Consider the following 426,539-nt stretch of genomic DNA (forward strand, 5'->3'; position numbering starts at 1 on the left):
GTTTCCGCCTCGGGGTGAGCCCCGGCATGGTCAAACACGAAGGCACCCAGGACCTGATGTGGGCCGTCAAGATGCTCGACCAGGGCCACAACCCTGCCCGCCACATCAAGGGCACCGACGCCGCGGCAGACGGAGAGTAGGACACCCGGATGGGGAAGATCGGCGACAGCCTGGAGAGGGCCGAGGCGGCCTCGTTCACCCGTCCGCTCCCGAAGACCGCTCCGGCACAGATGCGCTTCCTGGTCAAGAGTGAGAGAGGTTCGACCCGGGCGGCAGCCGACCGCCTGGGAGTCTCCCAGCGCACGGTCGAGCGGTATCTGACGGGGCAGTTCAAGCACCCGCGCAGAGACCTCGCCGCCCGGCTCGCCGCCGAAGTCCGCCGGGCCTGGCAGCCCCGTGTGCGCGAACGGGCCCAGAAGCAGGCGGCCGCCACGGGCGGCATCGTCGTCGAGACCCGCGCCCGGTTCGGCTTCACTGCTGCCCCGGGCAGCACGGACGACGGCCGTATCCGCCGGATCACCCAGCATCTCCCGGCTGCGTATGCGGCACGGCTGTTCGACGCCCGGCAGACCGGCGCGTCCGAACAGCAGCTGCGCACCATCGTTGCCGAAGGTCTCCAGGAGATCTACTTCAAGGACGGGGGACGCCGGGCCGACGACCTACTGGTGGAGTTCACCGACATCGACTACGTCGAGCTCGAGTACTGACGCCGCGCTGTATCCCTCATCATCCTCAGGGCCTGTGACTTACCACTTCATCTGCCGAGTGAGCAGTTGACCTGGCGGGGCCGAGCGCTCTGGTCGGTGAGCTGAGGAATGCGGCCGGTGAGCGAGTCGATCTCTGTTGGGCGACGGTACCTGCGGATGTCGTTGCAAAGTGCATAGGATCACCGGCATGGCACTGCGACCTGTTCAGGTGAACATAAAGGCCCTTGATGACTCGGCGGTCGGCCGGTTCTGGGCGGAGGCGCTCGGCTGGGGTGTTTCCAGCGAGGGTCCCGGCGTGACCAACGTTGAACCCGGCGGCGGCTTCGTCTGGCCGGACCCGGTCGCCGTCTGCGTCGACGTGGTTACCGTCCCGGAACCCAAGACCCCAACAAAGAACCGTGTGCACCTCGATCTTGCGACCACCTCTGTGGCCGATCAGGCGGAGTTGGTCGCGCGCCTCCAGGCTCTCGGTGCGACGCCCGCCCACGTGGGCCAGGGCGACGTGCCGTGGACGGTCCTCGCCGACCCGGAGGGCAACGAGTTCTGCGTGCTGGAGCCTTGGGAGATCTACCGGGACACGGGGCCGATTGCCGCGGTGGTGGTCGACTGTGCGGATCCGCGGGCCATGGCCCGGTTCTGGGGCGAGGCGATGGACTGGACCCTGCACGAGGTGACTGACGATCATGCGGTCCTACCTTGTTGGTGGGTTGGAAGGGCCGTCGTAAGGTCCGGAGACCCAGAGACTCCGGGTATGGCTTTCATGCGGTTGCCCTCGATGGTTCGAGACACCTGGCCGCCCGGAGTCTCACGGCGACTCGGCCACTGATTAGGAGCTGCGAGCACCTGCGGGTGCGTCGCTGAGTAGGACCACGTCGGCGAGGTCGTCCGGGAGCACAGAACATCGAACGACCGGAGGAACTGGTGGCCCAGATATGGGCGGGTACGGACATCGGCAAGACTCACCACCACTGTGTGGTCCTGGGGGCCGGGGGCGAGCGGCTGTTGTCGCGGCGGGTACTGAACGACGAACCGGAACTGCTGGCCCTGCTGGCTGACGTGCTGGCCATCGACGAGGACGTGGTCTGGGCGGTCGACGTCTCCGACGGCATGGCCGCCCTGTGGATCAACCTGCTGCTCAACCACGGTCAGCACCTCGTTTACATACCGGGCCTGGCGGTCAACCGGGCCTCCGCCGGCTACCGCGGCATGGGCAAGACCGACGCCAAGGACGCCACCGTCATCGCGGACCAGGCCAGGATGCGCCGGGACCTCACAGTGCTGCGGCCGGACAGTGAGCATGCCGTCGAGCTGCAGGTCCTCACCGGCCGCCGGGCCGACCTGAACGCCGACCGGACCCGCCGGATCAATCGCCTGCGCGGTCAACTCACAGGCATTTTCCCCGCGTTGGAGCGTGGGCTGGATCTGGGCAACACCGGCCCGCTGGTGCTGCTGACCGGCTACCAGACCCCAGCCGCCCTGCGCCGCACCGGTGTCAAGCGGCTGGAAACCTGGCTGCGCAACCGCAAGGTCCGCGGCGCCGGGGACCTGGCCGCCGCCGCTCTGGAAGCCGCCGAGCGTCAGCACACCGCTGTCACCGGGGAGAAGGTCATCGCGCAAGTGATCCACACCCTGGCCAAGGAGGTGATGAGCCTCAACGAGCAGATCGCGGAGACCGATAAACTCATTGCGGCCCGGTTTCGCGAGCACGACCTCGCCGAAGTGATCTCCAGCATGCCCGGCATCGGCCCGCTGCTGGGTGCCGAATTCCTCGCCGCCACGGCCGGCGACATGAGCCGCTTCGGTACGGCCGACCGCCTGGCCAGCCTCGCCGGCGTCGCTCCGGTCCCCCGGGACTCTGGCAACATGAGCGGCAATCTGCACCGCCCCCGGCGCTACCACCGCGGCCTGCAACGCGTCTTCTATACCTCCGCACTCATCAGCATCCGCAACTGCGACCAATCGCGGCGCTTCTACGAACGCAAGCGAGCCGAGGGCAAGCGGCACACCCAGGCCGTGCTCGCGCTGGCCCGGCGCCGGGTGAACGTTCTGTGGGCACTCATTCGTGACGGAAGGTGCTTCCAAAGTGAACTCCCCGTCACGATCGCGGCTTGACAAAGTCATTAGGAGGTGTTGCGCTCTGCCAAGGGTGTCGGCCCGTATCTCGAGTTCCTTCGCACGCCCGGCGGGAAGGCCGTGCCGGACCGCGTTCATATTGACCTGCTGCCGTACCCCGGTGACGATCTAGAGGCGGAGGTGGCCCGGCTGCGGGACCTCGGCGCCACTGACCTCGACCTCGGCCAGGGTGACGTCCCGTGGAGATGCCTGGCCGACCCGGAGGGCCACGAGTTCTGCGTCCTCGCCCCGTCGTCCTGACGCGGAGCCTTGACGACACCCCGACACGTGAGCTCTGTGTGCTCATGCGCCCTGACCCCGGGCGGGCTGGGCTGCGGTGTCTGGGTCGGTTCGGGCGCCCCTCGGCCACACGATCCGTGACGAGGGACCGCTCGTCGTACCCGTGCACCGTGGGAACCAGTACCGCGAGCCACCGAAGCCCGGCCGCCTCCGCGCGCACCGCCGACGGGTCGTGGGCTGCCTTCACCATCACGATGCGGCCGTCGTCGAGGGTGACCGCACGAGGTGCAAGGACAGGCGGCGCTCAGCGTGACCCGGCGGGTTAAGCGGGTCCCGGCGGCTGCGAAGCGGGACATGACGCTCAGAGTGAGGCGGCCGACCGACCGTTGACGTCGCGCGTCGCACCCTGATCTGCTGGCTTGATCAACGTAGAGATCAACGCAGCGAACACAGATGCCGAGCAGGGGAGTTGAGGCGATGACGACCTCGCACGCACCGGGCCCGCCGACCGCCGTGGTCGTACAGAACACCAGGAGCGGCGGTCCCGGCCGGGTCGGGGCCTGGCTGCGCGAGGCGGGAATCGGCCTCGAAGTGCTGCGTCCCTACGAGGGTGAGGCCCTGCCCCAAGCGCTCGACGGCAGACCGCTCCTCGTGCTCGGCGGCGGCTTCCTGCCGGACGACGACGAGCGCGCGCCCTGGCTCCCGGCCACCCGCCGCCTCGTCGCGCAGGCGCTGGACGATGGCACGCCCGTCCTCGGCATCTGCCTCGGTGGCCAGTTGCTCGCACAGGTCGCGGGCGGCAGCGTACGTGCGCGTCACGGGCAGCCCGAGTTCGGCAGCACACAGATCCGGCTGCGCCCCGAAGCCGCCGACGATCCGCTGCTGTACGGGCTCGGCGCGACGGTTCCCGCGATTGAGCGGCATGTCGACGCGATCACCGAACTCCCGCCGGGTGCCTCCTGGTTGGCATCCAGCGTGGCCTGCCCCCACCAGGCGTTCCGGGTCGGGGCGCGGGCCTGGGGCGTGCAGTTTCACCCGGAGGCGGAGGCCGACCGGATCGCCGGTTGGGACCGGGAGCGGCTGGCCGGGCAGGGCTTCGACAGGGACCGGCTGCACACCGAGGCCTTGGCCGACGAGGGCGCGGCGGTCTCGGCGTGGTCGGTGTTCACACGGAGGTTCGCTCAGGTATGCGCGAGGCTGCCGTGACCGGCCGCGGGGCGGGCGCGGATGCGGCGGCTCTGCGCCGCCGTCCCACCGACGCGATGACGCTGGTGAGCACGCCTGCGTGCAGCCCCCAGAACGCGGACCCGATGCCGAGCAGCGTCATACCGGAGGCCGTGGCGAGGAAGGTGACGACGGCCGCCTCCCTTGACGAGGGGTCCGACAGGGCACTGGCCAGGGACGCCTCGATCGTGGCGAGCAGGCCGACCCCGGCGACGGCCAGGACGAGTGCGTGAGGCATCGCGCGCGCGTCCTCGAGGAGGCGAGGGGGGCCTGGTGAACGACTTCGGACGGTCGGGATGGGCAGGATCGTGATCGAGACGGCGGTGTCGTAGACCCCCGGTCATTCGGAGGAGCGAGGGGCGGGCGCCGACGTGGCCGACGGCCCGCCCCCGGGGCCCGTCAGGGTCGGTCCACGCGGAAGTGGTAGCAGCCGTATTCGACGGCTCGCACGTGGACCTGGGCGGTATCCGGGTCCGCGAAGGCTTCGGTGAAGGCGCGGTCGAAGGATGCGTCGGCATCCTCCGGCAGCTCCACCATGCGGCCGCCAATGATGCGCCCTCGGTTGTCGTAGCGGCGGAACGCACGGAGGGCGCCGGGTCGGGCCCAGGGGTAGCCGGTGCTGTCCGGGGCCGGTCCGCCGCAGTCCTGGGCGTGTATGAATACCGGCCCCTGCTCGTCATACGCTCCGGGCTCGGCACTCGTCCGGGCCGCCCAGCGACGCAGCGGGGCGTACGAGACGAGGGCGATCCGGTCATCCAGGACGCTGAGCCGCAGGCAGCACCGGAGCGGGGCGCCGCCTTCCTCGTCCATGTACGGGTGCATCGGACGCCCGGCGTCGTCGCGGACGCGGAGCTCCTTCAGGGCGGTGGGGGTGATGGGCCGGGGTTGATAGGTGCTGGTCATGCCATTCATCGTGGCGCGGTCGGGCATGAGGTGCTGGCGGAAATCCGACGGAGGGTTCTGGGCCGTCTGTCGTGCTCGGACTGGCCAACTGAGGCGCTCAGTCGGAATTGTGTGGCTCGTCGCCGCAACCGCCTGAGCATCGCGTGCGGCCGACGCCTACGGCGAGGAGCCCGACACACGGGGGAGCCGATCGGCACATGCCCTGGTGCAGGCCAGGGGAACTGCTTCGAGTTCGCTTGGATTCGGCCTGACGCAGGCCCGATGCCATGGGGGACACGGGTGACGGCGGGCCTGATCAGTGGCCTGGCGCCATCCGGGCCTCGGAAGCCCGCTTGAGGGTATCCAGGGGGAACCGGCGTTCAGTTGCGCGTGTGGTGATGCAGCCGGGCGGCTTTCGCGGTCAGGTAGCGCTGTTCAGGAATGCTGGTGGTGCGGGCCGCCGCGGCACGGTAGTGGACGAGTGCGGACGGGATGTCGCCGGCCATTTCGAGCACGTGTGCCCGCACAGCGTGCACACGGTGGTGGCCATGGAGCGGTCCGTTCTCGGTGTCGAGTTTGTCGAGAAGCGCGAGTGCGGCACCCGGGCCGTCGACCATCGCAACCGCGACTGCCCTGTTGAGGGTGACCACCGGGCTCCCTGCCACGTGTTCGAGCAGTCCGTACAGGCCGAGGATCTGTGGCCAGTCGGTGTCCTTGGCGTGTGCCGCGTCGTCGTGGACGGCTGCGATGGCGGCCTGCAGCCGGTATTCGCCAGGCGGTCCGCCGCCGATCGTAGTGGCGAGCAGCGCGGCGCCTTCGCCGATGAGGCGGCGGTCCCAGCGAGTGCGGTCCTGCTCGGTCAGAGAGACCAGGTCGCCGTCCGTGCTGGTGCGGGCGGGGCGGCGGGCCTCGGTCAGCAACATGAGGGCCAGCAGCCCGGTTGCTTCGGCCTCGCCAGGAAGGATCCGGTGTACCTGTCTGGCCAACCTGATGGCCTCGCCGGACAGGTCGGCCCGGTGCAGTGCGGGGCCACATGTGGTGGCGTAGCCCTCGTTGAACATCAGGTACAGCACATGCAGGACGGAACGGAGCCGCGCTGCCCAGCCCTTCGCCCCGGGCTCGGGCACCTCGAACCCGGGGCCCGATGCCTTGACGCGCTGCTTGGCCCGGCTGATGCGCTGCGCCATGGTTGCCTCCGGCACCAGGTAGGCGCCCGCGATCTCGGAGGTGGCCAGGCCACCGACCGCCCGCAGCGTCAGTGCGATCGCCGAGGCGGGCGTGAGCGCGGGATGGCAGCACATGAACAGAAGCATGAGCGTGTCATCGTCGGCGGGGACGTCGCCTGCAGCGGGCTCCTGGGCCATGCGCTCCTCGCGCCGTTGCCGCGCCTGCTCGCTGCGAACCTGATCGACGTATCGCCGCGTCGCGGTCTGCAGCAGCCAGCCGCGCGGATTGCCGGGTACGCCGTCTTCGGGCCAGTGCCGGGCGGCGGCGATGAGGGCTTCCTGCACGGCGTCCTCGCATGCGTCGAAGTCCCCCATCCGCCGCACGAGCACACCGAGGACCTGCGGCGCGAGCGAGCGCAACAGGTCCTCGACGGAGTGGGGACCGCTCACAGGTCGCCCTGGCTGTCGCTCATCACCTGTCGCACCTCGACCGGCTGTTGTGTCGGCACGCCGCCCGGGCCGGGCACGGCGGAGATTCGCGCGGCGATCTCAAGGGCGCGGGCCTCGGACTCGACGTCGAAGACGTTGAACCCGGCCAGTACTTCCTTCGACTCCGGGAACGGCCCGTCGGTCACCAGCGGCGCCGCACTGCCGTCCGACCGCACGATCTTGGTCAGCCGGGGGTCGGCGAGCGCCATGAACTGGACCATTTCCCCACTCTCGGTCAGCTCCTTGGTCAGCACCTCGTAGTAGTTGAAGTGCGCTGCGATGTCGCCGGGCTCCCATTGGTCCATGGGCTCCTCGAAGACGCCGCCGTCGTGGTTGACCATGAGCAAGAACTTCGGCATGTCGACTCCCTGGTTTGCTGCGCCCAGTGTGGCGCACTCACCCCATGGACGGAGCGGCAAAGTAGATCTCTACATCTACGGCGGAAGATTTTTTTCGGGAGGGGTGTGGCTCTTCCAGGTGTGGCGTGCCGATCAGGCGCTGCGGCGTATCCGTCCTGGTGGGGGGCTTGGTGCCTCCCGTGTGCGCGGGCGGGTCACTGCCGGACAGCGGTCGAACCGCCGTCACTGTGCTGGAGCCCTGAGAGTTGAGGGGAGCCCTGTCATCTCGGCCGGTCCGGGGGAATGTCGAGACGGTGACCGCGGTTGCCCGTCGACGCTCGGTAGATTGCTCGTGTGGCGGAGAACTGGAGCTCGACAGACAGCGGGATCATTCGGTTTCCCTCTGGCGCGCTGGTGCGCGGCCGGGGCCTACGTCATCCACTGCCGCCGGGACCGACTCCGTCCTTTGCGGTGTATCTGCTCGGCAAGCAGCCACCAGCCACCGCCTGGGATGCTCGGTGGTTGCGCTGGCCCGACTTTTGGCTACCGGACCGTCAGGAGGCGCGGAGCCTCGTCGAAGAGGCTCTGACGCGCGCGGCGAACGAACGCGTCGAGATTGCGTGTGGCGGTGGATACGGGCGGACGGGGACAGCCCTGGCATGCATGGCTGTCCTCGACGGAGTCCCGGCCGGCCAAGCGGTGGCGTTCGTCCGCCGGCACTACCACCGCCGCGCGGTGGAAACTCCCTGGCAACGACGATTCGTACTGCGCTTCCAGGACGTATAGGAGATGCAGTGGCGCGGATGCGGACTGCCGCCCACGGCGGGGCTGTTGTGGTCGCTGATTCCCTGCCGTTGCCTGGGTTCGGTGCAGTTGCGTCGGCGGTGATGAGAGCCACCGCCGTTGCGGTGAATGAGTGGCATGTCAGTGAGGGGACGGGATCATGGCCGCGGAAGTGGTCAGGCAAGTTGGGTGGTGCCCGTGTGCCGATGGTTCTGTGCCTGGGGCTGTGCTGTGAGGAGTGATCAGCCCGGGATCTCTGTGCGTTCCCACCACTCGTAGACAGGCAGCTCGCCCTCGGTGGTTTCCTGCTGGCGCGCTGTGGCCTTGAAGTGTTCGTATCCGCCACGGAACGGAATCTTGAGGTCGGTGCCGGGTGTGGTGAGGGAGACGATCCGTTCGGGGAGATCGTCGGGTCCGCCCTCGAGGACTGCCTTTGCTGCGTTGGTCATGACGAGAGTTTCCCCGGAGAGGCGGCTCGGCTTCTTCATGACGCGCCGAGGACGCTCGCTGAGGGAGTCTCTCGCACAGCCGTTTGCCGCCGGGTCATGCTGTAGCGGCCGCTGATGGTGTGTCGGCCGCATGTCCGGTGAGCCCGGTTGGGCTTGGCTACGTCAGAGCCGTGGGCCGGCAGAAAGCGTCCGGGCACCGCACCGTACCGGGCCTGTCGTGCGGGCGGGAGCATGTCTCTTCGATGGGCAGCGTCGGAGCGCCTGACTTGATAGGCAATCTGCCACTTGCCTATGGCTCGCCCTGCGCTTCTATGCGAACGTGTTGGGCTTCGTGAAGAAGGCCGAGGTCCCACTGGGCAAGGACCGGTGGCTGACCGTGGTCTCACCGGATGACCTCGACGGGACCGAACCGCTGCTCGAGCCCGACGGCCATTCCGCGGTGAAGCCGTACAAGGCGGCGCTGGTCAAGGACGGCATCCCGGCCACATCCTTCGCCGTGCACGACGTACATGCGGAGTTCAACCGGCTGCGCGAGCTCGGGGTGCACCTCACCCAGGAGCCGCGGGAGATGGGCCCGGTCACCACTGCAGTTTTGGGCGATACCTGCGGCAACCTGATCCAGATCGTGCACAGCGAGCAGGGCTCCAGCCGCGAGTCTGCGCCGCCCGCCAGTGGTTCGGCCGCGGTCTCGGCGCCGCCGAGGTCGACTCGGCGATCGAAGAGGGTGCGCCGCGGACGACCGAGCGCGCGCGCCTCCTTCGACGTCAGAGAGCAGTGCTGGTCGCCTGCCCCGCGGACTGCACCGCAGGCCCAGTGCTCGGCAGCGGCCGACCCTGTCCGGCGTGCGGACCTCGGTGCCGGAGGAGCAGGACCACGGCACTGACCAGAGTGATCAGCTGCGTAACCACCAGGAGGGACAGGCCTGCGGTGAAGCCGTGTCCGCTGTCCATGGCGATTGCCGTTCCCATGAGCGTCGGCATGAATGCCGACACCAGGTTGCCGACCCCGTTGACCACCCCGTAGGCACTGCCCACGCTGCCCGCGGGGGCGTGGCGCTGCACGAGTGTCGGGATGGCGGGCCCCTGCAGCCCCCAGAATCCTCCGGCGAGGATCAATGCCGTCGCCGAAACGGTGTTCGAGGTTGCGGACACGGCGAGCGTTGCGCACGCACCCGCCCCGACGCTCCCGACCACCAGCACCAGCGGGAGGTGCCGCTGCGGGACCCGGTCGATGAACAGGCCACCGAGCAGCCCCGAGCCGAGGCTGACCGTGAACGGCAATGCAGCGAGCCACCCGGTCTGCGCTGCGGAGAAATGGCGTGCCTGCAGCAGATACGAGGGGAGCCAGGAAGCGGTGCCCCACAGGAAGGCCAGGGTGGCGATCTCGATCAGCAGGATCCACCCGAGGCGCGGCGTTCGCAAGGCCCGGATCAGGGTGGACAGCAGGATGCCGAAACCGCGCGGGTGGCGATCGGAGGGAATCGGTCCGTCTTCCGGCTTCCGGTCCGCGTCCCGGTCCTGTGCATGGTCGCGGTCTGATCCGCGATTGCCTGCGCTCAGGGGGCGGATGAACAGCAGCACCAGGGGGATGCCGAGAAGCGCGTTGAGCGCACCGAGGGCATGGAAAGACGTGGCCCAGTCGGAGTGCACGATCAACAGGGTGATCAGCGGCATCCCCACGGCGGTGCCGAGGGAGACGCCCATTGAGCTGACCGCGTTCGGGCGGCCCAATTCGGCGTCAGCGAACCGGTCCTTGACGTACATCGTCTTGAGAGAGAACAGCGGACCTTCCGCGGCCCCGAGCAGGCACCGCACAGCCAGCAGCAGAAACAGGCTGCCGATCCATGGCGAGACGAACGTGAGCACCGCCCAGGTGGCCACACTCACCAGGAGCCCCCGCCGCGCCCCGAGCAGCGTCTCGTACACCGGCGTGAGCACGAAGGCGGCGAGACCGTATCCGAGCAGGAAGATCGTCATCAGAGCCCCCTGCGCCACCCGGTCGCCGGCCAGCCCGAACCTGTCCAGGAAGGCGTTGTCGGTGATGAGCACCGAGATGTTGACCCGGTCGACATAGGAGATGGCCACGACGATGGTGAAGGTGAGGACCCCGTACCAGCGCCCCGCCTTGGATCTGAGGTCCGTAGGCCCTTCGTCGAGACGTCCGAGCCGTCCGAAAGCCGTGGGCCGCATCGGCACCGTCCCTTCATCGTGGCGTGCGTGACGCCCGCTCATTTACCTTAGGGCTTAAATAAATATGTCGCGGCTTTTTTAGCAGTGCGAGCTGGGTGTGGCAAGCGTCGGCCGATGGCCTGCGGCGTCGGCCGAGTCGCCTCGTTACGGACTGCAAATCGTGATGATTCGTCAACAATCCCTGTAGACAACGGAGTTGGGCGTGTCCGAAGGTGCTCGTCAGCTGCGCTCAGGGCGGGTGAAATGCGGGATCGCGCGTTGGGCGATGGCCGGTGCGGCCGACATCGCTCTTCGGCCCAACCAGTGCGTCGGCCTGCGTAGCCCTGTCGGCGCCACCGGCGCGCTCCGCGGTGCCCCGGCGCTGCCGCTGCGCTTCGGTGGGTACACCGGACGGGGTCGGCGGGCCGGCGTCGCCGTCGGAGCAGGTGCCGGACGCGCCCTGTACCGGCTCGGCCGACGGGGTGACGGCAAAGGAAGTGCGGGCTCGGTGGCCGGGCAGACAGGCGGCCGCGGCTCGAAGGATATGGGCGAGCAGGTGCGCGCGCCCGGCGACGACGGGGCCGAGGACGGCGAGGACGAGGACGTAGCCGGCGATGAACGGCGCGAGGCGGCCGTCGAGGCCGGCGCTGGTGGCCATGGCGGCCAGGATCAGCGCGAACTCGCCGCGTGCCAGGAGGGTGGTGGCGATACGCGCGGCGGGCTGCGGGCCGTACTGGTAGAGGCGGGCGACGAGCAGTCCCGCGGCCACGTTGATGACGATGGTCAGGGCTGCGGCTGCGGCGACCGGCGTGGCGACGGAAGCGATGTCTCCTGGGTCGATGGCCAGTCCGAAGGCGAAGAAGAAGATGGCTGCGAAGGCGTCGCGCAGCGGGTGCACCAGTGCGCGGATCCGCGGTCCGGAGGGGGTTCCCGCGAGGATCAGACCGACCATGAAGGCGCCGATGGCGTCGGCGACCCCGAGGACCTCGGAGACCCCGGCGATGAGGACTGCGGCTCCGAGGAAGCTGATGACCAGCAGTTCGTTGTCGCGGACTGTGTGGCCCGCTGCCGCCCGGGGAGTGGGGATCGTGCGCCACCAGCGCGGTGTCGGCCCGCGGGCTCAGACGAGGGCGGCGACCAGCAGGGTGAAGGCGGCGATGATGACGGCGACGCGGACGTAGTGGAAGCGGTCCCAGCGGTTCTGCTGCTCCTTCCAGTCCTCGGGCCGGTTCTCGGGGGTCCATGTCTTGCCCCGGTTGTTGATCGGGACGAGCAGCAGAAGCGACATGATCACGCTGAGGATCAGCAGCGCGCCGGCGATCACGACGAGGCCGGCGCCGTGGTGGTGCCATCCGGCGATGGCCCAGAGGGCGGTGAGGACGAGCGAGGTGATGTACCAGACCGGCATCAGGGCGCCGAGCATCCGGCCCCCGTGGGCGCGGCCGAGCACGCCGCTGTCCTCGGGGAGTCCGTTGAGGATCGGGTTGATGACGAAAGCGACGGAGAACTCCACCCCCACCATCAGGCCGACGACCACGGTGGTGAACACCTCGAGTGCGTTGAGCATGATGACCCCTCCAGGAATCTAGCGCTGCTAGCTGATGAGGCAACGCTAGTACTGCTGCCGCTCGATTGTCTAGCAGTGCTAGGATTGAAATCATGTCGGTACAGGAACGCAAGGAGCGCGAACGGGCGGGCCGCGAGCGCCTCATCGTGGCTACGGCCCGAGAACTCGCCGAGCAGCAGGGCTGGGACGCGGTCACCACCCGCCGGCTCGCCGAGCGCATCGAATACAGCCAGCCCGTCCTCTACAGCCATTTCCGCGGCAAGCGCGAGATCATCGGCGCCGTCGCCCTCGAGGGTGCCGCCGAGATGGCCGCGGCGCTGCGGGCCGCGACCTCCGCCGCAGACGGCCCCCGCACCCGGGTCACCGCCCTGGCCCGCGCCTACCTCGACTTCGCCGAACGCAACCCGGCGGTCTACGACGCCATGTTCCAGCTCGACGGCGGCCTGGCGTTCGCACACGAGGACACCCCCGAGGCGCTGAAGGACGCCTTCGCCGCCCTGCTGGAGAACCTCGGCGAGGTCGCCGGGGACGGCGTCCACCCGGCACTGTTCACCGAGACGTTCTGGGCGGCCCTGCACGGACTGACCACCCTGACCCGGGCGCGACGGCTCCCGCCGGAGGACACCGACCGCAGGGTGGAGCTGCTGGTGGACCGGCTCGCCATGGTCTGACACACCGCCCCAGCAGGCACGCAGCCGGAGTCCCCGTACCCCGCTGCCTGCCTCCGTCATTGCTTCCGGTCACTCGCGCCCACACGGCACGGCCGCTGACCGCCGGGCCCGTACCCCCGACGGGGCACCCGCCCCGGAAGCTGGGGTGCTCATTGATCACGACCCGATACGCGCCCTAGTCGGGCGACAAGGTCCGCATGGCCAAGAAGATGGCGCCCACTCGCCCGCACCCTTCCGCCCCGGACACCCGGTCCGGCAACAAGCTGCTCGGCCCCGGCACCGGTCTGGTCGACCGGGCCCGGGATTTGCTGACCGGACGCGGCAAGAGCGAATGAGCATGCTCACGACTGTCACGGCACAGCACTCCCCGCGCGTGGCGCGTCCCTCGCGACGTTCCCGGTGACGGCCTTCCGCGCGTTCCCGTGGAGGACCGTCGGTGACTGACCGTACCCGTGCAGGGCTCCGAGTTGTGAAAGTCTGTTCATACATGAGCGGGTTTCCCACCCGCGACTTGCGCGTGCGACGTACCGCCGAGTAACAACATGTTCCATGAACCTTTTCAGCCGCGGCACCACGATCCGACGCCCGGCGGCGCCTGCCGCTCCAACTGCCCCCGCTGTTGCCGTGATGCCGGATCCCGCCCTGGCGGCTCTCAGCGGAGAGTGGATGATCGACCCCGCCCACAGCAGGATCGGTTTCTCCGTGCGACACGCCATGGTGACGACGGTGCGCGGATCCTTCGGTTCGTACGAGAGTCGCCTCTACTTCGACGGCCGGAACCCGGTACGCTCCCGCGCGGACATCGTGCTGCACACCGCGAGCGTCGACACCGGGGTGGAGCAGCGTGACGCCCACCTGATCGGGCGTGACTTCCTGGACGCCGCGACGTATCCGCAGATGAGGTTCACGAGTACCGCCGTTCAGCTGGTGGGCAAGGACGTCTACCGAATGGCCGGCGACCTCACCATCAGAGGTACTACCAACCCCGTGGAGCTGGACATCACCTACATCGGCCATGTCACCGACCCGTTCGGCTACGAACGGGTCGGCTTCGACGGCACCACCACCATCAACCGCTCGGACTGGGGCCTGACCTACAACGCCCGGCTGGCGGAGGGCGGGGCGATGGTCAGCGAGCGGCTCCGCCTCCAGTTCGACATCGCCGCGATCCGTTCCACCTCGGAGCGCTGACCCCGCCTGAACGGGAGGTGTCTCCGGCACATCGGCCACCACTGGATCGGCATGGCCACCCTGTCCCCCGTCGAGGGTCACAGCCGCAAGTGCCCGGTTTCCCCACCAGTTCACCCACACAGCAAGCAACAACTCGGAGGCCGGGCAGGCGTCCGACCTGGCGGTGACTCCCATCAGGTGGCCGACGCCGTCCGTCGATCGCCACCCGCGCGAGCGCCAGCGGACCCGGTACCAGGGACGCCAGGGGCAGCAGCATTCACGTGCACAGGAAGCAGGTCGTCGCCGCCAGCAGCACCAGGCCGGTGCCCGGCAGGTCGCGGGCGGCGTCGTGGGCCGCAGCGCGTATGGCGGTGCGCCAGTCGGTCGTCGACTCCGGGCGGCCGCAGGCGCGCAGGCCCACCGTCAGCGCGGCCGCCGCGACCGGGGCGGCAGCACCCGCGAACACCGGGGCCCCGGGGAGGCCCGCGCCTGCCAGCACAATGTCGGCGGCCATCAGGGCGAGGGCAACAGGGCGTGCAGGGGTTCGCCGGGCCGGGGCGGAGGGACGCGGTCGGCAGCCGCTCCAGTCGGGGCGAGCGGCTGGGCGTCGATGACGGTCTTTCAGGGGATGAGACGTGCGTTTTCGCCCTGCAGGGATCCGACGACACGCTGTCGACAGGGTGAGTGGGCGGCATGTGTCGCCCGGAAAGCCTAACGATGCACTAGAGACACCCGCTATTACATTTTTTGATGCCATGTCAGATACAGGATCCATGTCCGATGAGTGCTACGTGTACACCCGGTCGGCCCTCTGGTGTCACACGTTAGGTATGCCCGATATGACAGTTATAGGAGCTGTCAGTACGTTCGTCGCAGGTCGGCTGTCCGGCCGGCATCTCTGAGACAGGGAGAAGTGACATGAGCACGCGTACCGTCGCAGTGACCGCCGCCGCAGTGGGCGTCGCGGTCCTTGCCATCACCGGCATCACCTACGCCTCGAACGACGAATCCACCCCGTCCGCCTCGTCCCAGCAGGCCCGTCCGCCCGTCCAGAAGGCCGCCCCACCCGCGCAGAAGGCTGCGCCCCCCGTCCGACAGGCGCCCCCGGCCGCGGCTCCCCTGGGTGAAGACGCCAGCAAGAGCAACGGCGGCGAGGGTCGTGGTGGTGACGGCGGTGGCGATGACGGCGGGTATGGCGGTGGTGACGACGGTGGTGGTGACGGCGGGTATGGCGGTGGTGACGACGGAGGTTACGGCGGTGGTGGTGACGGCGGTTACGGCGGTGGTGGCGACCGTGGATACGGCGGTGGTGGTGGGGGCGGTTACGGGGGCGGCTACGGCGGCAAGGACGAGGGATGGATCCAATTCAACGACCGGACGTACTCCGCAGCCGCGGACGGGTGCATCACCGCGGCCAGCGGACTGGGCTCCTCGAGCTTCAGCATCAGCAATGACAGCCGGAAGGTTGTCGAGGTCTATCGTGGGGCCACCTGCGACAACGGCTCTCCTGTCGCCACTGTCGGTCCCTACGGCAGCACCCATGGCGTCGTGACGCCCACCGTCCAAGGGGGCCTGTTCCTCAATGACGGCGTCGTGGGCAGCTTCCGGGTGATCGGCGACCACGGCGGGTGGTAGTCGCGCCACTCCATCACATGGAAACCCCGGCCCGTCGGAATCGGGCCGGGGTTTCTGGCGTGGGAATGCCCTCCGGTGCATGTCCGCCTGGAATCCTGCGTCAACGCCGAAGGGCTCAACGGTCGCCGGCCGGACATCGTCCGCTTCGGCGAAACCGAGGTCCAATGGCAGAGCTACCCGCCGTCGAGACAGGAGATCGGCCAGTCGGTGAAGCCCGCGAGTACCTTGCCGTCGCACGTCAGTTGATGGCCCTGAAGTGCAAAGGGGTGCTTCACCGCGGTCCGAACCCGCCACATGCCTACCGTGTCCGTACGCCGCGGAGGTAAATGTCCCGTCTCGCTCAATCGAGTTGCATTCTCGCTGGGGGTCCGGCCCGTCTGCTCGCTGTTTTCCTGCCCGCCGGCATGGTGCAGGGTGGATGTCATGTTTGCCGATCATCAGGAGTACGACGTAGTTGTCACGGCCGTGGCTCCGGTGGGGGCCGCCGTCCACGTGGACGGGCACGATGGCTTCATCGACCGGACCAAACACCCCTCATGGTGGTCGGACACGCCCCACGCCGCGGTCGGCGACCGGATGCGCGCGGTGGTACTGGACGCCTCCAGGACCCCGTCACGGTTCAGCGCCCTGCCGAGCGATATGCAGACCGCTCGGAGTCTGCGTCATACCGAACCGCTGGTGCGCCTCTGTCCGCCGACTGACGGCGGCCGAACCGTGAAGTGGTCCGCTGTGGAGGAGGCGTTGGGCGTCGCCTTGCCGGCTGACTACAAGCGGCTCGTTCAAATGTACGGTGGAGGGCTCTTCGCGGGGGTGCTCTGGCTGCTGGAACCGGGCTGCCCGGATGAGATGTACGACCTGGTCGCCCAGGCCGCGGAACGCGAGGAGATCCTCGCCGAACTCTGGGAAGCAGGGGAGGGCAAGCCGTCGGAACTCCATGAGAGCAACGCGAGGCTGGTGCCCTGGGGGTACGCGGAAGGTGCCGGACACTTCCTCTACTGGCTGGTCCGGCCAGGTGTCGAGCCGGAGGAATGGACCGTCATCCTCAATGAGGGACGCGGCCCTCTCTGGGAGGCCTATCCGGTGTCGTGCAGTCAGTTCCTCCTCGATGTGGTGGCCGGCACGACGACGTCGTTCTACTTCACCGACCTCGACGACGTCGTTGACCCGGAGGACGGGACTCGTTTCGCACCCAACTCGCAGATCCTCAGCCAGTAAGAGCAGATGGTGAGGCCAGGACCGACCATTCGGGCTTGCTGTTCCGCGGCGACTGCGTTCCTCGGTTCGAGTTCTGGCATCTCAGAAAATAGTAGCCATGGACATGGTAGCCATGTACTCTATCTGGCATGAGCAAGGGTTCACCGGGCCCCACGCCCGGCTTCCTGGTATGGCGGCTCGCCAACAAGTGGCGCGTCGCGGTCGATCGAGCGGTGGCTCCGCTGGGCCTCACCCACGCGCAGTACTCACTGGTCGCGTCGCTGTACGGCATGCAGCGCGCCGGCGAGCGGCCCAGTCAGCGTCGGCTCGCCGACCACACCGGCCTGGAGGCGCTGTACGTGTCGAAGCTGGCGCGCGCCCTGGAGTCGGCCGACCTGATCGAGCGCACCCGCGATCCCCGCGACCCGCGCGCCGTACAGCTTGCCCTCACCGAGCAGGGCCAGGTCGTCACCCGGCAGGCCATCGCGGTGGTCCAGGAACTGCTTCAGCAGTTGCTGGAGCCACTCGGCGGCCTCGACGCCCCGCGGGCGCGCGCGTTCACCGACGAGCTGACGACCCTGCTCGACGCACCTCTCGCTCCATCCGTACCGAACGACGAGAGCACTCAGGGGACAACACCATGACCACCAGCGTATCCACCACCACCGCACCCGTTGCCGACGCCCGCGCCCTGGGCCTGGCCCACTACGCCGCCCGCGGCGTCCTGGAGCACGTCCTGGCCGGGCACGACACCACGTTTCAGCAGCAGGTCGCCCTGCGCGCCGCCGTCACCGCCGACGCTCCGCAGACGCCGGACGATCTCGTCACCCAGGTGCGGGGCTCCCTCAAGGCCGATCCGGCCGACATCCGTGCCACTCTCGACGAGCTGCTGGCCAAGCAGATGCTCGTCGCGGACGGCGCGCACCTTCGCCCCACGGATGCAGGGCGCGAACTGATCGCCGCCGTCGGCGCGGAGACCGCCCCCATCAGTGCCCGCATCTGGGGCGGGATACCCGCCGAGGACCTGGCCGCCGCCGGCCGTGTCCTCTCCCTGGTCACCGAGCGCGCCAACGCGGAGCTTGCTGCGCTGACCGCCTGACCGAGCGTCGGTCGCGGTTTACGGCGCCGAAGGAGGTCACCGGTGATACGACCTGCAGCGCCCCCAGCAACGCCTACTACACGCACGGGACACCGGCGGAGCGCTGGAAGCGGGCGCAGCTGTTCTTCGACGCCAGGGACTACGCGCCGCGGGCACGAGCGCTCGGCGGGCTGGTCAGGAGGTACCCGAGCAGACGGGGCCGCAGCTGCTGCCGGCGCGCCTACTGCTACTCGGACCAACTGCTCTGCGCGGAGGCCGAGTTACGGATCATCGTGGAGCGCGACCCGGTCGAGCAATACGCCCGGCTGATGCTGGGCCGCACCCAAGAGCGCCAGGGGGCGCACCGAGGAGGCCCAGTCCCATATGCACTACGGCAAATGGTGGCCGTGCCGGGAAGGATCTGACACCCGCGTCTCGGATGTGGCGGCCCGCCCGGTCGACGTGCGAAGGGCTCCCGGACGGGCTCCACCTCCACGCTGCCCTGGCTGCCCGCGCCAGAGCCGCTGACAGGGCCGGTACTTGAGCTGAACGGGTAAGCCGCGGCCAGCTGCTGGGCGCACGTCCCTGCGAGTCATGGTCCGTGGCCAGTGACCGCAGGCGCTCATGGGGATCGGCCACCGGATGAACAATCAGGCCTCGTCGCAGACGGCGTGCAACTCCCACCCGCTCCATGGTGGGAACCACGCCGGGACGAACGTGTTGAGGAACGAAACCAGTCACCCGTTGCCCCGTCGGTCCGCTCCCGAAGGAAGTCGGCGTGGCCGTTGCGGTGGGCGTACTCCTGGATCAGCATCACGCAGACCCAGCGCAAGGTGAGGGGAAGGCTACGAGGGGACATGAACGTCTCCTGGAGGTCGCGCCCGGCCGCCGCTGCGTCGCAGGCTTTGGCCTCAGCCTGAACAATCCGAAGTCCCTCTCGGTATCGATCACGGACGTCCCCACCTTGCTCTGAACGCCCGAGCCGTCGATACAGCCCGGTGTGCTTGCTCCCGGCAAGAGGCTTGATCGCGGACCACGACTACGCAAACGCCACCGAAGGTCGGGCAGTGTTCAAGCCCACCCGTGCTGTGTGTACCCCTCCCGCAGCGGCCCGCCGAGCAGGTTGAGCACCTGCTCGGCAGCAACCGTCAACGGCGCTGGGTTGCTGTGTTCGGCCACGGTCCGATGGCCATCCAGCAGGGCCTTGCCCAGTGCCGGATCTGCGCTGAGCAGTCTGCGGGGCAGCCACTTGCCAATGCCGGTCCAGGCCTGGTGGTACGCGGTGAGGAGGTGCGCCGCCTCACGGAGAGTGAAATCGGCAAGAGAGAGCTGCTCGTACCGGTCGGCCGGCCGGATGTCGATCAGATCGTCCATGAAGCAGGTGAGGAGATAGCGGCCTCGCTCCCACTCGGTGGGGGTGAGGGCCGGAGGGCCGGCCGCGAGTACCGCTCGGGCCTGTGCCTGGGTACGGGACACGTGGTCGTGCGGGTCCATCAGGGACACGCCCTGGTCATAGATGAAGAGGACTGTGCCTCGGCGGCGGGCCCTGTCCCGCTCGAAGGCCGTCGGGACGTCCGCAAGGGTGTGCAGGAACAGCTCGGCCAAGCGGCCGTCTTGGCGTATCACCTCGCGGCGGCTGGTATCCGAGTCCGGAAGGAGGACAGCCACATCCAGATCGCTGTTCGGAGTTGCGCGGCCTTGGGCGGCTGAGCCTCCGAGGATGGCCCCCAGGGCGTGCGGGTAGCGGTTCGTGATCAGGCGGAGAGCTTGGGCTACCGGGGCGGTTTGATCATTCATGAGTCGTCATCGTGCCAGCGAAGGGGACTCTTCCACCACAGCCGACGCACTCTCAGGTTCACCGTCTCAGTAGCACCCCAGCAGCAAGTCGACGGGGAGCACCTCCGGTTCGGCTCAACGTGGCGCCCCGACCTGTCCCGTTCTATGGTCGAAGCTGACGGCTGGAGCGGGGCGTGAGCAGCTACTGTGACGGTAGTTGCGATCGGCGCCGCTCCAGGTACGAGAAGGCCTTCAACGCCGAGCTGCTGGAGTTCCTCAAGAGCTGACCGCCACCCACCCCAGGCCTGGCGACGCATTCGTGCTTCATGGACGACTGTCCGCCACCGGCCGGAACGACATACCAGGGGAGTCTTGGCATGAACGATCCCGGCTACACCAGCGAGAGCACCGCACTGCTTGTGGTTGACCCGTACAACGACTTCTTGTCCGAGGGCGGGAAGCTGTGGCCGCGAACAAAGGCGGTTGCCGAGCATGTCGGTCTCCTCGACCACATGCGCCAAGTCTTGGCAGCCGCCCGTGCCTCCCGACTGCGCATCATGTTCGTGCCGCACCGACGGACTTCTCCGGGCGACTACGACACGTGGGCGTACCTGTCCCCCTCGCAGGAGGCAACGCGTAAGGGGCAGGTCTTCGCCGCGGGTACATGGGGCGGGGAGTTCCACCCGGACTTCCAGCCGCGCGAGGGAGAACTTCGCGTGCACGAACACTGGTCCGCCAGCGGCTTCGCCAACACTGACCTGGATTTTCTGCTGAAACAGCATCATGTCTCAAGGATCGTGCTGATCGGCATGCGGGCGAACACCTGCATCGAAACCACCGCGCGTTTCGCCCAGGAGCTCGGCTATCACGTCACGCTGATCAAGGACGCCAGCGCCGCTTTCCGCCCTGAGGAGATGCAAGCAACGTTCGAACTCAACGCTCCCACCTATGCCCACGCCATCCTCACCGCGGAGGAATTCATTTCAGGGCTGTCTCATGCTGCAACCAGTCTCTGAGAGCACGACCGGGACTTTCGTCACCATGGATACCTGGCTGCTCTCATGTCTGGACTTGTCGAGCGCGGACCAATGTGGGATTAACTCAGTGCACGGCATTGAGGTCTTCTCGGCAACCTGACGGTTGCAGTGCGTGACGACCCGCTGGACGGCGGCATGGTGACCCGGCGTCAGGCATGGAGGCTTCACGCGTTGACCTGTGTCACCTACACCGCGGTGCTCAATGTCCGTCGGGAGACCGCCGAGAACGTCGCGAGTAGGGACGCCTGGCCCGCAACCCCGCCGGGGAGCTCGTCGGCCCGAGCGTCCCGGGCCGCCACTACGGAGACTGGTGAGCTCGCATGTTCATCCCGACCTGGGAAACTCGCGACAGTTGTATACACGAAACGCAGCAGCATCAACCCCCAGCCCCCACTTATACTCCCTCGATGAACGACATGCGGTGCACTCAATGCGGTCAGGTCGGGCTTGAGCAGGGCTTTGTTAGTGACAGTGGCCAGGGCTCCCGCGGGTACGCGCGATGGTTCGGAAGCCTCCTAGAGCGGGGCATAATGGGCATAGCTAAGACGCGAGGCCTGCCGCAATGGCAGATCGATGCCTTCCGCTGCCCGAACTGCGCGCACCTGGAACTTTTCGCCGTCCAGCGATTGGACCTTCGTGGGTAACGTCTCGCGACGGTTCGTGATCTTCGTTCAGGTGGTGCGGCCGTGCTCCATCTGGAGCAGGGCGAGGGCGGCTCGGGCGATTCGGGTGATGCTGCCGGGGTCGAGGCTGACTCTGCGCAGGGCCTTGAAGGTCACCTTGAACAGGGCATTGGCGCGTTCGGCGACGCCGTGGATGCCGCGGATCACCTTGTTGAACGTCTTCTGCTTGAGGTCGAGTTCGCGTCCCTGAGGCTTCTTGGCGGGGTGACGGAAGCCAGGGTCAGCGTTCTCGTAGCCGAGGTCGGTCAGGGTCGGGATGCCCAAGGTGGCGGCGAGGCGGTTCAGCGCGTCGACGAGGCCGTGGGTGCGGGCGCAGGTGGTGTCGTGTTCGCGGCCGGGGCGGACCGGGGAGACCCAGATCGGCCAGCCGTCCGGGGCGGAGATGACCTGGACGTTGCCACCGTGGTGCCGGTGTTTTCCCGACCACCAGAGGTCTGCTTTGTTGGGGCCGGGGGTGGCGACGCGGTCGGTACGGATGACGGTGCCGTCCAGGTTGAGGTGGGTGTATCCGGCGGCCGTCGCGCGCTCCAGGGCGGTGGACAGGTCCGGGGCGTGGTCGGCAAGCACGGTCAGGCCCTCGTGCAGGTAGCGGTAGGCGGTCGGTGTCGAGATGCCGTTGTCCCGGGCCAGTTGGACGAGCCGGGCCCCGTCGATGGACCACCGCAGCACGAGGACTGCCTGCTTGAAGGCGCCCAGCGCGCGGGTGCCTCTGCGAGTCCCGAGCCGTTCCCGGTGCTCGTGTAGCGGTTTCGCAACGTGCTCGGCGGTCTCCCGACGAACATTGAGCACCGCGGTGTAGGTGACACAGGTCAACGCGTGAAGCCTCTGGTGCTGGGGAACGTGATATTTGCAGACCTGTTCCTACCAGGGGCTTCACTCATGCCTGACGCCGGGTCACCATGCCACCGTCCAGCGGGTCGTCACGCACTGCAACCGTCAGGTTGCCGAGAAGACCTCATTGAGTCTCGTGTCCTGCCTCACCATCGAAAGTCGCCGTATTAGCGTGGCATCGGTGGGGGCGGTCCGCTCAACCAGGGAGATGCACCGATGGCCACGCTCGTCGCGGTGAATGTCGGGATGCCCCGGGATGTTCCCTGGAAGGGCCGAGTGACGCATACGGGTGTGTGGAAGCAGCCGGTCACGGGCCCGCGGATGGTCAGGAAACTGAACATCGACGGAGACGGCCAGGGCGACCTTGCCGGTCACGGCGGGCCGTACCGGGCAGTGCTGGTGTACCAGGTGGACTCCTATCGGCACTGGCAGAAGTACCTGCACCGCAACGATTTCACTCATGGCCAGTTCGGTGAGAACTTCACCGTGGACGGCCTGCCCGACGACGAAGTGTGCATCGGCGACCAGTACCGCATCGGCGATGCGCTGTTCGAAGTAACGCAGCCCCGGGTGACTTGCTACCGCGTAGGCCTTCGCATGGACGAACCACAGATGCCCGCCCTGCTGGTCGCCCATGGACGCCCCGGCTTCTACTTCAAGGTGCTGGCCGAGGGTTCCGTCCAGGCCGGAGACGAGATCGTCAAAGTCTCCACGGGGCCGGAAGCCATGACCGTCGCGGAGATCGACGCGGTCCTCTACAAACCCGGGCGCGCGCGTTCCCAGGTGGAGCGGGCGCTCCGCATTCCCGGGCTCAGCCCCGGCTGGAAGTCATCCATGCAGTCGCTCCTGGACGACTATGATTCGAAGGGCTGGTCAACAGGCAGTACGGGAGGCAATACGGGCCTGACGTCCGCCGCGACCAGCCCGCCGCCGGCCTGGCCGGGCTTCCGTCCCCTCGTGATCACGCGCATCGCCCCGGAGAGCAGGAGCATCTTCTCCCTCTCCCTCGCTGCCACCGATGGCAGTCCACTTCCCGCAGCGCTGCCCGGCCAGTTCGTCACAGTCCGGATGCGCCCCGATCCACAGGGCGCGCCGGTTATTCGCAGCTATTCCCTGTCCGGTCGCCCCGGAGACGCGCAATACCGGATCAGCGTCAAACAGGAACCCCATGGTGTGGGCAGCAGTTACTTGCATCAACACGTCGCGGTCGACGACGTCCTGGATGTGGCTGCCCCGCGAGGCACATTCACCCTTGCCAGAGACGAGGCAGCCATCGTGCTGGTCTCCGCCGGCGTCGGGGCCACTCCGGTGCTCGCGATGCTCCATGCGCTGGCCGACAACCTTGATGCCCGCCCGGTGTGGTGGGTCCACGGAGCTCGGGACGGCGCGGAGCATCCTTTCGCCCACGAAGCACGCACCCTGCTGTCCCGCCTCCCGTCCGGCCGACGGCATGTCTCCTACAGCCGCCCGCGCGACGACGACCGTCTCGGCGACGACTACACCTCCACCGGCCGGCTCACCGCTCAGTTGCTCGAGGGCCTTGAATTCCCGCCGGATGCAAACTCCTACATCTGCGGTCCGGTGGGGTTCATGGACGACATGACAAAAGCACTCGTGGACTGCGGCCTGGACCCTGCACGGATCCACACAGAGACCTTCGGATCCGTTACCGCGATTACGCCCGGAGTGGTCCCGACCGATGCGCCGGCCCCCCATCCGCCCGCTCATCCACCCGGAGCGGGCACCGGCCCCTCCGTCTCTTTCGCCCGCAGCGGTCTGACCGTTCCCTGGGACCCCGGCTACGGCACACTCCTGGAACTCGCCGAGGCATGCGACGTTCCAGTGCAGTGGTCGTGCCGCACCGGTGTCTGTCACACCTGCGAGACCGCGGTGGTGTCCGGACGTGTCGACTACTCTCCCGACCCCATCGACCTACCGGCCGAGGGCAACGCGCTCATCTGCTGCTCACAGCCACCCACGGATCTCATCCTCGATCTGTGACTCTCTCTGCTGCCGCCGGGCTTGCGTCAAATGCAGGGCATCCAGAACGCGTCCCGGATGCCCTGAGACACCGTGGCCCCTGGGCGATCGACTCCGCGCCTCGGGCCGTGGTCAGCCGTCAGGGGAGCCGGCGTCGCAGTCGTCGGCCGAGGAGGATGGCACCTGTGCCGACGACCAGGGACGCCCCGGCGATGCCGGCCTCGGCGCGGGCGTCATGCGCGGACCCGGTGGTCGCCAGGGACGATCGGGCGGGGGAGGAAGCCGCGGCTGCCTGCAGGATCAGGTCCGCGACCGCCTCGGGGTGGGCGATCAAGGACACATGGGAGGAGTTGATCTCCACCGTGTGCGCGTCGGCGCGCTTCGCCTGGAAGCGTTCCTGATCCGGGTTGATGGTCTTGTCCTGCCGGCCGACGAGTGCCCAGGACGGGATGTGTTTCCAGGCCGCGACCTTGGCCTTCTCGGAGAACGCGGTCGTAGCGACGGGCCGCTGGGTGACCCCCAGCAGATTGGCCTCGCTCTCCGGCAGGTCGGCGGCGAAGACCTGGTGGACCTTGTCGCGCTTGAGGTACAGGTCGGTCCCGCTGCGGCCGCTTTCCCGATACGGGACAGACCTGGTGGCGGTGCTCAGCTCGCTGGGGAACCGTGCGGCCAGGGACATGCCGCTCTCGCCCACGTCGGGCATCAGAGCCGACACGTACACCAGCGACTTCACCCGGGGGTTGTCGGCCGCGGCCGAGCTGATCACAGCGCCGCCGTAGGAGTGGCCCACCAGTACGACCGGGCCCTTGATGCTGTCCAGTACGGACGCGATGTAGGTGGAGTCGTTGTACAGGCCGCGCAGCGGGTTGGCGGGCGCGATGACGGTGTATCCGCTGCGCTCGAGCCGTGAGATGACCCCGTCCCAGCTGGATCCATCCGCGAACGCCCCGTGCACCAGGACCACGGTGGGTTTCGCACCGGAAGTGGCGCCGTCCGCGGTGGTTGGGGCTGCTGCGTACACGCACAGGGCCAGGGCACATCCAGCCACGGTGACGTGTGCACGCAGTATTCGATGCCGTCCGCCGGAGATCGCCGATGCGGTCATGCCGTTCTCGCTTCCCTTGAGGCCTGGACCACCTCAGCGTTCACGCATTGGCGCTGTTGAGCCCGGCCGCGCCGTCCAGCCGGGTGAAAATGGCGGGGCAGCAGAGTGGAGTGGGTGGGTCGGAGCCGGCTCCCGTGACCGCACATGGCTGTGGGAGCCGGCCAGGCCCAGGCGCAAGCCCCGGGCTGCGGAGAGCCCGGGAGTGAGCAGCGGCAAGGGGCGGGTGCTGCGGAAGGTGAGGTGCGGGGCAAGCGCTCAGCTCGGGATGAGTGCGTCCCACTGATCTCGGGTCGGTCCGTCGTGCTTTGGCGAGAAGTCTGGGTGGGCAGCCAGCCAGGCGGTGACGTGTCGGTCCACTTCGTCGGTGCCGTAGGCGTCGTCGGCTGGTCGCAGGAGATGGCGTACCTGGGCTCGGGCTCTCATGACGACGGGATCGTCAAAGGCGCAAGCGGTCAGGGCGGCAGCCCGCCGATCTGCGGGTGGTGAGCCCTCGGCGAGGCGTTGCTCGTCGGCGCGGTCGGCCGTCACCTGCGCGTCGAACCAGGGGCGGAGGGCCTTTGCTGTCCAGGTGTGGTAGCCGATGGGGTCCGCGGCGATCTGGTCGACATGAGTGGCGAGGTGCTGGGCGGTACGCAGGCCGAGGGCCGCGCCATGACCAAAGGTGGGATTGGTGTGGATGAGGCTGTCCCCGGCGTTGACCAGGCCGGTGACGACAGGTCCGTCATCGTCGGCGAGGGCGGTCCAGCAGTTGTCCAGGCCAGCCATTGCCAGGACGGCTGACTGCGGTTCGGGGGCCAGGTCGAGCCAGGCGGCGGTTGCGGGGAAGCGGCGAGCGACGGCCTCGAACACGGCAGGGTCGGTGAGCGCGCCGCGGGTCGGATCACCCGTGGAGAGCACCAGGCTCACCGCGAAGGTGTCGTTGTCGGAAGGGAAGACGCCGGCGAGCGCGAACGGTGCGGCCGAGCCGGTCTTCACTCGCCCGGGGGCACGCGGGCCGTCGGCACGCAGGCGGTACCAGCGGCACAGATAAGCGATCCCGGTGCGGTGGCTGTCGACCACGGGCGGGCGGCAGCCGGCCGCGATCAGCCAGGCTGGAACCGGCGAGCGGCGACCGGACGCATCGACGACGAGGTCCGCCTGGTGTATCTCCGCGCCCACCTGCACGCCGGTGACCCGGGCAGGACGGCCCTCCCCGATGGTGAGGGCGCGCACCCGGCAGCCTCGCCGCACCTCAACGGAGTGTTCCCCCGGACCGCCACCCCGCAAGGCCCGGGCGCCACGAAGGACACGGCCAGCTCCCGCACACCACCCACCACATCACCCCCTCAAGGCCGTACACCTGCCACCCAGCCCAACGAGCCACCACCACCAAGGTCACCCATTCGGCCCCAGAACCCCCGTTCCACCACACACAAACCCACCCACAGGACTCACTCCCGCTCACCATCACTCACTTCAACGCAGTAAACCGACAGCAGCTCGAACCCCCTCATGCGCCATGGATCTGTCGGGCGCTCATCGGAGGCCGGCCGGGGCTGCACCGCCGGGCCGGGTTGGTGAGTGCCTCGTCGTCAGGGTGGGCCGAGGTGGTGCCGACGGCTCCGTCTTGGTGTGCGAGGAGAGTGCGATCGGGCCGCTGCGGCGGCCGGCGCGGCGGGGGGTGAGCGTCGGTGACGCTCGTTCAGGGACATGAGGCACGGCTTTGGGCGCTGGGATCCGGCGGCATGCTGCCGAGAGGGTGAGCGGGTGCCACGAAGTCACCCAGAAGGCCTAGCCGGATGTCATATAGGCCTACTTATAAGTCTTTTGACGGTGTGTCAGATCTATCCAATACGCCCGATCGGCCCCCTGGGGTCACGCTTTACGTATATCCGACATGACAGGTAAAGGTCCCATAAGTACGTTCATTTCAGGCCGGTTGCCCGGCCGACCCTCAGAGACAAGGGAGAATGACATGACGACGCGTACCGTCGCCGTGACCGCCGCCGCAGTGGGCGCCGCGGTCCTCGCCACTACCGGTATCACCTATGCCTCGGCCGCTGGTTCCCCGCAGGCCGCTCCGTCCGTCCAGCAGGCCGCGCCGGCCGTCCAGCAGGGTGCCCCTGCGGCGGCTCCGCTCGGTGGCGAAGGCGGGAACGAAGGCGGGAACGGGGGTGGGAAGGGCAATGAAGGAGGCGGCTACGGGGGTGGCGGTGGCTACGGTGGTGGCCACGGCTACAAGTACGAAGGCCGGATCTTCATCAACGAGCGGTCGTACTCCGCCCGGTCGGAGGAGGGCTGCATCACTGTGGTCAGTGGGCTGGGCTCGCGGAGCTTCAACGTCCGCAACGACAGCCACAGGAGTGTAGAGCTCTTCCGCGGGGCGACCTGCGACAACGGTTCTCCGGTCGCCACTGTAGGCCCCTGGAGCACCAGCAACGGCGTCTTCACCCGCAAGGTCCGCGGTGGCGTCAAGGTTCGCAATGGTGTCGTGGGCAGCTTCCGCGTGGTCAGGGACCACTACTACGGCAACAAGTGGTAACAGCTCCATCCGCATCACATGGAAACCCCGGCCCGTCGGAATCGGGCCGGGGTTTCCGGCGCGGGATGTACCCCTCACCGGATGTACGGATGCACAGATGCACAGATGCCAGGCGGTCGCACGCGTGTCCGGCCTGCGCCCGGTGACCCCATACACCCTCTACGCGATAATAAGCGTTCACCGGCTTCCCCGCGTGTCGCGGCAGCCGGCCCCGGTCGGCTGCCGCCCTGCGAACCCCATTCCTGGGGCCTGTGCCCGTGGGGTGCTCAACTGTCGGCACCGCTCATTCGGACGCGGTGTTCGAGCTGGCCGGCTGCGGCGGGCACTGGTCGGGGTGCCACTTCGGAGTCGTAGAGTTTGCGTCTCATGGCCGCAGGAGCGGGAAGTCGGCTTGGTGCCACAGCTCGCGGATTGCAGCGGCCTGCGGCTGGGAGGGGCTGTCTGACATGCCCCAGGTCCGGACGCTGCTGGTGGAGTCGTTGATCGGCTGCCAGCCGGGGTCACCAGTAGTAGCGAAGCCGACCCATGCGTTCAGCATGCGCCGGGACAGCTGGTGGTCTTCAGCTCTTGGCGGACCGCTGATGAGGAATTCGACGCTCTTGGCAGTGAGGTTGCCGAAGGCGAAGGGGATGTCCGCGCAGTGCCAGGCGTACACCGCTCCTTCTGGACCGTTGCGCTGACGGGCGAAGCGGGACATGAAGGTTCGGCCGCCGGATTGGGCGTGCCGCTCAGCGAGCCGAGCGCTGTACTCGCTGAACTGCATGTCACCAAAGATCGCGAGATAGATGTCGAGGGTGGGGGCGAGGGGCATCAGCGCGCGGTAGCCCGGCACCAGGGTGTCGGGGAGGTGGAAGTCCTTCGCGAAAAGCGCGAGTTGGTCGTCGGTGGTGACCTTCGCGCTGCTGCCGACGGCATCGAGCAGCCAGTACTCCTGCGTCGTGTGGCAGACCAGCAGGTCCACCGCGCCGGCGGATCCGGCGGCTGTCGCGGACAGCGGATCGTTGGGCAGGATGCCGTCTCCGGCGACAGGACCGTATATCACGGGGTCGTAGTGGCGGTGCCCGGACAAAGAGTCCTGCCGGTATTCATCGACGACCCGATCGGAGGCGGCGACCAGCGTGTGCGGAGCGGCGGACACCAAGGCATCGGCCGTGAAGGGAATGCCGGCGGCCTCAACAACCTTCCGGGTGGTCTCAGCAGCGAGTTCGATCGAATAGCAAGGGCCGGCAACGCTATGGGCTATGACGCGCCGGAACAGACCGCGGGCCTGGTCCATCACCATCAGACAGGCGGCTGAGGCGGCCCCGGAAGACTGCCCGGCAAGCGTGACGTTTGCCGGATCGCCGCCGAAAGCGGTGATGTTGTCACGCACCCACCGCAGCGCGGCGATCTGGTCGAGCAGGCCCCGATTTTCCGGGTAAGGCGGCTCGGTGCCGGGCGGAAGGTAACCGAAGCCTTCAAAACCGAGTCGGTAGTTGAAGGTCACCACGATCACACCGGCACGGGCCAGTGCGGTGCCGTCGAAATCAGGCTGCGCGGAGGACCCGAAGGTGTACGCACCGCCGTGGATCCATACCAGGACTGGCAAGGAACCACCGTCGGATGACGGAGCCCAGATGTTGAGCGTGAGGATGTCCTCGTCGCCGGGCGACCAGACAGGTGACGCGGGCAGTCTTGCCGACTGCGGGGCAATGGGGCCGAAATCCTTGCATTCGCGGACTCCCTCCCATGCGTGTCGGCGACGGGTGAATCGTGACCCTCTGACGGCGGATCAAAACTGACCCATCTCGTGGTCTTCCGACCAACCTGATCTTGATCGAAGGTCAGGAGAAGAGGGTGATTTCCGTGGAGGACTGGGCAGAGATCCGCAGGCTGCACCGGGCCGAGCAGATGCCGATCAGGGCGATCGCCCGGCATCTGGGTATCTCGAAGAACACTGTGAAGCGGGCGCTGGCCACCGACCGGCCGCCGGTGTACTCGCGGCCGGTCAGGGGCTCAGCGGTCGACGCGGTCGAGCCGCAGATCCGGGAATTGCTGAAGCAGACTCCGACCATGCCCACGACCGTGATCGCCGAGCGGATCGGCTGGGAGAAGGGCATGACGGTTCTCAAGGATCGGGTCCGCGAGTTGCGTCCGGCCTATCTGCCCGTCGATCCGGTCTCCCGCACGACGTATCAGCCCGGCGAGCTGGCCCAGTGTGATCTGTGGTTCCCGCCGGTCGACATCCCGCTGGGCTATGGGCAGAGCGGACGCCCGCCGGTCCTCGTGATGGTCTCGGGCTACTCGCGGATCATTGCAGCACGGATGCTGCCCACCCGAACCACCGGCGACCTGATCGACGGACACTGGAAACTGCTGACCTGCTGGAACGCGGTCCCACGGATGCTGGTCTGGGACAACGAGGCCGGCATCGGCCGCGGCAAGGTGACCACCGACTTCGCCGCGTTCGCGGGCCTGATCGCCACCAGAATCTATCTCTGCCGGCCTCGTGATCCAGAGGCGAAAGGGCTGGTGGAGAGGGCCAACGGCTACCTGGAAACGTCATTCCTGCCCGGCCGGACCTTCACCGGACCGGACGACTTCAACACCCAGCTGACCGCCTGGCTGAACATCGCCAACCGGCGTCAGCACCGCACCCTGGGCGCCCGCCCGATCGACCGGTGGGAGGCCGACCGGGCCCAGATGCTCGCCCTGCCGCCCGTCGATCCGCCTCGCTGGTGGCGCTTCGCCACCCGCATCAGCCGCGACCACTACATCCGCGTCGACACCTGCGACTACTCCGTGCACCCCCTGGCCATCGGTAAGAAAGTCCAGGTCTGCACGGACACCGACGAGGTCATCGTCACCCTCACCCCCGGCGGAGCGGAAGTCGCCCGCCACCCGCGCTGCTGGGCCAAACAGCAGACGATCACCGACCCCGTCCATGCCCGCGCTGCGGCCCTCCTGCGCGGCGACTACCGCCATCACCAAGCCTCCCGAGCCCTGGCCGCCCGACAGACAGGCGCCGCCACCGCCGCTGACCTCGTCGAGGTCGAACAACGTCAACTCGACTCCTATGACCGCATGTTCACTCTCATCGAGGGCGGCGGCGGACACGACGAGCCGGAGGTCTCCTGATGTCACCCACCACCACCAAGGCCAGCCCCGGCAAACCCCAAACCGGCCGTCAGACCGCCGCCGACCTGTCCTTCCTGACCCGGGCGATGAAGGCCCCGGCGCTACTGGACGCCGCCGAGCGACTGGCCGAGCGCGCCTTGAAGGAGACCTGGACGCATACCGAGTTTCTGGTCGCCTGCCTTCAGCGAGAGGTTTCCGCACGCGAGTCCCACGGCGGCGAGGCCCGCATCCGGGCCGCCCGCTTTCCCGCGATGAAAACGATCGAGGAACTCGACGTCACCCATCTGCGCGGCATAACTCGCCAACAGCTCGCGCATCTGGGCACGTTGGACTTCATCGCCGCGAAGGAGAACACCGTTTTCCTCGGACCGCCGGGAACCGGGAAGACACACGTGGCGATTGGGCTGGCGGTCCGTGCCTGCCAGGCCGGCCACCGCGTCGCGTTCGCCACCGCCGCCGAATGGGTCGACCGCCTGGCCGCCGCCCATCACGCCGGACACCTCCAGGCCGAGCTCACCAAGCTCAGCCGCTATCCGCTGATCGTGATCGACGAGGTCGGCTACATCCCCTTCGAAGCCGAGGCTGCGAACCTGTTCTTCCAGTTGATATCGAACAGATACGAGCGAGCGAGCGTGATCGTCACGAGCAACAAACCCTTCGGACGCTGGGGAGAGGTCTTCGGTGACGAAACCGTGGCCGCAGCCATGATCGACCGCCTCGTCCACCACGCCGAGGTCCACTCCCTCAAAGGCGATTCCTATCGCATGCGCGGCCGCCAGCTCGGACGCGTCCCCACCGCCACACACGACACTGACTGAACACCAGAAACCAGACCCGGTGGGTCACGATTCGACCGCCCAAACTGGGTCAGGATTCAGCCGCCGCCGACAATGCGTGGACCGGACGCGGTTCCCTGAACCGGTTGTCCCCGAACGGCGCAGCAGCGTAAGGAATACCGAGAAAGGCGACGACATCCGGAACTGGCCGATGGCCTTGTACCGAACCGTCTTTTGTCTTGCGCCTATCCACAGGGCTCCTTCACGCAGCATGGTGCCGACCGATCCAGCGACGGCCGCTCGGGTGGGAGATCGGCCACTGCCCTCAGCTTGTCAGCGGGGCCGGCCTCGGCACCAACACCAGGATCGGTTCGATTGACGCACTTGCGATGTCAATCACCTTGTTCGGTAGCCTCTGCGGCTGACCATCTGCTGCGTCCGGCTCGCCCGACATCCCGCCGTGTCACAGCATCAGCGACCGGTCCTGTTCAAGGAACTCCTTCCCGCCTGACGGTGAGTCCGGCCGAGGTTCGGCATCGGACCGCGACCGATCAGATCCACGGACTCGACGGCAGGTACGCATGCGGTCCGTGCTCCTGGCGTTCGGCTGAGGGCGGTCTGCCCTGCCGGACCCACCGGGCGCCCTGTCGGCCGCACCGCCACGGACTGAGCGGAAACTGTAGGGAGCCGCAAGTGGTACGTAGCGATGCCCCCACCCGCTGGTCCGCTCGACATGTGCGTGTCGCGCCTCTGCCACACGCTGTAAACATGACCAACGATGCTGAAGAGGCGTTCCACCCCACCCCCGTCGTCGTCCTCGGCGTCGTGCCGGACGACCCGCCGTACCGCATGGTGGAGATCAACGGGGAAATGGCCGGGGCTGCCTACGACATGCTGGATGTGATCAGGCTGGCGCACCGGGCAGGGGTGACCGATGTCGACCTCGATGATCCCGCGGTGGTGAGATGGGTCGGCGGAGCCAAGTACAAGTGGGTCCCCTGAAGGGGGCGGGTTCCTGACGTATCCGGCACACCGCTCTTCGCCCCTGGCGTCAGCACCTGGTCCAGGGTGTGCAGCCGAGCTCGTGCAAGGCGACGATGGAAGAGGGCCGGCCCGGGATGAACTGTGATGCGCTCTTTGGTTGGCCGTAGCGATGGTGAGGGCTCCACGGCCCCCAACGGCGCGCCGCCTGATGCGGGCGCGCCCGGCCGAACCTAGACTGACGAGCGCCCGAAAAGTCCTGAATCTGGAAGGTGTGGACCATGGCCAAGCGAGGGAACAAGCGACGCGCCCGCAAGAAGAAGAAGGCCAATCACGGCAAGCGTCCCAACGCCTGAGCCCGCCCAACAATAGGCTTGTGAACCGCCTTCAGGACCCTTTGGAAGCTCTCGGCGCCGGGGCGGTCGCGTAGTCAGGCGGCGAAGGGCTCCGGCGTGCGGTCTGGCAGGACGTCAACTTCCTGGCCGGCTTCGAATCCGACGAAGAGGTATCTGTACGTGCGGCCCCTGCGGGAGGCGAACTCGTCGACGCCGAGCACCCGCGGGGCCCGCGCCTGCGTCGGCGGTGACCTCACCGGTCCAGCAGTCGTCTGCGGCCTGCCATGAGGGGGATCTCCGGGCACAGCCGTTCACGCCGGGACGGCCGCCGAGCCCCATCGCGACTGTGTGGAGCCACCTCCTCAAACCGAGGCTCGAGCGTCCCCTGGTCGATCTGGACCCTGCCGACAGGCTCTGACCTCTACAGCGGCGGGGTTTCGGCTGGTTCGCCAACGTACTTGCCGCCACGGCGGCAACGTCCCCTGCCGCAGTCGGGCCGGCCCCGACGGGAGGCGCAGGGCTGCGTGGCCGGTTCGAAACGATCTACGCCGCTTCCGCAGTGAAGTCCGCGGACATGACCTGATCCGCATGCCTTCGCGCGATGGCAAGCCCACCGAGCTGCTGGTCATGAGGAGATCACTCCCGTGATCGGTCGACCTCAGTCGGTCACGTCGACCGGACCACCCCGTGGACGGCCGATCACTTCTCAAAGGGCCCGGCCGAGGAACACCGGCGTCTCAAGGTCTGGCTGAGCGCCTGGTCCTGGGGGAGGTGTCTGTCTGCGCGCCGTCGCGTGTCCAGCCGGATTCAAGGCGGTCGAGCAGGGTGTGGAAGGCAGCCGCCGCCCGGTCCCAGTCGCCGTCGGCGAGCGACCCGTAGAGCAGTCCGAGGATGGCGTCGACCACCAGGGTGGCCTCGTTCCGGGCGCGTTCGTCGGACATGTCGATGCGGACGAAAAGGGGGGTGAACAGATCCGTCCACTCGGTGATCAGGTCGCGCATGAGGGGCCCGTACCGGTCGGGGTGGAGCACACTGGCCGTCATCAATTCGAACTGGAGTGGCATAACGGCCCGGCGGTCCGGACTGTGGAACCCCTCCCACAGCTCTTCCAGGAGGCGCCGTAGGCCCGCCGCGTCCTCGGGGGCGTCGGCGGAGTTGCGTACATCGCGAAAGCGCAGGAGTGGGCGTCGGTCATCCAGGGACAGCGCCTCCGCGACCATGCGTTCCTTGGTGCCGAAGTAATAGAGGAGCATGCGGTCGCTGGTGCCCAGCTCCCGGGCCAGCGGGCGCAGGGACAGGCTCGCCAGTCCGTTGCGGAGCACGTACGAGCGGACGCGGCGCAGCAGGTCCGCTCGTTTGGCTGGGTCGGCCGGCCGCGGCATGAAGCCTCCTCGCCCCTGTCCGATTCATCCCGAGCTTTACCGTAACACCCGCTACGTGTATATTTAAATGTAACGATCGCTACGCAAACCGCCGGGCTTGCAGGGAAGGGACTGATCAGCATGGCTGCCCAGGACGCCGCTCTCGGTAAGGCGGGTGTCTCCGAGGGCGCCCCGCCTTCGTGGTTCGCCCGCCAGCTGGCCCTGTGGTCGCATATCACGGAGCCCCTGCGGCCCCTGGGCGCTCCCCGCGCCCGGGCCACTGCCCGGGACGCGTCCTGGCCTCTGGCGCCGGAGCTGATCTCCGTCAGCCGCGCCCGCCGACTGGTGGTCGCACAAGTCGGCGAGTGGGGACTGAACGAGCTGGCCGACACTGTTGAGCTGCTGGTCAGCGAATTGGTCACCAACGCCCTGTGTCACGCACGCGGCCCCGTGCGGCTCAATCTCCAGGTCCGCGGCTCGCATCTGCGGTGCGAGGTCGAGGACACCAACTCCGACGGGCCGGTACGCCGCACCGTCTGCGCCGACGCGGAGGGCGGGCGCGGCATGGAACTCCTCGACCTGCTCGCCGAATCCTGGGGCAGTTCCAGTACCGCCACCGGCAAGACCTTGTGGTTCGAACTGCCGCTTTCCGTACCCGCGCAGACCTGCCGGCCCGGCGGCCTCTGAGGCCCCGGAGGCGTCCTTGAGGGCTGGCCAGGAGGACGGCGATGGCGACCAGCATGCCAGCAAGGGCACGCGGCTTGCCGACCGGGCGAGGCGCTCTGCCGGGAGCAGCCCCTGAAGGAGGGTGCGCCATTCGCCCTGGAGGAGACGGTCCCGCTGGAGGGCGTGGTGCCCGAGCAGGGGCGGGCGGCGGTGGTAGTCAGAGGGCGCGGTCCAGGAGCGCCAACAGTGCGGTCCAGTGGCGCTTGTCCGCAGTGCTGTCGTAGGCGGCGGTGTCGGCCTGGGTGAAGCCGTGGTGCGCCCCCGGATAGATCTCGCTGTGGTGGCGTACGCCGGCTGCGGTGAGGGCCTCGTCGAGGCGGTTGACCTGCTCGGGAGGCAGCGAGGGGTCCTGATCGGCGTGGCCGAAGTACACCTCTGCGGTGATCCGGTCGGCGAGCAGGTGCGGGCTCTCGGGTGAGTCGGTGGCCAGACGGCCGCCGTGGAAGCAGGCCATGGCGGCGACCCGCTCCGGGTAGGTGCCGGCGGTGCGCAGGGCCAGGCGGGCGCCCATGCAGTAGCCCGTGATGCCGACCGGCCCGTCGGTGGTCAGGGGGCAGGCGGTCAGCCAGCGCAGATAGGCGTCTGCGTCGCGCATCGCCAGATCAGGTGTCAGTGAGTTCATGATCGGGCCGAGGCGCTCGAAGATCTCCGGGCGGCGGACCGGGTCGATGACGTCGGGCAGTTCGACCACCGGGGCCCGCCCATGGCGGTAGAAGACGTTGGGGGCCAGGACGGTGTAGCCGGCCCGGGCGAGACGGTCGGCCATTTTCTTCAGGTGAGGGCGGAGTCCGAAGGCGTCCATGTAGAGCAGGACCGCGGGGTGGGGACTGCTGTCGTCGGGGTGGGTCAGGTAGGCATCGGCGACGCCGTCCTGGGTGGGGATGTTCACCGATGTTCCGCGCACGGCAGTCATGGGCGGTCTCCTCTCTCTTGCTGTTTCCCTCCGCGCTCGGGACAACGAGGGGGGTTTCGCGTGGCGGGCCAGTGGGGCGGGTGTCACCAGTGGGGCGGGTGTCAGGATGAAGGGGTATCGGCGATGCGTCGGAAGGGTGCGGGCGAGCTCTGTTGTCGACGGACCGACCCCGTTCGTCAACCGACCCCTTGGCCGGACAGATCCCTCGGATGTACTCGGGCGCTCAGTGCTTCTCGCCGGTTGAGCTATTAGCCCTGCTCTGCACGGTCCGCTCGACGTCCTTGCGGCCCAGGCACTCGTCCCTCCCGTATGGCGTGATCGCATCCTGAATATCGCGTGCGAGATCGCGCCACGCGCACCAAGCCGTCTTCCGTGGTGTGTGCCACGACAACAAATGCTAGGTCGCCGTGGCAGGCCGTTCAGGTGTGCCTTCCCACGGATGACGCGAATGCTGCGGTGCGTGTACGCCAGTAGAGCTCCTGGTCTCCATGTCCCCCTGGCGCGACACGGTGCCGCTGAAGGCGGTGTCCTCGGAGGGACGTACAACCCAGCAGGCCGGCATCTGCGATCACCCTCGACGTGATCGCACCGACCAGGCCCACCCGCACTCCGGACACACGGGCAGTGGCGGTGCAAGGGGAGACCCACTCCGAGCGATGCACCCTTACGCCCGTGGCCGGCGCGGGCGTAAGGGCATTTACCGCACCGGGATGGGGGAACTCCGGTCGAGGGACCGATCCGGTGGGTCGCAGGTAGCCGGGCCAGCGCTGTAGCGGCATCGTCCAGCAGTTGGAGGTGGCTTCCTTGCCCGAGAGGCGGTCGGTCAGCCAGGACACCGCGTCGCCCTGGTCGGTGATGAGAGGCACGAGATGGTTGGTGAGGAGCTTGTCGCCGAGGTTGGGCGGCCTCGTAGGTGATGTTGCCGCCCTTGCGGCACCGGTCCACGGCCAGTTGGCGGGCCTGCTTGTGGGGAACGATGTCGTCCTGAATGCCGATTGCCAGGCGTACCGGGCCGGCGGGTTTGAGTGTGCCGATGCGCTGCTTGTCGAGAGCGGCCTGCGCCCGGGAGTCGGCTGCGATGATGTCGCCGATGGACTTGCCGCTGGTGGTCCATTTGGTGCTCTTGGTGAATCCGTAGCCGAAGATTGCATCGCCGACACACATGGTCGATGCGTCCTTCAGCGCGGCCCTGCCAGTGGTGTTGATGTTGGCCTCGACGATGTTCCGCAGGTCAGGGTCGGCCTGGGCGAAGCCGTTGATCGACCAGGCCAGCGCGCCGGCCAGGGCGCTGCCGTCGATGCCCTTCATGGCCGAGGTCAGGTCGGCGGGTGGCGCGTCGGCGTAGGTACCGGCCAGTTTGACCTCAGGCGCGTACGAGGGCTGCAGCTCGGCGGCCGCGGTGCTGGCCCCTCCGCCCTGGCTGTAGCCGTACAGGCCGACGCGTGAATCGGGGGTGATCGACGCTCCTGGCACGGCGCGCGCAGCGCGCGCTGCGTCCAGCAGGGCCTGCCCCTGGTCGAGGCGGTTGACGTAGGTATGGAGCCGGTCGGTGACGCCGAGGCCGACGTAGTCGGTGACGACTACCGCGGCACCGGTGGAGAGGAGGCGGTAGATCGCCAAGTCCTCGTAGCCGACCGACACCGTCTCGCCGCTCAGGGTGAGCGGGTACTGCAGCGCCAGCGAGGGTGCGCACTGGTCGCCCTGGCCCATGGTGCCCGAGGCCACCACCACCAGCGGCCTGGGCCGGTAAGTTAGGCTACGGTAACTATTGCTTCAGGCAACCACGTCCGCCTGTGCGCCTTGCGCCGACGCGGCCCTGGCCGGTGTCGTGGAGGCCGCGCACCTTCCGCCCGTGCCGACCGGTGCGGACCGCGCCTGGTACCTCCGCGCGATCGCGGCCGTGGACCCGCGCATCGTCGAGGACGAGGACAAGGCGATCGATGCCGGCCGAAATCAGTGCTCGGCGCTTTCAGCCGGGGGCGCCAAGATGGATTGGTCAGCCGCGCAGCGATTCGGGAACGACGCGAGGCCGCTCACGAACGCGCGGGGCAAGCAGTTGAACGCCGCTCTGCGAGGCTCGCTCTGCCCGGAGTGACGTTGTCCGCCGCTACCGAACTGCGATCTTGCCGAAGCGGTCCCGGCGTGCCCGAAAGCGGCCGTCACGAACGCCTCGTCACCCACCCACTGGATGGCGGGGCGTTTCTGATCCCCGGACACCGGCCACGGCGCTGGGGCGGCCTGCGGTGAGTGGGCGGTGCGGTGCTGCTGACGCGGCCCACTCGGTCGACCGCTGCAGGACGGGTGCAGGCAACAAGGGTGGCGTTGGCGCCGACCTGACCTGCAGCGATGATTTCCTGAACGGCACAGGGCGATCCGGGACGAACACCGGCCTCACTGCACAGTGCCTAATGTGCTCGGTGCGACACGCTTGCTTCTCGGCTGTGCAACGCGAAGTCCGCGCGGACGACCGCACCGGATTGCAACAGCTTCTGATGGACCAGCGGGTTCCGGCCGACGGACGAGACCACAATGCGGAGGTACCCCTCAGGGAGTCCGGTCGCGGCGTACGCCCCGTGTTCGTTGGTCGTGGTACGCACCAGTTGCCGCCCCTTGGTATCCATGACGGTCACCGCGGCGCCGCGGACGGGCTGCTGCTCGGAGTCGTGGACGGTGCCGACCAACGTCGGTATCGGCTCGCCGAAGTGGTGACGGTGGACGGGGAGCGCGGTGGGTGTCGGCATCTCCAACGCCGGGTCCTCCACCGGGAGTTCCTCGATCTCCTCCTCGCCTTCGGTGTACCGTCCCGCGGCCCTGCGGTGCCGCAGCCAGGCGTCGAGGCCCAGCAGGGCGACGCCCGCGGTGATCCACGCGCACAGAACCAGGACGGGCTTGAGCACCCCCGGCCCCGTCGAAGTACAGGACTCCACGCAGGGCATCGACCGCGTTGGCCATGCACGTGCTGGAAGAACGTCGGCAGCATCGAAGCGGGCGCCACGCCGCCGCTGGTGGGGATGCTCAGCACGATGAACAGGCCCATACCCACCGCGGGGAAGAACCGCCTGGCGAAGGGGGCCAGGCCTGAGGAGGAGACGGCCACGGCCATGGTGAGAAGGAAGGAGATCGCCATGGCGGAGGGGGCAGCGGGTATGTAGCCCAGCCCCGCACCGATCAGGTTGCCGACGACGCTGAACAGGGCGGCGGCACCTGCGATCGTCAGCAGTTTCCTGCGTCGGCTGAAGGTCACCGCACGCAGCAGCGTCGTCGCGAGAATGTAGCCGGGGACGCTCCAGGCAATCCCGAAATAGACCAGGGTCGAGCCCAGCAGGTCCTTGTTCGCGGTGGGTGCCACGTCATCGACCTTGAGCCGCTGGTGGCTCCGGACGGCGACTTCGGTGAACACATTGCGCAGCACCAGCTCGAGCGACATCCCGTTGGCCTTGGCCACGTACAGCACCGGATGCGGGCTGTCGGCGGCGAAGCCCGCCGCCGCATCCCGGTCCAGCACCGCCTGCCGGCCCGCCCGGCTGTCGGTCACCGCCGTTACGTCGAAACCGCCGGGGTACTGCCGCTGCAGCCGGCTGTCGATCCTCCGCTCGATGGTTGGATCCGCGACCACCACCTTCACGTGGTGCCGCGGCGCTTCGGCATCGGTGACCACCTCGATGACCTGTCCGGCATCCCGGCGACGCGTAGGGCTCCGACTGATCTCCCACGAGATCGCTGACCGTGACCCGGGCCTGCTCCAGGGCATCGGCCCGCCGCAGCCGTCGAAGCGGAGCGACACCCGGGGGAGTGGGGGTGGAACTGTGCGGAGCCCCGCGCCGGTGCCGCCGACATGGTCAGCACGTGAATTCGGGGCGCAGCCGTCAGGGGAGCTGGTCGAGCAGTTCCTGACGGTGTGCGGTGGCCCACGAGGCGAGATGGATGGGTTCGCGGCCGAGCAGGTCCTGGACCGTGCTGGTGGTGACCGCGGAGTAGTCCATGCGGCCCTCGTAGGTCTGTCGCGCCCAGATCAGTGTGCTGGCCGCGTAGGCGGCGTCCATGTTGGCCGGCGCGGTGTCCAGCCCGGCCTCGATCATGCGCATCAGATCGTCCGGGGTCATGACCAGCGCGGGGATCTCCTGCCCGAGGGCGGCGGAGAGGACCTCGGCCACCTCGGCGCCGTTGAGGAGATCGGCGGACAGGTAGTAATCCTTGCCCGCATGCGTGTCGGGGCCTTCGGCCAGGACCTTGGCCACGACCGCGGCGATGTCGTCGTTGGCGACCCAGCCGACCTGCTTGTCGCCCATCGGCCACACCATCTGGCCGTCGCGCAGCCGGTTGATGCCCAGGAGGTTCTCCATGAACACGTGCGGATGCACATTCGCCCAGGCCAGGTTGGAGCCGGCGATGTAACGCTCCACCAGCTCGTGCCACGCGAAGTGCGGGTCCGTGGAGCGCTTGTCGCTGAACACGCCCAGGTGCACCACGAAGCTGACGCCGGCGTTCTCGGCGGCGTCCACCAGAGTCTTGGTTTGGTGGTTCATCGCCGAGGTGTAGCCGGCCATCAGGAATACCCGGTCGATGGCCTCCAGCGCGCCGGGGAAGGTGTCGGGGTCATCGAGATCGATGCGGACCGCTTCCTTCCCTTCCTTGATCCACTGCTCGACGGTCGCCTCGCTGCGTGAAGCGCGCACCGGGACCGCCTGGCCGGGTGTCGCCTCCAGCGTCTTCACGACCGCCGCTCCGGTGCGGCCGGTGGCCCCGAGGATCAGTACCCGCGGGGTGTCTGTGTTCCCCATCCGTATCTCCCTAGCTTCATACGAAAGCAATCACTTTCGTATGACGCGATAGTGGTCGCTGTCGTATGCTCTGTCAAGTTGGTGAGAGACCGGAGGAGAAACGTGCGTACCTGGGCCGAGAACGACCCCAAAGCGCGCCTGATGGCGCGCAAGCGCGAGGCGATCATCAACGCTGCCCTCGCGGCCTTCCTCGAAGAGGGGTACGGCGGAAGCTCGGTCAACCGCATCGCCGCGAGCGCAGGTGTGTCCATCACCACCCTGTACCGGCACTTCGACAGCAAGGACGACCTCTTCGTCGCCGTCATCCAGGAGGCCTGCGACACCTCCGCGCAGACCTCGGACCCGCAATGGCTGAACCTGCCGCCCCTGGAAGGCCTGGCGGAAGCGGGCTGCGAGCTTCTACAACACATCATGTCCGAACAACAGTTGGCGCTGTTCAGAGTGGTGACCCGGGACGCGCAGCGCTTCCCCGAACTCGGCCGCCGCTACCAACAGGAGATTCTCGGCGACCGCATTACCCTGTTCACGCGACACCTGTCCCACTGGCCGGCGGAACTCCGCTCCAAGGTCAGCGACCCCGCGCGGGCCGCGCACGTCTTCTCCGCCCTGCTGCAGGCGGAGATCATGGACACGGCTCTGCTCGGGGGACCGGTCCCCGACACCGCCGCCATCCGCATCCGCTCCCAAGAGGCTGCGAACGACCTGCTGATCCTCGTCGAGGCCGGACGGCTGTGAGCCGACGAGGGGCTCGGCCTTGGTGACTTAGCGTTACCTGGGGCGGTGGTCGACGTTCGGGACGGGCGCGGAAGCGGCCTCGGCATGCGGGAGAGCGAAGCCGACCGGGGCCGCGTTCCTGCGGGAGGCAGCCTGTCCTCCCCGGGATTCCTTCCTTCGTCCAGGACGTGCGTACTCACTGGACGGTGATCTCCAAGGCGTGCCCCTGCCGACTCGGCGAGGAATGCACCCTGTGTCCGTCTGCTCGGCGAGGGCGGCCTGTAGCCGAATCGCTCGGACCGGTGCATGGCCCGCCCGGTAGGCCCTGCTATTCGGTTGTTGATTGCTGCTGGCCCCGGCACGATGGCCGATCATGCGCCGAGAGGAATATGCGGGACCGGTGGCGTTGCGCGCCATGCAGAGCCTGGCCAGCCGTGTCTTCCCACAGGCCGGCTGGCGGCACTCAGGCGACCTGGCGTGGGCGGCTGCAAGCGCCGTGTCTGCTGCTGATGCCACCCCCACCGCCGTCTGGTCGACCGGCGATACGACTGTGGCCTGGGGGTGGCTGGAGTCACCGGAGGAGTTGACCATCCAGGTCGACCCCGCCTATTCGGACTTGGCCGGCGAGGTGCTGGCCTGGGCGCAACGCGCCACTGATGCCGCCCGGCTGAGCGTGACGATCGGTGCACACGAGACGCACCTGACCTCCGCGCTCGTTATCTCGGGTGCCAGCGAGGCAGTAGGCATGTAGGGCAAGTGGCCGTTTTCGTACATGCCTTACGGGTATCCGAGGGATCGTCAGGCACGTACGGCATGTGCGTAAGCGTTGTGGGTGCGCCGCCCTGCGCCGGATCAACGAATTCCTGAGCGATCCCCCCTGCCGAGTGATTGTCGGCGGAGGGTGCCCCTCCCGGCCCGTCGTGCTCACCGTGCCTGGGTCCAGTCGCCCACCTCCGTGCCCCGGATTCTCCGGTTCAGTCGCGGCACCGGACCGGGTGCGGTCTCGGTGGGGCGCACGAACGTCCAGGCGACCGCCCCGGCCCATGGTCGGGGCGGTCGCGCGTCCCCGCCATGCTAAATATGGCGAACTGTCATAATGTGTCCCATTCTGTCAGCTCGGTCGGGAGGATTGCTGTGACTATCTGTCAAACCGTGAGGGGCGTGGGCGCGCAGGAGGCCCTCCCGTCGTCGGCGCCGCCTGGTCTTCGAGTGCGTCGCTCGTGGTGGGGTGGGTTGCTGCGGGCGCTGGTGGCAGGTCTCGTGCTAGTGGCCGGCCTGGCCCTGCCCATGGTGGCCCCGCAGCCCGCCCAGGCCGTGCCGCCCGGCACCTACGCCTACGTCGCCAACTTCCTCGATGGCACGGTGTCGGTGATCAACACAGCGACGAACACGGTGGTGGTCACGGTTCCCGTCGGCGATGCGCCGTGGGGAGTGGCGGTGTCGCCGGACGGCACCCGTGCCTACGTCACTAACCGCGCCGATGGCACGGTGTCCGTGATCAACACCGCGACCGACACGGTCGTCGCCACCGTCCCCGTCGGCCTTGAGCCCCTGGGGGTGGCGGTGTCGCCGGACGGCACCCGCGCCTACGTCACCAACTTCAGCGCCAACACGGTGTCCGTGATCAAGACGAACACCAACACGGTCGTCGCCACCGTCCCCGTCGGCGATGCTCCCATCGGGGTGGCGGTGTCGCCGAACGGCACCCGCGCCTACGTCACCAATTCCGACGACGACACGGTGTCCGTGATCAAGACGAACACGAACACGGTCGTCGCCACTATCCCCGTCGGCGACTTCCCGTTCGGGGTGGCGGTGTCGCGGGACGGCACCCGCGCCTACGTCACCAATTCCGACGACGACACGGTGTCCGTGATCAAGACGAACACGAACACGGTCGTCGCCACCGTCCCCGTCGGCGATGTGCCCCAGGGGGTGGCGGTGTCGCGGGACGGCACCCGCGCCTACGTCATCAACGCCGACGACGACACGGTGTCCGTGATCAAGACGAACACGAACACGGTCGTCGCCACCATCCCCGTCGGCGATGCGCCTCGAGAGGTGGCGGTGTCGCCGGACGGCACCCGTGCCTACGTCACCAACGCCAACGACGACACGGTGTCCGTGATCAAAACCGCCACCAACACCGTCGTGGCCACCGTCCCCGTCGACGACCTCCCGTTCGGGGTGGCGATCGGGGTCGTGCCCTGCCCAGGCCACGGCAAGCCGGGTCACGGAAAGCCAGGCCACGACCGGCCAACCACGGCCACCGCCCCGGCCCCCGGTAACCGCACACCGGCATGACGAACGCCCCGGCGCCGGCCGCCCACCCTCGGACCATCGACGCCGGGGCATCCCGTGACCACGCAACCCCACACCACGGCCCGCCGCCCAAAGCCTCCGCCGACCCTTCGCACCCGACCGGACCACCGATCAGACCGCGCTACGTGACTCACTTGCCTGAACGGCCGAACTTGCGCTGACCTGCACGTTCTCTTGACAACCCCAGATAACGATCGCAGCCCACGGCTTCGTGCAGGGCAATGGCAAACCGTTTTTCGCCTGCTTGAGCCGTCCGCTGACCGATCTGCCGCCGCTGTACACCCTGCCCGAGGGCTACCGGATCCGACCGCAACGCGACGCGGCCGACGTCATCGAACGCGGGGCCGTGCACCGAGCGGTCTGGAATTCGCTGCACATCACCGCGGAGCGGCACGCGGCCATGCGCGAGGTGTGGCCTTACCGGTCCGAATTCGACCTGGTCGCATTCTCGCCCGAGGGGAAAGCTGTCGCCTACTGTCAGGGCTGGTATGACGAGGTCAGTGGGGTCGGCCTGCTTGAGCCCGTCGGTACTGCTGCCGAGCACCGCCGGCGTGGCCTGTCGCGTGCCGTGGGCGCAGCAGTACTGCACGCTTTCGCAGCCGCCGGTGGCGGGCTGGCCACGGTCTCTCCGCGCGGCGACGCTGGATACCCGATCCCTGAGCTCGTCTACGAATCACTCGGCTTCCAGGTATTGAGTCGAACGCGCACATACACAAAGGCGTTCCGTCATTCTGGCACTCCAGCCGGAACTGATCATCTGAAGCAGCCTCAGATGCCTGAGCCCAGGAACTGTCCGGGGGCGGGCACGAAGTCGCGCTCGACAGGCCGTGCAGCTGGAGCAGTGCCGGTACCTCGCTGATTTTCCCGGACTCACGGCACCAGGGCGGCGGGATCGCCGAGGAGAACCGCCTGCGTTCATTGCCGGGAGGGAGATGTTGGCGAGGCGGCGGGGCGGTGGAGCAGTCCAGTGACCAGTAGGTCGAGGTGTCGGCCGAGCATGGTGGCGAAGTCGATGCGGGATCCGGCCAGGCGCGGGTCCTCGATCGCCGCCAGGACAGTGGGGGAGGGGTTGGCGAAGGGCCATAGGCCCGCGACAGCGACGGTGCACAAGGCCGCCAGTTCCCGGGCGGCGTCTTCTCCCAGCTCGGGAATCCGGTCACTGACCAGGCCGGCGAAGCGTACCTGCGCTTCCAGATTGGACAGCTTGAAGGCACGGACGGATTCGAGGGAGACGTTGCGTTCCAGGACCGTGGCCAGTGCGCTCCACAGCTCGCACAGCAGCGGCCGCTGCGCCAGGGAAGCTGCGAGCGCGCTGCAGACGACACGATGCGGCGCCGACTGGGCCGGCGGCAGGTCGCGCTCGACGGTGTCCAGCCATTCCTGCTGGGAGCGGCGCAGGAGTTCGAGGAAGACCGCCTCGCGGGTCTCGAAGTAGCGCACGACGTTCGTCTTCGACAGCCCGACCCGGCGACTGAGTTCGCGCAGGCTGATCTCCGCGATCGGCATCTCACCAAGCAGGGCCTCGGCCGCGTCGAGAATCGTCTGCTTGCGGATCTCGATCTGCTCCGGTCGCCGGGCCCGCTGGAATGCGGCGCTCTCGGTCTGGCTCACGGCCTTCCTCCTCGGTATGGCTCGCGTTCAAAGTAGCAGACCCATTGGCCTCTTGTTAAAGGTCCAGTGGGTTGTTATCTTGAATGACGTAGAGGGCCATTGGTCTCTTATCCGGTGGCCCTGCCGTCTCACGAAAGCGACACACCCCCCATGACCTCTTACGACAAGCTCTTCATCGGCGGACGCTGGACCGCACCCGCGGGCTCCGAGACGATCGAGGTGCGCTCCCCGCACGATCAGTCGCTGGTGGGCCGGGTCCCAGACGCATCCGAGGCGGACGTCGACCGGGCGGTCGAGGCCGCGCGGCAGGCCTTCGACCACGGGCCCTGGCCGCGGACGACGCCGAGCGAGCGGCGCGCTGTCCTCGCTCGGTTCAACGAGCTGCACACGGCCCGCGGGCAGGAACTCGCGGCCCTGGTCACCTCCGAGAACGGCACCCCGCTGTGGTTCACCGGATTGCTGCACAACGGTGGGATCGCCGAGCAGACCGCCTCCTACCTGCGGGCCTCGGAATCCTTCGGCTGGGAGGAGCGCCTGGAATCCGGCACGACGATCCGCCGTGAGCCGGTCGGGGTGATCGCCGCGGTCATCCCATGGAATGCACCCCATCAGTCGGCTCTGGCGAAGATCGTCCCCGCCCTCCTCGCGGGCTGCACCGTCATCCTCAAGGCCGCGCCGGAGACCGCGCTCGATGCCCTGGTGCTCGGCGACATCTTTGCCGAGGCCGGTCTGCCGGAGGGCGTCCTCAGCATCCTGCCCGCCGGCCGGGAGGTCAGCGAGTACCTGGTCTCGCACCCGAGCGTGGACAAGATCGCCTTCACCGGTTCAACGACGGCAGGCCGCCGTATCGCTGCGATAGCGGGCGAGCAGCTCAAGCGGGTGAGCTTGGAGCTGGGCGGCAAGTCCGCCGCGATCATCCTCGAGGACGCCGACCTCGCTGCCGTGACCGAGGGGCTGAAGACGGCGTCTCTGGCGAACAACGGCGAGAGCTGCGTCGCCCACACCCGCATCCTCGCGCCCCGCAGCCGCTACGAGGAGATCGTTGCTGCGCTGGCAACGATGATCGAGGGCCTCACGGTGGGGGACCCCTCCGACCCCGCCACTTTCATCGGTCCCATGGTCCGCGCCGACCAGCAGCAGCGAGTGCGGAACTACATCGACCTCGGGATCAAGGAGGGTGCGCGTCTCGTCGTAGGCGGATCCGACGTGCCCCAGGGGCTGGAGGGCGGCTTCTACGTGCGCCCCACGCTGTTCGCCGATGCCGACAACAGCATGCGCATCGCCCAGGAGGAGATCTTCGGCCCCGTTCTCGTCGTCATCCCGTTCGAGGACGAGGAGGACGCCGTGCGGATCGCCAACGACTCCCCGTACGGCCTTGGCGGCGGCGTGTGGAGCGCCGACACCGAGAACGGAATGGAGATCGCCCGCCGTATCCGCACCGGAACGTTCTCCGTCAACGGCGCCCACGCCGCGTTCGACGGGCCGTTCGGCGGCTACAAGGCCAGCGGCATCGGCCGTGAATTCGGGCTCGTCGGACTGGGCCAGTACGTCGAGTTCAAGACGATCAGCAGCTGACACGGCCGAGCGGAACAGCCGGGCAACGGGCCGGATGCGACCCGCATGTGCCGAAGAGGAACCGGCCCTGGCCACTTCGTCGCACGGGCCGGCCCCGAACCACCTCGTTTCGGGTCCACCGGCTCCACCTGTGAACAACATCGCTTGCGAGGCGCCGTCCCTCTGTGCGGCGCCACGCGAATCGGAAAGAAGAGAGCGAACCAAGATGATCGTGTACGACAAGCTCTACATCGGCGGCGCCTGGACCGCCCCCAGCTCCCCTGACCTGCTGGAGATCCGTTCTCCGCACGACCAGTCCGTTCTGGGTCGTGTCGCACAGGCCGCTCCGCAGGACATCGACCGGGCCGTGGCCGCCGCCCGTGCGGCGTTCGACAACGGACCGTGGCCGCGGACGGATCCCAAGGAGCGGCAGGAGATCATCCGTCGTCTCAACGCGCTGCGTGAGGCGCGAGCTGACGAGATCGCCGCGATGATCTCCGCGGAGAACGGCTCGGCCGGCTGGTTCACCAAGATGGGCCAGCCGTTCCTGACCCGGCAGATCAACTCTTATCTCAAGGCCGCCGAGGAGTTCGGCTGGGAGGAGATCGTTGATCCTTCCGACCCCGCGGCTCCCTACGACACCATCGTGCGCCGCGAGGCGATCGGCGTGGTCGCCGCGGTCATCCCGTGGAACTCGCCCTTCTCGGCGGCGATGGCGAAACTGCCCCCGGCGCTGCTGGCCGGCAACACCGTCGTACTGAAGACCTCGCCGGAGAACTCGCTGAGCATGATGATGCTTGCCGAGCTGTTTGCCGAGGCCGGCCTTCCCGAAGGCGTGCTCAGCATCCTGCCCGCCGACCGCGAGACCAGTGAGTACCTGGTGTCGCACCGTGATGTGGACAAGATCGCGTTCACCGGTTCCACCCGGGCCGGCCGCCGGATCGCCTCGATCGCCGGCGAGCAGCTGAAGCGGGTCAGTCTCGAACTCGGCGGCAAGTCCGCCGCGATCATCCTGGAGGACGCCGACCTCGGCAAGGTCGTCCAGGGGCTGAAGTTCGGCTCGCTGGCCAACAACGGCGAGGCGTGCATCCTCCAGACGCGCATCCTCGCGCCGCGCAGCCGCTACGAGGAGGTCGTCGCCGCGCTCAAGGAACTGGTGGAGTCGCTGAAGGTCGGCGACCCGGCCGACCCCGACACCTTCGTCGGCCCCATGATCCGCCCGGATCAGCAGGAGCGGGTGATCTCCTACATCCAGGTGGGCATCGAGGAGGGCGCCCGACTGGTCACCGGCGGCACGCAGATCCCCGCAGGGCTTGAAAGCGGCAACTACGTCACCCCGACCCTGTTCGCCGACGTCGACAACAGGATGCGCATAGCCCAGGAGGAGATCTTCGGCCCGGTGCTCGCCGTCATCGCCTACGACGACGAGGACGACGCGGTCCGGATCGCCAACGACTCCGAGTACGGCCTGTCCGGCGGCGTGTGGTCCGCCGACCCCGACCGAGCGCTGGAGATCGCTCGGCGAGTGCGTACCGGCACCCTCACCATCAACGGTTCCCCGATGAGCTTCGACGGACCGTTCGGCGGCTACAAGGCCAGCGGCATCGGCCGCGAGTACGGCAAGGTCGGCCTGACCGGATATGTCGAGCACAAGACCATCACCCGCGTCCGCTGAGGACGCGGAGGCGCTGAGCCGGGCAAAGAGCCGGTCCGTTCCGACCTTCCCCGGCTCGGCGTTCGCGCCCCGCACGAAACAGGGCCTCCATGGTCTCCGCGCTCGCTCGTCCGATCTTCGCCGTGGTCGCGGTCGCTGCAGGCGTGTCCGCCCGGCAGCCCTCTGGAGCGTCGGCTGTCCGATAGCCGGCCGGGCATGGCCGATCAGCTGACCAGGGGCCGAGGCCACTCGGTGTGACAAGCGCCGATACGTCCACTCGGCACCGCAACCGCCCCGTGCCTCATCCGGTGTCGATCGTGATCGAAGAGACCGCCCCTAGCGGGCCTGGCCTGCCGGTACCGTCTGCTTGACGCCGGCAGCATCCAGCAACGCCGCTGCCGTGATCACGCCGATGCCGGCGAGCGCCTGGGACTGTACGACCACCCGGGCGCTCGCGCCGTCGAAGACGATCGTCAACTGCATGGCCAGGCTCTCCGGATCCTCAGCCTCGGCGGCGACGAGCTCGGCCCGGAAGAAGTCGGTCAGGTGCTGCTTGAAATGGCGCGCGACCACACTGCCCGGATGCCCGGGGTCCTTCAGCTCCACCGCTGCACTCACGAACGGGCAGCCAAGGAAGTTGCCTTCGGCAGTCATCTGGTCCTGCCGTTCGAACACGGTCAGAATGCGCTCGCGCGGCGGCCGCCCGTCGTCCGGGCCCGGGAGCAGGGCGGCCTCGTACGTCGGGCCGCGGCTGGCGAGGCTTTCCGCGATCACCTCGTCCTTGGACCGGAACAACTGGTACATCGACTTCTTCGAGACGCCGGCGGCCTTGCACAGCGCATCCACGCCGATGCTCATGCCGTCGCGGTAGAAGAGTTCGCCCGCCGCTTCGAGCAGTCGCTCGCGGGGTGTCGCCGAGGTCGTCATGTCATTGAGGGTACCGGCTGGGCTTGCAGTCGGAAACAGATCGGTTTACCTTAGTGGAAACAGATCGGTTTCTATCTTTGTCTGGAGTCAAAGTGACCACTCTCGAAGGCGCCGTCGTACTCGTCACCGGCGGCAACCGCGGTATCGGCAAGGCGATCGTGGACGAGCTGCTTGCCCGCGGTGCGAAGAAGGTCTACGCCACCGCGCGGAACCCGCAGCCGAGCACCGACACCCGCGTCGTTCCGCTGGCTCTGGAGGTCACAGACCCGGCCTCGATCGAGGCGCTGGTGGCGGCCGCGCCCGATGTCACCGTGCTGATCAACAACGCCGGTGGCAGCTCACCGGACACCTACCTGGACGCACCGATCGAGGACATCAGGAACGTCTTCGAGACCAACTTCTTCGGCCCGCTGAATGTGACCCGTGCCTTCGTCCCGGTGATCGAGCGCAACGGCGGCGGCCACATCCTGAACGCGCACTCGGCACTCTCCTGGGTCGCTTTGCATGGCGCGTACTCCGCCACCAAGGCCGCGTTCTGGCTGCAGACCAACGCCATCCGGCTTGAACTGCTGGACCGCGGCATCGGCGTGACGGGCCTGCACATGGGATACGTCGACACCGACATGACCGCGGCGGTGACCCAGCCCAAGTCGAAGCCGGCGGACATCGCCAAGGAGGCGCTGGACGGGATCGAGAAGGGCGCGTTCGAGGTGCTCGCCGACGAGACCTCCCGCCAGGCCAAGGCCGCCCTGTCCGGCGACATCACCGACCTCTACCCGCAACTCAAGGCCTGACCGGCGGCCGTCCAGCGCGCCGTCGCAGCACGTAGGAGCCGGCGAGCAGGCCATGGCCACGCTGAAGGGCTGGTGGCTCCTGCGGAAGCTCCGCCGTAGCAGTTGCATCACCGCATTCGTCAGTCGTCAGTTCCACCTCGATCCGTGGAACTGACGACTGACGGTTCAGTTACGTGCGAAGTCGAGCAGGTCGCTGTTGACTGTTCGGCGAATACGGGGACCATCGCGAGGCCCGTGAGGGGCGCCGGGGCAGCCGTACGTCCGGGGCCAACGTGCAGCGCCCGCCGATCGGAGGGGCCCGTCAGCCCGAGGACGTCGTGTGGCGCGGCGGCTGTGGGCCGCCGCGCCACAGGTGCGGTGTCCTCGGATGTTTGTGGGTCAGCTTGCGGCGCAGGTGACTGTTGGCCAGGTCCAGGTGCCGTTGGTCTGGATCGTCGCACCCCAGTTGTTGCCGCTGCCGTTGGGCTTGGCGACGAGTGTTTGGCTGTCGGGGTAGTTGGCGCTGATGTTCCAGGTCGAGAGGACCTTCTCCGGGGAGGGGACCTTCATGGTCACGGTCCAGTTGCTGGAACCGGAGACCGCCACGTTCAGGTTGTAGCGGTCGTCGTACTTGTCGCCTGCGGAGAGCGTCGCGGTGCAGCCCCCGCCGGACCCGCCGCCGGATCCACCTCCGGAGGAACCACCGTCACCCACCGTGATGTTGGAGTTGCCGCTGCTCTGGTAGCCCTCGGTGGCCAGGATCATGTAGTTGAAACTGCCCAGGCTCATGCCCTTGCCGGCCCACGCGTCGAAGTGATTGCCGGTGGTGATGGTTCCACCGGTCTTCTTCGACTGCCGGACACTCCAGTACTGCTTGAATGTTTTGGTGCCCTCGATCGAGGGGGCGTTGGTGCGCGTCGTCTCGTAGATGTCGTACGTGCCGCCGTCGCTGGTGACGGTTCCCTTGTACGTGCCCTCGGGTCTGTAGGTGCCCCAGTTGTCGACGACGTAGTACTCCACGAGCGGGTTCGTCGTCCACCCGTAGAGTGCCAAGTAGGCGTTGCCGGACGGGTTGAAGCTGCCCGAGTAGTTCACTGCCCTGCGTCCGCCGGTGCTCCAGCCCTTGCCGGCGACGAAGTTCCCGCTGTTGCTCCACGAGGTGCTGTAGTTGCCGCCGGAACCCAGGTTCATGTTGACCGACCCGCCGCCGTCGGTCCAGAACGAGTAGTAGTACCCGTTGTTGGTGCCGGTCTCGTTCGAGGAGATGGCGCTGGCGGTGCTGGGCATGGCCAGCGCAGCCACGAACAGCAGGAAGGTGCTGAGGCCGCCGACGAGCAGCCTGATGCGGCCGCGCGTGCGGCTCTTCGGATGGGCGGGAGCGTTCATGGCCGTGATTCCTCCTGGTGAGGGTGGGCGGGAACGCCGGGCAGCGTGATGCGACCCGGTGCGGTGAAGGTGGCTGCCGTGAGCCAGCCACAGTGGGGGAGCCGACGTGATAGCGGCCGCATGTTCGTCGTCGTGCCACGCGGCAGTGGATGGGTCGGTGACCCGGACCGGAGCTGCTTCAGACCTGTCGATGCGACAGCACGCCGGCCACGCCGACGCCGAGGGAGGTGCGGATGTGCGCGGTTTTCACCATCACTGCAACCTCTGCTTTCCGGTCCTCGGGCATGCCCGGCGGGACCGTAAGGACGTTGTCTGCGTTACGGGAAAGTTTCCGATCGCTGGAGAGTATGGGCGGGTGTCGGTGGACAGTCAATGACTCTTGTTTCCGAAAGTTCACCGAAACATACGAACCATGAACTGGACTGTATAGCGAAACGTTTCGAATCTTGCCTATGGAGTGCCCAATGGCGGCTCCCTGAGTCCGGAGAGGCGCCTAGAAGTGGCCGGTGCAGCCCTACGGTTTCGTAAGATCGCTCGGACGATTGTCGAAACTTTCGGAACATGGTCCGCGGTCAGTGGCAGGGGGCAGCCCGCGCAGCTCCGGCCTCCACTGGTGCAAGCCAGGATGGTCATGCGGAATGTGTACTCGAGGTCGAGACTGCCGGTTCAGCCTGCTTGGTCGGGCGAGAGGATGAGCCCGTCGCGGCTCGGCGGACTGGGGCCTGACCGTCTGTCGCAGGCCTCAAATCGCCTTTCGCGTGGGGCCGCCGGGGGCTAGTGTTCAGGCGCCGAGTGACCCCCACGAGGAGCCGAGACATGCCCGGTCGTCCGAGCGCGCGTTGACGTCGTAGGCCGTGATCGGCCAGTCATCGCGTGCTGCCCTTGATACGCGGCACGGCGAGCCTCCCCCGCCTGAACAGTCGGTGCACCTGTCGTGCGCCGGGTGGCGGGGTCCCGTCTTCGGCAACCCAAGGGGTCTCTGTGCCGTCCGCTTCCTCCGCTGTATCCGATTTCGGTCGTACCGATTTGCCAAGCCTGTGGCGGGACGGTGACTTCCGCAGGCTCTGGGTGGGCCAGACGGCCTCCCAACTGGGCGAGCACGGGAGCCTGGTGGTCCTGCCGCTGATCGCCGTGCTGACGCTCGACGCCGACGCCGACCAACTGGGCTTCCTCCGCGCGGCGGGGCAGGCGCCGATTCTGTTGCTCTCGCTCTTCGTCGGCGCGTGGGTGGACAGGTGGCAGACCCGCACGGTCATGGTGCTGGCGGACCTCGGCCGGGCCCTGGCGCTGGGCGGAGCTGTTGTGGCCGGCCTCCTCGGTAGGCTCGGCCTGCCGGCACTGCTTCTGGCGGCCTTCGCCGTCGGGTCCCTGTCCGTCTTCTTCGATGTGGCCTACCAGGCGTCTCTCGTACGGCTGGTGAGACGCGATCAGCTGGTGCAGGGCAACAGCGCGCTCGAAGGCAGTCGGTCAGCGGCCCAGATCGGCGGCCCCGCCATCGGCGGCGCGTTGGTGTCCCTGCTGTCGGGGCCGATCGCCGCCGCCTCCAGCGCGCTGTTCTTCGCGCTGTCGTTCCTGTCGATCCGGCGGATCCGTCGCCGCGAATCGATCCCGGAGCGCTCGAAACGTCCCCTTCGGGTCTGGCGACGGATCCATGAGGGCCTCCGTTTTGTCGTCGGCCACACCTTGCTGCGGACCGTGGGCCTCGCCTCGGCCGCCTTCCAGTTCTCCTTCGCTGCCATGATGACCGTCTATCTGCTTTTTCTGCCGCGGGAACTGCACCTGACGGGCACCGCTGTCGGGTTGGCGCTCGCGGCGACGGGGCCGGGCGCACTCCTGGGCTCGCTGCTCGCTGCCCGTCTCCCCAGCCGGTTCGGTTACGGCGTGGTGCTCGTGTCCGCGGCGGCACTCGGCGACGGCGTGCTGCTCTGCGTACCCGCGCTTCACGGCCCTTCTGCGGTGATGATCCCCGCGCTCGTGGCGGTCAACTTCGTGTTCGGGACCTTCGGTCAGTTGGTGAACGTCACGGTCATGGCCGTCCGGCAGGCTGTCACCCCGGACCGGATGCAAGGCCGCGTGGCCGCGACGATCACGTTTGTCGGCATGGGCCTGACCCCGCTCGGCTCGCTGCTCGGAGGCTTTCTCGCGGGGGAGTGGGGGTTGCGTACCAGCCTCCTGGTGACGGCCGGCGGCATGATGCTGTCCCCCGTGCTGATGGCTTTGTCCCCGCTCGCACGCCTGGGGCGGACGCTTCCGGATATCGGCCAGGCGCGGTCTGCTGGTCTCAACTGCCCTTTCAGCGAAGGCTAAGCACTTTTCAGAGGTCCAGCGCCGCCGCCAGCCGTCGCCACTCCTCCCGGGGCATACCGGCCCGGTCCTCACCCGTGGCCAGCAGTTGTACGGCGACGTGGTCGGCGCCTGCGTCGAGGAAGGCGTCGATCCGCTCGCGCACCCGTTGTTCGTCGCCCCAGCCGAACAGCGCGTCGACCAGTCGGTCGCTGCCACCGTCGGCCAGGTCGTCCTCGGCGAAGCCGAGCCGGAGCCAGCTGTTGGTGTAGTTGGGTAGCTCCAGGTAGAAGGCCAGCAACTCACGGGCGGCAGCCCGCGCGCGGTCCGGGTCGGCTTCCAGGATCACGGTGAACTCGGGGGCCAGCAAGGGCCCCTCACCGAGCGTCTCTCGGGCCTGCGCCGTGTGCTCGGGGGTGACCAGGTACGGGTGGGCGCCCGCGGCGCGATCGCGGGAGAGCTCCAGCATTCTCGGGCCCAGCGCGGCGAGCACCCGGCGGTCGGCCGGGACCCCGGCGGCGTCCAGTGCGTCGAGGTAGCCGGTCATAGCCGCGTACGGGCGCTTGTACTGTTCGGCCAGCTTTGCGTGGCTGACGCCCAGCCCCAGCAGGAAGCGGCCTGGGTGGGCGTCCTCGAGGGCGGCCCATCGTTCGGCGGTGTCCTGCGGTTCGTGCTGCCAGATGCTGAGGATGCCGGTTGCAACGGTGATCGACCGGGTGGCTGCGATCAGCGGGGCCGCGTGCTCCACACCGCTGCTTCCGCCGAGCCAGAGGGCGCCGTAGCCGAGCTCCTCCAATTCCGCCGCAGTTTCGGCGCGTTCGGCCGCGCCGGAGGGATCAGGGTCGCGCAACCCGGTGTTCCACAGGCCGTACCGGCCGATTGCCTGCGCCTGCGTGCTGTTGCCGCTGAACCCCATGGGCCCATCTCCCGCCATAAGGCCGACTGAAGCGTGACGCCCGTCGACTGAACTTAAGTTTGATGTCCGTCGTACCAAACCACGCGAAGTGATCTCCGTATTCCGCCGGGCGGCGGCGTGTCCCGCCCATGGGGATATGGATCCGGCCATGTGAGTACCGTCGCATGCGCGTCGGCTGGGAAGCGGCCTGTCGGAGTCCCGAAAGCTGCTGTGATGTCGCCGCCGACGATGCACTGATTCCTTTTCATCCTCAGCGCGAGGTTCTGGAGGGAGGACGGCTATGACCAGGGCGCTGACGAGGGTCGTGCTGACTCCGGGATCATCTAGGAACAGAACTGTCCTAGTTGATCCCTAGTGTCGTCACGTCACGAAGAACCACAGGAGGGGACGACACCGATGAGTCAGACTGCACCCGAGGGCTACACCAGCGTTGCACCGTGGGTGGTCACGGACGACACCGGCGCACTGCTCGACTTCATCACTGTCGCGTTCGACGGCGAAGAGATTGCGCGGGTGCCGGTCGAGGATGGCACCATCGGCCATGGCGAGATCCGAGTCGGCAACACGGTCGTGCTGGCGTTCGACCGACGGCCCGACTGGCCGGTGATGCCCTCGCTGTTGCGGGTCTATGTCCCGGACGCGGACGCCGCCATGGCTGCTGCTGTTGCGCACGGGGCTCAGGTGATCACCGAGGCTGCCGACAGTGCGTGGGGGGATCGCGGCGGCAGAGTGCGGGACCGGTTCGGCAACATTTGGTGGGTGATGAGCCGGGTCGAGCACATCGCACCGGACCTTGCCTGGCAGCGAATGTCCGAGCCGAAGTACGCCGAGGCGATGCGTACGGCCCAGGAGACCCTGGACACCGCGCTCAGCGGCCGGCAGGCAGGGGTGGCCAGCACCCCGCAGCGCCCAACCCACTGAGATCAAACTCCGACCTGACTGAAGACGACGGGAGTTGAGGGCCGACAGCAGCGCATAGACGCAACGAAGCTCCTGGTAGACGGTATCTCGACCAAGATCACCCGTGCCGTCAGGAGCTTCGCGTGCTTGCCTACCCATCATCAATAGATCTGTCCACTCGCACCCTGAGGTACCTGACTGGTCAACTCATCGACCGGCGGCTGGAGATCGGCACAGGCTGGCGGCGCCTGACCGCCGGCGGCCAGGCGCTCCTTGCGCTGGCTCACCTGCGGTGCGGCGACCCCTATGCCCAGCTCGCCGCTGGATTCGGCATCGGGATCGCATCCGTCTACCGATACGTCCGCGAGGCCGTCGACGTGCTGGCCGCCCTCGCGCCGACCTTGGCCGAGGCGATGAAGACGGCCTCGACGAAGGCGTTCGTGATCCTGGACGGCACCCTGCTGCCGATCGACCGGATCGCCGCCGACACCCCGTACTACTCCGGGAAACACAAGCGGTACGGCATGAACGTGCAGGTTCTCGCCGATCCCTTCGGACGTCTGATCTGGGCGTCTGCGGCGCTGCCCGGTTCGACCCACGATCTGACCGCCGCCCACAACCACGGGATCATCGAGGCACGTGCCGCCGCAGGACTGAAAAGCTGGGTGGACAAGGCGTACCAGGGCGCCGACAGGCCCGTCCGAGTCCCGTGCCGGGGCCGCCGCCTCAAACCATGGAAGCTGCGCCACAACACCACCCACGCCAAGATCCGCTGCCTCGGCGAGCGCGTCATGGCCACTCTCAAGAGCTGGCGCCTGCTGCGGAAGATCCGCTGTAGCACCAACCTGATCACCAACATCGTGAAGGCTGTCCTTGTCCTCCACCACACCTCAACATGATGTTGGAAAAGGGTCACTCTCGGATCTCCAAACACCGGTGCTCAACCGCAGCGGTGAGCGGTGACGTGTCTCTCCGGCCCGGACCGCGAAGGAAATCGGCCGCGGGCTGTGGGTGGTAGGCGCTGGCACTGCAGAGTCGGAACCGCCTTGGCGTAGGGCGGAGCCTTCGCCATCTTCGAACGTGCTGGTCGGAGGGGCTGGTGTGACGCTCCATGGGCGTGCTCGTGCAGGTTGCTGGCGGGAGTCTGCGGTCTTGATCGTCTGACTGGGCGGGCCGGGGCGGTTTTGCCGGTTCCTCCGTGGCGATGGCCCGTTGCCGCCTACGATCCGGTCCCATGGTGGAGTCCGGGATCGCAGAACGGATCGCGGTGCGACGCGCGGAACTGGACGAGCTGGAAGACCAGTTGGTCGGGCAGCTGGAGGAGGTGCGGGCCGAGCGCGACGAACTCACCGTCGCCGAACGGGCCTGGCACCGGATGGCCGAACAACTCGCCACGGAGATGGCAGTTGTGCCGCCGACGACGCAGGTGGCGGGTCGTGCGGTGCTGCTGGTCCCGCACAGTGGGGCCGGCGTGGACCAGGACGCGCTGACGGTTCGCCAGGCCTTGCAGCATCAGCCGTACCACCTCCACCTTCCGTGGCGGCAACTGGTTCCCGGTCCCGCCGCGCCGTTCGCCCCGCGCGGACCGTGCACACCGCTCGACGATCTCCCGCGCCCGTGCCGCTGCGTACGGCCTCGGAAGGCTCGACCACGGCTCGGCCGCGTTGGAGCGCCAGCTGCGGTGTCGACTCGTCATCGCCCAAGTACCGGCGTACCTCCCGTCACCGAGGTCGGGGCTCGCCGGCTCCAACTCCGCGGCAGCGGCGACGTACGCGTACCGTGCGTAGCATCATCTGCCGCACCTGGAGTACTCAGCGCTGAGGCAACCGCTCAAGCCGACGCCGGGCTCGCACCCGCCCCGGCACCGTCCGGCGGTCCCTACCGCGACCCGATCCGAGATGGCGGGGGGGCGGGCCGCGGTGGGGGAGTGCCCGTCAGGTGGGCCGCAACTCGAACCAGTCGAAGGCCGCACTGCCGTGTGTGGCGTACATGCCGATGACGCGGCCGGTGAAGCCCCCGGCGACCTCGGTGGTGAGGTAGCGGCCGTCGAGTTCGGCGAGGATCTCGAAGTCGCCGCCGGCCGTCTCGTACCCCAGACGGAGAGTATCGGGGCCGCCGACGCGGAGGCCTGGTGGGACGGCGGCCTCCGGTCCCGTGCCGCGGAACATGACGGTGGGTGGCAGCACATCCGTCGTGGTGACGTCGATCCGCAGGGTCAAGGGGCCGGACGGCAAGGTCTGTTCGGCGATGGTGTGGCGCAGCGGGCCGATTCTGGCGACCGCGCGGACCGTGCCGTTGCCCGTCTCCACCTGGTAGTGGTGTGCCTCGTCCAGCCGTACCGCGAGCCCACCCCGGCCGCCTTCGCCAACTTCGACCACCGTGCGCGCGCTGCAGTCGGGGTCGCGCTGGCGCCGCCCCACGAACAGCGCGCCGGGCTTGTCGAGGCTGTCCGCGCGGGCGTGCAGCACCAGGTGGCCCGGCCGCTCGTCGAGGCGGACGGCGGTCGGTTCGTGCCGTCTGAGTGACACCCAGCAGGGTGCGAGCGTAGTGGAGTCGAAGTCGTCCCGGTGAGGTTCCTGCGGCCAGGGGTGCGGCGGCAGCGCCGGAGCCGGCGCGCGCAGCTCCAGCGGTCCGGGCAGCGGCCATTCGTCCTCCCACCGCACCGGTACCAGGAACGTCTCCCTGCCCAGACCGTGGTACATCGGTGTGTCACCGCGGGGCCTGGTGCCCAGCAGCACCATCCACCATGTGCCGTCGTGTGCCTGCACCAGATCGCCGTGGCCGGTGTTCTGCACCGGGTGGTTGGTACTGCGGTGGGACAGCACGGGATTGGCCGGGTGCGGTTCGAACGGCCCCGGCAGTGTGCGGGCCCGGGCCACCGACAGGGCGTGCCCGCGTTCCGTGCCGCCTTCCGACAGCAGCAGGTACCACCAGTCGCCGACGCGGTACAGGTGTGGGCCCTCGGGATACTGCAGCCCGCTTCCCGACCACATCGCCACTGGCTCGCCCAGCAGTTCGCCCGTCTTCGGCTCGATGCGCACCCCGCGGATGCCGTCCGACGAGAACACGCACCAGCAGTTTCCCTCGTCGTCCCAGGCGAGGTCGGGGTCGATGCCCGGTACGTCGACCGGCACCGGATCCGTCCACGGCCCAGTGGGGTCTTCCGCGGTCACCAGGACGTTGCCTGCCCCGGCGACCACGGTCGTGATCAGCCAGAACCGGCCGTCGTGGTGCCGCAGCGTGGGCGCGTACACCCCGGTCGAGGACGGGGCCGTGTCGGGCAGCTCCAGCTGCGAGGGCCGGTCCAGCGCGTGCCCGATCAGCCGCCAGTGCACCAGGTCACGGCTGTGCCACAGCGGTACCCCGGGTACGTACTCGAAGCTGGACGTTGCCACGTAGTAGTCATCACCGGCCCGGCACACGCTCGGGTCCGGACTGAAGCCGGGTATCACGGGATTGTCGAAGAACGCCATGTCCGTCCTGAGGTGTGTGGTCGGGCCGCGGGGAACTTCCCGCGCGGGGTTCTGCAGTGCGGCGGACGGCCGTCAGGCCGTGAAGCTGAAGGCGGCGAGTCGGAGTTCGCCGGTGAGCACCAGGTGCAGCTGGTGGACGCCAGGCGGGTGGGTCGCCAGGTCGGCAGGCGCCGAGGCGGAACTCACAGCGGGAAACCCCCTAGGCGTGCGGCGGTCGGCGACGGCTGGTGGCGACCAGGCGTGGCAGAGCCGAAGTGAGCCGCACGACCAGGATCGTTGAAGCGCTTCGAAATTGACATATGGGCCAGCGGGATGTCAACAGCCCATCAGAGTCGCATGAATTAGACCTACTTAGGAGCCGTAATTTATCTACTGCCGGATTCGAGGCAACGTCGCTGTTTTATGTGGTAGTTGGGTTGTTGTGACGATTCCGGGTGAAGTTCTGGCGGGGCTGGATATGAAGTTCGCGGTGATTCTGCCGCATCTGGATGAGCGTCAGCGTCGTCTGTACCTGGCCTCCGAGGCCGAGGCGTTGGGGCATGGCGGGATCGCGGCTGTGGCCAGGATCGCGGAGGTCTCCGAGTCGACGGTCGCAAGGGGGCGTGAGGAACTTGCCGCAGGGGCAGCACCGTTGGGGCGGGTGCGCAGGACTGGCGGCGGACGCAAGTCAGCTGCTGAACGTGACCCCTGCCTGGTGGCGGCTCTCGAGTCGCTGATCGAGCCGCGTGAGCTGGGAGACCCGGTCTCCCCGCTGCGCTGGACCACTGCCTCGCTGCGGGACTTGTCCCGGGAGCTGGCCGAAGCCGGTCATCCGGCCAGTGCCCCGGTTGTCGGCGGTCTGCTGCGTGCGATGGGCTTCAGTCTGCAGGGGATGGCCAAGACCCGGTCCGGAAGCCAGGTTCCCGACCGTGATGCCCAGTTCCGGCACATCAACTCCGCTGCCGAACGCTTTCTGGCGGGGGGCCTGCCGGTGGTGAGTGTGGATACGAAGCAGAAGGAGCCGATCGGCGAGTTGGCCCGCCCCGGCCGCACCTACCGTCCCAAAGGCCGGCCCATCACTGCCCCGGACCACGACTTCATCGGCCCCGACACCCCGGTCGCCATTCCGTATGGCATCTATGACCTGGGACGTGACAGCGGCTGGGTGAATGTGGGCACCGACCGCAACACCGCCGCGTTCGCGGTGGAGTCTCTGCGCCGCTGGTGGAAGCTCCAAGGGCACCTCGACTACCCCGGAGTGGACCGCTTGCTGGTCACCGCCGACGCAGGAGGGGCAAACTCGGCCGACTCCCGCCTGTTCAAGATGGGCCTGGCCGGCTTTGCCGACGAGTGCGGGCTGAGCATCACCGTCGCCCACTTCCCTCCCGGTACTTCAAAATGGAACAAAGTGGAACACCGGCTGTTCTCCCGGATCACCCACAGTCTGCGCGGACAGCCGCTGACCAGCTACGAAGTTCTGCTGCAGACCATCTCGGCCACCCGCACCAGCACCGGACTGACGGTCCAGGCCATGCTCGACGAGAATGCGTATCCCACCGGCCGCGTGCTCACCCGGGCCGAACGCAAGGGCGTCGATCGGCGGGTCGAGCGCGATGCATTCCACGGCGAATGGAACTACACCATCGCGCCGCAGAACCCCGACCAGCAGCTTCCGGAAGATCCACACGACGAGCCAGGGCCGCCGGTCCCGCCCGAGGCCACCTTCCTCCTCACCCACCCCGCACTCACCGGCATGACCCGAGAACAGTTCGAGCAGCTCGTGCTCCAGCTCGAACCGTGCCGACAAGTCCTGGCCGAAGCCGAACGACAGAGTGAGGGCAGGGACCACCGCGGTCGCAACCCCGGCTTCGGCATCCTCGATCACCGCCACCGTGTCCTGGCCGCCGTGCTCCGCAGCCGCAACACCGTCACCTTGACCCTCGCGGCCGAGCTCATGGGCCGCACACGCAACGTGCTGAGCTACCACGCCGGGAGGGCCAAGCCTCTCCTGGCCTTCGCCGGGCCTGAGCTCGCGAGAATCCTCGTCTTCCACAGGACACACCCGCCCCGCACACTCGAAGCTTTGAACCGCGTGACCGAGCAGTACGACAAAGAGATCAAGTCCGGCAGTAGATAATTTACGGCTCCTTAAGATCTGGATTCTTCGCCCGATCCCTTGTCAATGCGGTAGCCCGTCGCTAGCCTCGCACGGCACCATCGAAGCGCTTCGATGAGGAGCTCGTCCACCGTGACCAGGTAGCTGAAAGCTTCGTGATCTTTGAGGCGTTCGCACTTCATCCGACCGATGAGTGGGCGGGATGAAGGTGAGGAGCTCGGATCGGCGTTGGCTGTCGTACCCGCCCTGCACGTGTTCCGTGATCCGGTCTCGGCGCAGGCGCCGCAGCAGTTCGAGACCGATGTGCTGGCCGGGTTCGTCCTCGCGCGGGCCTCTGCGGGTCTGGCGGACGGCGCAATCCGAAGGGGCGGTGGCCATCTTGATCGGTCAGGTGGGGGCCTGATTCGGTCGACCACTCTGGGACGTGGAGCCGGCCGACGCCGACGCCTACTTCGGGGAGCTGCGCCGAGGCTCGCCGCGCGGCATCCGGTCGACCCGCGCGCAGGCGCTGCCCGGATCGACCTCGACCCTGCCCCCGGCCATGGGAAACGAGGGAACTGCCGTTGGCGGTAAAGGATTGGCCTGGACAGCGGTGGACCCCGGCAGAGGTGCCGGGGTTGCGAGCTGCTGTCGGTTTACTGCATTGAAGTGAGTGATGGTGAGCGGGAGTGAGTCCTGCGGGTCGGTTGGTTGGGGTGGGAACGGGGGTTCTAGGGCCGAATGGGTGACCTTGGTGGCTGTTGCTCGTTGGGCTGGGTGGCAGGGGTGCGGCCTTGAGGGGGTGATGTGGTGGGTGGTGTGCGGGAGCTGGCGGCCTCGTTCGTGGTGCCTGGGCCGTGCGGGGTGGCAATCCGGAACCGCTTCAAGCACCTGACCGCCCAGGACGAGAGGGTGTTGCGTGCGGTCGGTGCGCATCAGGGTGCGCTGGCGTCCGGTGATCTCAAGGCCCGCTGTGCGGATGGTCTCGAGCACGGTGCGGACACCTGGGCGGCGCGTAAGCGGGAGCTGACGGCGCTGTCGTCGTCGCGGATCGCGGGTGCGATCACGAAGGCCACCCATGATCAGTGGGCGCTGGCGCGACGTTGCCAGGCGGCGTATATCCGGAACCTGGATGCCGGGATCAGGACGTTGCGGCACCGGCTGTCCCTCCCGATCGGGGAGAAGGGCACCAGGCGTACGGCGGGTGGTTACCGGTCGAAGAGCGAGTGGTTTCGCAAGTCCCGGCGTCTCGCAACACTTACGGCGCGGCACACGGCGGCCGTCGCCGACTGGCAGGCCGGACGGGTCCGGGTGGTACGAGGCGGCAAGCGTCTCCTCAACACCCGCCACCGCCTCGCCCAGGCCGAGCTCACCGAGGCCCAGTGGCGGGAACGGTGGGAGGCGTCATATCCCGACCGGGAAACTCAAGGCCCGGCTGGTCTCGATGGCCGCCGAACAGGGTCTTGCGATTGTCGCGGTCGACCCGGCCTATACCAGCGTGTGGGGTGCCCAGCACTGGCAGAAACCGCTGGCCACCCCACACCGCATCATGTCCCGTCACGATGCCGCGGGCATCGCGATCGGGAGACGCGCCCTCGGGCACCCGGTCCGGCGTCGGACGGCACCGCCCCCACACGACCGGAGTGATCGTGCGGGGCATCGGACCGCCCAGGCCGGACCAGGTGACCGGGGACGTGAGGGAACCCGCCCACACACAACGGACCGGCCCTCCAGAGGGCCGTCGCCGAGCGGGAAGCGAAAGCGGGAACCCAGTGCATCCAAAACCGTTCGGGATGCGCCCAGCACGCAGCAGTGGGTCCAGGACTCACTTATGTGCACTGGCTAGGAACGGTGCGTCGTCCCTGACCTCCCCTATGCGGAGGTCCCGAGAATCTCTCGGATGACGTGCCGGGCGTTGGCTGAAATGATCGGATTGGTCGCCCGGTAGTACGGGAGTTGGATGACCGCCATGGACAGCGCCCAGCCCCGGCTGCGGGCCCAGGTCGCGTCGTCCACATCCACCGCCTCGCGGTACACCCGTCGCGCCGAGGCAGGCAGCAGGTTCCAGGCCGGGATGAGGTCGGTGGCAGGTTCACCCATTCCCACGGTGCCGAAGTCGATGATCGCCGAGACGTGGTCGCCGGCAAACAGCAGATTGCTCGGCATGAGGTCGGAGTGCGTCCAGCAGGCAGAGCCCGTCCACAGCGGTGCCGCGAGCGCCTCCTCCCAGGCCGCGGTGATCTCTTCGGCGTCGAAGGGCTCGTCGGTGCGGCGCAGCGCCTCGATCGCCGCCCGCATCGCCTGATCTTCGGCGATCAGCGGCTCGCCCCGGTGCGCGGCCGGACCGCCGGGGAGATCGATCTTGCGGATGGCGACCGCGAACTCCGCTAGGTCACGGGCCGCGCGCTCGGGCTCTGCGAGTTCCCCCTCGACCGGGTTGCGGCCTTCGATCCACCGGTGCACCGCCCAGACCAGGGGGTACCCCTCACCCGGGGCACCGGTCGCCACCACGTCCGGGATCGGCAGCGGCAGCAGCGGCGCCAGCCGGGGGAGGAGCCGTGCCTCCATCGCGATGGCCTCGGCGCCGCCGGGGCGCAGTGGCAGCCGGACTGTCAGGTCCTCGCCGAGCCGGTAGATCGCGTTGACCGTGCCTCCGGAGGCGAGCCGGGTGATCGGCAGGTCCGCCCACTGGGGGAACTGAGCGCGCAGCAGCCGCCGGACCAGGTCGGCGTCGGTGTCCGCTTCGTCCACGTGCATCTTGCCCATGTACCCCCCAGATCTCTCGGTTCCTGCCGTGATCGTCGCATAGTCGGACCGTGCCCCAGAGTCCATATCCGGGGCCCGCGTTGCCGGAGCAGTGCCAGTGGTGGAAGCCGGTCCACGTCGTCGAGGGAGAAGAACCGCTCCAGCTCTTGGACTTGGGCAGCACCCATGCCCCTCGTCGTGCAGAGCGCAACCATGGTTCTGAAGCAAGCACCCAGGCGCTCTTGCAACCCATCGACATCACTCTCCTGTGGAAGAGGGCGTTCTCGGCGCTGAGCAACAGGCGCTCTCGTTACTCACAAACAAAGCCACCGGTAGACGGGTTCCGGATAGAGCGACACCCTCGGGCCCGTCGTGCATGGTCGGTGTGAGGACGCGTTCGGCTGCAGTGCAGCGATCCGGGCAGCACGGCTCGCCCCTGGCCTTCCGCCTGTGGTCACGTCCATGAGAACGGGCTCCGGCTCAACTTCTGTGGTCGGTCACCGATTGTCACGCGACGCACCGTCGGAGCGGCGATCTCCCCCAGCCCGTCCGGAACGATCCAGCCCCACCCGACGCTCCCCATGCACTTCTCAATGACCAACCACCATGCGGGACACGGTCCTACTGTTCGGTCTGGTAGCGCCGCTCGAGTTCGGTGTGCTCGCCAAGACCGATCAGCGCGGTGAACTCCTCGAACTGGATCAGATTCCCGAGTGCGCCCCGCGTGTCGCCTGCCGTCGCGAGCACCTCGAGGTAGTCCCGCATTCCCTTGGCAGCCGCGAATGCCGTCCCCACTGGGAAAATCGCGAGGGCGTATCCCATGTCCTGGAGGACGCCGACACCGGGAGTCGGCGTCCGGCCGCCTTCGACCTGGTTGCTGAGAAGGGGGACGGTGCCGCGGAACGCCTCGCAGATCCGCCGCATCTCCTCCTCGCTCTCGGGGGATTCGATGAACAGCATGTCGGCGCCGGCCTCGTGGTAGGCGGCGCCCCGGTCGATCGCCTCGTCGAGCCCGTGTGCCGTCCGCGCGTCGGTGCGGGCAATGATGACGAAGTCGGGGTCCTGCCGCGCGTCGACCGCTGCCTTGATCTTCTGAACCATCTCGTGGACGGGGACGACCTCGCGACCCAACATGTGCCCGCACCGCTTCGGGAAGGTCTGGTCCTCGATGTGCATCGCCGCGGCGCCGGCCCGTTCGTAGGCGATGACCGCGCGGCGGACGTTGAGCGGGTTACCGAAGCCGGTGTCGGCGTCGGCGATCAGCGGCAGGTCGACCACATCGGCCATGGCCGTGACTCGTTCCACCATCTGTGTGTGCGACAGATATCCCACGTCGGGCTGCCCCAGGATGCTGGCAGCCGTCTCGAATCCGCTGAGGTAGAACGCCTGGAAGCCGAGCCGCTCCACCAGCCGGGCCCCGGTTCCGTCATAGGCTCCCGGAGCCACCAGGATTCTCCGGTCGTTGAGCAGTTGCCGCAGGCGCGTCGTGTGTCTGGGCATGGCCGTCCTCCTGCGCTGAAGGGGGGTGCCGACCGCGGTCGCCGCGGCCTCGGCACGGTCTGCGCCCGTATGCCGCTCGTGCCCCTCGGCGCGACCACGGACGTCCGGCTGTCGGCGGACGGTATCCGTTGGTGCTCCGGACTCTGGGATCCGCCACCACCGACCTTACCCGGATGATAGGGCACGAATATGGCCAAAGTGCCCCAGCGGATGCGCCGAGGCATCCGCCGGTCCGGCGCACTCACCCCTTACTCAAGGCCTGGACCACCCGGCCGCGCACGAGTGAGCGGTCACGCCCAGGATCCGGATCCGGCGGTTGGCATGCGAGGGCGTGTTTTGAAAGTCGTTGGTGTGCTGGGTGGGATGGCGGAGTGTCATAGCTGGCCCGTAGGCGCACAGAGCTCTGGCATCGTCCGGTGTCAGTGGCCCCACGTACGGTCTGCCCATCGATGATCAGCAGTCGTCTACTGAGGTTTTTTTCAGGGTGGGTTCGGTTGGGTGAGGGGCAGGCTGGTGGCGGTGAGGCATCCGTTAGTCCTTCCAGGAGAAGCTCTTGCGTGCACCCTTCAGCAGCAGGTGATCGTGGGGCAGATAGATCAGCCGGCTTGCCTCGCCGGGTTTGTAACAGCACAGGGCTGCCACCGAAGTTCGTCGGCGGGATCTGCCGCGGACCCGGATGACGGGGGTGTGTCCGCGCCGGCCCCAGGTGTGGGCGCGGGGCGGCGTCATGGAGAATCCGGCCTCGTCCTCGAAGACGATCCAGCCCCCCCGTTACCGTTTTTGTGGCTCCGCAATGGGGCCTCCGGCCTTCGGGTCCGGCATGACTTCCCCCCATTACCGTTTTGGTGGCCCCGCAATGGGGCGCCCGGCCTCCGGAGTTGGCATGACTTTCTCCCCCTGTCGATCGCATGTCTTGGGGGGTGGTGTCACCGGCTCCGGAGGCATCGACAGACCGCTGATTAGGGGCATGACCACTGGCCTTTTCGCAGGTCGGGAGGCTCTTCGTAATGTGGATGTGGCGATCGGTGCCGTGGGACGGCCGGGTGAGGACGACCGGAGGAAGCGCGTGATCGACGTCAGCGACATCGGTGCCTTCCTCGGTCTGGACGTGGGCAAAGGCGAACACCACGCCACCGCCGTCACGCCGGCCGGGAAGAAAGCCTTCGACAAGCGGCTGCCCAACAGCGAGCCGAAGCTCCGCGAGGTGTTCGGCAAGCTGAAGGCCAAGCACGGGACCGTGCTGGTAGTGGTCGATCAGCCGGCCTCGATCGGTGCTTTGCCGCTGGCGGTGGCCCGAGACATGGACTGCCCGGTCGCCTATCTGCCTGGCCTGACGATGCGGCGGATCGCGGACCTCTATCCGGGCGAGGCAAAGACCGACGCCCGCGACGCGTTCGTCATCGCGGACGCGGCCCGCGTCATGCCTCACACACTTCGCTCGGTCGATCTCGAGGACGAGACCATCGCCGAGCTGGAGATGGTCGTGGGGTTCGACGACGACCTGGCCGGCGAGGCGACGAGAGTCTCCAATCGTCTGCGGGGGCTGATGACGCAGATCCACCCGCATCTGGAGCGGGTTCTCGGTCCGCGGATCCAGCACCCGGCCGTCCTGATGCTGCTGGAACGGTTCGGATCCCCGGCCCAGATCCGCAAGGCCGGCAGACGACGGCTCGTGACCTTGATACGTCCGAAGGCCCCGAGAATGGCCGAGCGACTGGTCGAGGAGATCTTCGCCGCCCTGGACGAGCAGTCCGTCGTCGTCCCGGGCACGGACGCGGCCACGTTGATTGTCCCGAGCCTCGCCGGCTCGCTGACCGCAGTGCTTGACCAGCGAAAGCTCCTGGCCGCCCGGATCGAGGAACTGCTGGAGTCCCACCCTCTTTCCAAGGTCCTGACGTCCATGCCCGGGATCGGCGTCAGGACCGGAGCCAGGATCCTCATCGACGTCGGCGACGGCAGTTCGTTCCCGTCCGCCGCCCACCTCGCCGCTTACGCCGGCCTCGCCCCGACGACCCGTAGTTCGGGGTCGTCGATCCGCGGCGAACAACCTTCCCGAAGAGGAAACAAGCAGCTCAAACGAGCCTTCTTCCTCTCCGCGTTCGCCGCCCTCGCCGACCCACGATCGAGGGCCTACTACGACAAGAAGATCAGCCAGGGCAAGCACCACACCCAAGCACTCCTCTGCCTCGCCCGCCGACGAGCAGACGTCCTCTTCGCGATGCTCCGCGACGGCACCTTCTACGAACCCCAACCCGCCCCATCACCTTGACCAAACCCATAGGGGCACCCCCCCTTGTTGCGGTTGATGATCCGGGGGGTGGTGTCACCGGGCCCGGAGGCATCGACGGACCGCTGATGAGGGGCTTGAGCACCGGCTCCACCCGAGCCGGAAGAGCTCTCCGTAACGTGGGTGTGGCAGCTCGGTGCCGAGGCAAGGTCGGACGAAAGCGTGAGCGGAGGGGCTCGCACGTGATCGACACGAGTGACATCGACGTCTTCCTCGGCCTGGACGTGGGCAAGGGCGAACACCACGCCACCGCCGTCACCCCGGCCGGGAAGAAGGCCTTCGACAAGCGACTGCCCAATACCGAGCCCAAGCTCCGCGAGCTCTTCGCGAAACTCCAGGCCAAGCACGGAACGGTGCTGGTCGTGGTCGACCAGCCGGCCTCGATCGGTGCCCTCCCGCTGGCGGTTGCGAGGGACATGGGCTGCCCCGTGGCCTACCTTCCGGGGCTGACGATGCGGCGGATCGCCGACCTCTACCCGGGCGAGGCCAAGACGGATGCGAAGGACGCGTTCATCATCGCGGACGCCTCCCGCGCGATGCCTCACACGCTGCGGGCGATCGACGGCGAGGACGAGACGATCGCCGAGCTGGAGATGATCGTCGGGTTCGACGACGACCTGGCCGGCGAGGCCACCAGGGTCGCGAACCGGCTGCACGGCCTGCTTACCCAGATCCATCCCTCGCTGGAGCGAGTACTGGGGCCGCGATTGCAACACCCGGCTGTCCTGGCCCTGCTGGAGCGGTTCGGTTCACCAGCCCAGATCCGCAAGGCCGGCCGACGCCGCCTTGTCACGCTCTTACGCCCGAAGGCACCGCGGATGGCCGAGCGGCTGGTCGAGGAGATCTTCGCCGCCCTGGACGAGCAGACCGTCACCGTTCCGGGCACCGAGGCGGCCGCGCTGATCGTCCCGAGCCTGGCCGGATCCCTGACCGCCGTGCTTGACCAGCGGAAACTGCTGGCCGGGCGGATCGAGGAACTCCTGGAGGCTCACCCTCTTTCGAAGGTCCTGACGTCCATGCCGGGAATCGGCGTCAGGACCGGAGCCCGCATCCTGATCGAGGTCGGTGACGGCAGCACGTTCCCGACCGCGGGCCACCTCGCCGCCTACGCCGGTCTCGCTCCGGCAACCCGCAGTTCCGGGTCTTCAATCCGCGGCGAACAGCCCTCCAGGAGAGGAAACAAGCAGCTCAAGAGGGCCTTCTTCCTCTCCGCGTTCGCAGCCCTGGGCGACCCCGCATCGCGGGCCTACTACGACAAGAAGATCGCCCAGGGCAAGCACCACACCCAGGCCCTGCTCTGCCTCGCCAGACGACGGGCAGACGTCCTCTTCGCGATGCTCCGCGACGGAACCTTCTACGAACCTCAACCCGCCAAGTCAGGCTGAATCGCCGAGAGCCCGCCGTGCTTCAGCCCACAGCCGCTCGAACTCCTCTGCGGAGATCTCGGCCGCCTGCGGCTGGTCCTGCCAGCCGTCCATGGGACCTTCGGCGAGAACGCCGTACTGCCGTTCATAGCGGAACATCGCCGCGAGATCGGCATGATCACGCAAGTGCAGCACCTCTTCCAACGAGGCCGCCGTCACCGGACGCGAGTCCTGCCCCCGGACCTCAACCTGCCGCGCGGCCCAGCCCTCGTCATCGGCCTCGAAATACAGCCACAGATCTTCGTCCTCGTAGTAGGTGCGGAACCAGGTCGTCATGCCGCAATCCTGACCCACGACCTTGACCAAAGAGATAGGGGCACCCCCCCACGCCGCCGCGATCCTTTTACCCGCGGCCACACCTCCTTCTTCCACAGCTCGATGGCGTGATCGTCGCGCTCGAGTGCTCTGCGGGCGGGTGCCTGCCAGGACCAGCCGTGCCGTTTCAGCAGCCGCCATACCGTCGCCACCGACAGACTCAGCCGGAGCTGGCGGCGGATCACCGTCTGGACCCTGGCCAGGGTCCACCGCTCGTCCCCGAAGCCGTGCGGGGCCGGACCCTTGCCCAATTCCTCTTCCAGCACGGCGAACTGGGCATCGGTGACAGCCGGGGAGTTCGCCGGTCGGGCCGAGCGCAGGGCCTCCATCCCGACCTCGCGCCAGGCGCGGCGCCAGCGTTCCACCGACCGCACACTCACCCGCAGATCCTTCGCGATCACCGCGGTCTTCTCACCCGCCGCGAACCGCCGACCGGCCTGGACCCGGATCCCCTCACGAAACGCCCGACGCTTCCGGCGAGGCGGAGGTCGACGGCGTGCCGCTGGAGCGCGGATCGATGTTCTACCTCGGCTGCGGCCGCACCGAACTCCCCCTGCGCGCCGCTTTCGACGCCGGGTTGATGCTCCTGGGCGGCGAGCCGTTCGAGGAGGAGATCGTCATGTGGTTGAACTTCATTGGGCGTTCCCATGAGGAAATCGAAGAGGCCCGGAGGAGCTGGATCGAAGGGTCCCGCTTCGGTGAGGTGAAGGGCTACGACGGCGGCCGGCTGGCCGCCCCCGACCTTCCGCCGGTGGCGCTGAAACCGCGAGGGCGGGTGCGCTGAGCCGTGGCGATTCGACTGGGCCCACTCCTCCACCGGATGTGGTGGCCCGGTCCTGTGCTCGCGAGGGGCGGCCTTCTGCGACGAGCAGGCCGATGCTGTGGTGCCGCGACCCTTGCTGACGGCGGCGCCTGACGCGTGCGGTTGTGCGGCGGCTCGGCCCGGCACCTGACAACGGGACCTGCGGGGCCGCTCGCTCCGCTCCGGTTCGCGCCGCCGCCCGCGACAGGCGGAACCGCTGGGGAGCGCGGCGCAGCGCGCGCCGCCGGAAGCAACCGGCACAAGGGTCCCGCCCGGCCCATGGGGAAGACCGGGCAGGGCCCCGTACCATCAGCCCGCGGGCGTCAGCCGCACGGTGAGGATCTGGAACGGCCGTAGTGTCACGGCCACCTCCCCCTCACCGGCCGCTGATACCTCTGCCGGCTGCCCCGCGAGCCGGCGCTCCAGCAGGTCCGTGACCTGCACTTTGCCCAGCGGGAAGCCCGGGCGCAGAACCGCTTGCGCCCGGCCGCCCAGCGACTCGTAGAGCCGCACCACCACATCGCCCGATCCGTCGTCGGCCAGCTTGACCGCCTCGACGGTGACGGCCGGGTTGTCGCTGGTGACCACCGGGGTGGCCGAGGCCGCGGCGCCGACCCGCAGCGGCAGGTTCAGTGCGTACCCCTCGGCGACGGCGTCCTCGACCGTCGCGCCCGGCAACAGCGCGTAGGTGAAGCGGTGCTTGCCCTGGTCCGCCCCCGGGTCCGGGACGCGCGGGGCTCGCACCAGGCTGAGACGGACCGTCGTCGTCGTACCGCCGTCCGTCTCCCGCGTGGTGCGGGAGACATCGTGTCCGTACGTCGAGTCGTTGATGACCGCGACGCCGTACCCCGGCTCCCCGATGTGCACCCAACGGTGGCCGTAGACCTCGAACCGGGCGGCCTCCCAGCTGGTGTTGGTGTGCGTGGGGCGCTGCACATGGCCGAACTGGATCTCGGCGCGGGAGTGGTCGGCCCGGACGTCGACCGGGAAGGCGGCCTTGAGCATCTTCTCCGCCTCGTGCCAGTCGATCTCCGTCTCGATATCGATCCGGCGGCTGCCCGCACGTACCACGATCCTCTGGATGATCCGTGAGCCCTTGCCGAAGGAGCGCTCCACCCGCAGCGCGCCGAGCAGCGGACCCTCCTCCGACACAGTGACCGACTCGGCCTCGGTGAGGTCCGTGTAGCGGTTCCGGTAGTGCTTGTCGATGTCCCAGGCGTCCCAGTAGTTGGGCAGGTCGCTGTGCAGGCGCAGCAGATTGCCGGCAGCGTCCGGCGCCAGCACCTCACGGCCGGCCACCAGGTCGCGGACGGAGGCGATGGTGCCGTTCGCGGCGACTTCCACCCGCACCAGGCCGTTGTCCAGCACCCGGCCGTCGACGGTCACCGGCTGCGGGGCGGCCCCCGACGCGCCGAGCGGTGCGATGCCGCTCGCCGGGACCTCGGTGTACACGGCCACCGAGCCGTCGGCCAGCTGCTGGCCGTCGGCCGCTGTGCCCGCAGGCACCGTGACGACCTCGGCGCGGTCGCGCGGAGCAGTGTTGAACACCGAAAGGCCTTCACCACCGGAAAGCGCCGCCAGTGCCTCGGTCGTCAGCTCCTGCACCTCGGCCGCGACCCGCGCGTACTCCGCCTCCGCCTCGCGATGGACCCAGGCGATCGAGGAGCCCGGCAGAATGTCGTGGAACTGGTGCAGCAGCACCGTCTTCCACAGCCGGTCCAGCTTCTCGTGCGGATAGCGGTAGTCCGGCGCGTGCAGCGCGGCCGTCGTCGCCCACAGCTCCGCCTCGCGCATCAGGTGCTCGCTGCGCCGGTTGCCCTGCTTGGTGCGCGCCTGCGAGGTGTACGTGGCGCGGTGCAGCTCCAGATACAGCTCACCGGACCACACCTGGTCCTTGGGAACCTCCTTCGCCGCCTCCGCGAAGAAGGTGTCCGGGTGCTCGACCGTCACCTTCGCCGAGCCCTCGAGGTCGGCGAGCCGGCGGGCGCGCTCCAGCATCTCCCGGGTGGGGCCGCCACCGCCGTCACCGTGCCCGAACGGGGCCAGCGAGCGGGTGCCGACGCCCTTGTCCTGGTAGTTGCGCACCGCGTGCGCCATCTCCTTGCCGGAGAACTCGGCGTTGTAGGTGTCCACCGGCGGGAAGTGGGTGAAGATCCGGGTGCCGTCCACGCCCTCCCACCAGAACGAGTGGTGGGGCAGCTTGTTGGTCTGGTTCCACGACAGCTTCTGGGTGAGGAACCACTCGTTGCCGGCGAGCTTTGCCAGCTGCGGGTAGGCGGCGTTGTAGCCGAAGGAGTCCGGCAGCCACACGCCCTTGGTCTCGATGCCGAAGTGCTCGATGAAGAACCGCTTGCCGTGGATCAGCTGGCGGGCGATGGCCTCACCGCCCGGCAGGTTGCCGTCCGACTCCACCCACATGCCGCCGACCGGCGCCCACTGCCCGTTCTTCACGGCCTGCTGGATACGGGCCCACACGTGCGGGTAGTTGTCGCGCACCCACTCGTACTGCTGGGCCTGCGAGCAGGCGAAGACGAACTCGTCGTACTCCTCGGCCAGCGCCGTGACGTTGGAGAAGGTGCGGGAGGTCTTGCGCTTGGTCTCACGGATCGGCCACAGCCACGCCGAGTCGATGTGCGCATGCCCGACGGCCGACATCCGGTGCGCACTGGCGTGTGCGGGCTTGGCCAGGGCCTCCTTCAGCACGGCGCGGGCGTCGGCCGCGGTGCCGGAGATGTCGTCCAGGTCCAGCGCGTCCAGGGCGCGGTCCAGACACGTCATGATCTCGTGCCGGCGCGGGTCGTGCGCCTCGAGCTCCAGCATCAGCTCGCGCAGCACCTGCAGGTCCAGTGACAGATGCCAGACGCCCTCGTCCAGTACGGCGAGATCGGCGCGCTTGAAGGTGTACAGCGGCTTGTCACCGGCGGTGAGCCGGTCGCCCAGCGGAGTGGGGCCGATGAAGTCGTTGGCGAGGATGTCCGGGTTGGAGGCGGCCTCCACCAGGTAGTCGATCTCCTCGCCGCCGACGGCGGGGTTGGCGATCGGCACGTACTGGTTCTGCGGGTTGACGGCCTTCAGCGGGCGGCCGTCCGGCACGTGCACCAGCGCCTCGGCCTGGTTGCCCGGCCAGTCGCCGACGAAGCCCAGGTCCATCACCGTCTCGACACGCTTGCCGGCCCACTCGGCCGGCACCCGGCCGCGCATCCGGAACCAGGTGGTGCCCCACGGCGGGCCCCACGGCGTGCCCATCGCGAAGGGTTCGTACGCGGCATCCGCGGCCTCGGCGAAGGGCACCGGCTCGCCGGGCGCCTGCCAGGCCTCGACCGTGAGCGGGACGGAGGCGGAGTAGACGGCCGGCTTGATGCGCTGGTCGAGGATGCGTTCGACGCGCTCCTCGATCCGGCGGCGTTCGTCGTGCATGGGATCTCTTTTCAGAAGTTCTTGGGCAGCTCTCAGGGAGCTTTGCGGCAATGGAGAGGCGCGGCGCTACGTCAGGTACGCGAGGCCCGGATGCACCTCGCGGTACTCGTCGACCAGCCGCCGCGCCACCTCCACGGAGTCGATGAGCGGGTGCAGCGCGAAGGCCTTGATGGCGGCGGGCCGGGAGCCGGAGGCGGCCGCGGCCAGCACCTCGCGCTCCACGGCCTTGATCGCGCAGACCAGCCCGGCGGCATGACCCGGCAGCGGGGAGACGGTCACCGGGTGGGCGCCGTTGCCGTCGACCAGGCAGGGGACCTCGATGACGGCGTCCTCGTCGAGGATGGGGAGGGCCGTCCGGTTGCGCACGTTGAGGATCAAAGTGGCACGCTCGTCGCGGGCGATGGCCCGCATCAGGGCGAGGGCGACCTTCTCGTAGCCGCCGGACTCACTGAGCGACGCCTCGTCCCGCTCGCCGGCGCCGGCCGCCTCGCGGTTCTCCGACATATAGGTCGCCTCGCGCTCGGCCCGGGTGTCGTCCCAGGTACGCAGCGCGGGCGCGGCCGGGTCACGCATGCAGTCGTAGAAGCGGGCCTGCTGGTCGCGCAGGAAGGCGCCGCGGGTCTGCTGCGCCTCCCGGTACGCCTTCACCGCTTCCCGGTTGAAGTAGTAGTAGTGCAGATACTCGTTCGGTACGGCGCCCAGCGACTGGATCCACTCCGGGCCGAAGAGCTTGCCCTCCTCGAAGCTGCCCAACAGCTCCCGGTCCGCGAGCAGCCGCGGCAACTGGTCGCGGCCGTCGATGTGCAGGCCGCGCAGCCAGCCCAGATGGTTCAGCCCGACGTAGTCGATCCAGGCGTCCTGCGGGCGTGTGGCGCCCAGCGCGCGGGCCACCCGGCGGCCCAGGCCCACCGGGGAGTCGCAGATGCCGATCACCCGGTCGCCCAGATGCCGGGACATGGCCTCGGTGACCAGGCCCGCCGGGTTGGTGAAGTTGATGAACCAGGCGTCCGGGGCCAGCGCAGCCACCCGCCGGGCGATGTGGTCCACGACCGGCAGCGTGCGCAGCCCGTACGCGATGCCGCCGGCGCCGACCGTCTCCTGGCCGAGCACGCCCTTGGCGAGCGCCACCTGCTCGTCCGCCGCCCGGCCCTCCAGACCGCCGACGCGGATCGCGGAGAAGACGAAGTCGGCGCCCCTCAGCGCCTCGTCCAGATCCGTGGTGACGGTCACCGCCGGGGCGTCCGGGTGACCGGCGGCCTGCTCGGCCAGCACCCGGGCGATCGCGGAGAGCCGGCCGGCGTCGAGGTCGTAGAGGGTCACGCCGGTGACCCGGCCCTCCGCGCGGTCGCCGAGCAGCGCACCGTACACGAGCGGCACCCGGAATCCCCCGCCGCCCAGAATGGTCAGTTTCATACTTTGATCACCTCTACGCCGGCCTCCGCGAGCGCGGCGAGGGTCGCCGGGTCCGCGGACGCGTTGGTCACTACTACGTCGAGGTCCGCCGGACCGCACACCTTGGCCATCCCCTGGCCGGGGAACTTCCCGGCGTCGGCGAGCAGCACCACCTTCTCGGCGGCGGCCATCATGGCCCGCTTCACCGGCACCTCGACCACGGTGGTGTCCATGACCTGTCCGCCGGGTCGGACGCCGCTCGTTCCCAGGAACAGCCAGTCGGCGTGCAGTTGGCGCAGGCTGTCCTCGGTGAGGAAGCCCACCAGCGAGCGGTACTCGCGGCGGACCACACCGCCGGGGAGCACCAGCTCGATGCCGGTGTCCTCGGCCAGCTCCTCGTACACCACCAGATTGCTTGTGATCACGGTGAGTCGGCGGCCGTGCAGCTGCCGGGCCAGGCGGTAGGCGGTGGTGCCGATGTCCAGCAGCACCGTCTGGCCGTCCTTGATCATTGCCGCGGCGCGCTCCGCCAGGACGTCCTTGTCGGAGACCCGGACCTCGGCGACCTCCGCGAAGGGCTGATCACCCTCCTCCACCACCGCGCCCCCGTGGACGCGGGTGAGAAGGCCGTCCTCCTCCAGCCTGATCAGGTCGCGGCGGACCGTGGCGGCGCTCACGTCCAGCTCGGAGGAGAGATCGGCCACAGAGGCGGGCCCCCCGGAGCGCAGTGCCCGCAGGATGAGTTGATGTCGTCGCTCTGCCAGCATGCAGTGCACACTACCCTTCAATTTCATTCAATTCCATGCTTGATATTGAAGAAGTCTTGAAAAGTTTGCGCACTTGTCCCACGATCGGCTGGTCGAACTTGCACACTCTTGACGAGAGGACGCGCTCGTGAGCGAGCCGCTCCCAGCCTCCGACGTGACACCGGGCGATGAAGCGCCCGACCTCCTGCTCACCGGTCTGCTCTTCTACGACCTGGTCTTCACCGGCCTCGGACAGCCACCCGTGCCGGGCGAGGAGATCTGGACCCGGGGGATGGGCAGCGGTCCCGGCGGCATTGCGAACCTCGCGGTCGCCGCCGCCCGCTTCGGCCTGCGCACCTCGCTGGCCACCGTGTTCGGTGACGACTTCTACGGCCGCTACTGCCGCGAGGTGCTTGCCGGGCAGGAGGGTATCGACCTCTCCCTGTCCCGTACGGCCCCGGCCGGCTGGCACACGCCCGTCACCGTCTCCCTCGCGTTGGGGGATGACCGGGCGCTGGTCACCAACGGCCACGAGCCGCCGTACAGCCAGGACGAGCTCATCCGTGACCCACCGGCCGCCCGCTCCGCGCTGGTGCACATCGGCGCCGAGCCGCAGCAGTGGCTCGCCAAGGCCGCCGCTTCGGGCACCAAGATCTTCGCCGACGTCGGCTGGGACCCCTCCCAGCAGTGGTCGTCCGACGTGCTCGACCGGCTCTCCCTGTGCCACGCGTTCCTGCCCAACGAGGGCGAGGCCATGGCGTACACCCGCACCGACACCCCGACGGCGGCGCTGCACGCGCTGTCCGACCTGGTGCCGGTCGCGGTGGTCACCCGGGGGCGGGACGGCGCGATCGCCGTCGACCAGAGCACGGGTGAGTTCGCCGAGGCCGGCGCGCTTGACGTTGATGTCCTGGATGCGACCGGCGCCGGGGATGTCTTCGGGGCGAGCTTTGTCGCCGCCTCCCTGGCCGGCTGGCCGCTCGCTGAACGGCTGCGTTTCGCGGCGCTCGCGGCGGGGCTGTCCGTACGCCTGCACGGCGGGGCGCTGGCGGCGCCCGGCTGGGGCGGCGTCGCCGAGTGGTGGCGCGGTGTCGCAGCCGATCCCGGCGCCGAGGCGCTGCGCCGCGAATTCGGCTTCCTCACCGACCGGATCCCCACCGACCCCGGTCCGCCCCCACCAAGGGCACCGGTCACTCCCCTGTAGGACCTTCCTCCGTAAGACCCCTCCGTAACACCTCCTGAACCCTCAACGACGAGAAACCGAAAGGCGGTGGGAGCAGTGCATCTCTCGCGCAGAGGACTGCTTCGCGCGGGCCTGGCAACCACCTCGGCCGCCCTGTTGGGCGGCACGGTCGCCGGCTGCTCGGTCCCGGCCGGATCCACCGGGAGCGACATGACGCTCTGGTACTGGGGCGGTGGACTGAGCGACAAGCTGGTGGAGGACGCCGTCAAGCGCTTCACCCAGGTCGACCTCAAGGCCACTCAGATCGGCGGCTACTTCCGCTCGAAGCTGCTGACGACCCTCACCGCCCGCGCTCATGCGCCCGACATCACCGGACTGAAGGGCGAGGACATAGCCTCCCTGCTGCCCAACGCCGACCAGTTCATCGACCTCAATACCCTCGGCGCGGACAAGCTGAAGAGCCAGTACCTGGACTGGAAGTGGAGCCAGGGCACCGCCGACGACGGCCGCCAGATCGGTTTCCCGATCGACACCGGCCCCTGCGTCCACTACTACCGCCCCGACATCTTCGAGAAGGCGGGCCTGCCCACCGAGCCCGAGGACGTGGCCGCGCAGATGGGCACCTGGGACGACTACTTCGCCGCCGGTGAACAGCTGGTGAAGAAGGCCAAGGGCTCCTACATGGTGAGCGACCCGCTGGCGATCTTCGGCATGGCCGTGGGTCAGTCGACGAAACGCTATGTCGACAAGGACCGGCACTTCATCGGTGACCAGGAACACATCACCCGCGCCTGGGACCTCGCGCTGGAATGCCTGGACCGGGGCATCGACTCCCCCTTCAAGTCCGGCACCGTGGACATCAACCCGGCGCTGGAGGACGGCAAACTGCCGAGCCAGATCGGCGCCTCCTGGGTGGCCGGCGACTTCAAGTCGCAGCTGACGAAGTCCAAGGGGAAGTGGCGGGTCGCCGCGATGCCGGAGCGCCCGGCCAACGACGGCGGCTCCTTCCTCGGCATCACCAGGTACTGCCGTGATCCCGAGCTCGCCTTCCAGATCATTACTTGGCTGCTCGGCCCCGAGAACCAGTCCCGCGGCTTCCTCGAAGCCTCCCTCTTCCCCTCCACCCCGGCCTCCTTCGAGTCGCCGGACCTGCGCACGCCGGACGAGTTCTTCGGCGGCCAGATCACCATGGACGTCTTCGGTCCGGCCGCCCAGCGGGTCCCGGTCTCCTACAACAGCCCGTACGACGTAGCCCTCAGCCAGCCCATCAGGGACGAGCTGACCTCCGTCTACATCTCCGGCAAGAACCGCAAGAAGGCCTGGCGGGACGCCATGGCCCAGTGCCGACGTATCGCAGACCACCTGGGGGTGAGCTGAGTCATGGCCGATCTGAAGACCGCACCGGCCGCAGCGGCCATGGACGCGCCCCCACCGGCCGTCGCTGTCAAGGCCCGTCCGGAGGGTGGCATCCGTCGCCACTGGCGGCTGTACGCCGCGATCTCGCCGTTCTATCTCCTCTTTCTCTGCTTCGGCCTGATCCCGGCCGGCTTCTCGCTCTTCCTCGCCTTCCAACGCTGGGACGGCCTGGGCAACATGGAGTACGCGGGGCTGTCGCAGTTCCGCTATCTGCTCACCGACACCCAGTTCTGGGACGCGCTGGGCAACACACTCGTGATCTGGGCCATGGGCACCTTCCCGATGCTCGTCATCGCCCTGATCAGTGCCGTGATGCTGAACTCCGCGGTGCGGCTGAAGCGCGTCTACCGGTTCGCCTACTTCGTGCCGTCGGTCACCTCGGTGGTCGCCGTCGCGATCATCTTCGGCTCCATCTTCTCCACCAGCTTCGGCATGGTGAACGCCGTGCTCAAGGCCATCGGGGTCAGCGAGGTCGCCTGGCTGAACGAGCCGTGGGGCATCAAGGTCGCCGTCGCCGCGCTGATGACCTGGCAGTGGACCGGCTACAACGCGATCATCTATCTCGCCGGTCTGCAGACCATCCCCAGCGAGCTGTACGAGGCCGCGAAGGTCGACGGAGCCGGTCCGGTCAAGACCTTCTTCAAGATCACCGTGCCGATGATGCGCCCGGTCATCCTGTTCACCGTGGTGGTGTCCACGATCACCGGTCTGCAGTCCTTCTCCGAGTCGCAGGTGCTGCTCGGCGCCAACAACGGCGGCTCGACGTTCTCCGGCGGCCCCGAGCACGCCGGCCAGACGGTGGTCCTCTACTTCTTCCAACAGACCTTCGACAACAACGACTTCGGCTACGGGGCGGCCATCGCCTGGGCGATCTTCCTGATCGTGGTCGTCTTCTCCATCATCAACTGGCGGCTGGTCCAGCGCCGGGAAAGGGACTAGGAGGCCGCCATGACCAAGACCTTCACACCGAGGATCAAGGGTGCCCTGGCCCGCGGTGTCTCCTTGCACACCGCGCTCATCGCGGGCGTACTGCTGTCGGTCTTCCCGTTCTATCTGGCCGTCGTCATGGCCACCCGGACGACCAGCGAGATCTTCTCGTACCCGCCGAAGCTGCTGCCCGGCTCGCACTTCGGCGAGAACGTCAAGAACCTCTTCGACAACGTCGACTTCTTCGGGTCGATGCTGAACTCGTTGATCGTCGCGGTCAGCGTCACGGTGCTGGTGTTGTTCTTCGACTCGCTCGCGGCGTTCGTCTTCGCCAAGTTCGAGTTCCCGGGGCGCAAGCTGCTGTTCGGGCTGATGATGGCCATCTTCATGCTGCCCGCCCAGCTGGCCGCCATCCCGCAGTTCGTGATCATGGCGAAGCTGGGCTGGATCGGCTCGCTCACCGCGCTGATCGTCCCTGCGGCGGCCAACGCGTTCGGCATCTTCTGGATGCGCCAGTACATGACGGGCGCCATCCACGACGAGCTGATGGACGCCTCCCGCCTCGACGGCTGCAGCTTCCTCCGCCAGTACTGGCATGTGGCGCTGCCCGTGGTCCGCCCTGGCCTGGCGTTCCTCGGCATCTTCACCTTCATGAGCCAGTGGAACGACTACGCCTGGCCCCTGATCGCCCTCACCAACCCGGACAACGTCACTCTCCAGGTCGCGCTGTCCCAGCTCAACGGCGTGCACAGCATGACGGACTACGGCATGGTCATGGCCGGCGCCCTGCTGGCCCTGATCCCGCTGCTCATCGTGTTCGCCTTCGCGGCCCGCCACTTCATCGCCGACCTGGCCAAGGGAGCCATCCGCTGATGACCCGCCCGTCCCTGCCCACCCGCCCCTGGGAGAGCCCGGAGCTCACCTCCTGGCAGCGGCTGCCGATGCACGCCGTACGCCGGGAGGGGGACCGGATCGAGCTCGACGGCAGCTGGCGCTTCCAGCTGCTGCCCGCGCCCGATGTCCCGCTCGCGGATTTCTGGACCGAGCTGGAGGTGCCCGGCCTCTGGACCATGCAGGAGTTCGACGATCTGCACGGGGTGACGGACCTGCCGCACTACACCAACGTCCAGATGCCGTTCCCGCACTTCCCGCCGCAGGTGCCCGCCGCGAACCCGACCGGTGTGCACGAGCGGGAGGTCGACATCCCGGCGGAGTGGGCGGGGCGGCGGATCGTGCTGCACGTGGGGGCGGCGGAGAGCGTGCTGGTCGCCGCGGTCGACGGGCGACCGGTGGGGATGGGCAAGGACTCTCATCTGGCGGGCGAGTTCGACATCACCGACGCCGTACGGCCCGGCGAGCGCGCCACCGTACGGCTGACCGTGGTCAAGTGGTCCGACGCCACGCACATCGAGGACCAGGACCAGTGGTGGCACGGCGGTATCACCCGCTCCGTGTACGTCTATGCCACCGATCCGCTGTATCTCGCCGATGTGAAGATCACCGCCCCGGCGGACGGCGGTCTTCTGGCCGAGGTGCAGGTCCGCTCGGCGGCGAGGGCGCTGCCCGCCGGCTGGTATGTCAGCGGCGAGCTGGAGGGTGCCGGGGAGCTGGCGCAGGACGCGGAGTTCGACGCGTACTGCAAGGAGGAGTGGCGGGTCTCCGACTTCCTCGGCGAGGCGCGGCTCAAGGCCGTCGTGCCGGACGTGCGGCCGTGGACCGCGGAGACCCCCGAGCTGTACGGACTCACGGTGCGGCTGCACCGGGCGGACGGCAGCGTGGCGGACACCTCGCGGCACCGGGTGGGCTTCCGCACCGTGCAGATCCAGGGCCGGGACCTGCTGGTCAACGGCGAGCGGATCTTCCTGCGGGGTGTCAACCGGCACGACTTCCACCCGCTCACCGGGCGGGTCGTGTCGCAGGCGGACATGCGCGCCGACCTCGTCCTGCTCAAGCGCTTCGGCTTCAACGCGGTGCGCACCTCGCACTACCCCAACGACCCCGCCTTCTACGATCTGGCCGACGAACTCGGCGTCTATCTGGTCGACGAGGCGGACATCGAGTCGCACGACCACGCCCATGAGATAGCCGACGACCCGCGCTATCTGGCGGCGTTCACCGACCGGGTGTCGCGGATGGCGCTGCGCGACAAGAACCACCCCAGCGTGCTGATCTGGTCGCTCGGCAACGAGTCCGACTACGGCGCCAACCACGACGCCGCCGCGGGCTGGCTGCGCCGCTACGACCCGACCCGGCCGCTGCAGTACGAGGGCGCCGCGAAGATCGACTGGGCCGACACCTCGCTGGCCTCCGACATCGCCTGCCCGATGTACGCCAACCTCCCCGAGGTCGTCGAGCACGCCCTGTCCGGGCGCCAGACCAAACCGCTGATCTGGTGCGAGTTCTCGCACGCCATGGGCAACAGCAACGGCACCCTCGCGGACCACTGGGCGGCCATCGAAAGCACGCCGGGCCTCCAGGGCGGGTTCATCTGGGAGTTCCGCGACCACGGCATCCTGCAGCGTGTGGACGACAAGCGACCGGCCGGCACCGCGGGCGCCGGCGCCTTCGCCGACGGTGTCGCCGGTCCGGGCCTGCGCTGGGCCTACGGCGGCGACTTCGGTGACACCCCGCACGACGGGGCGTTCGTCACCGACGGCATGGTCTTCCCCGACCGCACCCCCAAGCCGGCGATGTACGAGCACCGCGAACTGGCGGCGCCGGTCCGGCTGACCGCGTCGGTCGACGGGTCGGTGACGGTGCGCAACCACCAGCACTTCCGCGATCTGTCCTGGCTGGCGGGCGAGTGGGTGCTGGCGGCGGAGCGCACCGGCACGCACACCGTCCCGGCGGTCCTGCCCGACCTGGGTCCGGGGGAGTCGGCGACCGTCGCCGTACCCGCGGAGCTGCTGGCGCAGGCGGACGGGGACGGCGGCGAGGCGTGGCTGACGCTGCGCGCCACCACGGCCGGCGCGGAGAGCTGGGCGCCGGCGGGGCTGGAGGTGTGCACGCCGCAGGTACGGCTGCGCGGCGCCGCCCCGGCGGCCGCCGACACCGCGCAGGGCGAGGTCACCCTCGACGAGGACGGCCTGCTCGTGCACCCGCTGCTGGCCGCGCCGCCCACGCTGAGCCTGTGGCGCGCGCCCACCGACAACGACGAGCTCGGCGGGATCGCGGAGCGTTGGCGCAAGTGGGGCCTTCAGGCTCCGACCCGCACCCTGCTGGACGTGTCCGTACGCGACGGGCGCACCGTCGTACGGGCGGAGTACGCCACCGGCGAGGGCGCCGTACGCCATGAGCAGACCTTCACCCCGATCGCCGGCGGAGTCCTCGTCGAGGAGACGGCCGAGCTCCCCGAGGGCCTGACGGACGTCGCCCGGGTGGGCACCGTCTTCGAGACGGCCGCCGGCTACGAGGAGCTGGACTGGTTCGGCCAGGGGCCGTGGGAGTCCTACCCCGACCGCTGCGCCGGCCCGCCCGTCGGCCACCACCGGGTCGCCGTGGACGACCTGTTCACCCCCTATCTGCGCCCGCAGGAGAGCGGCGGCCGGCACGGCGTACGCAGCCTCGCCCTGCACTCTGCCGCGGGGGAGCGGCTCGCGGTGCGCTTGGACGAGCCGCGCCAGGTGTCGGTCACCCGGCACCGCGCCGCCGATCTGACGGCCGCCACGCACCACGACGAGCTCACACCGCAAGAGCGCTGCGTGGTCCATCTGGACGCCGAGCACCGCGGTGTCGGTACGGCGTCCTGCGGGCCCGACACGCTGCCGCAGTACCTCGTGGGCCCGGGCGTCCACCGCTGGTCCTGGAGGCTGACCGCCGAGTAGGCGGCCCCCGGGGCACCGTCCACCACCAGCCAGCCAAGTCCGCATCCACCGGGCCGACAAGCCCACCGCGCTCCGTCCCCCAGCCGGAGCGCGGTCCGGGCTGCCCGAAACCTCTCCTGGAGACGATGTGTGCACCTCGCACGGCACCGACCGGCGCACCTTCCTCAGCCGCGCCGGGCTGATCACCGCAGGCACCGCGCTCGCCACGGCCACCGCCGCCACGCAGGCCGCAGCGCAGGCGGACGAGCCCGCCGACTGGCGGCCGGACCCGGACAGCAACCGGTTCACGCTGGTCGTGATGCCCGACACCCAGTACCTCTTCGACGGTCCGAGCATCCAGCGCGCACCCGTCGAGGCCTCCCTGCGCTACGTCCTGGACCACGGCCGCGACGACAACATCGTCTTCCTGGCCCATCTGGGCGACCTCACCGAGCACGGCACGGACACCGAGTTCGCCGCCGTGGGCGAGGCGTTCGAACTGCTGGACCGCAACGGCGTCGGCTACAGCGTGCTCACCGGCAACCACGACATCCCCTCGCGCACCGACGACCAGCGCGGCGCCACCCCGTATCTGCGCACCTTCGGCCCGGACCGGATGGCCGATCTGCCCACCTTCGGCGGGGCCACGCCGGACGGCTACAACACGTACCACCTGATCCCCGCCGCCGGCCGCGAGTGGCTGGTCCTGGCGCTGGACTGGCGGATGTCCGAGGCGGGCTTCGCCTGGGCCCGCCAGGTCATCGCCGACCACCCGGAGTCCCCCGTCATCCTCACCACGCACGACCTCGTGGGCGTCGACGAGGACAAGGGCGGGGCGGTCCTGTCCGACTACGGGCAGCGCCTGTGGTCCGAGCTGATCCACGACCACGACCAGATCTTCCTCACCCTGAACGGCCACTTCTGGCCCGCGGCCCGCACCGTCCGCGAGAACGCCGCCGGCAACGACGTGCACCTGCACCTCACCAACTACCAGAACCGCTACTACGGCGGCGCCGCCATGATCCGCCTCTACCACTTCGACCTGGACCGCGACACCATCGACGTCGAGACCGTCTCGCCGTGGATCCTGGGCCGGGCCGCCGACGGCCTGAACGAGCTGGAGCGCGGGGAGATCGAACTGACCGGCCCCGAGGACCGGTTCTCCGTCGCGGTGGACTTCGCCGAGCGTTTCGCGGGCTTCGCCCCCGTGGCCGCGCGCGGGCCCCGGCCCGCGGCGCAGCTGCTGGTCCCCGGCACCGTGGCGTACTGGCGTTTCGACGAGCGCGAGGACGGCGCCAGGGCCGAGGGACCGATCCGCGACCTGACCGGCCGAGGCAACGACCTCACCGTCGCCGCCGTCCCCGGCTCCTCCTCCCGCAGCCTCACCTTCTCCGCCGCCCACCACCCCGACCAGCCCGGTCACGGCAGCCTGCGCTTCACCGGCGGCAAGCCGCCGCTGCAGGGCGCATATCTGCGTACGGTCCAGGGCGCACCGCTGAACGCCGCGACCTTCCCCGACGGTTACACCATCGAGGCCTTCTACCAGCCCGCCGAGGACTGGGACTCCGCCCGCAACGCCTGGGGCGGACTCGTCGGCCGCACCGGCACCGGCGGCGCCGCGGGCAAGACGCAGGACGACCCGGACGAGCCGCTGGCCACCCTGTCGTTGTCCGACGGCCCCGGCCCGCAGTGGGCCGTCCGGCCGCTCAACCAGGAGGGCATCGCCACCAACTGGGGCGACGAGACCGCGCCCGGCCGCTGGTGGCACGTCGCCGTCGTCAACGACGGCAGCCACACCACGATGCACGTCCAGGGCTGCCCGGTCGCCCGCAACCCGCACGCGGCAGCCGTCGGCCTCACCTCGGTCGGGCTGCCGTGGCTGCTGGGGGGTTACGAGTACGGCGGCAGGATCGACCAGATCCTCAACGGCCGCCTCGGCGACGTCCGCATCTGCGACCGGGCGCTGGCCGTCGGCGACTTCATGCTCAGCTGACGGACTTCATCCGGGCCGACCGGTCCCGCCCGAGGGCTCGCCCCCTCTCGCCTCCGGGGGCGAGCCCTCCATCCCGCCGATTCCCGCCATCCACCGCAAGGGAGTAGCACCCGCATGCCGTCCTCCAAGCTGCCGATCTGGGCCGACCCCGACGTGCCCGCCGCCGCGCTCAGCGCCCAGGCCCTGTCCCGCCGCGGCCTGCTGCGCCGCGCCGGCCTGTTCGGCGCCGCCTTCGCCGCCGGATCCCTGCTCAGCCCGTCCACCGCTTCCGCCGCGTCCGCGCCCCAGCTCGGCGGCACGGACCCGGAGTTGGCGTACCTGGTCGGCGACCACCACATCCACAGCGTCTACAGCCACGACGCCAAGTACACGTTCAGCCAGCTGTCCGACGCGGGTGCCCGCTACGGCCTGGACTGGATGGTCTTCAACGAGCACTCCAACTTCGGCCACGCGAGCTATGGCGCCCGGCTGGAGCACGAGGAGATCCTCAAGGCCCGCGCCGCCCACCCCCGGCAGCTGATCTTCCAGGGCCTGGAGTGGTACATCCCCGCCGCCGAGCACTGCACGGTCTTCGCCGCCCCGGGACCGCACGAGGTCGACCTGCTCACGCGGTTCGAGCTCGCCTACGACGGCAAGCTCCTGGGCTACACCGCCGGCGGCCCCGACCACCCCGACACCCCGCGCAACGAGGCGCACGCCGTGGCCGCCATCCGCTGGCTCGCCGAACAGCGCCGCACCGGCTACATCGACGACGTCCTGGTCATCGCCAACCACCCGATGCGCCTGGGCATCGACTCCCCGCACGAGATGCGCAACTGGCGCGACGCCGCACCCGACATCATGATCGGCATGGAGGGCGCCCCCGGCGCCCAGGGCGGCGGCATCCCCGGCTGGCGCGGTCCCGACTCGCAGCGCGGCGAGTACGAGAACGCCCCCTCGGCCAACTCCTGGCCCGGCTATCCCACCGACGCCTACGTCACGTACGGCGGCTTCGACTGGGTGACCGCCACCGTCGGCGGCCTGTGGGACGCGATGCTCTCCGAGGGCAGGCTGTTCACCATCACCACCAACTCCGACGTGCACCGGGTGGTCTTCGACACCTGGAAGAACGGCGACTGGCCGCCGGGGCAGAACTTCGACAACACCGGTCGGCTGCCCGACCCGGTGAACACCACCGAGCCGCAGCCCGGCGGCGACTTCTGGCCCGGCCAGTTCAGCCGGACCCATGTGGGCGTCACCAAGTACGGCTACCGGCCGGTCATGGCGGGTCTGCGGGCCGGCAGGGTCTGGCTCGACCACGGCCAGCTCCTGGACGGGCTCGACGTGCGCCTCAGACGCGCCCACGACACCGGCCGCGGAGTCACCCTCGGCGGCCGGCTGCGGGTACGCCCCGGCGACCGGCTCACCCTGTCCGTCACCGTCACCACGGCCTCCCGGCCCAACGCGCACGACATCCTGCCGGAGCTCGCCCACGTCGATGTGATCCGCGGTGCGGTGCGCGGCCCGGCCGCGGACCGCGACTCGTGGCGGGCGCCCGACACCCGGGTCGTGCACACGACGGACGTCACCGGCCGCACCGGGACCTATACCCTGCACATCCCGCTGACGGCCGGCGACGAGCCCTTCTACGTCCGGCTGCGCGGCAGCGACGGCAACCGCAACGGCACCGGCTACCTCGGCGCGTCGATCGACCCGCACGGGCCGATCGCACACGAGCCGGGCGACGGCGACCCGTGGCTCGACACGTGGTTCTACACCAACCCGGTGTTCGTCGATGTCGCGGGGAGCTGACGTGACGGCTCAGCTCCCGGCCTCGGTGCTGCGGATGCTGGCCGAGGAGCCGCCGGCCGGCGGGCTGGAAGACGTCCGGCACGTGGTGGTCCTCATGCAGGAGAACCGGTCCTTCGACCACTACTTCGGCATGCTCCCCGGCGTCCGCGGCTTCGGCGACCGCAACGCGATCCGCCTCCCCGGCGGCGCCCTGGTCTTCGACCAACCCGACGGGGAGCGGACCGTCCGCCCCTTCGCCGCCCGCGCCGCGGCCGGTACGCCGCAGCTGGCGACCTTCCACGACCTCGACCACGGCTGGGAGACCGCCCAGCAGGCCTGGCACGGCGGCTGGATGGACGGCTGGGTCCCGGCGAAGACCCCGGCCACCATGGCCTACCTGGACCGGGACGACATCCCGCTGCACTACGCACTGGCCGACGCCTTCACGATCTGCGACGCCTACCACGCGTCCATCCACTCCTCGACCAGCCCCAACCGCAACTACCTGTGGTCCAGCCTGTCCGGCCATGAGCCGGACGGCCGCCGCGCCGTCGACAACGACGCCAACGACGAGGACGTCCACCCCGGCTACGACTGGCCGACGTACGCCGAGCTGCTGGAGCGGGCGGGCCGCAGCTGGCAGACGTACAGCGAGTGGGAGAACTACACCGACAACCAGCCGGAGTTCTTCGCCACCTTCAAGGCCGTCGCCCACAAGGCGCTGCGCAAGACCGACGGCCACACCTACCTGGAGTCCTTCTACGAGACCGTCCGCGAGGCAGCCGACTACGCCGAACGGGACCGGCTGCTGGGCCTGCTGGAGGAGGGCGTCGACGCCCTCGCCCCGGCGGAGCGCAGCCTGTTCGAGCGGGCCCTGCGCCGGGTGCCCACCGGCACCCTCACCGACGCCTTCGCCCGCGATGTGGCGGCGGGCCGGCTGGCGGAGGTCTCCTACGTCGTCGCCCCGGCGGTGTCGTCGGAGCACCCCAACGTCTCCTCCCCGCAGGCCGGAGCGGAGGTGATCCACGGGCTGCTGGACGCGCTGGCCTCGCACCCCGAGGTGTGGCGGCACACGGTCCTCCTCCTGACCTACGACGAGAACGACGGCTTCTTCGACCACGTCCCGCCGCCGGTGCCGGGCCCGGACGACCCGGACGAGTGGTGGGAGGGACACCCCACGGGCCTGGGGATCCGGGTGCCGATGCTGGTCATCTCACCCTGGTCGACGGGCGGTCACGTCTGCTCGGAGCTCTTCGACCACACCTCCGTGAACCGGTTCCTCGAGCGGTGGACGGGGGTCGAGGACCCGAACGTCTCGCCGTGGCGCCGGACGGTGACGGGCGATCTGACGGCGGCGTTCGCGTTCGACCCGGAGCCCGCTCCGGGTCCCGTGCCGCCGGGAACGCGTCCCGCCCGCGCGCTGCCGTACCAGCCGGACGCGCACGCCGTCGTGCGCGGCGAGCAGGTCGCGGTGACGCTGGTCAACACCGGCGCGTCCAGCGCGCACTTCGCGCTCTACCCCTACGCGGGTGAGTTCGCCGCGCCCCAGCACCGGGATGTAAGGGGCGAGGCGCAGTGGACGGTGCCCCTTACCGCCGACCACTACCGCTTCACGGTCACCGGCCCGAACGGCTTCCGCCGCGAGTTCACGGGCACGCCGTCCGACGGCGTGGAGGTCGCCTCGGCGGTCGAAGCCCCGGCCCGTGAGCTGCGGCTGACGCTCACCAACACCTCGGCGCGGCCTCAGACGGCAACGGTCCGCCCGCAGGCCCGTGAACGGGATCCGCACCCGGCCTGCCTGCGGTTGGCACCCGGCGAGACCCGCACCCTCACCCACCCCACCAGCGCTGCACACGGCTGGTACGACCTGGTGGTCACCGTGGCGGGCGACCCGGCCTTCTCCCGGCGGCTGGCGGGACACATCGAGGACGGGAGGCCGAGCGTCACGGGGTGACCGGTCCGCCAGCCGCGACAGCCCGGAGCGGTCAGGCCGAGCCGGGTTCGTTCCACCGACAGTCCGACCCGCCTGCCAACGCGCGCTCCCACACCGTGCCCGAGGACGCACTCACACGCTCCTGCACACACAGCGAGTAGCAGCTCTCAACCGTTCCTAAACAGTGTCCAGGAGTGAGCCTTGTGCCCACGTCCCAGTACTGCGCGCATCCCGAACGGTTTTGGATGCGCTGATCCCCCGCGTTCTCGTTGTCCCTGTCCGGCGACGCGCATCGTGTGCACGCTCCGCGACGGGGCGGCGGGTTTCCTCACGCCCTCGGTCACCAGGATCGGCCTGGAGGGTCCGATGCCCAGCATCATCTCTCTGGTGATGCTGGGGCGGTGCCGTCCGTCGCCGGATCGGGTGCCCGAGGGCGCGCCTGCCAATGGCCACCGAGGCGGCGTCATGGCGAGTCATGCTGCGAGTCTTGCTGATCAGGGGCTTGCGCCAGTGCTGGTCGCCCCACATCGAGGTGTATGCCGGGTCGACGGCGACGATGGCGATGCCGTGTTCGGCGGCCATGGAGACGATGCGGGCCTTGAGCTTGCCGGTGGGCATACCGGAGATGAGTTGCCGGAACCGCTTGTTGCGGCCGTGCTTCTCGCGCGTCTTCTCGGCGGCGAAGTCCAGGTTTTCGATGCCGATCGCTTGCGCGCCGGTCTGCTTGGTCCAGTGCAGGAGGCGAGTGAGGGCGTGCCGGATCTGGGCGTCGCGGTGGTCGGCGGTGCCGGACAGGTCGTAGGGGAAGCGGCGCGGGTCGCCGACCGGGTTGCCGTGCCGGTCGAGCCGGTATGCGGCGAAGTGGTCGGCATTCGTGTCGACGCCGACCATGCCCCGGGCCCGGGCGGTCTCCAACGGGATGGTCTGCACGGCGGGCCTGGTCCACGAAGCGGTGAGGTACCAGCGGCCCCGCTCCACGTCGAGGTGGATGCGGTAGGCGACGGCACGGTTGGCCTCGGTGCGGTCGTGCCACTCGTCCCCACGGTGCGCGAACGCGACCTTGGAGGTAAGGACGTACCGGCCATGCTTACTGCTGGCCAGGTGGGCGAGCGGGGCGGGCAGCTTGATCGACACTTCGCCGTCAGGGGTGACGCGGATCGTCTCGTTCCCGAAGCGTTTTCCGGACTCGCCATCTGCGGCGAGGAACCAGCGCTCAGCCTCCCAACGCTGACGCCACTCGCGCTCGGTGAGCTGCGCGGCATGAAGGTTGTGCCGGTTCTTGAGCAGCCGCCGGCCGCCGCGAACGACACGGACATGTCCGGTCGTCAAGTCGTCGCGGGCCACGTCGAGGCGGTGTTCCAGGGTGGCCAGGCGGCGGGACTTGTGGAACCACTCGCCCGTGGACCGGTACCCGCCCGGCACCCGCTTGTTGCCCTTCTCCCCGATGGGGAGGGACAGTCGGTGTCGCAGCGTGCGGATACCGGCCTCAAGGTTCTGGACATGGGCGAGCAGGCAGCGTCGGGCCAGGCCGTACTGGTCGTGCGTGGCCTTCGTGATCGCACCCGCGATACGCGACGACGACTGCTCGGTCAGGTCACGCTTCCGCGATGCCCACGCGTCGTTGTCGTGCTTGTGCCCGGCTTCGCAACGGGCCTTGAGGTCGCCAGAGGCCAGGCGGCCCTGGTGCTCGCCGACCAGACGCAGCACCTTCTCGTCTTTTGGTGTGAGGTGCTTGAGGCGGTCGCGTAACGCCACACCGGACGGGCCGACAGCGCCAAACGGCGGGTCGATGGTGCGGAGCTGCTTCTTCTTGTCAGCCATCGGCAGCCGCCGCTTCCAGTGCCTTCTCGGCACGGTTCTTCGCACTGCGGCGACCGTACAGGCGGGCACAGAACGAGGTCAGAACCTCCACCGTGTCGCGCACCAGGTCGTCTTCGACCTCGCCCTCATCCAGCACAACGAGTCGACGACCGGTTGCAGCCAGAGCGGCCTCAACGAGTTCGACGTTCATGCGGCCCAACCGGTCTTTGTGCTCCACCACTACGGTGGTCACCGCCGGGTCGGCCAGCAGGCGACGGGCCTTGGCGCGGGCGCCGTTCATGCCCGAAGCGATCTCGGATTCGACGCGCACGACCTTGTGCCCGGCCTTCGCGGCCCATGCCGACAAGCGTGCGGTCTGCCGCTCCAGGTCGGCCTTCTGGTCGTGGGAGGAGACGCGCGCGTACAGTCCCACGCCACTGGTCACGGACGGTGAGGTGTTCGCGTCGATGTTCACCAGGATCGTGCGCGGCCCCACTCGCTCCGCAGGGACCGGCAGCGTGCCCTCACGGAACCAGCGGTACGCAGTACGCGGGGCGACCCCCTGTGCGCGTGCCCATTCCGTCAGGTTCATACACTAGATCATACGACACTCGTGACATCTAAAGGACACTTATGGACACTTAGTTGAGAACAGTTCCTGACCCCCGGATGCGGCGACGGCTAGGGCCGCGCCGCCTCGCGGATCGTACGCGGCGCCGCTCCCAGTTCGCGGCGGCAGGTCTTGTTGAAGGCCTGGAGGTCCGGGATGCCGACCGCCGCCGCCACCGCCGGGATCGGCATCGTCGAGGCCTGGAGCAGATGCCGGGCGCGCTCCATACGGCGGCGGCGGATGTAGGACACCACCGTGTCGCCCGTGCCCGTGCGGAACAGGCGGGTGAGGTGGTTGTGCGAGACCCCCGCCGCCCGGGCGATCCCCGGCACCGGCAGCGGTCCCGCCAGCCCCTGTTCGATGTACGCGAACGCCGCCGCCAGCGCCGGATGCGGCTGCCCCGCCGCCTCCTGGCCGCCGCCGAGCTGCGCCGTGTGCCACAGCACCGTCCACACCTCCGCAGCCGCCCGCGCCGGCGACACCGGCATCGCGGCCACCGCGTGCCGCAGCAGAGCGGTGAGCACCGGGGCCTCCGCGCCCGCGTCCTGCATCACCGGCACGGTCCGCCGCTCACCGCGGCCGGGCAGCGCGAAGTGCGCGTACAGATGCTCGTTCCGGCGCGACTCGTAGTGGAAGTGCACCTCTACATCCGGCGGCACCAGGCTCACGTGCCCGGGCCGGATGGGATACCGGCCGCCGCCGAAGGCCAGCTCGCCGGAGTAGGTGTACAGGTGCAGCTGCCACAGGCCGGGAAGCCGGAAGACGTCGTGCGAGCCGAGGGTGCCGTGCATGCCGACGCCCGCGTTCACCGCCTGCGGCGGTTCGTCCAGCGGCAGTACCACATGACCGGTCATGGGTGAGAAATTACCAGTAGTCGATGAATAGAGCCCACGACAGGGGAGCAGGCCCTTTCTAGGCTTGCCGTATGTCAACCAGCAAGCAGCTACTGAACTCGGCCCAGGTGGCGAGCTTCGTCGCGCACGGCTCGCTCCGCCTGGACGCCGTCGTACCGCCGGAGATGAACGAGCAGGCCATCGGCGTCTTCGACGCCGGGATCCCCGAGGTGCCGTTCGGCACCCCCGTGGACAAGGCCTTCCCCGAGGGGTCCTTCGCCCGCCGGCTGATCGAGCTCCCGGCCGTCGCCGGCGCCCTGGAGAGCCTCGTCGGCCCGGGCCCCACCGTCGACCACCACTTCGTCCACGTCCGCGAACCGCACGGCGGCGAGGCCCAGCCCCTGCACGCCGACGCCGTCATCGACATCCGGCCCGACGCGTTCGACGTCCAGCTCATGTACTACCCGCAGGACGTCACTACCGAGATGGGCGGCACCCTCAGCGTCCCCGGCAGCCATCTGCGCCGCACCAACGAGTCCGACACCGGCCGCTACCAGAACCTCCGCGGCCAGACCCGCCTCACCTGCCCGGCCGGCACGGTCGTCCTGCTGCACCATGGCATCTGGCACGGCGGCCGGCGCAACGACAGCGACATCCTGCGCTACATGTTCAAGATCCGCTTCAACCCGACCGTCCCCCAGGTCCGCCTCTGGGACACCTCCGACCTGGACGACCCCGCCGTCGCCAGGGAACTCAGCCGCACCTTCCCCTGGTACGAGCCCGCCACCGGCCGCCTGGAGGTCTACAACCGGGTGAAACTCTGGCGCGCCCTGACCGGCGACGACACCTTCGACATCGACTACTGGGCGACCCGCGTCGCCAACCGCCCCACCCTCCGGAGCCACGCATGAAGCAGCAGGTCCTGGTCCTCTATCTGGCCAACTCGGCGCTCGACTCCGAGGTGGTGGGCTGGTCGCAGTACGACGGCACGGGCCGCACCAGCCCGACCACCGGCGACAGCGACGAACCGCCGTACGAGACGGGCGTCGCGGCGCTCCAGGACGGCTGGCGGCTGTTCCAGGCCGCGCAGCTGATCCCGCCGTACCCGGGCGCGGAGTACGACACGTCGTTCCTGAAGCACGAGTTCTTCTTCGAGAAGCTCCAGGGCTGAACGCGTAAGGGGCGCCGTCCGCGGAGGGCGCCCCTTACGCACGCCGACGTCAGGCGTAGAACGCCGGCTTGTCCACCATCTCCACCTGCTCCACCCCGCCGGAGCGCTGCGCCCGCACCGCCGCCACCGACACCGCCGTGGCGGCGTAGCCGTCCCACGCCGACGGCCCCGTGGCGCGGCCCGCCGCGGCCGAGTCCACCCACGCCTGCAGTTCCGCGTCGAAGGCCGCCGAGAAGCGGTCGTCCCACTCCTGGTCGATCGCGGTGCCGATCCGCGCCGCCGCCCGCAGCTGCGCCCGGGCCGGGTCGGGCAGCCGGATCAGGCCCTCCTCGCCGATCGCCTCGCACTGGATGTCGTAGCCGTACTGGCAGTTGACGAAGACCTCCAGATCGATCCGCACCCCGTCGGCGGTCTCGAAGAGGATGAACTGCGGGTCCGCCAGGTGCTCGAAGCGCTGGCTGGTCGACCGCGGCACGATCACCTGCACCGAGACGATCTCGTCGTCCAGCAGCCAGCGCGCCGCGTCGATCTCGTGCACGCCGGAGTCCTGCACCGCCATGTCGGTGGTGTACGCGTCCGGCACGGCCCGGTTGCGGTGCGCGCAGTGCATCATCAGCGCCCGGCCGATGCCGCCGCCGGAGATGATCCGCTTCAGCTCGCGGTAGCCCGTGTCGTACCGGCGCATGAAGCCGACCTGCACCAGCCGCCGCCCGTAGGCCTCTTCGGCCGCCATCACGGCCAGGCAGTCCTCGGCGGTCGTGGCCAGCGGCTTCTCGCAGAGCACCGGCTTGCCCGCCGCGACGGCGCCGAGCACGTGCTCGGCGTGGGTCGGGCCCCAGGACGTGACCAGCACCGCGTCCACGTCCGCGGAGGCGATGAGTTCGGCGCCGTCGGCGCACACCCGGGCGCCGCCCGCCTCGCTCGCAGCCTTCTCGGCCAGGGCCCGGTCGATGTCGGTGACGGCGGAGATGACGGCGCCGCTGGTACGGCGGGTGACGCGTTCGATGTGCTCGCGCCCGATCGAGCCGGTGCCGATCACTCCGATACGTATGGTCATGCTGGTCGTTCTCCTTGCGGGTCGGGCGGGACAGGGGCGGGCTTGCGGGCTAGCGGTTGGGGCGCCGGGTCCCCGACAGCCCGGCGCCGTTCAGATACTCGCGGGTGCGCACCGCGATCGGCAGCGGCACCTCCGGGGCGCAGGGGTACAGGTCCTGCTCGACGATGACGAACAGCTCCGCGTCGAGCTCCGACAGCGCGGCGACGATGTCCGCCGGGTTCGGCACCCCGGCCGGCGGCTCCACGCACACGCCGCGCCTGACGGCCTCGCTGAAGGACAGGTCCTCCGCCTCGACCTGGGCGAGGATCTCCGCGTCCATCTGCTTGATGTGGACGTAGCCGATGCGCTCGGCATACCGGCGGATCAGATCGAGGTTGTCGCCGCGGCCGTAGGCGACGTGCCCGGTGTCCAGGCAGAGGTTGGCGTAGCGGGAGTCGGAGGCGTTCAGGAAGCGCTCGATCTCCGGCTGGGTCTGGATGTGGCTGTCGGCGTGCGGGTGGACGACGAGGCGTACGTCGAATTCCTCCAGCAGGATCTTCCCCAGCCGGTCCGCCGCGCCGCCGACCAGGTCCCACTGTGCGGCGGTCAGCTCGGGGGACTCGGTGAAGGAGCCGGTCTTCTCGTCCCGGTACAGCGGCGGGATGAACACCAGGTGGTGCGCGCCCGCGGCGGCGGTCAGCTCGGCCACCCGGCGGGCGCCCGCCAGCATCTCGTCCCACTGCTCGGGCCGGTGCAGCGCGCCGAAGACGGTGCCGCCGGAGACCTGCAGTCCGCGGGCGGTCAGCTCGTCGGCCAGGCGCCGCGGGTCGACGGGGAGGTAGCCGTACGGGCCGAGCTCCAGCCAGCGATAGCCGGCCTGGACGAGTTCGTCGAGGAAGCGGGTGTAGGGGACCTGGTGCTCGTCCTCGGCGAACCACACGCCCCAGGAGTCGGGCGCGGAGCCGAGGCAGAGGTTGCCCGCGGTGGCGCGGGGGGTCGATGCGGTGCTCACGGTATGGCCTTTCAGGGGTCTGGGAGATACGGGCGGGTTCAGCGGTCGCAGCCGTCTCGGCGGTCTCAGGTGGACGTCGGGAACGCGAAGGTGGCGCGCGGGCCGCCCCCGTCCGGCCAGCGGGTGGTGACGACCTTCGGCCGGGTGTAGAAGCGCACGCCCTCCGGGCCGTGGATCGGGCTGTCGCCGATGAGGGAGTCCTTGCAGCCGCCGAAGGAGTAGCCGGCCATCGGCACCGGCACCGGCACATTGACGCCGATCATCCCGACCTGCACCCCGCGCTGGAACCGCCGCGCCGCGCCGTCGTCGCCGGTGAACAGGGCGGTGCCGTTGCCGTACGGGTTGGCGTTGACCAGCTCGATGGCGGCGTCGACGGTGGCGACGCGTACGACGGCGAGGACGGGGCCGAAGATCTCCTCGCGGTAGGCGTCCATGCCGGGCGTGACACGGTCGAGCAGCGACGGGCCGGTGAAGAACCCGTCCTCGTGCCCCCCGGCACCGTCAGCCCCCGCCCGTCCACCACGACGACCGCGCCCTGCCGCGCCGCCGAGGCGACGGCGCCCTCCACCCGCTCCCGTGCGGCCTGGCTGACCAGCGGCCCCGCACGCGAACTCCACGACCTCCCGCCCGCGCACCACCTTGCCGCGCGCGTCGTCCAGCACCTTGCCGTGCTCGGCGGAGATGATCCGGGCCAGCTCGTCCTCATGCCGTACGAGCAGCTCACGGAAGCGAACATGACCCGCATCCGGGTGCTGAGGGAGCTCTCGCTCCAGCTGTCGAAGGCCTTGGACGCGGCGGTGACCGCCGCGTCCACGTCGGCCGGCTCCGCCAGCAGCACGCTCGCCCGCTGCCGTCCGGTCGCCGGGTCGAAGACGGGGGCGGTGCGGCTGCCGCAGCCTGCGGCGGGGGAGCCGGCTATCCAGCGCTCGATGGTGTGCAAGGGGTTCTCGTTTCGCTGTTCAGTCGGTACGGATCACAGATACGGCCGCTGCGCCCGCTTGGCGGTCTCGTACGAGGCGTGTGCCTGCCGGGTGGAGTCCAGCTCCGCGACCTCCGCCACCGGCACGTCCCACCAGGCGGAGCTCGGCGGACCGGGGCTGAGATGGTCCGTGGTGACATGCACGACCGTCGTGCGGTCGTCGGCCCTGGCCTCCAACAGCGCCGCACGGAACTCGGGAACGCTGCCCGCGCTCAGCACCCGCGCGCCCAGGCTCGCCGCGTTCGCCGCCAGATCCACCGGCAGCACGCCGCCGTCCAGCCGCCCGGTCTTCTCGTCGCGGAAGCGGTAGCGGGTGCCGAAGCGCTGCGAGCCGAGGGACTCCGACAGCGCGCCGATCGAGGCGAAACCGCCGTTGTCGACCAGCACCACCGTCAGCTTCAGCCCCTCCGAGACGGCGGTGACCAGCTCCTGGCACATCATCAGATACGAGCCGTCGCCGACCAGCACCACCACCTCGCGGTCGGGGGCGGCCAGCTTGGCGCCGACCCCGGCGGCGATCTCGTAACCCATGCAGGAGTACGCGTACTCCACGTGGTACGCCTTCGGATCGCGCGCCCGCCACAGCGCCTGCAGATCGCCCGGCATCGAGCCGGCCGCGTTGATCACCACGTCCCGGTCGTCGAGGAGTTCGTTCAGCGCGCCCAGGATCTCGGTCTGCGCGGGCAGCGGGCCGTGGCCCAGGTGGTAGGCGTGGTCGGTGGCCCGCCGCCAGTCGGCGGCCAGCTCCCGCACGCGGGCCCGGTACGCCTCGTCCGTGCGCCAGTCCGCCAGCTTGCGGGTCAGCGCCTCCAGGCCCGCCCGGGCGTCGGCCACCAGGGGTTCGGCGGCGTGCTTGACGGCGTCGAGCCGGGCCACGTTGAGGTTGACGAACCGCACCTGCGGGTAGGCGAAGACCGTCCGGCTGGCGGTGGTGAAGTCGCTGTAGCGGGTGCCGATGCCGAGGACCACGTCCGCCTCGGCGGCCAGCGCGTTGGCGGCGCTGGTGCCGGTCGAGCCGAGGCCGCCCACCGCGCACGGGTGGTCCCACGGGATCGCGCCCTTGCCGGCGTGCGTGTCCGCCACCGGGATGCCCGTCGCCTCGGCGAACTCCCGCAACTGCGGCCACGCCTGCGCGTACACCACACCGCCGCCCGCGACGATCAGCGGCCGCTCGGCCTGCCGGAGCAGCGCCACCGCGCGCGTCAGCGCGTCGGGTTCGGGCTGCGGCCGGCCCACGTGCCAGACCCGGCGGCGGAAGAAGTCCTCCGGCCAGTCGAAGGCCTCCGTCTGCACGTCCTGCGGCAGGCACAGCGTAACCGCGCCGGTCTCCACCGGGTCGGTGAGCACCCGCATCGCGGCCAGGGCGGCCGGGATCAGCTGCTCGGGGCGCTCGATCCGGTCGAAGTACTTCGACACCGGCCGCAGCGCGTCGTTCACCGAGACATCGCCCTGGCGCGGATCCTCCAGCTGCTGCAGCACGGGGTCGGCGACGCGGGTGGCGAAGGTGTCGCCGGGCAGCAGCAACACCGGCAGCCGGTTGACGGTGGCCAGCGCGGCGCCGGTGACCATGTTGGTGGCGCCGGGACCGATGGAGGAGGTGCAGGCGTAGGTCGCCAGCCGGTCGTTCATCTTGGCGTAGGCGGCGGCGGTGTGCACCATCGCCTGCTCGTTGCGGGCGAGGAAGTACGGCAGCTCGTCGGGGTACTGCAGCAGCGCCTGCCCGATCCCCGCCACGTTGCCGTGGCCGAAGATCCCCCACACGCCGTCGATCAGCCGCCGCTCACGACCGTCGCGCTCGCTGAACTGGTTCGCCAGGAAGCGCACCAGTGCCTGGCCGGTGGTCAGTCTCATCTCGTCGTCCCTCCGAACGGCAGCCGCGGATCGGTGGGCTGGTCCTCCCAGGTGGTACGGATCCAGCCGTGCGCCGGGTCGTCGCAGATCAGCCAGGCGCGTTCGGGGCCGGGCCCCGCCATCACGTTGAGGTAGAACAGGTCGTAGCCGGGCACAGCCATGGACGGCCCGTGCCAGCCGTGCGGAATCAGCACCGTGTCGCCGCTGCGCACCTCCTGGAGCACGTCGACGGGCCGCTCGGGGGAGCCGTACACCCGCTGATAGGCCAGGCCCCCGTCCGCCACCTCGAAGTAGTAGATCTCCTCGAGCTCGCTCTCCTCGCCCGGCCGCGCCTCGTCGTGCTTGTGCGGCGGGTACGACGACCAGTTGCCGCCCGGCGTCAGCACCTCGCACACCAGCAGCCGGTCGGCGTCGAAGGTCTGCGGCAGGCAGTAGTTGTGGACCTGCCTGCTGCAGCTGCCGGCCCCGCGCAGTTCCACGGGCACCTCCTCCGCCGGGCCGTAACGCACCGGGAGGCGCCGCTCGCAGCGGGCGGAGGGTAGCGCGAAGCGGCCGCCGTTGCGGCTGGTCACGCGGGCCTCGCCGTCCCGGGGCAGGTATAGGAAGTCGGTGGGAGCGCCGAACACGCCGTCGCGCCCCTTCAGTTCGTACGACGCGCCGTCGACGGTCACCGTGCAGCCGCCGGACAGGGGCAGCACCAGATGCTCCGCGTCACCGGTGCCGAAGACGTGCTCCTGGCCCGGCGCCAGTTGAAGGATCCGCAGGCCCGAGTAGCCCCACCCCGCCGACTTCGGCGTGATCACCGTCCGGTACGGCCCGGAGGCCGCGGTATCCGCTTGCAGATATTTCGTGCTCACAGCAGCCCCACCGCCCTGTCCACCGCTCCCGCCACATCGCCGTCCGCCGGATAGAGCAGCGAACGGCCCACCACCAACCCCTGCACCCCGGGCAGCCGCAGCGCCCGCCACCACTTGGCGCGCGCCACCCGCTCCCCATCTGCGTCGCCCGGATCGCCGCCGAGCAGCAGCACCGGCAGGGTGGTCGCAGCCAGTACCCGCTCCATGTCGTCGACCACCGGCAGCTTCAGCCATGTGTAGGCGCTGCGCCGGCCGAGACCGGAAGCAATGGCCACCGAGCGGACGACCGCGTCGGGCGACAGGTCGTTGCGCACCCGGCCGTCCTCCCAGTGGGACAGGAACGGCTCCACCATGGCCAGCAGCCGCCGCTCGGCCAGCTCGTCGACTGCCCGGGCCGAGTTCTGCAGCACGCCGGCGGTGGCCGGATCGTCGAGGGCGACGCGAGTGAGCATCTTGCCGCCGTCGAAGCGGAGTTCGGCGATGGTGTGCGCGTCGTAGCCGGTGAACCGGTCGTCGATCTCGAAGACCGAGCCGGCCAGTCCGCCCCGGTTCATCGACCCGAACACGCACTTGTCGTCCAGTACCCCGAGCAGCAGCAGGTCCTCCAGGATGTCGGCGGTGCCCAGCACCCCCGTCACCCCGGGCCGCTCCAGTGCGACGCACAGCCGCCGCAGCAGCTCGGCACGGTCCGCCATGGCCAGCGCGTCGCCGCCCACCGCCGTCGCCCCGCGGGCCGGATGGTCGGCGGCGATGACCATTGCCCGCCCGGTGTCTCCCAGCGGGGACTTGGCCCGCCTCCGGGCCGCGGCCGCCGTGGCCACCGCCTCCGGATCCCGCACCCGCAGCGAGGTCAGCTCCCGGATCCGCCCCCTCACCATGTGCCGGCCGCCTTCAGCCGCTCCGCGACCTCGGTCTCGGTGGGCATGGCGTCCGAGCAGGCGAGCTGTCCGGCCACATGGGCGCCGGCCGCGTTGGCGAACGCGATGATGTGGTCCAGTTCCCAGCCGGCCAGTAGGCCGTGCACCAGCGCACCGCCGAACGCGTCGCCGGCACCGAGGCCGTTGACCACATCCACCGGCACCGGCGGCTGCTCCACCGCGGTGCCGTCCCGATGCACGGCCAGCACACCGCGCGGTCCCTGCTTGACGACGGCCAGCTCCACGCCCGTGGCCAGCAGCGCTCGGGCCGCGGCATACGGGTCCCGCTCGCCGGTGGCGACCTCGCACTCGTCGATGTTGCCGACGGCGACGGTCGCGTGCGCCAGGGCCTCCTCGTACCAGGCCCGGGGCGGGGTGGTCCAGAACATCGGGCGCCAGTCCAGGTCGAAGACCGTGTGCGCCCTCCGCCCGCGCGCCCGCAGTGCGGCCAGAGTGGCGGCTCGGCTCGGCTCCTCGCACAGCCCGGTGCCGGTCATCCAGAACACCCTTGCCGAGCGGATCGCGTCCAGGTCCAGCTCCTCGGGCGTGATGTCCAGATCCGGAGCCTTGGGGAAGCGGTAGAAGTACAGCGGGAAGTGGTCCGGAGGGAAGATCTCGCAGAACGTCACCGGCGTCGGCAGCCCCGGGGAGACGCCCACATGGGCGGTGTCCACGCCGTAGCCCGTGAGGGCCGCGCGGACGAACTCGCCGAAGGGGTCCGCCCCCGTCTTCGTGACGACGGCGGCGGCGCGCCCGTAGCGGGCCGCCGCCACGGCGACGTTCGTCGGGCTGCCGCCGAGGTAGTTGGCGAACGAGGTGACCTCCGCCAGGCCGACGCCGCTCTGCAGCGGGTAGATGTCCACGCCGCCCCGCCCCATCGTCAGCACATCCAGTGCCATGAAACCCTCCTGTCGCGCTCTACTAGAGCGCGCTAGATGCGAGTACCATGATCCCGTAGCGCCGGGATGTCAAGAGTGCGGGCGGCGGCCGGACGAGGAAGTGCGTTCCCGCGCGGGAGCAGACGCGAAGGACCGCACCGTCAGGACGACGGCCAGAGCGCGACAGGACAGGAGCGAAGCGTTGGCAGGAACCGACCAGAAGCGCCCCACCATGGTGGATGTGGCCGCCCGGGCGGGTGTCTCGCGCGCCCTGGTCTCCCTGGTCTTCCGCAACCGGCCGGGCGCCAGCGAGCAGACCCGGCAGCGCGTCCTGCGGGCAGCCGACGAGCTGGGCTACCAGCCGGACAGCGCCGCCCGGCTGCTGGCCCGCGGCCGCAGCCGCACCATCGGCGTGCTGCTGACCCTGCACCATCCCTTCCATGCCGACCTGGTCGAGGCGATCTACCCGGAGGCGGAGCGCCTGGAGTACGACGTGCTGCTGTCGGCCCGCGCCCCGGGGCGCGACGAGCGCACGGCCGCCGAGGCGCTGCTCAGCCACCGCTGCGAGGCGTTGATCCTGCTCGGTCCCGAATCGGACGCCGCCTTCCTCGGCGAACTGGCGCGGCGCAGCTCCGCCCTGGTCGTGGTGGGCGCGGACGTGCCGGGCAGCGGCGCGGACAGCGTCCGTACGGCGGAGGGCAAGGGCGTACGCCAGGTCATCGACCACTTCGTCACCCTCGGCCACCGCCGTATCGCCCATATCGACGGCGGCCGGGGCGCCGGCTCCGCGGAGCGCCGCCGCGCCTATCGTGCCGCGATGCGTCGTCACGGCCTGGCCGACGAGATCCGGGTCATTCCCGGCGGACATACCGAGGAGGCGGGCATCGCCGCCGGGCGACTGCTGGCCATGGAGGACGCCCGACCCACCGCGGTTCTCGCGGCCAACGACCGCTGCGCCGTCGGCCTGCTGCACAGCCTCGCAGGCGCGGGGCTGGAGGTGCCGGGGGACATCTCGGTCGCGGGTTTCGACGACAGCTACCTCTCCCATCTGTCGCACATCGACCTGACCACGGTCCGCCAGGACGCCGCGGCTCAGGCCGCGCAGGCGGTCAGCTTCGCGGTGGAGCGGCTGGAGGACGCGGCGTCGGAGCCGCCGCGCGAACTGGTGCTGGAACCGCGGCTGATGGTGCGCGGGACGACGGGGCCGCCGCCGGGGGCGTGAGGAATGGTCTCCCGTCGCACAGCCACACCCCGCCGGCGTGCGGAGACGCGGCAGGCGGTGGCGTGGGGGGTGGACGGCACTAGCTAGACGGGCTGGGCGCCGCCGACCCGAGGTTCGCAAGCTTCTCAGGATGGTGGAGAGCTCCAGGGTATCGAAGTCGTCGCCGGTGAGGTCGTCCTCGATCGCATCGGCGGAGGGGCTATGTCGGCAGGGGCGTGCGCAGGGCGAGGATGGCCATGTCGTCGTGGCCGTCGCTGGGGTGGTGGTCGACAAGGGCCTGGCAGAGGTCGTTGTGGGACAGGCCGCCGTGGGTGGCCGCGGCTCGGGCGAGGGCGTCGAGGCCGGCGTCGATGGGGCGCTGGGGGTGCTCGACCAGTCCGTCGGTGAAGAAGACCACGGTGGAGCCGGCGGAGAGTGGGTGGGTGTGGTCAGAGCGGGGTTGGTCGGCGTCCACTCCGAGAGGGAGCCCGGGATCGACATGCAAGTATTTCGGCCGCTGACCGGGGGTGATGAGCAGGGGCGGGAGATGGCCTGCGCTGCTCCAGCGCAGGGTCCAGGCGGAGCCTTCGGGTTCGATGCGGGCCAGGCAGGCGGTGGTGAGGGGGTTGTTGGTGATGGCGTGCAGAGTGCGGTCAAGCTGCGTGAGGACTGCGCTGGGCGGGGTGCGGCGGTCGTAGACAAGGGCGCGCAGCATGTTCCGGGTCTGGGCCATGGCTGCCGCAGCATTCAGGTCATGGCCGCAGACATCGCCGATGACGGCTGCGCATGCCCGGTCCGGGAGCAGAAAGGCGTCGTACCAGTCACCGCCGACCCGTGCCGGGGTGGTCGCCGGCCGATAGACGGCGGCGCCCTCATACGGTCGCAGGTCGGGCAGCGTCGGCAGCAGCAGACGCTGGAACAGCTCACTGCCTGCTCGGGCATGCTCGAACAGGCGCGCGTTTTCGATGGCCACTCCGGCGGCCCCGGCAAGTGCAACGACGATGTCCTCGTCGTACGCATCGAAGGGCTCCCCGTCACGCCGGTCGGCCAAGTAAAGGTCCCCGTAGACCTCGCCCCGGACGCTGATCGCTACCCCGAGGAAGCTGCACATCGGCGGGTGACCGGGCGGGAACCCCGCGGAATGCGGATGGGAGGAAATCTCCTGGACCCGGAGCGGTTCGGGACGGCGGATCAGGGTCCCGAGCAGACCTCGCCCGCGCGGAAAATCGATACCGCCGAGGGCAGCCCGTTCCTGCTCGCTCAGCCCCACGGGGATGAAGTGCGCCAGGCCCGTGCCCTGCTCATCGAGGACGCCCAGCGCACCATAGCGGGCCTGGACCAGGTCCATGGCAGCCGTGACGATCCGCTCCAGCACCACTGGCAGCTCCAACTCCCGACTGACTGCCATGACCGCGTCCAGCAGCGCCTGCAACCGGTCCTTGGTCCGGGCCAGCCCCTGGAGCTGCGCTGAGATCTGGTCGAGCTGGTGGTCCAGGAAGTCATGTAGGCCAGCGATGTTCGAAGGTTGCGGTTGGTTACGTTCCATGGGTTCTCCCGATGCCGCCGCACAAGCCGTCCTACCTGGCGGGCGTGCATAACTCACCCTCACTCACCGGTATGGGGGTCCCACACAGGTCACACCGCTCGGGCTGAGCCTGTCCCGGGCCGCCAATAGTCGGCTCGCTGTCGGTCGTCCCTCCTGTCTATCGCCCCGAGTCGGCCACCGCCCCCCGACGCTCCGGGTTCAGAAAGAGCTTCTGACGGAGGAGCCCGCAGTGTCCGTGTACCCGCCTGCCGAGCCGAAGCAGCCCCACGAGGCGCCGGGAGATGTCGGTGAGAACCGAGAGCATCGTGTCGGCGTGTTGGTGATCAGCGGCATAGTGCGAGCCGTGGGTCTGAGAGTGGAGTTGGTGCTGTGACGGAAGTGGCGAAGGATCTGCAGGATGTCGGGTCGGAGACCGATGGTCCGAGCCTGTGGCGGCAGCGGGATTTCATGCTGCTGTGGAGCGGTCAGACGGTAAGCGAGATGGGCTCGGCGGTCACCCAGATCGCACTGCCGCTCGTTGCGGTCGTCGCGCTCAAGGCGAGCACGTTTGAGGTAGGGCTGCTGACCGCCGCCACCACAGCGGCGTTCGCGGTGATCGCGCTGCCCGCAGGCGCGCTCGTGGACCGGGGCTCCAAACGCTCCATCATGATCATCTGCAACATTCTCCGGCTGCTGATCATCGGCTCGGTCCCGGTGGTGGCTGCCCTCGGCAACCTGACGATGACGCAGCTCTACACCGTCGCCGTGACAGCCGGCGTGTGCACGGTGTTCTTCGACGTCTCGTACCAGAGTTATGTGCCGTCGCTGGTCCCCGCCGATCTCCGGATGGACGCCAACGGCAAGCTGGGGACCACCCAGGCGTTCGCGCAACTCGGGGGACCCAGCCTGGGTGGGGGACTGGTCGCGACGTTCGGCGCCGCGGGGGCGATGACGGCCGACGCGATCTCCTACGCGATCTCGGTCTTCTCGATATCCGGAATCAGGACGCGCGAGGAGCCGCCGCCCGCGCGGCGCGAGGGCGAGACGTTGCGGAGCCGGATCGCCGAGGGATTGAGATTCGTCGTCGGGCACAAGATATTGCGGAGGGTCGTGGCGTGCACGGGCACCGCGAACCTGTTCAGCGGCATGAGTTCGGCGCTGGCGATGATTTTCCTCGTCCGGGTACTGCATGTGCGTCCCGGGCTGATCGGGTTGGTAGTGGCGGGCTCGGCTGTCGGCGGGATCGCCGGGGGACTGTTCGCAGGCCGGCTCGCCAAGAGGATCGGCTCGGCGCGGATCATCTGGGTGTCGATGCTGGTGTTCAGCGCGCCGCAGGTCATTGCGGCGGCCGCCTGGCGAGGCTGGGGGGTGCTGCTGTTCCCGCTGGGCTGGGGCATCGCGTACTTCTCCGGGATGGTGTACAACGTCGCGCAGCTCAGCTATCGGCAGTCGGTGACACCACCGGAGCTGATGGGCCGGATGAACGCGGCCGTGCGCTGGGTCGTGTGGGGCACACTGCCGCTCGGCGGCATCCTTGGCGGGGCACTCGGCACACTGATCGGGGTGCGGCCCACACTCTGGCTGGCGTTCATCGGTTCCTGGGCGGCCGGCTGGTTCGTGTTCTTCTCCCCGCTCCGCCACATGCGCGATGTTCCTGGACCCGCGCCTGCCCCCGGTGTTAAGCGTTGATGGTGAGCGCAGGGTCGTCGCTGAGGCCTACGCATACGGCATGGGCGAGGAGAGCCGGCCGGACGATCCCGGCGAGCTGCGCAAGTCGAATCCAGCCGCGTCGCGCTGGGCGCCGGCTCTTGCGGGGATCCGGCCGAGCAGACTGCAGGGGCTTTGGTACCCGTCTCAGCGGCTGCGGTCGCCGGGCGCGAGCAAGCTGGTCACCTCGGCGAGCCTGTGGCGCGCGGTCGCTCGCCCCGCGGTGCGGGCACCGGAGACTTCGCCCAGGCGTAGCCGCTCGTGCCGGCTCTGGTCTCGTATGGCTACGGCCAGGTGGCGTATTGCGCGCTGCAACTGCTCCCGTCGTCGTTTCCACCCCCGGGGCATCTCGTTGAGCTGCAGGAAGGTTCTTACGATCAAGGAGATCAGCAAGTGCGAGGAAGTCTTGTTGCCGCCGGCGTCGTGGCAATCGGCGGCGCTCTTCTGACAGCAGCCGCGGGTCCGGTCGGTGCCGCTGATGTTCAAGCAGTGTCCGCCGCCGCGACCGGGACGGTTTCCACGGACGGAACTGTCACCCTCTCTGGCACCTATCGCTGTTCGCCGTTGTCGGGTCCCGGGCCGGTCTTCGTGTCTTCCACGGTGCGGGCCGGCGAAGTGCGGCACGGCATCGGCGGTACGGCAGCAACGTGCGACGGCGTCGAACACACGTGGGTGAACCAGGACAAGCCCGTGCACGGAGCCCCAGTGGCACCGGGGCCGGCCGAGGTAGAAGCGACCCTCGTGCACCTGGACACGAGAAGTGGCCTGCCCATGCCACGCATCATCGTGACCGACCGACACGAGATCGAGCTGCGTCCCGCGAAGGGCTGACGGGCCCGGCCGATCGTGCGCTACCGGAAGCGGGCCGCGGGGGACGCACAGATCGCAGCCGGCGCAGAGGCCGAGGCGCCACCCGCACTCAGCCATCGCGTGACCCGGGGCGGCGCGGCCGGAACCTTGGGGGCAGGGGCGGTCGGAGCCTTGGGGCGGGTTGCTTCACGCTGGGAGCCTTCGCCGCGAAAATCGCTGTCCGGCTGTCGGAGCACGGTGATAGACAGTCAGCGTGGCAAGGACTCTGGAGTTCCCCGTTCTGCTGCGGCTGATCGACGAACGGTCGGTCGCGTTCCGGGCCGCGGTCGCCTCCGCGCCCAGCCTCGAGGTGCAGGTGTCGACCTGCCCCGAGTGGACGCTGCTGGATCTGGTGCAGCACCTGGGCAAGGGGCACCGCCGCTGGGCCGCCACCGTCGCCGCAGGGCCTGCCGAGGCTCGCCCTGCCGAGACCGCTTCGGAGGGTGCTCCGGCTGCGCCCCGGGAGCGCGAGGCCCTTCTTGCCTGGTCGGCCGAGTCCACGGAGCAGCTGCTGAGCGCATTGCGGGAGTCCGGCCCGGATCGCGGCTGCTGGACGTGGTGGGGTGGGTCGCAGTCGCCGCAGACCTGCGGTGCCGTCGCCCGGCACCAGCTCCAGGAGGTCGCGGTGCACACCTACGACGCCCAGATCACCCTGGGCGCCCCACAGCCGCTGCCGGACGAGGCGGCACTCGACGGTGTCGACGAGTTCCTGTCCACCTGCTGCGCAACGACGGACGCCTGGCCGCATGAGCCCGCTGTCGTCGACTACCACGCCACCGAGGGCGGTTCCTGGCGCCTCTCGCTCTCCGCCGACGGTGCATGGACCACTCGTCTCCCCACGCCCGACACGATGCCCGCCACAACTGCCGACGAGGACCCGGACACGGCCGACGCCTCCCTCCGGGGCACGGCCAGTGAGCTGGTCCTGGCCCTGTACGGCCGTATTCCGGTGGACTCCCTGAAGCTCGACGGCGACCGACGTCTCTTCGACCTGCTCCTGGCCTGGGACCCGGATGAGTAGGACGTGACGATGCGCCACATCGTGCGCCCCGAGGGCATGCCTCCCACCAACGACTACACCCACGCCGTCGTCGCGTCCGGGCCCCTGATCGCGATCTCCGGCCAGGTTCCCTTCGATGCCTCGGGCCAGGACGGCTCGCTGAGCCAGGTCAGCGTGCTGGTGCACCCGGGTTCCGTGCGGGGGCCAGGTGGCACAACCGGTCAGTTGTCCAGGCGCCGCTTGCCGAGCTGGCCGGCAACGGCGGGGTCGCGGTGGTCGAAGAACAGCGAGCCGCCGGTCTCCAAGGTGGCGATGGACGCCATCTGGTCGTCGGTGAGTGCGAAGTCGAAGACGTCGATGTTCTCCGCCATGCGCTCAGTGCGCGCCGACTTGGGGATCGCGACGACGCCGCGCTGGACCAGCCAGCGCAGCGCGACCTGAGCCACGGACTTTCCGTGCTTCTCGGCGATCCCGCTCAGGACCGGGTGAGTGAACAGATTGTTGCGGCCTTCGGCGAACCCGCCCCACGACTGGATCTGGACCCCGTGCTCGCCCATGAGCTCCTGGTCGGCCGTGCGCTGGAAAAAGGGGTGGGTCTCGATCTGGTTGATCGCGGGCGTGACGTCGTTGTTGACGATGAGGTCGACGAGCCGGTCGGGGTAGAAGTTGGCGACGCCGATCGCCTTGATACGGCCCTCGCGGTAGAGGTCCTGCATGGCGCGCCACTGGCCGTACACGTCGCCGTACGGCTGGTGCATCAGGTACAGGTCGAGGTAATCGAGGCCGAGCTTGTTCAGCGATGTCTCGAAGGCGCGCTTGGTGTTCCCCTGCGCCGGCGCGTCCTGGATCCACAACTTGGTGGTGACGAACAGCTCTTCGCGCGGGACGCCGCTGTTCTTGATCGCGCGGCCGACGGCCTCTTCGTTCTGGTACGCGGCGGCGGTGTCGAGCAGCCGGTAGCCGGCCGCGAGGGCGTCGGTGACGGCCTGCTCGGTCTCCTCCGGCGGGATCTGGAACACGCCGAAGCCGAGGATCGGCATTTCGACGCCGTTGTTCAAGGTGACGGTCTGCATCGGTTTTCCTTTTCGAATGAGGTGCGGGCGGGGCCGGCCGGTCAGTGGTCGCCCAGGGACCGGCACCACGCGGGTGGCAGTACTGGTCAGAGGGTGATGAGGGCCTTGAGGACGCGGCGGTCGGCCATGGACTGGTAGGCGACAGGAACCTGGTCGAGGGAGAAGTTCCTGTCGAAGACGCGGCCGGGGTCGATGCTGCCGTCCAGGACGTCCGGCAGCAGCTCGTCGATGTAGGCGCGGGCCGGGCTGGCACCGCCTGTGAGGGTGATGTTCCGCATGATCATGGAGGGGCCGACGGGCCCTTCTTCGTACTGCGGGACGCCCAGTCGGCTGATGGTGCCGCCGTCGATGACCGCGCCGAGAGCGGTCTCCAGCGTCTGGCGGGTGCCGACGGCCTCGATCACCTTCTCGACGCCGTCGCTGCCGGTCAGGTCCCGTACACGGGCGACGCCTTCTTCGCCGCGCTCGGCAACGACGTCAGAAGCGCCGAACTCGCGGCCCAGGTCGGTGCGGTCGGTGTGCCGTCCCATGAGGATGATCTGCTCGGCGCCGAGCCGCCTGGCGGCGATGACCGCGCAGAGGCCGACCGCGCCGTCTCCGATGACCAGCACGGAGTCGCCGTGGCTGACGCCGGCCGTGACGGCGCCGTGGTGACCGGTGCCCATCACGTCCGACAGGGTCAGCAGCGAGGGCAGCATTGCAGAGTCGGTGCCGACGGGCAGTTTGACCAGGGTGCCGTCGGCCTGCGGGACGCGCACCGCCTCGCCCTGGCCGCCGTCCACGTCGGCAAAGCCGTACCGGCCTCCCTGACGGCACGAGGTGTGCAGGCCCCTGGCACAGAAGCCGCAGGTGTTGTCGCAGTACTTGAACGGGGTGACGACCAGGTCTCCCGGCTTGACGGAGGTGACCTGTGCACCGGTCTCCTCCACCACGCCGAGGAACTCGTGTCCCATGGGGCGGCCGGTGTCGGCGGCGGGCATCGACTTGTAGGGCCACAGATCGCTGCCGCACACGCACGACAGGACGGTGCGCACGATGGCGTCGGTGGGCTGCTGGATCTTCGGGTCGGGACGGTCCTCGATCCGGACGTCTCCGGCTCCGTACATCACTGCTGCGCGCATGGAAGGTGCTCCTGCTCTGGAGGATTCCGCCGTTCGCGGCGGAGAGGGGGTTTCTGGGAGTTCGGCCTGGTACTGCACGATCGGGGCACGTCCTGGCATCGGGCCGGTGCCATCAGGTCGAAGGACGAAGGCGTGCGGGGTGGGGGCCGGGTCAGCGTTCGAGCAACTGCCGCCCGGCTTGCGTGTGGGTCGCGCCGACAACCGGGGGCAGGCTGCCGAGCTTGCCGATCTGCCCGGTGGCCGGCTCGATGCCGCCGGCGGCGTGGCCTGTTGGTTCACGAGCGGGTGGTGGGCCGAGCAGAAAGCTCGCCGCGGTGGTGAGCAGGAGTGCTGCGGCGGCGATGAGCAGGCTGGTTTCAAGCCCCGTTGCGAGGTGGTCATGGTCGGCGATAAGCGCGCCGAAGACCGCAACAGCGAGCGCTCCGCCGATCTGGCGGGAGGTGTTCAACACGCCGCTGGCCGTGCCGGCCCGCCCGGCTGCCACCTGGTCGAGCAGCAGGGAAGTCAAGGCGGGGACAGCCAGCGAACCACCTGCACCGACCGGGACCATCGCGGCGATGAGCAGCCACGTCGGCGCGGAGGCGGGCACGAGCGCCAACAGGATCAGGCCGGCCATCATGGCCACCTGCCCGGTGATCACCGGCATGCGGGGGCTGAACCGTGCGGCGAACCAGGCCGCGGTGGGGCTGATGAACGCGGTCAGCAGGGTCATGGGTACGAACGCCAGCCCGGTGGCCGGCGCGGACATTCCCTTGGCCTGCTGCAGATAAAGACTGAGCAGGAAGATCATGCCGTAGAAGCCGACATTGAGCGCAAAGCCGATGGCGGCCGAGACCACCATGGTGCGCTCGCGCAGAAGCGTCAATCCGATCATGGAATGCGGGCCGCGGGCCTGCGCCACAACGAACACCACGGCCGCGACCACGGCCAGTGCGAACGAGACGATCGCCTGCACCGCGGTGAAGCCGTCGGCACCGGCCTTGATTGCCCCGAACGTCAACGCGCCCATCGCTACGATCGCCGAGAGCTGTCCCGTCCAGTCGAACGGCGCCTGCTCCGAGCGCGGCGAGCGGTGGGTGCGTGCCAGGAGGAACAGTGCGATCAAGCCGACGGGCAGGTTGACGAAGAAGATCAGCCGCCAATCGACCTGACTGAGGAAACCACCCGCGACCGGACCCGCCGCCGAGCCGACGGAGCCACCCAGCGCCCACACGGAGATCGCCTTCGCCCGCTTGCCCCCGTCCGGGAACGCCTCCCGAATCAGCGCCAGAGAGGACGGCACGATCACCGCGGCGCCGGCGCCCTGCACCAGCCGCGCGGCGACAAGCACCCCCAGATTCGGCGCCAGTCCGCAGACGGCGGAGGCAGCCACGAACACGGCCAGGCCGACAGCGAAGGTGCGGCGGGCCCCGAGCCGGTCGGTCAGCGAGCCTGCCGACAGCAGCAGAGCGGCGAACATCAGCGTGTAGCCATCGATCACCCACTGCAGCCCTGTGATGCCGCCGCCCAGACTGTTCCGGATCGACGGCAGTGCCACGTTGACGACCAAGGCGTCCAGCGTGATGACAAAGAACCCCAGCAGCGCGGCCCCCAGTGCCACGGCAGAGCCTGGACGACGCGTCGCTGTGGCCTGTTCCGCCCCTGGGAGGGGCGTTGGGCAGGTGGTGTACACGAGGGGGGCGCTCCAACTAGAGAGGGGTGAAGTGGCGACGTCATCCACCGTGCCGCCCCGCGCGCCGGACAGGCAGGCCGGGTTATGCAGGGGAATGGCGTTCAGGGGTAATGACAGGGCCCCCCAGCACGCCTGCCATACAGGTCAGAGGGTGTGAGACTGAAGTACATGGCATCCCTGGACATCAGCAGCGACGGCGGCTCCGAGCTGGGCCGGTTTCTGCGTGCCCGCCGCACCCAGACCACGCCCGACCAGGTCGGCCTCACCGTCGGCGCGGGCCTGCGCCGCACCCCGGGTCTGCGCCGCGAGGAGCTGGCCACGCTGGCCGGCATCAGCATCGACTACTACGTCCGCCTCGAGCGTGGCAAGGAGACCCGCCCCAGCCCCTCCGTGCTCGACGCCCTCGCCCGCGCCCTGCAGCTGGACGACCAGCAGCACCACCATCTGCGGGAGCTGGCCGCCCGCGCCGCCCGCTACGCGCCCGAGCCGCCGCCCGCACCGAGCCGCACCGTGCGCCCTTACCTGAAGCTGCTGCTGGAGACGCTGCGCCCGAGTCCGGCGTACGTCATCAGCCGCAGCATGGACCTGCTCGCCTGGAACCCCGGAGGGCTGGCCCTGTATGCGGGGCTGGACGACTGGCCCGCCAAGCAGCGGAACCTCGCCCGCTACTTCTTCCTGCACCCCACGGCCCGCAGCCTGTTCCCCGACTGGGACAAGCAGGTCCGCGCCTGCGTCGCCCGCCTGCGCGCCCTGGCCGGAACCGCGCCCGACGCCCCCGACCTGACCGCCCTCGTCGGCGAACTGCTGCTCAAGAGCCCTGACTTCGCCAAGCTGTGGGAGCGATACGACGTCACCGGCCGCAAGTCGGCACACAAGACGTTCCACCACCCGCACGTCGGCACGATCACGCTCGCCGCCCAGTCCATGCAGCTGGAGGGCACCCCGGGCCAGCGCCTCGGTGTCTACCTCGCCGAACCCGGCACTCCCGACCACGACGCCATGCTGCTGCTGGACATGACCGCGCCCCAACCCGCGGCGCGCCCGGCCGCGAACGACGAGGCGAACCCGCACACACCGTCCTGACACCGCGCGCCGAAGCACGGTGGGCCTTCTGCGGCCGCGACCGCTGCGGCCACTGTCAGATTCGGCTTGCTCCGACCGTCCCGCACGAAGTGAGCAGTCGCCTGCCGTTTCCGCGGCTCTGCCGCCAGGTACTTTTTTCTGCCAAGCAGTCGTCGCATTCGGTCGGTGCCGTCCTGGTCCAGAAGCCTCGCCCGGCCGCTCAAGCTCGGCACACCGGGTTGGATCCTGCCGCAGTGGCTGGACGCTGTGACGACGCCCCGTGCGTCATAGCGGGTCCGTCCGACCTTCCAGGCGGGATCCGTCCAGATGGGCGGCTTGCCATACCGGGGTCAGGGCCGGGATGCCGTCCCTGCGATAGGTCGTCAGGCTGACCGTACGGGTTCGGCTCCGCCGGTCGAGCACGTTCTCTTCCAGCGTGCCGCTTGGGCCCCGTGACACGGGAGGCCGCCTTCTTCATGTCGGTCACGACTGGAGGCTGTCGTTCTCGGGCAGGGTCAGCCCCAGCCGGATCTGGCCGTCGGCGGTCGCCACGATCGTCTCGCTGACATTCCGGAGCTCCCAGCCCAGTATCGAACGGGCTTTCTTATTCCTGATGACGGGGATCCGGCCCTGCAGACCTGCTGCCTCCCGCAGGGCCGGCTCGGTCTTCGCGGCCTCGTGACCCTGCTCGATGGTCAGTTCAGCGGAGGCCAGCAGGTCGCCCGCGGCGGGGAAGTGCTTGCGCAGTATCTGCGCCATGTCGAACAAGCTGATCGACGGCCCACTGACGGCGACGAACCGCTCGCCCGCCGCCTTCGGGCGAAGTTGCGGGCCAGGTTACGGCCCATCACGCCGAGTCCGCTGGAGCCGATGTGTGCGGTTTCCTGCATGGAGGACGGTGGGACGGCGATGGACGAGTGTGCCCGGCAACTGGGCCGCGGCATGCGCAGATTGATCCGAGATGGCGTGTGTACGGCCTGTGCGAGCCGACCGATGGTGGTCCTGGGCTGCGAGGCGGCGAAGCCATGGTCCAGTGAATCAGTTGACGCCGGTAGTCCGTCTCCCGCCGTAGGTCGGGGCGGCGTGGAGACGGACTGTGCGTGGCTGCCGGGGCAGGTGCCGGTCAGCCGAACTGGCCGGGCTGGTAGTCCCCGGCAGGCTGCTGGTTGATGACGTTGATGCGGTTGTAGGCGTTGATGACGGCGATGAGGGAAATCAGGGCGACCAGCTCCTCCTCGTCGAAGTGCTTGGCAGCATTTGCCCAGACCGCATCCGTGACTCCACCGGCTGCGTCGGCGATGCGGGTGCCCTGCTCGGTCAGTTCCAGTGCAGCACGCTCGGCTTCGGTGAAGACCGTGGCCTCACGCCAGGCCGCGACCAGGTTGAGGCGCTGCGGGGTTTCTCCCGCCAGGGCGGCGTCCTTGGTGTGCATGTCGGTGCAGAAGCCGCAGCCGTTGATCTGGCTTGCGCGAATCTTCACCAATTCCTGTATCACGGCCGGAAGCGCTGAGTCCGAAACTGCCTTGCCGGCCGAGTTGATGTGCTTCAGCACCTTCGCGGCGAGGGGGTTGCCGAAGTAGTTGAGACGCGATTCCACGATGATCTCCTAGTGTCCTGCGCCAGAGATCCGTCGGCAGAAGCGGGCGAGGGAGTCGAGGATCTCTTCGGCGGTCTTGGTCCAGATGAACGGCTTGGGGTCTTCGTTCCAGTCCTTGACCCATGCCCGGATATCGGCTTCCAGGGCCTGGATGTTCTTGTGTGCGCCACGACGGATCATCTGGTGGGCCAGGTAGCCGAACCACCGCTCGACCTGGTTGATCCACGAGGAGCCGGTCGGGGTGAAGTGCAGCTCGAACCGCGGGTGTTTGGCCAGCCAGGCTCTGATCGCTGGAGTCTTATGGGTGCCGTAATTGTCCACGATCAGGTGGACCTGCAAGTGAGCGGGCACCTCCTTGTCGATCCGGATCAGGAACTTCTTGAACTCCACGGCCCGGTGCCGGCGGTGCAGGGCAGTGATGACTTCACCCGTGGCGACATCGAACGCGGCAAACAGTGTGGTCAGGCCGTTGCGCACATAGTCGTGGGTACGCCGCTCGGGCATACCCGGCATCATCGGCAGCACCGGCTGAGACCGGTCCAGAGCCTGGATCTGCGACTTCTCGTCCACCGACAGCACCACCGCACCTTCGGGCGGGTTGAAGTACAGGCCCACGACGTCGTAGACCTTCTCCACGAACAACGGGTCCGTCGACAGCTTGAAGGTGTCCGCCAGATGCGGCTTGAGCTGGAACTGCCGCCAGATCCGGCCCACGGTCGACTTCGACAGACCACTGTGCTGAGCCATCGACGTCCGCGACCAGTGGGTGGCGTTCTTCGGCAGCTGTTCCAGCGTGGTGACCACCACCGCCTCCACCTGATCGACGCTGATGGTGGGCGGCCGGCCCGGCCGGGGCTCGTCGACCAGCCCGTCCAGCCGCTCGGCGAGGAAGCGTCGCCGCCACTTGCGGACCGTGTCCGCAGCCACCCGCAGATCCCGGGCGACCGCGATGATCGCCGGCACCTCCGGTCCCGCACACGCCAGCACAATCCGAGCCCGCAAGACCAGCGCCTGGGCCGACGTCGCCCGACGCGTCCACCGCTCCAACACCGCCCGCTCGTCATCAGACAGCAGCAACGGTTGAAGCTTTGGGCCCCGACGAGGAACTGACGCACCAACAGCAGAAGTCACGCAACTACTAACGATCAACTACTGGCGCAGGACACTAGCTGTGTTGCGGTTACACACTAATGACCGGGATGGCCCGGCGAGGTGTGACAGGAAGTCGGGCGTGATGCACGTCCCATCCGTCCTGTCGTCGACGGTTTATTGGAAGGGGGGTCCGGCATGGTCGAGGACAAAGAACCAGGTAGAGGCCTGTTTCCACGTGGTGTTGGCCCGCTGCGGGAGATCGTTGGTACACACATCCCACCGCCGCGGACATCGCCGTTCACCGCGCGTCGGCCGGGCCGCCTCGCCGGACTGAGAAGTGGGGCCCGGTCGATGAGGCGCCGAAACAACCACATTGACGCCTAAAGGGCCCGACGTTCGTAAGGTGAGCAAGCGACAATCTGGCGCCTTGCTTGCCCCCTCGTCAGTACTCTCCCGGAGCGAGATCACCTTGCCACGTCTGCTCGGCGCACTCAGACGCCCGACGCGGATCGGTAGCGTCCGAGTGGTCTCCGGCGGCGCTCAACGCGGGTGGGGATGACTGCGCGCCCCTGTCGCCAAGTCCACCCTGGGCCACCACCTCGAAGTGCTGCGCGAGGCGGGTGTCACGCAGACTCGCCAGGAAGGGCACTCTGCGCCCATCCGGTAGCTCTCGATCTTGGTGAGCTTCACGGCGTCGTTCGCGAATCCGCCGAGCGTCTTGCATCTCCGTATCTCCCTGCTCAACGTGACCACCTTCGTTGCACTCGTTATCGTATTACTCACGACAGTATCATTCAATACCATCTTGTGCTTGACTATCGCCGAGTGCAGAGATGCCGACCAGCTGAGGCGTGATGCCTGGCTGGCAGTGCCATGGATCGGGCGGCCGCCCGGTCTTGCTTGCGAAACCAATCCGATTCGATGCCGTGGTGAGAAAGGTGGATCATGAGGATTACTTGTCGCCGGAGGTCAGCTTCATTGGTGCGCCGTGGCTTCAGCGGGGGCGACTCGGCGAGTGGTCGTGGCCATGAGAGGCGTCGAACCATGAGGGGCGACAAGGGGGCGCGTCCGCTGCTGTCGAGCCACCCGCCCGGGGGCCTGGCGTCAGCGGGCTTGCGCGCCCTTCCCCGTCCCGTGGCCGCGGTGGTGGGCGCCGGTGGCGTGCTCGGAGCGGCGCATGTTGGTGTCGGGTACGCGCTGGAGGAGTGCGGATTCGTCCCGGACCTGATCATCGGAACCTCGGTGGGTGCCCTCACCGGGGCAATCGCGGCCGCCCACCCCGACAGGGCGGCGCCGTGGCTGGACCACGTGTGGACGCAGTTGCGCCGCCGTGAGGTGTATCCGCTCGGCTCCCTGTCCTCACGGGCCAGCGTCTTCACCGATCGCGGTCTGCGTCGATTGATTGCTCGGGCTGGGCTGCCGTCGCGAATCGAGCAGTTGGCGGTCCCGTTCACCGCGGTGGCCATGGACCTGGTCACGGGCGCTCCGGCGCTGCTCGACCACGGAGACCTCGAGTCCGCGCTGTTGGCCAGCACGGCCATTCCCGGAATGCTGCCCCCGGTGGATCGTGAGGGCCGGACGCTCGTCGACGGCGGGGTGATCGCCTATGTGCCGGTACTGGCGGCCCTGCAGGCCGGAGCGGCCAGCGTGGTGGTGCTGTCGACCGGGCCGGAGAGCTCGCCGTTGAGCTCAACCCTCCCGCGCCGACGTGCCAGTGCGATCGCCGCCAGGGCCGGGCTGTTGCTGATGCACCATCAGATCGAGCGTGACCTGCACGAGGTGTCCAAGCACATCCCGACCGTCGTGCTGCCGACCGGCGTCGAGGCCTGGCCCGCCCCGTGGGACTTCGGTCATTCACAGCGGCTGATCAGCACCGCGTGCCTCACGGCGGGGCGCTTTCTCGACGGGTTGCGCATCAGTGGGCCGGGCCTGTATCGGGCCGACGATCCTCTGGCGCCATTGGCCAGTCCGGGCGAGGCATCCATTTCCTCCGTATTGGGGGTCGGCCTGTGAGTACCTTCGCCTTCCTCAACATCCCCATGCACGGGCGCGTCAACCCGACGCTGCCGGTCGTGGCCGAGCTTGTTCGACGCGGCCACTCGGTTACGTACCACACCTCGCCCGCGTTCCGTGAGGAGATCGAGGCCACCGGCGCGACTGTGTGCCTCTACCCCGGGGGCGATCAGCCGCTTCCCGATCCGCCGACGCCCGTCACTTTGATGGAGGGGCTTGCGGGCAGCGCCATCCGCTTGCTGCCCGCCGTGCTCGCCGACCTGCGCCGCGTCCGGCCCGACGTGATCGTCCACGACAACGCCTGTCTGTGGGGCGCAGCCGCCGCCCGCGAACTCGGCGTGCCGGCGGCGTCGTCGTTCACCACGTTTGCGTTCAATCGGCATGTGCCCAGCCCCACCCGCGGCTCGTGGGACCTGCTGGCCGCGGCGACGGCTCGGCCCAGAAACCTCCAGGGCTATCTGCGGTCGCGCTGGGCGCTGCGCCGCCGCTTCGACACACGTGGGTTGCCACTGCTCGACTTGGGGAACATCCGCCAGCCGCTCAATCTGGTCTACACCTCGCGGGCGTTCCAGCCTGCCGTCGAGGGCTTCGACCGGTCCTACCGGTTCGTCGGCCCAAGCATCGGCGCCCGGCCGGTCGACCCGTCGTTCCCGGGCCATCGGCTGAAGGACCCGGTGCTGTATGCCTCGCTGGGCACCGTGTTCAACGCCGATCCACAGCTGCTGCGCAGTTTCGCAACCGCGCTTGCCCCGCTGGGCGGCACCGTGATCGTCTCCACCGGGCAGACCGATCCCGCCGCATTGGGTCCGTTGCCGGCCAACGTGTTCGCCCGCCGCTTCGTGCCGCAACCGGAGGTGCTGGCCCGCGCGGCGCTGTTCGTCACCCATGGCGGGATGAACAGCGTCAACGAGGCCATGTACGCCGGGGTTCCGATGCTGGTGGTCCCGCAGGGCGCTGACCAGCCGATGGTGGCCCGTCGCGTCGTCGAGCTCGGCGCCGGCCTGTCGGTCCGTACCCAGGACGTCGCCGGGGGCTCCGTGCGGGTCCTCGCCCGGCGTCTGCTGGACGACCAAAGGTTCCGGGCGGCCGTGACCACCTTGCAGGTCGCCCAGCACGAGGCGGGTGGATTTCGGCGTGCCGCCGACGAACTCGAGCGGTACCTGCATACGGCCGGCTCGGTCAGTCAGTCGGCTCCGGTCGATCCGTCACAGTGAGGCTGAGTGATGTCACCTGTCGTTGTTGCCCTGCTGTTGTTCGCCGGGCTGTCGGAGGCCGCCGGGCGCATCCTGCCTCTGGTGGCGCGCCGACCCGGCATGTCGCGGACCTTCGTGGCCGGGTTGCTGCTGCCCGGTGGCCTCGTCGAGGGTGCTGTGTTCGCGCTGTGGCCGCTGACCGCGTGGACCCTGGCCGAGCTGTTGCTGTCCTCTCCACCGTCAGACGCGGGCTTGGTGTGGACACCGAGCCTGGTCGCCCCGCTGGTGCTTTCTGCCGTCCTTGCATTTCCCTTGCTCGGGCCGCTGCTCCACCTGCTGCTCTTCGTGGGGGTCGGGGCCGGTCTGGCCGGCCCGCTCGCCACGGCGACCGGGCTGGGCTGGTGGGGCGCCGCCGGTTGCGTGGCCCTCGCCGGGGCCGGGCTTGGCGCCGGCGTAGAGGCGGTGCGGCGTCTGGTCGTGAGGATCAGCGCGACCGGGGCACCGGAGGCGATCGCATGAACGACTTCCTCTGGGTCTGCGCACTTGGGCCCGCTCTGCTCGCCGAAGCTCTGCTGGCCCGCTACGAGGTGCTGGCCTACAGCGCCGGCTGGCGGGCCCCTGCCACCGAGCTCCCGGAGGGCGTGCCCTATGCCCGGGGCGCGGCCCCTGACAGCCCCCCGGATGCCTACCTGGTCTACCTGGACGGGATCGGGAAACGCCGCGTCCGCGACACCAGGGACGGCGGCCAGCTGGTCAAGGCGCTGATCGCCGGAGCGCCGGAGCTGCGGGTGCTGGGTCAGGTGCAGCCCTACTCGCCGCTGGCCGAGCCGCTCGCTGACAGGCCGGTGTGGGCGTGGCTGCGCCGCCGCATCGGGCTGCTGCTGTTCCTGCACAATGTCATGCAGATCTTCGTCGCCGCCGACCACCGGTACCGCCCGCTGTACAACCAAGCCGTCGGCTGCCAGATCGCCACTCAGCTCCGGCTCGCCGGCTACCGGCCGGACAGCGGTATCCCCGTGGTGCTGCTCAGTTACAGCGGTGGCGCCCAGGTCGCCACCGGCGCGGTTGACGAACTGCACACCCAGCTACGCTCCCCGCTCCTGCTGATCACGCTCGGTGGCTTCCACAACGGCGCCAACGACCTCACCCATGCCGAGCACGTGCATCAGCTCACCAGCGCGAGCGACTGGATCGAGCGGGTCGGCACCTGGATCTTCCCTCAGCGTTGGCGGCTGTTCCGCCGCAGCGGATGGAACCGTGCCCGCCGCGCTGGGAAGATCACCGTGCATCGGCTCGACCCGGCCACCCACCTCGGGCCGCGTAGCTACATCAGCCCGCGGGCCCAGCTGCCCGACGGACGCAGCTACCTGGACCGCAGCACCCACACCGTGATCGCGCTCATCCGCGCCGGCCGCAGCGCGACCACGGCGACAGGGGACCCGTTGCCATGAGGGCCTCGACCAGAGCGCGCAGCGCAGGGTCCGGCACGCATGGTGCGAAGTCGACCTCGTCGGGTGCCTCCGCCGGGACCAGTCGGCCGAATTGCTCATGGAGAGGGCAATGAGCAAAGGAGCCGAAAGCCCCGTCCCGAACAACCCCGCCGCCGGCCCCGTTGCCACGGCCCGCGGGAAGCGGCCCTCACGGGGCAGCGGCCGTCGTCCGGGACAGAGCAGCACCAGAATCCAGATCCTCACGGCCGCACTCGAACTCTTCGCCACCAAGGGCTATTCGGGCACCACGATGCGCGGGATTGCCCAGCGGGCGCAAGTGGACCCGGCGCTGATCCACCATTTCTTCAACAACAAGGACGGCCTCTTCCAGGACGCCGTTTCCTCCCGGATCGACATGTCCACCCTCTTCGACTCCCTCATGGACGAGGAGGCGGAAGCCGGGCTGAAGAACCGCGGGGAGCGGATCGCCCGGACGTTCCTCTCCTTCTGGGAGGACGAGTCGACCCGCCCCGCGCTGGTCGCCGTCTACCGAACCAGCCTGTTGGACGAGGCGGCCGCCAAGGCGTTCCACGACCAGATCGAGGCGGCCTTCGTGTCGTGCCTGGGCCGGACCGCCCCTGAGGAGACCGAGCGGACACCGGCGTTCACGTCGCTGGTCGCGCAACTGGCCGGCCTTGTCATGCTGCGTTACGTCCTCGCGGTGGAGCCGATGGCCTCACTCGACTTCGAGGATCTGATGGAGTGGCTCGTCCCCGCCATCGAGGTCCACTTCGACCGGCCGCCCCAGGAGTAGGCGGCCGGGGCGTCCTCGGGAGGGGCCACCGCCGCGGCCCCGGTTCGAGTCCCCGCCTGCGCTGCTCCTCCCGGCGCTTCGTGGGCACGACTTCGGTCCTGGAGGCGGTCGCGCCGATCAGCAAGGTCCTGGCGGCAGCGGCAGCGAGCGTCCCGGAGGTCGCCGCCCTGGCCGCACGATGTCGATCCGGGTCATGTCGTCCAACAAGGTGCGGCGAACGCGTTGGTCGGCAAGCCGGGCGTACGGCCGGAGGTGTCGGTGGAGGAGGCCGCCGACCTGCTGTACGGCCTGCTCAGCCCCGAGTTGTACCTACTGTTCGTGAACGAGCGCGGCCGGCCGGGTGAGCGCTGGGAGCGGCGGCGGATGCGCCCTGGTCGCCCTGAGCGACGTGTCGTGGGATTTACTCGCGTGGAGAACCGAACTGAGTCGTACATCGACGCAGACCAGTTGCGTCCTTGCTTCGGAGCAAAAGATATCTGGCAGGCGGTGGGAAGATCGACTTCTCCCCGTCCTCCGGCGCTGGGCCGTGCGCTGCTCATGTCCCGTCGTGCTGATTCCAGTTGCCCGGTCCGAGCGCCTGTGCGTTGAGCGCGCCGAGCATGCGACGGAGGTGGGTGCGCACCTGTTCCTGCTCCTCGGGCAGGAACGGTTCCAGGGTCTCCTCCTCGCACGGTTCGAGCGCAGTCTCGCCCTGTAGTGCCAGGGCGTTGCCCGCGGCCGTGACGCACATTTCGATGATCTTTCCGTGCGTGGGGTGGGGACGCCGCTCGACCAGTCCACGCTCGACCAGACCCCGCAGCGCTGTGCCCATGGACTGTGCGGTGACGCCGCATCGGCGGGCGAGTTCGGCACTGGACAGAGGCCCGTCCAGGCTCAATCGGACGAGCGTGCTGAATTGCGCCTGGGTCAGTCCGAGGGGGCGCAATGCCCGTTCGAAGCGTTGCGTGTACGCCTGCGAGATCTGCCAAATCAGGTAGCCGATGCGCTCGCTGGGATCCTTCACCGCCACCGATGCCTCTCCATGCGTAAGGTAACTTATATAAGTCACCTTACACGATGAAGGCCGAGGAACCCATGCTCAGCACTGCGTCCACAAGCGAAGGTCCATTCCCTGATATCGACCCGGGGCCGGGGCGACACCGCCACCAGCCAGGTCCGCAGAGTGACGCCCCACCCGAGCGGCCGGGGCTGACCGGTCCACGGGCGGTGCTCAAGCCCGTGATCTCTGTGCTGACCATCGGCCTGGTCTTCGTCAGCGTCTTCCTCGCCGCCTTCCATACGCCCCAGGCGCACCGGCTGCCGGTCGCCGTCGCCGCATCTGACAAGACCGCGGCACATTTCGACGTTCGGCTGCAGCGTGTCTCGCCAGACGGCTTCCAGGTCGACCGGTACCCGGACAATGCCTCGGCCCGTCGGGCGGTTGAGCACCGCCAGGCGTATGCCGCGTTGTTGGCCGACGGCGGCAAGCCCAAGATCGTGTACGCGGGTGCGAACGGTCCTGCGGTGTCCGCGCTGGTGGCGCCGCTCGCCAGTCTGTGCACCCAGGGCTGTCGGCCGGCAGAGGGGAAGTGGCCCGTGATCGACATCCTTCCGCTGTCGAGTGGAGACAGCCGGGGTCTATCGGTCTTCTACGCGTCATTCGGGCTGGTGCTGGCAGGGTTTCTCTTCGGTCAGATGACCTACCAAGTGGCACCGCGCCTCTCTTTCGGGCAGCGCGTGAGCAGTCTGGCGCTGTTCGCGGTCGTTGGCGGGCTGGCGACAGCACTCATTGCGAGTACGGCCTTCGGAGCCATACCTGGTCCCTTTCTGGGCATCGTGGGGCTTGTGGCGCTGATGGCGGGGGCTGTAGCGGCGGCCACCATACTTTTGATCCGGATCTTCGGCCCGATCGGAGTTCTGCTGGCGTCGATCTTCATGATCGTGATGGGTAACGCCAGCAGCGGTGGGGTGCTGCCGCCCGAATTTCTTCCTGGTTGGCTGAAACCACTCGCCTCGGTTATGCCTCCGGGCGTCGGCGTCCGCGCACTGGACGGGATCGCCTACTTCCACCACGACGGGCTGGTCAGCGGTGTTGTGGTTCTTTCGGCCTGGATCGCCCTGTGTATCGCGGCGCTGTTCTTCCTCGACCGGATCGCCGCATCTGCCGCGATCCTGCACGCCGCGAGGCCATGAGGGCGCCGGTGGGTACCGAAGCCGGCCCGGCGCCCCGCAACCCGGCCAGGTGCGGCGCCTGGCGGCCGCCGCTGTCACCTCCTGCGGCCGGTGCGGAAGATGGACGGTTCCGGCAGTGTGCCGCCCTCCGGGCTGTCGGGCGCGACGCGTGCGCGGTGGGCCCGAGGAAGAAGGACGTGTGGCTGACGGCCGTCAACCCGCGCCTCGCGGTCTCGCTCGTCAATCGGTCGACGGATCCACATGCCCGGTGCATTCCGCGCCCGCCGGAGCCGTATGCCGTGTCGTCCTTACTGGATTCGTGGGCACAGGGCTTTTCGGGGGTCTCCCTACTCCGGAATTGGAGGGCGGTCCAGCCTGCGGCGCGCGCTGCGTCGGTGTTGGCCGCGTTGGCATATGACGTCTCCCGCGGTCACCGTGCTCACGCCTCCTGCTTGGCGTCGATCTCGGAGATCAGGGCCTCGATGCGGGTCTTGATCTCGTCGCGGATCGGACGGACGGACTCGACACCCTTGCCCGCCGGGTCCTCCAGCGCCCAGTCGAGATAATTCTTGCCGGGGAAGATCGGGCAGGCGTCGCCGCAGCCCATCGTGATCACGTAGTCCGACGCCTGCACGGCCTCGGTGGTGAGGATCTTCGGCTTCTGGTCGGAGATGTCGATGCCGAGTTCCTTCATCGCCTCGACCGCGGCCGGGTTGACCTGGTCACCCGGGATGGAGCCGGCGGAGCGGACCTCGATCCGGTCGCCGGCGAGATGGTTGAGGAATCCGGCGGCCATCTGCGAGCGACCGGCATTGTGGACGCAGACGAAGAGCACGGAGGCGAGCGGGCTGGAGGACATCGGTTCTTCCTTCAGTGTGTGGATCAGGTGGTTCAACCGGCGGTGCGGGACGGCGGATCAGGTGGTCGAGCAGATCGGTGATGCGGGTGTCGATCTCGTCGCGGATGCGGCGTACGACGGCGATCGGGGCGCCCTCAGGGTCGGCGACGGGCCAGTCGAGGTGGCGACGGCCAGCGGGCCGCTTTGGCCGCGAGACGTTTCGGGTGGAACGGGGGGTTCACAACTGCTGGGCACACAAGCTGCTTTGGCGAACATGGGCACGATTGAGTGAACGGTGCGACGGTCTGTGGGCATGGCTGGCGGGGTGTGCGTAATGTTCTCGGTGCGATCTGGGACGCCGGGTGTGGCGTCAGCGGTCGGGGCCCCCGTGTCACCAGCGAGATGGTTCGGGGCCTCCCCGTCGCCTCTGGCCACACCCATATGGCCAGGTCGTAGGGATGCCGCCCGCCCGGGACGGACCGCATACGGGATATGCGTCGCCGACCGGGATGCGAAAGCGGAGGACCAGCGCGCCCAACACCGTTCGGGGCGCGCCAGTGAGTCAGGACTCACTCCTGCTCACTGCCCAGGAACGGTGAAGCCATGACAATCCCCCTCACTGGGGTGCGGGTCCAAGGGGTCAGACCGGGCTGGTATCAGCTCGGAGTGATGTGAAAGTATCAGCCCATGATGACGTCAGTCGACACTGACCTGATCCGGGTTCTGGCCGACCCGCTCAGGCTCCGGATCGTGACCCTGCTCGCCCGGGAGACGCTCTGCACCACGCACCTGGTCGAGGAGACGGGTGCCAAGCAGACCAATCTCTCCAACCACCTGAAGGTGCTGCGGGAGGCGGGCGTGGTCGAGACGGAGCCGTGTGGCCGGTTCACCTACTACCGGCTCAAGCCTGATGCCATCGCCTCCCTCGCCGGCCAGTTCGCCGACCTCGCGGAAGCCGCGCGCTCCACCGCCGAGGGCAATGTCAAGCGGTCCTGCCCCTGATCCCCGTCGCCCGAGGCGACAGCACCGAGGAGTCTTTGTTGACCGCCACCCACGAGTCCGCCACGGGGTCCCCCATAGCGGCCGAACCGCAGTCGGCGCCGGGCGCCACCCCGCCCCGTACCCCGCTGGTCGCCAAGGCGGCCGCCGAACTGTTCGGTACGGCGGCCTTGGTGGCGGTCGTGGTCGGCTCCGGTATCCAGGCCACTGAGCTGACCCACGATGTCGGCCTCCAACTGCTGGTCAACTCCCTGGCCACCGTCTTCGGGCTCGGCGTCCTGATCACGCTGCTCGGTCCGGTCTCCGGCGCGCACTTCAACCCCGCCGTCACACTGGCCGAGTGGTGGACCGCCCGGCGCGGCGGCGCCGGAGTCACCCTTCGGGAGGCGGCTGTGTACGTCCCCGCGCAGATCGTCGGTGCGATCGCAGGCGCCGTTCTGGCCGATGCGATGTTCGGCGAGCCGCTGGTGAAGTGGTCCACCCACGACCGCTCTGCCGGGCACCTGTTGCTGGGCGAAGTCGTCGCCACCGCCGGACTGATCCTGCTGATCTTCGGCCTGGCCCGGACCGACCGCCTGCGCTTTGCCCCCGTGGCCGTTGCCTCGTACATCGGCGCCGCCTACTGGTTCACGTCCTCGACGTCCTTCGCCAACCCGGCGGTGACGATCGGCCGCGCCTTCACCGACACCTTCGCGGGCATCGCACCGGGCTCTGTCGCGGGCTTCATCGGCGTGCAGCTCGTCGGCGCGGTGGTGGGGCTGGCGCTGGTGGCGCTCATCTTCATGCCGGGTCGGGACGCCGCCGAGCAGCCCGCCGTATGACGCGGGGACCCAGGTCGTAGCGATCGGCGGCGACCAGTCCGGGCTCGCCGTCGGGTACCACGTGCGCCGGCTCGGCCTGGACTTCGTCATCTCGATGCCGGGTTAACGCCGGGCGGTGCCGGGCAGCAGACCTGGGCTCGCTGCACCTGTTCTCCCCGGCCGCGTTCTCCTCGCCGCCGGGATGGCTCATGCCGGCGCAGGCGGGCGAGGAGGATCCGGACACGGCGTACGTGCTGTCGTACCTGCGCGACCACGAGAATCGCTACGATCTGCCCGTCCAGCGGTCGGTGCGTGTCGCGGGCGTACTTCCGGACGGCGAACCTCACCCGTACGGGTGGCGATCGGGGTCCGGCCGCGCATTCGGCATCCGGCTGACCGCCTCGCCCCGTCGCAAGGCCAGCTGGTATTGGCGGCCACTGATCGTTCAGCTCGTCAAAGTTCCCTGGTGGAAGTACATGCGCCAGCCCGCTTCCGTCAGACGCCACACGGAGCTGCGCCATGCTCGTCGCCCACAGTGGTCGGCGAAGTACGTCAGATGAACGATGCCGGGAGCGAGTACGGCCCCCGACATCTCGCTGACCTTGACCGGAGCTTCGGGGACCACCGAACCGTCACTCGTCACCGTGAGAATCGACGTCGCGTCCCAGAGCTGCCCCGACGCTCCGATCTCGAGGAACTCCGGGTCCAGGAGCTCCGAGACCAGGGACCGCGAAGCACGCACGTCAGGGTCGAGAAGCCGCATCTCCGCCTCAACGGCCGCTTGAACGGCACGCTCACTCTCGTCTGCCATGCACGGACCCTACGGACGTTCCTCATCACGTCACAGCGAATTAGGTTCGCCCGAAGGGCGGGGCCGGCAATTCCGCCGGAGCGCTGCGGACAGCGGAGGACGCCGGGGCGCGTCGACCCTTGTGGTGGGTGGACGTGCCCCGGCTCTTCGCAGTCCTGCGGGCGGTGGGGTGTCAGGTGAGGTCGGAGATCCAGGCGTCGATGGTGGTGACGTCGGCCTGGCGGGGAAGACCTTCTCGGTCAGCACCCGGTGGACCTCAGGGTCGGCGTCGCCGCAGCCGTCGGCAGGCCGGTGACGGTAGTCGAGGTCGGCGGCCTGGCGGAGGGTGGACAGGACGACGCCGCAGGTGACGAGGCCGGTCAGGACGAGGGGGTCGATGCCGCCGCCGCGCAGGACGAGGTCGAGGTCGCTGCCGGCGAAGGCGCTGACGCGCTTCTTGGTGACGATGCTCTCGCCCGGTCGGGGCGCGACATCGGGGTGGATGGCGGCTACGGGGTCACCGTCGGTGAAGGTGCCGTCGGGCAGGGTGTTGAAGAAGGGGCTGGACTTGGTCTCGGGGTGGCCGGGGCGGAAGCCGAGGACGACGTACACCACGGGGACGCCCGCGGTCCGTGCGGCGGTGACGGCTCGTGCGACGCGCGGTGTGTAGTCGGGGCCGGGGACGCGCTCGGTGATGGCCTGCTGGACGTCCATCACGAGCAGGGCGGGGTTGGTCACTGGCCTTCGCTCAAGGCGGGGGACGGAGCGCGGCAGCTGGCGCCGTAGCACGAGGATTGTCACACCGAGCCCGCCTGTGCCCTGGCGCCCCCAGTGACTGCGACCGGAAGGCGCCAGGGCGGCCGGGGTGTGTCAGATGCTGAAGACGCGTTCGGCCTGGTCGCGGTGGGTGGTGTGCAGCTCCCAGTAGACGGGGGAGATGGCCTCGGGCGGGGCCACGGGGAGCGCGCTTTCGATGACGGCGGTGCCGATGGATACGTCGATGCCGACGTGTGCGGCCTGGATGCCGGTGCCGGCCAGTTCCTTGTGCAGATTGATCGCCCAGTTGCGCAGCGCTGCCGCGGCGGCGTTCACGTTGCCGACCTCCGGTACGGGGTCGATGGACCCGGCGCCGGTGGTGTAGAGCAGGGTGCCTGCGCTTGTCTCGCGCATGGCGGGCAGCACCGCCTGGGTGGCGGCAATGGCCCCGTAGAGCTGGAACTCCATCTCGTGCTGCACGTGGGACGGGTCCGTCCCGGTGGGGGTCGTCAGGGCGGTGGAGCCGAACGATCCCACCGGGGAGTACTCCAGGACGTCGATGCCGCCGAACCGCGCGGCTGCATCCTTGAGGGCCTGGGTGAGGGCGTCGCGGTCGAGTACGTCCGCGGGAAACGCCGCAGCGGTGATGCCCTCAGCGGTGAGCTGGCTGACGAGTTCGTCGAGCTTGGCGCGATTGCGCGAGATCAGGGCGACGTCGAAGTCGTGGGCGCCGAAGGTGCGGGCGATGGCCAGGCCCAACTGGGGGCCGGCTCCGATGATGGCGATGCTGGTCACGACGATCCTTCCGTAAAGCTTCGTTTGAGGGTGTCGGGCGGCGGCGCCGGACAGCGCCCAACCCGTATCCGGATAAGGCTTTCCGTTTTTGAAACGGATAGCCCTTTCCCTTTCTGCTCCGCCAGCGTAACACTAGAAACGGATAGGGCATTCCGATTGCTAGAGTGGCCGTCATGACCCCTGGCACCCAGCACTCCGATGGCCAGCCCCTGCGCAGCGACGCCGAGCGCAACCGAGGGCGGATCATCGCCGCTGCGCGCACGGTGTTCGGGCGCGATGGTCTGGGCGCCTCGATGGCCTCCGTGGCCCGCGAGGCAGGAGTGGGGATCGCTACGATCTTCCGGCACTTCCGTGGCAAGGAGGAACTGGTCGCCGCTGTCTTCGCCGACCGTATGGACGCCTACGTCACCGCCGTCAACGATGCTCTCGACGTGCCCGACCCCTGGGAGGGATTCACCGGGTTCGTCGAGGCGATCTGCGCCATGCAGGCGGCTGATCGTGGCTTCGCCGACGTGCTGACCATGACGTTTCCTGGGGCCAAAACTCTGGAGGAGCGCCGTGCCGAGAGTTTCAAGGGATTTCTGGCCCTCATCGCCCGCGCCAAGGACAGCGGGCGACTGCGTGAGGATTTCACGAACCAGGACCTTGTCATCGTGCTCATCGCCAACGCGGGCGTCGTCAACTTCGCCGGCGACGCCGCGCCGGATGCCTGGCGCCGTCTCGTTGCGCTGCTGATCCAGTCCTTCCAGGCGCCGGCCCGTGGCCCGCTGCCCGACCCGCCTGAGGATGCCGCCTTGTACGAGGCGATGCTCCGCGCCAGTCCGGCGGGCCTCACTCCGCCGGCCCAGGACACCTGATCCGCAGGTGGCCCGCACCGGAGCAGCGGATCGCCGCGATGTAGTCCGGGCTTCGCCTTAGGCACGGCTTGCGGCTGAACTCGGGTCCGCCGGGGGCACAGCCCGCCGCGGTGGGCGTTGGGCGCGGAACGCCTTCGGCCGCTTGTCCGTGGTGGGGCGAGGGCGCCGTCAGTCGAGCGGGACGCCTGTGTGGTTCTCCAGGGCCCGGACGAGGCGGCTCTGGAATCGTTCGTCTTGAGCCGCTGGGTGCGGTTCCTGTGTCTGGTGGTGGTGCCAGTAGCCGCCGGTGTGCGGGGTCACGTCGTGGTGGGTGGTGAGCCACACCTGTGTCTGATGCCCGGCGGTCAGGTCGTCCGGTGCGCCGGGGCCGCCCATCCGTGTGGGCACCCAGCCGGGGTCGACCGCGTGGCTGGAGGTTCCCTTCCACCGGGACGCGAGTGCGAGCGCGAGGGTAGTGACCCACAGTTTGCTGTCGTCGTAGGAAGCGGTGCCGGCGGCCAGTCGGCTTAGATCGGTGGAGCCGGTTCGGTGCATGGAGGTGCTGAGGTAGATGAGCCTGCCTGGTTTGTCCATCAGGGCTGTCAGTACGTACGGCGCAATAGTGTTGACGGTGACTGCTTCGGGGGAGCGCATGACGCCGGCGTTGTGGATGACAGTGTCGAAGCGGCCGTACGCGGCAGCCTGCCGGGCAACGCCGTGGATCTCGTCGAGGTCGGTGAGGTCCCCCAGGAGGACGCCCTTCCACCGGGCGGCATCACCTGCGTCGGTGAGACGAGCCGGGTTGCGGACATGGACGACCATCTTGTGCCCGTCGTCGGCCAAAGCCTTCGCCGTGTCATGTCCGAGCCCGCTGGATGCCCCAGTCACCAGAATCAGTGCCATGTCCGTCGTCTTTCGTCTGCGGTGTCGGTCGGGTGCCCGCCTTCGCCGAGGGCGGGCGTGAAGGGCCAGTGAGCCAAGCTCCGCCGTCCGACCACCATGCCTATCCTCTACGAGTTCCAACACGCTGCCGGCGGCCCGGCCCGCCCCGCGGCGGCGATGCGGGGCGGGGCTACAGTGTGGGGCGGGTCAGAGGGTGAGGATCACCTTGGTGGCGCGCCGCTCGTCCATCGCCTTGTAGCCTTCCGCGGCCTGGTCGAGGGGCAGGGTGAGATCGAAGACCTTGCCGGGGTCGATCTTGCGGTCCCAGATGAGCTGGATCAGGTCGGGCAGGAACCGGCGGACGGGGGCGGGGCCGCCCTCGACGTGGATGCCGGCGAAGAACAGGTCGATGCCCTGGATCGTGACGTCGTAGTTGACGCCGACGAAGCCCAGGTGCCCGCCCAGGCGGGTGGCGCCGATCGCGTGCATCGTGGACTCCTGGGTCCCGACGGCCTCGACCACCGAGTGCGCCCCCAGGCCGCCCGTGAGTTCCTTGATCTTCGCCACGCCGGCGTCGCCGCGCTCTTCGACGATGTCGGTCGCGCCGTAGAACCGGGCCAGCTCCTGCCGCTCGGGGTGGCGGGACATCGCGATGATCCGTTCTGCGCCCAGCTGCTTGGCAGCGAGGATCGCCATGAGGCCGACCGCGCCGTCGCCGACGACGGCGACCGTCTTGCCGGGGCCAGCTTCGGCTGCGACGGCCCCGTACCAGCCGGTGCCGAGCACGTCGGACGCGGCCAGCAGCGACGGGATCAGCTCAGGGTCCGGCTGCCCGGGCGTGGCCACCAGGGTGCCGTCCGCGCGGGGGATGCGGGCCTTCTCGGCCTGGGTGCCGATCGTTCCTGCCACGAATTCGCGGTGCACGCAGCCGGACTGGTAACCGGAGCGGCAGATCTCGCAGGTGTTGTCGGAGATGACGAACGATCCGACCACGAAGTCGCCGACCTTGATGCTCTGCACCTCGGGGCCAACTTCCTCGACCACGCCCACGTACTCGTGCCCCATCGCCGTGTGATCGGCGGGTTCGATCCCGCGGTAGGGCCACAGGTCGGAGCCGCAGATGCAGGTCGCGGTCAGCCGGACGATCGCGTCGGTGGGTTCGATGATCTTCGGGTTCTCGCGCTCCTCGACCCGGACGTCACCGGCCGTGTACATCACTACTCCACGCATATGTGGGTCTCCTTGTTTCGTGTCTGGGCGCTCTTGGGCGCCGGTATGTGTTCAGGAAGGCACAGCTTCCTCAGGGAAATTGCACAAATGTTCCTGTGTGGTGCTTTTGGTCACACAGGAACCCCAGGCGCCGTTGGGACGGTGCCCTGGACGAGCAAGGGCGCCATGCGGCGGCGCTGGACGAGCGCGATGGTGATCGCGGGGACCAGGGTCAGCGCGGCGACGGCGGTACCGACCGTGGCGGGACCGGCGGCCCCGAAGGTGGAGTCGAGGGCGAGCCCGGCGATCCACGAGCCCGCCGCGGTACCGAGGTTGAACGCCGAGACGGTCAGGGCGGAGCCCAACGTAGGGGCCCGGCCCGCGAAGCGAACGCCCAGGGAAATCAGCACCGGAGTAGCCACGAACCCGAAGAGCCCCAGCAGCGCGACCAGCACAACCGTGGGCGCGGCGAATCCCGACAGCAGGCCGAGCGCCAGCAGGACGACTGTGGTCGACGCCGCAGCCAGGATGGTCGTCGTGTACGGGCGGATGTCTCCCAGACGTCCCCCGGCGAGGAAGCCCACCAGGGCGCCGCCGCCGAACCCGACGAGCACCAGCGGCACGAGGCCGGCAGCGATGCCTGCCTGGTCGGTCAGGAGCGGCGTGATGTAGGTGTACGTCCCCAGCACGCCTGCGTTCAGGGTGACGCAGGCCGTCAGCACCAGCCAGAGCCGGCCGGAGCGCAGCGCGGACAGCTCGGACCGGACCGACACCGCCTCGCGGCCGGGGGACTCGTGTGGGACCCAGCGGGCCATCAGCGCCATGGCGGCCGCTCCAAGGACTGCCAGCACCCAAAGCGGCCCTCGCCAACCCATCAACTGCCCGGCAAAAGCGCCGAGCGGCACACCGACGACGTTGGCAAGCATCGCGCCGGACCCGACCACGCCCACGGCGCGGGAGCTCGCGCCCGGGCCGGCGGCACGTGCGGCCACCACATTGGCCACCGCCCAGAACGCCCCTGTCGCCAACGCGGTGAGGAACCGTGCCGCGAGCAGCAGCCCGAAGCTGGAGCCGAGCGCGGCGACGACGTGCCCAACAGCGAAGATGCCCAGAGCCAGTACCAGCGTCCAGCGAGTGGGCAGCCGCAGAGTCAGCATTGACATCAGCGGCGCGCCGACGATCATCCCGGCCGCGAACACTGTGATCACCAGCCCGGCTCGGGCCACGCTCACCTGCAGGTCACCCGCAATCTGCGGCAGCAGGCCCGCCACCACGAACTCGGTAGTGCCCATCAGGAACGTGCCCAGTGCCAGCACGTAGATGACGAACGGAAGCCTGCGGGAGGAAGAGGGCTGATCTTCGAAGCGCACTTCGCTGGGAGCGTGGAGGACTGCTCCTCGCATGGTGGTGCTCCATCCCTGGAAGTCGTGACTGCTGGTGTGCATCCAAGGCAACCCGACCCCTCGGGGGCGAGGAAGGTCGCGTTTATGGGGGGGTACAAGCTCCACCTCCCTTCCTGGCAGGACGCGCCTACCGTGGAAGGCATGGATCCCAGAGCCGACAACCGCTCCGACATCCGGGACTTCCTCGCAAGCCGGCGAGCCAAGATCACACCGGAGCAGGCCGGGTTGCCCACCAGCGGCCGGCGTCGAGTCCCGGGGCTGCGCCGCGAGGAAGTCGCGGTCCTCGCCGGCGTGAGCACCGAGTGGTACACGCGGCTGGAGAAAGGCCACATCAACGGCGTGTCCGAGGACGTCCTCGACGCGGTCGCCCGCGCGTTGCACCTCGACGACGACGAACGCACCTACCTGTTCGACCTGGCCACAGCCGCGCAGCCTCCCAGCCGCACACCTCGCCGCCGAAAGGCCGTCGATGTCCCGCCCCGCGTCCAGTGGCTGCTCGACTCCATGACGCTGTCCGCTGCCTTCGTCACCAACGGCCGCCTGGACATCGTGGCCACCAATGCACTCGCCCGCGCTCTTTTCGCACCGATGTTCAACAGCGAAACCACGGACGAACGCGGCCGTCCCAACTTCGCCCGGTTCTACTTCCTCGACCGCTGCTCCCACCACTTCGTCACAGACTGGGAAGGCGCCGTCAGCACCACTACCGCCCTGTTGCGCGCCGAAGCCGGGCGCTACCCGAACGACAAGGCACTGCGCGAGCTCATCGGAGAACTTTCCACCGTGAGCACCGAGTTCCGCGCCCGATGGGCCGCCCACAACGTGCGCATCCACAACGCGGAGTCAAAAGCTTCCACCACCCCGACGCCGGGCTCCTGGAGCTCACCTACCAGCCGCTGGACCTGCCCATTTCCACCCGCGAGGCGCACTCCCTGACCATCTACACCGCCAAACCGGGAACCCCCGACGAGGACAGACTCAAACTGCTCGCCAGCTGGGCAGTCACCCCTGCCGAACCTCAGGGCCCATCCGCCGACCAGGCTGCTCGCCCGGACACGAACGCGGACATGCGCGGCCCGTCCCAGTAATACTGGACAAAGTCAGATACGGATCGCCTGGTCAGCGCGCCACAAGCGCTCCGACCTAGCAAAACAGGCTTCTGAGTGATCGTATCCAGCACCGAATCAGTAGCGTCGGAGTTCATCCAGCACATCAGGCGGCCCTACCTTCTTGAGCACGTCCTGATCGCTCGCGACGATGGGGACGTGCGGGTGGGACGGGGATGGTTTTCAGGCTGGCTGCCGTTGATGGCTCGCCTCGCGGTGCCCCCTGTCTCACCGCTTCTTACGGACCGCTGATTAGGCATTGCGAATGATCGCAAGGTAGGGCCAGGACGGGCGGAGGGAGCCGCACGGTGGACGACCGCACAGCGAGAGGGGCGCCATGCCGGTATGGGCAGGACTGGACATCGCGAAGGACTTCCATTGGCTTGCCGTGCTCGATGAGCGCGGCAAACCGTTGCTCAACAGGCGGGTCGACAACGACCCCGAGAGCACCGCGAGCACCGTCGAGGCGCTCGGTGAGGGCGTGGAGGGCTTCGCGGTCGGCGACGCGGTCTTCTGTGTGGTGATGAAGCCGTTCCTGGGCACCGGGTCGCTGGCCGAGTACGTGACCGTGTCCGCCGCCTACGGCGTCGCCCACGTCCCCGCGGGCCTGGACGTGAAGGACGCCGGTGCGCTGGGCCTGGCCGGGACCGCTGCCTACGACAGCCTGACCGCCCTGGACGTGGCCGAGGGCGAGACGGTGATTCGCCGTTCTAGGCTCTGATCGGTGAGAAGGCGAAGAGCGTCAAGGACAGCGTGTTCGGCAAGGCCAAGGGGGCGTTGGGCGGTGGGGAGGACGGGGGAGGCGGAGGTGGCAAGGGCCGTGGGTCCGGCACCAACAAGGTTATGAACATCATCGAAGTACTGGACGTCGGCATCCAGATACGCGACGCCTACGACCACTGGACCCAGTACGAGAGGTTCAGCAGCTTCACCAAGGGCGTCCGCAGCGCCTCCCAGGGCAAGGACGCCGATAGCGACTGGAAGGTCAAGGTCGGGCCTTCCACCCGCGGATGGAACGCCATGGTCCAGGAACAGATCCCGGACGAACGCATTGCGTGGACCTCGGAGGGAGCCAAGGGAACCACGCGCGGCTGCGTCAGCTTTCACGAACTGACCACCACCCTGACGCGCATCGTCCTGGTCGTCGAGCATCTGGCGCGCTCAGGGGCGGCGCCTGCGGCTGGACTTTAAGCACTTCCAGCGCTACGTCACCCTGACCGACGAGGAGCCGGAGGGCTGGCGCGGCGAAATTCGCGACGGTGAAGTGGTCCGCACCCACGAGGAAGCCATCGAGGAAGACGAGCAGTCCGCCGACGAAGAGGAAGACGCCGAGGAGGAGGACACAGAAGACGAATACGCCGAAGACGAGGATGAGGAATACGAGGGAGACGAATATGAAGAGAACAGAGAGGAGGAAGACGAAGAGGCGAGCCGGTGATCGCCGGTCCGTTTCTCCACGGATCGGGCAGCGCGTCGTATAAGTGCCGCGGGACGGCGGGTGCGGGTGGTCAGGGGCGGGGATTGTGCCGGGCGATGCTGGCGTTGAGGGCCGTGGCGAAACAGCACCATGCGGCGTAGGGCAGGAGCGCGGCAGTCGCGTTCCGGTCGATGCGGGACGTGGTGCGCATGAGGTGGAGGGTGCTGGCGTCCAGCAGTAGGGTGCCGGCCAATCCGGCGCGGGGGCTGCGGGCGGCGAAGAAGAGCCAGCTCCAGACCGCGTTCAGCGACAGGTTCACCGTCAGCACGGTCACCAGTTCGGTACGTTCCGGCTCACCGGCCTGATTCCAGGCACGGCCCGCGGACCACGCGATGGTCGCGTACAGGGGTGTCCACACGGCGCCGAACGCCCAGGACGGCGGCTGCCACCGGGGTGTGGCCAGCCCTCGGTACCAGGCGTTGTCCGCGTCGATCGCCGTACCGCCCACTGTGGCAACGGCGGCTACCGCCATCGCGGCACCTGCGTAGGACCGCCACCGCGCGGAACCAGGTTTCCGCCGCGGACGGCCACCGCGACCGTGTCGTTTCACTCGTCGTTGCCCGCCGCGTTCGCTGATCAGCCTCACACCCACCATCCTGACCTGGTCGACCCGTGGCGGCACAGGAAGTGGGCACGTGCCGAGCCGATGTCCCAGGCGCCGCCTGAGGGAACGGTGCCCAGCTGCTTATGACCGTCGTGAAGTCACCCCATCGTTGCAACTGGTCGGCATTTCCGCGCCACTGCGTCGTCTGCTGCGGTGAGTGGCGGCCCCAGGTTGCTGGGGGATAGACAGCCAGGGGCCGCCCCCTTCCGTGCCCGGAAGCAGAGAACGGGCACGCGGAGCAGTCACCGGCATTGGAGGACTCCGCACCCGGGTGCCCCCTGATCAAGCCCAGCGCCTTCGCTCCTGCCTGTGGAACGCTCCCGGAGTAGCCCGTTGGTACCGTACGCACACGCCCCAACACGGGTCCGAGACCGCCGTCGGCCGTCCTGCGTCACCCTCACCCAGGACCTGACGTGTGATCGCCTCCTGGAGGCTGAGCGGCGCCCACGGTGACCAGTCCGCGGGCGCAGAGCTCCTCGACGACGCGCCACAGAAGGTCGCGGTCTTCGAAGGCCAGGTCCCGTGAGGTGTCGGTCGCGGGGGGTCTGGCAGCCGGGCTGGAGGAGCTGCGCGCCCGAGGCAGGCGATGAGTCTTTGGTGCTGGGGGTTGTGGGTGCATCACTGCGATACCGGCGTCGAAGGGCCTGCCCTGAATGCGGCAATCGAGTGGGCTGGAGCGTGACGAGCATTGGTCCGTTCGCACCGACCGAGCGGGCAAGGGGCACCCGGTCGGAGTGATGGTAGAAGGCATCTGCAGGTCTGCCGATGCCCTGCGCCGTCTCTCGAGGAGCTGGCTGATGTCCGAACGCAATACCGTGCTGCGCAGCTTGCACGATGTGGGACTGGCCGCGTGGTTCGGCGGTTCCCTGATGGGGGCGGTCGGGTTGAACGGTGCGGCTTGGGCGGAGGGCGGGACGGAGGAGTCCGCCACCCGGATCGCGGCGTGCGGCTGGTCGAAGTGGGAGCCGGTGAATGCGGCGGCGATCGGCGCTCACTTGGTCGGCAGCAGCGGCTTGCTCGCGGTGAATGCCGCCCGGGTTGTGGCCCAGCAGGGCGTGGCAGCCGCGACGCTGGCCAAGACGGTCCTGACCGGAGCGGCGCTGGCTGCCACGGCCTACAGCCGCGTATTGGGCAAAGGGCTCGAGCTTGCCTCCTCCGACCGTCCCGAAGACGCGGAAAAGGCCGCCGAACACCCCGTCGACACCGACACAGCGCAGCGCCACCTGGCGTTCCTGCAGTGGGCAGTCCCCGCGTTGACCGGCGGCCTGCTGATCCTCAACGCCGTCCACAACGAACAGCAGCGCCCCGCAGAGCAGATCCACGGCATGTGGCAGCGGGCCCGATCACTTGCTCCCCACATGCCCGCGGTCCCGGACTGGCACCTGATGTCGGCGGACACCTGACCGTGCTCAGCCCCGTCTCCTTGATGGGTACCTCATCGCGCCGCAGGTGTGAAACAACTGACGGCCCTCCAGCACCCCTTTTCCCTCGGCATCGGGGTGGGACGGCTTTTTGTGCGGTGTGCGGCGCAGCATTTGCACGCCCCTCCCACGCGACCGTGAGGCAGCCGTCCAGCAGGAAGCTGAGTGAAGGTCTGATGAACTGTCCCGACTGGCGGGAGGGATCGGTACGCGCTTTTCTTGCCGCGCTGGGTCTGGCGTCCGGCGCCACGGTGAGCGAGCGGCAGGCCAAGCTGCTGTACGACGAGGGCCGGCACCCAACGCCGACGCCATCGAGGCGCAGCGCCTGGCGGCGGGGGAGCCCCGGCAGCTGCGCGGCGGGCGACGGTGCTGGGCCGGCCGGTCGGCGATGTCGCCTCGCCGTTACTCGCGCTGGATCTGGTGTTCCGGCCGCCGTCGACGGTCCATGTGCTGTGGGCGCTGGCGGATGAGGGGACCCGGCTACTCATCGAGGACTGTCAGGACAGTGCTCGGGACGGGGCGCTCGGCTGGATGACGGACATCCTCACCGCGGCCTCCAGTGCGCCACACTGGAGGAAGGCGGCCGACGCCGTCGCTCACCTCTCCTTGACCGCCGCCCAGTTGCGGGAGATCACTGGTGCACGCGCTCAGGCCGCGGCCGTTGGATTCGCCGACTCGGCGGCACGGTGGTATTCGGCGTTGATGCGCTGGGCTTCTTCGAGCTGGTCTTCGAGGATGACGATGCGGCAGGCGGCCTCGATGGGGGTGCCCTGGTCGACGAGTTCCCGGGCGCGTGCGGCGATGCGCAGCTGGTAGCGGGAGTAGCGGCGGTGGCCGCCCGCGGATCGGAGCGGGGTGATGAGGCGGGCTTCGCCGATGGCGCGGAGGAAGCTCTGGGGGGTGCCGAGCATTTCGGCGGCCCGGCCCATGGTGTAGGCGGGGTAGTCGTCGTCGTCGAGACGGCCGTACGAGTCGTCTGCTGTCATTGCACCTCTCTATGGAACGTGTGGAGGGGCCCTGGTGCCGTACGGCACCAGGGCCCCGAAGGAACTGCTACACCATCTGCCGGCCCTGGTACTGCGCCGGCCTTCTGTTTCCGCAGACCCGACCGGGACGCTGTCGGGGACGCGGGGATCGCGGTTGCTTGACCGGAGACCACCTCACTATCGATGTCCTGCGGTACCCGGGCTCAGCGATTTTGCCCGGGCGATCCTGATGGCGCGGGGCTCCTCCGTTCTTCCCTCTTGATCAACATTTACCAACGGGGGACTGCGTACTGCTGGTACTGCGGACTGCTTCGTACTGCTGGTGATGCGAACTGCTGGTGACCTGTGTAAGCGTCACTCTTCGGCAGCCAGCCCCGTTGCCCGTCCTGCGCCTGCTCTGGCTTAGAACCCCACTGCCGAATTTCCCGGCACGCGCGCCCGCAGCCGACGCCTTCACCGAGGTACTGCTCACTTCACTGCTGATTCTGCGAACTGCACTTACGGGTACTGCCACGGCGGCCCCTGAATCACTGCGGGCCACCCGGTCCGGTCGTCAGTCCCGTCGCCGTCCTGCAACAACCCTGGCTTCGAAACTCCACCACCGCACCGTCCTACGCACTGCAACTGCGTGTACTGCTGACCGGCAGTTCGTCTCTGTCAGGCCCTGCGATCTCTCTGGGCTACGACAGAAACCATAACCACACCATCTCTCAATGTCTACTCTGGCCGTCATAGATTTCCGTGTGTTCGACGGTGAGGTAATCGACCCCGAACGGCGACGGGGCAGGGAGCGAGGCCGCAGCGAGCAGTGGACACCCGCCACGGCTCGGCGCCGTAGCCGCCGGGGCTCCGCGCGTGATCAGCCGGACAGCCCGGCACCCTTCGCGGCGGATCGCCCCGCCCGGACGATCACGGTGGGGTGGGTTGCAGGGGGATGTCGGCTCTCTCGACTGGTGTGGGGAGCCGGGCTCCTGGTGGCCGGTCGGCATATCGGTGCTCCTGGAGTGCCAGGAGGTGTTCGGCGAGGCCGGCCAGCTCCGCTGCCGCGGTGTAAATCTGGGAGACAAGCGCTGTGACCACCGCCGCTGCCTGGTCGGCGGTGTAGAGACCCGTTCCCGGCCCCGTTCCGTGCTCATTGAGCGGCTCGACAGCGTGGCGTGCGGGCTGGGGGGGAGGGGTCGCCGTTCCACTCGCCGTCTCTTCTCGTGTGCACGGTTTCAGCGTGAGGGTCAACGATCAGGCGGCTAGACTCGGCATCGGCCATCCGGTGTATTTGCGCCCCGTGCGTGGCGGGTTGGCGTGACCGTGCTGCTGTTCTGGGGCGCAGCCGAGGAGGAGGGGGAGGGTCACGAGGTCCGCGAAACGAGTTCCTCGTACTCCAGGTCGGACAGGTCCGTGGCCTGCACGTAGGCCTGGAAACCGTCGAGCAGATTGCGGAGTGTGTTGCGACTGGTCGAGTGCTCGATCCTCTGCTCGATCTCCGTGGCCTCGGGACACCAGGAGATCAGCACGATCTTTTCTTTCCGGGTCCCGTCCGTCGTCGCAAAGACCAGGTCGTAGACGACGAACCGAGTCTCGGCGGCCGGCAGGGCCTGCAGTAGTTCGTCGTGCGTCAGGTTCCCCTTGAAGTCGGGGATGACGGTCTCCAGGTTGTTGCTGAGCCGGTAGATCACTGTGTTGACGTGCCGCTTGCTCTTCAGCTCATGAAATGCCTCGATACAGCTGTCTTCCACTGGTTGCGTGGATCTTGATCGGTCTGCTGGCAGGTGCGATCGCTAAGGCGTTGATGCCGGGTAGGGACCCGGGAGGCTGCCTGATCACGATGCTGATCGGCATCGTCGGCGGTCTTCTCGGCGGCTGGCTGGGAAAGGTCATCTTCGGCGTGCACTCGATCAGGGGCTTCTTCCATCTCTCCACGTGGATCGCCGCCGTCGTCGGATCCGTCATCGTTCTGGCCATCTACCGGCTCATCGCAGGACGGCGCATCCACTGAGGCGCCGGGCCAACGGCGTCGCCGCAGACTCTGAGCCTCTTCCAACCTGAGTGTGGGGAAGAGCGGTTGGCGTGACGCAACGATGAAACTCCTGGTAGATGGGTTGTCGACCAAGATCAACCTTCTCTGCCAGGAGCTTCGCGTGCTTGTCTACCCATCAGGGTTGGATCTGTCCGCTTCCGCATTGCGGTTGCTGCGCCGGGAGTTGGCCGCTCGGCGGCGACGGATCGGGACTCGCTGGCGGCGGCTGACCTGCAGCCGTCAGGCGCTGATGGCTCTGGCCCACCTGCGCTGCGGTCACACGTTCGCCCAGCTCGCGGCCGGGTTCGGCGTCGGCCTGGCCACGGCCCACCGCTACGTCACCGAGGCCGTGGACGTCCTGACCGCTCTCGCGCCCACGCTCCAGCAGGCCATGGCCGTCGCCGCGCGCAAGGCGTTCGTGATCCTTGACGGCACCCTGCTGCCCGTCGACCGCATTGCGGCAGACCGCCCGTTCTACTCGGGCAAGCACAAGAAGCACGGCACGTCCAGGTCCTCACCGACCCGTTCGGCAGGCTCCTGTGGGCCTCGCCAGTACTGCCGGGCGCCGTCCACGACATCAAGGCCGTCCGCACCCACGGCGTCATCGAGGCCCTCGCCGGGGCCGGGGTGCGATGCTGGGCGGACAAGGCATATCAGGGGGCCGGCGGCACGGTCCGCGTCCCCTACCCGCGGCCGCTGGGAGAAGCTCTCCGCAGGCCAGAAAGCCGTCAACCGCGCCCACGCGAAGATCCGCGCTGTCGGTGAGCAAGCCATGGCCACCCTCAAATCCTGGCGACGGCTGCGCAAGCTCCGCTGCAGCACCACCCGCATAACCGACCTGGTTAGGGCCATCCTCGCTCTGCAGGTCAACGCCTCAGAATGAAGAGGCAGCACCCTCCGGGACGGGTAAGCAGGTGTTCGAGAAGCCGGAAATCTGGTGCACTGACGGCATGAAGATCTTGTCCCCCCGTGTCCTGCGAGCCCTTGAACAACTCAATGCCGCCTACCCCTGGGACCACAACGCGCACTACCACCGCTGGATCTTGCGGCAACTGCCCAAACGCTTCGACCGCGCCTTGGACATCGGCTCAGGAACTGGGGATCTCGCAAGGCTTCTGGGCCGCCGTGCCAACAAGGTGCTCGGAGTCGACTCCGATCCAAGAATCGTTGCCCAGGCCCAACACCTGACGTCCCCAGACGCCCCCGTGGCCTTCACCGTCGCCGACGCCATGGCGGACACCCCCTCAGGCCCCTTCGAAGTCATCACCTGCGTGGCGACAATCCACCACCTGCCGTTCGCCCAGGCACTGACCAGCTTCCGAAGCCTCCTGGCCCCCGGAGGAAGCTTGGTAGTTGTGGGACTGTCCCGTGCGGAGACCCGAGTGGACTACCTCCTTGGCCTGACGTCGGTCCCACTCAACCCGGCTATGGGCTGGCTGAAGAACAAGGGCAGGCGCTCTCCACGACCGCTATCGATGACGGCACCGACACGCGCGGCCGACATGACCTTCAAAGATCTTGCCCGTGAAGCCCAGGATCTCCTCCCTGGCGTGCAACTGCGCCGCCGGCTCTTCTGGCGCTACACGCTCGTATGGCACAACCGGTGAAAGCCCGCCGCCAGGACCAGGATCGAACGGCTCTGCGTGTCGCCTCGGCGCCCAACAAAGCTCACCCTGAGCCCTTCAACTCCGGACGGTCACACTTCGCCACCCATGCCCATGACCAGATTGGAAAAGGCTCTCTGGCCCGCAATGCCGGTGAGTTAGCGCGTCGGTGCAGGTCAGGCACTTGATAGTGCGGGGTTTGGTTGGGAATATCCCCTGGTGACGTTGCGTGATCCGTCACTTCTGGTGACGTGTCGGCGGAGGCCGGGACACGGCAACGGAGTTCCCGGTAGGACAGAAGATCGACCAAGATCCGACTGTCCGCGAGGGAACTCCGTTGGGTACTCAGTGTGCCATCGTCCGCATGTCGTCTGCCATCACCGAGGGCAGCCAGGCCCCGTTGAACAGGCTGGTGACCCCCACGGACCGGCGCTTTGGCGAGCACGTCCGTCTCGGCGTGTTGACCGAGGAGATCAGCCCTGAACTGGTTGACGAGGTCGTGGAGTTGACCGGCTGCGGCGAGCGTCGCCGCCGGCTGTTGCCCGCCCGGGCGGTGGTCTACTTCATCCTGGCGTTGTGCCTGTTCAGCAGCTCCGACAGTGCCGGGCCGCCGGGATACCGGTCGGTCCTGCGCACGTTGACGGAGAAGCTGCGGCATCTGCCAGGCCTGTGTGTGCAGCGCTTGCCCACCAGCTCGGCCCTGACACGGGCCCGGCAGCGGCTGGGCGACAAGCCGCTGCAGGCGCTGTTCGAGCGGCGGTGCGGCACGCTGGCCACGACCGTCACTCCGGGCGCGTTCGCCTTCGGGCTGCGGCTGGTCGCCTGGGACGGCACCGCGCTGGATGTCCCCGACACCCCGGCAAACGCTGCTGAGTTCGGTTTCACCGGCAAGGGTGGTGTCAACCAGAGCGGACACCCACAGGTCCGCCTGATGGCCCTGACCGAATGCGGCACCCACGCCCTGGTCGACGCGGCCTCGACGCCGTGGCCAGGTTCAGCGAGCACAAGCTCGCCCGCCGGCTGCTGGCCTCCCTGCGAGGGGACATGCTGCTGCTGGCCGACCGCAACTTCGCCGGATACCAGCTGTGGGGCCTGGCCCGCGCCACCGGCGCCCACCTGGCCTGGCGGATCAAGAAGAACCTGGTCTTCGTGCCGCTGCGGGTGCTGTCCGACGGGTCCTACCTGTCCATCATGCGCACGCCCGCGGAGAACATCCGCCACGGTCAGGCCCGCGCGGCCGGACGCACCCTGACCGAGCCGCCCCGGGGACACCTGGTACGGATCATCGAGTACACCGTGACCATCCACCCACAGGCCGGCCCACCCCGCACCGAGACGTTCCGGCTGGTCACCAGCCTGCTGGACCACCGCCTCGCCCCGGCCCACCAGCTGGCGAGGGCATATCACCAGCGGTGGGAGATCGAAAACGGATTCGCGGAACTCAAGAACCGCCTGCGCGGCGCCGGATTCATCCTGCGCTCCAAGGCGCCCGAGCTGATCTACCAGGAGATCTACGCCCTTCTCACCGTCTACCAGGCACTATGCGCACTGCAGACGCGCGCGGCAGAACACGGCGGGACCGATCCTGACCGGATCTCCTTCACCGTCACGGTGCAGCTCGCCCGGCTGGCCGTCGCCGCCCAGGCCGCAGCCGACGTCACCACACTGGCCGCCGCCCGCCGCGAAGCCACCACAGAGCTCTTGGCCGCCCTCCTGCCGCCCCGGCGCAACCGGCAGTGCCAGCGCATCAAGAAGCCGTCCAAGAACACCTTCGAGGTCAGAAAACGGGACCAGACCCGCACTCCCAGTAACGTCCGCTACACACTCAAAGTCACCAAGCACCCCACCTGACCTGCACCGACGCGCTAACTCACCGGCATTGCTCTGGCCCGGCATCGAGAGCCTCGTGGCGAGCGCACCGGTGGCTGGGCAGTCGCCAGCGTCTGCGGCGCTGTACGTCGTTGTACCTGCGGGGTCGCGCACCGGAAGCGTGATTGAGATTGTCGAAATGGGCTTTGCCGGGTGCTCCGTCCGGGGCACCACGCCCCCATCCTCAATCTAAAGAGTTCTACCCGTCGGCCTGTTGCCTGTTTTGTTCGAGATGCGTGAGGCGCAGGGACGGTACTGCATGCCCACACTGAGGCATAAGAAACACATAAATGTCGGACGCATGACGGCGTGATACAAGGGCACACGCTGCTCTGCAGGTTGATAACTATGGTTCCCCTACTTCTCGTTCTTCTGCTTGCCCTGCTTCTTTTCGGTGCCGGCTTCGCGCTGAAGGCCCTGTGGATCGTCGCCGTTGTTTTGCTGGCTGTCTGGCTGCTCGGATTTGCCATGCGTTCTGTTGGAGCCGGTGGTCGTCGTGGCCGTTGGTACCGCTGGTAGAGATGCAGTCTCAGCCCCGCATTTTTCTGCCTGGAAGGTGCGCTGTGCGCGCAGGGAACCGTGGACCGCCGAACACAGTAGACCTCTCAGGCATTCCGAGATTCGGTTGCGATAGGCCGCGTGGTGGCCCCGCCATCCACCCACGCTTTCGCACCGTGATGGCGGCCGGGCACTGCTTCACGACAAGCAGTTGTGCGGGAGAACCGGCAAGTGGTGGCGTCAGACCCTGCCTGGGTCCATCCGTCTCCCGCCCGACACTTCGTCTCGCCGAATGCAACGGCGGGGAGCAGCCGCGCGTCTGACGGGCGAGTGTCCGGTAGCGACCAATCGTGCCTCTCTCCTGTCCCCCGTGAACAGAACTGCGTACGGAGTGATCGTGATGCTTGCCGCTGCCTGCTCGCCGGTGTTGCGGTGCTGCCCGGACTTCTACGACTGGTATTGGTTCGTACCGCCAGCCCGGCCCCTCGGGCAGCGTCGGGACCGCCTGGGCCAGCGCCACCTTGATCGGGAACTCCACACTGCCGATCCTGCAAGCCCCGCCATTCCACGGCGCGCCGGGCGGTCCGTACGGTCTTATGCGCCTGTCACCCTGCCTCGGATGGCAGCCCTGGCACGCCTCGATGTCCGGCTCGGCCAGCGCGATGAACCGGTTCCGAGGCGCTCCGTATCCCTGTGGAAGTCCGCGGCATACAAACGGGTGATCCCAGGACCGCCGTCGGCCCGGGCGGCGCACAGGGTCTGAAGGGTGTGGGTGGCGCGCCCCCGCCGCCCTGCACCCGGCTCAACGAGCGCCTCTCTGGACGACAGAACGGCGTCGCCGTCTGAACGGGTGGAGATCCAGCGAGCGGCTTGTGGTGGGTGTCCGGCGGCGGGTTGCTGAGGGCGGCGGAAATAATGGTCGGTATGGGGAAAAACTGGGTGTATCAGTTCCGGGGCGGCCCGGAGTGCGAGGTTCTCGAGATCCTGGCTGAACAGGACGGGAGGCCCCGGCAGATCCTGGTAAGGCAGTGTCCCGACGGCGACGGCCTGGTGGACGGATACGTCCTGCAGCACGCCCACGCGCCGACGCGGGCTGCCGTCTACACCTGGGTGCGGCGCGGCAACTCAATCCGGTTTCCGCTTATCTGCTGGAGCTCCTGGCCGAGGTCTGCCCGAAGGAGAGTGCCTGGTAGATCTATGACGAACGGATGGATGGCACCGCTCGGGGACTCGGATGCGGCACGTGAGGAACGTGATCGTGGAGACAGCAGAGCTGAAGAGCAAGATTCACGGCCGGCCCTGGCCGTCCGGGAGGCCAACCGTGCCGGTGCGCAGGCCACAGGCCGTCGTCCACAGCGGCACCGGCACCTGGTCCGTGATGGTCGTCGCACCGCGGCCCTGGTGGTCGGCATCTTCCTGGGCATGCCATCGCCAAGAGATGACCCGGCCCCGCGGCGGGGTTCGCCGACGGCCGCATCCGGCGCCGACGGGCCCCGACGGCCGGAACCGGGACTGCCCCCGTTTGCCTATTTTTATGTCAGTTTTAGGCTAGATGTTGGGTAAACAGCTCTCTTTCGGAGGCCATCATGGCGTCAACCCATCGCGCACCCATCGAGGAGCACCCCGACCTGATGGAACTGCGTGCCCGGCACGAGCGCGCAGCCGCCACCCCACGAGCCCAGATGATCGAGGCCCTGGCTCTCATAACCGGCCTCTACCTTGCGGCATCACCCTGGATAGCCGGCTTCAACGGCTTCACCACCCTTGCCGTCAACAACCTCATCGCGGGCATCGCCTACATGCTGCTCCTCGGCGGCCTGGGCACCTCCTACGAGCGCACCCACTCCATGGCCTGGGCCGCCGCCGTCATCGGCATCTGGACCTGCGTAGCTCCCTGGGTAGTCGCAGGCGACGTCGCCCACACCCGCTCCATCACCAGCAACCTCATCACCGGCGTCATCGCCACCCTCCTCGCCCTCGCCGCCGCCTCCGCGGCCCGCGACCGCACCGACAATCGCGGCACCCGCCCCGGCGCACGAGAGCACCGCACCATGCCCGGCGACCGCTGACACCGCCACCGCCGGCCCCCTCATTCCCGCTTGGCTTTTCCGCCCCCTCCCCGGAAGGGGCGGATTGCCGTCCGTCACGGCCCCGCTGACCGGGCAAGACTGGACGAGCCTCGGACGCCGAAAGCGCCTCCGACTACGGTCGGGGGCTTTGTCGCGCCTCTGCGGTGAGGAGTCGCAGGATAGACGAGGCGCGCGCGCCCGGGTACCGCTGAGCTTGCGCCCCCGCCCTATGGCGGGGGCTTCGCCGCTCCCCCAGATGCGGCGGGTGACCTCCTGCGCGACGGTGAAAAGAGCACTGACCTCACTCCCCTCCAGCCATGATCGTCAAGATGCTGCATGAAAAGGGCCTGAGGTCCGAGCACGCCTACTGCGCCGGCTTCCTCTCGATCGGCTTGTCCGTCGCCTCGTGGTTCGGGTCGATGAAAATCGAGCCCCTTGGGGCGGCTCGTGCGGACCGCTGCGGCATTTTCGTCGGCGAGTGGGCGCCGACGTTCTTCGCTATGGGCCTGGCCCTCGCGAACTACGAGCACAACCACGAGCACCAGACGGAGTCGCCGGACTTTGACTGAATGACGCATGAGGTACCGGCCGGGGTGAAAGGCTATGCGTCACGCCGAGAATCTCCCCGTCTGCAGGCACCCGGCGTCAGATGGGTGGCCAGGCCTTGGACGCATGAAAGCGCGAGCATCACATCCTGGACGCATGAGCGGGTGGGAGATTGGTGCAGCCGCCGAGGTCGAAGGAGCGGTCTGCCGGAGTGGTGTCCAGCCACTCTGCCCGCATGGCGGCGAGCCTCAGAGGGCCGCGGCTGGCCGGGCCGACTCGGTCTTCTACCCCCAGGTGTGAGCCCCGCCGGGGAGCGCTGGAGCACGTGCGTGGGTGCCGCCGTGGGGGGTTCGGAACACACGCACGTGCCGTCGGGCTCAACGCACCCCCTGCCCGCCACGTCACGCCGCCGAACGGTGGATTCGGGCCCCTCTCCGCCTGTGCGTTCTCGCGATGAGGGCGGGTGAACCGGGGTAGCGTCAAGACCAGCTGTCATGGTTCCGAAGTACCCGTCGCCCGTGAGCGCGAGTTCACGGGCGGCCCTGCTGTTCACAGTCTCTGAGGGCCAGGGCGATCACCTCCGGCCCCGCACGGTGCGGGACCGGCTTCGAGTCCCCTTGGAGGACAAAGATGGCCAGCGGAACCGTCAAGTGGTTCAACGCGGAAAAGGGCTTCGGCTTCATCGAGCAGGACGGCGGCGGCCCGGACGTCTTCGCCCACTACTCGAACATCGCCGCCCAGGGTTTCCGTGAGCTCCAGGAAGGCCAAAGGGTGAACTTCGACATCACCCAGGGCCAGAAGGGCCCCCAGGCCGAGAACATCACCCCCGCCTGAGCTGTATCCGTAACGACGCCCGCCCCGCGACAGGCTCGCCGGGGAGGGCGTCGTGCGTCAGGGCTCAGATCTGCTGCCACCCGGTCTGCTCGGGGGGGTGCAAAGTTACGCCGGACGCCCCAGCGTGCCGCGCTGCTGCGCGTGTTGAAGAGCTTCGGGGGTACGCGTGTGGAACGGTGAGCTGGCTTCGGCTCATGCCCTACAAGTGGAAGGATTTTTATGGGACACGGCGGGAATGTGATCGCGGAACTCACCACCGACCACCGTGAGGTCGACGGCCTGTTCGAGAGGATCGAGGCGCAGCCGGTCGGTGACAAGCAGCGCCGGAAGCTGGTCGATGAAGTGACCATGGAGCTGGTGCGCCACTCCGTCGCTGAGGAGATGTACCTGTACCCGGCGGTGCGTGAGCACGTCGAGGGCGGGGACGGGATCGCGGACAAGGAACTCGCCGATCACGCAGCGGTGGAACGGCATCTCAAGGAGCTGGAGGGTCTCGATGCGGATGACCCGCAGTTCGACCACCTGGTGGCGAAGCTGAAGCTCGAGGTGAGCGAGCACGTTCGCGATGAAGAGGAGAGGCTGTTCCCCCTCCTCGCCGCGGCGTGCACGCCCGAAGCGTTGGACGAATTGGGTGACAAGGTCCGCATGGCCAAGAAGATGGCGCCCACGCGCCCGCACCCCTCCGCTCCGGACACCCCGCCCGGCAACAAGCTGCTCGGCCCCGGCGTCGGGCTGGTCGACCGGGCCCGGGATTTGCTGACCGGACGCGGCAAGAGCTGAACACCTCACAGGCCCTACCGCACGGGAAATTATGACCGAGGGCGCGGAATGTATCGGCGCGGAGGAGCAGGTCCTCCTCGCGGCCCGGAAGATACCCGAGATGGGCGTCGGCGCGCTGCCGATCTGCGGCACCGACGACAAGCTCAAGGGCGTCCTCATCGATCGTGACATCGTGATCAAGGTCCTGGGAGCGGGCAAGGATCCCGCGTCGACCAACGCGGGTGAGCTCAGGGTGAAGCCGTAACGATCGGCGCCGACGACGACGCCGCCGAGATCATGTGCACCATGGCCCGGTTTCGACGTTCACCGAAACCAATGTGCGAACTTATGCACGCCTGCCGGACGGCAAGGACGGCTTGTGGTTCCTCCATCGACGTCAGTAATCCGGTCATGCTGGCAGCCCGCGCGATCGGTGGCCCGTACCACGTGGGGAACCTGAGATCAGAACGGACGGCCCCGTCATCCATTAGGCGAACGACGCGGCGGCGGCCCCCGCTACCGGCTCACAGTACGTACCGGTTCTCCGGTCGAGGGGACCGAACTGGACGTCTGGCTGACGTCACGATGGCGGTCCACCATTATCGATCTGCAGGAGAACCTCGCCACGAGCGCGGGCCTTTCCGCTCCTGTCGGGGAACCCATCGTTCATTTCTCATCCGGGGTCGGGCCCGTACGGAGCGGAGCGACCCGGCTGGTAACCCTGGCTTCATTCAGGCCCGAGTCGGCGGCTCGGTCTCGTGCTCGTAGTTCGCGAAGGCCACGCCGGTAGCGAAGAACGTCGACGACCACCCGCCGACGAAAATGCCCGAGCGGTCCGCACGAGCACGAGCCACCCCAAGGGGCTCGACCTTCATCGACCCGAACCCGAACCAAGAGGCGACGCACAAGCCGATCGAGAGAAAGCCGGCGCAGTGGGCGTGCTCGGACTTCAGGCCCCTTTAATGCACCACCTTGACGATCATGGCTGTCCAGGGGGAGGGAGGTCAGCGTCGCGCAGGAGGTCACCCGCCGCATCTGGGGGACACGGCGAAGCCCTCGCCATATGTCTGGGGTGCAAGCTCGCAGTACTCGGCGCGCGCTGCGACAAAGCCCCCGACAGCGGTCGGACGCGCTTCTGTGCTCGTGTGTGGTCCGGCGGCCGGCCCCAGATCCCGGGCTGCGGTCGCAGCGAGACGCGGACCGCATGACGAACACCACGGTCAGGGAGTGCTTTGCGTCATACGATCCCCACCCAGCCGGGCAGTAGCGTGCGCACGCGATCCACGCTCGATCGGAGTCCTCGATGCCCGCAGATCTCTCCCCGCTCATCGCCGCCACTACGCAGTGGCTGACGCGCGCTTTCCCGGCCGCCGACGGCGCGTTCGCGGCTGTTCTGTCCGAGGCACAGGCGCGCCAGGCCGTCACTGTCGCCGCGTGGCTGCGTTACCCGACAGCCATGGACGCAGCCTTGGTGATGATGGCCGGCCCCGGTGGATCCGCACGGCTCGACTGGATTGCCGGAGCGCACGTGCCCGACGAAGCCGACACCGAGGACTGGGCCTGGCGGAGCTGGGTGGATGAGGTCGTCGCCAGCTGGGCAGCCTGCCTGCTCGCTGCCCCCAATGCGGCCAAGGAGGCGGTGGAAGCCGTTGCCCACAGCGAGCACACTGCCGTCGGGCCTGTCGAATTCCGGCGTCTGACGGCGCCGGATGCCCACGATATGTCGGCTGCACCCCTACTGCGCCACCCGGAGCTGCTGCAGCCGATAGCCGCTCTGTATCACGCCGGCCTCATCGACCGGCTCCGCCTCGGCCCAGCCCTGGCCTGCTGAGGACACTGCCGCTCGTCCACGCCCTCGCGGACCACGCCCTTTCCACGGGACAAGGAGCGCGGCGAGACGACCGTGGCGGAGACTCGGCGGCGGGTGCGTCGCCCACCGCGCCCGGAGCAGCGGTCTGCGCCATCGGCTGTCGCGTTGGCCTGCTTGGTTCCCTCCCTTTGAGCGCTGGCCATCTCGTCCCTGTGGGTAGGCGGGCGGCTGGGTTCGGAGACGGGTACTGGCGCCGTCAGTCAGGCGCCGTCGTCGTCAGCGGGCTGTTCGGCCCATGCGGAGGCAATCGTCTCCGGGGCGGTGGAGGGGGGCAGGCCCGCGAGTGCCTGCAGCTGGCTGGGTCGGTAGGGGGTTGGGCCGTACCACTCCACGAGCATCACGGTGGCGTCATCATTGAGGCGGCCGTGGTGGTAATCCAGGTGGTGGCCGATCAGCCGGCGCAGGGTTTCCGGGACGGGGAGGTCGTCGGCGTGGTGACGAATGAGGAAGTCGGTCAGGCCGTTGAGGCCGAATTCCTGACCTTCTCGGTTGCGCGCTTCGGTGATGCCGTCGGTGTAGAGCACCAGGCGGTCCCTGGGTTCCAGCTGGACGCGGCGTAGGGTGCCGGGCCGGTCCAGCCCGGTTCCCATGGGGGGAGCGGGCGGGCAGGACAGGTGCACGAGGGTACGGTTGCCGCGGATGACGACCGGGACGTGGTGGCCGTAGTTCGTCCAGGTCAGTACGCCGGTGGCCAGGTGAAGGTCGGCCAAGATGCCCGTGACGTAACGGCTGCCCGCAAATTGCTCGGTCAGGACCTCACCGACGCCTTCCGCTGTCTGCAGAAGGTCAGAACCCTGGCGGCGGTGATTGCGAGCGACCGCCACCGCGAGGCTCGCGGTCAATCCGGCGGCGGTGTCGTGTCCCATGGCGTCGAAGACAGACAGATGCACGGTCTCCCCGGTCAGGGCGTAGTCGAAAGCATCTCCGCTCACTTGGTAGGCCGGTTCCATAATCGCACTGATCAAGACACGGTCGGTGGCGAAAGTTCGCGGCGGCACCAGCTGCCATTCCATCTCGGCGGCTACTTCCAACCTCCGACGGCGGACCAACCGGGAGTACGAGTCGCTCGTGTCACGCTTGCTCACCAGAAGAAGGGCGACCAATCCGGCGAGCCTGTTCAGATCCTCATCCGCCTCGACCTGTGCGCCCGGCACGCCGACCCGGAGCACCCCCAGACGCTCGGTGCCGTTCAGCAGCGGGACCCACCACTGGCCCTTCGCAGAAGCCGAGGCCGGAAAGGCCTTTCCCAGTTGGAAGGCCCGCCCCGCCACGGTCCCTTCAACGGACAACTCAGCCGGTACGTCGGCGCCACCGGGGCCGAGGTCAACGTTGCCGGCCAGCAGGTACAGCCGATCCTGTTGCAGATCTGCCAGATAGATCAGCACCTGAGGCCAGCCCACCCCGGCAGCGTGCGACGCCACCGTGCCGGGCAGCTGCTCCAAAGTCATCAGATGACTCGCAGCGATCAGCTCTGTCAGCACCCGTGCACGCGCCGCTTCCGCGCTGTTCATCGACGAATACCCTTCTCAACGGCAGAGAGAGCCGCGCTACTGACGGCACCACCAGCTCCTTTCCGGCTCCGGCGCCCTGCTGTTCGACCGCGCAGACTCATCCGAGCCGCATGACTAGCCCACGCCGCGACGGCAACGCGACGCTCGTCAAGGCCCTCGACCATCGTCACCTTCACTGGCTGTACGCACTGGAGCCCCTCTCCGATCGCCGGAGCCCGGCGTTCGCCTCTGTGCTGCGATGGCGCGAGGGCCGCCAGGTCGCGATAAGGGCCGCTGCCAACAGGAGTTCAGCGATATCACCGCCGTAGTACATGATCTCCGCGCCGCCCTGCACCTGGCTGATGGGTGCGTGCACGTCGATGAGGAATCCTCCGTACATGAGCTGGGAGATCGTCGCGTGCGTGGCGATGGCGACCCCGAGGGTCACCAGGCGGGCCGGCACGCTGGGTTGGAAGGGGGCCGGATCGGGGGTGGCGATGACGTAAACGAACAGGCAGCCCGACAGGAGGAAATGGGCGTGCATGAGCCAGTGCAGGCCCGGCCGATCCATCGTTGCGTTGTAGAGCGGCGTGAAATACAGCACCACGAGAGTTCCGGTACTCAGCACCAGCGCGGAGACCGGATGGCCCACTATGTGCACGGGCGGGCTGCGCAGCAGGCCAGACAGATGCCGGGCGTGCGCAGCGGGCAGAGTCCGCAACAACAGGGTCCCCGGCGCGCCGAGAACCAAGCAGAGGGGCGCGTACATGCCGATGAGCAGGTGCTGCGCCATGTGCCCGCGGAAGTCTCCGTGGGCGAACGTGGACATGGGCGGGAGTAGAGCTACGCCGAGCAGGACGCATCCGGTCAGGAAGCTCCCCGCCCGCCACCGCCTCCACCCCTGCGTGGGATTTCGCCCACGCGCCCAGTGGGTGAGGAGGAGGTAGGTGCCAGCGAGCAGAAGCACGGCCGCGAGGGGCAGCAGGACCTCCCACGCCCCGCCACCCCCACCGCGGCCGCCGTGACCATGCACGTGGTGCATGTCACCGCCGCCCATCAGACACGCCGCCCGGCACCCTCAGGGGTGTCGGTGGCGTCGGGGTCGAAGGGCTGACCGCTGCGCTGCAGGAGGTAGCCGCCGACGAGGAGGATGACGCCCAGGAGGAGGAAGCCCATGTCCCACCAGATCTGGTGGGGGCCGCCATGGACGTGGTGGATGCCGAGGATCTGGTGGTCCAGGAGACCCTCGACGATGTTGAACAGCCCCCAGCCCGCGAGGATCCACCCCCACAGCACACGGGAGGCCCACACCCTTCGCCGGCCGCGGGTCACGCGTTTGTACAGGATGGCCAGGCCCAGCAGGACCGCCACCCAGCAGACCGCGTGGAAGATGCCGTCCCATACGGTGTTCATTTCCAGCCCCGACACCGTGTTCGGTGAGTAGTACTTCACCCCGATCCGGTCGTCGTTGGTGCTGGTCAGCATGTGGTGCCACTGAAGAAGCTGGTGCAACAGGATGCCGTCGACGAACCCGCCTAGCCCCATCCCCAGCACAATCCCCGGTAACTGAATGCTCCTGGGCGCGGTGCCCGCCTGCACCTCACGTGTGCTGGTGGCCATCGTCCGTCTCCTCTCCGTGGACGCGCGAAAACTGAGCCGCAATCATCACGTGTTCCCGGCTCCGCGCCACCCATCACGAAATTCATTCCTCGCAGGCCGCCGAACGGCGTTCACCTGCCTTGGCAGTCATCAGGCCCAGTACACCGTGGAAGACTTCCACCGAGGCCAAAGACGACAAGGAAAAGGCGTGTCGCGCCGCTCACGGTCAAGACCGCGGCGGCCATGAGCCCGGCCGATTCGTCGAGAGTGGGAACTCCGGCCAGACCTCTGGGCGTCCAGTGGACGCGGCAGGCCAGTCCCGGAGTGCTGCCAGGTTCGGCAAACGGGTCGAGCCCATCGAGCAGGATGGTCGGAGTCTCCGTGAAACCGCTCCGTGTACTGCCGTGTGATCACGCGGGTAGCGACGGCCGTGCCAGCGATTTCCATCGCGACAGCCGTGAGGAAGGACCCACCTTCCGGCGACGGATGCGCGGTGGGACCGGATGCCGCGGGCAGGAGTGGCAGTCGGACGTGGATCGGCTGAAGCTGGTGAGAGAGCTTTCTGTCGAAGGCGGTGGCACGAGCATGCGAGGCACTTCAGCAGGGAGGACCGCTGAGGTTCAGCCATGGCCCGGCAGAATTCTGTGTTTGCCCGGCGTATACCGCCCGCAGGCCGACAGTTCCTTGCTGGCTGCCGCAATGCAGCGTGAGGGCATCGGGCCGGGCATGGATGTGCTGGACCTCTGCACGGGCAGCGGCGTACTGGCGCTGTCCCTCCCCTCGTAGCGTGAAGACTGTGACTGCTGGGGAAGTTGGGTCATGGCAGAGCAGCGTCGGAAGTTCGAGCCGGAGTTTCGTGAGGGTGCGGTCCGGATCGTGATGGAGACGGGGAAACCGATCGCGCAGGTCGCGAGGGATCTGGGCGTCGGCGAGGGGACTTTGGGGACGTGGGTGAGCAGAGCCAGGAAGGCGTCCGAGAGCGCGAAATCGGGCGGGCTGAGCGAGTCAGAGCGTGAGGAACTGCGGCGTTTGCACAGGCAGGACGCCGAGAAGCTGAAGCGGATCAAGGAGCTTGAGATGGAGCGCGATGTCCTCAAGCGATGCATGGTCCTCTGGGCGAAGTAGCCGAGAAGACGCCGGCCGAGCTGGCCGCGTTCATCGGTGACCAGAGGACCGAGTACGACATCCCACACCGCACCGCCTGCCGGGCCTTGCGGGTCAGTGAGTCGTGGTTCTACAAGTGGCGCGAGAGGCCGCCCACCCGCCGTGAGCTGCGCAGACAACAGCTTGAAGAGGAGGTCAGAAATATCTTCAAGGACTCCGGCGGCACCTACGGATTGCCGAAGATCTTCATCCTGCTGGTTCGCAAGGGCTGGCGGATCTCGGTGAACACCGTCGCGAAGCTGACGGCCGAACTCGGCCTCGTTGCCCGTGTGGTGAAGCGCCGCAAGGGCCTGACCAGGCAGGGCAAGCGGCCGGCCGCCCCGGACTTCGTGCGGCGGGACTTCACGGCCGACGAGCCGGATCTCGTCTGGGCCGGCGACATGACCGAGATCGTCACCGGCGAGGGCAAGCTCTACCTCGCCACCGTCATCGACCTCTTCTCACGCCGCCTGCTTGGCTACGCGATGGCCGCACAGCATGATGCCTGCCTGGTCGTCGCCGCCCTGAACATGGCAGGGGCCACCCGCGGCGGGGACGTACGAGGCGTTCCACACCGACCGCGGCTCGGAAGGCGGATTCAACCGGTCGTCGCAACACCGGTTGAATCCGCCGAATATACGTCTCGGAAGTTCGGCCGGGCCTGTCGCAAGCTGGGCGTTTTCCAGTCCATGGGCAGAGTCGGATCTTGCTTCGACAACGCCGTGAGCGAGGCGTTCAACAGCGTGCTCAAGGTCGAGTACGTCCACTGGCACACCTTCGCGACCCGGGCCGAAGCCCGCATGAAGGTTTCCACCTGGATCGCCGACTTCTACAACACCCGTCGGCTCCACAGCATTTGCGGCTTCAAGAGCCCGATCGACTACGAACGCGAGCACCGGACCGGCCTCACCACGGGGCTGGCCGCATAGAGGAAGTCTCCACACTCGCTGGGGATTGACAAAACTCGGGTCCGGCACAACTTCTGTGGAACCGTCAGGCTGCGTGACCGGCTGCCATGGCGTTGGTGAGCTGGATGACAGGATCGCCGGCCGTCCGGTGTTGGGACTGATCCGTCGGCCAGGTCGAGAACCCGTCATCAGCCCACCGGGGAACCACGTGGAAGTGCAAATGAGGGACCGACTGCTCGGAGCCGGGGCCGCTGGCGCTGAGGATGTTCACGCCTCCAGCCTTCAATGCAGTCCGCATGGCTCCGGAGAGGCGCTGGACCAGCGCCATGGTCTCGGCCAGTACCTCCGGCGGCGTATCGAAGATGTCCACGTAGTGGGATGTCGGAATCACCAGGGCGTGCCCCGGCGCGAGTGGATCAAGTGGAGCGAAGGCAGCTACCGTGGGGCCGCGGAATATCCAACGAGCCGAGTTTTCGCTGATCAAGCAGCAGAACACACAGGTCATACGGCCTGACGTTGCCAGAACCGGGCGGTGCTCACCAGCCAATTCCTTCGCCCGGATGACACAGGACTTCGGAGTGACCGGGCAGTCGCGCAATGCCACAGGCTCAGTGCTTGGAGACGGTGTTGACGTAATGGGTGCCGCTGTCGTAAAGGCCGTTCACAGACTTCTGTACATCCGCCAGGGACTGGGCCTTGTCGGCGTTGTAGTAGAACCAGTTGACCTGCATGTCCCAGGCGCGCGGACCCGTGAAGGGGAGGTCCACGAACCAGGTGTTGAAGTTGATGGACATGTTCTGGCGTGGGAAGTATTTGCCGCCGCTACTGAACAGCTTGTGGCCGTCCACCGAGTAGGTGGCCACGCCGTGCATGGCCGTTATCACCATGGTGTGCCAGCCCTGAAGGCTGGAGACCAGTTTGTGTGTGACCCGGTCCCCGGTGTCGGCGCTGTACCAGCTCGTGGTGTCGAGTTTGGGACCCGGCGCACCCCAGCCCCCGTTCGGCATGTACTCGTTGTCGAGTTCGCTGTAGCGCGAGTTGTTGGGCGAGATCGTGTAGAAGGACTCGTTGACGTGGTCGCCGTTGCGACCACTCGTGGGCTTGTCGTTGAAGTAGATCCGGGCGGCGTAGGTCCCCGTCAGGAAGTCGGTGCCGCTGCTCTGCACCTCAGCCTGCTTGGTGCTCGCCCTTGTCCCGTCGGTGGTGGCCCGCAGTTGCATGACCTGGCCGCCCACAGCGGATTTCTCGGCCGGGAAACTGACGCCGGCGGCCGACCATGTGTCGTGGATCCCCGGACCGCCCGGGCTGGTACGGACCAGCCAGCCGTGGGCGTGGAGTGCGGGATCGTCGGGGCCGCTGTAGTGGAAGTCGTCGAACACGATCCCGCGCGGGTGGGCAGGCCTCGGGCGGGGAACGGACGAGCCCGGTGCGGACGCAGCAGCGTGGCGGGTGGAGCCGGTAGATTCGGATCCGGTAGGGCCGGTGGAGCCGGTACGGCCGGTGGGCTCGTCCCCCCAGACATGCGCACCGCGCAGGTATGCGGTCACCGTCCTCGACGCCTGAAAGGTGGTGTCAGCGGCATTGAATGAACGGTCGTTCAGCTGGTTCAGCTTCCTGCCGTCGGGGCGATACAGCTGCAGTCCGATGGCTCCGCTTTTGGCGCCGGGTGCCAGGCTGCCGGCACCCGTCGTGAAGCTGATCTGGAGGTAGCGGTCGGCGGTGGTGCCGGGATCGGCCGGCGAAGCAGTCTCCCCGGCGATATTCGAGCAGCCGACAGCGGCCTGGACGCAGTTGAACGCGTACGAGGAAGCCCCGTCTCCGGTGAAGTAGTAACGAATCGTCACGTCTGACAGGAACACCCTCTTTTTGGAGGTGTTGACAACTTCCAGCCATGGCTGGGCCACCGCGGCTGTGGCAGGGCTCCCGGCCTTGTACCGGATGGTGAGCTGCGGGGGCGCTTGATGCGCGGCACGCCACTCGGGATAGAGCGCGAGGCCACCGGCGGCAACGGCGATCACCAGGAGCAGCGTCTTGAACACGGTCCACGCACGACGTCGAGGCCTGCGGTCATCAGGACGGACAGGGCGGACGGTAGGGCGGGCAGTGCCCACAAAAGCTCCCAGTGCAGGTGGAGGGACGGTACCGGGACCGGCGCGGGTGACGGTGGCGGAGGCCGACGCCGCCCTTCGTGAGCGCGCCGGACTGAACGCTCAGGAAGGGAAGCGGCGGCACTCTCCGTCGCACCGCTGTGGCGGGTCGCCGGCTGCGCGGGTTCCCGCATGTGCCGGCCTTCGGACGGCCTCGACGCCGAACCGAGCGGTGCCTACTGGACGACCTGCGTCTGGGGGGCGGGAAAATCGAAGGCCGGCCGTGCGACCCCGTCGTCCGGGCCGTAGGCGGGTCCGCTCCGTGAGTTCGCGGTGCCCTCCCAAGCCTGGTGGGGGATTGCGAGGGACGGGACCGGAGCACCGCCGCGGTCCTCGGGAGCTTCGGTGTCCACGCCGACCTCGATCTTGGCGCGGGTGCCCCATTTGGTGTGGCGCAGGGTCGCCAGGGACCACAGGCGCAGCGGCAGCAGCAGCGTGATGTTGAGCAGCGCGTACAGCGGAGCGGCCAGGAACGTCAGCACGCGGTCGACGAGCCCGACCATGGCGGCGCCGCGCAGGTAGTGGATGGAGCGCACCCACGACATGACACACATGTAGCCGATGTAGCTGGCGAGCAGGGCCCAACCGGTCGGGTGCAGCGCGATGGCCACGAGGGCGGTGATCATGGCCGCGGTGAAGGCGACCCAGGTGACGAGCTCGATCAGATTGAGCCACCAGTACATACGGCTCAGCCGGAACTTGGCGAAGAGCAGGAACCCTTCGCGGATGAAGGACTTGCCCCAGCGGATCTGCTGGCGGATGTAGTGCCCGAGTCGTTCGGGGACGTCGGTGTAGCCGACAGCGCACGGCTGGATGAGGGACTTGCCCTCGGTGAGGCAGTAGTACGTGAGGCGCCGGTCGTCACCGAAGGTCGCGGGGCGACCGAGGAACCGCTGGTCGAGGAAGTCGTCGAGATTCTTGCGTATGACCCATCCCCGGTACATCGCGAGGGAGCCACAGGCGCACAGGACGGAACCGAGACGGGAGTAGGCGACCCGTTCGCCGAGGAAGGCGTTGACGTACCGCATGTCGATCAGGCGCGTGAGGAGGTTGGTGTCGCGGTTGTGGGCGAGGACCAACCCGGTGACGCAATGGACGCGGCGCTCCCCGAAGGGTTCGGCGAGTTCGGCGACGGCGTGCTTGTCGAGCACCGTGTCGGAGTCGATGCACAGATACGCGTCGGCGAGCGGGTCCTCACGGAAGCCCGCGGCGAGTCCGTGGCGCTTGCCGCGGTTGTCGGGGAACCGGATGAAGCCGAGACGGATTCCTGCCCGGTCGAACTGTGGGCGCATCTCCCCGATGAGGGCAGCGGCGGACTGGTCGGCGGAGCAGTCGTCGATGACCGTCAAAGACTGAGGCGGCAGTGTCTGCGCGAGGATTGATTCCAGACAGCGCCTCAGCATCGCGGGGGATTCGTTGTACACCGTGACGACCCCGTGAATGTTGAGCCGATGGCTCGTTTTCCTGAATGTGAGCCCGGGGCTGCGGCGTCGGCGGATGGACAGGAGCAACTTGATACCGAGGAGAGAGCCGACGGCCACCCCGTACCAGTGCAATTGGTGCCAGGACGCGTAGATCTGGTCCCAAGCGTGTATGAGGGTCTGCATGACGAGTGAGGACTCCCTGACATCGTCGATTTGCTCGTACCCGGATAAGTATTGAACTCATGTGTCCAAAATGGGGACATTTTGTCTGAGACATGTGACACATGATGCCTCCGCTGTGCCCGCGAGCAGACTTGAGCACGCCGTAGCCCCGGGCACGGGGCGATTATTCGAGCCCCCCTGGGAGCAGGATTTTTTTGTTGTGAATGTATAAGGCTTGTCGCCTTGAGCTCCGCTAGCTTGCGTCCCCGTATCTGAGGGCGAAGTTCCGCGTTCACCGATGTGTGATCGTCTGTTTTGAGCGTCGACATCGATCGCGACAGGCATGGGAAATCGCGTCCACCTGGCCTGCGCCTGGCGAGGCGCAGCGGCGCCGTTGTAGGTGGTGTCCACCTGCAAGGAGACTGGCCGCCCTGGATGGCTGCCGGGGCGCGGGACGGTGCGCTGGTCGCGTCCCAGATGTCGGACAGGGGGAAGCTGGCCAGGCCGCGCGTGTCGTGCTGGGGCAGATCGACGAGGCGGCCGCCGGCCGTGGACCGGGTTTCCCGGGTGTGCAGCAGGGAGTCGTAGACGGTGCAGCCGGTGGTGTAAGCCCGAGGTTGTCGTAGATGGTCCCGGTGATCTTCGTGACGGGGTCGGTGACTTTAATGGCCAATCAGAAGCCCCGGCAGGACGCAACTTGCGGGGCTACATTTTTTTCTGACGCTATCGACACTCCTTATGGGAGATATCCCACGTCAACACTTAATGTGACCTGGCGGTTACTCATGCCGAAGGGAACCCCGGAAGGGTCTACCTGTGGAATGGTGAGTGAACACGTTGGGCTACGAGCTAGCTCCCCACAGTGTCGTCCTTTCCCATGAACAAACATGAGCCGATTCATCGGTAACCGCTGCCCGAACTCAACGACAAACGCTGTCACTGCCCGTGAGTAGGGCCAGGTGGATTCGTTCTTCGCCAGGAACAGCGTTTATCGATGGGGTGCGGAGGCAGTTTGTGGTCAACCGCTCGTGAATGTCGAGGAGACACGGCGGCACGTGTCCGGTCTCAGTGAGGGCTGATCGATGTCATCGAACCTGGTGATCGGTAGGTTGTCCCGCCGAACATTGACTTGCCTGTCCAAAGGGGTGGGGGCCGGGATGGAAGACCTGGACATCGTGATCATTAGCCGCGAGGGCTGCTGATCCGTTCGGGTTGGATCACATAGATCACCCGGACCTGGTCGCGGCCGCCGAACCATGGGTAGGGCCCGCCGAGATACTTCTGCGCGAGCGCCTCGATGTGGTCGACCGCCCCCTCGGTGGTCACACGCACCACACGGCCGCGGATCTGGACGTAGGAGGCCGGTTCCGAGGGGTCGGCGATTGCGACGGCAACCCGCGGGTCGCGCGCGATGTTTCGGGTCTTTTGATGCGACTGAACGCTGTTGATCAGGACGTGATCGCCGTCGGTGTCGACCCATGTCTGGGTGAGCTGGGGCGAGCCGTCGGGCATCGTGGTAGCGATGTAGCAGGTGCTGGGGCGGCGCAGGAGCGCCACCACATCCTCGCCGAGGGGCACGGGCACGGGGGTTCTCCAGGGGTCGGTTCGGTGGGGTGCTGGGGCAACGGTAGCCACGGCAGGGAACCCGGCCCCCGCCCCCTGAACTTTCGGTCACCGGCTGTACGGATCCAGAGCGGTCGCCCGGGCCGGCAGCTGTTTGCGTGTCTTCGACCAGACCGAATCCAATGACTTCCGCACCGTCCGCCACGTGCTTGCGCTCAAGCGCCCGCATCGAATTGCCGCCGCGATGGTCACGCAAGATCGCCGCGTACAGCTCGACCTGTTGCGGACGGACCGTGGATGCGGTGTTCCACTGCACCACCTGCCAGCGCGCCTACCGGTGCGACGGCGACGAAGTGGCCGAGCACGTGCTGCTGGAGCGAGAGGTACACCTGTCAGGTCACTGTTCTGTGCCAAGCGGAGGTTGCTGCACGGCCCCCGTGGGCGGCACCGTTAGCGTCGCACCCCATGAGTCCAACGCACCTTCCTTCTGCCGAGTACTACGCCTCCCTGCCCAAGCACATCGCTGGTGCGGGAGCAGTCATCCACGACGCAGCGGGCCGCATTCTTCTGGTCCAGCCGTCCTACCGCACCGACACATGGGAGATCCCCGGCGGCGGACTGGACACGGGAGAGCACCCGCTGCAAGCGGTCCGGCGCGAGGTCAAGGAAGAGCTCGGCATCGGCCTGACGCCGGGCCGGCTGCTGGCCGTCGACTGGGTGGCGGAACAGGCCGACGGCCGCCCGCCGCTGGTCAACTACCTCTTCGACGGCGGCCTGATCACCCAAGCCGAGGCTCGGACACGAATTCACCTCGACCCCGAAGAACTCACCGCATGGCAGTTGGCCACCCCCGAACAGTGGGACACCCTGCTCGCCCCGCACATGGCCCGCCGTGTGCACGCCTGCTCCCGCGCCATGACCCAGGGCCGCACTGTCTACTTGCAGCACGGATTCGACCTCACCAGCCGCCAGACCTGACGCCCCTGACGGGAGGGAACGAATTGTCGTCCCCGTCCACACCGCGCCCCGCGCCGGAACGGGCGCAGCACCGTCATCTGTATGGCCTCGGCGACGGAGCGGGCGCGGACCAGACTGGCCTCGGCCCGGATCCGCTGTCGGGACAGCGCGACACTGGCGATGCCGATCCACCGGACGTGTGCGCGAGCGGGCTGCGTAGGATCTCCGGATGGCAATCACCAGTCACCTCCTGCAAGGGCCGCGAGTGGTCATACGCCACGTCCGCCGTCAGGACTACGACGAGCTCACAGCGCTGGCCCAGGAGAGCGCCGAGATGCTTCGCCGTTGGCTGGGCGCCCGCCCGAACACGCTGGAAGCGTTCGAGAACTACCTTGAGCGGACCGGGCAGCCCACCCATGAGGGCTTCGTGATTTGTCTGCGCGGCAGCGGCACGATCGTGGGCGGCGTCAACATCAACAATGTGGTCAGGGGCACTCTCCGGAGCGGAACCCTGGGCTATACCTCTTACGCGTCTACGACCGGCCGTGGCTATATGACCGAGGGGCTGAGGCTCGTGATCCAGCACGCCTTCGGCCCCCTGGAACTGCACCGGCTGGAGGCGAACATCCAGCCGGACAATGTCTCCTCGCTGAACCTCGTCAAACGTCTGGGCTTCCGGCGCGAGGGGTACTCGACTGCCTTCCAGTACGTCAATGGCGAATGGATGGACCACGAGCGATGGGCCATCACTGCTGAGATGGCACACGCAGCAGCACAGTTCACGAACTTCCGTTGCAGCCCCGCAGGTGAGAAAGAGGGCAGCCCTCCTGCGGGCCAACTCTGACACTCAGCCCCAGAAGTGAGAGTGAGAAGTCTCGGACAACAGGGCTGAATTCAGGGGCGGTTGTTCCCCCACCTCTGTGGATCGGACTGCCGCCTGGCCACCGTGCTCAGCACGGTACGGCTCAGGCGCAGGGCCCGGATCTGTGGATCCAGGGCCCGCACATGTGCGGCAGCGGCGGCCGCGACGGTCGTTTCCCGCTCCAGAACCCCCCGTACGGCCTCCAGTCCTAACCCCGACTCGCGCAGGGTGCGCACGAGGTGGAGACGGGTGACGCGCTGGGCGTCATGGAGTCGATAGCCGGATTCCGCAGGGTCGCCGTCCGCCTCGACCGTGGGGTCACCCTGCCGGGGATGGTGAGGGGAGAAACGGGGGCAGCGTGGCTGGTGGACCTCAGGCCCCTGCTGTCATCGGTTGCGCGTAGAGAAGTGGAACCGGAAGGTCTTCGATCGAGACGCTGGTCAGGAGGCAGTCGAGCACCCATTTTGGGCCGAGTGGGCGATGAGCGGGACACCTCTGTCCGCTCCAGCCGGCGGTCAGCCGCGGGGTTCTGCCTGGGGCTGGTGGAGGACGGCAGTCAATAGCCCGGGAAAACGGTTGTCGAGGTCTTCGCGGCGCAGGCTGATGAAGCGCTGCCGGCCGCGCGGGATGTTGCGGACGACCCCTGCCTCGCGCAGCGTCTTCAGATGGTGGGACAGGGTGGACTTGGGGATCTCCCCGCCGACGGGCCGGCAGGCCGCGACCTCCAGAGGCCCCTCGGTCAGGCGACGCACTATGTCCAGCCGTGAGGGGTCGCTCAGGGCGAACAGCACATCGGTCAGTACCAGGTCGGCGACGTCGGGGTGTGGCATGTCACGGGAGGTTCCACTCATGGTTCGATAATACTTGAACTATCGACCGAGGTGTGCGTAGGCTCTTACTGTTCGAAATTATTGGAACTATCCGGAGAGTCGACATGCACACTGAGCGTCTGGCGAGGCGAGTACCGCGCCCGGTCGGCTTCTGGCTGCTGGCCGTCACTCTGTTCGCGATCCTGGCCGCGGCCAGCGCGCCTTCCCCGCTCTACGTGGTGTATCAGCATCGCTGGGGCTTCTCGCCGATCGCGCTCACCACGATCTTCGCCGTCTACGCCCTGGCCCTGCTGGTCGCGCTGCTGATCGTCGGAGGACTGTCCGACTACATCGGCAGGCGGCCCGTGCTTGCTGCCGCGCTCATCGTCGAGGCCGCGTCCATGGTGGTGTTCCTCACTGCCGACGGTGTCGGGCCGCTGCTGGTGGCGCGGACCGTGCAGGGGCTGGCGACCGGTGCGGCGGCCGGCGCCATCAGTGCCGGGCTGCTCGATCTCCAGCCGTCACCCACATCGCACCTCGGCCCGCTGCTGAGCAGCGTCGCGCCGGCTGCCGGGCTGGCCGTCGGGGCGCTCGGCGCGGGACTGCTGGTGCAGTACGCCCCTGCCCCCACGATGCTGGTCTTCGTCCTGCTCATCGCCGTATTCCTGTTGCTGGCCGCGGCGGTGTTCTTCCTGCCCGAGCCGGTCACACCCCGGCCGGGTGCCTGGGCCTCGCTGCGGCCGCGGGTGGCCGTGCCGCCCCAGGCCCGCAAGGCCTTCCTGGCGGCCACGCCCTCTCTCGTCGCCACCTGGGCGATGGGCGGGCTCTACCTCGCGTTGGGCCCCTCGGTGGCCGCAGGAGTCCTGCACATAGGTGGCCATCTGGTCGGTGGCCTGGTGGTGACCACTCTCTTCGGCACTGGAGCCGTCGCCTCGCTGCTGGTGGGCGACCTCGCACCGAAGCGGGTGATGGCCGGCGGGTCCGTGGCCCTCGCCGCCGGGACCGGTCTCACACTGCTCGCCCTCGTCGGACCCTCGACGCCGCTGTTCTTCGTCGGCACAGCCCTCGCCGGCGCCGGCTTCGGCAGTTCCTTCCTGGGCACCTTTCGCTCGCTCGCGTCACTGGCCGGCCCTACGGAGCGGGCGGACCTGTTCGCCTCCGTCTACATCGTCAGCTACCTGGCCTTCAGCGTTCCTGCCGTGCTGGCCGGGCTCGCCGTGCCGTCCCTCGGCCTGCGCACCGCGACGATGGTCTACGGCACCGTGGTGATCGTGCTGGCACTGCTGGCCGCCGTCCCCGGAACCGCTGTTCGCCGGCCCACCCCCATACCCCTGGCGGCAGTGGCCTCCTCCGAGGGCCTGGCCGCCGTCGCCCCGTCCCGCCCGATGGCGGCGGATGTCGCGGGGGGACGGGAGCCTTGTCGTCAATGACCCTTCCATCTCTGGAGCGCGGGTCGCACGCTCCGACCTGGTCGGCATGGTGTGGCGCCTGCCGCCCGCATGGAGGCGCCGGCGGCCTGCAAGGTGCGGCGGTAGGCCAGGCGTGAGACGCCCAGTTCGCCGCTCATGTCCTGGCGCAGCGAAGCGGCGGTGGCGAAGCCGATCTCGGCAGTGATCTGGTCCTGCCTGCCGCCGTGTGCCGCCATATAGCCGAGTCATAGTTGGATGGGCAGGTGGCGGGGTCCGCGGAGCATCGCGTTCTGCCGGTAGGGCGGCGGGTCCTGGACCAGGCTTGCCGTGCTCAGGTGGGGGATCAGCGCGCCGAGCGCGGCCTCGGCTTCGAGGCGGGCGAGGGGTGCGCCGTAGCACAGGTGGATGCCGCTGCCGAAGCCGAAGTGCTGGTTGTCCGGCCGGGTGGGATCGAACCGATCGGGCTCGTGGAACCGCCTGGGGTCGCGGTTGCCTGAGGCCAGCGCCAGTACGACGGACGTTCCTTGGGAAATCGTCGTGCCGGCGATGTCGATGTCGGCGTGGGGGATCCTCTCGCGCATGTGGACCGGGGGTTCGTAGCGCAGTAGTTCCTCCACCGCCCGCGGCAGCAGGCCGGGTTCGCGACGAAGGTGGTCCAGTTGCTCGGGTTGGCGCAGCAGCGTGAGGACTCCGTTGGTGATCAGATTGACCGTGGTCTCGTGCCCTGCGATGAACAACAGCACGGTGGTCTCCGCGAGTTCCTCCTGGCTGAGCCGCAGGGCCGGATCCGGCTCGTTGACGAAGGCGGAGAGCATGTCGTCGGTGGGCCGGTCGCGGCGCTGTTCAGCGAGGTTGACCAGGTACAGGCCCATCTCCTGCCGGGCCCGGCGGCCCACCTGGTCCCGTTCCGTGGTGTCTTCCTCGGGCCCGATGTCGGCGGTCGCGACGATGGAGTCGGTCCATGCCTGGAACAGTGACTCGTCCTCGCGCGGGACGCCGAGCAGTCGGCAGATGACTGTGATGGGCAAGGGGTAGGCGAAGTCGTCGACGATGTCGATCTGCTTGCGGTCCCGGAGTTCCTCGATCAGTTCGCCGGTGATGCGGGTGATCTCGCCGCGCATCGCGTCGACCCGGCCAGGGCTGTGCGGCGGGCCGAACGGGCGCATGGCCAGGGTGCGCAGCCTGTGGTGCTCGGGGTCGTCGAGCCGCAGGAACGGCGGCTTCACCGTCTCACCGGACGGGTACGGGGACGGGGCGGTGCGGATGCGCGGATCGGCACTCATCCGAGGGTCGTGAAGCAGAGCGGCGATCTCGTGGTAGGTGCCGATCAGATAGCTGCCGTCTGCCTGTCGCACCACGGGACCGGCCTCGCGGAGTTCCGCGTACAGCGGGTAGGGGTCGGGGCGGTTCTCGTAGTCGGTGATCCGTGCCAGCAAAGTCTCGGAGTCCATGGTGGCTCCTCGTGGTTGGGCGGGACGTGGGTCAGCCGGTGGGCTGTACCACCGTCAGTCGGCGATCGGGCAGGTGACCGGTGAGCGCCACAGTGGGGCCGTGGGACAGCCCGCTCGGGTCCGGCACGTCGGACGGAATCGTGATGTCGGCAGCGATCGCACGGTCCGCCGAGCCCAGCGGGGGCGGGAACGGAGCAGCCGTCTCGATCAGATGCTTGTAGTAGTCGAGCGACTTGGCCATGTCGACGGTGACGGCAGCGGTGACTCGTCCTTGGAAGCCGTAGACCACGGCCAGGCGGCGCGCCTCCAGAGAACCTTGGGCGATGACCACGTGGTCGGAATAGGTGGGCACGCCCACCGACTTGATGTTGAGCCCGAACTGGGTCGACCAGAACGTCGGGACGGCGAGGTGCGGGCGCCGCAGGGGCCCTGGACAGACCATGTTGTGGGCCGCCACCTCGGCCTGAGCGACCGCGTTGCCCCAATGTTCCAGTGAGAGCATCTGGTACCCGAACAGAGGGTGCGGGAACCGGGAGACATCGCCGGCCACGAAGACGTCGTCGGTGACGATCCCGTACATGTTGAAGGCCCGGCACCCGGCGTCGCAGGCGACTCCGCGAGGACCCGCTGCCAGCCCGGACTCCGCCAGCCACTCGACGTTGCGGACCGCCCCCAACGCCACGACGCACACGTCCGCGTCGACACGGCTGCCGTCGGACAGGTCCGCACCGGTGAACCGGCCGTTCCCGTCCCCGCGCAGGGTGGTGACTGTCACCCCGCAGCGCAGGTCCACGCCGTGGTTGCGGTGCATGACGGCCGCAAGTTTCGACAGGGTGCCGCCGAGCGCGCCCACCAGCGGTGCGGGGCCGCGTTCTGCGACCGTGACCTCGATACCCCGCTCCCGGCAGGCCGAGGCGATCTCCGAACCGGTGAAGCCGGCGCCGATCACCAGCACCCGCCTCGGTCCGGCGGCCAGCCGCTCGGCCAGCCCCCCGGCCTCGTCACTGGTGCGCAGGGTGAACACCCCGTCCAGGGAGGCCTCATCCGGATTGGGCCAGGGGCGCGCCCGGGTCCCGGTGGCGATCAGCAGCCGGTCGAACGGCAGCGAATCGCCATCGGCCAGCATCACCCGCTTCTCCAAAGGGTCCAGGCCGGTGGCGGCTACTCCCAGCCGCCAGTCCGCGTCCGTGTCCCGGCGCATCGGCAGCGCCGTGGTGTCCGCCGACGCCTTGCCGAGCAGTACCTGCTTGGAGAGTGGTGGGCGGTCGTAGGGCGGATGGGGTTCATCCCCCACCACGGTGAGTGAGCCGGTGAAGCCCTCCTCGCGCAGCGTCTCCGCGGCCCTCAATCCGGCCAGCGACGCGCCGACGATGACGATGCGGCCGTCCTGCAGATCACCGGGCACCGGCGCTCACCCCTTCGCCGGCGAGGATGGCCTGAACCGGGCACGCCGCCGCAGCCTGGCGCACGCGCTCGACCTGGTCGTCCGGGACGGCTGTGGCGTACAACAACCCCTCTTCACCGTGCAGCTCGAATACGTCCGGCGCGAGGAACACGCACTGCGCGTAGCCCTGGCAGCGCGTGAGGTCCACAACGATCTGCATGGCTGGTCACTCCCTGAGTCGTCCCGGCGTCCCCTTCCCTTTCTACGCCGGTAACGCACCGGGCGCTCTTCACGCCCGTGTCGCACCGGGTGCCCACCTCGCGACTCATGCGCGGTTCCCGCAAGGGGTGGCAGAGGCGGTCCGCAAGGCGTGGGCTCAGCGCCGGCGGAAACCCACCGGCCCTCAGCAGGTCGGGAAAATGCTTGACCCGTTGGACCAGTGGCGTGGGTGCCCCTTGGCGAACGTCTGGGGCACGAAGTTCATGTAACCGCCCCTCTCTGTGTCAAGCGGCGGTGTAGTTGCCCGGTGCCCGCCAGTCAGCCACCGTCCGCATCCGCACGGCGATGGCCCACCCGGGCGGGCTTCGAGGATCTCCCCGCCGCGGGACTGGACCAGGGCGATGCCCTCGACGATGTAGAGGGTCTGGCCCAGGCCGTGGCTGTGCCAGGCGGTCCGGGCGCCGGGCGCGAAGCGCACCGCGTTCGCGCGGGCCCGGGAGGGCCCCTCGCCGCGGTAGATCACATCGGCCCACGCGTCGCCGGTGAACCACTGGGCGGGCAGCTTCATCGTCGGCTGCTTCTTCAACAATTCCATGGTGGGTGGTGCTCCTTGTGGCAGGCCGTGGGTCAGGAAGCGGCCTGCTCGTCGGCGATCTTCTTCAGCTGGTTCATCGCGGTCATGGCGTTGGGCCACCCGGCGTAGAAGGCGAGGTGCGTGATCGCCTCGGAGAGATCCTCGATACTCAGCCCGTTCTCCAGCGCCTTGCCCAGGTGGTAGCCGAGCTGCTCGGTGCGGTACAGCGCCGCCAGCACACTGACCGTGATCAGGCTTCGGTCCCGGGGTGAGAGCTGAGGCCGCTCCCACCCTTCACCGAACAGGACTCTGTCGGTGACCTCCACGAGCTTCGGCGCGATCTCCGCCAGCTCCTTGGGCGCGGACTGCTTCGCCATGGGGCGACTCCTCACTTCGTAAAAGTTTTGGAAGCGGGCATGACGCCTCTGTGGGGGAGAGGCCCGCCCCGGCAGCACGCAGGGCCTGCTTCGGGGCGTCCGCCGGGGGCCGCAACAGCGACACAATCGATGAAACTGCAGGTCACACGTGCGCGGGAGGTACCGCTGTTACAGGTACTGACAGAACCCCCCACCCCCGCGCCTGGCGTCCTAGCCTGGCTGGGTGGACACCAAGAGCGACATCCGTGAATTCCTCGCCTCGCGACGCGCGAAGATCACCCCGAAGCAGGCCGGACTGCCCGCCTACGGCAGCAACCGGCGCGTGCCCGGGCTGCGCCGCGAGGAAGTCGCCCTGCTCGCAGGCGTCAGCATCGACTACTACGCCCGCCTCGAACGCGGCCACCTCGCCGGAGCATCCGACGAAGTACTCGAGGCCCTCGCCGGTGCCCTCCAGCTCGACGAAGCCGAACGCGCCCACCTGCGCGACCTGGCCCGCGCCGCCGGCTCGCGACCCCCTCGGCGGACCAAACGAACCCGCGGCCCCATCCCCGCCAGCGTCCTCCGCGTCCTGGACTCCATGAGCGACAGCCCGGCCTTCATCCGCAACGGCCGCCTCGACATCCTCGCCACCAACCGCCTCGGCCGCGCCCCGTACGCACCCCTGTTCGCGGATGACGTCCCGCGCCCGGTCAACATTGCCCGCTACCAGTTCCTGCACCCCGGCGGCCGCGACTTCTTCCCCGACTGGGACATCTCCCTGAACACCACGGTGTCCCTGCTGCGCACCGAAGCCGGCCGCACACCCCACGACAGTGACCTGACCGGACTCATCGGCGAACTCGTCACCCGCAGCGAGGAGTTCCGTACAGCCTGGGCGAGACACAATGTGCGTCTGCACCACACCGGCCGCAAAGTCTTCCGCCACCCCGAGATCGGTGAGGTCGCCCTCGACTTCGACGCCATGGAACTACCCGCGCAGCCCGGCCTCACCCTGACCGCCTACAGCGCCGAGCCTCACACCCCGGCCCACGATGCGCTCCGGCTGCTGGCCGGGCCGCAACCGAGGACACCCTTACGGCCACCACGACGCGGACCGAAGAACAGCAACTCTGACCGCATCCAGCCAACTGCGAATGGCGGCGGATCAATCCGGCACGGGCTCGGTCGCTACCGGCGAGGCCGAGTGGTGGAGCTGGGATCATGCCCATCGCTCACGACCGGTCGTCCTTTGATACTGCGGAATGGGCCTGATGCGTCAGAGGTGTTCATGCGGCGAGGAGACCGGTGCGGAGCTTGTTCCGTTATGTGTTCCGGGGCGGTCAGATGCAGGGGATTGAGCCCGCTCCGAAAGCAGCCCCATTCTCCCGGCTCAGCGCCTGGTCGGAGACAAATGCAGGGGCTTCCCGCCTCTCACGCCCGCTGTGCGCTCGCCCCCGGAAGGCGAGACGTGCACTCTTACAAAGGGGTCGTGTCCACCTCCAAAGGGGTCGTGTCCACCTCGCAGGGCAATCCATGGTTTCCATGCCCAGCCCGCCGCGGTCGGAAAGCCGCTGGCAGAGGTAACGGGACTGGCTGGCTACGGCGAGGTACTCGAGTGGGCTTGCGCTCGGCCCGGCTGCTGCGAGGTTCGGTACGAGCGCGGAGGCGTGGCGCTCCAGGACGCCGGCAGCGTGGCCGCCCAGATCGTACGGCGTTGAGCGGCGAGCGGACGAGTCCCCGCTGGAACGTCTACTTCCCCGTAACCGAATGCCGGCAGCGGAGGCGGCCCCCCGGTACGGCGGCGGAACCATTGACCGGGCGGCGGAGGGCGATCACCCCGACAGCGCCGCGTGGCTGCGCAGAGCGGGGATCCCTTGGCAGCAGATGGCTCCTGGTGGACCGTCCTAGTCCGAAAGGATCTGGAAATGTCTGACAACGACGTGAGCATCCGGAAGGTGCTGGCGATCGTCACGAACTATGGTGTCGAGCAGGACGAACTCCTGGTGCCTCTCGAACACCTGCGGGGGTGGGGCGCCGATGTGGATGTTGCTGCCGTGTCGGCGGGCGACGTTCAGACGCTCGTCGGCGACAAGGCTCCCGGAGCAACCGTTAGGCCCGAACTCACTCTGAGCGAAGTCGACCCGGCCGATTACGACCTACTGCTCGTGCCGGGTGGCACCTTGAACGCCGATAGGTTGCGTCGGCAGGACTCGGCGATGGAGGTCGTCCGCTCCTTCACCTCGACCGGTCGCCCCGTGGCAGCCATCTGCCACGGTCCCTGGGCCCTGGTCGAAGCGGGTGTGCTCGAAGGCAAAAAACTGACCTCCTACCCGTCACTGAGGACGGACATCCGCAATGCTGGTGGTGAATGGGCCGACGAGCCAGTCATCAAGGATGACTCCCGCGGATGGCCCCTCATCACCTCGCGCAACCCAGGTGATTTGGAGCCGTTCCTCCGCGAGATCGATGCAGCGCTCGCCGTAAACGCTGACTGACCAAATACTGATCGTGCCGCTGCGCGGCTTGCTCTGCTCTCTCGTCCATGCCAGGCAGGTTGTGCCGCCCCTAGCGGGAGTTCGGCGCAGCCGCGGTGAAGTCGGTCTTAAGCAGCTCCGGAACCGGCGCCGCCGAGGGCTCAAGGATCGTGGTGCGGAACTGTTCGGTTTACCAATAGTGCCTTCGACCGGCGACCGCGTGCCCCATCGCTCCAAGGATCCAAAGGACAACCCCGATCACGGCGAGGATGATCCCGATTGTCCACAGGATGGAGATGCCGAACAGGAATCCGATGACAAGCAAGATGACTCCGAGAACAATCACAGCGTGCTCCGATCTCGCATATGTGTTCTGTTCCTACTCTGATCCCCGCAGGCGGCACGGGCAACTGCTCGGGAAAGAGAGCACTGGCCTCACATGACCTGTTGCCCGACGGGGCCCCTCGGAGACGGTCACCCGGGTTCGTCTGCCGCCCCACACCGCCCCCCTTCGTTTACTGCCGGCAGGTACCAGAGTCTCCGGCGGAGACGACGTGACGTGAACCGCGGTGGACGTGGTGCCCATCGCGAGGCTCCGCGCAGGTGACTATGAGGCGCTCCTTGGCACAAGGGAGCCGAGCAGCACGGCTTGTCGACCGACATCGGCCAGACCGAGCAGCAGGAAAACAAGCGTCGCGCGGTGGAAGGCTCTGAAGATGCTGATGCCCACCTCGTGGTGCTGGACCTCACCACTGCGTGCCCGCTGGAGTGGTTACGCACGCAACACTGCACAGCGCGACCGCCAGACGTTGCGCGCAGTGATGGCGGCCCGAGGCGTGCGAGACAGCCCGAGATGCGGTTAGCTGAGGCTGTATATCATGAAATAGCGCCTCGTGAATGTGTGGCGCGGTAGCGAGTCGTCGTCTCCGATTCCGGAGAGGGAACATGGCCGCAGGCGAAGAGGACGAGACAGAGCGCGTCCGGCGCTCGTCCAGCAAGACGCCCGCCAAGAAAAGCGCCCGGAAGACCAGCACCGGACGGGCGAGCAGCCGAACGAGCGAAGAGGAAACCAAGCGCACGGCCCGGCGGCTTTCGGCTCCGCGGGCTATGCGGTACGCGGCTGAGCAGCTCCAGGAGCTTCTGGGCCGAGCACCCGAGTCCGTCTCCGCCTTGAAGCCGACGGAAGAAGGCTGGCAGGCGAACGTGGAAGTCCTGGAGCTGGAACGTGTTCCCGGGACCACCAGCGTGATGGCGAGCTATCGAGTGACGCTGGACAAGGAGGGCGAACTGGTCGCATACGAGCGCACCCGCCGCTACACCCGAGGGCAGATCGACCCACGCGGCTGAGGCCCCGGATGCCACGCAACACCGCACGAACGGAAACGGCCACGCCAGGAGTGAGCCGTGAAAGGAGGCACCATGACTGTGGTGCCGCAAGGTGGAGGAACCATTTCCAGGGGCGGCGGCGGAGGCGGGAACCTCTACGACATCCTCGAATTGATTCTGGACCGCGGACTGGTCATCGACGTCTTCGTGCGTGTGTCGCTGGTGGGCATCGAGATCCTCAAGATCGACGCCCGCATCGTCGTAGCGAGCGTCGACACCTACCTGCGCTTCGCGGAGGCCTGTAACCGCCTCGACCTGGAGTCGGGTCGCAAGGCGCCCGCCCAGCTGACCGACCTGGTAGGTGAAGTGACCGAAGGCGGGGCGCACGGCAAGGCCAAGGGGGCCCTGAGCGGGGCCGCAGAAGCGGTGACCGACGCGCTCAAGGGGGGAGATGACGACGAGGAGTCGGAAGAGAGGCGCAAGGAGCCCCAGGAGAGGCGGGAGCGGCCGAGGCGTCGGCCAGCCGCCCGACGCCGTGAGGAGTGAGTCATGGCCGTATACGTCTACTCCATCGTCGCGGCCACCCATCCGCAGCGCCTGGCCGACCTCGACGGGGTAGGGAATCCACCCACGAGCCTTCGCACCGTGAAGACCGACAAGCTGGCGGCGGTCGTCAGCGACGCCCCCGAGGATCTACGGCCCAAACGCAGGGACCTCGGCGCACATCAGGCCGTGCAGGAGCGACTGATGGCCGACGGCACGGTTCTACCGTTGCAGTTCGGCTTCACCACTCCGGACGACGACGCCGTACGAGCGGTGCTGGAGGAGCGCAAGGACGAGTTCGCCGAGCGGTTGCGGGCGCTGGAGGGCTGCGTGGAATACCACCTGAAGGCTGCCCAGGATGAGGATGCCCTGCTGCGGCAGATCCTTTTGGAGTCCGACGAGGCGCGCGGGCTCAACGAGGAGATCAGAGGCGGCAACAGCAGCCCGGACCTGTCGTTCGCCCTCGGCGAGCTGGTCTCCCGTGAAGTGGAGGAGCGGCAGGACCGGCTCGCTGCTGGAGTCCTCGATGCCCTGCGGGGGTTCGCGCGGGAGGAACGCTCGTCGCAGGCGACGGGGAACGACTTCCTGAACGTGTCCTTTCTGGTGGAGCGGGACAAGGAGCAGAGTTTCCTCGGCGAGGAGCAGGGTCTCGCCAAGGAGCTGGGGGAGGACTTCGACCTCAGGCTCCTCGGCCCGTTGCCCGCATACAGTTTCGTCTAGGGAGTTCTCATGGGGCTGTTCACTCAACTCGCCACCCTCCCACTGGCGCCGGTGCGCGGCGTGGCCTGGGTCATGGAGCGCGTCGTCGAGGCCGCGGAGAACGAGTACTACGACCCAGCCCCCGTCGAGCGGGAACTCGCCGAGCTCGAGCGGGCGTTGCTGGCGGGAGACATCGACGAGGAAACCTTCGACCGGCGCGAGGACGAGCTGCTGGACCGGCTGGACGAGATCAGGGCCCATGTCCAGGGCACCGATACCTGATCGCGGCAGCTGCCGCGGAGCCGGAGCGCTGCTACGCGCTCCCGTCGCAACGCAGGGACACCCGGGATAGAGGTGCAGCGCCGTGAACGAACCCGTTGCCAGGAGGATGGGCGACTTCCCGTCCAGGGCCACCCCCTACGGTCAGGGGTCCTCGGCCAATCTCGCCGACATCCTGGAGCGGGTCCTGGACAAGGGCATCGTCATCGCGGGCGATATCCAGATCAACCTGCTGGATATCGAACTTCTCACCATCAAGCTGCGCCTGCTGATCGCGTCGGTGGACAAGGCGAAGGAGATGGGCATCGACTGGTGGGAGCATGATCCTTCGCTGTCCTCACGCGCCAACGACGGGTACCGCTCGCTCGCCGAGGAGAACAAGAGACTGCGTGCCGAGATTGAGGCGATGCACGAGGGCGGTGAGCTGCCACCGGCCGAGGGAGAGGAGAGTGGCTCTGCAGCTCCGCGCCGCACTTCACGTACCAAACGTGCAGCGCCCAGAGCCCGCAGCGATAGGCGGGACGCGCCATGACCGAATCCATCACCTATGCGTACGCCGTCGCGCGGGATGCTGACGGATCATTGGAGGAGGTTCTGTCGGGGCTTCCCGGGGTGGCGGACGCGCCCGTGCATCTGGTGCGCGTAGAACAAGGTGACGATGTGGTAGTTGCCGTGAGTGCGGTGCCTGAGCAGGACTTCCAGGAGTCCGCGCTGCGCGCGCATCTCGAAGACCTGGACTGGCTGGAGTCCGTCGCCCGCGCCCATAACCGTGTGATTGAGGCATTGGCCGCTCGCACCACCGTCCTGCCACTTCGTCTGGCGACGGTTTACCTCGACGACGAGCGGATGCGACGCATGCTCCAGTCCCGCCGCGAGGCATTTGCCGGCCGACTGACCGCCCTGGCCGCGCAGGTGGAGTGGGGCGTCAAGATCTATGTCGAAGCGCCCGAGGCAGCCGCGAGTCCGGCAGACCCACCCACGGAAGCGGGCCTGAGCCCGGGGCGGGCCTACCTCAGCCACCGCAGAGCACAACGACACGCCCGCGAAGACGTCTATCGCAGCGCCTCACAGGCGGCTGAGCGGATCGAATCCGCAGCCCGTGTCCATGCAGTCGACCGGGTTCAGCATCGGCCGCAGCAAGGCGAACTCGCCCGTGGGCCGGGAGAGAACGTCATCAACGACGCGTACCTCGTACCGCTGCAGCATGCCGAATCCTTCCGCGCCGACGTCCTGCACGCTGCGGAAGGATTTCCAGGTGTGCGCGTCGAAGTCACCGGGCCCTGGGCGCCCTACTCCTTCGCTACGCCGACCGATGTCGAGCCGATGAAGAGGGTCGTCCCGTGAAGGCGCCGGGCAGGCCGCAGGCCATATCGGAGGAACCGCTGGCGGATCGGCAGATCGCGCTGATCGATCTGCTGGACCGACTACTCAGCGGAGGCGTGGTCCTCACTGGTGACATCGTGCTCTCCATCGCCGATATCGACCTCGTACGGATATCGCTGCGCGCGCTGATCGTCTCCATCAGCGAGCAGAATCCATCCCCGTGGCAGGCCATTTCAGCACCCACAGGAGACAACGATGACAGGTGAGGACCACCCGCCCGGCAACCGCTTCGACGAAGTCGCCGACGCCGCCGCCCGCGCCTTCCGCCTGCTGCCCGCGCCGCCGCAGGATGTCATGACCTGTGGTGGCGCAGACCGCAGGCCGGCTCAGCGGATCACCACCGACCCCGACACGGTGGAACGAGATCTGATGAAGCTCGTCCTCACCATCGTCGAGCTGCTGCGACAGCTCATGGAACGCCAGGCCCTGCAGCGGGTGGACGCCGGAGGTCTCACCGAGGTGCAGGAGGAGCGCCTGGGAGAAACGCTGATGATTCTGCACGATCGCATGATTGAGCTCTGCGCTCGATACGACCTTTCCATGCAAGACCTCAATCTGAATCTCGGGCCTCTCGGAACTCTGCTACCACCCACCGAATGACCCTGAAGGAGCACGACATGGATATCGGCAAGAAGACCAGAAACATCGGCAAAATAATCGAGGGCAAGACCAAGGAAGTGGCCGGGAAGGCCATGGGAAACAAGAGTATGGAGAAAAAGGGAAAGGTCGAAAAGATCAAGGGCAAAATGCAGCACGCAGTGGAGAAGGGTAGGGACACCTTCAAGCACTGAAGGAGACCCTCAACCCTGACAGCCGTGGTCCCGCCGCACTCCGAGCAACGGTGGGCCGGTAGGTGACGTCCAGCGCAATCAGATGCTCAGCCGGCCCACTCGGGGAAACGCGTTACCGCGTTTACGGCTCGCCGCCCACGGGCCAGCTGCTCCGAAGAGCGGGAGGTGCGAAGGGCACAGGTTGGCGCTGAGCCAAGGGTGGGCACTGCTGAGGCGGTGGATGACAAGGCGTGTCCACCAGGCGGTCCGATGCTGCGTTGCGCTCCGAGTAGCGCAGCGCATCCATTTGGACCGCAGGGGTATGTGCTGTGCGTGGAAGGACGATCGCACTGCGCCGCAGCCGACCGCCGATCAACACCGTCCGCCCAGGTCAAGGAGGACGTCGTGCCTGCCGGTTCGAGCGAGAAACGTGAGCGCCAGTCGAGCAGGGGCATTGCGTGATTGGGATTGGTCCGGTTCGCCGGTCTCGTGAGTGACGTGGCGTCATGTCCGTTGTGGGGCAAGGGGCCCGGGAGAGCAGAGCAGGCACGGTGCTGGTGATCATGTGGTTGTCGAGACCCATGAGAACCGAGCGAGACCGTGCCTGCCCGAACATCATCGCCCATCCCTTCCGCACTGGAGAAACTGGGTTCCCCGACTGATCCCCTCACCTCAAGCGATGTCGCTGACCTGCGGCGTTTCCTGATCCTGGTCGCCGATCCCCGCGATGCGCGAGGACTGCGGTATCCGGCCCTCGCGTTGCTGTGCGCAGCCGTCTCGGCGGTGCTGACCGGGGCTCGCTCGCTCATCGCGATCAGCGAGTGGATCACGGATGCCCCGCAGCATGTGCTGGGCGTCCTCGGCTTCGCTGCCGATCCACTTACCGGTCTGCGGCCGGTGCCGCACGCCGCAACCGTGCGCCGCCTGCTGCAGCGTGTGGACGGTGACGCGCTGGACGCGGCGATCAGCGCGTATCTGCAGGCCAGAACGCCGCCCCCGGTCGAGCCGGAGGCGGAGAAAGGGCCGGTGCGACGGGTGATCGCGGTCGACGGCAAGGTGGTCCGCGGATCGCGAACCGCAACGGCCGCGGCGATCCAGCTGCTGGCGGCGATGGACCACCACGGCGTGGTCCTGGCCCAGCGGCAGGTCGCTTCCAAGAGCAACGAGATCCCCTCCTTCGCGCCGTTGCTGGACGGTCTCGAGCTGGAGAACACGGTGGTGACCGCCGACGCACTGCACACCCAGCACGACCACGGGGCCTATCTGACCAGTCGCGGCGCGCACTACGTGGCCGTCGTGAAGAAGAACCATCCGGGCCTGTACGCCCAGGTCAGGAAGCTGCCCTGGCGAGACATCCCGCTCGGGCACCGCACTCGCGACCACGCCCACCACCGCGACGAGATCCGCCGGCTCAAGGTCGCCGCGTTCAGCCACCTCGACTACCCCGGCGCCCGCCAGGCGATCCAAGTCGTACGGTGGCGACGCGACTTGAGCACCGGGAAGCTGACCATCGAGCGCGTCTACCTGATCACCAGCCTGAGCGCCTTCGACGCCACCTGCACCGAGCTCGCCACCTGGATCAGAGGCCACTGGGGAATCGAGAACCTCCTGCACCACGTGCGGGACCGCACGTTCCGCGAGGACGACTCCAAGGTCCGCACCGGCACCCTGCCTCGCGCCATGGCCTCCCTGCGCAACCTCGCCATCAGCGTCTTCCGCCAGGACGGCCAGACCAACATCGCCGCCGCCCTCCGCCACACCGGCCGCGACTACCACCGGCCCCTACGAACCCTCGGTCTCACGTGACGAACCCAGACAGATCTCGATCATGCAATGACCCTGGCCAGTCGAGCACATCAAGGAGAGCGCCGAGGCAAGGGGAGAGCCCACGAAGCGTGCGAAGGAAATTGCCGCGCGCACCGTGAACAAGGAGCGGGCGCGCACCGGCGAGTCGAAGACTTCCAGCAAGGTCTCCACTCAAGACAGGAAGTCCGCCTCGCAACGCGGTGGCGAACGGTCCCACAGCGGACCACAGGGGCCGACGAAGGATCAGCTGTACGAGGAGGCGAAGAAGCGGAATATCGACGGCCGTTCCTCGATGAACAAGCAGCAGCTTCGGAACGCTCTGGGCCGTTGATACTCCATTGCCTGTTCAGCCGGCGCCCGGCAGCTGTACGTGGACGGTGCCATCGCCGTCCACGCGCACTTGGAAGGACGGCTGCGGAGCGGTAGCCGGCCCCCTTACGTTCACGCCGTCCGACAGCCGGAAGACACTGCCGTGCCAAGGGCACTCCACACAGCCGTCAGCGACCTCACCGTCCGACAGTGGCCCTGATAGGTGGCTGCACCGCTCGGCGAGGACGTGAATGTGTCCGCCCGGCTGACGGAAGACCAGCAACGGCACCTCGCCCAACACCTGCCGCACGGCCTCACCGACCGGGAAGTCCTCTACTCTGCCTACCGGGTGCCAACCCTCTTCAAGCAGGTGCGGCACCGGCGTCGTCTTGTTGGCTCCTGCGGCCAGACGGTAGGCGAGGTGCCCACCGAGCATCCCGCCAGTGCCTGCCGCACATAGCCCAGCAAAGCCGAGCGCTTTGCCCAGTGTCGTACGACCACGGCCGCGTTGCACCCAGGATCCGGCGTAGAGCCCGAGGGCCGTGGCGATCGACGCTGCGTGTACCAAGCCGGTACGCATCTGGTCCTCATGCTGCTCGGCCCAGTCCACCCAGCCGGCCAACGCGGCCGGCGCGGCCCCAAGGATGCCCATGCCCACCAGGAGGCGGGCACTGCGTTGGGTGCCGGGCATGACGTCCAGCACCGCGGCGGACAACCACGCGCCCATCGGAATCTGCACCAGCGCGGGGTGCAAGGGGTGGCCGATCGGCAGACCGTGCAGGACATCGCGGTAGCGCCCCAGAGGCACGCCGCGCACGATCCGCTGCACGGGGCTGATCACCACATCAAGCCTCTCCAGGTGTCCCAGCGCGTCGAGGGACTTCAGGAAGAGGCGCTCGGTGCGGTCGGCGGCTCCTGTCACCGTGCCGCTGCCCGGAGTGAGAACCGCGAATTTCGTATACGCCGCTGTAAGCCGCATGATGTGCGGTTGCCATGCGCGGCCGATTCTCAAACTGGCGGCGACTCCGCCCCACTCCGGTGGCCGCAAGTCTCGGGCAGGATGTCGCCACGCCTGTGTGGCTTGCCGGGGGCTCACTCCTCCTCCTCTTCGTCGTCCTCCTCTTCGTCGTCCTCCTCTTCGTCGTCCTCTTCCCAGTCCTCCTCTTCGCCCTCGTCCTCCTCCTCGTCCTCCTCCTGCTCCTCGTCTTCGCCCTCGTCCTCCTCCTCGTCCTCCTCCTGCTCTTCGTCTTCGTCTTCGCCCTCGTCCTCTTCCTCGTTCTCCTCCTCGCCCTCGCCCTCGCCCTCGTCCTCTTCGCTGTCGTAGCCCTCGGCTTCTTCGTCCTCAAGAGCGTCTTCGTGAGTCCGTACGACCTCGCCGTCGCGGATTTCGCCGCGCCAGCCCTCTGGCTCTTCGTCGGTGAGGGTGACGTGGCGCTGGAAGTGTTTGAGGTCCAGCCGCAGTCGCCGTCCCTGAGCGCGCCACAGATTTCCGGTCTTTTCGAAGAGCCCGGAGGCGTAGTACTCGACGACCAGAACAATGCGGGTCAGTCCGGGTGCCAGTTCATGGAAACTGACCGCACCACGGGTCGATCCCTTGGCGCCTTCCGAAGTCCAGACGATGCGTTCGTCGGGCAGCTGCTCCTGGACGGTCGCTTTCCAACCCCGAGTCGACGGACCAACTTTGACCTTCCAGTCACTGGTCGTCTCGTCGGTCCGCGAGACATCCCGTACGCCCTTGGTGAAGCTGCTGAACTTCTCGTACTGCGTCCAGTGGTCGTAGGCCGTACGCAATGGCACCCCGACATCGATGACCTCGATGATGTTTGTGACCTTCTTGTCGCCTGATTTGCGTCCGTGCCCGCCGCCGAGAGCTTCCTTGGCCTTCCCCAGGACGCTGTCCTTGACGTGCTTCGCCGTCCCGGAGAGCGCAGCCTTGAGGGGGGAGTCACCTCCTAGGAGGGAGGCTCCGACCTTGGAGAGCGATCCGCCGTTCTCGGCGACGTCGGTGAGTTGGTCCGTCACATCGATCAGCTTGTCGCCGGCCCGTTCGGCCAGATCCCCCACCCACGCCGTCAGATAGTCCGTGAGTTCGTCACGCAGCCGGTCGAGTCCCGAGTCCGCGTTGTCCTGTTCTGTTTTTGCCATGACCGGCTACCTCCGGCGCTCGACGCGCGATGATGTCTTCTTGGCGCTCTTCCTGGCGGTCTTCTTCGCAGCGGGAGCGGCCTTCTTCCGTGCTGCAGTCTTCTTCGCAGGCGCCTTCTTGGCGGCAGTCTTCTTCGCAGGTTTGGCGGCGGTCTTCTTCCCTGGCTTCTTCGCGGCGGCCTTCTTCGCAGGTGCCTTCCTGGCGGAGGTCTTTTTAGCGGGAGTTGACTTCTCCGCGGTGGACTTCTTAGCGGGGGCCGCCTTCTTGGCGGTGGTCTTCTTAGCAGGGGCTGGTTTCTTGGCGGCTGCCTTCTTGGTGGGTGCGGCCTTCTTGGCGGCGGTCTTCTTGGCAGGCGCTGCCTTCTTGGTGGGTGCGGCCTTCTTCGCGGCGGTCTTCTTGGCAGGCACTGCCTTCTTGGTGGGTGCGGCCTTCTTGGCGGCGGTCTTCTTGGCAGGCGCTGCCTTCTTGGTGGGTGCGGCCTTCTTCGCGGTGGCCTTCTTGGCAGGCGCTGCCTTCTTCGCGGTGGCCTTCTTGGCAGGCGGCTTCTCCGCACCCCTCTTCGCGAGGGCCCCCCGCTTTGTCTTGTCACGCCGGCCAGCGGCTGACTTGCTGGGCATACGCGGCTTCGTGGCAGCGCGGGGAGTGCGTCGGCGTGGCCGCTCTTCGGGCTCTTCTTCCGGCTCCTCCTCTTCTTCCTCCTCGGGCTCCTCCCCTTCTTCCTCCTCGGGCTCCTCCTCTTCCTCCGGCTCTTCTTCCTCGCCTTCTTCCTCTTCGGGTTCCTCTTCCTCCTCGTACTCGCCCTCCTCGTATTCCTCTTCGGGCTCTTCCTCCTCGTACTCGCCCTCCTCGTATTCCTCTTCCGGCTCCTCGCCCTCGCCGCGGGCGTACTCTTCCTCTTCTTCTTCCTCCACTTCCGGTTCTTCCCCGCCGCTTTCGAGCTGGAGGGTACGTTCCCGGAGCGAATCGGCGAGCGTCGTCAGCCGACGGTTGGCAGCAGCGGTGACCGCCTCCCGGCCCGCGTTCATGACCTCCCCGCGCAGCTGCTCACCCAGGTCCGCAACCTGCGGGATCTCTCCCAACTTACGGATCCCTTGAACCACGAGCTGTCGCGGTTCAAGACCGAATTGACGCCCGGCAATATAGGACGCCGCCGTAAGAGCGAACCGGCCCTTCTTCGTACGGCCGAGCACATAGCCGCCGGCCAGGGCTGCGGCGAGCAAGATCTTGTTTGCGTCATTCATGGGTGCGTCACCTTTTCATGGGCAGGCAGCCGATCGGCGTCTGCGCAGGGGGCCGCCACTCAGCGGCATTGCTCCGCCATATCCAGAGTTGATGGGTGCCATGGCCCGCGCATCCCGAGCGGGTCATGAGACTCCTTTAGCCCCGCTGCAAAACAGGCTGATCCCGCTGTGCGACGGGACGTCTGGGCGGGCCGCGAGCCGTGCCGTAGCCGTGGGTGGCGCCACGAGGGATTGGTGTCTGTCCGGCCCGCCATATGGGTCACGGCCGCGGAGCCTCTGGCCGCTGAGGCAAGGCGGTGCGTGCTACTGCTGGCGCCTGCCGTGCTGTGCAGCGCTACGCCCCGCCCGGGAACGCCTGAACCCCGGCGTTTCTGCGAGGAGTGAGAAAGAGCTGGTGATCATCCGTGCCGACCGAATCGGTGAACAGACCCGCGCCACGGTGACGAAGGCCGACGCGGTGCCTGTGGAAGGCCCCCATAAAGGCGGTTTTCGATGATGGAATCCCATCCCTGCATCCACTGACCGTCGCCCGTGTGTTCTGAGTGTCGGCGGGTACCCGAATCACATGACAGTTGCAAAGGCAAGTGTCCTCGTTCTGGACTGCGCGGAGCCGGAAGCTCTGGCGGAGTTCTGCGCCTCACTCCTCGATGCGGAAATTCAGGTCGTGAGCGATCCTGATTTTGTGGAACTCGTCGGCCACAACGGCGTACACGTGGCGATCCGTCTGGACGGGGCGGAACGCGAAGCGGTGAGCCTCGGCGTTGTGCCGATAGACACCAAGGACTGCCGTGGGCCATGCGGCGTGCGCTTCCACCCCGACCTCGCCGGGCACTCCTTCTCTTTCGCGGTGTCCCTACGGAACGAACCGCCGGGTCGAGGAAGGGAGCACCATGAAGCTGCCTGAAGCACGAGGTGAGGTGTCTGCCGCCTTGATCGAGGCGCTCGGCGGGGAACCGGGTCGGCACGTGCTGCCGGAGTCGTCCCTGGTGGGGGGCGCCGATCCGTACGGCGACGATCTTCAGCTGGCCCTGTATCTCTGTTACGAGTTGCACTACCGCGGCTTCGACGGGGTGGCCGGCATGTGGGAGTGGAATCCGGACCTGCTCAGGGTGCGTGCCGCGCTGGAGCGGGGCTTTCTGGCGGCTCTGCGCGCTGACGTGCCGGTTGCCGAGGATGTCGGCAGCGCACTGGACGAAGTCCTTCTGGAGCCGGTGGACGCCGAAGGCGTGTCGTACTTCCTGCGGGACGAGGGCGAGCTGTGGCATCTGCGCGAGTATGCCGTCCAACGCTCGCTGTACCACCTGAAGGAGGCTGATCCGCACGTGTGGGTGATTCCGCGCCTGACGGGTCGGGCCAAGGCGGGAATGGTAGGTGTGGAGTACGACGAATTCGGAGCGGGACGGGCGGAACGGATCCACTCGAAGTTGTTCGCCGATCTGATGGCAGACCTCCACCTGGACACCTCGTACGGGCGCTACCTCGACGCCGGATCGCGGCAGATGCTCGCGACCGTCAACCTCATGTCGCTCTTCGGGCTCCACCGCTCACACCGTGGTGCGCTGGTCGGTCACTTCGCCTCAGTGGAGATCACCTCCTCCCCGGGGTCGAAGCGCCTCGCGGAAGCATTGAAGCGAGCCGGCGCCGGGCCTGCGGCGGTCCACTTCTATACGGAGCATGTCGAGGCCGACGCCGTGCACGAGCAACTCGTGCGGCATGAGGTCGTCGCCGGTCTGCTCCAGGTGGAGCCGGATCTGGCACCAGATGTCGCGTTCGGCATCGCGGCCACCGGATGGTTGGAAGACCGGTTCGGAGAGCAGTTGCTCGGCGCCTGGCAGGACGGCGTGTCCTCACTCCGCGTGCCGCTCCTCGACACTGGCGGAGAGTAAACCGTCCGGGATTACGTGTCCCAAAGATCGGGCGGTAGCGGCGAAACGTTCACGACGACCGCCGCTGAGCTTCCCCGCCGGCAACGCGTCGCGCAGCTGGTCTCGACCCCTACTCACTTTGAGGCGACCGCTCTGGCCACGGGGCCGCGCCACGTGCTGCGGGCAAATCCGAGCGCGACCCGTCAGCGACACCCGCGGGCGTTGAGCCGGGCTGCCTGGCGCGTCAGGTGGTCGCGCTCGGCGAGGTTGGGTGCCTTGTGGGCCGCTTCGGCGTACAGCCGTGCCGCCGTCGCCAGGTCGCCGTCGCGCTCGTGGAGGTACGCCGCCACCGCGGCGTGACGGGGCAGTGAGGCGTCCAGCGCCGCGAGCGCCGCCAGGCCGGTGCGCGGTCCGTCGGCTTCCCCGACGGCGACCGCGCGGTTGAGCCGGACGACCGGGCTGTCGGTCAGGCGCGTGAGCTCGTCGTACCACTCGACGATCTGCACCCAGTCGGTCTCCTCGGTGGTGGGCGCGTCGGCGTGGAGTGCCGCGATGGCGGCCTGGGCCTGGAACTCGCCCAGCCGGTCGCGGGCGAGAGCGGCCTGGAGGATCCCGACACCCTCGGCGATCAACGCAGTGTCCCACTGGCCGCGGTCCTGCTCGGCGAGCGGCACCAGGCTGCCGTCGGACGCGGTCCGGGCGGCACGCCGGGCGTGGTGGAGCAGCATGAGGGCGAGCAGCCCCGCCACCTCGGGGTGGTCGATGCGGGCCGCGAGCTGCCGGGTGAGCCGGATGGCCTCGGCGGCGAGGTCGACGTCGCCGGAGTAGCCCTCGTTGAAGACGAGGTAGAGGACGCGCAGCACGGTGGCGACGTCGCCGGGCCGGTCGAACCGCACGCCGGAGACGGTGCGCTTGGCGCGGCTGATGCGCTGCGCCATGGTCGCTTCGGGCACCAGGTAGGCCTCGGCGATCTGGCGGGTGGTCAGACCGCCGACGGCGCGCAGCGTGAGAGCGACCGCCGATGCCGGGGTCAGCGACGGGTGGGCGCACAGGAAGTAGAGCTGGAGCGTGTCGTCCACCGCGGGCGTCGGTCCGGGCGCCGGCTCCTCATCGACGCGGTCCTCACGCCGGCGGCGGGCGGTGTCAGCGCGCGTCGCGTCGAGGAACTTGCGCCAGGCCACGGTGACCAGCCAGCCCTTGGCATCCCGCGGCGGATCGGCCGCCCAGACCCGGAGCGCCTCGACCAGAGCGTCCTGCACGGCGTCCTCGGCCGCCGCGAAGTCGGCTCCGCGGCGGACGAGGACGGTGAGCACGCTCGGTGTGAGGCTCCTGAGCAGGACCTCGTCCATCGGTGATGTCACTCCGTGATGGTGGGCGGCGCGGCCAGGAACGGGCGCACCTCCAGCCACTCGTGGATCGGCTTGCCGCCCGCCCCAGGGGCTGCCGAAAGCTCCCCGGCCAGCTCGACGGCGCGCTCGTAGCTGTCGACGTCGATGACCATCCAGCCGGCGATGAGGTCCTTGGTCTCCGCGAACGGTCCGTCGGTGACCGGCGGGCGCCCCTCACCGTCGTAGCGGACCCAGGCTCCCTCGGGGGCGAGCGCCTGACCGTCGACGAACTCGCCTGTCTTCTCCAGCCGGGCCGCGAAGTCGTTCATGTACTGCATGTGCGCCGAGATCTCCTCCGGCGTCCACTGGTCCATGGGCACGTCGTTGACCGAAGCCGGGGCGCCGCGGTAGTGCTTCAGCAGCAGGTACTTGGCCATCGTGGTTCTCCTCGGTGCTCGTGCGACCCATTGTGGTCGCGTTCACCCCGGGGACGGAGCCGGACGCGGGTTCTCGACATCGCCGTCCGTTTTTTTGGGCTCTCGTGGATGAGCCTGGGTGAGCCGTCTCGCGGTGTCCGGGTCCACGGCGGGCAAGATCCGTTCGAAGACGGACCCTGGTGCTGGCGCCTACTGTCCGGTCCGTGGCTGGAACGGAACTGCAAGGCATGCATGGGGTTCCCCAGGGTGGCTCACCTTGTCTCCCACCCGCAGGCCGGTGACCTGCGGACGAAAGCCGCGAAGAAGTAGTGGTCGCGGCAGGGCGGCTATCCGACGAGTGCCTGGGTGCCGAGGACGGCGAGGAGATCCAGGCGTTCGGCGTCCTCGGTGCCGGGCTCAGCCGTGTAAATCATGATGCGCAGATCGCTGCCCGCCACGCTGAGCACATCGCAGTCCAGCGTCAGGGAGCCCACCTGCGGGTGATCGATGGTCTTTCGCGCAGCCTCGTGCTGACCCACGGCGCCCGCATCCCACAGTCCGGCGAACCGTTCGCTGTTCGTGCGCAACTCTGCTACCAGGCGCCGCAGTTGCTGGTCATCCGGGTACCGTCCGACAGTCGTGCGCAGGTCGGCGACCACGGTGGTCTCCATCGCGCGCCGGGACTGCGCTGTGTAGCGGACGCGATCACCCGACCCGAGGAAGGCGCGCCACACGCCGTTGCGCTCCCGGCCGTGCCGCTCGCCCATCAGCGCCGTGTACAGCGGGTTGGCCAGCAGTTGCGTCCACGCCGCGTCGAAGACCGCGACGGGCGTCCCGGTCAGCCGGTCCAGCATCCGGTGCACGCTCGGTGTGATGTAGGCGGGCACCGCCCCCTGCCCCGGGGGTACGAGCCCGGCGACGTGGAACAGGTGCTCGCGCTCGGCCGTGGAGAGTCGCAGGGCACGCCCCAGGGCCTCGACGACCTGCTCCGAGGGGTTGGTCGCCCGTCCCTGTTCCAGGCGGGTCACGTAGTCGACCGAGATCCCGGCCAGCAGGGCCAGCTCCTCCCGGCGCAGCCCGGCCGCGCGCCGATGGCCGCCCGTGGGCAGCCCGGCTGCCTCCGGGGAGACCCGGTCGCGCCAGCGCCGCACTGTGCGCCCGAAATCCGTGCTCGCCATGTCACCACTGTGCACCGCCACGCGCGGAACTTCCTGGTACTGGCGGTCCCAGGAAGATGGGACTCCTGGCTGCTTCCGACACTCAGCTGCAGCCTGGAGGCATGACAACGACACTGATCACCGGAGCGAACAAGGGTCTCGGCTTCGAGACCGCCCGCCGACTGACTGCCGCGGGCCACACCGTCTACATCGGAAGCCGGGACGCCGAACGCGGGCGCCGGGCCGCCGAGCAACTGGGTGCACGGCTGGTCCAGCTCGATACCACCGACGACGCGTCCGTCGAGGTGGCGGCGAGGACCATCGAGGCCGATGGAGGACTGGACGTACTGATCAACAACGCAGGCATCGAGGAAAGGGGTGCCGGCAACGTTGTGATCGGTGCCGCGGACGTGACCGCCCACATCATGCGGAACACGTTCGAGACGAACGTCTTCGGCACCGTGCGTGTCCTGCACGCCTTCCTGCCGCTGCTCGAGCGTTCCGAGGCCCCGGTCGTGGTCAACGTCAGCAGTGGCTTGGGCTCGCTGACCCGGCTCACCAGTGCGGGTACCCCGTCGTACGCCTACCCGGGCGTTGCCTACCCGGCGTCGAAGACAGCGGTCAACACGATCACCGTGCAGTACGCGAAGGCGTTCCCGAACATGCGCATCAACGCGGTGGAGCCCGGCTTCACCAAGACCGACCTGAACGGGAACACCGGCGTCCAGAGCGTCGAACAGGGCGCCGAGATCATCGTGCGTATGGCGCAGGTGGGCCACGACGGCCCCACAGGAGGCTACTTCGATGCCGAGGGCACCCTTCCCTGGTAAGGCCGCACCAGCCGCCATCACCTCGACGGTGCCGCGCCCACCCCGACGTGCCGGGCGGGGTGGGCGCGGCCTCCTATCAACGGGCGTCCCTTCGCGTGGGTGAACGATGAACAGCGATCTGGACGAGGCGTACGTGACCGGCCACCACCGTGGGCGTGGGCTTCTGCACCACGTCAACCCGCGGATCGGTCTGCGCGAGGACGACTTCCGCACGCTCGCCGACTTCGCCCGGTCTCTGGACACTTCACGAGCCACCGGCTGAGCCCAACGCCAGCTATCAGGCAGCTCTGTGCTCGGTCACGCCATTATTTCGGGACAACCTTTCGCCGGCCCCTTCGGAGCTCACGGACAGCCACACGGACCGACAGCCGCGATGCGGCTGTCGCGCACCCCGGCTGGCAGCCGCTTCTACGCGGCGGGCTCGGCGGTCCAGGCGATGTGCGGGGGCACGACCCGTGCGCATAGGGGACTGCCGCACGCGTCGGTCAGCCCGAGGCGTCCGACCAGCAGGCCGTCGTGTGCGGCGGAGGCGAGTACGTCGGCGGGGACGACGTCGAGCATGAGCTTGGCGCGGCGGAACATCGTGAAGGTTCCCGCCTCGTCGACCGTGCCCCACGACAGGTAGATGAACCGGCGGCCCAGACGGTCCTGCACGTAGGGGCCCTTCACCTCGGTGCCGGTCGGCGAGGCGATCGCGGTGCACTCCAGAGTCCACGTCGCGGACGCGGCGTCGCCGGGCTGCGGGTCGAGGAGTTCAGCCGGACGGTCGCGACGTTGCACGGCGACGTGAATGTTGTCGTACGCGGGGACTTTGGCGTCAGCGGGGGCCGGGCAGGTGAGGCCGGGCAGGTCGACGGCGTCGATGCGGATGTGCATGAAGGCCATCATCCTCCATCGCATGTGCCCGACGCCTTGCGGCTTCCACGGCCAGGCTTCCTGAGGCTCATGCCGGCTGTGCGGGTCGGAGAAGGGCCGCAGCCCCCAACCTCCGCCGCCTGACCGAACTCGGCCTCACCCCCACACCTGGACCCGAGCCACCATCCCCGCACAACCGCGAAGGGGCACCCCCAACCGGGACACCCCTCCACCAACTAGATCTTCAGGAGACTCCTACTAGACGGTGCCGTTCTCCCACCACCAGGCCCTGCCGAGGTCCGCCCGGCTGTCGACGTGCTGGTGGTCCGCGGTGTAGGTCTCCAGACCGGAGAATCCGGAGGTCTCCGCCTTCTGGTAGACGGTCTTGTTGGGCACTCCGGGGACGGCAAGGTCGGCCGCCGTGCCGTACAGGTGCATGCTGTCGCTGGCGCCGCCGACGTCGGCATTGTGTGCAATGCTGCGGAAACCGGAATTGACCGTGATGGGGACGTTGCCGAGCTTCTTGCGCAGCGCCTCAAGCTTGTACATCGCGCGGCGGACATTCTCCTTGACGTCGGTCGCGCTCAGCTTGCCGCCGGAGAAGGTGCCGCTGATCCGGTCGGTGAACTCGCTGAAGTCGAAGTGCACGGTCGAACCGTCCGACTGCTCCAGGGCGTTGAGCTGCGACTGGGTCGCGGGCCCGGCGCTGCCGTCGGCGGTGAGTCCGTAGGCCGCCTGGAACCGGCGGACCGCCGCCGCGGTGCCGGCACCGAAGTTGCCGTCGATGGCCACGCGGGTCTGGCTGGCGCTGTCCGCGGCCCAGCCGGCGACTCTGATCTGCAGTTCGGTCACGTCGGCGCCGGTGGCCCCCTGGTTCAGGGTGCGCGACCAGGAGTACGCCTGCGCGGCCCCCGACAGCAGAACGGGCCCGAGTACGGCACCGATACCGGCGGCCAACGTCCCGCGCAGCGCCGTACGGCGGTCGAACGAGTGCGGAAAGCGGGAAGAGAAGCGGGAAGGAGCCATCTTCGTCCTTTCACGGACCTGTCGCAGTGCAGTGGATGACGCGAACTGGGCCAGTGTCATGGACATGCGAGTGCAGCGGAAGAGCGCCGTTACCGATATCGCGCCTGCCGGCGTCCGGTGGTTCCGGTTCCTCCGGAGCCGGGACGGAAAGCCGTCAGGACAGGTGATCTGCAGGGCGGTATTCCGGATAGGGGACGGGGCTGCGGTGGATTGCGATGATGGCGGCGTCGTCGCCCAGGCGTCCGCCGACGTAGGCGAGGAGGTCGCGTCTCAGGTGGTACAGGAGTGTCTCCGGGGGGCTCTCCGTCCACTGGGCGGCGCGTTCCGCGAGCGGGTAGAAGTCGCCGCCTCGGTCGCGCGCTTCGATGACGCCGTCGGTGAAAAGGAGGAGGGTGTCTCCTGCTTCGAAGGCAAACACGTCGACGGTGTAGGCCGCCGGCCCCATGTCGCCGATCCCCAGCGGGGGCGCTGGGTGCCGACTGGGGACGGTTTCTGCATGTCCTGGGCTGAGCAGCAGGGGCGCAGGGTGGCCGCAGCTGGTCATTCGGCTGATGGGGCCCTCCTCGGGGATCTCCAGCAGGAGCGCTGTGACGAAGCGTTCCCCGGCGTCATCCTCATCCTCCGGTTCGAAGTCGGCGTGGTAGCGGGTGACGCTCTGATCGAGGGCTGCGGCCAGTGCGGGCAGGTCGGTGTGCTGGTGGGCGGCCTCGCGGAAGGCGCCGAGGAGGAGGGCGGCTTCTTCGATGGCGGCCAGGCCCTTGCCTCTCACGTCACCGATCATCATGCGGGTTCTGCCGTCGATACGGGTGGCCGCGTACAGGTCGCCCCCGATCTGAGCTTCGTCCTCGGCGGCCAGGTACAGGGAAGCGATCCGCAGTGGGCCGATCCGGTCCGGGAGCGGCCGCAGCAGTACCCTCTGTGTGGTTTCGGCCACCGAGCGCACCCGGGCGAGCTGTCGACTGTGCCGCTCGCGTATCAGGCAGAAGAACACGGTCAGGACGGAGAGGATCGCGAGGGCGGCGATCTGCACCAATGCGTTCCTGGAGGTCAGTACGCCGGAGTGCAGGGCGATGTATGCCTGGGCTACCAGGGCCAGGAGCCCGATCACTCCGGTCAGTGCAGGGCCCTCGAATGAGGAAGTGATCGCGGGCGCGATGACCAGCAGCGGTCCCAGATAGATGTCTTCCGGCAGCAGGATGTCCACGGTTGCGATCACGACGATGAGCGCGACGGGAATCGCCAGGAGCGCATGGCCCGGCCGCCATGACTCCCGCAGACCCGCGACGCCTTCCCTTATGCCCACGTCTTCCACAGTGCACCGCCCCGGGGCCGCTGACGAGTCGGCGAGAGCAAGCCGCCGCGCAGGTTCAACCACTTCGCGGCCGCGCGATCCGGGCGGGCGACGCGGTTACGGCCGACGTAGACCGGGCATCGTCCTCCGAGCGCCCCGGCACCCGCCCCGGGAAGGGGGGCGCCGGGCGGCTCACCCGGCTCGGCAGACATCTTTCCGGGCGGCGGTGACCAGCAGGTCTTCCTCAACACGTTCAGCATCGGGGTGTGGGACCCTGCACAGCTCCCGGGGGCTGACGACTGCCAAGGTGCGGAGGCCGGAGCTGGAGGTGCTGCGAGGCGCACCGCTCTTCGCTCACAACGGCGCGGTGATCGTTGCCACGTACCGGCGTCCGGTGCTCGACAGGCTTCCCGAAGTGGTCACGCTGTACCGCCCCGCCGACCAGGATCGGTGGCTGCGCTGACATCGGGGATCACACCGGAGCGGCGACGGAGGGCGGCTGCGGCGACAGGCATTCCTGTAGCCGCAGCCACCCCGCGTACCGCATGGATCCATCGCCGCCTGTCAGACCTTGCGCCAGCGGGCATTGGCCCAGGAGAAGACCCCGAACGCCGCGAGGCCGACTGCAATCAGTACCAGCAGCCAGGGCCCTGCAGGGGTCTCGGTGAAGGAGCGCAGGGTGTCGTCCATGCCCTTGGCCTTACCGGGCTTGTGCTGGACGGCCGCCGCTACGGCGAAGACACCCGCGACAGCGAAGACGATGCCCCGGGCGGCGCCGCCGAACATTCCGAGGAAATCGATCGTTTTGCGGATCTTCTCTGACATCTCGAACATTTTCAGGTGCTTATGGAACTTATGCCTGATCGCCCTCACCGCGATCCACACACCGGCTGCGGCCACCGCGATACCGGCGACAGCGACGATCCACTGCCCACCGGGCCAGTCCAGCGCTTTCGCTGTGACGTCCTGGGAGCTCTTGTCGGAGCTGCCGCTGCCGCTGCCCTCGTCTCCGGCAGCGTAGGACAGCACGGAGTAGGAGACGAATCCGTAGAAGACGAAACGGCCGGCGGCCATCGCCCTCTTACTCGCCTTCTTGCCGTCCGGGCCCGCCTGCCCGAAAGCGGCTTCGGACAGCCGCCACAGGGCCATGCCCGCCAGGGCTACGCCGAGCAGCCAGAGCAGAACGGTACCGAAGGGCTTCTCGGCGATCTCGGTGATCGCACCGCCGCGGTCCGCCTGCTTGCCACCGCCGTCGGAGAGCGCGATCCGAAGCGAGATGACGCCTATCAGTACGTAGATGACCCCGCGGGCGACGAAGCCCGCACGGGCTGCGGCCGAGACTGCTGTGCTGTTCGCCGCGCGTTGGGCGTGCACGCGTCCGCGTGCCTTCGCCGATCCAGTTGCCATGCCCACCGTGTGCCCCCGAAGGGGCATGCGATTCCTGGAGCCGGCCCCTGCTTCACTCCCGCTCAGTTCTTAGGAACGGTGGCGAAGTAGTGGCCCTTGTCGAGGTCGTCGATGAGGCCGGACTGCGTCGGATGCCACCCGAGCAGTTCGCGGGTGCGGGCGCTGGAGGCGGTGCTGTCCATGCCGAGGAAGCCGGCCAGCCAGCTGAAGTGCCTGGGCGCGTCGTCCGGGGAGACCGAGGCCACAGGCAGGCCGAGGTGCCGCCCGATCACTTCGGCGACGGTACGGATCGGCACACCCTCGTCCGCGACCGCGTGCAGCGTGGAGCCGGCCGGAGCACTCTCCAGTGCCAGGCGGAAGAGGTGCGCGGCGTCGGACCGGTGCACGGCGGGCCAGCGGTTGGCGCCGTCCCGGATGTAGCCGGAGACGCCCTTCTCGCGGGCGATGGCGACCACGGTGGCGAGGAAACCGTGGTCCCCGTCGCCGTGCACGGTCGGAGGAAGGCGCACGACCGACGAGCGGATGCCGTGGTCCGCGAGGGCGACCGTCATGTGCGCGTTGGCCAGCCGCTTGGCCGGGCCGCCGGCCAGGTGGGCACCGACCGGGCCGGACCCCTGGCCGTCCTGCTCGGTCGCCACCCGCCCCGGCGCCAGCCCGAGCGTGCCGGAGGCGATGAGGAACGGGCGGTCGGAGCCGGCGAGCACCTCGCCGAACGTATCGATGGCACGCCGGTCCGCATCGGCGGCGTCCTCGAAGCCGCCGCTGAACGCGATGTCGTGCTTGAAGGCGAGGTGGATCACGCCGTCGGCGTCGGCAGCCGCGCTGCGCAGGGTGTCGAGATCGTCGAGCGTGCCGCGGCGCACCTCGGCGCCGGCCTCGGCGAGGGTGGCGGCCGAGGCGCCCGAGCGGGCGAGCCCGACGACTTGGTGGCCGGCGCCGATGAGTTCCGGAACAACGGCTGAACCGATCCAGCCGGACGCGCCGGTGACGAACACGCGCATGAGGAGAACCTCCGGGTAGGTCGACCGTCCTCGCCGCGCGGTACCGGGGGTACCGGGACACGGGAAGTGCGGCGAACGAGCCTATGTCAGTGACTGTCATCAAGCGTAGCACCTGATGTCAGTCACTGTCGTCACGTAGGATCGGCGTATGGGTAGATGGGAGCCGAACGCGCGCGGGCGGCTTGAGCAGGCAGCGCTGGACCTCTACAGCGAGCGCGGGTTCGAGCAGACCACCGCCGCGCAGATCGCCAAACGCGCCGGGCTCACCGAGCGGACGTTCTTCCGGCACTACGCCGACAAGCGCGAGGTGCTGTTCGGGGGTTCGCACGCGCTGGAGGAGATCTTCGTGGACACCCTCGCCGGCACTCCGGACTCCGCCACGCCGATCGACGCGATGGCCTCGACGCTGGAGACCGTCGCCGCCTTCTTCCTGGAGCGTCACGAGTTCGCCCGGCAGCGCCAGGCCGTCATCATGGCGAACGCGGAGTTGCATGAGCGCGAGCTGATCAAGCTCGCGTCGCTGTCCGCGGCGCTCGCCGCCACGTTGCGTCGGCGCGGCGTCAAGGACCCGGCCGCGAGCCTTACCGCGGAGGCGGGTATCGCCGTCTTCAAGGTCGGGTTCGAGCGCTGGGTCGGCGACAGCGGGGAACGCACCCTGGCGGACTTCTTTCGGGAATCGCTCGACGAACTCAAAGCGGTGGCCGCGGGCGAGTGACCGCAGGCCCGGTCCGGGCAGCAGGCCACTGCTGGTCCGTCCGCGAGCGGTTGGCCACCGTCCGTCCGCGCAGGCGCCGTTGACTGCGCCCGCCCGCCGCCCGTTCGGTAAGGCGCGCGCCGCGGGCCGGGGCTCACCCGGCCGTGGCGCAGACGTACCGCGCACTGCACGCCGACACGTCGAGCGAGTAGGGCGCCGTCGCCACCGATCAGAGCGCGCCCTGACCGGTCAGCAGGGCCAACGGCAGGACTGAGTGCGTGCGGGCTGGAAGGTCCGGGGTCACGGTGTCCGACGCTGCGTAGAGGAAGTCCAGAAGCTTCGAGTGTGCGTCGCCTTCGGCTCTGCCCGCCTTCTCGGTGTGCTGCGGTGTTTCCGTTCCGTTGTCGATCGCGTGTAGCCAGTCCAGCACTGCGCCGAAGTGGGGGACCGGGGCACCGGACGGCGCCTGCGACGCGTCCTGCATCTGGCTGGGGCCTTCCGCATGGACAACGCTCAATTGCAGTTTGCGGTGGGCTGCGCCGGTGGTGTCAAGCAGGTATCTGCCGGGCTGCCGCTACAGGACGTTCCAGGCGGAGATGACCGGCCGCCCATGCTCGGTGCCCAGGGCGCTGAGCGTGCCCGGACCCGGGTGGCGGAACAGCCGGCCGGCGGACGCGTCGAGGCCGAGCCAGCGCGCGGTGAGTACGCGCTGGAGGTGACCGTGCGCGACAAGGGCGACGTTGCCGCCCTTCAGCAGCGGCTGGATCCGGTCGAGCACCGCGTCCGTGCGCGCAGCCACCTGCTGAAGCTGCTCGCCAGGAGAGCCGGCGTCACCGGGAACAACGCCGTCCCGCCACAACTCCCAGCCCGGCCGCGTCTCCCGGATCTGCGCCGCGGTCATGCCCTCGTAGCCGCCGTAGTCCCACTCCATCAGGTCAGGATCGGGCTTGACGTCGGTCAGGCCCACCAGTTCGGCTGTCTGCATGGCGCGGCTCAGCGGGCTGCTGAACGCAGCGACCAGGTGGCGGCGGGCCAGCACCGGAGTCAGCGCCCTGGCCGCGGCCACACCTGCGTCAGTCAGCGGGATGTCGGTGCGGCCGGCGTGCTGACCCGACCGGCTCCATTCGGTCTCGCCGTGCCTGATCAAAATCAGCTCACCCATAACCCCGCACGCTACCTGATGATCTGACGTGTGATCAGGCTGTCGCGGCTTCCGGACACTCGACCAGGACGCCTCGAAGCGGGCACCGGCCCGCACCGGCGCGACCACGCGCGGCTCATTTTCGGCTCGCCGGCGCTCCTGCGCGGACTCGATGAGCTTTGAAGACCATCGCCAGACCCGCTACGCGCAAGCCGGCCCCCGGGTGGCTTTGGTCTGCACCCTGACTGCCGGGACTGACGGTCGCGCCTGTCTGGCGCAGGGGGCGCGGATGTTGGCTCGATCTCCGAGATCTGTGGCATGACCATGGCTTCGGCGAGGTCTTCGAGGATCTGACGTGGGGAGGCGGGCGCGTGGTGAAGCAGCCAGGGGCGGCGGTTCACTTCGGGTTTCTTTGGCCGACCGGCCCCGTGGAGTACGCCGTGCGTACACCCGGCGTACGGGCGACTTCGGCAGCGTGCGGGCATGAACGGAGAGCGGCTGTCGTCCGTGGACGAGCTCATGGCACTGCTGGTCGACTGCGAGGATGCCTGGGACACCCCGGACCGCTCGGGCGACCCGGTGGCCATCCTCGACCATGGCCTGCAGGTTGCGGTGGTTCTCGCCGAGCGCCACCCCGACGATGAGGAGCTGCAGGTTGCCGGGCTCGTCCACGACATCGGCCACCACCTCCTGCCCGGCGACGAGGCCGGTCACGGGGAGCACGCTGCGGCGGCCGTCGTCGGTCTCCTCGGGGCCCGGGTCGCCCGCCTGGTCGCCCTCCACATCCCGGCCAAGCGCTACTTGGCCGCCACCGACGCGCACCTCGTGCTTTCGCTGGAGAGTGCCCGCACCCTCGGCTGCCAGGGCGGAGTCATGACGTCGGAGGAAGCCGCCGTCTTCGAGGCAGACCCCGACGCCACGGCGGCCATCGCGCTGCGCCGCGCCGACGATGCCGGCAAAGTCGTGGGCCTGCGCGTGCCGGGTCTGGACTGCTGGCGGCCAGTGGTCGAGCGCGTGGCCGCGGCAGCGGCGCGGGACAGGGCCGCGTAGGACTTGTTCCCGAGGTCACTCGCAATCGGCTCCGGCTGTCATTGTCTCTCCTGGCTGACCTGCAAGTATTGATAGAACTTGGCTGGTTCAAATAGGTGACTGGGGAAACGGTGGGAAAACGTAGCTAAGGGTTGTCCCGTAACCACTGGTCACGAGTGAGACGATCTTGGTGTGACCAGGGCGGATGCCGTCCTGATCGTGGACGGAACCCTGGTGCCCACTCCTGACCCCTGGGCAAGTGTCCGGGATCCTGGAAGGAGCACGAGGAATGGGTGTTGACGTAGTGCTGATGCAGGTGACGCATCGGGGGACGAGCCCCAAGAAGCGTCGGCTGACCACGGTGGAATTCGTACAGGACGGGGCGGACCTGTTCTCCGGTCTGTGCGTGAACAGCAGTCTGCCGATGCTCAACCGGGTGGACCCGTATCGCACCCAGATCCTTACGTCGGTGGACATGCCTCAGTTCATCTCCGAGGTCGACGCCACCTGTGATCTGGTGAAGAGGCAGCGGGAGCGGGACATTCTGCAGAAGATCCGCGAGCTTGCAGAGCGTTGCGCGGAGGCCGCGAGCCTGGAACTCCACCTCCAGGGCGACTAAGGTTTGCCCCATAATGATCTTGGAGTCGGGGGAAGCGAGACCGGCTGTTATGTCTCCTATCCGGCGAGGGTGCGGTTGTGCAGGCGGGCGATGCCGAGCATGGCGTGGTGAACCCGGTCGCCTTTCAGTCGGCAGTCACGCAGGATCTTCCAGCCCTTCATGCGGGCGAAGGTGTGCTCGACGCGAGCGCGGACCTGTTTGTCCGACCAGTTGTGGTCTCCCTTCCAGGCCGGGAGTTCTTCGCCCTTGCGGCGGCGGCGCGGGATGACCAGTTCGGTGCCTTGGTAGCCGCCGTCGGCGATGGTCAAGGTGTTGCCGACGGCGGCCTTGGCACCGGACTCTTCTCATCCGCGGGGGTCGTGTCGGTTGCCGGGCAAGGGCCGGCCGACCACGACGACCAGGCGGGTGTCGGCGTCGATGACGACCTGATGGGCCGTGGAATAGCGGTGGTTCTTCGACTGCTCGGCCAACGTGTGATCGTGGGTGGGCACCAGGGTGCCGTCCACGATCAGCACAGTGTCCTTGCGGAACCGCTGGCGCGGTCGCATCGCGAGGAGTGGGCCAAGGTGGCAACGATGCGGTCCGCTGCCGATTTCGAAGGGGGCAAGTTGGCGCAGCGTCAGGTTCGTTCGCCAGTACGCGGTGAGTAGTAGCACCCGGTCGGCCAGGGGAAGGGCCCAGGGCCGGCCCGTGCGGGCATCGTCGACGCCTTCACGCCGGAGCGCGTTCACCAGTCTGCTGAAGGAGCGCGGACTCAGCCCACTGAAGGGGCCCATCCAGGATGGTTCCGCTGCAGTGATCACGTGAGGCACGCGGCGAGGGTCTCACCACGAGCGCCTGATGCATGTCTGTCCGGCGAGTCGCTCTCCACGAGCACGGCCCGCAATCGCCTCACTTCGGCGATCAGGCGGGCTATATCCTGACGTGCCCATGCGATGAAGTCGAGGTCCGCGTCCAGTTGCCGGTCCGGGCTGAGGACTTGCCGAGCGCCGACGATCCGGTGGACGTGGATCTCATCATCTTGCTCGGCATGGCCAGGACCCACCTGGATGAAGCTCTCCCCGCCTGTCGCTCCGCGCGTCTCCAGCCAGGGAACCCAAGGTCCCGGCGATGCGGCCGTAGTCCGCTTGCCCATCGCATCAAGGTCAGCTTCGGAGAGTGGCCCGTCCATGGGCATCTCCAGATCATTCATCCGAGGCAACCTGCAGTCCATAGCCCAGAACTGACACCTCGACAGTCACGCGTGTTACGGGACAGCCCTTAGTCGAGGTGATCGTCGGTCGTGAGGTCAACGCACAACTCGCCTTTCAGCTTCCCGACAGCCTCGTCGAAGAGATGCAGGAGTCCCGCGCCAACGGTGAGCCGTTGACTGCGATGTGAGGCGATCTCGGAGTGGACCTTGCCCCAGACAGCCATCCCACACTGGGCTCATGAGGGCCGCATTTCGCGCAAGCGACGGACCGCGCTTGCTGGACCGCCGGAGGTGAGAGGCGGCTTCTCGTGACCGGTCCGCGCAGGTCGAGTTGCCCCTACGCCCGGCCTTGTACCTCCGGCACCTCCCGAGCGCTTAGAACGCGCAGTGTCGATTCTCCCTTACTAGGCATCTGAGCTGCGTAGTCGTGGCGCATACCGAGTCCTGGTCGAAGAGTCTCGACACGCATTCGACGCGGCGCCCAAACCGTGTCGTTGTCCTGCGGTATCCGAACGACCCTGACCGTCCTGTCAGTGCCGCATGTAATACTGTCTCCCCGTTTCATCACCTACGGCTCCGGCGTTATGGCCGGCGCGGGAAGGTCGAGAACGCGGGCGAGAGCGGCTGTGACGGAAGTGCATTGGCCAGGCAGGTGCCTGGAGGACCAGTCGGTTGCCAACGTGAGGAAGTCGGACAGGTCGCGCTCGGCGCCGGTGAGTAGGTGGCGGAGCTCGGTTACGCACAGCTCGATCACCGGACTGTCGCTCCGCTCGGCGTTGACAGTGAGCCGGACGGTGTCGCCGAAGCGCTCCGCAACCGGTGACACGGGGTCGTGGCCGAATCCGAGCAGGCTGCCGTCGTCGACGAACTGGTGCCAGTCGCGCCAGTCCTCCAGCCCATCGCAGCAACCGGGCAGGAAGGCGACGCCTGTGGACTTGTCGGTGACCCGCAGGCCGCCGGCCGCGAAGAGGTTGTCGAAGGTCAGCAGACCGTGAAGGAACGAGTCAAGTGCGGCGGCCGGCCGAGGTGGACGATCGCCGTCGGGGTCGATGTCATTGCAGCTGGCGATGCGCATCACCGCCGTCCCGACCTCAGCGGGTGAGAGCTGACCGCTGAGAGGCAGGAAGCCGAACGACTTGATCTCGGCGACAGGCCAGAGGTCGAAGCCGTCAGGTGCGTATATCTCCAGGACGGGCTGCATCACGATCACCCGGCGAAGTGTTCCGCATCCCGCGCCCGTATCGCCTCCCGATTACGCCGACCACCTCGTCTCGGCCATGGGAGCTGAGCACCTTCGCTTGTACCCCCCTGCGCAGATGCGGGTCTACGCCGACAGTTGGTAGTCGGCACGGTTGCTGAACTTCTCTGCTGTACTGCTGGCCTTGGGGTGGACCGATACGGGGCGGTGGAACAGTGAGCGTAGGCAGTCGCGGAGTGCTGGCAGTCGTGGGCACGGCAGCTGATGGAATCGAGACGCTGCGCACCGGACTGGTGGAGCCAGCCATCGCCCTCGGCTGGCAGGTAGCCGTGACCCTGACGCCGAATGCCGGCCGATGGCTGAGGGCGAACGGCGATGTAAATCGTTTGGAGACACTGACCGGCCTTCCGGTGCGAGATAAGCCCCGCCTGCCGACTGAGCCTCGCCCGCACCCTGTCGCCGACTGCTACGTCGTCGCCCCAGCAAGTGCGAACTACGTCGCCAAGCTCGCAACGGGCATCGCCGACAACCAAGCCCTGACACAAGTGGGCGAAGCGCTGGGCACTATCGACGTCCCGGTAGTGGTGTTCCCTCGGATCAACGCGGCACATGCGCGGCATCCGGCATGGGATGGACACATCGAAACTCTACGAAAGGCAGGCGTGGAGCTGGTCTACGGGGCTGACGTCTGGCCACTGGACGAACCGCGTCGGGGCCTGGCAGATCGAGAGCTTCCGTGGGCCGAGATCTTGGAGTCTGTACACCGGGTACGAGGGAATTGAGCAGGCCATCATTGGCTGCTGTACACGTTTCGCTCCAGCCAACCGGAGCGACATCTGCCTTGTAAGTTCGATCACGGACCCGATCCCAGCCTGCAAGTGGGCTCCTATCCCGGCCCGGCGGGGACGAGGGGTACCGCTCACGTCCAGCGGCGTCCTCACTTGTTGATGTCAAGCATGGATGTCAGATGCCGCTACCTGGGCTCATCGTGCCGGACTGACCTCCGGCGGCTCCGAAGCATTGTTCGTCCGATGTTGTAGAGAGGCACGAAGGTCAGATGGATCTTCGCGTCTCACGAACGTTCGTTCCCGGACACTCGGGACGGGTGGTGGGGTGACGTCGGGCACCCGGGCGGTGGTGTCGCCGCGCTGGGGGGCGGTGTGGCGTTGATGCTGGCTGTCATCACGCGAAGGAGGCTGTCATCGGCATGGACCCTGGTTTCGATGCGGCGGTGCTGCACGCGCTGTTCACTCAGCCGCCGATCGGCCTGCAGGTTCTGGATCCGGAGCTGCGGATCGTGCGCTTCAACTCTGCCGCCCTCGGCGTCCAGGGCCTCGACATGAGTGACGCGGTCGGCCGGACCTGGCGCGAGCTGGGATTCGCCGCGGACGATGTGGAGAGCATGCTGCGCACGGTGCTGGAGACGGGCGAGGCGGTGACCGATTTCCGGTACCGGGGCCGTCTGGCCGTCCTCGGCGGCGTGGAGAAGGTGCTGTCGATCTCGGCGTTCCGTCTCCAGGACGCCGAAGGCCGCACGCTGGGGGTGGCCGGCACGGTGGTGGACATCACCGAGCGGGATCGCGCCGAGCAGCGCCTGCAGCTGCTGTACCGGGCCGGTGAGCGGATCGGGAGCAGCCTGGATGTGTTCCGCACGGCGCAGGAACTCGCCGACGTCACTGTGGGCGAGCTGGCCGACGCGGTGTCGGTCGATGTTCTCGATTCCGTGCTGCAGGGTGAGGCGCCGCGCCCGGGACCGTTGGTCGACCCGGTCACCGTGCGCCGGGCGGGGTTCCAGGTGGCATACGAATCGGCGGTGCGAAGCGCGTACGAGATCGGGGGTGTGTGGGTGATTGCCCGGGGCACCCCGTACGCGCAGGCCCTGAGCGATCTGAGGCCCCGGCTCGTCCGGCAGCTGAAGGCCGACGACCCGTGGCTGGTCCGACATCCGGAGCTCGCCAAGAAGGTGCGTGAGGCAGGTGTGCACTCGCTGATGGCCGTTCCGATGGCCGCGCGCGGCGTGGTGCTCGGCATGGCGGGCTTCTACCGGGGCCCCGGATCACTGCCCTTCGACGACGCCGACCTCGGCGTCGCCACCGATGTGGTGGCCCGGGCCGCGGTGTGCGTCGACAACGCCCGCCGCTACACCCGTGAGCGCACGATCGCCCGCCTCACCCAGCGGGCCCTGGTGCCCGACCGGCTGCCCTCGCAGACCGCCGCGGAGACCACGTTCACCTTCCTGCCTGTGACCTCCAGCGGCGTTTGGTACGACGTCATCCCACTCTCCGGTGCACGTATCGCGCTCGTCGCGGGCGATGTATCCGGCCACGGCCTGCATACCGTGACCACGATGGGCCGGCTGCGCACGGCAATCAGCGCCCTGGCCGCGATGGACCTGCAGGCCGACGAACTCCTCGAAAACCTCCACGCCCTGACCGAGCAGCTCGCCCGCGAACACCCGCCCGTCGAGAACTCCGACCAGTCGGAGCTGACGGCGACCTGCCTCTTTGTGATCTACGACCCGGTCACCCGCACCTGCACCCTGTCCCGGGCGGGACATCCTGCGCCCGTCCTGGCCCTCCCCGACGGCAGCATCCACGTCATCGACGTCCCGGCGGGGCCGAACCTGGGTCGCGGCGTGGCCTCCTACCGGTCCACCAGCGTGGACCTGCCCGAGGGCAGCATCCTCACTCTCCACAACGCGGAACTCCTGCAGGACACCGATCAGGACCAGCTTCCTGCCTTCCAGAACGCCTTCAGCACACCCACGGGCCTGACCGGCCGCCTGCAGGACATGTGCGACGCGCTGATGAACTCATTGCTCCCCGACAACCCCGCCGACGACGCCCTGCTCCTGCTGGCCCGCACCCGCTCACTCGGCCCAGATCAGGTGGCCTCCTGGACGCTGCCCCACGAACCCGAGAGCGCCGCAGCAGCCCGCCGTCTGGTCGCCGGCCAGCTCATCGACTGGAACCTCGACGACCTCACTTTCAGCACCGAACTGATCGCCAGCGAACTGGTCACCAACGCCGTCCGCTACTCCACGGGGCCGGCAGAGCTCCGGCTGATCAACGACCGCGCGCTGATCTGCGAGGTCTCCGACAACAGCAACACCGCCCCCCAGCTGCGACACGCGGAGGACGACGACGAAGGCGGTCGCGGCCTGTACCTGGTCGCGCAACTGACCCAGCACTGGGGCACCCGCCACACCGGACGCGGCAAGACCATCTGGACCGAGCAGGCGCTTTCTTGACGCTCCATGGCTTCGATCACTTCTTGCGGCAGCGTTTGTTGACGAGTTATGACGTCAGCATCAGGCCCAGGGCTCCCCGGATCGTCACGAGTTTTGAAGGCACCCGCTGATGCAGCCGAGTCACGTCGACGGCTCCGCGACAAAGCTGTCACAGGGTTCCAAGATCGCTTGACCTTGCCCCAGGGGGAACGGCGACAGTGTCTCCATAGATCACATGAGCGGGCGGTGTGCGCTCGCCAGCCAGGATGAAGAGGGGGAGATTGTGTGACCGCGACCTGCGTCATTCTCGATATCGGCGGCGTGTTGGAGATCACGCCGGAAACTGGGTGGGTGCAACGGTGGGAAGAGCGGCTGGAGCTGCCGCCTGGCACTGTGCATGAGCGGATGCACGATGTGTGGCAAGCCGGGAGCGTCGGGAGCATCAGCGAACGAGAGGTTCACAAGCAGGTGGCAGCACGCTTGGGGCTCAACGCACCCCAAGTCGAAGCCTTCATGGCTGATATCTGGACGGAATACCTGGGGACACCGAACGAGGAACTCATCGCTTATGTGCGGGGGCTCCAGGGGAAGTGCAGGCTGGGCATCCTGAGTAACAGCTTCGTCGGTGCCCGGGAGAGAGAGACGGCGCTGTACCACTTCGACGAATTGGTCGAGCAGATCGTCTACTCGCACGAGATCGGCATCGAGAAGCCAGACCCACGTGCCTTCGAGGCCGTATGCGCCAGTCTGGGGGTGCAGCCGGAGAGCTGTCTCTTCATCGACGACTTCGCAGTCAACGTTGAGGCCGCCCAGGCGGCGGGCATGCAGGCGCATCTGTTCGAGGACAATGCCCGCACGATCACGCGCATCGCGGCTCATCTGGACTCGCGTCCCCGGGTTGCAGAGGGTGCCCTGCTCGGATGACCTCGGCTTGGCCGGCCTTCAACAGTTGTCCGCCAGGCGGTAGAGCGGGTTGGTCAGACCGCTTCTGCGCGTTCGGCTCGGGCTCGGGTGCTGGCCAGGCGGTAGGAGTCGGTACCGGTCTCGATGATGGTGCCGTTGAAGGTGAGCCGGTCGACGATGGCCGCGCAGAGACGGGGATCGGTGAAGGTCTTTGTCCATCCGCCGAACGACTCGTTGGAGGCGATGGCGACGCTGTTCTTCTCCTCCCGTTCGGTCAGCACCTGGAAGAGCAGTTCGGCGCCGTGGCGGTCCAGCTCCATGTAGCCGAGCTCATCAATGCAGAGCAGGTCAACGCGACCGTAGCGGGCGATGGTCTTGTTGAGCTGCTTCTCGTCGGCGGCCTCGACAAGCTCGTTCACCAGCTTCGTGGCGAGCGTGTAGCGAACTCGGTAGCCCTTCATCGCCGCCTCGGTGCCCAGGGCGATCAGCATGTGGGACTTGCCGGTGCCGGAGTCGCCGATCAGACAGAGCGGCTGACTCTTCTTGATCTATTCGCAGCTGGCAAGGGTGTGGACGGTGGCGGCGTCGATGTTCGGGTTGGCGTCGAAGTCGAAGGCCCGCAGCGATTTCTCCTGTGGGAAGCCGGCGGCCTTGATCCGCCGTTCCGACCGTCGACGAGCCCGGTCGTCGCACTCGGTCATCAGCAGTTCGGCGAGGAAGCCGCGGTAGGTCATCTGGTCCTTGACCGCCCTGTCGGCGATGTCGGTGAACTCGTTGCGGATCGACGGCAGCCGCAGCAGGCGGCAGGCGGTGTCGATGGCGGCGTCGGCGGCCTGCTCGGTCAAGCCTCGCTGGCGGGGCAGGGTCACTGTGCTTCTCCCTCATGGTGGTCGCTGCCGCTGTTGCGACGGCGTCTGAGCAGTTGGTCATAGGGGGTCACCGACGGCAGTGGTCTGGTGTCCGGCGCGAGGTGCGCGAGGCGCCACTCGTGCAGCGACGTGACCGTCGCTGGCGTCCCGGGAAGCGTCGGGACGGCTGCACCGACGGTTGGCTCGTCCTCCGCCTGGGCGGCTTTGCGGGCCTCCAGCGCAACGGCGTCGGCGGTCAGAGCGCCGGCCCGCAGTGCGGTGGCCAGGCCCGCTACCACGTGCTCGTGGGCGAGGTGCCGGTTCAGCAGCAGGACCTCGATCAGCGCCCGGGTGCCGTCCCGTTCGCCGTGGATCTTGCGGGCCTGAGCCCACCAAGCGTTGTGGACCGGGGTGAACCTGCCCGCTGACCGGGCCTGTTCCAGAGCCGTGGCACCGGGGAAGGCGCCGGGCTTGCGGATGAGGACTTCAAGGTAATGGTCTAGGTCCAGACGGCAGCTGCCCTTCGCGATCAGCCTCTCGTGGCGGGCCACCTCGACGTTCCTGTCATAAACCACCAGGTGAGAGGCGTGCAGGACGACACGCACCCGCTTGCCGATGAGGCGAGTCGGGACCGAGTAGCGGTTGGTCCGGACGGCGATCTGGCTGTAGCGGTCGACGCGCGGCGTGAACAGTCGGCCGGTCTCGAACGGCTCTTCCGGCAGCGGCATCAGCAGCGGCTGTTCGACGGCGAAGTATTCGTCGACGGTCCGCGGCCGTGAACCGATCCTCCGATGCCCGTCGTGCAGATCCCACTGGTCGACCATCTCGTTCAGCTCGGCGAGGGAGTCGACTTCCGGGACCGGCGTGAAGTGGTTGCGGCGGAAGTAGCCGATCATCCCTTCGACGCCGCCCTTTTCGTGGGCTCCTTCGATGCCCGGGCGGCAGTAGAAGCTCTCGATGTTGAAGTGCGAGCGGAAGGCGATCCACCGGTCGGTCTCCACCCGGGCCCGGTTCAACCCCAGCACCTGGGCGACGGCCGACTTCAGGTTGTCGTAGCGGATCTTGCTTCGCGGGACACCACCCAGCGTACGAAGCGCGTGCACGTGCCCTTCGAAGAAGGCTTCCTGGCCGCAGGAGGCGAAGACCCGGTGGACGGCCTTGCCCGAGTAGGACAGGCGGAGCGAGAACAAATAGCAGGTCACCAGCTCGCCGGCCAGGCGCACGGTCACGTCGCCGAAGTCGACCTCCGCCTCGTGGTCCGGAAGGTGGGTCTGCGGCACGAACGCTTCCACCAGGGCTTTGCCCGAGGCCGCGAGGATTTCCGGCTTCCGGTCGGAGACATAGCGCCGGACCATCTGGTAGGACACATCGGCGCCATGCTCCTCGACGAGCCGGTGGAAGATCCGCGTGATCGTATGGTGCTGCTTGCGCGGTGCGTCGAGATCCGTCCGCAGTATGTCGTCGATCACCGGCTTGTACGGATCCAGCGCAGTTGGCCGAGGCGGCAGCTTCTTCCGAGGTTCCGGCCAGACGGAGTCCACAGCCTTCTTGACCGTCCGCCACGACACGTTGTACTTGCGCTCAAGCTCGCGCATCTTCATGCCGGCACGGTGATCACGCCGGATCGCCGCGTACAGCTCGACCTTGGACATCTGCGGCATGACCAGGACCTTTCACCAGAAGCACCCCGATGCTGTCCTGGCAAGTACCCGAGTGCTGTCAAAACTCGTGAACATCACCCGACCGTGGATCTGGGTGCCTCCCAAACCCGTGAACAACTGACGGCACTACTCGTGAATAGAGCCACGCTCCACGACCGTGCTGCTGGGGGGCGATAGCGAGCTGCTGTAACGCTGTGCTCAGAACAGGAAACGGCGGAGCTGTTCCCTGGTCCGGGGCCTTTTGCCTGGTGCCCCCGGCAGGATTCGAACCTGCGACACCCGCTTTAGGAGCGTGGTGGGGCGAGTGGGGGTCTGACCTGTGGGATGCCGACTTCGGCGGTTACTGGCTTCGGCCACCGCCGGCAGCCGCAGTTCCCCGTGAGTCCCCGCCCGATCTGGCGCGGTTGTGGCACGGCCAGATCCGCAGCTCTACGCAGAGTGGTCAGAGACAGCCATACCGGCCCCAGCCTTGCCTCATGACGCCTGGATGAGCAGGCTCCAGCCCATCGCCCGGATCTCGTCGTAGGTTGCAGGCCGAGTGAGCATGTCTGTCGTGAGGAAGTGCAGCTCCTCGTCTGGCTGCCACCGGCCGGTCATGCACTCCTCGCACTCCAGCAGGACACGATCCGCTTCGACGTCGGCACTGAAGACGATCAGGCCATTCGAGCACACCTGGCACTCCAGGCTGCTGATGAGCGATTCAACCACTACGTCCCCTCTGCCTGGCTCCAAGGTCCCCTGCCTAACACCCTAGTTTGGAAGACCTGGGATGCGGACGCTGGCTGACCTGGGACGCGTCTGACGTTGGCCGTAACTGAACTCTGGCCGAGCTTCCCCGTGAGTCCCCGCCGCTTCCCGTTGGACCGGGCATGCAACGGGCACGGCCCGGATCGCTAGGACTGTCCGGCCGATCACGAGGGTTGCGGGGAAGCGCGTGGATGCGCAGCGCGGCGGGTGCCATGATCACGCCGGTGTCCGGCGCGGTTCCGGCGCGCAGGGAGGGACCATGAAGCTCTACGTTGCCATACCTGTTGTTCTGCTGGCGTTGCTCATCGCCGCCTCGGGCTTAGCGGGGATTACGCGTGGCTGGGTGCTCCCCGCGAACCGGCGGACGTTCCACCGCCCTCGCCTCTACGGGTGGGGCCAGTTGGTGGCTGCCTTCGCCCTGGGCTGGCAACAGGTCTGCTTCTGGGTGCTCAGCGACCCTGACACCCGCCAGCGGGGGTCGCTGAGCGGCGGCGTGCTGCTGCTGACCGGCCTCATCGTGATTATGGTGAGCCATCGCACGGGCGGTAATCAGCAGGACAGCGGCACCCCCTGAGCGGGTGTCCCATCAGAGCTTGCCCTGCATCTCCTTCCGAACGGGTGGAGTACCCGGACGGGTGGCCCCCCGGATGCGATCCGAGGGCCACCTGGGTCAACCTGCTGTCCGGCTACTGTCCGGCTCAGCGGCCGGACCGGGGAGGCCGGATCAGATCCAGCCGCACTCGCACGGCACGCCCTCCCATCGGCGCCGAGTACGCGTGTGTGCGCTGATGTTGAACCGGGTTCGTTGGATTTTCACGAGTGAGTGACCTGCGGCGGCGGGGCTGGGCGGGGAAATCCCAAGAAATTGCCCAGAGTTGACGGTGGTACCTTCATGGACATGCCGATGGGATACGTGGCGACGACCGCGCTCTTCGCCTGGTGCACCTTCTTCGCCGTTGTCGCGCCACGCCGGCCCCGGCCACTGGCGACCATGAGCTTCTGGTTCGGCCTGGGCCTCAACGAGGTGCCGTTCGTGGGCATCTATGTCTTGGTGGCCTCCACGGCACTGGCCGCCGCCGAGGGTGATCTGGAGTCACCGGGCGCCAAGGTGACGGCCGCAGTGGCCGCCGTCGTCACCGTCGGCCTTGCTGTCTCCGCCTGGCGGGGCCTGCGCACGGATCGGGTGGTCGGGCGGGCTCTTGAGCAGGGCCTCGGGACCGGCTGGCGGGATCGTGTGCACGTACCGCTGCGCCGCCACCGGCCCTGGGCCCGCATCCTGCTGCTGCCCGGCCTGATGCGGCGGCGTGACGTGCAGCGGATCCCCAACATCAGCTACGGGGACGCCGGCCGCCGGAATCTCCTCGACATCTACCGCCGCCGCGACACACCGCAGAACGCGCCGGTCCTGATCTACTTCCACGGCGGCCACTACACCAGCGGAGCGAAGAACCGCGAGGCACGGCCCCTGCTTTACCGGCTCGCCAGCCAGGGGTGGGTGTGCATCAGCGCCAACTACCGGCTGCGGCCCCAGACCACCTTCCCTGGCCACCAGATCGACGCCAAGAAGGTCATCGCCTGGGTCCGCGAGCACGCCCCCGAGTACGGCGCCGATCCGTCGAGGCTGTTCGTGGCGGGCAGCTCCGCCGGCTCCAACCTGGCGGCCCTGTGCGCGCTCACGCCGAACGACCCGGTGTTCCAGCCCGGATTCGAGTCGGTCGACACCTCGGTCACCGCGGCGATCTGCCTCTACGGCTACTACGGCCACTACTTCGGCGATGCGCCGGACGAGCCGCCGCCCCCGCTCCAGCCACAGGGATACATCCACCCCGGTGCGCCGCCGTTCCTCATCGCCCACGGCACCAAGGACGCGCTGGCGACGATCGAGGGCGCCCGGAACTTCGTCGACCAACTGCGCCGCACCTCGGACAGCACCGTCGTCTACGCCGAACTGCCCAGTGGGCAGCACGCGTTCGACATTTTCCACTCCCCGCGCTTCGAGGCAGTCGTAGACGGAGTCGAAGCCTTTGCCGCCTGGGTCCTGGCCGCCTCGCAGCGCACTCCCGACTCAACCCGCTAGGTCGATGGGGTGAGCGCGGCCTGCGCAGATTCCTCCACCTCAACCCACCCCCGCTTCCATCCCGTCCGCCTTCGGCCCATACACCGTGGAGCGGGCGTGGTTCAGGGCGTCAAGGTGGAGCGCGCCACTGTACGAACGACCTTGACGCCCTGGGCCGCGGCTGCTCGGCTCTGCCTGGGTCGAAGGTGGTCGGGATGGGAGCCCACGACGCTCGCCACGATCCGGCCGGCACTCCAGAGCGACGCTTCCGCGCGAGGTGTTCTTGTAGACCCCCGTGAGCTCGTCGACCTGGGAGCGCCACCGTGTATCCACCGCAGCCACCCGCAGAACGCCGGTGACAGCCGGACAGTGCCGGACCTTCCCCACTGTGACCTGGGGTCGGTCCGGCGCTTATGCGTTCGCAACGCGGCCCTCGCTACGGTGCGGTGACCTGCCGAAAAGGCCCTCCCGAGGGAGGGCCTGGCTTGGTGCGGACTGTGTGCCCCCGGCAGGACTCGAACCTGCGGCCAAGCGCTTAGAAGGCGCCTGGGGTGATCGTCTGCGCATCCCTCCTGACCTGGTGCTCCACGGACGCCGAGCGCGATAGATCGGCGCCTTCGGCACGTATTCGACAGGGGGCGCCAACGTCCACTGGCTACGGCCGCTCCTGCCGGGTGTCTGGCTGAGCATGCTTGCTCTGATCTATACCTCGCACAGCACAGCAACCACGGCGTGGGCCTTCGTGGGAGCCATTCTCATCGTGTTGGCGGTGGGTTGGTACATCCGGATGAATCTCACCTGAGGCGCGATCCAGATTTTTCGGAGTTCGGCGGTCTGGGGATGTCGAGAACGTGCCACCGGCTCCGTCCCAGGGGCATCAGCGGCCACCACCGGCCGCACGAGGAAGAAGGAGAAGCCAGCATGGCGATTCAGCGGATGGACAACGTCGGCATTGTCGTCGAGGACATGGATGCCGCCATCGCGTTCTTCGTGGAACTCGGTATGGAGCTGGAGGGCAGAGGGGAGGTCGAGGGCCTCTTCGCCGACCAGTGCACCGGACTCGACGGCGTCCGCTGTGACATCGCGATGGTCCGGACCATCGCAGCCGGCTCGAGCTGGCGAAGTACCGCAGCCCCGCGGTGATCAGCGCCGGGCCGCGCAACCGGCCGCACAACATTCTGGGCACGCACCGCGTCATGTTCGCCGTCGACGACATCGAGGACACCGTTGCCCGCCTGCGCCCTCACGGCGCCGAACTCGTCGGCGAGATCGCCCGGTTCGAGGACAGCTATCTGCTTTGCTACCTCCGCGGCCCGGAGGGCATCATCGTCGGACTGGCCGAGCAACTGCGCTGAGAAGGAGGAAGCGAACCATGCAGCCGAACGGAAGCCATGAGATGGACCTCGGAGAGAGGTGGCTCGCCACCTCTGAAGTCGTTTCTTAGCGTGGCGGTAACTTCGCAATTCTGGCCATATTGTGGCGTATTGCTCGCGAGAGTATGGGCCCAAAATCGCCATTGTGTGCGTGCGCCTCGTGGTCCTACGGGTGCTAACGGTTCTCCTCTTCTAGGTCGAATCACGGTGGCGGCTCGGCGTGAGGTTGCCCGCGGTGGTGGGCCATGACCCAAGGGGCAGAAGGGCGGCCAGCATCCCGCGGTGATCGGGCAGGCGCGAGCGGAGCGAGCCCTTGAATCCGTAGAGAATATTTCTACTCACGTAGCGCACCGGCTACTGTCTTGTCTCGGTTGATGCTTGACGTTGTGGCTTCACCTGATGCTTGACACCGCTTGCTTCGGCTTGGCTGTGCGCGTCTGACGGACGTGTGCAGGGTGGGCCGGGGCCGTGCTGGTGGAGTTGAGTGTGGTCGAGCAGCGGTATCACGCGGTGATGGAGGTTGCCGCAGGGGTTCCGGTCACTCAAGTCGCGGCCCGGTATGGGGTGTCGAGGCAGTCGGTGCACTCCTGGGTGCGCAAGTACGAGCAGTCGGGTCTGCCGGGATTGGCGGATCGGTCGCACCGGCCGGACTCGTGTCCGCACCGGATCGCCGGGGAGGTGGAGATCACGCACCGCCTCACGAAGCCACAGTCCCCGACCACCACCGGGAAGATCGAACGCTTCCATCAGACCCTGCGGCGCGAACTCCTCGACGACCACGACCCGTTCGCCGACCTGACCACGGCGCAGGCGGCGGTCGATGCCTGGCTGGAGAACTACAACCGGATGCGGCCGCATCAGGCCCTGGACATGGCTGTTCCGGCCAGCCGGTTCGTGCCCAGGCCGCGGTCCGAGCAGGATGCGCTGCCGGTGGTGCTGCCCGCCCGCCTGGACGCGGTCCCGGCTTCGGAAGCCCCAGTGCCTCCGGCCGAGCCGGGGGCCGTGGCTTGGCCGATGGCCGAGGGTGAGGTCGGCGCGATCGAGGTGGAGCGGGTGGTTCCCGCGTCGGGGAACCTGAGCCTGCGCGGGCAGCAGATCTGGTTCGGCCCGGCTCTGGCCGGCACCACGGTGACCTTGCGCGCCCAAGCCGTCGACGAACGCCTGCACGGCGTAGACGATCCCGCATAGCGCCTGGCTGAGGGTGTGCGGCTCGGCGCGTGCATGGCCGAGTCATACCCGGAGATCATGTAGATCCTGCGCCACAGCGAACTCGGTCGGATATGCGCCGGCGACGGACTGGCTCCGCGCGCGAGGCGCGGTGTGGAGCGGGGCGTGGCCGCAGGTCCGAAGGCCGCGTTGATGCGGAAAAGATGGATGAACGCCTGTGGTAGCTGGGCAAGTTGTTCGCCGATGTGTCTGATCTCCTCTGCGCAGAGCCCGAGATGGTCGGGGCGGGTGAGCATCTTCTTGAAGGCCGGGCGGATTTCGTCCAGGCGGCCGACGCGGTCTGGACGAGGACGCCGACGTGTCCATGCCGCTGTCGACAGTTCGGGCCATTTCGCCGCCTCGACAGTTCCATACGTCGTATGGTAAATCTGGAAGGGTGCTTCCGTACGTCGTATGGAAGGGCTGGCTCGCACGAATCGGGAAGGAAAGGTCATGAAGAATCTCACGAGGTGTGTTGCTGCCGTCACCGCTTCCTCTGTGGCGTTCGTGAGTGCCGCTGTTCTTGGCGCCGGGATCACCCCGTCGGCCGAGGCTTCTGCATCCGCGCACGTCCAGCGCCCGACCGTCAGCGCCGGCGACTACCGCCGGGAGCACGGTGTCGGCTACCTGCTCGAGCAGCGCTACTCCCGGGACGAGATCCGTGGCTGGCACCACGACGGCCGGGATGAGATCAGCCGCGCAGCCGAGGTAGAGACACCTTGGAGTGAAGGGCGATGGAGTCTTTGAAGACCGTGATGCAGGGGGTGGCCGTACAGCTTGTCATCTCGTGCACCTACTCGCTGTCCGTGTGCATGAGCCTGCGTTACGAGCCCACCGATCCCTACGTCGTCCGTGCAGCCTTTTTCACCGACACTGAGGAGCCGGCCGAATGGGTCCTGGGGCGTGATCTTCTGGCCGATGGCCTGAGAGGTTCCGCAGGCAGTGGGGACATTCGGATCTGGCCGGCCGTTGGTCGTGGTGACGAAGCGATGTATATCGCCCTGGGGTCTCCCGCGGACGCTGCCTTGCTCGAGGTTCCCGTGCAGGACATCAGGACTTTCCTGGAGCACACGGAGGCGCTGGTGCCACGGGGTGCTGAGTCCGGACACATCGACTGGAACCTCGAACTGGCGAACTTGTTCGCGAAAGGCTGAGAGAAGCCTCCCAACTGGCTTACGGATGAGGGACTTTGTTCCGCGCCGCAGAAGAGAAGGATTGAGTGTTCATGTCCCAGTACCAGCTTCGTGTCTACACACTGCGCAGCCCTGAGGCGCTCGTCGCCTACGAGAACATCTGGGCCGAGCACATTCCCGGTATGGCCAAGCACAAGATCGCCACGCACGGCGTCTGGACGGTGCCCACGGGTCCCGGTAGTGAGACGTTCCAGCTGTACGCCCTTGTTTCCTACCGGGACGCCGACGACGTTCAGGAGCGACTGGGGGCGTACCTGTCCAGCCCCGAATTCCGCGCGGACATGGAGGGCTTCGACATCAGCCTGATCATCGGCGTCGCCGAGTCCGTGCTGACGCCCACCGCCGCCTCACCCTTGCGGTGACGGGTACCGAGCCGCTCGAAGTCTGCGGCGACCGAACGCTGCGCAACTCCGTCAAGGCGCTCGCCGGACGGCAACGGGCATGGACGAGATCGGCGAGGTCGGGGGGACGGCTGCAGTTGCCGAAGACCCGGTTGAGTGCCCGTCATTACGGGCCGCCGACGCCCGGTGACATGGAGGCCCGGCCGACCCGGGGGTGAACACGTACCGGCGGCACCGTGCGCCAGGCCGCTGCCGCGTCTGCTGGTCGGCCCACCGCGTCATGCGCTGGGTCGTCGTCCGCAGTGCGAGCGAGCCGCACGGTAACGTTCAGGCCCTGGCCACCGCCGGACGCTGCGGGTCCTCGGACCGCACGAGACCACGGACCACGCACACCATCCAGGCGCGATCCAGCAGCAAGATTGTGCGCGAGGTGGCGCGGGGCAGGGTGGGCCCGTGGAGCGCCCACGCGGATCCGCCGACGGTGTAGCCATCAGATCGCCGCCCATGGTGCGGTCGCCCGGCCTAGCCGCAGCACACCGCGCATCTGCAGCGGCCGCGTGAAGAAGGCCATCTCGGTATCTGATGGGCGCCTCCTCAGGCGCGGCAGCCTGAGGCGGCCCGACCACGGGCCGGCCCCAGGCTGCAACGCTTCAGGACTGCAAATCAATGACCGGCGCCCTGGCGCCGTCACCAGCGGCAGCGAGTCGGCTCTCCAGACCCGTGATGATCGTGTCCAGCGCCAGGCGGAAGATGCGGTTCTCGTCATGGTCCGGGTGGGTGAGCCCGTCGTCGCCGACAAGGGGGGGTTTGAGGCTCGACCATTGGTGGAGCGCGCCGTTGAGCTCGGCGGTGAGGACACCGGTGATGACGGCGCATACGAGAGCGGCGATCTGCGGGAGCTCGGAGTGCGGCACCCCAGCGGCGTCCAGGATCGCGGCGAGCGAAACCCAGAACGGGTCTTCGGGCTGGATGAAGTCCGCCTGGTGGCTGAACGAGTAGGCCATGAGCTTCGGGTGGCGGTGCGCCAGCGTCCGGAAATCCGTGGCGAGTAGGCGCATGCGCTCCTGCCAGGGAGCGTCCTCCAGTGTCACGGTGCGGAACTGGGTGCCGACCATTCTCGCCACGCCGCGCAGTACGGCGTCCTTGTTGGGCACGTGGTGGTAGAGCGACATCGGGTTCGCATCAAGCACGGTCGCGAGTTTGCGCATGGTGAGCGCATCGACCCCGTCCGCGTCGATGAGCTGCACGGCGGCAGCATAGATCCCGGCCTCGGTCAGAGGCACCTCTCTCTTCCTGGTTCCCCGCGGGGGACGCTTCACCTTTTCCATACGCCCTACGGTATCAGTTTCGTACAGCGTATGGAAGTGACTCGGCCACGTGGTGGCGTGGCGGTCGCCCTCGCAGGGCTGGCTGCAGTCGACTTTCCATACGTCGTATGGTACTACTTTCGTACAACGTATGTTTCGGTGATGCATCGCGGCATCGATTGGCGCCCTTGCCCATCCCCTCCCTGCCCTAAGGAGCAAGCCATGACCACACAGTCCAAGAACGACCTGCGACCCATCCGGTCTCCGCGCAAGGTCCCCTTCCTCGGCCACACGCCGCAGATTCCCAGCACCAACCCGGTGGAGTACTTCGGCGAGCTGTCCAAGCAGTTCCCCGAGGGGCTCTACGGCCTGGAGATCGCCGGCATCGAGCAGGTCTTCGTCTGGGACCCGGACCTGGTGGCCGAGGTCTGCGACGAGACGCGGTTCTTCAAGCAGATCGACAAGACGCCGCTGGCCCATGTCCGGGACTACACGGGAGCCGGTCTGTTCACGGCCCACCAGCACGAGGAGGAATGGGGCATGGCGCACCGAGTCCTCCTCCCGGCCTTCAGCCAGCGGGCCATGAAGGGCTACTACGGGCAGATGCTGGAGATCGCCCAGAACCTGGTGGGCAAGTGGGAGCGTAAGGAGGGCCAGCCGGTCAACATCACCGACGACTACACCCGGCTGACCCTGGACACCATCGCCCTGTCGGGGTTCGGTTACCGGTTCGCCTCCTTCGCCAAGGAGGATCTGCACCCCTTCCTCAAAGCGCTGCTGGAGGCGCTGGTCGAGTCGCTTCGGCGCTCGCAGGAGCTGCCGATGATGACCAAGATGCGCAAGGCCGATGACAAGAAGTACCGCGCGAACATCCAGCTTATGCGGGACCTGGTCGAGAGTGTGATCAAGGAGCGCCGTGAGGGGAAGGGCACCGCTGAGGATGACCTGCTGGGTCTGATGCTGGAGGCCACCGACCCGGAGACCGGCAAGGGGCTGGACGACGACAACGTCCGTGACCAGGTGGTGACGTTCCTGATCGCCGGTCACGAGACCACCAGTGGTCTGCTGTCGTTCGCCACGTACTCGCTGATGCGTAATCCGCAGGTGCTGGCCCAGGCCTACGCCGAGGTGGACCGGCTGCTGCCGGGAGACACAGTCCCGGACTACGACACGATCATGCAGATGGACGTGATCCCGCGCGTCCTGGAGGAGACCCTGCGCCTGTGGGCTCCCATCCCCTTGATCGGCAAGTCGCCGATCGAGGACACCGTCATCGGCGGCTGCTACGAGCTGAAGAAGGGAACGCAGGTCAACCTCCTCGAGGGCCCGCTGCACACCCACCCCAAGGCGTGGGACCGGCCGGAGGAGTTCGACATCGAGCGGTGGCTGCCGGAGAACCGGGTCAACCACCACCCGCACGCCTACAAGCCGTTCGGTAACGGCGTGCGTGCGTGCATCGGCCGGCAGTTCGCGCTCACCGAGGCCCGTCTGGCGCTCGCACTGGTGCTGCAGAAGTTCAAGTTCGCCGACACTGACGACTACAAGATGGACGTCAAGGAGGCGCTGACGCGCAAGCCTGGCGGCTTCGAACTGAAAGTGCGGTCCCGTCGGGAGCACGAACGGACCGTCTTCGGCGCAGTGGACCTGCAGACCGACGACACGCAGGCGCAGGCCGCAGTCAGTGGTGTCGGGGTGAACCTGACCGTCGCCTACGGCTCCAGCCTGGGCTCGTGCGAGGACCTGGCGCGCACCATCGCCGACCGCAGCGAGCGCTCCGGGTTCGGCACCACCTTGGTCGGCCTGGACGAGCTGGGTGACAACCTGCCCACCGAGGGCCTGCTCGTCGTCGTGGCCTCCAGCTACAACGGCAAGGCCCCGGACAACTCGCAGCGTTTCGACGACATGCTCGCCGCCGGACTCCCGGAGGGCTCGCTGTCCAACGTGCAGTTCGCGCTGCTGGGTGCCGGAAACACCCAGTGGGTGGCCACCTACCAGGGCTTCCCCAAGCGGATCGAGGCAGGCCTGCTGGCGGCCGGCGCCACCCCCATCATCGAGCGCGGCATCGCGGATGCCGCCGGTGACTTCGACGGCATGGCCACCCGCTGGATGGACACCCTGTGGACCACCCTGGCCGAGGAGTACGCGGCCGACACCTCCCAGGCCAGCGGCCCGCGCTACCAGGTGCAACTGCTGACCGAGGCCGACGTGCGCCCCGCGATCGTCTCCGAGCAGGCCTACTCGCTGACCGTCGTCGCCAACGAGGAACTCGTCAGCGACGCGACCGGGCTGTGGGACTTCAGCATCGAGCCGCCGCGCCCGGCCGCGAAGTCCATCACCATCGAGCTCCCCGAGGGCGTCACCTACGACACCGGCAACCACCTGGCCGTCTTCGCCAAGAACGAGCCGGCCCTGGTCAACCGCGCCCTCGCCCGCCTCGGCGTCGACCGCGACCAGGTCCTGCGCCTGGAACTGCAGGCCGGCGGCCGCACCCACCTCCCGGTGGGCACCCCCGTGACCGCAGGCCTGCTGCTCACCGAGTTCCTGGAGCTGCAGGACGTGGCCACCCGCTCCCAGGTACAGACGCTGGCCGAGCACACCGAGTGCCCGTGGACCCGGCCGCAGCTGCAGGCCTACACGGCCGACACCACCGAATCCGAGGAGCGCTACCAGACTGAGATCCTGGGCAAGCGGGTCTCCGTGCTGGGCCTGCTGGAGCGCTTCCCGGCGGTCGAGCTGCCGCTGGCAGTCTTCCTGGACATGATGGGCCCGATCCGCCAGCGGTTCTACTCCATCTCCTCCGCCCCGCTGGCCAACCCGCGCCACGTGCGCCTGACCGTCGGACTGCTGGAAGGCCCGGCCCTGTCCGGCGACGGCCAGTACCGCGGCACCTGCTCGTCCTACATCGCAGGCCTCGAGCCCGGAGACGTCTTCTACGGCTACGTGCGCGTGCCCTCCCCGACCTTCGCCCCGCCGGCCGACCCGGCCACGCCGCTGGTCCTCATCGGTCCGGGCACCGGCATCGCGCCGCTGCGCGGATTCCTGGAGGAGCGCGCCTCGCAGCAGGAGAACGGCACCGAGGTGGGCCTGTCCCAGGTCTTCGTCGGCTGCCGCCACCCGGAGCACGACTACTTCTACCGGCAGGAGATGCAGGACTGGGAGCAGGTCGGGATCGCCCAGGTCCACACCGCCTACTCCGCGGTGACCGGCCACCCGGCCCGGTTCGTCCAGAACGCCATCGCCAACGCCGCCGACACCGTGTGGCAGGCCATCCAGGACGGCGCGTACGTCTATGTCTGCGGTGACGGCCGCCGCATGGCTCCCGCCGTGCGCGAGGCCCTCGCGGCGATCTACCGCCAGCGGACCGGCGCCGACGACGAGGCCGCCCAGCAGTGGCTCGCCCAGCTCGAGGCGGACGAGCGCTACCAGCAGGACGTCTTCGCCTGATCCTCCAGACGCCGGGAGAGTGCGGCGGTCTTGACACCCCGCACTCTCCCGGACACCACTCACCCGCGACGGCACCCATCGGCCCGAACCGTTGGGCGCGCCGCTCACAGAAAGCAGAGAACCATGGACACCATGCTCGCAGGACGCTTCCACCTGGACAGCAAGAAGTTCGCCGTGGAGGAGGTTCCCGTCCCCGTGCCCGGCCCGGGCGAGGTCCTCATCGAGGTCAAGGCCGCAGGCGTCTGCCTCTCGGACGTCCACCTCATCGATGGCTCCCTCGTCCCGCTGTTCGCCACCTCCGACACGGTCACCGTCGGCCACGAGGTGTCCGGTGTGATCCACACTCTCGGCCCCGACCTCAAGCGCGGCCTGACCGTCGGCACCCGCGTCACCCTGGAGGCCGGCAAGACCTGCGGCCAGTGCGCCGGCTGCGTGCGCAGCCGCCCCTGTACCCAGATGCGCACCGCCGGGATCGACTACGACGGCGGCTGGGCGCAGTACACCCTCGCCCGCGAGGACACCCTCATCCCCATCCCCGACAACCTCCCCTTCGACCAGGCCGCGATCATCCCCGACGCGGTCTCCACCCCGTACGCTGCCGTCGTCACCACCGCGGGCGTACGCCCCGCGCAGTCCGTCGGCGTCTGGGGCGTGGGCGGAGTCGGCGCGCACAACGTACGCCTCGCCCGCCTGGTCGGCGCCGCGCCGATTATCGCCGTCGACCCGCTGCCCAGCGCCCGCGAACGCGCCCTGGCCTTCGGCGCGGACTTCGCCCTGGACCCGGCCGCCGACGACTTCGCCGACCAGGTCCGCGCGGCCACCGCCGGACGAGGGCTCGACTTCGCCTTCGACTGCGCCGGCGTGCCCGCCGTCCGTGAGCAGGCCGCCGCCGCACTTGGCCTGGGCGGAGTCCTCATCCTGGTCGGCATCAGCCCCAGGCCCCTCACCATCACCGAGGGCCTGACCTTCAACTACCTGGGCAAGCAGGTGCGCGGCCACTACGGCGGCAGCCCCGAGTCCGTTACCGAGCTGGTAAGGCTGGCCGAGGTCGGCCGTCTCGACCTGGCCCCCTCCATCACCGACCACATCCCGCTCGCCGAGGCCGCCGACGCGGTCAACCGGCTGGAGAACAAGATCGGCGACCCGATCCGCCTCATCCTCGTCCCCTGATAACTGAACAGAAAGTTCATCAAGACCGCCTCGGGCAGGGGTGAGTGGGCGCCGGTGCTGAGGGAGCACCGGCGCCCACGGTCTTGTGTGGACGGTCAGTTCAGAAGGGACTTGGTGGGCGCGGAGCCGACAAAGGTGTTGGCCGCGCGGATGAGGGTGCGGCGGGCAGCGTGCCCGAAGCGGTGGGCGGGCATGAAGAAGTGCCGCATGCGCATGGCCTCACTCTGGTGGCGGGTGACGAACGGGCGCAGCCGTTGCTCCCGCTCGCCGAGGGCGGCGGGCAGGTGGTCGTGTTCGGTGAGCAGCCGGGCCAGCAGTTCGACGCCCGCGATGCTCATGCTGGAGCACTGCCCGGAGTGCAGGGTCATGCACCAGGCGAGGTCGCCGTGCAGGACGACCCGTTCGCGACAGCGCTCTCCAAAGCCACCGGCCCACTGGACGACATCGCCGACACACTTCTCGCCCGAGCCCGGTCAACAGGAGAGCGTGCCGACGACACCGCCCTCCTGCTGGTGATGGTCCCTTGAGGCGGGCGCCGACGGCTTCCGCGACGGCTGGACATCACCGGAGCGTGGCAGCCGGGCGCTCGCCGGCGCGGGGGATCAGGCGTGGTTGAGCCCGTACCGGGGGCCGACAACGGCGACTGCCTTCTTGAGTTCCTCGCCGACGTCGTCGAGACGATCCGCTTCCGAGGGGTCGACGGCTGCGCTGATCGCCGCTATAGGACTGCCGTCGGATGCCAGCAGGGGGGTGGCCACGGCAAAGGCGTCCTTGAACGTGACTCCGCGGTTGAAGGCGAGTCGGCGGGAGCGGATCTCGGGGAGCTCGACGAGGAACTGCCGGACCTCTCCTGCCTGTTCCGCACCGGCCAGCTCCAGGAGCCGGTACATCTCCTCGTCGGGGACGCTCGCGAGGAGAGTCTTGCCGGCAGCGGTCGTGAAGAGGGGGCGACGGGCGTGGGTGCGCGCGACGAAAGTCAGGTTGGGTGACTCCTGACCGGCATGGTCGGCGAAGACGAGGGCGTCGCCGACGCGCACCCCGACGAGGACGGTGCAGCGGGCGCGCCGAGCGCGGCGTAGGCGTCCAGCATGAGCCGGCTTCAGCAGGCTTTCGCCACAGCCCCCTTCGTTCCCCCAGTCGCCCCAGTCGCCCCAGTCGACCGGGGCCTGGGCCCCGGGGGCGACCTCGAACCTGTGGTGTAGGCCAGCCAGTTCACCGGGACTGATGCCCAATTCCTCAGCGATGAGGGGCTGGACCTCGTGCGATCAGCGGCGCGACCTCATCCACCATCCGCCGAGGGCCAGGTCCGCGCGCGGCCCCACGGGCGGGGCGACCGGGGCGGACTGCCCACCGATAACCCTCAGCACATCAAGAACGGGGCATGTTCATCCCTACGTGACTGGGCGCGTTCACGTCACGCCGACAGGTGCTGCATCGTCACCCAGTCGAAGCCCCGAGAAGCCTGGCGATCTTCTCGGCGGGCCGGGGGAGATGGTGCTCATACGACGCCCGGAATACCCTCCACGTCCAGTGCTGCCGCGTCCGAGAAGGGTTCCGGCGTGCCCGGGGCGCATTCCGCCCATACCGTCTTGCCACGGCGGGCATGGCGCGTTCCCCAGTGCTCGGCGAGTTGGGCAACGAGGAACAGGCCTCGCCCGCCCTCGTCGAAGACACGGGCCCGGCGCAGGTGCGGAGTCGTGTTGCCGGCATCCGCGACCTCGCACATGAGGGTGCGGTCGTGGATGAGACGCAGCTGGATGGGAGGCCGGCCGTAGCGGATCGCGTTGGTGACCAGCTCGCTGACGACCAGTTCGGTGGTGAAGTCGAGTTCCTCTAGTCCCCAGGTGGTCAGCTGCTCGGCGACGCTCGCTCTGACCCGGGCGACCTCGGCCGGGTCCGCATCCACGTCCCACGTGGCGACCTGACTGTCCCCGAGGGTGTGGGTGCGGGCCAGGAGGAGTGCCACGTCGTCGTGCGGTCGGTCTGCGGGCAGCAGCGCTTTGAGGACGGTGTCGCAGGTCGCTTCCAGGGAGGTGGAGGACTGCGCGAGGGCTTGACGCAGTCGGGTGAGGCCCGCCTCGATGTCGTGGTCGAGGGTCTCGATCAGGCCATCGGTGTAGAGGGCGATGAGGCTGCCCTCGGGCAGGTCGATCTCCGCCGACTCGAATGGAAGGCCGCCCAGGCCGAGTGGCGGGCCGGCGGGCAGCTCGAGGATGTCGGCGGTTCCGTCCCGGGTCATCACGGTGGGCAGCACGTGGCCCGCGCGGGCGAGGGTGCAGCAGCTGGCGACGGGATCGTACACGGCGTACAGGCAGGTGGCCCCGATGTCCCCCGCGGATTCGGTGTCCGTTTGGGCAGAGACTTCGGAAGAGACTTCGGCGGATAGGCGGATGACGACGTCGTCCAGGTGGGTGAGGAGTTCGTCGGGCGGCAGGTCGATGTCGGCGAGGGTGCGCACGGCGGTCCGCAGCCGGCCCATGGTGGCGGCGGCGTGAATGCCGTGGCCGACCACGTCGCCCACCACGAGTGCGACCCGGGCACCGGACAGCTGGATGACGTCGTACCAGTCGCCGCCCACGCCGAGTTCGGCGGCGGCAGGCAGGTAGCGGCAGGCGACCTCCACGGCGGACTGCTCGGGTGTACTGCGCGGGAGCAGACTGCGCTGGAGGGTGAGGGCGGTGGCGCGCGCGTGCGTGTATCGGCGGGCGTTGTCGATGGCCACCGCCGCCCTGGCTGCGATCTCCTGGGCGAGGAGCAGGTCCTCGTCCCCGTACGCGTCCGGCTTGTGGTGACGGAAGAACTGAGCGACACCCAGCGTGGTGCCACGGGCGCACAGCGGTACCAGCAGCATTGATGCGGACGGGCCGAGGTGGTGCCGTGAAGGCTGGCCGGTGACCAGGGCGCGAGCCGATGGGGATCCGTCCGGATACCTGTGGAGCTGCTGCGGCGGAACCGACGATTCCCCGTAGATCGCTTCCAGGTAGGTCGTCTCGGGGAAGCCGTCCATCATCGACCGCTGGACGACCCGGCGGACCACGAGTGTGTCCTTCGCAGGAGGCTCCTCTCCGGAAGACGTGTCGAGGAGGTCGACCGTGACGGCGTCGGCGAGGTGCTCGGTGGCCAGGTCCGCCAACTCCTGGGCGGTGCGGGCGATGTCCAGGGTCGTTCCGACGCGTACGCTCGCTTCGTTCACCACCGACAGCCGCCGCTGCACCTGGCGATCCCGCTCCTCCTGGAAGGCCAGGACGCCCGTCTCCGAGGTGTGGTCCGTGTACTCGGTCGACAGTGCGATCAGCTTGCGTGTCGCCGCGTTGATGGGCTCTGCATCGCTGGTGAGTCGGGGCAGCTCTTCGAGTAGCCGGTCGAGGATATGGCCCTGCGCGAGCCGGAAGGCGCGCAGCATCGCTGTGACCGGCTTCCCGCGCTGAGCCAGCCGACGCGCGCGTTCTGCGTCGGCTGCCGGCGGATTTATGGGCCTTGGATCGATGCCGTGCTCGATGCCGAAAAGCACGGTGATGACGTGCTCAGCGACGTTCTCCCCCGTCATCTGTCCGATGTCCGGTTCGTCCCACAGCTCGGGGACCTCGCGCCGCAGGCATTGTTCTATGTCGTGGATCAGCTCGTCCGCTTGCGGGCTGAGTTCATGCGCGGCACGGGACAGGAGACTGTCCGCGGTGAAATCCACACTGACGACGTTACGCCGTCCTGGTGGACCGCGAAGTCTCAGCCGGCCGCATCTGGCTGCGCGGTGTCCGGGAGGAGCCCGGTCTCACGGGGGCTGGTCGGGGTCGAGGACGACGGCCCGCGCGGCCACCGGCGGACGGGGTGGCGCCCACGGCTTTCCGGTGTCCACGAGGCCCGGCGCAGCCGGTGTTCCGGGTCAACTGAGGTTGGGCAGCGGCCGCCGGGTCACCTGGTGGGCGTCGTCCGGCGGGACGCCGAGCATGCGCAGGACCATCTCGGCCAGGTCCGACGCGGCCTCGTCGCCATCGAGGTCGGGGCGGGCCAGCCGCAGCGCGACGAGGGACAGCAGGGTCCCGCCGAGGGCGGACAGGGCGGTGGTCGGGTTGGTGCAGGTGAAGCGGCCTGAGGCGATGCCGGTCTCCAGGTCGCGCAGGGCTCGAGGGGCGAGGCCCCGGTCGGTGTGGATCTGGGCCAGACCGCGGTCACGCAGGATCCGCATGAGTTCAGGGTGGGAGTCGGCCATCTGGGCGGTGAGCCGGAAGCCCGCCGCGACGAGCTCGGCCGGGTCGTCGATTCCTTGTACGCGCTCGTCGATGACCTGCCCGAACTCGTCCAGGGCGTCTGTCACCGCGGCGTCGAACAGCTCCGTCTTGGACTCGAAGTGGTTGTAGAAGGAGCCGAAACCGACGTCCGCGCGCTCGGCGATGGCCTGGATGCTGGCGCTGGTGTCCCCGGTCTCCGCGAGGATCTTCCGGGCCGCACGGACGAGCGCCTGACGGGTCTCGGCACGGCGCCGCTCGAAGCGGTTCTTGGGCGGGGCTGACGTCGGCATACGGCGATTGTAACAACCGTCGCGATGAGTCTGCCATTAGTGATGAGATCATCAATTATTTGAGTCCACCCTATTGACGACGGGTAACGGCAAAGTTGATGATTTCCTCATTACAGCAGTGTTGCTTGGAGGACACCATGTCCCACACCCCCGTTAACAGGGCCGCTCCCCAGACGCCCCACCAAGACCTCCACAGTGAGCAGGGCGCCTTGCGCGGTGAGCATCCGGGACGGTCCCGGAATCCCGTGATCAAGGTGGCCGACCTGGCCTGGCTGGAGTTCGAGAAGCCCGACCTGGACCAGGCCGAGGTCTTCGCCCGTGACTTCGGCTTCGCGATCGCCGCCCGCACCGAGGGCGAGCTGTGGTTGCGCGGCACCTTCGCGGGCTCGCCGTGCATGGTGATCCGCAAGGGGCGTACGTCCCGCTTCATCGGGCCGACGTTCCGCGTGGCCGAGCGGGCCGACCTGGACCGGCTGGCCCGCGCCACCGGCAGTACCGTCCGGGACATCGGCGTACCGGGCGGTGGGCAGTCGGTCGCCCTGCTCGATCCCTCGGGCCTGCCGGTCCGGGTCGTGTACTGCGCCGAGCAGCTGCCAGCGCTGCCCGAGCAGCAGCCGCTGATCCTCAACTTCGGCGGCGAACCCCGTCGTACGAACGCCACCCAGCGTGCGCCCCGTGAGCCGTCCCGTATCCAGCGGCTGGGCCATGTGGTGCTGGAGACACGGGTGTTCGCCCGCACCCTGGACTGGTACCTGGACACGCTCGGGATGATCGTCAGTGACTTCCTGTTCCTGGACGGGCAGCGCGGGCGCGGGCCGACGATGGCGTTCATCCGGTGCGACCAGGGCGCCCTGGCCGTGGATCACCACACGCTGGCCCTGCACCTGGGGCCCGGCACCGGCTACGTCCACTCCGCCTACCAGGTCACCGACCTTGACGCGATCGGCGCCGGTGGGGAGTACCTGGCCGAGCGCGGCTACAAGCGCAGCTGGGGCATCGGCCGGCACATCCAGGGCAGCCAGCTGTTCGACTACTGGCGCGACCCCGACCACTTCATGCTGGAGCACTTCGCCGATGGCGACCTGTTCTCCTGCGACCTGGAGCCGGGCTGGGCGCCGATGTCGGCGAGTGGCCTGTCCCAGTGGGGCCCGCCGGTCACCCGCGACTTCCTGGGCACCAGCCCGTCCCCCGCCAAGCTGCGCGAGGTCATGACGGCCCTGCGCGGCGACAACGAACTCGACCCCGCACGCCTGCTGGGCCTGATGAAAGCGATGAGCTCATGAGCACCAACGTTCTGCGCACCGCCGACGGCTGGTGGGTCGTCCAAGACGGGCGCGCCGTCCGCATCGAGACCAAGGCGGTCACCACCGCCGAACTGCTCGCCGACCGGGACGCGGTCCGCGAGGCCGCCGCCTCCGTCGAGAGCGGCACACCCGTCGCCGACCTGGTGGCGCTACCTCCGGTCACCACCCCCTGCCGGGTGGTCGCCCAGATGGTCAACTACCGCAGCCACGCGAAGGATTCGGGCTTCACCGGAGACATTCCGGCCACTTTCTTCCGCAAGGCGTCCGGCTCGGTCAGCGGACCGCACGAGACGATCGTCCGCCCCGCGCACGTGAAATTCCTCGACTACGAGGTGGAACTCGGCCTCGTCATGGGCGCGACCCTGCCCGTGGGCACCGTCGTCGAGGAGCAGGACCTGCCGCGCTACGTCGCCGGCCTTGTCCTGACCAACGACGTCAGCGCCCGCGACGTCCAGCTGACCAAGACCCAGTTCTACGAGGCCAAGTCCTATCCGACCTTCACGCCGACGGGGCCGTACCTGGCTCTGCTGGAGCCCGAGGACTTCGCCCATCTGCTGAACCTGCGGCTGCGGCTGTCGGTCAACGGCGTGTCGCGCCAGGACCGCACGCTGGCCGACATGATCGTACGCCCCGCAGAGGCGCTCACCGTGCTCGCCCGCTTCCAGACCCTCGCCCCGGGCGACCTGCTGCTGACCGGCACTCCCGGCGGCACGGCCCTGAAGGCCCCGCCCAAGCTGATCGCGAAGATCAGTGCGTTGCTGTCGCCCGCGGTGAGGTGGAAGGCTTTCTTCAAGGGCCAGGCCAAGAACCCCCTTTACCTGCGCGACGGTGACCTCATCACCGCCACGATCGCCACCCCCGACGGGCAGATCGATCTCGGCGAGCAGCGGACCCCCGTTACGGACGCACCATGAAGGCCGAATCCCGGATACCGGTGGTGATCATCGGTGCCGGACCCGTCGGGGTCACGGCCGCCCTCCTGCTCGCCCGGCACGGAGTGCGCAGCGTCGTCCTGGAACGCCACCGGGACATCTACCCCCAGCCGCGCGCCGTCGTCGTGGACGACGAGATCCGCCGGATCCTGCAGAGCCTCGGTGTCCACGAGGAATTCGCCGCCCTCGCCCGCCCGGCGCCCGGGCTGCGGCTCCTGGACGCCCGTCGCCGCGTGATCACCGAATTCCCGCGGTCCATGGACGGCCTCCACGGCTTCCCGCAGCTGAGCATGTTCAACCAGCCCGAGCTGGAACGCCTGCTGCGTGACGCCTTGGCGCGCCGCCCCGAGTGCGAGCTGTGGGGCGGGATGGAGGTCATGTCCGTCACCCAGGACACCGACGGATCGAACGATCCCACGGGTCCGGTCCGGATCACCTTCCGCCGCGACGGCAGTGACGAGGAGGAGCACCTGTGGGCCGATGCCGTCCTCGGCTGCGACGGTGCGGGCAGTCTCACCCGTGACGCCATCGGCACCGACTGGGAGGACTTGCACTTCGAGGAGACCTGGCGGGTCATCGACGTGCGCACCAGCCTCCCGGTGCGTACCTGGGAAGGTGCCGAGCAGATCTGCTGCCCCACCCGGCCAGCCACCTTCATGCGCATCAGCGAGGACCGCTACCGCTGGGAGTTCCGGCTGGCCGACGACCAGAACCTGGACGGCCCGGACGGATGGGAGCGCCTGCGCGAGCTGGTCGCCCCCTGGGTGGACTTGCCAGCCTCGCAGGGCGACGACTTCGAGGTGATCCGGCAGGCGCAGTACACCTTCCATGCCCGTCTCGCCGACCGGTGGCGCAGGGGGCGTGTCTTCCTGCTGGGCGACGCCGCCCACCTCACCCCGCCCTTCGTCGGGCAGGGCATGTGCTCCGGCTTGCGTGACGCTCACAACCTCACCTGGAAACTCGCCCGCGTCCTCCAACAGGGCACACACGAGGGGCTGCTGGATTCCTACGAGCATGAGCGCAAGCCGCACGCCCGCCATGTGATCCGCGTCGCGGTCGCCGTCGGCTGGGCCATGACCGGCGGACAGGACCGCGGTGCGGCATTGCGCCGAGCCGTCGTGGGCGCGGTCTGTCGCATCCCCGGCGTGACCGCGGCGGTGAGCCGTGACCTCAGCCCCGCCCTGACCGCCGGTCCACTCGTACGGCGCCGCCCCAGGCTGACCGGCCGCGTGCTGGCCGGCACCTTCTGCCCGCAGCCCTGGGTACATCACGACGGCAGGCGAGTGCGCCTCGATGACGTCCTGGGAGACTCCTTCGCTGTCCTGACCGCTGTGCCGCCCACGGCGCAGATGACGGCCGTGGCCACGGCACTGGGCGCACCGACGATCCACGTCGACGACCTGGGCGACGACGGCAACCTGGCCGCCTGGCTGGCACGCGGGCGGTCGGACGCCGTCCTGCTGCGCCCGGACCGCGTCGTGATAGACACCGTCCCCGCCGGCGCCGCCGACTTCACGGACACCGCCGCCTGGGCCCCCCTGCTGCACACGGCCCGCCGGTCCGCCGACGCCCCGCCCGTCCCCTGACGAGGAGCACCACACCATGACGAGCCCGCACCTCGCGCCGCACCCGGAACCCTTCTTCACTCCCGCCCCGCACGTGGCCGCCCGCAGTCGCATTGCGGACTTCGCCGGATGGGCCGCCCGGCACAAGAACGCCGACGGCGTTCCCGACCCCACCGACTACCAGGCCCTGCACCGCTGGTCCGTCACCGACCTGGAGGGGTTCTGGGAGGCGGTGTGGGAATACTTCGACATCGACGCGACGACTCCGTACGAGCGAGTGCTGGACGAGGAGACCATGCCCGGCGCCCGCTGGTTCCCCGGCGCCACCCTCAACTACGCCCACCACGCGCTGCGCAACCTGCAGCCGGACGCTCCCGCCATCACCGCGCTGGACGAGACCGGAGCCGGCTATGAGATCACGGGCCAGGAGCTGCGCGCCCGGGTCGCCTCCTTCGCCGCCACCCTGCGCGACCTGGGCGTCGGACAGGGCGACCGGGTGGTGGGCTATCTGCCCAACACCCCCCACGCCATCATCGCCTTCCTCGCCACCGCCAGCCTGGGCGCAGTCTGGTCGGTGTGCGGCCAGGACTACGCGCCCAAGGCCGCCGCCGACCGCTTTGCCCAGCTCGAACCCACGGTGCTCATCACCGCGGACGGCTACCTGTTCAACGGCACCACACACGACCGCCGGACCGCCTCGCTCGAACTGGTCCGCGCCCTGCCCACGCTGAAGGCCACGGTGCTCGTGGACCATGTGGGCCTTGCCTGGCCCGAGGGCGGGGACGGGGGGCTGACGGTTGCCTGGGAGGACTCGGCCACCCGCGTCGAGTACCTCACCATCGCCCCGGTGTCGTTCGATCACCCTCTGTGGGTCGTCTTCTCATCCGGCACCACCGGCGTGCCCAAGGGCATCGTCCACGGGCACGGCGGGGTTCTGCTCGAACATCTCAAGATGCTCGGCCTGCACTGCGATCTGGGCACCGGGGACCGCCTGCTGTGGTACACCACCACCCACTGGATGATGTGGAACCTGGTCGTCTCCACCTTGCTGACCGGTGCCACCACCTGCACCTACGACGGCAGCCCGGCACCGCAGGCGCGCCCGGACATCCTGTGGGAACTGGCGGCCCGGCACAAGGTCACCCTCTTCGGCGCCAGCCCCCAGTACCTGCTGGCCATGGCCAAGCTGGGCATCGAACCCTCCGCGCACGACCTGTCGGCCATCCGCGTCATCGGCTGCACCGGCTCCGCTCTGCCCGCCTCCGCCTACCCCTGGGTCCGCGACCACGTGGGCGCAGGCGTCCAACTGGCCTCCACCAGCGGCGGCACGGACGTGGTCTCCAGCTTCGCCGGCAGCGCCACCACGACCCCCGTCTGGGCGGGGGAGCTGTCCGCCCCCAGCCTGGGCGTGGCGCTGGCCGCCTACGGCGAGACCGGCACCCCTGTCCTCGATCAGGTCGGCGAACTAGTCGTCACCCGCCCCATGCCGTCCATGCCGCTGTATTTCTGGAATGACCCCGACGGCAGCCGCTACAGCGACGCCTACTTCGGCGCATACCCCGGTGTGTGGCGGCACGGCGACTGGATCACGCTCACCTCGCACGGCTCGGTGATCGTCCACGGTCGCTCCGACGCCACCCTCAACCGCAACGGCGTGCGCCTGGGCAGTGCCGACATCCATGACATCGTCGAACGACTCCCCGAGATCACCGAGGCCCTCGTCATCGGCGCGGAGGAACCCGACGGCGGTTACTGGATGCCGCTCTTCGTCGTCCTCGCCGAGGGGGTCGGCCTGGACGATTCCCTGCGCGAGAAGATCCGCGACGCGATCCGAGCCGGCGCCTCCCCCCGCCACGTCCCCGACGAGATCCTCGCCGTACCGGCGCTCCCGCACACGAAGACCGGCAAGAAGCTCGAGGTTCCCGTCAAGCGCCTGCTCCAGGGCGCCCCCGCCGAGCAGGTCCTGAACCCCGCGGCGGTCGACAACCCCGAACTGATCGCCTACTTCGCCCGTTTGGGCACGGAGCGGAACAAGCGGTCCACACAACACACATGACGTCGGACAGGGGACACAGGCCCATGTGAGGTCCCTGTGCCCTGCCCGGCTCCGCAAACCCCCGTCCCCACGGGGTGGTGCCGGGGCGGTCAACCCGCCCCGGCACCACACACAACCGAAGTAAGAGAGCAATGATGAGCATGACCTACCGCGAACCGCAGGCCCTCGATGTCCTCGACGACGCCGGACGAAAGGTGCTGTTCACCGAGGCCCGCACCGCGAACACCTTCGCCGCAACGGCCGTTGCCGACGACGAGCTCGCCATGATCTGGGAACTCGCCCGCTGGTCGCCGAGCGCCGCCAACGGTCAGCCTCTGCGTGTACTCTTCGTGCGCACCCGCGAGGGCAAGGAGCGACTGGGCCGGCATCTCGACGAGGGCAACAGGGCCAAGACGCTCAGTGCGCCGGCCGTGGCGGTCTTGGCGTACGACGTCGACTTCCACGAGCAGATGCCGACCGTGTTCCCGGCTCGCGGCGAGATGCTGCGAGCGGCGTTCGCCAACCAGACGGAGAAGCGCGAAAGCCTCGCGGCCTACAACTCGGCACTGCAGACCGGGGTCTTCCTGCTCGCGGTGCGCGCGGCGGGGCTGGCGGCCGGTCCCATGGCGGGCTTCGACCGGGCCGGCGTGGACGAGGAGTTCTTCGCCGGTACCAGCTGGCGTTCGCATCTGGTGGTCAACATCGGTCACCCCGGCGCCGACCCGTGGTTCCCGCGGCTGCCCCGCGTGCCTGTCGAGGACGCCGTCGCCTATGTATGACGGCACTGCCGCCGCATGGTCGCGCGGGATCCGAAGTCCGATCACCCGAGAGCGGTCGACGTGTAGGTGAGAGGTGCCATGCCGTGGGCGCCGGTGCTCCTCTGAGTACCGGCGCCCACTTTTTTCACCCCTGCCGAGGTGGCGGAACCGACGAAATGCGGCTCGCGAAGGGATGGAATGCGGGACCGTTGGTACCGATACTGCCACCACTGCCCGGATAGGGTCCCGTCGAGGATCCAGCGCAGTACCAAGACACCTTGCTTGAAGGGGCCGAGAGCACGGGTGGTCTTGCGGGTGTCAAGCCGTTCACGGAGTTCGGCCAGCAGCTTCGCGAGGATCTCGGCGGTGGTCGTGCCGGCATCGAGCCGCGTCGGTATAGGTGATACCGGTCAACGCGTGAAGTAGCTCGATGCCTGGAACGGCATGGGCCAATACTCTGAGTCCCATCCGCACTGTCTTGGAGAGTCATGACAAGTAGGTTCACCGAGTTGGCCGTTGACTGCCAAGATCCTGAGAGACTCGCGGCCTTCTGGTGCGAGGTTCTGGACTTCAAGGTGATCGACCGGAGCGAGGGCAAGGTCGAGATCGGCTCCTGGGTGCCTACCGTTGAGGATGTTCGGGCCCGCCAGATGTCGCCCACCCTGCTGTTCGTCCAGGTGCCCGGGGGTAGGACTATGAAGAACCGGCTTCACCTCGACGTCAGCCCGATCGACGGCAGCACCGAGGACGAGGTGACCAGATTGCTCTGCCTCGGCGCGACCAAGGCGGATGTGGGCCAAGGCTCAGACCGAAACTGGGTGGTCATGGTAGACCTCGAGGGCAATGAGTTCTGCGTCCTACGCACCCTGGCACCGCAGAACTAGGCCGTGAGCGGGTACCCACATCCGGCCACGCACCGCAACCGTCATCCGGAGCCTGTGACGGACTTCTGCGCTCTCCAGCTGAGCTCACGCATCACCCGCTGTCAGTCGGACTGCTGCTTGGCAGGGCGCACCGGCTTCGCCTTCCTGCCCATGATCGTGGCATCCTCGTCCGCGTCCGCCGTGGCCGCCAACGTCCTGGTGCCGCGCATAGGCCCCAAGCCGGTGCTACCGCTGGGCATGGCCATTGCGGCCGCCGGCCTTGCCGAGCGGTGGGACGACGAGCAAGCAGGTGCCGTCCTTGCTGCGGTCGTCCGGCGGCTCACGGGACGACGAAGGTATGCGCCGCCTCCGGGATTCGCTGCTGAACCAGATCGCCGATGCCCTGCGTCCCGCTGTTGCCGCGGCCGTGGAGCGCGGCCAGCTCCGGTCCGACGTCACCCCCGAGACCTATGTCATGGCTACCGCGGGCCCCCTGTTCTTTGAGCGCTTTCTCGCCGGGATCCGCCTGGGGCGTGACACCGTGGACGCCGTCGTCGTGGATGCCGCTATGCGGGGCTGGTCCTAGCGGTCCCCGGCGTGGCTGGATGTCCGCCGTTCGGCCGGGGCTGATCAAGGTGGCAGTCCTTCGCACTCATACAGAGTTGCGAGGGGCCCTGTCACCTGCGGGTTCCCCGACCGCCTCAGCAGTAGTCGGCCGAACCTGTCGGCACGAACCGATCGGCCTGTAGTCCGGTGCGGGTGCCACCGATTCGATCGCTGCACACCTTTGAAAGTAACGGCGTGACGCAGGCCTATCTGAGACAAGTTGCCTCGTAGTCCCGGCATGAATGGATCACGACACGCCACCGTATCCAGCGGTAGTAGCAATCCGACAGGCCTGTCGGCGGCCACGGTGCGCACCCGCGTGACGGTCCCGCTCCACTTCGGCGACGGCTATACGGTGACCGCCGACCTCGCCACCTTCCACCACCTCGCCGACGGGCAGGAACACGTGGGCGCTTTCCTTGGCGCACCCGCCGCAGGCAGGTCCCCGCTGGTGAGCCTGCGCTCCGAGTGCCTGACCGGCGACGTCTTCGGCTCGGCCCGCTGCGACTGCGGCCCCAGCTGCGCGAGGCGGTCGAGCGCATCGCCGGCCGCGGAGGCGTCCTGCTCTACCTCCGCCAGGAGGGACGCGGCATCGGCCTCTACGACAAGCTCGACGCCTACGCCCTCCAGCACCAGGGCCTCGACACTACGAGGCCAATGCGGCCCTCGGCCTCCCCGAGGACGCCCGCGACTACACCGCCGCCGCGCAGCTGCTCGCCGCCCTCGGCATCTTTGAGCTGGACCTGCTGTACAACGACCTGGACAAGGCGGCCCGGCTGCGCACCCTGGGCCTTACGGTGACCCAGCACGTTCCCACAGGCGTCTTCACCACGGCCCACAACGTCCGCTACCTCCGTACCAGCGTGGTCCGCACCCAGCACACGCTGCCGCAGACGGAATGGACGGCGGGCTGACGGCCGATGCCCATCGGGCCATGGCCCAGCCATGTCGTCATCACGATCCGGCGCGTGACCAGGCAGATGGACGGCGTCGCCGAGCAGGAAGACGGGTCCCCGGCGCCAGCGGGTCGATGCGAGCCTCGAAGCTGTACTCGGTAAGTGGTGGGCCGCTGTCTCTCAGTTGGGGCTCCCAGCGGGAGCGAAAGCTTCAGCCGCAGGTCGAGCAGATGGGTGAAGACCGCTCGGGAGCAAATTTCGCAATGGATAAGTTCTCGACCTGCCGTTGACCACGGGGTGGGCCGGGGTGTTTCGTAACGACCGCCCTCGGGCGACGCGCGGATCTCGTTCCGGCGCCCCCCTTCGCCCTGCGGAGTGGCGGCCAGCACGTGGCCGGGTCTCCGGCGCCGCTTCGCCGTCATCACGAGTGACAGGTGAGGCTCTCCCCCTGCTGACAGCACCCTTCGACTTTCCATACGGCGTATGGTATCAATGAAGAGAGGTTCCGTACGAGGTATGGAACCTCGGGGTATCGGCGCAACGGCACCTCTCTCGCGTCCTCCCGGTGGCGCGGTACAGAGCCGACCGACGCGCAGGGAGCAGGGCGGCCCACGCTGCTGCATTCGAATTCCGCCCCGCAAATTGCATCAGTGACCTGTGCGCCTGTTGCACTGACGGAGCGCTCTGAACCGAAGGAAAACCGCCGTCGCCTCCCTGGCGGTAACCGGCGGAGCCGTTCTTGGCGCTGGGAGTACTGCGTCGGCCGCGACGGCGACGCCCGAACATGCCCAGCGCCCGGCCGTCAGCGTCGAGACCGACGACCACCGCTGGGGTGGCGACCGCGACCACGGCTGGTACCGCCTCAACGAGCACCGCTGGGACTACGGCATCAACTACCTGCGGGAGGGGCGCCGGTACAGCGAGGACTGCTGCGGCGCCGGTCGGACGCGAAGGTTGCCTTCGTCCGGCAACTGATGCTGGTGGCATCCCGCACTGGGCGTTGTAGTACCGCTTCTCCGTTCATGCCTCGCTTGTTCCAGCGACGGGACTTCCGATGGCCCTTGCCCCTCCCATATTTCTCGGCACCGCGAGTGAGAGCAATGAAGTCGTTGAAAACCTTGATTCGGGGGCTACCTGTACAGCTCGTCGTCTCACATGAGATGTCCTTGTCCGTGAGTATGAGGCTGCAGTACGAACCCAGCGATCCCCATGTTGTCCGCGCCGCATTCGACGTTGTCGGCAGCGACGAGACGGTGGAATGGGTCATTGGGCGAGATCTTCTGGCCGATGGTCTGGAGGGCCCCGCCGGCGAGGGGGATATACGTGTATGGGCCGTCGAGGAGGAGCATGACGGCAGCGACTTGTACATCCTTCTCAATCCGCCAGATGGCACGGCCTTGCTCAAAGCCCCGCCGCGACAAATCAAGGCGTTCCTGCATGAAACGGAGGCGGTGGTGCCCAGGGGGGCCGAGTCCGGGCACATCATCTTGGACGCTTATCTGGCGCACCTCATAGCCCAAGGATGAAGGAACGCAGCTGCCCCGTACCGAGAGGCTGGTCCGCTCAAGGGCCCCGCGTCACCGAGTTCTGTTAGCGTGCGCACCCTGGGGCTGGCACACTGGAATTGTGCTTTCCCTGATGGCCACTGCAGTTCAGGATGCCTTCCCATCGATTCCTGGTGCTGGCTTTGTGTCGGTTTGCGCGTTGCTCTTTACCGTCGCATCCTTCTGGTGGATCAACGCCAGGCAAGGGCACCTGCAGTCCTGGGAGCCTCATTCCTTTGCCGCGATTGTTCACTGCTCCATGGCTCGCCTGCGGCTTCCGCTCGTCCTTCACAACACCGGTGCCAAGCCGATAGTCGTGCAGGATCTCAGGTTGAGTTTCCCCGATGAGCCCGCCTCCCACCTGCCACTCCTGTGGATGTCTTCACCGTCCCGTCTCCAACCCGGGCCGGAGGACGAGTCGAAGTTGCCAGCCGGATTTGCCGTGGCCGGCAGAGAAGCGCAGCAACTCCTCATCGAGTTCGAGGCACCTTTTTCCGGATTCGTTCCGGAGCCCCGTGATTACAAGGTCCAGCTACAGGCGAGGGTCGGCCACCGCAAGGGGTGGCGCACCCTTCTGACGTTCACCTTGAGGGCCGCCAACATCAGCGATCCCGACAGGTACACCGTCTATAGCAACGCACCTCTTGAACTGACGAAAGAAGACAAGCAGAGGGCAGACGCCGCGCTCCTGGAGCTGCTGGACGAGCAAGAGGACCTCTCCGCTCCGGGCGAGAGGAAGCAACGGGACTCTTCGGATGACGATGGCGGCACCGGCACGAATCTCTAGCCTCGCGCTTTCGCGAGTGTCCGAGGGTTGATCGAACGGGAGGGCGACGACATCGGCCAAGGGCTGCGGCACCTGATGGACACTCTCGCCGCGTCCTGCCTTCCGGAGCTCCTCTGGACGAAACCGGCGCGGCTCTCCTCGCCAACCTGGCTGACCAGGCGCCGCGTGACGACGCGGCCCTGCTGCTGGCCCGCACCCGCGCCGTCCCGACGAAGGACACCGCCCAGTGGCAGATCCCGGCCGATCCGGCCGCCGTCTCCGAGGCTCGAGCATGGACAGCCCGCCAACTCACCAGGTGGGGGCTCGACGGCCTCGTCTTCACCACCGAACTCATCGTCAGCGAACTGGTGACCAATGCCATCCGCTATGGTCGTCCGCCTGCGGAACTGCGTCTGTTTCGCCACGACGTTCTGGTCTGCGAGGTCACCGACTCCAGCCCCACCCAGCCTCGCCTGCGGCGTGCCGCAACCACCGACGAGGGAGGGCGCGGCCTGTTCCTCGTCGCCCAGCTCGCCATGCGCTGGGGCTGCCGCTACAACCTAGGCGGCAAGACGATCTGGGCCGAGCAGCTCATCGAGTATTCACACTGAGAAGCCGTTGTCGTACCGATCATGGAACGTGCAGGTCGAACAAGGTTCCTGGTCGGGTGATCGTGTGGTGGTGCGGGCATGAAGGCGGGGCCTCTTGGTAGCTCGGGGGTGCGAACCTAACCGAGCGGCCCAAGGAGGCCCCGTTGTCACATGTGTACGCGCCTGCGCCCGTGGACTTCAACTCGCCCGGCGTGTCGTGCGATTGCCTCGCGCACGTGTACGGCAATGCGGCCGATCACCCGGACCGGGTGCGCCGGTATCCCTCGGACATGAGCGACGAGGAATGGACGGCGGTACGGCCGTTGTTGCCCACCCCTGCCTGGCTGGAGGGCCGCGGCGGGCAGCCCGAAGGGTACTGCCACCGTCAGATGCTGGATGCGATCCGCTACCTGGTCGCGGGCGGGATCTCCTGGCGGTCGATGCCCGCGGACTTCCCCGACTGGGACCGCGTCTACGCCTTCTTCCGCCGCTGGCGGCAGCCGGACTGATCACCGAGTTCCACGACCGGCTACGCGGGCGGATTCGCGAGCGCGAGGGCCGCGCGGTGGAACCGACGGCCGGGATCATCGACGCGCAGTCGGTGAAGGCCGCCGCGACGGTGCCCGCCGACTCACGCGGCTACGACGGCGGCAAGCAGATCAACGGCCGCAAGCGGCACATCATCACAGACTGCCTCGGCCTGCTCCTGGTCGTCGCGGTCACCGCCGCGAACGTGGGCGACCGCGAAGCGGCCGTGCCCCTGCTGCAGCGGCTACGCCGGCTGCACCGGGACATGTGCCTGGTCTGGGCCGATGGCGGCTACACCGGCGGTCTCGTCGACTGGTGCCGGCAGAAACTCGCCTTCGCCCTTGAAGTCGTCAAGCGCACCGACGACATGGAGGGGTTCGTGGTACTGCCGAGACGGTGGGTGGTGGAGCGCACTCTGAGCTGGCTGATGCAGTCGCGGCGTCTGTGCCGGGACTACGAGACACTGACCGCGACCAGCGAGGCGATGATCCTGTTCTCGATGATCACGCGGATGAGCCGCCGACTGGCCCGGCCACGAGCCGACGGCCGGCACTGAACGCCCCCGACGCCTCCTGGAGCAACCACCCGCGCTCGGCCAGGCGCTTGGCCTTCGACCGCACCCCTTCGACCTTCGCCGCGACCGTGTTGTCGATACCCAGTGCCGCCGCGATGTCCTTGGCCCGCACCGGCTCGTGACCCGGCCGGTCCTGAAGCACGTTCAGGATCCGCTGGTTGTCCAGCGAAAGCACCGACACCGACAACCCCTCCCGCCAGGGCGGCACGACCGCTCTCGGCACTGACGCGGACCCCGGCACAGGAGCGGACACTTCCTCGCCCTCGACCTCCGTCACGACGGTGGTCTCTTCGGCAGATGCGGCCAGAGCGTCGACGAGCTCCTCGCGCGCGATCACCCGCCGGTCCAACTCGATCTCGGCGGCCTCCAGCGCCGCGGCCGCACGGGCCGCCTCCTCCCGCAGGTCCTCCACCCGCTCGCGGGCAGCCGTTTCCCGCGCCTCCAACAACCCCAGCATCGACGCCACCGCGCACCCCTCGACGATCAAGCGGAAACAGAACGTCGAGACCATCCCTCACCCCGACCAAAACCATGCCTGACCAGCAGGAACTCAACGCTCACATCCGGTTCAACAACGGCTTCTGAACCGCGGCCCCCTCGTGTGCTCCAGTCGGCGACGCGCTGAGCGCGGCTCCTGCGCAGTGAGAGTGGCTGCGCGCCCTTTAACGCAGATGGTTTGCACATAGTCACTGGTCCATTGAAGTAATCGAAGACCACGCATGACAGCCGCGCCCACGGCCACGGGCAGCGCCCGTTCTGCCACGGGCCGAGCCTGGCTGAGGTCGTAGGCGGGAGTAATTGTCAAGAGTTGTGGATCGCGTGCGCCTGATCAGGTAGCTGGAGGCGTCAGCCGCGATGCCCCGGTGAAGACGGCCAGGGCTACGGTTGCTCCTGCTGCCGTCGTCAATGCATCCGCTGCGATTCGGTCCCAATGCAGCCGTGCCAGGTCCGTCAGGACGAACACGACGGCCGAGCCCGCGAAGGCTGCCGCAGCGCCCGCGGCCCAGTGCCGGTGCCGGTCCCAGAACCAGCGCGCCAGGAGCATCACGACGGGCGCGGCAACGGGTAGCGTCGGTTGATCGAGGAGGTTGAGAATGGCGTAGGCCACTGCGCAGACCACCCAGCACAGTGCCGTGACCCGTGCTGCTTCACGCCAGGGAACACCTCGCACGTCACCCATCGAGCCTCCTCCGACGTTCTGCGTTCCCAGGTGAGTGGAGCACATGGGGTCGGTTTGTTATCATTTCTGGTTGATCAATCATGCTGCAAGAGTCTCCGGGCGTTCGACGAGGTGGCCGCGTTCGAAGCGGGCTCCGGCGCGGACGAGTGCGACGAGGTGGGGTGCGTTGACTGCTCGCCAGCGGGCCTGGGCGGACTCGACGAGTTTGAAGACCATCGCGAGGGCGGCGGCCGGGCTTCCCGCTCCCTTGGTTACCTTGGTCCGCAGCCGCACGGTCGCGAAGGTCGATTCGATGGGATTCGTCGTGCGCAGATGGATCCAGTGTTCGGCGGGGAAGTCGTAGAACGCCAGCAGCTCGTCGACGTCGTCGGTGATCTTCCGGGTGGCCTTGGGCCACTTCGCGCCGTAGGTCTTCTCGACGCGGCGACGGCCTTCTCGGCGTGCTCGCGGTCTTCGGCGTTGTAGATCTGCTGGAGGGCCTTGCGGGCGCCGGGCTGGGCCGACGTGGGCAGGGCGTTGACGACGTTGGCCGTTTTGTGGACCCAGCACCGCTGATGGCGGGTTTCGGGAAACACCTCCGCCAGGGCCTTCCAGAAGCCGAGCGCGCCGTCGCCGACGGCCAGGGCGGGGGCGCGCATGCCGCGCCGGGCGGCGTCACGCAGCAGGTCGGCCCAGGACTCGGCGGACTCACGGTAGCCGTCGGCCATGGCGATCAGTTCTTTGGTGCCGTCCGCGCGCACGCCCATGACGACCAGGACGCAGGACTTGGCCTGCGACAGGCGGATGCGCAGGTGGATGCCGTCGGCCCAGACGTAGACGTAGTCGGATCCGGTCAGGTCCCGCTCGCCGAAGGCGCTGTGGTCGGCTTGCCACTGCTGGGTGAGCCGCGTGACGGTGGCCGGTGAGAGGCCGGCCGAGCTGCCCAGGAACTGCTCGAGTGCGGGCACGAAGTCCCCGGAGGACAGGCCGTGGAGGTAGAGCAGCGGCAGCACCTCGCTGATCTTGGGGGACTTGCGGCACCAGGGCGGCAGAATCGCCGAGGCAAACCGCTTGCGCTCCCCGGTGGCCTCGTCGACGCGCTTGTCGTTGACCCGCGGGGCCTTCACCTCGACGGCTCCCGCGGCGGTGGTGACCGACCTTGGCTGGTGGTAGCCATTGCGGACGACCAAGCGCCGCCCGCTCTCGTCCCGCTGGTCAGCCAACTCGGCTATGTAGGCGTTGACTTCGGCCTCCAGAGCGGCGGCGAGCATCCGGCGTGCGCCTTCGCGGACGATCTCGTCGATCAGGGAGCCGTTCGGGGTGCTGCCGTCGGCATTGACTACGCTGAGCACGGGCGTGCCTTCCCGACCCGCGCTGCGAACGCGGGCCTACTCGGTGACCTTCAATCGATCACTCGGGAAGGTACGCCCTTCGCGCGATCCCCGAGCCCCGATCCACAGGTCATGAGCATTGCTCCGTAGGGGCGGTCCCGGTCGGCGGGGCGCTCAGAGTCGAGGAGCACGCCGACGAACTGTGGGGCGCACGGGTTCCCCCTGCCTGTGGCGGTCGCCGAGCATGGCGACTCGCAAGTCCCTTCCGGTCAGGTGCGTTCGCGGTCGAATCAGGCCGCCGGACTGGGGCACAAACTCGAATCCAGCGCCACCTCGAGACGAGCGAGTGCTCCCGTGTCGACAGGACTGTCCCTCGGAGCAGGCGGCTGGTGGTCTCGCAAAGCCCCGGCCGGTCCGGCCCAGGAGTACAAGCAGCTCCCCGAGGACGCCCGCGCAGACTCCGCGGCCTTCGCGGAACAGATGGCCGCAGACGGGTTAGCGTTCCTGTACGAGCGGATGCAGGCGGGAACGGTTAGCCGGTACGCACACCGTGCTGCATGACGGTCAAGTAGCCGGCGCCATTGGCCCGATGAAGACCACATGACCGAACCCAGCGGTGCCGCGCGGCTGCTGCCTCATACTTCGGGGTGCTGCCGCGGCATCGAGGGCCGACTATGGTCGGCTGACCGCCCTCGACAGGCGCGCACGGCATGTCGGCGATGCGAACGGCTTGGGCCCGCGGGCACAAGTGGCGTCTGTCTCAGTGGTCGCTGTGGTTGCGGTCGTGGTGGTACCAGTCCCGGCCGTCGTGCTCAAAGCGGTTCCAGTGGTACCGGTACGACCTGTCGAACTTCCAGCCGCACTCAGTGTCATCCCAGCGGTAGGAGTGACCATCGTGGCCGTACCGGGTCGCATCGGTGACGCGGTCGTCCTGGTGCCAGCCGCGGACTCCGTCCCAGCAGTAGCCCTGCTCGATCAGGTAGCTGACACCGTGGTCCCAGCGGTAGTCGGTGGCCTTGACGCTGACGGCCGGACGCTGAACGTGTGCGAAGTCAGGAGTCGCGGCCGAAGCGGTGCCCCCGGCACCGAGAACGGCAACACCCGCGACCACCACGGAGGTAGCAGTGACAGAGATGCGCTTCTTGAGCTTCATGGTCATTCCTTCCGGATTGGTGCGATCTGCATCATCAGTTGCTTGTGCAGGCGATGTGATGCGCCTGGCGTGTCTGAGCAAAGTCTTTCCATACGTCGTATGGAACTGCCTTTCATTAGTACCATACGACGTATGGAAATGTCGAGGGCGCCACACGGGAGAGGGGCTGGGGGCAACGCGCCGACGGCTGCGGTGCCCTCGTGGCGGCCGTCGGTGGTAGGTCGCTCGGCTTCGTCGACCAGAAGGACGTATGAGACGGACACGTAGTCCATAGGCGGACCGGGTGTCCGTCTCATGAGCGAAAACTGTCCTCGGCAACCAGTCACCTGGGCGTCGTGGCAGTTGCATCTGCTCCTCGACCGCGGAGCACGACCGTGGGCAGCCATCCACGCGTATGGTTTTGGCCAGCTTGGCGGCTGGTGCATGCTCACGGAGCCCGAGAATGGATGCCGCAGGTCAGGAGAACCTATTCGCGGTTCCCGTGGTTTTCCCACGGGAAAACGGCGGAGAACTGAAGCGGGCCTGAACGGGTTGATGCGGGCCAAAGCGCTAAGTATTTAGCCTGGTCAGAGGGAAATCGCAGGTCAGCGCGCCGCAAGGGGCCCACTCGCAATCGGCTCCGGCTGTCTTCGTCGGTCCCGGCTCCGACCTGCAAGCACCTTTAGAACTTGGCTGGTCCGCTATACGTCGCCAGCACCCTGGGCTCGGTGAAGACGTGTGGCAGGCGTTCCTCGGCGATGGAGCGCCGGGGAGGCCGCCTTCACGTTCATTGAACCGCGATAACGCTGATCAAGTTCGAAGTACGTTCGTCGCCGGAACTTGACTCGGATTCGCCCGAAACCCAGGCAGGCCGCTACCCAATTATTGTTGCTCCACATGACAGCCACCGAGATGGTCATCACCGAGGACTTGATCCGGGATCTGCTGCGCGAGCAGCACCCCGACCTGGCGGATCGCCCCTTGAAGCTCGGAGCGCGTGGCTGGGACAACCAAGTGTGGCGGCTCGGTGACGACCTCGCCGTCCGGTTGCCGTGGGCGACGCAGTCTGCGGACGCGCTGCTGCGCAAGGAACACGCCTGGCTGCCCATTCTCGCCCCGCAGCTTCCTCTGCAGATCCCCGTCCCGCAGCGCCTTGGTGAGCCCTCGGAACGGTTTCCGCGGCCCTGGCTCGTCACCACCTGGGTGCCGGGCGAGCCTGCCGACCGCGCCCCCGCGACGCGCGCTGCGGAGGCGGCCGTCACCTTGGCTGCCTTCCTGACAGCTCTTCACCGCCCCGCTCCCGACGAGGCGCCCGCAGGCCGAGACCGCGGGGGCCCGTTGGCCGACACCGCCGAAGGCTTCACCCAGGCGCTTGCCTCGGCCGCCGAACTGGGGCTGATTCGCGACCCGGACGCCGTCCGCGCGGTCTGGGAAGACGCCGCCGCCGCGCCCGACTGGGCAGGCCCAAGACTCTGGCTCCATGGCGACCTGCATCCAGCCAACATCCTGACCACGAACGGCACCTTCTGCGGCGTGATCGACTTCGGCGACCTGTTCGCCGGCGACCCCGCCTGCGACCTCGCCGCGGCTTGGATCCTGCTGCCGGACGGCGCCGCCGACCGCTTCCACGACGCTTACCAGCCGAGCCCGGACGCTGCGACCCTACGCCGCGCCCGCGGCTGGGCGGTGCTGCGCGCCCTCAGCGGCATCCACATCGGAGACGCCGGCGTCCACGGCCGCCCCGGAGGCAAGCCCTCCTGGGGCCCACCCGCCCATGCCGCACTGCAACGCCTCACTGCATCGGTCCACCAGTGATCAAGCATCCCGGCGGGAGGTTGCAAAACAAGCTAACCTCGCTGTTTCGGTTGGTGTGTTGAGGCGTCGGTGATCGTGAACTGTCTGCTGGCCGAGGTGTTTTCTTAGTTCGGGCATGGTGAGGTCCCGGCGCGATGGTCGGGTTCTCCGGGTCCTTTGGGTCGTGGGCGGGCAGGGGTTCGCCGGTCAGCTGGCGGGACGGGGCAGTGCGGCAAGGCGGTGGAAGGCCATGACCAGTTCGTGTCTCCAGGGCCAGGTCGCCGAGATCCGCAAGCGCAGGCGTCGGCCGCCGCGGGTGAGGCGGGCTGTGACGTGCAGCAGCCGGTAGCGGAGCTTCTTCGGCTCGGCCGTGGCCAGCTCCCCGTCCAGGAGGAGGACACGGGTCCAGGCGAGCAGGTCGATCGCGGCGAGGCTGAGTTCGAGCCAGACGGCGTTGACGCCGAAGTCGCGGGAGGGGAAGCGGCCGAAGCCGGTGGTCTTGCCGCACCGGATGTGGTCTTCGACGGTGGCATGTCCGCGGTGGCGGGCCTCCAGGAACTGGGCGGAACCGCCACCGGAGTACGGGGTGTCGGTGAGGAACACCTGGTGTCGTAGGCCCTCGTCGTGGTCGAACAGGGACAGCTGGGCTCCGGGGTGCGGCCGCTCTCGGCGCACGATGATGCGGGTGCCGGCCGGGTAGCCGTCCAGATCGACCATGCCTGTCAGTTCGGCGGTCTCGGCGCCGTCACGCAGAGTCCTGTCCTGGTCCAGGGCGGGATGCCAGAGGCGGTCGGGCATGGCGCGGACAGCGCGGCGGACCGGCTCGGTGATGGCGTATCCGACCGAGAAGAAGGTACGGATTCCTCGTTTCCGCACGTCGCGGACGTGGGTGAGGAAGGCTTTCGCGGATCCGGCACTGTCGGTGCGGATGAGGATGTCAGTGCCGTGCAGTTGAGCGTCGGGGATCTGTGCGAGCGCCTGGTCGAGCACCGTGATGTGGTCGCTCGCGGTGTTGGCACCGGCGTTTCCGGGACGCAGTCGGCCTGACAGTGCCTCTCCGGTGTTGGCCAGGAGGCACAGCAGCGGGTGGAAGCCGAAGCCGCCTTTATAGGTGGGTGCGGCCTGCTCCTTCTCGGAGTGGCAGGTGATCAGCGTGGCGTCGAGGTCCAGGACCAGCCCGGGCAGAGCCGCGCGGCCGAAGGGACCTGAGCGCGGTGGAGTACGCGGCAGTCAGTCCGGTGGCGTCAGCAAGATCGGTCAGCAACCGTGCCCCGGCATGACCGACCACCCCCGAACCGTCGGCACTGACATGGACCCTGGGACGCAACCCGATACTCTGCACGTAGAAAGTGCCCTCCGCCTGGACCGACAGAACCCCTCAGCAAGGTTCATCGTTCCAGGTCAGGAAGGCACTTTCGCGTTTTCGCCCCAACAGCCGCCGTACCCAAGGGGAGTGTCATGAATCAGGTGTGTGCTTCCCCGAAGGAGTCACCTGATGAGTACGACGACGGATCACCTGATCGAGGCCGCTGACGGTGTGTCGCTTGCCGTGGCTGGTGAGAGCATCGAGGGTGCCGACGTGAAGTCGATGCCGGTATCCGAGAACGGTCTGTCCAGCGAGCTGCTGGAGGAGCTGGCCGCGCTGGCGGCCGAGAAGGTGCGCCTAGGAGGGCTGCGGTTGATGGGCGAGGGCGGGCTGCTGCCCGAGCTGGCCCAGCATCTGATGCAGGCCGCCCTGGAGGCCGAGATGGATGTGCATCTCGCGGCGGAGGCCGGGCGGGCCGGCGGCCGCGGTTCACGCTCGGGCGGCAACATGCGTAACGGCTACCGGGCCAAGAAAGTCATGACGGAGGTCGGCACGGTGACCGTGCAGGTCCCCCGGGACCGCCTGGGCACCTTCACCCCACGGTTGTTGCCCAAGTACGCCCGCCGGACGGGTGCGCTGGACGAGATGGTCCTGTCGCTGACCGCGAAGGGCCTGACCTCCGGCGAGATCGTCGCCCATCTCTCCGAGGTGTACGGGATGACGACCACAAAAGAGACCGTCTCCACCATCACCGACAAAGCTCTGGAGTCGATGGCGGAATGGCGCACCCGCCCGCTCGACGCGGTCTATCCGGTGGTCTTCATCGACGCGATCCACGTCCGTATCCGCGACGGGCACGTCGCGAACCGACCCGTCTATGTGGCCATCGCGGTCACCGCCGACGGCTACCGGGAGATCCTGGGACTGTGGGCCGGCGACGGCGGCGAGGGCGCCAAGTACTGGCAGACCGTCCTGACCGAGATCAAGAACAGGGGCGTCCGCGATGTGTTGATGCTGGTCTGCGACGGCCTCTCCGCCCTGCCCGACGCGGTGAACACCGTCTGGCCGCAGACCGTGGTGCAAACCTGCATCGTCCACCTCATCCGCGGCAGCCTGCGCTACGCGTCCCGCCGCGACTGGGCCGACGTCGCCCGCGACCTCAAGCCCGTCTACACGGCCGTCAACGAGGAGCAGGCCCGGCAGCGACTGGCCGACTTCGACGGCACATGGGGCAAGAAGTACCCGTCGATCACCGGGATCTGGGAACGGTCCTGGAGCGAATTCGTTCCCTTCCTCGGCCTCCCGGACGCCATCCGCCAGGTCGTCTACACCACCAACGCCATCGAGTCGCTGAACGCCCGATACCGACGCGCGGCCCAAGCTTGCGGACACTTCCCCAACGAGACCGCCGCCCTCAAGCGCCTCTACCTGGCCACCCTCGCCCTCGACCCCACCGGACGCGGCCGCCAGCGCTGGAACAACCGCTGGAAGAGCGCGCTGAACGAGTTCGACCTCCTCTTCGACGGCCGCCTCACCGCCGGACGGGTGTAGACCAATCAGCCCACCGAAGAACCTGTAGGCCAATCAGACGAATCACACCTCATTCCTGATAGACCCTACCCAAGCGAAACGGCGAGGTTAGCCTCAATACCGGGACTCTGTTGGTGATCTTGTGGGGGTCAGGTGACGGCGGTGCAGAGGGCGTGGAAGTGGCTGGGTGCTCGCCGGGGGCGCGTAGGGTCGGCGATCCAGTCGGTGATGCGGGTGACGTTGCAGGCCAGGCCGGTCAGTACGTGCTGGACGTGCGTCTTGGGCAGGCCTCGGTAGCGTGTCCGGCGCAGGCCGCAGGTGCGGACGTTCTGGGAGAGGGTGGCTTCGATGCCGGCGCGGATCGCGTAGCGGCGCTGCCAGTCTTCGGTGCGCTGGTCGAGGCGGTTGCGCTGCTGGATCTCGTGCAGTTCGCGGGTGGGCAGCAGTGCGAGCGAGCGCGGACCACTGACCGCCTTGGTGCACTGGGGTCGGACGGGGCAGGCCAGGCAGGTGGCCTTGTCGAACTTGACCTGGATGTAGTTGTGGCCGCTGATGTGCAGGGGACGCCACTCGCGGCTGACGGTGCCCTGGGGGCAGGTGGCCTGGCAGCGGTCCCAGTCGATGGCGAAGGCGGCCTTGTCGAAGCCGGCCCCGCTTTTGGCCTGGTGGCTGTGGTCGGGCACGACCGGGCCGAGCAGGGTGATGCTGTGTACCCGGTGAGCGCGTTCAATCTGCGCGGGGCTGATGTAGGCGGCGTCGACGGCGTGCTCGGCCGGGATGAGGCCGACCTGGGCCAGATCGTCGTGGATCTGGGCGGTGAGTTCGCCGTCCTGGACCGGGGCGATCGTGGTGGCCACATGCACGACCACCTCCGGCAGGTCTGACGTGCACGTCTCGGTGAAGTGAGTGCGGTAGCCGGACCAGGCGGTGTCACGTTTGACGCAGTAGTGCGCGTCGGTGTCGTACGGGGAGTCGAACCGCAGCGATGCCGGAGGCAGCGCGTGTCCGTCGCGCCAGCGCAGCCGCCCGCGGGTATCCCAGACGTAGTGGTGCACCCAGACCTGGCGCAGGATTTCCACCTGCGCCAACGCCCGGAGCTGGGGAGGGGCGTCGGCCGCCCACGCGGCGGCCAGGACCTTGTGTCCGTCCCGGCCGAAGGTCTCGGCCAGCGCGGTGACCCCGGCCTTCCCGCCGGGCACCTTGCCGATCTCGATCTTGCGCCCGTAGCGCTTGTCCCACTCCGGCTCGACCAGCGGCAGCAGCCAGTCCGGGTCCGCCTGGGCGAGCTGCTCGAGGGCGGCCCGCAGGCTCTCGCCGACCAGCTCCAGCCGGCTGAGCGTGCGCACCGCCGCAAGCACATGGGTCGCATCCGTGCGTTGCCGACCGCCGGATTTAAGCAGCCCGGCCTCGGTCAGCCGATGCAGCATCACTCGCAGCAGCCGGTCGGCCGCGTCGTCCTGGGCCAGCCTGGCCCGGAACTCGCACAGCACCGAGTGGTCGAAGCCGGGATCGTTCAACTCCAGGCCCAGGGCGTACTTCCAGTCGATCCTGGTGCGGACCGCGTTCGCGGCCGCGCGGTCCGAGAGGTTCTCCGCGAACTGCAGCACCGACACCAGCGCCAACTGCCCAGGTGACAGTCCCGGACGACCGTCCTTCGGATACAGGTCAGCGAACTCGCCGTCCTCGAACACCACATCCAGCCGGTCCCGTATCAGCATCGCCGGCGTGCCCTTCGGACACGCCGCCCACGCCGTCACCATTGTCCGCGTCGGTATGCGCTGGAAACTCCTGGCCCGCAAGGACATCTCCGCCCCTCTCCCCGAAACCACCCCGCTCCACTCCAGCGAACCGCCGAACGGACGACCTGTCAGCACCCCACACAAGATCGCCAACAGAGTCCCGGTATTGAGGCTAAGGGCTGTCCCGTAATTGGTCTAAAGGGCGGTTGCGATCAGAGGACGCCCCCCGCACAAGGTGGCCAAGCCCTGATGACAGGATGGCCGCCCCGACGATCCTGAGGGGCCATGGTCCGTGCATACGCCTGCCGACTACCTCGAACTGGCGCGTGTCGAGAAGGACAGCTCCGTCCTGCATCGACTCGCGCGATGTCCGTACTCCTTCGTCTGGCAGGCGCTGGCCGCGAATCCCCATACGGCGCCCCACACCCTGCTGGAACTGAGCGCGGCCCAAGATAGTGTTTGGAACGACAACAGGCTCCTTCGCCTGCTGGCGGAACATCCTCGCGCGGACTGCACAGTGTTGCGAGCCGTCCGTGATGCCGCGGCGGCGAAGCTCGCCGAGGGCGAACGGCCCTATGCCGCGGTGCTCGCGCTGGCAGGAAGAATGGAACTTGCGGCGGAAGAGGTGCGACAACTCGGGGCTCTCCGTGGAGCTTCTGCTCGGCTGCGTAGGCAGCTTGACCGGCGCCTGGAGCTCCGCGCTTGATTCATTGCCCAACTCGGCCGGTTCCGGATGGAACGATCTTGGTGTGACTGGAGTGATCAGGGCGGCGGAGCCGTCCTGTATATAGCCGCTCCCGCCCCTCACCGAGCAGCCCTGACGTTCAGGGCTGGCAACTCCCCTCACTGGGGGAGCGGGGCCAGCCGTGTACGCCCGGGACGGCTCCGAGGTCGTCACGAATCCCAGCGCGGCGGAACTGCGCGGTACGTGGCGGTGGGACTTCGAGGACTCTATGCGCAAGATCCTTCGCACCGGTCGTTGAGCGACGTATTGGCCTGCAGGCGCAGACAGTTGCTCGGGCTTGGGGGAGGGATGAGGACTCCGTCCGCGAGGCGTTCGCTGAGGCTCACGCGGGCGCGCTCCGGATTTGCTCCCTCAACTCCGAGGCCGGGACAGCCCGTGAGTCCCCGCTCCGCCCTGGTCTTGATGTGGCACGCGGGTTGATCGCAAGCGGGCGTCAGACGAAGGGCATTGACTCGACCCATTTGGCGCGCCAGGCGGGCGGAGTGAACGGATCCGCGAAGTACTGGGTCTCGTGGACGACCTTGCCGTCGCGGAATTCCATAATGCTGATGGTGGATGCGGGTTTCCCATCGTAGTCGATCACATATTCGGTGATCCAAAGATCCCCGCTGCCGAGAATTCGACGGATGGTGAAGGTGAGCTTGGCAGGATGGTTTGAGCGCAGCGCCTGGAGATTGCGGCGGCCGTGGATGCGCTCACCCGACTGGGGATAGTCGGTGATGACATCGTCGTGATAGATCTCGTGCTCGACGTCTTGGTCGCCGGCAGCAGATGCTGCCCAATGCCGGTCCAGCGCCGCTCGGGTCTCCTGGTCTCCCATTGCGTTCCCTCCGATCGCAGAGGTATCGGACGAGAATCCATCCGGTCTGCCAGCCTTGGGAATCAGAGTAACCCCGGCAGCGGTGGCCGACACGTGCACTGTTGCGCCGTCTACGGGGTCTATCGAATGCGCGGTCACAGTCAGAGATCTACTTTCGATACACGCCCTACTCGCCCAAGACAACGAAAGGGGCTCCGAATGTCCGAGGCCCTTTTCCTTAGGCCTTGCCTGGCTCGGGCGTTATCCCCGTGACCGAAGGCGTAGCGGATCGATTCACCTGACCTGTGGTCAGACGCGGTCGTGGTCCCCGCGGCTGCCTTGTTCTTGATGTGGGTGCGCTGCCTGGAGCGCGGTGGCGACACCCCTGCCAAGCCGTCCCCCCGACGAGGTCGACGGGGAGGACGGCGAGACCTTCGTCGGGTCCCCCCGGAAATCCCACGAGGACCTGCCTCTGGCGCTACACCACCTCTACCGAGGGGCTGCGGAGTGCTCCGCGTGGCCCTCGCCGAGTACCTCCCCCTCCCCTCCATCAAGGCCGTGAAGGGGGTGCTGGACGGGGCCGGTATGCCCTTCCGCCTCGGGGTGCGAACACCGGCCGGGGAATGGGCCCGGCGCCCACCACCACGAGGAGGGGCCCCAGGGGGAGGGTTGGTGCAGGCCAAAGCCAACGCCAACAACGCCGCCAGGCCCCCGGAGAGGAGTTGAGTGCATACCGCACCGAGTGGACGCGGGAGGGGCTGGAGAGGGGCACCGGATTGTCCCGGACACCGACCGGGGTTAGCTGCCTGGAAGATCGAATTCCGCCGCACCGACTGAACTCGAACAGCACTCTCGGTTTGTGATCCGGTGCGTTCCGTGGCTAATGGAACGGAAGGTCCGTCATGATGGGAAGTGTTCTGGAATGAAGGAGGGAACGATGTACGCCTGCCGGCGCACCCAGTGCCGCACGACCTCGCCGACGGTCGTCACGCGCCACGGCCTCAACGAGGAGTGGACCAAGCGCCGGCGCTTCTTCCACGGCGGCCACGTCGCCGACGGCGAGCAGGTGATGGAGCCGGACAAGTTCAACGTCTTCGACGTCCCCCGGGAGCGGTGGGTCGTCGGCACGCTGATGATCGTCGTCATCCTGACCGGCATCCTGTCCCGCTTGCTCTAGCGGCCCCCGTACGCTCCCCGCCGTAGACTTATGAAGGGAGCTTGAGCCTTGCCAGACGTCCCGTTCAGGCCCCCGCGAGATTGATCCCGCCAGGTGTGGGATTGGAGTTTCCCACGGCTCCGGCCATCGTGGGCTCTCTCTCCAATGAGCGGAAGCCCCTGCCTCGCTTTGTGAGCGGTGGAATCCTCTCAGGAAGGACGTGGGCCAGATGAGCCACCTTGTGAGCCAGGTGCCCATCAGTGACATCACAGTGGCCGCTTCGGCTGTGCGCTGGATTTTCCCCGTCTGCATAGCGGTGGTCGTAGTCGCTGTTCTGCTTGGCCTCGTCTGGTGGGACGCGCGCCGTCGGTCTCAGGCACGACAGCAGGCCGAGCGTTCCTCCGGAAGCCGGCGGTCTTTTCACGGCGAAAACGTGAGGGATGTAGATGATTTCGGAGAAGGTCTCAGCCCATATGAGATCAACCGGCCCTCTTCGACAAGGGACGTACCCAAGGATGACAACGGTGGGGCTTTTGGCAGTGGAGGACCTGGCGGCTGACGGGTCGGCGACATCGGCGGCACTTGCCGAGATCGTCACGCGGTCAAGATCTACTTTCGATACACGCCGTAGGAGGTCACGGCAGCGGCTGTCAGGGAGCTGACGAGCGATGGACCGATGTCTCTGCTCTGCCCGACCTGGTAGTGGGCACGTTCCATGACAGCGAGGTTCCGTGGCAGTGGCCGCAAGACGGGCTGATCGTCTCACCGCCCTGAGGTGCTCGTCAGCTGTTGGTACAGCTCCCAGGTGGCGCGTTCCACCCAGTTGTGCTGCAGCTTGCCGTCCTCGCGCACCGCCCAGACGGCCGTACCACTGAAGGAGATCGGCCGCCCGTCGGGCTCGGTGCCCAGAAGCCCATTGTTCCTCCCGCGCACGATCCACCGTGACGCCACCCGGCTCCCGTCCTCGTTCTGAAAGGACTCGACGACCTCGAGCCTCAGATCGTGGACCTGGTCCAGGAAGGCGGCGACCCACGACTTGAATTTCTCGCGGCCTTCGATGGATCCGCCGGGGTTGGTGATGACGAAGTCCTCGACGACAAAGTCGTCGATCTTGTCGGGGTTGTGGCCGTTCCAAACCTCCTCCCAGAACGCTTCGACGATCTCCACGGAGTTCCTTCGTGCCACGGGGACTCTCCAGACCTCTGAGCATGCGCTACTTCCAAAACACGCCTTGGTCCCAGTCTGGCGCGGGCGGGACAGCCCTGACTCCTTCCGGATGTCGGGACAGCCCTGACTCCTTCCGGATGTACAGGGCCTACGTCACACCGCTTCGTACCGGTGGGCCGGGCCGCCGCGCCATTCGATCCACTGCGGGTCGTCGAGGCAATGCTCGGCGTCGTAGATGCCGGCACGCCGGAGGAGTTCGATCAGGGCGTGGTCGTCGTGGACGAGGCCGGCCATCTCATCGTTGATGGTGACCACCCGGCCACCGGCCGGTGCAGAGCGGTGCACGACTATCGGGGTACTCATCCGTCCAGAGTGCACCAGGCTCCTGATCGCAGCATCCCGAGCTCAGGGCTGCCGTCGCCCGTCTGACTGACGGATATTTTTGTCCCTACTTGCACGGACTGGTTATAGGTACTCCTGCCGCCCGGTCTACGCAAGTCTCAGCGGCTGACCGCGACCGGGCGGCGATCCCGCCCCCTTCGGGGAACGGGGCGGTCTGAACCGCCCCGGTTCGAATAGAGACTCGATTCCATGTAAGGATTGAGTCATGGCACGCCCCTCCTCCTATCCCCTTGAGCTGCGCAAACGAGCGGTCCGCATGGTCGCCGAGGTCCGCGGTGATTACCCGAACGAGTCGGCCGCGCTGAAGACGGTCGCCCAGAAACTCGGCATCGGCTCGGCCGAGACCCTGCGGAACTGGGTCAAGCAGGACGAGATCGACTCCGGTCGGCGGCCCGGCACGACGTCGGAGGAGTCCGCGGCGATGAAGGCCCTGAAGAAGGAGAACGCCGAACTCCGCCGCGCGAACGACATCTTGAAAGCCGCGGCAAGTTTCTTCGCGGCCGAGCTCGACCGGCCACACACACGCTCGTAGCGTTCATCGACGAGCACCGGGCCCGCTTCGGCGGTGTCGAGCCGATCTGCCGCGTGCTCACCGAGCACGATTGCAAGATCGCCCCTTCCACCTACTACGCCCACCACAAGCGGCTGGCCGAGCCGTCCGCGAGGACCGTGCGCGACGCCGGGCTGAAAGAGAAGATCAAGGAGATCTACGCGTCCAACTACCGCGTCTACGGGGCGAGGAAGATCTGGCGCGAGCTGAACCGCCAGGACATCCCGGTGGCCCGCTGCGCGGTCGAGCGGCTGATGCGCGAGCTGAACATCGCCGGCGCGGTGCGCGGCAAGAGGGTCATCACCACGATCCCGGACGAGAAGGCCGAGCGGGCACCGGACCGCGTCGAGCGCGACTTCGTCGCCGAGGCGCCCAACCGCACCTGGGTCGCGGACTTCACCCACGTGGCGACCTGGGCGGGCGTCGTCTACGTCGCCTTCGTCGTGGATACCTTTTCACGTCGCATCGTGGGCTGGTCCGCCTCCACATCGAAGGAGACCCAGCTCGTCCTGGACGCGCTGGAGATGGCACTGTGGCAACGCGACCGCGACCAACACCCGTATACGCACGGCGAGTTGATCCATCACTCCGATGCCGGGTCGCAATACACGAGTTTCCGTCTCGCCGAGCACCTGGATGCCGCCGGTCTCGCGGCGAGCATCGGTTCCGTCGGGGACGCACTGGACAACGCCCTGATGGAATCGACCATCGGTCTCTACAAAACCGAGTTGATCAAGCCGCAACGGCCCTGGAAGACGCTCTCCCAGGTCGAGCTGGCCACCGCCGAATGGGTCGACTGGTACTGCCACCGGCGCCTCCACGGTGAAATAGGCCACGTCCCGCCCGTCGAGTACGAGAACAACTACTACCTCGCGACCACGAAACCCCAGGTCACAACCGCTATCTGAGCTCTCTACCGAACCCGGGGCGGTTCAGTCTGGCCTGTGGGGCGGGCGGGGGTTTCGTCAGGCCGCGTCGACGGACAGCTTGAAGGGGCGCCCCACTCTGCATCTCGCGCACGTCTTCGGCATGGACGAAAAGGCCGCCATCCGTTACGCGGAGTCGGCACGCGTGCTTGTGGCTGAGGCTGCCGAGCAGCGATCGCAGTGAAACTCGCTCGACCGGTTACCTCCTTGAAGAGACCCTGTGGGCATGGAGTTTTTCTGTTACCACCGCGACCGGCCCGGCTCCGTGGAGTTGCGCGACGAGCTGCTGGAAGAGCATTGGTCCTATATGGACCGGTACGCGAAAGAGATGATCGTCCGGGGCCCGACCCTCGCCGGAGACACACCCACCGGCAGCGTGCACATCGTCGATCTGCCCGATCCCGCCGCCGCCCGGGCGTTTGCCTTCGACGAGCCCGGCTACCAGGCCGGCGTGTACCGGGACGTGCTGGTGCGACGGTGGCGCAACGTGCTGGGGCGCACCATGTGGGACTTCCCCGGCGGCCGGACCGGTGGCAACCGGTACCTGGTGCTCGGCCTCGGCACGGGGCCTGCTGCCGACCTCGCGGTGCCGCCCGACCGGGACGAGCTGATCGGCTACGGACCGCTGCTGTCCGATGACGGCGCCACCTGGCTGGGTACTGCGGCGTTGGTCCGGGCGCCGGACCCGGACACTGCGCGCGCCATCCTGACCGCGGACCGGTACGCCGACATCGAGGTGCACAACTGGCAGTTCGGCGGGCGGCCGTCATGACCCGAGGACGTCCAGGCCGATGTCACGCCGAAGCCCTTCGGATCGTTCGGCATCCTCGTGTTTCACCCGAACCCACGGGCACGTCTGCCTGACGCACACCGGTGGGCCGTGGGTTAGTGCTGAAGGACCTTCGGTTTCCCTGAACCCACGGGGATCATGGGCCCGGAGTCCCATCTCAGACACCAGCCGAAAAGTGGCAGTCGGGACTTCGTGACCTCGGTCCGGGCTGCCCCTCCTGTGCCTTCGGCGTACACCACGTTCCTGGTTGGCGCGGCGAGCGCCGGCCAGCCGGAGCGGCCTTGGTGGTGGCCATCCAGTACGTCCAGTACGCCCAGCGGACGTACCGGATGGCATCACAGCCGAGAGTGCACGTCCGGCCATTGGGTCGATGTGGTCTCACCGCGCGCTCCGGGCCTGCACAATTTGGCTTGTGATGGATGACGACCCGTACCTGTGGCTGGAAGACGTTGAGGGTGAGGCCGCGCTCGAGTGGGTGGCCGAGCGGAACGCCGAGACGGAGGCCGCGCTGGCTGTCGGCGCCGGGTTCGCTTCCCTGAAGGAACGCCTGCGGGAGGTGTTGGACGCACCGGAACGTATCCCTTACACCACCCGTCGCGGAGTGTTCCTTTACAACTTCTGGCGGGACGCCGAGCACGTGCGTGGTGTGTGGCGGCGTACGACGCTGGAGCAGTACCGCAAGGATGCTCCGGAGTGGGAGGTCCTTCTCGACGTCGACGCGCTTGCTGCCGCGGAGGGCGAGAAGTGGGTGTGGGCCGGTGCGCGGGTCCGCCATCCCGATTACGACCGGGCACTGGTGTCTCTGTCGCGCGACGGGGGTGATGCCGTTGTGGTCCGCGAGTTCGACCTCGCCACTGGGGCTTTTGTCGAGGGCGGGTTCCAGGTGAGGGAGGCGAAGACGTGGATCGGCTGGATCGACGCCGACACCGTCTTCATCGGCACGGACTTGGGGCCGGGCTCGCTGACCGACGCCGGCTATCCGCGCACGGTTCGCAGGTGGCGACGCGGCACGCCGTTGGAGGAAGCCGCCCTGGTCTTCGAGGCCGAGACGGGAGATGTGTCGACCCGGGGCTGGCGCGACACCACACCGGGTTTCGAGCGGGACTTCGTCGGCCGGTCGCTGGACTTCTTCCGCAGCGAGGTGTACCTCCTGACCCCCGACGCCACGCTCGTCAGGATCGACGTTCCCGACGACGCCACTACCTCTGTCCATCGGCAGCATCTGATCGTCACCTTGAAGTCCGACTGGCTCGGACAGAGGGCGGGCTCTCTGCTGGCGTTCGACTTCGACGCTTTCCTGGCGGGCGACCGCTCCGCGGAGGTGCTGTTCACCCCGGATGAGCGAACGGCTCTGGCCGGGCACTCATGGACCCGCCACCATCTGATCCTGGAGACGATGCGCGACGTCAGCACCCGCATCGAGGTCCTCACCCCCACCCCCGTCGGTGGGTGGGCACGCAAGCCGCTCGCGGACGTCCCGGCGCTGTCCGCCGTCACTGTCGTGGACACGGACCCGGACATCTCCGACGAGTACTTCCTGGACGTGTCAGGGTTCTTGCAGCCCTCCACCCTCTACCACGGGCAGATCGGCGCCGACACGGAGATCCTCAAGCAGGCTCCGGCCCGCTTCGACACGGCCGGTCTGGCGGCGGAGCAGTTCTTCGCGACCTCTCAGGACGGCACGCGGGTGCCGTACTTCGTGATCGGCGCCGACCGTTCCCCCACCGGCCCCGGCCCCGCCCTGCTCTACGGCTACGGCGGCTTCGAGGTCTCCCTCACCCCCTTCTACGACGCGGTGACGGGACGGGCGTGGCTGGAGCGCGGCGGCACCTACGTGATCGCGAACATCCGAGGTGGCGGCGAGTTCGGACCGGACTGGCACCAGGCCGCGCTCGGCGCGGACCGGCCGCGCGCCTTCGAGGACTTTGCGGCCGTCGCCGCAGACCTCGTCGCGCGGGGCATCACCACCCCGGCCATGCTGGGTGCCGCAGGGGGCAGCAACGGCGGCCTGCTCATGGGCGCGATGGTCACCCGCTACCCGCAGCTGTTCGGCGCGATCGTCGCTCAGGTACCGCTGCTGGACATGCTTCGCTTCCATAAGCTCCTCGCCGGCGCGTCCTGGATCGCCGAGTACGGCAACCCGGACAACGAGGCCGATCGCCCCCACCTCCGTACGCTCTCCGCCTACCACCAGCTCAGCGCAGACCAGGCCTACCCGCCGGTGCTTCTGACGACCTCCACCCGTGACGACCGCGTCCACCCCGGCCATGCCCGCAAAGCGGCCGCACGGCTGCGCGAACTCGGCCACCCGGTCCTGCTCCACGAGAACACCGGCGGTGGCCACGCGGGCGCCAGCGACAACGAACAGTCCGCCCACAACAACGCCCTGATGCATACCTTCTTCTGGCGGCACCTCGCACAACCGGTGCCGCCCGCCGTCGGCTGACGGGGCCGGATCACCTGGACGGTGAGGGGCTGCCACTGAGGGGATCGCCGCTGAGCCGGCCGCAAGGACGAGTGCCGGGCTTGGAGTCGGGCCGGTGGCGTCGGGCGGTTGGTCAATCAACTCGGTGGACAAGGAACTCTGGATCACTCCGCGGCCTTGCCCTCGTGTGCGCTCCAACTCGTAGCGTGTTCAGGCATGGAGAACAGAACGCTGGGAGACAGCGAGATCGAGGTCAGTGCGCTGGGATTCGGGTGCTGGGCCATCGGCGGTAAGTGGCAGGACGCCGACGGGAACCCCCTCGGGTGGGGCACCGTCGACGACCAGGAATCCGTCGCGGCGATCCGTCGGGCGATGGAGCTCGGGGTCACCTTCTTCGACACCGCGGACGTGTACGGCACCGGCCGCAGCGAACGGGTACTGGGGCGGGCGCTCGCGGGTCGGCGGGACCAGGTGGTCATCGCCACCAAGTGGGGCAACGTCTTCAACGAGGAGACCCGCACGCTGACCGGTGAGGACACAACTGCCGCGTACGCGCGCCGCGCACTGACCGCGTCGCTGCGGCGGCTGGGCACCGATTGGATCGACGTCTACCAGCTGCATCTGGGCGACGTACCGCTGGACGAGGCAACCGAACTGCGCGAAACTTGCGAGGATTTCGTACGGGAAGGGCTCATCCGCGCTTACGCCTGGAGCACCGACGATCCCGGGCGAGCGGCGCTCTTCGCCCACGGGCAGCACTGCGTGGGCGTCCAGCACGCGTGCAATGTGCTGGTGGACGCGCCTGAAATGCTGGCGTTGTGTGAGCAGCACGGACTCGCGTCCATCGTACGCAGCCCGCTCGCTATGGGCCTGCTCACCGGCAAGCAGGGCCCCTCGGGGCGCGGTGCAGCGGGTGACATCCGTTCGGCGCCGCCGGCGTGGCTGCGCTGGTTCGACGAGGGTGGTGTACCCGCACCGCGATGGAGGGCGCGCATCAACGCCGTTCGGGACGTGCTCACCGCCGACGATCGCACGCTTGCACAGGGCGCCCTCGCGTGGCTGTGGGCGCGCAGCCCGCGGACGGTGCCGATCCCCGGCTTCCGCAGCGTCGCCCAGGCCGAGGAGAACGCCAGGGCCCTCCAGCGCGGCCCCCTGTCCAAGGCCCAGCTCTCCGAGGTCGCTGAGCTGCTGCAGTGAGAGGTCCGGCAAAGCGCCGTTCCGCGCGACGAAACCTCAACTGCTGTCCGAGGGGCCATGCGAAAGCGTAAGAGCGGGAAGTCAAGGGTTCGCTGCCGGCTGGCGAGGCTTCAGCAGAGACCACGGCTGTGATGGACACCTTCACCTTGGACTTGCTTCGGTGCCCACCTCCCGACGTCCCGTGTTGCCAGTGCCGACCTGGCTGGAGGGGTTGGGCGGCGAGGCACATGGCCACTGCGACCGGCAGATGATCGACACGGTCTGCTACGTCGTCGACCACGGCATCAAGTGGCGGTCCATTCCCGCAGACTTCCCGGTTTCCTGTGGGCGATGACTCTGCTCATGGGCCGCCGCCTCGCCTGCCGAACCAGCACCCGCGCCATCCCGGCTGTCCTCTGACATCGCATCTTGACCGATTGCCACTGATTCCTCATGCCGCCTGTCGCTCTCGCGGCTTGACAGACGGCATGAGGGATCAGAGACAGAGGACACAGCCAGCTGCGGCCCTGGGGGCCTGAGTCACGGCGCCAGGTTGCTGAACGCGCCCAGTAGCTGTTGAGCGGCCAACACGCTCCGCCAGGCGTTTCGTCCTGCACCCCCTCGATCTTCGCCGGCACCGACTTAAGACCCAGCGCCCCCGTCAGTTCCCTGGCCCGCGTCCCGCCCCGGCCCGTGCAGTGCGCTACCACCGCGCCCAGGTATGACCTGGCCGTGTCCTGCAACGGGAAGAGCGACGCCCTGCCCAGGTCGCCATCGGACGGAGGCACCTCACGGACACCGGCCCGGCACCGAGGGTCTCTCAGAGTTCAGGCCAGGCCGGTTCCTCATCGTCGATCAACTGGCTCAGCTCACACATGCCCGCATCGTCGCACCCGCACCTTGCGCCCCAACCGGCAGGGCGCTTCGACGAACCGAACGCCTGTCGGGATGACGTCTGAAGCCGTGGAACCGACCGCCCGGCCGCAGAGGGGTGAGCTCCTCGATGCGCGATTCGCTTGTAGGTAGTCGTCATGCGCGCAGGTCGAGCAGCATGACGTCATAGAGGTCCGGGCCCTCCCACGGGCGCGCCTCGCCGATCTTGCGGTAGCCCCACGCCCGGTAGGCGGCCGACGCTGCCTTGCTGTCCGGGTGGACGTTCAGCAGCACCCGCTCGGCCTTGATGCCGTCAAGCAAGGCCTCGTGCAGACGTCGCGCGACACCCTGCCCGCGCCACGGTCCGCGCACGGCAAGTTCCATGAGGCCGAAGGTGCGGTGCCCATCCTCGCGCCGCATGTCGGCGGGCACGGGAGCGGTCAGTTCGTCCCACCACCCTGTGTCAGGCTCGAGTGGATAGCCGTAGGCCATGCCGACTGGCTCGCCGTCCTCGGTATGGGCCAGGGCGGCGCGAAAAGTGCGCTTGCGGGTCTGGAAGCGAAAGTGCCGGAACGTGGCCGCGACATCGTCCGCGGCCTCGTTGTACGGCGGTTCCGCAAAGACGTCGGCATAGACCCGCCTGAACGAGACCTCAGCCTGTGCTGCGGCCGAGCTGTCTATCCGCTCTACCGTGATGGTTCCCTGTGGCGTCATGTGGTGCCCCCTCGGACGTTCTCGCGGATGCACTCACCACGCTCTCGGGCAGTGGCACCCGCACGCCAGTCTCAACCCTACTCAGTACCTCACGGAGCCATGGAACAGCTGTACGGCAGCCCGGTACCGCAACCGCAGCAGCCGGCCCGTCCGCCGCTACTGTGGTCGCCGGAGCTTCGTAGCGACCGGTATGGCCGTCACCAACCGTTCTGGCTGGAGCCTCGGAGTGCGCCGCCGATGGCGCCGGCGATCTGGGCGGGCAGGTAGGCGGCGACCTCGCGGGCAGTTGGCCCGTCGCACGTCAAGCGACCGGTCCGCCATGCGGCGAGCGTGACGACCGGGTTGAAGTGGACGCCGGAGACCGGACTGAGCGGCGCGATGAACACGGCAAGGCCGAACACGGCTGCCGGCGAGTCGGCGAACAGCTGCGCGCCCACGTCGCGGGACAGCTCGGTTGACTGAATGCCAGGGCCCACCACGACCGTCACCAGGACGGCCGCACCGATGAACTCGGCTGCGACACGGCGGCCGAGAGAGGCTATGGAAGTCGTCAGCAGGCCCCGACCTCGGTCGGCTCGGCGGAGGTCTGCAGGAGCGAGGACAGTCGGGCCAGCGCGGCGGGCAGCACCCAGTAGTAGACCCAGGTCCCTCGCCGCTCAGAGCCCACCAGGCCCGCTTCCCGCAGCACCTTCAGAGGATGCGAGATCGTTGGCTGTGACACGTCGAACGGCCCGGTCAGGTCACACACGCAGGCCTCGCCACCCTCGTGGGAGGCGATCAGCGACAGCAGCCTCAGCCGCACCGGGTCCGAGAGCGCCTTGAACATGCGCGCCAGGTCGCCGGCGTCCGCCTCGCCCAGCGGTTCGCGGACCATCGGCGAGCAGCACACCGCCTGTTCGTCCTGCCTGAGAACCCGATGTTGACGCTTATCGATTCTGGTGGCAACCTCGGACTTGTCGAGCTGCATCGATGAATGTCGATACAGAAGCAGATGAGGGAGACCGTCATGTCCCGTGTTCAGCTCGCCCTGCGCGTCGGTCACCCTGGCATCCACAACGGACATCAACGGCGGCCCACAACTGCAGTGTTGGGCGGGATTGAACGGGCTTGGCACCCCGGGTGGGAGCTGCCACAGCGGGTGCCACGCCGAACATCGCACCACGGAGCGCCCTCCCAGAGCCATCACGGACCCGCGGAAGGGCGCTCAACCATGGCCAACGCTGAAAACTGCCGACCAGCTCAGCAGCAGTTCACAGCGTTGATCGATTACGTGACCGCAGGTTGGGAATGCGGCCTGATCGCACCCAGAGGCGGTTGACGCGCCCAATGAGACTCCACCGATCGCGTGGCCATGCAAATACCCAGGGATCCTCAGGATCCCGCTTGGCCCGCCGGGCGGACCTCAGCGGGCGCCATCGCAGTCAGTGCGGCGCGCTCCAACCTGCGAATGAGCTGCAAGACGACGATGATCGATAGCGCAGCGGCACAAATGTCCAGACCATCGCTGAACATGATCTGACGCAGGGCCTGGCGAGCCTGGCTCGTGGTGGCCGCCTTCTTGAGATGCTCGGGGGCATCGCTGTATGCATTCGCGGCGACGAGGACGGACAGCCACCATGCCGTGAGCAGGGGATGTCCGCGACGACGCTGCGGTTCCGGCCGACTGGCAGCCCACAGGTCGTTGATGAACATCTTGGGTATGAAGAGCTGCCCCAGCGGTATCACCCAGCCGAAGACCAGCCACGCCCTGTGCCGACGCTGTCCCTGGCGCCAGATCACATCCGCGAGGTCGCGCATGTTGGCGAGCCAGATGCTGAACTGGAGCAGGGCCAGGAGTAGCAGCCCCGTGCGCCAGCCCATCAGGTTTCTGAAATACGTGTCGACCTCGACCAATGGGTTGTCGACGTACGGCCCTGGTGTCGGCGGTCCCGCCAGCAGTTCGTACTTGTGCCAGGCTGCCAGCCCAGCGGCGACAGTCACCAGCGCGAACGTGGCAAGCGCGCCGCAGGCAAACCGGGCCTGCCCGCGTGGCACCCTGACTGCACCAGCCACTTCACACCCCCTGGAAGCCGCCCGTTCGGACTTCCCGTAGGGCGGCAGCGGATCTTACCTCCCAGGGAAGCTGATGCCACAGCTCCCGCTCGTGAGCCCGGCGGCACTGGGATCCGTAGCACGTCAGGCGGCGGTGAGTGGCCTCCGAAGCCGGCGAGGCGCATCCGGCGCAGGGGAGGTCAGGTCACCCGGGTGAGGGCGGCCTGATCCGCCTCGGCTGCGTGGACGGCACCGAAGACGACTGTCGAACCCCCGGGACGGTTGCACTGCAGAGAGATCTTTTTTGACACCACTTGCTGTAGCAGCTGGGGTTGAGCGGGAAGCAAGCGCAGGAGGCCCGTCCTGTGGCAGGGGCGTCGCTGACCTGATCAGGACAGAGGTACCGATCAACGCGCGCACAGCGAGCTGAGTGCCCAACTGTGCTGCATCGGTCCCCGTATCACGGCGCGCAGCTACGCATGCTCGAGGGCACCGATAGCCTCGGCCGTGTGATCGATGAAGCAACCCAGTGGCGTCGGTTTGCTGCGCTGCTGCCACCCTCTGACGCTGCGAAATTTATGGACTGCTGGGACATCGGGGAGCAGGAAGTCGGACTCGACCAGCTCGTCGCCGGCCTTCTGAGGCATCAGGTGCCGATCAGCGAGACCGTGCGGGCCGAGATCGCCGTAGCGGCTGAGCTATGGGGCATGCGGACAGCACTCGCTCCCGGCCTCGGCCGATGCCTCGACGACCACCAGGAGGCCAGCAGGCTCAGGGTGATCGAGCATGCCGACACCGTCCCGTTGCCCGGATCCTCCGTAGCCACCGATACGGCACTGGCTGGTCTCCTGGTTGTCCCGTGGATTGCCTGTACGCGTTGTGGCCGAGTGCTTGCGCGTGCGCACAACCAGGAGCCGTGGGGTGACCTGTCCTACCTTGCAAGGCACTATGTGTTGTTCGTTCCTGGGCGGAGCACGTTGACGGCGCTGTTCGCTCCCGACTCAGCCTGGGGCGCCTTGAGGGAGTTGCGCATGTCCTGCGTCCGGGGCTAGACACCCGTTTCGGCAGCCATACGGCCATCAGAAACGTCGAGCCCCGCAGGATCATGGCGCGGGCGAGGTCGTTCTTGGTGGTGAAGTCATGCTCGTTGGGGATCCTGGCCGCTCGGCAGCGCTCCCGGTCTTCGGTCCAGGACTTGGGTAGATAGAGCTCGCGGTCGACCAGGGCGTGCCCGCGGGTGGTGGCGTAGGCGGCGAAGACACCGATCTGGCAGTTCTCGGTCCGGCCCGCGGTCCCGGAATATTGCCGTTGCACCCCGGCCGAGGTGGTGCCCTTCTTGACGAAGCCGGTGTCGTCGATGATCAACACACCCTCTGATGTGCTGAGTTGCTCTGCTGCATAGGACTGCAGGTCATCGCGGAGACGGTCGGTGTCCCAGCGGCTGTGGGACGGCAAGTGCTGGAGTCCGTCCGGGGTGGCATGGCCGGCGTACTCAGCAAGCTGCCAGCCGTTCTTGCGGCCTACCGGGCCCAGCAGCCCGCGCACGTAATCCCGCATCCGGCGTCGTGGTTCTATCCGGGCGAAGCAGGCTCCGGCCCGCAGGAATAGATTCTCGAGTTCATGGTCCCAGGCACTCGTGGGCACATCATTGATCACGCCTATGGACTGCTCGGACCGCTGTCACTACATGCGGCGCGGCCACCCGTTCGCGGGACGGTCTGCCAAGACCGCCCCGCAGCCAAACCCACCCCGCTACAATCTCCACACTCAAGCCGTTGACCAGCGGTAATGGAGAAGTTCGGCTGGAGTACTAGGCCGCGCCGGCTCAGGACCTCGACGCGGCCGAGGCGCTTCTAGCCGCGGGTGCGTGGGTCGACGGGGCTGATCGCCAGGGCAACAGCCCAGCTCAACGCCGGTGTCAGACCTTGGATCTGGGGCAGACCCACACCACCCACCAGAGGCAGGCGCCGCCGATACGTGTACCGTCCGTCGTCCCGCATGGGCCGATCGGCCCTTGGCCCGGGCTCCAGCCGTGGAAGACTGGGAGGTAGGCCAGCTCGGCGCGAGTGAGGAGCCCACCGTGACTGAACGCGAGAAGACCTCGGCAGGGGCCGAAGCTCGCCGCGCGGTGCCGGCGAAGGCATGGAGGCCCACCGACGAACCCCTACGGCAGGACATGTTGCTGCGCTACCTCGGCGCGGTGGCCACGGTGTCCGCCAAGCAGGCGGCGGCACGGCGCCCGACCGTTCCCGAGACGGCTCCGGCCGGTCGGGTGAAGAAGTCCACCGAGCCGTCCGGTGCCGAACCCGCGCCTCTGCTGGTGCGTGACGTCATGGACATACCGGCCGCATCGGTGCGCGGCGACATGCCGTTCCTGGACATCGCGCGGAGCTTGACGCGTGAACACCTCGGATCCCTGCCGGTGGTCGATGCCGACGACCGGGTGATGGGTGTGGTGTCGGAGTCCGACCTGCTGGCGAAGGCCGCGGTGGAGGCATCCGGATACGAACCCGGTCCGATCGGCCGGCTGAGGGAACGGCGGCTGCACGACAAGGCCCGTGCCGAGACCGCCGAGACGTTGATGACCACTCCGGCCGTCACTGTGTTCCCAGGTTCGACCGTCGCCGAAGCCACCTGGCTCGTGTCCCTGTCGCGTCTCAAGCGCCTGCCGGTGACGGACCATGAGGGCCGCCTGGTCGGTGTCGTGCACAGGAACGCACTGCTTAACGCGCTGATACGCGATGATGCCGGGATTCGCGAGGAGATCGAGTTGAGAATCCTCGCCGAACACTTTCCGGCTGCACGGAACACCGTCGAGGTCGACGTGCGCAATGGCGTGGTGGACGTCAGGGGCCAGATGGCGGAAGACGAGGTTCCGCGGCTCCTCGCCGAGATCAAGGACATCGACGACGTGACCGAAGTGATCGATCACCTGAAACTTGTCACAGGGTGACGCCGGAGTCCCGACTTGCATCAGCAGGCAATCGGTCCACGCTCTCGCTCGACCGGGTACCCGATCTGGCGCCCAGCGTGATGGTGATCCCGGGAGGGACTTCGATTGTGTTCTGGACGATGCAGTGTGAGATCACCGCCCGGAACGACCCGGCGCGGTACGGATCCATTCCGGGTCGTCCACGGAGATGCTCAGCGAACCGACCCGCGCGCGTCAAGGAGGCCCGGGCCTCGCTTCGGCCGTGGGGCTCGCACGTAGTGTCCAGCACCGCGCGGGCCATCTCGGCGGGCTGTCGGCCGCGGCTGGTTCCGCTCGACGAGAGCCCATAGATTCCGGGCACTGCCCCAAGCGCTGCCCGACTGTACGGCTGAGTCGGTTGGAGTCACCAGGTGCCGCGTGGCGGTCGGTCCTACCGTGGAGGTGTGACCCGCCCGGGATGTGAGGGTCACGATGGAGGCACTGTGGGCGATTACGGAACTGACCGCTGCGGCGAGGCGCGCCGTCGGCTGAGCACGTTGCCGGACGACCTCCACGGGCGTCTCGATGCCGTGACTCGTAGCCCTGCCGGGGCGGCCCTGCTCCTGGACGCCGTGATGTCGGTGGGAAGGGGACTTGATCTGCCCCAGGTGCTGCGCCGGATCGTCGAAGCCGCAGTCGTTGTGGTCGATGCCGAGTACGGAGCCCTGGGAGTGGTCGGCGAGGGAACCCGGCTCACGCAGTTCCTGCCGGTGGGCGTAACGGCGGAGCAGCGAGGAGCCATCGGCCCGCTGCCTGAGGGGCACGGCCTCTTGGGCGAGCTGATCCGTCATCCCGAGCCCCTGCGGCTCGGGGAGCTCGCCGAGCATCCGGCGTCGTACGGGTTCCCGCCGAATCACCCCCCGATGCATTCGTTTCTTGGGGTACCCATCCGGGTTCGCGACGAGGTGTTCGGCAATCTGTATCTCACTGAGAAACGGGGCGGCCGCGCATTCGACGCCGAGGACGAAACCGTGCTGTCGACGCTGGCCGTGGCGGCGGGAGTGGCGATCGAGAACGCTCGCCTGTACGCGGAGACGTGCGATCGCCAACGCTGGCAGGAGGCCAACAGCGAGATCGTCGCGGGTCTGCTGAGCGGGGCGAACGAGGCACACGTCCTGCAGATGATCATCGATCGTGCCTCGCGTATTCTCTCCGCGGATCTTGGCGTCCTGGCGCTCCCTGAAGAGGGCAGGACCCTCCGAGTGGCACTGGCTTCAGGTGTGGACGCCGAGATTCACCATGGTCTGGTCCTGCCACGTGAGGGATCGTTCGTCGGTGCGGCTCTCGACGCGGGCGAGCCGATCACCAGCCTCGATGTCGAACACGATCCGCGGATCACCGAGGGCCCTCCGAGGTGGGAGGGGCTCGGCCCGGCTGTCGCGGTCCCGATGGTGACGGGAGAGCGGACCCGTGGGGTGCTGTTGCTGGCCCGTGTACGGGAGGGTCCCGCCTTCACCACGTCGGAAACCTTGCCCCTGCTGACCTTCGCCGGTCAGGCCGCGCTGGCGATGGAACTCACCGAGCGGCGCAAAGCCGCCGAGCAGATCGCTCTGCTGGAGGACCGGGACCGCATCGCCCGGGACCTGCACGACCTGGCCATTCAGCGGCTGTTCGCCACCGGTATGACGCTGCAGAGCGTGGTCCGGTTCGTTGATCATCCACAGGCGAGCGAACGGTTGCTGCGAGCGGTGGACGATCTGGACGAGACCATCAAGATCATCCGGTCCACGATCTTTGGCCTACGTGCACGCGGACCGGGCCGTGCCGGCCAGGGGCTGCGGGCCCGGACGGCGACCGCGGTGGAAGAGGCCGCACGCACCCTGGGCTTCCAGCCGTCGCTGCGGATGGGAGGGCTCATTGATACAGATGTGCCAGCCGAGATCGCCGAGCAGGTGATCGCGGTCCTCGGCGAGGCGCTGAGCAATGTCGCTCGCCATGCACGGGCCACGTCGGTGGACATCTCGCTCGTCGTGGGTGAGGGGGCGCTGAACCTCATCGTGTCCGACAACGGCGTGGGCATGCCCGAGGATGGTGGTTCCCGAAGCGGGCTCGACAACCTTGCACGGCGCGCCGAGAAACTCGGTGGCGAGATGAGTGTGGGGGCGTCGGGAAAGGGTGGCACTCGGCTGAGCTGGCGGGTGCCACTGCGGCTGTCCTGATATTTCGGGGCCGCACGGTCACGTCTGATGCTGTCCGGCTCCGGGCGGCGGGGAGGGTTCCGTGGCGTGCGCAGCGATCACGGCCGCCTGGATGCGGCGCTCGACACCGAGCTTGGCCAGCAGACGGGAGATATGATTCTTGACGGTTTTCTCCGACAGGTAGAGGCGCTTGCCGATCTGGCTGTTCGTCAGCCCTTCACCGATCAGTACGAGCACGTCGCTCTCCCGCGGGGACAGCCCCGACAGCGCGTCGTCCTCCTCGGGTTCAGCGCAGGCTTCCTCCTCGCGCAGGCTGCTCATCAGCCGTGCCGTGGTCGCCGGGTCGAGGGTCGAACGCCCGGATGCCAGTGTGCGGACGGCGGCGACGAGGTCAGATCCCTTGATTTCCTTGAGTACGTAGCCTGCCGCGCCAGCCATGATCGCGTCGAGCAGCGCTTCGTCGTCGTCGAACGAGGTGAGCATCAGGCAGGCCAGTTCCGGCATCCGCGAGCGCAGTTCACGGCACACGGCGATCCCGTCGCCGTCCGGCAGCCGTACATCGAGAATCGCGACGTCAGGTCGGAGCGCCGGGCCGCGGGCCAGAGCCTGATCGGCTGTGCCGGCGTCGCCGACGACCTTGATGTCGAGTTCCGCGTCAAGCAGATCCTGTACCCCGCGCCTGACCACCTCATGGTCGTCGAGCAGGAACACGCGGATCGGTCTCTGGGCCGAGAACCCCGTCTCGTCGCTCATGGTGTCCTCCTGGCCGTCGAGGGGTTGCGCAGTCCCGCCCCTCCGCCATCGTGCGTCCGCACAGGAGCTACGCACCAGGGCCGAACGGACCACGCTCCGGACCGTTCAGATCTCAGGAACCTCGGTTACGGGACTACGGCTACAGCAGCCGGGTCCGTATTCCGTCCAGCGGCCGTTCGACGCCGTCGAGGACTATTTGCGCCACGTCGACGGCCGGTACCGGAGGGGCGGTACAGCGGCGTCGGATCCCGCCGGCGTTCTCACCCCATCGGCTCTTCACCCGGTCGCGTCACGCATGCGGTATTGCACCACGCGCACTGTCTGGTCCTCCTCATTCCCCACCCTTGATCAGAGGTGCCTTGAGTATCGACGTCATGCTCAGCGGGTGTGGGGCACGATGGCAACCGGGCAGGGGGAATAGTGCAGCACGGCGTGGTTCACCGGGCCGAGGTGGAGTCCGTGCCGTCCGCTGCCGTGCCGTGCGCCGACGACGAGGAGTTCCGCGCCCGTGGCTGCTTCGATCAGTGCCTGGTGAGCCGGTCCCTGGACCACCGATCGGTCGATGACGGCATCGGAATCGGTGCGGTCCAGCACCGCCAGGACGTTTTCGAGGTGTTCCTCAGCCTGTTGACGGTGTGCGGATGCCGGGGAACCCGAGAGGAGCGGATGGTCCATGGCCTCGTGGGCGGGGCAGCGCCAGGCCCGTACGGCGATCAGTTCACCGTGACGGGATGCCGCCTGTTCGAGTGCGAAGTGGGCGGCTGCTGACGGGCCTGCGGCGTCTCCGATCCCGACGACGATGCGGCCGGGCTTCGGCTGCGTGCCGGGTGGGGTCGCCGGGATCACGACGACTGGACAGTGGGACCGGCCGGCAAGGGCGAGGCTGACAGATCCGAGGAGCATCCCGGCGATTCGGCCCCGGCCGCGGGAGCCGAGGACGACAAGGGTTGCCTCGTGGCTCTCCTGGACGAGTGCGGTCACCGGGTCTTCGGGCTGCACGTCGGCGACCACGCTCACCTCCGAATGGAGGCGTTGTGCCCGCTCCTGCGCGGAGGCGACGAGATGCTCGGCGAGGATCTGCTCGGCGGGACGCTCGGTGTCGAATGTGGGGCGCAGCCCTTCGTAGTGTTCCCACAATGACGCGTGGATGACGCGGAGAGGGAGTCGCTGTCGGGCCGCTTCCGTCGCTGCCCAGTCCAGTGCGCGCAGACTGCCCTCTGATCCGTCCACTCCGACGACTACGGGAAGCTGCATCGCTCCCACCGCCTTCCCTGCTCGGATGGCCGCCTGCCTCGGTGGCATACGACCCGGGTTTCTACGGCTCGATGGTCAGTACTTGGTCTACAGGACGTCGCGGTGTGCGTGGCCCGCTCGGCCCGTATCCCAGGCGGATGATCATCTGTGCGTTTCCCGTGCCGAAGACCGGGTCGCGCAGGAGCCATCGCAGGTCCGGCCATTCGAGGGGTTGCGTCGCGAATGAGCTGGACACGTGGTGAAGTGTGGCGGTGAGCAGTACGCGTTCCAGGGCCTGGCCGGCGCGCAGCCAGTCCTCGGGACGGTCGCCCGTGGTGCTCAGAAGGGCCAGCTGCGGCCGGTTCTCGAACAGGACGCGCACTCGGCCTGCGAGGACGGCGGTGCCCGCGAAATCGCGGACGGTCGCCCTTTCGGACGCGTCACGGGGCCCGAACGCGTAATCCGGAATTCCGTCGACTGGGACCTCTGTCTTTGTGTCCCGGGTCCAGCTGCGCTGTTCCGCCTCTCGCGCAACATCCCTGCGATCGTATCCCTCGGCATCCCGGATCAGTTCGAGCACGGTCTCCAGATGCGTCGGAGTCAGGAAGGCGAAGTCCGCGCCCTCGATACGGGCCGCGTCGGCGAAGCGCGTACGAACGTCCTCGGGGATCGCCTGCTCGTCGAACGGATAGCGGCTGGTATGCCGGTCCCGAATCGCGGGGTGGAGAGACGCGAGTGCTTTGTCCGCCGGCTTCCGGGGGGAGTCGGGGTGGATACCCAGGCGTACGACGGCCAGGAGGGGCGGGTCCGACGGTTCGGGCAGCAGCGTGGTGACCGAGTCCAGACCGAGGTGGGCGGCGGATACCCGCAGGTTGAACAGGGCCGCGCCGCAGCCGACATGGAGTCCGCGGGTGGAGGGGTCGGCCTCCGGCATCGCACGGTCGAGGTCCGCCCGGAGCGTGAGAGTGCGGTTGGAGCGTTCGTAGCGGAACTGCCAGGGCTGAGCGTTGTGCATGGAAGGTGCTGTGGTGGCATCGGCGACGAGGTCGGTCAACGTGGTGTCGTCGAGCGTTTTGGTGAGCATCGCGGGTCTCCCGGATAGTCGGGAACGGTCGATGGCCCCTCCAGCATGGAGCGGCCCGCTGTCCCGTACAAATGGGCCGTTCGTCCCTCGACAGGGCCGGATGGACTCCCCGCCGGGGTCAGTCAGTGCTGGATTCACGGGAGGACGTATGAGGATGCGTTGCCGGGCACAAGGCGGAACAGCGACCGTCCAGCCCCTTGTTCGTGCTTGTCGCGGGACGCTGCCTTGCCGGGTCGACGGGAAGGCACCGGGGTCCCTTTGGCCCGGTACCTGCGGGTGCGAGCTGATACCTGGCTCAGGCGGATCCCAGGCCTTCGAGCCGGCAGTCCACGCTGACCACGCCTTCCACGGACTGAGCGAGGCGGGCGGCGGCGGGAATCAGGGTGGTGTCGCGGACGCGACCGTTGAGTGTGGCCACACCCCAGGTGACACTGACCTTCACGTCTTGGTGCGCGACGGGGAACAGCTGGTTGACGACCTCACGACGAATCTCGGCGGCGAGCTCGTCGTCGGAGCGCAGGAAAACCTTCAGGAGATCGGCGCGGCTGACGATGCCCTTGAGGCTGCCACCGGCGTCAACGACCGGTAGGCGCTTGACATGCCGGTCGGCCATGAGCCGGGCGGCCTGCGGGAGGGGCGCGTCGGGCTTGACCGTGACGGCGGGGCTTGTCATCAGATCCTTGGCCCGGACCGAGCCGGCCTTGGCGATGTCGCCCAGGCGGCGCATGTGCTCGATCATGCCGGGCGAGTGGTCGTGGAACTCCTCCTTCGTGAGCAGGTCGGCCTCGGAGACGACGCCGACGACTCGGCCCTCGCCTTCGACGACGGGTAGGGCGGTGACTTTCCACTGCTCCATGGCGGCGGCGATCTCTTTGAATTCCGCGTCGGGGGTGATGGTGACGACGGTCTTCGTCATGACGTCGTTGACGGTGTACCGGCCAGAGGTCATGGCAAATTCCTCGGTGAGTGTGGGCGAGAGGCCGACTGCTGCCGGGGGGCGGGCAGGTGCGAAACTGCGCGGGTGCCGGCCGAGGAGACAGGCGGCCCGCTGGGCTGTGACCGCGGTGATCGGCGACTCGGGAGAATTCCCCGCAGAGGCCCGCTACGGCCGTGGCGTCGAGTCACATCGGATGACATGTCGACGAGCGAACACTCCATAGCCTCCATAGTTCGCCTCCAACCCCTCACTCACAGCCTCGCACTGGGAGCAGCGGAGTGCGGGAGGGTCTCGCGGCGTCAGACTGCGCAAGCCGTTCGGTGCCGGTCAGCGGACCAGGACAGCCTCCCCGGGCTTGGGTACGACCGCTGTCCAGCCCAGCTCATGGTCGATCCGGTCCCGCAGGGCATCGGACGACGACTCCTCGCCGTGGACCAGATAGGTCGTGCGTGGTGCAGGGGAGCCGCGGAGCCAGTCCATGATCTGGTCGGCATCGGCGTGTGCCGAAAAGTGCGGTAGATCGGCCACCTCCGCGCGTACGGGGACGTAATCGCCGAACATCTTGAGTGTGTGGGCACCGTCGACCAGGTCGCGGGCCCTGGTGCCGACGGCTGCGAAACCGACGATGACGACCGCGTTGCGTGGATTGGGCAGGAGCCGGTGGAGGTGGTGCAGGACCCGGCCGCCGGTGGCCATGCCGGCTGAGGAGACAATGACGGCGGGACCGGGCGTGCTGTTGATGTCGATGGACTCCTGGACGGTTCGCGCGGGCAGAAACGGGTCAGGGCTGATCGCTGTCTCGCCGTGGTCGAGGATCTCGAGCCTGATCTCGGCGGAGCGGGCACGCAGTGCTTCGCGGTAGACGTCGAGCGCGGCCAGAGCCATGGGGCTGTCCACATAGACGGGAACGGACCGGGCCAGGATCCCCTCCTGGCGCAGGGCGGCGAGCTCGTGGAGGACAACCTCGGTGCGGTCGATCGCGAAGGCGGGGATGACGACGGTACCGCCGCGCGCAAGGGTACGCGTGAGTACGGCTGCGAATGCGGCGTGGGCTTTTTCGGGTTCGTGGTGACGATCGCCGTACGTCGACTCCATCAGTAGTACGTCGGCGCCGCTGAACGGCTCCGGCGGCAGCAGCAGCGGGTGGCCGGGGCGCCCGAGATCTCCGCTGGTGGCCAGAGTGTGGCCGTCCTCGAGGGTCACGTGGGCCCAGGCCGAGCCGAGGATGTGTCCACCGTGGTGCAGTGTGAGCCGGGTGCCTTCCATGATCTCGATTTCGCTGCCGACCGGGACGGGGTCGAAGAACTTCACGGTGGTGTCGACGTCGGTCTCGTCATAGAGCGGTTTGGCGGGCCGGTGCTTGGACCAGCCGTGTGCGTTGGCGTGCTGGGCCGCCTCCATCTGGAGGTGCGCGCTGTCACGGAGCACGATCTCGGCGAGCCGGGCGGTGTGGGCGGTGGTCAGGATCGGTCCCCGGAATCCGTGCCGGACCAGTCGGGGGAGATAGCCGCAGTGGTCCAGGTGGGCGTGGGTGATCACTACGGCGTGGATGTCGGAGGCGTCGCATGGCAGCTTCGCCCAGTTGCGGCGGCGCAGGTCCGCGAAGCCCTGGAAGAGACCGCATTCGAGGAGGACCCGGGCATGGTCGCTTTCGATGAGGAATTTGCTGCCGGTGACGGTTCGGGCGCCGCCGAGGAAGCGCAGCAGCGCGGGTCTCGACGAGGGTCTGGCCGGGCCCGAGTCTGTGTCGAACATGACCAGCCCCTCCTTCGGTGGGTCGTAGCCGTCTTTACCATCACACTCCCGGCGCCAGGGCGGGATGGGCCCGACAGGTCCGAGGGGGGACCGACCGGCCCATGCGCGACAGGCCTGCGCCGGGTCAACCTGGGGGCGAAGCTCACCGGAGAATGCGCAGGAAGAGGGGCGGCGTCGTGGAGTCACTCGTTCTTCAAGGCCCGGGGCAGACTGCATGGACGCGGCCTATGACGTGTTCGCCGTCGAAGCCGCTGGCGCCGGGGCGGAAGCAGGACATCGCCGACCTGTGGGCCCGCTCGTCGCCCTCGGCCGGGTCCCGGCTTCAAACGCTGAACCGCACTGGTGTGCCCAAGACCTGGCTGCCGGGTCGTGCATTTGTGACCGGAGAATGGTCATGAGTACGACATGGACCTGGGACTTCCACGGCTACGACCCCAAGGAGGAGCGGACAATCGAAGCCCTGTGCACACTCGGTAACGGCAGGTTCGCCACCCGGGGGTCCGTGCCCGAGTCGCCCGCCGGTGCGGTTCACTATCCCGGGACCTACGCAGCCGGGTGCTGCAACTGGCTTTTCTCGAAGGTCGCAGGCCAGCAGGTCGGCAACGAGGACATGGTCAACCTGCCCGACTGGTCACGCCTGCGCTACCGCTGCCTGCCGGACGACGGACCGGTAGGGGAGTGGCTCACACCCGATGACCCGAGCCTGCGGCACTACAAAGTCTCACTCGACCTGCGAGGCGGCGTTCTCACCCGCCGCTTGCTTTTCCACGACGGCCATGGCCGGCGACTCGGCGTCACCCACACCAGATTCGTCCACATGGGCGACCCATACCTCGCCGCCCAGAGAACCACCTTCCGTGGGTACGGCTGGAGCGGTGCGATCGAGGTGGAGTCCGTCATCGACGGAGACGTCACCAATACCGGTGTCGAGCGCTACCGCGGCCTGAGTGGGCGCCATCTCACAGGCCACCGTGCCGGAGTGGAAGCGGACGGCGTCGCCTGGCTGTCCTGCCGGACCAGCTCGTCCCGGATCCGGATCGGAATCGCCGTCAGAACGTCGTCAGGGCCCCTCGTCGCAGTGGGGGCGAGCTGTACGGAGACCAAAACGGTCCAGAGAATGAGGCTGCCGGTCTCCCGCGGATGTTCCGCGGCCGTCGTCAAGTCCGCTGCGTTGTACACATCCCTGGACCGCCCTCTGGGCGACCCCCTCTCACTTGCCGTTGAGCGTGCATCACACGCGGCGGCGTTCGCGGCACTGCTCGCCTCTCATCGTGCTGCCTGGGAACGTCTGTGGAGCCAGGGGGAACTGCAGGTGCCGGGCGAATCGGGCCGCGTCCTTCGGCTCCATCTCTTCCACGTCCTTCAGACGCTTTCCCCGCACACGGCAGAGTTGGACGTCGGAGTGCCCGCCAGGGGCCTGCATGGCGAGGCGTATCGAGGGCATGTGTTCTGGGACGAGTTGTTCGTGCTGCCGTACCTCACTCTGCACTTCCCTGAGGTGGCGCGCGGTCTTCTCATGTACCGGCACCGACGCCTTCCCGCGGCCCGTGCAGCGGCCCAGCGGGCGGGCTACAGCGGGGCGATGTTCCCCTGGCAGAGCGGTAGTTCAGGTGCTGAGGAGACGCAGACACTGCACCTGAATCCCCGATCGGGCCGCTGGCTGTCCGACCACTCGCACTTGCAGCACCACGTCGGATCGGCTATCGCCTGGAACGTCTGGCGGTACGGGCAAAGCACCGGCGACACCGGCTTCATCCAAGGCCCAGGGGCAGAGCTGTTGCTCGGGATCGCCCGCTACTGGGGCTCCGTCGCCACGTACGACGCCGATCGCGACCGCTACCGCATCCGCGGTGTGCTGGGCCCGGACGAGTACCACGACGCCTACCCCGAGGCCGCTGCTCCCGGGATCGATGACAACGCGTACACCAACGTGACCGCCGCCTGGGTGCTCGCACGCGCACTCGAGGTGTTCGATGACCTGCCTGCCGCCCGTCGAAGAGAGCTCGCCGAGCAACTCGGCCTCGACGACGAGACGCTGAATCGCTGGGACGACATCTCCCGCCGGGTGTACGTACCGTTCCATGGCGATGTCATCAGCCAGTTCGAAGGCTATGGCGAGCTGGCCGAGCTGGACTGGGATGCCTACCGCTCCCGCTACTCCGACATCCGCCGCCTCGACCGGATCCTGGAGTCCGAGGGGGATACGGTCAACTGTTACCAAGCGTCCAAGCAGGCCGACACACTTATGCTCGGCTATCTCTTCCGCCCCGCCGAGCTGCAGGAACTTTTCGACCGCCTCGGGTACCGGTTCGACGACGAGGTGTGGCGCACGACCGTCAATTACTATCTGACTCGTACCAGTCACGGATCGACCCTCAGCAGCCTGGTGCATGGCTGGGTCCTCGCCCGCCGGAAAGGTCCGGACGCCTGGCGGTACTGGGAGGAAGCCCTGCTCAGCGACGTGGCAGATATTCAGGGCGGCACCACCGGCGAAGGCATCCACCTGGGTGCCATGGCCGGCACCCTCGATCTCGTCGAACGGGTCGTCGCAGGACTGGAGGCAGGCCCGGACGGACTGCGCATCGCCCCCGTCCCGCTCCGGGAGGTGCCGCGCTGCTCGTTCACGTTCTGTTACCGCGGGCACCGGGATATCCGCGTCCAGTTTCTGCCTGGCCGGTTGGGGATTCGCGTGCCCCACTCGCGACTCAATCCCCCTCTGCGCGTGCGTCTGCCCGGCGAGCGGCTGGTGACCGTGGCTGCGGGGGAACAACGTTGGTTCCGTCTGCCCGCGCGTTCGGTCCGTCGTGACGACGATGGTCGGTACAGCGCGCGCTCGACGGCCGCGAGCCCGAGAATGGAGTAGCTCTCAGCTGGTTCCGGAGGTGCATGGTGTGAATGCCGTACACGGACAGCAGCAGACCTCGATCGTGGACCCTGAACGCTCAGCCAGGCCCGATCGCCTCTTCGACAAGGAAGACGAATGGGCAGCCTTGATGGCCTTCTCGAGCGATCCGCATCCGGGAACGGGCCTCGGCGTCGTCATGGGCCGGCCCCGCCAGGGCAAGACTCTCCTGCTGGAATCGGTGGCACGCGCCACGGGCGGGTTCTATTTCTGTGGACAGGAAGCCACCCAAGCCGAGTCCTTGCGCAGGTTGGGCGAGGAGTACGCGCGATACCGGCAGGTCTCACAGCCCAGCCACTGGCGTGATTGGAAGGAAGGCATCGATGCCTTGCTGGCGCTGGGTGACACCCGGCCGCTGCCCGTCATCATCGACTCGTTCCCCGACCTTGTCGCGGCGAGCCCGGCTTTGCCCTCTGTCATCCACGGAGCCCTCCGGCACCTCGACAGACCGCCACTGGAGAGCCGTGCGCGATTGCTGCTTGGTGGTGAGACCGCACCGGTCATGATCCGGCTGTTCGCGCACTCCTCGCCGCTGCACGCACTCGCCGCTCTGAAGCTCGACATCCAGCCCCTGGACTTCCGCAAGACGGCGCAATTGTGGGGCATCGACGACCCGAGGCTCGCCTTTCTCGTCTACACGGTCGTCGGCGGGACGCCCGCCTATCGGCACGACTACGTCGACGACGATGTTCCTGTCGATCGTAACGACTTCGATGCCTGGGTCTGCCGCACCGTCCTGAATCCGCGCACGCCGCTGTTCCACGAGGCTCGCCATCTCCTCGACGAGGAGACCGGGCCTTGGAGCCACGGGGTTTGTCACTCCGTACTCGCCGCCCTGGCCAGAGGCTGCACGACCCACGGGGAAATCGCCACCTTCCTGGGACAGCAGCTCACAGATGCCTCCCGGACTCTCGCCCTCCTCCGCGACCACGGTCTGCTTCAATCGCAGACGGACGGGCTGCAGCCGGGGGTCAAGCGTCATCGCATCGCGGACCCGCTCCTCGCGTTCGAGCACGCCTTGGCGCGCCCACGCAGGGCCGCTCTTGAGCAAAGCGACGCCGAGACGGTGTGGGCAGGCGCGCGAGCTGATTTCAACTCTCTTGTCGCCGGACCGCAGTTTGCTCAAGTCTGCCGGGAGTGGGCGGTCCGCTTCGCCAACTCGGCTGTCTTCGGTGCCGACCATGTCACGGCGTCGTACGGCTCCCTCAGCGACCCGTCGGCGACGGCCGGGCTGGATGCCGAGGTCGTGGTCCGCCGGCAGGACGGGCCAATGACCGGTTCCCTTCTGTCGGTCGGGCTCGCACGATGGCATACCGGCATGGACATCCACCATCTGCAACGTCTGCGGTGCATCTTGGATGGACTCAATTCCCTTGAGGATGTAAGTCGCGTCCGACTGGCCCTCTACGGTGCTTCGGGGTTCAGCCCCGAGCTCCATGCGGCGCATGCTCGGGGCGAGGTCATGCTCGTCGACCTTGACCGTCTGTACCGGGAGGCGTAGCAGACGCCGTTGTGAGATGTGTGCGCCCTTCGGTGGTCACCGGCTCCGGGCCGCTCTTTCCGATGGGCCGTTCGGTCCCCTCCGTACGGTCCACTCGGCCCCGTGCTTCTGGTCCCCTCGGCACTGCGGCGATGGCGCCTCCGGAGCGATCGTGGAAGTCGAACGCCGTCTCGGGCTCCGCCTCCCGGAGAGGTGACAACGATGCAGCGCACTCGGATGCAGATGCGGCCGAGGCAGCCGCGCAAGCGCCCGCAGCTGGATCTGCGTACCCCCTCCGGTCGGTCGATGCCCTACTGAACCCGCGGCCACCGCACATACGGCGGAGGACATCATGGCAACCGCTCGACGGGTCGTACCGTTCGCAGAGCTCGGTCGGCAGGATGTCGGCTGTGTCGGTGGCAAGAATGCCTCCCTGGGAGAGATGACCGCACATCTGGCATCTGCAGGCGTGCGGGTGCCTCCTGGTTTCGCGACGACGGCGGACGCGTACAGAGATTTGCTCGATGGCCACGGACTGCGTGCGCGGATGGCAGCGCAGATCGGACGTCTGCACGAAGGGGCCGTGCTGGATGAGGTGGGGGTGGCGATCCGGTCGATGATCATGGCTGAGGAGCTACCGACCGGACTGGGGAGCGAGATCGTCACCGCGTACGAGAGGCTCGCGCGCGACCAGGGCCGCGACGATCCCGAGGTCGCCGTGCGCAGTAGTGCTACCGCCGAGGACCTGCCTGAGGCGAGTTTCGCCGGCCAGCAGGAGACTTACCTGAACGTCCGCGGGCCTGCCCAGCTGTTGCAGTCCTGCCACCGCTGCTATGCCTCTCTGTTCACCGACCGCGCGATCGACTACCGGGAGCGGATGGGCTTCGACCACCTTTCGGTCGCTCTCTCCGTCGGCGTTCAGATCATGGTCCGCTCGGACCTCGCGGGCGCCGGAGTGATCTTTACCCTCGACCCCGAAAGCGGCTTCCCCGAGGTCATCGTGGTCAGCGCGGCATGGGGCCTGGGCGAGACCGTCGTCAGTGGCCAGGTCGACCCCGACGAGCACACGGTCTTCAAGCCGAGCCTGAAGGACCCGGCACTGGATGCCGTGATCGACGTACGGGTCGGAGCGAAGCGGAAGAAGGCGGTCTATGGCGAGCACGGCCTGACCCGGACCGTCGACACGACCGGCGAGGAGCGCTCGCGACCTGTCCTGACAGCTGCGGAAGTCCGGCAACTGGCCGAATGGGCGATGACCGTCGAGGAGCACTACGGATGCCCCATGGACCTGGAATGGGCCAAGGACGGCCTGACCGGCGAGCTGGCGATCGTCCAGGCCCGCCCCGAAACCGTACAGTCCCGGCGCCGTACGACGACGCTGCGTCGCTGTCGCCTGACCGTCAGTCCAGGGGAGAGCCTCATCGAGGGCATAGCGGTCGGCGAAGCCATCGGGTCCGGCCCTGTCGTCGTCCTCGACTCGCCTGTGGATCTCGACCGCTTCCCGACCGGCGGGGTGCTCGTCACCGGCATCACCGACCCGGATTGGGAACCGGTCATGAAGCGTGCCTCCGCGATCGTCACCGACCATGGCGGCCGGACCTCGCATGCCGCCATCGTCAGCCGCGAACTCGGTGTCCCAGCCGTCGTCGGCACCGGCCGGGCCACCGAGTTGCTGTGCACAGGCCATGAGGCGACCGTCTCCTGTGCCGAGGGTGCTCGCGGTCAGGTCTACGCGGGGCTATTGGCCTACGAGGAGCGCGAAACCGATCTCGCGGAGCTCCCTGCCACCCGGACCCGCGTGATGCTCAATCTCGCTGATCCGTCCGCCGCCTTCCGCTGGTGGCGCCTGCCCGCCGACGGAGTCGGGCTCGCGCGCCTGGAGTTCATCGTCGCCCACCAGGTCAAGGCCCACCCCATGGCTCTGCTGCACCCCGACCGAGTGGACCAGCATGACCGCTGCGCCATCGAACAGCTCACCGAGGGTTGCCTTGACCGCGGCCAGTACTTCGTCGACCGACTGGCGTACGGTGTGGCCCGCATCGCCGCATCTCGATGGCCCGACCCGGTCGTCGTACGGACCAGCGACTTCAAGACCAACGAGTATGCGCGGCTGCTCGGCGGCCGGGCCTTCGAACCGGTCGAAGCGAATCCGATGATCGGCTGGCGCGGCGCGAGCCGCTACTACAGTGACGGTTATCGCGAAGGATTCGCCCTGGAATGCCGGGCACTGCGACGGGTTCGCGACGACTTCGGCCTGACGAACGTCATCATCATGATTCCCTTCTGCCGCACCCTCGAAGAGGCCGACCGGGTTCTGGCCGTCATGGCGGAGCAGGGGCTGCGCAGGGGCGAGAACAGCCTCAAGGTGTACGTCATGGCGGAGATCCCGTCCAACATCATCCTGGCCGAGGACTTCGCCGAGCGCTTTGACGGCTTCTCCATCGGGAGCAACGACCTGACCCAGCTCACCCTGGGCGTCGACCGCGACTCCGAAGCCCTCGCCCATGTCTTCGACGAGACCAACCCCGCGGTCACGCGCAGCATCCAAACGCTGGTTCCGTGCGCCCAGTCCGTCGGATGCACGGTCGGCCTCTGCGGCCAACGCCCCAGTGACGACCCCGCCTTCACGGAGTTCCTGGTGAAGACCGGCATCGACTCGATCTCAGTGGCACCGGACAGCTTCGCCGCGGTGAAGCAGCACGTGGCTGCTGCCGAACTGAGCTTGCACGGGGAGGACCGAACGGCCCATTCGGGACCCGACCGCCCCAAGCGGGCCTGACGTCTGGCGACTGAAACTGAACCCGACACCGCGGAAAGCGCCGCCAAGGCGCTGGAGACGGAGGACACCATGTCCGGAACCCAGATGGAGCGCAGGCGTCACCTCTTCCCCGACCTCATGGACTGGTTCGGAACCGACTTTCCCCGCATCCCGATGTGGCGGCCGATGTCCGGAGTCCACCTGATCCCGATCGAGGTGACCAGCCAGGAGGGACAGTACGTGCTGCGCGCCGAGCTCCCCGGGATGGACCCCACGAAGGACATCCACATCACGGTCGAGGGCGACACCCTCACCGTCAGCGCCGAACACACTGAGAGCAAGGAGGAGAAGGATCACTCGGAGTTCCGTTACGGCTCCTTCCACCGCACCGTTCGCCTGCCGGCTCAGATTCCGTCCGAGGGGGTCGAGGCAGAGTACGAGGACGGCATCCTCACGGTGCGCGTAGCGATGGAGCCTGACGTACCAGACACGGCACGCAGCATCCCCGTCAAGAGGGCCACAACCAACGGTGACGGCGAGTCGTGACGGATCGGCAGGTGCGGCGGTTGTTCGACTGTCGTGCGAACGAGCTGCGACGCGCTGCTGATCCACCGCACGGCGACTGGCACGTCGGACCCCCGCTGGGCCGACCGGCCGCGGCGGGGGCCGGGAGCGGAAGATGACCGAGGCCGACGCCACCCCACACACCACCGGCCAGGGTCCGCTACTGAGCCCCGACCCACTGGAGCCCCTGCCGTTGTTGCGGCGCGAACTTGGCACAGGGGCGAGCGGCCTTTCCGCACGGGAGGCGGCCCGCCGCCTCGCCGTCTACGGTCCCAACGAGGTCCGCCGCAAGGCGAGGTCATCCTTGGGGCGTGAACTCGTCCGGCAGCTGGTCCACCCGCTCGCCCTGCTGCTCTGGGCGGCCGCGGCGCTGGCGTTCGTCGCCGACATCCCGGTGCTCGGTTGGGCCATTGTCGCCGTCGTCATCGTCAACGCGGGGTTTGCGCTCCTTCAGGAGCGGCAGGCCGAACGGGCGGTGGAGACTCTGGCGAAATACTTGCCCGAGCAGGCCTTGGTGATCCGGGACGGCCGCCCGTCGGCCGTAGCGGCGAGGAACCTGGTGCCGGGCGACCTGGTCGTTCTCGAGGAGGGCGTCAAGGTCCCCGCCGACGCACGTCTGGCCAAGGGTGGGATCGAAGTCGACCTGTCGATGTTGACCGGCGAGTCCGCGCCTGCCGAACGCATCGCCGGTCCCGGACTCGTCGGGGCACCACTGCTGCAGGAGCCCAACCTCGTCTTCAGTGGCACCACGTGCACGGGGGGCCAGGCGCGGGCGATCGTGTTCGCCACCGGCGACCACACGGAGCTCGGACGCATCGCCGCGCTCAGCCAGCGCACCCGTCGTGACGCCAGCCCCCTGGAGAAGCAGGTCAAGAAGGTCGCCTGGCTCATTGCCGCCGTAGCGGTCGCGATGGGCGTCGTGTTCCTGATATCCGGTGTCGCCGTGGGGTTGCCGCTGACCGACTCCCTCATGTTCGCGATCGGCCTGCTCGTCGCCAACGTGCCCGAGGGTCTGCTGCCGACCATCACTCTTGCACTCGCCGTCGGCGTACGCGTACTCGCCCGCCAAGGGGCTGTGATCAAACGCCTGAGCGCCGTGGAGACGCTCGGATCGACAAACGTCATCTGTACCGACAAGACCGGCACCCTCACCCAGAACCGTATGAGGCTCCAAGCAGTGTGGACGCCGGAGCACGGTAGGGACAACGGCCCCTGGGCGGGAGCGCTGGCGCGAACCAGCGCACTGTGTACCACCGTCACCCGCGACGCCGAGGGCGAACTGCACGGAGATCCTACGGAGATCGCTCTGATCGAGGGTGCCGCGGCCCACGGTGCTCCTGTCGACCTCGACCAGCGGGACACCAGGCGTCACGCCCTCTTCCACTTCGACCCACGGCTGCGCCTGATGTCGGTCGTCCAGGGTGACGAGGGGCAGGATCTGCACGTCATTGTCAAGGGCGCACCGGAATCGGTGTCCCGCTTCCTGTCCGACGGTCGCGGTGCGGCGGCGTTGGCTGCAGCGGATGAACTCGCGCACGACGGCATGCGCGTGCTGGCGGTTGCCGGCCGTGAGGTGTTCTCAGGTTCTGAACTGCCGGTTCGGCGCCAGGACGCGGAGACAGACTTGCGGCTCCTGGGCCTTGTCGGCCTGTACGACCCGCCACGGCCCGAAGTCGCGGACGCTGTCCGCCGCTGTCACGAGGCTGGACTCCGCGTTCACATCGTCACCGGCGACAATGGGGCCACCGCCGCAGCAGTAGCCCGAGAAGTGGGCATCGGGGAACCGAGCCTGCACGTGGTGGCGCAGTCCGAGTCGATCGGCGACCACGAACTCGACCAGGTCCTGGCACACGGGAACGCTGAGGTCGTCTTCGCGCGCTCCTCACCGGAGACCAAGCTGAAAGTGGCCGACACCCTGCGCGCCCACGGTCAGATCGTCGCCATGACGGGCGACGGTGTCAACGATGCCCCCGCCCTCCATCGCGCGCACATCGGTGTCGCCATGGGCCGCTCCGGCACTGATGTCGCCCGTGAGGCGGCCACCATGGTGCTGACCGACGACAACTTCGCCACCATCGTCGATGCCATCGAGTCGGGGCGTCGGGTCTACGACAACGTGCGCAAGTTCATCGTCTACATTTTTGCCCACCTCACCCCCGAAGTCGTCCCCTTCCTGGTCTTTGCACTCTCTGCCGGTGCCGTACCACTGCCGCTGACCGTGCTGCAGATCCTGGCCATCGACCTTGGCACCGAGACTCTCCCGGCGCTCGCACTCGGCCGCGAACGAGCCGAGCCGGGTGTCATGAGCCGCCCACCACGTCCGAGTTCGCAGGGAGTGATTTCCCGCGACATGCTTCTCCGCAGCTGGGGCCGACTCGGCGCGGTCTCCGCCGCTCTGATCATGACTGCCTTCTTCTATGTGCTGTGGCGGGCGGGTTGGCACCCCGGCAGTGCGACCGGCCCCGGCACTGCGCTGCATCACGCGTACATCACCGCGACCACCGCCACGTTTGCCGGCATCGTCACCTGCCAGGTCGGCACTGCGATGGCCGCCCGCACCGACCACGCCGCGCTGCGAGACATCGGCCTGTTCACCAACCCTCTGCTCCTGGCCGGTATCGCCTTCGAGTTGGCCTTCACCGCAGTACTCGTCTATGTGCCGCTGTTTCAGGGGATGTTCGGTACGGCCGCCCTGCCCCTCGACGTCGTCGCTCTGATTGCCACCTTCCCCGTCCTTGTCTGGGGCACGGACGAACTGCGGCGCTGGGCCCGACGCGCACACCGAAAAGCACAGTCCTGACGCATCGTCCGGAGCTTCGCGTGCTCGCACGGCGTGTCCGTTGACGCTGCCAAGAACGTGAGGGGCTACTCATGCGGTCATGCGTGCCCGTTTCGCCCGCCGTGCAGCCCACCACAGTTTGCCGAGCTGCGGCGCTCCGGGACCCTACTCGTGAGCGATGACGGCGACGGGTGCGGTGGCGTGATGGAGGATCGCGTGAGTGATCGGTCCGATGTGTGCGCCGATCGAGGAGCGGCGGATGCGACGGCCGACGACTATGAGGCCTGCTTCAGAACCTGTCTCCAAGAGTTGCTCGGAGGCACGTCCGACTGCCACCTGTGCATCGATGTCGACCGTCGGATACTTTTCTCGCCAGGGCTTCAGCATGTCGTCCAGGCCGGTGTTCAGGCTTTGAGTGATCTGCGCATTGACTTCCGGGTTGTACGCGGATCCGGACCCCGCCAGTGGGGGAAGCATCCAGCTGTGCAGAGCACGGAGTGTGCAGGCCCGCCGTGACGCCTCGTCGAATGCGAATGCGAGGAGAGCGTCGCACGGTCGACTGATGTCGATGCCCACGACGATGTCGCGGTCCATGTGCCGCCCATGGATGTGCGGCGTCGCGTCCTCTGCCGCGCGCACCAGGACAATGGGCCGCTCCGTGGCCTGGATGACCGCCATGCCGACGGAACCGAGGACGAATCCCGTGAGGGTGCCCAGTCCTCGGGAGCCGAGGACGACCATGCCCGCGCTCGCTGCCACACCGACCAGCGAGTCAGCCGGCCGACCATCGAACGACTCAGTGATGATGTCCAGTTGGGGGTGTTCCTCTCGAAGCTCGTCATAAGCCTCGCGCAGGAGGGCCTCCGTCCACCGGCGACGCACATCGGAACTGGCGGCCGGGATGGCGGGGGGCGCCGACCATTCTTCGGCATGGACAAGGTGCAGCTGCGCGCCGCGCAGGAGCGCCTCCCGAGCGGCCCAATGGGACGCCGCGACGCTTTCCGTGGTTCCGTCGAGGCCGACGACAATGCGTTGGTTCATGATGGCCTTCCGCGGATAGGGACTGGCTTGCGGTTGCGGGATTCGCCGCCCCCGTACATCTGGATGAGGTGTTCCATTGAGGTGACGACCGCGGTGCTCATGAACTCGGGTACGTGTCGATGTGCCACGGGTCTCCTCCTACCCCTGGGTGTCCGTCCGTGCATCGACCGGTATGTCGTCCCGCTCGTAGTTGAGCCGATTGATCACGTCCACGACTCCGTCGACGCTCCGGCACAGACGCAGGATGACGGGGACGAGGCTTCGCCGTCTCACGGTGCCGCTGAGGGTCACGAGACCGTCGGCGACCTCGACGGTCAGCGACGAGGGGCTGAGCCGGAGTGTGTGCGTCAGGACGTCTTCGAGGATCTCTTCCTGGATTGCGTGATCCCGGCGCAGGAAGAGTTGTAGGAGGTCGCTGCGGCTCAGGACGCCGATCAGTCGGCCTTCGCCGTCGACGACGGGCAGTCTCTTGACCTTGTGCTTCTCCATGACACGGGCCGCGCGGACGACGTTCCACTCGGGCGTCGCAGTGATCGCCGGGCGATTCATGAGATCGACGGCGGTGTTCGCGCCGCCCCTGGAGCTGCGACTGTGGAGCAGGTCGGCTTCGGAGACGACGCCTACGGGACGTTCGTCCTCGTCCACGACAGGCACGGCAGTTATGTCGAACTCGTCGAGGAGCCGGGCGATTTCCTTGAACGTGGTGCCGCGCTGGACGCTTACGACCGTCGGCGTCATCAGGTCGAAGACTCTGCGATGCCTCATCGTCCCTCTCCTTCAGGCGGGGACTTCGACGTCGAGCCGGGCCGTGACGTCCACGACTCCCGGCACCGTGCGCGCGACACGTACCAGCACGTCGTTGAGCAATGGGTCGGGGATGCAGCCGTCCAGGCGGACGGCACCGTCGGACACCTGGACGTGCACGGTCGCCGAGCCGGCCGGGATGAGCTCAGCCATGATCAATTCACGCAGTTCCTCGGCGATGTCCTCGTCCGGGCGGAGGTAGATCTTCAGAAGGTCACCCCGGCTGACCAGGCCGATCAGGCGGCTGTCGTCGTCGACGACGGGCAGCCGCTTGAGGTGGCAGCGGGCCATCAGCCGAGCGGCACCCGCGATGCTTGCATTCCGGGTAACCGTCACGGCGGGTACGGTCATGAGTTGACCGGCGGAGACGGCGCGGGACTCGTCCCCACCTTGTGCTTTGAGCAGAAGGTCTGCTTCGGAGACCACGCCAACGACTTGTCCCTCGTCCGTCAGGACGGGCAGAGCGCTCATCCGCCATTGCCGCATGGTCTTCACGATGTCCTTGAACGGCGCTGTGCGGTTGACCGAGATAACGGCATGCGTCATCACGTCATCGACGGTACGCATTTGTTTCATGATTCCTCCGAGAACGAACGGCCCTGTATGTCCCAGCGTCGGCAGCGTTGTCTGCCGGCGGTAGGACCACCCGGGGTCCACAGGGGACTGTTCGGCCCTGTTGTCCTGACGCAAACGGTGATTTCATGAAATTGACGGAAAGAGTCATTGCGAGGATGCGGAGAAGCGGCTGGCGGCCGTGCACCGCACAATCGGGAACCGCGAGAAGCGGTCGGCTCTTTCCGTCCCATGGTGTGAGTGCTCAGCGGTCGTCTGTGTCACGCGCTGAATCCGGGGGCAGGTCCTCCACGGCGTATTCGAGGTACTGGTCGACGCTGACGACACCATCGACGGAAAGGGACAGGTGTTCAATAATCGGAATGGTTGAGTGTTCCTCGACCCTGCCGCTCAGGGTGACGACCCCTTCCTGCACGGTTACTGTCACGCCCCCTGGCGTCATCCGGAGAGTTCGGCCCAGCACCTCGTCGACGATCTCATCGTGTATGGCGTCGTCGCGGCGGAGCATGGGCCGCAGCAAGTCGGACCGGCTGACGATGCCGATGAGTGTTCCTGTGTCGTCGATCACCGGAAGCCGTTTGACCCCGCGCGCGTTCAGGAAGCGGGCTGTTTCGACGATGCCCCAGTCAGGCCGGGCCGTCAGCACGGGCATGGACATCAGATCGCCGGCTGTGCGGGCGTCCATGATGCGGCGGTCCACAGCGGCCGTCTCGCGCATTTGGTCACGGCCCTCTGTGTCCGGCAGCCCGGCTTGCCTGCGGAGCAGATCGGCTTCGGAGATGATGCCGATGGGGTGATGACGGGTGTCCACGACGGGCAGAGCCGACACATCGTTGTAGTCAAGGCTCCAGGCGACCGACTTGAGTGTCGCCTCGGGGCTGGCCGTGGCCACGTCCCGGGTCATGACTTCGGAGACAGTGCGGTGCAACATGGTCCGATTTCCCTTTCGTTCGGGGCTGTCAGCCGTGGGCTACGACAGCCACGGGGGCTGCGGCATGATGCAGGACGGCATGCGTCACCGGCCCGAGATGCGCACCCAGAGGGGACCGGCGAAGGTGCCGGCCGACGACGACGAGGTCCGCGCCCGCCGATGCCTGGATGAGGTGAGGACCCGCCGGTCCCATGAGCGCGACCTGGTCGACGTTCACCGACGGGAACTTGCGGCGCCAGGGCTCCAGTAGTTCGTCGAGCATCTGCGCGACACTCCGACCTGCTTCCCGTTCGTTGTCGGGGTCGACGTTGGGGAAGGACCTATAGGCGCGAGGAAGCTTCCAGCTGTGAATCGCCCGCAAGGCGCAACTGCGGCGGGCGGCCTCTTCGAAGGCAAAGGCCAGAACTTTGTCGGGTGCTTCGTGGATGTCGACCCCCACGATCATCTCGCCGTACCGGGTCGGCTCGGCGTCCTCCGGTCCGTCCGCCACCCGTACGAGGGTCACCGGCGTTTCGGTGGCTACAAGGGTCGCCGTGCCCACCGTGCCGACGAGGAAGCCCAGCAGGCTGCCCAAGGAGCGAGAGCCAAGGACGAGCAGGTCGGCACCGGCTGCTTCGACGGCCAGGGCGGCGGCCGGCCTGCCGGAGAGGTACCGGGTGGTTATCTCCAGATGCGGGTGCCGACGCCGTACATCCTCCAGAGCCGCGGCGAGCGCCTCGTCGGCCCATCGACCGGCCGTGTCGCAGTCCAACCGCGGAACGGCTGGACTGATGGGCCAGTCGATGACGTGGACGAGCCTCAGCGGGACCTCCCGCAAGGACGCCTCCTGGGCACCCCAAACGGCGGCCGCCCGGCTCTCGGGGGAGCCATCGACGCCGACGGTCACGAGGTGCTTCATGCCGCAAACCTCCCGCTCGCAGCTCTGCTGTCATCCACTCTCAGTGTGGCCCGCGGGCCAGGAGCGGAGGAGGGGCCATGTGGCCCGTTGCGGGGCCGATCAGCCCCTCTGTGTCCTGGGCATGCGTCTCACCGCTCTCCGGTCAGCCCATGCGCGACATACTGTGGGGGAGCGGGTACGGGGTCATCGGCATGTGCAGTCACATTGCCCATGACCGCGACCACCCCGTCGAGTTGTTCGGCAAGGCGTGTCAGGATCGCAATCTGGCTCCGGTTCTCCAACCGGCCTTCCAGAGTGACAACGCCATCTATCACATGGACGGCGACCGCGTCGGTTTCGAGCCCCATCGTGCCCACAACTACGTCCTCGATGATGCGTCGTCGTATCTCCGCGTCGGGTCGCAGAAACAGGCGGAGCAGATCCCGTCTCGTGACGATGCCGACGAGCCGGTCCTCGTCGTCTACGACCGGGAGTCTCTCCACGCCGCGGCGTGCCATCAGCCGGGCGGCGTCCGGAGCGGTCTCCTCCGCGCGGACAGTTACCGCCGGCGTTGACATGACCTCAGCAGCGGTGACTTCTGGGCCCAAGGAAGGGACCGTGGTCCAAGGGGCGGCGTCAGGAGCGCCGCTTCTCATCGGATGTCCCGCCGCCTGCCGGCTCAGCAGGTCGCTCTCGGAGACCACGCCGACAACCCGGTCCTCGTCGTCGAGCACGGGCAGTCCGCTGATGTTGTGCTGTGCAAGCAGCTTCGCGACCTCCTTGAAGGAGGTGACCGAGAGGACCGAGACGACCTCGTCGGTCATCAGGTCGCCCACTTTGATGTGCTTCATGGAGGCACCTCCTGCCGTCTCGCCGACCCGCACGGACGTAATGCCGGAGGTCGTTCAGAGACCACGATCCGCCGAGCCGTACCGAAGTGAGGAGGGCCGAATGGGTCTCAGCCGGGACCGGTCGGACCCGGCTCGGGTGTTCGGGCAGGGCAAGATTCCCTCTACAGGGACCATTGGGCCCCGGGCGGTCCTGAGCGGCCCTCTACATGCGGGGCCCCGCGGTGCCAGCGTGAGAGTTGACCCTTTTTGCTGGCTCTCGGTGAGGAGGAACCATGGAAGGCACCACTGGCAGCCTGGATCTGGGTGCCGTCATCGTCGGCGTCGATGGTTCCAAGCCGGCCCGGCGGGCAGCGTTGTGGGCGGCGGCCGAGGCTGCACGCCGTGACAGTCCGCTGCACATCGTCCACGCGGCCGACACGGACAGCCGGTTTCTCTACCTTTCAGTGGAGAGCATCGAGCGTGTACGCAACGCGGGCCATGAGCTGCTGCAGGACACTGCCGCCGCGATCAGGGACCAGTATCCCGGCGTGCACATCACCACAGAGCTCAGCCGCAGTTCCGCCGCCCCCAGCCTGCACCGAACCGCCGGCCTTCGCGGAACTGTCGTGGTGGGGAACCGGGGTCTCGGCGGGTTCGAATCCCTGATGCTCGGATCCGTCGGTCTGAAGGTTGCTGCAGGTGCCACGACGCCCGTGATCGTGGTCAGAGGTGTTGAGAAGGGGGGCGAGGCCGGGGTAGTGCTCGCCGCGGTCCGTGACGAGCACGACGGCGAATGCGCCCGGTACGCGGCACGCGAAGCCGAGCTCCGCCAGGCATCGCTGCGGCTTTTGCACGTGTGGAACGTACTCGAGTCCGCCGGACTGGCCGTGACCATGCTCGACGACGTCGAAGGAATCGCCGGCGAACAGGTTCACCAACTGACGGCTGTGGCGGACGGGATCCGCGATGAATTCCCGGCCCTGACCGTGCAGGCGGATGCTGAGGGAAGTCTCACCGTGGCCGGAGTTCTGGTCGACGCATCCCATCACGCGGATCTGCTGGTGATGGGCGGGCGGCGGTCGCCCGGTTACATCGGACGCACCCTTGGACGGACGACGCACAGTCTCCTGCACCACGCGCACTGTCCGGTGCAACTCATTCCACGGCACGGTCCCGGTCACGGGAGTGAGTCGTGATGGGCGCAGCTGAACGCCGCGAGCTCGTCGTCGGCATCGATCCGGCCAAGGATTGGCACCTGCCATTGGCCTGGGCGGCGGACGAGGCCCATCGACGCGGGCTGGAGCTTCGGCTCGTAGTGGCCGTACCTCCACAACACGACACGCAGCATTGCGATGACGGCCCGCGCAGAATGTCCATGCTCCAAGCCGGGTCGAACGCTCTCGATGCAGGTGCCGACTGGGCCCGGGCGCGCCATTCGCAACTGCAGCCGGTCACCCATCTGCTCGATGGCTTGCCGGCTTCCGTGATTGCCCGACTGTCCGAGCAGGCCCGGATGATCGTCCTCGGATCCCGACACCTGAACCGTACGGCGGAGTACTTCAGCGCCGGCTCCCTCGTCGTCCCTGTCACCGCCCAGGCACGTTGTCCCGTGGTGGTCGTGGGCGATGCGGAGCACGTCACCCAACAGCCGACTTACCTGGTCGTGGGAATTGACGGCAGCGAGTCCTCGAAGGCGGCGCTGGGGCTGGCGTTCGAGGAGGCCGACTTCCGCGGGGCTGCACTCCGCGCCGTCTCGGTGTGGCAGCCGCCCGTGATCACGCTGCACGACGCGAAGGCCGCCGTGCAGGCTCAGCGACGGATGCTCTCCGAGACCACAGCAGGCTGGTCGCTGAAGCACCCGGACGTGCACCTGGCCCACGAGGTGCCGACCGGACATCCGGTGGAGGAGCTCGCCAGGGCTTCCGAGCACGCCTTGGCTGTCGTCGTGGGCCGCCGCGGCCGGGGCGGCTACACGGGCATGCGGCTCGGCTCAGTTGTCCACGGACTGCTGCACCGCGCGCACTGCCCGGTGATCACAGTTCCCCTCGTGTGAAGCCTCATCGTGACGACCACCACGGACGCGGACGAGTGCCAGTAGAGGAGCCCGGCGGGCTGAGCGGGGCGGAGGCCGAGCGCCGTCTGGCCGAGCACGGCCGCAACGAGGTGGCAGAGGTGCGCAGCGCACCTCTGTACAGCCGAGTCATTGCGCAGCTCGGTGATCCGCTGATCATGGTGTTGCTCGGTGCGGCACTGCTGACGATTGTGATCGGCGACCACGCGGATGCGGTGGTCATCGGTCTGGTGATCGTCTTCAACACGACGGTGGGGGTCGCGCAGGAGATCCGCGCCGACCACGCCGTGGCAGCCCTGTCGGCGATGTCGGCACCGAGCGCTCGTGTTCTGCGGGACGGCTCAGCACGCGAGATTGCCGCAGCGGTTGTGGTGCCCGGCGACGTACTGCTGCTCGGCGAGGGCGACATCGTCGCTGCCGACGCAGAGCTCATCGAGGCATCCGCCCTCCTCATCGACGAATCCATGCTTACCGGGGAGTCCGTCCCTGTCGACAAGGATGCCGGTGCGCCACTGGGTGCCGGGACTGTCGTGGTCCGCGGACGGGGCGTCGCGACGGTCACAGCCATCGGCGCCGGAAGTGCGCTCGGCCGTATCGCCGCACTCCTCGACGGCGCACGCGAGCCGACACCACTACAGCGCCGTCTCGCCTCCCTGGGGCGCATCCTGGCTGCCGTCACGCTGGGACTCTGCCTGGTGGTCTTCGTCCTCGGGCTTGCACGCGGCCTGCCGGCCGGCACCATGGCCGTGACGGCGATCAGCCTGGCCGTCGCGGCGGTCCCCGAGTCCCTGCCGGCCGTCGTGACCCTCGCGCTGGCACTGGGTGCCCGGCGTATGGCGGCCCGGCACGCCGTCGTACGCAGGCTCCCGGCCGTGGAAACGCTCGGCTCCGTGATGGTGCTGGCCACCGACAAGACCGGAACCCTCACCGAAGGCCGCATGGTGGTCCAGCACGTATGGACGCCGCGGCTCGGGGCAGATTTTTTCGGAGTGGGTTACGAACCGTACGGAGACATCCAGGTCGATGGCAGGCAGCCGACGCCTGCTGAACTAGGCCCCGTACGGGACCTGCTGACGGCGGCGTCGTTGTGCAATGACGCCGCCCTGCGGCCACCGCAGGATCACACCGCCCAGGAGGACCGGTGGACTTCGGTCGGTGACCCCATGGAAGCCGCTCTCTTGGCGGCAGCAGCCAAAGCGGGTTGTGCGGATCAGGCGGAAATCAGGCGGCTGTACCCGAGGACGTGGGAAGCGCCGTTCGACAGCCTCCGCAAGCGCATGACCACGGTGCACCGAATGTCTTCAGGTGCTCTGCTGGTGTGCTTGAAAGGCGCGCCGGAAGTGGTCCTCGATGTGTCTGTGCTCGCCGACCGAAAAGACGTATTGATGGGCGCGCGACAACAGGCGTCGATCCTTGCTTCCCGCGGGTTCCGGGTGCTCGCCGTGGCGTCCACCGAGCGGTGGAACGAACCGAGCAGCGCGGCCACAGCTGAGACGGGCCTGCGGCTGCTGGGCCTCGTCGCCATCAGCGATCCCCCGAAACCAGCGGCGGCCGCCACTCTCGCCGCCTGCCGTGCAGCGGGGATTACACCAGTCCTCATTACGGGCGATCACCCCGCCACAGCACGCGCGGTGGCCGCTCGCGTGGGACTCATTGACGGAGACAGCGGTGACGAATCGGTGCTCAGTGGCGCTGATCTGGCATCGGGGCGCGTGGTCGACCTCACCACAGCACGGGTGTTCGCCCGGACGAACCCGCAGCAGAAGCTGGATATCGTCGACGCCTGGCGTACTCGAGGCGCGGTCACGGCCATGACCGGCGACGGCGTCAACGACGGCCCTGCCCTGCGCCGGGCCGACATCGGCGTGGCGATGGGGAAGCGGGGAACGGAGGTCGCACGACAGGCGGCCGACCTCGTCCTCACCGATGATGACCTGTCGACCGTGGTCGCGGCCGTCGAGGAAGGCCGGCGCGTCTACGACAACATCCGGCGCTTCCTCGTCTATGGCCTGGCCGGCGGTGCTGCGGAGATCCTCGTCATGCTGGTCGGTCCCCTTGTCGGACTCCCGCTGCCGCTCCGGGCCGGCCAGATCCTGTGGATCAATCTGCTGACCCATGGTCTGACGGGTGTGGCCATGGGCGCAGAGCCGGCCTCCCCGGACGCCATGCACAGGCCACCGCGGCCACCCGGCCAGCACATCCTCGGCGCCGGAGCTTGGCAGCGCCTCCTCACGCTGGCCACGGTCGTCACCGCGGTCTGTCTGGCGGTAGGCGTTGTCGCACGTGCCTGGGACCTTCCGTGGCAGAGCGTCCTGTTCCTGTCGCTGCTCGGCGCGCAACTCGGCGTCGTCTTGGGCTTGCGGTCGCGTCTGCTGACCCGGCAGAACCTCTTCCTCCCCCTGGCTGTACTCGCGTCCGCCCTGCTGGCGCTGGCGGCCCTGTACGCTCAGCCGCTGCGGTCGGTCCTGGAGACCGAGCCGCTCGGTTGGTCCGGGGTCGCGCTTGCGACGGCCGCCTTCGTGAGTGGCTATCTGGCCGCTCGGATCACACGAAACGCATTCCGGGAGAAGAAGGCCGCGGCGGCGAAGTCAGAGACTGGTGCGAGCCTGTCAAGAACCCGTCCGTCACCGCCATAGAGCGATGTCTGGGTAAAGCGAGGCGTTCCGCGTTCAGGCAGGGCCGACACGGTACGGCCGCATCATCTCGTTGTCCTCGTGTTCCAGCATGTGGCAGTGCCACACATACTGTCCGGCCCGGTCGAAGGTGGCCTTGACCCGGGTGATGGCGTGCGGATAGGCGATCACCGTGTCCTTGAAACCGCTCTCCCCGGGCTCTGGCGGTCTTGCGCTGTGCCCGGTGCTCTGCCGGTCGACGACCTGAAACTGAACCTCGTGGATGTGGATCGGGTGGGCATCGCCGGTGGAGTTATGTATTTCCCAGATCTCAGTCGCCCCGAGTGCCGGGTTCTCCGTGATGGGATCACTCCATCCCATGGGGGTCCGCTTTCCGTGCCGGTCCACGGTGCCGAGCATCACCACGCGGGGACCCACACCCGACAGGACCGCGGAGTTCTGCTCCTGCAACGAGACCTGCCGCGTGTGGCTCGCTGGACCCAGCGGTTCGAACGGCGGGAGGGCGAGGCGGGCGGGGGGTACGGTCCTGTCCGGCGTAGCGAGCGGTCGCGCCACCGTGAATTTCATGACCTGTCCAGTGGTCCCGGGTGCCGCCGGCCGGAAGTCTGTGCCCGCTCGCCCACCCTTGAACGGCTCGTCGGGGCCCTCGTTGATGAGGTACAGATCAGTGCCGACCGGGATCGAGGTGAAGTCGACGATGACGTCGGCGCGTTCGGCCGGGGCGGTGAGCAGTTGGTCGCGCTGCACAGGTGCGGGCAGGAAGCCTCCCTCCGAACCGATCTGCCAGAAGGGGAGCACCGGGGCTGCGGGACGAGCGGCCATCGGGTCGGTGACGATCTTCAAGATCAGGAAGCGTGCGTTGCAGCCGTTGAGAAACCGCAGGCGGTAGCGGCGCGGCTCGACGGAGAGAGCGGGCCAGGTACGGCCGTTGGTCACCATCGTGTTGCCGAAGAACTCCGGGTTCCAGATGGGGGAGATGTCACTGCCGGGGATGTAGGGACCGGTGAAGTGGTCGAAGGATGCGCGACTCGCCGGGTAGAACAGGCTGCCGTCGGTGGAGAACGACCGGTCCTGGATGACGACCGGGATCTCGTAGTAGTGCCTCCCCGGGGGGGCACCGAGCTTTGGTGCCGGCCCCGGAAGCACACCGCTCGGAAGGTCGGCAGGCCCGCCACGCAGGAGGTAGAAGCCCGCCAGCCCCGCGTAGACGTTCAGCCGAGTGACCCCCAGGGCATGGTCATGGAACCAGGAGGTGGCGGCTCGCTCCTGGTTGGCGTACTGGAATACGGCGGTTCCTGGCTCCCAGGCTGCATTGAACTGGTCCTCGAATATCATCTTGAACTGTTCATAGAAGGAGCCCACCCGTGCATATCCGTCGGGGATGTCGGATGCACGGGGTAGATACCACGCCTCGGGGTAGCCGTCGCTCTCCTGCGTGTTGTGCCCCCCGTGCAGGTGGGTCACGATCGGCACGGGCCCGGTATAGGGGCCGGGTGTCGAGGTGAAGGTCGGTCGGGCATCACGCCATGAAATGCCGCCTTCAGGGTTGGCCCAGTGCAGTGTGGGGTCTACCGGCAGCAGGTGCGGCAGATGGTTGCCGTGGCGGTCGAGCAGCTGGTTCACCCACGTGACCTGTATGGCCCGGCCGAAGGTCGCCTCGACGGTGCATGACGGGTAGGCGAAGCTTCCCGGATGCCGGGTCGACCCGTACCCCCACACCGTCGTGGCAGGCATACCGGCCGGCAGAATTTGCTGCCGAAACTGCCGAACACCGATCGTGTAGTGATCGACGTGTCCTGCCTCGTCCCTCTCGGCCCAGGGCATGACTGACGGGACGGCGAGCTCGGTGACGTACTTGTCGATTGTCGTCGGGTCCAGGACGCGACTGGGGAACCCCAGCCAGGCCGGCGTGGAGGCCGGCCCGGCTGGGAGGAAGAGGCAGGTTCCGCCGCCTAGGCCGGCCTTGATGAATTGACGCCTTGTGGCCATCTGAGTCCTCCTGGACACGGCCCCCCATCGGCTGTAGTCCCAGAAACCGTTCCAGTGTTTCGGACACAACGAAGAAGAGCCACTCGGAACGTCGCGGGCCGAGGTCTTCGTGCAAGTGCAGCGTTTCAGGTCGCCCGGATCTCCACTCCGTGGCGTTCACGGCGCATCGCCTACGACTGTGGCGACAGTCGGCTTGATAAAGGAGACTGGTACGGCCCGGCCACGTTTCAGCAGCAGCTCAGTCACGACACCGTCCCCGCAGCGTGGAGGTCGAGTGTGCACTGCGCCGGAGGAACTTCACTCAGTCGATACCCCTGCTGAGTCGCGACCACCCGCACGGCGGAGCCGGACCGGCTGCTGCAGGACGCAGAGCCTGGAGGGAGCTTCAGACAAGCTCCATGCGCACGTCCACGACGCCTTCGACCGCGCGAATGGCCCGAGCGAGAAGCGGCACCAGAGAACGGTTCTGGAGAGGCCCTCGCAGGGTGACGACACCATCCAGCACCGAGAAGTCCAGCTCGACCGGGGGAACGAGCTCCGCGACAACAGCGGAGCGGATCTCCTCGTCGATCTCCTCGTCCGGGCGCAGGAACACCTTCAGTAGGTCGCTGCGGCTCACGACACCCTCCAGCATGCCGAGGCTGTTCACGACGGGCAGACGCTTCACCCGCTTGCGCGCCATGATGCGGGCGGCCTCGGCGAGCGTGGCATCGGGGTGGACGGTGACGGCGGGACTCGACATCAGCTCGTCGGCCAGCACCGCGTCGGCTTTGGATGCCTCCTCGAGCTGGTCGGGCAGCTTCGGCTCATCCTGCCGGAATTCCTCCTTCGGCAGCAGGTCCGCCTCGGAGACAACCCCGACGACACGGCCCTCGCCTTCAAGTACCGGCACTGCGCTGACCTTCCACTGGTGCATCAGCTCGACGATCTCCTTGTACGAGGCCTCGCGGCCGATGGCCACGGCCGTGTGGGTCATGACGTCGCTGACGATGTACCGAGATGCAGTCATGGGGTGCTCCTCGGGCGGGGCTGTTGCGGCGGCGTTCATCACGGACAACTGCTGCTGCCGTGAGGGGCGTAAAGGACAGAGTGAATCCGACAGACCTGCAATCGGTCGGCGAGAGCAATGGCTTGCGCGTGGTGGCGAGATCGAATCAAATGACTTCGCCCGCGTCCCTTATCAGATTCTTCTTGATATATCCGCGGACATGTGCCGCGAGTGAGCTGAGGAGCCCTGAGAGTTCCGCCTTCGGCGCGACGGGCGCCCATATGGTGCGAGCCCCGGGCGGCAGCGCCGCGAGGTCAGCGGCGAACCTTCGCCGGGCTGTGTCCAGCTGTGTGCGTTCCGAAACACGTCGGCCCTCCCGCATGACCGACTCCAGCAGCGGGACGCCGTCCGGAGGCGGCGGTTCGTCGATGAGAGCTATGAGATCCGCGTATCCCGGCCTTCGGAACACCTGCTTGCGCCCTGGCGCCGTCACCTTGGCCGAAGAAAGCTTCATTACCGGCCGACCGTCGTACTCGACCAGCTTGTACGCGGAATCCAGGTAAGGGGCATCCGCGGAGACGCCAATCCGGGTCCCGACGGCGTACGTATCAATCGGCGCTCCGGAGCCGACCAGACTGTCCACGGCGAACTCGTCGAGACCACCGCTCGCCACGATGCGGGTCTCCTGTAGATCGGCGGCATCAAGGATCGTTCGAGCCTGTACGGCCAGGGCTCCGAGGTCACCGCTGTCCAGCCGTATGGCACACCCCGGACCGAGCCCCAGATCGCGCAGCACGCGCGCCGCCGTCGCCACGCCAGTCACGGTGTCGTAGGTGTCCACCAGGAGTGTCACAGGGCCTGGATGGGACCGGGCGAAGGCCCGGAACGCGTCCTCCTCAAGACCGAATGCCTCGATGTACGAGTGGGCCATCGTGCCGACTGCGGACAGGCCCTCGGCGTGAGCCGCCGCCACATTGCTGGTTCCGGCGAAGCCGACCATGGCACCCAGTCGAGCGGCCCGGTGTCCGGCTTCAATGCCATGAGTGCGCCGCAGGGAGAAGTCCACCACCTGGTGTCCGTCGGCGGCCAGGACGCACCGGGCGCATTTGGAGGCGATGGCGGTCTGGTGGTTGAGCTGGTTGAGTACGTAGGTTTCAACCAGTTGGGCCTGCGGAAGTGGGGCAGTGATTTCCAGCAGGGGTTCGCCGGCCAGCACGATGCGCCCTTCGGGCACTGCCCGGACCTCACCACTGAATTCCAGGCCGAGCAGTGGTGCCAGATCCTCGGGCCGTCGTCCCATCACAGAGGCGAAGACGTCCACGTCATGCGCGTCCACACGATAGGCGGAAAGGAAGTCGAGGACTGATTCCAGCCCGGCACAGACAAGAAATCCGCGGTCCGGAGGCAGGTTGCGCACGAACAGACTGAACGTCGCCGCACCGGTCATGCCCTCGCTCAGATACGACTGGGCCATCGTGACCTCGTAGAGGTCGGTGCTCGTGGCATTCGACATCGACGGCACCTTCCCGCCTTGTACGGTTCACGCGCCTGGCTGCCTGCTTCCTCCCCCTCCACTATCGGCCTCCGGCGCCCCGAGGGCCACCCAGGCGCCAGCCGGCGCCCAGCGAGCCGCGTGCCACCGTTGCTGCAGCAGAGGGGCACGTCATGGGTGCGGCCCAGGCGGATCGTGAAGTGGCCTTCTTGACAGCTGTAAAAGTACTCGCCCAGGGCTCGGCTGCCGCGGACCTGATCGTCGTCGGAGCGCCTCGCCGCCGCGGCCACCTCGGTCTCCAGCTCGACAGAGTCGTAGATGCCCTGCTCCACCACCGTCCTGATCGTGTGGGGCGCCTTCCCGCCTCACTTTTTTAGTTCTGAGGCGTGGTCGGGGACGTACGTCTGAAGGTCCCTCGGCGGCCGTTGGTATCCGGTGGCCGGTGGCCGCCGAGGGATTTCGATCACCGGTGGAGCGACTGTTTCGTACGGCACGGATGACAGAAGATGGGCGATCATGTTCAGCCGAGCCCGGCGCTTGTCGTCGCTCTCGACTACGTACCAGGGAGCCTCCGAGATGTCCGTATGGACGAACATCTCGTCCTTTGCACGGGAGTAGGCCTCCCAGCGGGTGATCGATTCCAGGTCCATCTGCGAGAGCTTCCATCGACGGGTGGGATCCTGCAGCCGGCGTCGAAACCGTTCCTCCTGCACGGCGTCACTCACCGAGAACCAGTACTTGCGCAACAGAATGCCGTCCTCCACCAGCATCCGCTCGAAGATCGGGCACTGGCGAAGGAACCGCTGGTGTTCCTCCATGGTGCAGAAACCCATGACGCGCTCGACGCCCGCGCGGTTGTACCAGCTCCGGTCGAGGAGGACCACTTCCCCTGCAGCCGGAAGATGCTCGGTGTACCGCTGGAAGTACCACTGGCTGCGCTCGCGCTCGGTGGGCTGCGGCAGCGCGACGATGCGTGCTACCCGGGGATTGAGGTGTTCAGTGACGCGTTTGATCGTGCTGCCCTTGCCGGCCGCGTCACGTCCCTCGAACACCACGACAAGCCGTGCGCCTTCGGCCCGTACCCACTCCTGGAGCTTCACGAGCTCGGTCTGGAGTCGGTACAGCTCCGGCTCGTACAGCGAGCGCCGCAGCTTTCCCGGCTTCCCTGTGCCTTTCTCGTCTGCCATGGGATGACGTTACGGAGGGGACCACGCTCGAAGTCAAGCGTCAGCGCCGAACGTGCCGGCAGAACCCACGTGCAGCGCGATTTCTTCCGCGATCCATTCGGTGAGCGGCTCCACGATGGCTGCGACGGGTGCTGACAGGCCAGTGCCCAGGCTGCTGTCGGCTCCCTCGATGGCGTAGACGACCAGTTGTCCAGGCAGGCGGTCCAGTTCACGGGCGAGTTCGACGGCGTCGCCGAGCCCGAGCCCGTGGGAACTCGTCGCACTGCCTGTCTGCGACAGCTGCCCATCATCCAGTTTCAGGCGATGTAGCCGACCGGGATGCCCGGGGTGTGCGTGTGCGGCGTCCACCACGATGGCGAGGTCGGCGTCTTCCCACAAGGTGATCAGGCGGGCGGGGTCGCCGTCGCACACCAGAAGGGCGGTCGCACTCGGCAGTGGCCGTTCCGCGGCTCGTTCTGTCAGCCGGGCCACGACGGCCCAGCCCACACCGTCGTCGTGGCGGAACTCGTTCCCGACGCCGATGACGGCGATCCGCGTAGTGAGGTTCACGCGCTTACCCCTTCCCTCCGGACAGGCTCGCCCGTTGTACCGAGTCCGCGCGGGGGGCGTACGGGGTGACGGACACAGCCACCTGGACCACACAGGGGCCAGTCGGCCCATGCCGGGCAGCAGGTCCGTGCGCATACTGGCCGGGAAGGCATCATCGACGGCGTCGGAAGGTTGGCGATGGCGGACGACGGCGGCACGGCCGCGGTGATCGGCAAGGACGGTCTGGACGCGCTGATCACGGTCCTGGCCGGGCGTGGCCGTACGGTCGTGGGACCGACCGTCCGCGACGGGGCGATCGTCCTGTCCGAGATCTCCAGCGGTGCGGAACTCCCCTACGGCTGGGGAGTCGAGTTGGAGGCAGGCGTCTACCGGCTGCGTGCCCGCGAGGACGGCGCCGTGTTCGCGCACAGCGCGGGCCCTCAGTCCTGGAAGACGTTTCTGCACCCGCCGCGGGAGCGGCAGTGGACAGCCGATCGCGGTGCCGACGGTGAGCTGATGGTGACCGAGGAGCGGACATCACCGTCGTCGTACGCGTTCCTCGGCGTGCGCCCCTGCGACCTGCGGGCCATCGCAATTCAGGACCGGGTGCTGACCGGCGGGAAGTACAACGACCCGGCGTATCGTGGGCGTCGTGAGCGGGCCTTCTTGGTGGCGGCGGAGTGTACCGAGCCGGGTGCCACCTGCTTCTGCGTGTCCATGGGGACCGGGCCGGCCGTGGGGCCCGGCTACGACCTGGCGCTGACCGAGGTGCTCGATTCCGACGGCCACCGCTTCTTGGTGCGGATCGGGAGCGAGGAGGGAGAGTCGGTCCTGGCCGAGCTGCCCCACGGTCCCGCCGATGCCGCGACTCGGACCGCGGCGAGCGAGCGTGTCGCCGACGCGGCGGATCGCATGGGCCGCAGCATGCCGTTGGTGGACCTGCAGGTGCTGATGCGCGAGACGCTCACAGCCGAGCGTTGGGACGACGTCGCGGCCCGCTGTCTGACCTGCGGAAACTGCACTATGGTCTGCCCGACCTGCTTCTGCACCACCACCGAGGACGTCACGGACCTCACCGGTGAACACGCCGAGCGGTGGCGGCGCTGGGAGTCCTGCTTCGACTTGGATTTCTCCCACCTGCAGGCGGGTCCGGTCCGCAACTCCTCGCGTAGCCGCTACCGGCAGTGGGTCACCCATAAACTCGGCACATGGTACGACCAGTTCGACAGCTCCGGGTGCGTCGGCTGTGGGCGCTGCATCGTGTGGTGCCCGGTCGGTATCGACATCACGGAGGAGGCCCATGCGCTGAACCTGGAACGGGAGGCCGCCCGGCACGAGCCGGGGGAGGGCCCGCAATGACCGTTGCTCGCCACGGGTTTCTCGGGGCCCTGTCGCCCGGCCACCGCGAGCGGCTGGTCTCGTTCGCCCACGATGTTTCCTTCCCCGGTGGCACCCGCATCTTCGACGAGGGCGGTGTCGCCGACCGGTTCTGGATCATCCGTTCCGGGCTCGTTGCGCTCGACGTTCATGTTCCGGCCCGGCGCGAGGCAGTCGTGGAGACCCTCGGCGAAGGCGATCTGCTGGGCTGGTCCTGGCTGTTCGAGCCGTACCGCTGGCACCTCGGCGCGCAGGCCCGCAGCGCCGTGTCGGCGTCAGAGTTCGACGCGGAGCGGGTCCGAGCCGCGTGCGAGAAGGATCCGTCGTTCGGCCTGGCGTTGACCAACTGCGTTGCGCAGGTGATCGCACGGCGGCTGAAGTCCACCCGAATCCGCCTGCTCGACCTGTACGGGCCCGCCGACGCCGGTGAGTCGTGATGACGGCTTCCGCAACATTGACTGCTCAGCCGGGAACCGTCCCTATTCCGTACCGGGTGGTGGAACGCGAGGCCGAGACGCCCGACACCGCCACGATCTTCCTGGAACCGGTCCGCTCGGCCCTGCAGCCCTTCACTCCTGGGCAGTTCGCGATGGTGTACGCCTTCGGCGTCGGCGACATCCCGCTGTCGGTCTCCGGGATCGACGGGCACCGGTTGACGCACACCGTCCGCACGGTCGGAGCGGTCTCCGGCGCGCTGCACAGGCTGCGGCGTGGTGACACGGTCGGAGTGCGCGGACCGTTCGGCACCGGCTGGGAACTACCCGCCGCAGTTGGGAACGACCTGCTCGTCGTAGCTGGAGGTATCGGTCTGGCGCCGCTGCGCCCACTCGTACGCGATGCGCTCGCCGCCCCCGAGCGTTACGGACGGCTGAACGTTCTCATCGGAGCGCGCACGCCCCACGAGCTGCTCTACGCCGAGGACGTTCGCGGCTGGCAGTCGGCTGCCCGGGTCTTGACCACCGTGGACCGCGCGGACCCGCTGTGGCAGGGCGAGGTCGGCGTCGTCACGACCCTGCTCGACCGGGTCGCCTTCGGTCCCGCAGCGTCGGCGGCGTTCATCTGCGGCCCCGAGCCGATGATTCGCGCCACCGCCGGCGAACTGGTGCACCGCGGCGTCGATCCGGAGGTGATTCGGGTCTCGCTGGAACGTAATGTGCACTGTGCCACTGGCCACTGCGGGCACTGCCAGCTCGGCCCCCTCCTGCTCTGCCGCGACGGCCCCGTCGTCAGCTGGAGCAAGGCCCAGCGCCTCCTCATGGTCAGGGAGTTGTGACATGACCGCGAGCGATCGTCCGAAACTCGCCGTCTGGAAGTTCGCCTCCTGCGACGGATGCCAACTCACTTTGCTGGACTGCGAGGACGAACTCCTCGGCATCGCCGAGAGGGTGGAGATCTCACACTTCCTGGAGGCTTCCAGCGCCGACACGCCGGGCCCGTACGACCTGTCGCTGATCGAGGGATCGGTGACCACCCAGCAGGACGTCGACCGGGCCCAGCACATCCGGGCCGTCTCCAAGCGGTTGGTGACCATCGGGGCGTGCGCGACCGCAGGTGGCGTCCAGGCGCTGCGCAACTACGCGGACGTCGCTGACTTCCAGGCTGCCGTCTATGCCAGACCGGACTACATCGAGACCCTCGCCACCTCCACACCCATCAGCACCCATGTCCCGGTGGACTTCGAACTGCGCGGCTGCCCCATCGACCGAGGCCAACTGGTGGAGGTCATCACCGCCTACCTGGCCGAACGCAAACCCGACGTACCCGCACACAGCGTCTGCTTCGAGTGCAAGCAGCGCGGCACGGTCTGCGTGACGGTGGCCCACGGTACACCCTGCCTGGGTCCGGTCACCCACGCCGGATGCGGTGCGATCTGCCCCGCGTACGGGCGCGGCTGTTACGGCTGCTTCGGCCCGTCCAACTCGACCAACTTCCCCTCGTTCATTCCCCTCCTGCGCCGCGATGGCATGGACACTCTCGACGTGGTGCGGGTGCTGCGAACCTTCAATACCGCCGCTCCTGAGTTCGACACGGCCTCCCGGAAGGAACTGGAAGAGTGACCCACCGCGGCTCAAGGGTGTTGAAAGTCGGATCGCTCGCCCGCGTCGAGGGTGAGGGCGCACTGTATCTGCGCATGGACGGCGGCGAGGTTGCAGAGGCCCGGCTGGCGATCTACGAACCGCCACGCTTCTTCGAGGCGTTCCTGCGCGGACGCTCCTACGCCGAGCCGCCCGACATCACCTCCCGGGTGTGCGGGATCTGCCCGGTCGCGTACCAGATGAGCGCCTGCCGAGCGATCGAGGACGCCTGCGGCGTGGTCGTGGACGGGCAGCTGGCGGCGCTGCGCCGGCTGCTCTACTGCGGTGAATGGATCGAGAGCCAGACGCTGCACATCTACCTTCTCCACGCGCCCGACTTCTTCGGCTGCGACAGCGCCATCGACCTCGCACGCACCCGGCGCGCCGACATTGAACGCGGCCTTCGGCTCAAGCAGGCCGGCAACGCGATCCTCGAACAACTGGGCGGCCGGGCGATCCACCCGGTCAATGTCCGCCTCGGTGGCTTCCACCGCATCCCGACCACGACCGAGCTGCGCCCGCTGGCCGATCAGTTGCGCCGGGCCCGGGACGACGCGGCCCAAACTGTCCGGTGGGTGGCCGGCTTCGAGTTCCCTGACGCCGGTTGTGACAACGACCTGTTCGCTCTGTCCGAGCCCGGCACCTACGCCATCGAGTCCGGCACTCCGACCGTCATGCCCGCGCCGCACTCCGCCTGCCTTCCCCCCGAATCCGACCGCGCGCTGCCCACCCGTACCTTTGGGGTCCACGATTTCGGCGCCCACGTCGCCGAGAGCCAGGTACCGTACTCCACCGCCCTCCACTCCCTGCTGGACAACCGCCGCCATCTCACCGGCTCACTCGCCCGGTACGCCATCAGCGGCCGCTGGCTGTCCCCGATCGCCCTCCAGGCCGCCCACGACGCCGGACTCGGCGACCCCCGGCAGGGCACCGTCTGTCGAAACCCCTTCCGCAGCATCATCGTCCGAGCGGTTGAGGTGCTCTACGCGGTCGACGAGGCACTGCGGATCATCGACGCCTACGCACCCCCGCCGCACCCCTACGTCGACGTGCCCTCACGAGCCGGTACCGGGCATGGGGCGACTGAGGCGCCGCGCGGTCTCTTGTACCACCGCTACACCCTCGACTCCGAAGGGACCGTCACCGACGCCAGCCTTGTCCCGCCGACCGTGCAGAACCTGGGTGCGGTCGAGGAGGACCTCCGCCGAATCGTGCAGGAACGCCTGGGAGACGGCGATCCCACCGACGCGGAGCTGACCGCCCTGTGCGAACGGGCGGTCCGCAATCACGACCCGTGCATCTCATGCTCGGCCCACTTCCTCAACCTCACCGTCGAGCGGACCTGAAAGCCGAACGTAGGGAGGTGCGTGAATCGACGTGCCAGCTTACTTGCCCAGCGTAGGTCGCCGCGTCGACGTAGCTCGTTGGGCCGTACTGCAACAGTCGCCCCTGCAGCTCGATGGAGGTAAGCCGCGCCCGCGAACTGGGCAGACAGCAGGGGAATGCCGCACGGCACGCATCGGGGCCGCGTACAGGCGCATCCCGAGCGCGTCGGACATCGGGCGGAAGCGCCACGGCCGACGCTGTGCAGTGGCGGATCTCTTCTGTCCACCAGTCGGGGCGGCTGCCCTCGACGCCCGTTCAACCGGGCGCGGCAAGGTCACCCGACGCGGAGTCGGTTTTTCCGGCGCGGAGCAGCTGGTTGCCGAGGTCGATCAGGGCCCGGCCGACGGCGAACTCGTCGCCGATCTCGGGAATGGGTGCGTCGTTAGGGTTGCGCTGGGCGGAGGTGCGACTCTGAAGGGTGGTGTCACCGGTGTCGAGGACGGCGTGAACCTTGGTGAGGTCACCTTCCTCGAAGAGGTCCAGGCGCACGCTCCACTGCTTGCTGCGTGGCTTCTCGGTGCTGGTTTGCAGGGTCATGGCCAAGATTTCCTTCCGTTGAATGGTCCAGCCAGCCTGCCGGGGGCGCGGCCGCCGTCGACCGCCGTCGGCACGCGGGGTTCCCACGACGGCGAAGCACGAACGACTCCCGGATTCGGCGCGGCAACGATCCTTCTCGAATTGCTCCGGCCTCCATACTGCGCCGTGTGGGCTGTCCCGGGCTTGGGCCTACTGGCCCACAGGGCGTGCCGGACAGGTCCGTCCGGCACGCCCTGCGGGCCGTCCTGCGAGCACGCGGCTGACTGTCCAGCAACCGGGGACCATCCGGCCCTACACCGGCGGTCAGGTCCGAGGGACCGTGGTAGTGACAGTGATAGAGAACGTGGCAGGACAGCGGGCTCCGCGCCCGCGGCCCCCGGCAACAACCGGGAAGTGAAACGCGATGTTTTGGTACGGCCACGGTGGTGGCTGGGGCTGGTTCGCGATGTCAGTGAGCATGGTCCTGTTCTGGGTGGTGATCGTCGCTATCGGCGTGCTCATCTTCCGGGCCCTGGGCCGCACCCCTGAGCACCCCCACACCCACGTCCAGGCCGGGCCCTCGCCCGAGCAACTGCTCGCCGAGCGGTTCGCCCGCGGCGAGATCGACGAGGAGGAGTACCAGCGGCGCCTGACGACCCTGCGCGCCAATGCCACTTAGTTAGGAAACGGCGAGGATTTTGATGTGGGGTGGGTCGGGGTGGTGGATGATGGTTTCGGTGGGCTGCTTCTTTCTGTAGGCGTGGACGTGGACACGCTTTACGGCTCGTGGGCTGGTGCGGTGTCTCCGACGGGGGTTGGGCCTTTCTATTATTTCCGTGCGGGCGACTTCAAGGGCCTTCGCGAGGCGGTCAGGGGGAAAAACCCGCCTGGCCTGTGATCTGGCGGCGGATGATACGAAGTGACCGCATGAACGATAGGCGGTCCGGGTCGATGTCGGCCTGTTCGGCTGCCTCACACATCAGGTGCCGGACCGCGTAGTGGGTCAGGAGCAGTGCCCAGATCTCCTGCTCGACCATGTCCGGTGTTTTCGAGCGCAATACACCGCCGCGGCCGCGTTGGTGGGTCTTGATCTCGTCAAGGCTGGACTCGAACTCCCACCGTTCGGCATAGGCAGCGGCGAGTTCAGCGGCACCAGCCTCGTCCGGGTCCATAACGGTGGTGATCAGGCAGAAGATCTCTCCTCTACCTTCGCGGTTCGTCACTTCGTATTCGACGACACGGACCGGAATCCCGGACGGCTCCTCTATGTTGTCCGACCCGCGGTGACGCTGGACTGCGCGCCGCCGACGGACCTTCGGGTCAAGCAGGAACGACTCATAGGATCCGTCCTTCAGCGGCCGGACTACCGGCAGATGAGGGCCGTCGGGCATGCGCCACAGCAAATCAGCACCGGTTGCCGCGGCCGCTTCCCACAGACGATATGCGTAAAATCCCCGGTCGGCGGTAACCAGCATGCCTGGTTCGAAATCGGCGACGAGTTCCCCGGCGAGAACGCCTTCGTCCACGCGCCAGGGACCCAGCCGGGCCGCCACCACAGCATGAGTCCCGCATTCACCCAGCCCCACGATCTTCACCTGGGGGAAAGGTGCGGGACTTCGTGTGCCCCCGGACCGGCCGAACTCCCCATCATTTGCTGGGGTGTCAGGAATATCCAGGACGAACCCGTCAATGGCCATCAGACGCCACCGACCCATCCACGCTCCCTGCGTGCCCCGCTGCGCGCAGGGCAATGCCACCCGCTCGAACAGCACCCGCAGCGGCTCCGAACCCAGACGCCGGCGCGCCTGGGAAATCGCACCCGTCGTGGGAATCGTCCAGTCCTTCCGCCATGTCCCCAGAAAACGTAGGCCGTTGACGAGAAGACGCATCACTTCCTCGTACGACTCGCCGAAGAACAGACACAGAGCCATCACGTAATAGACGACGACACGCGCCGGCAGCAAACGTGACCGTTTCTCTGTACGGCCCGTCTCCGCGAGTACCTCATCGACCAGGTCCCGATGAACCAAACGTGTCAGAACCCCGACACCCACCCGGTCGGTCAAGCGCACACCAGAAACCGGCACCACGTTATCCCGCACCCCGCCCATGAGCGAGGAACATAACCGGTTCACCGGCAGGAAGGAAGTGCGGCAACCGGATCAGTTGACCATCCACAAACACCCCGGGCGTGTCCCTGTGCATATGTGGACGACCGATTACCAGACCGCTTATCTAAGTGGCATTGCCCTGCGCGCTTCCCCGCCTTCCACGAAACACGAATGACCCCTGCGGATGCCCTTGCCGACCAATGGCATCTAGGACCGCCGTGACCGCCACAGACGGGGAGGAGCCGCATTCCTGGACTTACTTTTCCGTGACGGTCAGATCTTTACGGTCGTGGAATGCGCGCGGGGCGAGCCGCAGTCCGAGGCCCTCATTGATCGGCAGGACTGATGCGACGGCCCGTGAGGCGCGTGGGCCGGATCGACACCCACATCTCGCGTTCGCCCCCTGCCCAAGGCTTGGAATGGGCGCGAACGGCTAGCCGTCGCACCGCGTCGGGCTCCGTAACAACCCGTGCAGGGCCGACTACGAGAACGCTCCAGCCCTGGCTCATGGCCTCATCCACATGGTCGACCTCGAATGCGACATCCGTTCCCACAGCTGCTGCGGGCACCGAGTCAGGCGCGGTCCGGAAAACGATCGCGTCATCGATGACCTCGTAGTTCACCGGGACGACGGCTGGGCCATCGGGTGTCGACACCGCGACTCGCCCCACGCCATGCGTGGCAAGCCGGGCGCGGCATTCGTCGGGGCCGAGGTCCCGCAGCCGGGGATGCACGAGCGCGCGACCTTGGCCTGGCGGGCGGTCGATACCGCCTCCGCGCAGGACTGCGACGCTGGTGCCCAGCGCGCCGGCCAGTCTGATGAGACTCGCCACACTCGGGTCGGCCGGCCGTTCTTCGAGATACGCCAGGTAGGCCGGCGCCATTCCGGCGAGGCGGGCTGTTTCTGCCCGGGTGAGCCCCTGGCGCTTGCGTTCGAAGGCCATGCGCCGACCGATGTCGCCAGGGTTGGGTGCCCTGCCAAGCGGGGTCCTGGTGGACTCGGCACCCGCCTCATCCATGCCCGGTTGGTAAAGCTCGTGGTCTCTCTCGGGCCCGTGTTCGACGTGATGGACATGCGCGTCGGGCCCGGGGAAAACGAGAGTCACCGCGTCCGTATCCGACCAGCGCACGTCGTAGGGAGGGGTTCCGTCCTCGTGGTGGAGTCCGACAATCTCGCCGTCGCGCCTGGTGGCGCCGGTTGCTGGGCTTTCGACCACAAGTTGATCGCCGAGGTGAGCTCGCATGATCGCCGCCGTTTCCTCACTATGTTGCTGTATCCAACGTGCCACGGACGGCGTGCCGCCGCACGGGGTGAAACCCTGATTTCGCTCGGGCCAACGGGCTGGTCTCGGGCCTCCCGGCCCCCGAACGAACCTGGTCAGCTCACCTGTGGGCGATTGGTTCCCGACACGCTGCACACGTGCGCGTCACCCCCGAAGGGAGAAGCATCATGCACCACCGAACGGTCGCAGAGCTCATGACCCGAGACGTCGTCCGGGCACGGCGTGACATGCCCTTCAAAGAGATCGTCAAGCTGTTGGCGGAGCACGATGTCACCGCCGTACCCGTGGTGGATGAACGGGACCGCCCTATGGGAGTGGTGTCCGAGGCCGACCTCCTGCGCAAGTCCGCGGACCAGGCCGATCCCTCCGGCCGGACCTCGCTCCCACATCTGGAGGCGTGGGAGCGGGCCAAGGCCGAGGGGGCCAGGGCAGAGGAGTTGATGTCGGCTCCCGCGGTGTGCGCGCGTCCGGAGTGGACCGTGGTCGAGGCCGCCCGCCTCATGGCAGTCCAGAACGTCAAGCGGCTGCCCGTCGTTGACGAGACGGACAGGCTCCAGGGCATCGTCAGCCGCAGTGACCTGCTGCGGATCTTCCTGCGCCGTGACGACGCCATTCGCGAGGAGATCAACCGGGATGTGCTGCAGGGGACGTTGGGCCTCGTTCCCTCAGAGGTGACGGTCGAGGTACGCGAGGGGCAGGTCACCCTCAGTGGATCCGTCGAGTTCAAGAGCCTGATCCCCATCATCGAGCGGCTGTGCCGGAGCGTTGACGGCGTGGTCTCGGTCTCTGAACACATCGCGTACGGTACCGACGACGCCCGGAGTTCCCCCACCGGTACGTGAGACATTCAGGACCGGGACCGCCGACGGGACCGCCGGCCCTTCGCGCAAGCGTTAAACGCCGGCCGTGTTGTCTGCACAGACCTTGGCGGCTGGGTTCGCGCCACCTCAGCCGGTGATCTTGATGAGGTGTGGCCTGGCCCCTTTGCGGCTTTCGGGAGGCGCACGCACGGTGAGGACTCCGTCGGCCAGTTCGCGCTGATGTGCTCGGGGACCGGTGACTGCTCGTCAGATTGGCAATGGCGGGTCCCCTGGGCCGCGTTTTTGACGAGCGTTCGGTGGACGGTGTTCCTCCCGAGTCTCCCCGGGACTTGGCGGGGTGCGTAGGGCGAGGATGGCCATGTCGTCGTGGCCGTCGCTGGGGTGGTCGTCGGCCAGTGCTTGCACGAAGTCGTGCAGGGGCATGGCGGCGTGGGCGGCAGCGATGGCTGCGAGGCGTTCCAGCCTCTCTTCAATCGGGTGCTCACGGTGTTCGACGAGCCCATCGGTGAAGAACACCACCACCGCTCCAGGGGGCAGAGGGTAGGTGTGGTCGTGGCGTGGCTGGGCGATGTCGACGCCGAGGGGCAAGTCAGGGTCGGCATGAAGGTAGCGAGCCCGGTGGTCTGGAGTGATCAGCAGTGGTGGGGGGTGGCCTGCGGTGCTCCAGCGCAGTGTCCAACCAACCGGTTGTCTGGGTTCGATTCGTGCAAGGCATGCGGTGGTGACGGGGCTGTCGGTGATGGCTTGGAGGGTGCGGTCGAGTCGGCTGAGGACGGCGCTGGGCGGAGTGTGCCGGTCGTAGAGGAGGGCGCGCAGCATGTTGCGGGTCTGGGCCATGGCGGCGGCGGCCTGGAGATCGTGGCCGACGACGTCGCCGATGACTGCGGCGCAGGCTTGGTCAGGGACCAACAGAGTGTCGTACCAGTCTCCGCCGACTTGGCCGGGGGTGCTGGCAGGAATATAGACAGCGGCAGCCTCGAACGGCTCCAGGTGCTCGGGAAGCCGCGGTAGCAGGAGCCGCTGGAACCGCTCGGCGTCGAGGCTGGCCTGCTCATACAGGCGGGCGTCGTCGATGGCCAAGGCCGCAGCGCCGGCCAGCGCGACGATCAGGACTTCGTCGTGGGCATCAAAGGGCCGGTCGTCGAGCCGCTCGGAGACATACAGATCCCCATAGATCTTCCCGCGGATGCTGATCGGCGCTCCCAACAGGGTGCGCAAGGCCGGATGGCCGGGCGGGAAGCCTGCTGAGTCAGGGTGGCCGGCGATGTCATCGACGCGCAACGATTGAGGGTGGGCGATCAGATGCCCGAGCAGACCGCGTCCGCGGGGAAGCTCCACGCCGACCAGGTCTGCCCTTTCCTGCTCCGACAGACCCACGGGGACGAACAGTTCAAGATTTTCACCTTCCTCATCAAGTACGCCCAGTGCGCCGTAGCGAGCGCCGACCAGCTCCATCGCTGTGGACACGATCAGACCCAGCACGACGGGCAGCTCTACGTCGCGGCTCAGGACGGCTTCGTACAGGTCATGCAACTGGTCCTGGGCCCGGGCCAACGATCTGAGCTGCTCGGCGATCCGCTCCAACTCAGTCCCCAGACGCAGGCGCAGGCCGGGGTCAGGGTGCTGCTGGGGGGCTTCGGCATTCCCTGTCATCACGGCCGCCTGGTGATTCGATTTCGGTTCGGTGGCTCTCAGCCCATCAGGAGTCGGTACCAGTGCGGATCAGACTGCCGTGAAGGTGAGCCGGGAGGGGCTCGCCGCACGAAGCCTCGGGTTGGTCGAAGGTCTCGTATCACCACTCAATGAGGCGTTGACTTCTTGTCCAGGTTCAGGTATCCCAGCTCTGGCGACGCCGGCGTCTGTACCGTTCCGGCACCCCTGGGACAACGCCGGACTGAGACCGTGGGATCCGCGTGGCAGGCACGACGGATCGGCCCATCACCCACTCACGCGAGCGGTGCATCTCGGGCTCCTGACACGACCGTGATCAAACAAGATCACAGCGTGGCACGATCAAATAGCCCAACCCGCTCATTACTCCGAAAGCGGCACGCCACACGTGGCGCAGCCCAGGCAGACCGGGTCGCGGTCGCGGGAACGTCGCTGCGCATTCCGGTTGGTGCCAGATGGCTGGGCAGAGTCTGCAACGGCCGCGGTGAGCCGGCCGACGGCAGGCCTCCGGTCATCGGCCGCAGCAACGCACCGGTCGATGGCACGCCGATCAACCCTGCGCGCAGGGATATCCGCCCTCCGAGCCGGTGCTGACCGGGGGCGCCGCCATCGACGCGCTCCCCATGCCCGCACGCGGGGAGAACGCAACCGCGTCGATCGACAACCGGGCTGGGCGGCCGCAGTACCGCGCTCCGGTGAGCATGTGCTCGTCCGCTGAGCCGCCACGCCTTGGAGCGCATCGACGGCGAGTCCCGGCGCATGACCCGCCTCGTCGACGACCCGCTGCTCCTCGCCCGCCTGGACGCCGGGCGCCCCCTCGAACACAAGCCGGTCGACCTGACCCTGCTGATCTCGAACGCGACGGACGACGCACGCGCCGCAGGCCCCGGCCACCATTGGCTCCTCGACCTCCCCGAAGAACCCGTCACCGTGACCGGCGACGCCCATCGCCTCCAGCAGGCCATCGGCAACCTCCTCGCCAACGCCCGCACCCACACCCCGCCCGGCACCGACGTCACCATCGCCCTCACCATCGAGCCAACCGGCGTCTCCGTGGACGTGATCGACAACGGTCCCGGAATCCCCGAAGAGATCCAGCTCAAGTCTTCGGCCGTTTCGTCCGCGCCGACCACGCCCGCTCCCGAACCACCGGAAGCACGGGTCCGGGCCTCGCCATCGTCCACGCCGTCATCACTGCCCACGGCGGAATGGCCACCGTCACCAGCACCTCTGGACGCACTGCCTTCCGCCTCACACTCCCCAACTGACATCGTCAGGCCCTGCCAGCGCACCGATGGATCAGGCCCGTTCGCTCGCTACGGCGCGCATGACGACGCCGATCTTCGTGGGTTCATGGCTGGTCTCCCTCGATCTGTGGGGACCGGGTCAGCGCAGCCGACGCAGATACGGGTCGTGGGCATGGCGCGGGACGAGCCGGATGCGGGCGTCGAGCGTCGTGATCCCGTGCGGCCCGGCGAGCACTGGGTTGAGGTCGGCGTCGGCCAGCTGGGGCAGATCCGAGGCCATTCGCGACAGCCGATGCAGCAGCTGCTCCAGAGCACCGAGGTCGGCGGCGGGACGGCCGGCGTAGCCGAACAGCAGCGGGGAGCAGCGCGGCGAGGTCAGCAGGTCGTTCACGTCGAGCTCGGTCAGCGGGGCCAGCCGGGCTGCATGGTCGGCAAGCAGTTCGGTCGCCGTACCGCCCAGTCCGAACACCACGAGCGGTCCGAAGACCTCATCCTGGACGACCCCGGCGAACAGTTCGGTGCCGCGTTCGGCGAGAGGCTGGATGAGCACCCCGGTCATCCTGTCACCGAACCGGGTGACCAGATCACGGTGAGCGGCTCTGATCTGGGAGGCGTTGTGCAGGTCCAGGTGGAGGGCGTGCTGCTCGCTCTTGTGTAGCAACCCTGGCCAGTAGGCCTTCATCACGACCCGCCCCTCAGGCCCTGCGAGCGGCTCGGCCGCGGCGACGGCCTCGTCCTCGTCCCGCGCCCACGCCCAGGGGATCTGCGGGATGCCGAAGCAGGAGAGAAGCGCCGCGGTCGCCTGCGGATCCAGCCAGCCACCCTCTGGATTGCCGTCCAGATATGCGGCAACGAGATCTCGCGCGCGACCGGTCTCCACGTTCGGCAAATCCGGTACTGAACTCGGTAGCCGGGAGAGCCAGTCGGCGCGGGCAGCGGTTTGGGCGAGGGCACGGGCGGCGTCCTCAGCGTCCGAGTACGCGGGGACGGTGGTCTCGTCGGCGGCCGGCAGAAGCTCGACACGGGCCGCCTGGGCGGGCAGGACCGCGAGGACCGGACGGGGGAACTGCTCTGGGCCCGATGTCAGGGCGCGCACCAGATCCTCGCCGGTGGCCGTGGCGACAGCAGTAGGGACCAGTGTGACGAGCACGGCGTCCACGGCACCCTGCCGGGCCAGAAAGCCTACGCACGAACGCAGTTGCTCTTCGCCGACCGCCGCAGTGACGTCCACAGGATTGGTGGCGGTGGCACCATCCGGCAGCAGGCCAAGAAGCTCGTCCACAAGGTCGGTGCCGAGCGCCGGGACGACGAGTCCGGCATCCGTGCACGCGTCCGCGGCCAGGACTCCCGCCCCGCCCGCGTTGCTCACGACAACGACCTTGGTACCTGCGGGCAGGGGCTGTGCATGCAGCAGGGCAGCGGTGTCCAGGAGTTCGCCGATGGTGCGGGTGGCAGTGATACCGGCCTGAGTGAACAGGGCCTGCCGTGTCATGGTCGGGGTGGCCGCCGCCGCGGTATGGGAGGCCGCGGCGCGCCTTCCGGCTTCGGATCGGCCGGCGTCCACGGTGAGTACCGGCATTACCCGGGCCACCCGGCGGGCGGTGCGCGAGAAGGCGCGCGGGTTGCCGAAGGACTCCAGGTGCAGCAGCGCCAGGTCCGTGTGCCCGTCGCTCTCCCACCACTGGAGCATGTCGTTACCGCTGACGTCGTACTTGTCGCCGAGCGAGACGAAGCTGGACACGCCGATGCCGAGCCGGGCGAGGCCGTCCAGCAGCGCGATGCCGACACCGCCTGATTGCACGGCGACTCCAGCGGTTCCCGGTCCGGGATGGCGGGCAGCGAAGGTCGCGTCGAGACGTACGCGGTCCTCCGTGTTGGCGAGCCCTAGGCAGTTGGGACCGACCAGCCGCATACCGTGTCGCCGGCACGAGCCCATCAGGCCCGCGGCCTGGTGCGTGTTCAGTCCGGCAGAGACCACGAGCAAGGCTCGCACACCAGCCGTCCCGCACTCCTCTGCCACCCCGTCGACGGATGCGGCCGGTATGGCGATGACGGCCAGGTCAGGTACCTGCGGCAGATCGGCGACGGAGCGGTAGGCGTGTACTCCGGCGATCGCTCCCGCTTCGGGGTGTACGGCGTAGGCCAGCCCGGTGTAGGAGCTGGTGCGGATGTTCCGCAGGATCGCCCGCCCTACGGAGCCGGGCTTGCGTCCCGCACCGATCACCACGACGGCCCTCGGCCGCAGCAGCGGCTGCAGGCTGACGACGTCGGCGACCCGCCCCCGGATCTCGACGGCATTCAAATAGGTTTTGTCCTCGGTGAGTTCGACCGTGCAGTGCACCTCAGGACCGTCGAAGTGACTGGTGACGCGCAGCCCCAGGTCGTGGAAGACCTTCAGCACGTCGTGATTCTCGGCCAGGGCATCCGCGCTGAACGCCGTCACCCCTGCCGTACGGCCCGCGTCCGCCAGGTGTTCCAGCAACAGCGTGGCCACACCCCGGCGGTGCCACCCATCGGCGACAGCCACCGAGATCTCGGCGGTGCTTCCTGGTGGCAGGACCTCGTATTCCGCCAGGCCCACCAGATGTCCCGCGTATTCAGCGGCCAGCGCGCGGTAGCCAGGCCGCTCGCCCGCAGCCACGCGGTCGGCGGCCTTCCCTGCGGAGGCGGGGTTGGCGGAGAAGAACCGCAGCCGCAGATTCTCCGGCGACATCTCCTGGTACAGCCGTAGCACTTCTTCGCGGTCCGCCGACCCCGCCTGGCGTATCCGCACGGTGGTGCCGTCGCCTAGCAGTGCGTGCACCGGGGCTTCCTGGATGCCGGTCATCGCAAGATCTCCTTCCGAACGCTTCCTCTTCAGTGTCCGGCGCGTGCTCCATGGGCCACAGGGGCTGAGCGGGTAAGCGGCCGGGCCGATTGGCCCCAGTACCCCGCCCGTGCGGTCCGCCTCGAGGTGCATTGGCCGGGCTGAGGGCTTGGTGGAATTGGCGGCGGGCCTGACCCGGGGTGATCGTTAGGAGCACGGTTCGAGCCGAGGCTAGGCGATCGCTGGCGCCCGGCCGCATGCGGTACGGGTGAAGCAGTTCATGGCGCACTGCGGGCCGTCCGGACGTGTCGTTCTGCCTGGTCCGGCCGGCGTCCGTCACAACCCGCACTGCGGTGCGCGGGTTGATCAACGAACTGATCCGGCTTTAATGGCCCTGGTTTCTGGGTGGTCGGTCGGATTAAGAAGCCGGAAATCTCCGCGATGGGTGGCAGCGCGGCCACCTATTGCGCTGTCCGCGGCTGAGCAACCCAGCTGTACCTCAAGATCAGACAAGCCCACAACTCAGTTTGATTGCCTGATCGCGGCCACCCACAACTCTTTCGTCTCACCCGTTTAGTGCTGGAGCCTCGATAGTTTCTCGCGGCACAACATCGAGAGCCGGTGATTGAGTACCCCGCTGATCGGATGGAATCAGGATCCTCACCGTTGGCTACACACCACAGGAGCGGTCTCCCGTCTGCGATGTTGCTGTACCAAAGTGTCAACTGGTGGAGGAGGGAGTCTCTTTCGGGTCTAACCTGGCTTCGTGACGCAGCAATTGAGCACGGTGGTGCTGATGTGTGGTCCTCCGGGAGCGGGCAAGACCACCTACGCGATGGAGCTGGTGCGACGCGGTTACGTTCGGCTTTCGATTGACGAGGTGGTCTGGCAACGACTCGGGCAGCGCGATGCCGGCCTGGTGCTGGAGGCGGAGGCGTTCGACCAGCTCAAGGAAGAGGTCCGCCGCGAGCAGCGGCAGGAACTGGTCGAGCTGATGTTGGCGGGGCGCGATGTGGTGGTGGACTACAGCTTCTGGAGTCGTGCCGCCCGCGATGATTACAAGGCGCTCATCGAGAACCACGGCTGCCGTTGGGAACTGGTCCACCTCAAGGCCGATCGGACGACGCTGGAGCGGCGCCTCGAAGTACGGAATGGCGAGGAAGACGCTAACTCCGTCACCGTGGATGAGACGCTGTTCAACCGCTACCTTGCCAACTTCGAGGAACCGAACGGTGAGGGTGAGCAGGTCGTCATGCAGTCCTCGACGTGAGCACCTGAAACCGTTCGGCGGAGAGGGGACGCCCGTCCCAGTGGATGCCTTTCTCGCTGCGGATCCGCGCACGCTTACGGCGTTGGGCTGCCAGCACGTCGTGACGGCGCGCGTTGGCGTTGCGCCGGCGCAGGTAGGCGTGCCGGGCGTGGGTCTGCACGGTGTGGTTGCGGTGGTTGGAGTTGGCCACGGTGAACTGCCGCAGCGGTCCGAAGTGGGCCTCGATCGGGTTGGCTCAGGACGCGTAGGTCGGGGTGAAGCACAGCTCGACCCGGTTCTTCTTGGCCCAGCGCAGGATGGGCCGGCGGTGTGGGATGACGAGGCCGGCGCCCCGGTAGCCGCAGTCGGCGATGGTCGTCGTCTTTCCGATGGCGGCCTTGGCACCGGATTCCTCCCAGCCGCGGGAGCCGTGGCGATTGCCCGGCAGGGGTCGGCCTACCACGACGACCAGTCGGGTGTCGGCGTCGATGACCAACTGATGAGCCGTGGACTAGCGATAGTGCTTCGACTGCTCGGCCACTGAATGGTCCCGGGCGGGCACGAGAGTGCCGTCGACGATGAGCACAGCGTCCTTGCGGAACCGCTGCCTCGGCTGGAACGCGAGCAGCGGGCCGAGATGATCGATGATCCGGTTCGCTGCCGACTTCGAGACCCCGAACAGCGGGGCCAGCTGGCGCATCGTCAAGTTCGCGCGCCAGTACGCCGCGACCAGCAGAATGCGATCCTCGAGTCTGCACAGCAACGATGGCGAGCGGTGAACGCACCCCACCTCGTCGCCCTGGTTCGGGCCGGAGCCTGCTTCGAACGCGGCCACCTCGTCGAACGGTCCGAGCAGGCAGTGGCATAGCCTCAGAGCCGACCAGGCTGGAGTCTTCACCATGAACCACGTTCCACTGCGCCTGGAGCGCACCACCGATCGCGATGTGCACGACGACCTGCTGCTACGGCTGGGCGATCGGCACACCTGCGATTCGTTCTACTTCGCCAACGACGACTCCGTGCAGGCGGGCCAGGGCGTCATGGACGGCCTCCGGCGACTCCTCGACCAGTGGGGAGAGCACCTTCAACGGCTACGCCCCTCCGGGGGCAACGTCTTTCTCCCCTTCGACTTCTCCGACGAGGGCACCGCTTGGTTGCGCATCTCGTCACCGGACGGGAACCAAGCCACTATTCAGGCGGGCTGCAGTGGTATCCAGGGGTGGAGCTTCTACCCTTCGGACTTCGCCGAGACCGCAGCGAGGGCCGACGACTTCGACCCCTTCACCGATGCCTCCGTTGAATGCGAACTTGACGACCTCATTACAGCAGTGGCGCAGAACCGGGACTCGCTCACCCATCGACACAAGTAGCCGATCCACAGGTCTCGACGATTCCTCCTCCTGACCAGGGGCTACGGGAGACCTCTTTGGTCGTCGTGCCCCTTCCTCCATGGGTAGCCGTAGTGGTCCAAACGCTTCCGTTCGCCTATGACGCGAAGGCCCGAAAACGCGCCCATAGCCAAGCTGCAAAGGGTGACCTGCGGGTCCACCCTCCCAAGAGCCAAGGCGGAGAGGCCGCCGAAAAAGAGGGTGCCGACGAACCCGCAGAGCACCGGATGGCGCAGGAACCGCCCGCGTGGCCGCGGGGGTGTCTGATCGCCAGCCAACCAGCGGTCGACCGCCCAAAACGCCCGTTTGAGTGCGCCTATCACCACGCCCCCATATCGCCGACCTTCCCTGCTGCGGCTTGAGTGGTCGTAGAGGTCCGGGAGCAGTGCAGTCACGAGACCGGCGGCGATTGAGCCCGGATCCACCGGTTGATGTCTGGAGTGTGAGGTCATGAAACGAAGAGATACCTTGTGACCTGCAATGATGGGACTTCTCTACGGTTCCATCCGGAAAGTGCAGCAAGGCATCTCTCAGGTGCAATCTTCCCATGCTCCCGTAACCGGGAATCCGGCCGGTGGATCCGGGTTCAATGTCGTGGTGACGCGTGAGGACGCAGCCAGGGGTAAGCCCGCGCCGGATCTGTTCGGCCGGTGCAGCCGCCCATCGACCTCGCCTCCCGCCGGCGACACTGATGCGGCCGCCTGGCCGCCCGCCCGGCCGGGTGACACGAGATGTGCAGCGCTGGCCCGCTGCATGTGCAGCGGGTGCAGCGGGTGCAGCAGGAGCCGGCGGTGGGTCAGGGGGTGTAACCCACCCAGGAGTGAGCCAGATTGGAGGAGCCGCAGGTCCACTGGGTGGAGTTGGCTCCGTTGTCCAAGCTGCCGCCGTAGATCGTCAGGCACAGACCGCTGTTGCCGTTGACCAGCATCGAACCGCCGCCGGCGGCTCCGGTCACCCGGGTCCACTGCTGAGCAGCGCTGCCGTTGCACACCCATTGCGTGGCGTTGGCTCCGTTGGAGGTGCTGGCGCCGTAGATCGTCAGACAGCGGTCGCTCTGGAAGTTGCGGATCTCGGAGCCGTTCCAGTACCAGTTCTCGCCCGAGTGGCCGTTGCAGTCCCACTGCACGACGTACGCCCCGTTGTTGAGGCTGGAGCCGTACGGGGTCAGGCACTTGTCGCTGTTGACGTTCCGGAAGCGCACCGTGGTGATGGCGCGTGCGGTGGGGGAGAAGTCGAAGACCAGCCGCTGCGGGTACGGCTGCGTGCTCTGAGCCACCTCGTTCACGCCGCGGATGCGGTCGGTGGAGGCGTCCCAGTCCAGGTTCTGCGTCATGTCGGGCACCGCGGTGAGGACGGACGGAGCGGCGCCAGGGGTGCCCTTGTGGACGCAGGCGGGCTCGCGGTAGCTCACGTCGAAGCTGGACGGGCACGCGCCACTGATGAAGAACGAGCCCTGGGCGTAGAGGACGCCCTGCATGCCCCACACCGGCGATGTCCGAGCGGCCATGGCCGTGCTGTCGCCGGTGGTCGCCCCGCTGTCGGCCCTGGGCAGCCCGGTGCTGAGGTTGAACGGCCATCTGATGATCCGGGCCCCGGCGGCGCCCCTGAGGTACTCGTTCGAGGTCAGCGCATTGTTCGAGCGGTCGAAGCTGAGCCCGTTCAGGCAGGGCGACCCGCCAGTGGAGACCGAGCAGCTGGTGCTGGCGTCCGCAGGCGTCCTGTAGGTGTGGCGGATCGGCAGGACGTACGAGTTGTCCGGGGCGATCTTCAGGTCGGAGAGAGAGGCGACGCGCAGGTACCGTCCCCCAGCAAGCAGCAGGTTGTTGCCGTACCAGACCACGCCGTCGGCGTGGCTGGTCAGCTTCCCGAGGGAGTAACCGGAGCCGTCGGCTGACACCTCGATCAGCGAGACGTCGAAGTAGGTCGGGGTGGCGGAGCCGCGATCCGTGAACCGCAGCCGGGCTACCTCGCTAGCGTCGTGCCAGGAGGTCACCTCCCAGCGGCGCGAGTTCCAGGTGCCGTCGCCAGAAGCGTTGTGCGGGACCGAGAAGCCCTGCGGAGCCCAGCCGTTGGTACCGTTGTCGTCCGCGTCGTCGTTCCAGCAGTAGCCGTCGGCGTCGACGCCCGGGTTGAAGGGCGTCGGGTAGCACAGACCCGCCTTGCCCGTTTCCCTGTTGGCCACCTCCGGCAGAGTGACCGGCCTGTAGTCCGGATCGGAAGACAGGGCGGTGATGCCCTTGTCGCTGCTATCAGACACGTAGCGCAGCTTCAACTGCGCGACGGCGGTCGAGTCGACGGGAGATATGGGGGTGGCGGCGTACGCCATCCCTGCGCCGCCCATGCACAGACCGGCGAGCAGTACCGCGCCGAACGCGGCCGAGCTGAGCGAGCGCAACGCGCGGCGCCAGGTCAGATGATTGTGTTTTTTCACCCGGCAAAGCTTAGGCGTTGCTGATGGGGAGTCAGTGTGCAGGTGGAGGCGGTCCGGTGGCTCGGCGTACCGCCCCAGCGATGTCTTGTGGTTGAGGCTGCGGCTACTCCAAGGTGAAGGGCTTGAACGCGCTGCTGGCCGTACTGTCCACGCCGCTTGCCGCGCCGGTGATCGCCGCGACCCGCCTGCGCAAGGGCGCCACCGGTTCGGTGCGCGGGGCCGCGTCCTTCGTCGCCGAGACGTTGCGCACGGCGCGTGCCTGCGGCGCGGGCGGGCTGCTGGTGATGCGGGCGGACTCCGCGTTCTACGCGAGCGAGGTGATCGCCGCCTGCCGGGCGCTGGGTGCACGCTTCTCGGTCACCGCCCGGATGAACGCCTCGATCAAGCGGGCGATCGCCACCATCGACGAGGACGCCTGGACGGCGATCAAGTACCCGAAGGCCGTGTGGGACGAGGAGGGCCAGTGCTGGGTCTCGGACGCGGAGATCGCCGAGGTCGAGTACACCGCGTTCACGTCCAGGCCGAAGAAGCAGCAGGTCACCGCCCGACTGATCGTGCGCCGCGTGAAGCGGCTCAACCCCGACGCCCAACTCCAGGGACGCGGCGAGCTGTTCAGCGTCTACCGCTACCACTGCGCGTTCACCGACTCCCCGCTAACGCTGGTCGACGCCGAGAAGGACCACCGCCGCCACGCCGTGGTGGAACAAGTGATCGCGGATGTGATGAGCGGGCCGCTGGCCCACATGCCGTCGGGTGACTTCCAGGCCAACGCCGCCTGGCTCGCCCTGGCCGCGATCACCCACAACCTGATGCGCGCCACCGGGACGCTGGCCTCCGCCTTCCACGCCAAGGCGACCACAAGCACCCTGCGTGCCCAGCTCATCTGCGTTCCGGCCCGGATCGCTCGCGGAGCCCGGCGCCTCACGCTCCGCATGCCCAGGAACTGGCCCTGGCAGGAGGCCTGGCTGCACATGTTCGCCGTCCTGCAGGCCCCACCACACCGCTGACGCCCCATCCACCCGCCCCGCAAAGGGCCCGAGACCTGTGCACATGTGGAAAAGCTGGGCAGACCAGCGACTGCCGGATGCCTTCCGACAGCCCACCGACCCGAAACCCGCTAAACGATCAACCGGGAATCAGGCCGGTGGATCCGGGTTGAGCGGAACCTCCCATGTGCGCTGCTCCTCTGCCTCCCACCCAGCCCAACGCGGATCCGGGACGAAGGGTTGTCCCGTGGCTCCTGACCAGAGGTTAGGGGACAACCCCTAGTCCGGGTTGCGGTTCCGGTTGCCGCGCTGGTGCGGTCCTCGGTTTCGACAGTGCATTGGTCCTTACATAGCCGTAGACCACTGAGGCCGTCGCCAGCATGAGAATTGGTCCGTACACCCACGGATGCTTCGCCATCTCCAACGGTAGATAGCGATAAGACACCAACTGCGCAGCGAAGACGGTTGCGCCGGAAGCGACCAGCTGGATCCCTGATCGATCCCAGCCGCGGTCGAGCGTGCGCAGAGCTGCCTCGATCGTGAGCGTAAACACCACGCCGGCAATGAGATCCGCGCCGTAGTGGTAGCCAAATCCCAGTGTTGCGCAGAGCGTAGCTATCAGCCAGAACGTGCCTGCGAATCGCAGAAGCCGTGGGCCTGTCCGGGAATGAATGAAGATCGCGGTAGCCCACGCTGTGTGCAGGCTGGGCATGCAGTTCCGTGGGGTGATCTCGTCGAATGGCATGTGGTGCGGGGTATTGATCGGCGGCGGCATTCCCGGCCACAGGTTGGCCACCGCCCATTGCTCGCTGGGCGGCGTATCCGACCACAGACTGACCGTCGCCCAGTGCCCGGCGCCGGTGCCGTAGGCGAAGATCGGTCCGACCACGGGGAAGATCATGTAGATGATGGGCCCCAGGAGGCCGATCACCAGAAAGGTGCGCACCAGATGATGGCCCGGGAAGCGGCGCTCGACCGCCACGTTACGCAGTTGATACAGCGCGACGATGACCGCGGCCACCGCGAGCTGACCGTAGACGATGTCGAGAAAATTGAAGCCGATCCGGCCGGTGGCCGTGACGATCCGGCCCACCAGCCACGACGGGTTGCCCAGCGCGTGATCGGCGGTTGCCACGTACTGGTCGAGCACCACTGGGCGGGTCTTTGAGGTGATGAGTAGCCAGGTGTCGCCGGTCTTGCGGCCGGCCACCAGCAGCAGGCCCAGCCCGACGCCTTTCAGCAGCAGGACACGTTCCCGGCCGGTACGGCGAGTGACAGCGATGACCGCATGGCCCAGAAGCACCCACAACGCACCGTTGCCGAAGGGGTGGCCGCCGGTCATCTTGGCGTCGACCGCCCACCGGACCACCAAGAAGGCGACATCGATACCGATCGCGGCAGCAACCGCGATGAACCGTTGCCGCCAGGTGAGCACCACCATCATCAACGCCATACCGGCGTACAACAGGAAGCCTGATTTGGGGGCGTATATCACCTCTCGCACCTGGTTGGTGATCGGCCCCGGCAGGCCGTAGCGACGTGCGGCGATCTCCAGCGCGATGAGGAATCCGAGGGCCGCGACACCCACCACGACCCAGAGTCTCGCCCGTGGTTGACGCCAGACGGAGAACACGGTTCTGCTGTTTATTCGCGAAAAAGCCTGCGATGGTATATATCTCAAGTTTCGGCCGATTTTCTATATTTTGGTTAAAAGTCAGGGTGGGTTCGCTCGCCACCTTCTGGTCGGGACTGCTTTCTCCCTAACCAAAAGCAGCCCGCCCGACGGTGGAAGACGGAAAGATTACAGTCCGGGTTCCGCCTCGTTCACGGTGCGGCATGGGACGCGTCGCTCGATCGTTCGCTCCGGTTCGGCGAGGGGAACACGGATCCTGAGTTGTCTACGTCGACGTCCCGCCGCTCGAGGCCGGCGGCCCGGGCTTTCTGTTGCCAAGCTCGAAGGCGCTCACTGCCGCCATCAAGCCACCCCCAAGCTCCCTTCAGGCACTCGGACCGAGGAAGGACAGTGCGCCACTTGTCGAAAGGACGGTCGCCCAAGCCGATTCCAGTCCAGTAGATGCCGATAGACGCGCGGGGTATTCCCTTCGGAGTCGTAACGAAAAAGTGAGAGACGTATTGTTGCCCGCCATCAGTTTGGCCCTCCACAGCTAGGACCCATCCACCATCAATTCCTGGCTTCCTAGGTACTCGGGCAGAGTTCACTACCCTCGGCGCTGAGCCAGGGGAGAGGCATTGGGCCCGTGCCTCGTCCAGCGCATCCTCACAAGTTTCAACCTGAACAGTGGACTTCTCGCAAAAGTGCTCGGCGCTGTTTTCTGCAATGTCGGAAGTCACGTTCTTGAGGACTTCTCGCGCCTGAGCTTCCGTGACGCTCGACGGTCCGGGTCGGTCTTCGTTCGCACAGGCCGTCATGAAGGGCATGAGACAGACGCCCACGAGGGCGACGAGCCACCGCCGTCGGCGGCTCGCGCGGACGTCGAGTTCCCTCAACAGATGCATCGGTCTGTCCGCACCAGCCACAACAACCCCGCAGGTCAAGCCCCTGATCCCCGTGACCCGGCGGCCCGACGGATCTTGCACCACCAGACCGTCCCCAAGCAAGGAGTTCACAGGCTCACCCCCCGTCGCTTCACACAAGAAGATGACGTCCATGAACAGCACGACTACGGGTGTCCCAGCTGTCCGACTGTCCGGATAGAGCTGTGACCAGCAAGACCGGGCCGGACGGTCCATACGGGCCCGCACCCCGCAGTAGAGGCGAAGAGGCGATCTGGCTCGGTGGAGCCAGAGACGTCCGCTTCTCGTCGCCCCAGTCCGCTCGGGCGCGAGCGTGTGCCGTCGTCGGCACCGCTCAGTGGCGGTGAGCTGATTGGAACGACGGCGTTGCCGCTTCACCGGCGACGGCGTCCACTGCACCGTCTCAGTACCGGGCGGGCGGCGCCCCTGCGCGTGCGGGCCCATGGCAATCAGCCTCGCGCGTCTCGTGCGGAGCGCCGCCGCGGGGACCGCGCCTGGAGGCGCCCGGCCGCGGCGTGACATAGCGTTTGCCCTGACGGGCCGGAGCCGACAGCGGCAATGCGGAACGGCGGATCAGCGGTGGAGCAGCACGAGGGCAAAGCTTCCTGTCAGGCGGATGACGGATGGTGGTCCGGCCGTCTGCATGAGCTCTGGAGTCTCGCCGACAGGGCGCAGGACGTGACAGAGCTGGCCGATTCCCTCTACGACATGCTGCTCCGTATGCCCGGTGTGCTGGCCGTCGTGGGCACCCGCTGGAGCGGTGGGCAGCTGCACTATCTGCGCAGTGTCACCTTGACGGAGCCGACGCCATCGTTCGTGGAATTCGAACAGGATTTTGGCGAATCTGCCGCCGCCGGGGCTCCGGGCGGCGATCCGACTGTCACGGTTCACGAGATGTCGGAGCTCGACGGCGCCATGCCGCATGTCCAGGTTCTGGCGACAGCGGGCGTGCGGAGCGTGGCATTGTGTGCTGTGCCGCTGGGGCAGGGCGGTTGGGCGTCGTTCATGGTCGGCACCGCAGACAGGGACGCCGTCGATGCGACGCTACGGGCCCGGTTGAAGCAGGTGGCTGAGGTCACCATGGTCTCCAACAGGCGCATCGCGGCGCGGCGCGAGGACGAGCTGCGTCATGTGAGTGACGCCTTCCTGGCGGAGGCGTCGTTGCAGATGGGTTCGAGCCTTGATGTGGAGAGGACCGTGCGACGGGTGGCTCGAACGGCTGTTCCCGCTGTCGCCGAGGGGTGCGTCCTGCATCTCCGTCTTTCCGGCGGACTGACTCCCGTGGCCTTCTCACACATGGACGCGAGCGAGCAGCAGTGGCTCGGTGCGGTCGCGGCCGAGGACCTCTGGCTCACGGATGTGTTGCAGCAGGTCGTCAACCGCGGGCAGGGGATGGTGTTGCAAGGTGACGATCTGGCAGGAGGTCCCTTCGGGACCACCTCGTCCGGGGCGGGGCATGCTGTCCGTGCGCTCAGTGTGAATCCGCTCAAAGCTCGGGGGCGGGCTCTGGGCACTCTGACGTTCCTCTACCACCGGGTGGACCGCGCTGAGGTGGCCTCGCTGTTCCTTGCCGATCTTGCAGACCGGGCCGCGTTGGCCATCGATACCAGCACCCTCTACGAACAGCGGCGCCAGCACGTGGTCTCCCTCCAGCGACATCTGCTACCGAGAGAGCTACCGCAGATTTCGGGTCTCACTCTGAGTTCGGCATACGAAGTGGGCGATGAATCGCTCGATGTGGGCGGTGACTTCTATGACGCTGTCCCGGGGGCGCAGGGCGGTGTGACGCTCCTTATCGGTGACGTCTGCGGTCGCGGGGCGGAGGCTGCGGCACTCACTGGTCTGGCCCGCCATACCCTGCGTACCCTGCTCGAGAACGGCAGTACGCCCGAGCACGCGCTGGGACGGCTGAACCGGGCTCTGGTCAGGGAGGGCACGTCCCGCTTCGTGACAGCGCTCGTAGCGGTGCTGGTGTCGGACGGAAAGGGATTTCGCCTGCGTTATTGGAGCGCCGGGCATCCGGCGCCTCTGGTGCGGCGTGAGGATGGCGCCGTGGAAGAGCTCGCGGCCCACGGGGATCTGCTGGGTGTGCTGGAAGAACTCGAGTACGGATCCGGGTCGGCGCATGTGGCGCCGGGGGACGCGCTGGTGCTGTTCACCGACGGGGTGACCGAGGCGAGAGCGGCTGACGGGACGTTCTTCGAATCCTGCCTGCAGGACGCGGTGGCGCAGCAGGGGGCCGGTGAGGCTCAAGGTTTCGCCGAACGGCTGGCAGCGGCCGTTGTGGAATTCCGGGCGGCGGGTGCGGACGACATCGCCGTGCTCGTCGCGCAGGCGGAGATGGTCGCGTGAGCGGGTCAGCCGAGGATCCGAGGATCGATCACGATTTCGTCTGGGTGGTCGAGGATTCGGCAGAGGACGCCGAGGCGATTCAGCGGGCGCTCGGGCGCACTCATCCGGGTCTGACGCTGGAATTCACCGACAGGGGGACGGGAGTCGCCGAGCGGTTGCTGGAAGCCACCCGACGACCGGGGCTCGTTCTCCTGGATCTGCACATGCCCGGTCTCAGTGGAGCCGCGGTGCTCCGATCGATCCGCTCCATGCCTGAACTGAACAACGTGACCGTGGTTGTCTTCACGGCGTACACCGCGCCGGAGGAGGTCGACGCAACCTACGCGGCAGGGGCTGACAGTTACATCTACAAGCCGGTCAACTTCGACCTCTTCCAAACCGTCCTGAAGGGGGCCGTGGACTACTGGCAGAGAAGAGCGAAGGGCGGGGACGAGGGCCCTGCCGCTCAGTCGCCGCCTTCGTGACCCAGAGTGAAGTAGAAGCTGGTCCCGCGGCCTGGTTCGCTCTCGAGCCACAGCTCACCGCCGTGCCGTTCGACGATCCGTTTGACGATCGCGAGACCCACACCGGTGCCTCCGCCGCGCTCGTCCTGCCCGTGCAGTCTGCGGAACAGTTCGAAAACCTCGCCCTGATGTTCGGCCGGGATGCCGATGCCATTGTCGCGGACCACGACGGTCTGCTGGGGGGTCCCGCCAGCCGGCGTGCGGAGGGTGTCGACCAGGACCTCGACCGTGCGGTCTCCTTGATCGGCGGCGTACTTGGCAGCGTTCACCAAGAGGTTGACCAGGACCTCGTAGAGCCGGTGCTCATCGGCGTACACCTCGGGCAGATCCCTTCTGACGACCCGCACGTGGGCCTCGGCCAAACGTTCCCCGGCCACCTCAAGTGCGGAGTCCAGCACCCGGTCCAGTGGGACACGGATGCGGTGCAGCCCACCTCGGCCCAGCCGCGCGAAGTGCAGCAGCGAGTCGAGCAGGTCATCCATCCGGCCGGCCAGTCGCCGCATGGTGAGCATCCGTCGCACAGTCGTCGCGTCGAGGTCCGCTGCGGCATCCTCGATGACGAAGGTCGCGGCGTTGAAGATGCCGCGCAGTGGTTCCTTGAGGTCGTGGGCTGCCGCATGGGCGAACGAGTCGAGGTCGGAGTTGGTGACGCGTAGCTGTTCGGTAAGCGCTGTCAGTTCGGCCTCGTGCCGGAACACGAGACCGGTCAGCGTGCGCCACAGCTCCTGCGCGGTGGCGCGGTCGGTCGGCGTCCAGGGCAGGCTCCGTCCACGAACCACCGCGCGGAAGACGGCACCCGACCCGCGAGGAGTGAGCCGCTCGCCTCGCGGGCCGACCAGGACGGGCTTGGAAGGGTCGGTGGCCCATTGGCGGGCGCTGGGACGGTCCCTGCGGAACCAGGCGAGGAAGTCGCCCGAGCGGCTCAGCGTTACCATCAGGATCCCCGCCGGACCGCTTTCCGTCATGTCGCCGCCGGGTTGGTCCGGTTCCTCGGACAGGCGGTCCGTACTCCAGACCGTGCCTGGTGACAGCCCTACCGCGCGTGCCTGGAGGGTCTCCAGCAGAGCGGGTGCGACACGCATCCCGCTGGAGGTGCTGCGCCCGCCCCGGCAGAGCACCGCACCATCGGCGTCCAGCAGTGTTCTGAGGGCGTCGTCGCCCGCCAGAAGTGAGCCCTCCAGATCGGACGTGACCCGGGAGATGATCTGATCAAGCCGCTCACGGGAGGCGGTGAGCGCCTCAGCCTGCTCTCGTTCTTCGATGACCGCGAGTTGCAGGGAGAAAGCGACACCGAAGAACTCACATACCGCCCGCAGTTCCGGGGGAATGGTGGCGGGGGCGTCGCCGTGACAGGCGATCAGCCCCCACAGCTCGCCCTCCCGGAGGACACTCACCGACATCGACGATTTCACACCGATGTTCCGCAGGTACTCCAGATGAAAGCCGGACACGGTGCGCAGTACGGAATTCGACAGGTCCAATGGCAGGCCTGAGCCTGCCCGTCGCGGGGGGTGCAAGCCCACACTGACGTCGTCCACGTCAGCGATCACCCGAATCCAGTTGTCGCGGTATAGCCGCCTCGCCTGGGGCGGGATGTCACTGGCGGGGAACCAGAGCCCCAGCCAGGGTTCGTGGCCGTCGGTGAGTTCCTCCGCGACCACCTCTCCTGGCCCGTCCTCGCCCTCGAAGCGGTAGGCGACCACACGGTCTAAGCCGGTCAGCGCCCGGATCTCATGGGTGGCCGCCTGGCAGCACTCGGCTGCCGTCGTCGCCGACCGAAGCCGTGTCAGGGCTCGCCGAACCCCCTGGTAGTAGCGCGAGAAATGCGGCAACGCGACGGCTCGCGGCTCGCACTCCAGGATCAGAAAGGGCCCCTGCCGGTGTGCGGTCACGTCGAACATCCGGGGCGCGCCTGCCACGTCGATGGAGACAGGGAGAACCAGGCTTGCCGCCTCGTGCTGAGCGCTGACCTCAAGAGCCTCGGCCCAGTCCTCGGGGGACAGCACCCGCGTGATGGGTCCCCCGACCAACTCCTGGGCCGCGATCCCCAGCAAGCAACCGGTGTTCAGAGCTGCGGTGTCCACGGTGCCGGTATCGGCCTCCACCGCGAGCAGGGTGCCGTGGGACTGGATCCTGCCCAGTAGATGAATGGGCTCCTCAACGCATTCGCTGAGGTCGAAGCCCAGGGCCGCCGCGGCCTCGGCCTCCCGCCCCGGGTCCGGAAGGGACATCTCTTCTCCCTCGTACCGTTTTCTCGATCCGGTCTGGTCGGCCGTCCGGCCCGCCGAGATCCTTCCACGACACCTTGGGGCCGAAAGGCTGCTGCGGGCGCGTGTCGTCGCTCCGGCGGCGGCCACCTGCCGGGCTGCCGGCGGGATAGGTCGCTCGCCCTGTTCGGGCGGATCTCCACGAAGGTCTATGCCCAGGACCTGTTCGATGTCTGGGCTGTTCGTCGGGACGGACTCCTGGTCGGGCATGCCGAGATCAAGCCGACCGACGCTGCCGGAGGCCACGAGAATCTACGCTCCGGCTCCGGCGGCCTGGGGGTTTGGCCTGGAAACCGAGCTGGCGGAAGCGATCACCGCCTATGGCTTCGGCGCCCTCGGACTGACCAGGGTTCACGCCACCGTAGCTGCATCGAACAAGGCCTCACCGACCCTGCTGGACAGAATCCGTTTCGAGCATGTCCGGGACGTCGAAGAGGACGACAGCAGCACCACCTGCGTGTTGGTCCGCTGTCTGAATGCGAGCGACAAGTCGCCCCTCGCACGATAGGACGTGCCTGCGTTCGTCCCATGGGCGTCGAAGGCGTGACCGGGTCGCGGAACACGGCGGCGGTGGAGGACGTCGCGTACCTGTGGGTGCGTTGTCCCGGGCCGAGGGCGGGCAGCGTGTCTTCCCTGCGACGCACTCGGCCGCCTCTGCACCGCCGCCGGTACGGCCCGGTGGAGTCGGGGGCCGTACCGGTTCGGCTTCGGGATGGGCTCAGTTGGTGAAGGTGAAGTACTTCCAAGCACCGTGCGTTGTGGAGTTGACGGTGTCGCCGGAGGAGCTGTTGATGTATGACGAGCGCATTCGGGCGCGGATACCGGACTCGCCCGCTGCCTCCAGGCGCACGGCCGACTTGCCGTTCGTGGCCAGGGCAAAGTACTGGGAGCCCGAGTCGTACCAGGAGCCCTGGTAGTACACCTGGAGCTGGAAGCGCTGCTTGCGGCCGGCGTAGTAGTTCATCGTTGTGGTGAACACCGGGTCGGTGTTCTTGCGGAAGTAGTAGTAGGTCGTGGAGCCGATCTTGCCTGTCTTGTAGTGCTTGGAGACGGTGGTGGAGATCTTCGCGTGGGCGTACGCCGTTGACTTCACGGTTTTGGAGGCGGAGCGGGCGTCGCCGGCGAAGACCGCGGTGACGGTGGTGTCACGGGTCATGTCGACGATCGCCGATCCAGTCGCCGCCCTCAACGTGCTTGCGCACCGCCGGGTACAGGTGCATCTCCTTGGCGACGGAATGGCGTACCAGTTCAATGGTCAGGTCATCGGCCAGCTTCCTGCGCCGCTTGTCGCCGACCGGCTGCGCCTCGATCTTCTCGAACAGTTCGTCGACCTCGCGGTGATCGGTGGTGAGTTCCGCGATCACATTTCCGCCGTAAGGGGGAATCCCTCCGCTTGTGTGGCGTGAGCTGAAGACAGCTCACCGTTCCACACGCGTACCCCCGGAGCTCCTCAACACGCACAGCAGCGCAGCACGCTGGGAGACTGACGTCCGGGCCGGGTCCGCGCGCAGGTGAGCTGCCGCACGCCTGGGCGCGCCCCCCGCGGCGCAACACCAGGGCCACCCCCTACCAACCTTCGCCGACGACGCTGCGGGCCCCCAACTCAGTCGGGCCCCTGGCCCCCCAACCCGTGCCGCTGGATCATCCGTGAGATGTCCTTCGCGGTGACGATCCCCACCAGACGGCCCCCGTCCACGACGAGAATGCGCATGCCACCACCCGGGCGGAGCTTCTCGAGAGTGTCACTCAGAAGATCAGTCGGGGCGGCAACCGCGCACTGTGAGAGCGGCATCGCCACCTCGCGCACGCGCACGGCCTCCCGGCGCGCTCCCGGTATCCGGGCAAGCCTGCGTACTTCAACGATCCCACTGGGACGGCCCTCGAAATCGAGCAGTGGCACGGCGGAATGGCGGGAGTTCACCGCCACGTCGTCGATGAAATGCCGGATGGTCAGCCAGTCGGCGCCGGTGGTCACCGGGCTGGACATGGCATCGGCGACCTTGACGCCCCGCAGTGCCGTGTGGATCACGGCGCGCTGCCGTTCGGCGCCGGCGACGACCGTGATGAAGAGACCGACGAAGACGAGCCACAGCCCGCCCGGCACCCCGCGGAGGAAGGAGATCCAACCGAAGGCCATCAGGAGGCCGCCCATGACCTGACCGCTCAGGGAGGCAGCCCGATCCGCACGGTCCCGGTCTCCGGTTCGCCACCACAACAGTGCCTGCACCACCCTTCCGCCGTCGAGCGGCGCAGCGGGCAGTAGGTTGAATGCCCCCAGGAACAGGTTCGCCCAGCCGAGCCACACCAGCACAGCGGCGGGCACCGCCCAGCCGGACATCGCATGCAGCCCGATTCCCGCTCCGAGCGCGACACCCCCGACGGCCAGGCTGGTGAGTGGCCCGCTGACCGCCACCGCGAAAGCCACCGCCGCCGTCTGCGGTCGCCCCATCCGGGTCATCCCACCCAGCGCCCACAGCGTCACATCCTGTACCGCGATCTTCTTCCTGCGGGCAGTCGCAGCGTGCGCCGTCTCGTGGAGCAGGAGGCTGAGCATGAGCAGCACGGCCCCCACGGCACTGGCGAACGTGTACACCGCATTCGAGCGCCCTGGAGTCCATGCCGGGAGAGTCTGGCGGCCAAGACCGTACGCGAACAGGATCACCAGCAGCGGCATGCTCCAGTGCATCCGCAATGGCACCCCGACAACTTGTCCGACACGGACCGATCCGTTCATCGTCGTCTCCTGTCGGCCCGGAACCCGGTCCGTCGGGCAGGATCTCGCGACCTGACTCCGAACCGACCAGCACCGGACCCACCCACAATTGTCGCTCTCGGAAGCTCCCGCCCACGACAGCCCCGGTCTGCCCACAGGCGCCGGAGCCGAGGTAGCTGAGGCTCAGGCAACCTCGAGACGCCACAACGACGTGACCTCGCCCGCACGGGCTCTGTGCAAAAGGTTCGACGGATCCGTGGCACGCGGGTGGCACCACTTCGTGACCGTGCGGGACAGCACGCGCAGGCCCGCCGCTGCGATCGCGTCCGGCAGTTCTGTACGTCTGCGAAGCCCGAGGCGTTCCGCGAGGTCGGAGAGGTCGTACACCGCCCGGTCCAGCGGCGTGCGGGGGCGGTCCGGGAGCCAGGGTGGGTTGCAGATGATCAGGTGGGCGCGGCCTGCCGGGAAGAGATGGGCATGCCGTACGTCGATCCTGTCGGCCAGGCCGAGGCGGGCGGCGTTGTCACGGGCGCAATCCACGGCGCGCGCCTCCTGGTCGTGGCGACGATGCGGCGCACTCCACGACGGGCGAGGACGGCGGACAGCACTCCCGTACCCGTGCCGATGCCGAAGGCCGTGTCCCCCGCAGGCAGTTCGGTCTCGGCCGCCAGGTCGACGTACTCGCTGCGGACCGGGGAGAAGACCCCGTATTGCGGGTGGATGCGGCTGCCGCCGAGCGCCGGGATCTCCACGTCTTTCCTGCGCCATTCGTACGCGCCGATCACGCCGAGCAATTCACGCAGCGAGCCGACTCCGGGCCCTGCGCACAGGCCGTGCGCGTGGGTGCAGGCATCCTGCGCCCGGGGCCCGCGGCGCAGCGGGACCGTCCAGTCGCCCTCATACGGAATGAGCAGCATGCCCAGCAGCCGCGCCCGGCGCACCTGTTCGCGACGGTGCAGCCGAAATGCCTCGGGACGCTGTCCGCCGACGGTTTACGTCCTGGCGCCGGCCGGTCGTCGTACCAGGCAGTAGCCGGGTGTCGTCGCGGTTGGCACGCTGCGTGCCCACGGCGTCGACCTCGTGCTGATCCGGCGCGATGGCCACGGGGTTGCTAGAGCCAGTCGCGGCGTTTGAAGGCTACGTACAGGCCGACGCAGACCACGGCCATCAGGGCGATGGCGAAGGGGTAACCGAGGACCCAGTGCAGCTCGGGCATGTGGTCGAAGTTCATGCCGTAGACGGTGCCGATGAGGGTGGGCGCGAAGAGGATGGCCGCCCAGGCGGAGACCTTCTTGATCTCGTCGTTCTGGGCGTGGCCGGCCTCGGCCAGCTGCTTCATCTCCTCGTTCTGGGCCTGATTGACCAGAGTGGCGTTGACGGTGAGGATGTCGCCGAGCATCTCGCGGAAGCTGTCCACGCGCTCGACCACGGTGGTGTCGTGGTCGGCGACGTCACGCAGGTAACGCTGAAGCTCCTCGTCCGTGCCGTACTTTTCGAAACCGGCCTCGAGCCCGCGCATGATGGTCAGGAGCGGCCGGGTGGCGCGCTGGAACTCGACGACTTCGCGGGAGAGTTCGTAGATACGGCGGGAGACCTTCGGGTCGCCGCCGAACACCTCGGTCTCGATCTCGTCGATGTCGTGCTGGAGGCCCGCCACCACGGGCGCGTAACCGTCGACCACCGCGTCCAGGATCGCGTACAGCACCGCCTCGGGGCCGAGCGCCAGCAGCTCGGGGTCGCCCTCCAGTCGCTTGCGGACGATGGCCAGGTCGGGTGCCTGGCTGTGCCGTACGGTCAGCACGAATCCGGGGCCGACGAACAGATGGAGTTCCCCGAAGTCCACCTCCTCGGCTTCGTCCATGTACCGGGCGGAGCGCAGCACGACGAAAAGCGTGTCCCCGTAGCGCTCCAGTTTCGGTCGCTGGTGGGCCACGATGGCGTCCTCGACGGCCAGCTCGTGCAGCCCGAACTGCTCCGCCGCCTCCCACAGCTGCGCGGGGGAAGGGCGGTACAGCCCGATCCACGCCATGGTGCCCGGTTCCCCCGGAAGCCGCTCGTAGATCTCCTCCAGCGTCGAGGGCGTTGCGATCCGACGTCCGGCACGGTAGATCGCCGCGTCCACCACGCTGCGGGCCAGCGACGCGGGGGGCTCTTCCTGCTCCGCCCGTGGATCCATCGAATGCTCGGGGGCCGGGTCCGGCCCGTGTCCGCCCGGGCTCAGCGGCCACTTACCCGCTCGGGCCGCACGCGATCGCCAATCGGACATGACAGAAACCTCCAGAAGGAAATCCACCTGAGTTCGGTCCATGTGGCGGCTCCGAATCAGGTGGTACCTGGCCGGGCGAGGTCTCTTGCAAACCGGCCCTCGGCACAAAACAGCCTATGGGCGGCCGCCACACCTGTCGTGTCGCGGCCGGTAGGGCGCTGAGCCCCAGTGGCTCGACCTGCCCGGCGCTACTGTGGGACGTGCCGGTAGTACGTGACGGGCGAGGAGATGGCAGGCATGTCAACCTCAAGCCACGCGATGTTCGGCGCTCCGTGTTGGGTCAGCCTCATGACCCATGATCTCGAAGCGGCGCAGCAGTTCTACGGTTCTGTCCTCGACTGGACGTTCCGTCGAGCTCGGGTCGGGGACGCCTGCTCCGTCGGTCTTCACGAGGGGATTCCGGTCGCCGGTATCGGCGCGCTCGCACGGGATCTCGCTGTGGCCGTGGTGTGGACGCCGTACTTCGCCGTTGACGACGCCGACGTGACCACAGCACGGATCCGCGAGCGCTGCGCCACGCTGGCCGTCGGCCCCCTCTCCTTCGGCACCGGCCGGGCGGCACTGGCCGCGGACCGTGACGGCGCAGTCTTCGGGATCTGGGAGGGAGAGGTCATCCCGGACTGGGGGGTGGGTCGCAAAGGGGCCCCCGCTTGGCTCGAACTGCGTACCAGAGATGCTTTCGATGCCGCCATCTTCTATGGCGAAGTCCTCGACTGGGGCGGCGAGCGACCGGGCAGCTGCCAAGTCGCCTACGAAAACGATCACGTCGTGCTCCGTCACGGCGAAGACACGGTGGCGCGGCTCAGCGGCGGAGCCGTGGAGGCTGCTCCCGACCCGCAGGTCCGACCGCGCTGGCACGTCCATTTCCGGGTGCCTGACATCGAGGCTGCCGTTCACACGGCCACTGGCCTCGGAGGCAGCAGCGTCTCTCCCGTGGAGCAATCCGAGACCGATCGCTGGATCACGCTGCGTGACCCGGAGGGTGGACTGTTCACCGTCACCTCGCCCCGGCTCGGGGACTGAGCCCTCCGGAGGCGGATCGCCGGGCATCCGCCGAGAGAGCCTGCCGAGGCCCCGCCCGACGGCCCGAGAGCGGACGACACGCGGGCACATCGACCGGTTCGGAGCCGTCCCTGACGGACGGCTGTTACGCATCGTTGTTGCGGTCAGTCGCCAGTGCGTCACGGGGGTCGGCGTCGGGTGGCATGTCCTCGACGACCTTGGCGAGTCGCCCGAGCATGGTGCGGTGTCGGATCTGCAGGAGGGCGTCGAGGGCGGCGTTGTGGAACTTCCCTCCCGGCCCGCGCAAAGGGTGTTCGTCGACAATCACGAGGGTGTTGTCGCCCCAGGGCCGGATGTCGAAGGAGATTCGTGCGGTGCCGAGCGGACCGTTATCGGCCTCGAGTTCGAGTGCACCGGGCCGGTCGATGCGACGGACGGTGGTGTGGCCCTGGAACTCCTTGGGGCCCAGACGCACCGTGTAGTCGATCGAAGATCCGACCTCGGGCCATCGGCCTTCCCTCGGGCCGGTTTCGTGCGTGCCGACGACCCAGTCGCCGTAGCGGGTTTCGTCCTCGAGGAGGGACCACACCACACCTGGCTTACGGAGGATGAGCTGGTGCCGTACGGCCATGATCGCCTCCTACGCATTCGGCTCCGCTGTCGAGGTCGTTCGATTGCTCGGCCGCCGGCAGCCAGCGCACTGCGCCGATTGCCGGCGGGCCCAGGACGAACGCAGAACTCTGAGGGAACGGAGCTGGTGCGTACTGCCGCCGCATCTCCTCAGGTGGCTGGAGGCCTGTCTGTCGGATCAGCCCTCCCGCGAGCCCGGCGTGATCCGATGGAGTGGGCCTAACCTACCCCTGCCTGGATTTTTTGTCGGGAGGATCCTGAGGGTCAACCCCGGTGGTTGCCGAGGCGTCCTTGGTGCCGCTGGGGCGCTGTGAACGGCCTCTACGGCCCGTGTCGTGCATGCCTTCCTCGGAACCCTTGGCGCGCTCTTCGCCTCTGCGACCGGTGCTTTTCGCGGTGTCGCCGGCGACGTCCTTGTTTTCCTCTTTGGAGATCTTCCTGCCGGGTCCCGGGCCGGGTGCGTGCTCCTCGGGGTGGAAGGAGCGATGCGCGCTTGGATTGTCCTGTTGGCGAGTCTCGTCCACGTCCGACGCCCAGCCGTGCTGCTGGGTTCCTTTGTGTCGGCTCGGACCTTCGCCGTGCGGCGGCTGGGATGGCTTTGGATGTTTGGGCATGAGTAGGCCTGCCTGCCTGTGGGGGGTGGGGTCCGGTCTGCGAACGCGAAAACTCTTCGCAGTTCCCTTGCAAAAATTCTGCCATTCATTACGAAGGTGGGCATATCGGGTCTATACCGCATAGCACCGAGTGTGCGCACGGGAGTCGCCTCCAGTATTCGAATGACCGTGCGAGGAAGATGTGCCTTCCAACAGGTCTTTCATCGGAAGTGCGCACGCTCGGCGGAGCGCCTCCCGGCCCTCGTAACGCTGGGGTCTTGCGGCCGAGGCGCGCGGCGAGGGGGGAGATGACGGCCGTCGGGACCGGCGAGGGCTGACTGATGGATGGTCGCTCGGACCAGGCCCTCGGGGGAGCGTGAAGTCGACGCCTCGCATGCGCAGGCCGGAGACGCGGCTTCCGGGCTGGGGGAGTCGACCGCTGACGTCTCCTGGGAGGGCCAGTGAGACCTCGACCTGCTGAGGCAGGAGCGCCAGTGGATGGGCACCTTCGAACGACAACCGCCACGGCCACGCCACGTGTACCGACGGCTCCGGCGCGTTGCCTTCCCGCTCGTCGTCACTTCGCGGTACGAAAGGGCCCTGCTCCCACCCCGCACCGGCGTCGCGGTCGCGCAGTCGGAAGTGTGGCCGCCGCAGCTCGGGGTAGTCGGCCGGTCAGGCCAACGGCCCGTCCAGAGTTGTCGAGCGGAAGGATCGTCCATGTTGATGGCTCACCCGGCCGTACTGCGGAGCTTGATCGAGCAGCACGAGACTCTGATGGTGCTGGAGGCCGAGAGCGGCGCCCGTGACGCGCGGCAGCGGATAGGCGATGTGGCATACACGCTGTGTGTGGCCACGGGCACGGGGGACATCGACAGTGCGCTGGTGGCCGCCCGTTATCAGTTGCCGGGGGCCCGTCCTCAGGATGACTCCCTGCTGGCGGCCGGACCCGTGAACCTGCCGTCGGGCGCAATCACAGGCATCCTGAGATGACTGGAGTGGTCCGTCAGGACGGCGTAACACAGGGAGCCCGGAAGGAAGGCTGAAGGCAACCGGCGACCAACGCGCAGCACATCTCCGGCCGGTCAGAGGCGCCGCGCTGCCTTCCCGACCGCCGGGGCATGGCGCGTGAAAGTCTCACAGGGAGATTCCTTCATGGCTTCCGAGTCTGCAGAAACAGCAGAATCCCCCTACCCTTTTGTGATCACGCTGCCCGGCGTCTACGCGCCGCAGCACGACACGCGGCTGCTGATGGTCGCCCTGGACCGGGAACACGTCGCAGCGGGTTCGGATGTGCTGGATCTCGGAACGGGGAGCGGCGCTTTGGCCGTGCGCGCCGCTCAGCTCGGTGGACGGGTGACGGCCGTGGACATCGCGCGCTGTGCCGTGGCGACCACGCGGCTCAACGCGCTGTTGCACCGCCAGCGCATCACTGTTCGCCACAGTGATCTGGCCTCCGCCCTGCAGGACCGTCGCTACGACCTCATTCTTTGCAACCCGCCGTATGTCCCGGCTCCGCACGCCCGGGTGCCCACGCATGGTTCGTCGCGAGCCTGGGACGCGGGGTTCGACGGCCGGGCGGTCGTGGACCGTGTCTGCGATGGCGCCCCTGCCGCGCTGCGCACCGCAGGCGTGCTCCTGATGGTGCACTCCGGGTTGTGCGATCCCGCTGCCACTCTGCGCCGCCTGTCCCGCGGCGGCCTCAAAGCGACAGTTAGCGCACACGCGCGCGTCCCGCTCGGGCCTGTTCTCCTGTCCAGGCAGAGCTGGCTCCAGGAACGGCATCTGATGAAGGCCAACGATTCATATGAGGAACTGGTGGTCATCCGTGCCGAACGCCCCTGAATCCAGGCGTCGTATCACTCTGAACGACAACGGGCCCTGGCTGGTGGAAGGGTCGGTGGAGGTGACCGGTACCGATGGCACCACCGTGGCCTCGTACCGCTTCACCGTCGCCATATGTACATGTCGCCGCAGCCACATCTATCCCTGGTGCGACACCAGCCACCGGCGACGCACCGGGCGGGGCGCCACAGATCCGTCTTCCGACGGTCGAAGGCTCGACGAGCCGCATGCGGAGGCTCGACGACAGGCAGATCCTGTGGCGAGCCACGAGTTGAGCGAGCGCGACGACGAGCTCTGTGGAGGGATCGGTCAGTCAGCCGAGGAGAGAGGGCACGGCTGTGCGGAGCGTGGGTGTTGAGGAGGAACTTCTCCTGGTTGACGCGGAGAGCGGTGAACCACAGGCACTGTCGACAGCGGTTTTGGCCATGGTGGACCGACATGCCGAAGGAGAGTGTGCCTTCGAGCCCGAGCTGCACCGCCAGCAACTCGAATTTGCCACCCGGCCTCAAACCGACATGGACGAGTTGGCGGAAGAGATAATCCGCCGACGGGTGGAGGCCGCCGGTCACGCGGCCGATGTGGGGGCCGCCGTGGTTGCACTGGCCACGTCCCCGCTCCCTGTCAGCCCGACGATCGGAACCGGTGAGCGGTATCACTGGCTGGAGCAGCATTTCGGACTGACCGCGCAGGAACAGCTGACATGCGGATGCCATGTCCACGCGTCGGTGGAGTCGGACGAGGAGGGCGTCGCCGTGCTGGACCGCGTGCGGCCCTGGTTGTCGGTGCTGTTGGCCCTGAGTGGGAACTCGCCCTTCTGGCAGGGCCAGGACAGCGGCTACAACAGCTATCGGAGCAGGGTCTGGGGCCGCTGGCCGTCGTCAGGCCCGGTAGATGTATTCGGCTCGGCGGAGCGCTATCACGAGCAGATACGGGCGCTGCTCGACACCGAAGTGCTGCGCGACAGGGGAATGATCTACTTTGATGCGCGCCTCTCCCACCGCTACCCCACCATCGAAGTCAGAGTTGCGGACGTGTGCCTCGATCCGGTGGGCACGGTGCTGCTGGCCACCCTGATTCGTGGTCTGGTCGAGACAGCGGCGCGTGAATGGCGAGCCGGTAAGCCGCCGGCCCGATTCCAGACAGCTCTCCTGCGCATGGCTGCCTGGCGAGCAAGCCGTTCCGGGCTGGATGACCGGCTGCTCCACCCTCTCACCATGCATCCCGAACCCGCCGAAACCGTGGCTCGTGCGCTGCTGGCGCATGTGCGCGGGGCCTTGGAGGAGAGCGGCGACCTGAAGGCGGCCGAGGACGCGCTGGACTTTTTGATCACTTCGGGAAACGGGGCGTGTGTCCAGAGAGATCTGATGCGGCGGACCGGTAGCCTCCGGGCCACTGTTACGGAGTGCGTACGGCGCACCCGAGGATGACGAAGAAACCTCGCGTTCATCGCAGCACGGGCTGCAGGACGCGACCCCCTTCTCACCTACACAGTTGTTCCGCGCCGCACCGCGGACTGTCTGCGCTTCCATCCCGCCTGGGCTGAGCCACTTCCCCTTCATTCCCCTGCTGCTCACGGGGAGCCCCGCAGGCATCTACGTACGCCCACAACGGTCTAGTGTGCGCGGGTGCCGGCGTGGGTGGTGAAGCGATACTCGACGGTGAAGGGGAGGGTGTCGAGGTCGAGCGCCTGACGGAGCCGGGGCAGCCCGTGGGTGTTGAGGTGATGGTTGATGGTGGTGAGATCACCGCCCTGCTCGGTGCTGATCACCATTGCGAGGGTGGGGTTTTGGCGGGTTCCGGCGAGCGTGGCGCGGGCGTGGTGGACGCCGGGGTAGGTGGTGACTTCACTGAGGAAGGGAGCGGTGGCAGTGTTCGCAGCCAGTTCGGTGCTGCCCCGCTCGGGGTTCTGCTCGAGGTGCCAGGTGCGGGTTTTGGGGCGTCGGGTGACTTGGGCGACGATCCAGCGCAGGATGAGCAGCCCCAGAACGATGGCGGTGGCGGCAGCAATCCAGAGTGCCCAGGTGGGCGGCTCGGCGGTGGCGGGAGTGAGTGTGGCGTCCGAATCCAGGAAGGTGAGTTGGCCGAAGTGAGCCGCCAGGGCGAAGGAGCTTGAGGCGAGCAGGAGGACGCCGATGACGGCGAGGAGGGTGCGGTTGAGGCGGGCTGGGCGGTTGAGGCTGGTCATGATGTGTTCCTGGTGGCACGGAGCTGGATCTTCATGGCCGGACGAGTGAGCGGGGTGACCTCGTCGAGGCGCTGATCCAGGGCGGCGCGCACGGCATCGGTGAGCCCCGCGGTGTTGGTTCGGTGGGTGCGGATGCGGGCGACGATCGTGCGGCGGCCCAGTTTCAGCTTCGCTCTACTGACCCCGTCGACATTCGCGGCTGTGTTCTGCAAGGCGTCGCGCAGGCTACGCCTGGTGATGCCGGCGTCCATGTCACCGGCCAGCGGCAGAACGGTCGGTTTCCCCGGCAGGAGTGCCGCGAGCAGCAGGAGTAGCCCGAGCAGGGCGAATGTGCCGCCGGCGATGAGGGTGCTGGCGTCGCTCCAGTGGGTGCTGTGCAGGGTGTCGGTGACGGAGCGGAAGCTGATGAGCGGGCTCTGACCGGTGATCAGCTGAATGGCGACGACGGCGATCAGCACACAGGCTGCGAGCAGGACCAGCGCGCTGAGAGTGGCCGGGATGGTGCGGCGGGGCCGGCATTTCATTGGACTCTCCTGGTCGGTGAGTCGGGAGCGTGTAGTGCAGTGACGGTGATGTCGACACGGCTGACGGTCAGACCGGTGAGGTCCGCAACGCGGCGTACCAAGCGTGCGCGGGCGTCTTCGGTGGTGTGAGCGACGGATTTTGGATAGGCGACGGACAGGCGAACATCGAGCGCCGCAACTGAGTCGCCACTGACCTTCGCGGCAACCCGGGCCGAGTCTTCGGCGTGTTCCCCTGGGACCGCTATACCGAGCACCCGGCCGGGCGTTCCGCCGATGTTCTCGACTTCGGTCAACACCCGGGCGGCGATGCGTTCCACAGCGCGGTCGGAGATCGTTGTGCAGCCTCGCTGCGCCGCGCCGGACTCTCCTTCAGCTGACGTGGTGATCGCGGTGTCCATGGAAGTCGTCCCTGTCACGGCCGGTGAGTTGGGCGAGGTCGAGCTTGCCGTCGAGGTATCGCCCTACCAGCAGCCCCACCGTCCCGAGAACGAGGACGATGAGGAAGGCTTCGAAACCGCCGAACGCGGCGGTGAGGCCGAGGACGAGCCCTGTCAGGAGGCCCATCTGAGTGGACGTCATGTCAATTCTCCTTGGTGCCGTACGTTGCCCTGACGGTGGCCATGCGGCATTGAGCCGGGGTGTGCGAGTACGCACAGATGGGCCGTTGTACTGCATGGAGCCTGTGGTAAGGCCCCCGTGCTCACTGGTGACGTCGTACGGCGTGCGCGGTGCCGGGGGCCTGGCAGCGGCTACTGGACGCGGTCGCCGGTGTCCTGGTCGTCGCCGTCACTGTCGTCAGCGGCGATGTGCACGTCATTGACATTAATGTTGACCTCGACGACTTCCAGGCCGGTCATCTGCTCGACGGAGTCGATGACGTTGTTGCGGACGTCCTTGGCCAACTCGGGTATCGACACTCCGTACTCGACCAGGATCTGCAGGTCCACGGCCGCCTGCTTCTGACCGACCTCGACGGAGACGCCCTGTCCGGCGCTGGCGGAGGCTCCGGGGATACGCCCCTTGACTGCGCCGAACGCCCGTGCAGCTCCGCCACCCAGCTCATACACACCGGGCACCTCGCGGGCCGCGAGACCGGCGATCTTTTGGACGACGACATCGGCGATGGTGGTGGAGCCCTGCCCGGAGGCTTGCGCAGGGGAAGATTCCGGTGCACTGGTGGCACTCTTGTCCGCGTCGCCTGCGGCAAAAGTGGCGGGCAAGGCAGTATTGGTGGTGGCCGGGTTCGTCATGGTGCTCTCCTCGGATTCCTGGCTCTGGACGAGGCGGCTTCGCGCTCGCCACACCTGAACGACCCGTGCCAGGGGAGAACGTCATGGCACTTCAGGCATCCGCGTCACTCGCGTGATCGAGAGGGGTGAGGGCGGCGGCATCGATGTCGGAGACGACAAGGCGCAGCCGAGCGTTCTTCCACCGGGTCTCCTTCAGCGCTGCGTGCAGGGCGGCCTCTGCCTCGCGCAGGATCGGAGGAAGGGGGAGGGCAAGGGCGACGACGCGGATCTCGATCAGTTCGTCGTCGATGCCGACGGCCATGGTGTCGAGGTTCCACGGCACGCGTGAGCCGACGTGGGTGGTGGCGGGGGTCGCCGGACGCAGACCGGGGATCCCGCCCAGGACGGCCAGAATTGAGCGTGCCAGCTCTGATCTCGAAGTCACCACGCACCGGTCCCATACAAGTCTATGTCCATGATCGACACCGCGACGGCCGGCGGAGCGAGACCCGTGGCATCGGCGACGGCACGCGTGACCTCGCGCTGAACCGCCCGCCCCACGGCCCCAGCCTGGTCATACCCGGAGGCGACCATGTCGATGGACGCGCGCAGGCTCGATGGCACGGCTGAGTGGTCGACCGTGATTCTCACACCCTCGGTCGGGGCCGGGGCAAGGCCGTTGATCTTCTGGCGTACCGAACGCGTCACCCGGGAAGCCAGCCCGGTCAGGCCGGGTTCGAGCCGCACAACACCAGGGACACCGACAGCGGCTCGGGCGGCAATTGCGGCGATCACGGGCTCGGTGATCACCCACTGGGCACGGGGAGCCTCTGCCTCGTCGTCCGGCACGGTCGTTGCCATAGGGAACACCGTGTCCATGTGCTTCAGCCTCTCTCAACAGTCTGCTGCCGGATCCCGGGGTTTCATTCGTCGTACAGGTCTTCCACGGTCAGGTCCAGACGCACCAGGGCTATCCCGACCCGTGCTGCAGCGGCTGCCCGGACCCGCTCGCGCACCTCGTCGACGGCGTCGGCGGAAAACCTGCGGTAGGCCACCGCGAGGCTCATCTCCACCTCCACCGCGCCCTCTCTGTCCGTGACGGAGATCCGGCAGCGCCGTGCGCGCACACCGTCGACGGAATCGGCGGCGAATCGCAGCACCGCAGCGACCGCTTGTTCGCTGATCTGGACTCCGCCCGGCTCCGCGCCGGGCAGCGCGAGCATGTGGTGACGGCGGACCTCTGCGCGCACCGCAGACATGATCCGTCCGGTCAAGCCCAGCGGAGGTCCGATCTCTTCCGAGGCGAGTTTGCCGGTCACCTCTTGCAGGATCACCAGACTCTGCCGAGCCGCAGTGCAGTGCTCGCAGGTGAGATCATGGCTGTTACCCAGGCCGGTGCCGGCCGGATCGAGCCGCTCCCACACCGCCTCCATATCGCGGCCGCAAGGCAGCACATATCCCTGAGTGTCGCTCATTTCCATGGAGCCATCGCCTCCGCCAACTGCACTCGAGCGCGCGCTATGCGTCCACGCACCGCCGTACGGGTCGTGCCCATAACCCCGGCGATCTCCTCATAGGAGCGACCGTGAACCTCCCGCAACAGCCAGCATGCCCGCTGCTCGGGCGTCAGCCGCTTCAAAGCGGCGGCGAGCGCGATCAGCTGCTCGCTCACCTGTGCTGCCCGCTCCGGTGATCCAGCCGCCTCGGCGGATTCGCGACTGTCCAGGTCAGCCTCCGCAACAGGTCTACGTGCCCGGATGATGTTCAGGCACCGGTTGCTCGTCGTCCGGTAGAGCCAGCCCACGAACGCTGCGTCGTCCCGCAACTGCCCCAGCCGCCGCCAAGCGGTCAGGAATACCTCTTGCACCACGTCCTCGGCGTCGCCACGGCTGGCGAGCATATGCAGTGCCAAGCGGTACATCGGCCCCTGATAACGGCGCACCAGCACCTCGAAGGCGCGCATGTCGCCGTCACGGGCGCGAACCACCAACGTGGCATCATCCAGTCCCACCTCCGGGGCGGGGGAGGCGGGCTGTGAACCGACCCCGGCAGACGACGTCACCTGCACAACCTTCCTGCGCCAGGCAGGCTCTCGGGCCCTTCTCACGGACCTGCTGGAATACCGGCAGAACCCGCCTCGCAGTACAAGGACACGACGGCCGCGCCCGCGTCACGGCACATCAAGTATCTGCCACACACTGGGTCCATTGCAGTGGTCGGCGCTGACGCCAGTGACCCGCAACCGCGGATGCCACAGCGGCCCGCCCCCGCAGCAGGAGGCAGAGCTTTCCAAGATGCGACTGACACGAAACGGGCGAGACTTGTGAGTACAGGACCGGCATTGAGTGATGGCTCTCGTGCCGAGGCGACCGGCCGACGTTGCCGGATTCGCCGGGCTGTAGAGGGCGCGCCGGCCCCGCCCGAAGTGAGCAGGACTAGGTTCCCCCTTCGTTGCGCTCCCCAGATCGGCAGAGGCCGCCGTTAGGGCAGAGACCACTGACAGCCACAGAACTGCAGTTTGCGCGGCACAGGCGGGTCCCGCGGGAACTTTGAAGGTGACGTGCGCATGGACGATCAGACCAAGGCGACTCTCGCCGCGGCCCTTGTCGGCGGATACGTGCTGGGACGCACGAAGAAAGGCAAGCTCGCGCTGAGCCTGGCGACTTATCTGGCGGGCAAACGGCTCGGTCTTGATCCGCGCCAGCTCGCTACGGAGGGAATGCGCAGGCTGGGGGAGATCCCGCAGGTGGCTGAACTGCAGGACCAGCTGAAGGGGGAGTTCCTCGAGGCCGGCCGCAAGGCAGTGACAGCTGCTGCGACTCGCGGAATGGGGACGCTCTCGGACACGCTCCGTGACCGCACGGCCAGCCTCGGCAAGAAGGAAGAAGCTGAGCCGGAGGAGGAGTACGAAGAGGAGCAGGAGGAACCGGAGGAGGAACCAGAAGAGGAAGAGGAAGAGGAAGAGGAACCGGAGGAGGAAGAGGAGGAGGAAGAGGAGGAGCCTGAACCCAAACGCCCGCAGCGCCGGAGAAGCTCCCGGAAGCCGGCTCGGCCCGAGAGGGGCACCGCGTCAAGGCGAGAGAGGGCCCCCTCTGACCGGAGCTCTTCGGAGGCGGCGGCGAAGGAGCCATCCCGGAAGAAGAAGTCCTCTGCGACGAAGCCGGCCGCGAAGAAGGCAGCCCCAGCGAAGAAGTCTGCCCCCAAGAAGCAGGCTCCTGCAAAGAGGGCGGCGTCCTCAGGGCGGCCGACGAAGAGGACATCCAAGCGCGCCGATCGACGGAGGTAGCCCGCCATGGCTGGGAAGGAGACGAAGGAGCGAGAGACGCAGGGGTCGGGGGCGGGCGGACTGGGTGAGGCGCTATCGGGTTTCGTGGAAGCACAGGTAGGACGGCTCGCGGAGAAAGCCAGCGACAAGCTCACGGACGTCACGGGGCAGCTCACCGATGCCGCCGACAGCGGGTCACTGCTCAAAATCGGCTCGCGCGTCCTCGAGGGCGAATCCCCCGTGAAGGCGTTCTTGTCCGAGAAGGCCAAAGGCGTCAAGGACAGCGTCGTGGGCAAGGTCAAGGAGGCGTTCGGCGGCGGTAAGGGCAAGTCCGGCAGTAGCAAGAGCATGAACATCATTGAGGTCCTCGATGTCGGCGTGCCCCTTCGCACGGCCTACGACTACTGGACCCAGTACGACGAGTTCAGCAGCTTTACGAAGGGCGTTCGCAGCGTCTCGATGAGCGACGAGATGGGCAGCGACTGGAAGGTCAAGGTCGGCCCCTCTTCCCGCAGCTTCAAAGCGACTGTTCAGGAGCAGATTCCGGACGACCGGATCGTCTGGACCTCCGAAGGCGCCAAGGGGACGACCAAGGGTGCCGTAAGTTTCCATGAACTGGCGCCGACGCTGACGCGGATCGTCCTGGTCATGGAGTACTACCCTTCCGGGTTCTTCGAAAAGACCGGAAATATTTGGCGGGCCCAGGGCCGCCGGGTTCGGCTGGACTTCAAGCACTTCCAGCGGTACGTCAGTCTCACCGAAGAGGAGCCGGAAGGCTGGCGCGGAGAGATCCGAGACGGTGAAGTCGTCACGTCACACGAAGAAGCCCTGGAAGAGGAAGAAGCAGCACAAGCCGAGGACTCGGAGAATGATGGCGAGTACGAAACCGCGGAAGACGGCGATGCTGAGGACGAAGGAGAGGACGTGGAGGAAGACGAGTGGGAGGACGAGACCGACGATGAAGACCGGGAGAAATGATCCCGATATGCGACATGGGATCAGGTGGCCTGAACCACAATGTGACGGTCCGTCTCCTGCATGGTTGCTCGGGAGAGCGTGGACTCATAGGGAGCCGCCGATCCGGCGGAGGTGTGGCGGCGAACCGTGAACGGCAGCAGCACCGACCATTGTCTCCACGGAATCCAGCAGCGATCGGAGCCCGCCACCTGAAGCGGGGTGCTCTCGCCAATCGGCCAGTCCCCGCTGGTTGGAGGCACGTGCGCGGCGGCCGGGTCGGTGCAGACCGCCCACGATGACGTGGCTCTGTGCCGGCTGGGCGATGTTCCCACTTGCACGTCGGTCGCCTCGGCGGCCCGGGTGAAGATCTGATCATGGCGCTCCTCGTCGACACCGGGCGTGTTGCCACGCGACTCAGTCGCGGTTGGCAAGCGCGCCGATCAGTAGCGGGAGCCCCAGAAGAGCATCGCGGTGGAACTCGTGGCCGAAGACCGGGAACCCGCCGGTAAATCCGTGCCCGCTGGCCATTCCTGAGGACGTTCAATCTCATCCAGACTTCACATAATCCCGTTTCGGTCCGACCGGTCGGTAGATCGCGCTTACAGAGCCATTTACGGTTGAGGTGGAAGTTGTACATCGAGTGAGAAGCGGGATGTGAGTGTCGTGGCCAAGGATGAGAAGGCCAAGGCCAAGGTGGAACAGGCCAAGGGCAAGGTGGAGGAGACCGCCGGCCGCGCGGTAGGCAACGAGGGTTTGACGACCAAGGGTCGCGCCGAAAAGGCTAAGGGTGACATTCGTCAGGCGAAGGAGAAGGCGAAGGACGCCTTCAAGCGCTGAAATGGGTCCGGCAGGTCCGGTGCGAAAGGGTAGTTGCGGGGTCCGCCCGCTATGGCCTGGCCGGGAATGCGTTGCCGTTCGGACGGGCCGATGCTCCCTCGGGAGCCGACGCCACTGCGCCGGTGGGCAAGGGGTCACGTCGTGTCTTCGTGGCCCCCCTGGGCCGCACATGACGGCAATCCCGCCGGTATTCGGCCCATGCCGGCCCGCCGTCCACCGCCGTTTCACCCAGTGGAGCCGGGCACGCCTATGGGCCCGGCTCCACTGCGTCTTCCTCGACGCGCCCGGCGCCGGAGGAGAGCCGGAACGGTCCGGTGTGCTCGAGGCGGTCGGTGTCCGGGCCACAAGGGGGGCGCTGTCCGGACCGAATCCGCCGACTGCGGCAAGCCGGGATCGACAATCCACCTACGATCACCAACGGGAACGGGTTCCTGTGTCCTTCGAAAGGGTGCTTGGCCTGCTGGACGGCCGGGGTGTGATCGACCTGTCCCCGAGCGGCGCATGCGCGACTTGGCTCTCCTGGAGTTGCAGTACCTCGTGCACGGAAACGAACGCGGGCGAGCGCGGGGCCGCCCTGACGCGTGTTGGCTCCGCCGACAGAACCGCCGCCCACCGGCTTGAGCGAGAGCGGGAGGCAGCTGTGGCCACCTCACCTCTCGGATGCCGCGCTCAAGCGGCCAGGGCCGGCTCACCCCGTGGACCAAGCAGCCCGGAAGGAAACGTGCGGCATCAGGCATCGGCAGCGGTCCCTGCGTAGGCCCGGGTGCGTCGCCCGAGCTCATGACACCCGCCACCGCCAGTGAATCCGGAGCATCCTGCCTTTGCTTTCAGCCCGCCCGGCTTCGGCGCGCGACTGGTTGCCGATGCGCTGTGCGTGACCGAGGCAGCCGAGCGCTTCTGTCGCGTCACGCATTTGTCAGTCCGCACCGACGGCTGGCCGCTCCTATCGCCGACGTCGCTGGAAGGTCGACGACGACCTCGACCACAAGGGTCTTCGCACTGGAGTGGCGGTGAGGCTTCGCTTTGCGCCAAGTCCCGGGGGCGGCTGTCCCCCGCATGCGACCCTTCAGCGGCCGTCGGACTGGGGGATTAGGCCGTTGGCGACCAGGCCGGCAAGTACCGCCTCGCCCAGGGCGTTCACTGCGGACTGTGGCCGGACCATCACGGTGAACTCCTTGATCCGGCCCGTCTCGTCGAACTGGAGCAGGTCGATGCCGTGGATCTGCTTGCCGTGCACGGTGGCCCGGAACAGGAGGATCGCCGATGGAGCCTCTTCGCCGTCGGTGCTGGTTTCGGCCGCGCCCTCGAAGTGTCCGATGTAGCGGAAGTCCTCGAAGATGCGCAGGAGCACGCCGAAGAGCCCCAGCACCATGGGCTTGCCCTCGAAGGGGGTGAACTTCACCGGGCTGTAGAGGCGGATGTCCTCGGTGAACAGGTCCTCCAGCGCTGCGAGATCGCGCTTCTCCACGATGGTGCGGAAGCGTTCAGCAGTCTCCATGACCCCTCCTGATACTCAAGAATCTGACTAGTCACTTTCTTGAGTATGATGCAGTGGCGGACGAGGAAAGGGAAGGGGTAGCTTCGATGGCCTTGCGACATGCCGTACTGGCGGCGCTGCTGGACGGCGAATGCAGCGGATACCAACTGGCCAAGGCGTTCGACGTCGGCGTCGCGAACTTCTGGTACGCCCTGCCTCAGCAGCTGTACGCCGAGCTGACCAAGCTGGAGAAGGATGGGCTGGTCGCAGGTCGGCAGGTGGTCCAGGAAACCCGGCCCAACAAACGTCTGTTCCGGGTCACCGACGCCGGTCTCGCCGAGCTTGAAAAATTTGCCGCATCCGTATCGAAGCCCTCGTTCATCCGCGACGACCTGCTCGTCAAGGTCCAGGCCGCCGACCGCATCGGTACCGCGCCGGTGATCGAGCAGCTCGAAGAGCGAGCGTCCGCAGCCGAGGCCAGAATCGAGCTCTTCGGCAAGCTGCTGCGGCAGATGCGCGGCGATGCGGACGAGGAAGAGTTCCTACGTCGAGGCGAGCGGATCGGGCCGTACCTGACCTGCCTGCGCGGCCTGGCCTTTGAACAGGGCAACCGGGACTGGTGCCTGCGGATCTCAACCGTACTGCGGGAAAGGCTGACGACCCATGAACAACGGTGAATACCTGCGCTACGTCGCTCTGGGCGACAGCCAGACCGAAGGACTCGGCGACGGCGACGACACCGTCGGCCTACGGGGCTGGGCCGATCGACTCGCCGAGCACCTCGCGGCCGTCAACCCCTCTCTCAAGTACGCCAATCTGGCCGTACGAGGACGTGTCGCCGGCCAGGTCCGGGCCGAACAGCTGGGGCCTGCCCTGGCTCTGCGCCCCGACCTGGCCACCGTCGTTGCCGGAGTCAACGACCTGCTCCGGCCCCGGTTCAACGCCGCGGAGGTGGCCGGGCATCTGGAAGAAGTGTTCACCGCGCTCACAGACACCGGGACCCATGTAGTGACTCTCACCTTCCCCGATGTCGGGAAGATCGCGCCACTTGCCCGGCCAGTCAGGTCCCGCGTGTTCGACCTCAACGCCCGCATCCGCGCTGCGGCCGCCCGGCACGGGGTCACGGTCGCCGAAACCGCCGGGCACGCCGTCACCACCGACCCACGGCTGTGGAGCGCTGACCGACTCCACGCGAGCCCCCTGGGCCACGAGCGGATCGCCGCAGCCGTCGCCCACGCCATTCACCTGCCCGGAAGCGGCGACGCATGGACGCTCCCGCTGCCTCCACAGGCGGTCCCTGCCGGCTGGCAAGCCGCAGCAGCCGAACTGCGCTGGGCGGCCGCATTCCTCGGCCCCTGGCTCGCACGCCGTCTGCGCGGCCAGTCCTCCGGCGACGGCCGCACCGCAAAACGCCCCCAGCTCCTGCCCCTGAGCACCACGCCCGACTCCCCGGCGCACCCCCGTTCACGGGAATTGCCGTAGGGCGGGCCCATGCACCGGTCGGGCTTCTTCCGAAAAGGTTCTGCGCTGTGCGGTACACCGGAGTGGGCACATCCATCCGCCCCGGCTGTGCCCTCTTGCGAGTACGCCGGCACCTGGCCGGGTGGAAATGGCTGAGGCCGGAGCCCAGCAGCTCCGGCCTCAGTTCGTGGCGAGCCAGCTTTTGAACCGCAGGGTTGCGAGGTGGGCATGTCCTACTGGTCGAGATATCGATAATCGTCGCTGGCGCGGGCGATGTGAATGCCGCCTTCACGGATCTGCCACTCGTTCATGCCTGCGGTTTCGTGGCTGGCCAAGAAGAGACCGGTGACCAGGTCGTTGTCCTCGTCGGAGGGCGGGATCCTCGCTATGACCTGTAGTTGTTCCAGCAGCGCGTCCACGCCGCTCTCGCGGATGTCTGCGCCGTAGAAGACGTAGTGGGTCCAGTTGTAATGCTGTTCCGGGAAACTCCAGGCTCCGCTGTATGTGCGGTCGGTGTCGGAACGGACGATCTCTCTGACCTGGGCCAACTGCGGTGCGTCGCACTGAAGCCAGCCTCTGACCCCGACGTAGATGCCCATGGCTCCCGTCCCTTCAATAACCGTTCGGTTCGGCGTCGCTGTGACCCGGACCGAACGGTGGGCCTGAACCTGACGCATCGCCAGGCCCGGCGGTAGGCGACCTCGCGGTCCGCGTCGCGGGCGACGGTCTCGCGATGGTGCTCAAGCTCGTTGAGTCCGCCCAGGACCGCCGGGCTGAGCACGCCCCACCCGGCTACAGCCTGCGTTGGTCGTGCGGCGTGGGGTCGTTGTGGCCGAGGGATTCCTCTGCCGCGGTCAGGCGGAGCACGTCGTAGCCGATGAACTCGAACAGGCGGGTGCCGCGGCGTAGGGGCTGAGGCGTGCCGACGAACCGGTGCATACCGACCCCGAAGCCGGCGTCCGGTGCCGACAGCCACCCCGGTTCGAAGTCGTGCGCTTCGAACCATTCGCAGATCAGCGGGACCCGGTCGGGCGCGGCGCGGTGTCGGGTCCAGATGACGGCGCCGCCGGTCTTGCACAGCTGGCTACAGGCCGCGATGGTGTGCTCGATATCGGCGTCGGTGATGTTGCCGAAAACGCCGCAGACGAGGACGAGATCCGCAGGGGCCGTGTCCTCGTAATGATCGATGAGGGAGGCGTCGCCGGTCACCACCTCAACCTGCCGCAAGCCTGCCCGGTCAGCCCTTTCCATAGCGGCCGCAGTGTTTCGCGGGTCCAGTTCGACGAGCCTTGCCCGCACGTCGTTGCGGCGAGGGTGCCCGACCAGAACATCCAGAAGGTCGCGGCCTTCCCCAGCACAGAGGCTGATCACCTTCAACCCGCCAGCCGGGGCATCAGACAGGGCAGCGCGAACCTGCGCTTGAACCGTCTGCAACCGTCGTGCCATCCACGAGTCGGCCACCTCGTACTGGTTGTGCCAGGCGCTCCAATCCATAGGCGGACGCTACGGCGACTCACCGCCCATGGGCGACCCAATTCTGATCACCGGACCCGGGGAGCGGCCATCCACAGGCTTTGACAATTGCTCGCAGCCCTCGGGCACAGCGCGGTGTACAGGGCTGCCCGGGACGGCTCCGAGGCCGTGATCACACCGGACACACCAAGATCATCATGCCTGTGACCAGCAGTTATGGGACAGGTCTTGGCGGCTCTGATCGGATGGGCGATCCGGTGACCAATCCGCCGTCGGTGATCCAAACTTCCACGAATCCCCGGTGCTGGGATGCTTCAGAGATCGGTAGCTCGCTCGTGGCGGGGCTCGTACATGCCCACCTCGCCGCCGCCCGGCAGGCGGAACCTGGTCAGCCGCCCCCAGCGCGCATCGGTGACTGCCTGGGTGAACTCCACTCCCTTCGCGGCCAGGTTCTTCACCGTTGCGCTGATGTCGTCGCACATCAGGTAGAGCTCCTGCGTCTCCGGACCGTCCGTGGGATGCACGGCGATCTCGGTCGGCGGAAGCTTGAAGATCAGCCAGCCGCCTCCCACATCGACATGCGGATACTCCAACACATCCCGGAAGAAGGCCCGGTCCGCTTCCGCGTCACGGCTGTAAATGATGACGTGTCCACCGATGATCATGCGGTCAGCGTAAGCCCCGACGCGGACACCCCGCCGCTACGACGTCAAACCGTGTGCTTACCGTTCATGACCGGGTCGCCAGCTTCAACATCACGGTCACGTCTCCACTGCATGATCCGCTGTATCGGCCTACCGTCGGGACATGAGCGAGATCTTCGTGATGTATGAACTCGATCAGCCAAGTGCAGCGCGATCCTTCACCGGTGCATCACTGGTTGAGGGGCGGCCCGTCCGCTGCGTGCACGCGGCGCCCGCAGCCCCTGGGTCCACCACGACCCCAGGGCCGCGCACCCTCTGCGGTAAGGACACCTTCGCCATGGAGTCATCTCCCAGTAGGCCCACGGATCCCGGTTCCTCGTGGTACACAGCGGAGTACGCCCGGCTGGTCTGTGCTCAATGTGATGCTGTGCTGGAGGGGTGATCAGTCCTCCAATCGGCTGTGTTCCCGTCGGCTCCAGCGCTGGTTGAACCACCTCAGTCAGGAATGATCAGCAGAGCCATATGGAGCAGGCCAGGCCCCAGTACCCACGTGACGAGCAGGAGGGATGAGATACCCCGCCGCGGTTACCCCTGCCGCTTGGCATAGGGGAGGCCTCGGAGGTAGTTGCGCCCCAAGGTCTTGACCGGACTCGTTCCGTGCCACGGATGGGGCTAACTGTGATGACGCACCCGGGCGCGCACGTAGCCCGGTGTGTCTTCCGGCCTTGAGCAGTTGCACTTGCGCCGCGCCCAGAGCGCCATTCCTGAGGCCAACGCGACACCGCGCCGACACTCCGGCCCGACGTCGCGGCCGAGCCGGCTGGCGTTGCGAAGCCGAATGACGCATGCCGGCCACTCGGCACTCACGCGGCCTGCTGGCTGGCCGTAGCATGGAGGCGACGCTCTTCTTTCTATGTTGTGCGGACCGGGTGTGCCTGGCGTCAGCTGCCGAAGGACTTTGCGCCCTGGCCGACCGTGTACTGGTACTTCACGTGGTGGCACGATGTCGGGACCGTGGAGCGGCTGCACGACGCGCTGCGCGACCAGGTCCGAGTGGCCGACGGCCGCAGCGTCGAACCTAGCGCGGGCTGATCGACTCGCAGTCCGTGCGCACGGCCGACACCGTCCCCGTTTCCACCAGAGGGTTTGACGCAGGCAAGAAGGTCAAAGGCCGCAAGCGGTTCATCGTCACCGACACGCTCGGCCTCCTGCTGGCGGTACACGTTGTTGCCGCGAGCATCCAGGACCGGGACGGCGCGAAACGCGCGCTGCTTTGGACCCGCCCCGATCCTCCGAGCATCCAGAAGGTCTGGGCGGACCAGGGCTTCTCCGGAAGGCTGGTCGATTGGAGCGCTTCGATCCTCGGCCGCGACCTGGAGATCATCCGAAAAGTGCCTGACCAGCGAGGCTTTCAGGTCCAGCCCAAGCGCTGGGCCGTTGAGCTGACGTTCGCCTGGATGACCGCGCACCGGCGGCTTGCCCGTGACTACGAGACCGATCCCGCCCGCTCCGAGACCATGATCCGGTGGGCGATGATCGGCATCATGGTCCGCCGGCTCACCCGAGGTTGCCCAGCCAAACGGCCAGGACCACGGCGTCTTCGGTGGACAGGCCCGGAGTAAACGACAGGCACCTGCAACGCGTCAGGAATTCTGGACGGCGCCTACGAACCGCTCGACCTTGCTCCGCAGGTCTGGCGAGAGGTCGGAGAGGCCGCCGACGATGAAGGTCAGTTGCCTTGCAAGCTCCGGATGAGCACTCCAGACAGTTGAATTCCTGGTCAGGACCGCGCGCAGCAGGTCGCCCTCGTACATGTGGCCTTCGGCCAGAGGGTTGTCACGAAGCACCTCCATCGCGAGCGGAAGAAGCACCGGCAGCCCAATGTCCTGCCCGATCAGCAGGCGCAGGTCCTCAACGGTCAGAGTCCCGACCGGCCGGCTCCGCAGAGCATGCGCCGTCGCAATGAGATAGGTGGCGTCGGGTGGGGGCACCTGCCAGCGATCACGTTCAAGCTCCTCGAGGGACCGACTACGGTCGATAGATACAGTCACCAGGCGATTCTCTCGTAAATGCGTGTGACTGAGCGCTTCAGTTGGCCCGCTTGCCAATTGAAGCGCTCAGTAGTCGATCCGGTGAGATCCGGTCGGCATCATCACTGCGTGGACGCCCAATCTGACGAGGCTCGGGCCACTTCGACGTCGTACTGATCGGCGTCGAAGTGAAATGTCCGGGGCCGCGCTTTGCTGCCGGGCACCTGCCAGTCGGACCACTCCACTATGCACCCCTGCCGCTGCACGAACACAGCGAGGAAGCCGCAACATCCGCCCGTGCACGCGGGCTCCCCCAACACGACGCGTCGCCGCACTCCGGTCGCCCACAGCCGGCTGCGACCGTTGGCGGGCAGAGTCTCTTCCGCAAACGGGCCACGGCCTCCCTCGCCGACCGCCTCTGCCACCACATCCTCGCCGTCGATCCACAACTGCAACTGGGCAGCCCACCGGGACCCCGGTGGCAACACCCTGACCTCAAGTCGGTTGAACATCCGTTGACCCTTTGGGAGGGCCAGCCGCCGCAGGCCAACTCGGACGCTCGGTCGGGCCAACCCGATCGCTCACGGGCCAACTGAAGCGCTCAGTCACAATGCGAGATCTCAAACGCGGTTTCAGTCAGACGGCGGGCCAACACTCGGGTGGTGCTGCCGTCATCCTCTTTTATGTCCTGGACTTGCTCGAAACCGATTCCGTCCAGCAGGGTCAGTGAGGCCACGTTCGCTGGGTCCACAGTGGCGTACACCCTGGTCAGTCCGAGGGCGTCGAAGCCATAGGCGAAGATCGCCTCGGCCAACTCGGTCCCCAGGCCGGCCCCCCATGCCGTCGGCGCCAGAGCGTAAATGATCTCGTGGCCTCCGACGACGTCGTTCGGCTTGATCTCGGCATGCCCGACCAGGAGCCCGTTGCGACGAACTGCCCAGACATCGAACAGGTCCTGGGCATAGACCTTCGTGAAGATGCGCCCGAACAGGGCCCGGTCTGCTGCTTCGCAAGCAGTGCCGTCACCCATCCACTTCGACACTCTGGTGTCCTGGAACAGAGCGACGAAGCCCTCTTCGTCCTCGGAGATGTATGGCTCCAGGAGTAGTCGCTCGGTGCGCAGAGTCGGGGGCATAGATGGCGACGCTACCCACGCGACATCCAAGTCGGCAAACCCCTTTCGCCTGTGCGGCGTCGCCTTTGTCGTCTCTATGTCGCACATCGCTTGGTGCTGCGGTCCTCGGCGCGTGCGCGCTGGCGGTGCCGCAGTTCGAGTGCGGCGATGGGGACGTCGGTCGTGTTGGTGGCGAACGCGGTGAGCTGCAGGCCGTCAGTACCGTCCCAATCCACGATCACCTGCCCTGCGGTGTCCGGCGACGAGACTGCGGCCAACTTCCAGACGTGCTCATGCACTTCGGCCCGTGCTGACCGGATCGCGTTCAGAGCCTTCGGGCCAGCCGGGGCCAAAATATCGATGAGGCGGGAGACGGCCGGTGGGGCCGTTCGCCTGGGTGCCGGCTGATTTGAAGCTCCGTTTGGCAGCTCGGCCAGCACTCGCGTGGCGCGACGACCTGGGAGATGGCGATGCGCTCGACGGCGTTCGGGCCTTGCCGACACGGGACAGAACTTTTGGTTCCGCGGCTGCATCCGTAGGCCGATGGGACATCCGCCTGGGCCAACGACGCGTACTGCCGTACGCGGCGCGCCGCCACTTCGTGAGGGGCTTGTCAGTTCCAGCGGACGGCAAAAGGCAAAGGCAGAGAGATCTCTCTCCCTGCCACTCTTAACCTATAGCGCACTGGGGGGCTTGCGGCAAGACCCGGGTGGTGGCGCAAAATCGTCGGCCGAGGCCACAACCTGCGGAAAGGGGGGGGCACGACGTGCGTGTGTTGTCGACGTATGGGGGACGCGGTGACGTCGAATCAGTGGTGGGACCGGCAGTGCGGTCGCGAGCGCTCGGGGCGGTGGTGCGGGTGTACGCGCCGCGCGACTGGGATGAGCGGTCGGCCGACTCTTCTGAGGGAGGGCAGCCAGAAACGACGACGTGCCTGACAAGAGGTTCGACAGAGCTGGAGGCGCCGGTGAATCGATCGGCCAGTGCAGTGCAACGGGACACGACTGCCTCGGAGGTATCGCGATGATCGAGCAGTACGTGTGGGATCTTCAAGAGGTTGACGAGACGCAGGTCGCGGTCGTCGGCGGCAAGGGCGCTCACCTGGGCGCGCTGTCGCGGATCGAAGGCATTGGCGTGCCGGCCGGCTTCTGCGTGACGACGGACGCCTTCCGGCGGATCATGGCGGAAGCGCCGTCGATCGACGACCGGCTCGATCAGCTGTCGCGCCTGAACCCGGACGACCGGGAGACGATCCGCACGCTCAGCGCGCAGATTCGCCGGACCATCGAAGGGATTGTCATCCCGGGCGATGTCGCGGCGGCGATCACCCGCGCGCTCGCCCAGCTCGGCGAGCAAGCCGCCTACGCCGTCCGCTCCAGCGCGACGGCAGAGGACCTGCCGACGGCCTCCTTCGCCGGCCAGCAGGACACATATTTGAACGTCGTGGGGCCGGCGGCGATCCTCCAGCACGTCAGCCGGTGCTGGGCCTCGTTGTTCACCCAGCGGGCCGTGACCTACCGCCAGCGGAACGGCATCGACCACCGTACGGTCCACATGGCCGTGGTCGTGCAGCAGATGGTCTTCCCGCATGCGGCCGGCATCCTGTTCACGGCCGACCCGGTCACGGGCAACCGGAGGATCGCCACCGTGGACGCCGGCTTCGGCCTCGGCGAGGCCCTTGTCTCCGGCCTGGTGAACCCGGACGTCTTCAAGGTGCGACACGGTGAAGTCGTCGCCAAGGCGATCGCCGCCAAACAACGTGCCGTTCACGCCCTGCCGACTGGCGGTACGCAGGAAGTGGCGATCGACTCGCAGCGGCAGGAGCAGCCGGCGCTGACGGATGCGCAGGTCGTGCGGCTGGTGCAGCTCGGGCGGCGGATCGAAGCGCACTTCGGCCGCCCGCAGGACATCGAATGGTGCCTGGCCGATGGCTTCCAGATCGTTCAGAGCCGGTCGATCACGACGCTGTTCCCCATTCCCGAGACCGGCGACCAGGAGAATCACGTCTACGTCTCCGTTGGTCATGGGCAGATGATGACCGACCCCATGAAGCCCCTGGGGCTCTCCGTGTGGCAGCTGACGGCCATGGTGCCGATGCACGAGGCCGGCGGGAGGCTGTTCGTCGATGTCACCCGGCGCCTGGCCTCGCCCGCGAGCCGCGCCGGCCTCCTGGACGTCATGGGGAAAGGCGATCCTCTGATCAGGGACGCTCTGGAGACCGTCCTCGACCGCGACGATTTCGTCCCGTCGCTCCCGGACGCGGGTCCCGGCGGGCCGCCCGCCGGCGGTGCGTCCGCCCCGATCGAGACCGATCCGGCCATCGTCACCGAGCTGATCGAGCGCAGCCAGGTGTCCATAGCCGCCCTGGAGCGCGACATCCGGACAAAGACCGGACCGGCGCTGTTCGACTTCCTGCTGGAGGCCTTCGAGGAGCACAAGCGGGTTCTCAGTGATCCGCTGAGCATGCAGGCGATCATGGCGGGCATGGAGGCCACGTGGTGGCTCAACGACAAGTTGCAGGAGTGGCTGGGCGAGAAGAACGCGGCCGACACGCTCACGCTGTCCGCCCCTGACAACGTCACGTCGGAGATGGGACTGGCGCTGCTCGACGTCGCGGACGTGATCCGCCCGCAGCCGGAGGTGGTTGCGTTCCTGCAGGGCGTCGAGGACGAGGGCTTCCTGGACGAGCTGGCGAAGCTCGCGGGCGGGACCGAAGCGCGCGACGCCATCGAGGCGTACCTCGACCGGTACGGCATGCGCTGCGTCGGCGAGATCGACATCACGAGGCCACGTTGGCGCGAGTGCCCCTCCACGCTCGTGCCCGTGATCCTCGACAACGTAAGGATCTTCGAGCCGGGCGCCGCCGAGCGGCGCTTCGAGCAAGGGTGGCAGAAGGCGCAGAAGAAGGAACAGGACGTGCTGTCACGCTTGCGGGCCCTGCCGGACGGGGACCAGAAAGCCGACGAGGCCAAGCGGATGATCGACCGGGTCAGAACCTTCATCGGGTACCGGGAGTACCCGAAGTACGGCATCATCAGCCGCTACTTCGTCTACAAGCAGGCCCTGCTGGAGGAGGCCGAGCGCCTCATGCAGGCTGACGTACTTCCTGAGAAGGAGGACATCTTCTACCTCACGTTCCAGGAACTCCACGACGTCGTGCGCTCGAACCAGGTGGATGACGAGCTCATCCAGCAGCGCAAGGACGCGTTCCGGTCGTACCACGCGCTCACACCGCCCCGGGTGCTCACATCGGATGGTGAGGCCGTCACCGGGGCGTACCGGCGCGACGACGTGCCGGCCGGCGCCCTGATCGGCCTACCGGTTTCCGCCGGGACCATCGAGGGAAGGGCCCGCGTCATCCTTGACATGGCGGAGGCCGATCTCGAAGCGGGCGACATCCTGGTCACGACCTTCACGGACCCCAGCTGGTCGCCGCTGTTCGTCGGAATCGCGGGCCTGGTGACGGAGGTGGGCGGCCTGATGACCCATGGCGCAGTGATCGCCCGGGAGTACGGCTTGCCGGCCGTCGTGGGCGTGGAGCAGGCCACCCGGCTGATCCGGGACGGGCAGCGGATCCGCGTGCACGGAACCGACGGGTACGTCGAGATCCTGCCTTGACCGACCACACCGAGAAGCCCCATCCGTAGCTTCCGACTGAACAACGCCAAGCAGTTGATGACCACCCCACGACCGCCGCCCGCAACGCGCACACGCGGACACGACCCGTAACTGTTCTTCACCTGGGAAGTGCCTCTTCCGCTACCACGTACAGGACCCTCAGCACGTCCTATTCGTTGCAGCTCAGAGGCACTTCCTTGTCCGCCTGATGATCACGGGTTAAGGTCCCGGGGCAGTCGGGTGGGGGATACGGCCGACGATATTGACGCGCCCACGAAGGGCGCGGGCGCGTGGGGGCAGGCCGTTGCGGCCGTGGCGCTGGTAGCGGTGCTCGGTGTCGGTCTGTGGACGCTGGGGGAGACTTCGTCCTCGAACGCTGACCTGCCGCCCGCCAGGTGCTCGGGTGGGGAGCCCGAGAAGGCGTCGGGGGAGCTCGGGAAGGTGCCTCGGCGCGTCTCCGGGGCGCAACTGTGCGAGGCGCTGAACCGTCCCGACCTCGCTGAACTGTTGGGCACGCCGGGGGAGACCGCGAAGACCGCCGGCGGCAGTGGTGGCTCCGTCAAGCTTGCCGGCGGCAAGGAGATCGCCACTTCCTCGGCCCGGGTCGAGTTCGGGACCTACACCGTGACGCTGTCGGCCACGTACGACCGCTTTTCCGTGACCGGGTCCGCCGCCCTACTGGGGGGCGGCGCGCGGCAGCGGACAGTTCTGGGCCGCCCGGCGGTCTTCTACTCGGACCGCACTATCAGCATCAGCTTCCGCCTCGACGGGAGCGACACCGACAGCGGTCCCGGCGTCCCGGCCCGCGCCCTCACCGTGGCCCGGGATGCAGAGGACAGCGGCGGCTCCTTCGAGGTGGTCCTGTGGCGCGCGGACGGCGGGGTGCCGGACGACACGGTGCTGCTTCGCGTAGCCGAGAAGGTGCTGCCGACGGTCCCGGGGTGGGCTGCCGAGGGGTGACGGCCTCTGGCAGCGCTCGGCAGCCGGCGCTCCGGCCGGGGGCAGGCCAGGCTGGAACATGGCCCGCACGGCCCGCACTCTGATCTGCCTCCGTGATATGGCGGGGACGGGGTCGGAGAACCAGAGTTCCTACAGGTCGGGAACGTGGCTGTCAAAGGCCACAAGGACGACGACGGGGAGGTCTGCGCGGCCACTCGCTGCCGCTCGGGAAACACGGCCGTGTCCTATAGGTTCGATCACATCCCGTTGGAGGACGGGCTCAGACCTACGCGTGAGGGAGCTCGCATGGCCACCATCCATCGCACCACAATGACGCCTACCAAGCTGGAGCTGCTCACCGGCTGGCTGCCGAAGCAGAGCTGGTACGTGGGCGACGCAGAAGCGCCGGAACTGGTCAAGGCCGGTGGGTTCCGTCTGGACGATCCGGAGGGCGCGGTCGGGATCGAGTTCATGGTCGTGGTGGACGCCACCGCGCAGGAGCCGGTGGCGTATCTGCTGCCGATGGGCTACCGCGGTGCGGCGCTGGAGGGCGTCCCCGGCGAGGCGTTGATCGGCACGTCTGAGCACGGGGTGCTCGGTACCCGGTGGATCTACGATGGCGTCCATGACCCGGTGGTGATGGCGCAGTTGCGCGCGCTCCTGCGCGGCGAGGCGATGCCGCAGCACCAGAGCAAGAACGACACCCCTGATCCGACCGTCACCGTGCACGGAACTGGGCCTGACGACGGGTTTGACGTTCAGGTCAACCGTGTCCTGGGGTTGGCGGAGACCGCTCAGAGGCCGTCCGTTCGCCTTGTCGCCGGGTGGACCTGGCCGGACGGGACGGCTGCGCGGGGGGTACTCGCGGCCGTCGCGCCGCGGTAAGAGGTCGCGCGGACACAGTAGACGTGTGGTCATGCTCGGTGGTTCGGGCGTTCGTCTCAGCGGTGAGTTGTCCAGGACCGCCGGATCAGGCTGCGCACGGTGATGATTGTGTCGGAGAGGTCGAAGAAGGCATCGATGACGGTGAGCGACGCTCGTAAGGGCCGCTCGGGCAAAAGCGCCGACGAAATTGGTCCCAGAGTGGTTCAGTCAGCCATGATGGCAGCGCGGGCACAGGTCCCCCAGTGATCACAGAGCGTCGCAACTCCATGATTGCTATGCCTTTCGCCCCTTCCGAAACCGAGGTCCTCCACCGTGCCTATCCGTGCGACCTCCTGCCGGATGAGGTTCATTGCCGGGTGTCAGGCTGGCGGCGCGCGAGAAGGATTCCCCCGAGCGTGCTCTCGGCTGAGCTGAGAGTTCTGTGTGCCTCGACGGTGAAGCCGGCATCGTTGAGCCATGCGGTCATTTGGCAGGGCCGGCGACGATGGACGTACACCTTCATCGGGTGGCCGCCGTAGCCCTGCGTCTTCAGCCGCGACTCATCACCGACGTGGAAGCTGAGTAGCAGCGGACCACCGGGCCGCAACACTCGGTGGAAATGCGCCAAGACCGAGCCGATCTCGTCGTCGGGGACGTGGATGAGGGAGTACCAGGCCACCAGACCAGCCATCGAAGCATCGGCAAGGTCGAGGTCCGTCATGGAACCGACCTCGAACCGTAGGCCGGGGTGATCACGCCCAGCTACCTCGATCATCGCGGGCGACAGGTCGATCCCGAACGCGTCCACGCACAGTTCACGCAGGTGAGCCGTGATCCTCCCCGGCCCGCATCCCACGTCCGCAACGGGCCCCCCGCCGCTGGTGCGCACCAGGTCGGCGAACAGCGCCAAGACCGCGCGCTCCTCGGGCGTTTCATCCAGGAGGTTGCGTACCTGTTCCGCATAGCTGGTGGCGACGGTGTCGTAGGACGTCCGTGTGTCTGTTAGTCAGGTGTGTCCTGAACATGAATGGGAGTTGATAGTAGGGCAGCTTCTGGAAATGGTGCTGTGCGAGAGATGAAGGATTTCGGCCCTTCGGAGTCGCCCTGTGGGGGGAGGCTTCAAACCACCTCATGCCGCATTAGCTGAAGACTGTTGTGGTGAGCGATGAGGAAAAGGCATCCAAGAGATGTCAGGTAGGGACTGGGAAGACGAGCGCAAGCGAATCGCTGCTGACGTGTCGAAAACAGAACAGACGACATCGAAACCGAGGCGCTCTGGCTTGTCTCGGGATAAGCCTGACGGGAGCCCACCTACTGGTCAGGCGGTGTCCGGCATGAAGGCGACGTGAGCCCAGTCTGCCGCTCTCGCGTGGAACAGGAGAAGGCGCGCTCCGACACTGCCCACCCAGCACGGGTGGCGAGAGGGAGTGCCCCAAGCGGCCGAAACCGCAAGGGGTTGAGTACCGATGCGGGGTGCGCCGGCGGACCGGCTCGTAGTAGTGCTGAAGCCTCTGTAATGGGGGTGGAGCGAAGGGGCCGGGTCGTCCGTGACCGAGTGTGTCGTATCAACCAGAGGTATCTGGGAGGAATTCGATGGGCCGGTTGATGTCACAGACCAAGCCGTTCGATATCTCGAAGTGGGAAGTGAAGGAGGCGTGGGAGGAAGTCAGGGCGAACAAGGGCGCCCCGGGCGTGGATGGCGAGTCCATCGATGAGTTCGAGAAGGACCTGAGGAACAACCTCTACAAGGTCTGGAACCGAATGTCGTCGGGCTCGTACTTTCCGTCTCCGGTGCGCGCGGTGGAGATTCCCAAGCCCCACGGCGGTGGCATGCGGATGCTCGGTATTCCGTGCGTCGCTGACCGGGTGGCGCAGACCGTGGTGGCACGGCATCTGATGCGACGAGTGGATCCCATTTTCCACCCGGACAGCTACGGATACCGGCCCGGACGGTCCGCGCTGGACGCGGTCGGGGCCTGCCGGGAACGCTGCTGGAAGCGCGACTGGGTCGTCGAGTTCGACATCCGGAAGTTCTTCGACAGCGTCCGGTGGGACCTGCTGGTCAAGGCGGTGGAAGCGCACACCGACGCCGTCTGGGTGAACTTGTATGTACGGCGATGGCTCGCCGCGCCTCTGCAACTGCCCGACGGCAACCTGCTGGAACGGGAACGCGGAACGCCTCAGGGCGCCCCGGTGTCTCCCGTGCTGGCGAACCTGTTCCTGCACTACGCGTTCGACATGTGGATGAGCCGGGAGTTCCCGTCTGTCACCTTCGAACGCTATGCGGACGACGCGGTGCTGCACTGCGTCACCGAGCGCCAGGCCCGCCAGGTGCTGGCCGCGCTCCGGAGCAGGATGGAAGAGGTCGGGCTGGAACTGCACCCGGCCAAGACCCGGATCGTGTACTGCCGGGACGCGAAGCGCCAGAGCTCCCACGAGCATATGGAGTTCACGTTCCTCGGCTACACATTCCGCGCCAGAGCAAGCCGGACCCGGAGTGGGCAGACGTTCCTGTCATTCTCCCCGGCAATCAGCAAGGAAGCCCTGAAGAAGATCAGTGCGGAGGTCCGCTCCTGGCGGCTGCAACACCGCACCGGTTCGACTTTCACGGACCTCGCACGGCGGATCAATCCCGTCGTTGCGGGCTGGCTCAACTACTACGGCCGGTACGGCCGTTGGGTGTTGATCCCGTTCCTTCAGCGAATCAACGCCTACTTGGTTCGCTGGATCCGCAGAAAGTACCGTCGGCTGGCGCCGTTGCGGAAGGCCATTGCGAAGCTCCAGGAGATCGCCCAGCGGTACCCGCGGATGTTCGCGCACTGGCCGGACACGACACTCGCCGCATTGGCCTGGTGATCAGGATGACAAGAGCGGAGTGACGAGAGATTGTCACGCTCCGTTCTGTGGGAGCCCGGGGGTGAGATTCCCCCGGGCGACCCGACCCTTCGGTGTTCATTCCGATTCCCACGACCGCAGGCTACCCAACAGCGCATATGAGATGACCTCCTCATACTGCAACAGCATCTGGGTTGTGTGGCCTCGGAGTTGGGAGTGGCGCTGTGGGCTCGGGCCTGGCTGGTACGTCGGTGACGTGACCAGTGCAGGCGGTGCTTGCTGCTGGGGCACTGAGGGTGACGATGCCGTGCCCGATCAACCGGCGGATCTCCGGAACACTGAGAGGAATGGGGGCGTGTTCCCGGCATCCGCTTCCCCTCCTTCGGCTTCTCGGGCACGGGCGGTGGTCAGATAGGACAGGGCCGCCATACCAGGCCCGGTAGAGCCTGACCTGGCAGTGGCCCAGGCCGCACTCGGCCTCGGCGATCCGGAAGCAGACCTCCACCGCGACCCCGCGGTCTTCAGCAGGTCCTTCCGACGTGAGCCGCAGGAGACGTAGCCGCATTTAGTTTCAAACGAGACCGTATCGAACGAATGGATGGTTGTAATGTGGCCTCATGACCACCGACGTTCCTCACGGAACCACTGCCTCGCGTGTGACCGACCGCCCCGGGGATACCTCGCCATTCGCTCTCGGCCTGCTGCTGCGCCGGGCACACTGGCACGCGGCCGCGGTGATGGAGGAGGCACTTCGGCCGCTCGGTATCGAGTTGCGGCATTTTGCTGTGCTGATCGTGCTGGTCGACCGCGGGCCAACGGTGCAGCGGGACTTGGTGGCGGCGACGGGGTCGGACAAGGCGGGAATCATGCGGGTCGTGGACGACCTGGAGCGCAAGGGGCTGGCCGTACGCAAGACCGTTCCGGGGGACCGGCGGGTGCGGGCAGTGGAGATCACACCTCAGGGCCTCGAGCTTTTCGACGCAGCTCATGTGGCGGCGGCGCCGCTGGCTGAGCGTCTGGTCGCCGAACTGGGGCCCGGCGAGCCCGAGCAGCTGATGGATCTACTGACCCGGTTTGCCTATCCTGCAGGTGCTGAGGCGTAAGCGCGTCCGTGCACCGGTTGCCCTGCCGCGTGGGCGCGGTTTGTCGCATCCGGGTTTCGTAGCGAACCCGCCCTTGAGAGCTGCGGCCGACGTTGCTACGCGCCGGCCCTGGCTGCGGGCGGCGGTCTGGGCTTCGTCGCCGACCGGCACCGAGCTGTCCGCGCGGCATGCCTGGTCGGCGGTGTGCTCTTCGCTCTCGCACGCATCGCCGTTGTTTCGGTGTCCGGCCCGCCGGCAGGCCGAATGCCCGCCGCCCCGAGTGCCGGGCCACCGGTCCAGACAGAGCGCCGATGTCACCGGCGGAGGGGGTGCAGGCGACGAGGGCGCCGTGTGACGCTCTGGGGCGAGGCGTCACGCGGCGTCCATGGCCCGGGGATCACGCGGCGAGGCGCTCCGCGATTTCCTTGGCCTTGGTGGTCGCGTCCTTGAAGGCGCGCTCGCGGGAGACCTCGTAGAGGGGTATCAGCTCGGACATGGCCGGGTTGCGGGGGGCCATGGTGAGTTCGGGGACGATGAAGTCGAGGTCCAGGCCGAGGGTGCCCTTGAGCACGGCCTCCAGGTAGTTCTGTACGAACTCATAGCCCTCGCGCGGGGTGCCCGGCGCGTAGGAGCCGCCGCGGCTCGCGACGACGGTGACCGGGGTGCCCTGGGCGGAGAGGGTCTCGCCCGCGGTGCGGCCGAGCAGGATCACGTTGTCCAGCCACGCCTTGAGAGTCGACGGGATCGAATAGTTGTACATGGGGGCGCCGATCAGGACGGCGTCCGCCTGCTCCAGCTCTTCGATGAGCTTCACACGCGCGGCGAACGCGGCGGACTGCTTCGGGGTGTGCTCGGACGGGGCGGCGAAGCCGGCAGTGTGGGCGTCGGCAGTGATGTGCGGGACAGGGTCGGCGGCGACGTCGCGGTAGATCACCGTGCCGTCCGGGTGCTGCTCCTCCCAGGCCTTGCGGAAGGCGTCCGCGACCGAACGGGACGAGGACGCCTCGCCAGGGAACACGGACGAGTCGATGTGCAGCAGCGTGGCCATGGACTTTCTCCAAAAAGCAGTGCCCGAGGCGGGGAGCCGGGGGCTGAGGATTCGTACTCGACGACAGTCAAACACAAGATAGTATTGAATGATACAGTCACAAGTAATACGGTAGTGAGTATGACGAAGTTAGTGACCTTGAGCAGGGGATACGCAGCCATGGACGTCTATGAGGCGGTCACGAGTCGGCGGGCGGTGCGCGGATTCACCGACCGGCCTGTCCCGAAGGAGGCGCTGGAGCGTGTGCTGTCCGCCGCGGCTTGGGCGCCGTCCGCATCGAACCTCCAGCCGTGGCGCGCCTACGTCCTGACCGGCGCGCCGCTGGCCGAACTCAAGAAGCGCGCCGGCGAGCGCATAGCCGCGGGCGACCCCTGGGACGAGCCGGAGTACGAGCAGTACCCGCCCGCACTGAAGTCCCCGTACTGCGAACGCCGATTCGCCTTCGGTGAGCAGCGCTACGGCGCACTCGGCATTCCGCGCGAGGATGTGGAGGCGCGCCAGAGGGCCGCTTCCGCGAACTGGGACTGTTTCGGCGCGCCCGCCGCCCTGTTCTGCTATATCGACCGCGACCTGGGCCCGGCCCAATGGTCCGATGTCGGCATGTATCTGCAGACTGTCATGCTGCTGCTTCGCGCCGAAGGGCTGCACAGTTGCGCGCAGATGGCATGGGCGAAGTATCGCAAGACCGTCGCGGAGGTACTGTCACCCCCGGACGAGCTCATCCTCTTCTGTGGCATGTCCATCGGGTTCGAGGATGTCACGGTGGGTTACGCCCGTACGGGACGGGCGCCGCTCGACGAGACGGTCACGTTCGTCGATGGTTACTGAAGCCGCCCGCCCTCGGCCGATCAAGGCACCGCTTCTTGCCACGCCCCCATAGGGGTTCATATCAAATATTTCGGACACACTCCCGACGAAAGGCATCTCATGAAGTTCGCAGTCATCGGCGGTACCGGGCTGGTCGGATCGCAGGTCGTCAAGAATCTGATTGCCGCCGGGCACGAGGCGGCATCGCACTCGCAGTCCACCGGAGTCGACGTCTCAGCGGGCAGGGACTGGACGAGGCGGTGGCGGGTGCCGATGTCGTCGTCAATCTGACGAATTCGCCGACCTTCGACGAAGCCTCCCCGGCGTTCTTCCAGGCCTCAATGGACAACCTTCTGGCCGCGGCCAGGCAGGGCAGCGTCGGCCACTTCGTCATCCTCTCGATCGTCGGCGCGGACCGGCCCGCGCCCAGTGGGCGCGGGCCGGGCCGCATCCCACGGCGGCGTATCTGCCGCGGGCCGTTCAGGCTCTGGACTTCTTCCAACGCCCCTCGCTACCTGCCGCATCTGGCGACAACCCACCGTTCCTGGGCGGTGAGCAGGAGTGAGTCCTGACTCACCGGCACGCCCCGAACGGTGTTGGGCGCACTGGTCCTCCGCTTTCGCGTCCCGGTCGGCGACGCATATCCCGTATGCGGTCCGTCCCGGGCGGGCGGAATCCCTACGATCTGGCCATATGGGTGTGGCCAGAGGCGACGGGGAGGCCCCGCACCATCTCGCTGGTGACACGGGGGCCCCGACCGCTGACGCCACACCCGGCGTCCCAGATCGCACCGAGCACGCTACGCACATCCCGCCAGCCATGCCCACGGACCGTCGCACCGTTCACTCAATCGTGCCCATGTTCGCCAAAGCAGCTTGTGTGCCCAGCAGTTGCGAACCCCCGGGCAACCCCAACGTGCGGGCCGTCAGTCTTCGACGGTATGGCAGGACCTCGGTGCATCAACAGGGTTGCACCTGGCGGGCCCGCCGTCCGGGAGCTGTGCGACGTAGTCGCTGCCGTAGCGGGCGGCGAGCCCGGGCACCGGGAAGTCGGTGCTGACGATCTGCGCACCGCTGGCCAGCGCGGCCTCGAGCTGCCTGGTGTCACCAGTCCTGGCCGCACCGAACGGAACGTCGCTGCGCGTCCGGACGAGGTACCCCTTGCGCACCCAGTCCTGGATCTTCACGGTGTTCGCGCCGGTTGGGTCGTTCTCCTCAAGGAATGCGGCGTCAGCGCGGCCAGGAGCGGAGTCGGTGAACAGCACACGGCCTTCGAGATTCGGCCGGCCGCTGAGGTACGGCGCCTGCAGCTTGGCGTCCTTGTTGTCCATCAGGAACACGAACTTTCCGCGCGCCTGTGCCAGGCTCGGCCAGCCGTGGCGCAGTACGGACTCCTCGAGCGTCAAGCCCCGGTGGCGAATCGTGTCCGGCGTGATGAGCTCGTCCGCGTCGAACACCGAGCGGATCTCGGTGTCGAGCCGGTCGAACTGCTTCACATCCCAAGGCGGGCTTTTCGGGCCCCCGAGTTGCTCCATTTTCGGGTCCGTCGCCTTGAGCTCGAGCAGGATCGGGATCGGCACATGGTTCGGATTCGCGTCCGACCACGTCTTCACCTGCCGCAGGCACTTCACCAGCGTCGAACACGTCGTGTTGTAGTCGTGGTCGGCCCAGTGCATGACCTTGAGGCCGGGTCCCGCGAGGTCGGGGTCGTCGAGCGGAGGGAGCCCTGCCTTCTGCCGGATCAGCGGGTTGGTGTACAGCCCACCCCGGTCACTGTCGGGCATCACGTCGAGTTCGAGCTGGCGCACCGGCTGCTGGTCGAGTTGCACCGGCAGCGAAGCGTGCGAGTACCACAGATTGTCGGGGTCGGATTCGCCCTGAATCTTCTTCTCAGCGAAGGACACTTCGCGGTGGTAGCTGTTGTGCGTACCCAGCATTTGGATCTGGTTCATCCGGACCGGGGCGTGGTCGTTGGCGTCCGCGGCAGAAGTAAGCGTGCCAAGGCCGAGGGCAACTGCCGCACTGATGAGTGCAAATTGACGTATACGCATGACCCCCACCCTCGCCGGTGCTCATGGTCATCAAACGAAGACCGACCAACCTCACAGGGAATGCCTCCCCAACAACTCCGCGGTCCCGACGAGGTGTTGTGCCCGGCGGCCGTCGTGCACGTGCGGTCGCCATCAGTGGAAATGAGGGTCATTCTCGGGGGCGGCCCGTGCAACCGTGGCCTCTCCGTGTGGACTTGCCCGCACGAGCGACATTCCCGGCACTGCAGAGTCGGTCCATCACGCGGAGGCAGCCCGCTGTCATCGGCCAGTGGCCGAACCCGGTAGCGCCACGGTCGGGCGGGCGCGCACAACCGGACGGCGCCGGCGTCCCGTCAGGCCCCGGCTGCGCGTCTGGTGCCCAACATTGGGACGGGACCAACTCTTGACCCTCCGGCCACGAATCCGCCAAGGGGCCGGATCATGATCGTGATCGTCTTGATACCTGTCGCAGGAGGACCACACCATGCTGCGCCGTACCTTGTCCGCACTCGCCGTCGTCTCCGTGCTCGCCACCACGGGGATCGCCCAGGCCTCGGCCGCCGAAGGCACCGGTGCCCGCGTGCTGGACGTGATGACGTTCAACATCCACCACGCCCAGGGCACCGATGATGTACTCGACCTCCAGCGGATCGCCGACGTCGTCAAGGAAAGCGGCGCCGACGTGGTCGGGCTGCAGGAGGTCGACAACCACTACTCCGGGCGCAGCAATTGGGCCGACCAGCCCGCCGAGCTGGCCGCCATGCTGGGATACCACGTGGTGTTCGGCGCCAACATCGACAACAACCCACCGACACCCGGCGGGCACCGGATCCAGTACGGCACCGCGATCCTCTCCCGGTACCCCATCACCGAATGGGACAACACCTGGCTGTACAAGTCGCCCGGTCAGGAGCAACGCGGGCTGCTGCACGCCACGCTCGACGTCCGCGGGAAGGCCGTGCACTTCTACTGCACCCACCTTGCCGCCAGCTCGCAGACCGACCGTCTCCACCAGGCCCCGCAGCTCGTCGACCTGATAGGTGACACCGATCCGTCGATCCTCGTGGGCGACTTCAATGCGGTCCCGTCCGCGCCCGAGTCCCAGCCATTGCAGACCAGCTACACCGACGCATGGACAAAGGCCGGTCACGGGGACGGGATGACCTTTCCCGCCGAGGGCCCGACCGAGCGGATCGACGACATCTACACCACGGACGAGGTCAAGCCGGTGGTCACCCGCGTCCTGCACGCCGACCCCACGGCTTCGGACCACCTCCCGGTCATCGGCCGGGTGGTCGTCGCCCCCTGACGAGGCTTCCAGTCGGGTTCGAGGCGACCCGGGGCTTCAGAGGAGTGAGGGGTCGCTTCGAGGGTGCGTGGCACGTCGCCCGGGCTGGGGCGGGCCGTGGCGCGCAGGGATCGCAGTATCACGCTGTTTGTGGACTACATGGAGGGCGCCGCCGAGCGAAACCTGATGGTCAGGCCGGGCGAGGCTCTGGAATGCTGATGGCCGTGATCGACAAGCCCCCCATCGACGAACGGTCATGGGCCGAAGAAGTGGCCCAGGCGTGGGGCCTGGACGGTGTTGAACTCGTGTTCCTGCCGATCGGTTTGGACGGGCAGGCGTGGGCGTACCGGATCAACACCACTGGTGGTGATGGCTACTTCCTGAAAGTGCGGCGCGGGGAGTTCGCGTCGGCGGCCGTGTCGTTGCCGCAATATCTGCGCGAGCAGGGCCTGACCCACGTGGTGGCACCGATCAGCACGCGGTCCGGCGAAGCGGGTCATGCCATGGGTGACTATCGCATGCTCCTGTATCCGTTTCACGCCGGCGGGAACCTGTGGAGCCGCGGCCTGACCGACCGACAGTGGATCGAGTACGGGGAGTTCCTGGGCAAGCTGCACAGCACTGTGCCCAGCCCACGGATCGAGTCGGTCCTGCCCGCGGAGAGCTATGCGACGACCGCACCGGCTAGGGTGTACGCACGTACCGCCGAGGCAGCGGTGAGTAACGTGCTCGGCGCCTTCTGGCGGCGGTATGGTGCCGCGGTCACAAGGCTGTGCGAGACGGTCTGCGAGCTCACCGCCAAGGTCGGGGCCGGTCCGCATGTCATCTGCCATGCCGACGTCCATCCGGGCAACCTGATCGCCGACGGTAATGGCCCTCTACATGTCGTCGACTGGGATGCACCGATCATGGCGCCGCGCGAGCGCGACCTGATGTTCGTCCTTGGACAGGGCTTCGGTGACCATCCGGTCAAGCCCCGCCGGGAGGCGCTTTTTCGTCAGGGTTACGGGCCGCTCCAGGTCAACGAGGAGCTTCTGTCGTTCTATGGTCAGGAGCGCAATCTGGATGACATCGCCGACTTTCTCAGTCGCATCCTCGATCCCCGGACGAGCCCCGAAGCCCGGGCGAACGATCTGCATTGGCTGACCCGTAATGCCGAGATGCTCACGTAGACACCTGCTTCGGCCAGGTCGTGCGCGGTACCCACCGGAAGCGGGTTCTGATGCGTGGAGCCTGCTGCCTTCGGACTTCCCGTCGGCGTCGGCCGTGAAGTACTACTTCGATGAACAGGACGCCAGCGGTGATCCGGCCGATCCTGAAGCCCAAGACTCGGATGAGGGGCTCGCGGAACACGATGCGCGAGGCAACTGCGATCAGAACGAAGCTGGGTGACTGTGCGCAGCGTGTTCATCTTCTTCTTCAACGCCAACGCGGTGGGCTATCGCGGACGACTGACGCAGGGCTGACTGCGGGAGGTGGGCTGCCGCAGGGAATCCGCCGGTGCCGGAGCGGTGAGGTCGGGTGCGGTCTTCAGCCGTGCGTTGTCACGGCAAGTTCAGGGTGCGCTGTGCGACAGGGCGTCCTGGATCATGCCCGCAGAGGGCCGGGAGGGGCGATGATGTCAGCCATGGCATTGTCGACGGCGTTCACGAAGTTGTTCGGTGTGCAGCATCCGATTACGTTGGCGCCCATGGGCGGGGCGGCCGGTGGCGAGCTGGCGGCGGTCTCCCGCGGCGGTGGGTTGGGGTTGTGAGCTGCTGTCGGTTTGCTGAGCTGAAGTGAGTAGTGGTGAGCGGGAGTGAGTTCTGCCGGTGGGTTCGCGGGGGTGGGAACGGGGGTTCTGGAGCCGAATGGGTGACCTTGGCGGCTGATGTTCGTTGACCGGGTGGCGGGTGACCGGCCTTGAGGGGGGTGATGTGGTGGGTGGTTTACGGGAGCTGACGGCCTCGTTCGTGGTGTCCGGGCCTTGCGGGGTGGCGGTCCGGGACCGCCTCAAACACCTCACGTTCCAGGACGAGAGGGTGTTGCGTGCGGTCGGTGCGCAGCAGGGTGCGCTTGCTTCCCGTGATCTCAAGGCCCGCTGTGCGGATGGTCTGGAGCACGGTGCGGACACCTGGGCGTCGCGTAAGCGGGAGCTGACCGGGGTGTCGTCGTCGCGGATCGCGGGTGCGATCACGAAGGCCACTCACGATCAGTGGGCGCTGGCTCGCCGTTGCCAGGCGGCGTATATCCGGAATCTGGATGCCGGGATCAGGACGTTGCGGCACCGGCTGTCCCTCCCGCTCGGGGAGAAGGGCACCAGGCGCGTTGCGGGTGGTTACCGGTCGAAGAGCGAGTGGTTCCGCAAGTCCCGCCGCCTCGCGATGCTGGAGGCGCGGCACGCCGCTGCTGTTGCCGAGTGGCAGGCCGGGCGGGTGCGGGTGGTGCGGGGTGGCAAGCGTCTCCTGAACACCCGCCACCACCTCACCGAGGCCCGTCTCACCGAGGAGCAGTGGCGGGAACGGTGGGAGGCGGAACGCTGGTTCCTCGCTGCCGATGGTGAGTCGGGGAAGCGGTTCGGGAACGAGACGATCCGCGTCACCCCGGACGGCGAAGTGTCCATCAAGCTGCCCGTCCCGCTTGCGCACCTGGCCAACACCCGGCACGGCCGGTACATCCTCACCGCCCGTATCGGGTTCGCGCACCGGGGCGTGGAGTGGGGCGACCGCGTCACCGCGAACCGGGCCGTCGCCTACCGCATCCACCTCGACGTGGACCGTGGCCACTGGTACCTCACCGCATCCTGGCAACGCCCTGTCGTCAAGACGGTCCCGCTCGCCACCGCTCGAGCCCGGGGCATGGTCGGCGTCGACACCAACGCCGACCACTTCGCCGCCTACCACCTCGACCGGCACGGCAACCCCATCGGCGGGCCGCACCGCTTCCCCTACGACTTGTCCGGTTCGGCCAGCCGCCGAGACGCACAGATCCGACATGCGCTGACCCGGTTGATCAACTGGACGGTGCGGGTCGGTGTCACCGCGATTGGCATCGAAGACCTCGACTTCACCACCGAGAAGACCCGCGAGAAGCACGGCCGCCGCAAGCGGTTCCGGCAGCTCATCTCCGGCATCCCCACCGGGAAACTCAAGGCCCGGCTGGTCTCGATGGCCGCCGAACAGGGTCTTGCGATTGTCGCGGTCGACCCTGCCTACACCAGCCTGTGGGGAGCCCAGCACTGGCAGAAACCACTGACCTCCCCACGCCGAAAGATGTCCCGTCACGATGCCGCGGGCATCGCGATCGGGAGACGCGCCCTCGGCCACCCGGTCCGGCGTCGGACGGCACCGCCCCCACACGACCGGAGTGATCGTGCGGGGCATCGGACCGCCCAGGCCGGACCAGGTGACCGGGGGCGTGAGGGAACCCGCCCACCCACCACGGACCGGCTCCCCGGAGGGCCGTCGCCGAGCGGGAAGCGAAAGCGGGGGACCAGTGCATCCAACACCGTTCGGGATGCGCCCAGTACGCAGCAGTGGGTCCAGGACTCACTCATGCACACTGGCTAGGAACGGTTGCTGGGCGGCGGGTACGGGGAAGACCGGGATTGGCTGGCCCGTGAGCTGCCGATCGTTGCCGGAGGCGGGCGGCCGTGGGGAGTTGGTTTCCTTAGCCTCGATCCACCGGGTGATGGTTCGTCCAGGGCCTGGACATGAAAGTGGAGATGCACTCTGACCTGGGAAAATAGGAGTTCTCTAGGCTTCTACTCAACCAGTTCGGAGGTGCATCTCCGGGATGCATTCTTCCACGCCGCCACGTGCGGTGTCCGCTGTGTTCGATGACCCGAACCTGGTTGCGCATGCCGGGCTGGTTCCGGTGATGCGGCTGGCCGAACGGTGTTGGCTGTCGGACCTGGTGACGCAGAAGGTGAAGCTCACCGGGACGACGAACGGCGCGGGGGCTGCGGCGGACTCCAAGATCAGCAGCATCGTGGCCGGCATGGCGGCGGGCGCGGACAGTATCGACGACCTCCGCGTGCTGCGGCACGGGGCGATGCCGACGCTGTTCGGCGGTATTCGCGCCCCGTCCACGCTGGGCACCTTCCTTCGCGCGTTCACCCACGGTCACGCCCTCCAACTCCATGCTGCGCACCGCAGATTCCTGGCCGCGCTGGCCGCGCACACTCCACTGCTGCCCGGCTCTGGAGAGAAGGCGTTCATCGATGTCGATTCCACCCACAAACGCGTCTACGGCCGGACCAAGCAGGGCGCCGAGTACGGCCGGTTCAAGGGCATCCGCACCCTGCACCCCCTCCTCGCCACGGTCTGCACCCCGCACGCACGGCCGGTGATCGCCGGGGTGCGGATGCGACGCGGCAAAGCAGCAGACGCCCGAGGCGCCTCGAAATTCGTGAGCGAGGCCCTGGCCACCGCCGTCGAGGCCGGCTGCACTGGCCTGCGCATCCTGCGGGCCGACTCGCAGTTCTACAACGCCGGGGTAATCGCCGCCTGCCACCGGGCCGGAGCCCACTTCTCGATCACCACCGGGATGAACCCCTCCATCAAGCGGGCCGTCCTCGGCATCCCCAACGACGCCTGGCAGCAGATCAGTTACCCGACCGCGGTGCCCGACCCCGAGACCGGTGAACTCATCTCGGACGCCGAAGTGGCCGAGATACCCGAATACACCGCGTTCGCGAGCCGAAAGAAAGCGGAGCGGGTCACCGCGCGGCTGATCGTGCGTCGGGTCCGTGACCTGGCCAAACCCGCAGTCGTGGGCGAGCAGGGCGAGTTGTTTCCCGTCCGGCGCTACCACCCCTTCTTCACCGATCAGCCTGCCGCAACGCTGCGGGCCGAGCGGGAACACCGCCACCATGCGGTGGTCGAGCAGGTCATCGCGGACAGCAAGGCCGGTGCCCTGGCCCATCTGCCGTCCGGGCACTTCCACGCCAACGCGGCCTGGCTGACCCTGTGGGCGATGACCTACAACCTGCTGCGGGCCGCAGGTTCCCTGGCCTCCGCGTTCCATACCAAGGCCACCACCGCCACCCTCCGCAGCCACCTGGTCCAGGTCCCGGCCCGGATCGCGCGATCCGCGCGACGCATCACCCTGCACCTGCCACACAACTGGCTCTGGGAGCAAGCCTGGACACACCTCTTCGACACCGTCCACGACCCACCCGCACCGGCCTGATCCCTCTGACCACCCCGCCCGCCAGGGCCCGACCGGAACCGAACCCGTGGAAAAGCTGGGCAGACCAGCAGAAACAACCTGCCCATCCACGACCACCGACCGAAACCAGCTCACAAAACGATCAAGAGATCATCTTCAGAGCACGTCGGTGGATCGAGGCTTAGCTGGGCGGCCGGTGTCAGCGCGGTCGAGCACGCGCTGGAGTACGGCCCGGGGGCTGTGATGCTGTCCTTCGGAGATCCGAGCCCTTTCGTTGAACGGATCCGCGCAGCTGGTGCGGCGGTGATCGTTCAGGTCACCGATCTGGAGGAGGCCCAGAGGGCGGTGGATCTGGGGGCCGATGTCATCGTGGCGCAGGGGAGCGAGGGCGGCGGGCACGGGGCCCGGCGCGGGAGGGCCACGTTGCCGTTCGTGCCCGTCGTGGTGGACTTGGCGGCACCGGTGCCGGTGCTGGCGGCCGGTGGGATCGCTGACGGTCGTGGCGTGGCCGCCGCCTTGGCGCTGGGGGCCGCAGGGGCGCTTATCGGCACCCGATTCCAGGCCACGGCCGAAGCGCTGGTCGATCCCTCGATCGCCGAGGCGATCGTCCACGGGCGCGGGGAGGATACGGAACGCAGCGGCGTCCTTGACATCGCCAGGGGGCCCGATGGCAGACGGCGAAGTACACGGCTCGGACCCTCGGCCATCCTTACCTCGACCGCTGGCGGGGCCGGGAGGCGGAACTTGCCGAGGATTCCCAGGCTCGCCATGCCTACCAGGTCGATGTGGCACGAGGCGATGTGCCACCGCTGCCGGTGTGGGCCGGCGAGGGTGTCGACCTCATCGACGACCTGCCACCCGCAGCCGATCTCGTCGCCGCACTTGCCGCCCAGGCCGACAACGCCCTGGCCCGAGCAGGAAGGTACTGACAGGAGGACCCTGAAGCACTCTCTCCGGGTCGCTTCCGTAATTGGCCGCCCGTGGGGAACTCTTAGCGGCGGCTCAGTGGTCAGGGGGTTGTGAGCTGCTGTTGGTTGGCTCCGCACCGCCCGCAAGGTTCGCGGCGCCGGGACCACGGCGAGCGGGGGCTTCCACGTCCGGCCCGGGCCGCGGTCGGCGGGCACCGGCACCTCGAGTTCCTCGCGCAGCGTGGGCACGAGGACGAAGCGCGGGGGTGGTACTTCATAGCGGTCGTCTCGCCCCTGGTGCGGCAGGAGCTGCCGCCGGGGGCGTCACGGCACGCCTGCATGATCTGCCCGCGCTCGCGGTGGCAGATGTCGCGGGCGAGCCTGTGGCGGGACTCCTGCACGGGAATCCTGAAGATCCTTTCCCAGCGGCTCAACTCGATATGGCAGCCTCAGGGCGCTCCCCGGGACGGGGTCAGCGCCAGTGCGGAGCGCCCGCTCCGCCTGGCGTCGTCGCCTCGATCTTTGTGCGGATTTCGCGCATGACCCTGATGATCTGGGACTCGTGGGCGGGGGTGAGCCGGGCCACGGGGACCGAGCAGCTGATGGCGTCCTGGGCGGGGGCGTCGTAACGGAGGGCGAAGCCGAAGCCGATGATGCCGAGGACGCCTTCCTCGCGGTCGATGGAGTAGCCGCGGGCGCGGGTTGCCTCGAGGTCGGCTGCCAGGGTGTCGCGGTCTGTGTGGGTGTTGGGTGTGGCCGGCGTGTACGGGCCCTCGGGGAGCGTGGAGTCCGGGCGTTCGGCCAGGAGTGCCTTGCCCAGCGCGCCCGCGTGGGCCGGGAGGCGGCGGCCGACCCGGCTGATCGTGCGTAGGTACTCGTGTGATTCGCGTGTTGCCAGGTACGCCACGTCTCCGCCGTCGAGGCGGCCCATGTGGATCGTCTCGCCGAGTGCCTCCGACGCCTCGTCGAGATACGGGCGTACGGCCCGGACGCGGGGGTCGGAGTCCAGGTAGCTCGTGCCCGTGAGCAGGGCGTGGATCCCGATGCCGTAGAGGGAGCCTGTCATGTCCGTGCGGACCCAGCCCCGGCTTATCAGGGTCTGGAGCAGGGCGTACATCGAGCTGCGGGGGACCTGGAGTTCGGCCGCGAGTTCCTGGAGTCGGGCGGGGCGATCGCCGCGCTCCGCCAGTACCTCCAGCAGCTCGACGGTGCGCGCGGCGGACTTCACCTCGCGCACTCCACGCTCCTCGTCCGTGTTCATGGGGTCCGGCATGTGCTGATCGTAAGCGAGGGCCACCGAACCATTGACGGTCCGTGTTTGCGTATCTAACCTTCATCTTCATACGTAGATGATGTCTACATACGGAGATGGGGTTCGGCAGGAATGAGCACGGACACGGAAACGGAGGCCGTCGTCGGGCGGCTGCGGAGCGGGATGGCGAACGGCGTGCTGTCGTTCCCGCTCACCAGCTTCCACGACGACGGCTCCCTCGACCTGGATGGATTCCGTGCGTACGTGGCTGCACAGATCGACGCCGGCCCCGGCGCCGTCTTTCCCGCCTGCGGCACGGGGGAGTTCTTCTCCCTGGACGAGGACGAGTACCGGGACGTCGTCACCGCCGCGGTGGAAGCGGCGGCGGGGAGGGTGCCCGTCGTGGCCGGCGTCGGGTACGGATGGGCCCAGGCCGCCAGGTTCGCGCGGATCGCCGAGGAGGCCGGGGCCGATGCTCTGCTCGTGCTGCCGCACTACCTCGTCGCCGCGCCGCAGGACGGACTCGTCGCGCAGCTGGAGCACCTGGCGGCGCGGACCCCACTGCCGCTCATCGCGTACCAGCGCGATCAAGTCACCTTCAACGTAGAGTCGTTGATGCGGATTGCCCGGATTCCCGGGGTCATCGGGCTCAAGGACGGGCACAGTGACCTCGACCGGCTGCAGCGCCTCACACTCGCCGCGCCCGACGGTTTCCTGTTCTTCAACGGGGCTGCCACCGCGGAGATCCAGGCCCGCGCGTACACCACGGTCGGAGTGCCTGCGTATTCGTCGGCCGTCCACGCCTTCGCACCCGAGATCGCCGATGCCTTCTTCGAGGCCCGTAGGCGGGGCGACGACGGTGTGATGGATCGGCTGCTGCGGGAGTTCTACATCCCGCTCGTCGAACTCCGGGACCGGCAGCCCGGATACGCCGTCTCCCTCGTGAAGGCCGCTGCCCGGCTGCGCGGGCGTCCCGTCGGGCCCGTACGCGCCCCGCTCATCGATCCCTCGGCCACCGACCTCGCCGACCTGGAACGCCTGCTTGCCGTCGGCCTCGACCTCGTGTCCGCCCTCACCCCCGTAGGAGCCGCCCGGTGACTCGCGATCTGACCATCACCGAGGTTCGGCTGACCCCGATCCTGGTCGCCGACCCGCCGCTGCTCAACACCCAGGGCGTGCACCAGCCGTACACGCCGCGACTGATCGTGGAGGTCGTCACGGCGGGTGGCGTGACGGGGGTGGGGGAGACATACGGCGACAGCAAGTATCTGGAGCTCGCCCGGCCCTTCGCCGACAAGCTCGTCGGGCGTCAAGTCTCCGATCTCAATGCGCTGTTCGTCGTGGCGGACGAGGTTTCCGTCGATCGGGGACGGGTCGAGAACCAGGTCGACGTGGGTGGGCTGCGGGGGGTGCAGACCGCCGACAAGTTGCGGTTGTCTGTGGTGTCCGGCTTCGAGGTCGCCTGTCTTGATGCGCTCGGTAAGGCGCTCGGGCTGCCCGTGCACGCGCTGCTCGGTGGCAAGCTGCGGGACGCGGTGGAGTACAGCGCCTATCTCTTCTACAAGTGGGCCGACCACCCGGCGGGGGTCGCCTCCGAGAAGGACGACTGGGGGGCCGCCGTCGATCCGGCCGGCGTCGTTGAGCAGGCACGGAAGTTCACCGAGCGGTACGGGTTCACCTCGTTCAAGCTCAAGGGTGGTGTCTTCGCACCGGAAGAGGAGATCGCCGCCGTACGGGCGCTCGCCGAGGCCTTTCCCGGGCATCCTTTGCGGCTCGACCCCAACGGGGCCTGGTCCGTGGAGACGTCGCTGAAGGTCGCTCAGGAACTGGGCGACGTACTCGAATATCTGGAGGACCCGGCGCTCGGTACGCCGGCCATGGCTGAGGTCGCCGCGAAGACGGACGTGCCGCTCGCCACCAACATGTGCGTGACCACCTTCGCCGAGATCCAGGAGGCTTTCACCCAGGGGGCCGTACAGGTCGTACTGTCCGACCACCACTACTGGGGCGGGCTGCGCAACACCCGTGAACTTGCCGCCATGTGCCGCACGTTCGGCGTCGGGGTTTCGATGCACTCCAACACCCATCTGGGAATCAGCCTTGCCGCGATGACTCATGTCGCGTCGACCGTGCCGAACCTCCACCACGCCTGTGACTCCCACTACCCCTGGCAGTCCGAGGACGTGCTCACCGAACGCCTCACCTTCGAAGACGGGTCGGTCAAGGTGTCCGACGCGCCCGGTCTCGGCGTCGAACTCGACCGCGACAAGCTGGCGTTCCTGCACCAGCGGTGGCTCGACGACGACGGCCGCCTGCGGGACCGCGACGACGCGGCCGCGATGCGGATCGCCGACCCGGAGTGGGTCACGCCGACCGTACCTCGCTGGTAACTCCCACCGCGGGACCGGAAGTGCGTGCGACCCGGTCCCGCTCACCCCTCTCTCCCCTCCCTGCCCACGATCGGAGCCGCTCGTGTCCGCAGTACCACCAGCACAAGTCCCCGCTGTTGAGCACCCGCCCGCCGTTCAGTCCGCCATCCGTAAGATCTTCCGGCGCGTCGTCCCCCTCTTCTTCGTGATGTTCGTCGCGAACTACATGGACCGCGTGAATCTCGGCTTCGCCCAGGACCAACTCCGCGCGGACGTCGGGCTGTCCGCCGCAGCGTTCGGGCTCGGCGCCGGGATCTTCTTCATCGCGTACGCCATTTTCGAAGTGCCCTCCAACATGATGATGGAGCGCTTCGGAGCGAAGATCTGGCTCACTCGGATCATGATCACCTGGGGCCTCGTGGCCACCGCGATGGCCTTCGTGTCGAGTGCGGAGATGTTCTACGCGCTGCGATTCCTGCTCGGAGTCGCGGAGGCCGGGTTCTTCCCGGCCGTCATCTACTACTTCTCACGTTGGCTGCCGGACTCCCACCGAGGGCGGGCCACGTCCATATTCTTGATGGGCTCGGGCACGGCGACCGTCATCGTCGGGCCGATCTCCGGTGCGCTGCTCGAAATGCACGGCCTGTGGGGGCACTCCGGCTGGCAGTGGATGTTCTTCATCGAGGGCGTCTTCTCGGTGGTGCTGGGATTTGTCGTCTACCGGTTCCTCGACTCCGGTATCGAGCAGGCCACGTGGCTGACGGACGAGGAGAAGCGCGGGCTCGTCGCCGTCATCGACGCCGAGCAGGCGGAGCGCGCCGGGGAGCGCGCGACCACGCAGGTGTCGCGGTGGAAGCTGCTCGCCGACCCGCAGATGCTGCTGTTCCTGTGGATCTACTTCGCTATCAACGTCGCCCTGTACGCGGTGACGTTCTGGCTGCCGTCGATCGTGGACGACATCGGCGGGCTGAGCGAGTTCCAGGTCGGGTTGCTGACGGCGGTGCCGTGGCTGTGCGCGATCGTCGCCGTGTACGTGAGCGGGCGGATCTCGGACCGCATCGGCAAGAGGCGTCCGATCCTGGTGACTCTGCTGGTCATCGGCGGCTGCGGCACCCTGCTCGCCGTGTTCGTGTCGCCGTGGGTCGGGCTTGGCGCTCTGTGTATCGCCGCCGTCGGTTTCAAGCCCGCCTCGCCGATCTTCTGGACGATCCCCCAGAGCTACCTCGACGCACGGGCTGCGGCGCCGGGCATCGCGCTCATCAACTCCATCGGCAACCTCGGTGGCTTCGTCGCGCCGACGGCCTTCGGACTGATCGAGGACGCGACGGGTTCGACCAAGGGTGGACTGGCGGGCCTGACGGTCGTCGGTTTCCTGGCCGCGCTGAGCGTTCTGCTGGTGCGGGGCGGCGGCCGTAATGACCGGATTCGCACGAAGCCCGGGACAGCCCCTGTGGCCACGGCGCCGGAGGCCACCCCGGGCACGGCGCAGACCGTGGACTCCGGACCAGCGGGAACGGTTCCGGCAGGGGCCTGACGTGACGGGCGGCGCGGGCGGGCGGGAACGCCCGCCGCCCGTCACGGGGCGTGGTGCACACGGACTTGAATCCGCCCACGCCAGGGAGCGAATGGTGATCGCGTCCACCGGAGAGGGACCGTACTGCCCAACCCAGACCGACCCACTCGAAGGACTGGGCACTCCACAGGACCCGCCCTGGGACGTCTAGCTCACGGGCACCGTCTCGACATCATCATCAGCGGGCTCGACTCCGCCCCGGTGCGCGGGACCGAGTCCTGGGCACGCGGGATGGGGTCGAGCACCCGTTGTGTGGCGAACATGACGACGGCGTCGACCCGTCTCGGGCTCAGGACCTTCCCCCGCGACGGCCCGACCACTACGCCGTCCTGGATGGTCCCTGCCGGGGCGGGGGAGGGGAGACGCAGGTCACATTCGTCCATGTCACAACTTGCTGGAGCCGTTCCGTCCAAGAGGTGCCGCCACCAACAACGACAACGGGAGTGCACCATGGAAGCTCGGTTGAACCTCTTCGCCAGCCCGGTCGCAGCCAAGTTCGGGAAGCACATCGTTGCTGCGGGCAAGGCGCTCGCGGACTCGACCCTGCCGGTCGCGACACAGGAACTGGTGAAGCTCCGCGCCAGCCAGATCAATGGCTGCGGCTTCTGCACCGACATGCACACCAAGGACGCCGCGCACGCCGGGGAGACCTCGACGCGTCTCAACCTGGTCGCGGCCTGGCGCGAGGCCACGGTGTTCACGGACGCCGAGCGCGCCGCCCTGGAGTTGACGGAGCAGGGCACCCGCATCGCCGACGCAGCCGGCGGCGTCACGGACGAAGCCTGGGCGACCGCCGCCAAGCACTACGACGAGGAACAACTCGCCACCCTGGTGTGCACCATCGCCCTCATCAACGCCTTCAACCGCGGGAACGTCATCGTCCAGCAGCCTGCCGGCGGCTACCAGCCCGGCCAGTTCGCATAACCAAGTCCCTGGCCGGGACCGCCGGTGCCCCGCACCTGCAGCAGCACACGCCCCCCGGGCGCCCTCGTCGGGGCCCGGGGGCGTTGACCTGGTCCCGCCCGGCAGTCCGACCGACCCAGCGAGTCGGCCTGGCCAAGACGTTCGTTTCCGTTGGATGGGGCTCCCGCAGATGCACCAGTGCTCACTGCCGGTCTCCCAACCTCGCCTGTTATGCGAACGCGCTGGTCACAGCCAGCAAGCGCGGCTGACCCCACCGTGATGATTGGCGGTGCGACCTTGCGGACCAGGCGGCCGAGCTGGGAAGCCAAGGAGTGCCTGCGCCACGGCCAGGCGCAGCAGTTCCGCGGCCGACAGCTTCGGCGGTCGGACGGATCCGGCGACAAGGCGGCACATGGTCGTCGATGAACACGTACAGGGCAGCCAGAATAGCGTCCAAGCCGGACGCCATGCTTCAGCCCCGGGCGATGGACTGTTCGATGAGGGCCACGGTGGCGCGGGGATCGTCGACCTCGATGACGAGGCGGTCGTAGCTTTCGGCGTCGGCGAGTTCAATGACGACCGCCTTGTCCGGGTTCTTGACGTCCCAGAAGAGGCGCTCACCGTTGTGGAGGAAGCGGCCGGCCGTGATCACACCGGGGAGGTTGGTGCCACCGACGCGGATGCCTTTCCGTTCGCGGGTGATGCCGGGGTCGTGGGTGGCGCCACGCACGTGGGCGAGGGGGATTTCCAGGCGGCTCTTGAGGCTCCAGAGCTTGTCGAGACCCTGGATTTCGGCGGTCAGCAGGCCGCGTTCACGGTCGATGGAGATCAGGGCCATGTCAGTACTCCTTGGGGGCGGTGGGTTGGGCGCGCAGGCGCAGGCGGGCACCGAGGACGGTGGAGGCGAGTTGAGGGGCGGCCTCACCGTGAGAGGGGCGCAGGGCGTCCTCCAGCGCAGCGAAGCCTTCCGCGACCAGCGCGGCAACCTCCGGATCGTGGGGGGCGCGTTCGGCGGCGGCGAGGAGGAGGAGTCCGGCCGCTGGGCCGTTGTCGTACGAGGCGATGGCTGTTGTCAGTGCCTGCGCGGGGTCGGTGAGGGTGGCGACGGCGGCGGCGGCGGGGTGGATCTCGTGGTCGAGGTGGTTGCGGAGGGCGGTCAGATGCAGGTTCCGTTTGGAGCCGAAGACTTTGTAGAGACTGCCTCGGTGGATGCCGGTGGCTGTGACCAGGTCGTCCACCGAGGTGCCCTCGTAGCCGTGGGCGGCGAAGAGAGTGGCCGCGGTACTGACGGCCTGATCGGTGTCAAAGGTGCGTGGTCGTCCCATGGGTATGACCGTATGTGATTTAAGAACGTCCAGTCAAGAACGAGTGTTCTTTTATGGGAGGTGCTGGAGGCCTGGGGCGGCGGACGCTTCTCAGGGGGCATCCCATCGACTACTGGCCCCAACCGGGCCTCCCTTGTCTCAACGTGCAGTTGCGGCAGCATCCTTCGGGAGCGGGCATGTCCACGAATAGCTGTGCGAGTTGGTGCGACGGCGCTCGGCCAGGCTGGCTTTGTCGGTGAGAGTCGAGGCCAGCTGTTGGTGGGTTCTGACTCCAGTGCTGTCGGTGGAGCGTTGATGTCGGTGAGTTTTGACTCCACCGGGGGGCTTGTGGTGGGAGTATCGGGGTGCATCGGCTAGCGCTGGGTGGCTCAAGTGGCCGTTTCGAAGGTCGAGTTGTACGCGGCGATACGCCATGACGCTCGGGTCGAAGGGCTGTCCAGCAGGGCTTTGTCGGCCAAGTACGGGGTGGGCCGCCGGACGGTTGCGATGGCCCTGGAGTCGGCGTGGCCGGCGCCGCGCAAGCAGCTTCCGCCCCGAGCCTCGCGCCTGGATGCGTTCAAGGCGACGATCGACCAGATCCTGCGGGACGACCTGGACGCGCCGCGCAAGCAGCGGCACACCGTCAAACGGGTCTTCGACCGCCTGATCGATGAGCACGACGCCCGGGGCGTGACCTACTCGATGGTCCGCGCCTACATCTTCCAGCGGCGCCCGGAGATCCGCATCGAGGAGGGCAGGGGCCACCGCAGGCGTTCGTGCCGCAGACCCACCGACCCGGCGATGAGGCGGAGGTCGACTTCGGGGACGTCTGGATCCACCTGAACGGCGTTTCAACCAAGGTGTTCCTGTTCTCGCTGCGCCTTTCGTTCAGCGGGAAAGCCGTGCACAAGATCTTCGCTTCGTGCGGGCAGGAAGCGTTCCTCGAAGGCCATGTCCACGCACTGGAGGTGCTGGGCGGCGTGCCACGCGGCAAGGTCCGCTACGACAATCTGCGCGCCGCAGTCAGCCAGGTGCTGGGCCGCACCCGGGGCCGGGTGGAAAGCGACCGCTGGACGGCGTTCCGCTCGCACTTCTCCATCGAGAGTTTCTACTGCAATCCCGGCATCGAGGGCGCCCACGAGAAGGGCGGCGTCGAGGGGCAGATCGGCTGGTTCCGCAGGAACCATTTTGTCCCCGTCCCGAAGGTCGCCTCGCTGGCCGAGTTGAACGCGATGGTCGAGCGCTGGGACGAGGAGGACGACGCCCGCCGGATCATGCAGCGGGCGCTGACCATCGGTGAGATGTTCGCCGTCGAGCGCCCGCTGCTGGTCCCGCTGCCCGAGGAGGACTTCGAGACCGGACTGGTGTCCTCACTGCGGGTGGACCGCTACGGCCAGGTCAGCGTGCGCACCAACCACTACTCGGTGCCGGTGCGGCTGATCGGCCGGAGGGTGCGGGTCGTGCTGCACGCCTCGGAGCTTGTGGTCTACGACGCGCACAGGGAAGTCGCCCGGCACGAGCGGCTGATCGCCAAGGGCGGCTCCCGCCTGGAGCTGGACCACTACCTGGAGGCCCTGGTCCGCAAACCCGGCGCGCTGCCCGGCGCGACCGCGCTGGACCAGGCCAGATCTGCGGGCAAGTTCACCCCGGTCCACGACGCCTGGTGGCAGGCGGCCTGCAAGGCCCACGGCGACGCGGAAGGCACCCGGGCGCTGATCGCGGTCCTGCTGCTGCACCGGCACATGGTCCATGAGCATGTGGTGGCCGGGATCGCGACCGCGCTGCGAGCCGGCGCACTGACCGCCGACGCGGTTGCCCTGGAGGCCCGCAAGTGGGGCGAGGCCGACCAGGGCCAACAGCCGGCCGACCAGGACATCCCGCGGCGCCGAAGGGACGGCGGGGCGACAGTGACTTCGCTGACCGAGCGGCGCCTGGCCGCGCTGCCGCCCGATCCCAGGCCACTGCCGTCGGTGGCCGCCTACGACCAGCTGCTGCGATTCCGCCGGCGTCCCGCCGACGGCCAGGCATACCAGGAAGAGGCACCGTGACCGCCAAGCGCAACCGCGGACTGACCGAACAGGCCGCCGACACCGCAGTGGACCAGGCGTGCCGGATGCTCCGGCTGCCCACCATTCGCTCCCAGTACCCCGAGCTGGCCGAAGCCGCGCTCCGCGACCAGATGACGTATCGCGGGTTCCTGGCCGAACTGCTGCTGTCCGAATGCGACGACCGGGCCCGCCGCCGCTCCGAGCGCCGTATCAAGGCGGCTGGCTTTCCGCGCGAGAAATCGATCCGGCAGTTCGACTTCGACGCCAACCCCGTCATCGACCCGGCCGTCATCCACGCCCTGGCCTCATGTGACTGGGTCAAGAAGGGCCTGCCGCTGTGCCTGATCGGCGACAGCGGAACCGGCAAGTCCCACCTGCTCATCGTGTTGGGCACCGAGGCGGCGATGCACGAGTACCGGGTGAAGTACGTGCTGGCCACCAAGCTCGTCAACGAGCTCGTGGAGGCGGCCGACGAGAAGCTGCTGGCCAAGACCATCGCCCGTTACGGCCGCGTCGACCTTCTCTGTATTGACGAGCTCGGCTATATGGAGCTTGATCGTCGCGGGGCGGAGCTGTTGTTCCAGGTATTGACGGAGCGTGAGGAAAAGAATTCTGTGGCGATCGCCTCCAACGAATCCTTCGGAGGATGGACGAAGACGTTCACCGATCCCAGGCTCTGCGCCGCGATCGTGGACCGGTTGACGTTCGGCGGCAACATCATCGAGACCGGCACCGAATCCTACCGGCTGGCCGCCACCCGCGCCCGCGCCGAGCAGCAAGCCGCAGCTGGCCGAGCCATTGGCCCCACCTGAGCCACCAAACGAAACCGCAAGTTCGACCTCAGTAGTTGTCTCGCCGGTCGCTGCTAGACCGAGTTGGGGTCGAGACGATTAGTCGGCACCCCGTTGTTATAAGTAGCTACACCGTTACCCATCGACCAGTCCGCTTGGGCGACTGTGAACAGGTTGAAGAAGACGTCCTCCCGCCGTAGGTGCAGCTTCTCGTGCAGTTCGTCTACGACAGCCTTGTAGAACTCGGCCTTTTGCTCAGGGCTCGCGACGTCAAGGAAATCAAGCTGGATAAAAACGCAGTTCTCGGACCGGTAGATGCCGAGGTAGTCGGGGTCGTAGAGGAAGTTCTCGATTTTGTGTTCGGTGATGACCTGGAAGCGATCTTCGGGCACACCCAGATGCTCGATCATCTTGTCGTACACGACGTTCGCAATGGTCTGGCGGTATTCTACCGACTTCCCCTCTACGAGGTCGATCCGTGCGAGTGGCATGACAAACGTCCTTCCTTTGCGCAGAGGGGCGCGGCACCGTCTCTACGATGCGATCATAATCACGGTCCCACGTTTTTCTAGCACCACAGCCGGGTGTGTCCAGCTATCGGTGCAACTCGGGCGGTGTGAGTTATCGAGGTTGAACTCGTGATGTTGTAGCGGGCCGACGGTTCGCGGCCCGTGGGGTGTTGGGGAAGCATGCGGCACGCACAGCATGGCGAGTTGATCACTGAACGGCAGCGTGTGCGTGATGAGTTATGGCCCCTGGCGGCCGAGGGGTTCGGCGGGAGCTGAGGCGAGGTGGTGACCGCCAGGGATCTGCGGTGGGTGTGTGGTCGGTCCAGAGGCCTTGAGTATTGCTCTGGAGTCACTTCTCGCCTACAGATCTTGGCTGTGAGATGCCCGGGCGGAGTCAGAACTGACCTACACATGGAGTCGGGTGTCACCGACAAAGCCAGCCAGGCCGAGCGCGAGGACGAGACAGCCCGCCCCCGCGCCGATTACCAGGGCGAAGCCCAGCTCGACCCGGGTGAGGCCGGCGAGATGGACTGCGGTCAGGCTGGAGCCGACCACCGTCTGCGACGAGGGCAGGTCTGTGACGCGGGCGCTCGGGCCCAGAACTCGCTTCGCCTTCGCGGCGGCCTGGCGCTGGCCGGTGCCCCGGTGTCAACCAGCAGCGTTCCGGGGGCATCGCTGCCCGTCGTACGCGCGATGTACGAGGCGTTCGCGACCAGGAAGCGGTCCTTCGGAGCGGTCGGGAACTCCTTGACGACGCCCTCGAAGCGGAACGGAACCGTACGCAACTGCCCCGTCAGGACATCGGTCAACCGTAGCCGCACCTTGTCTCCCGGCTGCAGCACGAAGTCGTGCGCGGTCTCGGCGCTGACCAACAGCCCGTCCGGGCGCGCACTGAGGCGGTCCACCAGCGACCGGACCGTACCACCGGAGAAGTAGCCGTTCTGGAGCCGGCCCGCCCCCACGATGCTCGTGGGCCGCACCCCGTAGAGGTCCTGCAGATCCGCGCCCACATAGGCAAACCGGTGCTGAAGCGGCTCCACATGCCGCACCCCCGGCACGGCCGCCAGCTTCGCCGTGTCCGACGCCCGTGAGCACCGGCCGGGTCACGGTGACATCGGCCCCGTTGGTCAGCACGACATCAACCTTGGCCTGTTGCTGGTGGATGGAGTTGAAGACCCCGGTCGACACAGCGAACGCACAGGCCAACGCCAGCAGCACCACGGAGCGGACCACGGTGCCGCGCTGCCGCGACAGGGCCGCGGTGACCGTGCCGGACAGGGCGCCTGCCACCGGTCGGAATAGCCATGCGAGCACCGGCCGACCCGGCGCAGAGCTAGAGCGTGTTGCAGGAGGAAGATCGATCCAGCAGCCTTCGACGGCTGCGCGGGATTCATCTGGCCGGAGCTTCTCGACCGATGGCTCTACTGAGACAGACCACTGCATCGACCTCTGCGGGCGTCACTCATCGTGATATCGGGCAGCGACAACGAAGCAGTACGCGATACGGAGACATGCGAGCTCGCCAGTCCCAAGACCCGTCATCCGAGCCGAATGGTGTCACCGGTGACGGTGATCCGTTCGGCAGCCAGCGGCTGCGGCGCGGGGCCGGCCACGACCGCAGCGTCTGTGATGCGGTACCGACTGCCGTGGCAGGGGCAGTTGATGGTGCCATCGCTGACCGAGACGACGATGCACCCCTTATGGGTGCAGACGGCGGAGAAACCCTTGAACTCGCCCTCCTTGGGCTGGGTCACCACGACCTCCTGCTCCTCGAAGACCTTGCCCCCTCCGACCGGAATGTCTGAAGCCTTGCCGAGAACCTCGCCTCCCGGCACGGAACCATCGGCGCTCGCTGCACCTGCCCCGGTGCTCGGCTTCGCGGCCCGGGAGGTCTCCGGTGCCGCGGCCGTACTCCTGTCTCCGTCCCCGTCCTCGTCCCCGGACGAGCCGCAAGCGGTCACCAGCCCCGCGGCGCCCGCCGCGCCTGCCGTGAGGACCGTCCTTCGCCGTGCATGCATGACTTGCTCCCTGCCTGGTGGCCACAACACCGGGAACCGTCCGCTCCCGGCACAGGCATCGTCACCCCGCGGACCCCGAGGTCCTATCAACCTGGCGGCAAGCTCGCCCGAGTGGTTGAGTTTCCGAGGGACGGGGACGGCTGCCGTTGGGATTCCACTCCGCATGATCCGGTTACCCGCGTCCGGCTCCAGGGCGTCGGGCACGTCAAGGTCAACCAGCACCGAGCCGTGATCGGCAAGGTCAAGACGATCTCAGTGAAGCGTGAAGGCCGGAAGTGGTTCGTCGTGCTCACCGCCGAGCAGGACCGGCCCGAGCCGCTTCCCGCGACCGGCAGCGTCGTCGGTATCGACTTGGGCATAGCCAACTTCCTCGCCGACTCGGGCGGCGGCTTCGTCCAGAATCCCCGCCACGGCCGGTGTGCTGCTGACAAGCTCGAAGCCGCCCAGCGGGCGCTGTGCCGGTTCCCTCGTGTCCGCCGGGACAAGCGCACGCGCAACCATCAGCGCGCGGTGGAGAAGGTCGCCAGCCTGCACGGCAAGGTGCGTCGCCAACGGCTCGACCACGCGCACAAGACCGCGCTCGGCCTGGTCCGTGAGCACGACTTCATCGCGCACGAAGACCTCAAGATCCGCAACATGAGCAAGACTCCCGCGCCGAAGCCGGACCCCGACCAGGCCGGCGTGTTCCTGTCCAACGGGGCCGCAGCCAAGGCCGGGCTGAACCGCTCGATAGCTGACGCCGGTTGGGGGGTGTTCCTGACGATCCTGACGAGCAAGGCTGAGAGTGCCGGCCGGGAGGTGATCGCTGTGGACCCCCGCAACACCTCCAGGCGGTGCCCCGCATGCGGGCTCACCGCGAAGGAGAACCGGCCCACCCAGGAGAAGTTCCACTGCGTAGGCTGCGGCCACCTCGCGCACGCTGACACGGTGGGAGCCATCAACGTTCTACGGGCCGGGCTGGCCCGTCGCGAGGCCAAACCGGCTTAGCGAGAAGCCCCGTCATTTATGGCGAGGAGGAGTCACGAGCGACAAGGTCAGGCTCACCCCGATGTTGACCTGTCGAGAACCAAGCTGTCGACCGCGGACCTGCGGGGCCTGGGCGCTCAGGTGGGCGAAGCTCTGTGCGTGATCGACCGGGAGCAAGGAGGCTCCGATGCTTTCGCAGCCCAGAACATCGAGCTTCTGTCGCTACTGACGGCTGAGGATCTACGGGCCGCTCGGGCGGCCGATCGGTAGGCCATGTCCGCTTGCCACCCTGGCGCGGCGGCCGAAGCACCCCCGGGCGGGAGATCTTGACGACGCGCTCGCCCACGACCTCGCTGCCTCCCTCGGTAGACGTCCCCGCCGGCCCGCGGCGCGCCGACGGTGTTCTCGCTACTGCCCGTGCGCGGGGAACGGACCGGCCCTCAGGACGACGCCGGGCAGGGCAGGCTCTGAGGACGCGCCGTCCGTACTACCCGGTTCGCGGCCGTCTTCTGTAACAGCCCGTACGCCAGCACGGGCAGTAGCAGATACGGTTTGTCCGGCAGGGCCGTGGTGATCAGCACCGCACTGGCGCTGCTGTTGTTCATGCCGCACGCGAGCGTGAGGGACGTGGCGGCGGGCGCGTCCAGACGCAGGACGCGTGCCGCCATCCGGCCCACCGCGAAAGAGAGCGCGCAGACGAGTGCCGCCACAACCAATGCCGCGGCGAATAGCAGTAGCCGAGGGTGGGTCACGAAGGAGCCGAGGGCGCCGCTGGCATTCGTATACGTCAGAACCAGTGAGGCCGCCATGGCCACCGGCACAACGACGTGCAGCGCATGCTCAAGTCCGCGTTCGGGCAGCAGTAGCCGGGCCACGATGCCCGCTACGCACGGCATCACCACGCCAGTGAGCGCGAAACCTCCGTTCATGGTGGGCCCGGCGGCACCCAGCACGTTCGCGTAGCCGGTGCTGAGCAGCGGCGCAAGCACACTCACGACGGCCGGGACAGTGAGCGGGCTGACCAGGGTGGAAGCGATCACGAGGCCCACCATGGTCGGTTGGTCGCCGTGGCCCTCGCTGGTCCACACCGTCGCCCCGGCCGCCACAGGCATCGCTACGATCAGGATCATCGCCGTGATCAGTCCACTGCCGCCGTCCGTGTCGGGCGAGCACCGCAGCAGGAACGCCACCAGCGGGATGATCACTATCGGCGCCGCAACGTGCAGAGCCAGCCCCGCCAACAGGGCCCAGGGGCGCCGCAGCAACTGTCCCAGCGCGTGCACAGGGACCTGGAGCCCTGCCGAGAAGAGCAACAGGGAAAGCAGCAGTGAGGCGGCATGCAGGGTCAGGTCGATGCGGGGCAGCGTGTGCGGGTGACGTAACCACAAGCCCGGGCCGGGCAGCAGCAGGGCGGCGAGGTACGAGACCGCGACGGCCCTACCGAGTCGTCGCCGCAGCCAGTCCATCGCGCCGTCGGTGTGCATGGCAGCATGATCCTCGTGTGGGGCCGGCAGGGCAGGTGATGCCACGCGGCAGTCAGGATGCGTTCAGGTTCCCGGTGGCACGGTCGGGCCTTGTGACCTATGAGAGGTCTGAGAAGCGAGACTCCAGAACTCCGCCTAAACCCGACCCTGGCCCTCGACTGCACTGGAACAAGGTGCCCGGCATTCGTGGTGGCCGCGTGTCGTCTTGCTCGTCGGTGTCTTTGGGTGGGGTGAAGCCGCCGGCGATTCTCACGTAACAGTCGTCAACCCAGCGGCCGACGCACCGACGGTGGGCGTCCGCCCGGGATAAATGTCGCCCCGGTGCTGTGGACCTGCTGGGGCGAGGACTGGCGGGCCAGGGCCACACCCGACAGTGTCCACCGCACCGTCACGGCCGGCCTGGACGGCGGTGGCACGATCCTGCTTCACGACTCCGACTGCACCTCGACCTCCGGTTCCTGGCGCACCACCCTTGGCGCACTGCCCCGCCTGCTGGACACCTGCGAGCAACGCGGCCTGCGCGTCGGACCATTGCGGGACCACGGGATGTGAGCGCGGAGCACGTGCCGGCGCTGCGGGAACTGTTCGGGGAGATCCCGCCACGACGGCCACGGTGCCGCTCCGCGATGCCTCGGAGCCGGCGGTCCGGCCTTCGCCGTCCGCTTACCCCGTACCGGGGCCGGCGAGCCCGAGGTCATAAGCGAGGATCACGGCCTGGATGCGATCGCGGGCACCGATCTTGGCCAGGACGCGGCCCACGTGTGTCTTGACGGTGGACTCGGACACCACGAAGCGGGTGGCAATCTCACCGTTGGTCCACCCCTTGCCGATGGCGACGAGGATCTCGCGCTCGCGTTCGGTGAGTGCATCCAGTCTCGGGTCCTCCTCGGAATCGCTCCGGCGAGCGGGCACGTGCTGGGCGTACTCGTCCAGGAGTCGGCGGGTGAGAGCCGGCGCGATGACGGCGTCGCCGACGGCGACGGCGCGGATGCCGGCGAGGAGTTCCTCGGGGCGCGCATCCTTGAGGAGGAAGCCGCTGGCTCCGGCCCGGAGGGCGGCGTGGACGTATTCGTCGAGGTCGAAAGTGGTCAGCACGAGAACGCGGGAGCGGCCGCCGGCGGCGGTGATCCGGCGGGTGGCCTCGATGCCGTCCATACCTGGCATGCGTACGTCCATGAGGACGACGTCGGGACGCAGCTCGGCGGTCTTACGGACGGCCTCGGCGCCGTGCGCGGCCTCACCGACCACCTCCGTCTCGGAGATGGAGTCGAGCAGCACCCGAAAACCGTAGCGCTGGAGCGGCTGGTCGTCCACGATGAGCACTGTGGTCACCTGGCACCGGCCCGGGGCGTCATGTCGAGGGTGGCCTCCACCGCCCATCCCCCACCGGTCGCGGGTCCGGCGCTGACGTTCCCTCCGTAGAGCGCCACTCGTTCTCGCATGCCCACCAGTCCGTGTCCTTCCTCGTTCCGTGATCCGGGGCGTTCCGCCGGGCCGTCGTCCCGGACCCGGATGACCAGCCGGACATCCTTGACGACCACCGACAGTTTCACCCGCGTGCCGGCCCCGGCGTGCTTCAGGCTGTTCGTGAGGGCTTCCTGAACGATGCGGTAGACCGTCAACTGCATCCCGCCGTCCAAGGCACCCAGGTCGCCGGCGGTCCGGTAGACGATGTCCAGGCCGGCGGTGCGCACACCGTCGCACAGCGCCTCGATGTCCATGAGATCGGGCTGCGGACTCAGTTCAGGCGTGACGGGAGGGCCGTCCGACGCCTCCCGCAGCACGCCGAGCACGCGCCGCAGTTCACCGAGAGCAGTCCGGCCTGTGTCGCCGATGAGCTGCAGGGCCTCTTTGCCACGTTCGGGAGCCGCATCCGTGGCATACACACCGGCGTCAGCGAGGGTGATCATGATGGCCAGGTTGTGGCCGACGATGTCGTGCATCTCGCGGGCGACCCGCGTCCGCTCGGTGGCGGTCGCGAGCCTGCTGCGCTGGTCACGTTCGATCTCCAGGCGGGCCGCGCGTTCCCGCAGCCCCGCCAGCTGGGCCCGGCGGGTCCGTACCATCAGACCGAGTGCCAGGGCCGCGGTCGCGGTGCTCAGCAGGAAGAACAGCGCGTCCCAGACGGACACCGCCGCCGACGCGCGTACCGCGACCAGCACCATCCCCGCCGCCATGGTCCCGCAGGCCCACGGCAACTGCCGCGGCCGCCCGTGCAGGGCGAGGCTGTACAGAGCGATGAACAGGGCAACGTCCGCGCGCAGCGCGGCGCCCAGCGACCACTGGAGGGCGAACACCGCCGCGATGGTGCCGAAGGCCGCCATGGGCCTGCGCCGACGCCACAGCAGCGGCAGCACCAGACCGGCCTGCAGGGCCAGCGTGACCGCCGGGGGAAGCAAGGTGAAGGCGAGTCGGAACCGGCGTGGACCATCGCCGTCCCCGGCACCGCCGTGCAACAGGTCCGGCAGGCAGAACATGAGGAAGACCAGCATCACCACCGTGGTGTCCAGTACCCATGAATGTGCCCGGTCCGCCTGCCGCAGCCGCTGGCCGCCCCGGGAGAGACGGGCGACCAGCGGCCCCATCCCGCTGGCTTCGTCGGCGGACATGGGTGTCGTCAAGGAGGTCACCTGCCCATGGTGCATGCGATCAGACGTCGCTGCGCACGAGCCGGTATGCCGCCCCCGCCAGGGCGAGTGCCGTCCAGGCGAGGAAGACCAGCAGCCCGGCCGTGGGCGACAGCGTGGTGGTGTCGTGCGTCAGGGCGAACATCGACTCGCCCGCGTTGCTCGGCAGGTAGGGACTGATGTCGTCCTGCCAGGAGCTGGGGAGCAGCGACACGAGCCCCGGGATCAGCATCAAGGCGGCGACCAGCACCGAGATGCCGCCGGCCACCGACCGCAGCAGCGCGCCCAGGGCGGTGCCGATCACGCCGACCAGGCCGAGGTAGAGCGCGGCGCCCAGCAGGCTTCGCAGGACTCCCGCGTCCGTCAGGCCCATCGCGGCGGGGGTGCCGGAGACGATGCCGCTGCCGAACAGGAAGGCGACGAACGCGCCGAGCGTGCCGACCGCCAGCGTGACCAGCCCGAACACGGCCGCCTTGGACCACAGCACCGGCAGCCGGCGCGGTACGGCCGCCAGCGTCGAGCGGATCATGCCGGTGGAATACTCCCCCGCCGTGACCAGCACGCCGAGCACGCCCAGGGCGAGCTGGGCGAAGTTGGTGCCGAAGAGAGACAGGCTCACGGCCGTGGCGTCAGCGAAGTCCCGGTCCAGGTGACCGGAGCCGATGCCGGACTTGTAGCGGCTCGCGGCGATCAGCCCGAAGGCGACGAGGAAGAGCAGTCCGAGGCTCAGAGTGATCCACGTCGAGCGCAGCGACCACAGCTTGGCCCACTCGGAGGACAGCACGCGCCGTCCGGTCACCCGGTAGGCGGGGCGGGCGGGGCCGGGCGAGGGTGCCTCGACGGTCGCGGTGAGGGTGCTCATGCCGCCCTCCCGTCGGCCGCGAGGAGGTCGATGCCGGTCGTGGAGCCGTGGTACTCCACGGCATCCTTGGTCAGGTTCATGAACGCCTCCTCCAACGACACCGTCCGCGCACTCAGTTCGAACAGCGCGATTCCGTGCTCGGCCGCCTTCAGGCCGATCTCGCGGGCGGTCAGCCCGGTCACCTGAAGTTCCTCGGAGCCGGCGCGGCCCGTGGCGTCGACACCGGGACCGGCCAGTACGTCCCGCAGCCTCGCCGGGTCCTGCGTGGCCACCTTCACCATGTCGCCGCCCGCCTCGCGGACGAGGTCCCGCACGGTCGTGTCGGCCAGCAGCCGGCCACGACCCACGATGATGAGATGGTCTGCCACCAGGGCCATCTCGCTCATCAGATGGGACGACACGAACACGGTCCGGCCCTCCTCAGCGAGCGCCTTCAGCAGGTTGCGGATCCAGAGCACGCCTTCCGGGTCCAGCCCGTTGACCGGCTCGTCCAGCATCACGGTCTGCGGATCGCCGAGGAGTGCCGCCGCGATGCCGAGCCGCTGGCCCATCCCGAGGGAGAAGGCGCCTGCCCGCTTCTTCGCCACACTCCCCAGCCCCGCGAGGTCGATGACCTCGTCGACCCGGCAACGGGGAATCCCATGCGTCAGTGCGAGCGCCATCAGGTGATTGTGGGCCGAGCGGCCCGGGTGAATCGATTTCGCCTCCAGAAGGGCCCCGACCTCCTGAAGCGGTGCCTCGTGCCGGGCGTAGTGGCGGCCGTTGACCTTGACGGAGCCGCTCGACGGAGCATCGAGCCCGATGATCATCCGCATGGTCGTCGACTTCCCGGCTCCGTTGGGCCCCAGGAAACCGGTCACCATGCCCGGCCTGACGGCGAAGTCCAGCCCGTCGACGGCAGTCTTCTCGCCGTACCTCTTGGTCAGCTGCTGTGCGTCGATCATTCGTGTTTCTTCCTGTCGGAGACCGGCGCCAGTCCTTCGCCCCTGACGCCTCACCAACCACGCTAGGGACCAAAACGCCCCGATTCGGTGGTACCGGGGGCTGATCCGCGCCCATCGCGTCGTACCCCGGTACTACGTGCCGCCGCTCCGGCGCGCTGTTCAGGTTGTGTTCAGGCACGGCGTGCCAACGTGCGGATCATGACCACAGAGCACGTCCTCGACGACCAGCCCCTCGTCCCCGTACGCCGGATGGCGAACAAGGTGCCAGAGGTGACCGTCTACTTCTGGATCGTCAAGGTGCTGACCACCGGCATGGGCGAGACGGCGTCGGACCTCCTGGCCCGCCTGCTCGGTCCGGTTCCGGCAGTCACTCTCGGCGGCCTCGCCCTGATGGCCGCCCTCGCCGTGCAGTTCGCTCTCCGTCAGTACGTCGCCTGGGCCTACTGGACCGCCGTCGTCATGGTCAGCGTGTTCGGCACCATGGCAGCCGACGTCCTGCACGTCGGCCTCGGCGTACCGTACGCCGTGTCGGCGCCGGCCTTCCTTGCCGTACTGGCCGCGGTCTTCGTCCTCTGGTACGCGAGCGAACGGACCCTGTCCATCCACAGCATCCGCACCCGCCGCCGCGAGACGTTCTACTGGGCGGCCGTCCTCGCCACATTCGCCCTCGGCACCGCCGCGGGCGACCTCACCGCCACCGTCGGGTTCGGCTACCTGGGCTCGGTCGCCCTTTTCGCGGCCGCCATCTGCGAGCCCGCACTGACCCACCGCTTCGGCGCCCTGAACGCGGTGCCCGCCTTCTGGACCGCGTACGTCATCACCCGTCCCCTCGGCGCCTCCCTCGCCGACTGGATGGCACTCGGGCACGCCCGCGGTGGACTCGGCCTCGGATTGGCACCGGTCACCCTCGCGTGGACGGCCGCGATCATCGGATTCGTCGGCTACCTGGCCGTGTCACAGCGCAACACACGCGCCCATCACGCAGCCTGAGGGTCAGAACGCGCCACGGTGCGGGCTGGCCACCACCCGCGGATCAGCCGAGACCGAGCATCGGCGGCAATTTCAGAGCCGAACGGCCGTTGACGTGGACGCGGCGCGCAGCCTCACGCCCGGATGCGAATCAACGAAGGGCCGAATCCCGACCTCCTTGGTGACTTTCAGGAACGGCCGGAATCGGTTCGAGGCCATAGGAGACTGCCGCGATACCTCTTCTCCACAGGAGGAGGGGCAGGTTTCCTTATCCTTCGTCTGATCCCATTTCGGGACCGGCCATCGGTCACGTTCCTGGCTGCCCCGTGGGCAAGCCTGTCGCCGGTCCTGTGGGCACGCTTTCGCCAGCTGGGGGCAAGCCTGTAAGTACCGGCTTGCCCGGCGTCTGTAAAGAGAGTGTGGCGGTGTCGGTTCCGGCCTCTGACGTCGCTGCCGACGGCGGTAGCGTCCGAGCATGGCGATTGCCCTGGATCCGGTCCTGCCTGAGAAGTCTCTGCCACGTCCCGAGATCACCTATATAGGGTGCGCGCAGTGCGGGACGGAGATCGCGGGTCTCGATGGCCGGTACGAGTGCGCGGGTTGCGGCTGAGTCAATGACTGGTCCGCGGGCTACAGTACGCTCCCCGAGATCGGGCGCCCGGCGTGAACCGTCCTTCCGCAGCGGAGCTCTGCCGGTCTGGAGCCGGGGTGGGAAACGTGGCTGCCAACTGCCCGTGACACGGGAAGCTAGGCCGACGAATCCGTGCTTTCGTCCCGCCCCACGTGAGCCCTCAGTTTAGGCAGTTGACCAGTGCTTTTTCGGTGCTGTGCTGGGTTGCATGATGACGTTCAAGCAGGTCAGGAAGGGCTCCGCGTACAAGTATTACGGGCGATCGGTGATGGCCGTCGGCCGCGGGGGAGGGGCCTGGAGCAGGCGCAGGAGGAGACGTGTGTCCCGCCGGGAGTGTGGATGGGCCGGGGGCTGCCCGCGGTCGGTCTGGTGGCCGGGGCGCGGGTCACCGAGTGGCAGATACGGAACCTGTTCGGCGAAGCCACCCGGACGCGGACCGCATCGTTGCCGACCGTCTTGCCGCCGGCGACAGTCCCGCAGCGTCCACGCGCGCGTCCCGGCTCGACTACTGGCTGCGTTCGACAGGATAAGCCCAGGTCGGAGAGGTGCGGACTGGACGCCGCAGCTAGATTGGAAACATGGTGTTGCCGGGGCGTCCCGCGGTTTTCCTGGGTCGGCGTGCTGAATGTGCGCTGTTCGACCGCTGGCAGGATGCCGTCAAGGCCGGTCGAGGTGGCGCTCTTGTGGTCCTCGGTGAGCCTGGTATTGGCAAGTCCGCGCTGCTAGACCACATGGCTTCGACTGCGGTCGGCTTCCGCGTGGTGCGGGCCGCCGGTGTGGAAGCGGAGGCGGAGCTGCCCTTCGGGGTGTTGCACCAGGTCTGTGCGCCGTTCCTAGCCACACTGGAGCACCTGCCCGGACCGCAGCAGGACACCCTGGCTGCGGCATTCGGGCTGCGGACAGGAGCGGCGCCCGACCGCTTCATGCTGGGCCTGGCCGTACTGGGCTTGTTGTCCGAGGCGGCGGCCCGCCAACCGCTGATCTGTGTGATCGACGATGCCCAGTGGCTCGATCTGGGTTCGGCCCAGGCGTTGACGTTTGTGGCGCACCGCGTCGGTGCGGAGCCCCTCGGCCTCGTGTTCGCCACTGCCGGTGGTGGTCTGGGCGGGTTGCAGGAGGTAGTGCTGACCGGGCTCGGCCCTGGCGACGCCCGTGCCTTGCTGCACTCGGCTCTGCACGTGCCGTTGGACGAGGAAGTCGTGGACCGGATCGCGGCGGAGGCCCGCGGCAATCCGCTGGCCCTGCTCGAGCTGCCCCGGACCATGACGGCTGCCGGGTTCGTGGGCGGTTTCGGTCCGACGGACACCGCAGCCGTGCCGGGGCGCATCGAGGACAGTTTCCGTAGCAGGGTCCTCAGGCTTCCGCCGGCCACCCGGATGCTGCTCCTGGTGGCCGCGGCGGAGCCGACCGGCGACTCCGCGCTGCTGTGGCGCGCGGCCGCCCGTCTGGGAATCGGGGTCTCGGCCGCGACGGCGGCCGAGGCCGACGGGCTGCTGTCCATCGGCACGCAGGTGGTCTTCCGCCATCCCCTGGTGCGGTCGGCTGTCTATCAGGCGATGCCGCCCTCGCAGCGGCGGGCCGCGCACCGGGCTCTGGCCGATGTCACCGGTCCCTCGGAACCGGACCGGCGAGCCTGGCACCGCGCGCAGGCTGCCGTCGGCTTCGACGAGGAAGCCGCAGCGGAGCTCGAGGGGTCGGCTCACCGGGCGCTGGCACGCGGCGGTATCGCTGCCGCCGCGGCATTCCTGGAGCGGTCGGTCGTGCTCACTGCCGACCCCACCGCCAGGGCAGAGCGGGCGCTGCGTGCGGCACGCGCCAAACAGCAGGCCGGCGCGTACGACAGCGCTCTGGACCTCCTTGCCCTGGCTGACCGGGGGCCCGAGAACGAGCTGCGGGCCGCCAACAGTGAGTTGCTGCGAGGGCAGATCGCATTTGCCCGCAGTTTCGGTGGCGGAGCCGCCCCCGTGCTGCTGCGCGCGGCCCGCCGTTTCGAGTCCATCGACGTCTCCCGTGCCAGGGATGTCTACTTGCAGGCCCTGACCGCAGCGATGCTCGCCGGCCGGCTGGGCGACGAGTGCCGGATTGCGGAGGTTGCCCATAGTGCTCGCAGGGTGACTGCGGTGTCCGTGCCACGCGCCTCCGACCTCTTGCTGGACGGGCTGACGCTCCTGATCGTCGAAGGCCGCGACGCCGCAGTTCCGGTGTTGCGCAGGGCGGTGTCGGCGTTCACCACAGAGGAATTGGCCCCTGAGGAGGAACTGTACTGGCTGTGGCTGGCCAGCCACGGCGCCGGGCTGTTGTGGGACGACGAGGCATGGCGACTCCTGGCCACGCGGCTGCTGCGATCCTGCGAGGAACGAGGAGCACTCAGCATTCTCCCGGTTGCCGCAGCCACACGTGCGGCACTGCACCTGCTGGGCGGGGAACTCCTGCAGGCCGCGTCGTTGGCCGAGGCGGCCGCCGACGTCACTTTCATGACCGGAGCCGGCCCGGTCCCCTACGCGGAGGTGGGGCTCGCCGTCTTCCGAGGCCGGGATGATGAGGCCGCTGCCGCGATCCGCACCGCGACCCGGAACGCGATGGCGCGGGGCGAAGGCATGGCGCTGACCTACCTGCAATGGGCCACCGCCGTGCTCCACAACGGTGCATGCCGGTACGATCAGGCGCTGGAATCCGCCCGCCAGGCCGGAGCCGACTCCAGCGTCCAGCGGATCCGCAACTGGGCGCTGGCTGAGCTCATCGAGGCGGCTGTACGTACGGGACACCAGGACCTGGCCGACGAGGCGTTGAGGGAGCTGTGCCAGACGACCAGACCCTGCTCCAGCCACTGGGCCGCAGGCGTCGAGGCACACTGCCGGGCTCTGCTTGCCGTTGGCGCGGACGCTGAGGACCTGTACCGCACGGCTTTGGGACGGCTTGAGTGCACCGGCCTGCGCGCCGCGGTGGCCCGTGTCCATCTTCTGTACGGGGAGTGGCTGCGGCGCGAGCGCCGCCACCTTGAGGCACGAGACCAACTGCGGCAGGCATACGAGATGTTCGTACGGTTTGGCATGGACGGTTTCGCCGAACGGGCCCGCAGCGAACTGTCTGCGGCCGGCGAGCCCACCCACAAGCGTCGGTCTCGGTTCGGTGAGCAGCTCACTCCCCAGGAAAGACGTGTTGCGATGCTGGCGGCCGAGGGAGCTACCAACCCCGAGATCGCGTCGCGATTGTTCATCAGCGCCAGTACGGTCGACTACCACCTGCGCAAAGTCTTCCGCAAGCTCAAGGTCACCACGCGTACTCAGCTTGCCCGGCTGCTGCAAGATGGCCAGCCGATCCCCGGAGAAACAGATCGGCCCTGATGCCGCAACCCGGGCACAACTACGCATTCACGTGATGCCCTCGGGTGGGGGCGTGTGCCTACCGTTATCAGTGAAGCGGCACCGGCGCGGACTGGCGGCACACCGTCGGCCGTGCCTCGCGCGAGACACCGCGGAAAGCGAGCGGACCGCCATGATCACGCCTCTAGGACCACACCTGATTCTCCCGTGTCCTGCTACGAGGCATTCCACCAGTGGGCATGCCTCCTGCTTGCCCGCGACCCGCCCAGGCAGCACCATCGTCCTGAAGCGCCTCCAGGGGTGCACCCGGCCTCCACGATCGCCACACTGCTCGACCGCATGCGGCGGCGAGGTGGCGATCCGTAAGCTCCCGTGGCACGGCGGCGACTTGGGCTCGGGCGCCTTCAACCGCCTCGACAGCGCGATGCTCGTCCTCGACGACCTCCCTGGACTGGCTGCTCACGAGCGGCACCAGGGACATCGCCATCCACCCCGAGCTGCACATGGCCTGCCACCGACCGCCCAGTTCCTCGCACCAGAGCAGGACCGACACGGGCACGCAGACCCCGCCGGGCGGAGGGCGGGCGACGGCCCGGCCTCGGCCGAGCGCCGACCGGACCCGCACTGACCGGCCCGGCGACGGCACCACACCCCACGCAGCAACTGCCACCACCGTTGGGCAAACCCAACGATCAAGAAAGGCGGTGGGTACATGCCCACCCCACCTGTCGGCGCGACCCAGCGCATGGTCGAGACCCTCTCGCAGTACGGCGTGCCGTACGTCTTCGGTGTCCCCGGAGCCACGAGCGACGCCGTTCACGATGCCCTGGCAGTCGGAGGCCCCGAACTTGTGATGTGCCGCCACGAACAGAACGCTGCCGTGATGGCCGCCGCTGTCGGGCTGCTGACCGGCACCCCCGGAGCGGTCCTGGTCACCTCAGGAGTCGGCACCACCAATCTGATGACCGCTCTGCTCACGGCGACGACTGATCAGCACCCCATGATTGCTGTCTGCGGGGCCGGGACCCGCCGGGACCGGTTCAAGCGAACCCAGCGGTCGATGGACGCCATCGCCGCACTGAGACTGGTCACCACTTACACCTGCGAAGTCCACGACCCCGACAACGTCCCCGAAGCCATCGCCAACGCCCTGCGTGCGGCGGTCACCCCGCCCCGCGGTGCGGCCGCGGTGGTGATTCCGGCCGACGTCGCAGGCGCGCTCACCGCCGCAACCATCGTCCAGCCGCACAGGCACCCCTCTCCCGGCCCCGCTCCCGCCGAATACATCCACCGTGCCGCACAGATCATCCGCGCCGCACAGCAGCCCGTCCTGCTGGTCGGGCTGCGTGGTGCAGATCCCGAGGCCTGCGCCGCGCTGCGCGAACTGATCCGTGTCACAGGCCTGCCCGTGGTGGAGACCTCCCAGGCGGCGGGCATCGTCCCGCGCACACTGGAGGAGCAGTACGCCGGCCGGATCGGCCTTTTCCGCAACCAGCCTGGGGACGGCGTGGTGACACACGCCGACGTCCTGATTACCGTCGGCTACGACCCCGTGGAGTACGACCCGGGCCTGTGGAACAGCGACCCGGCCCGCACGATCGTCCACATCGATGCACTGCCCGCCGAGATCGGCAGCCACTACCAGCCCACTCTGGAACTGCGGGGCGATGTGGCCGCGACGGTCGGTGAGCTGTCAGGGGAGTTGTCCGGGCTGCCGATCAACGACCGGACCCGAGCTGCCCTGGCCGAACAACGCGTCGCTCTGGCCTGTATCGAAGAGGAAGCCAGGTCGGTCCCGGCCACCGCTGCCGGCCTCAATCCCGCCGCGGTGATCCTGAAGATCGCTGAGAACGTGGAGGACGACGCCACCGTGGTGTCCGACACAGGCTCGCACATCTACATGGCCCGACACTTCCGCGGACACCAGCCGCGGCGCATCCTGCTCCCCAACGGCCTGCAGACACCGGGAGTCGCCCTGCCACGGGCGATGACCGCCGCGCTGCTGCGACCGGGGACGCAGGTGGTGTCAGTCTCCGGGGACGGCGGGTTTCTGTCCAGCGCACCCGAAATGGAGACCGCCACCCGTCTGGGCCTCCACACCACGCACGTGATCATGCGGGACAACGCCTACGACATGGTGGCCTTCCAGGAGCATCGCAAACACGGCAGGGCCTCCGGTGTCCGGTCGGGCGACTACGACATCACCCTGTACGCCAGCGCGTTCGGCGCCAGAGGAATCCGGACCGAGACCATGGACGCCTTCGAGACCGAACTGCGCAGATCTCTCGACCCGGGCCGACTCTGCGACCCCGGTATCACGGTCATCGACGTCCCGGTCGACTACGCACACAACACAGAACTCTTCGCGCAACTCCACGACAGCAATCTGAGATGACGGGCCGACGACCGCGGCTCCGGCGCAGCCCCCCTCCAACTGGTCTCGTCGGTCGACCCGGCCCACGGTGCCCGATCAGCCGCGGTGAGGCGACGCGAATGACATGACGCCGACCGAGGCTGCCCACCGGCCCCACAGGACACCTGTCATGCCAGCCGGACCAGCCCCATGTCGTACGTGGCAGGAGGTTCTCATGACGACGCAGACGACGCAGACGCACATTGTGACAAGCAGGAGGTTCTCATGACGACGCAGACGCACATCGTGACAAGCACGGGCCGCGTGACTGCCGCGGGACTTGCCGTCAGCTTCTCGGCGGTACGGCTACGACCGCTCATCGCGGTCGTGGTCGCCTCGGCCGTCCTGCTCGGCGTCACCCTGGAGGGCGTGATCGTCCCCGCGGACGTCCACCTCGTAGTGCTGCTGGTGGTGGTGCCGGCTCTCACCGCTGCGGCAGACAACACGCGTACCACCGTCAGTATGACCGCCCTGGCCTGTCTCGGCGTGGTTGCGGTCGACGTCGACGACGGTCTGCCCAGCTCACCGATCCTCCCGATCGACGTCCTGGGCCTGCTGGTCGTCTGCGTCCTGGTCCTCGTGTTCCGGCGCCTGCGGGACGTGGACCATCGAACGCTTCATGCGGTGCGCTCCGTTTCGGAGACAGCGCAAAGGGCGCTGCTGCCCCCGTTGCCCTGTCGTGTGGCAGGTCTGGAAATCGCCACTGCCTATCGCTCGGCCGCCGCCCACGCACACATCGGCGGAGACGTGTACGCCGCCGAACGTGTCGACCGCACGGTCCGAATGTTGATCGGTGACGTGCGGGGCAACGGCTTGGCGGCAGTCGACGACGCCGCAGCCGTCATCGGTGCGTTCCGCGAAGCCGCGCACCGCGACGTGCAACTGGAGCATGTCGCCCTGTCCCTGGACGCCAGCGTGCGCCGCCGTGTCGACCAGGCCGGCCAGACGGACAGCAACGCCTCGGAGCGGTTCATCACCGCTCTCGTCCTGGAGATACCCGACGACCTCGACGTCGTCCACGTGACCAGCTGTGGCCACCCCGACTTGATGCGCTCTCATGGCACAGACGTGGACCTCCTCGAAGTGCCACAGCCGGCACCACCGCTCGGCCTGGGCGGCGACCAGGCGGCCTATCAGGTCAACACCTTCGGATTCGAGCCGGAGGACACGCTGCTCCTGCACACCGACGGCCTCCTCGAGACCCGCGACCCGGCGGGCGTCTTCTACCCGGCGCTGGACCGTTTCGCGCTCCTCGCCGAGGACGAGCCGCACCACCTGATCGAGCGCCTCATGAGCGACCTGACCGTCCATGCAGGCGGGGAGGTCCAGGACGACGTCGCCATGGTCGCGGTGCGCCGCCGGGCCGCACCGTCCACGGCGGGTGCCGACGAGGACGGCCACCACGCGAGTCCCGACCCTCAAACACTTCCGCGGGATTTCGACCAGGTACGACAAGACCGCCACCTCCTACGAAGCAACGGTCAGCCTGGCGTCGTTCGTGCTCTGGGCAAGATCCGTTCGAAGGGTGGATCTTGGTGGTCAGGCCTCCTCGGGATCGACGATTCGTCCTGCTGATGGTGCCCCCATTTCGGCCGGTGGCGGCGGCGTGCTGGTGTGCGCGGACCACAGGGGAGTCGATCTGGACCAGCCAATCGACGTCACCGGCCGCATCGGCCTGGGCCTGGACTTGGAGGTGGGGTGGGACCACTCACGTATCGCCACGAGGAAGACGGAACTCGTCCAAGGAGCCGGCGGTGACGTCGTCGGTGTCGTCGGGCAGTGCGGTCACAGGGAAGACGATCCTCTCTGCGACCGCGACCTGCAGACTGTCAGCCACCCGCGCTGCCCCAAACCGCGCTACGTCATTTCACCGCCGCGATCGCCGACTGAATGACCTTGCTCACGGCAGCCGGATCGGACACCAGGGTCAGATGCGAACCGCCTGGGTAGACAGTCACCTTCGCCCCCGCGCGACGCGCCATCTTCTTCTCCGACTCCGGTGTGATGATCTGGTCCCCGCTGCTGATGAAGTACCAGGAAGGGATCGTCTTCCATGCCGCAGCCTTGGAGGGGGTGTTGAAGGCCACTGTGCTGGCAGCCCGCTGGGTGGCCCACAGGTTGATCGCCTGGTCACGTGGCACGCTGCTGGCAAACTTCGTGACGAATACGTCCTTCTTGAGATAGAGGTTGGACGCCTTGGCGGGGGCGTCCGCGTACGACACGACGTCGTACAGCTTGGACGGCGGCCCCGACAGCGCGGACGTCGAGCCGCTGAGCTGCCCCGTCGTCTCCCCGACCGCCGGAGCGGCCGCGTCGACGTATACGAGTGCCTTTACGTTACTCACTCCTGCCGCGGCGTTCGTGATCACCGACCCACCATAGGAGTGCCCCACCAGCACGATTGGCCCCGAGATGCTCTTGAGGAAGTCTTTGACCGTGCGCGCGTCGGTCGTCAGGTTCTGCAACGGGTTCCCGATGGCACGCACTGTATAGCCCGCGCGGCGCAGGATGTCGACCTCGCCGTTCCAGCTCGACGTGCCCGCCCAGGCCCCGTGCACCAACACCACTGTGGGCTTCGCCTGCGCATTGTCCGCTGCTTTGGCAGCCGGATGCCTGACTGTCGTGGCGCCGTCAGGAGGGGACGCCGCAGTCATGGTTGCAACAGTGACCGTGGCCACCGCCAGAGTCATTGGGATCAACCGCCGCCGTGTAGTGGACGCCTTCATCAGGAGCCTCCTTGCTACAGCTTCACCGGGGAACGCGTCCTCAAAAGGGTGAAGGGCCAGCGCACAAATCGGAAGCGAACCGCGCTTCAGCCAACGACACGTCCCGAACCGTTCTCCCGACGTTAGCGCCAGGCCGCTGCATCGGCACCCGGGGCGCCACGGTGCCCATCCTGTCGGCGCAGATCCGCCATGGTCACAGCGCCAGCGAAGGCTGCCCCCGCCCGACCGGCGTGCCTCAGGAACCCGTAATGCGAGGCGTGGCTGGTCACTTTCCATCCCCTGATCTTCGCAGGGAATCCCGGCCTTCAGGCCGGCCGGGGAATGCGATCCTGGGCCCGAAGCCGCGCAGTGCCGGAGTTCCCTGCGAGGACTGGCGCGAAGCGCTAGACCGGGCGCTTCTGGTTCTCGATGTACTCCTTGACGATGCTCAATGGTGCGCCACCGCAGGAGCCCGCGAAGTATGAGGGCGACCAGAGGACGGACCCCGTGCCGATCCGGTTGATCCGGCCGGTGTACTCGGCGCGCAGATACCGGGAGCTGACGCCCTTGAGACTGTTCACCAGCTTGGAAAGGGCAACCTTCGGTGGGTAGTGCACGAGCAGGTGGACGTGGTCGCCCTCCCCGTTGAACTCGCGAAGCTCGGCCTCGAAGGATTGGCACACGTCCCGCATGATCGCTTCGCAGCGCGTCAGCATCTCGTCATCGAAGACGCCACGGCGGTACTTGGTGATAAACACCAAGTGAACGTGCAGGTTGTAGATGACATGGTTTCCTCGACGGATGTCGGGATCCGGCTCCCAGCGCGGTGACATCCACCAAGTCTGACACATGGTAAGGTGATCTCCGAACCCGACTGAAAAAGGGGTGGGCTGATGATCCGTGCGTACAAGTTCCTCATGAGGCCCACCGTGGGCCAGGCCCAAGCCCTCGGCGAGATGCTGCGGGATCACTGCTCGCTCTACAACGGAGCCTTGCAGGAGCGCCGTGACGCCTACCGGCACGTCTCGAAGACCTCGATCAAGTACGGGATGCAGTCCGCTCAGCTCAAGGACATTCGTGCTTTCGATCCCGATCGTCAGGGCCGCTGGTCGTTCTCCAGTCAGCAGGCCACCCTGCGGCGTCTCGACAAGGCATTCCAGGCGTTCTTCCGGCGGATCAAGTCCGGTGACGCCCCCGGCCACCCGAGGTTCCGGGGCGCCAACTGGTTCGACACGGTTGAGTTTCCGAGGGACGGGGACGGCTGCTGTTGGGATTCCACTCCGCATGATCCGGTTACCCGCGTCCGGCTCCAGGGCGTCGGGCACGTCAAGGTCAACCAGCACCGAGCCGTGATCGGTAAGGTCAAGACGATCTCAGTGAAGCGTGAGGGCCGGAAGTGGTTCGTCGTGCTCACCGCCGAGCAGGACCGGCCCGAGCCGCTTCCCGCGACCTGCAGCGTCGTCGGTATCGACTTGGGCATAGCCAACTTCCTCGCCGACTCGGGCGGCGGCTTCGTCCAGAATCCCCGCCACGGCCGGTGTGCTGCTGACAAGCTCGAAGCCGCCCAGCGGGCGCTGTGCCGGTTCCCTCGTGTCCGCCGGGACAAGCGCACGCGCAACCATCAGCGCGCGGTGGAGAAGGTCGCCAGCCTGCACGGCAAGGTCCGCCGCCAACGGCTCGACCACGCGCACAAGACCGCGCTCGGCCTGGTCCGTGAGCACGACTTCATCGCGCACGAAGACCTCAAGATCCGCAACATGAGCAAGACTCCCGCGCCGAAGCCGGACCCCGACCAGGCCGGCGTGTTCCTGTCCAACGGGGCCGCGGCCAAGGCCGGGCTGAACCGCTCGATAGCTGACGCCGGTTGGGGGGTGTTCCTGACGATCCTGACGAGCAAGGCTGAGAGCGCCGGCCGGGAGGTGATCGCTGTGGACCCCCGCAACACCTCCAGGCGGTGCCCCGCATGCGGGCTCACCGCGAAGGAGAACCGGCCCACCCAGGAGAAGTTCCACTGCGTAGGCTGCGGCCACCTCGCGCACGCTGACACGGTGGGAGCCATCAACGTTCTACGGGCCGGGCTGGCCCGTCGCGAGGCCAAACCGGCTTAGCGAGAAGCCCCGTCATTTATCTTCCGTTCTAGTGGTCGTCGCAACACCCCAGCTCAAGGGGTGCGATGACGTTCGAGATCCGGAAGGATCGGAAGCCACAGGGGCGCCGGATCCTGGTCCGTGAGCGGGAGGAATACTTCCGACTTATGGACCAGGGGGTGAGTAGCGCGGAAGCGTGCCGGATTGTCGGCATCGGCCGGCGGACCGGTATGAGGTGGCGTAACGGCTGGCGGCCGTCGGGCCGGCACAAGGGAAGCCCGCCCGTGACACGTCCGGGGACGCTTGAGGGCCCCTCGCGTTACTTGCGTGAGGCCGACCGGATCCACATAGCAGACCGGTTGCGTGAGAAGGCCTCGATCCGCACGATCGCCGCGGAGCTGGGCCGCAGCCCGTCCACGATCAGCCGGGAGATCCACCGAAACCGCACTCCCGGCAGAGGCGGCCGATGGCACTACCGGCCCCACGCCGCCCAGTCCCGTGCCGATGCCCGCAGGCCCCGGCCGAAGCCCGGGAAGATCGGTCAGAGCCCTGAGCTGCGAGAATTCATCCAGCAACATCTGAGCAGGCGCTGGAGCCCCGAGCAGATCGTCCAACAGCTCCGCCGGAACTTCCCCGACCGCCCGGAGATGCATGTGGTGCACGAGACGATCTACCAAGCCCTCTACGTCCAGGGCCGCGGAGAACTCCGCCGCGAACTGGCCAAAGCCCTGCGGACCGGACGGGTTATGCGCCGGCCGCACCGCCAGTCCTACAAGCGTCAGCCCCGCATGGCCAAAGACATGGTGATGATCAGCGAGCGCCCGGCCGAGGCCGCCGACCGGGCTGTCCCCGGCCACTGGGAAGGCGACCTCATCATCGGCAAGGCCCACAAGTCCGCAATCGGCACACTCGTCGAGCGCTCCAGCCGCTTCGTCGCCCTCGTCCACCTGCCCGACGGCCGCCAGCCCGCCCATATGCGCGACGCACTCATCCAGACAGTCTCCACCCTCCCCGCTCAGCTCAGACGGTCTCTCACCTGGGACCAGGGTTCCGAGATGCACCTGCACAGTGAGTTCAGCACCGCCACGGACATGCCGGTCTTCTTCTGCGATCCCGGCAGTCCCTGGCAGCGCGGGTCGAACGAGAACACGAACGGCTTGCTCCGGCAGTACTTCCCCAAGGGCACCGACCTGGCCCGCTACGGACGAGAAGAGCTGGACGCCGTGGCCGCCGAACTCAACAGCCGCCCACGCAAAACGCTCGACTGGGAAACCCCAGCCGAGCGCCTCACTAAGACCGACCGGCAGTAGGTGGCGGAGCACGGTTGCGATGAGGGGTGGCAGCAGAACGGGCACAGGCCCGCGTGATCATGGAGTTCTCTACGCTCTGTGACCGCGAAGGACGACTGTGCCCGCGCTGCCATCATGCCTGCTTGAACCCGCCTGGGACCAGTTCAGGGCCCTGCTGCCCGATCGGGCCGAGTTTGACCCCGACCATCCGCTCGGCTGCCATCGACGGCGTATACCGGACCGCGTCGTCTTCGACCACGTCGTCCAAGCGCTGATCCACGGCTCCGGATACGAGCGCATCTCCTCGCCCGGATGCTCCGACCGCACGATCCGACGCCGCGTCAAGCTGTGGGCTCAGATGGGGATCTCGCAAGCGCTGCACCGGATCGCCCTGGAGGCGTACGACCGCATGATCGGCCTCGACCTCGATGAAATCTCGGTCGACGGCTGCATCACCAAGGCGCCGTGCGGCGGAGAGAAAGCGGGGCGCTCGCCCGTCGACCGGGGCAAGCAGGGACTGAAGCGCTCGGTCGCCTCCGACGCGTGCGGGGTTCCACTCGGGATCGTGTCCGCCGGGGCGAACCGGCACGACTCGCCGCTGCTCGGCCCCACCCTGGCAGCGGCCAAAGAGCAGGCCGGTGCGATGCCGGAGGCCGTCAACGTTAACCTCGACCGCGGGTACGACAGCACCAAGTCACGTGTGTTGATCGGCGAGTTGGGATTCTCGGCCGAGATCGCCCGCAAGGGCGTGCCCGCCCCGATCCAGGCCGGCAAGCGCTGGGTGGTGGAGCGCACGCACTCGTGGATGAACGACTACGGCAAGCTGCGGCGCTGCACCGAGAGGAGCGGCGATGTCGTGGACTTCTACCTCTACCTCGCCGCCGCACTCGTCACGCTCCGCATGCTCATTCGACGCTCGACGAGCCGCTACCGCTGGGACGGCCGCCCCACCACCCGACGCCTCAAGTGATCCATTTGCCGGTGGGTCTAAGCTCCTGGCAACAGCCAGTTGATCACCTGTGTTGCAACGACCCCTGGAATTCGCCTATGGCGGGGAGGAGTCACACGTGGGTACGCCCGTCTTCTTCAGGAGGTGAGGATGCCGATGCCGTCACCGAGCAGTTTCAACCCGAGAACGAAGAACAGAACCGCCATCACGGCGACGTTGTGCTGCGCGGCCCAGTCTTTCCAGTTGCCGAGCGTGGTCTTCGCTCGCTCTCCCCCGAGCAGGAATACTCCCAGTGGGGTCAGCAGGCCGAGGGTGGCGACCAGGACGAAGATTGCCAGCGATGCGATCTGCTCCCCGACCGGCAGTCCGGCTGAGCCAATGGCGGCTCCCGCGGCGATGGTCAGCGGGGCGTTCTTGGCGTTGAGCGCGGCCAGGGCCAGTCCGAGTCCGAAGACCTTGACCGGCGTGAGGCGGTCGATCGCGCTCATCCATTTCGGCAGCTGGGCTTGCGAGGGATCCTTCGGGCGTCGATTCCATTGCCGGGCGCCGAAGAGGACGAGGAACACGCCCAGAGCGAGCTTGAGAGCTCCCACCCAGGTGGCCGGCTGATTTTGGGCGGAGGCACCTGTGGGGGAGGCGATCGCGAGCATCACCGCGCCCAGTGCCGAGAGTCCCAGGATCCAGCCGACGGTGAAGAGGAGTCCGTTGAGACGTCCCCGAGGCGTCGCCAGTATGAGGATGATGGCGATGATCGGGAGCGGGCTGATCGCGACACCGGCCGCAAGACCCAGCACGTCACCGAGGACTTTGCCCATGATTGCCTCCAGGTGGGGGGCGGAGCGGCTGTCGAGTTGAGCGACGTCTTACGTGTGTGGGTGACCCGACCGCCTGAACGCGGAGCCGTGGGGCTGTCGTGGACGCGTCGGGACGTGTGAAGAGGGGCACGAAACCGGGTCCGCAGCCTCTCCGGAAGCGGTCCATGGGGACGGTGATCCTCAGCGGTCGGCACCGTCCGGCAGTTCGGCCGGATGTTCCGGACTGCTGAGCGTCTCGTCGTCCCATCCGGGTCACGGGGCAGACGAAGCGGCACCGGGGGTACGTGGTCGGCTACGTGGCCGTCCTCCTCGGCCAAGCGGAAAGCAGTTGCCCCGAGAACGTGACGACGACGAACCCGACAGGCCCATGTTCCATGTTCCTGCGCTCTTACGAATCTGTCCTCGGGAGCTTCTCGGAGTTCCGAGGGCCATAGCCTGCTCGTTGCCCCCGGTGGTGCCCGCATCGCGCTCGGCAGCAAGCCGGCATTCGAGAATGCTCTCTTTCTCGGCACTGTGAGGGGCGGGGCACGCCTCGCGATTTGGCGGGTGCGGACCTTAGCCGCCCCGGTGTCGGGGAATGCCGGCGAATGGTGAACTGATCAGGCCGGACCTCGTGGTGCCACAGTCTCTCGATAATCCGCCCCGGGTAGCCGCATCACCCTGGGCCGGGGATGCGAGGCGGCTCGCATGCGATCAGGATGAAGAGGTGAGGGCGATGGCGCCCCATGTTCGGGTGCTTGGCGACCTTCACACCGATCCGTGGCAGGAGAATCTCACGATGACTGCGACGACAGGTGCAGCCCAGTCAGCTCACCCTGAGCGCCCGAGCAGGTCGGACGGGGTCTGCAGCGAGTTCACCGTCTTCACCAAGATCAAGCCGGGCCATGCGGATGCGCTGCGTGAGGATCTCGCCACGCTCTCCGACGCTGCGGGTGACGAGAGGGTCCATGCGGCGGTGCGCCAGATCGGCACCCTGCACGATGCACGGCACGTGATCTTCGACAACGACACCCGGTTCATGTTCGCCAGCGTTTTCGACGGCTCCTGGGACACCTACATCGACGACTTCGCCCAGACGGTAGTCGGGGCCCGCTTCGACAAGGTCTTCTCGCACAGCGAAGGGTTCCCCGGCGTCACCGATCCAGGAGCGAAGGACTGGTTCGTCGCCCACCAGGAGCCCGCGGGGGTCTTCGTCAGCGCCTATCCCGACCTGACCGTTCAGCAGATCTATAAGGACCAGCGAGTGGACGACGCGTTCCAGGAGGTGCTGGACACCCCCGAGTTCCGGGCGGCGCTGGACAACCCGGCCAACGCCGAGTTGCTGGCCACGCCTGCCTTCCAGAAGCTGCTAGAGGAGGCCTCGGCCTAGACCCCGGACACGGCCGATCCTCAGAGTCGACCCACCACCGGTGGACCGCGTCGGCTGGTGCGAGTTGGCCCTTGCAGGGCTGCCCAGGCAGAGACCGATGTGGAGGCACAAGCGAGCATGAACACGGCGGACAGCAGCAGCGCGGCCGGGTTGCGCGTCGAGATCGACGACGTCCAGAGCGGGGCCCTGCGGCCGAGGCCCGTGCCGTACGAGGGGAAGTTCATCTTCCTGCGCGTGGACGACCGCCACGCCGGACGCGCTCTGCTGCGGCGCCTGCTCCCGTTGACCGCGAGTGGTCTGCCCGGCGGGGACCGGAGCCAGGATGCCTGGGTCGCTGTGGCGTTCACCTACCAGGGACTGAGCGCCCTGGGGGTACCCCAGGAGTCGCTGGACAGCTTTCCGCAGGCGTTTCGTGAGGGCATGGCCGCCCGGGCGGAGCTGATCGGTGACGTGGGCGAGAGCGCCCCGGCCCACTGGGAGGCACCGTTCGGAACCGGTGATGTCCACATCGCGCTGAGCGCCCTCTCGCCCGATGCGGCGCAGCTGCGCAGGGAGCTGGAGCGGGCCCGTATCGCCTACGAGGACACACCCGGTGTCCAGGTGATCTGGCAACAGGACGTCCACCAGCTCCCGACCGGGCGCACCACCTTCGGCTTCCGCGACGGCATCAGCCATCCGAACATCGAGGGCGTCGGACTGCCCGGCTCCAACCCCCAGGAAGCCCCCATCAAAGCCGGCGAGTTCATCCTCGGCTACCCCGACGAAACCGGCAGCCTGCCGCCCATGCCCAGCCCCGATGTGCTGGGGCGCAACGGGACCTACGCGGCCGTTCGCAAGGTCCAAACCAACGTGGCGGCATGGCGGCAGTACCTGCGCGCGAACAGCTCGAGCGCCGAGGAGGAGGCACTCCTGGCGGCGAAGATGGTCGGGCGCTGGCCCAGCGGGGCACCGCTGACGCTGACGCCGGAGCACGATGATCCGGAGCTGGCGGCCGATCCGCACCGCGTGAACAATTTCCTGTACCGGGAGACCGACGACCGTGGGTATCGGTGCCCCGCCGGTGCGCACATCCGGCGTATCAACCCCCGTGATGCCACCATCATCGGCGACGCACGGATGCACCGCCTCATCCGCCGCGGCACCACCTACGGCCCGCCTCTGCCCGAAGGCGTGCTGGAGGACGACGGCGCCGACCGGGGCCTGGTCGGCGTCTTCCTCGGAGCCCATCTGGAACGGCAGTTCGAGTTCATCAAGGCCGAGTGGGTGAACGACGGCAACTTCATCGGCTACCCCGGCGAGAAGGACCCGGTAGCCGGGCACCACGACGGAACCGGCAGCGCCACCATCCCCGAGAAGCCGGTCCGGCGTCGCCTGCAGAATCTGCCCAGCTTCGTGGTCACCCGCGGCGGCGAGTACTGCTTCCTGCCGGGTCTGCGCGCCCTGCGCTGGCTCGCCGAACTGGAGGACTGACTGCATTTCCCCAGCCCCTGAGGTCCGCTCACGCTCTCCGAGGAGAGGTCGAAGTCATGGCAGCACAGTTCGTCCGCTACACGCCGGACGTCGAAGCCGACGAGCCGCACTTCGACCGCAACGTGCAGACGGTGATCGAGAAGACCGAGAGCTACATCGCCGAGTCGGTCGAGGCCGGTGGCACCGGCCGGGCCCTGCGCGACGCGCACGCCAAGGGCTACGGGCTGGTCCGAGGGCAGGTGGAGATCCTGGACGGGCTGCCCCCCGAATACGCCCAAGGAATCTACGCGACCCCGGGAACCCACGATGCGCTCATCCGCTTCTCCAACGGCTCGCCTCACGCCGGAGCCGACGCGCGACTGGGCGGCGCCACCGGGCTGGCGCTGAAGATCTTCGACATCCCCGGCCCGACCCTGCTGGAAGACGAACCGGAGACGGGCACATTCGACTACGCCAACATCAACGCACCGATCTTCTTCTGCAACACGGTCGAGCACTACCTCTTCATCCAGGATTTGTTCCTGAACGCGCCGGCCTACTTCTCCCAGGGCCGACCCGGCGCGCATCGTTTCTTCACCGATTTCGTGACCGGAAAGGGAACGCTGGACCAGGACAACTGGGCATGGGACGAGTTCCTGGCCTTCCTGCGCGTGTCAAAGACGCCTCCGGCAAACGTGCTGCTGTCGAGCTACTGGACGATGGGCGCGGTCCGGCACGGGGACTACATCGCCAAGGTGCGCATCACCCCCGAACCGTCCTCCGCCGCCGCGGTGGTCCGGCGCACCCTCGACCCGGCCGGCCTCGGCAGCGGAGGTCTTCCGGCCGGCCCTGCAAGCCGAACTGCAGGAGCGGCCCTACGCCTTCGACATCCAGGTCCAACTCTGCACCGACCTGGAGCGCATGCCGGTGGAGGACACCACCTTGGAGTGGCCCGAGCAGCTCTCGCCGCCCGTCACCGTGGCCAAGCTGCGGCTGCCGCAGCAGGACATCTCCGGCCCGGAAAACTTGGAGAAGATGGACGCGCTGTCCTTCACGCCTTGGCGGGTCACCGCCGAGCATGCCCCCCTGGGCAACATCATGCGGGCCCGCAAGGAGGTCTACCGGCGATCCTCCATCGAGCGCCACAAGCTCAACCAACAGCCGCGCACAGAGCCCCGCAGCGCCGACGAGGTACTCGGCCCGGCCCAATGAAGTCGACTGATGTGACGGCAAGCAGCGATCACAATCCCTGAAGCTTCGCCAACTTCGAACGTGCTGGTCGGAGGGGCTGGTGTGGTGCTTCTGTGGGATGCTCACGCTGATCGCGGGCGACAGTCTGCGCTCTTGATCATCTGACACGGTCAGCGGGTGACTTCGAGGTCGGTCAGGACGAGCAGTGCTCGCAGGAGGGCGGTGGCGCGGGCCGGGTCGGTGCGCAGCTTGGTGAGGATGCGCCACGCTTTGAGGTTTGCGAAGCCGTGTTCGACGGGGGCGCGGGCGGCGGCCAGGACGCGGTTGGCCTTCTTCTGGCCGGGGGTGAGCTTTCTCGCCCGGGTGGCCTTGTAGCCGGTGACGATGACCAGGTCGTCGGGGTCGTCAGGCTTGTCCACGCCGAGGAAGCCGAGGTCGGCCAGGGCGCCGAGGCCGGCGGCCTTGAGGTGTTCGACGATCTTGTCGCGGCGGGCGGCGGTGGCGTCGTGGGTGCGCCCCGGCCGGCAGGCGGAGATCCAGATCAGTCTGCCGTTCTCGTCGGTCAGGGCGAGGAAGTGCAGCCGTGGCGGTGGTGCTTGCCCGAGTAGTAGGGCCGGTCGCCTTTCCCGGTGCGGCGCACCGTGGGGATCAAGGTGCCGTCGATCAGCACCACCTCACCGCCCCGCCGGGCTATCTTGCGCAGGACGCGGTCCAGCCGTTCGGCCTTCGCGGCGAGCAGACCGATCATCTCATCGCGCCAGCGGCGCAGCGTGGACTCCGCGACGTTGTTGCCGCCGGCCAGATCCAGCAGGCGCTGGTCGTGCCGCAGCATCGCCAGCACGAGCACCGCGATCCGGCCCGGCGGCAGGATCCGAAACGGGGAGCGGATCGCCTTCAGACGAGTCCGTAGCAGGTCGGCGAGGTGGACAACAGTGCTCGTGGACACGGGCAGGCGGCACTGATACACAAGGGAGACGGCGTCCCCGGCGCGTTCTTTGTTATTGCTCACACGATCTCAACGACCGCCGGGGGCCCCGCAGTTACGTTCCACAACCGGCCATCCTCACCCGGGCCGGAGGGCCCGCGGCGCTGGTTGCCTAATTGAGTACCGGCGGCCCCGCCTCGATGCGCCGCAGCACCGGAGCCAGGCAGTCCACATCGGGGCCGGGATCGAGTTGCCGTTCGTCCCACCAGGTGGCACCCGCGTCGCGCAGCGGGCCGATCACATCCCTGGCCTTGGCAGCGTCCGCCGGAGTGGCGCCGCCGACGACGAGGTCGAAGGGGCGCTGGGCGTGGCCTTCTCGATGACCGCGCACATAGGTGATCAACTCCCGCACGTCCTCGGGGTCCGGCGGGTATCCATGCAGGGCGTTCTTGAACAGAGGCACCGCGCCGTCCCACCGCGCGGCCCGTCGCATGGGCGGACGGTTCGGCCAGAATCCTCGGATCCACACCGGCGGCCGGGGCCGCTGCACGGTGGCGGGCTGCAGGCTCACGTTCCGCGCCTGGTAGTGCCGACCGTGATGGTCGACGGCCTCGCCCGTCCAGAACCGCCCCAACAACTCCAGCCCTTCGTCCAGCCGCTCGGCGAGCACACGTCGATCGGTGGAGTCGCCGAAGCTGCCGTATTCGTCCTCGACCGGCCCACCCAGCCCCGCGGCGAAGACGACCCTGCCTCCGCTGAGGTTGTCCAGGGTGGCCACCTGCCGCGCGAGCTGCTGCGGCCGATAACGAGCCACCGGAGTGAGCAGCGTCCCCACCCGGATCCGTGACGTCGCGAGCACGGCCGCGGTCAGCAGCATCCACGCGTCCCCGAAGGGCCGCCCCGGGTACCCCCGGTAATGGACGTGGTCCCAGACGAAGAGCCCGTCCCACCCGGACTCCTCGGCTGCCGCCGCGACGGTTGCCACGTTTCGGGGGTCGGCGAAGTCGCCGAAGTTCGGGATATTGATCGAGAAACGCATCCGGGCATCGTGGGCTATCCCCACCTGCCCAGGCAACGGATTATTGAAGGCGCACGGAGTACCGGCCGTCTGACTGTTTGCGCAGCCAGCCCCGCTCGGCGAGCCGGGTCAGCTTCCCCCGCAGCGGCTCCAGTTTGCCCCGCACCCCGGTGTCCAGGCCCAACGTCTCGCCGACGGCCCGGGTCGCCACCGGTGCCCCGGCCTGGCGGACCGCGGCCAGGATGCGCTGGTACTCCGGCAGCACGGCCTCGTCCACGCCGCCCTCACGGTGCGGGACCAGCAACACCGCACGTCCCGCCACCTGCACCGCGGCCGGTGCGGCTGCCACCCGCTCGCCGGCGAACCGTTCGGCCATGCGCCGCCAGACCCGCTCGGCGACGGCGAGTTCGTCCCGCTCGTCCCGCACCTGATCAAGCTGCTTGACCAGCTGTTCTTCGAGTTCGTCCAGTTCCGCGCGGCGCGCGGCGATCCGTTCCGCGATCTCGGACTCCACCATGAAACGGAGAGTAAGTGGCGCCGAGGCCGCGGCACGGAGGAAACCGCAAAGTCGCCCCCAGACACCCCGTCAAATGATGAAGACCGCAGACTCTCACTCACGGCCAGCGTGAGTACGCCCCACACCCCTCACGCCAGCCCCTCCGACCAGCACGTTCGAAGTTGGCGAAGGTTCCCTGCTGTACAGCAGGGATTGTGCAGCAACTTCAGCAGCCGAACATGTTCAGCAACCACCCTGTAGGGACTTTCTGCGACCGCTATGACCGTTGCTGACCGATCCACATAGAGCCACGGATCAGAAACATCCCCGCATGTTGCAGCCCGGTGGCGAAGACACCCCTCGTGAGTCGCGGGCGCCGGAGGTGTCTTCCTTCTCTCAGGAACGCGCACCACGTCGCACCACCTCCGCACCATCTGCGGAGGAGAACCACGGTCAGCAGCGGCAAACCCCACCGTGACGCGAAGCGGACAGGGCGCTATCGATGACCTCGACATCCACCCGTCCATGCGGCTGCGCATCACGCACGGCCTGGGCGGATCACCGTTTATTGGACGGACCCGGCTGTCGGCTCAGAGTGAGGGGAAGCCGGAGTGGGGAGAGTCTGTTCGCTCCAGACTGTCTTGCCTTCGGTGGTGTAGCGGGTGCCCCATCTTTGGGCGAGTTGAGCGACGATGAACAGGCCGCGTCCGCCTTCGTCGACTGTGCGGGCGTGGCGCAGGTGAGGGGAGATAGCACTGTCGTCGTGGACTTCGCAGGTGAGGGTGCGGTCTTTGATGAGGCGTAGTTGCATGGGCGGGGCGCCGTGGCGGATCGCGTTGGTGACGAGTTCGCTGACGATCAGTTCGGCTGCGTAGGCGCTGTCTTCGTCCACGTTCCAGTCTGCGAGTGTCCGGCGGGTGTGTCGGCGGGCGATGGCTGCTGCTGTGGGGTCGTGGTCGAGGAGCCAGGTGGCAAGGGAGTAGGCGGGGAAGGGCCGGGTGCGAGCGAGGAGGAGGACGGCGTCGCCGGGGCGGTCGTTGTTGCGGAGGGTGCGGAGGATGTCGTCGCGCAGGTCCTTGAGAGGTCGGCCGGGATGAGCGAGGACGTCGCGCAGGCGTGCGGGGGCACCGTCGGAATCGGCGGGGGGTGTGGGGAGGATCGCGGAGGTGTAGAGGGCGAGGATGCTGCCGTGGGGGAGGACGGTGGTGGTGGCGGCGAAGGGGGGACCTTCCGCGCTGCCCAGGAGCGGCCCTGGGGTGCTGTCCGGGACCTCGGTGCTCCTGTCGGGGCGGATGATCGAGGGTGGGGTGTGCCCGGCCCGTGCGAAGGTGCACGTGCGGGTGACCGGGTCGTAGACGGCGTAGACGCAGCTCGCCGAGAGCGGTTGGCGGTACAGGGCATCGCCGGGGGGCAGAGCCGCGCGCTCTGCTGCCAGGAAGGCTGCGGTGTCGTTGAGGCGCGCGAGGAGCTCGTCGGGCTGTAGGTCCAGTGCAGCCAAACAGCGGATGACAGTGCGCAGTTGCCCCATGGTGGTGGCGGCTTGGATGCCACTGCCGGCGACCTCTCCGACGACCAGGGCAGTGCGGGCGCCGGACAAGGGAATCGAGTCGAACCAGCCTCCCCCACCGCTGAAGCCGGGCACGTGCAGGTGGGCGGTCTCGACGGTTCTGTGAGAGGCGGGATAGCGGGGCAGCTGGTGGCGCTGGACCGTGGCGGCGATGGTGTACTCGCGGGTGAACCGGCGGGCGTTGTCGATGCACAGGGCGGTGTGGGAGGCCACCTCGACGGCAAGGCCGACATCGTCCTCGTTGTAGGGATCGGACCCGCCGGCCCGGAGAAGGCTCAGTACTCCCAGGGCCGTGCCGCGCAGAGCCAGCGGCGCCACGATGAGTGTGTGCGTTCCGGCTGCGCGGACCGCCCTGGCCCTGGGGGCGTCGAGCCACGGGCTGTCGGGACTCAGAGGCCTGAGGCGGGGGCGGAAGTCGCTCATGGCCTGCGCGTAAGGGGTCAGCAAGTTCAGGCTCCGCACGTCAGCCACCGGATAGCTCGGTACCTGCAGGCCGTCGCGGGCGCGGAAGGCGGCACGCCGCAGAGCCACATCCTCAGCGAGTGGCCCTGTCGGGGACTCCTCGCCGCGTACCACGGCATCCACAATGTCCACCATGGCGAAGTCGGCAAAGCCGGGCACCATGGCCTCCATCAGCTCCTGGCAGGTGGCGATCACATCCAGGGTCTGACCCACACGCTCGCGCACGGCATTCAGCACACGCAGCCGGACACGTGCCTGCTCCTGTTCCGTGACGTCGACCACCGTGGCAGCCAGTCCCAGGACCGCCCCTTGCGGGTCCTGCAGGCGGAACACCGACATCGACCCGGACCTTTCCCGCCCCTGTTCGGCTGCCACCCGCGAGTGGACCAGGTGCTCGCGCACGGGCACACCGCTTTCCAGCACACCACGGAGCATCGCCTCCACCTCGTCGGGCGCGGACAGGCCGGCGTATGCCTCGGCGAAATGCAACCCGACCAGACCTTCGACCGACACACCGCGCATGCCCCGCGCGGCAGCGTTCACCCGCACAACCCGCAGCTCCGTATCCAGGATGTGCAGCCCCACCGGTGACTGGGTGAACAAGGCATCCAAGATCACCCCACCCACCCAGTCTCCCGCGTCCCCACCCGCCGACGTTCGGCGCATCGCGTCCTCGTCCGCCACAAAGATCACCTCCGACACCCAGATTGCCCGGCGCCGCGTGCCGATAGACGGCCACGCCGCGTTGGGTACCCGATCAGCCCCCGGCGCGACTGCGGACCATCACACGGTTGGTGTCCCACGGCGCTTCGCTCCCGCCACCCGCGCTGGTCGAAGCCACTCGTAGGCTTCGACCAGGGATAAGCGAGGTGTCCCAGCTATCCGACTATCCGGGCGTCTGACATCAACGACGGCGAACAGTGGCAGCGCTGAGCGGCCCGGCGTGGCGTTGGCGGACCCGGTCGGACCAGCCGCAAATGGCTGCCCGATCGAACTCCTAAAGCTCTCCTAAAGCGGATGTCATCGCACCACGGATCGCCCTCCCAGGGCCGTTTCGGGGCCGTGGAAGGGCGCTCAACGATGACCAACGCTGACAACTGCCGACAGCTCAGCAGCAGGTCACAGCGTTGATCGATTACGTGACCGTAGGTTGGCAGCCCGGCCTGTCACCTCTTCGGCTTCTGGTAAACGGACGGGCGTTGGCTGCATGGCTATACGGTGCCGACATGGCCTCCCTCCTGAGCGCCGAGGATCACATACCGAACCGGGAGGCCCTGGCTGCCTTTCTGGCGCGCCTTCGCGAGGACCATGCGCAGCACAGCGCGGAGTGGGAGAACCAGACCCTGGACCGCTTCAGGGCTCGTACGTCTACTCAAGCAGGACCTGCCTCCCGAGGGCGACTGGACGCTTCTTGCCAGGGCGCTTAGTGCCGCCCGCATCTATGAGTGACCGCGTGCCTGCTGCGTGCCCGCCCGGGCGGCGCCCATCGGGGAGGAACGGGGAACAGCGGTTCAGCGCCCGCCGGGCCGCAGTTCAGCGAGTTGCCTGGTCAGTGGCCGGCCGCGTACGCGGTCCCCCGAACTGGTGCTCCAGAACCCACGCGCCAGCGCTTACCTGGGCCATAGAGACTCCACCGACCTCGGAGCAACGTCTTGCGCATCTCTAGTACTCCAGCCGCACTTCGTGATCACGTGAGCCGGTCAGCCGGTGCGCACCGCGGTGACTGTGAAGCGTTCGACTTCGGCGATGTGCCCGCCGGTGGACGCGACGACCGTGAGCACCGGGTCGTCGGCGCCGGAGAAGGACACAGACTCTTTCCAGTGCCGGTCGTTGCCGCCTGCCGGGGTGCAGCAGGAGGTGCCCAGAGGTGCCGCAGACGACGGCTGGCGCACCTGTATGCGGATTCTTTCGTCCACTCCGGTGATCCGCCCGCCGGTCAGCAGGGGGGAGCGGACGTTCACCCCGTATCCGGGATTGGTCAGGGAGAACGTCGTGTCGTCGGTGCCCACGACCTCCCACGGGGCGTCCGGGCCGGTGCCGTACCGCACGAGGTGGATGACCGCCGCAGTGCCCGTGGCTCCCGCGGGCCGGCTCGGTCCGACGCCGATGCGGGCGTCCGGACCTCTGACGGTGTGCGCGGTGACGCGGCCGATGTCCCGGAAACCCAGGTAGCCCTGGGTGAAAGACAGTGCGGTCTGGTCAGGGTCGAGATGCCAGGGCTGGTGGCCGGTGGAGTGGAAGTCACGCTCCCACGCCCGGGCTTTGGCGAGCGTGGTGAACGGCCACATCGGCTGGAGGCGCCCAGAGCCGAGCGGCGGCGCGCTGCCGGCGGGCGCTGGCGTGGTCGGCGCTTGCGTGCCCGGCGGGGTGATTGCCGAGGGGCCAGACGGGATGGAGGCGGTGACCGACCGCGACGGTGACGATGTGCCCGGTGCGGCGGACGGCGATCCTGACGCGCTCGGGGGCGAGCCGGAACTCCCGCAGGCGGTGAGCACCAGGCCGGTCCCGGCCGTTGCAGCGAAGAGTCGGAGGTGGAGCCGAATGTTCATGGGTGCCCCAGGAAACACGTATCGACCATTGATACCGCTTGTGCGACTATCGTGCCACTAGTCCGGTTCCTGTCATAGTGGTCAGGACCAGCTGCTTTCCAGTGGGCCGCACGATCAGCGTCGCGTCGGAGCGTAGGCCGTCGACCAGCCTGTCCAGCCAGCGACCGGCGGTTCTTGCATTCCATGCGAGAGAGAAGTTCGGTCGCGAACTCTCTTGTCCATGCCTGGGGTTCGCCCCGGGGCGAACCGACCCGCGACTTGGGCCGCCACGTCCCGGAGTGCCGAGCCACCGGTCAGGGTCTGTTCTTCGCCGCCCGACCACCGCCCGATCTTGCAGGATGCAGGCACCTCACCAAGATCACGCAGTGATCGCCCTGGCTCTCGCTCTGCGGAGCGAGAACACGAAGCGCGGCTGGAGTACTAGGGGCAAGAGCGGGGTGCCGCGCCCCGTCAACGTCCGTCTCGTTTCACAGAGGCGATCACAGCGGAAATGACGGCGGTCACAACGAGGCTCCCCACCATGACCATCCCCACGCCGACCATAAAGAGGCCGCTGGAGTCGTCCGACCAGTCGTAATAGGCGGCAGCGGTCAGGCCAACCGTGATGCCGAGCACGGCGCCTGCGATGTAGCGCCGGGATGCCGCCCAGCACACCGGCGCCAGCAGAGTCAGTACCAGCCCGATCACCTGCCACGCTTCGTACGGGCCGGTCGTCGTACCGTCAGGTTGCACGTCACGATGCTGGTCCCAGCCCAGCCAGGCAGCCCACACCGCGAGCGCCACCGCAGCCAGCACGAGGATCGCCAACAGTTGGGGAACGAGTTTCAGTAGTCGCTGTCGCATGCCCCAAGCGTTCCGGCTCACCCCCATAACCAACCAGAGCGTAAGTACTCAGCTCTACCCGAGTACTTCAGCCACGATCGTGATCCACTCCCCGACGTCTCGCCCCTTTCCGTGGTCGCAGTGCAGCAGAGAAGTACAGCAACCCGCCGACCACCAATAGCCCTGGCTGATCCCTACAGCCCGTGTTGCCGGGCCGACAGACCTCAGTGACCGCCGTGCCGATAGTTCGAATCGAGCGGGCAGCCAGGCGGCGGTCGGCCGTATCGTCAGCCCCTGTGTGGTGGCGCCGCGGTGCCAGATCCGTGCCAGATCGAGCAGTCAGTCACGGTAACTTGGGGTGCGAGGCGGTGCAGAGAAGCGCTCACTGGCTCGGTGCTGTTGTGCGGCGGTTGACCTGCCAAGTCTGTCCCGCGGTCGGCGCCAGGCTTGCAAAGTAGATGTCGGCGGTTCGAATCCGTCCGCGCCCACCAGCCAGAACGCCCCGCAGCGAGTCGTTGCTCGGGCGTTCGCGGCAGTAGTTGACGGCAGTTCCTGAGGCGTATCGCGTGGAGGTGGGCTGCGTGAGTAGAGACCTTCTCTACGGGTTCAAGGCTTCTCTCTCCGCTCGTCGCGCGCTCCCCGGCTCACCGACGGTGGGTCAGGCCGCCGAGCGGTGCCATGACCAATCCTCCTTACCTTCTTACTTGGGTTCGTCCTGGTCCTTCGTATGATCGGGAGGCCCAGGGGTTCCGGGTGTGGCTGCCATCCTCATGCCGTTGGTGTGGCTCACTGTGATTGGCCGCCCGGAACCCCGCGACGACTCGGCCGCTCATTGGGATGCGCGAACTGGATCGCTGTGTAAGGACACGTCGGCGAGGTCGTCTGCTGGGACATGTGACGGACGGCGATGGAGGTGGACGTGCCCAGACTGGGGGCCGGTACGGACGCGGGCAAGGCAGAGCATCACTGCACGGTGATCGACGCGGATGCCCGGGTGCTGCTCTCGCGACGCGTGGCGAACAATGAGCCCGAGCTGCTTGAGCTCATCGGCGACGTGCTCGGCCTGGGCCGAGACGTGACCTGGGCGGTCGACCTGTTCCCTGTCAAGTCAGCGTGTTGAGATCTTTGAGGGCCCGGAGGGCCCTGCCGGTTCTGGTCTATTGAGACGGGTTGTGGAGGCCCCCGAGGGCTCAGTCTCGGAACGCGGTTGTTGTGCTGTCTGAACCGCCCCGGTTCGAATAGAGACTCGATTCCATGTAAGGATTGAGTCATGGCACGCCCCTCCTCCTATCCCCTTGAGCTGCGCAAACGAGCGGTCCGCATGGTCGCCGAGGTCCGCGGTGATTACCCGAACGAGTCGGCCGCGCTGAAGACGGTCGCCCAGAAACTCGGCATCGGCTCGGCCGAGACCCTGCGGAACTGGGTCAAGCAGGACGAGATCGACTCCGGTCGGCGGCCCGGCACGACGTCGGAGGAGTCCGCGGCGATGAAGGCCCTGAAGAAGGAGAACGCCGAACTCCGCCGCGCGAACGACATCTTGAAAGCCGCGGCAAGTTTCTTCGCGGCCGAGCTCGACCGGCCACACACACGCTCGTAGCGTTCATCGACGAGCACCGGGCCCGCTTCGGCGGTGTCGAGCCGATCTGCCGCGTGCTCACCGAGCACGATTGCAAGATCGCCCCTTCCACCTACTACGCCCACCACAAGCGGCTGGCCGAGCCGTCCGCGAGGACCGTGCGCGACGCCGGGCTGAAAGAGAAGATCAAGGAGATCTACGCGTCCAACTACCGCGTCTACGGGGCGAGGAAGATCTGGCGCGAGCTGAACCGCCAGGACATCCCGGTGGCCCGCTGCGCGGTCGAGCGGCTGATGCGCGAGCTGAACATCGCCGGCGCGGTGCGCGGCAAGAGGGTCATCACCACGATCCCGGACGAGAAGGCCGAGCGGGCACCGGACCGCGTCGAGCGCGACTTCGTCGCCGAGGCGCCCAACCGCACCTGGGTCGCGGACTTCACCCACGTGGCGACCTGGGCGGGCGTCGTCTACGTCGCCTTCGTCGTGGATACCTTTTCACGTCGCATCGTGGGCTGGTCCGCCTCCACATCGAAGGAGACCCAGCTCGTCCTGGACGCGCTGGAGATGGCACTGTGGCAACGCGACCGCGACCAACACCCGTATACGCACGGCGAGTTGATCCATCACTCCGATGCCGGGTCGCAATACACGAGTTTCCGTCTCGCCGAGCACCTGGATGCCGCCGGTCTCGCGGCGAGCATCGGTTCCGTCGGGGACGCACTGGACAACGCCCTGATGGAATCGACCATCGGTCTCTACAAAACCGAGTTGATCAAGCCGCAACGGCCCTGGAAGACGCTCTCCCAGGTCGAGCTGGCCACCGCCGAATGGGTCGACTGGTACTGCCACCGGCGCCTCCACGGTGAAATAGGCCACGTCCCGCCCGTCGAGTACGAGAACAACTACTACCTCGCGACCACGAAACCCCAGGTCACAACCGCTATCTGAGCTCTCTACCGAACCCGGGGCGGTTCAGTCAGTCGTTTGGGTGAGGTGATTGGCGGTTGCGGAAGGCCAGAACGTTTGACGCAGGCTGCGCGAGTGCCTCGCGAAGTAGTTGGTTCTCCAGTGTGAGCTGATTGACGGTTCGGACGAGGGCGGGAACGTCGGCGCGGAGCTGATCGAGTTCTTCGTTCTTGTTGGCGATCGTTTCCTTGAGTTTCACGATGGTTTTGCGGAGGCGGGCCTCGGCGTCTGGGGTTGCCCCGCGTTCCTTGACCCGTTCGTAGAAGTCGTTCTTGAGATCGAGGTGTCGCTGGGTAAGTGCGTTTCTCGGAACGTCGGCTTCCTGCGCGAGGGCGACGATCGTGAGGGCGCCGTTGGATGTCTGCGGGGTGCCGTCCAGGATGCGGTCCATCGCGGCTCGGATGCGCTCGCGTTCGTCGATGGCGGGGGTCATGCGGCGGCCTCCTGGCGGGTGATGCGAGTGCGGTCGTGTTCGGTGGCGAAGGAGCGGAGCTTGTTGGCGTTCGCGCGCAAGCGGTCGCCGACCGGTTGGGGTGCATGGGCGGCACGAACGTCGAGGGTGTTGGCGCGGAGGCGGAGCTGGGCGGCGTGCTGATCGGTGCGGACGGCGTTCCCGCAGCCTGGAACACACGCGTCGAGTGTGGGGGCGTCCTTGATGCCATCACGGGCGCAGAGGGCCCGATCCTGCTTGTAGAGGCAGAGCAGGAGGGCGTGCGGATTCTCATAGATGACGGCGCCGTCGCGGGCGAGATACTTGCGTGCTTCTTCGTACTTGCGCACGAAGTCCGTCTTGACCTCGCGTCCTTCGAACCGCGGTCCGGTAGCGGCCTCGAGCAGGGCTCGCCGGGCAGCGGGCCCTGAGACGCCGCCGCCTTCTTCGAAGTGCTCGTGGAGCTCGGCAGCCGTCTCTGCGGTCGCCAGGGCGGTCTCCAGGGCTATGACGTTGTGGATGCCGTCGCGGCTGCGTGTGCCGTATCCGCCGGAGACGTCGGTGGTCAACGCCGTGCGCATATGGCCGTACTGAATGGCGAGGGCGACCAGGCCGCCGGGCCGTCGCGCGATATGCCAGGCCAGGGACCTGCGAAACCGCGCAGTGCCGATCGCGCCGTGCGGGTCAGATGCGATGGCCTCGCCCGGCAGCCCTTGGGCGGCGGCCTCCGTATTCGCCCAGTCCACGAATTCCTCGATCCGCGTCCGCAGCGCGCCCGGCTTCAGGGAGCCGGTGCCCTGACGTGCGAAACGCAGGTCGTGGGCGAGGTGGTCGAACAGGAGGCTCCCGGGAGGGACCATGCGTTCCAGCACGCGGATAGCGTTGACAACGGGTGTGATGGCCACCCACGGCACTTCGCGTTCGGCGCCGGCGGATGTGTGGTTGCCCTCCTCGTCGGTGGCGGTCTTCCACTCGTGGCTGTGGATCAGGTGGCGCCCGACTTCACCCCGCTCATCGGGTTGAGGGTCCGGGCAGCACCCGGAGACCATGCCGAGAGCCTCTTCGGGACGCATGCCCGTCAGGTACGAACACACGATGAAGGCGGCCGTGGCCAGGTGCCTCATCAAGGAGGAGGCTTCGTTGAAGTCGAGGACCTCTCGCCAGGGCGCCCCGGCGATCCGTCCTGTCACGGGAACATTCAGCGGGCAGGGCCCTGGGCGCTCGGCAGCTGCTTTCGTCAGACCGTGGCGTTCGTTCAATGTGTCGACCTGCCGGCCGGACGCGCCGGTGATGCCCATGATGTATTGCCGGGCAAGAGCCGGCTTGCCGTGGTGCTCGGTCGAGGGAAGCGCGGCCTGCGACCTGATCAGTGGGCCGAGATAGGCGTCCAGAGCGGCCTTGCTTTCGGCTGTCGCGGTGTTCGTCTTGGCGATGTTGATGAGACGTGTGGCCTCGTCCCAGGCGGCGAGGATGTCGTCGGAGAGGTCGTCAATCATGCGGATCGCCCAGACGAGCAGGGGGCCCATCGTCGCCTCGGCCAGTGGCTCCCTCGAGTTCTCACCGCCGACAACCGTTGCTGCTGGCAGGAAGTCGTCCGCACCGAACTCATCCCATGGTGGGCGCCCGATCCCCGCAGGCCGTGCGCTGAGCTGGTCGAATGCCCACAGGCGCGTCAACCACCCCAGGACTCGCTGGACGTGTGGGCGACCGCTGCCGGAGTCGCGCAGGTGGTGACCGTAGTCCCTGAGGACCTGGCCGTCACAGTCTGCGAGGGTGTGTATGCCTCGAGCTTCCAGCCAGATCGTGAGGAGCATCCACTGCTGCACTGCGTCGCCCATGCCTTCGGGCGAGAGGCGGGATCTCAGACGGACGGCGCGTTCCTTGAGGAAGGTGGGCCGCAGTTCACCATTGATCATCGTCCAGACGGCGAGCCGCATCTCCGCTTCCAATGCGGGCGAACAGTTTCGCCAGCGGATCGCAGCCAGGCTCGTGCTGGGGTTGCTGATCAGCGGCGCCAGCGGCCAGACGGCAGCGTCGTAGCGGGCGTTGAGGTGAGCGTGCTGGGCAACGACGCGGTGCGCGGGGACCACGGGAGTGGTGGGGTTGGGCAGAGGCAGCCGGAAACGGTCCGGTTCTGGGGCCGTGCTCATGCGTTGAGGTCTCCGGTCAGCAAATAGTCGATGAGTTCGCGGTCGGTGGCGGTCACCCGGGCCAGGGCATGGGTCCACCCACCGTCGCCGACGCGGCCTTTGAGGTCCTCCAGGCGTGCTTGCGCATCGCCCCAGTCCCGTTCCCAGACGGGCGGCTGTCGGCGTACGACCTAAGCTCCCCAGTCGCGTACGGACGAACGTCCCCAGCTATGTCGCGGGCAGGCGCACGTCTGGGGATCCTGGTTGAGATCGTTGGACCAGCCGGAGACACTCGCAGGATGAGTCACAGCGCATCGCCTGGGTCGGTTGAACGAGGTTGGGACGGGCCGTGGTTTCGGGTTCGCGCGGACGCCTTCGAGGCATCGTTCCTGCCCAGCTCAGGCGAGGACTTGGACCTGGTGTGCAACGTCGATCTCTTCGTGGACCTCAAGGACGGCTCCCGGTGGAGCGCGACCGTCTTCACGGTCGCAGAGGTCGAACGCTTGATGCAGACCTGGGCAGGAACCGACGAGGCTCTCGGCGGCCGCTACTTCTGGGTCTCGGACGGCCTGATCGTCCGGGATCCCGGCATCGACAACATGACCAAGGTGATCGCCGGACTGATCGAGAACGACGAGTTCTCCGAGATCTTCCAGCGACTCGACGGCGACTGACCAGGTCCCGGCCGAGTGTCACGACGTGGCCGGTCAGGCCACGTCTGTGTCGCGCTCGATGGCCTTGAGCCGGTTCTTGAGCCGGTAGCTTGGTCCGTTGATGGAGAGCACGTCGCAGTGATGCAGGAGCCGGTCGAGAATGGCGGTGGCGAGGACCTCGTCGCCGAACACCTGTCCCCATTCGCTGAAGGTCTTGTTCGAGGTCAGGATGATCGAGCCTTTCTCATACCGTTTTGAGATGACCTGGAAGACGAGATTTGCCTCTCCGCGTTCGAGGATCTCGTAGCCCACCTCGTCGACCACGAGGACGCCCGGCCGCAGGTAGGTGCCGAGCTTGTTGGCCAGACGGCCGGCTGCTTCGGCGGCTTTGAGGTTGCGGACCATGTCGTCGAGGCTGGTGAAGTAGACCGAGTAACCGGCCCGGCAGGCCGCGACCGCCAGAGCGACCGCGATGTGCGTCTTGCCCACCCCCGGCGGGCCCAGGAGAGCGGCGTTCGCCTTGGCCTCGACGAACGAGAGGGTGGCCAGGTCCTTGACCTTGCGCGGGTCGAGGTCGGGCTGGAACGAGAAGTCGTACTCATCAAGCGTCTTGTGGTGCGGCAGCCTGGAAAGCCGCAGGCCCTGGCGGAAGCGACGGTCGTCGCGGACGGCCAGTTCCTCGGAGAGGACGAGGTCGAGGAAGTCGAGGTAGCCCATCTTCGCCTCGTCCGCCCGGCGGGTGAACTCGTTGATGGTTTCCGCGAGGTGGGGCAGGCCGAGCTTGCCGGCCGTGGTGCGGATGCGGTTGCCGGTCAGCTCACTCAAGACGATTCCTTCGTCGCTCGATGGGTGGTGAAGGGACGGGTGCCGGTCAGCTCGTCATAGACCGACAACGGTCGGCGCCCGACCTCGATCCGGGTGGCCGCGGCCCGGTTCAGCAGGGCCTGCAACGGGCCGGTCTCCTCGCCCCGCGGCCGCTCTTGACGAGGCTTGACTGGAATGTCGCCGGTGGTGGTCCGGCGGCCCTTGCCGGTGGGCAGGCCGTCCCAGTGAGACTCGTCGACGACACGTGCACCGCGTCCGATGGCCCGCGGATGTGCCGCCAGCAGCGTGCTGCCATGGGCGTCGGCGAGGGTGGCATGCAGCATGACCTGGGATTTCGTGGCCCGGATCTCGACCAGCTGGCGAGCGCGGACTCGGTGAGCTGGCACGGAGTAGAGGTTGCCGTCGAAGGCGACCAAGCAGTCCTTGCCGACGTGCCGCAGCTGCCGCTCGGCCACCAGATACGGGGTCTGCGGCAGCGGTTTGAGAGCCGCGTGGTCTCTCGCCGCCCGCTCCGCGATGACCTCGCGGTGGGTCTTGTGGATCTGGGCCCGCCGCTGGGGCACCCAGGCGGTGAACGCGGCGTCCATCTCCTCGACGGAGGAGAACGACCGACCGGACAGAACATGGTCGCGGACGATCAGCACTTGTCGCTCGACCCGGCCTTTGCCCTGCGGCCGGTAGGCGGCCAGGACGTCGATGTCGAAGTCGTAGTGGCCGGCGAAGCCGACCGCTTCCGGATGCAGCGGGACCGCCTCGCCAGGAGCGACGTGGCGTCGGACGACCGTCTTGGTCCGGTCGTAGACGATCGTCATCGGTGCCCCGCCGAAGTGCGCGAAGGCCCGGCGGTGGCAGTCGAAGAAGGTCTGCAGGTCCTGGCTGGTGGTGAAGCAGCAGAACGGATCGCGGGAGTACGACAGCGTCATGTGGAAGGAGTAGACCTTCGGGATCCCCATATGGGCGAGGATCTTTCCCTCGTCGCCCCAGTCCACTTGGGCCTGGGCGCCCGGGATCACCTCGAACCGGCGGTGCATCCCCGCCAGTTCTTTGGGCGTGATCCCGAGTTCTTCGGCGATCCTCGGCCGGGCCGTCTGAACGTAGAGCTTGACCCGCTGATAGTTGCCGGTGAAGCCGTACTCCTGGGCCAGCCGCTCGTGGATGACTGCGGCCTTCATCAGGACCTCGGCCCGGAGCATCGAGTCGATCAGCGGCCCGAACTCGTCGATGACCCTTGCCCGCGACCGCCCGCTCGGCGACCGTCGTGGAGGCGTCGCCGGCCCCGGTGCCGAGAGGTACTTGCGGACCGTCTTGCGGTCCAGCCCGGTCTCCCTGGAGATCTCCGACAGGCTCATCGCCCCGGACTCCAACAAGCCCCGAAATCGCCGAAGCTCCAGCCAACGCTGCGGATCCAAGACCACTGCCAGCCTCCTCCGCCGTCCATATCGACCAAGCAGCAGAGTGCCGAGCGGCAGGTCTCACCGCATCAGCAACTGTCCCTTTTCATCCGTACGAGGCTGGGGACGTTCACGTGTACGCCGACAG

General features: G+C 67.9%; 366 protein-coding genes, 1 tRNA gene and 54 pseudogenes (1 of these 421 cut by a window edge). 218 read left to right on the plus strand and 203 right to left on the minus strand.

The features are described 5' to 3' along the window. From OHA03_RS42560 to OHA03_RS42580, 5 genes and pseudogenes are all read left to right on the plus strand, one after another. Positions 1 to 140 carry the 3' end of a helix-turn-helix domain-containing protein gene (locus OHA03_RS42560; protein WP_267009286.1) on the plus strand. Its footprint begins 2,083 nt before the window's first position, so only the last 140 of its 2,223 coding nucleotides appear in the window; its start codon lies off the left edge, out of view; its stop codon occupies positions 138 to 140. A gap of 9 nt (positions 141 to 149) precedes the next feature. After that, a complete protein-coding gene (locus OHA03_RS42565; RefSeq protein ID WP_267009287.1) occupies positions 150 to 707 on the plus strand; it encodes an XRE family transcriptional regulator in 558 nt (185 codons plus the stop codon). A 187-nt stretch (positions 708 to 894) separates the two neighbouring features. Then, positions 895 to 1,533: a VOC family protein gene (locus OHA03_RS42570; protein ID WP_267009288.1), complete on the plus strand. Its 639-nt coding sequence runs from the start codon at positions 895 to 897 to the stop codon at positions 1,531 to 1,533. 95 nt (positions 1,534 to 1,628) lie between these two features. After that, positions 1,629 to 2,819 (plus strand): IS110 family transposase, encoded by a 1,191-nt coding sequence (locus tag OHA03_RS42575; protein WP_267009289.1) that lies wholly within the window; start codon positions 1,629 to 1,631, stop codon positions 2,817 to 2,819. Between the two features lie 15 nt (positions 2,820 to 2,834). Next, positions 2,835 to 3,080: pseudogene (locus tag OHA03_RS42580) on the plus strand (VOC family protein); the annotation flags it as partial. An 85-nt stretch (positions 3,081 to 3,165) separates the two neighbouring features. On the opposite strand, the pseudogene OHA03_RS42585 reads toward OHA03_RS42580, so the two are convergent. Continuing rightward, positions 3,166 to 3,336: pseudogene (locus tag OHA03_RS42585) on the minus strand (fructosamine kinase); the annotation flags it as partial. A gap of 200 nt (positions 3,337 to 3,536) precedes the next feature. Between OHA03_RS42585 and OHA03_RS42590 the strand changes: the two are divergent. Further along, positions 3,537 to 4,265 carry a type 1 glutamine amidotransferase gene (locus OHA03_RS42590; protein WP_267009290.1) on the plus strand — a complete coding sequence of 243 codons (729 nt, stop codon included), beginning with the start codon at positions 3,537 to 3,539 and terminating at the stop codon, positions 4,263 to 4,265. Here the strand turns inward: OHA03_RS42590 and OHA03_RS42595 are convergent. From OHA03_RS42595 to OHA03_RS42610, 4 genes are all read right to left on the minus strand, one after another. After that, positions 4,225 to 4,521: a benzoate/H(+) symporter BenE family transporter gene (locus OHA03_RS42595; protein ID WP_267009291.1), complete on the minus strand. Its 297-nt coding sequence runs from the start codon at positions 4,519 to 4,521 to the stop codon at positions 4,225 to 4,227. The two genes, OHA03_RS42590 and OHA03_RS42595, sit on opposite strands and share 41 nt — an antisense overlap. 161 nt (positions 4,522 to 4,682) lie before the next feature. Then, a complete protein-coding gene (locus tag OHA03_RS42600; protein ID WP_267009292.1) occupies positions 4,683 to 5,186 on the minus strand; it encodes a DUF1203 domain-containing protein in 504 nt (167 codons plus the stop codon). Positions 5,187 to 5,545: 359 nt separating this feature from the next. Beyond that, positions 5,546 to 6,781, minus strand: coding sequence for an RNA polymerase sigma factor (locus OHA03_RS42605; RefSeq protein WP_267009293.1), 1,236 nt, complete (start codon positions 6,779 to 6,781; stop codon positions 5,546 to 5,548). Next, on the minus strand, positions 6,778 to 7,179 hold the full coding sequence (locus OHA03_RS42610; RefSeq protein WP_267009294.1) for a YciI family protein: 402 nt from the start codon (positions 7,177 to 7,179) through the stop codon (positions 6,778 to 6,780). The genes OHA03_RS42605 and OHA03_RS42610 overlap by 4 nt, the downstream gene beginning before the upstream one ends. A gap of 333 nt (positions 7,180 to 7,512) precedes the next feature. On the opposite strand from OHA03_RS42610, the gene OHA03_RS42615 reads away from it, so the two are divergent. Next, the gene (locus OHA03_RS42615) at positions 7,513 to 7,944 is read left to right on the plus strand and encodes a protein phosphatase (RefSeq protein WP_267009295.1); all 432 of its coding nucleotides are present in this window, start codon (positions 7,513 to 7,515) and stop codon (positions 7,942 to 7,944) included. A 239-nt stretch (positions 7,945 to 8,183) separates the two neighbouring features. On the opposite strand, the gene OHA03_RS42620 is transcribed toward OHA03_RS42615, so the two are convergent. Continuing rightward, complete coding sequence (locus tag OHA03_RS42620) at positions 8,184 to 8,390, minus strand: DUF5988 family protein (RefSeq protein ID WP_267009296.1); 207 nt, start codon at positions 8,388 to 8,390, stop codon at positions 8,184 to 8,186. 301 nt (positions 8,391 to 8,691) lie between these two features. On the opposite strand from OHA03_RS42620, the pseudogene OHA03_RS42625 reads away from it, so the two are divergent. Then, a pseudogene (locus OHA03_RS42625) lies at positions 8,692 to 9,027 on the plus strand (VOC family protein); the annotation flags it as partial. Between the two features lie 127 nt (positions 9,028 to 9,154). On the opposite strand, the gene OHA03_RS42630 reads toward OHA03_RS42625, so the two are convergent. The 3 genes and pseudogenes from OHA03_RS42630 to OHA03_RS42640 all read right to left on the minus strand — a co-directional run bounded on the left by OHA03_RS42630 (position 9,155) and on the right by OHA03_RS42640 (position 12,125). Next, positions 9,155 to 10,579 (minus strand): MFS transporter, encoded by a 1,425-nt coding sequence (locus OHA03_RS42630; RefSeq protein ID WP_267009297.1) that lies wholly within the window; start codon positions 10,577 to 10,579, stop codon positions 9,155 to 9,157. 526 nt (positions 10,580 to 11,105) lie between these two features. Further along, positions 11,106 to 11,612: pseudogene (locus OHA03_RS42635) on the minus strand (cation:proton antiporter); the annotation flags it as partial. A gap of 66 nt (positions 11,613 to 11,678) precedes the next feature. Further along, complete coding sequence (locus OHA03_RS42640) at positions 11,679 to 12,125, minus strand: DUF1772 domain-containing protein (RefSeq protein WP_267009298.1); 447 nt, start codon at positions 12,123 to 12,125, stop codon at positions 11,679 to 11,681. Between the two features lie 92 nt (positions 12,126 to 12,217). On the opposite strand from OHA03_RS42640, the gene OHA03_RS42645 reads away from it, so the two are divergent. From OHA03_RS42645 to OHA03_RS42655, 3 genes and pseudogenes are all read left to right on the plus strand, one after another. Beyond that, positions 12,218 to 12,796 carry a TetR/AcrR family transcriptional regulator gene (locus OHA03_RS42645; protein WP_267009299.1) on the plus strand — a complete coding sequence of 193 codons (579 nt, stop codon included), beginning with the start codon at positions 12,218 to 12,220 and terminating at the stop codon, positions 12,794 to 12,796. Positions 12,797 to 12,978: 182 nt separating this feature from the next. Further along, positions 12,979 to 13,131, plus strand: a pseudogene (locus OHA03_RS42650) (hemerythrin domain-containing protein); the annotation flags it as partial. A gap of 214 nt (positions 13,132 to 13,345) precedes the next feature. Next, positions 13,346 to 13,987: a YceI family protein gene (locus tag OHA03_RS42655; RefSeq protein ID WP_267009300.1), complete on the plus strand. Its 642-nt coding sequence runs from the start codon at positions 13,346 to 13,348 to the stop codon at positions 13,985 to 13,987. Positions 13,988 to 14,243: 256 nt separating this feature from the next. Here the strand turns inward: OHA03_RS42655 and OHA03_RS42660 are convergent, their stop codons facing one another. Next, a complete protein-coding gene (locus OHA03_RS42660) occupies positions 14,244 to 14,480 on the minus strand; it encodes a hypothetical protein (protein ID WP_267009301.1) in 237 nt (78 codons plus the stop codon). A 404-nt stretch (positions 14,481 to 14,884) separates the two neighbouring features. On the opposite strand from OHA03_RS42660, the gene OHA03_RS42665 reads away from it, so the two are divergent. The 4 genes from OHA03_RS42665 to OHA03_RS42680 all read left to right on the plus strand — a co-directional run bounded on the left by OHA03_RS42665 (position 14,885) and on the right by OHA03_RS42680 (position 17,894). Continuing rightward, positions 14,885 to 15,601: a hypothetical protein gene (locus tag OHA03_RS42665; protein ID WP_267009302.1), complete on the plus strand. Its 717-nt coding sequence runs from the start codon at positions 14,885 to 14,887 to the stop codon at positions 15,599 to 15,601. Between the two features lie 423 nt (positions 15,602 to 16,024). Continuing rightward, positions 16,025 to 16,816: an SMI1/KNR4 family protein gene (locus OHA03_RS42670; RefSeq protein ID WP_267009303.1), complete on the plus strand. Its 792-nt coding sequence runs from the start codon at positions 16,025 to 16,027 to the stop codon at positions 16,814 to 16,816. Positions 16,817 to 16,944: 128 nt separating this feature from the next. After that, positions 16,945 to 17,439, plus strand: a complete 495-nt coding sequence (locus OHA03_RS42675) for a MarR family winged helix-turn-helix transcriptional regulator (RefSeq protein ID WP_267009304.1) — start codon at positions 16,945 to 16,947, stop codon at positions 17,437 to 17,439. Further along, positions 17,436 to 17,894: a MarR family transcriptional regulator gene (locus OHA03_RS42680; RefSeq protein WP_267009305.1), complete on the plus strand. Its 459-nt coding sequence runs from the start codon at positions 17,436 to 17,438 to the stop codon at positions 17,892 to 17,894. Before OHA03_RS42675 ends, OHA03_RS42680 begins: the two co-directional genes overlap by 4 nt. Before the next feature lie 601 nt (positions 17,895 to 18,495). Here OHA03_RS42680 and OHA03_RS47935 read toward each other — a convergent pair. Together OHA03_RS47935 and OHA03_RS42695 are read right to left on the minus strand one after the other, a co-directional pair. Further along, positions 18,496 to 18,732: a DUF664 domain-containing protein gene (locus OHA03_RS47935; protein WP_323181382.1), complete on the minus strand. Its 237-nt coding sequence runs from the start codon at positions 18,730 to 18,732 to the stop codon at positions 18,496 to 18,498. 212 nt (positions 18,733 to 18,944) lie between these two features. Continuing rightward, on the minus strand, positions 18,945 to 19,670 hold the full coding sequence (locus OHA03_RS42695; RefSeq protein WP_267009306.1) for a nucleotidyltransferase domain-containing protein: 726 nt from the start codon (positions 19,668 to 19,670) through the stop codon (positions 18,945 to 18,947). 356 nt (positions 19,671 to 20,026) lie between these two features. Between OHA03_RS42695 and OHA03_RS42700 the strand changes: the two genes are divergently transcribed. Beyond that, the gene (locus OHA03_RS42700; RefSeq protein WP_267009307.1) at positions 20,027 to 20,665 is read left to right on the plus strand and encodes a cysteine hydrolase family protein; all 639 of its coding nucleotides are present in this window, start codon (positions 20,027 to 20,029) and stop codon (positions 20,663 to 20,665) included. Between the two features lie 428 nt (positions 20,666 to 21,093). Then, positions 21,094 to 21,330: a hypothetical protein gene (locus tag OHA03_RS42705; protein WP_267009308.1), complete on the plus strand. Its 237-nt coding sequence runs from the start codon at positions 21,094 to 21,096 to the stop codon at positions 21,328 to 21,330. 27 nt (positions 21,331 to 21,357) lie between these two features. On the opposite strand, the gene OHA03_RS42710 is transcribed toward OHA03_RS42705, so the two are convergent. Beyond that, the gene (locus tag OHA03_RS42710; RefSeq protein WP_267009309.1) at positions 21,358 to 22,182 is read right to left on the minus strand and encodes a transposase family protein; all 825 of its coding nucleotides are present in this window, start codon (positions 22,180 to 22,182) and stop codon (positions 21,358 to 21,360) included. Between the two features lie 234 nt (positions 22,183 to 22,416). Here OHA03_RS42710 and OHA03_RS42715 point away from each other — a divergent pair, with 234 nt between their 5' ends. Further along, entirely contained in the window at positions 22,417 to 24,201 is a 1,785-nt protein-coding gene (locus tag OHA03_RS42715; protein WP_267009310.1) for an MOSC and FAD-binding oxidoreductase domain-containing protein, read from the plus strand. Between the two features lie 118 nt (positions 24,202 to 24,319). Here OHA03_RS42715 and OHA03_RS42720 read toward each other — a convergent pair whose 3' ends face one another. After that, the gene (locus OHA03_RS42720; RefSeq protein ID WP_267009311.1) at positions 24,320 to 25,285 is read right to left on the minus strand and encodes an alpha/beta fold hydrolase; all 966 of its coding nucleotides are present in this window, start codon (positions 25,283 to 25,285) and stop codon (positions 24,320 to 24,322) included. Positions 25,286 to 25,540: 255 nt separating this feature from the next. Beyond that, positions 25,541 to 26,530: pseudogene (locus OHA03_RS42725) on the minus strand (NAD(P)/FAD-dependent oxidoreductase); the annotation flags it as partial. 709 nt (positions 26,531 to 27,239) lie between these two features. On the opposite strand from OHA03_RS42725, the gene OHA03_RS42730 reads away from it, so the two are divergent. Continuing rightward, the gene (locus OHA03_RS42730) at positions 27,240 to 27,806 is read left to right on the plus strand and encodes a hypothetical protein (RefSeq protein WP_267009312.1); all 567 of its coding nucleotides are present in this window, start codon (positions 27,240 to 27,242) and stop codon (positions 27,804 to 27,806) included. Between the two features lie 364 nt (positions 27,807 to 28,170). Here the strand turns inward: OHA03_RS42730 and OHA03_RS42735 are convergent. Continuing rightward, a pseudogene (locus tag OHA03_RS42735) lies at positions 28,171 to 29,535 on the minus strand (carboxylesterase/lipase family protein); the annotation flags it as partial. A 107-nt stretch (positions 29,536 to 29,642) separates the two neighbouring features. On the opposite strand from OHA03_RS42735, the gene istA (OHA03_RS42740) reads away from it, so the two are divergent. Beyond that, positions 29,643 to 30,923 (plus strand): IS21 family transposase, encoded by a 1,281-nt coding sequence (gene istA / locus OHA03_RS42740; RefSeq protein ID WP_267009199.1) that lies wholly within the window; start codon positions 29,643 to 29,645, stop codon positions 30,921 to 30,923. Next, the gene (gene istB / locus OHA03_RS42745; protein ID WP_267009200.1) at positions 30,923 to 31,741 is read left to right on the plus strand and encodes an IS21-like element helper ATPase IstB; all 819 of its coding nucleotides are present in this window, start codon (positions 30,923 to 30,925) and stop codon (positions 31,739 to 31,741) included. The genes istA (OHA03_RS42740) and istB (OHA03_RS42745) overlap by 1 nt, the downstream gene beginning before the upstream one ends. 49 nt (positions 31,742 to 31,790) lie before the next feature. Here istB (OHA03_RS42745) and OHA03_RS42750 read toward each other — a convergent pair whose 3' ends face one another. Beyond that, the gene (locus OHA03_RS42750; protein WP_267009313.1) at positions 31,791 to 31,952 is read right to left on the minus strand and encodes a carboxylesterase family protein; all 162 of its coding nucleotides are present in this window, start codon (positions 31,950 to 31,952) and stop codon (positions 31,791 to 31,793) included. A gap of 515 nt (positions 31,953 to 32,467) precedes the next feature. On the opposite strand from OHA03_RS42750, the gene OHA03_RS42755 reads away from it, so the two are divergent. Next, complete coding sequence (locus tag OHA03_RS42755; RefSeq protein ID WP_267009314.1) at positions 32,468 to 32,701, plus strand: hypothetical protein; 234 nt, start codon at positions 32,468 to 32,470, stop codon at positions 32,699 to 32,701. A 1,051-nt stretch (positions 32,702 to 33,752) separates the two neighbouring features. Here OHA03_RS42755 and OHA03_RS42760 read toward each other — a convergent pair. After that, positions 33,753 to 34,397: a TetR/AcrR family transcriptional regulator gene (locus OHA03_RS42760; protein ID WP_267009315.1), complete on the minus strand. Its 645-nt coding sequence runs from the start codon at positions 34,395 to 34,397 to the stop codon at positions 33,753 to 33,755. Between the two features lie 120 nt (positions 34,398 to 34,517). Between OHA03_RS42760 and OHA03_RS42765 the strand changes: the two genes are divergently transcribed. After that, a complete protein-coding gene (locus tag OHA03_RS42765) occupies positions 34,518 to 35,063 on the plus strand; it encodes an ATP-binding protein (protein ID WP_267009316.1) in 546 nt (181 codons plus the stop codon). A gap of 196 nt (positions 35,064 to 35,259) precedes the next feature. On the opposite strand, the gene OHA03_RS42770 is transcribed toward OHA03_RS42765, so the two are convergent. Both OHA03_RS42770 and OHA03_RS42775 read right to left on the minus strand, forming a co-directional pair. After that, on the minus strand, positions 35,260 to 36,015 hold the full coding sequence (locus tag OHA03_RS42770) for a dienelactone hydrolase family protein (RefSeq protein WP_267009317.1): 756 nt from the start codon (positions 36,013 to 36,015) through the stop codon (positions 35,260 to 35,262). A 767-nt stretch (positions 36,016 to 36,782) separates the two neighbouring features. Then, a pseudogene (locus OHA03_RS42775) lies at positions 36,783 to 37,758 on the minus strand (lipase family protein); the annotation flags it as partial. A 109-nt stretch (positions 37,759 to 37,867) separates the two neighbouring features. Between OHA03_RS42775 and OHA03_RS42780 the strand changes: the two are divergent. Next, complete coding sequence (locus OHA03_RS42780; RefSeq protein WP_267009318.1) at positions 37,868 to 38,110, plus strand: hypothetical protein; 243 nt, start codon at positions 37,868 to 37,870, stop codon at positions 38,108 to 38,110. 310 nt (positions 38,111 to 38,420) lie between these two features. On the opposite strand, the gene OHA03_RS42785 is transcribed toward OHA03_RS42780, so the two are convergent. Beyond that, a complete protein-coding gene (locus OHA03_RS42785) occupies positions 38,421 to 38,912 on the minus strand; it encodes a carboxypeptidase-like regulatory domain-containing protein (RefSeq protein WP_267009319.1) in 492 nt (163 codons plus the stop codon). A gap of 126 nt (positions 38,913 to 39,038) precedes the next feature. Between OHA03_RS42785 and OHA03_RS42790 the strand changes: the two genes are divergently transcribed. Beyond that, entirely contained in the window at positions 39,039 to 39,167 is a 129-nt protein-coding gene (locus OHA03_RS42790) for a hypothetical protein (protein WP_267009320.1), read from the plus strand. A gap of 714 nt (positions 39,168 to 39,881) precedes the next feature. Here the strand turns inward: OHA03_RS42790 and OHA03_RS42795 are convergent. Next, positions 39,882 to 40,796: an NmrA family NAD(P)-binding protein gene (locus tag OHA03_RS42795; RefSeq protein ID WP_267009321.1), complete on the minus strand. Its 915-nt coding sequence runs from the start codon at positions 40,794 to 40,796 to the stop codon at positions 39,882 to 39,884. 102 nt (positions 40,797 to 40,898) lie between these two features. Between OHA03_RS42795 and OHA03_RS42800 the strand changes: the two genes are divergently transcribed. The 3 genes from OHA03_RS42800 to OHA03_RS42810 all read left to right on the plus strand — a co-directional run bounded on the left by OHA03_RS42800 (position 40,899) and on the right by OHA03_RS42810 (position 43,814). Next, positions 40,899 to 41,531 (plus strand): TetR/AcrR family transcriptional regulator, encoded by a 633-nt coding sequence (locus OHA03_RS42800; protein WP_267009322.1) that lies wholly within the window; start codon positions 40,899 to 40,901, stop codon positions 41,529 to 41,531. A gap of 352 nt (positions 41,532 to 41,883) precedes the next feature. Then, positions 41,884 to 42,261 carry a hypothetical protein gene (locus OHA03_RS42805; RefSeq protein WP_267009323.1) on the plus strand — a complete coding sequence of 126 codons (378 nt, stop codon included), beginning with the start codon at positions 41,884 to 41,886 and terminating at the stop codon, positions 42,259 to 42,261. Positions 42,262 to 42,671: 410 nt separating this feature from the next. Further along, positions 42,672 to 43,814: a YncE family protein gene (locus OHA03_RS42810; RefSeq protein WP_267009324.1), complete on the plus strand. Its 1,143-nt coding sequence runs from the start codon at positions 42,672 to 42,674 to the stop codon at positions 43,812 to 43,814. 148 nt (positions 43,815 to 43,962) lie between these two features. On the opposite strand, the gene OHA03_RS42815 is transcribed toward OHA03_RS42810, so the two are convergent. The 3 genes and pseudogenes from OHA03_RS42815 to OHA03_RS42825 form a co-directional block, all read right to left on the minus strand. Next, a complete protein-coding gene (locus tag OHA03_RS42815; protein WP_267009325.1) occupies positions 43,963 to 44,376 on the minus strand; it encodes a hypothetical protein in 414 nt (137 codons plus the stop codon). Positions 44,377 to 44,606: 230 nt separating this feature from the next. Beyond that, a pseudogene (locus OHA03_RS42820) lies at positions 44,607 to 44,749 on the minus strand (IS256 family transposase); the annotation flags it as partial. Next, positions 44,748 to 45,443 (minus strand): TetR/AcrR family transcriptional regulator, encoded by a 696-nt coding sequence (locus OHA03_RS42825; RefSeq protein WP_267009326.1) that lies wholly within the window; start codon positions 45,441 to 45,443, stop codon positions 44,748 to 44,750. The pseudogene OHA03_RS42820 and the gene OHA03_RS42825, both read right to left, overlap by 2 nt. A gap of 150 nt (positions 45,444 to 45,593) precedes the next feature. Here OHA03_RS42825 and OHA03_RS42830 point away from each other — a divergent pair, with 150 nt between their 5' ends. Then, positions 45,594 to 47,018: an aldehyde dehydrogenase gene (locus tag OHA03_RS42830; RefSeq protein ID WP_267009327.1), complete on the plus strand. Its 1,425-nt coding sequence runs from the start codon at positions 45,594 to 45,596 to the stop codon at positions 47,016 to 47,018. 205 nt (positions 47,019 to 47,223) lie between these two features. Further along, on the plus strand, positions 47,224 to 48,672 hold the full coding sequence (locus OHA03_RS42835; protein WP_267009328.1) for an aldehyde dehydrogenase: 1,449 nt from the start codon (positions 47,224 to 47,226) through the stop codon (positions 48,670 to 48,672). 315 nt (positions 48,673 to 48,987) lie between these two features. On the opposite strand, the gene OHA03_RS42840 is transcribed toward OHA03_RS42835, so the two are convergent. Continuing rightward, positions 48,988 to 49,578, minus strand: a complete 591-nt coding sequence (locus OHA03_RS42840; RefSeq protein WP_267009329.1) for a TetR/AcrR family transcriptional regulator — start codon at positions 49,576 to 49,578, stop codon at positions 48,988 to 48,990. A gap of 92 nt (positions 49,579 to 49,670) precedes the next feature. Here OHA03_RS42840 and OHA03_RS42845 point away from each other — a divergent pair, with 92 nt between their 5' ends. After that, on the plus strand, positions 49,671 to 50,372 hold the full coding sequence (locus OHA03_RS42845) for an SDR family oxidoreductase (protein ID WP_267009330.1): 702 nt from the start codon (positions 49,671 to 49,673) through the stop codon (positions 50,370 to 50,372). Positions 50,373 to 50,750: 378 nt separating this feature from the next. Here OHA03_RS42845 and OHA03_RS42850 read toward each other — a convergent pair whose 3' ends face one another. Continuing rightward, positions 50,751 to 51,737 (minus strand): glycoside hydrolase family 11 protein, encoded by a 987-nt coding sequence (locus tag OHA03_RS42850; protein ID WP_267009331.1) that lies wholly within the window; start codon positions 51,735 to 51,737, stop codon positions 50,751 to 50,753. Between the two features lie 981 nt (positions 51,738 to 52,718). Between OHA03_RS42850 and OHA03_RS42855 the strand changes: the two genes are divergently transcribed. Continuing rightward, entirely contained in the window at positions 52,719 to 54,044 is a 1,326-nt protein-coding gene (locus OHA03_RS42855; protein WP_267009332.1) for an MFS transporter, read from the plus strand. Positions 54,045 to 54,051: 7 nt separating this feature from the next. Here the strand turns inward: OHA03_RS42855 and OHA03_RS42860 are convergent, their stop codons facing one another. Continuing rightward, complete coding sequence (locus tag OHA03_RS42860) at positions 54,052 to 54,936, minus strand: LLM class F420-dependent oxidoreductase (protein WP_267009333.1); 885 nt, start codon at positions 54,934 to 54,936, stop codon at positions 54,052 to 54,054. A 396-nt stretch (positions 54,937 to 55,332) separates the two neighbouring features. Here OHA03_RS42860 and OHA03_RS42865 point away from each other — a divergent pair, with 396 nt between their 5' ends. Next, positions 55,333 to 55,857 (plus strand): VOC family protein, encoded by a 525-nt coding sequence (locus tag OHA03_RS42865; RefSeq protein ID WP_267009334.1) that lies wholly within the window; start codon positions 55,333 to 55,335, stop codon positions 55,855 to 55,857. Between the two features lie 122 nt (positions 55,858 to 55,979). Then, positions 55,980 to 56,735: a transposase family protein gene (locus OHA03_RS42870; RefSeq protein ID WP_267009335.1), complete on the plus strand. Its 756-nt coding sequence runs from the start codon at positions 55,980 to 55,982 to the stop codon at positions 56,733 to 56,735. A 320-nt stretch (positions 56,736 to 57,055) separates the two neighbouring features. Here the strand turns inward: OHA03_RS42870 and OHA03_RS42875 are convergent, their stop codons facing one another. Together OHA03_RS42875 and OHA03_RS42880 are read right to left on the minus strand one after the other, a co-directional pair. Next, complete coding sequence (locus OHA03_RS42875; protein ID WP_267009336.1) at positions 57,056 to 57,532, minus strand: hypothetical protein; 477 nt, start codon at positions 57,530 to 57,532, stop codon at positions 57,056 to 57,058. A 238-nt stretch (positions 57,533 to 57,770) separates the two neighbouring features. Further along, entirely contained in the window at positions 57,771 to 59,309 is a 1,539-nt protein-coding gene (locus tag OHA03_RS42880; RefSeq protein WP_267009337.1) for a glycoside hydrolase family 43 protein, read from the minus strand. A 421-nt stretch (positions 59,310 to 59,730) separates the two neighbouring features. Here OHA03_RS42880 and OHA03_RS42885 point away from each other — a divergent pair, with 421 nt between their 5' ends. Together OHA03_RS42885 and OHA03_RS42890 are read left to right on the plus strand one after the other, a co-directional pair. Further along, entirely contained in the window at positions 59,731 to 61,425 is a 1,695-nt protein-coding gene (locus OHA03_RS42885) for an ISAzo13 family transposase (RefSeq protein ID WP_267005354.1), read from the plus strand. A 768-nt stretch (positions 61,426 to 62,193) separates the two neighbouring features. Next, positions 62,194 to 63,229, plus strand: a pseudogene (locus OHA03_RS42890) (hypothetical protein). Between the two features lie 26 nt (positions 63,230 to 63,255). Here OHA03_RS42890 and OHA03_RS42895 read toward each other — a convergent pair. The 3 genes and pseudogenes from OHA03_RS42895 to OHA03_RS42905 form a co-directional block, all read right to left on the minus strand. Continuing rightward, positions 63,256 to 64,140, minus strand: coding sequence for an aminoglycoside phosphotransferase family protein (locus tag OHA03_RS42895; protein ID WP_267009666.1), 885 nt, complete (start codon positions 64,138 to 64,140; stop codon positions 63,256 to 63,258). 609 nt (positions 64,141 to 64,749) lie between these two features. After that, positions 64,750 to 65,628: an oxaloacetate decarboxylase gene (locus tag OHA03_RS42900; RefSeq protein WP_267009338.1), complete on the minus strand. Its 879-nt coding sequence runs from the start codon at positions 65,626 to 65,628 to the stop codon at positions 64,750 to 64,752. Positions 65,629 to 66,162: 534 nt separating this feature from the next. Next, positions 66,163 to 66,357 (minus strand): annotated as a pseudogene (locus OHA03_RS42905) (DDE endonuclease); the annotation flags it as partial. Positions 66,358 to 66,694: 337 nt separating this feature from the next. On the opposite strand from OHA03_RS42905, the gene OHA03_RS42910 reads away from it, so the two are divergent. Both OHA03_RS42910 and OHA03_RS42915 read left to right on the plus strand, forming a co-directional pair. Next, positions 66,695 to 67,897 (plus strand): IS110 family transposase, encoded by a 1,203-nt coding sequence (locus tag OHA03_RS42910; RefSeq protein ID WP_267009339.1) that lies wholly within the window; start codon positions 66,695 to 66,697, stop codon positions 67,895 to 67,897. A gap of 200 nt (positions 67,898 to 68,097) precedes the next feature. Continuing rightward, a complete protein-coding gene (locus OHA03_RS42915) occupies positions 68,098 to 69,300 on the plus strand; it encodes an IS110 family transposase (protein ID WP_267009340.1) in 1,203 nt (400 codons plus the stop codon). Here OHA03_RS42915 and OHA03_RS42920 read toward each other — a convergent pair. Together OHA03_RS42920 and OHA03_RS42925 are read right to left on the minus strand one after the other, a co-directional pair. Next, positions 69,292 to 69,615 (minus strand): hypothetical protein, encoded by a 324-nt coding sequence (locus OHA03_RS42920; protein ID WP_267009341.1) that lies wholly within the window; start codon positions 69,613 to 69,615, stop codon positions 69,292 to 69,294. The two genes, OHA03_RS42915 and OHA03_RS42920, sit on opposite strands and share 9 nt — an antisense overlap. Further along, positions 69,612 to 70,169 carry a winged helix-turn-helix domain-containing protein gene (locus OHA03_RS42925; protein WP_323181408.1) on the minus strand — a complete coding sequence of 186 codons (558 nt, stop codon included), beginning with the start codon at positions 70,167 to 70,169 and terminating at the stop codon, positions 69,612 to 69,614. Before OHA03_RS42925 ends, OHA03_RS42920 begins: the two co-directional genes overlap by 4 nt. Here OHA03_RS42925 and OHA03_RS42930 point away from each other — a divergent pair. Continuing rightward, a pseudogene (locus OHA03_RS42930) lies at positions 70,127 to 70,438 on the plus strand (pirin-like C-terminal cupin domain-containing protein); the annotation flags it as partial. The gene OHA03_RS42925 and the pseudogene OHA03_RS42930 sit on opposite strands and share 43 nt — an antisense overlap. A gap of 327 nt (positions 70,439 to 70,765) precedes the next feature. Here the strand turns inward: OHA03_RS42930 and OHA03_RS42935 are convergent. The 3 genes from OHA03_RS42935 to OHA03_RS42945 all read right to left on the minus strand — a co-directional run bounded on the left by OHA03_RS42935 (position 70,766) and on the right by OHA03_RS42945 (position 76,032). Then, complete coding sequence (locus OHA03_RS42935; RefSeq protein ID WP_267009342.1) at positions 70,766 to 73,873, minus strand: glycoside hydrolase family 38 C-terminal domain-containing protein; 3,108 nt, start codon at positions 73,871 to 73,873, stop codon at positions 70,766 to 70,768. Between the two features lie 66 nt (positions 73,874 to 73,939). After that, positions 73,940 to 75,286 (minus strand): 6-phospho-beta-glucosidase, encoded by a 1,347-nt coding sequence (locus tag OHA03_RS42940; RefSeq protein ID WP_267009343.1) that lies wholly within the window; start codon positions 75,284 to 75,286, stop codon positions 73,940 to 73,942. After that, positions 75,283 to 76,032: a DeoR/GlpR family DNA-binding transcription regulator gene (locus OHA03_RS42945; RefSeq protein WP_267009344.1), complete on the minus strand. Its 750-nt coding sequence runs from the start codon at positions 76,030 to 76,032 to the stop codon at positions 75,283 to 75,285. Before OHA03_RS42945 ends, OHA03_RS42940 begins: the two co-directional genes overlap by 4 nt. Before the next feature lie 127 nt (positions 76,033 to 76,159). Between OHA03_RS42945 and OHA03_RS42950 the strand changes: the two genes are divergently transcribed. From OHA03_RS42950 to OHA03_RS42985, 8 genes are all read left to right on the plus strand, one after another. Next, positions 76,160 to 77,215 (plus strand): carbohydrate kinase family protein, encoded by a 1,056-nt coding sequence (locus OHA03_RS42950; protein WP_267009345.1) that lies wholly within the window; start codon positions 76,160 to 76,162, stop codon positions 77,213 to 77,215. A gap of 75 nt (positions 77,216 to 77,290) precedes the next feature. After that, positions 77,291 to 78,571, plus strand: coding sequence for an ABC transporter substrate-binding protein (locus OHA03_RS42955; protein ID WP_267009668.1), 1,281 nt, complete (start codon positions 77,291 to 77,293; stop codon positions 78,569 to 78,571). Positions 78,572 to 78,610: 39 nt separating this feature from the next. Continuing rightward, the gene (locus OHA03_RS42960) at positions 78,611 to 79,549 is read left to right on the plus strand and encodes a carbohydrate ABC transporter permease (RefSeq protein WP_267009669.1); all 939 of its coding nucleotides are present in this window, start codon (positions 78,611 to 78,613) and stop codon (positions 79,547 to 79,549) included. A 9-nt stretch (positions 79,550 to 79,558) separates the two neighbouring features. Then, on the plus strand, positions 79,559 to 80,410 hold the full coding sequence (locus OHA03_RS42965) for a carbohydrate ABC transporter permease (protein WP_267009346.1): 852 nt from the start codon (positions 79,559 to 79,561) through the stop codon (positions 80,408 to 80,410). Then, positions 80,410 to 83,361 carry a glycoside hydrolase family 2 TIM barrel-domain containing protein gene (locus OHA03_RS42970; protein WP_267009347.1) on the plus strand — a complete coding sequence of 984 codons (2,952 nt, stop codon included), beginning with the start codon at positions 80,410 to 80,412 and terminating at the stop codon, positions 83,359 to 83,361. The genes OHA03_RS42965 and OHA03_RS42970 overlap by 1 nt, the downstream gene beginning before the upstream one ends. 298 nt (positions 83,362 to 83,659) lie before the next feature. Next, on the plus strand, positions 83,660 to 85,333 hold the full coding sequence (locus OHA03_RS42975; protein WP_267009670.1) for a LamG-like jellyroll fold domain-containing protein: 1,674 nt from the start codon (positions 83,660 to 83,662) through the stop codon (positions 85,331 to 85,333). Positions 85,334 to 85,447: 114 nt separating this feature from the next. Beyond that, complete coding sequence (locus OHA03_RS42980) at positions 85,448 to 87,124, plus strand: histidinol-phosphatase (protein WP_267009348.1); 1,677 nt, start codon at positions 85,448 to 85,450, stop codon at positions 87,122 to 87,124. 34 nt (positions 87,125 to 87,158) lie between these two features. Beyond that, on the plus strand, positions 87,159 to 89,057 hold the full coding sequence (locus OHA03_RS42985; RefSeq protein ID WP_267009671.1) for an alkaline phosphatase family protein: 1,899 nt from the start codon (positions 87,159 to 87,161) through the stop codon (positions 89,055 to 89,057). A 156-nt stretch (positions 89,058 to 89,213) separates the two neighbouring features. Here the strand turns inward: OHA03_RS42985 and OHA03_RS42990 are convergent, their stop codons facing one another. The 3 genes from OHA03_RS42990 to OHA03_RS43000 all read right to left on the minus strand — a co-directional run bounded on the left by OHA03_RS42990 (position 89,214) and on the right by OHA03_RS43000 (position 92,300). Beyond that, entirely contained in the window at positions 89,214 to 90,857 is a 1,644-nt protein-coding gene (locus OHA03_RS42990) for a transposase (RefSeq protein WP_267009349.1), read from the minus strand. Further along, on the minus strand, positions 90,850 to 91,428 hold the full coding sequence (locus OHA03_RS42995; protein WP_267009350.1) for an IS607 family transposase: 579 nt from the start codon (positions 91,426 to 91,428) through the stop codon (positions 90,850 to 90,852). Before OHA03_RS42995 ends, OHA03_RS42990 begins: the two co-directional genes overlap by 8 nt. 89 nt (positions 91,429 to 91,517) lie before the next feature. After that, complete coding sequence (locus tag OHA03_RS43000) at positions 91,518 to 92,300, minus strand: helix-turn-helix domain-containing protein (protein WP_267009351.1); 783 nt, start codon at positions 92,298 to 92,300, stop codon at positions 91,518 to 91,520. A gap of 71 nt (positions 92,301 to 92,371) precedes the next feature. Between OHA03_RS43000 and OHA03_RS43005 the strand changes: the two genes are divergently transcribed. Both OHA03_RS43005 and OHA03_RS43010 read left to right on the plus strand, forming a co-directional pair. After that, a complete protein-coding gene (locus tag OHA03_RS43005) occupies positions 92,372 to 93,190 on the plus strand; it encodes a phytanoyl-CoA dioxygenase family protein (protein ID WP_267009352.1) in 819 nt (272 codons plus the stop codon). Then, on the plus strand, positions 93,187 to 93,450 hold the full coding sequence (locus OHA03_RS43010) for a hypothetical protein (RefSeq protein WP_267009353.1): 264 nt from the start codon (positions 93,187 to 93,189) through the stop codon (positions 93,448 to 93,450). The genes OHA03_RS43005 and OHA03_RS43010 overlap by 4 nt, the downstream gene beginning before the upstream one ends. Before the next feature lie 49 nt (positions 93,451 to 93,499). On the opposite strand, the gene OHA03_RS43015 is transcribed toward OHA03_RS43010, so the two are convergent. From OHA03_RS43015 to iolC, 7 genes and pseudogenes are all read right to left on the minus strand, one after another. Continuing rightward, on the minus strand, positions 93,500 to 94,507 hold the full coding sequence (locus OHA03_RS43015; RefSeq protein ID WP_267009354.1) for a Gfo/Idh/MocA family protein: 1,008 nt from the start codon (positions 94,505 to 94,507) through the stop codon (positions 93,500 to 93,502). A 49-nt stretch (positions 94,508 to 94,556) separates the two neighbouring features. Continuing rightward, positions 94,557 to 95,498, minus strand: a complete 942-nt coding sequence (locus OHA03_RS43020) for a TIM barrel protein (protein ID WP_267009355.1) — start codon at positions 95,496 to 95,498, stop codon at positions 94,557 to 94,559. A gap of 65 nt (positions 95,499 to 95,563) precedes the next feature. Further along, positions 95,564 to 96,438, minus strand: a pseudogene (locus OHA03_RS43025) (aldehyde dehydrogenase family protein). Between the two features lie 33 nt (positions 96,439 to 96,471). Then, entirely contained in the window at positions 96,472 to 98,328 is a 1,857-nt protein-coding gene (iolD, locus tag OHA03_RS43030; protein ID WP_267009356.1) for a 3D-(3,5/4)-trihydroxycyclohexane-1,2-dione acylhydrolase (decyclizing), read from the minus strand. Further along, positions 98,325 to 99,185, minus strand: coding sequence for a 5-deoxy-glucuronate isomerase (iolB, locus tag OHA03_RS43035; RefSeq protein ID WP_267009357.1), 861 nt, complete (start codon positions 99,183 to 99,185; stop codon positions 98,325 to 98,327). The genes iolD and iolB overlap by 4 nt, the downstream gene beginning before the upstream one ends. Beyond that, complete coding sequence (locus tag OHA03_RS43040) at positions 99,182 to 100,063, minus strand: aldolase (RefSeq protein WP_267009358.1); 882 nt, start codon at positions 100,061 to 100,063, stop codon at positions 99,182 to 99,184. Before OHA03_RS43040 ends, iolB begins: the two co-directional genes overlap by 4 nt. After that, positions 100,057 to 101,001: a 5-dehydro-2-deoxygluconokinase gene (gene iolC / locus OHA03_RS43045; protein ID WP_267009359.1), complete on the minus strand. Its 945-nt coding sequence runs from the start codon at positions 100,999 to 101,001 to the stop codon at positions 100,057 to 100,059. The genes OHA03_RS43040 and iolC overlap by 7 nt, the downstream gene beginning before the upstream one ends. A 211-nt stretch (positions 101,002 to 101,212) precedes the next feature. Here iolC and OHA03_RS43050 point away from each other — a divergent pair, with 211 nt between their 5' ends. Next, a complete protein-coding gene (locus OHA03_RS43050; RefSeq protein WP_267009672.1) occupies positions 101,213 to 102,202 on the plus strand; it encodes a LacI family DNA-binding transcriptional regulator in 990 nt (329 codons plus the stop codon). Positions 102,203 to 102,401: 199 nt separating this feature from the next. Here OHA03_RS43050 and OHA03_RS43055 read toward each other — a convergent pair whose 3' ends face one another. Further along, complete coding sequence (locus OHA03_RS43055) at positions 102,402 to 103,727, minus strand: PP2C family protein-serine/threonine phosphatase (protein ID WP_267009360.1); 1,326 nt, start codon at positions 103,725 to 103,727, stop codon at positions 102,402 to 102,404. Positions 103,728 to 104,096: 369 nt separating this feature from the next. On the opposite strand from OHA03_RS43055, the gene OHA03_RS43060 reads away from it, so the two are divergent. Further along, positions 104,097 to 105,395, plus strand: coding sequence for an MFS transporter (locus OHA03_RS43060; RefSeq protein ID WP_267009361.1), 1,299 nt, complete (start codon positions 104,097 to 104,099; stop codon positions 105,393 to 105,395). Between the two features lie 165 nt (positions 105,396 to 105,560). Here the strand turns inward: OHA03_RS43060 and OHA03_RS43065 are convergent, their stop codons facing one another. Next, positions 105,561 to 105,899, minus strand: a complete 339-nt coding sequence (locus tag OHA03_RS43065; RefSeq protein ID WP_267009362.1) for a hypothetical protein — start codon at positions 105,897 to 105,899, stop codon at positions 105,561 to 105,563. 3 nt (positions 105,900 to 105,902) lie between these two features. Between OHA03_RS43065 and OHA03_RS43070 the strand changes: the two genes are divergently transcribed. Then, positions 105,903 to 106,244: a DUF6299 family protein gene (locus OHA03_RS43070; protein WP_267009363.1), complete on the plus strand. Its 342-nt coding sequence runs from the start codon at positions 105,903 to 105,905 to the stop codon at positions 106,242 to 106,244. 232 nt (positions 106,245 to 106,476) lie between these two features. After that, on the plus strand, positions 106,477 to 107,283 hold the full coding sequence (locus OHA03_RS43075) for a maleylpyruvate isomerase family mycothiol-dependent enzyme (RefSeq protein WP_267009364.1): 807 nt from the start codon (positions 106,477 to 106,479) through the stop codon (positions 107,281 to 107,283). Positions 107,284 to 107,483: 200 nt separating this feature from the next. Here the strand turns inward: OHA03_RS43075 and OHA03_RS43080 are convergent, their stop codons facing one another. The 3 genes from OHA03_RS43080 to OHA03_RS43090 all read right to left on the minus strand — a co-directional run bounded on the left by OHA03_RS43080 (position 107,484) and on the right by OHA03_RS43090 (position 111,056). Continuing rightward, positions 107,484 to 108,335 carry an aldo/keto reductase gene (locus OHA03_RS43080; protein ID WP_267009365.1) on the minus strand — a complete coding sequence of 284 codons (852 nt, stop codon included), beginning with the start codon at positions 108,333 to 108,335 and terminating at the stop codon, positions 107,484 to 107,486. A gap of 86 nt (positions 108,336 to 108,421) precedes the next feature. Continuing rightward, on the minus strand, positions 108,422 to 109,456 hold the full coding sequence (locus OHA03_RS43085) for an alcohol dehydrogenase catalytic domain-containing protein (protein WP_267009366.1): 1,035 nt from the start codon (positions 109,454 to 109,456) through the stop codon (positions 108,422 to 108,424). 151 nt (positions 109,457 to 109,607) lie between these two features. Further along, complete coding sequence (locus OHA03_RS43090; protein ID WP_267009367.1) at positions 109,608 to 111,056, minus strand: MFS transporter; 1,449 nt, start codon at positions 111,054 to 111,056, stop codon at positions 109,608 to 109,610. Between the two features lie 240 nt (positions 111,057 to 111,296). On the opposite strand from OHA03_RS43090, the gene OHA03_RS43095 reads away from it, so the two are divergent. After that, complete coding sequence (locus OHA03_RS43095) at positions 111,297 to 112,211, plus strand: helix-turn-helix transcriptional regulator (RefSeq protein ID WP_267009368.1); 915 nt, start codon at positions 111,297 to 111,299, stop codon at positions 112,209 to 112,211. Between the two features lie 462 nt (positions 112,212 to 112,673). Here the strand turns inward: OHA03_RS43095 and OHA03_RS43100 are convergent, their stop codons facing one another. The 3 genes from OHA03_RS43100 to OHA03_RS43110 all read right to left on the minus strand — a co-directional run bounded on the left by OHA03_RS43100 (position 112,674) and on the right by OHA03_RS43110 (position 114,918). Further along, positions 112,674 to 112,949: a hypothetical protein gene (locus OHA03_RS43100; RefSeq protein ID WP_267009369.1), complete on the minus strand. Its 276-nt coding sequence runs from the start codon at positions 112,947 to 112,949 to the stop codon at positions 112,674 to 112,676. A 364-nt stretch (positions 112,950 to 113,313) separates the two neighbouring features. Then, entirely contained in the window at positions 113,314 to 113,787 is a 474-nt protein-coding gene (locus OHA03_RS43105; RefSeq protein ID WP_267009370.1) for a carboxymuconolactone decarboxylase family protein, read from the minus strand. Positions 113,788 to 113,796: 9 nt separating this feature from the next. Then, the gene (locus OHA03_RS43110; RefSeq protein WP_267007604.1) at positions 113,797 to 114,918 is read right to left on the minus strand and encodes an IS630 family transposase; all 1,122 of its coding nucleotides are present in this window, start codon (positions 114,916 to 114,918) and stop codon (positions 113,797 to 113,799) included. Between the two features lie 1,095 nt (positions 114,919 to 116,013). Here OHA03_RS43110 and OHA03_RS43115 point away from each other — a divergent pair. The 5 genes from OHA03_RS43115 (at position 116,014) to OHA03_RS43135 (ending at position 120,329) form a co-directional block, all read left to right on the plus strand. Further along, positions 116,014 to 116,892, plus strand: a complete 879-nt coding sequence (locus OHA03_RS43115; protein WP_267009371.1) for a patatin-like phospholipase family protein — start codon at positions 116,014 to 116,016, stop codon at positions 116,890 to 116,892. Next, positions 116,889 to 118,106, plus strand: a complete 1,218-nt coding sequence (locus OHA03_RS43120; RefSeq protein WP_267009372.1) for a macrolide family glycosyltransferase — start codon at positions 116,889 to 116,891, stop codon at positions 118,104 to 118,106. The genes OHA03_RS43115 and OHA03_RS43120 overlap by 4 nt, the downstream gene beginning before the upstream one ends. A gap of 9 nt (positions 118,107 to 118,115) precedes the next feature. Then, entirely contained in the window at positions 118,116 to 118,604 is a 489-nt protein-coding gene (locus OHA03_RS43125) for a hypothetical protein (RefSeq protein ID WP_267009373.1), read from the plus strand. After that, a complete protein-coding gene (locus OHA03_RS43130; protein WP_267009374.1) occupies positions 118,601 to 119,536 on the plus strand; it encodes a hypothetical protein in 936 nt (311 codons plus the stop codon). The genes OHA03_RS43125 and OHA03_RS43130 overlap by 4 nt, the downstream gene beginning before the upstream one ends. Before the next feature lie 109 nt (positions 119,537 to 119,645). Continuing rightward, complete coding sequence (locus OHA03_RS43135; protein ID WP_267009375.1) at positions 119,646 to 120,329, plus strand: TetR/AcrR family transcriptional regulator; 684 nt, start codon at positions 119,646 to 119,648, stop codon at positions 120,327 to 120,329. A gap of 535 nt (positions 120,330 to 120,864) precedes the next feature. Here OHA03_RS43135 and OHA03_RS43140 read toward each other — a convergent pair. Then, the gene (locus OHA03_RS43140; RefSeq protein WP_267009376.1) at positions 120,865 to 121,338 is read right to left on the minus strand and encodes a MarR family winged helix-turn-helix transcriptional regulator; all 474 of its coding nucleotides are present in this window, start codon (positions 121,336 to 121,338) and stop codon (positions 120,865 to 120,867) included. Between the two features lie 209 nt (positions 121,339 to 121,547). Between OHA03_RS43140 and OHA03_RS43145 the strand changes: the two genes are divergently transcribed. After that, on the plus strand, positions 121,548 to 122,501 hold the full coding sequence (locus tag OHA03_RS43145; protein ID WP_267009377.1) for an ABC transporter permease: 954 nt from the start codon (positions 121,548 to 121,550) through the stop codon (positions 122,499 to 122,501). A gap of 418 nt (positions 122,502 to 122,919) precedes the next feature. Here the strand turns inward: OHA03_RS43145 and OHA03_RS43150 are convergent, their stop codons facing one another. After that, positions 122,920 to 123,339 carry an arsenate reductase ArsC gene (locus OHA03_RS43150; protein ID WP_267009378.1) on the minus strand — a complete coding sequence of 140 codons (420 nt, stop codon included), beginning with the start codon at positions 123,337 to 123,339 and terminating at the stop codon, positions 122,920 to 122,922. Between the two features lie 61 nt (positions 123,340 to 123,400). Here OHA03_RS43150 and OHA03_RS43155 point away from each other — a divergent pair, with 61 nt between their 5' ends. The 4 genes and pseudogenes from OHA03_RS43155 to OHA03_RS43170 all read left to right on the plus strand — a co-directional run. Next, positions 123,401 to 123,610, plus strand: a complete 210-nt coding sequence (locus OHA03_RS43155) for a hypothetical protein (protein WP_267009379.1) — start codon at positions 123,401 to 123,403, stop codon at positions 123,608 to 123,610. Between the two features lie 395 nt (positions 123,611 to 124,005). Next, positions 124,006 to 124,320: a helix-turn-helix transcriptional regulator gene (locus OHA03_RS43160; protein ID WP_267009380.1), complete on the plus strand. Its 315-nt coding sequence runs from the start codon at positions 124,006 to 124,008 to the stop codon at positions 124,318 to 124,320. 38 nt (positions 124,321 to 124,358) lie between these two features. Next, positions 124,359 to 125,138, plus strand: a complete 780-nt coding sequence (locus tag OHA03_RS43165; protein ID WP_267009381.1) for an MIP/aquaporin family protein — start codon at positions 124,359 to 124,361, stop codon at positions 125,136 to 125,138. 22 nt (positions 125,139 to 125,160) lie between these two features. Then, positions 125,161 to 125,458, plus strand: a pseudogene (locus tag OHA03_RS43170) (pyridine nucleotide-disulfide oxidoreductase); the annotation flags it as partial. A gap of 104 nt (positions 125,459 to 125,562) precedes the next feature. On the opposite strand, the gene OHA03_RS43175 reads toward OHA03_RS43170, so the two are convergent. The 3 genes and pseudogenes from OHA03_RS43175 to OHA03_RS43185 all read right to left on the minus strand — a co-directional run bounded on the left by OHA03_RS43175 (position 125,563) and on the right by OHA03_RS43185 (position 127,458). After that, positions 125,563 to 125,928: a DUF4440 domain-containing protein gene (locus OHA03_RS43175; RefSeq protein ID WP_267009382.1), complete on the minus strand. Its 366-nt coding sequence runs from the start codon at positions 125,926 to 125,928 to the stop codon at positions 125,563 to 125,565. A gap of 172 nt (positions 125,929 to 126,100) precedes the next feature. Then, a pseudogene (locus tag OHA03_RS43180) lies at positions 126,101 to 126,645 on the minus strand (cysteine hydrolase family protein). 132 nt (positions 126,646 to 126,777) lie between these two features. Then, the gene (locus tag OHA03_RS43185) at positions 126,778 to 127,458 is read right to left on the minus strand and encodes an SDR family oxidoreductase (protein WP_267009383.1); all 681 of its coding nucleotides are present in this window, start codon (positions 127,456 to 127,458) and stop codon (positions 126,778 to 126,780) included. Between the two features lie 173 nt (positions 127,459 to 127,631). Here OHA03_RS43185 and OHA03_RS43190 point away from each other — a divergent pair, with 173 nt between their 5' ends. After that, complete coding sequence (locus OHA03_RS43190) at positions 127,632 to 128,315, plus strand: TetR/AcrR family transcriptional regulator (protein ID WP_267009384.1); 684 nt, start codon at positions 127,632 to 127,634, stop codon at positions 128,313 to 128,315. A 168-nt stretch (positions 128,316 to 128,483) separates the two neighbouring features. Here OHA03_RS43190 and OHA03_RS43195 read toward each other — a convergent pair whose 3' ends face one another. The 3 genes from OHA03_RS43195 to OHA03_RS43205 form a co-directional block, all read right to left on the minus strand. After that, on the minus strand, positions 128,484 to 129,197 hold the full coding sequence (locus tag OHA03_RS43195; RefSeq protein ID WP_267009385.1) for an SDR family NAD(P)-dependent oxidoreductase: 714 nt from the start codon (positions 129,195 to 129,197) through the stop codon (positions 128,484 to 128,486). A gap of 186 nt (positions 129,198 to 129,383) precedes the next feature. Next, entirely contained in the window at positions 129,384 to 130,406 is a 1,023-nt protein-coding gene (locus OHA03_RS43200) for a zinc-dependent alcohol dehydrogenase family protein (protein ID WP_267009386.1), read from the minus strand. Between the two features lie 110 nt (positions 130,407 to 130,516). Further along, on the minus strand, positions 130,517 to 131,788 hold the full coding sequence (locus OHA03_RS43205) for an MFS transporter (RefSeq protein ID WP_267009387.1): 1,272 nt from the start codon (positions 131,786 to 131,788) through the stop codon (positions 130,517 to 130,519). Between the two features lie 141 nt (positions 131,789 to 131,929). On the opposite strand from OHA03_RS43205, the pseudogene OHA03_RS43210 reads away from it, so the two are divergent. The 4 genes and pseudogenes from OHA03_RS43210 to OHA03_RS43225 form a co-directional block, all read left to right on the plus strand. Continuing rightward, positions 131,930 to 132,388: pseudogene (locus OHA03_RS43210) on the plus strand (helix-turn-helix domain-containing protein); the annotation flags it as partial. Next, positions 132,277 to 132,876 carry a hypothetical protein gene (locus tag OHA03_RS43215; RefSeq protein ID WP_267009673.1) on the plus strand — a complete coding sequence of 200 codons (600 nt, stop codon included), beginning with the start codon at positions 132,277 to 132,279 and terminating at the stop codon, positions 132,874 to 132,876. The pseudogene OHA03_RS43210 and the gene OHA03_RS43215, both read left to right, overlap by 112 nt. Before the next feature lie 355 nt (positions 132,877 to 133,231). Then, positions 133,232 to 133,615, plus strand: a complete 384-nt coding sequence (locus OHA03_RS43220) for a transposase (RefSeq protein WP_267009702.1) — start codon at positions 133,232 to 133,234, stop codon at positions 133,613 to 133,615. Continuing rightward, positions 133,591 to 134,332, plus strand: a pseudogene (locus OHA03_RS43225) (SRPBCC family protein); the annotation flags it as partial. The gene OHA03_RS43220 and the pseudogene OHA03_RS43225, both read left to right, overlap by 25 nt. 70 nt (positions 134,333 to 134,402) lie before the next feature. Here OHA03_RS43225 and OHA03_RS43230 read toward each other — a convergent pair. Then, complete coding sequence (locus OHA03_RS43230; protein ID WP_267009388.1) at positions 134,403 to 134,843, minus strand: TspO/MBR family protein; 441 nt, start codon at positions 134,841 to 134,843, stop codon at positions 134,403 to 134,405. Between the two features lie 929 nt (positions 134,844 to 135,772). Here OHA03_RS43230 and OHA03_RS43235 point away from each other — a divergent pair. Beyond that, on the plus strand, positions 135,773 to 136,378 hold the full coding sequence (locus tag OHA03_RS43235) for a hypothetical protein (RefSeq protein ID WP_267009389.1): 606 nt from the start codon (positions 135,773 to 135,775) through the stop codon (positions 136,376 to 136,378). A 665-nt stretch (positions 136,379 to 137,043) separates the two neighbouring features. On the opposite strand, the gene OHA03_RS43240 is transcribed toward OHA03_RS43235, so the two are convergent. Together OHA03_RS43240 and OHA03_RS43245 are read right to left on the minus strand one after the other, a co-directional pair. Next, a complete protein-coding gene (locus OHA03_RS43240) occupies positions 137,044 to 137,382 on the minus strand; it encodes a MerR family transcriptional regulator (protein ID WP_267009390.1) in 339 nt (112 codons plus the stop codon). Between the two features lie 1,346 nt (positions 137,383 to 138,728). Beyond that, positions 138,729 to 139,115, minus strand: coding sequence for an actin depolymerization factor/cofilin-like domain-containing protein (locus OHA03_RS43245; protein ID WP_267009391.1), 387 nt, complete (start codon positions 139,113 to 139,115; stop codon positions 138,729 to 138,731). Here OHA03_RS43245 and OHA03_RS43250 point away from each other — a divergent pair. The 12 genes and pseudogenes from OHA03_RS43250 (at position 139,091) to OHA03_RS43305 (ending at position 149,406) form a co-directional block, all read left to right on the plus strand. Beyond that, positions 139,091 to 139,375 (plus strand): GlsB/YeaQ/YmgE family stress response membrane protein, encoded by a 285-nt coding sequence (locus OHA03_RS43250; protein ID WP_267009392.1) that lies wholly within the window; start codon positions 139,091 to 139,093, stop codon positions 139,373 to 139,375. The genes OHA03_RS43245 and OHA03_RS43250 overlap by 25 nt on opposite strands. Before the next feature lie 142 nt (positions 139,376 to 139,517). Next, positions 139,518 to 140,279, plus strand: a pseudogene (locus OHA03_RS43255) (transposase family protein). Positions 140,280 to 140,346: 67 nt separating this feature from the next. Beyond that, positions 140,347 to 141,003 (plus strand): bifunctional 2-polyprenyl-6-hydroxyphenol methylase/3-demethylubiquinol 3-O-methyltransferase UbiG, encoded by a 657-nt coding sequence (locus OHA03_RS43260; RefSeq protein ID WP_267009674.1) that lies wholly within the window; start codon positions 140,347 to 140,349, stop codon positions 141,001 to 141,003. Between the two features lie 361 nt (positions 141,004 to 141,364). Further along, positions 141,365 to 141,694 (plus strand): annotated as a pseudogene (locus OHA03_RS48185) (transposase domain-containing protein); the annotation flags it as partial. Between the two features lie 290 nt (positions 141,695 to 141,984). Beyond that, positions 141,985 to 142,851, plus strand: a complete 867-nt coding sequence (locus OHA03_RS43265) for a transposase (RefSeq protein ID WP_267009393.1) — start codon at positions 141,985 to 141,987, stop codon at positions 142,849 to 142,851. Between the two features lie 366 nt (positions 142,852 to 143,217). Further along, a complete protein-coding gene (locus tag OHA03_RS43270) occupies positions 143,218 to 143,388 on the plus strand; it encodes a hydrophobic protein (RefSeq protein ID WP_267009394.1) in 171 nt (56 codons plus the stop codon). Between the two features lie 1,565 nt (positions 143,389 to 144,953). Beyond that, positions 144,954 to 145,436: an SPW repeat protein gene (locus OHA03_RS43275; protein WP_267009395.1), complete on the plus strand. Its 483-nt coding sequence runs from the start codon at positions 144,954 to 144,956 to the stop codon at positions 145,434 to 145,436. 317 nt (positions 145,437 to 145,753) lie between these two features. After that, positions 145,754 to 146,005: a hypothetical protein gene (locus OHA03_RS43280; RefSeq protein WP_267009396.1), complete on the plus strand. Its 252-nt coding sequence runs from the start codon at positions 145,754 to 145,756 to the stop codon at positions 146,003 to 146,005. Positions 146,006 to 146,612: 607 nt separating this feature from the next. Next, positions 146,613 to 146,816 (plus strand): cold-shock protein, encoded by a 204-nt coding sequence (locus tag OHA03_RS43285; protein ID WP_267009397.1) that lies wholly within the window; start codon positions 146,613 to 146,615, stop codon positions 146,814 to 146,816. A gap of 219 nt (positions 146,817 to 147,035) precedes the next feature. Then, entirely contained in the window at positions 147,036 to 147,596 is a 561-nt protein-coding gene (locus OHA03_RS43290) for a hemerythrin domain-containing protein (RefSeq protein WP_267009398.1), read from the plus strand. A 31-nt stretch (positions 147,597 to 147,627) separates the two neighbouring features. Beyond that, positions 147,628 to 147,884 (plus strand): annotated as a pseudogene (locus tag OHA03_RS43295) (CBS domain-containing protein); the annotation flags it as partial. 994 nt (positions 147,885 to 148,878) lie between these two features. Beyond that, positions 148,879 to 149,406: a hypothetical protein gene (locus OHA03_RS43305; protein ID WP_267009399.1), complete on the plus strand. Its 528-nt coding sequence runs from the start codon at positions 148,879 to 148,881 to the stop codon at positions 149,404 to 149,406. 239 nt (positions 149,407 to 149,645) lie between these two features. On the opposite strand, the gene OHA03_RS43310 is transcribed toward OHA03_RS43305, so the two are convergent. The 3 genes from OHA03_RS43310 to OHA03_RS43320 all read right to left on the minus strand — a co-directional run bounded on the left by OHA03_RS43310 (position 149,646) and on the right by OHA03_RS43320 (position 152,555). Then, on the minus strand, positions 149,646 to 150,926 hold the full coding sequence (locus tag OHA03_RS43310; RefSeq protein ID WP_267009400.1) for a PP2C family protein-serine/threonine phosphatase: 1,281 nt from the start codon (positions 150,924 to 150,926) through the stop codon (positions 149,646 to 149,648). Between the two features lie 202 nt (positions 150,927 to 151,128). Next, the gene (locus tag OHA03_RS43315; protein ID WP_267009401.1) at positions 151,129 to 151,992 is read right to left on the minus strand and encodes a cytochrome c oxidase assembly protein; all 864 of its coding nucleotides are present in this window, start codon (positions 151,990 to 151,992) and stop codon (positions 151,129 to 151,131) included. Continuing rightward, entirely contained in the window at positions 151,992 to 152,555 is a 564-nt protein-coding gene (locus OHA03_RS43320) for a DUF2243 domain-containing protein (protein ID WP_267009402.1), read from the minus strand. The genes OHA03_RS43315 and OHA03_RS43320 overlap by 1 nt, the downstream gene beginning before the upstream one ends. 564 nt (positions 152,556 to 153,119) lie before the next feature. Between OHA03_RS43320 and OHA03_RS43325 the strand changes: the two are divergent. The 3 genes and pseudogenes from OHA03_RS43325 to OHA03_RS43335 form a co-directional block, all read left to right on the plus strand. After that, positions 153,120 to 153,305 (plus strand): annotated as a pseudogene (locus tag OHA03_RS43325) (hypothetical protein); the annotation flags it as partial. Positions 153,306 to 153,353: 48 nt separating this feature from the next. Continuing rightward, positions 153,354 to 153,659 carry a transposase gene (locus OHA03_RS43330; protein ID WP_267009403.1) on the plus strand — a complete coding sequence of 102 codons (306 nt, stop codon included), beginning with the start codon at positions 153,354 to 153,356 and terminating at the stop codon, positions 153,657 to 153,659. After that, positions 153,635 to 154,606 carry an IS3 family transposase gene (locus tag OHA03_RS43335; protein ID WP_267009404.1) on the plus strand — a complete coding sequence of 324 codons (972 nt, stop codon included), beginning with the start codon at positions 153,635 to 153,637 and terminating at the stop codon, positions 154,604 to 154,606. The genes OHA03_RS43330 and OHA03_RS43335 overlap by 25 nt, the downstream gene beginning before the upstream one ends. Positions 154,607 to 154,670: 64 nt before the next feature. Here the strand turns inward: OHA03_RS43335 and OHA03_RS43340 are convergent, their stop codons facing one another. The 4 genes from OHA03_RS43340 to OHA03_RS43355 all read right to left on the minus strand — a co-directional run bounded on the left by OHA03_RS43340 (position 154,671) and on the right by OHA03_RS43355 (position 159,902). Then, positions 154,671 to 155,189 carry an HIT family protein gene (locus OHA03_RS43340; protein WP_267009405.1) on the minus strand — a complete coding sequence of 173 codons (519 nt, stop codon included), beginning with the start codon at positions 155,187 to 155,189 and terminating at the stop codon, positions 154,671 to 154,673. A 4-nt stretch (positions 155,190 to 155,193) separates the two neighbouring features. Beyond that, positions 155,194 to 156,624 carry a cellulose binding domain-containing protein gene (locus tag OHA03_RS43345; RefSeq protein ID WP_267009406.1) on the minus strand — a complete coding sequence of 477 codons (1,431 nt, stop codon included), beginning with the start codon at positions 156,622 to 156,624 and terminating at the stop codon, positions 155,194 to 155,196. Positions 156,625 to 156,908: 284 nt separating this feature from the next. After that, on the minus strand, positions 156,909 to 158,339 hold the full coding sequence (locus tag OHA03_RS43350) for a glycosyltransferase (protein WP_267009407.1): 1,431 nt from the start codon (positions 158,337 to 158,339) through the stop codon (positions 156,909 to 156,911). Positions 158,340 to 159,500: 1,161 nt separating this feature from the next. Next, a complete protein-coding gene (locus OHA03_RS43355) occupies positions 159,501 to 159,902 on the minus strand; it encodes a PPOX class F420-dependent oxidoreductase (protein ID WP_267009408.1) in 402 nt (133 codons plus the stop codon). Between the two features lie 444 nt (positions 159,903 to 160,346). Here OHA03_RS43355 and OHA03_RS43360 point away from each other — a divergent pair, with 444 nt between their 5' ends. Next, positions 160,347 to 160,859 (plus strand): NUDIX hydrolase, encoded by a 513-nt coding sequence (locus tag OHA03_RS43360; RefSeq protein ID WP_267009409.1) that lies wholly within the window; start codon positions 160,347 to 160,349, stop codon positions 160,857 to 160,859. Between the two features lie 208 nt (positions 160,860 to 161,067). Beyond that, positions 161,068 to 161,682, plus strand: coding sequence for a GNAT family N-acetyltransferase (locus OHA03_RS43365; RefSeq protein ID WP_267009410.1), 615 nt, complete (start codon positions 161,068 to 161,070; stop codon positions 161,680 to 161,682). 83 nt (positions 161,683 to 161,765) lie between these two features. Here OHA03_RS43365 and OHA03_RS43370 read toward each other — a convergent pair. Both OHA03_RS43370 and OHA03_RS43375 read right to left on the minus strand, forming a co-directional pair. Continuing rightward, positions 161,766 to 161,981, minus strand: a pseudogene (locus tag OHA03_RS43370) (MerR family DNA-binding protein); the annotation flags it as partial. A 234-nt stretch (positions 161,982 to 162,215) separates the two neighbouring features. Beyond that, entirely contained in the window at positions 162,216 to 162,551 is a 336-nt protein-coding gene (locus OHA03_RS43375; RefSeq protein WP_267009411.1) for a helix-turn-helix transcriptional regulator, read from the minus strand. An 83-nt stretch (positions 162,552 to 162,634) separates the two neighbouring features. On the opposite strand from OHA03_RS43375, the gene OHA03_RS43380 reads away from it, so the two are divergent. Next, entirely contained in the window at positions 162,635 to 163,939 is a 1,305-nt protein-coding gene (locus tag OHA03_RS43380; protein ID WP_267009412.1) for an MFS transporter, read from the plus strand. Here the strand turns inward: OHA03_RS43380 and OHA03_RS43385 are convergent. The 6 genes from OHA03_RS43385 to OHA03_RS43410 form a co-directional block, all read right to left on the minus strand. Continuing rightward, positions 163,933 to 164,154: a hypothetical protein gene (locus OHA03_RS43385; protein WP_267009413.1), complete on the minus strand. Its 222-nt coding sequence runs from the start codon at positions 164,152 to 164,154 to the stop codon at positions 163,933 to 163,935. The two genes, OHA03_RS43380 and OHA03_RS43385, sit on opposite strands and share 7 nt — an antisense overlap. 9 nt (positions 164,155 to 164,163) lie before the next feature. Next, positions 164,164 to 165,369 carry a cytochrome P450 gene (locus tag OHA03_RS43390; RefSeq protein ID WP_267009414.1) on the minus strand — a complete coding sequence of 402 codons (1,206 nt, stop codon included), beginning with the start codon at positions 165,367 to 165,369 and terminating at the stop codon, positions 164,164 to 164,166. 31 nt (positions 165,370 to 165,400) lie between these two features. Continuing rightward, positions 165,401 to 166,774, minus strand: coding sequence for an NAD(P)/FAD-dependent oxidoreductase (locus OHA03_RS43395; RefSeq protein WP_267009415.1), 1,374 nt, complete (start codon positions 166,772 to 166,774; stop codon positions 165,401 to 165,403). Next, positions 166,764 to 166,973: a ferredoxin gene (locus OHA03_RS43400; RefSeq protein ID WP_267009416.1), complete on the minus strand. Its 210-nt coding sequence runs from the start codon at positions 166,971 to 166,973 to the stop codon at positions 166,764 to 166,766. The genes OHA03_RS43395 and OHA03_RS43400 overlap by 11 nt, the downstream gene beginning before the upstream one ends. Before the next feature lie 183 nt (positions 166,974 to 167,156). Continuing rightward, positions 167,157 to 167,567: a hypothetical protein gene (locus OHA03_RS43405; protein ID WP_267009417.1), complete on the minus strand. Its 411-nt coding sequence runs from the start codon at positions 167,565 to 167,567 to the stop codon at positions 167,157 to 167,159. A 32-nt stretch (positions 167,568 to 167,599) separates the two neighbouring features. Beyond that, a complete protein-coding gene (locus tag OHA03_RS43410; protein WP_267009418.1) occupies positions 167,600 to 167,923 on the minus strand; it encodes a carboxymuconolactone decarboxylase family protein in 324 nt (107 codons plus the stop codon). Positions 167,924 to 168,146: 223 nt separating this feature from the next. Here OHA03_RS43410 and OHA03_RS43415 point away from each other — a divergent pair. Further along, positions 168,147 to 168,974, plus strand: a pseudogene (locus tag OHA03_RS43415) (helix-turn-helix transcriptional regulator); the annotation flags it as partial. Between the two features lie 853 nt (positions 168,975 to 169,827). After that, positions 169,828 to 170,397 carry a type 1 glutamine amidotransferase domain-containing protein gene (locus tag OHA03_RS43425; protein WP_267009419.1) on the plus strand — a complete coding sequence of 190 codons (570 nt, stop codon included), beginning with the start codon at positions 169,828 to 169,830 and terminating at the stop codon, positions 170,395 to 170,397. Between the two features lie 169 nt (positions 170,398 to 170,566). On the opposite strand, the gene OHA03_RS43430 is transcribed toward OHA03_RS43425, so the two are convergent. Continuing rightward, the gene (locus OHA03_RS43430) at positions 170,567 to 170,722 is read right to left on the minus strand and encodes a DUF6131 family protein (RefSeq protein WP_267009420.1); all 156 of its coding nucleotides are present in this window, start codon (positions 170,720 to 170,722) and stop codon (positions 170,567 to 170,569) included. Between the two features lie 599 nt (positions 170,723 to 171,321). On the opposite strand from OHA03_RS43430, the gene OHA03_RS43435 reads away from it, so the two are divergent. The 11 genes from OHA03_RS43435 (at position 171,322) to OHA03_RS43485 (ending at position 177,513) form a co-directional block, all read left to right on the plus strand. Continuing rightward, positions 171,322 to 171,723 (plus strand): gas vesicle protein, encoded by a 402-nt coding sequence (locus OHA03_RS43435; RefSeq protein ID WP_267009421.1) that lies wholly within the window; start codon positions 171,322 to 171,324, stop codon positions 171,721 to 171,723. Positions 171,724 to 171,795: 72 nt separating this feature from the next. Further along, positions 171,796 to 172,248 (plus strand): gas vesicle structural protein GvpA, encoded by a 453-nt coding sequence (locus tag OHA03_RS43440; RefSeq protein WP_267009422.1) that lies wholly within the window; start codon positions 171,796 to 171,798, stop codon positions 172,246 to 172,248. Positions 172,249 to 172,251: 3 nt separating this feature from the next. Continuing rightward, positions 172,252 to 172,965, plus strand: a complete 714-nt coding sequence (locus tag OHA03_RS43445) for a GvpL/GvpF family gas vesicle protein (RefSeq protein WP_267009423.1) — start codon at positions 172,252 to 172,254, stop codon at positions 172,963 to 172,965. A 9-nt stretch (positions 172,966 to 172,974) separates the two neighbouring features. Then, positions 172,975 to 173,226 (plus strand): gas vesicle protein GvpG, encoded by a 252-nt coding sequence (locus tag OHA03_RS43450; RefSeq protein WP_267009424.1) that lies wholly within the window; start codon positions 172,975 to 172,977, stop codon positions 173,224 to 173,226. 106 nt (positions 173,227 to 173,332) lie between these two features. After that, complete coding sequence (locus tag OHA03_RS43455; protein WP_267009676.1) at positions 173,333 to 173,755, plus strand: gas vesicle protein; 423 nt, start codon at positions 173,333 to 173,335, stop codon at positions 173,753 to 173,755. After that, positions 173,752 to 174,567 (plus strand): GvpL/GvpF family gas vesicle protein, encoded by an 816-nt coding sequence (locus OHA03_RS43460; protein ID WP_267009425.1) that lies wholly within the window; start codon positions 173,752 to 173,754, stop codon positions 174,565 to 174,567. The genes OHA03_RS43455 and OHA03_RS43460 overlap by 4 nt, the downstream gene beginning before the upstream one ends. Next, on the plus strand, positions 174,564 to 174,812 hold the full coding sequence (locus OHA03_RS43465; protein ID WP_267009426.1) for a gas vesicle protein: 249 nt from the start codon (positions 174,564 to 174,566) through the stop codon (positions 174,810 to 174,812). The genes OHA03_RS43460 and OHA03_RS43465 overlap by 4 nt, the downstream gene beginning before the upstream one ends. Then, positions 174,802 to 175,206, plus strand: a complete 405-nt coding sequence (locus OHA03_RS43470; RefSeq protein ID WP_267009427.1) for a gas vesicle protein K — start codon at positions 174,802 to 174,804, stop codon at positions 175,204 to 175,206. Before OHA03_RS43465 ends, OHA03_RS43470 begins: the two co-directional genes overlap by 11 nt. Next, on the plus strand, positions 175,203 to 175,397 hold the full coding sequence (locus OHA03_RS43475; RefSeq protein ID WP_267009428.1) for a CsbD family protein: 195 nt from the start codon (positions 175,203 to 175,205) through the stop codon (positions 175,395 to 175,397). The genes OHA03_RS43470 and OHA03_RS43475 overlap by 4 nt, the downstream gene beginning before the upstream one ends. 579 nt (positions 175,398 to 175,976) lie before the next feature. Beyond that, positions 175,977 to 177,182 carry an ISAs1 family transposase gene (locus OHA03_RS43480; RefSeq protein ID WP_267007269.1) on the plus strand — a complete coding sequence of 402 codons (1,206 nt, stop codon included), beginning with the start codon at positions 175,977 to 175,979 and terminating at the stop codon, positions 177,180 to 177,182. A 49-nt stretch (positions 177,183 to 177,231) separates the two neighbouring features. Continuing rightward, a complete protein-coding gene (locus tag OHA03_RS43485) occupies positions 177,232 to 177,513 on the plus strand; it encodes a plasmid stabilization protein (RefSeq protein ID WP_267009677.1) in 282 nt (93 codons plus the stop codon). 15 nt (positions 177,514 to 177,528) lie between these two features. Here the strand turns inward: OHA03_RS43485 and OHA03_RS43490 are convergent, their stop codons facing one another. Genes OHA03_RS43490 through OHA03_RS43500 form a run of 3 tightly spaced genes read right to left on the minus strand, consistent with a single transcriptional unit; the run spans position 177,529 to position 180,857 of the window. After that, complete coding sequence (locus OHA03_RS43490; protein WP_267009429.1) at positions 177,529 to 178,539, minus strand: Rieske (2Fe-2S) protein; 1,011 nt, start codon at positions 178,537 to 178,539, stop codon at positions 177,529 to 177,531. A 44-nt stretch (positions 178,540 to 178,583) separates the two neighbouring features. Continuing rightward, positions 178,584 to 179,636 (minus strand): SRPBCC family protein, encoded by a 1,053-nt coding sequence (locus OHA03_RS43495; protein ID WP_267009430.1) that lies wholly within the window; start codon positions 179,634 to 179,636, stop codon positions 178,584 to 178,586. 6 nt (positions 179,637 to 179,642) lie between these two features. Further along, positions 179,643 to 180,857 (minus strand): histone protein, encoded by a 1,215-nt coding sequence (locus tag OHA03_RS43500; protein WP_323181387.1) that lies wholly within the window; start codon positions 180,855 to 180,857, stop codon positions 179,643 to 179,645. A 586-nt stretch (positions 180,858 to 181,443) separates the two neighbouring features. On the opposite strand from OHA03_RS43500, the gene OHA03_RS43505 reads away from it, so the two are divergent. After that, the gene (locus OHA03_RS43505; RefSeq protein WP_267009431.1) at positions 181,444 to 181,782 is read left to right on the plus strand and encodes a VOC family protein; all 339 of its coding nucleotides are present in this window, start codon (positions 181,444 to 181,446) and stop codon (positions 181,780 to 181,782) included. Continuing rightward, positions 181,769 to 182,764 (plus strand): iron-containing redox enzyme family protein, encoded by a 996-nt coding sequence (locus OHA03_RS43510; RefSeq protein WP_267009432.1) that lies wholly within the window; start codon positions 181,769 to 181,771, stop codon positions 182,762 to 182,764. Before OHA03_RS43505 ends, OHA03_RS43510 begins: the two co-directional genes overlap by 14 nt. Positions 182,765 to 182,946: 182 nt before the next feature. On the opposite strand, the gene OHA03_RS43515 is transcribed toward OHA03_RS43510, so the two are convergent. The 3 genes from OHA03_RS43515 to OHA03_RS43525 form a co-directional block, all read right to left on the minus strand. Continuing rightward, the gene (locus OHA03_RS43515) at positions 182,947 to 184,092 is read right to left on the minus strand and encodes an RNA polymerase sigma factor (RefSeq protein ID WP_267009678.1); all 1,146 of its coding nucleotides are present in this window, start codon (positions 184,090 to 184,092) and stop codon (positions 182,947 to 182,949) included. 8 nt (positions 184,093 to 184,100) lie between these two features. Then, positions 184,101 to 184,508, minus strand: coding sequence for a YciI family protein (locus OHA03_RS43520; RefSeq protein ID WP_267009433.1), 408 nt, complete (start codon positions 184,506 to 184,508; stop codon positions 184,101 to 184,103). A gap of 326 nt (positions 184,509 to 184,834) precedes the next feature. Next, a complete protein-coding gene (locus tag OHA03_RS43525; RefSeq protein WP_267009434.1) occupies positions 184,835 to 185,665 on the minus strand; it encodes a helix-turn-helix transcriptional regulator in 831 nt (276 codons plus the stop codon). 101 nt (positions 185,666 to 185,766) lie between these two features. Between OHA03_RS43525 and OHA03_RS43530 the strand changes: the two genes are divergently transcribed. Both OHA03_RS43530 and OHA03_RS43535 read left to right on the plus strand, forming a co-directional pair. Beyond that, the gene (locus OHA03_RS43530; RefSeq protein WP_267009435.1) at positions 185,767 to 186,474 is read left to right on the plus strand and encodes an SDR family NAD(P)-dependent oxidoreductase; all 708 of its coding nucleotides are present in this window, start codon (positions 185,767 to 185,769) and stop codon (positions 186,472 to 186,474) included. Between the two features lie 81 nt (positions 186,475 to 186,555). Next, a pseudogene (locus OHA03_RS43535) lies at positions 186,556 to 186,736 on the plus strand (hypothetical protein); the annotation flags it as partial. 146 nt (positions 186,737 to 186,882) lie between these two features. Here the strand turns inward: OHA03_RS43535 and OHA03_RS43540 are convergent. The 3 genes from OHA03_RS43540 to OHA03_RS43550 all read right to left on the minus strand — a co-directional run bounded on the left by OHA03_RS43540 (position 186,883) and on the right by OHA03_RS43550 (position 189,652). Then, positions 186,883 to 187,350 (minus strand): DUF5990 family protein, encoded by a 468-nt coding sequence (locus OHA03_RS43540; RefSeq protein WP_267009436.1) that lies wholly within the window; start codon positions 187,348 to 187,350, stop codon positions 186,883 to 186,885. Positions 187,351 to 187,587: 237 nt separating this feature from the next. Continuing rightward, positions 187,588 to 188,355: a D-Ala-D-Ala carboxypeptidase family metallohydrolase gene (locus OHA03_RS43545; protein ID WP_267009437.1), complete on the minus strand. Its 768-nt coding sequence runs from the start codon at positions 188,353 to 188,355 to the stop codon at positions 187,588 to 187,590. A 154-nt stretch (positions 188,356 to 188,509) separates the two neighbouring features. Continuing rightward, positions 188,510 to 189,652, minus strand: coding sequence for a PP2C family protein-serine/threonine phosphatase (locus tag OHA03_RS43550; protein ID WP_267009679.1), 1,143 nt, complete (start codon positions 189,650 to 189,652; stop codon positions 188,510 to 188,512). Positions 189,653 to 189,953: 301 nt separating this feature from the next. Between OHA03_RS43550 and OHA03_RS43555 the strand changes: the two genes are divergently transcribed. Beyond that, positions 189,954 to 190,109, plus strand: coding sequence for a hypothetical protein (locus tag OHA03_RS43555; RefSeq protein ID WP_267009438.1), 156 nt, complete (start codon positions 189,954 to 189,956; stop codon positions 190,107 to 190,109). 101 nt (positions 190,110 to 190,210) lie between these two features. Here OHA03_RS43555 and OHA03_RS43560 read toward each other — a convergent pair whose 3' ends face one another. After that, positions 190,211 to 191,053, minus strand: a complete 843-nt coding sequence (locus OHA03_RS43560; protein ID WP_267009439.1) for a DUF1206 domain-containing protein — start codon at positions 191,051 to 191,053, stop codon at positions 190,211 to 190,213. 62 nt (positions 191,054 to 191,115) lie between these two features. Continuing rightward, positions 191,116 to 192,054 (minus strand): SDR family oxidoreductase, encoded by a 939-nt coding sequence (locus OHA03_RS43565; RefSeq protein ID WP_267009440.1) that lies wholly within the window; start codon positions 192,052 to 192,054, stop codon positions 191,116 to 191,118. Between the two features lie 148 nt (positions 192,055 to 192,202). On the opposite strand from OHA03_RS43565, the gene OHA03_RS43570 reads away from it, so the two are divergent. Next, a complete protein-coding gene (locus tag OHA03_RS43570) occupies positions 192,203 to 192,769 on the plus strand; it encodes a TetR family transcriptional regulator (RefSeq protein ID WP_267009441.1) in 567 nt (188 codons plus the stop codon). A 208-nt stretch (positions 192,770 to 192,977) separates the two neighbouring features. Here the strand turns inward: OHA03_RS43570 and OHA03_RS43575 are convergent, their stop codons facing one another. Next, a complete protein-coding gene (locus OHA03_RS43575; RefSeq protein ID WP_267009442.1) occupies positions 192,978 to 193,265 on the minus strand; it encodes a hypothetical protein in 288 nt (95 codons plus the stop codon). Positions 193,266 to 193,322: 57 nt separating this feature from the next. Further along, positions 193,323 to 193,910, minus strand: a complete 588-nt coding sequence (locus OHA03_RS43580; RefSeq protein ID WP_267009443.1) for a histidine phosphatase family protein — start codon at positions 193,908 to 193,910, stop codon at positions 193,323 to 193,325. Positions 193,911 to 194,372: 462 nt separating this feature from the next. On the opposite strand from OHA03_RS43580, the gene OHA03_RS43585 reads away from it, so the two are divergent. Both OHA03_RS43585 and OHA03_RS43590 read left to right on the plus strand, forming a co-directional pair. Then, positions 194,373 to 194,939 carry an HD domain-containing protein gene (locus tag OHA03_RS43585; protein ID WP_267009444.1) on the plus strand — a complete coding sequence of 189 codons (567 nt, stop codon included), beginning with the start codon at positions 194,373 to 194,375 and terminating at the stop codon, positions 194,937 to 194,939. A gap of 268 nt (positions 194,940 to 195,207) precedes the next feature. After that, the gene (locus OHA03_RS43590; protein ID WP_267009445.1) at positions 195,208 to 195,537 is read left to right on the plus strand and encodes a hypothetical protein; all 330 of its coding nucleotides are present in this window, start codon (positions 195,208 to 195,210) and stop codon (positions 195,535 to 195,537) included. Between the two features lie 56 nt (positions 195,538 to 195,593). Here the strand turns inward: OHA03_RS43590 and OHA03_RS43595 are convergent. From OHA03_RS43595 to OHA03_RS43605, 3 genes and pseudogenes are all read right to left on the minus strand, one after another. Next, a pseudogene (locus tag OHA03_RS43595) lies at positions 195,594 to 196,349 on the minus strand (transposase). Then, a complete protein-coding gene (locus tag OHA03_RS43600) occupies positions 196,337 to 196,729 on the minus strand; it encodes a hypothetical protein (protein WP_267009446.1) in 393 nt (130 codons plus the stop codon). Before OHA03_RS43600 ends, OHA03_RS43595 begins: the two are co-directional and overlap by 13 nt. A gap of 568 nt (positions 196,730 to 197,297) precedes the next feature. Beyond that, positions 197,298 to 197,930: a hypothetical protein gene (locus OHA03_RS43605; protein ID WP_267009680.1), complete on the minus strand. Its 633-nt coding sequence runs from the start codon at positions 197,928 to 197,930 to the stop codon at positions 197,298 to 197,300. A 245-nt stretch (positions 197,931 to 198,175) separates the two neighbouring features. Between OHA03_RS43605 and OHA03_RS43610 the strand changes: the two genes are divergently transcribed. The 3 genes from OHA03_RS43610 (at position 198,176) to OHA03_RS43620 (ending at position 202,080) form a co-directional block, all read left to right on the plus strand. Further along, positions 198,176 to 198,709 (plus strand): flavoprotein, encoded by a 534-nt coding sequence (locus OHA03_RS43610; protein ID WP_267009447.1) that lies wholly within the window; start codon positions 198,176 to 198,178, stop codon positions 198,707 to 198,709. Between the two features lie 425 nt (positions 198,710 to 199,134). Then, positions 199,135 to 201,177, plus strand: a complete 2,043-nt coding sequence (locus OHA03_RS43615; RefSeq protein WP_267009448.1) for a SpoIIE family protein phosphatase — start codon at positions 199,135 to 199,137, stop codon at positions 201,175 to 201,177. A gap of 264 nt (positions 201,178 to 201,441) precedes the next feature. Next, the gene (locus OHA03_RS43620) at positions 201,442 to 202,080 is read left to right on the plus strand and encodes an HAD family phosphatase (protein WP_267009449.1); all 639 of its coding nucleotides are present in this window, start codon (positions 201,442 to 201,444) and stop codon (positions 202,078 to 202,080) included. 53 nt (positions 202,081 to 202,133) lie between these two features. Here OHA03_RS43620 and istB (OHA03_RS43625) read toward each other — a convergent pair. The 3 genes and pseudogenes from istB (OHA03_RS43625) to OHA03_RS43635 form a co-directional block, all read right to left on the minus strand. Continuing rightward, positions 202,134 to 202,928: pseudogene (gene istB, locus OHA03_RS43625) on the minus strand (IS21-like element helper ATPase IstB). Beyond that, positions 202,925 to 204,559 carry an IS21 family transposase gene (gene istA / locus OHA03_RS43630; protein ID WP_267009681.1) on the minus strand — a complete coding sequence of 545 codons (1,635 nt, stop codon included), beginning with the start codon at positions 204,557 to 204,559 and terminating at the stop codon, positions 202,925 to 202,927. Before istA (OHA03_RS43630) ends, istB (OHA03_RS43625) begins: the two are co-directional and overlap by 4 nt. Before the next feature lie 483 nt (positions 204,560 to 205,042). After that, a complete protein-coding gene (locus OHA03_RS43635) occupies positions 205,043 to 205,276 on the minus strand; it encodes a hypothetical protein (protein ID WP_267009450.1) in 234 nt (77 codons plus the stop codon). Positions 205,277 to 205,574: 298 nt separating this feature from the next. Here OHA03_RS43635 and OHA03_RS43640 point away from each other — a divergent pair, with 298 nt between their 5' ends. Then, complete coding sequence (locus tag OHA03_RS43640) at positions 205,575 to 205,889, plus strand: hypothetical protein (protein WP_267009451.1); 315 nt, start codon at positions 205,575 to 205,577, stop codon at positions 205,887 to 205,889. 324 nt (positions 205,890 to 206,213) lie between these two features. Beyond that, entirely contained in the window at positions 206,214 to 207,392 is a 1,179-nt protein-coding gene (locus tag OHA03_RS43645) for an alpha/beta hydrolase (protein WP_267009452.1), read from the plus strand. 479 nt (positions 207,393 to 207,871) lie between these two features. Here the strand turns inward: OHA03_RS43645 and OHA03_RS43650 are convergent. After that, positions 207,872 to 207,966: transfer RNA gene (locus tag OHA03_RS43650), tRNA-Arg, on the minus strand. 326 nt (positions 207,967 to 208,292) lie between these two features. Here OHA03_RS43650 and OHA03_RS43655 point away from each other — a divergent pair. From OHA03_RS43655 to OHA03_RS43675, 5 genes and pseudogenes are all read left to right on the plus strand, one after another. Further along, a pseudogene (locus OHA03_RS43655) lies at positions 208,293 to 208,726 on the plus strand (VOC family protein). Positions 208,727 to 209,224: 498 nt separating this feature from the next. Further along, a pseudogene (locus OHA03_RS43660) lies at positions 209,225 to 209,884 on the plus strand (integrase core domain-containing protein); the annotation flags it as partial. Between the two features lie 519 nt (positions 209,885 to 210,403). Beyond that, positions 210,404 to 210,697 carry a hypothetical protein gene (locus OHA03_RS43665; protein WP_267009453.1) on the plus strand — a complete coding sequence of 98 codons (294 nt, stop codon included), beginning with the start codon at positions 210,404 to 210,406 and terminating at the stop codon, positions 210,695 to 210,697. Next, a complete protein-coding gene (locus OHA03_RS43670) occupies positions 210,685 to 211,104 on the plus strand; it encodes an SsgA family sporulation/cell division regulator (protein WP_267009454.1) in 420 nt (139 codons plus the stop codon). The genes OHA03_RS43665 and OHA03_RS43670 overlap by 13 nt, the downstream gene beginning before the upstream one ends. A 71-nt stretch (positions 211,105 to 211,175) precedes the next feature. After that, positions 211,176 to 211,505 (plus strand): NIPSNAP family protein, encoded by a 330-nt coding sequence (locus tag OHA03_RS43675; RefSeq protein ID WP_267009455.1) that lies wholly within the window; start codon positions 211,176 to 211,178, stop codon positions 211,503 to 211,505. A 629-nt stretch (positions 211,506 to 212,134) separates the two neighbouring features. Here the strand turns inward: OHA03_RS43675 and OHA03_RS43680 are convergent. Then, positions 212,135 to 212,767, minus strand: a complete 633-nt coding sequence (locus OHA03_RS43680) for a TetR/AcrR family transcriptional regulator (protein ID WP_267009456.1) — start codon at positions 212,765 to 212,767, stop codon at positions 212,135 to 212,137. Between the two features lie 246 nt (positions 212,768 to 213,013). Here OHA03_RS43680 and OHA03_RS43685 point away from each other — a divergent pair, with 246 nt between their 5' ends. Further along, positions 213,014 to 216,235, plus strand: a complete 3,222-nt coding sequence (locus tag OHA03_RS43685) for a cytochrome P450 (protein WP_267009457.1) — start codon at positions 213,014 to 213,016, stop codon at positions 216,233 to 216,235. 123 nt (positions 216,236 to 216,358) lie between these two features. Beyond that, positions 216,359 to 217,405: a zinc-binding dehydrogenase gene (locus OHA03_RS43690; protein ID WP_267009458.1), complete on the plus strand. Its 1,047-nt coding sequence runs from the start codon at positions 216,359 to 216,361 to the stop codon at positions 217,403 to 217,405. Positions 217,406 to 217,500: 95 nt separating this feature from the next. Here the strand turns inward: OHA03_RS43690 and OHA03_RS43695 are convergent, their stop codons facing one another. Next, positions 217,501 to 217,743 (minus strand): hypothetical protein, encoded by a 243-nt coding sequence (locus OHA03_RS43695; protein ID WP_267009459.1) that lies wholly within the window; start codon positions 217,741 to 217,743, stop codon positions 217,501 to 217,503. Positions 217,744 to 217,761: 18 nt separating this feature from the next. Here OHA03_RS43695 and OHA03_RS43700 point away from each other — a divergent pair, with 18 nt between their 5' ends. Then, entirely contained in the window at positions 217,762 to 217,932 is a 171-nt protein-coding gene (locus OHA03_RS43700) for a hypothetical protein (RefSeq protein ID WP_267009460.1), read from the plus strand. Between the two features lie 75 nt (positions 217,933 to 218,007). On the opposite strand, the gene OHA03_RS43705 is transcribed toward OHA03_RS43700, so the two are convergent. The 3 genes from OHA03_RS43705 to OHA03_RS43715 form a co-directional block, all read right to left on the minus strand. Then, entirely contained in the window at positions 218,008 to 218,637 is a 630-nt protein-coding gene (locus tag OHA03_RS43705) for an IclR family transcriptional regulator C-terminal domain-containing protein (RefSeq protein ID WP_323181388.1), read from the minus strand. A gap of 266 nt (positions 218,638 to 218,903) precedes the next feature. Further along, positions 218,904 to 221,090 (minus strand): SpoIIE family protein phosphatase, encoded by a 2,187-nt coding sequence (locus tag OHA03_RS43710; RefSeq protein WP_267009461.1) that lies wholly within the window; start codon positions 221,088 to 221,090, stop codon positions 218,904 to 218,906. 195 nt (positions 221,091 to 221,285) lie between these two features. Continuing rightward, positions 221,286 to 221,921, minus strand: coding sequence for a TetR/AcrR family transcriptional regulator (locus tag OHA03_RS43715; protein WP_267009462.1), 636 nt, complete (start codon positions 221,919 to 221,921; stop codon positions 221,286 to 221,288). A 137-nt stretch (positions 221,922 to 222,058) separates the two neighbouring features. Between OHA03_RS43715 and OHA03_RS43720 the strand changes: the two genes are divergently transcribed. From OHA03_RS43720 to OHA03_RS43740, 5 genes are all read left to right on the plus strand, one after another. Continuing rightward, positions 222,059 to 223,204, plus strand: coding sequence for a VOC family protein (locus OHA03_RS43720; protein WP_267009463.1), 1,146 nt, complete (start codon positions 222,059 to 222,061; stop codon positions 223,202 to 223,204). After that, the gene (locus OHA03_RS43725; RefSeq protein WP_267009464.1) at positions 223,201 to 224,139 is read left to right on the plus strand and encodes a fumarylacetoacetate hydrolase family protein; all 939 of its coding nucleotides are present in this window, start codon (positions 223,201 to 223,203) and stop codon (positions 224,137 to 224,139) included. Before OHA03_RS43720 ends, OHA03_RS43725 begins: the two co-directional genes overlap by 4 nt. Continuing rightward, positions 224,136 to 225,743 carry a bifunctional 3-(3-hydroxy-phenyl)propionate/3-hydroxycinnamic acid hydroxylase gene (locus OHA03_RS43730; RefSeq protein ID WP_267009465.1) on the plus strand — a complete coding sequence of 536 codons (1,608 nt, stop codon included), beginning with the start codon at positions 224,136 to 224,138 and terminating at the stop codon, positions 225,741 to 225,743. The genes OHA03_RS43725 and OHA03_RS43730 overlap by 4 nt, the downstream gene beginning before the upstream one ends. Positions 225,744 to 225,759: 16 nt before the next feature. After that, the gene (locus tag OHA03_RS43735; RefSeq protein WP_267009466.1) at positions 225,760 to 227,778 is read left to right on the plus strand and encodes an acetoacetate--CoA ligase; all 2,019 of its coding nucleotides are present in this window, start codon (positions 225,760 to 225,762) and stop codon (positions 227,776 to 227,778) included. A gap of 140 nt (positions 227,779 to 227,918) precedes the next feature. Beyond that, a complete protein-coding gene (locus tag OHA03_RS43740) occupies positions 227,919 to 228,536 on the plus strand; it encodes a malonic semialdehyde reductase (RefSeq protein WP_267009467.1) in 618 nt (205 codons plus the stop codon). Between the two features lie 221 nt (positions 228,537 to 228,757). Here OHA03_RS43740 and OHA03_RS43745 read toward each other — a convergent pair. Continuing rightward, positions 228,758 to 228,913, minus strand: a pseudogene (locus tag OHA03_RS43745) (IS5/IS1182 family transposase); the annotation flags it as partial. A 90-nt stretch (positions 228,914 to 229,003) separates the two neighbouring features. Between OHA03_RS43745 and OHA03_RS43750 the strand changes: the two are divergent. The 8 genes and pseudogenes from OHA03_RS43750 to OHA03_RS43785 all read left to right on the plus strand — a co-directional run bounded on the left by OHA03_RS43750 (position 229,004) and on the right by OHA03_RS43785 (position 234,864). Beyond that, complete coding sequence (locus tag OHA03_RS43750) at positions 229,004 to 229,399, plus strand: VOC family protein (RefSeq protein ID WP_267009468.1); 396 nt, start codon at positions 229,004 to 229,006, stop codon at positions 229,397 to 229,399. 298 nt (positions 229,400 to 229,697) lie between these two features. After that, a complete protein-coding gene (locus OHA03_RS43755) occupies positions 229,698 to 229,964 on the plus strand; it encodes a TetR-like C-terminal domain-containing protein (protein ID WP_267009469.1) in 267 nt (88 codons plus the stop codon). Between the two features lie 258 nt (positions 229,965 to 230,222). Further along, a pseudogene (ribA, locus tag OHA03_RS43760) lies at positions 230,223 to 230,898 on the plus strand (GTP cyclohydrolase II RibA). A gap of 1,082 nt (positions 230,899 to 231,980) precedes the next feature. Continuing rightward, positions 231,981 to 232,406 carry an SsgA family sporulation/cell division regulator gene (locus tag OHA03_RS43765; protein ID WP_267009470.1) on the plus strand — a complete coding sequence of 142 codons (426 nt, stop codon included), beginning with the start codon at positions 231,981 to 231,983 and terminating at the stop codon, positions 232,404 to 232,406. Positions 232,407 to 232,506: 100 nt separating this feature from the next. Then, complete coding sequence (locus OHA03_RS43770) at positions 232,507 to 233,211, plus strand: hypothetical protein (protein ID WP_267009471.1); 705 nt, start codon at positions 232,507 to 232,509, stop codon at positions 233,209 to 233,211. A gap of 233 nt (positions 233,212 to 233,444) precedes the next feature. Then, a complete protein-coding gene (locus OHA03_RS47940; protein WP_323181409.1) occupies positions 233,445 to 233,801 on the plus strand; it encodes an ATP-binding protein in 357 nt (118 codons plus the stop codon). 152 nt (positions 233,802 to 233,953) lie between these two features. Beyond that, positions 233,954 to 234,289, plus strand: coding sequence for a transposase (locus OHA03_RS43780; protein ID WP_267008270.1), 336 nt, complete (start codon positions 233,954 to 233,956; stop codon positions 234,287 to 234,289). 32 nt (positions 234,290 to 234,321) lie between these two features. Further along, a complete protein-coding gene (locus tag OHA03_RS43785) occupies positions 234,322 to 234,864 on the plus strand; it encodes a transposase (RefSeq protein ID WP_267008271.1) in 543 nt (180 codons plus the stop codon). Here the strand turns inward: OHA03_RS43785 and OHA03_RS43790 are convergent. The 4 genes and pseudogenes from OHA03_RS43790 to OHA03_RS43805 form a co-directional block, all read right to left on the minus strand. Next, entirely contained in the window at positions 234,812 to 235,393 is a 582-nt protein-coding gene (locus OHA03_RS43790) for a hypothetical protein (RefSeq protein ID WP_267007738.1), read from the minus strand. The two genes, OHA03_RS43785 and OHA03_RS43790, sit on opposite strands and share 53 nt — an antisense overlap. A gap of 318 nt (positions 235,394 to 235,711) precedes the next feature. Next, a complete protein-coding gene (locus tag OHA03_RS43795) occupies positions 235,712 to 236,062 on the minus strand; it encodes a hypothetical protein (RefSeq protein WP_267009472.1) in 351 nt (116 codons plus the stop codon). Between the two features lie 78 nt (positions 236,063 to 236,140). Further along, positions 236,141 to 237,393, minus strand: a pseudogene (locus OHA03_RS43800) (IS256 family transposase). Positions 237,394 to 238,132: 739 nt separating this feature from the next. Beyond that, the gene (locus OHA03_RS43805) at positions 238,133 to 238,525 is read right to left on the minus strand and encodes a hypothetical protein (RefSeq protein ID WP_267009473.1); all 393 of its coding nucleotides are present in this window, start codon (positions 238,523 to 238,525) and stop codon (positions 238,133 to 238,135) included. A gap of 876 nt (positions 238,526 to 239,401) precedes the next feature. Between OHA03_RS43805 and OHA03_RS43810 the strand changes: the two genes are divergently transcribed. Continuing rightward, entirely contained in the window at positions 239,402 to 240,319 is a 918-nt protein-coding gene (locus OHA03_RS43810; protein WP_267009474.1) for an aminoglycoside phosphotransferase family protein, read from the plus strand. 186 nt (positions 240,320 to 240,505) lie between these two features. On the opposite strand, the pseudogene OHA03_RS43815 reads toward OHA03_RS43810, so the two are convergent. After that, a pseudogene (locus OHA03_RS43815) lies at positions 240,506 to 241,640 on the minus strand (IS1380 family transposase). Positions 241,641 to 241,886: 246 nt separating this feature from the next. Here OHA03_RS43815 and OHA03_RS43820 point away from each other — a divergent pair. Beyond that, positions 241,887 to 243,155, plus strand: a complete 1,269-nt coding sequence (locus OHA03_RS43820; RefSeq protein ID WP_267008273.1) for an IS256 family transposase — start codon at positions 241,887 to 241,889, stop codon at positions 243,153 to 243,155. A 128-nt stretch (positions 243,156 to 243,283) separates the two neighbouring features. On the opposite strand, the gene OHA03_RS43825 is transcribed toward OHA03_RS43820, so the two are convergent. Continuing rightward, positions 243,284 to 244,939, minus strand: a complete 1,656-nt coding sequence (locus OHA03_RS43825) for an IS1182 family transposase (RefSeq protein ID WP_267009475.1) — start codon at positions 244,937 to 244,939, stop codon at positions 243,284 to 243,286. Between the two features lie 226 nt (positions 244,940 to 245,165). Between OHA03_RS43825 and OHA03_RS43830 the strand changes: the two genes are divergently transcribed. After that, positions 245,166 to 245,579 (plus strand): hypothetical protein, encoded by a 414-nt coding sequence (locus OHA03_RS43830; RefSeq protein WP_267009476.1) that lies wholly within the window; start codon positions 245,166 to 245,168, stop codon positions 245,577 to 245,579. Between the two features lie 472 nt (positions 245,580 to 246,051). On the opposite strand, the gene OHA03_RS43835 is transcribed toward OHA03_RS43830, so the two are convergent. Further along, positions 246,052 to 246,438: a nuclear transport factor 2 family protein gene (locus tag OHA03_RS43835; RefSeq protein ID WP_267009477.1), complete on the minus strand. Its 387-nt coding sequence runs from the start codon at positions 246,436 to 246,438 to the stop codon at positions 246,052 to 246,054. A 916-nt stretch (positions 246,439 to 247,354) separates the two neighbouring features. Between OHA03_RS43835 and OHA03_RS43840 the strand changes: the two genes are divergently transcribed. Both OHA03_RS43840 and OHA03_RS48190 read left to right on the plus strand, forming a co-directional pair. Next, positions 247,355 to 247,594, plus strand: a complete 240-nt coding sequence (locus OHA03_RS43840; protein WP_267009478.1) for a hypothetical protein — start codon at positions 247,355 to 247,357, stop codon at positions 247,592 to 247,594. A gap of 208 nt (positions 247,595 to 247,802) precedes the next feature. Beyond that, entirely contained in the window at positions 247,803 to 248,132 is a 330-nt protein-coding gene (locus OHA03_RS48190) for a DUF6479 family protein (protein WP_354006174.1), read from the plus strand. Positions 248,133 to 248,335: 203 nt separating this feature from the next. Here the strand turns inward: OHA03_RS48190 and OHA03_RS43845 are convergent, their stop codons facing one another. Continuing rightward, positions 248,336 to 248,758, minus strand: coding sequence for an ester cyclase (locus tag OHA03_RS43845; RefSeq protein WP_267009479.1), 423 nt, complete (start codon positions 248,756 to 248,758; stop codon positions 248,336 to 248,338). Between the two features lie 135 nt (positions 248,759 to 248,893). After that, complete coding sequence (locus OHA03_RS43850) at positions 248,894 to 249,103, minus strand: hypothetical protein (RefSeq protein WP_267009480.1); 210 nt, start codon at positions 249,101 to 249,103, stop codon at positions 248,894 to 248,896. A gap of 244 nt (positions 249,104 to 249,347) precedes the next feature. Here OHA03_RS43850 and OHA03_RS43855 point away from each other — a divergent pair. The 4 genes from OHA03_RS43855 to OHA03_RS43870 all read left to right on the plus strand — a co-directional run bounded on the left by OHA03_RS43855 (position 249,348) and on the right by OHA03_RS43870 (position 255,030). Then, positions 249,348 to 250,600 (plus strand): IS3 family transposase gene (locus OHA03_RS43855; protein ID WP_267007396.1). Its coding sequence is split into 2 segments (ribosomal slippage): positions 249,348 to 249,627 and positions 249,627 to 250,600, totalling 1,254 coding nucleotides; the frame shifts between segments, so codons are not numbered across the junction. Between the two features lie 244 nt (positions 250,601 to 250,844). Beyond that, the gene (locus OHA03_RS43860; protein ID WP_267009481.1) at positions 250,845 to 251,390 is read left to right on the plus strand and encodes a YciI family protein; all 546 of its coding nucleotides are present in this window, start codon (positions 250,845 to 250,847) and stop codon (positions 251,388 to 251,390) included. Between the two features lie 433 nt (positions 251,391 to 251,823). Beyond that, entirely contained in the window at positions 251,824 to 253,854 is a 2,031-nt protein-coding gene (locus OHA03_RS43865; protein ID WP_267009683.1) for a prolyl oligopeptidase family protein, read from the plus strand. A 195-nt stretch (positions 253,855 to 254,049) separates the two neighbouring features. Further along, positions 254,050 to 255,030, plus strand: a complete 981-nt coding sequence (locus OHA03_RS43870; RefSeq protein WP_267009482.1) for an aldo/keto reductase — start codon at positions 254,050 to 254,052, stop codon at positions 255,028 to 255,030. 1,008 nt (positions 255,031 to 256,038) lie between these two features. Here the strand turns inward: OHA03_RS43870 and OHA03_RS43875 are convergent. The 4 genes and pseudogenes from OHA03_RS43875 to OHA03_RS43890 all read right to left on the minus strand — a co-directional run bounded on the left by OHA03_RS43875 (position 256,039) and on the right by OHA03_RS43890 (position 258,648). Next, positions 256,039 to 256,596, minus strand: coding sequence for an N-acetyltransferase (locus OHA03_RS43875; protein WP_267009483.1), 558 nt, complete (start codon positions 256,594 to 256,596; stop codon positions 256,039 to 256,041). Between the two features lie 224 nt (positions 256,597 to 256,820). Further along, positions 256,821 to 257,153 (minus strand): annotated as a pseudogene (locus OHA03_RS43880) (aquaporin); the annotation flags it as partial. Then, positions 257,147 to 257,470 (minus strand): helix-turn-helix transcriptional regulator, encoded by a 324-nt coding sequence (locus tag OHA03_RS43885; protein WP_267009684.1) that lies wholly within the window; start codon positions 257,468 to 257,470, stop codon positions 257,147 to 257,149. The gene OHA03_RS43885 and the pseudogene OHA03_RS43880, both read right to left, overlap by 7 nt. Positions 257,471 to 257,967: 497 nt before the next feature. Further along, positions 257,968 to 258,648: a DUF4328 domain-containing protein gene (locus OHA03_RS43890; RefSeq protein ID WP_267009484.1), complete on the minus strand. Its 681-nt coding sequence runs from the start codon at positions 258,646 to 258,648 to the stop codon at positions 257,968 to 257,970. Between the two features lie 488 nt (positions 258,649 to 259,136). Between OHA03_RS43890 and OHA03_RS43895 the strand changes: the two genes are divergently transcribed. Continuing rightward, a complete protein-coding gene (locus tag OHA03_RS43895; protein ID WP_267009703.1) occupies positions 259,137 to 259,679 on the plus strand; it encodes a hypothetical protein in 543 nt (180 codons plus the stop codon). A gap of 43 nt (positions 259,680 to 259,722) precedes the next feature. Here the strand turns inward: OHA03_RS43895 and OHA03_RS43900 are convergent. Further along, positions 259,723 to 260,271 (minus strand): annotated as a pseudogene (locus tag OHA03_RS43900) (IS701 family transposase); the annotation flags it as partial. A 436-nt stretch (positions 260,272 to 260,707) separates the two neighbouring features. Between OHA03_RS43900 and OHA03_RS43905 the strand changes: the two are divergent. Beyond that, positions 260,708 to 261,580: a CBS domain-containing protein gene (locus OHA03_RS43905; protein ID WP_267009485.1), complete on the plus strand. Its 873-nt coding sequence runs from the start codon at positions 260,708 to 260,710 to the stop codon at positions 261,578 to 261,580. A gap of 461 nt (positions 261,581 to 262,041) precedes the next feature. After that, complete coding sequence (locus OHA03_RS43910; protein ID WP_267009486.1) at positions 262,042 to 263,757, plus strand: GAF domain-containing protein; 1,716 nt, start codon at positions 262,042 to 262,044, stop codon at positions 263,755 to 263,757. An 18-nt stretch (positions 263,758 to 263,775) separates the two neighbouring features. Here OHA03_RS43910 and OHA03_RS43915 read toward each other — a convergent pair whose 3' ends face one another. The 5 genes from OHA03_RS43915 to OHA03_RS43935 all read right to left on the minus strand — a co-directional run bounded on the left by OHA03_RS43915 (position 263,776) and on the right by OHA03_RS43935 (position 269,498). Continuing rightward, positions 263,776 to 264,489 (minus strand): response regulator transcription factor, encoded by a 714-nt coding sequence (locus OHA03_RS43915; RefSeq protein WP_267009487.1) that lies wholly within the window; start codon positions 264,487 to 264,489, stop codon positions 263,776 to 263,778. A 378-nt stretch (positions 264,490 to 264,867) separates the two neighbouring features. Beyond that, a complete protein-coding gene (locus tag OHA03_RS43920) occupies positions 264,868 to 265,743 on the minus strand; it encodes a universal stress protein (RefSeq protein ID WP_267009488.1) in 876 nt (291 codons plus the stop codon). Positions 265,744 to 265,804: 61 nt separating this feature from the next. Continuing rightward, positions 265,805 to 266,806, minus strand: coding sequence for a nitroreductase (locus OHA03_RS43925; protein ID WP_267009489.1), 1,002 nt, complete (start codon positions 266,804 to 266,806; stop codon positions 265,805 to 265,807). Between the two features lie 295 nt (positions 266,807 to 267,101). After that, complete coding sequence (locus OHA03_RS43930) at positions 267,102 to 267,755, minus strand: CBS domain-containing protein (protein WP_267009490.1); 654 nt, start codon at positions 267,753 to 267,755, stop codon at positions 267,102 to 267,104. A gap of 315 nt (positions 267,756 to 268,070) precedes the next feature. After that, positions 268,071 to 269,498, minus strand: a complete 1,428-nt coding sequence (locus OHA03_RS43935; protein WP_267009491.1) for an MBL fold metallo-hydrolase RNA specificity domain-containing protein — start codon at positions 269,496 to 269,498, stop codon at positions 268,071 to 268,073. 394 nt (positions 269,499 to 269,892) lie between these two features. On the opposite strand from OHA03_RS43935, the gene OHA03_RS43940 reads away from it, so the two are divergent. From OHA03_RS43940 to OHA03_RS43960, 5 genes are all read left to right on the plus strand, one after another. After that, positions 269,893 to 272,361 (plus strand): glycoside hydrolase family 65 protein, encoded by a 2,469-nt coding sequence (locus tag OHA03_RS43940; RefSeq protein ID WP_267009492.1) that lies wholly within the window; start codon positions 269,893 to 269,895, stop codon positions 272,359 to 272,361. 28 nt (positions 272,362 to 272,389) lie between these two features. After that, positions 272,390 to 273,901, plus strand: coding sequence for an ATP-binding protein (locus OHA03_RS43945; RefSeq protein ID WP_267009493.1), 1,512 nt, complete (start codon positions 272,390 to 272,392; stop codon positions 273,899 to 273,901). A 331-nt stretch (positions 273,902 to 274,232) separates the two neighbouring features. Next, complete coding sequence (gene ppsA / locus OHA03_RS43950) at positions 274,233 to 276,659, plus strand: phosphoenolpyruvate synthase (RefSeq protein ID WP_267009494.1); 2,427 nt, start codon at positions 274,233 to 274,235, stop codon at positions 276,657 to 276,659. Positions 276,660 to 276,728: 69 nt separating this feature from the next. Continuing rightward, complete coding sequence (locus OHA03_RS43955; RefSeq protein ID WP_267009495.1) at positions 276,729 to 277,184, plus strand: Hsp20/alpha crystallin family protein; 456 nt, start codon at positions 276,729 to 276,731, stop codon at positions 277,182 to 277,184. 133 nt (positions 277,185 to 277,317) lie between these two features. Beyond that, on the plus strand, positions 277,318 to 280,002 hold the full coding sequence (locus OHA03_RS43960) for a cation-transporting P-type ATPase (RefSeq protein ID WP_267009496.1): 2,685 nt from the start codon (positions 277,318 to 277,320) through the stop codon (positions 280,000 to 280,002). Positions 280,003 to 280,146: 144 nt separating this feature from the next. Here the strand turns inward: OHA03_RS43960 and OHA03_RS43965 are convergent, their stop codons facing one another. The 6 genes from OHA03_RS43965 to OHA03_RS43990 form a co-directional block, all read right to left on the minus strand. Next, positions 280,147 to 281,022: a universal stress protein gene (locus OHA03_RS43965; protein ID WP_267009497.1), complete on the minus strand. Its 876-nt coding sequence runs from the start codon at positions 281,020 to 281,022 to the stop codon at positions 280,147 to 280,149. Positions 281,023 to 281,160: 138 nt separating this feature from the next. After that, positions 281,161 to 281,787, minus strand: a complete 627-nt coding sequence (locus tag OHA03_RS43970; RefSeq protein WP_267009498.1) for a CBS domain-containing protein — start codon at positions 281,785 to 281,787, stop codon at positions 281,161 to 281,163. Positions 281,788 to 281,799: 12 nt separating this feature from the next. After that, positions 281,800 to 282,393, minus strand: coding sequence for a CBS domain-containing protein (locus OHA03_RS43975; RefSeq protein ID WP_267009499.1), 594 nt, complete (start codon positions 282,391 to 282,393; stop codon positions 281,800 to 281,802). Positions 282,394 to 282,643: 250 nt separating this feature from the next. Beyond that, on the minus strand, positions 282,644 to 283,330 hold the full coding sequence (locus OHA03_RS43980) for a CBS domain-containing protein (RefSeq protein ID WP_267009500.1): 687 nt from the start codon (positions 283,328 to 283,330) through the stop codon (positions 282,644 to 282,646). 28 nt (positions 283,331 to 283,358) lie between these two features. Further along, a complete protein-coding gene (locus OHA03_RS43985; RefSeq protein WP_267009501.1) occupies positions 283,359 to 284,228 on the minus strand; it encodes a universal stress protein in 870 nt (289 codons plus the stop codon). Positions 284,229 to 284,356: 128 nt separating this feature from the next. Beyond that, entirely contained in the window at positions 284,357 to 285,091 is a 735-nt protein-coding gene (locus OHA03_RS43990) for a CBS domain-containing protein (protein ID WP_323181390.1), read from the minus strand. A gap of 239 nt (positions 285,092 to 285,330) precedes the next feature. Between OHA03_RS43990 and OHA03_RS43995 the strand changes: the two genes are divergently transcribed. Genes OHA03_RS43995 through OHA03_RS44005 form a run of 3 tightly spaced genes read left to right on the plus strand, consistent with a single transcriptional unit; the run spans position 285,331 to position 289,744 of the window. Further along, on the plus strand, positions 285,331 to 286,233 hold the full coding sequence (locus OHA03_RS43995; protein ID WP_267009502.1) for a universal stress protein: 903 nt from the start codon (positions 285,331 to 285,333) through the stop codon (positions 286,231 to 286,233). After that, positions 286,233 to 287,090 carry a universal stress protein gene (locus OHA03_RS44000; RefSeq protein WP_267009503.1) on the plus strand — a complete coding sequence of 286 codons (858 nt, stop codon included), beginning with the start codon at positions 286,233 to 286,235 and terminating at the stop codon, positions 287,088 to 287,090. The genes OHA03_RS43995 and OHA03_RS44000 overlap by 1 nt, the downstream gene beginning before the upstream one ends. 35 nt (positions 287,091 to 287,125) lie before the next feature. Next, entirely contained in the window at positions 287,126 to 289,744 is a 2,619-nt protein-coding gene (locus OHA03_RS44005) for a cation-translocating P-type ATPase (protein ID WP_267009504.1), read from the plus strand. Positions 289,745 to 289,777: 33 nt separating this feature from the next. On the opposite strand, the gene OHA03_RS44010 is transcribed toward OHA03_RS44005, so the two are convergent. The 3 genes from OHA03_RS44010 to OHA03_RS44020 form a co-directional block, all read right to left on the minus strand. Further along, complete coding sequence (locus OHA03_RS44010; RefSeq protein WP_267009505.1) at positions 289,778 to 291,730, minus strand: multicopper oxidase family protein; 1,953 nt, start codon at positions 291,728 to 291,730, stop codon at positions 289,778 to 289,780. A gap of 385 nt (positions 291,731 to 292,115) precedes the next feature. Then, the gene (locus OHA03_RS44015) at positions 292,116 to 292,739 is read right to left on the minus strand and encodes a CBS domain-containing protein (protein WP_267009506.1); all 624 of its coding nucleotides are present in this window, start codon (positions 292,737 to 292,739) and stop codon (positions 292,116 to 292,118) included. Positions 292,740 to 292,884: 145 nt separating this feature from the next. Then, complete coding sequence (locus OHA03_RS44020; RefSeq protein WP_267009507.1) at positions 292,885 to 294,231, minus strand: nicotinate phosphoribosyltransferase; 1,347 nt, start codon at positions 294,229 to 294,231, stop codon at positions 292,885 to 292,887. 194 nt (positions 294,232 to 294,425) lie between these two features. Between OHA03_RS44020 and OHA03_RS44025 the strand changes: the two are divergent. Further along, positions 294,426 to 294,587 (plus strand): annotated as a pseudogene (locus OHA03_RS44025) (universal stress protein); the annotation flags it as partial. Here the strand turns inward: OHA03_RS44025 and ppk2 are convergent. Next, positions 294,576 to 295,397: a polyphosphate kinase 2 gene (ppk2, locus tag OHA03_RS44030; protein ID WP_267009508.1), complete on the minus strand. Its 822-nt coding sequence runs from the start codon at positions 295,395 to 295,397 to the stop codon at positions 294,576 to 294,578. The pseudogene OHA03_RS44025 and the gene ppk2 overlap by 12 nt on opposite strands. 33 nt (positions 295,398 to 295,430) lie before the next feature. Beyond that, complete coding sequence (locus tag OHA03_RS44035) at positions 295,431 to 295,946, minus strand: hydrogenase maturation protease (protein WP_267009509.1); 516 nt, start codon at positions 295,944 to 295,946, stop codon at positions 295,431 to 295,433. A 177-nt stretch (positions 295,947 to 296,123) separates the two neighbouring features. Here OHA03_RS44035 and OHA03_RS44040 point away from each other — a divergent pair, with 177 nt between their 5' ends. The 5 genes from OHA03_RS44040 to OHA03_RS44060 are packed head-to-tail and all read left to right on the plus strand — an operon-like array spanning position 296,124 to position 300,723. Further along, positions 296,124 to 297,284 carry a 4Fe-4S dicluster domain-containing protein gene (locus tag OHA03_RS44040; RefSeq protein WP_267009510.1) on the plus strand — a complete coding sequence of 387 codons (1,161 nt, stop codon included), beginning with the start codon at positions 296,124 to 296,126 and terminating at the stop codon, positions 297,282 to 297,284. Then, a complete protein-coding gene (locus OHA03_RS44045) occupies positions 297,281 to 297,739 on the plus strand; it encodes a Crp/Fnr family transcriptional regulator (RefSeq protein WP_267009511.1) in 459 nt (152 codons plus the stop codon). Before OHA03_RS44040 ends, OHA03_RS44045 begins: the two co-directional genes overlap by 4 nt. Further along, positions 297,739 to 298,575, plus strand: coding sequence for an FAD/NAD(P)-binding protein (locus tag OHA03_RS44050; protein WP_267009512.1), 837 nt, complete (start codon positions 297,739 to 297,741; stop codon positions 298,573 to 298,575). Before OHA03_RS44045 ends, OHA03_RS44050 begins: the two co-directional genes overlap by 1 nt. 1 nt (position 298,576) lies before the next feature. Further along, the gene (locus OHA03_RS44055; RefSeq protein ID WP_267009513.1) at positions 298,577 to 299,359 is read left to right on the plus strand and encodes an oxidoreductase; all 783 of its coding nucleotides are present in this window, start codon (positions 298,577 to 298,579) and stop codon (positions 299,357 to 299,359) included. After that, positions 299,356 to 300,723, plus strand: coding sequence for a Ni/Fe hydrogenase subunit alpha (locus tag OHA03_RS44060; protein ID WP_267009514.1), 1,368 nt, complete (start codon positions 299,356 to 299,358; stop codon positions 300,721 to 300,723). Before OHA03_RS44055 ends, OHA03_RS44060 begins: the two co-directional genes overlap by 4 nt. 295 nt (positions 300,724 to 301,018) lie before the next feature. Here the strand turns inward: OHA03_RS44060 and OHA03_RS44065 are convergent, their stop codons facing one another. Continuing rightward, on the minus strand, positions 301,019 to 301,300 hold the full coding sequence (locus OHA03_RS44065; protein ID WP_267009515.1) for a dsRBD fold-containing protein: 282 nt from the start codon (positions 301,298 to 301,300) through the stop codon (positions 301,019 to 301,021). Between the two features lie 403 nt (positions 301,301 to 301,703). Here OHA03_RS44065 and OHA03_RS44070 point away from each other — a divergent pair, with 403 nt between their 5' ends. Then, positions 301,704 to 301,958 (plus strand): SHOCT domain-containing protein, encoded by a 255-nt coding sequence (locus tag OHA03_RS44070; RefSeq protein ID WP_267009516.1) that lies wholly within the window; start codon positions 301,704 to 301,706, stop codon positions 301,956 to 301,958. Between the two features lie 190 nt (positions 301,959 to 302,148). Here OHA03_RS44070 and OHA03_RS44075 read toward each other — a convergent pair whose 3' ends face one another. Both OHA03_RS44075 and OHA03_RS44080 read right to left on the minus strand, forming a co-directional pair. Continuing rightward, entirely contained in the window at positions 302,149 to 303,390 is a 1,242-nt protein-coding gene (locus OHA03_RS44075) for an IS4 family transposase (RefSeq protein WP_267003062.1), read from the minus strand. A 326-nt stretch (positions 303,391 to 303,716) separates the two neighbouring features. Beyond that, on the minus strand, positions 303,717 to 304,634 hold the full coding sequence (locus tag OHA03_RS44080; RefSeq protein WP_267009517.1) for a pyridoxamine 5'-phosphate oxidase family protein: 918 nt from the start codon (positions 304,632 to 304,634) through the stop codon (positions 303,717 to 303,719). 206 nt (positions 304,635 to 304,840) lie between these two features. Between OHA03_RS44080 and OHA03_RS44085 the strand changes: the two genes are divergently transcribed. Next, entirely contained in the window at positions 304,841 to 305,515 is a 675-nt protein-coding gene (locus OHA03_RS44085; RefSeq protein ID WP_267009518.1) for a CBS domain-containing protein, read from the plus strand. A 225-nt stretch (positions 305,516 to 305,740) separates the two neighbouring features. Here OHA03_RS44085 and OHA03_RS44090 read toward each other — a convergent pair whose 3' ends face one another. Continuing rightward, a complete protein-coding gene (locus tag OHA03_RS44090; RefSeq protein ID WP_267009519.1) occupies positions 305,741 to 307,147 on the minus strand; it encodes a PP2C family protein-serine/threonine phosphatase in 1,407 nt (468 codons plus the stop codon). Between the two features lie 738 nt (positions 307,148 to 307,885). Between OHA03_RS44090 and OHA03_RS44095 the strand changes: the two are divergent. Beyond that, positions 307,886 to 308,433: pseudogene (locus tag OHA03_RS44095) on the plus strand (sensor histidine kinase); the annotation flags it as partial. A gap of 118 nt (positions 308,434 to 308,551) precedes the next feature. On the opposite strand, the gene OHA03_RS44100 reads toward OHA03_RS44095, so the two are convergent. Next, complete coding sequence (locus tag OHA03_RS44100) at positions 308,552 to 311,239, minus strand: bifunctional GNAT family N-acetyltransferase/acetate--CoA ligase family protein (RefSeq protein ID WP_267009520.1); 2,688 nt, start codon at positions 311,237 to 311,239, stop codon at positions 308,552 to 308,554. A 745-nt stretch (positions 311,240 to 311,984) separates the two neighbouring features. Here OHA03_RS44100 and OHA03_RS44105 point away from each other — a divergent pair. After that, positions 311,985 to 312,488: an ATP-binding protein gene (locus OHA03_RS44105; RefSeq protein WP_267009521.1), complete on the plus strand. Its 504-nt coding sequence runs from the start codon at positions 311,985 to 311,987 to the stop codon at positions 312,486 to 312,488. Here the strand turns inward: OHA03_RS44105 and OHA03_RS44110 are convergent. Both OHA03_RS44110 and OHA03_RS44115 read right to left on the minus strand, forming a co-directional pair. Next, positions 312,469 to 312,780 (minus strand): annotated as a pseudogene (locus OHA03_RS44110) (hypothetical protein); the annotation flags it as partial. The gene OHA03_RS44105 and the pseudogene OHA03_RS44110 overlap by 20 nt on opposite strands. A gap of 9 nt (positions 312,781 to 312,789) precedes the next feature. Next, positions 312,790 to 313,218, minus strand: a pseudogene (locus OHA03_RS44115) (transposase family protein); the annotation flags it as partial. Here OHA03_RS44115 and OHA03_RS44120 point away from each other — a divergent pair. Then, positions 313,210 to 313,335 (plus strand): annotated as a pseudogene (locus OHA03_RS44120) (IS256 family transposase); the annotation flags it as partial. The pseudogenes OHA03_RS44115 and OHA03_RS44120 overlap by 9 nt on opposite strands. A 31-nt stretch (positions 313,336 to 313,366) precedes the next feature. Next, entirely contained in the window at positions 313,367 to 313,837 is a 471-nt protein-coding gene (locus OHA03_RS44125; RefSeq protein WP_267009522.1) for a hypothetical protein, read from the plus strand. A gap of 814 nt (positions 313,838 to 314,651) precedes the next feature. On the opposite strand, the gene OHA03_RS44130 is transcribed toward OHA03_RS44125, so the two are convergent. Continuing rightward, positions 314,652 to 316,286 (minus strand): RICIN domain-containing protein, encoded by a 1,635-nt coding sequence (locus tag OHA03_RS44130; protein WP_267009523.1) that lies wholly within the window; start codon positions 316,284 to 316,286, stop codon positions 314,652 to 314,654. Positions 316,287 to 316,399: 113 nt separating this feature from the next. Between OHA03_RS44130 and OHA03_RS44135 the strand changes: the two genes are divergently transcribed. Continuing rightward, positions 316,400 to 317,293, plus strand: a complete 894-nt coding sequence (locus tag OHA03_RS44135) for an IS1380 family transposase (protein WP_267009524.1) — start codon at positions 316,400 to 316,402, stop codon at positions 317,291 to 317,293. A gap of 244 nt (positions 317,294 to 317,537) precedes the next feature. On the opposite strand, the gene OHA03_RS44140 is transcribed toward OHA03_RS44135, so the two are convergent. Continuing rightward, positions 317,538 to 318,863, minus strand: a complete 1,326-nt coding sequence (locus OHA03_RS44140) for a phosphatase PAP2 family protein (RefSeq protein ID WP_267009525.1) — start codon at positions 318,861 to 318,863, stop codon at positions 317,538 to 317,540. Positions 318,864 to 320,386: 1,523 nt separating this feature from the next. Between OHA03_RS44140 and OHA03_RS44145 the strand changes: the two genes are divergently transcribed. Further along, entirely contained in the window at positions 320,387 to 322,159 is a 1,773-nt protein-coding gene (locus OHA03_RS44145; RefSeq protein ID WP_267009526.1) for a PP2C family protein-serine/threonine phosphatase, read from the plus strand. Next, the gene (locus OHA03_RS44150) at positions 322,156 to 322,623 is read left to right on the plus strand and encodes a response regulator (RefSeq protein ID WP_267009527.1); all 468 of its coding nucleotides are present in this window, start codon (positions 322,156 to 322,158) and stop codon (positions 322,621 to 322,623) included. Before OHA03_RS44145 ends, OHA03_RS44150 begins: the two co-directional genes overlap by 4 nt. Here the strand turns inward: OHA03_RS44150 and OHA03_RS44155 are convergent. Then, positions 322,605 to 324,893 (minus strand): ATP-binding protein, encoded by a 2,289-nt coding sequence (locus tag OHA03_RS44155; RefSeq protein ID WP_267009528.1) that lies wholly within the window; start codon positions 324,891 to 324,893, stop codon positions 322,605 to 322,607. The two genes, OHA03_RS44150 and OHA03_RS44155, sit on opposite strands and share 19 nt — an antisense overlap. Before the next feature lie 156 nt (positions 324,894 to 325,049). On the opposite strand from OHA03_RS44155, the pseudogene OHA03_RS44160 reads away from it, so the two are divergent. Further along, positions 325,050 to 325,437: pseudogene (locus OHA03_RS44160) on the plus strand (GNAT family N-acetyltransferase); the annotation flags it as partial. Positions 325,438 to 325,647: 210 nt separating this feature from the next. Here OHA03_RS44160 and OHA03_RS44165 read toward each other — a convergent pair. From OHA03_RS44165 to OHA03_RS44185, 5 genes and pseudogenes are all read right to left on the minus strand, one after another. Next, positions 325,648 to 326,091: pseudogene (locus OHA03_RS44165) on the minus strand (Ig-like domain repeat protein); the annotation flags it as partial. Next, a pseudogene (locus OHA03_RS44170) lies at positions 326,090 to 326,293 on the minus strand (hemerythrin domain-containing protein); the annotation flags it as partial. The pseudogenes OHA03_RS44170 and OHA03_RS44165, both read right to left, overlap by 2 nt. A gap of 239 nt (positions 326,294 to 326,532) precedes the next feature. Continuing rightward, positions 326,533 to 327,663 carry a site-2 protease family protein gene (locus OHA03_RS44175; RefSeq protein ID WP_267009529.1) on the minus strand — a complete coding sequence of 377 codons (1,131 nt, stop codon included), beginning with the start codon at positions 327,661 to 327,663 and terminating at the stop codon, positions 326,533 to 326,535. A 162-nt stretch (positions 327,664 to 327,825) separates the two neighbouring features. Continuing rightward, positions 327,826 to 328,613, minus strand: a pseudogene (locus OHA03_RS44180) (methyltransferase); the annotation flags it as partial. 140 nt (positions 328,614 to 328,753) lie between these two features. Next, a complete protein-coding gene (locus tag OHA03_RS44185; RefSeq protein WP_267009530.1) occupies positions 328,754 to 329,908 on the minus strand; it encodes a magnesium and cobalt transport protein CorA in 1,155 nt (384 codons plus the stop codon). Positions 329,909 to 330,196: 288 nt separating this feature from the next. On the opposite strand from OHA03_RS44185, the gene OHA03_RS44190 reads away from it, so the two are divergent. Beyond that, the gene (locus OHA03_RS44190; protein WP_267009686.1) at positions 330,197 to 330,931 is read left to right on the plus strand and encodes a VOC family protein; all 735 of its coding nucleotides are present in this window, start codon (positions 330,197 to 330,199) and stop codon (positions 330,929 to 330,931) included. 124 nt (positions 330,932 to 331,055) lie between these two features. Here the strand turns inward: OHA03_RS44190 and OHA03_RS44195 are convergent, their stop codons facing one another. Then, the gene (locus tag OHA03_RS44195) at positions 331,056 to 331,541 is read right to left on the minus strand and encodes an SRPBCC family protein (protein ID WP_267009531.1); all 486 of its coding nucleotides are present in this window, start codon (positions 331,539 to 331,541) and stop codon (positions 331,056 to 331,058) included. A gap of 1,312 nt (positions 331,542 to 332,853) precedes the next feature. Between OHA03_RS44195 and OHA03_RS44205 the strand changes: the two genes are divergently transcribed. The 4 genes and pseudogenes from OHA03_RS44205 to OHA03_RS44220 all read left to right on the plus strand — a co-directional run bounded on the left by OHA03_RS44205 (position 332,854) and on the right by OHA03_RS44220 (position 335,405). Next, positions 332,854 to 333,126, plus strand: a complete 273-nt coding sequence (locus tag OHA03_RS44205) for a DUF5133 domain-containing protein (RefSeq protein WP_267009533.1) — start codon at positions 332,854 to 332,856, stop codon at positions 333,124 to 333,126. Positions 333,127 to 333,288: 162 nt separating this feature from the next. Further along, positions 333,289 to 333,978 (plus strand): HemK2/MTQ2 family protein methyltransferase, encoded by a 690-nt coding sequence (locus OHA03_RS44210; RefSeq protein WP_267009534.1) that lies wholly within the window; start codon positions 333,289 to 333,291, stop codon positions 333,976 to 333,978. A 13-nt stretch (positions 333,979 to 333,991) separates the two neighbouring features. Beyond that, positions 333,992 to 334,150: pseudogene (locus OHA03_RS44215) on the plus strand (CDGSH iron-sulfur domain-containing protein); the annotation flags it as partial. A gap of 166 nt (positions 334,151 to 334,316) precedes the next feature. Next, on the plus strand, positions 334,317 to 335,405 hold the full coding sequence (locus tag OHA03_RS44220; RefSeq protein ID WP_267009535.1) for a glutamate--cysteine ligase: 1,089 nt from the start codon (positions 334,317 to 334,319) through the stop codon (positions 335,403 to 335,405). Between the two features lie 185 nt (positions 335,406 to 335,590). On the opposite strand, the gene OHA03_RS44225 is transcribed toward OHA03_RS44220, so the two are convergent. From OHA03_RS44225 to OHA03_RS44265, 9 genes are all read right to left on the minus strand, one after another. Further along, the gene (locus tag OHA03_RS44225; RefSeq protein ID WP_267009536.1) at positions 335,591 to 336,163 is read right to left on the minus strand and encodes a hypothetical protein; all 573 of its coding nucleotides are present in this window, start codon (positions 336,161 to 336,163) and stop codon (positions 335,591 to 335,593) included. Then, the gene (locus OHA03_RS44230) at positions 336,160 to 336,687 is read right to left on the minus strand and encodes a DUF6286 domain-containing protein (RefSeq protein ID WP_267009537.1); all 528 of its coding nucleotides are present in this window, start codon (positions 336,685 to 336,687) and stop codon (positions 336,160 to 336,162) included. Before OHA03_RS44230 ends, OHA03_RS44225 begins: the two co-directional genes overlap by 4 nt. Further along, a complete protein-coding gene (locus OHA03_RS44235) occupies positions 336,684 to 337,085 on the minus strand; it encodes an Asp23/Gls24 family envelope stress response protein (protein WP_267009538.1) in 402 nt (133 codons plus the stop codon). Before OHA03_RS44235 ends, OHA03_RS44230 begins: the two co-directional genes overlap by 4 nt. After that, positions 337,057 to 337,266 carry a hypothetical protein gene (locus OHA03_RS44240; RefSeq protein ID WP_267009539.1) on the minus strand — a complete coding sequence of 70 codons (210 nt, stop codon included), beginning with the start codon at positions 337,264 to 337,266 and terminating at the stop codon, positions 337,057 to 337,059. Before OHA03_RS44240 ends, OHA03_RS44235 begins: the two co-directional genes overlap by 29 nt. A 170-nt stretch (positions 337,267 to 337,436) precedes the next feature. Further along, positions 337,437 to 337,937: an Asp23/Gls24 family envelope stress response protein gene (locus OHA03_RS44245; protein ID WP_267009540.1), complete on the minus strand. Its 501-nt coding sequence runs from the start codon at positions 337,935 to 337,937 to the stop codon at positions 337,437 to 337,439. A 91-nt stretch (positions 337,938 to 338,028) separates the two neighbouring features. Continuing rightward, positions 338,029 to 338,361, minus strand: coding sequence for a hypothetical protein (locus OHA03_RS44250; protein ID WP_267009541.1), 333 nt, complete (start codon positions 338,359 to 338,361; stop codon positions 338,029 to 338,031). Continuing rightward, complete coding sequence (locus OHA03_RS44255) at positions 338,358 to 338,777, minus strand: Asp23/Gls24 family envelope stress response protein (RefSeq protein ID WP_267009542.1); 420 nt, start codon at positions 338,775 to 338,777, stop codon at positions 338,358 to 338,360. Before OHA03_RS44255 ends, OHA03_RS44250 begins: the two co-directional genes overlap by 4 nt. A 62-nt stretch (positions 338,778 to 338,839) precedes the next feature. Further along, the gene (locus OHA03_RS44260; RefSeq protein ID WP_323181392.1) at positions 338,840 to 339,349 is read right to left on the minus strand and encodes an Asp23/Gls24 family envelope stress response protein; all 510 of its coding nucleotides are present in this window, start codon (positions 339,347 to 339,349) and stop codon (positions 338,840 to 338,842) included. Between the two features lie 38 nt (positions 339,350 to 339,387). Next, positions 339,388 to 339,978, minus strand: a complete 591-nt coding sequence (locus OHA03_RS44265; RefSeq protein ID WP_267009544.1) for an RNA polymerase sigma factor — start codon at positions 339,976 to 339,978, stop codon at positions 339,388 to 339,390. A gap of 504 nt (positions 339,979 to 340,482) precedes the next feature. Between OHA03_RS44265 and OHA03_RS44270 the strand changes: the two genes are divergently transcribed. The 3 genes from OHA03_RS44270 (at position 340,483) to OHA03_RS44280 (ending at position 342,975) form a co-directional block, all read left to right on the plus strand. Next, complete coding sequence (locus OHA03_RS44270; RefSeq protein WP_267009545.1) at positions 340,483 to 341,202, plus strand: histone protein; 720 nt, start codon at positions 340,483 to 340,485, stop codon at positions 341,200 to 341,202. 6 nt (positions 341,203 to 341,208) lie between these two features. Then, complete coding sequence (locus OHA03_RS44275; protein ID WP_267009546.1) at positions 341,209 to 342,159, plus strand: SRPBCC family protein; 951 nt, start codon at positions 341,209 to 341,211, stop codon at positions 342,157 to 342,159. 642 nt (positions 342,160 to 342,801) lie between these two features. Then, entirely contained in the window at positions 342,802 to 342,975 is a 174-nt protein-coding gene (locus tag OHA03_RS44280; RefSeq protein ID WP_267009547.1) for a CsbD family protein, read from the plus strand. Positions 342,976 to 344,041: 1,066 nt separating this feature from the next. On the opposite strand, the gene OHA03_RS44285 is transcribed toward OHA03_RS44280, so the two are convergent. Continuing rightward, entirely contained in the window at positions 344,042 to 344,473 is a 432-nt protein-coding gene (locus tag OHA03_RS44285) for a nuclear transport factor 2 family protein (RefSeq protein ID WP_267009548.1), read from the minus strand. A gap of 86 nt (positions 344,474 to 344,559) precedes the next feature. Here OHA03_RS44285 and OHA03_RS44290 point away from each other — a divergent pair, with 86 nt between their 5' ends. Beyond that, positions 344,560 to 345,129: a PadR family transcriptional regulator gene (locus OHA03_RS44290; protein WP_267009687.1), complete on the plus strand. Its 570-nt coding sequence runs from the start codon at positions 344,560 to 344,562 to the stop codon at positions 345,127 to 345,129. After that, complete coding sequence (locus tag OHA03_RS44295; RefSeq protein WP_267009549.1) at positions 345,116 to 345,934, plus strand: SGNH/GDSL hydrolase family protein; 819 nt, start codon at positions 345,116 to 345,118, stop codon at positions 345,932 to 345,934. Before OHA03_RS44290 ends, OHA03_RS44295 begins: the two co-directional genes overlap by 14 nt. 212 nt (positions 345,935 to 346,146) lie before the next feature. Here OHA03_RS44295 and OHA03_RS44300 read toward each other — a convergent pair whose 3' ends face one another. The 3 genes from OHA03_RS44300 to OHA03_RS44310 form a co-directional block, all read right to left on the minus strand. Next, the gene (locus OHA03_RS44300; RefSeq protein ID WP_267009550.1) at positions 346,147 to 346,512 is read right to left on the minus strand and encodes a hypothetical protein; all 366 of its coding nucleotides are present in this window, start codon (positions 346,510 to 346,512) and stop codon (positions 346,147 to 346,149) included. Positions 346,513 to 346,705: 193 nt separating this feature from the next. Beyond that, positions 346,706 to 347,407 (minus strand): class I SAM-dependent methyltransferase, encoded by a 702-nt coding sequence (locus OHA03_RS44305; RefSeq protein WP_267009551.1) that lies wholly within the window; start codon positions 347,405 to 347,407, stop codon positions 346,706 to 346,708. Positions 347,408 to 347,700: 293 nt separating this feature from the next. After that, on the minus strand, positions 347,701 to 348,051 hold the full coding sequence (locus OHA03_RS44310) for a VOC family protein (RefSeq protein WP_267009552.1): 351 nt from the start codon (positions 348,049 to 348,051) through the stop codon (positions 347,701 to 347,703). Between the two features lie 897 nt (positions 348,052 to 348,948). Here OHA03_RS44310 and OHA03_RS48195 point away from each other — a divergent pair. Both OHA03_RS48195 and OHA03_RS44315 read left to right on the plus strand, forming a co-directional pair. Next, the gene (locus OHA03_RS48195) at positions 348,949 to 349,122 is read left to right on the plus strand and encodes a transposase (RefSeq protein ID WP_354006175.1); all 174 of its coding nucleotides are present in this window, start codon (positions 348,949 to 348,951) and stop codon (positions 349,120 to 349,122) included. A 14-nt stretch (positions 349,123 to 349,136) separates the two neighbouring features. Continuing rightward, positions 349,137 to 349,652 (plus strand): transposase, encoded by a 516-nt coding sequence (locus OHA03_RS44315; RefSeq protein WP_267009553.1) that lies wholly within the window; start codon positions 349,137 to 349,139, stop codon positions 349,650 to 349,652. Positions 349,653 to 349,673: 21 nt separating this feature from the next. Here the strand turns inward: OHA03_RS44315 and OHA03_RS44320 are convergent, their stop codons facing one another. The 3 genes and pseudogenes from OHA03_RS44320 to OHA03_RS44330 all read right to left on the minus strand — a co-directional run. Continuing rightward, on the minus strand, positions 349,674 to 350,081 hold the full coding sequence (locus OHA03_RS44320) for a contact-dependent growth inhibition system immunity protein (RefSeq protein WP_267009554.1): 408 nt from the start codon (positions 350,079 to 350,081) through the stop codon (positions 349,674 to 349,676). Between the two features lie 580 nt (positions 350,082 to 350,661). Continuing rightward, positions 350,662 to 351,195, minus strand: a complete 534-nt coding sequence (locus OHA03_RS44325; protein WP_267009555.1) for a GNAT family N-acetyltransferase — start codon at positions 351,193 to 351,195, stop codon at positions 350,662 to 350,664. 200 nt (positions 351,196 to 351,395) lie between these two features. Continuing rightward, positions 351,396 to 351,554: pseudogene (locus OHA03_RS44330) on the minus strand (IS1380 family transposase); the annotation flags it as partial. 643 nt (positions 351,555 to 352,197) lie between these two features. Here OHA03_RS44330 and rph point away from each other — a divergent pair. The 3 genes from rph (at position 352,198) to OHA03_RS44345 (ending at position 356,616) form a co-directional block, all read left to right on the plus strand. Then, positions 352,198 to 354,792: a rifamycin-inactivating phosphotransferase gene (gene rph, locus OHA03_RS44335; RefSeq protein WP_267009556.1), complete on the plus strand. Its 2,595-nt coding sequence runs from the start codon at positions 352,198 to 352,200 to the stop codon at positions 354,790 to 354,792. Positions 354,793 to 355,032: 240 nt separating this feature from the next. Continuing rightward, positions 355,033 to 355,752, plus strand: coding sequence for a DUF6215 domain-containing protein (locus tag OHA03_RS44340; RefSeq protein ID WP_267009557.1), 720 nt, complete (start codon positions 355,033 to 355,035; stop codon positions 355,750 to 355,752). A gap of 285 nt (positions 355,753 to 356,037) precedes the next feature. Next, complete coding sequence (locus OHA03_RS44345) at positions 356,038 to 356,616, plus strand: 1,4-alpha-glucan branching protein (protein ID WP_267009558.1); 579 nt, start codon at positions 356,038 to 356,040, stop codon at positions 356,614 to 356,616. A 56-nt stretch (positions 356,617 to 356,672) separates the two neighbouring features. On the opposite strand, the pseudogene OHA03_RS44350 reads toward OHA03_RS44345, so the two are convergent. Both OHA03_RS44350 and OHA03_RS44355 read right to left on the minus strand, forming a co-directional pair. Next, positions 356,673 to 356,773 (minus strand): annotated as a pseudogene (locus tag OHA03_RS44350) (IS5/IS1182 family transposase); the annotation flags it as partial. A gap of 189 nt (positions 356,774 to 356,962) precedes the next feature. Further along, positions 356,963 to 357,505 carry a class I SAM-dependent methyltransferase gene (locus tag OHA03_RS44355; RefSeq protein WP_323181395.1) on the minus strand — a complete coding sequence of 181 codons (543 nt, stop codon included), beginning with the start codon at positions 357,503 to 357,505 and terminating at the stop codon, positions 356,963 to 356,965. Positions 357,506 to 358,200: 695 nt separating this feature from the next. Here OHA03_RS44355 and ltrA point away from each other — a divergent pair. Beyond that, entirely contained in the window at positions 358,201 to 359,451 is a 1,251-nt protein-coding gene (ltrA, locus tag OHA03_RS44360; RefSeq protein ID WP_267005170.1) for a group II intron reverse transcriptase/maturase, read from the plus strand. A 596-nt stretch (positions 359,452 to 360,047) separates the two neighbouring features. Beyond that, complete coding sequence (locus OHA03_RS44365) at positions 360,048 to 360,533, plus strand: MarR family winged helix-turn-helix transcriptional regulator (RefSeq protein ID WP_267009559.1); 486 nt, start codon at positions 360,048 to 360,050, stop codon at positions 360,531 to 360,533. A gap of 376 nt (positions 360,534 to 360,909) precedes the next feature. On the opposite strand, the gene OHA03_RS44370 is transcribed toward OHA03_RS44365, so the two are convergent. Then, positions 360,910 to 361,560 (minus strand): FMN-dependent NADH-azoreductase, encoded by a 651-nt coding sequence (locus OHA03_RS44370; protein ID WP_267009560.1) that lies wholly within the window; start codon positions 361,558 to 361,560, stop codon positions 360,910 to 360,912. 159 nt (positions 361,561 to 361,719) lie between these two features. Here OHA03_RS44370 and OHA03_RS44375 point away from each other — a divergent pair, with 159 nt between their 5' ends. Together OHA03_RS44375 and OHA03_RS44380 are read left to right on the plus strand one after the other, a co-directional pair. After that, complete coding sequence (locus OHA03_RS44375; protein ID WP_267009688.1) at positions 361,720 to 362,388, plus strand: nitroreductase; 669 nt, start codon at positions 361,720 to 361,722, stop codon at positions 362,386 to 362,388. 99 nt (positions 362,389 to 362,487) lie between these two features. Beyond that, positions 362,488 to 362,786 (plus strand): annotated as a pseudogene (locus OHA03_RS44380) (SDR family oxidoreductase); the annotation flags it as partial. A gap of 506 nt (positions 362,787 to 363,292) precedes the next feature. Here OHA03_RS44380 and OHA03_RS44385 read toward each other — a convergent pair. Further along, a complete protein-coding gene (locus OHA03_RS44385; protein ID WP_267009561.1) occupies positions 363,293 to 364,417 on the minus strand; it encodes a phosphatidylinositol-specific phospholipase C1-like protein in 1,125 nt (374 codons plus the stop codon). Positions 364,418 to 364,880: 463 nt separating this feature from the next. Here OHA03_RS44385 and OHA03_RS44390 point away from each other — a divergent pair, with 463 nt between their 5' ends. From OHA03_RS44390 to OHA03_RS44415, 6 genes and pseudogenes are all read left to right on the plus strand, one after another. Next, a complete protein-coding gene (locus OHA03_RS44390; RefSeq protein ID WP_267009562.1) occupies positions 364,881 to 365,705 on the plus strand; it encodes an endonuclease/exonuclease/phosphatase family protein in 825 nt (274 codons plus the stop codon). A gap of 197 nt (positions 365,706 to 365,902) precedes the next feature. Further along, the gene (locus tag OHA03_RS44395) at positions 365,903 to 366,856 is read left to right on the plus strand and encodes a phosphotransferase enzyme family protein (RefSeq protein ID WP_267009563.1); all 954 of its coding nucleotides are present in this window, start codon (positions 365,903 to 365,905) and stop codon (positions 366,854 to 366,856) included. A 747-nt stretch (positions 366,857 to 367,603) separates the two neighbouring features. Next, complete coding sequence (locus OHA03_RS44400; RefSeq protein ID WP_267009689.1) at positions 367,604 to 369,232, plus strand: transposase; 1,629 nt, start codon at positions 367,604 to 367,606, stop codon at positions 369,230 to 369,232. A gap of 226 nt (positions 369,233 to 369,458) precedes the next feature. Continuing rightward, positions 369,459 to 370,856 (plus strand): IS1380 family transposase, encoded by a 1,398-nt coding sequence (locus tag OHA03_RS44405; protein ID WP_267009564.1) that lies wholly within the window; start codon positions 369,459 to 369,461, stop codon positions 370,854 to 370,856. Between the two features lie 222 nt (positions 370,857 to 371,078). Next, positions 371,079 to 371,402, plus strand: a pseudogene (locus OHA03_RS44410) (nitronate monooxygenase); the annotation flags it as partial. Between the two features lie 218 nt (positions 371,403 to 371,620). After that, positions 371,621 to 371,764: a hypothetical protein gene (locus OHA03_RS44415; protein ID WP_267009704.1), complete on the plus strand. Its 144-nt coding sequence runs from the start codon at positions 371,621 to 371,623 to the stop codon at positions 371,762 to 371,764. A gap of 451 nt (positions 371,765 to 372,215) precedes the next feature. On the opposite strand, the gene OHA03_RS44420 is transcribed toward OHA03_RS44415, so the two are convergent. After that, on the minus strand, positions 372,216 to 373,016 hold the full coding sequence (locus OHA03_RS44420) for an IclR family transcriptional regulator (protein WP_267009565.1): 801 nt from the start codon (positions 373,014 to 373,016) through the stop codon (positions 372,216 to 372,218). 111 nt (positions 373,017 to 373,127) lie between these two features. On the opposite strand from OHA03_RS44420, the gene OHA03_RS44425 reads away from it, so the two are divergent. The 5 genes and pseudogenes from OHA03_RS44425 to OHA03_RS44445 all read left to right on the plus strand — a co-directional run bounded on the left by OHA03_RS44425 (position 373,128) and on the right by OHA03_RS44445 (position 377,861). Continuing rightward, positions 373,128 to 374,093, plus strand: coding sequence for a 5-dehydro-4-deoxyglucarate dehydratase (locus OHA03_RS44425; protein WP_267009566.1), 966 nt, complete (start codon positions 373,128 to 373,130; stop codon positions 374,091 to 374,093). Then, complete coding sequence (locus OHA03_RS44430) at positions 374,090 to 375,385, plus strand: glucarate dehydratase family protein (protein WP_267009567.1); 1,296 nt, start codon at positions 374,090 to 374,092, stop codon at positions 375,383 to 375,385. Before OHA03_RS44425 ends, OHA03_RS44430 begins: the two co-directional genes overlap by 4 nt. A 187-nt stretch (positions 375,386 to 375,572) precedes the next feature. Then, positions 375,573 to 376,898: an MFS transporter gene (locus OHA03_RS44435; RefSeq protein ID WP_267009690.1), complete on the plus strand. Its 1,326-nt coding sequence runs from the start codon at positions 375,573 to 375,575 to the stop codon at positions 376,896 to 376,898. A gap of 91 nt (positions 376,899 to 376,989) precedes the next feature. Beyond that, positions 376,990 to 377,234, plus strand: a pseudogene (locus OHA03_RS44440) (sugar kinase); the annotation flags it as partial. Between the two features lie 153 nt (positions 377,235 to 377,387). Further along, entirely contained in the window at positions 377,388 to 377,861 is a 474-nt protein-coding gene (locus OHA03_RS44445) for a carboxymuconolactone decarboxylase family protein (protein WP_267009691.1), read from the plus strand. Between the two features lie 451 nt (positions 377,862 to 378,312). On the opposite strand, the gene OHA03_RS44450 is transcribed toward OHA03_RS44445, so the two are convergent. Together OHA03_RS44450 and OHA03_RS44455 are read right to left on the minus strand one after the other, a co-directional pair. After that, positions 378,313 to 378,678 (minus strand): hypothetical protein, encoded by a 366-nt coding sequence (locus OHA03_RS44450; protein WP_267009568.1) that lies wholly within the window; start codon positions 378,676 to 378,678, stop codon positions 378,313 to 378,315. A 1-nt stretch (position 378,679) separates the two neighbouring features. Next, positions 378,680 to 379,165, minus strand: coding sequence for a TetR/AcrR family transcriptional regulator (locus OHA03_RS44455; RefSeq protein WP_267009569.1), 486 nt, complete (start codon positions 379,163 to 379,165; stop codon positions 378,680 to 378,682). Positions 379,166 to 379,537: 372 nt separating this feature from the next. On the opposite strand from OHA03_RS44455, the pseudogene istA (OHA03_RS44460) reads away from it, so the two are divergent. After that, positions 379,538 to 381,192: pseudogene (gene istA / locus OHA03_RS44460) on the plus strand (IS21 family transposase). Next, on the plus strand, positions 381,189 to 382,004 hold the full coding sequence (gene istB, locus OHA03_RS44465) for an IS21-like element helper ATPase IstB (RefSeq protein WP_323181396.1): 816 nt from the start codon (positions 381,189 to 381,191) through the stop codon (positions 382,002 to 382,004). The pseudogene istA (OHA03_RS44460) and the gene istB (OHA03_RS44465) overlap by 4 nt, the downstream one beginning before the upstream one ends. A 53-nt stretch (positions 382,005 to 382,057) precedes the next feature. On the opposite strand, the gene OHA03_RS44470 is transcribed toward istB (OHA03_RS44465), so the two are convergent. The 4 genes from OHA03_RS44470 to OHA03_RS44485 all read right to left on the minus strand — a co-directional run bounded on the left by OHA03_RS44470 (position 382,058) and on the right by OHA03_RS44485 (position 384,510). Further along, positions 382,058 to 382,474, minus strand: a complete 417-nt coding sequence (locus OHA03_RS44470; protein WP_267009570.1) for a tautomerase family protein — start codon at positions 382,472 to 382,474, stop codon at positions 382,058 to 382,060. 423 nt (positions 382,475 to 382,897) lie between these two features. Then, a complete protein-coding gene (locus OHA03_RS44475; protein ID WP_267009571.1) occupies positions 382,898 to 383,047 on the minus strand; it encodes a hypothetical protein in 150 nt (49 codons plus the stop codon). After that, positions 383,029 to 383,532, minus strand: a complete 504-nt coding sequence (locus OHA03_RS44480; protein ID WP_267009572.1) for a hypothetical protein — start codon at positions 383,530 to 383,532, stop codon at positions 383,029 to 383,031. Before OHA03_RS44480 ends, OHA03_RS44475 begins: the two co-directional genes overlap by 19 nt. A 498-nt stretch (positions 383,533 to 384,030) precedes the next feature. Then, entirely contained in the window at positions 384,031 to 384,510 is a 480-nt protein-coding gene (locus tag OHA03_RS44485; protein WP_267009573.1) for a Rieske (2Fe-2S) protein, read from the minus strand. Positions 384,511 to 384,624: 114 nt separating this feature from the next. Here OHA03_RS44485 and OHA03_RS44490 point away from each other — a divergent pair. Continuing rightward, positions 384,625 to 385,497: pseudogene (locus OHA03_RS44490) on the plus strand (RNA-guided endonuclease InsQ/TnpB family protein); the annotation flags it as partial. A gap of 419 nt (positions 385,498 to 385,916) precedes the next feature. Here the strand turns inward: OHA03_RS44490 and OHA03_RS44495 are convergent. Next, the gene (locus OHA03_RS44495; protein WP_267009574.1) at positions 385,917 to 386,960 is read right to left on the minus strand and encodes a sodium-dependent transporter; all 1,044 of its coding nucleotides are present in this window, start codon (positions 386,958 to 386,960) and stop codon (positions 385,917 to 385,919) included. A gap of 306 nt (positions 386,961 to 387,266) precedes the next feature. Here OHA03_RS44495 and OHA03_RS44500 point away from each other — a divergent pair. Next, positions 387,267 to 387,509, plus strand: a pseudogene (locus OHA03_RS44500) (polysaccharide deacetylase family protein); the annotation flags it as partial. 114 nt (positions 387,510 to 387,623) lie between these two features. On the opposite strand, the gene OHA03_RS44505 reads toward OHA03_RS44500, so the two are convergent. From OHA03_RS44505 to OHA03_RS44520, 4 genes are read right to left on the minus strand one after another with little or no spacing between them, the layout of a single operon-like run. Beyond that, positions 387,624 to 388,292: a response regulator transcription factor gene (locus OHA03_RS44505; protein ID WP_267009575.1), complete on the minus strand. Its 669-nt coding sequence runs from the start codon at positions 388,290 to 388,292 to the stop codon at positions 387,624 to 387,626. Further along, the gene (locus tag OHA03_RS44510) at positions 388,289 to 389,569 is read right to left on the minus strand and encodes a sensor histidine kinase (protein ID WP_267009693.1); all 1,281 of its coding nucleotides are present in this window, start codon (positions 389,567 to 389,569) and stop codon (positions 388,289 to 388,291) included. Before OHA03_RS44510 ends, OHA03_RS44505 begins: the two co-directional genes overlap by 4 nt. Before the next feature lie 40 nt (positions 389,570 to 389,609). Then, positions 389,610 to 390,449, minus strand: coding sequence for an ABC transporter permease (locus OHA03_RS44515; RefSeq protein ID WP_267009576.1), 840 nt, complete (start codon positions 390,447 to 390,449; stop codon positions 389,610 to 389,612). Continuing rightward, complete coding sequence (locus tag OHA03_RS44520) at positions 390,446 to 391,393, minus strand: ATP-binding cassette domain-containing protein (RefSeq protein WP_267009577.1); 948 nt, start codon at positions 391,391 to 391,393, stop codon at positions 390,446 to 390,448. The genes OHA03_RS44515 and OHA03_RS44520 overlap by 4 nt, the downstream gene beginning before the upstream one ends. Positions 391,394 to 391,591: 198 nt before the next feature. Here OHA03_RS44520 and OHA03_RS44525 point away from each other — a divergent pair, with 198 nt between their 5' ends. From OHA03_RS44525 to OHA03_RS44540, 4 genes are all read left to right on the plus strand, one after another. Then, positions 391,592 to 392,383, plus strand: coding sequence for a hypothetical protein (locus tag OHA03_RS44525; RefSeq protein WP_267009578.1), 792 nt, complete (start codon positions 391,592 to 391,594; stop codon positions 392,381 to 392,383). Positions 392,384 to 393,571: 1,188 nt separating this feature from the next. Further along, positions 393,572 to 396,337, plus strand: coding sequence for a LuxR family transcriptional regulator (locus OHA03_RS44530; protein ID WP_267009579.1), 2,766 nt, complete (start codon positions 393,572 to 393,574; stop codon positions 396,335 to 396,337). 691 nt (positions 396,338 to 397,028) lie between these two features. Beyond that, the gene (alsS, locus tag OHA03_RS44535; RefSeq protein WP_267009580.1) at positions 397,029 to 398,711 is read left to right on the plus strand and encodes an acetolactate synthase AlsS; all 1,683 of its coding nucleotides are present in this window, start codon (positions 397,029 to 397,031) and stop codon (positions 398,709 to 398,711) included. A gap of 243 nt (positions 398,712 to 398,954) precedes the next feature. Beyond that, positions 398,955 to 400,304: a PP2C family protein-serine/threonine phosphatase gene (locus tag OHA03_RS44540; protein WP_267009581.1), complete on the plus strand. Its 1,350-nt coding sequence runs from the start codon at positions 398,955 to 398,957 to the stop codon at positions 400,302 to 400,304. A gap of 7 nt (positions 400,305 to 400,311) precedes the next feature. On the opposite strand, the pseudogene OHA03_RS44545 reads toward OHA03_RS44540, so the two are convergent. The 4 genes and pseudogenes from OHA03_RS44545 to tnpA form a co-directional block, all read right to left on the minus strand. Next, positions 400,312 to 400,416 (minus strand): annotated as a pseudogene (locus OHA03_RS44545) (IS5/IS1182 family transposase); the annotation flags it as partial. A gap of 21 nt (positions 400,417 to 400,437) precedes the next feature. Then, entirely contained in the window at positions 400,438 to 400,566 is a 129-nt protein-coding gene (locus tag OHA03_RS44550) for a hypothetical protein (protein ID WP_267009582.1), read from the minus strand. 25 nt (positions 400,567 to 400,591) lie between these two features. Then, positions 400,592 to 401,455 (minus strand): alpha/beta hydrolase, encoded by an 864-nt coding sequence (locus OHA03_RS44555; RefSeq protein WP_267009583.1) that lies wholly within the window; start codon positions 401,453 to 401,455, stop codon positions 400,592 to 400,594. A gap of 383 nt (positions 401,456 to 401,838) precedes the next feature. Continuing rightward, positions 401,839 to 402,267, minus strand: coding sequence for an IS200/IS605 family transposase (tnpA, locus tag OHA03_RS44560; protein ID WP_267007551.1), 429 nt, complete (start codon positions 402,265 to 402,267; stop codon positions 401,839 to 401,841). Between the two features lie 60 nt (positions 402,268 to 402,327). On the opposite strand from tnpA, the gene OHA03_RS44565 reads away from it, so the two are divergent. The 3 genes from OHA03_RS44565 (at position 402,328) to OHA03_RS44575 (ending at position 405,780) form a co-directional block, all read left to right on the plus strand. Beyond that, positions 402,328 to 403,542 (plus strand): transposase, encoded by a 1,215-nt coding sequence (locus OHA03_RS44565; RefSeq protein WP_267009584.1) that lies wholly within the window; start codon positions 402,328 to 402,330, stop codon positions 403,540 to 403,542. A gap of 65 nt (positions 403,543 to 403,607) precedes the next feature. Continuing rightward, complete coding sequence (locus tag OHA03_RS44570) at positions 403,608 to 404,831, plus strand: IS30 family transposase (protein WP_267009585.1); 1,224 nt, start codon at positions 403,608 to 403,610, stop codon at positions 404,829 to 404,831. A 97-nt stretch (positions 404,832 to 404,928) separates the two neighbouring features. Then, positions 404,929 to 405,780 carry an IS5 family transposase gene (locus OHA03_RS44575; protein ID WP_267008335.1) on the plus strand — a complete coding sequence of 284 codons (852 nt, stop codon included), beginning with the start codon at positions 404,929 to 404,931 and terminating at the stop codon, positions 405,778 to 405,780. A 116-nt stretch (positions 405,781 to 405,896) separates the two neighbouring features. On the opposite strand, the gene OHA03_RS44580 is transcribed toward OHA03_RS44575, so the two are convergent. Then, the gene (locus OHA03_RS44580; RefSeq protein WP_267009586.1) at positions 405,897 to 406,574 is read right to left on the minus strand and encodes a GAP family protein; all 678 of its coding nucleotides are present in this window, start codon (positions 406,572 to 406,574) and stop codon (positions 405,897 to 405,899) included. Between the two features lie 778 nt (positions 406,575 to 407,352). On the opposite strand from OHA03_RS44580, the gene OHA03_RS44585 reads away from it, so the two are divergent. The 3 genes from OHA03_RS44585 to OHA03_RS44595 all read left to right on the plus strand — a co-directional run bounded on the left by OHA03_RS44585 (position 407,353) and on the right by OHA03_RS44595 (position 410,645). Further along, the gene (locus OHA03_RS44585; RefSeq protein ID WP_267009587.1) at positions 407,353 to 407,943 is read left to right on the plus strand and encodes a hypothetical protein; all 591 of its coding nucleotides are present in this window, start codon (positions 407,353 to 407,355) and stop codon (positions 407,941 to 407,943) included. Between the two features lie 117 nt (positions 407,944 to 408,060). After that, on the plus strand, positions 408,061 to 409,413 hold the full coding sequence (locus tag OHA03_RS44590; protein ID WP_267009588.1) for a Dyp-type peroxidase: 1,353 nt from the start codon (positions 408,061 to 408,063) through the stop codon (positions 409,411 to 409,413). A 131-nt stretch (positions 409,414 to 409,544) separates the two neighbouring features. Next, positions 409,545 to 410,645, plus strand: coding sequence for a hypothetical protein (locus tag OHA03_RS44595; protein ID WP_267009589.1), 1,101 nt, complete (start codon positions 409,545 to 409,547; stop codon positions 410,643 to 410,645). 108 nt (positions 410,646 to 410,753) lie between these two features. Here OHA03_RS44595 and OHA03_RS44600 read toward each other — a convergent pair whose 3' ends face one another. The 7 genes from OHA03_RS44600 to OHA03_RS44630 all read right to left on the minus strand — a co-directional run bounded on the left by OHA03_RS44600 (position 410,754) and on the right by OHA03_RS44630 (position 418,443). Further along, a complete protein-coding gene (locus OHA03_RS44600; protein ID WP_323181410.1) occupies positions 410,754 to 411,164 on the minus strand; it encodes a transposase family protein in 411 nt (136 codons plus the stop codon). After that, positions 411,146 to 411,529, minus strand: a complete 384-nt coding sequence (locus OHA03_RS44605) for a hypothetical protein (protein ID WP_267009590.1) — start codon at positions 411,527 to 411,529, stop codon at positions 411,146 to 411,148. Before OHA03_RS44605 ends, OHA03_RS44600 begins: the two co-directional genes overlap by 19 nt. A gap of 151 nt (positions 411,530 to 411,680) precedes the next feature. Next, positions 411,681 to 412,547 (minus strand): LLM class flavin-dependent oxidoreductase, encoded by an 867-nt coding sequence (locus OHA03_RS44610; protein ID WP_267009591.1) that lies wholly within the window; start codon positions 412,545 to 412,547, stop codon positions 411,681 to 411,683. Positions 412,548 to 412,587: 40 nt separating this feature from the next. Next, positions 412,588 to 413,043, minus strand: a complete 456-nt coding sequence (locus OHA03_RS44615) for a hypothetical protein (protein ID WP_267009592.1) — start codon at positions 413,041 to 413,043, stop codon at positions 412,588 to 412,590. A gap of 544 nt (positions 413,044 to 413,587) precedes the next feature. After that, complete coding sequence (locus tag OHA03_RS44620) at positions 413,588 to 415,735, minus strand: SpoIIE family protein phosphatase (protein WP_323181397.1); 2,148 nt, start codon at positions 415,733 to 415,735, stop codon at positions 413,588 to 413,590. 1,016 nt (positions 415,736 to 416,751) lie between these two features. After that, positions 416,752 to 417,339: a hypothetical protein gene (locus OHA03_RS44625; protein ID WP_267009593.1), complete on the minus strand. Its 588-nt coding sequence runs from the start codon at positions 417,337 to 417,339 to the stop codon at positions 416,752 to 416,754. Between the two features lie 711 nt (positions 417,340 to 418,050). After that, on the minus strand, positions 418,051 to 418,443 hold the full coding sequence (locus OHA03_RS44630; protein ID WP_267009594.1) for a hypothetical protein: 393 nt from the start codon (positions 418,441 to 418,443) through the stop codon (positions 418,051 to 418,053). 898 nt (positions 418,444 to 419,341) lie between these two features. On the opposite strand from OHA03_RS44630, the pseudogene OHA03_RS44635 reads away from it, so the two are divergent. Both OHA03_RS44635 and OHA03_RS44640 read left to right on the plus strand, forming a co-directional pair. Beyond that, positions 419,342 to 419,518 (plus strand): annotated as a pseudogene (locus OHA03_RS44635) (transposase); the annotation flags it as partial. Between the two features lie 174 nt (positions 419,519 to 419,692). Then, positions 419,693 to 420,945 (plus strand): IS3 family transposase gene (locus OHA03_RS44640; protein ID WP_267007271.1). Its coding sequence is split into 2 segments (ribosomal slippage): positions 419,693 to 419,975 and positions 419,975 to 420,945, totalling 1,254 coding nucleotides; the frame shifts between segments, so codons are not numbered across the junction. 28 nt (positions 420,946 to 420,973) lie between these two features. On the opposite strand, the gene OHA03_RS44645 is transcribed toward OHA03_RS44640, so the two are convergent. Then, positions 420,974 to 421,396 carry a hypothetical protein gene (locus OHA03_RS44645; RefSeq protein WP_267001345.1) on the minus strand — a complete coding sequence of 141 codons (423 nt, stop codon included), beginning with the start codon at positions 421,394 to 421,396 and terminating at the stop codon, positions 420,974 to 420,976. Then, on the minus strand, positions 421,393 to 423,543 hold the full coding sequence (locus OHA03_RS44650) for an integrase (protein WP_267009595.1): 2,151 nt from the start codon (positions 423,541 to 423,543) through the stop codon (positions 421,393 to 421,395). Before OHA03_RS44650 ends, OHA03_RS44645 begins: the two co-directional genes overlap by 4 nt. Positions 423,544 to 423,821: 278 nt before the next feature. On the opposite strand from OHA03_RS44650, the gene OHA03_RS44655 reads away from it, so the two are divergent. Next, positions 423,822 to 424,196, plus strand: coding sequence for a hypothetical protein (locus tag OHA03_RS44655; RefSeq protein ID WP_267007702.1), 375 nt, complete (start codon positions 423,822 to 423,824; stop codon positions 424,194 to 424,196). Between the two features lie 33 nt (positions 424,197 to 424,229). On the opposite strand, the gene istB (OHA03_RS44660) is transcribed toward OHA03_RS44655, so the two are convergent. Together istB (OHA03_RS44660) and istA (OHA03_RS44665) are read right to left on the minus strand one after the other, a co-directional pair. Further along, entirely contained in the window at positions 424,230 to 425,000 is a 771-nt protein-coding gene (istB, locus tag OHA03_RS44660) for an IS21-like element helper ATPase IstB (protein WP_267007701.1), read from the minus strand. Next, positions 424,997 to 426,415 carry an IS21 family transposase gene (istA, locus tag OHA03_RS44665; protein WP_267007700.1) on the minus strand — a complete coding sequence of 473 codons (1,419 nt, stop codon included), beginning with the start codon at positions 426,413 to 426,415 and terminating at the stop codon, positions 424,997 to 424,999. The genes istB (OHA03_RS44660) and istA (OHA03_RS44665) overlap by 4 nt, the downstream gene beginning before the upstream one ends. Positions 426,416 to 426,539: the final 124 nt, after the last annotated feature.

It is taken from the genome of Streptomyces sp. NBC_00154 (genome assembly GCF_026342835.1).
Taxonomy (GTDB): domain Bacteria; phylum Actinomycetota; class Actinomycetes; order Streptomycetales; family Streptomycetaceae; genus Streptomyces.

Coding starts and splice junctions, on each gene's coding strand:
- OHA03_RS42565 (WP_267009287.1), top strand. CDS start 150: ATGGGGAAGATCGGCGACAGCCTGGAGAGGGCCGAGGCGGCCTCGTTC.
- OHA03_RS42570 (WP_267009288.1), top strand. CDS start 895: ATGGCACTGCGACCTGTTCAGGTGAACATAAAGGCCCTTGATGACTCG.
- OHA03_RS42590 (WP_267009290.1), top strand. CDS start 3,537: ATGACGACCTCGCACGCACCGGGCCCGCCGACCGCCGTGGTCGTACAG.
- OHA03_RS42595 (WP_267009291.1), bottom strand. CDS start 4,521: ATGCCTCACGCACTCGTCCTGGCCGTCGCCGGGGTCGGCCTGCTCGCC.
- OHA03_RS42600 (WP_267009292.1), bottom strand. CDS start 5,186: ATGACCAGCACCTATCAACCCCGGCCCATCACCCCCACCGCCCTGAAG.
- OHA03_RS42610 (WP_267009294.1), bottom strand. CDS start 7,179: ATGCCGAAGTTCTTGCTCATGGTCAACCACGACGGCGGCGTCTTCGAG.
- OHA03_RS42620 (WP_267009296.1), bottom strand. CDS start 8,390: ATGACCAACGCAGCAAAGGCAGTCCTCGAGGGCGGACCCGACGATCTC.
- OHA03_RS42630 (WP_267009297.1), bottom strand. CDS start 10,579: ATGCGGCCCACGGCTTTCGGACGGCTCGGACGTCTCGACGAAGGGCCT.
- OHA03_RS42640 (WP_267009298.1), bottom strand. CDS start 12,125: ATGCTCAACGCACTCGAGGTGTTCACCACCGTGGTCGTCGGCCTGATG.
- OHA03_RS42645 (WP_267009299.1), top strand. CDS start 12,218: ATGTCGGTACAGGAACGCAAGGAGCGCGAACGGGCGGGCCGCGAGCGC.
- OHA03_RS42655 (WP_267009300.1), top strand. CDS start 13,346: ATGAACCTTTTCAGCCGCGGCACCACGATCCGACGCCCGGCGGCGCCT.
- OHA03_RS42660 (WP_267009301.1), bottom strand. CDS start 14,480: ATGGCCGCCGACATTGTGCTGGCAGGCGCGGGCCTCCCCGGGGCCCCG.
- OHA03_RS42665 (WP_267009302.1), top strand. CDS start 14,885: ATGAGCACGCGTACCGTCGCAGTGACCGCCGCCGCAGTGGGCGTCGCG.
- OHA03_RS42670 (WP_267009303.1), top strand. CDS start 16,025: ATGTTTGCCGATCATCAGGAGTACGACGTAGTTGTCACGGCCGTGGCT.
- OHA03_RS42675 (WP_267009304.1), top strand. CDS start 16,945: ATGAGCAAGGGTTCACCGGGCCCCACGCCCGGCTTCCTGGTATGGCGG.
- OHA03_RS42680 (WP_267009305.1), top strand. CDS start 17,436: ATGACCACCAGCGTATCCACCACCACCGCACCCGTTGCCGACGCCCGC.
- OHA03_RS47935 (WP_323181382.1), bottom strand. CDS start 18,732: ATGTCCCCTCGTAGCCTTCCCCTCACCTTGCGCTGGGTCTGCGTGATG.
- OHA03_RS42695 (WP_267009306.1), bottom strand. CDS start 19,670: ATGAATGATCAAACCGCCCCGGTAGCCCAAGCTCTCCGCCTGATCACG.
- OHA03_RS42700 (WP_267009307.1), top strand. CDS start 20,027: ATGAACGATCCCGGCTACACCAGCGAGAGCACCGCACTGCTTGTGGTT.
- OHA03_RS42705 (WP_267009308.1), top strand. CDS start 21,094: ATGAACGACATGCGGTGCACTCAATGCGGTCAGGTCGGGCTTGAGCAG.
- OHA03_RS42715 (WP_267009310.1), top strand. CDS start 22,417: ATGGCCACGCTCGTCGCGGTGAATGTCGGGATGCCCCGGGATGTTCCC.
- OHA03_RS42720 (WP_267009311.1), bottom strand. CDS start 25,285: ATGACCGCATCGGCGATCTCCGGCGGACGGCATCGAATACTGCGTGCA.
- OHA03_RS42730 (WP_267009312.1), top strand. CDS start 27,240: ATGACGACGCGTACCGTCGCCGTGACCGCCGCCGCAGTGGGCGCCGCG.
- istB (WP_267009200.1), top strand. CDS start 30,923: ATGTCACCCACCACCACCAAGGCCAGCCCCGGCAAACCCCAAACCGGC.
- OHA03_RS42755 (WP_267009314.1), top strand. CDS start 32,468: ATGACCAACGATGCTGAAGAGGCGTTCCACCCCACCCCCGTCGTCGTC.
- OHA03_RS42760 (WP_267009315.1), bottom strand. CDS start 34,397: ATGCCGCGGCCGGCCGACCCAGCCAAACGAGCGGACCTGCTGCGCCGC.
- OHA03_RS42765 (WP_267009316.1), top strand. CDS start 34,518: ATGGCTGCCCAGGACGCCGCTCTCGGTAAGGCGGGTGTCTCCGAGGGC.
- OHA03_RS42770 (WP_267009317.1), bottom strand. CDS start 36,015: ATGACTGCCGTGCGCGGAACATCGGTGAACATCCCCACCCAGGACGGC.
- OHA03_RS42790 (WP_267009320.1), top strand. CDS start 39,039: ATGAACAGGCCCATACCCACCGCGGGGAAGAACCGCCTGGCGAAGGGG.
- OHA03_RS42795 (WP_267009321.1), bottom strand. CDS start 40,796: ATGGGGAACACAGACACCCCGCGGGTACTGATCCTCGGGGCCACCGGC.
- OHA03_RS42805 (WP_267009323.1), top strand. CDS start 41,884: ATGCGCCGAGAGGAATATGCGGGACCGGTGGCGTTGCGCGCCATGCAG.
- OHA03_RS42830 (WP_267009327.1), top strand. CDS start 45,594: ATGACCTCTTACGACAAGCTCTTCATCGGCGGACGCTGGACCGCACCC.
- OHA03_RS42835 (WP_267009328.1), top strand. CDS start 47,224: ATGATCGTGTACGACAAGCTCTACATCGGCGGCGCCTGGACCGCCCCC.
- OHA03_RS42840 (WP_267009329.1), bottom strand. CDS start 49,578: ATGACGACCTCGGCGACACCCCGCGAGCGACTGCTCGAAGCGGCGGGC.
- OHA03_RS42850 (WP_267009331.1), bottom strand. CDS start 51,737: ATGAACGCTCCCGCCCATCCGAAGAGCCGCACGCGCGGCCGCATCAGG.
- OHA03_RS42860 (WP_267009333.1), bottom strand. CDS start 54,936: ATGGGGTTCAGCGGCAACAGCACGCAGGCGCAGGCAATCGGCCGGTAC.
- OHA03_RS42865 (WP_267009334.1), top strand. CDS start 55,333: ATGAGTCAGACTGCACCCGAGGGCTACACCAGCGTTGCACCGTGGGTG.
- OHA03_RS42875 (WP_267009336.1), bottom strand. CDS start 57,532: ATGACGAGTCGACACCGCAGCTGGCGCTCCAACGCGGCCGAGCCGTGG.
- OHA03_RS42880 (WP_267009337.1), bottom strand. CDS start 59,309: ATGGCGTTCTTCGACAATCCCGTGATACCCGGCTTCAGTCCGGACCCG.
- OHA03_RS42895 (WP_267009666.1), bottom strand. CDS start 64,140: ATGCACGTGGACGAAGCGGACACCGACGCCGACCTGGTCCGGCGGCTG.
- OHA03_RS42900 (WP_267009338.1), bottom strand. CDS start 65,628: ATGCCCAGACACACGACGCGCCTGCGGCAACTGCTCAACGACCGGAGA.
- OHA03_RS42920 (WP_267009341.1), bottom strand. CDS start 69,615: ATGACGACCTGGTTCCGCACCTACTACGAGGACGAAGATCTGTGGCTG.
- OHA03_RS42935 (WP_267009342.1), bottom strand. CDS start 73,873: ATGCACGACGAACGCCGCCGGATCGAGGAGCGCGTCGAACGCATCCTC.
- OHA03_RS42940 (WP_267009343.1), bottom strand. CDS start 75,286: ATGAAACTGACCATTCTGGGCGGCGGGGGATTCCGGGTGCCGCTCGTG.
- OHA03_RS42945 (WP_267009344.1), bottom strand. CDS start 76,032: ATGCTGGCAGAGCGACGACATCAACTCATCCTGCGGGCACTGCGCTCC.
- OHA03_RS42960 (WP_267009669.1), top strand. CDS start 78,611: ATGGACGCGCCCCCACCGGCCGTCGCTGTCAAGGCCCGTCCGGAGGGT.
- OHA03_RS42965 (WP_267009346.1), top strand. CDS start 79,559: ATGACCAAGACCTTCACACCGAGGATCAAGGGTGCCCTGGCCCGCGGT.
- OHA03_RS42970 (WP_267009347.1), top strand. CDS start 80,410: ATGACCCGCCCGTCCCTGCCCACCCGCCCCTGGGAGAGCCCGGAGCTC.
- OHA03_RS42975 (WP_267009670.1), top strand. CDS start 83,660: ATGCCCGACACCCAGTACCTCTTCGACGGTCCGAGCATCCAGCGCGCA.
- OHA03_RS42980 (WP_267009348.1), top strand. CDS start 85,448: ATGCCGTCCTCCAAGCTGCCGATCTGGGCCGACCCCGACGTGCCCGCC.
- OHA03_RS42985 (WP_267009671.1), top strand. CDS start 87,159: ATGCTGGCCGAGGAGCCGCCGGCCGGCGGGCTGGAAGACGTCCGGCAC.
- OHA03_RS42990 (WP_267009349.1), bottom strand. CDS start 90,857: ATGGCTGACAAGAAGAAGCAGCTCCGCACCATCGACCCGCCGTTTGGC.
- OHA03_RS42995 (WP_267009350.1), bottom strand. CDS start 91,428: ATGAACCTGACGGAATGGGCACGCGCACAGGGGGTCGCCCCGCGTACT.
- OHA03_RS43000 (WP_267009351.1), bottom strand. CDS start 92,300: ATGACCGGTCATGTGGTACTGCCGCTGGACGAACCGCCGCAGGCGGTG.
- OHA03_RS43005 (WP_267009352.1), top strand. CDS start 92,372: ATGTCAACCAGCAAGCAGCTACTGAACTCGGCCCAGGTGGCGAGCTTC.
- OHA03_RS43010 (WP_267009353.1), top strand. CDS start 93,187: ATGAAGCAGCAGGTCCTGGTCCTCTATCTGGCCAACTCGGCGCTCGAC.
- OHA03_RS43015 (WP_267009354.1), bottom strand. CDS start 94,507: ATGACCATACGTATCGGAGTGATCGGCACCGGCTCGATCGGGCGCGAG.
- iolD (WP_267009356.1), bottom strand. CDS start 98,328: ATGAGACTGACCACCGGCCAGGCACTGGTGCGCTTCCTGGCGAACCAG.
- OHA03_RS43040 (WP_267009358.1), bottom strand. CDS start 100,063: ATGGTGAGGGGGCGGATCCGGGAGCTGACCTCGCTGCGGGTGCGGGAT.
- iolC (WP_267009359.1), bottom strand. CDS start 101,001: ATGGCACTGGATGTGCTGACGATGGGGCGGGGCGGCGTGGACATCTAC.
- OHA03_RS43050 (WP_267009672.1), top strand. CDS start 101,213: ATGGTGGATGTGGCCGCCCGGGCGGGTGTCTCGCGCGCCCTGGTCTCC.
- OHA03_RS43055 (WP_267009360.1), bottom strand. CDS start 103,727: ATGGAACGTAACCAACCGCAACCTTCGAACATCGCTGGCCTACATGAC.
- OHA03_RS43080 (WP_267009365.1), bottom strand. CDS start 108,335: ATGCAGACCGTCACCTTGAACAACGGCGTCGAAATGCCGATCCTCGGC.
- OHA03_RS43085 (WP_267009366.1), bottom strand. CDS start 109,456: ATGCGCGCAGCAGTGATGTACGGAGCCGGAGACGTCCGGATCGAGGAC.
- OHA03_RS43095 (WP_267009368.1), top strand. CDS start 111,297: ATGGCATCCCTGGACATCAGCAGCGACGGCGGCTCCGAGCTGGGCCGG.
- OHA03_RS43100 (WP_267009369.1), bottom strand. CDS start 112,949: ATGGCGCAGATACTGCGCAAGCACTTCCCCGCCGCGGGCGACCTGCTG.
- OHA03_RS43125 (WP_267009373.1), top strand. CDS start 118,116: ATGTCACCTGTCGTTGTTGCCCTGCTGTTGTTCGCCGGGCTGTCGGAG.
- OHA03_RS43130 (WP_267009374.1), top strand. CDS start 118,601: ATGAACGACTTCCTCTGGGTCTGCGCACTTGGGCCCGCTCTGCTCGCC.
- OHA03_RS43135 (WP_267009375.1), top strand. CDS start 119,646: ATGAGCAAAGGAGCCGAAAGCCCCGTCCCGAACAACCCCGCCGCCGGC.
- OHA03_RS43150 (WP_267009378.1), bottom strand. CDS start 123,339: ATGTCCTCCAGCCCGCTCGCCTCCGTGCTCTTCGTCTGCGTCCACAAT.
- OHA03_RS43160 (WP_267009380.1), top strand. CDS start 124,006: ATGATGACGTCAGTCGACACTGACCTGATCCGGGTTCTGGCCGACCCG.
- OHA03_RS43175 (WP_267009382.1), bottom strand. CDS start 125,928: ATGGCAGACGAGAGTGAGCGTGCCGTTCAAGCGGCCGTTGAGGCGGAG.
- OHA03_RS43190 (WP_267009384.1), top strand. CDS start 127,632: ATGACCCCTGGCACCCAGCACTCCGATGGCCAGCCCCTGCGCAGCGAC.
- OHA03_RS43195 (WP_267009385.1), bottom strand. CDS start 129,197: ATGGCACTGATTCTGGTGACTGGGGCATCCAGCGGGCTCGGACATGAC.
- OHA03_RS43200 (WP_267009386.1), bottom strand. CDS start 130,406: ATGCGTGGAGTAGTGATGTACACGGCCGGTGACGTCCGGGTCGAGGAG.
- OHA03_RS43205 (WP_267009387.1), bottom strand. CDS start 131,788: ATGCGAGGAGCAGTCCTCCACGCTCCCAGCGAAGTGCGCTTCGAAGAT.
- OHA03_RS43220 (WP_267009702.1), top strand. CDS start 133,232: ATGCCGGTATGGGCAGGACTGGACATCGCGAAGGACTTCCATTGGCTT.
- OHA03_RS43230 (WP_267009388.1), bottom strand. CDS start 134,843: ATGGCGGTAGCCGCCGTTGCCACAGTGGGCGGTACGGCGATCGACGCG.
- OHA03_RS43235 (WP_267009389.1), top strand. CDS start 135,773: ATGTCCGAACGCAATACCGTGCTGCGCAGCTTGCACGATGTGGGACTG.
- OHA03_RS43240 (WP_267009390.1), bottom strand. CDS start 137,382: ATGACAGCAGACGACTCGTACGGCCGTCTCGACGACGACGACTACCCC.
- OHA03_RS43250 (WP_267009392.1), top strand. CDS start 139,091: ATGCCTCGATACAGCTGTCTTCCACTGGTTGCGTGGATCTTGATCGGT.
- OHA03_RS43260 (WP_267009674.1), top strand. CDS start 140,347: ATGAAGATCTTGTCCCCCCGTGTCCTGCGAGCCCTTGAACAACTCAAT.
- OHA03_RS43270 (WP_267009394.1), top strand. CDS start 143,218: ATGGTTCCCCTACTTCTCGTTCTTCTGCTTGCCCTGCTTCTTTTCGGT.
- OHA03_RS43275 (WP_267009395.1), top strand. CDS start 144,954: ATGGCGTCAACCCATCGCGCACCCATCGAGGAGCACCCCGACCTGATG.
- OHA03_RS43280 (WP_267009396.1), top strand. CDS start 145,754: ATGATCGTCAAGATGCTGCATGAAAAGGGCCTGAGGTCCGAGCACGCC.
- OHA03_RS43285 (WP_267009397.1), top strand. CDS start 146,613: ATGGCCAGCGGAACCGTCAAGTGGTTCAACGCGGAAAAGGGCTTCGGC.
- OHA03_RS43290 (WP_267009398.1), top strand. CDS start 147,036: ATGGGACACGGCGGGAATGTGATCGCGGAACTCACCACCGACCACCGT.
- OHA03_RS43305 (WP_267009399.1), top strand. CDS start 148,879: ATGCCCGCAGATCTCTCCCCGCTCATCGCCGCCACTACGCAGTGGCTG.
- OHA03_RS43315 (WP_267009401.1), bottom strand. CDS start 151,992: ATGGGCGGCGGTGACATGCACCACGTGCATGGTCACGGCGGCCGCGGT.
- OHA03_RS43320 (WP_267009402.1), bottom strand. CDS start 152,555: ATGGCCACCAGCACACGTGAGGTGCAGGCGGGCACCGCGCCCAGGAGC.
- OHA03_RS43330 (WP_267009403.1), top strand. CDS start 153,354: ATGGCAGAGCAGCGTCGGAAGTTCGAGCCGGAGTTTCGTGAGGGTGCG.
- OHA03_RS43335 (WP_267009404.1), top strand. CDS start 153,635: ATGCATGGTCCTCTGGGCGAAGTAGCCGAGAAGACGCCGGCCGAGCTG.
- OHA03_RS43350 (WP_267009407.1), bottom strand. CDS start 158,339: ATGCAGACCCTCATACACGCTTGGGACCAGATCTACGCGTCCTGGCAC.
- OHA03_RS43360 (WP_267009409.1), top strand. CDS start 160,347: ATGAGTCCAACGCACCTTCCTTCTGCCGAGTACTACGCCTCCCTGCCC.
- OHA03_RS43365 (WP_267009410.1), top strand. CDS start 161,068: ATGGCAATCACCAGTCACCTCCTGCAAGGGCCGCGAGTGGTCATACGC.
- OHA03_RS43375 (WP_267009411.1), bottom strand. CDS start 162,551: ATGAGTGGAACCTCCCGTGACATGCCACACCCCGACGTCGCCGACCTG.
- OHA03_RS43380 (WP_267009412.1), top strand. CDS start 162,635: ATGCACACTGAGCGTCTGGCGAGGCGAGTACCGCGCCCGGTCGGCTTC.
- OHA03_RS43385 (WP_267009413.1), bottom strand. CDS start 164,154: ATGGCGGCACACGGCGGCAGGCAGGACCAGATCACTGCCGAGATCGGC.
- OHA03_RS43390 (WP_267009414.1), bottom strand. CDS start 165,369: ATGGACTCCGAGACTTTGCTGGCACGGATCACCGACTACGAGAACCGC.
- OHA03_RS43400 (WP_267009416.1), bottom strand. CDS start 166,973: ATGCAGATCGTTGTGGACCTCACGCGCTGCCAGGGCTACGCGCAGTGC.
- OHA03_RS43405 (WP_267009417.1), bottom strand. CDS start 167,567: ATGGAATTGTTGAAGAAGCAGCCGACGATGAAGCTGCCCGCCCAGTGG.
- OHA03_RS43410 (WP_267009418.1), bottom strand. CDS start 167,923: ATGGCGAAGCAGTCCGCGCCCAAGGAGCTGGCGGAGATCGCGCCGAAG.
- OHA03_RS43425 (WP_267009419.1), top strand. CDS start 169,828: ATGTCTGACAACGACGTGAGCATCCGGAAGGTGCTGGCGATCGTCACG.
- OHA03_RS43435 (WP_267009421.1), top strand. CDS start 171,322: ATGGCCGCAGGCGAAGAGGACGAGACAGAGCGCGTCCGGCGCTCGTCC.
- OHA03_RS43440 (WP_267009422.1), top strand. CDS start 171,796: ATGACTGTGGTGCCGCAAGGTGGAGGAACCATTTCCAGGGGCGGCGGC.
- OHA03_RS43445 (WP_267009423.1), top strand. CDS start 172,252: ATGGCCGTATACGTCTACTCCATCGTCGCGGCCACCCATCCGCAGCGC.
- OHA03_RS43450 (WP_267009424.1), top strand. CDS start 172,975: ATGGGGCTGTTCACTCAACTCGCCACCCTCCCACTGGCGCCGGTGCGC.
- OHA03_RS43455 (WP_267009676.1), top strand. CDS start 173,333: ATGGGCGACTTCCCGTCCAGGGCCACCCCCTACGGTCAGGGGTCCTCG.
- OHA03_RS43460 (WP_267009425.1), top strand. CDS start 173,752: ATGACCGAATCCATCACCTATGCGTACGCCGTCGCGCGGGATGCTGAC.
- OHA03_RS43470 (WP_267009427.1), top strand. CDS start 174,802: ATGACAGGTGAGGACCACCCGCCCGGCAACCGCTTCGACGAAGTCGCC.
- OHA03_RS43475 (WP_267009428.1), top strand. CDS start 175,203: ATGACCCTGAAGGAGCACGACATGGATATCGGCAAGAAGACCAGAAAC.
- OHA03_RS43495 (WP_267009430.1), bottom strand. CDS start 179,636: ATGGCAAAAACAGAACAGGACAACGCGGACTCGGGACTCGACCGGCTG.
- OHA03_RS43505 (WP_267009431.1), top strand. CDS start 181,444: ATGACAGTTGCAAAGGCAAGTGTCCTCGTTCTGGACTGCGCGGAGCCG.
- OHA03_RS43510 (WP_267009432.1), top strand. CDS start 181,769: ATGAAGCTGCCTGAAGCACGAGGTGAGGTGTCTGCCGCCTTGATCGAG.
- OHA03_RS43515 (WP_267009678.1), bottom strand. CDS start 184,092: ATGGACGAGGTCCTGCTCAGGAGCCTCACACCGAGCGTGCTCACCGTC.
- OHA03_RS43520 (WP_267009433.1), bottom strand. CDS start 184,508: ATGGCCAAGTACCTGCTGCTGAAGCACTACCGCGGCGCCCCGGCTTCG.
- OHA03_RS43525 (WP_267009434.1), bottom strand. CDS start 185,665: ATGGCGAGCACGGATTTCGGGCGCACAGTGCGGCGCTGGCGCGACCGG.
- OHA03_RS43530 (WP_267009435.1), top strand. CDS start 185,767: ATGACAACGACACTGATCACCGGAGCGAACAAGGGTCTCGGCTTCGAG.
- OHA03_RS43540 (WP_267009436.1), bottom strand. CDS start 187,350: ATGCACATCCGCATCGACGCCGTCGACCTGCCCGGCCTCACCTGCCCG.
- OHA03_RS43545 (WP_267009437.1), bottom strand. CDS start 188,355: ATGGCTCCTTCCCGCTTCTCTTCCCGCTTTCCGCACTCGTTCGACCGC.
- OHA03_RS43560 (WP_267009439.1), bottom strand. CDS start 191,053: ATGGCAACTGGATCGGCGAAGGCACGCGGACGCGTGCACGCCCAACGC.
- OHA03_RS43565 (WP_267009440.1), bottom strand. CDS start 192,054: ATGCGCGTGTTCGTCACCGGCGCGTCCGGCTGGATCGGTTCAGCCGTT.
- OHA03_RS43570 (WP_267009441.1), top strand. CDS start 192,203: ATGGGTAGATGGGAGCCGAACGCGCGCGGGCGGCTTGAGCAGGCAGCG.
- OHA03_RS43580 (WP_267009443.1), bottom strand. CDS start 193,910: ATGGGTGAGCTGATTTTGATCAGGCACGGCGAGACCGAATGGAGCCGG.
- OHA03_RS43585 (WP_267009444.1), top strand. CDS start 194,373: ATGAACGGAGAGCGGCTGTCGTCCGTGGACGAGCTCATGGCACTGCTG.
- OHA03_RS43590 (WP_267009445.1), top strand. CDS start 195,208: ATGGGTGTTGACGTAGTGCTGATGCAGGTGACGCATCGGGGGACGAGC.
- OHA03_RS43600 (WP_267009446.1), bottom strand. CDS start 196,729: ATGAATGATCTGGAGATGCCCATGGACGGGCCACTCTCCGAAGCTGAC.
- OHA03_RS43605 (WP_267009680.1), bottom strand. CDS start 197,930: ATGCAGCCCGTCCTGGAGATATACGCACCTGACGGCTTCGACCTCTGG.
- OHA03_RS43615 (WP_267009448.1), top strand. CDS start 199,135: ATGGACCCTGGTTTCGATGCGGCGGTGCTGCACGCGCTGTTCACTCAG.
- istA (WP_267009681.1), bottom strand. CDS start 204,559: ATGTCCAAGGTCGAGCTGTACGCGGCGATCCGGCGTGATCACCGTGCC.
- OHA03_RS43640 (WP_267009451.1), top strand. CDS start 205,575: ATGAAGCTCTACGTTGCCATACCTGTTGTTCTGCTGGCGTTGCTCATC.
- OHA03_RS43645 (WP_267009452.1), top strand. CDS start 206,214: ATGCCGATGGGATACGTGGCGACGACCGCGCTCTTCGCCTGGTGCACC.
- OHA03_RS43665 (WP_267009453.1), top strand. CDS start 210,404: ATGAAGAATCTCACGAGGTGTGTTGCTGCCGTCACCGCTTCCTCTGTG.
- OHA03_RS43670 (WP_267009454.1), top strand. CDS start 210,685: ATGGAGTCTTTGAAGACCGTGATGCAGGGGGTGGCCGTACAGCTTGTC.
- OHA03_RS43675 (WP_267009455.1), top strand. CDS start 211,176: ATGTCCCAGTACCAGCTTCGTGTCTACACACTGCGCAGCCCTGAGGCG.
- OHA03_RS43685 (WP_267009457.1), top strand. CDS start 213,014: ATGACCACACAGTCCAAGAACGACCTGCGACCCATCCGGTCTCCGCGC.
- OHA03_RS43690 (WP_267009458.1), top strand. CDS start 216,359: ATGGACACCATGCTCGCAGGACGCTTCCACCTGGACAGCAAGAAGTTC.
- OHA03_RS43695 (WP_267009459.1), bottom strand. CDS start 217,743: ATGAGCATCGCGGGCGTCGAACTGCTGGCCCGGCTGCTCACCGAACAC.
- OHA03_RS43715 (WP_267009462.1), bottom strand. CDS start 221,921: ATGCCGACGTCAGCCCCGCCCAAGAACCGCTTCGAGCGGCGCCGTGCC.
- OHA03_RS43720 (WP_267009463.1), top strand. CDS start 222,059: ATGTCCCACACCCCCGTTAACAGGGCCGCTCCCCAGACGCCCCACCAA.
- OHA03_RS43725 (WP_267009464.1), top strand. CDS start 223,201: ATGAGCACCAACGTTCTGCGCACCGCCGACGGCTGGTGGGTCGTCCAA.
- OHA03_RS43730 (WP_267009465.1), top strand. CDS start 224,136: ATGAAGGCCGAATCCCGGATACCGGTGGTGATCATCGGTGCCGGACCC.
- OHA03_RS43735 (WP_267009466.1), top strand. CDS start 225,760: ATGACGAGCCCGCACCTCGCGCCGCACCCGGAACCCTTCTTCACTCCC.
- OHA03_RS43740 (WP_267009467.1), top strand. CDS start 227,919: ATGACCTACCGCGAACCGCAGGCCCTCGATGTCCTCGACGACGCCGGA.
- OHA03_RS43750 (WP_267009468.1), top strand. CDS start 229,004: ATGACAAGTAGGTTCACCGAGTTGGCCGTTGACTGCCAAGATCCTGAG.
- OHA03_RS43765 (WP_267009470.1), top strand. CDS start 231,981: ATGAAGTCGTTGAAAACCTTGATTCGGGGGCTACCTGTACAGCTCGTC.
- OHA03_RS43790 (WP_267007738.1), bottom strand. CDS start 235,393: ATGGTCTCGACGTTCTGTTTCCGCTTGATCGTCGAGGGGTGCGCGGTG.
- OHA03_RS43795 (WP_267009472.1), bottom strand. CDS start 236,062: ATGGGTGACGTGCGAGGTGTTCCCTGGCGTGAAGCAGCACGGGTCACG.
- OHA03_RS43805 (WP_267009473.1), bottom strand. CDS start 238,525: ATGAAGCTCAAGAAGCGCATCTCTGTCACTGCTACCTCCGTGGTGGTC.
- OHA03_RS43810 (WP_267009474.1), top strand. CDS start 239,402: ATGACAGCCACCGAGATGGTCATCACCGAGGACTTGATCCGGGATCTG.
- OHA03_RS43820 (WP_267008273.1), top strand. CDS start 241,887: ATGCCGGTATCCGAGAACGGTCTGTCCAGCGAGCTGCTGGAGGAGCTG.
- OHA03_RS43825 (WP_267009475.1), bottom strand. CDS start 244,939: ATGTCCTTGCGGGCCAGGAGTTTCCAGCGCATACCGACGCGGACAATG.
- OHA03_RS43835 (WP_267009477.1), bottom strand. CDS start 246,438: ATGGGAGACCAGGAGACCCGAGCGGCGCTGGACCGGCATTGGGCAGCA.
- OHA03_RS43840 (WP_267009478.1), top strand. CDS start 247,355: ATGTACGCCTGCCGGCGCACCCAGTGCCGCACGACCTCGCCGACGGTC.
- OHA03_RS48190 (WP_354006174.1), top strand. CDS start 247,803: ATGAGCCACCTTGTGAGCCAGGTGCCCATCAGTGACATCACAGTGGCC.
- OHA03_RS43850 (WP_267009480.1), bottom strand. CDS start 249,103: ATGAGTACCCCGATAGTCGTGCACCGCTCTGCACCGGCCGGTGGCCGG.
- OHA03_RS43860 (WP_267009481.1), top strand. CDS start 250,845: ATGGAGTTTTTCTGTTACCACCGCGACCGGCCCGGCTCCGTGGAGTTG.
- OHA03_RS43865 (WP_267009683.1), top strand. CDS start 251,824: ATGGATGACGACCCGTACCTGTGGCTGGAAGACGTTGAGGGTGAGGCC.
- OHA03_RS43870 (WP_267009482.1), top strand. CDS start 254,050: ATGGAGAACAGAACGCTGGGAGACAGCGAGATCGAGGTCAGTGCGCTG.
- OHA03_RS43875 (WP_267009483.1), bottom strand. CDS start 256,596: ATGACGCCACAGGGAACCATCACGGTAGAGCGGATAGACAGCTCGGCC.
- OHA03_RS43885 (WP_267009684.1), bottom strand. CDS start 257,470: ATGGTCCGCGAACCGCTGGGCGAGGCGGACGCCGGCGACCTGGCGCGC.
- OHA03_RS43915 (WP_267009487.1), bottom strand. CDS start 264,489: ATGAGCGACGAGACGGGGTTCTCGGCCCAGAGACCGATCCGCGTGTTC.
- OHA03_RS43920 (WP_267009488.1), bottom strand. CDS start 265,743: ATGCAGCTTCCCGTAGTCGTCGGAGTGGACGGATCAGAGGGCAGTCTG.
- OHA03_RS43925 (WP_267009489.1), bottom strand. CDS start 266,806: ATGCTCACCAAAACGCTCGACGACACCACGTTGACCGACCTCGTCGCC.
- OHA03_RS43930 (WP_267009490.1), bottom strand. CDS start 267,755: ATGACCTCTGGCCGGTACACCGTCAACGACGTCATGACGAAGACCGTC.
- OHA03_RS43935 (WP_267009491.1), bottom strand. CDS start 269,498: ATGTTCGACACAGACTCGGGCCCGGCCAGACCCTCGTCGAGACCCGCG.
- OHA03_RS43940 (WP_267009492.1), top strand. CDS start 269,893: ATGAGTACGACATGGACCTGGGACTTCCACGGCTACGACCCCAAGGAG.
- ppsA (WP_267009494.1), top strand. CDS start 274,233: ATGGCAACCGCTCGACGGGTCGTACCGTTCGCAGAGCTCGGTCGGCAG.
- OHA03_RS43955 (WP_267009495.1), top strand. CDS start 276,729: ATGTCCGGAACCCAGATGGAGCGCAGGCGTCACCTCTTCCCCGACCTC.
- OHA03_RS43960 (WP_267009496.1), top strand. CDS start 277,318: ATGACCGAGGCCGACGCCACCCCACACACCACCGGCCAGGGTCCGCTA.
- OHA03_RS43965 (WP_267009497.1), bottom strand. CDS start 281,022: ATGAACCAACGCATTGTCGTCGGCCTCGACGGAACCACGGAAAGCGTC.
- OHA03_RS43970 (WP_267009498.1), bottom strand. CDS start 281,787: ATGAGGCATCGCAGAGTCTTCGACCTGATGACGCCGACGGTCGTAAGC.
- OHA03_RS43975 (WP_267009499.1), bottom strand. CDS start 282,393: ATGCGTACCGTCGATGACGTGATGACGCATGCCGTTATCTCGGTCAAC.
- OHA03_RS43980 (WP_267009500.1), bottom strand. CDS start 283,330: ATGTTGCACCGCACTGTCTCCGAAGTCATGACCCGGGACGTGGCCACG.
- OHA03_RS43985 (WP_267009501.1), bottom strand. CDS start 284,228: ATGAAGCACCTCGTGACCGTCGGCGTCGATGGCTCCCCCGAGAGCCGG.
- OHA03_RS43995 (WP_267009502.1), top strand. CDS start 285,331: ATGGAAGGCACCACTGGCAGCCTGGATCTGGGTGCCGTCATCGTCGGC.
- OHA03_RS44000 (WP_267009503.1), top strand. CDS start 286,233: ATGGGCGCAGCTGAACGCCGCGAGCTCGTCGTCGGCATCGATCCGGCC.
- OHA03_RS44010 (WP_267009505.1), bottom strand. CDS start 291,730: ATGGCCACAAGGCGTCAATTCATCAAGGCCGGCCTAGGCGGCGGAACC.
- OHA03_RS44015 (WP_267009506.1), bottom strand. CDS start 292,739: ATGACTGCATCTCGGTACATCGTCAGCGACGTCATGACCCACACGGCC.
- OHA03_RS44020 (WP_267009507.1), bottom strand. CDS start 294,231: ATGTCGAATGCCACGAGCACCGACCTCTACGAGGTCACGATGGCCCAG.
- ppk2 (WP_267009508.1), bottom strand. CDS start 295,397: ATGGCAGACGAGAAAGGCACAGGGAAGCCGGGAAAGCTGCGGCGCTCG.
- OHA03_RS44040 (WP_267009510.1), top strand. CDS start 296,124: ATGGCGGACGACGGCGGCACGGCCGCGGTGATCGGCAAGGACGGTCTG.
- OHA03_RS44045 (WP_267009511.1), top strand. CDS start 297,281: ATGACCGTTGCTCGCCACGGGTTTCTCGGGGCCCTGTCGCCCGGCCAC.
- OHA03_RS44050 (WP_267009512.1), top strand. CDS start 297,739: ATGACGGCTTCCGCAACATTGACTGCTCAGCCGGGAACCGTCCCTATT.
- OHA03_RS44055 (WP_267009513.1), top strand. CDS start 298,577: ATGACCGCGAGCGATCGTCCGAAACTCGCCGTCTGGAAGTTCGCCTCC.
- OHA03_RS44065 (WP_267009515.1), bottom strand. CDS start 301,300: ATGACCCTGCAAACCAGCACCGAGAAGCCACGCAGCAAGCAGTGGAGC.
- OHA03_RS44070 (WP_267009516.1), top strand. CDS start 301,704: ATGTTTTGGTACGGCCACGGTGGTGGCTGGGGCTGGTTCGCGATGTCA.
- OHA03_RS44075 (WP_267003062.1), bottom strand. CDS start 303,390: ATGGGCGGGGTGCGGGATAACGTGGTGCCGGTTTCTGGTGTGCGCTTG.
- OHA03_RS44080 (WP_267009517.1), bottom strand. CDS start 304,634: ATGCGAGCTCACCTCGGCGATCAACTTGTGGTCGAAAGCCCAGCAACC.
- OHA03_RS44085 (WP_267009518.1), top strand. CDS start 304,841: ATGCACCACCGAACGGTCGCAGAGCTCATGACCCGAGACGTCGTCCGG.
- OHA03_RS44090 (WP_267009519.1), bottom strand. CDS start 307,147: ATGACAGGGAATGCCGAAGCCCCCCAGCAGCACCCTGACCCCGGCCTG.
- OHA03_RS44100 (WP_267009520.1), bottom strand. CDS start 311,239: ATGACCGGCATCCAGGAAGCCCCGGTGCACGCACTGCTAGGCGACGGC.
- OHA03_RS44125 (WP_267009522.1), top strand. CDS start 313,367: ATGAACCACGTTCCACTGCGCCTGGAGCGCACCACCGATCGCGATGTG.
- OHA03_RS44155 (WP_267009528.1), bottom strand. CDS start 324,893: ATGTCCCTTCCGGACCCGGGGCGGGAGGCCGAGGCCGCGGCGGCCCTG.
- OHA03_RS44175 (WP_267009529.1), bottom strand. CDS start 327,663: ATGAACGGATCGGTCCGTGTCGGACAAGTTGTCGGGGTGCCATTGCGG.
- OHA03_RS44185 (WP_267009530.1), bottom strand. CDS start 329,908: ATGTCCGATTGGCGATCGCGTGCGGCCCGAGCGGGTAAGTGGCCGCTG.
- OHA03_RS44190 (WP_267009686.1), top strand. CDS start 330,197: ATGACCCATGATCTCGAAGCGGCGCAGCAGTTCTACGGTTCTGTCCTC.
- OHA03_RS44195 (WP_267009531.1), bottom strand. CDS start 331,541: ATGGCCGTACGGCACCAGCTCATCCTCCGTAAGCCAGGTGTGGTGTGG.
- OHA03_RS44205 (WP_267009533.1), top strand. CDS start 332,854: ATGTTGATGGCTCACCCGGCCGTACTGCGGAGCTTGATCGAGCAGCAC.
- OHA03_RS44210 (WP_267009534.1), top strand. CDS start 333,289: ATGGCTTCCGAGTCTGCAGAAACAGCAGAATCCCCCTACCCTTTTGTG.
- OHA03_RS44225 (WP_267009536.1), bottom strand. CDS start 336,163: ATGACCAGCCTCAACCGCCCAGCCCGCCTCAACCGCACCCTCCTCGCC.
- OHA03_RS44230 (WP_267009537.1), bottom strand. CDS start 336,687: ATGAAATGCCGGCCCCGCCGCACCATCCCGGCCACTCTCAGCGCGCTG.
- OHA03_RS44235 (WP_267009538.1), bottom strand. CDS start 337,085: ATGGACACCGCGATCACCACGTCAGCTGAAGGAGAGTCCGGCGCGGCG.
- OHA03_RS44240 (WP_267009539.1), bottom strand. CDS start 337,266: ATGACGTCCACTCAGATGGGCCTCCTGACAGGGCTCGTCCTCGGCCTC.
- OHA03_RS44245 (WP_267009540.1), bottom strand. CDS start 337,937: ATGACGAACCCGGCCACCACCAATACTGCCTTGCCCGCCACTTTTGCC.
- OHA03_RS44255 (WP_267009542.1), bottom strand. CDS start 338,777: ATGGCAACGACCGTGCCGGACGACGAGGCAGAGGCTCCCCGTGCCCAG.
- OHA03_RS44260 (WP_323181392.1), bottom strand. CDS start 339,349: ATGGAGGCGGTGTGGGAGCGGCTCGATCCGGCCGGCACCGGCCTGGGT.
- OHA03_RS44270 (WP_267009545.1), top strand. CDS start 340,483: ATGGACGATCAGACCAAGGCGACTCTCGCCGCGGCCCTTGTCGGCGGA.
- OHA03_RS44275 (WP_267009546.1), top strand. CDS start 341,209: ATGGCTGGGAAGGAGACGAAGGAGCGAGAGACGCAGGGGTCGGGGGCG.
- OHA03_RS44285 (WP_267009548.1), bottom strand. CDS start 344,473: ATGGAGACTGCTGAACGCTTCCGCACCATCGTGGAGAAGCGCGATCTC.
- OHA03_RS44290 (WP_267009687.1), top strand. CDS start 344,560: ATGGCCTTGCGACATGCCGTACTGGCGGCGCTGCTGGACGGCGAATGC.
- OHA03_RS44295 (WP_267009549.1), top strand. CDS start 345,116: ATGAACAACGGTGAATACCTGCGCTACGTCGCTCTGGGCGACAGCCAG.
- OHA03_RS44300 (WP_267009550.1), bottom strand. CDS start 346,512: ATGGGCATCTACGTCGGGGTCAGAGGCTGGCTTCAGTGCGACGCACCG.
- OHA03_RS44305 (WP_267009551.1), bottom strand. CDS start 347,407: ATGGATTGGAGCGCCTGGCACAACCAGTACGAGGTGGCCGACTCGTGG.
- OHA03_RS44310 (WP_267009552.1), bottom strand. CDS start 348,051: ATGATCATCGGTGGACACGTCATCATTTACAGCCGTGACGCGGAAGCG.
- OHA03_RS44325 (WP_267009555.1), bottom strand. CDS start 351,195: ATGCCCCCGACTCTGCGCACCGAGCGACTACTCCTGGAGCCATACATC.
- rph (WP_267009556.1), top strand. CDS start 352,198: ATGATCGAGCAGTACGTGTGGGATCTTCAAGAGGTTGACGAGACGCAG.
- OHA03_RS44345 (WP_267009558.1), top strand. CDS start 356,038: ATGGCCACCATCCATCGCACCACAATGACGCCTACCAAGCTGGAGCTG.
- ltrA (WP_267005170.1), top strand. CDS start 358,201: ATGTCACAGACCAAGCCGTTCGATATCTCGAAGTGGGAAGTGAAGGAG.
- OHA03_RS44365 (WP_267009559.1), top strand. CDS start 360,048: ATGACCACCGACGTTCCTCACGGAACCACTGCCTCGCGTGTGACCGAC.
- OHA03_RS44370 (WP_267009560.1), bottom strand. CDS start 361,560: ATGGCCACGCTGCTGCACATCGACTCGTCCGTGTTCCCTGGCGAGGCG.
- OHA03_RS44375 (WP_267009688.1), top strand. CDS start 361,720: ATGGACGTCTATGAGGCGGTCACGAGTCGGCGGGCGGTGCGCGGATTC.
- OHA03_RS44385 (WP_267009561.1), bottom strand. CDS start 364,417: ATGCGTATACGTCAATTTGCACTCATCAGTGCGGCAGTTGCCCTCGGC.
- OHA03_RS44390 (WP_267009562.1), top strand. CDS start 364,881: ATGCTGCGCCGTACCTTGTCCGCACTCGCCGTCGTCTCCGTGCTCGCC.
- OHA03_RS44395 (WP_267009563.1), top strand. CDS start 365,903: ATGGCCGTGATCGACAAGCCCCCCATCGACGAACGGTCATGGGCCGAA.
- OHA03_RS44405 (WP_267009564.1), top strand. CDS start 369,459: ATGCATTCTTCCACGCCGCCACGTGCGGTGTCCGCTGTGTTCGATGAC.
- OHA03_RS44420 (WP_267009565.1), bottom strand. CDS start 373,016: ATGCCGGACCCCATGAACACGGACGAGGAGCGTGGAGTGCGCGAGGTG.
- OHA03_RS44425 (WP_267009566.1), top strand. CDS start 373,128: ATGAGCACGGACACGGAAACGGAGGCCGTCGTCGGGCGGCTGCGGAGC.
- OHA03_RS44435 (WP_267009690.1), top strand. CDS start 375,573: ATGTTCGTCGCGAACTACATGGACCGCGTGAATCTCGGCTTCGCCCAG.
- OHA03_RS44445 (WP_267009691.1), top strand. CDS start 377,388: ATGGAAGCTCGGTTGAACCTCTTCGCCAGCCCGGTCGCAGCCAAGTTC.
- OHA03_RS44450 (WP_267009568.1), bottom strand. CDS start 378,678: ATGGCCCTGATCTCCATCGACCGTGAACGCGGCCTGCTGACCGCCGAA.
- OHA03_RS44455 (WP_267009569.1), bottom strand. CDS start 379,165: ATGGGACGACCACGCACCTTTGACACCGATCAGGCCGTCAGTACCGCG.
- OHA03_RS44470 (WP_267009570.1), bottom strand. CDS start 382,474: ATGCCACTCGCACGGATCGACCTCGTAGAGGGGAAGTCGGTAGAATAC.
- OHA03_RS44485 (WP_267009573.1), bottom strand. CDS start 384,510: ATGCATGCACGGCGAAGGACGGTCCTCACGGCAGGCGCGGCGGGCGCC.
- OHA03_RS44495 (WP_267009574.1), bottom strand. CDS start 386,960: ATGCACACCGACGGCGCGATGGACTGGCTGCGGCGACGACTCGGTAGG.
- OHA03_RS44510 (WP_267009693.1), bottom strand. CDS start 389,569: ATGTCCGCCGACGAAGCCAGCGGGATGGGGCCGCTGGTCGCCCGTCTC.
- OHA03_RS44515 (WP_267009576.1), bottom strand. CDS start 390,449: ATGAGCACCCTCACCGCGACCGTCGAGGCACCCTCGCCCGGCCCCGCC.
- OHA03_RS44520 (WP_267009577.1), bottom strand. CDS start 391,393: ATGATCGACGCACAGCAGCTGACCAAGAGGTACGGCGAGAAGACTGCC.
- OHA03_RS44525 (WP_267009578.1), top strand. CDS start 391,592: ATGACCACAGAGCACGTCCTCGACGACCAGCCCCTCGTCCCCGTACGC.
- OHA03_RS44530 (WP_267009579.1), top strand. CDS start 393,572: ATGGTGTTGCCGGGGCGTCCCGCGGTTTTCCTGGGTCGGCGTGCTGAA.
- alsS (WP_267009580.1), top strand. CDS start 397,029: ATGCCCACCCCACCTGTCGGCGCGACCCAGCGCATGGTCGAGACCCTC.
- OHA03_RS44540 (WP_267009581.1), top strand. CDS start 398,955: ATGACGACGCAGACGCACATCGTGACAAGCACGGGCCGCGTGACTGCC.
- OHA03_RS44555 (WP_267009583.1), bottom strand. CDS start 401,455: ATGAAGGCGTCCACTACACGGCGGCGGTTGATCCCAATGACTCTGGCG.
- tnpA (WP_267007551.1), bottom strand. CDS start 402,267: ATGTCACCGCGCTGGGAGCCGGATCCCGACATCCGTCGAGGAAACCAT.
- OHA03_RS44565 (WP_267009584.1), top strand. CDS start 402,328: ATGATCCGTGCGTACAAGTTCCTCATGAGGCCCACCGTGGGCCAGGCC.
- OHA03_RS44570 (WP_267009585.1), top strand. CDS start 403,608: ATGACGTTCGAGATCCGGAAGGATCGGAAGCCACAGGGGCGCCGGATC.
- OHA03_RS44580 (WP_267009586.1), bottom strand. CDS start 406,574: ATGGGCAAAGTCCTCGGTGACGTGCTGGGTCTTGCGGCCGGTGTCGCG.
- OHA03_RS44585 (WP_267009587.1), top strand. CDS start 407,353: ATGACTGCGACGACAGGTGCAGCCCAGTCAGCTCACCCTGAGCGCCCG.
- OHA03_RS44590 (WP_267009588.1), top strand. CDS start 408,061: ATGAACACGGCGGACAGCAGCAGCGCGGCCGGGTTGCGCGTCGAGATC.
- OHA03_RS44610 (WP_267009591.1), bottom strand. CDS start 412,547: ATGCGTTTCTCGATCAATATCCCGAACTTCGGCGACTTCGCCGACCCC.
- OHA03_RS44615 (WP_267009592.1), bottom strand. CDS start 413,043: ATGGTGGAGTCCGAGATCGCGGAACGGATCGCCGCGCGCCGCGCGGAA.
- OHA03_RS44625 (WP_267009593.1), bottom strand. CDS start 417,339: ATGTGGCCGTTCACCACGCTCGCCAAAGCCCGGGCGTGGGAGCGTGAC.
- OHA03_RS44630 (WP_267009594.1), bottom strand. CDS start 418,443: ATGCGACAGCGACTACTGAAACTCGTTCCCCAACTGTTGGCGATCCTC.
- OHA03_RS44645 (WP_267001345.1), bottom strand. CDS start 421,396: ATGACCCCCGCCATCGACGAACGCGAGCGCATCCGAGCCGCGATGGAC.
- OHA03_RS44650 (WP_267009595.1), bottom strand. CDS start 423,543: ATGAGCACGGCCCCAGAACCGGACCGTTTCCGGCTGCCTCTGCCCAAC.
- OHA03_RS44655 (WP_267007702.1), top strand. CDS start 423,822: ATGAGTCACAGCGCATCGCCTGGGTCGGTTGAACGAGGTTGGGACGGG.